This is a genomic window from Pantoea sp. Acro-807, from assembly GCF_011752675.1.
Classification (GTDB): domain Bacteria; phylum Pseudomonadota; class Gammaproteobacteria; order Enterobacterales; family Enterobacteriaceae; genus Pantoea; species Pantoea eucrina.
Map to the genome: position 1 here is coordinate 283,776 of NZ_VWXE01000001.1, position 457,798 is coordinate 741,573.

431 protein-coding genes, 8 tRNA genes, 1 riboswitch and 1 other annotated feature (2 of these 441 only partly in view) are annotated in these 457,798 nt (G+C 57.2%); of the genes, 271 read left to right on the forward strand and 168 right to left on the reverse strand.

Annotation, left to right across the window (positions count from 1 at the left end):
- The 9 genes from phrB to nei all read left to right on the forward strand — a co-directional run.
- Positions 1-592, forward strand: partial view of a deoxyribodipyrimidine photo-lyase gene (phrB, locus tag F3J39_RS01400; RefSeq protein WP_166713773.1) — the final stretch only. Its footprint begins 836 nt before the window's first position; only the last 592 of its 1,428 coding nucleotides appear in the window; its start codon lies beyond the left edge, outside the window; its stop codon occupies positions 590-592.
- A gap of 18 nt (positions 593-610) precedes the next feature.
- Positions 611-1,354 carry a type 2 GTP cyclohydrolase I gene (locus tag F3J39_RS01405; RefSeq protein WP_039383201.1) on the forward strand — a complete coding sequence of 248 codons (744 nt, stop codon included), beginning with the start codon at positions 611-613 and terminating at the stop codon, positions 1,352-1,354.
- Between the two features lie 154 nt (positions 1,355-1,508).
- Positions 1,509-2,168 carry a 5-oxoprolinase subunit PxpB gene (gene pxpB, locus F3J39_RS01410; protein ID WP_039383204.1) on the forward strand — a complete coding sequence of 220 codons (660 nt, stop codon included), beginning with the start codon at positions 1,509-1,511 and terminating at the stop codon, positions 2,166-2,168.
- Positions 2,162-3,094 (forward strand): 5-oxoprolinase subunit PxpC, encoded by a 933-nt coding sequence (gene pxpC / locus F3J39_RS01415; RefSeq protein WP_039383205.1) that lies wholly within the window; start codon positions 2,162-2,164, stop codon positions 3,092-3,094. The genes pxpB and pxpC overlap by 7 nt, the downstream gene beginning before the upstream one ends.
- Positions 3,084-3,821, forward strand: a complete 738-nt coding sequence (gene pxpA, locus F3J39_RS01420; RefSeq protein ID WP_039383208.1) for a 5-oxoprolinase subunit PxpA — start codon at positions 3,084-3,086, stop codon at positions 3,819-3,821. Before pxpC ends, pxpA begins: the two co-directional genes overlap by 11 nt.
- 59 nt (positions 3,822-3,880) lie before the next feature.
- Positions 3,881-4,609: a DUF969 domain-containing protein gene (locus F3J39_RS01425; protein ID WP_039383210.1), complete on the forward strand. Its 729-nt coding sequence runs from the start codon at positions 3,881-3,883 to the stop codon at positions 4,607-4,609.
- Complete coding sequence (locus F3J39_RS01430; RefSeq protein WP_039383212.1) at positions 4,609-5,625, forward strand: DUF979 domain-containing protein; 1,017 nt, start codon at positions 4,609-4,611, stop codon at positions 5,623-5,625. Before F3J39_RS01425 ends, F3J39_RS01430 begins: the two co-directional genes overlap by 1 nt.
- A gap of 7 nt (positions 5,626-5,632) precedes the next feature.
- Positions 5,633-6,280 carry a pyroglutamyl-peptidase I gene (pcp, locus tag F3J39_RS01435; protein WP_039383214.1) on the forward strand — a complete coding sequence of 216 codons (648 nt, stop codon included), beginning with the start codon at positions 5,633-5,635 and terminating at the stop codon, positions 6,278-6,280.
- Between the two features lie 12 nt (positions 6,281-6,292).
- The gene (gene nei / locus F3J39_RS01440; protein WP_094111658.1) at positions 6,293-7,081 is read left to right on the forward strand and encodes an endonuclease VIII; all 789 of its coding nucleotides are present in this window, start codon (positions 6,293-6,295) and stop codon (positions 7,079-7,081) included.
- A gap of 71 nt (positions 7,082-7,152) precedes the next feature.
- Here nei and F3J39_RS01445 read toward each other — a convergent pair whose 3' ends face one another.
- Positions 7,153-8,436, reverse strand: a complete 1,284-nt coding sequence (locus tag F3J39_RS01445; protein WP_039383219.1) for a citrate synthase — start codon at positions 8,434-8,436, stop codon at positions 7,153-7,155.
- A gap of 632 nt (positions 8,437-9,068) precedes the next feature.
- Here F3J39_RS01445 and sdhC point away from each other — a divergent pair.
- The 21 genes from sdhC (at position 9,069) to F3J39_RS01550 (ending at position 28,497) form a co-directional block, all read left to right on the forward strand.
- A complete protein-coding gene (gene sdhC, locus F3J39_RS01450) occupies positions 9,069-9,458 on the forward strand; it encodes a succinate dehydrogenase cytochrome b556 subunit (protein ID WP_039383221.1) in 390 nt (129 codons plus the stop codon).
- Entirely contained in the window at positions 9,452-9,799 is a 348-nt protein-coding gene (gene sdhD / locus F3J39_RS01455) for a succinate dehydrogenase membrane anchor subunit (protein WP_071668989.1), read from the forward strand. Before sdhC ends, sdhD begins: the two co-directional genes overlap by 7 nt.
- On the forward strand, positions 9,800-11,566 hold the full coding sequence (sdhA, locus tag F3J39_RS01460) for a succinate dehydrogenase flavoprotein subunit (RefSeq protein ID WP_145339202.1): 1,767 nt from the start codon (positions 9,800-9,802) through the stop codon (positions 11,564-11,566).
- A 14-nt stretch (positions 11,567-11,580) separates the two neighbouring features.
- Positions 11,581-12,297, forward strand: a complete 717-nt coding sequence (locus F3J39_RS01465; RefSeq protein ID WP_039383229.1) for a succinate dehydrogenase iron-sulfur subunit — start codon at positions 11,581-11,583, stop codon at positions 12,295-12,297.
- Between the two features lie 206 nt (positions 12,298-12,503).
- Complete coding sequence (gene sucA / locus F3J39_RS01470) at positions 12,504-15,311, forward strand: 2-oxoglutarate dehydrogenase E1 component (protein ID WP_166713774.1); 2,808 nt, start codon at positions 12,504-12,506, stop codon at positions 15,309-15,311.
- Positions 15,312-15,326: 15 nt separating this feature from the next.
- On the forward strand, positions 15,327-16,541 hold the full coding sequence (gene odhB / locus F3J39_RS01475; RefSeq protein WP_039383234.1) for a 2-oxoglutarate dehydrogenase complex dihydrolipoyllysine-residue succinyltransferase: 1,215 nt from the start codon (positions 15,327-15,329) through the stop codon (positions 16,539-16,541).
- 67 nt (positions 16,542-16,608) lie between these two features.
- Entirely contained in the window at positions 16,609-17,775 is a 1,167-nt protein-coding gene (sucC, locus tag F3J39_RS01480) for an ADP-forming succinate--CoA ligase subunit beta (protein WP_039383235.1), read from the forward strand.
- On the forward strand, positions 17,775-18,650 hold the full coding sequence (gene sucD, locus F3J39_RS01485) for a succinate--CoA ligase subunit alpha (RefSeq protein WP_039383236.1): 876 nt from the start codon (positions 17,775-17,777) through the stop codon (positions 18,648-18,650). Before sucC ends, sucD begins: the two co-directional genes overlap by 1 nt.
- Before the next feature lie 550 nt (positions 18,651-19,200).
- Complete coding sequence (gene cydA, locus F3J39_RS01490) at positions 19,201-20,772, forward strand: cytochrome ubiquinol oxidase subunit I (protein WP_094111659.1); 1,572 nt, start codon at positions 19,201-19,203, stop codon at positions 20,770-20,772.
- Positions 20,773-20,784: 12 nt separating this feature from the next.
- Positions 20,785-21,924, forward strand: a complete 1,140-nt coding sequence (cydB, locus tag F3J39_RS01495) for a cytochrome d ubiquinol oxidase subunit II (protein WP_039383238.1) — start codon at positions 20,785-20,787, stop codon at positions 21,922-21,924.
- Between the two features lie 15 nt (positions 21,925-21,939).
- Positions 21,940-22,053 (forward strand): cytochrome bd-I oxidase subunit CydX, encoded by a 114-nt coding sequence (gene cydX / locus F3J39_RS01500; protein WP_071668990.1) that lies wholly within the window; start codon positions 21,940-21,942, stop codon positions 22,051-22,053.
- Positions 22,054-22,304: 251 nt separating this feature from the next.
- The gene (ybgC, locus tag F3J39_RS01505; protein WP_039383240.1) at positions 22,305-22,709 is read left to right on the forward strand and encodes a tol-pal system-associated acyl-CoA thioesterase; all 405 of its coding nucleotides are present in this window, start codon (positions 22,305-22,307) and stop codon (positions 22,707-22,709) included.
- On the forward strand, positions 22,706-23,392 hold the full coding sequence (gene tolQ / locus F3J39_RS01510) for a Tol-Pal system protein TolQ (protein WP_039383242.1): 687 nt from the start codon (positions 22,706-22,708) through the stop codon (positions 23,390-23,392). The genes ybgC and tolQ overlap by 4 nt, the downstream gene beginning before the upstream one ends.
- 13 nt (positions 23,393-23,405) lie before the next feature.
- A complete protein-coding gene (gene tolR, locus F3J39_RS01515) occupies positions 23,406-23,834 on the forward strand; it encodes a colicin uptake protein TolR (RefSeq protein WP_039383244.1) in 429 nt (142 codons plus the stop codon).
- Positions 23,835-23,859: 25 nt separating this feature from the next.
- Positions 23,860-25,215, forward strand: coding sequence for a cell envelope integrity protein TolA (tolA, locus tag F3J39_RS01520; protein WP_039383246.1), 1,356 nt, complete (start codon positions 23,860-23,862; stop codon positions 25,213-25,215).
- A 117-nt stretch (positions 25,216-25,332) separates the two neighbouring features.
- Positions 25,333-26,628 carry a Tol-Pal system beta propeller repeat protein TolB gene (gene tolB, locus F3J39_RS01525; RefSeq protein ID WP_039383247.1) on the forward strand — a complete coding sequence of 432 codons (1,296 nt, stop codon included), beginning with the start codon at positions 25,333-25,335 and terminating at the stop codon, positions 26,626-26,628.
- 67 nt (positions 26,629-26,695) lie between these two features.
- Entirely contained in the window at positions 26,696-27,223 is a 528-nt protein-coding gene (gene pal, locus F3J39_RS01530) for a peptidoglycan-associated lipoprotein Pal (RefSeq protein ID WP_039383250.1), read from the forward strand.
- Positions 27,224-27,232: 9 nt separating this feature from the next.
- Complete coding sequence (gene cpoB / locus F3J39_RS01535) at positions 27,233-28,021, forward strand: cell division protein CpoB (protein ID WP_071668993.1); 789 nt, start codon at positions 27,233-27,235, stop codon at positions 28,019-28,021.
- 166 nt (positions 28,022-28,187) lie between these two features.
- A tRNA-Lys gene (locus F3J39_RS01540) sits at positions 28,188-28,263 on the forward strand.
- A 50-nt stretch (positions 28,264-28,313) separates the two neighbouring features.
- Positions 28,314-28,389 (forward strand) — tRNA-Lys (locus tag F3J39_RS01545).
- 32 nt (positions 28,390-28,421) lie between these two features.
- Positions 28,422-28,497 (forward strand) — tRNA-Lys (locus F3J39_RS01550).
- Positions 28,498-28,839: 342 nt separating this feature from the next.
- Here the strand turns inward: F3J39_RS01550 and F3J39_RS01555 are convergent.
- Positions 28,840-30,321, reverse strand: coding sequence for an AlkA N-terminal domain-containing protein (locus tag F3J39_RS01555; RefSeq protein ID WP_039383254.1), 1,482 nt, complete (start codon positions 30,319-30,321; stop codon positions 28,840-28,842).
- 159 nt (positions 30,322-30,480) lie between these two features.
- Here F3J39_RS01555 and F3J39_RS01560 point away from each other — a divergent pair, with 159 nt between their 5' ends.
- On the forward strand, positions 30,481-30,984 hold the full coding sequence (locus F3J39_RS01560) for a methylated-DNA--[protein]-cysteine S-methyltransferase (RefSeq protein ID WP_166713775.1): 504 nt from the start codon (positions 30,481-30,483) through the stop codon (positions 30,982-30,984).
- Between the two features lie 155 nt (positions 30,985-31,139).
- On the forward strand, positions 31,140-31,859 hold the full coding sequence (gene pnuC / locus F3J39_RS01565; protein ID WP_166713776.1) for a nicotinamide riboside transporter PnuC: 720 nt from the start codon (positions 31,140-31,142) through the stop codon (positions 31,857-31,859).
- Here pnuC and zitB read toward each other — a convergent pair.
- The 4 genes from zitB to F3J39_RS01585 all read right to left on the reverse strand — a co-directional run bounded on the left by zitB (position 31,856) and on the right by F3J39_RS01585 (position 36,889).
- Positions 31,856-32,815, reverse strand: a complete 960-nt coding sequence (gene zitB / locus F3J39_RS01570; protein WP_039383263.1) for a CDF family zinc transporter ZitB — start codon at positions 32,813-32,815, stop codon at positions 31,856-31,858. The genes pnuC and zitB overlap by 4 nt on opposite strands.
- On the reverse strand, positions 32,790-35,864 hold the full coding sequence (locus F3J39_RS01575; RefSeq protein WP_166713777.1) for an ATP-binding protein: 3,075 nt from the start codon (positions 35,862-35,864) through the stop codon (positions 32,790-32,792). Before F3J39_RS01575 ends, zitB begins: the two co-directional genes overlap by 26 nt.
- On the reverse strand, positions 35,846-36,430 hold the full coding sequence (locus F3J39_RS01580; RefSeq protein WP_039383269.1) for a response regulator transcription factor: 585 nt from the start codon (positions 36,428-36,430) through the stop codon (positions 35,846-35,848). The genes F3J39_RS01575 and F3J39_RS01580 overlap by 19 nt, the downstream gene beginning before the upstream one ends.
- 105 nt (positions 36,431-36,535) lie before the next feature.
- Positions 36,536-36,889 (reverse strand): YbgS-like family protein, encoded by a 354-nt coding sequence (locus F3J39_RS01585; protein WP_211049159.1) that lies wholly within the window; start codon positions 36,887-36,889, stop codon positions 36,536-36,538.
- Between the two features lie 296 nt (positions 36,890-37,185).
- On the opposite strand from F3J39_RS01585, the gene aroG reads away from it, so the two are divergent.
- Positions 37,186-38,238: a 3-deoxy-7-phosphoheptulonate synthase AroG gene (aroG, locus tag F3J39_RS01590; protein WP_039383273.1), complete on the forward strand. Its 1,053-nt coding sequence runs from the start codon at positions 37,186-37,188 to the stop codon at positions 38,236-38,238.
- Positions 38,239-38,303: 65 nt separating this feature from the next.
- Here the strand turns inward: aroG and gpmA are convergent, their stop codons facing one another.
- The 6 genes from gpmA to modE all read right to left on the reverse strand — a co-directional run bounded on the left by gpmA (position 38,304) and on the right by modE (position 45,027).
- Entirely contained in the window at positions 38,304-39,056 is a 753-nt protein-coding gene (gene gpmA, locus F3J39_RS01595) for a 2,3-diphosphoglycerate-dependent phosphoglycerate mutase (RefSeq protein WP_104084674.1), read from the reverse strand.
- A 150-nt stretch (positions 39,057-39,206) separates the two neighbouring features.
- Positions 39,207-40,241: a galactose-1-epimerase gene (galM, locus tag F3J39_RS01600; protein ID WP_104084675.1), complete on the reverse strand. Its 1,035-nt coding sequence runs from the start codon at positions 40,239-40,241 to the stop codon at positions 39,207-39,209.
- On the reverse strand, positions 40,235-41,383 hold the full coding sequence (gene galK / locus F3J39_RS01605; RefSeq protein ID WP_094112180.1) for a galactokinase: 1,149 nt from the start codon (positions 41,381-41,383) through the stop codon (positions 40,235-40,237). The genes galM and galK overlap by 7 nt, the downstream gene beginning before the upstream one ends.
- Complete coding sequence (gene galT, locus F3J39_RS01610) at positions 41,384-42,427, reverse strand: galactose-1-phosphate uridylyltransferase (protein ID WP_108569701.1); 1,044 nt, start codon at positions 42,425-42,427, stop codon at positions 41,384-41,386.
- A gap of 258 nt (positions 42,428-42,685) precedes the next feature.
- Positions 42,686-44,170: a molybdate ABC transporter ATP-binding protein ModF gene (gene modF / locus F3J39_RS01615; RefSeq protein ID WP_071668997.1), complete on the reverse strand. Its 1,485-nt coding sequence runs from the start codon at positions 44,168-44,170 to the stop codon at positions 42,686-42,688.
- A 74-nt stretch (positions 44,171-44,244) separates the two neighbouring features.
- Positions 44,245-45,027 (reverse strand): molybdenum-dependent transcriptional regulator, encoded by a 783-nt coding sequence (gene modE, locus F3J39_RS01620; RefSeq protein ID WP_071668998.1) that lies wholly within the window; start codon positions 45,025-45,027, stop codon positions 44,245-44,247.
- Positions 45,028-45,145: 118 nt separating this feature from the next.
- On the opposite strand from modE, the gene F3J39_RS01625 reads away from it, so the two are divergent.
- The 4 genes from F3J39_RS01625 to modC all read left to right on the forward strand — a co-directional run bounded on the left by F3J39_RS01625 (position 45,146) and on the right by modC (position 47,976).
- A complete protein-coding gene (locus F3J39_RS01625) occupies positions 45,146-45,304 on the forward strand; it encodes an AcrZ family multidrug efflux pump-associated protein (protein WP_039383289.1) in 159 nt (52 codons plus the stop codon).
- Between the two features lie 151 nt (positions 45,305-45,455).
- Complete coding sequence (gene modA, locus F3J39_RS01630) at positions 45,456-46,229, forward strand: molybdate ABC transporter substrate-binding protein (protein ID WP_166713779.1); 774 nt, start codon at positions 45,456-45,458, stop codon at positions 46,227-46,229.
- A complete protein-coding gene (modB, locus tag F3J39_RS01635; protein WP_039383292.1) occupies positions 46,226-46,918 on the forward strand; it encodes a molybdate ABC transporter permease subunit in 693 nt (230 codons plus the stop codon). The genes modA and modB overlap by 4 nt, the downstream gene beginning before the upstream one ends.
- Positions 46,918-47,976 (forward strand): molybdenum ABC transporter ATP-binding protein ModC, encoded by a 1,059-nt coding sequence (gene modC / locus F3J39_RS01640; RefSeq protein WP_039383294.1) that lies wholly within the window; start codon positions 46,918-46,920, stop codon positions 47,974-47,976. Before modB ends, modC begins: the two co-directional genes overlap by 1 nt.
- A gap of 15 nt (positions 47,977-47,991) precedes the next feature.
- Here modC and F3J39_RS01645 read toward each other — a convergent pair whose 3' ends face one another.
- Positions 47,992-48,810: a pyridoxal phosphatase gene (locus F3J39_RS01645; protein ID WP_039383296.1), complete on the reverse strand. Its 819-nt coding sequence runs from the start codon at positions 48,808-48,810 to the stop codon at positions 47,992-47,994.
- A gap of 148 nt (positions 48,811-48,958) precedes the next feature.
- On the opposite strand from F3J39_RS01645, the gene pgl reads away from it, so the two are divergent.
- Complete coding sequence (pgl, locus tag F3J39_RS01650; protein ID WP_039383299.1) at positions 48,959-49,945, forward strand: 6-phosphogluconolactonase; 987 nt, start codon at positions 48,959-48,961, stop codon at positions 49,943-49,945.
- Between the two features lie 69 nt (positions 49,946-50,014).
- Here the strand turns inward: pgl and F3J39_RS01655 are convergent, their stop codons facing one another.
- A complete protein-coding gene (locus F3J39_RS01655) occupies positions 50,015-50,491 on the reverse strand; it encodes a kinase inhibitor (RefSeq protein WP_065649814.1) in 477 nt (158 codons plus the stop codon).
- A 66-nt stretch (positions 50,492-50,557) separates the two neighbouring features.
- On the reverse strand, positions 50,558-51,850 hold the full coding sequence (bioA, locus tag F3J39_RS01660) for an adenosylmethionine--8-amino-7-oxononanoate transaminase (protein WP_166713780.1): 1,293 nt from the start codon (positions 51,848-51,850) through the stop codon (positions 50,558-50,560).
- An 85-nt stretch (positions 51,851-51,935) separates the two neighbouring features.
- Here bioA and bioB point away from each other — a divergent pair, with 85 nt between their 5' ends.
- Genes bioB through bioD form a run of 4 tightly spaced genes read left to right on the forward strand, consistent with a single transcriptional unit; the run spans position 51,936 to position 55,520 of the window.
- A complete protein-coding gene (gene bioB, locus F3J39_RS01665; RefSeq protein WP_071669001.1) occupies positions 51,936-52,967 on the forward strand; it encodes a biotin synthase BioB in 1,032 nt (343 codons plus the stop codon).
- Complete coding sequence (gene bioF, locus F3J39_RS01670) at positions 52,968-54,116, forward strand: 8-amino-7-oxononanoate synthase (RefSeq protein WP_104084678.1); 1,149 nt, start codon at positions 52,968-52,970, stop codon at positions 54,114-54,116.
- On the forward strand, positions 54,100-54,855 hold the full coding sequence (bioC, locus tag F3J39_RS01675; protein ID WP_108569707.1) for a malonyl-ACP O-methyltransferase BioC: 756 nt from the start codon (positions 54,100-54,102) through the stop codon (positions 54,853-54,855). Before bioF ends, bioC begins: the two co-directional genes overlap by 17 nt.
- Entirely contained in the window at positions 54,852-55,520 is a 669-nt protein-coding gene (gene bioD / locus F3J39_RS01680; protein WP_071669003.1) for a dethiobiotin synthase, read from the forward strand. Before bioC ends, bioD begins: the two co-directional genes overlap by 4 nt.
- 22 nt (positions 55,521-55,542) lie before the next feature.
- On the opposite strand, the gene F3J39_RS01685 is transcribed toward bioD, so the two are convergent.
- On the reverse strand, positions 55,543-56,259 hold the full coding sequence (locus F3J39_RS01685; RefSeq protein WP_094112315.1) for an ABC transporter ATP-binding protein: 717 nt from the start codon (positions 56,257-56,259) through the stop codon (positions 55,543-55,545).
- An 898-nt stretch (positions 56,260-57,157) separates the two neighbouring features.
- Here F3J39_RS01685 and uvrB point away from each other — a divergent pair.
- On the forward strand, positions 57,158-59,179 hold the full coding sequence (uvrB, locus tag F3J39_RS01690) for an excinuclease ABC subunit UvrB (RefSeq protein ID WP_039383316.1): 2,022 nt from the start codon (positions 57,158-57,160) through the stop codon (positions 59,177-59,179).
- Between the two features lie 251 nt (positions 59,180-59,430).
- Here uvrB and yvcK read toward each other — a convergent pair whose 3' ends face one another.
- Entirely contained in the window at positions 59,431-60,333 is a 903-nt protein-coding gene (gene yvcK / locus F3J39_RS01695; RefSeq protein WP_039383318.1) for a uridine diphosphate-N-acetylglucosamine-binding protein YvcK, read from the reverse strand.
- A 190-nt stretch (positions 60,334-60,523) separates the two neighbouring features.
- Positions 60,524-60,658: riboswitch (molybdenum cofactor riboswitch) on the forward strand.
- Here yvcK and moaA point away from each other — a divergent pair.
- The 7 genes from moaA (at position 60,648) to F3J39_RS01730 (ending at position 65,283) form a co-directional block, all read left to right on the forward strand.
- Positions 60,648-61,634 carry a GTP 3',8-cyclase MoaA gene (gene moaA, locus F3J39_RS01700; protein WP_039383320.1) on the forward strand — a complete coding sequence of 329 codons (987 nt, stop codon included), beginning with the start codon at positions 60,648-60,650 and terminating at the stop codon, positions 61,632-61,634. It overlaps the preceding riboswitch by 11 nt.
- A gap of 17 nt (positions 61,635-61,651) precedes the next feature.
- Positions 61,652-62,173 (forward strand): molybdenum cofactor biosynthesis protein B, encoded by a 522-nt coding sequence (gene moaB / locus F3J39_RS01705; RefSeq protein WP_039383322.1) that lies wholly within the window; start codon positions 61,652-61,654, stop codon positions 62,171-62,173.
- Entirely contained in the window at positions 62,170-62,655 is a 486-nt protein-coding gene (moaC, locus tag F3J39_RS01710; RefSeq protein WP_039383325.1) for a cyclic pyranopterin monophosphate synthase MoaC, read from the forward strand. Before moaB ends, moaC begins: the two co-directional genes overlap by 4 nt.
- On the forward strand, positions 62,648-62,893 hold the full coding sequence (gene moaD, locus F3J39_RS01715) for a molybdopterin synthase sulfur carrier subunit (protein ID WP_094112270.1): 246 nt from the start codon (positions 62,648-62,650) through the stop codon (positions 62,891-62,893). The genes moaC and moaD overlap by 8 nt, the downstream gene beginning before the upstream one ends.
- Before the next feature lie 2 nt (positions 62,894-62,895).
- Positions 62,896-63,348, forward strand: a complete 453-nt coding sequence (gene moaE / locus F3J39_RS01720) for a molybdopterin synthase catalytic subunit MoaE (protein ID WP_039383330.1) — start codon at positions 62,896-62,898, stop codon at positions 63,346-63,348.
- Positions 63,349-63,424: 76 nt separating this feature from the next.
- Positions 63,425-64,519: a DUF1615 domain-containing protein gene (locus F3J39_RS01725; RefSeq protein ID WP_104084680.1), complete on the forward strand. Its 1,095-nt coding sequence runs from the start codon at positions 63,425-63,427 to the stop codon at positions 64,517-64,519.
- A gap of 56 nt (positions 64,520-64,575) precedes the next feature.
- Entirely contained in the window at positions 64,576-65,283 is a 708-nt protein-coding gene (locus tag F3J39_RS01730) for a Bax inhibitor-1/YccA family protein (protein ID WP_039383334.1), read from the forward strand.
- Positions 65,284-65,349: 66 nt separating this feature from the next.
- Here F3J39_RS01730 and F3J39_RS01735 read toward each other — a convergent pair whose 3' ends face one another.
- From F3J39_RS01735 to F3J39_RS01745, 3 genes are read right to left on the reverse strand one after another with little or no spacing between them, the layout of a single operon-like run.
- On the reverse strand, positions 65,350-66,315 hold the full coding sequence (locus F3J39_RS01735) for a lysylphosphatidylglycerol synthase domain-containing protein (protein ID WP_104084681.1): 966 nt from the start codon (positions 66,313-66,315) through the stop codon (positions 65,350-65,352).
- The gene (gene clsB, locus F3J39_RS01740; protein WP_039383337.1) at positions 66,315-67,559 is read right to left on the reverse strand and encodes a cardiolipin synthase ClsB; all 1,245 of its coding nucleotides are present in this window, start codon (positions 67,557-67,559) and stop codon (positions 66,315-66,317) included. Before clsB ends, F3J39_RS01735 begins: the two co-directional genes overlap by 1 nt.
- Positions 67,556-68,317, reverse strand: a complete 762-nt coding sequence (locus F3J39_RS01745) for an endonuclease/exonuclease/phosphatase family protein (RefSeq protein WP_104084682.1) — start codon at positions 68,315-68,317, stop codon at positions 67,556-67,558. Before F3J39_RS01745 ends, clsB begins: the two co-directional genes overlap by 4 nt.
- Before the next feature lie 176 nt (positions 68,318-68,493).
- On the opposite strand from F3J39_RS01745, the gene F3J39_RS01750 reads away from it, so the two are divergent.
- The 3 genes from F3J39_RS01750 to dusC all read left to right on the forward strand — a co-directional run bounded on the left by F3J39_RS01750 (position 68,494) and on the right by dusC (position 71,475).
- Complete coding sequence (locus F3J39_RS01750; protein WP_039383339.1) at positions 68,494-68,886, forward strand: YbhQ family protein; 393 nt, start codon at positions 68,494-68,496, stop codon at positions 68,884-68,886.
- A gap of 254 nt (positions 68,887-69,140) precedes the next feature.
- Complete coding sequence (gene rhlE / locus F3J39_RS01755; protein WP_104084683.1) at positions 69,141-70,520, forward strand: ATP-dependent RNA helicase RhlE; 1,380 nt, start codon at positions 69,141-69,143, stop codon at positions 70,518-70,520.
- A 4-nt stretch (positions 70,521-70,524) separates the two neighbouring features.
- Positions 70,525-71,475, forward strand: coding sequence for a tRNA dihydrouridine(16) synthase DusC (gene dusC, locus F3J39_RS01760; RefSeq protein WP_104084684.1), 951 nt, complete (start codon positions 70,525-70,527; stop codon positions 71,473-71,475).
- A 65-nt stretch (positions 71,476-71,540) separates the two neighbouring features.
- On the opposite strand, the gene F3J39_RS01765 is transcribed toward dusC, so the two are convergent.
- The 4 genes from F3J39_RS01765 to F3J39_RS01780 all read right to left on the reverse strand — a co-directional run bounded on the left by F3J39_RS01765 (position 71,541) and on the right by F3J39_RS01780 (position 77,142).
- Positions 71,541-73,136, reverse strand: a complete 1,596-nt coding sequence (locus F3J39_RS01765; protein WP_104084685.1) for an inorganic phosphate transporter — start codon at positions 73,134-73,136, stop codon at positions 71,541-71,543.
- A gap of 137 nt (positions 73,137-73,273) precedes the next feature.
- Positions 73,274-74,389 carry a L,D-transpeptidase family protein gene (locus tag F3J39_RS01770; RefSeq protein ID WP_104084686.1) on the reverse strand — a complete coding sequence of 372 codons (1,116 nt, stop codon included), beginning with the start codon at positions 74,387-74,389 and terminating at the stop codon, positions 73,274-73,276.
- Positions 74,390-74,586: 197 nt separating this feature from the next.
- Positions 74,587-76,401: a glycoside hydrolase family 15 protein gene (locus F3J39_RS01775; RefSeq protein WP_104084687.1), complete on the reverse strand. Its 1,815-nt coding sequence runs from the start codon at positions 76,399-76,401 to the stop codon at positions 74,587-74,589.
- Between the two features lie 165 nt (positions 76,402-76,566).
- A complete protein-coding gene (locus F3J39_RS01780; RefSeq protein ID WP_039385764.1) occupies positions 76,567-77,142 on the reverse strand; it encodes a DedA family protein in 576 nt (191 codons plus the stop codon).
- Positions 77,143-77,310: 168 nt separating this feature from the next.
- Here F3J39_RS01780 and F3J39_RS01785 point away from each other — a divergent pair, with 168 nt between their 5' ends.
- The 3 genes from F3J39_RS01785 (at position 77,311) to F3J39_RS01795 (ending at position 81,639) form a co-directional block, all read left to right on the forward strand.
- Positions 77,311-77,898 carry a Yip1 family protein gene (locus F3J39_RS01785; protein WP_039383350.1) on the forward strand — a complete coding sequence of 196 codons (588 nt, stop codon included), beginning with the start codon at positions 77,311-77,313 and terminating at the stop codon, positions 77,896-77,898.
- Between the two features lie 186 nt (positions 77,899-78,084).
- Positions 78,085-79,023 carry a D-alanyl-D-alanine endopeptidase gene (pbpG, locus tag F3J39_RS01790; protein WP_094112243.1) on the forward strand — a complete coding sequence of 313 codons (939 nt, stop codon included), beginning with the start codon at positions 78,085-78,087 and terminating at the stop codon, positions 79,021-79,023.
- A gap of 162 nt (positions 79,024-79,185) precedes the next feature.
- Entirely contained in the window at positions 79,186-81,639 is a 2,454-nt protein-coding gene (locus tag F3J39_RS01795) for a DUF3772 domain-containing protein (protein ID WP_039383355.1), read from the forward strand.
- A 48-nt stretch (positions 81,640-81,687) separates the two neighbouring features.
- Here F3J39_RS01795 and dld read toward each other — a convergent pair whose 3' ends face one another.
- Entirely contained in the window at positions 81,688-83,397 is a 1,710-nt protein-coding gene (gene dld, locus F3J39_RS01800; protein ID WP_039383358.1) for a D-lactate dehydrogenase, read from the reverse strand.
- 155 nt (positions 83,398-83,552) lie between these two features.
- On the opposite strand from dld, the gene bglX reads away from it, so the two are divergent.
- The 9 genes from bglX to F3J39_RS01845 all read left to right on the forward strand — a co-directional run bounded on the left by bglX (position 83,553) and on the right by F3J39_RS01845 (position 94,779).
- Positions 83,553-85,850 carry a beta-glucosidase BglX gene (gene bglX, locus F3J39_RS01805; RefSeq protein WP_039383360.1) on the forward strand — a complete coding sequence of 766 codons (2,298 nt, stop codon included), beginning with the start codon at positions 83,553-83,555 and terminating at the stop codon, positions 85,848-85,850.
- Positions 85,851-85,924: 74 nt separating this feature from the next.
- Positions 85,925-86,803, forward strand: coding sequence for an oxygenase MpaB family protein (locus F3J39_RS01810; RefSeq protein ID WP_113654887.1), 879 nt, complete (start codon positions 85,925-85,927; stop codon positions 86,801-86,803).
- Positions 86,804-86,932: 129 nt separating this feature from the next.
- On the forward strand, positions 86,933-88,042 hold the full coding sequence (locus tag F3J39_RS01815) for a suppressor of fused domain protein (protein WP_166713781.1): 1,110 nt from the start codon (positions 86,933-86,935) through the stop codon (positions 88,040-88,042).
- A 207-nt stretch (positions 88,043-88,249) separates the two neighbouring features.
- Entirely contained in the window at positions 88,250-90,145 is a 1,896-nt protein-coding gene (locus F3J39_RS01820; protein WP_071669012.1) for a methyl-accepting chemotaxis protein, read from the forward strand.
- Between the two features lie 202 nt (positions 90,146-90,347).
- Positions 90,348-90,881 (forward strand): isopentenyl-diphosphate Delta-isomerase, encoded by a 534-nt coding sequence (idi, locus tag F3J39_RS01825; protein ID WP_039383369.1) that lies wholly within the window; start codon positions 90,348-90,350, stop codon positions 90,879-90,881.
- Positions 90,882-91,041: 160 nt separating this feature from the next.
- Positions 91,042-91,950: an ABC transporter substrate-binding protein gene (locus F3J39_RS01830; protein ID WP_071669013.1), complete on the forward strand. Its 909-nt coding sequence runs from the start codon at positions 91,042-91,044 to the stop codon at positions 91,948-91,950.
- A gap of 3 nt (positions 91,951-91,953) precedes the next feature.
- On the forward strand, positions 91,954-93,120 hold the full coding sequence (locus F3J39_RS01835; RefSeq protein ID WP_104084690.1) for an ABC transporter permease: 1,167 nt from the start codon (positions 91,954-91,956) through the stop codon (positions 93,118-93,120).
- Positions 93,113-94,048: an ABC transporter ATP-binding protein gene (locus tag F3J39_RS01840; RefSeq protein WP_104084691.1), complete on the forward strand. Its 936-nt coding sequence runs from the start codon at positions 93,113-93,115 to the stop codon at positions 94,046-94,048. The genes F3J39_RS01835 and F3J39_RS01840 overlap by 8 nt, the downstream gene beginning before the upstream one ends.
- Complete coding sequence (locus F3J39_RS01845; protein ID WP_104084692.1) at positions 94,045-94,779, forward strand: ABC transporter permease; 735 nt, start codon at positions 94,045-94,047, stop codon at positions 94,777-94,779. The genes F3J39_RS01840 and F3J39_RS01845 overlap by 4 nt, the downstream gene beginning before the upstream one ends.
- Before the next feature lie 169 nt (positions 94,780-94,948).
- Here the strand turns inward: F3J39_RS01845 and F3J39_RS01850 are convergent, their stop codons facing one another.
- Positions 94,949-95,683 carry a MerR family transcriptional regulator gene (locus F3J39_RS01850; RefSeq protein ID WP_039385767.1) on the reverse strand — a complete coding sequence of 245 codons (735 nt, stop codon included), beginning with the start codon at positions 95,681-95,683 and terminating at the stop codon, positions 94,949-94,951.
- A gap of 151 nt (positions 95,684-95,834) precedes the next feature.
- On the opposite strand from F3J39_RS01850, the gene F3J39_RS01855 reads away from it, so the two are divergent.
- The 4 genes from F3J39_RS01855 (at position 95,835) to ybiB (ending at position 100,178) form a co-directional block, all read left to right on the forward strand.
- Entirely contained in the window at positions 95,835-96,398 is a 564-nt protein-coding gene (locus F3J39_RS01855) for an XRE family transcriptional regulator (RefSeq protein ID WP_104084693.1), read from the forward strand.
- Positions 96,395-96,910: a GNAT family N-acetyltransferase gene (locus F3J39_RS01860; RefSeq protein ID WP_104084694.1), complete on the forward strand. Its 516-nt coding sequence runs from the start codon at positions 96,395-96,397 to the stop codon at positions 96,908-96,910. Before F3J39_RS01855 ends, F3J39_RS01860 begins: the two co-directional genes overlap by 4 nt.
- A 92-nt stretch (positions 96,911-97,002) precedes the next feature.
- Positions 97,003-99,138, forward strand: coding sequence for an ATP-dependent DNA helicase DinG (gene dinG, locus F3J39_RS01865; RefSeq protein WP_166713782.1), 2,136 nt, complete (start codon positions 97,003-97,005; stop codon positions 99,136-99,138).
- Between the two features lie 71 nt (positions 99,139-99,209).
- Entirely contained in the window at positions 99,210-100,178 is a 969-nt protein-coding gene (ybiB, locus tag F3J39_RS01870; RefSeq protein WP_166713783.1) for a DNA-binding protein YbiB, read from the forward strand.
- Between the two features lie 48 nt (positions 100,179-100,226).
- Here the strand turns inward: ybiB and F3J39_RS01875 are convergent, their stop codons facing one another.
- From F3J39_RS01875 to hutH, 3 genes are all read right to left on the reverse strand, one after another.
- Positions 100,227-101,384, reverse strand: a complete 1,158-nt coding sequence (locus F3J39_RS01875) for a M20 aminoacylase family protein (RefSeq protein ID WP_071669016.1) — start codon at positions 101,382-101,384, stop codon at positions 100,227-100,229.
- 170 nt (positions 101,385-101,554) lie between these two features.
- Positions 101,555-103,240, reverse strand: coding sequence for a urocanate hydratase (gene hutU, locus F3J39_RS01880; protein WP_166713784.1), 1,686 nt, complete (start codon positions 103,238-103,240; stop codon positions 101,555-101,557).
- A 10-nt stretch (positions 103,241-103,250) separates the two neighbouring features.
- Positions 103,251-104,804 (reverse strand): histidine ammonia-lyase, encoded by a 1,554-nt coding sequence (hutH, locus tag F3J39_RS01885; RefSeq protein ID WP_039383390.1) that lies wholly within the window; start codon positions 104,802-104,804, stop codon positions 103,251-103,253.
- Positions 104,805-105,122: 318 nt separating this feature from the next.
- Between hutH and hutC the strand changes: the two genes are divergently transcribed.
- Positions 105,123-105,878 carry a histidine utilization repressor gene (hutC, locus tag F3J39_RS01890; RefSeq protein WP_039383392.1) on the forward strand — a complete coding sequence of 252 codons (756 nt, stop codon included), beginning with the start codon at positions 105,123-105,125 and terminating at the stop codon, positions 105,876-105,878.
- Here hutC and F3J39_RS01895 read toward each other — a convergent pair.
- On the reverse strand, positions 105,862-106,404 hold the full coding sequence (locus F3J39_RS01895) for a HutD family protein (protein WP_039383394.1): 543 nt from the start codon (positions 106,402-106,404) through the stop codon (positions 105,862-105,864). The two genes, hutC and F3J39_RS01895, sit on opposite strands and share 17 nt — an antisense overlap.
- On the reverse strand, positions 106,401-107,756 hold the full coding sequence (locus F3J39_RS01900) for a formimidoylglutamate deiminase (RefSeq protein WP_104084696.1): 1,356 nt from the start codon (positions 107,754-107,756) through the stop codon (positions 106,401-106,403). The genes F3J39_RS01895 and F3J39_RS01900 overlap by 4 nt, the downstream gene beginning before the upstream one ends.
- Before the next feature lie 85 nt (positions 107,757-107,841).
- On the opposite strand from F3J39_RS01900, the gene hutI reads away from it, so the two are divergent.
- Together hutI and hutG are read left to right on the forward strand one after the other, a co-directional pair.
- On the forward strand, positions 107,842-109,059 hold the full coding sequence (hutI, locus tag F3J39_RS01905) for an imidazolonepropionase (RefSeq protein ID WP_039383397.1): 1,218 nt from the start codon (positions 107,842-107,844) through the stop codon (positions 109,057-109,059).
- Complete coding sequence (gene hutG, locus F3J39_RS01910; protein ID WP_094111979.1) at positions 109,056-109,841, forward strand: N-formylglutamate deformylase; 786 nt, start codon at positions 109,056-109,058, stop codon at positions 109,839-109,841. The genes hutI and hutG overlap by 4 nt, the downstream gene beginning before the upstream one ends.
- 4 nt (positions 109,842-109,845) lie before the next feature.
- Here the strand turns inward: hutG and F3J39_RS01915 are convergent, their stop codons facing one another.
- Positions 109,846-110,472: a flavin reductase family protein gene (locus F3J39_RS01915; protein ID WP_071669021.1), complete on the reverse strand. Its 627-nt coding sequence runs from the start codon at positions 110,470-110,472 to the stop codon at positions 109,846-109,848.
- A gap of 161 nt (positions 110,473-110,633) precedes the next feature.
- On the opposite strand from F3J39_RS01915, the gene rlmF reads away from it, so the two are divergent.
- Positions 110,634-111,557: a 23S rRNA (adenine(1618)-N(6))-methyltransferase RlmF gene (rlmF, locus tag F3J39_RS01920; protein ID WP_039383403.1), complete on the forward strand. Its 924-nt coding sequence runs from the start codon at positions 110,634-110,636 to the stop codon at positions 111,555-111,557.
- Positions 111,558-111,622: 65 nt separating this feature from the next.
- On the opposite strand, the gene glnQ is transcribed toward rlmF, so the two are convergent.
- The 5 genes from glnQ to rhtA form a co-directional block, all read right to left on the reverse strand.
- Positions 111,623-112,345, reverse strand: coding sequence for a glutamine ABC transporter ATP-binding protein GlnQ (gene glnQ / locus F3J39_RS01925; protein ID WP_039383405.1), 723 nt, complete (start codon positions 112,343-112,345; stop codon positions 111,623-111,625).
- Complete coding sequence (glnP, locus tag F3J39_RS01930; RefSeq protein ID WP_039383407.1) at positions 112,342-113,001, reverse strand: glutamine ABC transporter permease GlnP; 660 nt, start codon at positions 112,999-113,001, stop codon at positions 112,342-112,344. The genes glnQ and glnP overlap by 4 nt, the downstream gene beginning before the upstream one ends.
- 86 nt (positions 113,002-113,087) lie before the next feature.
- Positions 113,088-113,834: a glutamine ABC transporter substrate-binding protein GlnH gene (glnH, locus tag F3J39_RS01935; protein ID WP_039383409.1), complete on the reverse strand. Its 747-nt coding sequence runs from the start codon at positions 113,832-113,834 to the stop codon at positions 113,088-113,090.
- Between the two features lie 306 nt (positions 113,835-114,140).
- Entirely contained in the window at positions 114,141-114,644 is a 504-nt protein-coding gene (dps, locus tag F3J39_RS01940) for a DNA starvation/stationary phase protection protein Dps (protein WP_039383410.1), read from the reverse strand.
- Between the two features lie 305 nt (positions 114,645-114,949).
- Positions 114,950-115,840 carry a threonine/homoserine exporter RhtA gene (gene rhtA / locus F3J39_RS01945; RefSeq protein ID WP_039383412.1) on the reverse strand — a complete coding sequence of 297 codons (891 nt, stop codon included), beginning with the start codon at positions 115,838-115,840 and terminating at the stop codon, positions 114,950-114,952.
- A 369-nt stretch (positions 115,841-116,209) separates the two neighbouring features.
- Between rhtA and ompX the strand changes: the two genes are divergently transcribed.
- Positions 116,210-116,722 carry an outer membrane protein OmpX gene (gene ompX / locus F3J39_RS01950; RefSeq protein WP_094111982.1) on the forward strand — a complete coding sequence of 171 codons (513 nt, stop codon included), beginning with the start codon at positions 116,210-116,212 and terminating at the stop codon, positions 116,720-116,722.
- Between the two features lie 138 nt (positions 116,723-116,860).
- On the opposite strand, the gene F3J39_RS01955 is transcribed toward ompX, so the two are convergent.
- Positions 116,861-117,052: a hypothetical protein gene (locus F3J39_RS01955; RefSeq protein ID WP_071669023.1), complete on the reverse strand. Its 192-nt coding sequence runs from the start codon at positions 117,050-117,052 to the stop codon at positions 116,861-116,863.
- 224 nt (positions 117,053-117,276) lie between these two features.
- Between F3J39_RS01955 and mntR the strand changes: the two genes are divergently transcribed.
- From mntR to F3J39_RS01995, 8 genes are all read left to right on the forward strand, one after another.
- Positions 117,277-117,735: a manganese-binding transcriptional regulator MntR gene (gene mntR, locus F3J39_RS01960; protein ID WP_039383416.1), complete on the forward strand. Its 459-nt coding sequence runs from the start codon at positions 117,277-117,279 to the stop codon at positions 117,733-117,735.
- Between the two features lie 21 nt (positions 117,736-117,756).
- Positions 117,757-118,866, forward strand: a complete 1,110-nt coding sequence (locus F3J39_RS01965) for an SLC13 family permease (protein WP_166713785.1) — start codon at positions 117,757-117,759, stop codon at positions 118,864-118,866.
- A 161-nt stretch (positions 118,867-119,027) separates the two neighbouring features.
- Positions 119,028-120,179: an HlyD family secretion protein gene (locus F3J39_RS01970; RefSeq protein ID WP_071669024.1), complete on the forward strand. Its 1,152-nt coding sequence runs from the start codon at positions 119,028-119,030 to the stop codon at positions 120,177-120,179.
- Positions 120,176-121,744 (forward strand): DHA2 family efflux MFS transporter permease subunit, encoded by a 1,569-nt coding sequence (locus tag F3J39_RS01975; RefSeq protein ID WP_071669025.1) that lies wholly within the window; start codon positions 120,176-120,178, stop codon positions 121,742-121,744. Before F3J39_RS01970 ends, F3J39_RS01975 begins: the two co-directional genes overlap by 4 nt.
- 1 nt (position 121,745) lies before the next feature.
- Positions 121,746-123,260 (forward strand): efflux transporter outer membrane subunit, encoded by a 1,515-nt coding sequence (locus tag F3J39_RS01980; protein WP_071669026.1) that lies wholly within the window; start codon positions 121,746-121,748, stop codon positions 123,258-123,260.
- 242 nt (positions 123,261-123,502) lie between these two features.
- Positions 123,503-124,981: a sugar porter family MFS transporter gene (locus F3J39_RS01985; RefSeq protein WP_108569731.1), complete on the forward strand. Its 1,479-nt coding sequence runs from the start codon at positions 123,503-123,505 to the stop codon at positions 124,979-124,981.
- A 404-nt stretch (positions 124,982-125,385) separates the two neighbouring features.
- A complete protein-coding gene (locus F3J39_RS01990; RefSeq protein WP_039383432.1) occupies positions 125,386-125,787 on the forward strand; it encodes an H-NS family nucleoid-associated regulatory protein in 402 nt (133 codons plus the stop codon).
- Between the two features lie 284 nt (positions 125,788-126,071).
- Positions 126,072-127,664 carry an ABC-F family ATPase gene (locus tag F3J39_RS01995; protein WP_039383434.1) on the forward strand — a complete coding sequence of 531 codons (1,593 nt, stop codon included), beginning with the start codon at positions 126,072-126,074 and terminating at the stop codon, positions 127,662-127,664.
- 55 nt (positions 127,665-127,719) lie between these two features.
- Here F3J39_RS01995 and moeB read toward each other — a convergent pair whose 3' ends face one another.
- Both moeB and moeA read right to left on the reverse strand, forming a co-directional pair.
- Positions 127,720-128,475 (reverse strand): molybdopterin-synthase adenylyltransferase MoeB, encoded by a 756-nt coding sequence (gene moeB / locus F3J39_RS02000; protein WP_166713786.1) that lies wholly within the window; start codon positions 128,473-128,475, stop codon positions 127,720-127,722.
- On the reverse strand, positions 128,475-129,710 hold the full coding sequence (gene moeA, locus F3J39_RS02005) for a molybdopterin molybdotransferase MoeA (RefSeq protein WP_166713787.1): 1,236 nt from the start codon (positions 129,708-129,710) through the stop codon (positions 128,475-128,477). The genes moeB and moeA overlap by 1 nt, the downstream gene beginning before the upstream one ends.
- A 284-nt stretch (positions 129,711-129,994) precedes the next feature.
- Here moeA and F3J39_RS02010 point away from each other — a divergent pair, with 284 nt between their 5' ends.
- From F3J39_RS02010 to F3J39_RS02035, 6 genes are all read left to right on the forward strand, one after another.
- Positions 129,995-130,945, forward strand: coding sequence for an isoaspartyl peptidase/L-asparaginase (locus F3J39_RS02010; protein ID WP_166713788.1), 951 nt, complete (start codon positions 129,995-129,997; stop codon positions 130,943-130,945).
- Positions 130,946-130,957: 12 nt separating this feature from the next.
- Positions 130,958-132,793, forward strand: coding sequence for a glutathione ABC transporter ATP-binding protein GsiA (gene gsiA / locus F3J39_RS02015; RefSeq protein WP_145339179.1), 1,836 nt, complete (start codon positions 130,958-130,960; stop codon positions 132,791-132,793).
- 61 nt (positions 132,794-132,854) lie between these two features.
- Entirely contained in the window at positions 132,855-134,390 is a 1,536-nt protein-coding gene (gene gsiB, locus F3J39_RS02020; RefSeq protein ID WP_094111989.1) for a glutathione ABC transporter substrate-binding protein GsiB, read from the forward strand.
- A gap of 48 nt (positions 134,391-134,438) precedes the next feature.
- The gene (gsiC, locus tag F3J39_RS02025) at positions 134,439-135,359 is read left to right on the forward strand and encodes a glutathione ABC transporter permease GsiC (RefSeq protein WP_039383449.1); all 921 of its coding nucleotides are present in this window, start codon (positions 134,439-134,441) and stop codon (positions 135,357-135,359) included.
- Between the two features lie 10 nt (positions 135,360-135,369).
- Positions 135,370-136,275 (forward strand): glutathione ABC transporter permease GsiD, encoded by a 906-nt coding sequence (gene gsiD, locus F3J39_RS02030; protein WP_039383451.1) that lies wholly within the window; start codon positions 135,370-135,372, stop codon positions 136,273-136,275.
- 166 nt (positions 136,276-136,441) lie between these two features.
- Positions 136,442-136,891 (forward strand): DUF4385 domain-containing protein, encoded by a 450-nt coding sequence (locus F3J39_RS02035; protein ID WP_039383453.1) that lies wholly within the window; start codon positions 136,442-136,444, stop codon positions 136,889-136,891.
- On the opposite strand, the gene rimO is transcribed toward F3J39_RS02035, so the two are convergent.
- The gene (rimO, locus tag F3J39_RS02040; RefSeq protein ID WP_166713789.1) at positions 136,888-138,213 is read right to left on the reverse strand and encodes a 30S ribosomal protein S12 methylthiotransferase RimO; all 1,326 of its coding nucleotides are present in this window, start codon (positions 138,211-138,213) and stop codon (positions 136,888-136,890) included. The genes F3J39_RS02035 and rimO overlap by 4 nt on opposite strands.
- Positions 138,214-138,518: 305 nt before the next feature.
- Between rimO and F3J39_RS02045 the strand changes: the two genes are divergently transcribed.
- The gene (locus tag F3J39_RS02045) at positions 138,519-139,154 is read left to right on the forward strand and encodes a carbonic anhydrase (protein ID WP_039383457.1); all 636 of its coding nucleotides are present in this window, start codon (positions 138,519-138,521) and stop codon (positions 139,152-139,154) included.
- Positions 139,155-139,259: 105 nt separating this feature from the next.
- Positions 139,260-140,393 (forward strand): PQQ-dependent sugar dehydrogenase, encoded by a 1,134-nt coding sequence (locus F3J39_RS02050; protein WP_166713790.1) that lies wholly within the window; start codon positions 139,260-139,262, stop codon positions 140,391-140,393.
- On the opposite strand, the gene F3J39_RS02055 is transcribed toward F3J39_RS02050, so the two are convergent.
- A complete protein-coding gene (locus tag F3J39_RS02055) occupies positions 140,394-141,050 on the reverse strand; it encodes an HAD family hydrolase (protein ID WP_039383460.1) in 657 nt (218 codons plus the stop codon).
- A gap of 271 nt (positions 141,051-141,321) precedes the next feature.
- Here F3J39_RS02055 and F3J39_RS02060 point away from each other — a divergent pair, with 271 nt between their 5' ends.
- Entirely contained in the window at positions 141,322-142,524 is a 1,203-nt protein-coding gene (locus F3J39_RS02060; protein ID WP_071669030.1) for a serine hydrolase, read from the forward strand.
- 1,133 nt (positions 142,525-143,657) lie between these two features.
- On the opposite strand, the gene ybjG is transcribed toward F3J39_RS02060, so the two are convergent.
- From ybjG to F3J39_RS02075, 3 genes are all read right to left on the reverse strand, one after another.
- On the reverse strand, positions 143,658-144,263 hold the full coding sequence (gene ybjG / locus F3J39_RS02065) for an undecaprenyl-diphosphate phosphatase (protein ID WP_071668662.1): 606 nt from the start codon (positions 144,261-144,263) through the stop codon (positions 143,658-143,660).
- A complete protein-coding gene (locus F3J39_RS02070; protein ID WP_039383464.1) occupies positions 144,250-145,005 on the reverse strand; it encodes a phosphatase PAP2 family protein in 756 nt (251 codons plus the stop codon). The genes ybjG and F3J39_RS02070 overlap by 14 nt, the downstream gene beginning before the upstream one ends.
- Before the next feature lie 200 nt (positions 145,006-145,205).
- Positions 145,206-146,894, reverse strand: coding sequence for an aspartate:alanine antiporter (locus F3J39_RS02075; RefSeq protein ID WP_039383465.1), 1,689 nt, complete (start codon positions 146,892-146,894; stop codon positions 145,206-145,208).
- 251 nt (positions 146,895-147,145) lie between these two features.
- Between F3J39_RS02075 and ybjM the strand changes: the two genes are divergently transcribed.
- A complete protein-coding gene (ybjM, locus tag F3J39_RS02080; RefSeq protein ID WP_039383466.1) occupies positions 147,146-147,514 on the forward strand; it encodes an inner membrane protein YbjM in 369 nt (122 codons plus the stop codon).
- A 25-nt stretch (positions 147,515-147,539) separates the two neighbouring features.
- Here the strand turns inward: ybjM and F3J39_RS02085 are convergent, their stop codons facing one another.
- Positions 147,540-147,803 (reverse strand): GrxA family glutaredoxin, encoded by a 264-nt coding sequence (locus F3J39_RS02085; protein ID WP_039383469.1) that lies wholly within the window; start codon positions 147,801-147,803, stop codon positions 147,540-147,542.
- Between the two features lie 196 nt (positions 147,804-147,999).
- On the opposite strand from F3J39_RS02085, the gene F3J39_RS02090 reads away from it, so the two are divergent.
- The 10 genes from F3J39_RS02090 to rlmC all read left to right on the forward strand — a co-directional run bounded on the left by F3J39_RS02090 (position 148,000) and on the right by rlmC (position 156,819).
- Positions 148,000-148,251 carry a DUF1418 family protein gene (locus F3J39_RS02090; RefSeq protein WP_039383472.1) on the forward strand — a complete coding sequence of 84 codons (252 nt, stop codon included), beginning with the start codon at positions 148,000-148,002 and terminating at the stop codon, positions 148,249-148,251.
- 12 nt (positions 148,252-148,263) lie between these two features.
- Positions 148,264-148,986 carry an oxygen-insensitive NADPH nitroreductase gene (nfsA, locus tag F3J39_RS02095; RefSeq protein WP_039383474.1) on the forward strand — a complete coding sequence of 241 codons (723 nt, stop codon included), beginning with the start codon at positions 148,264-148,266 and terminating at the stop codon, positions 148,984-148,986.
- 17 nt (positions 148,987-149,003) lie between these two features.
- A complete protein-coding gene (gene rimK, locus F3J39_RS02100; RefSeq protein WP_071668663.1) occupies positions 149,004-149,906 on the forward strand; it encodes a 30S ribosomal protein S6--L-glutamate ligase in 903 nt (300 codons plus the stop codon).
- Positions 149,907-149,993: 87 nt separating this feature from the next.
- The gene (locus F3J39_RS02105; RefSeq protein WP_039383479.1) at positions 149,994-150,473 is read left to right on the forward strand and encodes a YbjN domain-containing protein; all 480 of its coding nucleotides are present in this window, start codon (positions 149,994-149,996) and stop codon (positions 150,471-150,473) included.
- Positions 150,474-150,933: 460 nt separating this feature from the next.
- Positions 150,934-152,043: a spermidine/putrescine ABC transporter substrate-binding protein PotF gene (potF, locus tag F3J39_RS02110; protein WP_071668664.1), complete on the forward strand. Its 1,110-nt coding sequence runs from the start codon at positions 150,934-150,936 to the stop codon at positions 152,041-152,043.
- 119 nt (positions 152,044-152,162) lie between these two features.
- Complete coding sequence (gene potG, locus F3J39_RS02115; protein ID WP_148310066.1) at positions 152,163-153,296, forward strand: putrescine ABC transporter ATP-binding subunit PotG; 1,134 nt, start codon at positions 152,163-152,165, stop codon at positions 153,294-153,296.
- 9 nt (positions 153,297-153,305) lie between these two features.
- Entirely contained in the window at positions 153,306-154,262 is a 957-nt protein-coding gene (potH, locus tag F3J39_RS02120) for a putrescine ABC transporter permease PotH (protein ID WP_071668665.1), read from the forward strand.
- Positions 154,259-155,104, forward strand: coding sequence for a putrescine ABC transporter permease PotI (gene potI, locus F3J39_RS02125; RefSeq protein WP_071668666.1), 846 nt, complete (start codon positions 154,259-154,261; stop codon positions 155,102-155,104). Before potH ends, potI begins: the two co-directional genes overlap by 4 nt.
- 66 nt (positions 155,105-155,170) lie before the next feature.
- Complete coding sequence (locus F3J39_RS02130; RefSeq protein ID WP_039383491.1) at positions 155,171-155,635, forward strand: YbjO family protein; 465 nt, start codon at positions 155,171-155,173, stop codon at positions 155,633-155,635.
- 41 nt (positions 155,636-155,676) lie between these two features.
- Positions 155,677-156,819, forward strand: coding sequence for a 23S rRNA (uracil(747)-C(5))-methyltransferase RlmC (gene rlmC / locus F3J39_RS02135; protein WP_104084712.1), 1,143 nt, complete (start codon positions 155,677-155,679; stop codon positions 156,817-156,819).
- Between the two features lie 24 nt (positions 156,820-156,843).
- Here the strand turns inward: rlmC and artJ (F3J39_RS02140) are convergent, their stop codons facing one another.
- The 6 genes from artJ (F3J39_RS02140) to F3J39_RS02165 all read right to left on the reverse strand — a co-directional run bounded on the left by artJ (F3J39_RS02140) (position 156,844) and on the right by F3J39_RS02165 (position 161,369).
- On the reverse strand, positions 156,844-157,575 hold the full coding sequence (gene artJ / locus F3J39_RS02140; protein WP_039383495.1) for an arginine ABC transporter substrate-binding protein: 732 nt from the start codon (positions 157,573-157,575) through the stop codon (positions 156,844-156,846).
- A gap of 150 nt (positions 157,576-157,725) precedes the next feature.
- Positions 157,726-158,394 (reverse strand): arginine ABC transporter permease ArtM, encoded by a 669-nt coding sequence (artM, locus tag F3J39_RS02145; RefSeq protein ID WP_094111973.1) that lies wholly within the window; start codon positions 158,392-158,394, stop codon positions 157,726-157,728.
- A gap of 3 nt (positions 158,395-158,397) precedes the next feature.
- Positions 158,398-159,111, reverse strand: coding sequence for an arginine ABC transporter permease ArtQ (artQ, locus tag F3J39_RS02150; protein ID WP_113655680.1), 714 nt, complete (start codon positions 159,109-159,111; stop codon positions 158,398-158,400).
- A gap of 6 nt (positions 159,112-159,117) precedes the next feature.
- The gene (gene artJ, locus F3J39_RS02155; RefSeq protein WP_071668670.1) at positions 159,118-159,849 is read right to left on the reverse strand and encodes an arginine ABC transporter substrate-binding protein; all 732 of its coding nucleotides are present in this window, start codon (positions 159,847-159,849) and stop codon (positions 159,118-159,120) included.
- 15 nt (positions 159,850-159,864) lie between these two features.
- Positions 159,865-160,593: an arginine ABC transporter ATP-binding protein ArtP gene (artP, locus tag F3J39_RS02160; protein WP_039383501.1), complete on the reverse strand. Its 729-nt coding sequence runs from the start codon at positions 160,591-160,593 to the stop codon at positions 159,865-159,867.
- Between the two features lie 236 nt (positions 160,594-160,829).
- A complete protein-coding gene (locus F3J39_RS02165; RefSeq protein ID WP_166713791.1) occupies positions 160,830-161,369 on the reverse strand; it encodes a lipoprotein in 540 nt (179 codons plus the stop codon).
- A gap of 109 nt (positions 161,370-161,478) precedes the next feature.
- Here F3J39_RS02165 and F3J39_RS02170 point away from each other — a divergent pair, with 109 nt between their 5' ends.
- Complete coding sequence (locus F3J39_RS02170) at positions 161,479-161,799, forward strand: heavy metal-binding domain-containing protein (RefSeq protein ID WP_039383506.1); 321 nt, start codon at positions 161,479-161,481, stop codon at positions 161,797-161,799.
- Positions 161,799-162,623: an N-acetylmuramoyl-L-alanine amidase gene (locus F3J39_RS02175; RefSeq protein ID WP_104084714.1), complete on the forward strand. Its 825-nt coding sequence runs from the start codon at positions 161,799-161,801 to the stop codon at positions 162,621-162,623. The genes F3J39_RS02170 and F3J39_RS02175 overlap by 1 nt, the downstream gene beginning before the upstream one ends.
- Positions 162,624-162,626: 3 nt before the next feature.
- On the opposite strand, the gene ltaE is transcribed toward F3J39_RS02175, so the two are convergent.
- The 3 genes from ltaE to F3J39_RS02190 form a co-directional block, all read right to left on the reverse strand.
- The gene (gene ltaE / locus F3J39_RS02180; RefSeq protein ID WP_104084715.1) at positions 162,627-163,634 is read right to left on the reverse strand and encodes a low-specificity L-threonine aldolase; all 1,008 of its coding nucleotides are present in this window, start codon (positions 163,632-163,634) and stop codon (positions 162,627-162,629) included.
- Between the two features lie 67 nt (positions 163,635-163,701).
- Positions 163,702-165,423 (reverse strand): ubiquinone-dependent pyruvate dehydrogenase, encoded by a 1,722-nt coding sequence (gene poxB / locus F3J39_RS02185; RefSeq protein WP_104084716.1) that lies wholly within the window; start codon positions 165,421-165,423, stop codon positions 163,702-163,704.
- A 113-nt stretch (positions 165,424-165,536) separates the two neighbouring features.
- Positions 165,537-166,433: a lysine exporter LysO family protein gene (locus tag F3J39_RS02190; RefSeq protein WP_071668675.1), complete on the reverse strand. Its 897-nt coding sequence runs from the start codon at positions 166,431-166,433 to the stop codon at positions 165,537-165,539.
- 141 nt (positions 166,434-166,574) lie between these two features.
- On the opposite strand from F3J39_RS02190, the gene F3J39_RS02195 reads away from it, so the two are divergent.
- The gene (locus F3J39_RS02195; RefSeq protein WP_104084717.1) at positions 166,575-168,203 is read left to right on the forward strand and encodes an ATP-dependent endonuclease; all 1,629 of its coding nucleotides are present in this window, start codon (positions 166,575-166,577) and stop codon (positions 168,201-168,203) included.
- 77 nt (positions 168,204-168,280) lie between these two features.
- On the opposite strand, the gene cspD is transcribed toward F3J39_RS02195, so the two are convergent.
- Positions 168,281-168,502: a cold shock-like protein CspD gene (gene cspD, locus F3J39_RS02200; protein WP_071668677.1), complete on the reverse strand. Its 222-nt coding sequence runs from the start codon at positions 168,500-168,502 to the stop codon at positions 168,281-168,283.
- Between the two features lie 323 nt (positions 168,503-168,825).
- Between cspD and clpS the strand changes: the two genes are divergently transcribed.
- Entirely contained in the window at positions 168,826-169,146 is a 321-nt protein-coding gene (gene clpS / locus F3J39_RS02205) for an ATP-dependent Clp protease adapter ClpS (RefSeq protein ID WP_039385772.1), read from the forward strand.
- A gap of 55 nt (positions 169,147-169,201) precedes the next feature.
- The gene (clpA, locus tag F3J39_RS02210) at positions 169,202-171,481 is read left to right on the forward strand and encodes an ATP-dependent Clp protease ATP-binding subunit ClpA (RefSeq protein WP_039383524.1); all 2,280 of its coding nucleotides are present in this window, start codon (positions 169,202-169,204) and stop codon (positions 171,479-171,481) included.
- Positions 171,482-171,570: 89 nt separating this feature from the next.
- Here clpA and infA read toward each other — a convergent pair whose 3' ends face one another.
- The 5 genes from infA to trxB all read right to left on the reverse strand — a co-directional run bounded on the left by infA (position 171,571) and on the right by trxB (position 177,454).
- Positions 171,571-171,789 carry a translation initiation factor IF-1 gene (gene infA / locus F3J39_RS02215; RefSeq protein ID WP_002211347.1) on the reverse strand — a complete coding sequence of 73 codons (219 nt, stop codon included), beginning with the start codon at positions 171,787-171,789 and terminating at the stop codon, positions 171,571-171,573.
- A gap of 346 nt (positions 171,790-172,135) precedes the next feature.
- Complete coding sequence (gene aat, locus F3J39_RS02220) at positions 172,136-172,828, reverse strand: leucyl/phenylalanyl-tRNA--protein transferase (protein ID WP_104084718.1); 693 nt, start codon at positions 172,826-172,828, stop codon at positions 172,136-172,138.
- A 32-nt stretch (positions 172,829-172,860) separates the two neighbouring features.
- The gene (gene cydC, locus F3J39_RS02225; RefSeq protein ID WP_104084719.1) at positions 172,861-174,576 is read right to left on the reverse strand and encodes a cysteine/glutathione ABC transporter ATP-binding protein/permease CydC; all 1,716 of its coding nucleotides are present in this window, start codon (positions 174,574-174,576) and stop codon (positions 172,861-172,863) included.
- Positions 174,564-176,345, reverse strand: a complete 1,782-nt coding sequence (gene cydD / locus F3J39_RS02230) for a cysteine/glutathione ABC transporter permease/ATP-binding protein CydD (RefSeq protein ID WP_166713792.1) — start codon at positions 176,343-176,345, stop codon at positions 174,564-174,566. Before cydD ends, cydC begins: the two co-directional genes overlap by 13 nt.
- A gap of 143 nt (positions 176,346-176,488) precedes the next feature.
- Positions 176,489-177,454: a thioredoxin-disulfide reductase gene (trxB, locus tag F3J39_RS02235; protein WP_071668681.1), complete on the reverse strand. Its 966-nt coding sequence runs from the start codon at positions 177,452-177,454 to the stop codon at positions 176,489-176,491.
- Between the two features lie 520 nt (positions 177,455-177,974).
- Between trxB and lrp the strand changes: the two genes are divergently transcribed.
- From lrp to serS, 5 genes are all read left to right on the forward strand, one after another.
- On the forward strand, positions 177,975-178,469 hold the full coding sequence (lrp, locus tag F3J39_RS02240) for a leucine-responsive transcriptional regulator Lrp (RefSeq protein ID WP_006118610.1): 495 nt from the start codon (positions 177,975-177,977) through the stop codon (positions 178,467-178,469).
- A 119-nt stretch (positions 178,470-178,588) separates the two neighbouring features.
- On the forward strand, positions 178,589-182,101 hold the full coding sequence (locus F3J39_RS02245) for a DNA translocase FtsK 4TM domain-containing protein (RefSeq protein ID WP_166713793.1): 3,513 nt from the start codon (positions 178,589-178,591) through the stop codon (positions 182,099-182,101).
- Between the two features lie 178 nt (positions 182,102-182,279).
- Entirely contained in the window at positions 182,280-182,891 is a 612-nt protein-coding gene (gene lolA, locus F3J39_RS02250) for an outer membrane lipoprotein chaperone LolA (protein ID WP_039383538.1), read from the forward strand.
- Positions 182,892-182,898: 7 nt separating this feature from the next.
- Positions 182,899-184,245: a replication-associated recombination protein A gene (locus F3J39_RS02255; RefSeq protein ID WP_166713794.1), complete on the forward strand. Its 1,347-nt coding sequence runs from the start codon at positions 182,899-182,901 to the stop codon at positions 184,243-184,245.
- A 96-nt stretch (positions 184,246-184,341) separates the two neighbouring features.
- Entirely contained in the window at positions 184,342-185,634 is a 1,293-nt protein-coding gene (serS, locus tag F3J39_RS02260) for a serine--tRNA ligase (protein ID WP_145339167.1), read from the forward strand.
- Between the two features lie 157 nt (positions 185,635-185,791).
- On the opposite strand, the gene F3J39_RS02265 is transcribed toward serS, so the two are convergent.
- Positions 185,792-185,938: a hypothetical protein gene (locus F3J39_RS02265; RefSeq protein ID WP_158530719.1), complete on the reverse strand. Its 147-nt coding sequence runs from the start codon at positions 185,936-185,938 to the stop codon at positions 185,792-185,794.
- 13 nt (positions 185,939-185,951) lie between these two features.
- Between F3J39_RS02265 and F3J39_RS02270 the strand changes: the two genes are divergently transcribed.
- Positions 185,952-187,103 carry an MFS transporter gene (locus F3J39_RS02270; protein ID WP_108569199.1) on the forward strand — a complete coding sequence of 384 codons (1,152 nt, stop codon included), beginning with the start codon at positions 185,952-185,954 and terminating at the stop codon, positions 187,101-187,103.
- Positions 187,104-187,142: 39 nt separating this feature from the next.
- Here F3J39_RS02270 and pflA read toward each other — a convergent pair whose 3' ends face one another.
- The 4 genes from pflA to ycaO form a co-directional block, all read right to left on the reverse strand.
- The gene (pflA, locus tag F3J39_RS02275; protein ID WP_166713795.1) at positions 187,143-187,883 is read right to left on the reverse strand and encodes a pyruvate formate lyase 1-activating protein; all 741 of its coding nucleotides are present in this window, start codon (positions 187,881-187,883) and stop codon (positions 187,143-187,145) included.
- Positions 187,884-188,030: 147 nt separating this feature from the next.
- Positions 188,031-190,313, reverse strand: coding sequence for a formate C-acetyltransferase (gene pflB / locus F3J39_RS02280; protein WP_104084726.1), 2,283 nt, complete (start codon positions 190,311-190,313; stop codon positions 188,031-188,033).
- Positions 190,314-190,374: 61 nt separating this feature from the next.
- Positions 190,375-191,235: a formate transporter FocA gene (focA, locus tag F3J39_RS02285; RefSeq protein WP_039383550.1), complete on the reverse strand. Its 861-nt coding sequence runs from the start codon at positions 191,233-191,235 to the stop codon at positions 190,375-190,377.
- A gap of 257 nt (positions 191,236-191,492) precedes the next feature.
- A complete protein-coding gene (ycaO, locus tag F3J39_RS02290) occupies positions 191,493-193,256 on the reverse strand; it encodes a 30S ribosomal protein S12 methylthiotransferase accessory factor YcaO (RefSeq protein WP_166713796.1) in 1,764 nt (587 codons plus the stop codon).
- Positions 193,257-193,568: 312 nt separating this feature from the next.
- Between ycaO and serC the strand changes: the two genes are divergently transcribed.
- The 10 genes from serC (at position 193,569) to kdsB (ending at position 205,282) form a co-directional block, all read left to right on the forward strand.
- Positions 193,569-194,654 (forward strand): 3-phosphoserine/phosphohydroxythreonine transaminase, encoded by a 1,086-nt coding sequence (gene serC / locus F3J39_RS02295; protein ID WP_039383552.1) that lies wholly within the window; start codon positions 193,569-193,571, stop codon positions 194,652-194,654.
- Positions 194,655-194,733: 79 nt separating this feature from the next.
- On the forward strand, positions 194,734-196,020 hold the full coding sequence (gene aroA, locus F3J39_RS02300; protein ID WP_094111481.1) for a 3-phosphoshikimate 1-carboxyvinyltransferase: 1,287 nt from the start codon (positions 194,734-194,736) through the stop codon (positions 196,018-196,020).
- Between the two features lie 198 nt (positions 196,021-196,218).
- Positions 196,219-196,899, forward strand: coding sequence for a (d)CMP kinase (cmk, locus tag F3J39_RS02305; RefSeq protein WP_071668700.1), 681 nt, complete (start codon positions 196,219-196,221; stop codon positions 196,897-196,899).
- A gap of 121 nt (positions 196,900-197,020) precedes the next feature.
- Positions 197,021-198,694 (forward strand): 30S ribosomal protein S1, encoded by a 1,674-nt coding sequence (gene rpsA / locus F3J39_RS02310; protein ID WP_052246478.1) that lies wholly within the window; start codon positions 197,021-197,023, stop codon positions 198,692-198,694.
- Positions 198,695-198,782: 88 nt separating this feature from the next.
- Positions 198,783-199,067 (forward strand): integration host factor subunit beta, encoded by a 285-nt coding sequence (gene ihfB / locus F3J39_RS02315; protein ID WP_010618275.1) that lies wholly within the window; start codon positions 198,783-198,785, stop codon positions 199,065-199,067.
- Positions 199,068-199,269: 202 nt separating this feature from the next.
- Positions 199,270-201,528: a DNA internalization-related competence protein ComEC/Rec2 gene (locus F3J39_RS02320; protein ID WP_166713797.1), complete on the forward strand. Its 2,259-nt coding sequence runs from the start codon at positions 199,270-199,272 to the stop codon at positions 201,526-201,528.
- Between the two features lie 34 nt (positions 201,529-201,562).
- Positions 201,563-203,311 (forward strand): lipid A ABC transporter ATP-binding protein/permease MsbA, encoded by a 1,749-nt coding sequence (gene msbA, locus F3J39_RS02325; RefSeq protein ID WP_104084728.1) that lies wholly within the window; start codon positions 201,563-201,565, stop codon positions 203,309-203,311.
- A complete protein-coding gene (lpxK, locus tag F3J39_RS02330; RefSeq protein WP_166713798.1) occupies positions 203,308-204,291 on the forward strand; it encodes a tetraacyldisaccharide 4'-kinase in 984 nt (327 codons plus the stop codon). The genes msbA and lpxK overlap by 4 nt, the downstream gene beginning before the upstream one ends.
- A 62-nt stretch (positions 204,292-204,353) precedes the next feature.
- Complete coding sequence (locus F3J39_RS02335) at positions 204,354-204,536, forward strand: Trm112 family protein (RefSeq protein ID WP_039383570.1); 183 nt, start codon at positions 204,354-204,356, stop codon at positions 204,534-204,536.
- Positions 204,533-205,282, forward strand: coding sequence for a 3-deoxy-manno-octulosonate cytidylyltransferase (gene kdsB / locus F3J39_RS02340; protein ID WP_104084729.1), 750 nt, complete (start codon positions 204,533-204,535; stop codon positions 205,280-205,282). Before F3J39_RS02335 ends, kdsB begins: the two co-directional genes overlap by 4 nt.
- Before the next feature lie 64 nt (positions 205,283-205,346).
- Here the strand turns inward: kdsB and elyC are convergent, their stop codons facing one another.
- Positions 205,347-206,132, reverse strand: a complete 786-nt coding sequence (elyC, locus tag F3J39_RS02345; RefSeq protein ID WP_071668702.1) for an envelope biogenesis factor ElyC — start codon at positions 206,130-206,132, stop codon at positions 205,347-205,349.
- Positions 206,133-206,256: 124 nt separating this feature from the next.
- On the opposite strand from elyC, the gene cmoM reads away from it, so the two are divergent.
- From cmoM to F3J39_RS02380, 7 genes are all read left to right on the forward strand, one after another.
- Entirely contained in the window at positions 206,257-207,027 is a 771-nt protein-coding gene (cmoM, locus tag F3J39_RS02350) for a tRNA uridine 5-oxyacetic acid(34) methyltransferase CmoM (protein ID WP_039383578.1), read from the forward strand.
- Positions 207,028-207,038: 11 nt separating this feature from the next.
- Positions 207,039-208,361, forward strand: a complete 1,323-nt coding sequence (mukF, locus tag F3J39_RS02355; RefSeq protein ID WP_039383581.1) for a chromosome partition protein MukF — start codon at positions 207,039-207,041, stop codon at positions 208,359-208,361.
- Positions 208,342-209,082 carry a chromosome partition protein MukE gene (mukE, locus tag F3J39_RS02360; RefSeq protein WP_039383583.1) on the forward strand — a complete coding sequence of 247 codons (741 nt, stop codon included), beginning with the start codon at positions 208,342-208,344 and terminating at the stop codon, positions 209,080-209,082. Before mukF ends, mukE begins: the two co-directional genes overlap by 20 nt.
- Entirely contained in the window at positions 209,079-213,545 is a 4,467-nt protein-coding gene (gene mukB, locus F3J39_RS02365; RefSeq protein ID WP_039383586.1) for a chromosome partition protein MukB, read from the forward strand. The genes mukE and mukB overlap by 4 nt, the downstream gene beginning before the upstream one ends.
- Before the next feature lie 154 nt (positions 213,546-213,699).
- Entirely contained in the window at positions 213,700-215,511 is a 1,812-nt protein-coding gene (gene ldtD / locus F3J39_RS02370; RefSeq protein ID WP_104084730.1) for a L,D-transpeptidase, read from the forward strand.
- A 187-nt stretch (positions 215,512-215,698) separates the two neighbouring features.
- Positions 215,699-216,250: a YcbK family protein gene (locus tag F3J39_RS02375; RefSeq protein WP_039383591.1), complete on the forward strand. Its 552-nt coding sequence runs from the start codon at positions 215,699-215,701 to the stop codon at positions 216,248-216,250.
- 36 nt (positions 216,251-216,286) lie between these two features.
- A complete protein-coding gene (locus F3J39_RS02380; protein ID WP_039383592.1) occupies positions 216,287-216,916 on the forward strand; it encodes an MBL fold metallo-hydrolase in 630 nt (209 codons plus the stop codon).
- A gap of 55 nt (positions 216,917-216,971) precedes the next feature.
- On the opposite strand, the gene F3J39_RS02385 is transcribed toward F3J39_RS02380, so the two are convergent.
- From F3J39_RS02385 to pncB, 4 genes are all read right to left on the reverse strand, one after another.
- Positions 216,972-218,162 (reverse strand): amino acid aminotransferase, encoded by a 1,191-nt coding sequence (locus F3J39_RS02385; RefSeq protein ID WP_094111475.1) that lies wholly within the window; start codon positions 218,160-218,162, stop codon positions 216,972-216,974.
- A gap of 200 nt (positions 218,163-218,362) precedes the next feature.
- Positions 218,363-219,472 (reverse strand): porin OmpC, encoded by a 1,110-nt coding sequence (ompC, locus tag F3J39_RS02390; protein WP_071668705.1) that lies wholly within the window; start codon positions 219,470-219,472, stop codon positions 218,363-218,365.
- Positions 219,473-219,772: 300 nt separating this feature from the next.
- Entirely contained in the window at positions 219,773-221,173 is a 1,401-nt protein-coding gene (gene asnS, locus F3J39_RS02395; RefSeq protein ID WP_104084732.1) for an asparagine--tRNA ligase, read from the reverse strand.
- Positions 221,174-221,385: 212 nt separating this feature from the next.
- A complete protein-coding gene (gene pncB / locus F3J39_RS02400) occupies positions 221,386-222,591 on the reverse strand; it encodes a nicotinate phosphoribosyltransferase (protein ID WP_039385774.1) in 1,206 nt (401 codons plus the stop codon).
- Positions 222,592-222,861: 270 nt separating this feature from the next.
- Here pncB and pepN point away from each other — a divergent pair, with 270 nt between their 5' ends.
- Both pepN and zinT read left to right on the forward strand, forming a co-directional pair.
- Positions 222,862-225,477 (forward strand): aminopeptidase N, encoded by a 2,616-nt coding sequence (gene pepN / locus F3J39_RS02405; RefSeq protein WP_039383602.1) that lies wholly within the window; start codon positions 222,862-222,864, stop codon positions 225,475-225,477.
- A 179-nt stretch (positions 225,478-225,656) separates the two neighbouring features.
- On the forward strand, positions 225,657-226,298 hold the full coding sequence (zinT, locus tag F3J39_RS02410) for a metal-binding protein ZinT (protein WP_166713799.1): 642 nt from the start codon (positions 225,657-225,659) through the stop codon (positions 226,296-226,298).
- A gap of 43 nt (positions 226,299-226,341) precedes the next feature.
- Here zinT and ssuB read toward each other — a convergent pair whose 3' ends face one another.
- The 5 genes from ssuB to ssuE are packed head-to-tail and all read right to left on the reverse strand — an operon-like array spanning position 226,342 to position 230,605.
- Positions 226,342-227,133, reverse strand: coding sequence for an aliphatic sulfonates ABC transporter ATP-binding protein (gene ssuB, locus F3J39_RS02415; RefSeq protein WP_039383607.1), 792 nt, complete (start codon positions 227,131-227,133; stop codon positions 226,342-226,344).
- Positions 227,130-227,921, reverse strand: coding sequence for an aliphatic sulfonate ABC transporter permease SsuC (gene ssuC, locus F3J39_RS02420; protein ID WP_094111471.1), 792 nt, complete (start codon positions 227,919-227,921; stop codon positions 227,130-227,132). The genes ssuB and ssuC overlap by 4 nt, the downstream gene beginning before the upstream one ends.
- Positions 227,922-227,930: 9 nt before the next feature.
- Positions 227,931-229,076 carry an FMNH2-dependent alkanesulfonate monooxygenase gene (gene ssuD, locus F3J39_RS02425; RefSeq protein WP_071668708.1) on the reverse strand — a complete coding sequence of 382 codons (1,146 nt, stop codon included), beginning with the start codon at positions 229,074-229,076 and terminating at the stop codon, positions 227,931-227,933.
- Between the two features lie 14 nt (positions 229,077-229,090).
- A complete protein-coding gene (locus tag F3J39_RS02430; protein ID WP_108569210.1) occupies positions 229,091-230,041 on the reverse strand; it encodes a sulfonate ABC transporter substrate-binding protein in 951 nt (316 codons plus the stop codon).
- Between the two features lie 12 nt (positions 230,042-230,053).
- Positions 230,054-230,605: an NADPH-dependent FMN reductase gene (gene ssuE, locus F3J39_RS02435; RefSeq protein WP_104084736.1), complete on the reverse strand. Its 552-nt coding sequence runs from the start codon at positions 230,603-230,605 to the stop codon at positions 230,054-230,056.
- A gap of 357 nt (positions 230,606-230,962) precedes the next feature.
- Here ssuE and F3J39_RS02440 point away from each other — a divergent pair, with 357 nt between their 5' ends.
- The 4 genes from F3J39_RS02440 to F3J39_RS02455 all read left to right on the forward strand — a co-directional run bounded on the left by F3J39_RS02440 (position 230,963) and on the right by F3J39_RS02455 (position 235,303).
- Positions 230,963-232,483 (forward strand): oligosaccharide flippase family protein, encoded by a 1,521-nt coding sequence (locus F3J39_RS02440; RefSeq protein WP_039383621.1) that lies wholly within the window; start codon positions 230,963-230,965, stop codon positions 232,481-232,483.
- A gap of 2 nt (positions 232,484-232,485) precedes the next feature.
- Positions 232,486-233,484, forward strand: coding sequence for a glycosyltransferase (locus F3J39_RS02445; RefSeq protein ID WP_039383623.1), 999 nt, complete (start codon positions 232,486-232,488; stop codon positions 233,482-233,484).
- Between the two features lie 120 nt (positions 233,485-233,604).
- Complete coding sequence (gene pyrD / locus F3J39_RS02450; RefSeq protein ID WP_104084739.1) at positions 233,605-234,615, forward strand: quinone-dependent dihydroorotate dehydrogenase; 1,011 nt, start codon at positions 233,605-233,607, stop codon at positions 234,613-234,615.
- A 151-nt stretch (positions 234,616-234,766) separates the two neighbouring features.
- Positions 234,767-235,303, forward strand: coding sequence for a cell division protein ZapC (locus F3J39_RS02455; RefSeq protein WP_039383627.1), 537 nt, complete (start codon positions 234,767-234,769; stop codon positions 235,301-235,303).
- 3 nt (positions 235,304-235,306) lie between these two features.
- Here F3J39_RS02455 and F3J39_RS02460 read toward each other — a convergent pair whose 3' ends face one another.
- Positions 235,307-236,416 (reverse strand): YcbX family protein, encoded by a 1,110-nt coding sequence (locus F3J39_RS02460; RefSeq protein ID WP_166713800.1) that lies wholly within the window; start codon positions 236,414-236,416, stop codon positions 235,307-235,309.
- 96 nt (positions 236,417-236,512) lie between these two features.
- Here F3J39_RS02460 and rlmKL point away from each other — a divergent pair, with 96 nt between their 5' ends.
- From rlmKL to rmf, 6 genes are all read left to right on the forward strand, one after another.
- Positions 236,513-238,630, forward strand: coding sequence for a bifunctional 23S rRNA (guanine(2069)-N(7))-methyltransferase RlmK/23S rRNA (guanine(2445)-N(2))-methyltransferase RlmL (rlmKL, locus tag F3J39_RS02465; protein WP_108569215.1), 2,118 nt, complete (start codon positions 236,513-236,515; stop codon positions 238,628-238,630).
- 5 nt (positions 238,631-238,635) lie between these two features.
- Positions 238,636-240,543 (forward strand): ABC transporter ATP-binding protein, encoded by a 1,908-nt coding sequence (locus F3J39_RS02470; RefSeq protein ID WP_039383636.1) that lies wholly within the window; start codon positions 238,636-238,638, stop codon positions 240,541-240,543.
- A 16-nt stretch (positions 240,544-240,559) separates the two neighbouring features.
- Positions 240,560-241,846 carry a membrane integrity-associated transporter subunit PqiA gene (gene pqiA, locus F3J39_RS02475; protein ID WP_166713801.1) on the forward strand — a complete coding sequence of 429 codons (1,287 nt, stop codon included), beginning with the start codon at positions 240,560-240,562 and terminating at the stop codon, positions 241,844-241,846.
- On the forward strand, positions 241,818-243,461 hold the full coding sequence (pqiB, locus tag F3J39_RS02480; protein ID WP_166713802.1) for an intermembrane transport protein PqiB: 1,644 nt from the start codon (positions 241,818-241,820) through the stop codon (positions 243,459-243,461). The genes pqiA and pqiB overlap by 29 nt, the downstream gene beginning before the upstream one ends.
- Positions 243,458-244,024 carry a membrane integrity-associated transporter subunit PqiC gene (gene pqiC, locus F3J39_RS02485; RefSeq protein WP_094111461.1) on the forward strand — a complete coding sequence of 189 codons (567 nt, stop codon included), beginning with the start codon at positions 243,458-243,460 and terminating at the stop codon, positions 244,022-244,024. Before pqiB ends, pqiC begins: the two co-directional genes overlap by 4 nt.
- 267 nt (positions 244,025-244,291) lie before the next feature.
- A complete protein-coding gene (rmf, locus tag F3J39_RS02490) occupies positions 244,292-244,459 on the forward strand; it encodes a ribosome modulation factor (protein WP_071668711.1) in 168 nt (55 codons plus the stop codon).
- A 60-nt stretch (positions 244,460-244,519) separates the two neighbouring features.
- Here rmf and fabA read toward each other — a convergent pair whose 3' ends face one another.
- Together fabA and F3J39_RS02500 are read right to left on the reverse strand one after the other, a co-directional pair.
- Positions 244,520-245,038, reverse strand: coding sequence for a bifunctional 3-hydroxydecanoyl-ACP dehydratase/trans-2-decenoyl-ACP isomerase (gene fabA / locus F3J39_RS02495; protein WP_039383641.1), 519 nt, complete (start codon positions 245,036-245,038; stop codon positions 244,520-244,522).
- Between the two features lie 67 nt (positions 245,039-245,105).
- On the reverse strand, positions 245,106-246,950 hold the full coding sequence (locus tag F3J39_RS02500; protein WP_166713803.1) for a Lon protease family protein: 1,845 nt from the start codon (positions 246,948-246,950) through the stop codon (positions 245,106-245,108).
- 70 nt (positions 246,951-247,020) lie between these two features.
- Here F3J39_RS02500 and matP point away from each other — a divergent pair, with 70 nt between their 5' ends.
- Positions 247,021-247,485: a macrodomain Ter protein MatP gene (gene matP / locus F3J39_RS02505; protein WP_139074201.1), complete on the forward strand. Its 465-nt coding sequence runs from the start codon at positions 247,021-247,023 to the stop codon at positions 247,483-247,485.
- 55 nt (positions 247,486-247,540) lie between these two features.
- On the opposite strand, the gene ompA is transcribed toward matP, so the two are convergent.
- Positions 247,541-248,614, reverse strand: coding sequence for a porin OmpA (gene ompA, locus F3J39_RS02510; RefSeq protein WP_039383647.1), 1,074 nt, complete (start codon positions 248,612-248,614; stop codon positions 247,541-247,543).
- Between the two features lie 349 nt (positions 248,615-248,963).
- A complete protein-coding gene (sulA, locus tag F3J39_RS02515) occupies positions 248,964-249,455 on the reverse strand; it encodes an SOS-induced cell division inhibitor SulA (protein WP_039383649.1) in 492 nt (163 codons plus the stop codon).
- Positions 249,456-249,676: 221 nt separating this feature from the next.
- Between sulA and F3J39_RS02520 the strand changes: the two genes are divergently transcribed.
- On the forward strand, positions 249,677-250,279 hold the full coding sequence (locus F3J39_RS02520) for a TfoX/Sxy family DNA transformation protein (protein WP_094111488.1): 603 nt from the start codon (positions 249,677-249,679) through the stop codon (positions 250,277-250,279).
- Between the two features lie 23 nt (positions 250,280-250,302).
- On the opposite strand, the gene yccS is transcribed toward F3J39_RS02520, so the two are convergent.
- Both yccS and F3J39_RS02530 read right to left on the reverse strand, forming a co-directional pair.
- Entirely contained in the window at positions 250,303-252,438 is a 2,136-nt protein-coding gene (gene yccS, locus F3J39_RS02525) for a YccS family putative transporter (protein ID WP_166713804.1), read from the reverse strand.
- 11 nt (positions 252,439-252,449) lie between these two features.
- Entirely contained in the window at positions 252,450-252,893 is a 444-nt protein-coding gene (locus F3J39_RS02530) for a YccF domain-containing protein (RefSeq protein ID WP_150017277.1), read from the reverse strand.
- A gap of 123 nt (positions 252,894-253,016) precedes the next feature.
- On the opposite strand from F3J39_RS02530, the gene helD reads away from it, so the two are divergent.
- Positions 253,017-255,071, forward strand: coding sequence for a DNA helicase IV (gene helD, locus F3J39_RS02535; RefSeq protein WP_166713805.1), 2,055 nt, complete (start codon positions 253,017-253,019; stop codon positions 255,069-255,071).
- A gap of 28 nt (positions 255,072-255,099) precedes the next feature.
- Here helD and F3J39_RS02540 read toward each other — a convergent pair whose 3' ends face one another.
- Positions 255,100-255,720, reverse strand: a complete 621-nt coding sequence (locus tag F3J39_RS02540) for a DUF2057 family protein (protein WP_039383659.1) — start codon at positions 255,718-255,720, stop codon at positions 255,100-255,102.
- A gap of 177 nt (positions 255,721-255,897) precedes the next feature.
- On the opposite strand from F3J39_RS02540, the gene F3J39_RS02545 reads away from it, so the two are divergent.
- Positions 255,898-256,314 (forward strand): CoA-binding protein, encoded by a 417-nt coding sequence (locus tag F3J39_RS02545; protein ID WP_039383662.1) that lies wholly within the window; start codon positions 255,898-255,900, stop codon positions 256,312-256,314.
- Positions 256,315-256,352: 38 nt separating this feature from the next.
- Here F3J39_RS02545 and hspQ read toward each other — a convergent pair whose 3' ends face one another.
- Positions 256,353-256,670: a heat shock protein HspQ gene (gene hspQ, locus F3J39_RS02550; RefSeq protein WP_039383664.1), complete on the reverse strand. Its 318-nt coding sequence runs from the start codon at positions 256,668-256,670 to the stop codon at positions 256,353-256,355.
- 59 nt (positions 256,671-256,729) lie between these two features.
- A complete protein-coding gene (gene rlmI / locus F3J39_RS02555; protein ID WP_039383665.1) occupies positions 256,730-257,920 on the reverse strand; it encodes a 23S rRNA (cytosine(1962)-C(5))-methyltransferase RlmI in 1,191 nt (396 codons plus the stop codon).
- 85 nt (positions 257,921-258,005) lie between these two features.
- Here rlmI and yccX point away from each other — a divergent pair, with 85 nt between their 5' ends.
- Positions 258,006-258,284 carry an acylphosphatase gene (gene yccX, locus F3J39_RS02560; RefSeq protein WP_166713806.1) on the forward strand — a complete coding sequence of 93 codons (279 nt, stop codon included), beginning with the start codon at positions 258,006-258,008 and terminating at the stop codon, positions 258,282-258,284.
- On the opposite strand, the gene F3J39_RS02565 is transcribed toward yccX, so the two are convergent.
- Positions 258,285-258,611, reverse strand: coding sequence for a TusE/DsrC/DsvC family sulfur relay protein (locus F3J39_RS02565; RefSeq protein WP_094111453.1), 327 nt, complete (start codon positions 258,609-258,611; stop codon positions 258,285-258,287).
- A 100-nt stretch (positions 258,612-258,711) separates the two neighbouring features.
- Positions 258,712-259,368: an FtsH protease modulator YccA gene (gene yccA, locus F3J39_RS02570; protein WP_039383670.1), complete on the reverse strand. Its 657-nt coding sequence runs from the start codon at positions 259,366-259,368 to the stop codon at positions 258,712-258,714.
- A gap of 223 nt (positions 259,369-259,591) precedes the next feature.
- On the opposite strand from yccA, the gene F3J39_RS02575 reads away from it, so the two are divergent.
- From F3J39_RS02575 to agp, 3 genes are all read left to right on the forward strand, one after another.
- Positions 259,592-259,679 (forward strand) — tRNA-Ser (locus F3J39_RS02575).
- Positions 259,680-259,713: 34 nt separating this feature from the next.
- Positions 259,714-259,801: transfer RNA gene (locus F3J39_RS02580), tRNA-Ser, on the forward strand.
- Positions 259,802-260,024: 223 nt separating this feature from the next.
- Positions 260,025-261,662 (forward strand): bifunctional glucose-1-phosphatase/inositol phosphatase, encoded by a 1,638-nt coding sequence (gene agp / locus F3J39_RS02585; RefSeq protein ID WP_211049164.1) that lies wholly within the window; start codon positions 260,025-260,027, stop codon positions 261,660-261,662.
- Positions 261,663-261,712: 50 nt separating this feature from the next.
- Here the strand turns inward: agp and F3J39_RS02590 are convergent, their stop codons facing one another.
- From F3J39_RS02590 to wrbA, 3 genes are read right to left on the reverse strand one after another with little or no spacing between them, the layout of a single operon-like run.
- Positions 261,713-263,086 (reverse strand): NAD-dependent succinate-semialdehyde dehydrogenase, encoded by a 1,374-nt coding sequence (locus F3J39_RS02590; protein WP_166713808.1) that lies wholly within the window; start codon positions 263,084-263,086, stop codon positions 261,713-261,715.
- A 53-nt stretch (positions 263,087-263,139) separates the two neighbouring features.
- The gene (locus tag F3J39_RS02595; RefSeq protein WP_039383674.1) at positions 263,140-263,370 is read right to left on the reverse strand and encodes a YccJ family protein; all 231 of its coding nucleotides are present in this window, start codon (positions 263,368-263,370) and stop codon (positions 263,140-263,142) included.
- An 18-nt stretch (positions 263,371-263,388) separates the two neighbouring features.
- Entirely contained in the window at positions 263,389-263,988 is a 600-nt protein-coding gene (wrbA, locus tag F3J39_RS02600) for an NAD(P)H:quinone oxidoreductase (RefSeq protein WP_065649652.1), read from the reverse strand.
- Between the two features lie 269 nt (positions 263,989-264,257).
- Between wrbA and F3J39_RS02605 the strand changes: the two genes are divergently transcribed.
- Positions 264,258-265,172 carry a DMT family transporter gene (locus F3J39_RS02605; protein WP_104084750.1) on the forward strand — a complete coding sequence of 305 codons (915 nt, stop codon included), beginning with the start codon at positions 264,258-264,260 and terminating at the stop codon, positions 265,170-265,172.
- Here F3J39_RS02605 and rutG read toward each other — a convergent pair.
- From rutG to rutA, 6 genes are read right to left on the reverse strand one after another with little or no spacing between them, the layout of a single operon-like run.
- Positions 265,169-266,494: a pyrimidine utilization transport protein G gene (gene rutG, locus F3J39_RS02610; RefSeq protein WP_104084751.1), complete on the reverse strand. Its 1,326-nt coding sequence runs from the start codon at positions 266,492-266,494 to the stop codon at positions 265,169-265,171. The two genes, F3J39_RS02605 and rutG, sit on opposite strands and share 4 nt — an antisense overlap.
- A 45-nt stretch (positions 266,495-266,539) precedes the next feature.
- Positions 266,540-267,061, reverse strand: a complete 522-nt coding sequence (rutF, locus tag F3J39_RS02615; protein ID WP_039383691.1) for an NADH-dependent FMN reductase RutF — start codon at positions 267,059-267,061, stop codon at positions 266,540-266,542.
- 16 nt (positions 267,062-267,077) lie between these two features.
- Complete coding sequence (gene rutD / locus F3J39_RS02620; RefSeq protein WP_039383693.1) at positions 267,078-267,881, reverse strand: pyrimidine utilization protein D; 804 nt, start codon at positions 267,879-267,881, stop codon at positions 267,078-267,080.
- A complete protein-coding gene (rutC, locus tag F3J39_RS02625) occupies positions 267,881-268,276 on the reverse strand; it encodes a pyrimidine utilization protein C (RefSeq protein WP_039383696.1) in 396 nt (131 codons plus the stop codon). Before rutC ends, rutD begins: the two co-directional genes overlap by 1 nt.
- Before the next feature lie 25 nt (positions 268,277-268,301).
- Positions 268,302-269,015, reverse strand: coding sequence for a pyrimidine utilization protein B (gene rutB / locus F3J39_RS02630; protein WP_166713809.1), 714 nt, complete (start codon positions 269,013-269,015; stop codon positions 268,302-268,304).
- Complete coding sequence (rutA, locus tag F3J39_RS02635; protein ID WP_094111354.1) at positions 269,015-270,106, reverse strand: pyrimidine utilization protein A; 1,092 nt, start codon at positions 270,104-270,106, stop codon at positions 269,015-269,017. The genes rutB and rutA overlap by 1 nt, the downstream gene beginning before the upstream one ends.
- Before the next feature lie 292 nt (positions 270,107-270,398).
- Between rutA and rutR the strand changes: the two genes are divergently transcribed.
- Together rutR and F3J39_RS02645 are read left to right on the forward strand one after the other, a co-directional pair.
- On the forward strand, positions 270,399-271,034 hold the full coding sequence (rutR, locus tag F3J39_RS02640) for an HTH-type transcriptional regulator RutR (protein WP_108569223.1): 636 nt from the start codon (positions 270,399-270,401) through the stop codon (positions 271,032-271,034).
- Positions 271,035-271,053: 19 nt separating this feature from the next.
- Positions 271,054-272,028, forward strand: coding sequence for a metal-dependent hydrolase (locus F3J39_RS02645; protein ID WP_166713810.1), 975 nt, complete (start codon positions 271,054-271,056; stop codon positions 272,026-272,028).
- Between the two features lie 41 nt (positions 272,029-272,069).
- Here F3J39_RS02645 and cycA read toward each other — a convergent pair whose 3' ends face one another.
- Positions 272,070-273,461, reverse strand: a complete 1,392-nt coding sequence (gene cycA / locus F3J39_RS02650) for a D-serine/D-alanine/glycine transporter (RefSeq protein WP_166713811.1) — start codon at positions 273,459-273,461, stop codon at positions 272,070-272,072.
- Positions 273,462-273,747: 286 nt separating this feature from the next.
- Here cycA and F3J39_RS02655 point away from each other — a divergent pair, with 286 nt between their 5' ends.
- From F3J39_RS02655 to F3J39_RS02665, 3 genes are all read left to right on the forward strand, one after another.
- On the forward strand, positions 273,748-274,446 hold the full coding sequence (locus F3J39_RS02655) for an extensin family protein (protein ID WP_039385784.1): 699 nt from the start codon (positions 273,748-273,750) through the stop codon (positions 274,444-274,446).
- An 826-nt stretch (positions 274,447-275,272) separates the two neighbouring features.
- A complete protein-coding gene (sdiA, locus tag F3J39_RS02660; RefSeq protein ID WP_104084758.1) occupies positions 275,273-275,995 on the forward strand; it encodes a transcriptional regulator SdiA in 723 nt (240 codons plus the stop codon).
- Between the two features lie 123 nt (positions 275,996-276,118).
- Positions 276,119-276,730 carry an acyl-homoserine-lactone synthase gene (locus tag F3J39_RS02665; protein ID WP_071668718.1) on the forward strand — a complete coding sequence of 204 codons (612 nt, stop codon included), beginning with the start codon at positions 276,119-276,121 and terminating at the stop codon, positions 276,728-276,730.
- A 29-nt stretch (positions 276,731-276,759) separates the two neighbouring features.
- Here F3J39_RS02665 and F3J39_RS02670 read toward each other — a convergent pair whose 3' ends face one another.
- Positions 276,760-276,987 (reverse strand): DUF2594 family protein, encoded by a 228-nt coding sequence (locus tag F3J39_RS02670; RefSeq protein ID WP_039383713.1) that lies wholly within the window; start codon positions 276,985-276,987, stop codon positions 276,760-276,762.
- A gap of 401 nt (positions 276,988-277,388) precedes the next feature.
- Here F3J39_RS02670 and uvrY point away from each other — a divergent pair, with 401 nt between their 5' ends.
- From uvrY to F3J39_RS02705, 7 genes are all read left to right on the forward strand, one after another.
- Complete coding sequence (gene uvrY, locus F3J39_RS02675; protein WP_039383715.1) at positions 277,389-278,048, forward strand: UvrY/SirA/GacA family response regulator transcription factor; 660 nt, start codon at positions 277,389-277,391, stop codon at positions 278,046-278,048.
- Complete coding sequence (gene uvrC, locus F3J39_RS02680; RefSeq protein ID WP_039383716.1) at positions 278,041-279,873, forward strand: excinuclease ABC subunit UvrC; 1,833 nt, start codon at positions 278,041-278,043, stop codon at positions 279,871-279,873. Before uvrY ends, uvrC begins: the two co-directional genes overlap by 8 nt.
- 68 nt (positions 279,874-279,941) lie before the next feature.
- The gene (gene pgsA, locus F3J39_RS02685; protein WP_039383718.1) at positions 279,942-280,490 is read left to right on the forward strand and encodes a CDP-diacylglycerol--glycerol-3-phosphate 3-phosphatidyltransferase; all 549 of its coding nucleotides are present in this window, start codon (positions 279,942-279,944) and stop codon (positions 280,488-280,490) included.
- 149 nt (positions 280,491-280,639) lie between these two features.
- Positions 280,640-280,715 (forward strand) — tRNA-Gly (locus F3J39_RS02690).
- Positions 280,716-280,757: 42 nt separating this feature from the next.
- A tRNA-Cys gene (locus F3J39_RS02695) sits at positions 280,758-280,831 on the forward strand.
- Positions 280,832-280,842: 11 nt separating this feature from the next.
- Positions 280,843-280,928 (forward strand) — tRNA-Leu (locus tag F3J39_RS02700).
- 461 nt (positions 280,929-281,389) lie between these two features.
- Positions 281,390-284,185, forward strand: coding sequence for a hypothetical protein (locus tag F3J39_RS02705; protein ID WP_166713812.1), 2,796 nt, complete (start codon positions 281,390-281,392; stop codon positions 284,183-284,185).
- Positions 284,186-284,287: 102 nt separating this feature from the next.
- Here the strand turns inward: F3J39_RS02705 and F3J39_RS02710 are convergent, their stop codons facing one another.
- Positions 284,288-284,458, reverse strand: coding sequence for a hypothetical protein (locus tag F3J39_RS02710; protein WP_039383726.1), 171 nt, complete (start codon positions 284,456-284,458; stop codon positions 284,288-284,290).
- Positions 284,459-284,634: 176 nt separating this feature from the next.
- A complete protein-coding gene (locus F3J39_RS02715) occupies positions 284,635-286,134 on the reverse strand; it encodes a SulP family inorganic anion transporter (RefSeq protein WP_039383728.1) in 1,500 nt (499 codons plus the stop codon).
- Positions 286,135-286,566: 432 nt separating this feature from the next.
- Between F3J39_RS02715 and F3J39_RS02720 the strand changes: the two genes are divergently transcribed.
- From F3J39_RS02720 to F3J39_RS02740, 5 genes are all read left to right on the forward strand, one after another.
- Entirely contained in the window at positions 286,567-286,998 is a 432-nt protein-coding gene (locus tag F3J39_RS02720) for a MarR family transcriptional regulator (RefSeq protein WP_039383731.1), read from the forward strand.
- Positions 286,999-287,000: 2 nt separating this feature from the next.
- Positions 287,001-288,671 carry an MFS transporter gene (locus F3J39_RS02725; RefSeq protein WP_166713813.1) on the forward strand — a complete coding sequence of 557 codons (1,671 nt, stop codon included), beginning with the start codon at positions 287,001-287,003 and terminating at the stop codon, positions 288,669-288,671.
- An 11-nt stretch (positions 288,672-288,682) separates the two neighbouring features.
- A complete protein-coding gene (locus tag F3J39_RS02730; RefSeq protein ID WP_039383736.1) occupies positions 288,683-289,774 on the forward strand; it encodes an HlyD family secretion protein in 1,092 nt (363 codons plus the stop codon).
- Positions 289,771-291,144 carry an efflux transporter outer membrane subunit gene (locus F3J39_RS02735; protein ID WP_104084762.1) on the forward strand — a complete coding sequence of 458 codons (1,374 nt, stop codon included), beginning with the start codon at positions 289,771-289,773 and terminating at the stop codon, positions 291,142-291,144. The genes F3J39_RS02730 and F3J39_RS02735 overlap by 4 nt, the downstream gene beginning before the upstream one ends.
- A gap of 326 nt (positions 291,145-291,470) precedes the next feature.
- Positions 291,471-291,644 carry a hypothetical protein gene (locus F3J39_RS02740; protein WP_158086437.1) on the forward strand — a complete coding sequence of 58 codons (174 nt, stop codon included), beginning with the start codon at positions 291,471-291,473 and terminating at the stop codon, positions 291,642-291,644.
- On the opposite strand, the gene F3J39_RS02745 is transcribed toward F3J39_RS02740, so the two are convergent.
- Entirely contained in the window at positions 291,632-292,774 is a 1,143-nt protein-coding gene (locus F3J39_RS02745) for a beta-glucosidase (RefSeq protein WP_166713814.1), read from the reverse strand. The genes F3J39_RS02740 and F3J39_RS02745 overlap by 13 nt on opposite strands.
- A 148-nt stretch (positions 292,775-292,922) precedes the next feature.
- Between F3J39_RS02745 and F3J39_RS02750 the strand changes: the two genes are divergently transcribed.
- Positions 292,923-294,383 (forward strand): phospholipase D family protein, encoded by a 1,461-nt coding sequence (locus tag F3J39_RS02750; RefSeq protein ID WP_039383744.1) that lies wholly within the window; start codon positions 292,923-292,925, stop codon positions 294,381-294,383.
- Positions 294,384-294,414: 31 nt separating this feature from the next.
- Here F3J39_RS02750 and mdoC read toward each other — a convergent pair whose 3' ends face one another.
- The gene (mdoC, locus tag F3J39_RS02755; protein WP_039385787.1) at positions 294,415-295,545 is read right to left on the reverse strand and encodes a glucans biosynthesis protein MdoC; all 1,131 of its coding nucleotides are present in this window, start codon (positions 295,543-295,545) and stop codon (positions 294,415-294,417) included.
- Between the two features lie 277 nt (positions 295,546-295,822).
- On the opposite strand from mdoC, the gene F3J39_RS02760 reads away from it, so the two are divergent.
- From F3J39_RS02760 to F3J39_RS02770, 3 genes are all read left to right on the forward strand, one after another.
- Positions 295,823-297,358 (forward strand): glucan biosynthesis protein G, encoded by a 1,536-nt coding sequence (locus F3J39_RS02760; protein WP_175540467.1) that lies wholly within the window; start codon positions 295,823-295,825, stop codon positions 297,356-297,358.
- Positions 297,351-299,903, forward strand: a complete 2,553-nt coding sequence (mdoH, locus tag F3J39_RS02765; RefSeq protein ID WP_039383749.1) for a glucans biosynthesis glucosyltransferase MdoH — start codon at positions 297,351-297,353, stop codon at positions 299,901-299,903. Before F3J39_RS02760 ends, mdoH begins: the two co-directional genes overlap by 8 nt.
- Before the next feature lie 106 nt (positions 299,904-300,009).
- Entirely contained in the window at positions 300,010-300,246 is a 237-nt protein-coding gene (locus tag F3J39_RS02770) for a YceK/YidQ family lipoprotein (RefSeq protein ID WP_039383751.1), read from the forward strand.
- Between the two features lie 2 nt (positions 300,247-300,248).
- On the opposite strand, the gene F3J39_RS02775 is transcribed toward F3J39_RS02770, so the two are convergent.
- From F3J39_RS02775 to F3J39_RS02785, 3 genes are all read right to left on the reverse strand, one after another.
- On the reverse strand, positions 300,249-300,647 hold the full coding sequence (locus tag F3J39_RS02775) for a MysB family protein (RefSeq protein ID WP_166713815.1): 399 nt from the start codon (positions 300,645-300,647) through the stop codon (positions 300,249-300,251).
- Positions 300,648-300,766: 119 nt separating this feature from the next.
- Positions 300,767-301,033, reverse strand: coding sequence for a hypothetical protein (locus tag F3J39_RS02780; RefSeq protein ID WP_065649626.1), 267 nt, complete (start codon positions 301,031-301,033; stop codon positions 300,767-300,769).
- A 500-nt stretch (positions 301,034-301,533) separates the two neighbouring features.
- Positions 301,534-302,457: a Kdo(2)-lipid IV(A) acyltransferase gene (locus tag F3J39_RS02785; RefSeq protein ID WP_145339145.1), complete on the reverse strand. Its 924-nt coding sequence runs from the start codon at positions 302,455-302,457 to the stop codon at positions 301,534-301,536.
- 260 nt (positions 302,458-302,717) lie between these two features.
- Here F3J39_RS02785 and F3J39_RS02790 point away from each other — a divergent pair, with 260 nt between their 5' ends.
- Positions 302,718-303,773, forward strand: coding sequence for a rhodanese-related sulfurtransferase (locus tag F3J39_RS02790; RefSeq protein ID WP_039383757.1), 1,056 nt, complete (start codon positions 302,718-302,720; stop codon positions 303,771-303,773).
- A gap of 43 nt (positions 303,774-303,816) precedes the next feature.
- Here F3J39_RS02790 and F3J39_RS02795 read toward each other — a convergent pair whose 3' ends face one another.
- From F3J39_RS02795 to grxB, 9 genes are all read right to left on the reverse strand, one after another.
- On the reverse strand, positions 303,817-304,392 hold the full coding sequence (locus F3J39_RS02795; RefSeq protein WP_039383760.1) for a YceI family protein: 576 nt from the start codon (positions 304,390-304,392) through the stop codon (positions 303,817-303,819).
- Complete coding sequence (locus F3J39_RS02800; RefSeq protein ID WP_071668724.1) at positions 304,389-304,964, reverse strand: cytochrome b; 576 nt, start codon at positions 304,962-304,964, stop codon at positions 304,389-304,391. The genes F3J39_RS02795 and F3J39_RS02800 overlap by 4 nt, the downstream gene beginning before the upstream one ends.
- 266 nt (positions 304,965-305,230) lie before the next feature.
- Positions 305,231-306,346, reverse strand: a complete 1,116-nt coding sequence (gene solA, locus F3J39_RS02805) for an N-methyl-L-tryptophan oxidase (RefSeq protein ID WP_145339144.1) — start codon at positions 306,344-306,346, stop codon at positions 305,231-305,233.
- A gap of 107 nt (positions 306,347-306,453) precedes the next feature.
- Complete coding sequence (bssS, locus tag F3J39_RS02810) at positions 306,454-306,708, reverse strand: biofilm formation regulator BssS (protein WP_039383762.1); 255 nt, start codon at positions 306,706-306,708, stop codon at positions 306,454-306,456.
- Between the two features lie 283 nt (positions 306,709-306,991).
- The gene (locus F3J39_RS02815; RefSeq protein WP_094111367.1) at positions 306,992-307,261 is read right to left on the reverse strand and encodes a hypothetical protein; all 270 of its coding nucleotides are present in this window, start codon (positions 307,259-307,261) and stop codon (positions 306,992-306,994) included.
- Positions 307,262-307,403: 142 nt separating this feature from the next.
- Positions 307,404-307,649, reverse strand: coding sequence for a DNA damage-inducible protein I (gene dinI / locus F3J39_RS02820; RefSeq protein WP_039383767.1), 246 nt, complete (start codon positions 307,647-307,649; stop codon positions 307,404-307,406).
- A gap of 68 nt (positions 307,650-307,717) precedes the next feature.
- Complete coding sequence (gene pyrC / locus F3J39_RS02825) at positions 307,718-308,764, reverse strand: dihydroorotase (RefSeq protein ID WP_039383769.1); 1,047 nt, start codon at positions 308,762-308,764, stop codon at positions 307,718-307,720.
- Between the two features lie 147 nt (positions 308,765-308,911).
- Positions 308,912-309,475, reverse strand: coding sequence for a lipoprotein (locus F3J39_RS02830; protein WP_039383772.1), 564 nt, complete (start codon positions 309,473-309,475; stop codon positions 308,912-308,914).
- A 108-nt stretch (positions 309,476-309,583) separates the two neighbouring features.
- The gene (gene grxB / locus F3J39_RS02835; protein WP_039383774.1) at positions 309,584-310,231 is read right to left on the reverse strand and encodes a glutaredoxin 2; all 648 of its coding nucleotides are present in this window, start codon (positions 310,229-310,231) and stop codon (positions 309,584-309,586) included.
- Positions 310,232-310,425: 194 nt separating this feature from the next.
- Here grxB and rimJ point away from each other — a divergent pair, with 194 nt between their 5' ends.
- The 4 genes from rimJ to murJ all read left to right on the forward strand — a co-directional run bounded on the left by rimJ (position 310,426) and on the right by murJ (position 314,252).
- Entirely contained in the window at positions 310,426-311,022 is a 597-nt protein-coding gene (gene rimJ, locus F3J39_RS02840) for a ribosomal protein S5-alanine N-acetyltransferase (RefSeq protein WP_039383776.1), read from the forward strand.
- A gap of 14 nt (positions 311,023-311,036) precedes the next feature.
- Positions 311,037-311,672 carry a DUF480 domain-containing protein gene (locus F3J39_RS02845; protein WP_094111368.1) on the forward strand — a complete coding sequence of 212 codons (636 nt, stop codon included), beginning with the start codon at positions 311,037-311,039 and terminating at the stop codon, positions 311,670-311,672.
- A 1-nt stretch (position 311,673) separates the two neighbouring features.
- Complete coding sequence (locus F3J39_RS02850; protein WP_094111369.1) at positions 311,674-312,594, forward strand: Gfo/Idh/MocA family oxidoreductase; 921 nt, start codon at positions 311,674-311,676, stop codon at positions 312,592-312,594.
- A 119-nt stretch (positions 312,595-312,713) separates the two neighbouring features.
- Entirely contained in the window at positions 312,714-314,252 is a 1,539-nt protein-coding gene (gene murJ / locus F3J39_RS02855; RefSeq protein ID WP_039385797.1) for a murein biosynthesis integral membrane protein MurJ, read from the forward strand.
- Positions 314,253-314,299: 47 nt separating this feature from the next.
- Here murJ and flgN read toward each other — a convergent pair whose 3' ends face one another.
- The 3 genes from flgN to flgA form a co-directional block, all read right to left on the reverse strand.
- Positions 314,300-314,731, reverse strand: a complete 432-nt coding sequence (gene flgN, locus F3J39_RS02860; protein WP_039383782.1) for a flagellar export chaperone FlgN — start codon at positions 314,729-314,731, stop codon at positions 314,300-314,302.
- Between the two features lie 5 nt (positions 314,732-314,736).
- A complete protein-coding gene (gene flgM / locus F3J39_RS02865; protein ID WP_039383785.1) occupies positions 314,737-315,042 on the reverse strand; it encodes a flagellar biosynthesis anti-sigma factor FlgM in 306 nt (101 codons plus the stop codon).
- A 103-nt stretch (positions 315,043-315,145) separates the two neighbouring features.
- Positions 315,146-315,805 carry a flagellar basal body P-ring formation chaperone FlgA gene (gene flgA / locus F3J39_RS02870; protein WP_039383788.1) on the reverse strand — a complete coding sequence of 220 codons (660 nt, stop codon included), beginning with the start codon at positions 315,803-315,805 and terminating at the stop codon, positions 315,146-315,148.
- A gap of 152 nt (positions 315,806-315,957) precedes the next feature.
- Between flgA and flgB the strand changes: the two genes are divergently transcribed.
- The 11 genes from flgB to flgL all read left to right on the forward strand — a co-directional run bounded on the left by flgB (position 315,958) and on the right by flgL (position 325,842).
- Positions 315,958-316,371 carry a flagellar basal body rod protein FlgB gene (gene flgB, locus F3J39_RS02875; protein WP_039383791.1) on the forward strand — a complete coding sequence of 138 codons (414 nt, stop codon included), beginning with the start codon at positions 315,958-315,960 and terminating at the stop codon, positions 316,369-316,371.
- Between the two features lie 2 nt (positions 316,372-316,373).
- Entirely contained in the window at positions 316,374-316,778 is a 405-nt protein-coding gene (flgC, locus tag F3J39_RS02880) for a flagellar basal body rod protein FlgC (protein WP_039383794.1), read from the forward strand.
- 12 nt (positions 316,779-316,790) lie between these two features.
- The gene (gene flgD, locus F3J39_RS02885; protein WP_071668728.1) at positions 316,791-317,462 is read left to right on the forward strand and encodes a flagellar hook assembly protein FlgD; all 672 of its coding nucleotides are present in this window, start codon (positions 316,791-316,793) and stop codon (positions 317,460-317,462) included.
- A 25-nt stretch (positions 317,463-317,487) separates the two neighbouring features.
- Positions 317,488-318,690 carry a flagellar hook protein FlgE gene (flgE, locus tag F3J39_RS02890; RefSeq protein WP_039383799.1) on the forward strand — a complete coding sequence of 401 codons (1,203 nt, stop codon included), beginning with the start codon at positions 317,488-317,490 and terminating at the stop codon, positions 318,688-318,690.
- A 20-nt stretch (positions 318,691-318,710) separates the two neighbouring features.
- On the forward strand, positions 318,711-319,469 hold the full coding sequence (locus F3J39_RS02895; protein ID WP_039383802.1) for a flagellar basal body rod protein FlgF: 759 nt from the start codon (positions 318,711-318,713) through the stop codon (positions 319,467-319,469).
- Positions 319,470-319,486: 17 nt separating this feature from the next.
- Positions 319,487-320,269: a flagellar basal-body rod protein FlgG gene (gene flgG, locus F3J39_RS02900; protein ID WP_039383803.1), complete on the forward strand. Its 783-nt coding sequence runs from the start codon at positions 319,487-319,489 to the stop codon at positions 320,267-320,269.
- 61 nt (positions 320,270-320,330) lie between these two features.
- Entirely contained in the window at positions 320,331-321,041 is a 711-nt protein-coding gene (locus F3J39_RS02905) for a flagellar basal body L-ring protein FlgH (protein ID WP_039383804.1), read from the forward strand.
- 69 nt (positions 321,042-321,110) lie between these two features.
- A complete protein-coding gene (locus F3J39_RS02910) occupies positions 321,111-322,160 on the forward strand; it encodes a flagellar basal body P-ring protein FlgI (RefSeq protein WP_233207422.1) in 1,050 nt (349 codons plus the stop codon).
- The gene (gene flgJ / locus F3J39_RS02915; RefSeq protein WP_166713816.1) at positions 322,160-323,107 is read left to right on the forward strand and encodes a flagellar assembly peptidoglycan hydrolase FlgJ; all 948 of its coding nucleotides are present in this window, start codon (positions 322,160-322,162) and stop codon (positions 323,105-323,107) included. Before F3J39_RS02910 ends, flgJ begins: the two co-directional genes overlap by 1 nt.
- Positions 323,108-323,227: 120 nt before the next feature.
- Positions 323,228-324,862 (forward strand): flagellar hook-associated protein FlgK, encoded by a 1,635-nt coding sequence (gene flgK / locus F3J39_RS02920; protein WP_104084767.1) that lies wholly within the window; start codon positions 323,228-323,230, stop codon positions 324,860-324,862.
- 17 nt (positions 324,863-324,879) lie between these two features.
- Entirely contained in the window at positions 324,880-325,842 is a 963-nt protein-coding gene (gene flgL, locus F3J39_RS02925) for a flagellar hook-associated protein FlgL (protein WP_039383815.1), read from the forward strand.
- A gap of 161 nt (positions 325,843-326,003) precedes the next feature.
- Here the strand turns inward: flgL and rne are convergent, their stop codons facing one another.
- Entirely contained in the window at positions 326,004-329,345 is a 3,342-nt protein-coding gene (gene rne / locus F3J39_RS02930; RefSeq protein ID WP_166713817.1) for a ribonuclease E, read from the reverse strand.
- Between the two features lie 64 nt (positions 329,346-329,409).
- Complete coding sequence (locus F3J39_RS02935; protein ID WP_139074200.1) at positions 329,410-329,619, reverse strand: hypothetical protein; 210 nt, start codon at positions 329,617-329,619, stop codon at positions 329,410-329,412.
- Positions 329,620-329,918: 299 nt separating this feature from the next.
- Between F3J39_RS02935 and rluC the strand changes: the two genes are divergently transcribed.
- Positions 329,919-330,875, forward strand: a complete 957-nt coding sequence (gene rluC, locus F3J39_RS02940; protein WP_104084769.1) for a 23S rRNA pseudouridine(955/2504/2580) synthase RluC — start codon at positions 329,919-329,921, stop codon at positions 330,873-330,875.
- Between the two features lie 11 nt (positions 330,876-330,886).
- Here rluC and F3J39_RS02945 read toward each other — a convergent pair whose 3' ends face one another.
- A complete protein-coding gene (locus F3J39_RS02945) occupies positions 330,887-331,471 on the reverse strand; it encodes a nucleoside triphosphate pyrophosphatase (protein ID WP_039383826.1) in 585 nt (194 codons plus the stop codon).
- Between the two features lie 140 nt (positions 331,472-331,611).
- On the opposite strand from F3J39_RS02945, the gene yceD reads away from it, so the two are divergent.
- The 21 genes from yceD (at position 331,612) to F3J39_RS03050 (ending at position 349,597) form a co-directional block, all read left to right on the forward strand.
- A complete protein-coding gene (gene yceD, locus F3J39_RS02950) occupies positions 331,612-332,133 on the forward strand; it encodes a 23S rRNA accumulation protein YceD (RefSeq protein WP_039383829.1) in 522 nt (173 codons plus the stop codon).
- A gap of 14 nt (positions 332,134-332,147) precedes the next feature.
- Entirely contained in the window at positions 332,148-332,318 is a 171-nt protein-coding gene (rpmF, locus tag F3J39_RS02955) for a 50S ribosomal protein L32 (RefSeq protein WP_007885783.1), read from the forward strand.
- A gap of 27 nt (positions 332,319-332,345) precedes the next feature.
- Entirely contained in the window at positions 332,346-333,392 is a 1,047-nt protein-coding gene (gene plsX / locus F3J39_RS02960) for a phosphate acyltransferase PlsX (protein WP_108569249.1), read from the forward strand.
- Complete coding sequence (locus F3J39_RS02965) at positions 333,393-334,346, forward strand: beta-ketoacyl-ACP synthase III (RefSeq protein WP_039383834.1); 954 nt, start codon at positions 333,393-333,395, stop codon at positions 334,344-334,346. It abuts the gene before it with no gap.
- A gap of 16 nt (positions 334,347-334,362) precedes the next feature.
- Positions 334,363-335,295 (forward strand): ACP S-malonyltransferase, encoded by a 933-nt coding sequence (gene fabD, locus F3J39_RS02970; RefSeq protein WP_071668737.1) that lies wholly within the window; start codon positions 334,363-334,365, stop codon positions 335,293-335,295.
- A gap of 10 nt (positions 335,296-335,305) precedes the next feature.
- A complete protein-coding gene (gene fabG / locus F3J39_RS02975; protein ID WP_039383840.1) occupies positions 335,306-336,040 on the forward strand; it encodes a 3-oxoacyl-ACP reductase FabG in 735 nt (244 codons plus the stop codon).
- Between the two features lie 153 nt (positions 336,041-336,193).
- Positions 336,194-336,430: an acyl carrier protein gene (acpP, locus tag F3J39_RS02980; RefSeq protein WP_039383843.1), complete on the forward strand. Its 237-nt coding sequence runs from the start codon at positions 336,194-336,196 to the stop codon at positions 336,428-336,430.
- An 84-nt stretch (positions 336,431-336,514) separates the two neighbouring features.
- Positions 336,515-337,756, forward strand: coding sequence for a beta-ketoacyl-ACP synthase II (gene fabF / locus F3J39_RS02985; RefSeq protein WP_039383844.1), 1,242 nt, complete (start codon positions 336,515-336,517; stop codon positions 337,754-337,756).
- Positions 337,757-337,871: 115 nt separating this feature from the next.
- Positions 337,872-338,684 (forward strand): aminodeoxychorismate lyase, encoded by an 813-nt coding sequence (pabC, locus tag F3J39_RS02990; protein ID WP_166713818.1) that lies wholly within the window; start codon positions 337,872-337,874, stop codon positions 338,682-338,684.
- On the forward strand, positions 338,681-339,700 hold the full coding sequence (mltG, locus tag F3J39_RS02995) for an endolytic transglycosylase MltG (protein WP_166713819.1): 1,020 nt from the start codon (positions 338,681-338,683) through the stop codon (positions 339,698-339,700). The genes pabC and mltG overlap by 4 nt, the downstream gene beginning before the upstream one ends.
- Positions 339,690-340,325 (forward strand): dTMP kinase, encoded by a 636-nt coding sequence (tmk, locus tag F3J39_RS03000; protein WP_039383850.1) that lies wholly within the window; start codon positions 339,690-339,692, stop codon positions 340,323-340,325. The genes mltG and tmk overlap by 11 nt, the downstream gene beginning before the upstream one ends.
- Positions 340,322-341,314: a DNA polymerase III subunit delta' gene (holB, locus tag F3J39_RS03005; RefSeq protein WP_166713820.1), complete on the forward strand. Its 993-nt coding sequence runs from the start codon at positions 340,322-340,324 to the stop codon at positions 341,312-341,314. Before tmk ends, holB begins: the two co-directional genes overlap by 4 nt.
- 15 nt (positions 341,315-341,329) lie before the next feature.
- Positions 341,330-342,121 carry a metal-dependent hydrolase gene (locus F3J39_RS03010; protein ID WP_104084775.1) on the forward strand — a complete coding sequence of 264 codons (792 nt, stop codon included), beginning with the start codon at positions 341,330-341,332 and terminating at the stop codon, positions 342,119-342,121.
- Positions 342,122-342,401: 280 nt separating this feature from the next.
- Positions 342,402-343,835 carry a PTS glucose transporter subunit IIBC gene (gene ptsG, locus F3J39_RS03015; protein ID WP_039383858.1) on the forward strand — a complete coding sequence of 478 codons (1,434 nt, stop codon included), beginning with the start codon at positions 342,402-342,404 and terminating at the stop codon, positions 343,833-343,835.
- 179 nt (positions 343,836-344,014) lie between these two features.
- Positions 344,015-344,365: a purine nucleoside phosphoramidase gene (hinT, locus tag F3J39_RS03020; RefSeq protein WP_039383861.1), complete on the forward strand. Its 351-nt coding sequence runs from the start codon at positions 344,015-344,017 to the stop codon at positions 344,363-344,365.
- A 17-nt stretch (positions 344,366-344,382) separates the two neighbouring features.
- Complete coding sequence (locus tag F3J39_RS03025) at positions 344,383-344,748, forward strand: YcfL family protein (protein WP_039383863.1); 366 nt, start codon at positions 344,383-344,385, stop codon at positions 344,746-344,748.
- Positions 344,749-344,759: 11 nt separating this feature from the next.
- A complete protein-coding gene (gene lpoB / locus F3J39_RS03030; RefSeq protein ID WP_071668740.1) occupies positions 344,760-345,359 on the forward strand; it encodes a penicillin-binding protein activator LpoB in 600 nt (199 codons plus the stop codon).
- Positions 345,340-346,161 (forward strand): thiamine kinase, encoded by an 822-nt coding sequence (gene thiK / locus F3J39_RS03035; protein ID WP_166713821.1) that lies wholly within the window; start codon positions 345,340-345,342, stop codon positions 346,159-346,161. The genes lpoB and thiK overlap by 20 nt, the downstream gene beginning before the upstream one ends.
- 15 nt (positions 346,162-346,176) lie before the next feature.
- On the forward strand, positions 346,177-347,217 hold the full coding sequence (gene nagZ, locus F3J39_RS03040; RefSeq protein WP_108569254.1) for a beta-N-acetylhexosaminidase: 1,041 nt from the start codon (positions 346,177-346,179) through the stop codon (positions 347,215-347,217).
- A gap of 243 nt (positions 347,218-347,460) precedes the next feature.
- Positions 347,461-348,765 (forward strand): NAD(P)/FAD-dependent oxidoreductase, encoded by a 1,305-nt coding sequence (locus F3J39_RS03045; RefSeq protein ID WP_071668742.1) that lies wholly within the window; start codon positions 347,461-347,463, stop codon positions 348,763-348,765.
- A 289-nt stretch (positions 348,766-349,054) separates the two neighbouring features.
- The gene (locus F3J39_RS03050; RefSeq protein ID WP_039383872.1) at positions 349,055-349,597 is read left to right on the forward strand and encodes a glycine zipper 2TM domain-containing protein; all 543 of its coding nucleotides are present in this window, start codon (positions 349,055-349,057) and stop codon (positions 349,595-349,597) included.
- Positions 349,598-349,662: 65 nt separating this feature from the next.
- On the opposite strand, the gene mfd is transcribed toward F3J39_RS03050, so the two are convergent.
- A complete protein-coding gene (gene mfd / locus F3J39_RS03055) occupies positions 349,663-353,115 on the reverse strand; it encodes a transcription-repair coupling factor (RefSeq protein WP_166713822.1) in 3,453 nt (1,150 codons plus the stop codon).
- 378 nt (positions 353,116-353,493) lie between these two features.
- Here mfd and lolC point away from each other — a divergent pair, with 378 nt between their 5' ends.
- From lolC to cobB, 4 genes are all read left to right on the forward strand, one after another.
- A complete protein-coding gene (lolC, locus tag F3J39_RS03060; protein ID WP_039383875.1) occupies positions 353,494-354,693 on the forward strand; it encodes a lipoprotein-releasing ABC transporter permease subunit LolC in 1,200 nt (399 codons plus the stop codon).
- Positions 354,686-355,390, forward strand: a complete 705-nt coding sequence (gene lolD / locus F3J39_RS03065; RefSeq protein ID WP_039383877.1) for a lipoprotein-releasing ABC transporter ATP-binding protein LolD — start codon at positions 354,686-354,688, stop codon at positions 355,388-355,390. The genes lolC and lolD overlap by 8 nt, the downstream gene beginning before the upstream one ends.
- Positions 355,387-356,631: a lipoprotein-releasing ABC transporter permease subunit LolE gene (gene lolE / locus F3J39_RS03070; protein ID WP_039383878.1), complete on the forward strand. Its 1,245-nt coding sequence runs from the start codon at positions 355,387-355,389 to the stop codon at positions 356,629-356,631. The genes lolD and lolE overlap by 4 nt, the downstream gene beginning before the upstream one ends.
- A 147-nt stretch (positions 356,632-356,778) precedes the next feature.
- Entirely contained in the window at positions 356,779-357,612 is an 834-nt protein-coding gene (cobB, locus tag F3J39_RS03075; protein ID WP_071668743.1) for a Sir2 family NAD+-dependent deacetylase, read from the forward strand.
- Positions 357,613-357,644: 32 nt separating this feature from the next.
- Here the strand turns inward: cobB and potD are convergent, their stop codons facing one another.
- From potD to potA, 4 genes are read right to left on the reverse strand one after another with little or no spacing between them, the layout of a single operon-like run.
- Positions 357,645-358,685 (reverse strand): spermidine/putrescine ABC transporter substrate-binding protein PotD, encoded by a 1,041-nt coding sequence (gene potD / locus F3J39_RS03080; protein WP_071668744.1) that lies wholly within the window; start codon positions 358,683-358,685, stop codon positions 357,645-357,647.
- Between the two features lie 10 nt (positions 358,686-358,695).
- A complete protein-coding gene (potC, locus tag F3J39_RS03085; protein ID WP_071668745.1) occupies positions 358,696-359,469 on the reverse strand; it encodes a spermidine/putrescine ABC transporter permease PotC in 774 nt (257 codons plus the stop codon).
- Positions 359,466-360,317, reverse strand: coding sequence for a spermidine/putrescine ABC transporter permease PotB (gene potB, locus F3J39_RS03090; protein WP_199181684.1), 852 nt, complete (start codon positions 360,315-360,317; stop codon positions 359,466-359,468). Before potB ends, potC begins: the two co-directional genes overlap by 4 nt.
- Entirely contained in the window at positions 360,310-361,425 is a 1,116-nt protein-coding gene (gene potA, locus F3J39_RS03095) for a spermidine/putrescine ABC transporter ATP-binding protein PotA (protein WP_166713823.1), read from the reverse strand. The genes potB and potA overlap by 8 nt, the downstream gene beginning before the upstream one ends.
- A 286-nt stretch (positions 361,426-361,711) precedes the next feature.
- On the opposite strand from potA, the gene pepT reads away from it, so the two are divergent.
- Positions 361,712-362,941, forward strand: coding sequence for a peptidase T (gene pepT / locus F3J39_RS03100; RefSeq protein ID WP_166713824.1), 1,230 nt, complete (start codon positions 361,712-361,714; stop codon positions 362,939-362,941).
- 43 nt (positions 362,942-362,984) lie between these two features.
- Here the strand turns inward: pepT and F3J39_RS03105 are convergent, their stop codons facing one another.
- From F3J39_RS03105 to rluE, 8 genes are all read right to left on the reverse strand, one after another.
- Positions 362,985-364,106, reverse strand: coding sequence for a cupin domain-containing protein (locus F3J39_RS03105; protein ID WP_094112135.1), 1,122 nt, complete (start codon positions 364,104-364,106; stop codon positions 362,985-362,987).
- A gap of 58 nt (positions 364,107-364,164) precedes the next feature.
- Positions 364,165-365,625, reverse strand: a complete 1,461-nt coding sequence (phoQ, locus tag F3J39_RS03110; RefSeq protein WP_071668747.1) for a two-component system sensor histidine kinase PhoQ — start codon at positions 365,623-365,625, stop codon at positions 364,165-364,167.
- Between the two features lie 4 nt (positions 365,626-365,629).
- Complete coding sequence (phoP, locus tag F3J39_RS03115; protein WP_039383893.1) at positions 365,630-366,298, reverse strand: two-component system response regulator PhoP; 669 nt, start codon at positions 366,296-366,298, stop codon at positions 365,630-365,632.
- Between the two features lie 108 nt (positions 366,299-366,406).
- On the reverse strand, positions 366,407-367,777 hold the full coding sequence (gene purB, locus F3J39_RS03120; protein ID WP_039383895.1) for an adenylosuccinate lyase: 1,371 nt from the start codon (positions 367,775-367,777) through the stop codon (positions 366,407-366,409).
- 44 nt (positions 367,778-367,821) lie between these two features.
- Positions 367,822-368,463: a high frequency lysogenization protein HflD gene (hflD, locus tag F3J39_RS03125; protein ID WP_039383897.1), complete on the reverse strand. Its 642-nt coding sequence runs from the start codon at positions 368,461-368,463 to the stop codon at positions 367,822-367,824.
- 34 nt (positions 368,464-368,497) lie between these two features.
- Positions 368,498-369,610: a tRNA 2-thiouridine(34) synthase MnmA gene (gene mnmA / locus F3J39_RS03130; protein ID WP_039385800.1), complete on the reverse strand. Its 1,113-nt coding sequence runs from the start codon at positions 369,608-369,610 to the stop codon at positions 368,498-368,500.
- A gap of 40 nt (positions 369,611-369,650) precedes the next feature.
- On the reverse strand, positions 369,651-370,124 hold the full coding sequence (locus F3J39_RS03135; protein ID WP_039383899.1) for an NUDIX hydrolase: 474 nt from the start codon (positions 370,122-370,124) through the stop codon (positions 369,651-369,653).
- A gap of 27 nt (positions 370,125-370,151) precedes the next feature.
- Positions 370,152-370,811 carry a 23S rRNA pseudouridine(2457) synthase RluE gene (rluE, locus tag F3J39_RS03140; protein WP_113655503.1) on the reverse strand — a complete coding sequence of 220 codons (660 nt, stop codon included), beginning with the start codon at positions 370,809-370,811 and terminating at the stop codon, positions 370,152-370,154.
- A gap of 110 nt (positions 370,812-370,921) precedes the next feature.
- Between rluE and icd the strand changes: the two genes are divergently transcribed.
- Positions 370,922-372,172, forward strand: coding sequence for an NADP-dependent isocitrate dehydrogenase (gene icd, locus F3J39_RS03145; RefSeq protein WP_039383903.1), 1,251 nt, complete (start codon positions 370,922-370,924; stop codon positions 372,170-372,172).
- Positions 372,173-372,218: 46 nt separating this feature from the next.
- Here icd and F3J39_RS03150 read toward each other — a convergent pair whose 3' ends face one another.
- Complete coding sequence (locus F3J39_RS03150; protein ID WP_039383905.1) at positions 372,219-373,475, reverse strand: mechanosensitive ion channel domain-containing protein; 1,257 nt, start codon at positions 373,473-373,475, stop codon at positions 372,219-372,221.
- A gap of 293 nt (positions 373,476-373,768) precedes the next feature.
- On the opposite strand from F3J39_RS03150, the gene F3J39_RS03155 reads away from it, so the two are divergent.
- Entirely contained in the window at positions 373,769-373,966 is a 198-nt protein-coding gene (locus F3J39_RS03155; protein ID WP_039383907.1) for a DUF6404 family protein, read from the forward strand.
- Positions 373,967-374,005: 39 nt separating this feature from the next.
- On the opposite strand, the gene F3J39_RS03160 is transcribed toward F3J39_RS03155, so the two are convergent.
- The 3 genes from F3J39_RS03160 to F3J39_RS03170 form a co-directional block, all read right to left on the reverse strand.
- Positions 374,006-374,254 carry a CsbD family protein gene (locus F3J39_RS03160; protein WP_065649559.1) on the reverse strand — a complete coding sequence of 83 codons (249 nt, stop codon included), beginning with the start codon at positions 374,252-374,254 and terminating at the stop codon, positions 374,006-374,008.
- Between the two features lie 122 nt (positions 374,255-374,376).
- Positions 374,377-374,928: a hypothetical protein gene (locus tag F3J39_RS03165; RefSeq protein ID WP_071668751.1), complete on the reverse strand. Its 552-nt coding sequence runs from the start codon at positions 374,926-374,928 to the stop codon at positions 374,377-374,379.
- 62 nt (positions 374,929-374,990) lie between these two features.
- Entirely contained in the window at positions 374,991-375,320 is a 330-nt protein-coding gene (locus F3J39_RS03170; protein ID WP_039383913.1) for a hypothetical protein, read from the reverse strand.
- A gap of 204 nt (positions 375,321-375,524) precedes the next feature.
- Between F3J39_RS03170 and F3J39_RS03175 the strand changes: the two genes are divergently transcribed.
- The 3 genes from F3J39_RS03175 (at position 375,525) to F3J39_RS03185 (ending at position 376,673) form a co-directional block, all read left to right on the forward strand.
- On the forward strand, positions 375,525-375,704 hold the full coding sequence (locus tag F3J39_RS03175; RefSeq protein ID WP_094111811.1) for a hypothetical protein: 180 nt from the start codon (positions 375,525-375,527) through the stop codon (positions 375,702-375,704).
- A 152-nt stretch (positions 375,705-375,856) separates the two neighbouring features.
- Positions 375,857-376,240, forward strand: a complete 384-nt coding sequence (locus F3J39_RS03180; protein ID WP_039383917.1) for a hypothetical protein — start codon at positions 375,857-375,859, stop codon at positions 376,238-376,240.
- A gap of 19 nt (positions 376,241-376,259) precedes the next feature.
- A complete protein-coding gene (locus F3J39_RS03185) occupies positions 376,260-376,673 on the forward strand; it encodes a GNAT family N-acetyltransferase (protein ID WP_039383918.1) in 414 nt (137 codons plus the stop codon).
- Here F3J39_RS03185 and F3J39_RS03190 read toward each other — a convergent pair whose 3' ends face one another.
- On the reverse strand, positions 376,674-377,336 hold the full coding sequence (locus F3J39_RS03190; RefSeq protein ID WP_094111809.1) for an MBL fold metallo-hydrolase: 663 nt from the start codon (positions 377,334-377,336) through the stop codon (positions 376,674-376,676).
- A 23-nt stretch (positions 377,337-377,359) separates the two neighbouring features.
- The gene (gene ldcA, locus F3J39_RS03195; protein WP_104084781.1) at positions 377,360-378,283 is read right to left on the reverse strand and encodes a muramoyltetrapeptide carboxypeptidase; all 924 of its coding nucleotides are present in this window, start codon (positions 378,281-378,283) and stop codon (positions 377,360-377,362) included.
- Between the two features lie 164 nt (positions 378,284-378,447).
- Here ldcA and emtA point away from each other — a divergent pair, with 164 nt between their 5' ends.
- Positions 378,448-379,077 (forward strand): membrane-bound lytic murein transglycosylase EmtA, encoded by a 630-nt coding sequence (gene emtA, locus F3J39_RS03200; RefSeq protein ID WP_082032656.1) that lies wholly within the window; start codon positions 378,448-378,450, stop codon positions 379,075-379,077.
- A 15-nt stretch (positions 379,078-379,092) separates the two neighbouring features.
- On the opposite strand, the gene F3J39_RS03205 is transcribed toward emtA, so the two are convergent.
- Positions 379,093-380,220 carry a mechanosensitive ion channel family protein gene (locus F3J39_RS03205; protein ID WP_039383923.1) on the reverse strand — a complete coding sequence of 376 codons (1,128 nt, stop codon included), beginning with the start codon at positions 380,218-380,220 and terminating at the stop codon, positions 379,093-379,095.
- A gap of 89 nt (positions 380,221-380,309) precedes the next feature.
- Positions 380,310-381,041: a flagellar brake protein gene (locus tag F3J39_RS03210; RefSeq protein ID WP_071668912.1), complete on the reverse strand. Its 732-nt coding sequence runs from the start codon at positions 381,039-381,041 to the stop codon at positions 380,310-380,312.
- 171 nt (positions 381,042-381,212) lie between these two features.
- On the opposite strand from F3J39_RS03210, the gene F3J39_RS03215 reads away from it, so the two are divergent.
- On the forward strand, positions 381,213-381,461 hold the full coding sequence (locus tag F3J39_RS03215) for a GlsB/YeaQ/YmgE family stress response membrane protein (protein WP_039383925.1): 249 nt from the start codon (positions 381,213-381,215) through the stop codon (positions 381,459-381,461).
- 68 nt (positions 381,462-381,529) lie between these two features.
- On the opposite strand, the gene treA is transcribed toward F3J39_RS03215, so the two are convergent.
- Positions 381,530-383,209 carry an alpha,alpha-trehalase TreA gene (treA, locus tag F3J39_RS03220; protein WP_166713825.1) on the reverse strand — a complete coding sequence of 560 codons (1,680 nt, stop codon included), beginning with the start codon at positions 383,207-383,209 and terminating at the stop codon, positions 381,530-381,532.
- Between the two features lie 204 nt (positions 383,210-383,413).
- Here treA and ghrA point away from each other — a divergent pair, with 204 nt between their 5' ends.
- The 3 genes from ghrA to F3J39_RS03235 are packed head-to-tail and all read left to right on the forward strand — an operon-like array spanning position 383,414 to position 385,696.
- Complete coding sequence (gene ghrA / locus F3J39_RS03225) at positions 383,414-384,352, forward strand: glyoxylate/hydroxypyruvate reductase GhrA (RefSeq protein ID WP_108569262.1); 939 nt, start codon at positions 383,414-383,416, stop codon at positions 384,350-384,352.
- Positions 384,353-384,373: 21 nt separating this feature from the next.
- Complete coding sequence (locus F3J39_RS03230) at positions 384,374-385,111, forward strand: phosphatase (RefSeq protein WP_094111804.1); 738 nt, start codon at positions 384,374-384,376, stop codon at positions 385,109-385,111.
- Positions 385,112-385,135: 24 nt separating this feature from the next.
- Positions 385,136-385,696: a molecular chaperone gene (locus F3J39_RS03235; RefSeq protein ID WP_166713826.1), complete on the forward strand. Its 561-nt coding sequence runs from the start codon at positions 385,136-385,138 to the stop codon at positions 385,694-385,696.
- A 112-nt stretch (positions 385,697-385,808) separates the two neighbouring features.
- On the opposite strand, the gene F3J39_RS03240 is transcribed toward F3J39_RS03235, so the two are convergent.
- Entirely contained in the window at positions 385,809-386,693 is an 885-nt protein-coding gene (locus F3J39_RS03240) for an EamA family transporter (protein WP_071668913.1), read from the reverse strand.
- 251 nt (positions 386,694-386,944) lie between these two features.
- On the opposite strand from F3J39_RS03240, the gene F3J39_RS03245 reads away from it, so the two are divergent.
- On the forward strand, positions 386,945-387,658 hold the full coding sequence (locus F3J39_RS03245; protein WP_039385809.1) for a glutamine amidotransferase: 714 nt from the start codon (positions 386,945-386,947) through the stop codon (positions 387,656-387,658).
- Here F3J39_RS03245 and F3J39_RS03250 read toward each other — a convergent pair.
- Positions 387,637-388,200 (reverse strand): methyltransferase domain-containing protein, encoded by a 564-nt coding sequence (locus F3J39_RS03250; protein ID WP_039383934.1) that lies wholly within the window; start codon positions 388,198-388,200, stop codon positions 387,637-387,639. The genes F3J39_RS03245 and F3J39_RS03250 overlap by 22 nt on opposite strands.
- Positions 388,201-388,448: 248 nt before the next feature.
- Between F3J39_RS03250 and F3J39_RS03255 the strand changes: the two genes are divergently transcribed.
- Together F3J39_RS03255 and F3J39_RS03260 are read left to right on the forward strand one after the other, a co-directional pair.
- The gene (locus tag F3J39_RS03255; RefSeq protein ID WP_039383936.1) at positions 388,449-389,969 is read left to right on the forward strand and encodes an aldehyde dehydrogenase family protein; all 1,521 of its coding nucleotides are present in this window, start codon (positions 388,449-388,451) and stop codon (positions 389,967-389,969) included.
- A gap of 97 nt (positions 389,970-390,066) precedes the next feature.
- Positions 390,067-390,228, forward strand: coding sequence for a hypothetical protein (locus F3J39_RS03260; protein ID WP_158086449.1), 162 nt, complete (start codon positions 390,067-390,069; stop codon positions 390,226-390,228).
- 74 nt (positions 390,229-390,302) lie between these two features.
- Here the strand turns inward: F3J39_RS03260 and fumA are convergent, their stop codons facing one another.
- Positions 390,303-391,946 carry a class I fumarate hydratase FumA gene (fumA, locus tag F3J39_RS03265; protein WP_071668755.1) on the reverse strand — a complete coding sequence of 548 codons (1,644 nt, stop codon included), beginning with the start codon at positions 391,944-391,946 and terminating at the stop codon, positions 390,303-390,305.
- 165 nt (positions 391,947-392,111) lie between these two features.
- Positions 392,112-393,623, reverse strand: coding sequence for an anion permease (locus F3J39_RS03270; protein ID WP_039383942.1), 1,512 nt, complete (start codon positions 393,621-393,623; stop codon positions 392,112-392,114).
- A 588-nt stretch (positions 393,624-394,211) separates the two neighbouring features.
- On the opposite strand from F3J39_RS03270, the gene F3J39_RS03275 reads away from it, so the two are divergent.
- Together F3J39_RS03275 and F3J39_RS03280 are read left to right on the forward strand one after the other, a co-directional pair.
- Complete coding sequence (locus F3J39_RS03275) at positions 394,212-396,992, forward strand: flavocytochrome c (protein WP_145339120.1); 2,781 nt, start codon at positions 394,212-394,214, stop codon at positions 396,990-396,992.
- Between the two features lie 48 nt (positions 396,993-397,040).
- On the forward strand, positions 397,041-398,006 hold the full coding sequence (locus F3J39_RS03280; protein ID WP_166713827.1) for an FAD:protein FMN transferase: 966 nt from the start codon (positions 397,041-397,043) through the stop codon (positions 398,004-398,006).
- Here F3J39_RS03280 and dcuR read toward each other — a convergent pair.
- The 4 genes from dcuR to F3J39_RS03300 all read right to left on the reverse strand — a co-directional run bounded on the left by dcuR (position 398,000) and on the right by F3J39_RS03300 (position 401,621).
- Positions 398,000-398,719, reverse strand: a complete 720-nt coding sequence (gene dcuR, locus F3J39_RS03285) for a two-component system response regulator DcuR (protein ID WP_039383949.1) — start codon at positions 398,717-398,719, stop codon at positions 398,000-398,002. The two genes, F3J39_RS03280 and dcuR, sit on opposite strands and share 7 nt — an antisense overlap.
- Positions 398,720-398,724: 5 nt before the next feature.
- Positions 398,725-400,308 (reverse strand): sensor histidine kinase, encoded by a 1,584-nt coding sequence (locus F3J39_RS03290; RefSeq protein ID WP_211049170.1) that lies wholly within the window; start codon positions 400,306-400,308, stop codon positions 398,725-398,727.
- Between the two features lie 158 nt (positions 400,309-400,466).
- On the reverse strand, positions 400,467-401,003 hold the full coding sequence (msrA, locus tag F3J39_RS03295; protein ID WP_039383953.1) for a peptide-methionine (S)-S-oxide reductase MsrA: 537 nt from the start codon (positions 401,001-401,003) through the stop codon (positions 400,467-400,469).
- A 102-nt stretch (positions 401,004-401,105) separates the two neighbouring features.
- Entirely contained in the window at positions 401,106-401,621 is a 516-nt protein-coding gene (locus tag F3J39_RS03300; protein ID WP_104084788.1) for a nicotinamide-nucleotide amidohydrolase family protein, read from the reverse strand.
- A gap of 389 nt (positions 401,622-402,010) precedes the next feature.
- Between F3J39_RS03300 and F3J39_RS03305 the strand changes: the two genes are divergently transcribed.
- The 4 genes from F3J39_RS03305 to F3J39_RS03320 all read left to right on the forward strand — a co-directional run bounded on the left by F3J39_RS03305 (position 402,011) and on the right by F3J39_RS03320 (position 403,524).
- Positions 402,011-402,286 carry a hypothetical protein gene (locus F3J39_RS03305; protein WP_104084789.1) on the forward strand — a complete coding sequence of 92 codons (276 nt, stop codon included), beginning with the start codon at positions 402,011-402,013 and terminating at the stop codon, positions 402,284-402,286.
- A 226-nt stretch (positions 402,287-402,512) separates the two neighbouring features.
- Positions 402,513-402,758, forward strand: coding sequence for a regulatory protein YcgZ (gene ycgZ / locus F3J39_RS03310; RefSeq protein WP_039383960.1), 246 nt, complete (start codon positions 402,513-402,515; stop codon positions 402,756-402,758).
- Between the two features lie 157 nt (positions 402,759-402,915).
- Positions 402,916-403,203 (forward strand): hypothetical protein, encoded by a 288-nt coding sequence (locus F3J39_RS03315; protein ID WP_039383963.1) that lies wholly within the window; start codon positions 402,916-402,918, stop codon positions 403,201-403,203.
- Between the two features lie 54 nt (positions 403,204-403,257).
- On the forward strand, positions 403,258-403,524 hold the full coding sequence (locus F3J39_RS03320; protein WP_039383965.1) for a biofilm development regulator YmgB/AriR family protein: 267 nt from the start codon (positions 403,258-403,260) through the stop codon (positions 403,522-403,524).
- A 191-nt stretch (positions 403,525-403,715) separates the two neighbouring features.
- Here F3J39_RS03320 and F3J39_RS03325 read toward each other — a convergent pair whose 3' ends face one another.
- The 4 genes from F3J39_RS03325 to F3J39_RS03340 all read right to left on the reverse strand — a co-directional run bounded on the left by F3J39_RS03325 (position 403,716) and on the right by F3J39_RS03340 (position 406,120).
- Positions 403,716-404,009 (reverse strand): hypothetical protein, encoded by a 294-nt coding sequence (locus tag F3J39_RS03325; RefSeq protein WP_052246483.1) that lies wholly within the window; start codon positions 404,007-404,009, stop codon positions 403,716-403,718.
- A gap of 377 nt (positions 404,010-404,386) precedes the next feature.
- The gene (locus F3J39_RS03330; protein ID WP_039383967.1) at positions 404,387-405,259 is read right to left on the reverse strand and encodes a manganese catalase family protein; all 873 of its coding nucleotides are present in this window, start codon (positions 405,257-405,259) and stop codon (positions 404,387-404,389) included.
- A 54-nt stretch (positions 405,260-405,313) separates the two neighbouring features.
- The gene (locus F3J39_RS03335) at positions 405,314-405,787 is read right to left on the reverse strand and encodes a ferritin-like domain-containing protein (RefSeq protein ID WP_039383968.1); all 474 of its coding nucleotides are present in this window, start codon (positions 405,785-405,787) and stop codon (positions 405,314-405,316) included.
- Between the two features lie 165 nt (positions 405,788-405,952).
- Positions 405,953-406,120, reverse strand: coding sequence for a general stress protein (locus F3J39_RS03340; RefSeq protein WP_094111797.1), 168 nt, complete (start codon positions 406,118-406,120; stop codon positions 405,953-405,955).
- Positions 406,121-406,449: 329 nt separating this feature from the next.
- Here F3J39_RS03340 and F3J39_RS03345 point away from each other — a divergent pair, with 329 nt between their 5' ends.
- Entirely contained in the window at positions 406,450-408,834 is a 2,385-nt protein-coding gene (locus tag F3J39_RS03345; protein ID WP_166713828.1) for a phosphoketolase family protein, read from the forward strand.
- Here F3J39_RS03345 and F3J39_RS03350 read toward each other — a convergent pair.
- From F3J39_RS03350 to F3J39_RS03370, 5 genes are all read right to left on the reverse strand, one after another.
- Positions 408,821-409,612, reverse strand: a complete 792-nt coding sequence (locus F3J39_RS03350; RefSeq protein ID WP_039383973.1) for a hypothetical protein — start codon at positions 409,610-409,612, stop codon at positions 408,821-408,823. The genes F3J39_RS03345 and F3J39_RS03350 overlap by 14 nt on opposite strands.
- On the reverse strand, positions 409,613-409,810 hold the full coding sequence (locus F3J39_RS03355) for a hypothetical protein (protein WP_094111795.1): 198 nt from the start codon (positions 409,808-409,810) through the stop codon (positions 409,613-409,615). It lies immediately after the preceding gene.
- A 178-nt stretch (positions 409,811-409,988) separates the two neighbouring features.
- Entirely contained in the window at positions 409,989-410,168 is a 180-nt protein-coding gene (locus tag F3J39_RS03360) for a KGG domain-containing protein (RefSeq protein ID WP_039383978.1), read from the reverse strand.
- A gap of 341 nt (positions 410,169-410,509) precedes the next feature.
- Entirely contained in the window at positions 410,510-411,022 is a 513-nt protein-coding gene (locus F3J39_RS03365) for a GNAT family N-acetyltransferase (protein WP_094111794.1), read from the reverse strand.
- A 333-nt stretch (positions 411,023-411,355) separates the two neighbouring features.
- Positions 411,356-411,646, reverse strand: a complete 291-nt coding sequence (locus F3J39_RS03370; protein WP_039383983.1) for a DUF2913 family protein — start codon at positions 411,644-411,646, stop codon at positions 411,356-411,358.
- A 530-nt stretch (positions 411,647-412,176) separates the two neighbouring features.
- Between F3J39_RS03370 and otsB the strand changes: the two genes are divergently transcribed.
- The 22 genes from otsB (at position 412,177) to spy (ending at position 438,384) form a co-directional block, all read left to right on the forward strand.
- Positions 412,177-412,965: a trehalose-phosphatase gene (otsB, locus tag F3J39_RS03375; protein ID WP_039383986.1), complete on the forward strand. Its 789-nt coding sequence runs from the start codon at positions 412,177-412,179 to the stop codon at positions 412,963-412,965.
- Positions 412,962-414,398 carry an alpha,alpha-trehalose-phosphate synthase gene (gene otsA / locus F3J39_RS03380; protein WP_039383988.1) on the forward strand — a complete coding sequence of 479 codons (1,437 nt, stop codon included), beginning with the start codon at positions 412,962-412,964 and terminating at the stop codon, positions 414,396-414,398. The genes otsB and otsA overlap by 4 nt, the downstream gene beginning before the upstream one ends.
- Before the next feature lie 1,081 nt (positions 414,399-415,479).
- A complete protein-coding gene (gene flhD, locus F3J39_RS03385; protein WP_065649518.1) occupies positions 415,480-415,830 on the forward strand; it encodes a flagellar transcriptional regulator FlhD in 351 nt (116 codons plus the stop codon).
- Positions 415,830-416,408, forward strand: a complete 579-nt coding sequence (flhC, locus tag F3J39_RS03390) for a flagellar transcriptional regulator FlhC (RefSeq protein ID WP_071668763.1) — start codon at positions 415,830-415,832, stop codon at positions 416,406-416,408. The genes flhD and flhC overlap by 1 nt, the downstream gene beginning before the upstream one ends.
- Positions 416,409-416,541: 133 nt before the next feature.
- The gene (gene motA / locus F3J39_RS03395) at positions 416,542-417,429 is read left to right on the forward strand and encodes a flagellar motor stator protein MotA (RefSeq protein ID WP_039383995.1); all 888 of its coding nucleotides are present in this window, start codon (positions 416,542-416,544) and stop codon (positions 417,427-417,429) included.
- Complete coding sequence (gene motB, locus F3J39_RS03400; RefSeq protein WP_039383998.1) at positions 417,426-418,442, forward strand: flagellar motor protein MotB; 1,017 nt, start codon at positions 417,426-417,428, stop codon at positions 418,440-418,442. Before motA ends, motB begins: the two co-directional genes overlap by 4 nt.
- Before the next feature lie 10 nt (positions 418,443-418,452).
- Positions 418,453-420,429 carry a chemotaxis protein CheA gene (gene cheA / locus F3J39_RS03405; RefSeq protein WP_211049342.1) on the forward strand — a complete coding sequence of 659 codons (1,977 nt, stop codon included), beginning with the start codon at positions 418,453-418,455 and terminating at the stop codon, positions 420,427-420,429.
- A 22-nt stretch (positions 420,430-420,451) separates the two neighbouring features.
- A complete protein-coding gene (gene cheW / locus F3J39_RS03410; RefSeq protein WP_039384003.1) occupies positions 420,452-420,949 on the forward strand; it encodes a chemotaxis protein CheW in 498 nt (165 codons plus the stop codon).
- Between the two features lie 69 nt (positions 420,950-421,018).
- Positions 421,019-422,695 (forward strand): methyl-accepting chemotaxis protein, encoded by a 1,677-nt coding sequence (locus tag F3J39_RS03415; protein WP_039384005.1) that lies wholly within the window; start codon positions 421,019-421,021, stop codon positions 422,693-422,695.
- A 165-nt stretch (positions 422,696-422,860) separates the two neighbouring features.
- Complete coding sequence (locus tag F3J39_RS03420; RefSeq protein WP_166713830.1) at positions 422,861-424,537, forward strand: methyl-accepting chemotaxis protein; 1,677 nt, start codon at positions 422,861-422,863, stop codon at positions 424,535-424,537.
- A gap of 242 nt (positions 424,538-424,779) precedes the next feature.
- On the forward strand, positions 424,780-426,459 hold the full coding sequence (locus tag F3J39_RS03425) for a methyl-accepting chemotaxis protein (protein WP_166713965.1): 1,680 nt from the start codon (positions 424,780-424,782) through the stop codon (positions 426,457-426,459).
- Between the two features lie 103 nt (positions 426,460-426,562).
- Positions 426,563-427,438, forward strand: coding sequence for a protein-glutamate O-methyltransferase CheR (cheR, locus tag F3J39_RS03430; RefSeq protein ID WP_039384010.1), 876 nt, complete (start codon positions 426,563-426,565; stop codon positions 427,436-427,438).
- Positions 427,435-428,484 carry a chemotaxis response regulator protein-glutamate methylesterase gene (locus F3J39_RS03435; RefSeq protein WP_039384011.1) on the forward strand — a complete coding sequence of 350 codons (1,050 nt, stop codon included), beginning with the start codon at positions 427,435-427,437 and terminating at the stop codon, positions 428,482-428,484. The genes cheR and F3J39_RS03435 overlap by 4 nt, the downstream gene beginning before the upstream one ends.
- A gap of 39 nt (positions 428,485-428,523) precedes the next feature.
- On the forward strand, positions 428,524-428,913 hold the full coding sequence (gene cheY, locus F3J39_RS03440; RefSeq protein ID WP_039384013.1) for a chemotaxis response regulator CheY: 390 nt from the start codon (positions 428,524-428,526) through the stop codon (positions 428,911-428,913).
- Positions 428,914-428,922: 9 nt separating this feature from the next.
- Positions 428,923-429,564 carry a protein phosphatase CheZ gene (gene cheZ, locus F3J39_RS03445; RefSeq protein WP_039384014.1) on the forward strand — a complete coding sequence of 214 codons (642 nt, stop codon included), beginning with the start codon at positions 428,923-428,925 and terminating at the stop codon, positions 429,562-429,564.
- 171 nt (positions 429,565-429,735) lie between these two features.
- Positions 429,736-431,157, forward strand: a complete 1,422-nt coding sequence (locus tag F3J39_RS03450; protein ID WP_166713831.1) for a YchO/YchP family invasin — start codon at positions 429,736-429,738, stop codon at positions 431,155-431,157.
- A 371-nt stretch (positions 431,158-431,528) separates the two neighbouring features.
- Positions 431,529-432,749, forward strand: a complete 1,221-nt coding sequence (locus F3J39_RS03455) for an aspartate aminotransferase family protein (RefSeq protein WP_166713832.1) — start codon at positions 431,529-431,531, stop codon at positions 432,747-432,749.
- Positions 432,746-433,777, forward strand: coding sequence for an arginine N-succinyltransferase (astA, locus tag F3J39_RS03460; protein WP_039384017.1), 1,032 nt, complete (start codon positions 432,746-432,748; stop codon positions 433,775-433,777). The genes F3J39_RS03455 and astA overlap by 4 nt, the downstream gene beginning before the upstream one ends.
- The gene (astD, locus tag F3J39_RS03465) at positions 433,774-435,252 is read left to right on the forward strand and encodes a succinylglutamate-semialdehyde dehydrogenase (RefSeq protein WP_108569272.1); all 1,479 of its coding nucleotides are present in this window, start codon (positions 433,774-433,776) and stop codon (positions 435,250-435,252) included. Before astA ends, astD begins: the two co-directional genes overlap by 4 nt.
- Positions 435,239-436,567 carry an N-succinylarginine dihydrolase gene (gene astB / locus F3J39_RS03470; protein ID WP_039384020.1) on the forward strand — a complete coding sequence of 443 codons (1,329 nt, stop codon included), beginning with the start codon at positions 435,239-435,241 and terminating at the stop codon, positions 436,565-436,567. The genes astD and astB overlap by 14 nt, the downstream gene beginning before the upstream one ends.
- A gap of 26 nt (positions 436,568-436,593) precedes the next feature.
- A complete protein-coding gene (gene astE, locus F3J39_RS03475) occupies positions 436,594-437,583 on the forward strand; it encodes a succinylglutamate desuccinylase (protein WP_039384022.1) in 990 nt (329 codons plus the stop codon).
- A gap of 309 nt (positions 437,584-437,892) precedes the next feature.
- The gene (gene spy, locus F3J39_RS03480) at positions 437,893-438,384 is read left to right on the forward strand and encodes an ATP-independent periplasmic protein-refolding chaperone Spy (RefSeq protein ID WP_039384024.1); all 492 of its coding nucleotides are present in this window, start codon (positions 437,893-437,895) and stop codon (positions 438,382-438,384) included.
- A gap of 81 nt (positions 438,385-438,465) precedes the next feature.
- On the opposite strand, the gene cho is transcribed toward spy, so the two are convergent.
- From cho to F3J39_RS03495, 3 genes are all read right to left on the reverse strand, one after another.
- Entirely contained in the window at positions 438,466-439,326 is an 861-nt protein-coding gene (gene cho, locus F3J39_RS03485) for an excinuclease Cho (RefSeq protein WP_039384025.1), read from the reverse strand.
- Positions 439,327-439,437: 111 nt separating this feature from the next.
- On the reverse strand, positions 439,438-440,265 hold the full coding sequence (gene nadE / locus F3J39_RS03490) for an ammonia-dependent NAD(+) synthetase (protein ID WP_039384028.1): 828 nt from the start codon (positions 440,263-440,265) through the stop codon (positions 439,438-439,440).
- Positions 440,266-440,382: 117 nt separating this feature from the next.
- Positions 440,383-441,573: a multidrug effflux MFS transporter gene (locus F3J39_RS03495; protein ID WP_039384031.1), complete on the reverse strand. Its 1,191-nt coding sequence runs from the start codon at positions 441,571-441,573 to the stop codon at positions 440,383-440,385.
- 181 nt (positions 441,574-441,754) lie between these two features.
- Here F3J39_RS03495 and osmE point away from each other — a divergent pair, with 181 nt between their 5' ends.
- Entirely contained in the window at positions 441,755-442,090 is a 336-nt protein-coding gene (gene osmE, locus F3J39_RS03500; protein WP_039384034.1) for an osmotically-inducible lipoprotein OsmE, read from the forward strand.
- A gap of 65 nt (positions 442,091-442,155) precedes the next feature.
- Here osmE and F3J39_RS03505 read toward each other — a convergent pair whose 3' ends face one another.
- The 3 genes from F3J39_RS03505 to hxpB form a co-directional block, all read right to left on the reverse strand.
- On the reverse strand, positions 442,156-443,547 hold the full coding sequence (locus F3J39_RS03505; RefSeq protein WP_071668767.1) for an L-cystine transporter: 1,392 nt from the start codon (positions 443,545-443,547) through the stop codon (positions 442,156-442,158).
- A 157-nt stretch (positions 443,548-443,704) separates the two neighbouring features.
- Entirely contained in the window at positions 443,705-444,292 is a 588-nt protein-coding gene (locus tag F3J39_RS03510) for a metal-dependent hydrolase (RefSeq protein WP_039384043.1), read from the reverse strand.
- A gap of 140 nt (positions 444,293-444,432) precedes the next feature.
- A complete protein-coding gene (gene hxpB, locus F3J39_RS03515; RefSeq protein WP_166713833.1) occupies positions 444,433-445,101 on the reverse strand; it encodes a hexitol phosphatase HxpB in 669 nt (222 codons plus the stop codon).
- A 145-nt stretch (positions 445,102-445,246) separates the two neighbouring features.
- Here hxpB and F3J39_RS03520 point away from each other — a divergent pair, with 145 nt between their 5' ends.
- Positions 445,247-445,783 carry a YniB family protein gene (locus tag F3J39_RS03520; RefSeq protein ID WP_039384049.1) on the forward strand — a complete coding sequence of 179 codons (537 nt, stop codon included), beginning with the start codon at positions 445,247-445,249 and terminating at the stop codon, positions 445,781-445,783.
- A gap of 4 nt (positions 445,784-445,787) precedes the next feature.
- Here F3J39_RS03520 and F3J39_RS03525 read toward each other — a convergent pair whose 3' ends face one another.
- Together F3J39_RS03525 and ghoS are read right to left on the reverse strand one after the other, a co-directional pair.
- Complete coding sequence (locus F3J39_RS03525) at positions 445,788-446,681, reverse strand: fructosamine kinase family protein (protein ID WP_166713834.1); 894 nt, start codon at positions 446,679-446,681, stop codon at positions 445,788-445,790.
- A 78-nt stretch (positions 446,682-446,759) separates the two neighbouring features.
- Positions 446,760-447,050: a type V toxin-antitoxin system endoribonuclease antitoxin GhoS gene (ghoS, locus tag F3J39_RS03530; RefSeq protein ID WP_039384054.1), complete on the reverse strand. Its 291-nt coding sequence runs from the start codon at positions 447,048-447,050 to the stop codon at positions 446,760-446,762.
- A gap of 316 nt (positions 447,051-447,366) precedes the next feature.
- On the opposite strand from ghoS, the gene F3J39_RS03535 reads away from it, so the two are divergent.
- From F3J39_RS03535 to btuD, 12 genes are all read left to right on the forward strand, one after another.
- A complete protein-coding gene (locus F3J39_RS03535) occupies positions 447,367-448,128 on the forward strand; it encodes a DUF481 domain-containing protein (RefSeq protein ID WP_039384056.1) in 762 nt (253 codons plus the stop codon).
- A gap of 241 nt (positions 448,129-448,369) precedes the next feature.
- Positions 448,370-450,298, forward strand: a complete 1,929-nt coding sequence (gene thrS / locus F3J39_RS03540) for a threonine--tRNA ligase (protein WP_039384058.1) — start codon at positions 448,370-448,372, stop codon at positions 450,296-450,298.
- Between the two features lie 4 nt (positions 450,299-450,302).
- Positions 450,303-450,854: a translation initiation factor IF-3 gene (gene infC / locus F3J39_RS03545; RefSeq protein WP_039384061.1), complete on the forward strand. Its 552-nt coding sequence runs from the start codon at positions 450,303-450,305 to the stop codon at positions 450,852-450,854.
- 97 nt (positions 450,855-450,951) lie between these two features.
- Positions 450,952-451,149, forward strand: coding sequence for a 50S ribosomal protein L35 (rpmI, locus tag F3J39_RS03550; protein WP_010275699.1), 198 nt, complete (start codon positions 450,952-450,954; stop codon positions 451,147-451,149).
- 85 nt (positions 451,150-451,234) lie between these two features.
- A complete protein-coding gene (gene rplT, locus F3J39_RS03555) occupies positions 451,235-451,591 on the forward strand; it encodes a 50S ribosomal protein L20 (RefSeq protein ID WP_039384062.1) in 357 nt (118 codons plus the stop codon).
- Between the two features lie 116 nt (positions 451,592-451,707).
- Positions 451,708-451,833, forward strand: a sequence feature (Phe leader region).
- Positions 451,713-451,757 (forward strand): pheST operon leader peptide PheM, encoded by a 45-nt coding sequence (gene pheM / locus F3J39_RS03560; RefSeq protein ID WP_139074214.1) that lies wholly within the window; start codon positions 451,713-451,715, stop codon positions 451,755-451,757. Its footprint overlaps the feature before it by 45 nt.
- Positions 451,834-451,903: 70 nt before the next feature.
- Positions 451,904-452,887, forward strand: a complete 984-nt coding sequence (gene pheS, locus F3J39_RS03565) for a phenylalanine--tRNA ligase subunit alpha (RefSeq protein WP_039384066.1) — start codon at positions 451,904-451,906, stop codon at positions 452,885-452,887.
- A 14-nt stretch (positions 452,888-452,901) separates the two neighbouring features.
- A complete protein-coding gene (pheT, locus tag F3J39_RS03570) occupies positions 452,902-455,289 on the forward strand; it encodes a phenylalanine--tRNA ligase subunit beta (RefSeq protein ID WP_039384067.1) in 2,388 nt (795 codons plus the stop codon).
- Between the two features lie 4 nt (positions 455,290-455,293).
- Positions 455,294-455,596: an integration host factor subunit alpha gene (gene ihfA, locus F3J39_RS03575; protein ID WP_021506246.1), complete on the forward strand. Its 303-nt coding sequence runs from the start codon at positions 455,294-455,296 to the stop codon at positions 455,594-455,596.
- 125 nt (positions 455,597-455,721) lie between these two features.
- On the forward strand, positions 455,722-456,705 hold the full coding sequence (gene btuC, locus F3J39_RS03580; RefSeq protein ID WP_039384070.1) for a vitamin B12 ABC transporter permease BtuC: 984 nt from the start codon (positions 455,722-455,724) through the stop codon (positions 456,703-456,705).
- Between the two features lie 38 nt (positions 456,706-456,743).
- Positions 456,744-457,289 (forward strand): glutathione peroxidase, encoded by a 546-nt coding sequence (locus F3J39_RS03585; protein ID WP_039384072.1) that lies wholly within the window; start codon positions 456,744-456,746, stop codon positions 457,287-457,289.
- Position 457,290: 1 nt separating this feature from the next.
- Positions 457,291-457,798: the 5' portion of a vitamin B12 ABC transporter ATP-binding protein BtuD gene (gene btuD, locus F3J39_RS03590; RefSeq protein ID WP_104084797.1), read on the forward strand. Its footprint extends 242 nt past the window's final position; the window shows 508 of its 750 coding nt (coding positions 1-508); the start codon lies at positions 457,291-457,293; its stop codon lies off the right edge, out of view.

The window sequence follows — 457,798 nt, forward strand, 5'->3', positions numbered from 1 at the left end:
GATCTGGCGGGAATTCTATCGCCATCTGATCGTGGCCTATCCGGCGCTCTGTAAACATCAGCCGTTTATCGACTGGACTCATCACGTCAGCTGGCAGAAAGAGAGCGCCCATTTTGACGCCTGGAAAGCGGGCAAAACCGGCTATCCCATCGTTGATGCAGGTATGCGCCAGATGAACAGCATTGGCTGGATGCACAACCGGCTGCGCATGATCACCGCCAGCTTTCTGGTAAAAGATCTGCTTATCGACTGGCGGCAGGGCGAGCGCTACTTTATGGAACAGCTGATTGACGGTGATTTCGCTGCTAACAACGGCGGCTGGCAGTGGGCAGCCTCTACCGGCACCGATCCCGTTCCCTATTTCCGTATCTTCAACCCGACAACCCAGGGTGAACGGTTCGATAAGCAGGGCGCATTTATCCGGCAGTGGCTGCCGGAGCTGAAAGATGTGCCCGACAGCGATATTCATCAGCCGCACGTCTGGGCGAAGAAAAATAACAAGAAACTCGATTATCCCCTGCCAATCGTGGAACATAAGGCGGCACGCAAAAAGACATTAGACGCCTTTGAACGCGCACGCGGCGCGGCCTGAGGCGATGACGGAGCCTTTATGAATAACATTGAGCTGGAAAAAATCGTTAACCAGCAGCTAAACAGCAGCGCGTTTAGCGACTATGCACCTAACGGACTGCAGGTTGAGGGACGCAGTGAAGTCAGAAGAGTGGTTACCGGCGTTACGGCCTGCCAGGCGCTGCTGGATGAAGCGGTAAAGCGGAATGCCGATGCCGTTCTGGTACACCACGGCTATTTCTGGAAAAACGAAGCCCCGGCAATAAAAGGCATGAAACGACAGCGTCTGCGCACGCTGCTGGCTAACGATATTAATCTCTATGGCTGGCATCTGCCGCTGGATGCGCATCCGCAGCTGGGGAATAACGCGCAGCTGGCGCGCCTGTTTGATATCGACGTCAGGGGTGAAATCGAGCCGCTGCTGCCCTGGGGTGAGCTGCGCACGCCGCTCAGCGGCAGCGACCTGGCAGAAAAAATCGCGCAGCGCCTGGGACGCACGCCGCTGCACTGCGGTGATAACGCACCCGCGCTGATCAAACGCGTGGCCTGGTGCAGCGGCGGTGGTCAGGGCTTTATCGACAACGCGGCCGCGGCCGGCGTTGACGCCTTTATTACGGGCGAAGTCTCTGAGCAGACCATTCACAGCGCGCGCGAACAGGGGCTGCACTTTTTCGCCGCGGGCCATCACGCGACCGAGCGCGACGGTATCAAAGCGCTGGGTGAGTGGCTGGCGCAGCATTACCACCTCGATGTTACCTTTATCGATATCGACAATCCTGCCTGATTTTTCTCTCTCTGCGTCCGCTCGCCGGGCGCAAACTGGTTGACACATCTCCGCCACTTTTGCATAACCTATTGAACCTGAGCAGCTATGTGAAAGGTTTATCGTGCCGCAGCACGTCTGCCGGCGCGCGTTATTCACGATCGGGAGGTGGGTTTTGCAACAGGCACGTTGTTATTTACTGGGAGAGCGGGCGGTTGTACTGGAACTGGCGCCGCCGGTTTCGCTCGCCAGTCAGCAGCGCATCTGGGGATTATGTGAACGACTGCAGCAGGATGAGCAGGTGCAGGAGGTGATCCCCGGTATGAACAACCTCACGCTGATACTGCGCGAGTCACAAATTGATGCGCAGGACGCCATTGAGCGTCTGCAGCGCTGGTGGGAAGAGGGTGAAGAGCAGCTGCAGAATAATCCCCGGCTGATTGAGATCCCGGTGGTGTATGGTGGCAGTGCCGGACCCGATCTGTCAGAAGTGGCAGATCGCGCCGGGCTGACGCCGCCGCAGGTGGTAGAGCTGCACAGCAGCGCAGACTACATTGTCTATTTTCTTGGCTTCCAGCCTGGTTTCCCCTATCTGGGCGGCCTGGATACGCGACTGCATACGCCGCGTCGCGCCGAGCCGCGCGTGGCCGTCCCGGCTGGTTCAGTGGGGATTGGCGGCAGTCAGACCGGTATCTATCCGCTGGCTGCCCCCGGCGGCTGGCAGCTGATTGGCCATACGCCACTCAGCCTGTTTGATCCGCTTAAGCAGCCGCCCACGCTGATGCGCCCCGGCGATCGCGTTCGGTTTGTGCCGCAGAAGGAGGGCATATGCTGAATATTTTACGCGCCGGGTTAATGACCTCGGTACAGGATCGCGGGCGGCACGGCTGGCGTCAGCTGGGCGTCAGCCTGAGCGGTGCGCTGGATGAGCCCTCCATGCGTACCGCAAATATGCTGGTGGGTAACAGCGAGAACAGCGCGGTACTGGAGATTGTGCTGGGTCAGTTCAGGGCGGAGTTTCAGCGCGACGGCTGGTTTGCGCTGACGGGAGCCGCCTGTAACGCTGAGCTGGATGGCAAGCCGGTCTGGACCGGATGGCGCCTGCCGGTGCGGCGTGGTCAGGTTCTTACGCTATCCATGCCAACCAGCGGCATGCGCAGTTATCTGGCGGTAAACGGCGGGTTTGCGGTAGCAGAAATGCTGGGCTCGCATAGCACCGATCTGAAAGCTGCGTTTGGCGGCTGGCAGGGCCGCAGGCTGCAGGATGGCGATCGTCTGCCGCTGGGCGAGCCAACCCGCCGCTTCAGCCAGCCGGCGGGCGTGCGCCAGCTGCTGTGGGGGAACCGCATTCGTGCGCTGCCGGGTCCGGAATATAGCGAATTTACCCAAGAGGCGCAGGAGGCATTCTGGCGTAACCCGTGGAAACTGAGCCCGCAGAGTAACCGTATGGGATATCGCCTGCAGGGCGACAGCCTGCAGCGGACCGCCACGCGCGATCTGCTCTCACATGGTCTGGTGCCTGGCGTGGTGCAGGTGCCGCCAAACGGTCAGCCTATTGTGCTGATGGCGGATGCACAGACCACCGGCGGCTATCCGCGGATCGCCTGCATTATCGAGGCGGATATTTATCAGCTGGCGCAAATCCGGCTCGGCGAACCGATTCACTTTATTCCGTGCACGCTGGAGGAGGCGCTGCTGGCGAAACAGCAGCAGCAGCGCGCGCTGGATCAGATAGCCTGGGGGCTTACGCATGAAAATTGATCTGAATGCCGATCTCGGCGAAGGCAGCAGCAGCGATCGGGAACTGCTGATGCTGGTAAGCTCTGCCAATATCGCCTGCGGTTTTCACGCCGGTGATGCGCAGACCATGCTGCAGTCGGTGCGCTGGGCCAATGCGTCAGGGGTGGCGATTGGCGCTCATCCGGGCTTTCCTGACCGCGAGAACTTCGGTCGCACGGCGATGCAGCTGCCGCCGGAGACAGTCTATGCCCAGATGATCTATCAGATTGGCGCGCTGAAAAGCATGACGGAAAGTGAAGGCGCGCGGCTGTTTCACGTTAAGCCGCACGGCATGCTTTATAACCAGGCCGCCGCCGATCCGCAGCTCGCTGACGCGATTGCCCGGGCAGTACGGGCGGTGGATGCTCAGCTTATTCTGGTTGGCCTGGCGGGCAGCGAGCTGATTGCGGCAGGTGCCCGGTATGGCCTGCGCACCCGCGAAGAGGTGTTTGCCGATCGCGGCTATCTGGCGAGCGGGGCGCTGGTGCCGCGCAGCCAGCCAGGCGCGCTGATTGAGGATGCCGGCCAGGCGCTGGCGCAGACGCTGGCTATGGTAAAGCAGCAGCAGGTGCAAAGCGTGAGCGGTGAGTGGGTCGCCGTCAACGCGGAGACGGTCTGCCTGCACGGTGATGGCGCACACGCGCTGCAGTTTGCCCGTACGCTGCGTGCCGCGTTTGCTGCTGAGCAGATTGCCGTCAGCAGCGCATAACGTCCCTTTTTCGCCCGGCCTGCTACGGCCGGGCTTTTTTGTTTTCAGTGAGGAAAATCATGGAAAACGTTGTCAACCTCTGGCCCCTGCTGGGGATCCTGGCCATCATTATTGGCTTTTTATTACGCTTCAATCCGGTGCTGGTGGTGATCGTCGCGGGCTTTGTCACTGGCCTCGCGGCGCAGATGCCGCTCGGCGACATTCTGGAAAAGCTCGGTTCCGGCTTTCTCAATACGCGCAATCTGCCGCTGATCCTGCTGCTGCCGCTGGCGGTTATCGGTCTGCTGGAACGCCACGGGCTGAAAGAGCGTGCGCAGAGCTGGATTGCGCAGATCAAAACCGCGACCGCCGGCCGTCTGCTCATCGTCTATCTGTTTGTGCGTGAAGCAACCGCCGCGCTGGGACTGACCAGTCTGGGTGGCCATCCGCAGATGGTACGCCCGCTGCTGGCACCGATGGCGGAGGGGGCGACGGAGAACCGCTATGGTGAGGTTTCGCCGGAGATACGTCACCGGCTGCGCGCCATGTCTGCCGCAACGGATAACGTCGGCCTTTTCTTTGGTGAGGATATCTTTGTCGCGTTCGGCGCGATTATCTTTATGCATAACTTTATGCAGGAATCAGCCGGCATTACCACCGAGCCGCTGCATATTGCGCTGTGGGGCATCCCGACCGCGCTGTGCGCCTTTCTTATCCACTCGGCCCGGCTGGTGCGGCTGGATCGCCAGCTGTCGCGTGAGCTGGGTGCGCTGAATCAGCAGGCGCTGCACGCCAGGGAGGAGAAGTAATGTTTCAGCAACAATATCTGATGTGGCTGGCAGGGGCGATTCTGCTGGTGGTGGCGCTGCTCTCCTGGGGAGACCGCGCCAATCCGCGCCGTCTGACCACCGGTCTCTTCTGGGCGCTCTATGGCCTGATTTTTCTGATTGGTGATGGCGCTTATCAGCTGGCAGGGCAGTGGGCCGGCGACGCTGAGCTGGGCCGCCGCTGGCTGCATATTGCCACCGGGGTGGTCGTGGTTGTGATGGCGCTGATCGCCGGCTGTGGTGGGGTACGCCTCGGGCGCTATCATCAGCGTACGGATGAGGAGAAACAGGCCAGCGCCAGACGGCTGGGCAATAAGCTGTTCTTACCCGCCCTGGCGATACCGCTGGTTACGGTGATTGGCGTACTGGCGTTTAATCATATTCCCGGACTGCAGGAGCAGGTGTTTGGCGCGGGCAACCACGCTACGCTGGTGACGCTATTTTCAATGATGGTGGGCTGTATTCTGGGCTGGCTGATTGCACTGGCGTTTACGCGGGAAAAGCCGCTGCAGTCGATGCAGGAGACACGGCGCCTGCTGGATGCGGTAGGCTGGGCGTTTATTCTGCCGCAGATCCTCGCCACGCTGGGGTTGCTGTTTACCAGCGCCGGCGTCGGCAGCGCGATTTCGCATCTCACTGAACACTATCTGGCGGTGGATAACCGGCTGATTGCGGTGGCGGTCTATGCCGGAGGAATGGCGCTGCTGACGATGGTAATGGGCAACGCCTTTGCCGCGTTCCCGATTGTGACGGCCGGCGTCGGCATCCCGATTCTGGTGCTGCAGCATGGCGGAAACCCGGCCGTCATGGCGGCGATCGGCATGTTTTCCGGCTACTGCGGGACGCTGATGACACCGATGGCAGCAAACTTCAACATCGTGCCCGCGCGCCTGCTGGAGCTGCCGGATCGGAATGCGGTGATCAAGGCTCAGGTTCCTACCGGTGTACTACTCTTGTTAGTGAATATTTTCCTGCTCTACTTCCTGATGTTTTTGTGAGGCAGTAATGAAAACGGTGTTGTTAACGGCTTTTGAGCCGTTTGGCGGTGAGCGTCTCAATCCTTCCTGGGAGGCGGTGCGCGACTTTGACGGTAAAATGCTGGCTGGCGTGCGGGTAGTGGTACGCCAGCTGCCGGTGGTGTTTGCAACCTGCGGTGCGGTGCTGACTGACGCGCTGACTACGCTGCAGCCCGATGGCATTCTCTGCGTGGGGCAGGCGGGCGGTCGCTGCGATATTACGCTGGAGCGGGTAGCGATCAATATTCACGATGCGCGTATCCCCGATAACCAGCAGCAGCAGCCGGTGGATGAGCCGGTCGTAGCGGGAGGCCCGGCGGCCTACTTTGCCACGCTGCCCATTAAAGCGATAGTCGCCTCGCTGCGGGAGGCAGGCATTCCCGCCTCGGTTTCGCAAACGGCCGGCACCTTTACCTGCAACAGCGTGATGTACTCTCTGCTGCACTGGCTGCACACCCACGGCAGTCCGGCACGCGGCGGATTTATGCACATTCCCTGGATGCCGCAGCAGGCGGTGAATCATCCTGGCGCGCCGAGCATGTCCGTTAGCAGCGTGACGCAGGCGCTGGAGATCGCCATTCAGGTCATGATGAACACCCATGACGACATCCGTGTTGCGGGTGGCGCAACACACTAATCAGGAGTCTGTATGCCAGAGGGACCGGAGATCCGCCGGGCGGCGGATCAGCTGGAAGCCGCTATCGTGGGCAAGCCCCTTACCGATGTGTGGTTTGCTTTTCCATCGCTGAAAACCTATGAGCCCGCCTTGCTGGGCGAAACGGTTAACGCTATTGAAACGCGCGGTAAAGCGCTGCTGACCCACTTCTCTAATGGCCTGACGCTTTACAGTCACAATCAGCTCTACGGCGTCTGGCGGGTCGTTGCCGCAGGCACGCAGCCCGCGACCACCCGGCAGCTGCGGGTGCGGCTGGAGAGCGCCGATAAAGCCATTCTGCTTTACAGCGCGTCTGATATTGAACTGCTGAATGCGGACACGCTCGGTGCACACCCGTTTCTGCAGCGCGTCGGGCCGGATGTGCTGGATGCCACGCTGACCGTCGCGGAGGTGCGCGAACGCCTGCTTTCGCCGCGGTTCCGGCGCCGGCAGTTCAGCGGCCTGCTGCTGGATCAGGCTTTTCTGGCCGGGCTGGGTAACTATCTGCGGGTGGAGATCCTGTGGCACGCCGGACTGCGCGCGCAGCACCGGGCGCAGGATCTGGATGACGCTCAGCTCGACAGGCTCAGTGACGCGCTGCTGGCGATCCCGCGTCTCTCTTACAAAATGCGTGGCAGCATGAAGAAGTATCATGAAGAGGCGGCGTTTCGCTTTGAAGTCTTTCACCGGCAGGGCAAAAAGTGCCGGCGCTGCGGTACGCTGATTGAGAAAGGCGTGCTCTCATCACGTCCTTTTTACTGGTGTCCGGGGTGCCAGCTGTAGCCAGACGTGGGCAGATTGCGGGCAAAAGAAAAGGGCAGAAGAATCTGCCCTTTTTTATGGCGTGACGGCGCTTATTTTTTCAGCGCTGACTCAAACGGACGCTCGGTATAACCGGTATAGAGCTGACGCGGACGGGCAATTTTCATGCCTTCATCGTGCATCTCTTTCCAGTGTGCAATCCAGCCAACGGTACGCGCCATCGCAAAGATTACGGTAAACATTGAAGAAGGGATGCCCATCGCTTTCAGAATGATGCCGGAGTAGAAATCGACGTTTGGATAGAGTTTACGCTCGATAAAGTAGGGGTCGTTCAGCGCAATGTGTTCCAGCTCCATCGCCACTTCCAGCAGGTCATCTTTCATACCCAGCTCATTGAGCACTTCATGGCAGGTCTCACGCATCACGGTGGCGCGCGGATCGTAGTTCTTGTAAACGCGGTGACCAAAGCCCATCAGGCGGAACGAGTCATTCTTATCTTTAGCACGGCGCACAAACTCCGGAATGTGCTCTACGGTGCTGATCTCTTCCAGCATACGCAGGGTAGCTTCGTTGGCGCCGCCATGTGCCGGCCCCCAGAGTGAAGCGATACCGGCCGCGATACAGGCAAACGGGTTAGCCCCGGATGACCCTGCGGTACGTACGGTAGAGGTGGAGGCGTTCTGTTCGTGATCGGCGTGCAGGATCAGAATACGATCCATCGCGCGCTCAAGCACCGGATTCACTTTGTACTCTTCACACGGTGTGGCAAACATCATATGCAGGAAGTTGCCGGCATAGGAGAGGTCGTTACGCGGATAAACAAAAGGCTGACCGATAGAATATTTGTAACACATGGCTGCCATGGTAGGCATTTTCGACAGCAGGCGGAACGCAGCGATTTCGCGATGGCGCTCAATGTTTACATCCAGCGAGTCGTGATAGAACGCGGCCAGCGCACCGGTTACGCCGCACATAACGGCCATCGGGTGTGAGTCACGACGGAAACCGTGGAACAGACGGGTGATCTGCTCGTGAATCATGGTGTGACGGGTAACGGTCGTGCAGAACTCTTTGAACTGCTCCTGAGTAGGCGCTTCGCCGTACAGCAGGATATAACAGACTTCCAGATAATTTGAGTGGGTCGCCAGCTGGTCAATCGGGAAACCGCGATGCAGCAGAATGCCTTCATCACCATCAATAAACGTTATTTTGGATTCACACGACGCGGTAGAGGTAAAGCCGGGGTCAAATGTAAACAGGCCTTGTGAGCCAAGGGCGCGGACGTCAACAACATCCTGTCCCAGCGTGCCTTGCATCACATCCAGTTCAAGCGTGTTGTTGTCTTGTAGGGTCAGCGTCACTTTTTTATCTGTCATTTTTCGTCTCCATAGCGCCTGGGTAAGTAAGGATCTTTAGACACCAGAATAGTTCGCATGTTGCGTAACACCACTCGCTTCAGATTATCACCTGGCAATAACCTGCACGTAATGAGGTTACGCAGTACTAAGGCATCCGGGGCAAGGATATTCGGACATGACATGGCGCTCATCGCAGATGTTAAAGATCCTGTCACGACATAACTTCTTGGTAACCAATAACCTGACGGTTTATGTTGCTCGTTAGGGCAATGTTACATAACTTGAGCTTAGGGGAAAGTGTATCCCCATAACTTTTGTGCATCATAGGGCTTTAGTGCGATTGTTTGTAACTGAAATGTTGATCTATTGTCAAATCAGATAATTAAAAATGTATATTTTGTGAAAATCGTGACCCTGATCACTGTTCAGCTTAAATGTGACCAAACAGATTGTAGGGGAATTGTAATCAGAATGTGATCGTCCTATACTGCCGCCAGGTCTCCGGAATACCCTGACACCAGGAGCCACCCAGCGTTTTACCCGCTTCATTTAACACTGGATGTTGCTATTTTGGTGGCGGTTGTTGTCTGAACACGCTCAGTGCTCTGCTGCAACTCAGGACCGGAGGAAGCAAAATAAAAAAGAGCTGTGTGGGCAAAACCGTGAAAAAACAAAGACCTGTTAACTTGGATCTCACGACGATCCGGTTTCCCGTTACTGCAATATCGTCCATTCTCCACCGCGTCTCCGGCGTGATTACGTTTGTCGCTCTCGGAATTCTGCTCTGGTTACTGGGTCTCTCTCTCTCCTCTCCCGAAGGTTTTCAGCAGGCGGCATCCATCATGGATAGCTTCTTTGCCAAATTCATTATGTGGGGCATTCTGACCGCGCTGGCCTATCATGCGGCAAGCGGTATCCGTCATATGCTGGCAGATTTTGGCTTTACCGCAGAGACCCTGCAGGTGGGAACCCGTACCGCGCAGGCGGTTTTTGTTATCACTGTCGTGCTCTCAATTCTGGCTGGGGTCCTCGTATGGTAAGCAATGCTTCTGCTTTAGGACGCAACGGTATCCACGACTGGCTTCTGGTCCGTGCTTCCGCAATCCTGATTACGCTCTACATCATCTATCTGCTCGGTTTCGTCGTCATGACCGATACGCTGACCTATGATGTCTGGCGCGGCTTTTTCGCCTCCTCCTTCACCAAAGTGTTTACGCTGCTGACCCTGTTCTCCATTCTGGTTCACGGCTGGATCGGTATGTGGCAGGTACTGACTGACTACGTGAAAGCGCTGGCGCCGCGTTTGTTGCTGCAGCTGGTTATTGTGGTCGCGCTGTTGTCGTATGCCGTTTATGGCACTGTTGTTGTGTGGGGTGTGTAAATGAATTTGCCAGTCAGAGAATTTGATGCCGTGGTGATCGGCGCAGGTGGCGCGGGTATGCGCGCGGCACTGCAAATCTCCCAGTCGGGCCAGAGCTGTGCCCTGTTATCGAAAGTTTTTCCAACCCGTTCCCATACCGTATCGGCGCAGGGCGGCATTACCGTTGCGCTGGGTAACACCCATGACGATAACTGGGAATGGCATATGTACGATACCGTAAAAGGTTCCGACTACATCGGGGACCAGGACGCGATCGAATATATGTGTAAAACCGGTCCGGAAGCGATTCTGGAGCTGGAGCATATGGGACTGCCGTTCTCCCGTTTAGACGATGGCCGCGTTTATCAGCGTCCATTTGGTGGCCAGTCCAAAAACTTTGGCGGCGAGCAGGCCGCACGTACCGCTGCGGCCGCTGACCGTACCGGTCACGCACTGCTGCATACGCTGTATCAGCAGAACCTGAAAAACAAAACCACCATCTTCTCCGAATGGTATGCGCTGGATCTGGTGAAAAACGCAGATGGTGCGATTGTGGGTTGTACCGCTATCTGCATTGAAACCGGTGAAACCGTCTACTTCAAAGCCAAAGCGACTATTCTGGCAACCGGCGGCGCGGGACGTATCTACCAGTCCACCACTAACGCACACATCAATACCGGCGACGGCGTTGGCATGGCAATCCGTGCCGGCGTACCGATGCAGGATATGGAGATGTGGCAGTTCCACCCGACCGGTATTGCGGGTGCGGGCGTGCTGGTCACCGAGGGCTGCCGTGGTGAAGGTGGCTATCTGCTGAACAAACATGGCGAACGCTTCATGGAGCGCTATGCGCCAAACGCCAAAGATCTGGCGGGCCGTGATGTTGTTGCGCGTTCAATGATGGTTGAGATCCGTGAAGGTCGCGGCTGCGATGGCCCGTGGGGTCCGCATATCAAACTGAAGCTCGATCATCTTGGGGCTGAGGTGCTTGAGTCGCGCCTGCCTGGCATTCTTGAGTTGTCGCGCACCTTTGCGCATGTCGATCCGGTTAAAGAGCCGATTCCGGTTATTCCAACCTGTCACTACATGATGGGCGGTATTCCGACCCGCGTCACCGGACAGGCGCTGCGCGTGAATGAACAGGGCGAAGATGAAGTGATCCCGGGCCTGTTTGCGGTTGGCGAGATCGCCTGCGTATCGGTGCACGGTGCTAACCGTCTGGGCGGTAACTCACTGCTGGATCTGGTGGTATTTGGTCGCGCGGCAGGGGTGCACCTGATGGAGTGTATCGCTGAGCAGGGCGAGCTGCGCGATGCTACCGCGGAAGAGATCGATGCGGCGATGGCGCGCTTCAATCGCTGGGAAAATAACACCACGGGTGAAGATCCGGTGGAAATCCGCAAAGCGCTGCAGCGCTGCATGCAGAACAACTTCTCGGTGTTCCGCGAAGGTGACGCCATGCGTGAAGGCCTGGCCGAGCTGAAAGCGATTCGCGAGCGTCTGAAGAGTGCGCGTCTGGATGACCGCTCACCCGATTTCAATACGCAGCGTATCGAATGTCTGGAGCTGGATAACCTGATGGAAACCGCTTATGCAACTGCGGTTGCCGCAAACTTCCGCACTGAAAGCCGTGGCGCACATAGCCGCTTCGACTATCCGGAGCGTGATGATGCAAACTGGCTGTGTCACAGTCTCTATGTTCCGCAAACGGAAAGCATGACGCGCCGTGAGGTGAACATGCAGCCGAAACTGCGCGCGGCCTTCCCGCCGAAAGCGCGTACCTATTAATTGCGGAGGTCATGATGAAACTCGAATTTTCAATCTACCGTTATAACCCGGACGTCGATGACAAGCCGCGCATGCAGGATTACACCCTGGAGTCGGAAGACGGGCGCGACATGATGCTGCTGGATGCGCTGATTCGGCTGAAAGAGCAGGATCCAACGCTGGCGTTTCGTCGCTCGTGCCGCGAGGGTGTCTGCGGCTCAGATGGTCTGAACATGAACGGCAAAAATGGTCTGGCCTGCATTACTCCGGTCTCAGCACTGGGTAACGGCAGTAAAAAGATCGTGATTCGCCCGCTGCCAGGTCTGCCGGTTGTGCGCGATCTGGTGGTCGACATGAGCCAGTTCTATACGCAGTATGAGAAAATCAAACCGTTCCTGCTGAACAACGGTGAGAATCCGCCGGCGCGTGAGCATCTGCAGAGCCCGTCGGAGCGTGAGCACCTTGATGGCCTGTATGAGTGTATTCTCTGCGCCTGCTGCTCAACCTCCTGCCCGTCGTTCTGGTGGAACCCGGATAAGTTTATCGGTCCGGCCGGTCTGCTGGCTGCCTATCGCTTCCTGATTGACAGCCGCGACACGGAAACGGATGCGCGTCTCGACAATCTGAGTGATGCTTTCAGCGTATTCCGCTGTCACAGCATCATGAACTGTGTGAGCGTATGTCCGAAAGGGCTGAACCCGACGCGCGCCATCGGCCATATCAAGTCGATGCTGCTGCAGCGCGGGGCGTAAAGCTAAGAAGTCCTGCCGGAAACTCAGGTTCCCGGCAGCGTATGGAAGCCTCTATAAGCGCGGTGCTGACCACGCTTATAAAGGTTCCCTTACGGGCCCGGCGCCGGTAGCGCACAGGTTCGTATCGCTGAACTCACTACGGCAAGCCGTGAAAGCGGCAACAAATGAAACCTCATAAAAAGCAGCTTAATGCTTAAGGGATCACAATGCAGAACAGCGCGATGAAACCCTGGCTGGACTCCTCCTGGCTGGCCGGCGCGAACCAGTCTTACATAGAGCAACTCTATGAGGATTTCCTGACCGATCCTGACTCTGTTGATGAAGTGTGGCGCGACCTGTTCCAGCAGTTGCCAGGTACCGGCGTAAAACCAGAGCAGTTTCACTCCACGACGCGTGACTATTTCCGCCGCCTGGCGAAGGATGCTACCCGCTACACCTCTACCGTTACCGATCCGGCTACTAACTCCAAACAGGTTAAAGTCCTGCAGCTGATTAACGCGTTCCGTTTCCGCGGCCATCAGCACGCTAATCTTGATCCGCTTGGCCTGTGGAAACAGGATATCGTGGCCGATCTCGACCCGGCCTTTCACGATCTGACCGACGCCGATTTTCAGGAAAGCTTCAACGTAGGCTCATTTGCGATTGGCAAAGAGACGATGAAGCTGGCCGATCTCTACGCCGCCCTGCAGCAGACCTACTGCGGGTCGATTGGCGCAGAGTATATGCACATCAACAACACTGAAGAGAAACGCTGGATCCAGCAGCGTCTTGAATCAGTGGCTGGACAGGCTTCATTCAGCGCGAAAGAGAAAAAAGGCTTCCTGAAAGAGCTGACCGCAGCCGAAGGTCTGGAAAAATATCTTGGGGCGAAATTCCCCGGCGCCAAACGCTTCTCACTGGAAGGTGGCGATGCGCTGGTGCCTATGCTGCGCGAAATGATTCGCCACGCAGGGAAAAGCGGCACGCGCGAAGTGGTGCTGGGTATGGCGCACCGCGGACGTCTGAACGTGCTGATCAACGTACTGGGCAAAAAGCCGCAGGATCTGTTTGATGAGTTCGCCGGCAAGCACAAAGAGCATCTGGGTACCGGTGATGTGAAATACCACATGGGCTTCTCTTCCGATGTTGAAACCGAAGGGGGCCTGGTGCATCTGGCACTGGCGTTTAACCCGTCGCATCTGGAGATTGTCAGCCCGGTTGTCATGGGCTCCGTACGCGCCCGCCTCGATCGTCTCTCTGAGCCGGGCAGTAACAAAGTTCTGCCTATCACCATTCACGGTGACGCAGCGGTAATTGGTCAGGGTGTGGTGCAGGAAACCCTGAACATGTCGCAGGCGCGTGGTTATGAAGTTGGCGGTACGGTGCGTATCGTGATCAATAACCAGGTTGGCTTTACCACGTCAAATCCAAGAGATGCGCGCTCCACGCCTTATTGTACTGATATCGGTAAGATGGTGCTGGCACCTATTTTCCACGTGAACGCGGACGATCCGGAAGCCGTTGCTTTTGTTACCCGTCTGGCGCTCGACTACCGCAACACCTTTAAGCGTGATGTCTTTATCGATCTGGTCTGCTATCGCCGTCATGGCCATAACGAAGCGGATGAGCCAAGTGCAACGCAGCCGCTGATGTATCAGAAGATTAAAAAGCATCCGACGCCGCGTAAACTTTACGCCGACCGCCTGCAGAGCCAGGGCGTAGCCTCGCAGGAAGATGCCACTGAACTGGTTAACCTCTATCGCGATGCGCTGGATGCCGGTGAGTGCGTGGTGCCGGAATGGCGCCCGATGAGCCTGCACTCGTTTACCTGGTCCCCTTATCTCAACCACGAGTGGGATGAGAGCTACCCGGAAACGGTTGAGCTGAAACGCCTGCAGGAGCTGGCGCGCCGTATCAGCACGGTTCCGGAAGCGGTTGAAGTGCAGTCGCGCGTGGCCAAAATTTACAACGACCGCAAAGAGATGGCGGAAGGCAACAAACCGTTTGACTGGGGCGGGGCAGAGAATCTGGCCTACGCCACGCTGGTGGATGAAGGCATTCCGGTGCGTCTCTCTGGCGAAGATTCCGGACGCGGCACCTTCTTCCACCGCCATGCGGTGATCCACAACCAGCTGAATGGCTCTACCTATACGCCGCTGCACCATATTCATAATGGTCAGGGAGAGTTCAAAGTCTGGGACTCCGTGCTGTCGGAAGAGGCGGTACTGGCGTTTGAATATGGCTACGCCACCGCAGAGCCGCGCGTGCTGACCATCTGGGAAGCGCAGTTTGGTGACTTTGCCAACGGCGCACAGGTGGTTATCGATCAGTTCATCAGCTCGGGCGAGCAGAAGTGGGGCCGCATGTGTGGCCTGGTGATGCTGCTGCCGCACGGCTATGAAGGTCAGGGTCCGGAGCACTCCTCAGCGCGCCTGGAGCGTTATCTGCAGCTCTGCGCTGAGCAGAATATGCAGGTTTGCGTGCCATCTACCCCGGCTCAGGTTTACCACATGCTGCGTCGTCAGGCGCTGCGCGGTATGCGCCGTCCGCTGATTGTGATGTCGCCGAAGTCGCTGCTGCGTCATCCGCTGGCGATCTCCAGCCTGGACGATCTGGCAAACGGCAGCTTCCAGCCGGCGATTGGCGAGATCGATGCGCTCGATCCGCAGCAGGTTAAACGCGTGGTGCTCTGTTCAGGTAAGGTCTACTACGATCTGCTGGAACAGCGTCGCAAAAACGAGCAGAGCGATGTTGCCATTGTGCGCATCGAGCAGCTCTATCCTTTCCCGCACAAAGCGGTACAGGAAGCGTTAAAAGATTACGCCCATGTCCAGGATTTCGTCTGGTGTCAGGAAGAGCCGCTCAATCAGGGCGCATGGTATTGCAGTCAGCATCATTTCCGCGAAGTGGTTCCCTTTGGTGCGTCGCTGCGTTACGCAGGCCGTCCGGCATCTGCTTCACCGGCCGTGGGCTATATGTCCGTACATCAACAACAGCAGCAAGACCTGGTCAACGACGCGCTGAACCTTGGTTAATAAAAAGGAAAGAAAATGAGTAGCGTAGAAATTCTCGTTCCCGATTTACCTGAATCCGTAGCGGACGCAACGGTTGCAACCTGGCACAAAAAACCTGGCGATGCAGTCAGCCGTGATGAAGTGCTGGTCGAAATTGAAACCGATAAAGTGGTGCTGGAAGTTCCTGCTGCTGCTGATGGTATTCTGGAAGCCGTGCTGGAAGAAGAGGGTGCTACCGTCACCTCGCGCCAGCTGCTTGGTCGCCTGAAAGAGGGCAACAGCGGCGGGAAAGAGACCTCAGCGAAAGTTGAGAGCAATGAATCTGCACCGGCACAGCGCCAGTCCGCGTCGCTGGAAGAAGAGAGCAGCGACGCGCTGAGCCCTGCTGTACGCCGTCTGATCGCGGAAAACAATCTCGACGCCAGCCAGATCAAAGGCACCGGCGTGGGTGGCCGACTGACGCGCGAAGATATTGAAAAGCACCTGGCGAAAAAGCCGGAAGCGAAAGCGGCTCCGGCTGCTGAAGCGGCGGCTCCGGCTCCGGTTGCTAACCGCAGCGAGAAGCGCGTGCCGATGACCCGCCTGCGCAAACGCGTGGCTGAGCGTCTGCTGGAAGCGAAAAACAGCACCGCCATGCTGACCACGTTCAACGAAATCAACATGAAGCCCATCATGGATCTGCGCAAGCAGTATGGTGAGGCGTTTGAAAAACGTCACGGTGTACGCCTGGGCTTTATGTCCTTCTACATCAAAGCGGTCGTTGAAGCCCTGAAGCGCTTCCCGGAAGTGAACGCCTCTATCGATGGCGAAGATGTGGTGTACCACAACTACTTCGATGTCAGCATCGCCGTTTCTACGCCGCGCGGTCTGGTGACGCCAGTGCTGAAAGATGTGGATGCGCTGAGCATGGCGGATATCGAGAAGAAAATTAAAGAGCTGGCGGTGAAAGGCCGTGATGGCAAGCTGACAGTTGAAGAGCTGACCGGCGGTAACTTCACCATCACCAACGGCGGCGTGTTTGGTTCGCTGATGTCAACGCCAATCATTAACCCGCCGCAGAGCGCCATTCTGGGCATGCACGCCATTAAAGATCGTCCAATGGCGGTCAATGGTCAGGTGGTGATCCTGCCGATGATGTATCTGGCGCTCTCTTACGATCACCGTCTGATCGATGGCCGTGAATCGGTAGGCTATCTGGTCGCAGTGAAAGAGATGCTGGAAGATCCGGCTCGTCTGCTGCTGGATGTCTGATTTTCGCCGGGCGCGCAGCGATGCGCGCCCACATTTAAATGTTTCAGATCTGAATGGATAGAACATCATGAACTTACACGAATACCAGGCGAAGCAGCTGTTTGCACGGTATGGTATGCCAGCACCGACTGGTTATGCCTGCACCACGCCACGTGAAGCCGAAGAAGCCGCCTCAAAAATTGGCGCAGGCCCGTGGGTAGTGAAATGTCAGGTTCATGCCGGTGGCCGTGGTAAAGCGGGCGGCGTGAAGGTAGTGAAAAGTAAAGAAGAGATCCGTGCATTTGCTGAGCACTGGCTGGGTAAACGTCTGGTGACCTATCAGACAGATGCGCTGGGCCAGCCGGTTAACCAGATTCTGGTTGAAGCGGCAACCGATATCGATCAGGAACTCTATCTGGGTGCGGTCGTCGATCGCGCTACGCGCCGCGTGATCTTCATGGCATCAACCGAAGGCGGTGTGGAAATTGAAAAGGTGGCGGAAGAGACTCCGCACCTGATCCACAAAATGGCGCTCGACCCGTTAGCGGGACCGCAGCCATACCAGGGCCGCGAACTGGCGTTCAAACTGGGTCTGACCGGTAAGCAGGTCAGCCAGTTCACCAAAATCTTTATGGGTCTGGCTACCATGTTCCTGGAGCGCGATCTGGCGATGGTTGAGATCAACCCGCTGGTGATCACCAAGCAGGGCGACCTGATCTGCCTGGATGGCAAGCTGGGTGCAGACGGCAACGCGCTGTTCCGCCAGCCTGAACTGCGCGAAATGCGCGATCCAAGCCAGGAAGATCCACGCGAAGCGCACGCAACGCAGTGGGAGCTGAACTATGTCGCGCTGGAAGGCAACATTGGCTGTATGGTCAACGGCGCGGGTCTGGCGATGGGCACAATGGATATCGTGAAGCATCACGGTGGCCAGCCTGCAAACTTCCTTGATGTCGGCGGCGGCGCAACCAAAGAGCGCGTAACCGAAGCCTTCAAAATCATCCTCTCTGACGATGCGGTAAAAGCGGTATTCGTTAACATCTTCGGCGGTATTGTCCGTTGCGATCTGATCGCTGATGGCATCATCGGCGCAGTGGCAGAAGTGGGTGTCAACGTGCCGGTAGTGGTACGTCTGGAAGGTAACAACGCTGAGCTGGGCGCTAAGAAACTGGCGGACAGCGGTCTGAACATCATTGCAGCAACCAGCCTGACAGACGCGGCACAGCGTGTTGTTGCTGCAGCGGAGGGTAAATAATGTCCATTCTGATCGACAAGAACACCAAAGTCATCTGCCAGGGTTTCACCGGTGGCCAGGGGACTTTTCACTCTGAGCAGGCGCTGGCCTATGGCACGCAGCTGGTTGGCGGCGTAACGCCAGGTAAAGGCGGCACTACCCATCTGGGCCTGCCGGTGTTCAATACCGTGCGTGAAGCGGTAGAAGCGACCGGCGCAACGGCCACGGTTATCTACGTTCCGGCTCCGTTCTGCAAAGACGGTATCCTGGAAGCGATCGACGCGGGCATCAAGCTGATCATCACCATCACTGAAGGTATCCCGACGCTGGATATGCTGACTGTGAAAATGAAGCTGGATGAAGCAGGCGTGCGCATGATTGGCCCTAACTGCCCTGGCGTGATCACCCCAGGCGAATGCAAAATCGGCATTATGCCAGGCCACATTCACCAGCCAGGCCGCGTGGGCATCGTGTCACGTTCCGGCACCCTGACCTATGAAGCGGTTAAGCAGACCACAGATATTGGCTATGGCCAGTCTACCTGTGTCGGTATCGGTGGCGACCCGATCCCGGGCTCTAACTTCATCGATATCTTGCAGATGTTCCAGGACGATCCGCAGACCGAAGCGATTGTGATGATCGGTGAAATCGGCGGCAGCGCGGAAGAAGAAGCGGCAGCCTTTATCAAAGAGCACGTCACCAAGCCGGTTGTCGGCTATATCGCAGGCGTAACGGCGCCGAAAGGCAAACGTATGGGCCATGCTGGCGCCATCATTGCCGGCGGTAAAGGCACGGCTGACGAGAAGTTTGCTGCGCTGGAAGCGGCAGGTGTGAAAACTGTCCGCAGCCTGGCCGATATCGGTGATGCGGTAAAAGCAGTTCTGCCTGCTAACTGATTGCGCTGACTGAATAAGCATAAGCCACCTGCGGGTGGCTTTTTTTATGCCTGCAGCGTAGCGGTTTTTATTTATTATCCTGCGCGGCGGATTTTAAAGTTAATAACTCACAGAAAAGGTAATCGTAATTTTAATTAAACGCGGCAGCTTTTGACATCGCTTTAACAACTCTTTCAGGCTACATATTCGTAAACTTTATATCTTAATCCAGATCAAATAATAGCGTGTTATAGCAAACTTTACTGCTGGCTAAAAACAACCCGGCCGGTATAAATTGCGCTGCATCAAATCACAGTTTTGCCACGGATAACAGCCGTCTGAGTCGTATGCCCCCGGATCAATATTGTGGCATCTGACGCTGACGCCTGCATGACAGAAATGTGAGGCGATATTTTCAGGGAATTATCACCACTATTACTCGCTCATTTCGGGCCGCAGATTGCGCTATCTGCGGGTAATAAAACCGGAATTAATAATCAGCCGTTCCTGCACGCTGTTGCGCCGTTTACCGTCCGGCAACACAGCGGCATGCGAAGAGCAAGGAGTTCTCATGTTAGATATTGTCGAGCTGTCGCGCTTACAGTTTGCCCTGACGGCGATGTACCACTTTCTGTTCGTACCATTAACGCTGGGTATGGCGTTTCTGCTGGCGATCATGGAAACCGTCTACGTGCTGTCGGGCAAACAGATTTATAAAGATATGACCAAATTCTGGGGCAAGTTGTTTGGCATCAACTTTGCGCTGGGCGTGGCCACCGGACTCACCATGGAGTTTCAGTTCGGCACTAACTGGTCCTATTACTCCCATTACGTCGGCGATATTTTCGGGGCACCGCTGGCCATTGAAGGATTAATGGCGTTCTTTCTTGAATCCACCTTTGTTGGCCTGTTTTTCTTTGGCTGGGATCGGCTGGGCAAAGTTCAGCATCTGGCGGTCACCTGGCTGGTGGCGCTGGGATCCAACCTCTCTGCGCTCTGGATCCTGGTGGCCAATGGCTGGATGCAAAATCCCATCGCCGCAGCATTCAACGCTGAAACCATGCGTATGGAAATGCTGAGCTTTTCAGAGCTGGTGCTTAACCCGGTCGCACAGGTGAAATTTGTGCATACTGTGGCGGCGGGCTATACCGCTGGCGCCATGTTTGTTCTGGGGATCAGCGGCTGGTATCTGCTTAAAGGGCGTGATGTGGCGTTTGCCCGCCGCTCCTTTGCCATTGCGGCCAGTTTTGGCATGGCGGCGGTGCTCTCGGTGATTGTACTCGGCGATGAGTCGGGCTACGAGATGGGGGATGTCCAGAAAACCAAACTGGCTGCAATCGAGGCGGAGTGGGAGACCCAGCCGGCACCCGCCGCCTTTACGCTATTTGGTATACCGAATCAGGAGACGCAGGAGAACAAATATGCGATTCAGATTCCGTATCTGCTTGGCCTTATCGCCACGCGCTCAGTGGATAAACCCGTTACCGGCCTGAAAGAACTGCAGGCGCAGCATGAGGTGCGGATCCGTAACGGCATCAAAGCGTATGGCCTGCTCAATGCGCTGCGCAGCGGCAATCAGGACCCGGAAGTCCGCCGCGCGTTTGAAGCCAGCAAGCAGGATCTTGGCTACGGCCTGCTGCTTAAGCGCTACACCCCGACGGTCACCGATGCCAGCGAAGCGCAGATACAACAGGCGGTGAAAGACGCCATTCCGCGCGTGGCGCCGCTCTATTTTGCCTTCCGTATCATGGTGCTGTGCGGCGCGCTGTTGCTGGCGATTATTGCCCTCTCATTCTGGAGCGTAGTCCGCGACCGGATCGGTCAGCAGCGCTGGCTGCTGAAAGCCGCACTGTATGGCATTCCGCTGCCGTGGATCGCTATCGAGGCGGGCTGGTTTGTTGCGGAGTACGGGCGTCAGCCGTGGGCAATCGGTGAAGTGTTACCCACCGCCGTAGCGAACTCTTCGCTGACCGTGGGAGACGTGCTGTTTTCGATGACGCTGATTTGCGGACTCTACACGCTGTTTCTGGTGGCAGAGATGTATCTGATGTTCCGGTTTGCCCGCCTGGGGCCGGGCAGCCTGAAAACCGGCCGCTATCACAATGAATCAGTGCAGATCGCTACGCAGCCAGAGCGCGGCTAAAGGAGAGCAACCATGTTTGACTACGAAGTGTTACGTTTTGTCTGGTGGCTGCTGATTGGCATACTGCTGATCGGCTTTGCCGTGGCGGACGGTTTTGATATGGGGGTCGGTATGCTGACGCCCGTGCTCGGACGCAGCGACACCGAGCGCCGTATTATGATCAACACGATTGCACCGCACTGGGACGGCAATCAGGTCTGGCTGATCACGGCTGGCGGTGCGCTGTTTGCCGCCTGGCCCATGGTCTATGCCGCCGCCTTCTCTGGTTTCTATGTCGCCATGATTCTGGTGCTCGCCTCGCTCTTTTTTCGCCCGGTGGGTTTTGATTATCGATCCAAAATTGAAGACAGGCGCTGGCGTGCCGTGTGGGACTGGGGCATCTTTGCCGGCAGTTTTGTTCCGCCGCTGGTGATAGGCGTTGCCTTTGGCAATCTGCTGCAGGGGGTGCCGTTTCATGCAGATAGCTATCTGCGTCTGTTCTATACCGGCAATTTCTTCCAGCTGCTCAATCCATTTGGCCTGCTGGCGGGAGTCATCAGCGTGGCGATGATCCTGACCCAGGGCGCCACCTATCTGCAGATGCGCACCTGCGGTGAGCTGCATTTACGTGCGCGCAGCGCGGCGCAGGCGGGGGCGCTGGTGATGCTCATCGCCTTTGTGCTGGCGGGCTTGTGGGTAAAATATGGCCTTGACGGCTATGTAGTGAAAAGCGTTATCGATCACCACGCAGCCTCTAATCCACTGGGCAAAGAGGTGGTGCGCGAGGCGGGTGCCTGGCTGCGTAATTTTGAGCAGATGCCGCTGCTGTGGGCGTTTCCGCTGCTGGGCGCTGTTCTGCCGCTGCTTACACTACTTTGTTCGCGCGGCGAGCGGGGCGCCTGGGCATTCATCTTCTCTTCCCTGACGCTGGCCTGCGTCATCATGACCGCCGGTATTGCGCTGTTCCCGTTTATCATGCCCTCCAGCACCGTGCCGGGTAGCAGCCTGACCCTCTGGGATGCCACCTCCAGCCTGCTGACGCTGAAGATTATGACCATCGCCGCACTCATCTTTGTGCCGATCATTCTGGCCTACACCAGCTGGTGCTACTACAAAATGTTCGGTCGCATTACCCAAGATGATATTGAACGCAACACGCACTCTCTCTACTGATTAAGGAGCTTTTGCATGTGGTATTTTGCCTGGATCCTCGGCACGCTGCTGGCCTGCGCATTAGGTGTGATCACCGCCCTGGCGCTGGAGCAGAGAGATGCAAACCGTGCACAGGATGACAACGCCTGATCGGTCAGCATGCTGGCCGGTAGCATGGGGTAATAAAGGGGTCCGGACGGGCCCTTTTTTTGTGCCTGTTAACGGCACACTCGCCTGACTGCAGACCAGGACTTTTGTCAGCATCAGGTCAGGAAATGTTGAGTAATTCCTTCTGGTTGTTACCGTCAGATAATTATTTTCTTCTGGCTCTGGCGGACCATTCCCAAGCGGATCGCTCTTGCGTATAGTAGCAACGTTTAAAAATGAGACCGGGATGTAGAGTGAGTACAACGCTGTTTCGCTGGCCGGTGCGGGTCTACTATGAAGATACCGATGCCGGAGGTGTGGTTTACCACGCCAGCTATCTTGCTTTTTATGAACGAGCACGTACCGAAATGCTGCGTCAGCGCCATTTCAATCAACACGTCCTGTTAGAAGAGCAGGTCGCATTTGTGGTACGGCGCATGACAGTGGAGTTCATTGCCGCGGCTCGCCTTGATGACCTTCTGGAGATACAGACCGAAGTGACCTCAATGACCCGCGCAACCATGACCTTCACCCAGCGTATCGTCAATGCTGAAGGCAGGGTGCTCAACGAGGCGGATGTCCTGATCGCCTGCATTAACCCACACCTGATGAAGCCGATTGCGCTTCCCAAGTCTATTGTCGCGGAGTTCAAGCAGTGACTGACATGAATGTTCTTGATTTGTTCCTGAAGGCGAGCCTTCTGGTCAAACTTATCATGTTGATTTTGATCGGCTTTTCTATTGCCTCCTGGGCAATCATCATCCAGCGTACGCGCATTCTGAATGCGGCAGGACGCGAAGCGGACGCGTTTGAAGATAAGTTCTGGTCCGGTATCGAACTCTCGCGTCTCTATCAGGAGAGCCAGGGGCGTCGTGATGAGCTGGGCGGTTCGGAACAAATTTTCTACGCCGGCTTTAAAGAGTTTGCCCGCCTGCATCGCGTAAACAGCCATGCGCCGGAAGCGGTGGTCGAGGGCGCCAGCCGCGCCATGCGTATCTCTATGAACCGCGAGCTGGAAGCGCTGGAAACCCACATTCCTTTCCTCGGTACCGTGGGTTCAATCAGTCCCTATATCGGTCTGTTTGGTACCGTATGGGGGATCATGCACGCTTTCATCGCGCTGGGCGCAGTCAAGCAGGCCACGCTGCAGATGGTGGCACCGGGTATCGCAGAAGCGCTGATCGCCACCGCGATCGGCCTGTTTGCCGCGATCCCGGCGGTCATGGCCTATAACCGTCTGAACCAGCGCGTCAACAAGCTGGAGCAGGGTTACGATAACTTTATGGAAGAGTTCACGGCTATCCTGCATCGTCAGGCTTTCTCTAGCGACAATACGAAGTAAGTCGAGGTTTACGATGGCCAGAACCCGTGGTCGCGGACGCCGCGATCTTAAGTCGGAAATCAACATTGTTCCGCTGCTCGATGTGCTGCTGGTGCTGCTGCTTATCTTTATGGCAACCGCGCCAATCATTACGCAGAGCGTGGAAGTTGATCTGCCGGACGCCACTGACTCCAAAACGGTTGCCAGCGATGATAATCCGCCGGTAATTGTTGAAGTGGCCGGTGTAGGACAATACAGCCTGGTGGTGGATCACGATCGTATGACCCAGCTGCCGCCTGAGCAGGTTGTGAGTGAAGCGCAGCGTCGTATTGAAGCCAATCCTAAAACCGTGTTTCTGATTGGCGGGGCCAAAGATGTGCCTTACGACGAAATCATTAAAGCGCTGAACCTGCTTCATCAGGCTGGCGTCAAATCAGTCGGTCTGATGACGCAGCCGATTTAACGCGACTTGTTTTTGGGAACCGAGAGTGTCGAAGGCAACCGAACAGAACCAGAAGTTGAAACGCGCAATTATCGTTTCGGTGGCGCTGCACATCGTGCTGATTGCGCTGCTGATCTGGAGCTCGTTCAACGAACATATTGAAGCGAGCGGCGGCGGCGGCGGTAGCGATATTGATGCCGTCATGGTCGATCCCGGGGCTGTGGTTGAACAATATAATCGTCAGCAAAATCAGCAGAGCGACAGCCAGCGTGCGGAACAGCAGCGGAAAAAGCAGGCGCAGCAGCAGGCGGAAGAGCTACAGCAGAAGCAGGCCGCCGAGCAGCAGCGTCTGAAAGCGCTGGAAAAAGAGCGGCTGCAGGCGCAGCAGGAAGCGAAAGAGCAGGCTAAACAGCAGGCTGAGCAGCAGAAAGCGGCCGAAACGGCTGCAAAGCAGGCTCAGGAGCAGCAAAAAGCGGCTGAAGCCGCTGCCGCACAGGCGAAAGCGGATGCGAAAGCAGAAGCAGACGCGCGCGCTAAAGCAGCAGCAGAAGCGAAAGCAACCGCAGCGGCTGAAGCGAAGCAGGCTGCTGCCGAGGCGAAGAAACAGGCAGAAGAGCAGGCGAAAGCAGCGGCAGCGGATGCTGCAAAAGAGAAAGCGGCAGAGCAGGCGAAAGCGGCAGCTGAGGCGAAAGCCAAAGCGCAGGCGGAAGCGAAAGCGCAGGCAGCGGCCGATGCCAAAGCTAAAGCAGCGGCAGAGGCGAAAGCCAAAGCTGCGCAGGAAGCCAAAGAGAAAGCAGCAGAGGCGGCGAAGGAGAAAGCTGCGGAAGCTGCTAAAGAGAAAGCAGCTGAAGCGGCTAAAGAGAAGGCGGCCGCTGAGGCAAAAGCGAAAGCAGACGCCGCTGCCAAAGCGAAAGCGGATGCAGCCGCTAAAGCAAAAGCAGATGCAGCGGCGAAAGCCAAAGCAGCCGCGGACGCGAAGAAAAAGGCTGCTGCTGAAGCCGCGCAGGGCGAAAGCGATGTTGACGATCTGCTGGGCGGCCTCTCCTCCGGTAAAAACGCGCCGAAGAGTGGCGCTGCAGCCGGCGGCGGTGGTGCAGCAGGGCAGGGCAATCAGAAGAAAGCGGGTGCATCGGGTGCTGAGGTCAACGCCTATCTGGGCCAGATCACCAGCGCCATCCAAAGCCGCTTCTATGATGCCGATCTCTATCGCGGTAAGAGCTGCGATTTACGTATTAAGCTGGCACCCGATGGGCTGCTGATTGATGTGAAATCGGAAGGGGGCGATCCGGCACTTTGCCAGGCTGCCATTGCCGCTGCGAAGCAGGCGCGTATTCCTAAGCCACCTTCGCAGGCGGTGTATGAAGTGTTTAAAAACGCACCAATGCGTTTCAGGCCGCAATAATGCAGTAACGTACGGCAGGTTGAACTAAGGTTAGCTTGCCGTATTCTATAAAATACTCGTGTTTTTTCAGGAACTGTGCGAATTATCGTGAACTCAGGTTCAGGTAAGGGAGATAAGATGAAGCAGGCACTTCGTGTAACCTTAGGTTTTTTTGTACTGCTGTGGGCCGCTGTGCTGCACGCAGAAGTACGCATTGAAATTACGCAGGGCGTTAACACTGCCCGTCCGATTGGTGTAGTACCGTTTAAATGGGCCGGACCTGGCGCGGCGCCAGAAGATGTCGGCGGTATTGTGGCAGCTGACGTGCGCAACAGTGGTAAATTTAATCCGCTGGATCGCTCACGTCTGCCGCAGCAGCCCGGCAGTGCGCAGGAAGTTCAGCCTGCCGCATGGAGCGCGCTGGGTATTGATGCCGTGGTGGTCGGTCAGGTCTCACCTAACGCCGATGGCAGCTATCAGGTCGCCTATCAGCTGGTCGACACCGGGGGTGCACCGGGCAGCGTACTGGCACAAAACTCCTTCAAAGTAACAAAACAGTGGCTGCGCTATGCGGCGCATACCGCCAGTGACGAAGTCTTTGAGAAGCTGACCGGCATTAAAGGCGCATTCCGCACCCGTATCGCTTATGTTGTGCAGACCAACGGCGGCCAGTTCCCGTATGAGCTGCGCGTGTCTGACTACGATGGTTACAACCAGTTTGTGGTACACCGTTCACCGCAGCCGCTGATGTCACCGGCCTGGTCACCTGACGGCAGCAAACTGGCCTACGTTACGTTTGAGAGTGGCAAATCAGCGCTGGTGATCCAGACGCTGGCAAATGGCGCTATTCGTCAGGTTGCCTCCTTCCCGCGTCACAACGGTGCACCATCGTTCTCACCGGATGGTTCTAAGCTGGCTTTCGCCCTCTCTAAAACGGGCAGCCTGAATCTCTATGTAATGGACCTGGGCTCAGGTCAGATCCGTCAGGTAACAGACGGCCGCTATAACAGCACTGAGCCAACCTGGTTCCCGGATAGCCAGACCCTGGCGTATACCTCGGATCAGGCGGGTGCACCGCAGATTTATAAAGTCGGTGTTAACGGCGGCGCGCCACAGCGTATTACCTGGGAAGGCAAACAGAACCAGGATGCGGATGTGTCGACCGACGGTAAAACCATGGTGATGATCAGCAGCGCCGGTGGCGCGCAGCACGTCGCCAAACAGGATCTGGAAACGGGAGCCGTTCAGACGTTAACGGACACGTTCCTGGATGAAACGCCAAGTCTGGCACCAAACGGCACCATGGTTATCTACAGCTCTACTCAGGGGATGGGATCCGTGCTGCAGCTGGTTTCAACTGACGGGCGTTTCAAAGCGCGTCTTCCGGCAACTGATGGACAGGTAAAATCACCTGCCTGGTCGCCGTATCTGTGATGCATCGCTCCCTTGCCTCGTCGGCGGGGGAGTCAATGTATGGCAAACAAAATAATAGGATAAAGAAATGCAACTGAACAAAATGCTGAAGGGTTTAATGCTGGCTCTGCCAGTGATTGCAGTCGCTGCTTGTAGCTCACACAAAAACAACAACAACGATCAGTCCGGTATGGGTGCTGATGGTGCGTACGGTGCGGGCTCTGGCGCTGGCATGAACGGCGGCAACATGTCTTCTGACGAGCAGGCGCGTCTGCAGATGCAGCAGCTGCAGCAGAACAACATCGTTTACTTCGGTCTGGACAAGTATGACGTGCAGTCTGACTATGCTCAGATGCTGGATCAGCACGCAGCTTTCCTGCGCGGCAACCCGTCTTACAAAGTGACTATTGAAGGTCATGCGGATGAGCGTGGCACGCCAGAGTACAACATCGCGCTGGGCGAGCGTCGTGCTAACGCAGTGAAAATGTATCTGCAGGGCAAAGGCGTCTCTGCCGATCAGATGTCTATCGTATCTTACGGTAAAGAGAAACCAGCCGTACTGGGCCATGACGAATCAGCGTATGCTAAAAACCGTCGTGCCGTACTGGTTTACTAAGAGAATCATATGATTAGTAACTTCAGACTATCCCTTGCGGGTCTGTCGTTACTGGTTGGCGTAGCGGCCCCCTGGGCCGCTAATGCCCAGGCGTCAATCAGTAGCGTTGGCTCAGGCTCGGTCGAAGACCGTGTCACCACTCTTGAACGTATCTCCAATGCTCAGGCGCAGCTGCTGCAGCAGTTACAGCAGCAGATGAGCGATAATCAGAGCGACATCGATTCCCTGCGCGGGCAGATCCAGCAGAACAGCTATCAGCTTAACCAGGCGGTTGAGCGTCAGAAGCAGCTTTACCAGCAGCTCGACACGTTAAGCAGCAGCCAGTCCGCTGCACAGAGCGGCGGTAACGCTGATGCTGCTGGTGCCGCAGCGGGAAACGCTGATGCGGGTAGCAGTAATACGGCTGCCGCACCTGCACAAACCGGCGATGCAAATACCGATTACAACGCTGCCGTCGCGCTGATTCTGGAGAAGAAGCAGTACGATCAGGCTATCTCTGCACTGCAGGCATGGGTGAAGAAGTATCCTGACTCTACCTATCAGCCAAATGCCAACTACTGGCTGGGGCAGCTGCATTACAACAAAGGCAAGAAGGACGATGCGGCTTACTATTTTGCCACGGTGGTGAAGAACTATCCCAAATCACCGAAAGCGGCGGAAGCGCTGTTTAAGGTTGGCGTGATCATGCAGGATAAAAAAGACACGGCAAAAGCCAAAGCGGTTTATCAGCAGGTGATCAAGCAGTTCCCGGATAGTGAGTCAGCAAAGCAGGCGCAAAAGCGGCTGGCCGGATTGTAATTTGTACGAAAAAGACCAGATTTCGCCTGATTTCTGGTCTTGCCGCCTGAAAGGTAAGCAGTTGAGCTATCTGCGGGAAAATAAGGGTTGCGCCCTCCCGCTAAATCAGTAATATATGCCGCCGTTGCCGGGACATATGTAAATGCGTATCGGCGACGCTGAAGATGGGTCGTTAGCTCAGTTGGTAGAGCAGTTGACTTTTAATCAATTGGTCGCAGGTTCGAATCCTGCACGACCCACCATCTCAACCACAGGTTCAGGCGGGTTCTTCAGTTAGCTTCACAACCTTGATGGGTCGTTAGCTCAGTTGGTAGAGCAGTTGACTTTTAATCAATTGGTCGCAGGTTCGAATCCTGCACGACCCACCATCAAGTTTAAAGTTGTAAGCCGCTTCCACAGCGGGTCGTTAGCTCAGTTGGTAGAGCAGTTGACTTTTAATCAATTGGTCGCAGGTTCGAATCCTGCACGACCCACCAGATTCAGAAAAAAGCGCCCAACGGGCGCTTTTTTCGTTTTCCGCAGTACGGTAATGCCCCCCCACAGACGCGCATTAATACACCAGGGTCGCATTAATGCGACCCCTACGGGTATGGGGAGCGGTAATGCATTGACGGAATATGCCCATCCATACGTAGGGGCGCCATTTATGGCGTCCTGGCCGCGTATAACCCCCGATGGTTAATGAACGCGTCAGGGTCGCATTAACACGCCAGGTCCGCATTAATGCGACCCCTACGGGTATGAGGAGCGGTAATGCGTTTGCGTTGACGGAATATGCCCATCTATCCGCAGGGGCGCCATTTATGGCGCCCTGGCCGCTACCGTGCCGGCTTTTTCCGGGAGGCTTTTTCGGGCATCAGGCTTTTCCAGATATGCTGCACGGCATAGCTGCGCCATGGCCGCCAGACCTGCGATAGCTGCTCTGCCTCTCTGGCCGTTACGCCACCGAGATTATTACGGATAGCGATATCCTCTTTCGGGAAAGCATCAGGCCAGCGTAGCGCCCGCATGGCGATATAGCTGGCGGTCCACGGGCCGACCCCCTTCAGCGCCAGCAGCTGCTGCTGTACGGTATCCGGCGGCAGAGATCCGTTAAAGCGCAGCGCGCCGCTGGCGCAGGCGTGGGCCAGTGCGATAATCGCATTTGAACGGGCGCTGACTATGCCGAGCACCGCAATATCATCGACCGTTGCTGCTGCCAGCGTGGCCGCGTCCGGAGAGAGGCGGGAGAGCGCTGGCCAGGGCGTCTCCAGCGGCTCGCCAAAGCGCTCCGTCAGACGGCTGCTGAGCGTTACAGCCGCTTTTACCGTAACCTGCTGGCCGAGAATCGCGCGCACGCTTAACTCAAACGCATCGAATGCGCCGGGCACGCGCAGGCCCGGGTGGCGCGCCAGGCTCTCTGCCAGCAGCGGATCGCGGCCCAGTAGCTCGCTCACCGCCTGCGGCTGAGCATCCAGATCGAACAGATCGCGCAGCCGGCGCAGCAGGGCAGGCAGCACCGGCGTCAGTGTGGTAGTGAACTCAACCTGCAGCGCATGCTTATCGGGCAGGGCGCTGACGCGCACCCAGCCGCGACAGCCGCCCAGCGCGACGGTGCGGTGATAAGCGCCATCGGCCACCCACTCAGCCTGCTTCATGACGTGCGCTTCAAGAAACTCCAGCATCGCCGCCCAGTCATAGGGTGGACGGTAGCTCAGCTGCAGGGTGGCGCTCTGCTGTGGCAGCGCAGCGCCTTCCGGCTGGCTCCGCTTACGCAGCGCGGAAGGCGTCATGTGATAGCGCGCCTGAAACACATCATTAAAGCGGCGCAGGCTGCGAAAGCCGCTGGCGTAAGCGATCTCCGTTACGGGCAGCGCGGTTTCGGTCAGCAGCTGTTTGGCCAGCAGCATACGCCGCGTCTGACGCAGCTCCAGCGGCGAAACGCCCAGCTCCTGCTGAATAACGCGCCGCAGCTGACGTTCACTCAGAAAGAACTCACCGGCAATATCTGCCAGCGAGGTCTGCTCCTCCAGCATGCCCTCTTCAACGCGACGGATCAGACGATCGGCAATGCGGTGATGGTTATCTACCGGCGCAAATCCCGGCGCCAGCTCCGGGCGGCAGCGCAGGCACGGGCGAAAGCGCGCCTTTTCCGCTGCTTCTGCGTTATGAAAAAAGCGGCAGTTTTTCAGCAGCGGTTTGCGCACCGGACAGACAGGACGACAGTAAATACCGGTTGAGGTTACGCCCACGTAGAGCAGCCCGTCAAAGCGACTGTCGCGCGACGTCAGCGCCTGGTAAGCAATTTCAGGATCAAGCATCGTCTTCTCCGGTAAATAAAGGGCATCATGGCGCAGTCCGGGTGCGGAAACACGCTGCTTTCGGACAGCTAATCAGTTTATGTGCCTGTCCGAAAACAGCCAGTTTGCGGCGCGATTAATGCAATAATAGTCGGGAGTCATCCACTGCGGAGATCTGTTATGTACCATACTAAAACCATCGTGACGCCGGTCGGCGAGCTGACGCTGATTGCCAGCGATAAAGGCCTGGCAGCCGTGCTGTGGGAAAATGAAGGATCGCAGCGCGTGCCGCTGACGCCGCTGTCACGTAACGAGTCGCACCCGGTGCTGTGCGAGGCGGAGCGTCAGCTGCAGGAGTATTTTGCCGGCACCCGGCAGCGTTTTACCCTGAGCTACGACCCGTACGGCACGCCGTTCCAGCAAAAGGTATGGGCCGCCCTGCTGACCATCCCATTTGGAGAGACGCGCAGCTACCGGCAGATAGCCGAGCAGATTGGGCATCCCAAAGCCGTACGCGCGGTGGGGGCTGCCAACGGCAAAAACCCGCTCTCTATTATGGCTCCATGCCACCGCGTCATTGGCAGCAACGGCAAACTGACCGGCTTTGCCGGTGGCCTGCCGGTTAAGGCGTTTTTGCTGGAGCTGGAGCGGGCAGGTAAAGAGCCGGGTGCGCCGGTTGTTTAGTATAAAAAACTAAATAGCGATTTATTATGCTTTGTAGTATTTTCGTGGCTTCTGTTGTTAATTACATAAAACACTGATGCGGTAGTGCGCCACCGGATCGGCGGCAGGCGAACCGCTCTTTTACGCACCCTGCATTTCAGGCACAGGAGCCAGTAATGGACATTTTCAGCACGCAAAATATCCTGGTACATATCCCTCTGGGCACCGGCGGATACGACCTCTCATGGATTGAAGCGTTCGGCACGCTGGCCGGGCTGCTCTGTATCTGGCTGGCAAGCCAGGAAAAAATCAGTAATTACCTGTTTGGTCTGATCAACGTCACGCTGTTTGCGGTGATTTTCTTTCAGATCCAGCTCTATGCCAGCCTGCTGCTGCAGCTTTTTTTCTTTGTCGCCAATCTCTATGGCTGGTACGCATGGAGCCGGCAAACCAGTGACCATGAGCGCGCGTTAAAAATTCGCTGGCTGTCGCTGCCGAAAGCGCTGGCATGGGGCGCCGCCTGCGTTATTGCGATTGCGCTGATGACGCGCTATATCGATGTGGTGTTTGGCTTCCTTACCCGCAGCGCAGTGCAGATCATGCAGGGAATCGGCCTGCAGGTCAGCATGCCGCAGCTGCAGCCTGACGCGTTTCCCTTCTGGGATTCCTGCATGATGGTGCTCTCTGTCGTGGCAATGATTCTGATGACGCGTAAATATGTCGAAAACTGGCTGCTGTGGGTGGTCATCAACGTCATTAGCGTGATGATTTTTGCCCGGCAGGGGGTATATGCGATGTCGCTGGAGTACGCCATTCTCACGCTGATTGCGCTGAACGGCTCGCGTCTGTGGATACAGAGCGCACGCGAGCAGGGCTCACGTGCGCTGGCGGGTTAGTGATGATGATGCGCGTGTCCGTCCAGCACCGCATGATGATCGTCATCAGCGGCGTGTTCTGAACCGAGCGCGCAGTCGGGCAGGCTGCACGCCTGATACTCCATCTGCACCGTGGCATGTTCAATCTGATAGTGCTGATGCAGATAGTGATGAATTTTTCGCAGCAGGCCGTCGTGATCGTACGGCGGCACCACCTGAACATGCAGCGTAAGCACTGGCTTCTCTCCCACCTGCCACAGGTGAATATGGTGAACGTTACGCACCTCATCGATGTTCAGCTTCAGCTCGCGCGCCAGCTTATCAATATTGATATTCACCGGTGCACCCTCCAGCAGCTCATGCAGGCTTTCACGCAGCAGCGCCCAGGCGCTGCGCACCACCAGCACGGAAACCAGCAGTGAAAGAATCGGATCGATGGGCGTCCAGCCGGTAAGCATAACGATAACCGCGGCGGCAATGGCGCCCACCGAACCAAGCAGATCGCCCATGACGTGCAGCGCGGCGGCGCGCACGTTGAGATTTTTCTCGCCGCTGCCGCGATGCAGCAGCCAGAATGAAAGCAGGTTAGCAAACAGCCCGGCGATAGCGATACCGAGCATCAGGCCGCCCTCAATCGGCTGCGGATGAGTAAAACGCCGGATCGCCTCCCAGACAATCAGCACGGTGATCACCAGCAGCGCAATCGCGTTTACAAACGCCGCCAGGGTGGTCAGACGCAGCAGGCCAAAGGTATGCCGCGCATTGGGTTTACGGCGCGCAAACTGCACCGCCAGCAGCGCCATCAGCAGGGCGGCGGCGTCGGTCAGCATATGTCCGGCGTCGGCCAGCAGCGCCAGTGAACCTGAAAGAAGGCCGCCGATCACTTCGGCCAGCATAAACAGTGCCGTGACGCTAAACGCCGCCGCCAGGCGGGTGCGATTAGCATTGTGGTCACCGTGAGAGTGAGAGTGTGCCATAGCGTTCCAGTTGGTTGAGTAGCCTGTTGGTTAATAATATCAGTAAATTGAGCGTGTCAGGATGGAGCTGCTGCTGTTTCGCGGCGTCAATCAGCTGCTGACACGCTCCGGCGGCATCTTCAATGCCCAGCATCAGCCAGCTGCCTTTCAGGCGGTGAGCCGCTTTTTCAATCGCCGCCCAGTCGCGCTGCCCGCTGGCCTGCAGCAGCGCATCGCGATCCTGCGTAACGGCGCGCTGCAGCGTTTCACAGATGCGCGGCAGCCAGCTGGCGTCGTGCTGAGCCAGCTGCTGCAGCGTTGCCGGCAGCTGCGCCAGCGGATCGGACTGCGCCTGCGCCAGCAGCGCGGCCAGCGCCTGCAGCGTAACGGGCTTCACCAGCTGCGCCTCATGCGCCTGCAGAGGCAGGCGCAAGCGCTGCACGTCGGCGGAACAGATCACGCGCAGGGCAGGGTGTGGTCGTTGCCGCTGGCGGCGGCGCAGAATGCGCAGCAGCGTCAGGCCATCGGGATGCGGCATCATCTGATCGATAAACAGCACATCAAACGGCTGCCTGGCATCGGCGAGCAGCAGGGCGCGTCCCGCATCAAAGGTCTCAGCCTGAATGCCAAAAGCAGCCAGCTGCTGCTGCAGCACCAGCAGATTAGCGGGATGATCGTCAACAATCGCCACCCGCAGCTGCGGATAGCGCGGCCAGACCGGATCGTCGCCGGCATCCGCAATGTCACAGGGCGTCAGCGGCAGCGTTACGCTGACGCGTGTGCCCTGGCCCGGCGCAGAGCTCAGCTGCAGCGTACCGCCCATTCGCTGTACGATTTCCCGGCAGATAAAGAGCCCCAGACCGCTGCCCTGTACCGCATGACGCCGGCCAGACGGCGCCTGATACCATGGCTCAAACAGGTGTGCCTGTTCGCTGAGCGGAATGCCGCTGCCGCTGTCCGTCACAACAAGCCTAATCTGCTCCTCTGCCGCCAGCGTAAGGCTTATTTCGCCTTCACGGGTGAACTTCAGTGCATTAGCCACCAGGTTATTAATGACCTGCTGCAGGCGATCGCTATCCAGCAGCACGCTGGCGGGCAGCGGCGTCAGGGCCGTTACGCGCAGCTGCGGACCGCCGGGGCGCATCAGCGGATGGTAAAGCTGCCGCTGCTGCTGCAGCCAGCGGGAGAGATTCAGCGGGTGCGGATTCAGGCGGAAACTCTGATTCTCAATCCGCGCATGATCCTGCAAATCGTTCAGCAGCGCCATTAGCGAGCGGGCGCTGCTGTGCATCAGCGCGACCCGTGAGGGCACATGCTGCTGCTGTTCCAGCTCCAGCAGGCCAAGAATCGCCTGCATCGGCGTGCGCAGTTCATGACTGACGGTCGCGAGAAACTGGCTTTTAGCCGCACTGGCGCGCTCCGCTTCTGCGCGCTGCCGCCGTTCACGCCGCTGCTGCAGCACGTGACGCAGCTGCAGCAGCAGCAGCCCTGCAATAATCAGCGCCGCTGCAAACAGCAGCAGTTTTGGTATGCTGCGCATCATCATCGTGCTGCCGGGCTGCGGCGGCTGCGCCCAGCTTGCCCGCATCTGGTTCAGCGTTTCTGGCGGTATCTGCTGCAGCGCGCGATCGAGCAGGGCGCGCAGCTGCGGCTGCTGCGGGGTTACCCGGGGCGCCATCGGCCAGGCGATATCGCTGGCGGCAAACGCCAGACGCAGCGCGCTGTCATCGCGGCTGGCCAGCCGCCAGCGTGCTGAGATCACATTATCCACCAGCGCATCAATCTGTCCGCTGCCGAGCGCCTGCCAGAGCCGGGTGCGGTCGTCAAACCACTGTGGCGTAATACCCGGCGGCAGCAGCTGACGGGCCAGATCGCCGCGCAGTACGCCAAGACGTTTGCCCTGCAGCGAGGACCAGTCGGCAGGCGCAAGCGGCATCCGGCTGTAAACGCCCCAGATAGCACGCCATACCGGAAGCGTAGTGGAGGCCGCATCGGGCGTATCCAGAGGCTCCAGCAGCGTAAGCATCACCGCCTGCTGTGCCAGCAGCGCCTGCGCCTGCTGCGGGTTAGCGACCCAGCGCGGCGTGAAACGGATGCCGGTGCTCTGGCCCAGCGCATTAAGCAGGTCAATACCAAAGCCGCGCGCGTTACCGCTGGCGTCCCGGTAGCTCCAGGGGGCATTATCTGGCGCGGCGGCGTAGGTGACAACGGGATGCGCCGCCAGCCACTGCTGCTCTGCCGGGCTGAGCATCAGCGTCTGCGTATCCTGATAGCGCGGCAGCGGCGGGCTCCAGCGCTGAGCAACCTGCCGGCTGAACTCCGCCGGCAGCAGGCGAAGCTGCGCATCGATCCATGTTGTCAGCGCCGGATCGCGGGCGATCGTGCGCAGCGTCAGTACCGCATCCGGATCGGCGGTGATCTGGTAGATCTCTCCCTGCTGCAGCTGGCTGAGCAGAAAGCCGGCGCTGGCTTCATCGGCGACCAGATAATCACTCTGCTGATTGAGCAGGGCGTAGAGCGCCTGTAAGTTGCCGGCCAGCGGATGCCAGCGATGGCGGGCTGCCAGCTCCGGCGGCAGCTGCGTCAGCGTGCTGCCGGCAATCGTCAGCTGAGCGTTATCGCTGTTAAACATTACCGCGCGCTGATTTGCGCGATTGCGGTAAATACGGAGCGGCGTGCTGAACCAGCTGGCGCTGAGCGAGGTGCCGGCAGGCAGCGGCGCGCTTTCGGTCGTCAGAACCAGATCCACCTCACCGCGCTTCAGCGCCTGCAGCTGCGCGCTCCGGTCAGGGTAGCCCTGCAGCTGAAACCGTACGCCGCTCTGCTGGCTGAGGGCGCTGAGATAGTCAGCATCAATGCCCCACAGGCGATCGCCGATACGCATCGACCAGGGCGCGCTGTTCTGCACCGGCACCGCCACGCGCAGCTGCGTGGCGGGCGGTGGCGCAGCGTGAGGCACCGGCATAACCGCAGGCAGCATGACGCTGCTGGCGGGCAGCAGCTCAGCGCGTGCGCTGGCCATCAGCAGCAAACAGAGCAGCCAGAGCCGCTTCACTGCTGCGCTTTCCACAGTTCAGCCAGCTCAACCACCGAGGTCACGCCGGTCTTGGCCATGATATTTTTTTTATGCGTGCTGACGGTTTTATTGCTGATATGCAGCTGCTCACCAATCTGCAGGTTAGAGAGGCCACGCACCAGCAGCGCCACAATCTGCTGCTCTTTCTCCGTCAGCGGCAGGTCCAGACGCTCCGGCAGCGGCGGAAAGGCCTGCTGTCCCCCCAGCACCGCAAGGATGGCGCTGAGCAGCTGAGCCATGCTCTGGCTTTTTACCACATAGCCTGCCGCCCCCAGCGAAGCGGCGCTCAGTAAGGTGTGGCGGCTCTGCTGCGCAGAGTAGATCAGCACCGGGCGCTGTGCATCGCGGGCGCGCAGGCGACGCAGCAGCTCTAAGCCATCACAATCCGGCAGGCCGATATCAAGAATAATGACGTCAATATTATGCTGCTGCAGGCAGGCGCGTGCCTGAGATTCATCAGCGGCGGCATAGAGCTGCAGAGGAATAGGGGCGTGCTGGCAGGCAGCCTGAAGTGCGACTTCAACCAGCGGGTGATCGTCAATAAGCAGTAGGGTAGCCATGTCACCGTTCCTGTGAATTTCATGGCGGTTAGCATAGCGGAAAAGCGGGGCCGGAAAAAATAAAGGGCGAGCCTGAGCTCGCCCTGATTACCGCAGAGACATCTCTTACTGAGTTGTGCCGTCGGTTTTGGTATTCACATTGTCGCTACCCGATTTGGTTTCGACTTTTTTGTTCATGTCCGGGCAGCGGCCATCTTTACACATGGTGTTTTTGTGCACCTCTTTGGCAGACATATCGCCTGACTCCGTGCCTGACATTGCTGCGCCGTTGGTATTGGTGTTGCCGGTGTTGATATCGCTATTATCAACATTGTGCGGAGGCAGATTCTGTTTTGCGCCGCCCGCTGCCGCACCCGCTTCAGCTGATGCGTTAGCCTGTCCATTGTTGCTTGCAGCCATCGCTGCACCGCTACCCAGAGTCATTGCTGCCGTCAGAAAAACAATTGCAAACTTATTCATCATTATGCTCCTGTAATAAATGGATAGTTGCCGTTTGACACCCACGGGTGCTGTGTGACGATAAAAGCGGGCCGTAACGAAATTAAATTTCGTCAGGAGTGTTCGGCGTAAAAATATATAGTGTAAGCGACTCGTTCCTCAGTGCTTACGTTTAAAAAGCTTAGTCTATGGCTCTATAAATGCAAATGAGACAAAAGCATTTTCATAACGCTCTTAATTTACTCATGCCGGCTGAAGGGATAGATTGAAGGGGTTACGTCCGGCGCACGCAGGGCGAAAATCTGAATGGAATAAGTATGGATTACCAGAACGACGATTTACGCATTAAAGAGATCAAAGAGTTACTTCCCCCGGTAGCGCTGCTGGAGAAATATCCGGCAACGGAGCGCGCGGCAGCGACCGTGTCGCAGGCGCGTCAGGCCATTCACCGGATTTTGCATGGCGAGGACGATCGCCTGCTGGTGGTGATCGGTCCCTGCTCAATTCACGACACGGCAGCGGCGAAAGAGTACGCTGCACGCCTGCTGACGCTGCGCGATGAGCTGAGCGGCGAGCTGGAAGTGGTCATGCGCGTCTATTTTGAAAAGCCGCGTACCACGGTGGGCTGGAAAGGGCTGATTAACGATCCCCATATGGATGGCAGCTTTCAGATTAATGAAGGACTGCGTCTGGCGCGTAAGCTGCTGGTGGATATCAACGACACCGGTCTGCCGGCTGCCGGCGAGTTTCTGGATATGATCACGCCGCAATATATGGCCGATCTGATGAGCTGGGGCGCCATCGGTGCACGCACCACCGAATCGCAGGTGCATCGCGAACTCTCTTCCGGTCTCTCCTGTCCGGTAGGGTTCAAAAATGGCACCGACGGCACGATCAAAGTCGCTATTGACGCCATTGGCGCGGCCAGCGCGCCGCACTGCTTCCTGTCAGTAACCAAATATGGGCACTCGGCTATCGTTGAGACGCGCGGCAATGAAGATTGCCACATCATCCTGCGCGGCGGCAGAGAGCCAAACTACAGCGCTGAGCACGTTGCGGCAGTGAAGAGCGGGCTGGAAAAAGCGGGCCTGCGTCCGCAGGTGATGATCGATTTCAGCCATGCCAACAGCAGCAAGCAGTTCCAGCGGCAGATGGTTGTGGCGGAAGATGTGGCACAGCAGATTGCCGGCGGCGAGCAGGCGATTACCGGCGTGATGATTGAGAGCCATCTGGTGGAAGGCAATCAGAGCCTGGAGAGCGGGAAGCCGCTGGTGTACGGCCAGAGCGTAACCGATGCCTGCATTGGCTGGGAAGATACGGAAACAGCGCTGCGTCAGCTGGCGCAGGCGATCCGTACCCGTCGCGGCTGAGCGGCTGAGCGTGACGCATAAAAAAGGCCAGACAAACGTCTGGCCTTCAGGTTTACTGCGGAGGTTTACTTCGCTTTACCCTGGTTTGCCACGGCCGCGGCTTTCGCTGCGATCTCATCGGCATCACCCAGATAGTAGTGTTTGATTGGCTTGAAGTTTTCATCGAACTCATACACCAGCGGCACGCCGGTCGGGATGTTCAGTTCGAGGATCTCATCTTCGCTCATGTTATCGAGATATTTTACCAGTGCGCGCAGCGAGTTACCGTGTGCGGCGATGATAACTTTCTCACCGCTTTTGATGCGCGGCAGAATGGTCTCGTTCCAGTAAGGGATGACGCGATCAATGGTCAGCGCCAGGCTTTCGGTCGTTGGCAGCTGTGCATCGGTCAGTGATTTATAACGTGCATCATGGCCGGGGAAACGCTCATCGCTGCGATCCAGTTCTGGCGGAGTAATGGCAAAACCACGACGCCACTGTTTAACCTGATCGTCGCCATATTTAGCCGCGGTTTCTGCTTTATCCAGCCCCTGCAGTGCGCCGTAGTGACGCTCATTCAGACGCCAGGTTTTCTCTACCGGCAGCCAGGCCTGATCCAGTTCATCCAGCACGTTCCACAGGGTGTGGATGGCACGTTTCAGCACGGAGGTATAGGCGAAATCGAACACGAAGCCCTCTTTCTTCAGCAGCTGACCCGCCGCTTTCGCTTCGGTACGACCTTTGTCAGAGAGATCCACATCATACCATCCGGTGAAGCGGTTTTCCTGATTCCACTGGCTTTCGCCGTGGCGGACCAGAACCAGCTTAGTTACGGCCATAGCTTTACTCCTTAATGCTTAAGTAGATTAGTAATGAACCCGGCTGCGGCCGCCTGAAGCGGCGGCACACTGATAGCGCCATACCATAACGGAAAACGGCGCACGGCGTAAGTCTGTCGCATACGCAGTGCGCGTTTTTCAGCCGTCGTCTCAGTGTGCCGTAAAGCGATACCGCGTCTCTGAGCGCCAGATGTCACCGGGTTGCAGCCAGCAATCGGGCTGCGGCCACTCGCTATGGTTAGGCGAATCGGGTAAAAATTCACTCTCCAGCGCAATGCCCTGGAAAGCAGTATAGCTCTCCTGCTCGCGGGCGCGCGTTCCCGCCAGGTAGTTGCCGGTATAGAACTGCAGCGCAGGTGCCGTGGTAAACACGCTGAGCTGCAGCGCGCCGTCAGCGGACCATAGCCCGGCGGCACACTGCGTAATGTCGCCTGCCGCGTTCAGTAAAAACGCGTGATCGTAGCCTTTGACCGCCTGCTGATCGGCATCAGCCAGAAACTCGTCCGCCACGCGCTTAGGCTGGCGGAAGTCGAAGCTGGTCGCCGCAACGGCTTTCAGCGGCGCAGCGGGGATGCCCGCGCTGTCTACCGGCAGGTAACGATCTGCCTGCAGTTGTAACCGATGCTGGCGGGCGTCGCCATGATGCGCATCAAGGTTAAAGTAGGCGTGATTTGTCAGGTTAACCGGGCAGGCGCGATCGGTCTCCGCCTGATAGCGGATCGCCAGCGTATTATCCTCCGTGAGTTCATAGGTCACGGAGGCGATAAGATTACCCGGATAGCCCTGATCGCCATCCGGCGAGTCGAGCCGGTAGTGCACGCTGCTGTCGCTCTGGCTGACAATCTGCCAGCGGCGTTTGTCAAACCCTTCCGGCCCGCCGTGCAGCTGATGCGGCCCCTGATTGGCAGCCAGCTTCAGATTAAGCGTCTTTAGCTCAGCCTGCGCGATGCGGTTGGCGTAGCGGCCAATCGTGGCGCCGAGATAGGCGTCCTGATGCAGATAATCTGACGGCGTGGCGCAGCCCAGCAGCGCTTCACGCACGCTGCCATCCTGCATCGGCACGCGCGCCGAAAGCCAGGTGGCACCCCAGTCCATAAAGGTGGCCACCATGCCGTGACGGTTGCGCAGCACCGTGATGCGCCACGGCTGTCCGTCTGGCGCATGGGAGTTGACGTCGCTTACCATTGACCCGCTCCCTCTGAGGCCTTGCAGACGTAGAAGGTCTCTTTGATACCGGTCTGCGCTTCATATTTTTCCGCCACGGCCGCTCTGACCTGATCTACCCGCTCTGCCGGCATCAGCGCCACGATGCAGCCGCCAAAGCCGCCGCCGGTCATGCGCACGCCGCCGTGCGGGCCCACTTCCTGTTTGACAATCGCCACCAGCTGATCGATTGCCGGCACGGTGATCTCAAAATCGTCGCGCATAGAGGCGTGTGAAGCCGCCATCAGCTCGCCCATGCGTTCAAGATCGCCCTGACTCAGCGCGTCGGCCGCTTCCAGCGTCCGGGCGTTTTCGGTAATAACATGACGCACGCGCTTCGCCACCAGCTTATCCAGCTCATGCTCGCGTGCTTCAAACTCCTCCAGCGTGACGTCGCGCAGCGCCGGTTTGTTAAAGAAGCGCGCGCCGGTCTCACACTGCTCGCGGCGGGTATTATATTCACTGCCTACCAGCGAGCGGCGGAAATTGCTGTTGATAATAACCACGGCGACGTTGTCCGGCATCGGCACCGCACGGGTCGCCAGGGTGCGGCAGTCGAGCAGCATGGCGTGATCCTGTTTGCCGAGTGCTGAAATCAGCTGATCCATAATGCCGCAGTTACAGCCAACAAACTGGTTCTCCGCCTCCTGGCCGTTGACCGCAATCGCCGCGCCATCGAGATCCAGCTGCCAGAGTTCACGGAATACCGTGCCGACGGCCACTTCCAGTGACGCAGAGGAGCTGAGGCCGGCGCCCTGCGGCACGTTGCCGCTGATCACCATATCCACGCCGCCGGTGCCGGCGTCACGCTGCTGCAGGTGTTTCACCACGCCGCGCACATAGTTGGCCCACATCGGCTCTTTTACCGGTTCGATCGGCGCATCCAGCGAGAAGCTATCCTGCTGGTTGTCATAATCCATGGCGATCACCCGGACCTGGCGATCGTCGCGGCGTGCGCAGGCGATTACCGTCTGATAATCGATAGCGCACGGCAGCACAAAGCCGTCGTTGTAATCGGTGTGTTCACCAATCAGATTGACGCGGCCCGGCGCCTGAATGGTATGGGTGGCAGCATAACCAAAGGTGTCAGCGAACAGCTGCCGGGTAGTCGATTTCAAAGACATTTATTGCGCCTCACGAAAATGGATATCGCTGACAGAGCGCAGACGTTCTGCTGCCTGCTCCGCCGTTAAATCACGTTGGGTTTCAGCCAGCATCTCATAGCCGACCATAAATTTACGCACCGTTGCCGAGCGCAGCAGCGGTGGATAGAAGTGCGCATGCAGCTGCCAGTGATCGCCGGCCTCTTCGGTAAACGGCGCGCCGTGCCAGCCCATCGAATAGGGGAATGAGCACTGGAACAGATTGTCATAGCGGCTGGTCAGCAGCTTAAGCGCGCGCGCCAGGTCGCTGCTCTGCTCTGCGCTGAGTTCGGTCAGGCGTCTTACGTGCGTTTTTGGCAGCAGCAGGGTTTCAAACGGCCAGGCGGCCCACCACGGTACTACGGCGATCCAGTGTGCCGTCTCCACGACGGTACGGCTGCCGTCCTGCTGCTCGCGTGCCGCGTAATCCAGCAGCAGCGGCGTGCCTTTTTCGGCATAGTAACGGCGCTGGTTATCATCCTCTTTCTGCGCTTCATTAGGCAGAAAGCTGTTAGCCCAGATCTGACCGTGCGGATGCGGATTGGAGCAGCCCATGGCCGCGCCTTTGTTCTCAAACACCTGCACCCACGGATAGTGCTGTCCCAGCTCAGCGCTCTGCTGCTGCCAGGTCGCAACAATGGCTTCAAGGTTGCTCAGCGACAGCTCCGGCAGCGTTTTGCTGTGATCGGGCGAAAAGCAGATCACCCGGCTGGTGCCGCGGGCGCTTTCACAGCGCATCAGCAGGTCGTCGCTCTGCGGTGCATCCGGGGTCTCCTCCATCAGCGCAGCAAAGTCGTTAGTGAAAACATAGGTGTTGGTATAATCAGGGTTTTTATCACCGGTGATACGGGTATTGCCCGCGCACAGGAAGCAGTCGGGATCGTGCGCCGGCAGCGTCTCACGCGCTGGCGTCTCCTGCGCGCCCTGCCACGGGCGTTTCGCCCGGTGCGGTGACACCAGGACCCACTGATCGGTTAACGGGTTATAGCGGCGATGCGGATGATCCACCGGATTAAATTTTTGCATAACTTGTCCTGGTAACGGCAAACAGTAAACGTTTTCTGCGCTCAAACTAGCATATGCCCGCAGGCAAAAGCGTGATCAAGTCTGGATAAATGGTATCGTTTACACAAGTCGCTTATTCTTAATTTTGCGGCCTGTGAAACAGATGGATTCAAATTTAGCACAGATTAGTGGTAGCGATTACATTGGCAGGTGAGGCACCGGTCGCCTGCCTGACGGAGCAGGCGATCGGCAGGGCAGAGTAAGCGGGGCAGAACGCGGTCAGGGCTGCGGCGTGCGCAACGCCTCCTGCTGATAACAGTAACCCTGTGGGGTTTTGACAAAGCTGAGGCGATGGGTAATACAGCGCGGCGCATCTTCAGCGTGGTGCGAGACGAACAGCAGCTGGGTGCGGCCTTCACCAATCAGCACATCCGTAAAGCGGCGTACCAGCTGACGGTTAATCGGGTCCAGCCCCTGCAGCGGCTCATCCAGAATCAGCAGGGCGGGATGTTTAACCAGCGCGCGCGCAATCAGCACCAGCCGCTGCTGACCCCAGGAGAGGCTGTGAAAAGGGGCATCTGCCAGCGCGTTATCCATGCCGAGCAGCGCCAGCCACTGACGCGCCAGCGCTTTCTGCCGCTCTGAAACGGCCTGGTAAAGGCCAATCGAGTCAAAAAAGCCGGAGAGCACCACGGTGCGCACGCTGCAGCTTACCCGGTAGTCAAGGTGCAGGCTGCTGCTGACGTAGCCGATATGCTGCTTAATATCCCAGATGGTTTCGCCGCTGCCGCGCCGGATGCCAAACAGCGTTAAGTCGTTGCTGTAGCCCTGCGGATGATCGCCGGTCACCAGGCTAAGCAGGGTGGATTTGCCGGCGCCGTTTGGCCCGGTAATCTGCCAGTGTTCGCCGGCGTTAACCTGCCAGCTGAGGTTATCGATGATAGGACAATCATCATAGGCGACCCTGCCATGACGCAGTATTACGCGTGGCGTGTCAACGGCCAGCGCCGGCAGCAGATCGGGGCGATCTGCCTCCGGCAGCGCCATGCCCTGCAATCGTTCGCTGTGCGCCAGCTGGGCCACCAGCGCTTCCGCCAGCAGCGTCCTGCGGTCACCGGCGTGGGTCAGGGTGCACTCTGCCAGCACGCCCGCCTGCTGAATGAAATCGGGGATATCTTCAAACCGGTTCAGCACCAGCACCAGCGTATAGCCCTGCGTATGCAGCTGCTGCAGCAGCGCGGTGAGGCTGGCGCGCGACGCGACGTCCAGCCCGTCAAACGGCTCATCAAGGATCAGCAGATCCGGCTCTGCCATCAGCGCCTGACAAAGCAGAGTTTTGCGGGTTTCACCGGTAGAAAGATATTTAAAGCGGCGATCCAGCAAATCCTGGATACCAAACTGCTGCGCCAGCGCGCGGCAGCGGGCTTCATCGCTGACGTCCGCCTGGACGATCTCTGCAGCGGTGCGGCCGGTATCCTCTTCCCCTTCGCTGAGCATATCGGTGTTATTGCGCTCCCACTCCTCACTCACCAGCTGCTGCAGCTGCTCAAATGAGAGGCGGATCGGCCGGCGAAAATCGCTGCTGAAGTGGCCTTTTCCCGCGTTAAGTTCACCTGCCAGCACCCGGGCCAGGGCAGATTTACCGCTGCCGTTAGCGCCAACAAAGGCCCAGCTCTCACCGCGCTGAACGGTCAGCGCGTTAATGCTGAGCGCGCGATGGTGACTAAGATGAAATGTGCCTTGCGAAATCTGCAATAAAGACATGATTTATTCCGGTTTGTGCATCGTTGTTACTGTTGTAACGGCCGCTGCTACGGAAGTCAATCAGGGCAGAGGCGTCAGATTAGCGTGGCAATAATCGCCTGTTCAGCGCTAAAGCAGGCGGTGACTGCGTCGCCTGGCCGCAGCGGCTGTTGCGCCAGCTGCGCTGCGCTCAGGGTAGCGCACAGCGTTTCACCACCGCTCAGCGTCAGCAGCACTTCGCTCATCTCTTCTCCCTCTTCAATGGCGCTGACCTGAGCAGAGAGGGCGTTATCGCCGGGTTCTCCTTCGTCACCGAGCCGGATCCACGGCGCTTTAATCAGCACCAGCACCTCTTTTCCGGGTACCAGCTGCAGCCGCTGCGCGCTGCGCGCGGTCAGCGCCACGTTAACCGGGGTCACGCCATCGGCCAGTACCACCTCAATATGCTGCTGCACCGGCCGGTTATCACGGCTGCGCACGGTGGCAAACAGCTGATTACGCGCGCTGGTCTGCAGCGAGAAGCGCGCAATCGCAGCCAGCAGGCTGTCGAGCGGCAGGTTATCCTGCTGCAGGGCATCAAACGCTTTCTGCTGGATCTGCGCCAGCAGATCGAACAGTTGGATCAGTCGTGTGCCATAGCGCGTCAGACGGGCGCCGCCGCCGCCTTTGCCGCCGGTAGCCCGCTCAACCAGCGTCTCATCCGCCAGCTGGTTCATCTCGTTGATGGCGTCCCAGGCGCTTTTATAACTGATGCCCGCCAGCCGGGCACCCTGACTGATTGACCCCGTCTCAGCAACCCGCCGCAGCAGTTCAATACGGCGCGGATCGGCAAACAGTTTCTGCTGAAGACGAATATGAAGTGAGAGATCGGCTTGCATGTCAGCTCCTTTAGTCGGAAGCGGGTAGTGTACGGCGTAAAGTAAAAGCACGAAAAGGGCAGTGCCTTTTTTTCCGCTGCCGCTACAATCACTTTTTTAAATTCTGCGTGAGGTTTCCATGCTGGAACTGATAAAAAGCCTGGCCGTCGCGGTCATCATGGTGCCGATTGTGATGGCGATTATGCTGGGTCTGATTTACGGCCTCGGAGAGGTGTTTAACATTATCTCCAAATTTGGCCGCCGCAATGACCGCCCGGCGAAAAGCTCACAGCACTGATTGACCCGCCCGCACGCTGCGGGCGTTTTTTTATCAATTTCCGCCCGCTCCTGCCGATACCCACTCTGATAATATTTATCCGCATGCTGCGCATAGCGGCATCTGCCCAGGCGTTGTATTATTCGGTATACAACGAAACAGGGAGTCTTACATGCTGAACAAATCTTCTTACTGGCTGGCTACGGCTACGCTGACCCTTTCGCTGGCGGGCCAGGCGGTGGCGGCTGATAAAATTACGGTGTTTGCTGCAGCATCACTGACCAATGCGCTGCAGAAGATCGCTACCCGCTATCAGCAGCAGAGTGGGACCGAAGTGGTCTCCTCGTTTGCCTCCTCCTCCACGCTGGCACGCCAGATTGAACAGGGCGCGCCAGCCGATCTCTTTATCTCTGCCGATCAGCAGTGGATGGATGATGCGGCGGCAAAGCAGAGCATTGAAGCGGAGACGCGCGTAACGCTATTGGGTAACGATCTGGTGCTGATCGCGCCTAAAGCTGTCGGCGCGGCACCCGTAACCATCTCTGCCGCCACCAACTGGAAAAATCTGCTGCAGGGGCAGCGTCTGGCGGTGGGCGATCCGGCACATGTGCCCGCCGGGATTTACGCCAAAGCAGCGCTGCAGAAGCTGGGCGCCTGGCAGCAGCTCGCGTCACAGCTTGCGCCAGCCAGCAACGTGCGCGCCGCGCTGGCGCTGGTTGAGCGTAACGAAACCCCCTATGGCATCGTGTATGGATCTGACGCCGTCGCGAGTAAAGAGGTTGTTGTAGCCGGGCGTTTTCCCGCCGATTCTCATCCGCCGGTGGAGTATCCGATGGCCATAGTCAAAGCGCATCAGAACGCGGCGGTCAGCGCCTTCTGGCACTATCTGCAGGGACCTGAGGCCGCAGCTATTTTTAAACAGTATGGATTTACGCCGAAAAAATGATACTGAGCGATCCCGAGTGGCAGGCTGTTGCGCTCAGCCTGAAAGTTTCCTGCGTGGCGGTGCTGTGCAGCCTGCCGTTTGGCATTCTCATGGCCTGGATTCTGGCACGCTGCCGTTTTCCGGGTAAAACGCTGCTCGATAGCCTGGTGCATCTGCCGCTGGTGCTGCCGCCGGTAGTGGTGGGCTATCTGCTGCTGCTGGCGCTGGGACGTCGCGGCGCGATCGGTGCCTGGCTCTGGGAGTGGTTTGGCTTTACCTTCGCCTTCAGCTGGCGCGGTGCGGCGCTGGCGGCGGCGGTGATGGCATTTCCGCTGATGGTGCGCGCCATCCGGCTGGCGCTGGAGGCGGTGGATACCCGGCTGGAGCAGGCCGCGCGAACGCTGGGAGCGGGGCGCTGGCGGGTCTTCTTTACTATTACGCTGCCGCTGACGCTGCCGGGCATTATTGCCGGTACCGTGCTGGCGTTTGCCCGTTCGCTGGGGGAGTTTGGCGCCACGATCACCTTTGTCTCCAATATCCCCGGAGAAACCCGTACCATTCCTTCCGCGATGTTTTCCCTGATTGAAACGCCGGGTGCAGAAAGCACCGCCGCGCGGCTCTGTGCGGTGGCTATCGCACTGGCGCTGCTGTCGCTGGTGGCGTCAGAATTACTGGCGCGCTGGGGCCGCAAACGCTGGGGGATCGCCTGATGCTGACGCTGCAGTTTTCCCAGCGGCTGGGTGATCATTTGCTGGAGCTGGATACGACGCTGCCGGCGCACGGTATTACCGCCGTGTTTGGCGTCTCGGGCGCGGGTAAAACGTCGCTGATCAACGCTATCAGCGGCCTGACCCAGCCGCAGCTGGGCCGCATACAGATCAATGAGCGGCTGCTGTTTGACAGCGCGCGCGGCATCAATCTGCCGCCGGAGCAGCGGCGTATCGGCTATGTGTTTCAGGACGCGCGACTCTTTCCGCACTATCGGGTGCGCGGCAATCTGCAGTACAGCATGGCCGCATCAATGAAGCCGCAGTTTGCGCAGCTGGTGACGCTGCTGGGACTGGATGCGCTGCTGGATCGCTTTCCGGCCACGCTTTCAGGCGGTGAAAAACAGCGCGTGGCGATTGGCCGGGCGCTGCTGAGTGCGCCCGATCTGCTGCTGATGGATGAACCCCTGGCGTCACTGGATCTGCCGCGCAAGCGTGAGCTGCTGCCGTGGCTGCAGCAGCTGACAAAGCAGATTGCCGTGCCGGTGCTCTACGTTTCGCACAGCCTGGATGAGATTGTGCAGCTCGCGGACAACGTGCTGGTGCTGGATAACGGCAGCGTTAAAGCGGCAGGCCCGCTGGAGAAAGTCTGGAGCAGCAGCGCAATGCGCCCCTGGCTGCCGGTCAGCGAACGCACCAGCGTGCTGCGCGTGCAGGTGCTGGAGCAGCATCCTTACTACCCCATGACCGCACTGCTGCTGGGCGATCAGCATATCTGGGTGAGTCGCGTTAACCTGCCAGCAAAAAGCACGCTGCGCATTCGCATCGCGTCAGCCGATGTCTCACTGGCGCTGCAGCCAGCCCAGCATACCTCCGTGCGTAACATTCTGCCTGCGCAGGTCATGGAGCTGCTGGATATTGACGATCAGGTCGAAGTCAGGGTCCGCATCGGCAGCAGCGAGCTCTGGGCACGCATCACGCCGTGGGCACGCGATGAGCTGGGCATTCGCGTCGATCAGTGGCTCTATGTCCAGCTCAAAAGCGTTTCAGTTATTGCCTGACGGAGGCGGCTGCCGTCACAGCACTTCCCGGCGAATAATCTCTGCAATGCCCGGCTCAAGGTTGGTGCCGGTCACCTCGGCCGCGCGCGCTTTGATGGCATCATCGGCGTTGCCCATTGCAACGCCCAGTCCCACCTGCTCCAGCATGCTAAGGTCGTTATAGTTATCGCCAAACGCCAGCACCTCCTGCATGCTGAAGCCCTGGCTCTCCACCCACTGCGCCAGGCGTTTGCCTTTGCTGTTACCCGCCTGGGCGATATCAACCTGATCGTGCCATGACCATTCACACGCCAGGCCCAGCTCCGCTTCGGTGCGTTCAGCAAACTGCTGTAATGCGCGGGTATCCGGATGTGACAGGGCAAACTTCCAGATCGCTTCAGCATCCTGCGCCGCCTGCGCCAGGCTGGGCACCTGCAGGAACAGCGGGCGCTGCGCTTCCGGCAGCGATTGCGCCCAGTTCAGCGTGCGGGTGACGTGACCGGTCGGCTCCTGGTAGAGCATGGCATCGTCGACGTACAGCAGACCGTGAATGTTCTCCTCATCAAGCATCTCTATTACCCTTGCAGCCTGACTTTTCGCCAGCGGATCGGCGGCCAGCACTTTTTTTGCCTGATAATCATACAAATAGGTACCGTTACAGCAGATTGCGGGTGTATCAAGCTGCAGCGCCTGATAAAAAGGGTGGATAGCGCAGTGATGGCGACCGGTAACGATCAGCACTTTAACGCCCGCCTGCTGCGCGCGGGCCAGCGCCTCCAGCGATTCAGGCAGAATAGTTTTATTGGGTGTCAGCAGGGTGCCATCCAGATCGAGGGCGATTACGCGATAGCTCATTACGGGTTCCGTCTTTGAATAACCAGGCATCAAGTCTACACCTGCCAGCCGCGCTGAGACAAAAAAGCGGGCAAAAATCCCGCCAGCGTAGCCGGCTGAAACAGGCTACAGTTATCCCTTTCATCAGGCAGCGAATAAGGAAAAACGCATGAAACAAGTCGTGTATACCGCCAGTCCCGAGAGCCAGCAGATCCACGCCTGGCAGCTTCAGGAAGATGGCGCGCTGACGCTACTGCAGGTTACCGATGTGGCCGGTCAGGTGCAGCCAATGGTGGTGAGCCCGAAAAAAGATTTTCTTTATGTGGGCGTACGTCCCGATTTTCGCGTGCTCGCCTACCGCATCGCCGCAGACGGAACGCTGACGCTGGCGGGTGAAGCGCCGCTGCCAGGCAGCCCGACGCATATCTCCACCGATCGCGAAGGCCGGTTTCTCTTTTGCGGCTCCTATAATGACGCCTGCGTCAGCATCAGTCCGCTGGATGAGAACGGCCTGCCGCAGGCCCCGTCGCAGGTGATCAACGGCCTTGAGGGATGCCACTCCGCCAACATCGACCTGGATAACGAGACGCTGCTGGTGCCGGCGCTGAAGCAGGATCGCATCTGCCGTTTTCAGCTGCATCAGGATGGCACGCTGACGCCGCACGCGCAGGCAGACGTCAATACTGCCGCAGGCGCAGGCCCGCGCCATATGGCGTTTCATCCCGGCGGCGCTTATGGCTATGTGGTCAATGAACTCAACAGCACGGTGGATGTCTGGTCACTGCAGGGCGAGATGAGGTGCGTACAAAGTCTGGATATGATGCCGGCTGATTTCAGCGGCACACGCTGGGCGGCAGATATTCATATCACACCGGATGGCCGGTCGCTCTACGCCTGCGATCGCACCAGCAGCACGATTACCGTGTTCAGCGTCAGTGAAGCGGGCGATGCGCTGACCATTGAGGGCCATCAGCCAACGGAAACGCAGCCGCGCGGTTTTAATATCGATAGCCGTGGCGCTTACCTGGTGGCTGCGGGACAGAAATCGCATCATATTGAAGTGTACCGGATTGCGGAGCGTGGCCTGCTGCAGCCGCTGGCGCGTTATGCGGTCGGGCAGGGGCCGATGTGGGTAGCGATCCTCGCGCTGGCGTGATGATGTCACGCAAGGTCGCCCTCAGAGGCGACCTTTATCAGGGTGCGCAGCGAAGCGCGCCCGGTGCGATCAGGCGTATTTTACCGTAACCGATGCGCTGGCAAGCGCATGGAAATGCACGTTAAAGCCGACCATTGCGCCGCTGGCGCCTTCATCCACATCCAGCGTCTCCACGTCCAGCGCGTGCACGCTGAAAATGTAGCGGTGTGATTCACCCTGCGGCGGCGCGGCGCCGCCGTAGCCGGTCTGGCCGAAGTCGGTACGGGTCTGGATGGCGCTTTCAGGCAGCTCTGCCACGCCGGAACCGGCGCCCTGCGGCAGCACGGTGACCTCAGCCGGAATATTGGCTACCACCCAGTGCCACCAGCCGGAACCGGTCGGCGCATCGGGATCGTAGCAGGTGACAACAAAGCTCTTAGTGCCTTCCGGCACCTCATCCCAGGCGAGATGGGGCGACAGGTTATCGCCCTGATAACCCATGCCGTTAAACACGTGGCGCTCTGGCATCTTATCGCCGTCGTTAAAATCCTGACTAAACAGGCGCATAACTCCTCCTTTTTGCTAATCGCGGAAGGCCATCATGGTGCAAAACCGCCGCAGATACCAGCGGCGTCAGGGCTGAAAATGGCCGGTGTGATCCAGCGCGTCCCGAATGGCGCGGGTGAGCTGGCTCAGCGCCTGCGCAGAAATCAGATAAGGTGGCATCAGATAGATGAGCCGGCCAAACGGGCGGATCCAGACGCCGCGCTCAACAAAGAACTGCTGCAGCGCGGCCATATTCACCGGCTGATGCGTTTCGATAACGCCAATGGCACCCAGCACGCGCGCCTGCGCCACGGCGGGATGCGCCTGCAGCGGCAGCAGCTCCCGCTGCAGCTGCTGCTCAATGGCCGCGACCTGCGTCTGCCACTCGCCTTCAGCCACCATGGCCAGACTTTCAGCCGCGACCGCGCAGGCAAGCGGGTTCCCCATAAAGGTCGGGCCATGCATAAAGCAGCCAGCGGCGCTGCGGCTGATGGTGTCAGCCACCTCGCGCGTGGTCAGCGTGGCGGCGAGCGTCATCATCCCGCCGGTCAGCGCTTTGCCGAGGCATAAAATATCGGGCGTCACGCCCGCGTGTTCGCAGGCAAACAGCTTGCCGCTGCGGCCGAAGCCGGTGGCGATCTCATCGGCGATCAGCAGCAGCCCGTAGCGATCGCACAGCGCCCGCACCTGCTGCAGATAGCGCGGATGGTAAAAGCGCATCCCGCCCGCACCCTGCACAATCGGTTCCAGGATCACCGCGGCAATGTCGCGATGGTGCTGCTCCGCCAGCCGGGCGAAGTCGCTGAAATCGGCATCATCCCATGTATCAGTGAAACCGCACTGCGGCGCAGCGGCAAACAGATGCTCCGGCAGATAGCCACGCCACAGGCTGTGCATTGAGTTTTCCGGATCGCATACCGCCATCGCCGCAAACGTATCGCCGTGATAGCCGCGCTTCAGCGTCAGGAATGTCTGGCGCCTCTCGCCGCGACCCAGCCAGTACTGTAGCGCCATTTTCATCGCGACTTCCACCGCAATGGATCCGGAGTCAGCCAGAAACACGCACTCCAGCGCTTCAGGCGTCATCGCCACCAGCTGACGGCTCAGCGCGACTGCTGCCGGATGGGTAATACCGCCGAACATCACGTGTGACATCTGCGCCATCTGCTGCTGCAGTGCCTGGTTGAGACGCGGATGATTGTAGCCGTGGATCGCCGCCCACCATGACGACATACCGTCAACCAGCTCGCGTCCATCTGCCAGCTGCAGCTGGCAACCCTGGGCGGCCACCACCGGATAACAGGGCAGCGGGTCGCGCATTGAGGTGTAGGGATGCCAGATATGCTGGCGGTCAAAATCGAGGTCGTCAGGCGTGAACATCTGTCTTGTAAACCATTTTGAAAAGATTTAGTTTACAAGTATAACCACGATCATTGTCGGGATGAACCCCTTTTTGGAGTATGTAATGGCTAACCGCTGGACACTGGCCCAGGCCCAGGCCCTGTTTGATAAACCTTTTCTGGAACTGATGTTTGAGGCGCAGCAGGTGCATCGCCAGCATTTTGACCCACGTCAGGTACAGGTCAGCACGCTGCTGTCGATTAAAACCGGCGCCTGCCCGGAAGATTGTAAATATTGCCCGCAGAGCGCGCGCTACAAAACCGGACTGGAGTCAGAACGGCTGATGGAGGTGGAGGCGGTGCTCGCCTCGGCGCGTAAAGCTAAAGCGGCCGGCTCCAGCCGTTTCTGCATGGGCGCCGCATGGAAAAACCCGCACGAGCGCGATATGCCTTATCTGGAGCAGATGGTGCAGGGCGTGAAAGCGCTCGGCATGGAAACCTGCATGACGCTGGGGACGCTGGAACAAAACCAGGCGCAGCGTCTGGCAGAGGCCGGACTCGATTTCTACAACCATAACCTGGATACCTCACCGGAATTTTACGGCAGCGTCATCACGACCCGTACCTACCAGGAGCGTCTCGATACGCTGGATAAAGTGCGTGGGGCCGGTATCAAGGTCTGCTCCGGCGGCATTGTCGGTCTGGGTGAAACGGTGACGGATCGCGCCGGACTGCTGGTACAGCTGGCAAACCTGCCGGTGCCGCCAGAGAGCGTGCCGATCAACATGCTGGTAAAAGTCAAAGGCACGCCGATGGCGGATAACGCTGACGTGGAGCCGTTTGATTTTATCCGCACTATCGCCGTAGCGCGCATCATGATGCCCTCTTCGCACGTGCGTCTCTCAGCGGGGCGTGAGCAGATGAGCGAGCAGACGCAGGCGATGTGTTTTATGGCGGGCGCTAACTCTATTTTCTATGGCTGCAAACTGCTGACCACGCCCAATCCGGAGGAGGATAAAGATCTGATCCTGTTCCGCAAGCTGGGGCTGAATCCGGAACATACCACAACCGCGAGCGGGGATAACGCACAGCAGCATCAGCTGCAGGCGCAGCTGGCTGAGGCCGACACGCCGCAGTTTTACAACGCGGCGGTGTAAATGTGGGCTGAACGTATTACCGGGGCGCTGCAGGCGCGCCGGGACGCGGATGGCTGGCGCTACCGGCGCTGTGTTGAGCAGAACAGCGTGCGGGAAATCACGCTGGACGGTCAGCGCTATCGCCACTTCTCCGGTAACGACTATCTCGGGCTGAGCCAGCATCCGGCGGTGATTGCGGCCTGGCAGCAGGGTGCGGCGCAGGCGGGAGCCGGGGCAGGGGCGTCCGCGTATGTGACCGGCTATAGCCGTTATCACGCAGAGCTGGAGCAGCAGCTGGCAGGCTGGCTCGGCTATTCACGTGCGCTGCTGTTTATCTCCGGCTTTGCCGCTAATCAGGCGATTGTGCATCTGCTGGCGCAGAAGCAGGACCGCATCGTGGCGGACAAACTGGCGCACGCGTCGCTGCTGGATGCTGCCAGTCACAGCCCGGCCACGCTGCGGCGTTTTGCGCATAATCAGCCGGCAAGTCTGCAAAAGCTGCTGGCGCAGCCGGGGGCGGGCGCCACGCTGGTGGTCACCGAAGGCGTTTTCAGTATGGATGGTGACAGCGCACCGCTGGCAGAGATTGCTGCGGCGACCCGGGCTGCGGACGGCTGGCTGCTGGTCGATGACGCGCACGGCATTGGCGTGAGCGGTGAACAGGGGCGCGGCAGCTGCTGGCAGCAGCAGGTGAAACCTGAGCTGCTGGTGGTGACGTTTGGCAAAGGCTTTGGCGTCAGCGGCGCAGCGCTGCTGTGCGATGATGCGACCGCCGATTACGTTGAACAGTTCTCGCGCCACCTTATTTACTCTACCGCCATGCCGCCGGCGCAGTGCTGCGCGCTGCTGGCGGCGCTGCAGCAGGTGCAGCAGGGCGATGCGCTGCGGGCACGACTGCGGGCCAATATCAGCCGCTTTCGCGCCGGCGCAGCGCAGCTGCCGTGGAGCCTTCCCGCCTCAGAGAGTGCCATTCAGCCGCTGATTGTGGGGGAGAACGCGGCCGCGCTGGCGCTCTCGCAGCGGCTGGCGCAGGCGGGATGCTGGGTCAGCGCCATCCGCCCGCCTACCGTGCCGCCCGGTACGGCCCGGCTGCGCATTACCCTTACGGCGGCGCATGAGCCGGAAGATATCGACGCGCTGCTGGAGGCGCTGTATGACGCTGCAGGTTAACAAGCAGGCGGTGGCGCAGGCGTTTGGACGCGCCGCGCCACACTATGAGCAGCACGCCGCGCTGCAGCGCCTGAGCGGCGATGCGCTGCTGGCCTGTGCGCCAGCCGGATTTGGTCCGCACCTGCTCGATGCCGGCTGCGGCACCGGCTGGTACAGCCGGTACTGGCGCGATCGCGACCGTCGGGTAACCGCGCTCGATCTCTCTTTGCCGATGCTGGACGCCGCGCGCGCCCAGCGATCGGCACACCATTATCTGCAGGGCGATATCGACCGGCTGCCGCTGGCTGACGGCAGCGTGGATGGCGTCTGGAGCAACCTGGCGGTGCAGTGGAGCAGCGATCTGAGCGTGGCTCTGCAGCAATTTTATCGCGTGCTGCGGCCCGGCGGCACCGCGCTTTTTTCCACGCTGCTGGCGGGATCGCTGCCGGAGGTGGATCGCGCATGGGCAGCGATAGATTCCCGTCGTCACGCCAACCGCTTTCTTCAGGCCGGTGAGGTTGCCGCTGCCGCGCGGGCCCAGCCGCTGCGCAGCACGCAGCAGATCGTTACGCTTCACTTTCCGGATGCGCTGAGTGCGATGCGCTCGCTGAAGGGAATTGGCGCGACCCACCTGCACGGCGGACGCAGCAACAGCGTACTGACGCGTCAGCAGCTGGCGCAGCTTGAGCGGCACTGGCCGCAGGATGAACAGGGCTATCGCCTCACTTATCACCTGATGTATGGAGTTTTGCAAAAATGAAACGCTGGTTTATCACCGGAACCGACACCGAAGTGGGAAAAACAGTTGCCAGCGGCGCGCTGCTGCAGGCGGCCAGCGCGGCCGGGCTGCGTACGGCAGGGTATAAACCGGTAGCGTCGGGCTGTGAGATGACGGCGGAGGGCGTGCGCAACAGCGATGCGTTGGCGCTGCAGCGCTACAGCAGCGTGCCGCTGCGCTATGAGCAGGTTAACCCGCTGGCATTTATGGAACCGACCTCACCGCATATCGTGAGCGCAGAAGAGGGCAGGCCGATCGACTTTGCACAGCTCTCGGCGGGTCTGCGCAGCGTGGAAGCGCAGGCTGAATGGCTGCTGGTTGAGGGGGCGGGCGGCTGGTTTACGCCGCTTTCTGAGACGCAGACCTATGCGGACTGGGTCATCGCAGAGCAGCTGCCGGTGATCCTGGTGGTGGGCGTAAAGCTGGGCTGTATTAATCACGCCATGCTGACCGCTGCGGCGATCAAGGCAGCCGGCTTACCACTGGCAGGCTGGATCGCAAACGATATTCAGCCGCCGGGCAAGCGGCATCGTGAATATATTGCGTCGCTGCGCCAGCGCATCGACGCGCCGTTTCTGGGCGAAATCCCCTGGCTGGCATCCGGGACGGAGCAGGCGACCTGCGGACGCTACCTGACGCTGCCCTGAGCGATAAGCATCCCTTAAGACATCAGGCCGGCGTCAGCCATTTGTTCACGGTAAGATCGTCCAGCTGCGCAACGCGCCCCTGCGCCACATTACGTCCGCGGTGCAGCAGCAGAAAGTAGTCGGCGACGCGGCGTATAAACGAGACGTGCTGCTCCAGCAGCAGGATGGTCAGGCCATACTCCCGGTTGAGCCGCCGGATCAGGTTGCCCGTCTCCTCCTCCAGCCACGGCGACATCGTACCGGAAGGCTCATCGAGGATCAGCAGGCGCGGTTTCAGTACCAGCGCGCGCGCCAGTGCCAGCTGCTGCTGCAGATTAACCGGCAGCTCACCGCTGCGCTGATGGCGCAGTGAATAGAGCGCGGGAAACAGCTCAAACACCATCTCCGGAATGGCGCGGTTGCGCTCATCTTCAGCCGCCAGCAGGGCGATCAGCAGATTGTCCTCAACGCTCATCTGCGTAAAGATATGGCGCTTTTGCGGCACATATCCGATGCCCATCCGCGCCCGCTGCACGGCGGGCTGCAGCAGCAGGTTCTCCGGCGGATAGCCCGCCTCCTGCCAGCAGATAGAGCCGCTGTTGACCGGCAGATGGCCCATAATGCAGTTTACCAGCGTGGTTTTCCCCATCCCCGGACTGCCCAGCACGCCGGTGCAGGATCCCGGAGGCAGATCAAGATCGACATCCCACAGAATCTGATTCTGGCCATAAAACTGATTCACCGAACGTAAACTCAGCATCTGATCTTCTCCTTACAGATAGTTAGCCTGAATGCACCCGCTCTGTGTCGTCTGGCATGCAGTGACAGATTAAGTAACGCGGTGGTATCAGACATCAGGGCATCCCTGTTAAACCTGAATGTTCTGCCGCTGCTAAAAAGATGCAAGCAACGGGCCAGAGTGACAATCCTGCACTTCTGGCGTTAATAAATGTCCATCATCGCGCCTTAAACATCAGGAAATCTTAACTGTGAAAAGGGGTGATTAAGCTGCTGCACTTTGACGGTGCTGATTACTAAGCTTTTCTGGTGCATCTGTTCATTAATAAGGCAGCGGGCCAGCGCAGGAAAACAGCGCAGCCCAGGCGTGGCGGCGCTGTGGAATCAAAAAAGAATAGTTAATTGCGCCAGCCCTGCTGGAAAAATAATCATAAAAAAAATTTTTTTGTTAGCGCAGAAGAGGGCGGGATTTTTTATACACAGCCTGCGGGCTCGGGGCTGGCTTCACTTATCCACTATTCCTGTGGATAACCTTGTGCATTAGCGACTGAAAACCGGGCGCAAGCGAGGAAATACGCGGCCTGGATACATTATGCTGCGAAACTGGGCTTTTGGTCTATTTTCATTAAATTCAGTATGTTATCTAAAAGCAAGCCTGTAAAACTCCGGCTGAAGTTTACCGCTGCATTTTAATGACGTTCTCTTGACAATTGTTAAAAGCCCGGCCCGCCTGGGGATAACCTGGCGCGACATATTTTAGCCAGCTGCCGCTTTAGTGCCTCTGAAGCGGCGCCACGGGCAGCAGGACCATCGTGACGTTTATCTGTAAATATATCCAGTGTTTTTTTCTGGCAAAATCGCCATAGCAGAGTAGAATTATCAGCCTGCCAGCCCTTTTCTTCAGCAGGAATTCTGAAATCATGAGCAAAGTCTTTAAACTCAACTCCGCCTTTAAGCCTTCAGGCGATCAGCCTGAAGCGATCCGCCGTCTGGAGGAGGGGCTGGAAGATGGCCTTGCGCATCAGACCCTGCTCGGCGTAACGGGATCGGGCAAAACCTTTACCGTTGCCAATGTGATTGCCGATCTCAACCGGCCGACGATGGTGCTGGCGCCTAACAAAACGCTGGCGGCGCAGCTCTATGGGGAGATGAAAGAGTTTTTCCCGGACAACGCGGTAGAATTTTTCGTCTCTTACTATGACTACTATCAGCCTGAAGCCTATGTGCCGAGTTCTGACACCTTTATCGAAAAAGATGCGGCGGTGAACGAGCACATTGAGCAGATGCGCCTCTCCGCCACCAAAGCGATGCTGGAACGACGCGATGTCATCGTGGTCGCGTCGGTCTCGGCAATTTATGGTCTGGGCGATCCCGATCTCTATCTGAAAATGATGCTGCATCTGACGCGCGGTATGATCATCGATCAGCGCAGTATCTTACGGCGTCTGGCTGAGCTGCAGTATGCGCGTAACGATCAGGCGTTTCAGCGCGGTACGTTCCGCGTGCGCGGGGAGGTGATCGATATCTTCCCGGCGGAGTCCGACGATATGGCTCTGCGGGTGGAGCTGTTTGATGAAGAGGTTGAGCGGCTCTCACTATTTGATCCGCTTACCGGACAAATTGAGTCAGTGATCCCGCGCTTTACCATCTATCCCAAAACGCACTACGTTACGCCGCGCGAGCGCATCCTGCAGGCGATGGAAGAGATCAAAGATGAGCTGGCCCTGCGCCGTAAGGTGCTGCTGGAAAATAACAAGCTGCTGGAAGAGCAGCGCATTACGCAGCGCACCCAGTTTGACCTGGAGATGATGAACGAGCTGGGTTACTGCTCGGGGATTGAGAACTACTCGCGCTATCTCTCGGGACGCGGACCGGGTGAAGCGCCGCCGACCCTGTTTGACTATCTGCCGGCCGATGGTCTGCTGGTGGTGGATGAGTCGCACGTTACTATTCCGCAGATTGGCGGCATGTATCGCGGCGACCGCGCGCGTAAAGAGACGCTGGTGGAGTACGGCTTCCGCCTGCCGTCCGCGCTGGACAACCGTCCGCTTCGGTTTGAAGAGTTTGAGGCGCTGGCCCCGCAGACCATTTATGTCTCCGCCACGCCGGGTAAATATGAGCTGGAAAAATCGGGCACGGAAGTGATCGATCAGGTAGTGCGTCCGACAGGTCTGCTCGATCCCATTCTTGAGGTGCGCCCGGTCGGCACACAGGTGGATGATCTGCTCTCTGAAATCCGCAAACGCGTGGAGATCAACGAACGCGTGCTGGTGACGACGCTGACCAAGCGTATGGCTGAAGACCTCACTGAATATCTTGAAGAGCATGGTGAGAAGGTGCGCTATCTGCACTCTGATATCGATACCGTTGAGCGCATGGAGATTATTCGCGACCTGCGCCTGGGCGAGTTTGACGTGCTGGTAGGGATTAACCTGCTGCGTGAGGGACTTGATATGCCGGAGGTCTCCCTGGTGGCGATTCTCGACGCCGACAAAGAGGGCTTCCTGCGTTCAGAACGCTCCCTGATCCAGACGATTGGTCGTGCAGCGCGTAACGTGAACGGCAAAGCGATTCTTTATGCTGATAAAATCACGCCCTCTATGGCACGCGCGATTGAAGAGACAGAGCGACGTCGCGAGAAGCAGGAGCGCTACAACACCGAGCACGGCATTGTGCCGCAGGGGCTGAATAAGAAGATCACGGATATTCTTGAGCTGGGCAAAAACGTGGTGAAAACGCGCGGCAAAGGCAAAACGGCCACGCGCACGGCAGCAGAGAATGATGCTGATTACCTGGCGCTTACGCCACAGGCGATGCAGAAGAAAATTCACGAACTGGAAGCGCAGATGCAGCAGCATGCGCAAAACCTGGAGTTTGAAGAAGCCGCCAGCCTGCGCGACCGGCTGCATGAGCTGCGCGAACTGTTTATTGCCGCCTCATAACCACCAACCCGTGCCGCATTCCGCAGGAGCCGCATTACACAGCGGCCGCATTCCGTAGAGGGCCGCATTCATGCGGCCCTGGCGTATTCATTCACCACCGGATTTGTACGCAACCAGGGCGCCATGAATGGCGCCCCTACGTTTATTCCGCGAATTCATACGCGACCAGGGCGCCATAAATGGCGCCCCTACACCAATATCTGTAGGGGCCGCATTTATGCGGCCCTGGCGTATTTATACGGCTGGCGGCTTTAAAGCGCCTGGATGGCGTGCTCCAGCGCCAGGCGCAGAAGCTGTCGATCGTGGCGATAACGGATATCTTCAGCTTCCAGCGGCTCCTGCACAATAATGCGCTGCGCCAGACCCTGCGTGTCGGCAGTCGGGCTGATCACTACGGCATCAATAACCCGTTTACCAATCGCCTGCTCCATAATGGCCAGCTTATCTGCCACGCTAAGACGGGCGGCTGCCGGGCTAAGCTCGCGGCCAAGATTGCCAATAAATACCATCGTAGCGGGCGTACGCCGCAGCGCGCGCGCCATCTCTTCCATCAGCAAAATCGGCATCAGGCTGGTATAGAAACTGCCCGGGCCAATCAGGATCAGATCGGCTTCAGCCACGGCGTCCAGCGCTTCGCGGGTGGGATTAACCGCCGGATGCAGCATCAGCGCCTGAGGCGCCTGACGCATCTCATCAATCGCGGTTTCGCCATACACCATGTTGCCTTCTGCATCCTGCGCGACCAGATCAACCGGCTGCTCTGACATCGGGATGAGAAACGCATCAACCTTGAGCAGATTGCGGATAATGTTAATCGCTTCCAGCGGACGCACGCTGAGATGATCCAGCGCTTTCAGGATCAGGTTGCCAAGATTGTGGCCCGCCAGTTCGCCGTTACCGGCAAAACGGTATTCAAACATCGCGGAAGCGACGCTGGGCTCGGTGATCAGCTGATTAAGACAGTTGCGCATGTCTCCCCAGGCGATCCCCCCCTCTGAACGGCGGATACGTCCGGTGGAGCCGCCATTGTCCGTGGTGGTCACTATACCGGTGAGTCGCGAGCCCAGCGGCGCCAGCGCTGACATGACGCGGCCCAGGCCGTGTCCGCCGCCCAGTGCCACCACGCGATCTAAATCTGCCAGCGTTCGATTCATGCTGCTCCTTATCGGTCCACTGCGCTGAAAGCCAATTCTTTGCTGCCGGGGGCAGCGTCATGTGGCGCAGTTTAGCCTATTCTGCTGCGATAATGCCGCGAAAAATCGTTATATATCATGTTATACAACGCACGCAGTGACTGGCTGACTGACGCAAAGCGCGCTACCATCCAGAGACCGCGTTGTCCTCAATGACAACAAACTCCCAAGCCTTGCGCGCCTAAGTCAAATGATAGGGCCGCCTGGCCGCAGCGTCATGCTGCCAGGGTGCAGAAAGAAATGCCTGCATCTCCCGACTTTGGAAAGGTGTTAAGGTGCCACAATTTACAGATGCCTGGGCGCGCAGCTTCTACTATTTGCGCCTGTCGATCACGGATGTATGTAATTTCCGTTGTACTTACTGTCTGCCGGACGGCTACAAGCCTGGCAGTACCCGCAACAAAAGCTTTCTCTCGCTGGATGAGATCCGCCGGGTGACCCGCGCCTTTACCGCCGCGGGAACGGAGAAGATCCGGCTTACCGGCGGTGAACCCTCGATGCGTCGCGATTTTACCGACATCATCGCTGCCGTGCGTGAAAACGCCGCGCTGCGACAGATTGCGGTGACCACCAACGGCTATCGCATGGCGCGTGACGTACAGTCATGGCGCGATGCAGGGCTGACGCACATTAACGTCAGCGTGGACAGCCTGGATGCGCGGCAGTTTCATGCCATCACCGGGCAGAACAAATTTGCTGAGGTTATGGCCGGTATCGACGCCGCGTTTGACGCCGGATTCGAAAAAGTCAAAGTTAACAGCGTGCTGATGCGTGATGTTAACAGCCAGAGTCTGGATACGTTTCTGGCCTGGATCCGCACGCGTCCGATTCAGCTGCGTTTTATTGAGCTGATGGAAACCGGTGAAGGGGGCGATCTGTTCCGGCGTCACCATATCTCCGGTGAGGTGATCCGCGACCGGCTGATCGTGCAGGGCTGGCAGCGGCAGCCGCGCGGCCGCAGCGACGGGCCGGCACAGGTATTTCGTCATCCCGACTATCAGGGTGAGGTCGGCCTGATTATGCCTTATGAAAAAGATTTCTGCGCCAGCTGCAACCGGCTGCGCGTCTCGGCCACCGGTAAACTGCACCTGTGCCTGTTTGGCGACGGTGGGGTAGAGCTGCGCGATCTGCTCGCCTCCGATGCACAGCAGGACGAGCTGCAGGCGCGTATCGCCCATAGTCTTGGCCAGAAAAAGCAGACCCACTTTCTGCATCAGGGCCAGACCGGTATTACGCAAAATCTCTCTTTCATTGGTGGCTAAACACAGGAGTTACAGCCATGGCTAAACCAACCGGCGAGTTTACCGCTCTGACTGCCGCGGTGCTGACCATATCCGACAGCCGCGATGCGGCGAGTGACACCTCAGGAGACTATCTGCGTGAGGCGCTGGCGGACGCGGGGCATCAGGTGGTGGATCACGCTATTCTGCCTGACAATCGCTACCGCATTCGCGCCACGGTATCGCGCTGGATCGCCAGCGACGATATCCAGGTGGTGATTGTGAACGGCGGCACCGGCTTTAACAGCAAAAACAGTACGCCGGAAGCGCTGCTGCCGCTGTTTGACCGCGAAATTGACGGCTTTGGCGAACTGTTCCGTATGTTCTCGTATGAAGATATCGGCAGCGCAACGCTGCAGTCGCGTGCCGTTGCCGGCCTCGCCAATCAGACCCTGATTTTTGCCCTGCCAGGCTCCACCAGCGCCTGCCGCTGCGGCTGGGAACGTATCATCGCCGATCAGCTGGATGCGCGCACCCGGCCCTGTAATTTTGTCTCTCATCTGAAGAAAGTCACTGTATGAATCAGTTAACGCATATTAACGCCGCTGGCGAAGCCCACATGGTTGATGTCTCCGGCAAAAATGAAACCGTGCGCGAAGCGCAGGCGGAGGCGCTGGTTTTGATGTCACCTGCCACGCTGCAGATGATCATGGAAGGCAGCCATCATAAAGGCGATGTCTTTGCCACGGCCCGTATCGCCGGCATTCAGGCGGCAAAGCGCACCTGGGAGCTGATACCGCTCTGTCATCCGCTGATGCTGAGTAAAGTGGAAGTGACGCTGGAAGCGGAACCGGCGCAGAGCCGGGTACGCGTCACCGCGCGCTGCCGCCTGACCGGTAAAACCGGAGTGGAGATGGAGGCGCTGACGGCCGCTTCCGTGGCGGCGCTGACCATCTACGACATGTGCAAAGCGGTGCAGAAAGATATCGTGATTGACCAGCTGCGCCTGCTGAGCAAAAGCGGCGGGAAGTCAGGTGACTTCAGGGCGGTCAGCCATGATTAAAGTCCTGTTTTTTGCCCAGGTGCGTGAGCTGACCGGCACCAGCGAGCTGACGCTGCCGGAAGCCTATCCTGACGTGGCGGCACTGCGTGCTGCACTGGCGCAGCGCAGCGACCGCTGGGCGCTGGCGCTGGAATCGGGCAGGCTGCTGGCCGCAGTCAATCAGACGCTGGTCCCCATGACGCATCCGCTGCAGGCGGGTGATGAAGTGGCGTTTTTCCCGCCGGTCACCGGAGGTTAACCATGACAACCCGTATTCGCGTTGGCCCCGAGCCGTTTGATACCGGTGCTGAATACCGGCTGCTGGCCGCAGACGATCGGGATGGCGCTATCGTTACCTTCACCGGTAAAGTGCGCAATCATAACCTCGGCGCCGACGTAGCGGCGCTGACGCTGGAGCACTATCCGGGTATGACGGAAAAAGCGCTGGCGGAAATCGCTGAGGCTGCCCGGCAGCGCTGGCCATTGCAGCAGATAACAGTGATCCATCGCGTGGGTGAACTCTTTCCCGGTGATGAGATAGTGCTGGTGGGCGTCAGCAGCGCACACCGCGGCAGCGCATTCGCAGCCGCAGAATTTATTATGGATTATCTTAAAACCCGTGCGCCGTTCTGGAAGCGCGAAGCCACCCCGGAGGGGGATCGCTGGGTGGATGCGCGTGACAGCGACCATCAGGCAGCGGCGCGCTGGGAGTAATAACGGACAGGGCGGGGGCCGGGAGCCTCGCGCCCGCAACGTGCCTGAAGCACGCATTTTTTTATCAGGGAGCAGGATGAAACCAACCTTCTTACGCCGCGGCGCGCTTCTGCTGACCGCGCTGATCGTGGCCGGCTGCAGCAGTAAAAAAGAGCCGCAGGCGCCGGCGCGCCAGCCCGCAGATGTTAAAGCGCAGATTGAGCAGCTGCTGCCCGGGTACGTGACGCAAAAATCAGCCTGGGCTGATGACATCTATACCGCTTTCCGTGTCCAGCAGCTCGATACGAGCGCCAGCAATCTGTGCGCGGTGATCGCCGTCGCCGGGCAGGAGTCAAATTTCAGCGCCGATGCTGCGGTGCCCGGGCTGCCAAAAATTGCCTGGGGGGAGATTGACCGGCGCGCGGCAAAGCTGCACATTCCGGCATTTCTGGTGCGGACTGCGCTGCTGATCAAATCCTCCAATGGTGAAAGCTACGCCGCGCGGCTGGACAAGGTGCGCAGTGAAAAGGAGCTGAGCGCCATTTTTGATGATTTTATCGATATGGTGCCGATGGGGCAGACGCTGTTTGGCAGGCTGAACCCGGTACACACCGGCGGGCCGATGCAGGTAAGCGTTGCCTTTGCCGAGGCGCATGCGCAGGGCTACCCGTATGCCATCGATGGTTCGATCCGGCGCGAGGTGTTCAGCCGGCGCGGAGGGATCTGGTTCGGCACGAAGCATCTGCTGGGCTATCCGGCAGACTATAGTCAGCCGCTCTATCGCTTTGCCGACTTTAACGCAGGCTGGTATGCCAGCCGCAACGCGGCGTTTCAGGCCGCGATTGCGCGCGCCAGTGGGATCCGCCTCGCGCTGGATGGCGACCTGATCAATTATGGCAGCGAGCAGGCGGGCTCGACTGAGCTGGCGGTGCGTACGCTGGGCAAACGCCTCGATATGAGCGACCGGGAAATTCGCCGCGATCTGGAAAAAGGGGATACGGCGGACTTCAGCAATACAACCTTGTGGAAACAGACCTTTATTCTGGCGGATAAAATGGCGGGCAAGCGGGTGCCGCGTGAGATGCTGCCGGGGATCAAACTGGAGAGCCCGAAAATTACCCGTAATCTCACCACCGCGTGGTTTGCCCAGCGGGTTAACAGCCGATATCAGCAGTGTATGACGCGCCGTTGAGGCGGCATGGTATACACTTCACTCTGACCCTGTAATTTCTATTTGAGAGGTGCATCATGGATCGATATCCACGTAATGATTCGTTTGTGCAGCCGGCGTCGGCCGGGCTGCAGGCCTATATGGCTCAGGTGTACGGCTGGATGACCTGCGGCCTGCTGCTCACCGCGTTTGTCTCCTGGTTTGCCGCGCGTACGCCTGCGGTCATGGAGTTGGTGTTCGCTAACCGCATTACCTTCTTTGGCCTGATCATCGCACAGCTGGCGCTGGTCTTTGTGCTGTCGGGTCTGGTCCAGCGTATGAGCGGGGCCGTGGCGACGGCGCTATTTATGCTCTATTCGGCGCTGACCGGCCTGACCATGGCGAGTATTTTTCTGGTTTACACCTACTCGTCTATCGCCAGCACCTTTTTTGTTACCGCCGGAATGTTTGGGGCGATGAGCTTTTACGGCTACACCACCAAACGCGATCTGAGCCGTATCGGCAGCCTGCTGTTTATGGCGCTGATTGGTATCGTGCTGGCGTCGCTGGTGAACTTCTGGCTGAAAAGCCCGGCGCTTATGTGGGCTATTACCTATATCGGCGTGGTGGTGTTTGTGGGGCTGACCGCCTATGACACGCAGAAACTGAAAGCGGTGGGTGAAAATATTGACGCCCGCGATAGCGAAAACCTGCGTCGCTACTCCATTATGGGGGCGCTGACGCTCTACCTCGACTTTATCAATCTGTTTTTGATGCTGCTGCGGATTTTCGGCAACCGCCGCTAAGACGCCGGCTTTATCTTTACCGGGGGCGCAGCGATGCGCCCCCGTTTTTTATCCTTCCAGCTGCGGTTACTGCTCTGCCATTTTCTGCTGATTTTTGTGTCGCAGATGCTTCGCCCGGCTCTCCAGCCAGAGATACAGCACCAGCGCCAGCAGCAGCGGCAGAATGAAGTAGAGAACACGGTAGGCAAGCAGCGCGGCGATAATTTCACCGTGTGAGGCGTGCTGTCCGCTCAGCAGCGCCAGAAACACCGCTTCCAGCACGCCGATACCCGCCGGAATATGAATAATGACGCCGGCAATACTGCTGATCAGCAGCACGCCCAGTACGATGGGATAGTCCACTTCACGCATCAGCAGCAGCCAGATAATGGTGCCCATCACCATCCAGTTTGCGCAGGAGACGGCAAACTGGAACAGCGCCATACGCAGTGAAGGCAGCTGCAGCCGCTGGCCCTTCACCGTCCACTGCCGCTTTTTCGCAAAGGCGCAGGCCCAGAGATAGACTGCCGTCAGCAGCAGCAGTGCACCACCGATGATACGCAGCGTGCCTTCACCAATAAACCAGCGCGGCGGAATCGGCACCATGCCGGAGACAAACACCACGCCGCCCAGCAAAATATAGCCAAGCCAGTTAGTGGCAATGCTCAGTGAAAAAATGCGGGTAATGGTGCTGCCTGAAAGGCCCAGGCGTGAATAGAGGCGGTAGCGCATGGCGACGCCGCCCACCCAGGTGCTGAGCGTCAGATTAAAGGCGTAGCAGATAAACGACACCAGCATCACCTGCCGCTTCGATAGCTTATGGCCGCAGTAGACCCGGCCAATCAGATCGTATAAGCCGTAGGTAATATAACTGACAATCACCAGCCCGGCGGCACCCAGCACCACATAGCGGTTGTAGCCGGTGATAACCTTGTAGACATCTTCCCAGTTGACTTTGCGCGCGTAGACCACCAGCAGAACAACGACGGCAATAAAAAAGAGCCACGTGAGAATTTTTTTCGCCAGCCGCCACTTCGGATTCTTTTTGCTCATCAGGATTTCGCTCCTTCATTATTGGCTTCCACCCGATCCTGCGTCTCCATCTCAGGCTGAACCGGAGGCGAGACCTGGGATAGCTGAGGCGTATGCGCAGGCAGCCAGCCAGCAATGGCCGGGAAGTGGCGCAGAAAGTGGAAGACAATGACGCCTTTGGTTAACTGCCACCAGTTACGCGGCGGCAGTTTGTCATCCTGGACGCGCACGCAGTCGTGCTGAATCAGGCCTTCCAGATTATCGCGCAGCGTCTGGTTGAATGCGCGGTCGTGAATGATCAGGTTAGCTTCAAGATTAAGCGACAGGCTCAGCGGATCGAGGTTACTGGAGCCGACGGTGGTCCAGTGCTGATCCTGTACCGCGACCTTGCCATGCAGTGGCCGGCGGCAATACTCATAGACCTCCACGCCGCCATCCACCAGATAGTTATAGAGCAGCTCGGCTCCTACTTTCACAATCGGCATATCGGGCTCACCCTGCACAATCAGCCGCACGCGCACGCCGCGCCGGGCAGCGTTGCGCATCTCGCGCAGCAGGCGATAGCCAGGGAAGAAGTAGGCATTAGCGATAATCACGTCGCGTTTCGCTTTGCGCAGCATATCCAGATAGTGCTGCTCAATGTCGTCGCGGTGTTCATTGTTGTCGCGATAAACAAACAGCACCTGAGCGCTGCCGGGCTGGGCATTAACGGCCACATGTCTTGACGGTTTTCCCCACCAGCGGCGGGTGATCTGATCGCTGCCCATCGCCATCTGGACAAAGCGGGCGATATCGATCACCACCGGCCCCTTTACCTCCACGGCATAATCCTGTTTCGCTTCCGGACCGTAATCGGTGTTGTGCTCAGCCGAGAAATTGATGCCGCCGACAAAGGCGATCTGCTCATCGATCACCACGATTTTACGGTGCAGACGGCGAAAAAGATTGGTACGCATCCCCATGACCAGCGGGCGCGGATCGTAGTAGATAAACCGAACGCCCGCCTCCGTAAGGGTATTAACAAACTCATCAGAGAGATCGGGAGAGCCATAGCCATCTACCATGACTTCGACCTTCACGCCGCGCTGTGCCGCCGCCAGCAGGTCACGGTGCAGCGCCTTACCTACGTTATCTTCAAAGAGAATAAAGGTTTCGAGCAGCAGCGTGCGCTCGGCGCGCTGGATGGCACCCGATACGCGCGGAAAAAACGCTTCGCCATTCTCCAGCAGGCGCAGCTGGTTGCCGTCACGCCAGTTGAAATTCATAGGAATATCTCCACCGCCAGCGGCGCATGATCGGACAGATGAGACCAGGGTTTGACCGGCAGCGCCCAGGGCTGGCTGACGGACGCATTACGAATATAGATACGATCGAGGCGTAAGAGCGGAAAGCGTGCCGGGAACGTGCGCGCCGGCCGGCCATTTTTCAGGCTGAACACCTCTTTCAAACCGGCACCGCGCTGCAGAAAACGGTTAGCGCGCACCTGCCAGTCGTTGAAATCCCCGGCCACGACCAGCGGTGCATCCGCTGGCAGCGCGTTGATCACATCGCACATCATCTTCATCTGCGTCAGCCGATGCTTCTCTTTCAGGCCAAGATGGACGCAAATGACATGCAGCGGCTGCGCCCGGTCGGGCAGCGTAATCTGGCAGTGCAGCATGCCGCGCTTTTCGCTGCCAGCAACAGAAATGTCGCGATTTTGATATTCAGCAATAGGAAAGCGTGACAGTATCGCGTTGCCGTGGTGGCCTTCGGGATAAACCGCGTTGCGGCCATAGGCGAAGTCGTGCCACATGGTGTCAGCCAGATACTCATAATGTGAGTTCTCAGGCCACGCTTCTATCTGTGCGGCATGAATAGCGTGGGTACCCATTACCTCCTGTAAAAAGACGATATCCGCTGATGTGGCGCGTACGGCGTCGCGTAATTCCGGCAGAATAAAACGACGATTAAACGTGGTGAAACCTTTATGGGTATTGATCGTCAGGACTTTAAATGAAAATCCTTGCGTGTTTTGTGGCATACTGCGACGCGCTCCTTTTCATCATGAATAGAACAAAGTGTAGTCTTTGTCACAAACGGGTGGTGCCAGGGCGAGAAAATTAAGGTCTTATCTGAAATTTGTTTTACATTGAGGAAATCCGTCTGGCTTCGGTCAGATACACTTGGGCGACCTGTTGGGTCTGCCAGGAGAAAAGTATGAAATGGTCTAATCGTGTTCAGATTGTTACCGGTCAAACCTGTCTGCACATCGCCACGCATCTGCTGGTGATTGCCGCACTGGTCTGGGGCTGGAAACATAAGGCACTGGTTGAAGTGAGCAGTACCCTGGTGGCAGCTTATGCAGTGGTGTTTATCTCCATGCTGGCCCTGCAGCGTAGTGCCCGTTTACGCCGTATGGGTGACACTCTGGAAGAGGTCACCACAACCTACTATTTTGGCGCAGCGATGCTGACGCTGTTCCTGATCTCACGCTTTTTCCATAACAACCTGCTGATTGGTTGCCTGGGCGTCGTGATGCTGGTGGGCCCGGCGCTGGTTTCTTTGCTGGCCAGAGAACCTGCCCCCCGCGTGGAGAAAAAGCGTAGCTGACCGCTGCGCATCCCGCCAGTCAGGGAGCCTTAAAGGCTCCCTTTTTATTGCCTGCTGCACCTCACGTCACGCAGCAGCAACCAGCGACGTGCCTGTTTTGCAGGTCGCAGTGCGCAGTGAAAGCTGGTACACTCGCCTCCTTACGCATGGTAGTTTGTGCCCTTTTCACACGCAGGCCCCCGGGGCTGCGTCATATCCCCCCTGAAAACTACATCGCGCAGCGCGATCAGGGCGGTTCGGAGTAATACACCTGCATGTCCTTTGACTCTCTCGGCTTGAATGCCGATATTTTGCGTGCGGTAGCAGAACAGGGCTATCGCGAACCGACGCCAATTCAGCGTCAGGCAATTCCCGTAGTGCTGGCTGGCCGTGACCTGCTGGCGAGCGCCCAGACCGGTACCGGTAAAACCGCCGGTTTTACGCTGCCTCTGCTGCAGCGTCTTTCTGAAAACCCTGCCGCTGCACGCGGCCGCCGCCCGGTGCGCGCGCTGATCCTGACGCCAACGCGTGAGCTGGCCGCACAGGTCGGTGAGAACGTGCGCGAATACAGCCAGTACCTGAACATGCGTTCTCTGGTGGTATTTGGTGGCGTCAGCATTAATCCGCAGATGATGAAACTGCGCGGCGGCGTTGACGTACTGGTGGCGACGCCAGGCCGCCTGCTGGATCTGGCGCATCAGAATGCGGTTGATCTCTCGCAGGTAGAAATTCTGGTGCTGGATGAAGCCGATCGCATGCTCGATATGGGCTTTATTCACGATATCCGTCGCGTCCTGGCGAAGCTGCCGGCGAAGCGTCAGAACCTGCTGTTCTCAGCAACCTTCTCCGACGAAATCAAAACGCTGGCAGAAAAACTGCTGACTAATCCGGAGCAGGTAGAAGTGGCCCGCCGCAACACCGCGTCAGAGCAGGTGTCGCAGCAGGTGCACTTTGTTGATAAAAAGCGCAAGCGGGAACTGCTGTCGCTGATGATTGGCCGTGACAACTGGCAGCAGGTACTGGTGTTTACCCGTACCAAGCATGGTGCCAACCATCTGGCTGAGCAGCTGAACAAAGATGGCATCACCGCGGCGGCTATCCACGGTAATAAGAGTCAGGGCGCCCGTACCCGCGCGCTGGCTGATTTCAAATCGGGCAGCATTCGCGTGCTGGTCGCTACCGATATCGCCGCACGCGGTCTTGATATCGAAGAGCTGCCGCACGTAGTGAACTATGAGCTGCCAAACGTAGCGGAAGATTACGTACACCGTATCGGCCGTACCGGACGCGCGGCGGCAACCGGCGCCGCGCTGTCGCTGGTCTGCGTTGATGAGCACAAGCTGCTGCGTGATATCGAACGCCTCCTGAAGCGTGAAATACCGCGCATCGCGCTGCCGGGGTTTGAGCCGGATCCGAGCATTAAAGCGGAGCCGATCCAGAATGGTCGCCAGCAGCAGCCGCGCGGTCGTGGTCAGGGGCAGGGCGGCAACGCCGGTCGCTCCGGCGGCGGTCAGCGTCAGGGCAACGGTGCGGCACGTCCGCAGAGTGAGTCGCGCGCGCCGCGTCGTCAGAGCGGTAACGGTCCGGCGACAGGTCACGCGGGCAAACCGGCACGTTCACGTCGTCCGGCTGCCAAAGGCAACGGGAACGCATAACGCGATGCGGGTGTTACTGGCTCCGATGGAGGGCGTACTGGATTCACTGGTGCGTGAACTGCTCTCCGGCGTCAATGATTACGATCTCTGCGTGACTGAGTTTCTGCGCGTGGTCGATCAGCTGCTGCCGGTAAAGTCGTTCTATCGCCTCTGTCCGGAGCTGCGCCACCAGAGCCGCACGCCATCCGGTACGCGGGTGCGGCTGCAGCTGCTGGGACAGCACCCCGCCTGGCTGGCAGAAAACGCCGCCCGCGCAGCTGAACTCGGCTCGTGGGGCGTCGATCTTAACTGCGGCTGTCCGTCAAAGCTGGTTAACGGCAGCGGCGGCGGCGCCACGCTGCTGAAAGATCCGGAGCTGATTTACCGCGCCGCGCAGGCGATGCGTGCCGCCGTGCCGGATCACCTGCCGGTCACGGTTAAAGTGCGGCTCGGCTGGGATGGCAGCGATCGCCGCTTTGAAATTGCCGATGCGGTACAGCAGGCGGGGGCCAGCGAGCTGGTGGTACACGGCCGCACCAAAGAGGATGGCTACCGGGCTGAATGCATTAACTGGCAGGCGATTGGCGAAATTCGTCAGCGGCTCTCGATCCCGGTTATCGCCAACGGTGAGATCTGGAGCTGGGAAGATGCGCAGGCCTGTATGCGTATCACCGGCTGCGATGCGGTGATGCTGGGCCGCGGTGCGCTGAATGTGCCTAACCTCGGGCGCGTGGTGAAGCATAACGAGGCGCCAATGGCCTGGCCTGACGTGGTGGCGCTGCTGCTGAAGTATACCCAGCTGGAGAAGCAGGGAGATACCGGCAACTACCACGTTGCGCGCATCAAACAGTGGCTGGGCTATCTGCGTAAAGCCTACGCCGAAGCGAACGATCTCTTCAGCGAAGTGCGGACGCTGCGGGTATCTGCCGATATCGCCGCAGCGATTGAGCGCTATGCGGCGCGCCTGGTGCGCTAGGCGTTATGCGCTTTCCACAGTAAAAGCCAGCCTCCGTGCTGGCTTTTTTTTTGCTTTACCGGCGCTCATATCCGGGCAAATAGCGCATAAAGCACGCCCGCCAGCAGCACGGAGACCGGCAGCGTCAGGATCCAGGCCATCGCCAGGTTGCGCAGCGTGGCAAGCTGCAGGCCGGAACGGTTTGCGGCCATGGTTCCCGCCACGCCCGATGAGAGCACGTGCGTGGTGGAGACCGGCAGGCCAAACGCATCAGCTGCGCCGATAGTCGCCATCGCAACCAGTTCGGCGCTGGCACCCTGGGCATAGCTGAGATGCGATTTGCCGATGCGCTCGCCTACCGTAATGACGATACGTCGCCAGCCCACCAGCGTGCCCAGACCCAGCGCCAGCGCCACCACCACTTTTACCCAGAGCGGAATAAAGCGCGTGGCGCTGTCCAGCTCGCGCTTCACGGCGCTGAGATTGCGGGCGGTCTCTTCGGGCAGCGTTACGCTGCTGCTCTGCAGATGCCGGATACTCTCCGAAGCCAGGTACATATCGTTACGGGTATTGGTCACCGCCTGTGCCGGAATATTATTCACCGAGCCGTAGCGCCGGATCTGATCGCTGATATCACCCAGCAGCAGGCCCAGCGCCGGCAGCACCTGAGGCCGGGGCTGACGGCTGCGGACAAACTCAGTCAGTACCGTACGCGGTGCCGGCATCGCCCCGGGTGCCGGCTGCAGCGTCAGCAGCTGCTGCTCCGTGACCTGCGCCAGCGCGGCGACGCGCGGGATCTGCTCCGGCGGCAGCGACCGGTTCAGCGCATAGGCAATGGGCATCGTGCCGACCAGAATCAGCATGATAAGCCCCATGCCTTTCTGACCATCATTAGAGCCGTGTGCAAAAGAGACGCCGGTGCAGGTCAGGATCAGCAGCCCGCGGATCCAGACCGGCGGCGGGCGGGCGCTGTCGGGCGCCTGATAGAGCTGACGATTACGCACCAGCGCTTTCAGCGCCAGCAGCAGCAGAGCCGCGCAGACAAATCCCACGATCGGCGAGAGCAACAGAGCGTAGCCCACTTTCAGCGCCTGATCCCAGTCAACGCCGCTGGTGCCGCTGCGGCCATGCAGCAGCGCATTCGCTACGCCGACGCCGATGATGGAGCCAATCAGCGTATGGGATGAGGAGCTCGGCAGACCAAAATACCAGGTTCCCAGATTCCAGATAATGGCAGAGAAGAGCAGCGCATAGACCATGGCAAAGCCGTGTCCGCTGCCCGCCTGCAGAATAAGCTCGACCGGCAGCAGCGAAATAATGCCAAACGCCACCACGCCGCTGGAGAGCAGCACGCCAAGAAAGTTGCAGATGCCGGACCAGACCACCGCCACGCCGGGCGTCAGAGAATGGGTGTAGATCACCGTGGCTACGGCATTGGCGGTGTCGTGAAAGCCATTCACAAATTCAAATCCCAGCGCAATCAGCAACGCCAGCGTCAGCAGCACAAAGGGCGTATAGGTGGTGACCACCGCGCCGGTTTCCGCCACATCGTTAAACAGGTTAACCCCGGTAAAAATCAGCCCTGCGGCCAGCAGCAGCAGAAACAATATGCGGGAGAGCGGACCGCTGCCGCGCTGCAGATCGGGACGTCCGCGCGCCGCCGGTAAACTGGTTTCAGCCATGACACACCCCATTGATGATCGGATGCACCCACGGCATCCGCTACTGGCAGTGTGATACGCCTGCAGTGTGACAGAATGATGATGGCAATAAAAAAGCCAGCCCGGAGGCTGGCTTTTCTGACGGCGTCAGAACGATATCAGAGGCTGCTGCTGGTCGCTGGCTGCGCCTGATCGACCGGTGCCGGCTGCTGTTCTGCCTGCGGTTGTGCAGCAGGCTGATCGGCTGGCGGTGCAACGGCCGTTGCGCCCTGCGGCGTCATCGGTTCCTCTTTTGGCATCGCATCAGCCGATTCCTGCACGGCAATTGCTGCCGGCTGCGCATCATCGGCCTGACCGTTGATTTTGGTCGGCATACCGCTGCGTGCCTGGATGGCGTTGTTGACCGCATCCTGACGGGTGCTGGCGTCAGCAACCACTTTTGTCACGGCTGACGTCAGATTGATCGGTACCAGCTCACGCGAGTTGAACTGCTCTTCCGTGGTGGAGAGCGGGTTGTGCACCTCAATCCAGCGTGAACCATCCGGCTCAACGGTCGCTTTAACCGGCTGGTCGATAAACTGCACGCGGGTGCCGACCGGCACGTTGTCAAACAGCCATTTGATATCGTCGGCACGCAGGCGGACGCAGCCGTGGCTGACGCGCAGGCCGATACCGAAGTTGGCGTTAGTCCCGTGAATCGCATACAGGCGGCCGATATAGAGCGCGTGCAGACCCATCGGGTTATCCGGGCCAGCCGGGAAGACCGCCGGGATGCTCTCGCCGCGTGCCGCATATTCAGCGTGCATCGCTTTGGTTGGCGTCCAGGTCGGGCCCGCTTTTTTACGCTCTACTTTGGTGGTCCAGTTAACCGGGGTATCTTTCCCCAGCTCACCGATACCGATAGGCAGCACGACCACGGTCTTAGTGCCTTTCGGGTAGTAGTAGAGACGCATCTCGGCGCTGTTGATCACGATGCCTTCACGCGGCGCGTCAGGCAGGATCAGCTGCTGTGGGATCACCATTTTGCTGCCCGCTTTAGGCAGGTAAACGTCAACGCCGGGGTTCGCTTCCAGCATATTGCTGAGGCCCATCTGATACTGAGCAGCAAAAGCTTCCAGCGGAAGTTTACTCTCTTCCGGCACGGTGATTTCAATGTTTTCGCCAATCAGGCGGCTATTCGCTGCAGGGAGCGGATAGACGACAGCAAAGGCTGACTGGCTGAAAGCGGCCAGGGCAAGAGCTAGTGAAGCGAACGCGCGAATGCTTTTTTTCATGTTTTTACAAGTCGTTATGGCCGTGTTTCAGGCTTGTCAGAGTATCGAATCCATCGTGGTCAGTGTGACCCGCTGCGCATTATATGTGCATTGCCGCGGCGATGGGAATGATGATTTTTACTGCCTGAAGATACTTTACGCAAAAAGTCCTTCTTCACAGATAAATCTGTTGGCGCAATGCCCCAAATTGTGAATAGTCAGGGCTGCCAGAGCGTGACTTCACCGCTGAGTTTACGGTTAAGAAAAAAGGCGGCACTGATCAGCGCCAGGTGGCTGAGCGCCTGCGGAACGTTACCCAGGGCATAGCCGCGTTCAGTAAACTCTTCGGCATACAGACCCAGCGGGTTGGCATAGCTCAGCAGCTTCTCAAACTCAAAGTGCGCCTCCTGCACCCGGCCGGCGCGCGCCAGGCACTCCACATACCAGAAAGAGCAGGCGACAAAAGCGCCTTCGCCGCCGGCCAGTCCGTCAGCCGGTGTTTCGCTGATATTATAGCGCCGTACCAGACCATCGCTGACCAGGTTAGCCTTGATGGCATCCAGCGTAGCCAGCCAGTCGGGGTCGGTGGAGCTGACAAAGCGCACCAGCGGCATCAGCAGCATTGAGGCATCCAGAGCGGTGCCGCCGCGCGTCGCAGTGAAATGCCCCAGGTCGGCGTTCCAGAAGTTCTGCCAGATATCGTCGCGGATCTCGCTGCGCACCCGGTCCCAGCGATCGTAAGGCATCGGCAGTGAACGCTTCATGCCCAGCCGCAGCGCGCGATCCAGCGCCACCCAGCACATCAGGCGCGAGTGGAGAAAATGCTCCGGCTCACCGCGCATCTCCCAGATGCCGGCGTCCGGCTGGTTCCAGTTGTCGCAGACGTAATCAATCATGCTGGAGACGTGCAGCCAGCCGCGGTGGGAGATGGCGTCGCCATATTTGTTGGCCAGATAGATGGCGTCCATCAGCTCGCCATAAATATCAAGCTGCGTCTGACGCCACGCGTCATTACCGATGCGAACCGGCCGTGAATCGGCGTAGCCAGAGAGGTTCAGCAGTTCGCTTTCATGCAGTTCAGTGCCGCTATCGAGACGATACATCACCTGCAGATGCGGCGTGTCATCATGGCTGTGTTCAACGCAGCGGCCGACCCAGCGGGTAAAATCGTGCGCCTCCTCTACATAGCCAAGGCGCATCAGCGCATACATGCTGAACGAGGCGTCGCGGATCCAGGAGGCGCGGTAGTCCCAGTTGCGCTCGCCGCCCAGCTCCTCCGGCAGGCCAAAGGTGGCGGCGGCGGCGATCGAACCATGTTCATGTGAGGTAAGCAGCTTCAGCGTCAGCGCTGAACGCGTCACCATTTCACGCCAGCGCCCCTGATAGGAGCTGTGATTGCTCCAGCGCAGCCAGTAATCGAGCGTATCCTGAAAGCAGCGCGCCGTTGAGATGGTTTCAACGTGCGGATCGTCATCGTTGCCAAAGACAAACTCCGCGTGTTCGCCACTCTGCAGCGTAAATTCCGCTACCGCCGCCTGATTTTCGCAGCGCAGCGGCAGCGTGGCGCTCAGGCGCAGCGCGGGCTGCCCCTCCGCCAGAAAGGCCACGCCGCTTTCGCGCACTTCAGCACGCGTCTCAGCCCGGGCGTAATCGTGACGCGGCGCGCAGACCAGCTGAAAAGTAGCGGTGCCGCGCACCATTTTTACCCGGCGTACCAGCCGCGGGACTTTGCTGCTCTCATCGCAGATCGGCATATAGTCGGTGATCTCCGCCACCCCCTCATCGGCCAGCCAGCGGGTCTGCAGAATATTGGTATCAGGCAGGTAGAGCTGCTGGCGACGCGCCTGCGGCCAGTCAGGCGCAAGGGTAAAACGGCCCGCCTCTTCGCTGTCGAGCAGCGCCGCAAAGACAGAAGGGCTGTCCAGCTCTGGCCAGCAGAGATAGTCGATAGTGCCGTCGTTTGCGATCAGGGCGCAGGTGCGCAAATCGCCGATTACGCCGTGGTCATCAATTCTGCGTTTAATTTTGCTCATCCCGCCTCCGGTACCTTATCTGACTGTTAACTATAGACGAAACGGCTGGCCGGGCAGCGCCGTGGCACGGATGGATAACTTCTGTACTGAAAAATCGTTAACAGCGAGGAGAGCGTGTGATGGCGGATTCACTCTGGCGAATCCGCAGTTCAAAGGCTACCACAGTTAACCGGCGCGGCGGTGGTTCCAGCGGCGGATCAGATAGCGTAAGACAATACCGGTGACGATAGCCGCCGCCAGCCAGACCAGATGTTTAAGATGCTGATCGAGCTTATGCAGCCAGGGCGCAATGATTTCGCCGGCAAAATAGCCCAGCGTGACAAAAATCAGCGCCCAGAGCGCAGCCCCGATAATATTAAGCACAAAAAAGCGCAGCGGCTTCAGACGGCTGGTGCCGATGATAATCGGCCCAATCAGGCGAAAACCGTACATAAAGCGCACGCCGATAACAAACAGGCTGGGACGCTTCTGGATCAGACGGTTAGCTTTGCCAATCGTCGCCTGATGTTTACTGAAGCGGCGCAAAATGCGCGTACCGTAGCGGCGGCCAAGCCAGAACAGCAGCTGGTCACCAATGATGCCGCCTGCCATCGCCGCCAGCACCACGCCGCCGTAGTGCAGCAGCCCCTCATGCGCCGCCACGCCGCCCAGCAAGGTAAAGGTTTCCCCTTCGGCAATACAGCCAATCATCAGGGCCAGATAGCCATACTGGGTGATTAATCCATTGATATCGAGATGCAATTTTTTCTCCCTGGACAGAACAGACACCTGAGCAGTGTAGCTGCAGGCGGCTTTTTTTGTGCAGCGGGCCGCAAAAACAGGCGCGCTGGTTATACTTGAAGAGACGCTGCCTGTCGGAGTCTGACTGAATGCTAAAGGGGCGGCCCACTGCATCAGAGGAGTGATTTTATGAATCATGTCTGGGGTCTTCTGGCGCATCCGAATCAGGAAATGCGCCATATCAAGCAGGAAAACGAAAGCGTTTCACATCATTACACGCATCACGTGCTGCTGATGGCAGCGATACCGGTTATCTGCGCCTTTATCGGCACGACACAATTTGGCTGGAATCTGGGCGACAATCGCTTTATTCAGCTCAATCTGCTCACTGGCCTCGGTCTGGGTATTCTCTTTTATCTGTTAATTCTGGGTGGCGTCGCGGTAATGGGGCGGGTCATTCACTGGATGGCGCGCGACTATCCGCAGCGTCCCGGTATTCAGCGCTGTACCGTGTTCGCCGGCTATGTCGCCACGCCGCTGTTTCTCAGCGGTCTGGTCGCACTTTATCCGCTGGTATGGCTCTGCGTACTGGCGGGTGCCGTGGCGCTGGTCTACACCGGCTACCTGCTCTATGTCGGCATCCCGGTGTTTTTGAATATCGACCGCGAAGAGAGCATGCGCTTCTCCGGTTCAACGCTGGCGATAGGGGTACTGGTATTTGAAGTGCTGCTGGCGCTGACGGTTGTGCTGTGGGGCTATGGACCAAGGCTGTTCTGATTTCCCTGCTTTTTTCTGAGGCCGCACATAACTGCGGCCTTTTTAACGCCCGGAAACAATCTCACTAAGAAATTTGCCGCATTTGCGCGTATTATGCCGCTGCCAGCCCGCACCCTGACAGGCCTGATGCGGGCGGCCTGTGGAGCTTTCACAGCGCAAAACTCCTGATCGGATCTCACTGACACGATGTCTGTTAAATTACCTGTTTCTCTGCTGTCGCTGGCGCTGTTTATGACGGCCCCGGCGGCGGTAACACCTGTACTGGCTGCACCGGCCGCGCTGTCGGGTCTGGCACCGCTGGCCCAGCCGCAAATCGCCTCCGGCAGCGCAATGATTGTTGATCTCGATACCGGCAAGGTGCTGTTCTCCAGCCATCCTGACCGCGTGCGGCCTATCGCCTCCATTACCAAAGTGATGACGGCGATGGTTGTGCTGGATGCAAAGCTGCCGATGGATGAGATGCTTTCGGTAGATATCAGCCAGACGCGCGAGATGCGCGGCGTGTTTTCGCGCGTCAAACTCAACAGCGAAATCAGCCGCCGCTCGATGCTGCTGCTGGCGCTGATGTCGTCTGAAAACCGCGCGGCGGCCAGTCTGGCGCACCACTATCCGGGCGGCTATAACGCCTTTATCCGCGCCATGAATGCCAAAGCGCGCGCGCTGGGTATGACGCATACGCGCTATGTGGAACCCACCGGTCTCTCCACGCAGAACGTCTCCAGCGCCAGCGATCTGGTTAAGTTGCTGAAAGCGACGCGTCAGTATCCGCTGCTGGGCCAGCTCAGTACCACAAAAGAGCAGACGGCGGTGTTTCAGCACCCGAACTACGCACTGCCGTTCCGCAACACCAATCACCTGGTTTACAAAGAGGGCTGGCGGATCCAGCTGACGAAAACAGGCTATACCGATGAGGCGGGCCACTGCCTGGTGATGCGTACCGTGATCAACAACCGCCCGGTGGCACTGGTGGTACTGGATGCGTTTGGTAAATATACCCACTTTGCCGATGCTAATCGCCTGCGCGACTGGCTGGAAACCGGTAAAGCGGCCCCGGTTCCGGCGGCAGCGCTGGCATATAAAAAACAGAAAGCGGGCCTCACCACCAGCAATACGGTAGTGGAGTAACGGCGAGGATGCGCCCGCCAGCAGGAGGGGCGCGCCACTTGCAAACTGGCGTATCATCAGTACCCTGATTTAGCCTTATCACACCTGTTTTCATCCCGGCGGCGACCTCCTGTACTGGCCGCCACACTCGTTTAACTGGCTTTTTCGCTGGAATGTCGTTCTATGATCAAGTTTCGTTTTTTCACTGTTCCGCTGTTACTGCTCATGCTGTGCGTGCCCGCGCTGAGCCAGGCGGATGACGCGCCCGATGTGACGCAACAGCAGCCGGCACAGGAAGAAGAAGCGCCGCCGCAGGCGAATCCGGCGGTTGAGCTGCCAAAAATGCAAAAAATTCTCGATAAGATCAAAGGACAGGTCTCGGGAGAAACCAGCGAAAACCAGCTCAACCAGCTTAATGAGATGGCGCTGGAGCTGTCGGGCAATGCAGAGACGCTGGGACAGGCGTTAGTTCCGCAGCGCCAGCAGCTTGATGCGCAGCTGGCGGTACTGGGTCCCGCGCCCAAAGCGGACAGCGGCGTTAAAGAGACGCCGGAGGTGACGCGCAAGCGCCGCTCGCTGGAAAACCAGAAAGGCAAGCTGGACGATCAGATCAAGCAGGCAGAAGGCATTAAAAACGGTGCGCTGGTGCTCTCTTCGCAGATTGTGAACCTGCGCCGCGATCAGCTGAAAAATCAGCTGGCGCTCAATTCCGGCAGTATTTTTGGCCCGCGCTTCTGGGCGCCGCTGGTGAGCCGTCAGGATCTCGACGGCGAAAAAATCAGTGACTTTATTACGGAGCTGAAGGCGTCGGCGGCACTGTCGTGGGAGCCGGACTGGCGCGTCGGTACCATCGGCTGGCTGGTGGCGGCGATGCTGGTGATGACGCTGGGACGGCGCTACAGCGAAGAGTTTCTCGCCTGGGTGAGTATTAACAAGCTGCCGGAAGGGCGGCTGCGGCGCAGCTTCCTCGCGGCTGCCATCGCGCTGACCACGCTGGCTGCAGTGGTGCTGACCTTTAACTTTAGCGCGCTGGCGTTTACCCGCCGGGATGAAGTCTCCGGCGACGTACAGGATTTTGTTACCCGCCTGGTGCAGCTGAGCGTCTACTGCGGGCTGATTGCCGGTCTGGGACGGGCGTTTCTCTCGACCCGTCGTCCCAGCTGGCGTCTGCCGGCCATCTCTAATGAGGTTGCGCTGGCGCTGAAGCCGTTCCCGCCGATTACCGCTGCGCTGGTGTTTATCTTTCAGACCGCAGAAGCGTTTAACTACACGGTAGGTACCAGTCTCAGCACGACGATTTTTGCTAATGGCCTGACCGCGCTGCTGATTGGCAGCACCGGGCTCGCTATCAGTATGCGTACCAACCGCGTGCGCCGCCGGATGGCCCGGCTCGGCAATCCGCCAGAGGCGCGTCCGACGGTGGTCGGGCTGGTTCAGCTGGCGCTCACGCTGACTGCCGTTGCGATTCTGATTTCACTGACAATCGGCTATGTGACGCTGGCGCGCTTTCTGGGCTACGAGGTGGTGTGGTGCGGGATCCTGTTTGGCTCCTTCTATTTTTTAAGCCACGTCATTACCGACGGCTGTGAAAGCCTGTTTTCCACCAGCAGCGCCGCCGGGCGCCGCCTGCAGAGTTCGCTCAATATCGATGAGCGCTATCTGCAGCAGGCCGCCACGCTGCTCAGCGCGCTGGGTAAAGCGCTGCTGATGGGGATTGTGGCGCTGGCGCTGATGACCGGCACGTTCGCCTCCTCCACGCCGGTAGAGCTTATTCAGAAAGTCATTGAGTTCTGGGGTGGCAAAGGGCTGGAGTCGCTGAATATCGTACCGGCGCATATGGTAAATGCTCTTATTTGCCTGGTAGCGGGCATCTGGATATTGCGCTCAGTGCGCCGCTGGCTGGATAACGATTTTCTGCCGAAAACCACTATGGATATCGGCATGCGCGTCTCGCTGGTGACGCTGTTCAGCAATATCGGCTACGTGCTGATTATCCTGCTGACGCTCTCCATCATGGGGCTGCAGTGGAACAAGCTGGCGTGGATTGTCAGCGCGCTATCGGTGGGTATCGGTTTTGGTCTGCAGGAGATCGTTAAAAACTTTATTTCCGGTCTGATCCTGCTCACCGAACGGCCGGTCAAGGTAGGCGACCTGGTCAGCATCAGCGGCATTGAGGGCGATATCCGGCGGATTAACGTTCGCGCCACGGAGATTCAGCTGGGCGACAAGTCAACGGTGATCGTGCCTAATTCGCAGCTGATTTCACAGAACGTACGTAATGCCACTATGGGCAATGCACAGGGGGTGGTGACCATTCAGCTGACGTTCCCGCTCGATATCGATCCGGTGCGGGTGCGCGAGCTGCTGCTGGAGGTCTATAACGAGAATGAGCGCATTCTGGAGACGCCTGAACCTTCGGTATCGTTTAAAGATCTTACCCCGTCGGGCATAGTGCTGAGCGTAACCGGCAACGTCGCCAGCCAGCGCCAGATTTCGGGTGCGAAAAGCGATCTGCTGTTCGATATTCTGACGCGGCTGCGTAAAGAGGGCATTGTGCTGTCGGCGCCGCAGACCATGATCATCGAGCGCCGCGCTCTGGCGGCGGCTACGCAGGAGCAGGATGCGCCGCAATCCTGAGTCAATGGCAGGGTGGTTATCGGACCACCCTGCACATGACGACCGGTCTCAGGCTTTGACTGCCCAGCCTTTCTGCTTGCTGGTTTTACCGATGCCGGGATTGAAGGTATTGGTCGGGTCCAGTTCACGATAAAACGCCTGCAGCTGCGGTTTCGCTTTGTAGAGATGGCCGACGTTATGTTCCGCCGGATACTCTGCCCCGCGCGCGCTGAGCAGCGCCAGCATCCTCTCTTTCAGCGCGTGCACATCCACGCCTTTTTTCACAATGTAATCCTGATGGAACACGTGGCAGAAGAAGTGGCCATAGTAGAGCCGGTGGATCAGATCGTTATCAAACTCCGGCGGCAGCTGTTCAAACCAGGCTTCATCGTTGCGGCGCAGGGCGATATCCAGCGCCAGAATATCCTCCACTTCATCCGCATGCACCGCGTGATAGCGCACGGCGGCACCGGCGGCGGCAAACCGATGCAAAAAGGCATGCGATCCCTCTTTGCTGTCGCAGGCGAAAAACTCGCCGCCACCCTCACGGAAATAGTCCTGCAGATACGCCTGCGCTTCGGCAACGCCTTCGCCGGACATCTTCAGCATCAGGTGGTGCTCATACTTATCGCGATAGTGCTTAAGACGTTTCGGCAGATGGGCCGGGAACAGGCGACTGATACGCTGCAGCAGACGGTCGGTGAAGTGCGGCTTCACAAAGCTGAGCTTGTTCAGCCAGGCATCAACCCGGCCCTTGAGGGTGAAAAAGAGCGGCATCTTATCGGTGCCGAGCTTGTCGATCATCACGAAAGTATCTTTGCCGTACACTTCGGCAATATCGAAGATATCGCGGTGCATATATTCACCCGCCACCGGCAGATGGGTGAACTCTGCCAGGATATGACGGCGGATGTCGCCCAGCACGGCGGGGTCGTTGGTGCCGATATAGAATACCTGCTGTTGTGGCTCGGTCGGAAAGGTATCCAGACGCACGGCAAACACCGCAAGCTTACCGGCGCAGCCGGAGGCTTCAAACAGCCGGCGGGCGTCAGCGTTAAAGCGCGCCGGCGTATCGGCGTGAATATCACGTACCCGCCCGGCGTATTCATGGTCCGAGGCGTGGCGCTCATCCCAGCGCACGTCGCTCTGCTGCCAGCGCTCATCATCCAGCCGCCCGAGGATCTCTTCCGGTGAGTGGCCCAGATCGATTCCCAGATGGTTAACCAGCTTGAGTTTACCGCTGGCGTCCACCTGCGCAAACAGCGCCATCTCACTGTAGGCCGGTCCGCGTTTGATCAGCGAGCCGCCGGAGTTGTTACAGATCCCGCCCAGCACCGACGCACCGATACAGGAGGAGCCAATGACCGAATGCGGCTCGCGCCCGAGCGGTTTGAGCGTTTTTTCCAGCTGATAAAGCGTGCTGCCGGGAAAAGCGAGGATCTGTTTGCCGCCATCAATCAGCTGCAGCCGGTCGAGACGCAGGGTGCTGACGATCACCACCGGACGATCGTAATCGTTGCCGCTGGGGGTGGAACCCTCCGTCAGGCCGGTATTTGCCGCCTGCATCAGGATAATGGCGTCCGCGCTGACCAGCGCCTGCAGGACCCGCCAGAGTTCAAGCAGCGACCCCGGAAAGACCACCGCCAGCGCATCGCCCGCGCCGGAGCGAAAGCCGGTCCGGTAGCGCGCGGTCTGCTCCGCGTCAGTCAGCAGATGAGAGGCACCAACCAGACGGCGCAGGTCGGCAACCAGTGCAGGGTGAGAAAGGTGAGAATTCATGAGCCTGTCCTTGTCGTTAACGTGGCGTTTCTACTGTAGCACGCGGCGCGGCTCTGGTCGCCGTGTGACAAAGGCGGCTACCTGCTATCCTCATCTTGTGGCACACTGCCCCGGTAATCTTTATTGTGCGCAGTTACTTAAGAGAACCCAACCTGATGAAATGGATTTACTCTGTTAGCCTCGCGGTCTCCCTGGCTCTGCAGCCGGCGTTTGCCGATACGCTGCGTGAAACACATCCCCTGACGGAGCAGGCGCGCGACGCGTATGTCAGCCAGCTGCTCAGCAAAATGACGCTGGATGAGAAAATCGGCCAGATGCGGCTGATCAGCGTCGGACCCGACACGCCGAAAGAGGCGATTCGCGACATGATCCAGCAGGGTCAGGTTGGGGCGATTTTTAATACCGTCACCCGCCAGGATATTCGCGCCATGCAGGATCAGGTGATGCAGCTCAGCCGCCTGAAAATCCCGCTCTTTTTTGCCTACGATGTGGTGCACGGGCAGCGCACTATTTTTCCGATTCCGCTGGGCCTCGCGGCCAGCTGGGATCGCGATGCGATTGGTGAAGTGGGACGTATTTCTGCTTATGAGGCCGCGGATGATGGTCTGAATATGACCTGGGCACCGATGGTGGATGTCAGCCGCGAACCGCGCTGGGGGCGTGGCTCAGAAGGCTTTGGCGAAGATACTTATCTTACGTCGCAGATGGGCAGCGCCATGGTCAGAGCGATGCAGGGCAAAAGCCCGGCCGATCGTTACGCCGTGATGACCAGCGTGAAACATTTTGCCGCCTACGGGGCGGTGGAAGGCGGGCGTGACTACAACACCGTGGATATGAGTCCGCAGCGGCTGGCACAGGACTACCTGCCGCCTTATAAAGCCTCGCTCGATGCCGGCAGCGGTGGCGTGATGGTGGCGCTGAATTCGCTGAACGGCACCCCGGCCACCGCCGATGGCTGGCTGCTGAAAGATCTGCTGCGTGACCAGTGGAAATTTAAAGGTATTACCATCAGCGATCACGGCGCGATTAAAGAGCTGATTAAACATGGTGTGGCGAGCGATCCGCAGGATGCGGTGCGCATTGCGCTGAAGTCAGGCATCGACATGAGCATGAGCGATGAGTACTACAGTAAATATTTGCCGGCGCTGGTGAAAAGCGGGGCGGTGAGTATGCGTGAAATTGATGATGCCGCCCGTCACGTGCTCAACGTGAAATATGACATGGGGCTGTTTAACGATCCGTACAGCCACCTCGGACCGCAGAGCAGCGATCCGCAGGATACCAACGCTGAGAGCCGTCTGCACCGTGCTGAAGCGCGCGACGTGGCGCGCAAGAGCATGGTGCTGCTCAAGAACTGGCACGAGACGCTGCCGCTGAAGCGTGACGCGACCGTTGCGCTGGTGGGACCGCTGGCGGACAGCCAGCGCGATATCATGGGCAGCTGGTCAGCCGCGGGCGTGGCAAAGCAGTCGGTGACGCTGCTGCAGGGGATGCGCAATGCCATGGCGGACAAAGGCACGCTGCTGTACGCCAAAGGGGCTAACGTTTCTGACAACAAAGGTATTCAGGGCTTCCTCAATCTTTACGAGCAGGCGGTGAGCGTCGATACACGCACCCCGCAGCAGATGATTGATGAGGCGGTAGCCCAGGCAGAGAAGGCGGATGTGGTCGTCGCTGCGGTGGGTGAAGCGCAGGGCATGGCGCATGAAGCGTCCAGCCGCAGCGAACTGGCGATCCCGGCCAGCCAGCAGAAACTACTGGCGGCCCTCAAAGCCACCGGCAAGCCGCTGGTGATTGTGCTGATGAATGGCCGGCCGCTGACGCTGGTGAATGAAGACCGCATGGCGGATGCGATGCTGGAAACCTGGTTCAGCGGCACCGAAGGCGGCAATGCTATCGCGGACGTGCTGTTTGGCGATTACAACCCTTCCGGCAAGCTGCCGGTCACGTTCCCGCGCTCAGTGGGGCAGATCCCGCTTTACTACAATCATCTGCCAACCGGGCGACCTTATAATCCGGAAAAGCCGAATAAATATACTTCTCACTACTACGACACCATCAACGGCCCGCTCTATCCGTTTGGTTACGGCCTGAGCTATACCCGCTTTACCGTTTCACCGGTGACGCTCTCCGCCCGCACGATGCCGCGCAGCGGCAGCATTGAAGCGAGCGTAACGGTGACCAACAGCGGTAAACGCGACGGGGCAACGGTGGTACAGATGTATCTCAACGATCCGGTGGCGAGTATCAGCCGTCCGGTTCAGGAGCTGCGCGACTTCCGGCGCATTATGCTGAAAGCCGGTGAGTCACAAACCGTGCGCTTTACGATTGATGCTGACGCGCTGAAATTCTGGAACCAGCAGATGCAGCACGTGGCGGAACCCGGCAAATTTAACGTTATGATTGGCCTGGATTCCGTACGCACTCAGGATGCGCAGTTCGACTATCTTTAACGGATAACCGCGTCTCCCGGTCGCCAGACCGGGAGCGCTATCGCTGACGCCTTTTTAGCCGACACCACGCCACCATGACGCTTCGCAATCGCATTGAACAGCAGATCTTTCGCCTTAATGGGCTGGCACTCAACGAGTTTGACCTCTCACAGCCCCCCGGCGATCCCGGCCTGTTCGGCCCCGACTCCACTATCTGGCGCATCCACGGTGATTTTCCGGCGATGCTCTGCGGCGGTATCAGCGCCCTGATGCTGCAGATGCTGCATCCGGCGGCGCTGGCCGGGGTCTGGGATCACTCCAGCTTCCGTCAGGATATGCTCGGCCGGCTGCGCCGCACCAGCCAGTTCATCGCCGTAACGACCTTTGGCAACAGTGCCGATGCCCGGACGCTGATTGAGCGGGTGAAGCGCATCCATCTGCAGGTCAGCGGCACGGACAGCAACGGTAATCCTTACGCGGCCAGCGATCCGCACCTGCTGACCTGGGTGCACGTGGCGGAAACCAGCCGTTTTCTGGCGGCCCATCTGCGCTATAAAAACCCGGCGCTCAGCCGGGCTGAGCAGGATCGCTACTATCAGGAGGCGGCGCAGGTGGCGATTGCGCTGGGCGCAGAGCAGGTGCCATGCAGCGTCACCGACGTTGAGCACTATCTGCAGGCGATACGCCCGGAACTCTGTTTTGATGCGCGCACGCAGGAGGTGATGGCGCTGCTGATGAATGCGCCGGCACCCGGCTGGCAGGCGCGACCGGCAATGCGCACCATGCTGCAGGCGGGGATCGGTCTGCTGCCGGCGTGGGCACAGCTGCAGCTGCAGCGCCCGGTCAGCCCGCTGACGCAGTGGCGCACCGACCGGCAGATGCTGCTGCTGGCGCGCCTGCTGCGCTGGTCGATACAGCGCGGCGCCTGGTCACGGGCGATGCAGCGTATGGGGCGTGACGCCCGCTACCGCTGAAGCAAAGCCAGACGCTCAGCGCGAGCGCAGCCGCACTTTGAGAGTTTTACCCTTGTCTCACATGGCGCGAGTGCCGATCCTGCTCTATTCTCGGGGAAAATGGATCCCTCCAGGCATTGTCGAGGCGTTATGACCAGTTACCCTCTGATTGCTGAGGTGCCGAATCAGCAACATACTTTAACCGCGATCGTCGAACAGGATGCGCGCACCGCCTATTTTTATATCTGGCCCAACGACCTGTTTCGCAGCCAGTACGCTGTTCGCGGCTGCTGGCTGCGCAACCTTCTGCCGGCACCGGCAGAGGAAGATCGCGAAGCGATGGAGCAGGGGATCGCGCCGCTGCTGAGCGCAGAGTATTGCCGCACGCTGGAGGCGGAGCCGATGCTCGATCCCGCAGGCCTGCAGGTATTGTGGGAGCCGGATGATACCGGTGCTGCCCTGTGGTACTACGGCCAGCTGCTGGCGGTGATCCCCGGCTGGAGTCTCTATCAGAGCAAACAGGTCAGCTTCTCAGCCGGCTGTATCAGGAAAAACCGCCTCACGGCGCCGCTGGGTTCCGCCTCCACCAATGAATACTATGCGCGTGCTGAGCAGCAACGTCACTTCTGGCGCGACTGGCACGACGACCAGCAGTGGGAAAAAATCCAGCATGAAATGCTGCAGGTCTACCAGGCGCGGTGGGGTGAGTCGGTCAAATATTACGCTATCGATCAGGGCAGCTGGCCGCCGATGGCGCTTTCTCAGCACTGGCATAACGGCGTCTGGTATTTTGTCACGCTGGGAATGAGCATTCGTCCGATGCCGCAGGTCGGTTATCTGTTTGAAGAGCTGGCCCCCCAGTACCGGCGGGTTGAGCTGGCGCTGGCGGTAGATGGCGAGGTGATGACCGAGGCCAACGCGGTGCAGATGGCGAGCGCGCTGGCTGAGTTTGCCCATCTGCCGTGGGCGCGGCTGACGTGGATTGGCGAAGGGCATACGCTGGCATCTGAAGTGGCGCCGGTCGGCTTTGAAAGCTTTCTGCTGGCTAACGCGCTGGCACCGGAGGCGGTGTCGCTGCGATTGCCGAAGCGCGACGGCGATCGGCCGGAACTGCTCTGGGCGACGCCGATCACCGAAGCGGAACGCCACTTTGCGCAGTCGGATGATCAGGGCGGACAGCAGCTGCTTCAGCGGCTGCTGGCGGAGGGCAACAGCCATATCTTCCGCCCGCGTCAGGAGGTGGTGGCGCCGCCTCAGTAAACGCCCGCCCTTCTTCTGTGAAGAGGGGCGCGCTGTCTCCAGGCAGTCAATTCTCCGCTCTGCTTATCGCCGGTTATTCCTACCCTGTAAAAATAGTCACCCGATTCAACTATTTGCTTTTTTTGTGATCCCGCGCCTCTCAAGTTCCCCATTAACACGCCGTTAACCTCGATCAGGCAACTCGCCAACCAGGGTAAGGGCATCCGAATGTTTAAAACGACACAATCCCGTTTCACCGCGACGCTGGTCGCATTTTTTGTTGTGCTGATGCTGGTCACTGTACTGGTGATCAATCAGTTTATCGCACCGCAGCTGAGTCAGAATGAGAGCCGCCTGGTGCGCTATGAAGTTGATGGTCTGGCCGGACGCATTGTTGAGCAGATGAACCGGGTTCAGGCGCAGCAGCGGGCGATAACGGAAGCAGCGGGCGTGATGGAGAGCGCAACGATAGAGACGCTGCTGCCGGCGCTGGTAAACCAGTACCAGGACAGCAACGTATTTGGCGGCGGGATCTGGCCGCTGCCGAACCGGCGCGATCCGGCAAAAGAGAAAGACAGCACCTTCTTTGCGCGCAACGCCAGCAATCAGCTGCAGGTCAATACTTACTGGAACTCCGATGCGGCCGATAAGTACTGGGAGCAGCCGTGGTACAAAGCGGGTATGGCGGCAGCAAAAGGGCAGTGCGCCTGGGCCAAAGCCTATCAGGATGCGGCCAGCCCGCAGCCGCGTACCAACTGTGCGATGGCTATCTATCGCGACGGCAGCGTCTGGGGCGTCGCCACAATCGATGTCACGCTGGGCTTTTTTAATCAGCTGGCGAAGCAGATGGGTGACGCCATTAAAGGCCGCGTGCTGATTGTTGAAGCGGATGGCAAAGTGGTCGGGAACGCGGCGCTGCTGGACGGTGCGCCAAAGCTGGAAAACCTGAGCGATACCCGGCTGCCGATGGCCACTGCGCTGAAGTCGCTGCTGACGCAGGCGGGGAGCGAGCCGGCGCAGACAACGTTTAGCGGTGAGGATGGTGAGCATACGCTGTTCCTGCAGGCGATCCCCGGCAGCCCGTGGTATCTCGCCAGCGACGTCCCCTCCAGCCTGCTGGATGCACAGACGCACAGTATGCTGACGCGGCTGGGCGTGGTACAGATCCCGCTGGCTATTATTCTGCTGCTGGTATCGCTGGGCTTTGTCCGCGCAATGATGAAGCGTCTGGGCGTGCTGCACAAAAATATTGAAGCACTCTCAACCGGCGGCGCCGACCTCACACAGCGCCTGCCTGCCAGCAATAGCCCGGAATTTAACGCCGTGGCTGAGAGCTTTAACCAGTTCATCAGCTACCTGCAGGGGCTGATGCGTCAGGTGGGCGACAGCGCGCTGGCGATCACGGCGGCCTCGCGCGAAATTGCCAGCGGCAACGCCGATCTCTCTGCGCGCACCGAATCGCAGGCCAGCTCCATTGTCGAGACGGCAGCCTCAATGGAGGAGCTGACCGGCACCGTGCGCCAAAACGCCGATAACGCCACCCACGCTAATCAGCTGGCTGACGGCGCAGCCACCGTGGCGGCGCGCGGCAGTGAAGTGGTGCGTCAGGTCGTGACCACTATGGGGGAGATCCACCACTCATCGCGTAAAGTCGTCGATATCATCAGCGTCATCGACAGCATCGCGTTTCAGACCAACATTCTGGCCCTGAACGCGGCGGTTGAAGCGGCGCGCGCCGGAGAGCAGGGGCGCGGTTTTGCGGTGGTGGCCTCAGAAGTACGCAACCTTGCGCAGCGCTCAGCTAACTCAGCGCGCGAGATTAAAAAGCTGATTGAAGAGTCAGTGGCAAATATTGATACCGGCAGCCAGCTGGTTGAGCAGGCGGGACAGACCATGGATGAGCTGATGCAGGGCGTCAGCAGCGTCACCACCCTGATGAGCGAAATTATGTCCGCCAGCCGTGAGCAGAGCATGGGTATCGATCAGGTTAACGTCGCGATCACGCAGCTGGATGGCAGCACGCAGCAGAACGCCGCGCTGGTAGAGCAGGTCTCTTCAGCCGCGCGTGCAATGGAGGAGCAGAGCGTGCAGCTGGAACAGGTGGTGCAGAGCTTCAGACTATAACCGCACTCATCACTATTGCGGCGGCTTACAGGCTGCCGCAATCTCATTGTGCTTTACCTCTGCATACCTTCTTCTTCGCCGATTCAGATTATGCCTGCTAAGCTTATTTTTTACCGCGCCAGCGCACGAAACGTGCGCCTTTTTCTCCGCTGCTGCCACGGCGATTGTGTACAATAGCAGGGATTTTTCTGAAGGAGCCCTCATGCCTGCCATAGAAGTTATTCTTGTTGACCACCTCGATCGTCCCACCGGCAAGATGGAAAAGCTGGAAGTGCATGAAAAAGGCTTACTGCATCGCGCAGTAACGGTTTACGTGTTTAATTCGCGTCATGAGCTGCTGCTGCAGCGGCGTGCCAGCAGCAAATACCACTGCGGCGGACTCTGGAGTAATACCTGCTGCAGTCATCCGTTTCCGCAGGAGCCGACGCTCGATGCCGCTGAGCGCCGTCTGCGTGAAGAGATGGGACTGAACCTGGCGCTGACGCCGGTATTTGAGCTGAGCTACAACCTGCCGCTCAGTAACGGCCTGATTGAACATGAGTATGGACACGTCTTCTTTGCCATCAGCGATGAAGAGCCGGTGCTGAACCCGGAAGAAGCGGACGCCTGGTGCTACCGTTCAGTCGGGCAGATCCAGCAGCAGATGGAGACCGAGCCGGAACAGTTTACGCCATGGTTTCTGCACACCTTCCCGCGTATTCCGCATACGCTGGGTGACTTTCGCCTCACCGCCTGACACGCCCCTCTCTCCGGACACACCTCGCGCCTTCTGTGCGGGGCAATTTTTGCCCGGCTTAACAAAACAGACGTAAAATCTGCGCTTTTTTCCCGTCGCCTGCTGCGCCAGGCTACGCTTGTTTATCACCGGGTGCTAAACAGGGCATAAGGAAAACATCATGATTAAACAGGGGTTACTGGGGCTGATTGCCCTGTCGCTGAGCATGGGCGCGGCGCACGCCGCCGATGCGGTCAAGGTCGGGTCGAAAATCGATACAGAAGGCTCGCTGCTGGGCAATATTATTCTGCAGGTGCTCAATAAGCACGGGGTCAAAACCGTCAACAAAATTCAGCTCGGCAATACGCAGGTTGTTCGCGGTGCCATCGTCGCGGGCGAGCTGGATATCTATCCGGAATATACCGGCAACGGCGCTTTCTTTTTTAACGATGAAAAAGCGAGCGCGTGGAAAAATGCGCAGCAGGGTTATGAGAAAGTCAGACAGCTCGATGCAGAGAAGAATCATCTTATCTGGCTGACGCCGGCACCCGCCAATAACACCTGGACCATCGCCGTGCGTGGCGACGTGGCGCAGCAGAATAAGCTGAACTCGCTTGACGATCTCAGCGCGTATCTGAAACAGGGCGGCACGTTCAAACTGGCTGCCTCTGCGGAATTTATTGAACGCGGTGATGCCCTGCCGGCGTTTGAAAAAGCGTATAACTTCAAACTCAATCAGTCGCAGCTGCTTTCGCTGGCAGGCGGCGATACGGCGGTCACCATTAAAGCCGCGGCGCAGAAAACCTCTGGCGTCAATGCGGCGATGGCGTACGGAACGGATGGCCCGGTCGCGGCGCTGGGTCTGCAGACGCTGAGCGATCCCAAAGGCGTACAGCCAATCTATGCGCCGGCGCCGGTCGTGCGTGAAGCGGTACTGAAGCAGTATCCGCAGATGGCAGAGTGGCTGCAGCCGGTGTTCAGCAAGCTGGATGAAAAAACGCTGCAGCAGCTTAATGCGCAGATTGCGGTAGAAGGGCAGGACGCCAGCCAGGTCGCAACCGCGTGGCTGCAGCAGAACAAGTTGCTGTAAAAGGTGCGACAGCTGCTGCTGCGCCCCGGCCGTCAGCCGGTCACGCTGCTGCTGACGGCGCTTATCACGCTGACGCTGCTGACGCTGCCATTTCTGCGCTTTGCGGCTAACCGGCTGGTATCGGGCGAGCCGCTGATGGTGTGGCAGGTTGCGCACGCCGGCTGGCTGGCGCTGCCGATCGCGCTGCTCTGGCTGAGCCTGTTCGGGCCGCCGGGCCGGCGTACGGCTCTGCTAACCCTGCTGGGCGCGCAGGGTCTGTTTGCACTGCTTATCGGCCTCGGCGGCAGCGGTGCCAGCGAGCTGGCGCGCAGCAGTTCGCCGCTGGCGCGCACGGCGTTTGGCAGCGGTTTATGGTGTGCGGCCGGATTATCGCTGCTGCTGGCAGCAGAAGCGATCAGAGCGATAAGCCGGCAGGTTGTCTGGCGCATTCTGCTGAATCTGCAGACCGGCGTGCTGCCGCTGCTGTTTTTACTGACCGGCTGGCTGGATCAGCTGTCGCTGCTGAAAGAGTATGCCAGCCGCAGCACCACGTTCCATGCGGCCTTTAGCCAGCATCTGCTGCTGGTCTGCGGTACGCTGATGCCGGTGCTGCTGGCGGGGGTGCCGCTGGGGCTGGCTATTGCGCGCCGTCCTGGCTGGCAGCGGCCGGTATTCAGCCTGCTGAATCTTATCCAGACCATTCCCTCTGTGGCGCTCTTCGGCCTGCTTATTGCGCCGCTGGCCGGGCTGGCTGCACATTTTCCCGTACTCGGCCGTTTTGGCATCAGCGGTATCGGTATGGCGCCGGCGCTGATTGCGCTGGTGCTCTATGCGCTGCTGCCGCTGGTACGCAGCGTGGTGGCCGGGCTGGAGCAGGTGCCGCCTGAAGTACGCGAAACCGCACGCGCCATGGGCATGAGTTCCGGACAGCAGTTCTGGCTGGCGGAGCTGCCGCTGGCGCTGCCGGTCTGGCTTGCCGGTTTGCGGGTGTTGGTGGTGCAAACCGTGGGTCTGGCAGTCGTGGCGGCGCTGATTGGTGCCGGCGGCTTCGGGGCTATCGTCTTTCAGGGATTGCTGAGCAGCGCGCTGGATCTGGTTCTGCTGGGGGTGATCCCGGTAGTGGCGCTGGCGGTACTCTGTGATGCGCTGCTGCGGCTGCTGTCCGCGCTGCTGGAGAGAAAAGATGATTGAATTTCATAACGTGAGCAAACAGTTTGCCGGTAAAACGGCGATTTCCGATCTCTCTTTGCAGATCGGCCAGGGGAGTTTTACGGTTCTGATCGGCACATCCGGCTCCGGTAAATCGACCCTGCTGAAGATGATCAACCGGCTGGTGGAGCATGACAGCGGCGAGATCCGCTTTGTGGGCGAGCCTATCGGCCAGATGAACGTCCGCGCACTGCGCCGGCGCATCGGCTACGCCATTCAGTCAATCGGCTTATTCCCGCACTGGAGCGTGGCGAAAAACATCGCCACCGTGCCATCGCTGCTGGGCTGGCCCGCGCAGAAAATTGCGGCACGGGTGGCAGAGCTGCTGGCACTGCTGAATCTCGATCCCCGGCTGGCGACCCGCTATCCGCATCAGCTCTCCGGCGGGCAGCAGCAGCGGGTAGGGGTAGCGCGCGCGCTGGCTGCCGATCCGGAACTGCTGCTGATGGATGAGCCTTTCGGGGCGCTCGATCCGGTAAACCGCCAGGCGCTGCAGCAGGAGATGCTGCGCATTCAGCGGCTTACCGGCCGCACCATCGTGCTGGTGACGCACGATATTGATGAGGCGCTGACGCTGGCTGACCAGCTGGTATTGATGGATAACGGTAAGATTGTGCAGCAGGGCGCACCGGTTACGCTGCTGACGCAGCCCGCCAGCGACTTTGTCCGCAACTTTTTTGGCCGCAGCGAGCTGGGCGTGCGGCTGCTGGCGCTGGGGCAGGCGGGCAGCATGGCGCGCCGCGGCGAATGGGTTGATGCCGAGCCGATTACCGCTGCGCTGTCGCTGCGTGAAGCGCTGTCGCAGTTTATCGCACGCGGGACCGATACCTTACCGGTGGTGGATCAGCAGCAGCAGCGGGTGGGCGTGTTGCATTTCAGCGATCTGCTGCGCCCGCGGGAGGCGCAATGAAGCGCCTGTTACGCGAGCCGCTTAGCTGGCTGATTGGGCTGTTTTTACTGCTGCTGTGGGGATTACCGCACAGTGAGGCGCTGTTTGCCTGGTGGTTTCCCCGGCTGGAGCGTCCGCTCTATCAGCAGGAGAGCTTCTGGCGTCTGACGCTGGCCCATCTCTGGCTGGTCGCCAGCGGCACTCTGCTGGCAACGATTGTGGGCGTGGGCGGGGCAATTTTTGCCACGCGCCGCGCTGGCGAGGCGTTCCGGCCAACGCTGGAGACGCTGGCTGCGGCAGGACAGACCATTCCGCCGGTTGCGGTGTTAGCGATTGCCGTACCGGTGATGGGATTTGGCGCAACGCCTGCAATTGTCGCGCTGTTTCTTTATGGCGTACTGCCGGTATTGCAGGGGACGCTGGCGGGTATTGAGAGCGTGCCGGCCAGTAACCGGGAGATCGCAACCGGGCTTGGCATGGGGCCGTGGCGGCGCCTCTGGCAGATTGAACTGGCGCTGGCTGCGCCGGTGATGATGGCGGGTATACGCACATCGGTGATGATCAATATCGGGACTGCGGCTATCGCGTCAACGGTAGGCGCGGCCAGTCTGGGTTCGCCCGTTATCATTGGTCTGAGCGGCTTTAACACCGCCTATGTCATTCAGGGAGCCATACTGGTTGCGCTGCTGGCGCTGATCTGCGACCGGCTGCTGGAGCGGGTGCAGCGCTGGTTTACCGGGTATGCAGAATAAGGCTGTAGCCTACCAGCATCATGCCACCCATACCGCCTATCGCCATGATGGCGAACAGCGTACCGATAAAAATTTTATTCCAGTTCATTGCAGTACCTGATTAATGCCGTGAGTCAGGCATGATAACGCGCGCCCGGCAGAGGAAAAAGGCCTGACGTGCGGTTTTACATTAAGCCGGTTCGTGCATCTGTATGGAAAACCCCTGCGCCTGCCAGTGTTCAAACTGCTCCTGCTGACGCCGCGTTGGCCGTTTCCCGGTCCAGATAAACAGATGCTGTCCCGGAAAGAGCTCAGGGCGCGGCATATCCAGCGGTTCAGCCAGCACATCCATGCGCCAGCCGTGCTGTGCCAGACGCCAGGCTTCCAGCCAGATTCGGGTGCGATCTTCCACGGCCCAGCCGATAATCAGCGCATCTTTACCTGGTTTTTTGCGGGCACCCGCCAGACAAAACGCGACGTAATCGATGATAGCGCCGTCCAGCAGGCTGCACATCGTGCGGGCAGTGTTTTGATCGAGACCCAGACGCTGGCGTACCGGCACAAAAACGTGATCGATCAGTGCATCAATCGGATGCTCACGACCGATGGTGGCAATCTTGGTGCGCAGCTTTGACGCGCGGACGTGGCGCAACACGCTCATCAGCTCTTCCTGCAGCGCAGTCCAGCCGTCGTGCACGTTGACCGTTTCACCCTCAAGCAGCGCTTTTACTTTACCGACGGGCACGCCGCTCTCTATCCAGCGTTTAATCTCTTCGATACGCTGAACATCTTCATCATCAAATTGTCGATGACCACCTTCGGTGCGCTGAGGCTTTAACAGACCGTAACGTCGCTGCCAGGCGCGAAGTGTTACCGGGTTTATTCCACAGCGCTCGGCAACATCGCCGATACTGTATAAGGCCATAATGTCCTCAAATATTGCGACCTGCATAAAAACACCTTAACCGTCGGGGCTGCCTTGTACAATCTTTATTTTATTGTACAACTTGAGTTTTTTCCCGATTTTCGGTTAATTCTCAAATAAGAGAGAAGTTTCTCATATCTGAGAGGGCACTATGTCAGTAACTGAAACGGATAACCGGCTGGCGCTGCGGCTCGCTGAGCTTCGCGAACAGCAGGGCTGGTCGCTGGATGAACTCGCTCAGGCGACAGGCATCAGCCGGGCCTCATTGTCGCGCATTGAACGCGCTGAGACCAGTCCTACCGCAGCATTGCTTAACCGGTTATGTCTTACTTATGGCGTGACAATGTCACGTCTGTTGCAGGAGGTCGAAGATGAGACGTTGCTGCTGATAAAAGCTGACCAGCAAACCTGCTGGCGCGATCCCGATAGCGGCTTTCAGCGTCGCACCCTTTCTCCTCCCGCAAGGCAGTTTAAAACAGAATTGATTGAAGGGGTACTCCCGCCAGGCGCACATATTTACTATGACACGCCTCCTCTTCAGGGGCTTGAGCAGCATATCTGGCTGCAGAGCGGCGGCTTAACGATCGTGATGGAGCAGCAGCGCTGGACGCTGGCTGCCGGCGATTGCCTGCGTTTTCACCTGACGGGACGCTCCGCCTTCAGCGCCGATGCGCAAGCGGGCGCCCGCTATATTCTGGCGGTATGCAAACCATGATCGCGTTTTCTCAGCTTACTGCTGCCAGCGCAGCACACGCTATCGCTCCGCTGAGCGATCTGCTGCAGGCCTGTGTCGCAGACGGTGCCAGCGTGGGCTTTACCGACGCCGGCGATCGGCAGGTTATAGAGCGCTTCTGGCAGGCGAGAGCCGCTGCGCTGGCAGATGAAAGCCATATTTTGCTGGTGGCCTGGCAGGATCAGATCCCGGTGGCGACCGTAACACTGAGCGGCAGCCCGATGCCTAACGGTTATCACCGCGCAGAAATCAGCAAGCTGCTGGTGCACCCGCAGCGTCGACGGCAGGGCATTGCGCGTCAGCTGATGCTGCAGGCGGAAGACCTGGCCCGGGCGCAGAAAAAAACGCTGCTGGTGCTGGATACCCGCAGCGGAGACGTGGCCAGCCAGCTCTATCTCTCTCTGGGCTGGCAGAGCGCCGGAGAGATACCGCACTATGCCTGCTCAACGGAAGGGGTTATGGAGGCGACCACCCTGATGTACAAACTGCTGTAACGGGCAGCGGGTGCGAAAAAAGATGCGCTGAGGCTGACGCTGCCAGATTACTGTGTAAAAATACAGGCCGGATTAACTCAACAGTAATAATTATGGCTCTGACAGCAGCGATTAAAAGCCAGATTGCGCAATGGTATAAGGCGCTGCAGCAGCAGGTTCCTGACTTTATCCCGCGCGCGCCGCAGCGCCAGATGATTGCCGAAGTGGCAAAAAGTCTGGCGGGCGATGAGGGGCGCCATCTGGCTATTGAAGCCCCTACCGGCGTGGGTAAAACGCTCTCTTATCTGATCCCCGGCATTGCGGTAAGCCGTGCCGATGAAAAACGGCTGGTGATCAGCACAGCTAACGTGGCGCTGCAGGATCAGATTTTCACCAAAGATCTCCCGCTGCTGAAAAAGATCATCCCCGATCTCACCTTTACGGCGGCCTTTGGCCGCGGACGCTATGTCTGCCCGCGTAATCTGGCCGCGCTGGCCGCCAGCGACGATCAGCAGGGCGACCTGCTGTTCTATCTGGATGAAGAGGCGGTGACCGGCTCAAAAGAGGAGCAGAAAATCTGTTCCGGGCTGGAGAAAGATCTCAGCCGCCATACATGGGATGGCCTGCGCGATCACGCGGAGAAGGCGATCGATGACAGCCTGTGGCGGCGCCTCTCGACCGATAAAGCCAACTGTCTGGCTCACCACTGCCGCTGGTATCGTGAATGTCCCTTTTTTGTCGCCCGGCGCGAGATTGAACAGGCTGACGTCGTCGTCGCAAACCATGCGCTGGTAATGGCAGCTATGGAAAATGAGTCGGTGCTGCCGCCGGCAAAGCATCTGATGCTGATACTGGATGAGGGCCACCATCTGCCGGAAGTGGCGCGTGACGCGCTGGAGATGAGCGCCGAGATCACGCCAGGCTGGAGCGGGCTGCAGCTCGATCTCTTCATACGGCTGGTGGAGACGATCATGGCGCAGTTCCGCCCCAAATCGCCCCCGCCGCTGACCAATCCTGAACGGCTCAAACAGCACTGCGAAGAGATGCGCGAGCTGCTGCAGGCGCTGAGTCAGGCGCTCAATCCGCTGCTGCCGCCCGATAATCAGCCGGGTGAGTTTCGTTTTGTGCTGGGGGAGCTGCCGGAAGCGCTGCTCACGCTCTGTGCGCGACTGTTTAAGCTTAGCGACGCGCTGCGCGGTCTGAGTGAGGGGCTGCTGAATGAGCTGGGCGAGCAGACCGGTAAGGCGGATATTATGCGCCTGCATAAAGCGATTCTGCAGCTCAACCGGCACTTTGGCTGGTTTGAAGCCATCAGTAAACTCTGGCGGCTGGCGGCGATGGAAAAAGCCTCAAACGCGCCGGTCTCTAAATGGGTGACGCGTGAACTGCGCGAGGGGCAGGCGCACCTGCTGTTTCACTGCGCCGGCATCCGCGTCAGCGACCAGCTGGAGAAGCTGCTGTGGCGTAAAATTCCGCATGTGGTCGTGACATCAGCCACGCTGCGTTCGCTCAGCAGCTTCAGCCGCCTGCAGGAGATGTCGGGACTGAGTGAGAAAGCGGGCGATCGTTTCGTGGCGCTAGATTCTCCGTTCAATCATGTCGACCAGGGCAAGCTGGTGATCCCGCAGATGCGCTATGAGCCGCTGCTGGCAAACGAAGCTGAGCATATCGCCGAAATGGCGCGCTTTTTCCGCCAGCAGATGGCGGAAGGGGAACATAAAGGCGTGCTGGTGCTGTTTGCCAGCGGACGGGCGATGCAGCAGTTTGTTGCGCAGCTGCCGGAGCTGCGTCTCACGATGCTGGTGCAGGGCGATCAGCCGCGCTCCCGGCTGGTGACGCTGCATCGCGAACGGGTGGCCGCAGGAAACAGCAGCATTCTGGTAGGCCTGCAGTCGTTTGCCGAAGGGCTCGATCTTAAAGGCGATCTGCTGTCGCAGGTGCATATTCATAAAATCGCTTTCCCGCCGGTAGACAGTCCGGTAATTTTGACCGAAGGCGAGTGGCTGAAAAGCCTGCGCCGCTATCCGTTTGAAGTCCAGAGCCTGCCCAGCGCCTCGTTTACGCTGATACAGCAGGTCGGGCGCCTGATCCGCAGTCATCACTGTTTTGGTGAGATTGTGATCTACGATCGCCGTCTGCTCAGCAAAAGCTACGGCAGCCGGCTGCTGGCGGCGCTGCCGGTGTTTCCGATCGAGCAGCCTGCGGTGCCGGAAGAGAAAAAAAGCGCCAGGCGCAAACGAAAAGCCTGAGTAGCCGCGCTGAGCGGCTACTCGTTCCGGCCGCCGCACTGCGGCGCGCCCAGAAAGCAGGAAGCGTAACTATGGAACTGAATAAAATTATTAAAGAGATCGGGCGCGGTAAAAACCATGCGCGCGATATCGATTTCGACACTGCGGTGGCGCTCTACAGCGCCATGCTGGCAGAGGAGGTGCCGGAGCTGGAGCTGGGCGCGATCCTGATTGCGCTGCGGATTAAAGGCGAAGGCGAAGCGGAGATGCGCGGTTTCTATCACGCCATGCAACAGCGTATGCTGCGGCTGCAGGCGCCGGCCGGCCGGCCGATGCCGATTGTGATCCCCAGCTATAACGGCGCGCGCCGTCAGGGCAATCTGACGCCGCTGCTGGCGCGGCTGCTGGTAAAGCTGGGCTTTCCGGTGCTGCTGCACGGTGTCAGCGAAGACGCCACGCGCGTAACCAGTGAAGCGGTGCTTGCCGCATCAGGCATCGCGGCGGTAACGACCGCCGCGCAGGCGCAGGCGGCGCTGGATAACGGCGAGCTGGCGTTTATCACCATCGATAACCTCTGTCCGCCTGTGGCCAGACAGCTGGCGCTGCGCTGGCGGATGGGCGTGCGCAACAGCGCGCATACGCTGGCAAAGCTGGCCACGCCGTTTGCCGAACGCGCCGCGCTGCGTCTTGCCAGCGTGTCGCATCCTGAATATGTGCCGCGCGTCGGCGCATTTTTCCAGGCGATAGACGCGCCCGCTATTCTGCTCAACGGCACGGAAGGCGAGGTGTATGCCAGTCCGCTGCGCTGTCCGGCGATCAACTATATTGCCGGCGCGGCGGGTGAGGCGCAGATCTGGGTTGAGCGGCAGCCGGAGCGTGTGGAAGCGCTGCCGGAGAACAAACAGGCTGAAACCACCGCGCGCTGGAGTGATGAGGTGCTGAACGGCACGCGTGCCGTGCCGCAGTCGCTGCGGCTGCAGCTCGCCTGCTGCCTGGTGGCAACGGGTGAAGCGGCAAACTTATCTGCTGCTGAGATCAGGCTGCAGCAGGCGGGCATGTAAGCGCAGTGCAGGGCGTGCTGCGCACCCGGTTTAGCAGACGGTAGCGGCTCAGCGTTTCGCCAGTACGCTCTCCACCAGTTTCTGCCAGAAAGTAATCCCCACCGGCAGCAGCGCATCATTAAAATCGTAGCTGGCGTTGTGCAGCGGCGCAGAAGGCACCTCGCCGTCGGCGCCCAGCCAGAAGTAGGCGCCCGGACAGGCTTCCAGCATACAGGCGAAATCTTCTGACGCCATCGACGGGCTGCACGCCCATTTTACCTGCGCGTCCCCCAGCATCTGCTCCGCCACCTCGCGCACCTGCTGTGCCGGGGCAGGGTGATTTGCGGTCACCGGATAGCCGGGATACCAGTGAATGTCACCGCTGACGCCAAACGGTCGCGGCAGCGCGGTCACAAACTCTTCAATCAGGCCGCGCACCCGCTCGCGCACCTCCGGCTGCAGACAGCGTACCGTGCCGCGCAGCGTGATCTGCTCCGGGATGACGTTAATCGCCTCGCCGCCGTGGATCTGCGTCACGCTCACCACGGCGGACGCCAGCGGCGAAAGGCGGCGTGAAGGGATGGTCTGCAGCGCCAGCACCAGCTCAGCCGCCACGACCATCGGATCGGCGCCGCTTTCCGGCATGGCCGCATGGCAGCTGCGGCCGGAAAGGGTGATCTCAAAGGAGTCGAGCGACGCCATCATCGCCCCCGGATTCACCGCCAGCGTGCCGAGCGGCAGTCCGGGCCAGTTGTGCATTGCATAGACGGCATCCATAGGGAAGCGCGAGAAAAGACCTTCTTCTACCATGCGGCGTGCGCCGCCGAGGTTCTCTTCGGCGGGCTGAAACAGAAAGTGGATGGTGCCGCTGAAATCGCGCGTGGCGGCGAGCTGGCAGGCGGCGGCCAGCAGAATAGCGGTATGGCCGTCGTGACCGCAGGCGTGCATCACGCCGGGCCGGGTCGATTTCCACGCCGCGCTGCCTTTTTCTGTGATCGGCAGCGCATCCATATCAGCGCGCAGCCCAATCACCGGCCCCGGACCGTTCTCCAGCGTACCAATGACGCCGGTGCCCGCTATGCCGCGGAATACCTGAAGCCCGGCCTGCTCCAGTACGCGGGCGACCAGCTCGCTGGTCTGCTGTTCCTGATAGCCCAGCTCAGGCAGTTGATGTAACTGATGACGCCAGTTAAGGGCATTTTCCAGCAGGAGAGCAGGCAGACTCATAACAGAGGGCTCCGTTTGCAACGCGCGCCAGCGCAGGGGATAAGTCATCACTGTAGTGATATGTCGCCGGAGCGTCTATCGCTAAAAGGAATAATTTGGCTATAGATTATATCCTTGTGGAATATACAACCCTCCCTGATAGCGGCTACGCTTCCCTGCGTAAACGGCTGTTACGTTAGCATCGGCAGGTTCAGCCCGTGCCGCACGGCGCACGCCTGCGCCTGCTCGTAGCCGGCATCGGCATGGCGCATTACCCCGGTGGCCGGGTCATTCCACAAAACGCGCGCCAGCCGTGCATCCGCCTCCGGCGTACCGTCACAGACAATTACGACGCCGGCGTGCTGGGAAAAACCCATGCCGACGCCGCCGCCATGATGCAGGCTGACCCAGGTGGCGCCACCGGCCGTATTCAGCAGCGCGTTAAGCAGCGGCCAGTCAGAGACCGCGTCCGAGCCGTCGCGCATCGCTTCCGTTTCGCGGTTAGGCGATGCCACCGAACCGCAGTCGAGATGATCGCGGCCAATCACCACCGGCGCTTTCAGCTCGCCTCTGCGTACCATCTCGTTGAACGCCAGCGCGGCCAGATGGCGTTCGCCCAGTCCGAGCCAGCAGATACGGGCGGGCAGGCCCTGAAAAGCGATACGCGCCTGCGCCATGTCGAGCCAGCGATGCAGATTGAGGTTATCCGGAAACAGCGACTTTAATTTTGCGTCCGTTTTATAAATGTCTTCCGGATCGCCCGAGAGCGCCACCCAGCGAAACGGGCCTTTGCCCTCGCAGAACAGCGGGCGGATATAGGCGGGAACAAAACCAGGGAAGTCAAAAGCGTTGCTGACCCCCTCGTCCAGCGCCACCTGCCGGATATTATTGCCGTAGTCCACGGTCGGCACGCCCATATGGTGAAAATCGAGCATGGCCCGGACGTGCACTGCCATGGAGGCGCGCGCCGCCTGTTCAACGCCTTTCGGATTGCGCTGGCGCTCCGCCTGCCAGCGTGCCACCTCCCAGCCCTGCGGCAGATAGCCGTTGACCGGATCGTGCGCAGAAGTCTGATCGGTCACGATATCGGGGCGTATGCCGCCAGCGCGGGCGCGGTTTACCAGCTCCGGCAGGATCTCCGCCGCATTGCCCAGCAGGCCGACAGAGATCGCCTCTTTTGCCGCCGTGGCCTGTTCAATCAGCGCCAGCGCCTCATCCAGCGTGCGCGCTTTGTGATCGAGATAGCGGGTGCGCAGGCGAAAATCGATGCGCGACTCCTGGCACTCAATCGCTAATACGCAGGCACCCGCCAGCACGCCGGCCAGCGGCTGTGCGCCGCCCATGCCGCCGAGGCCCGCGGTGAGGATCCAGCGGCCGGCAAGATCGCCGTTATAGTGCTGGCGGCCCGCTTCGGCGAAGGTCTCAAACGTTCCCTGCACAATGCCCTGGGCGCCAATGTAGATCCACGAGCCGGCGGTCATCTGGCCATACATCATCAGGCCGGCGCGATCCAGCTCATGAAAATGATCCCAGTTCGCCCAGTGCGGCACCAGGTTGGAGTTAGCCAGCAGCACGCGCGGTGCGTCGGCATGGGTGCGGAATACGCCCACCGGTTTACCGGACTGGATCAGCAGCGTCTCATCCGGCTGCAGCAGGCGCAGCGAGCGCAGGATCTGCTCAAAACAGGGCCAGTTACGTGCGGCTTTGCCGATGCCGCCGTAGACCACCAGATCGTCCGGACGCTCGGCGACATCGGGGTCGAGGTTATTCTGGATCATGCGCCAGGCCGCTTCGATAAGCCAGTTAGCGCAGTGCAGTTCACTGCCATGCGGGGCACGGATTTCGCGGGCCACGGCCTGCGTCAGGGTTTCGCTCATGATTCACTCCTCAGTGCTGGTTCTGGCGCTGGCTCGGCAGCAAGGTTATTAGCGCGTCGGGCCACTGCGTGCCCGCAGCCCACAGACGCATCGCTTCGATATCGGGTGCCAGCAGGCGGTCGCTGGCAAGAAACGCCACCCTGCTGCGGATGCGCTGCATCTCCTGTTCAAGGATGGCCGAACTCTGCAGCGGCCGGTGAAACTCAATGCCCTGGGCTGCGGCCATCGCTTCAATGCCGACCACCGCAGCGGTGTTAAAACACATCTCTCCGAGGCGGCGTGCTGCATAGGTGGCCATAGAGACGTGATCTTCCTGATTCGCTGACGTAGGCAGGCTGTCTACGCTGCCAGGGTGCGCCAGCGATTTGTTTTCTGATGCCAGCGCGGCAGCGGTCACCTGGGCAATCATAAAGCCGGAGTTGACGCCGCCATCCTGCACCAGGAAAGGCGGCAGGCCGGAGAGAGTGCTGTCGAGCAGCAGCGCCAGACGGCGCTCGGAGATAGCACCTATTTCGGCCACGGCGAGCGCAATAATGTCAGCCGCAAACGCCACCGGCTCGGCGTGGAAGTTGCCCCCGGAGATCACTTCACCGCTGTCGCTGAAAACCAGCGGGTTATCGGAGGCGGCATTGGCCTCAATCTGCAGGACGCGCGCGGCGTGGCTGAGATTATCAAGGCAGGCCCCCATCACCTGCGGCACGCAGCGGACAGAGTAGGGATCCTGAACGCGTCCGCAGTGGGTGTGCGACTGCAGGATCCCGCTGCCGCTGAGCAGCGAGCTGACGGCGGCGGCGACAGCGATCTGGCCAGGCTGGCCGCGCGCCTGATGAATGCGCGCATCATAGGGTTTAACCGAGCCTTTAATCGCCTCCAGCGAGAGCGCGCCCGCCATCAGTGCAGCAGCAAAGAGATTTTCCGCTTCAAACAGGCCGCGCAGCGCCAGGGCCGCTGAGACCTGGGTTCCGTTCAGCAGCGCCAGTCCCTCTTTTGGCCCGAGGACAATCGGCGTCAGTCCGGCGCGCGCCAGACCTTCCGTTGCCGGCCGCCGTTCACCGGCAATGCGCACCTCGCCTTCACCCAGCAGCATCAGCGACAGGTGTGCCAGCGGAGCCAGATCGCCAGACGCGCCTACTGAGCCCTTAGCCGGAATAGAGGGCATCACGCCGGCGTTAAACAGCGCCAGCAGGGCATCCACCAGCTCAATACGGACGCCGGAATGACCGCGCGCCAGACTGATAATCTTGCTGGCAACCACCAGACGCGTGACGTTATCCGGCAGCAGATCGCCGAGGCCAACGCTGTGCGACAGCACCAGGTTACGCTGCAGCTCAGCCAGGCGGGCAGCGGGAATTTGCGTCTGTGCCAGCTTGCCAAAGCCGGTATTAATGCCATACACCACGCTGCCGGACGCGACGATATCGTCGACGGTCGCATGGGCGCGGTGAATAGCACTGCGCGCCGCTGGCGTCAGGTGTAACGTCACCGGCTGCTGATAGATAGTGCGCAGGGTCGCGAGATCCACCTTACCGGGTTCCAGGCAGATTTCCTGCAGTGCATGCGACATGATCTACTCCTGTATATACAAGTAAGTGGCGGGAAAAGTCACGCTTCTTAACGCCATGCGTCAGGTTACTTCACCCGCGGTAAACCGAGTGAAGCACAGGTTTGTTATTCCTGTCTATACAAGTAGCAAGCGCTATGCCAGTTTCACTGCAATTTGTGAAATGTGCCGCACTGCGGGCAGGCAGGCTAATCAGCCAATTTGATGCACGCTAAAGCAGCAGCCTCTGCACCCGCAGCCGCTGCGCTGCACTACTGCATGTCTATACATCTGCCTGGCGGAACAGTAAACTTTCCTTCTCAGAGCAGAAAGGAACAGCAGATGACCGAGCAAACGGCACTGGCGCAGTTAGCCGCCGCAATGGGCGATGAACCGGCACCGATTTACCAGCGCGTTAAACAGGCGATTATCAGCCAGATCCGCGCGGGAGAGTGGAAAGCCAGGCAGCGTGTGCCCTCCGAGAGCGAGCTGGTCAGCGAGCTGGGCGTGAGCCGGATGACCATCAACCGCGCGCTGCGTGAACTCACCGCCGAGGGCTACCTGCTGCGTATGCAGGGGGTGGGCACCTTTGTCGCGGAGATGAAAGGCTACACGGCGATGCTGGAGGTGCACAATATTGCGGATGAGATTGCGCAGCGCGGTCATCAGCACCGCTGCCAGATCCTGACCCTGACGCAGGGGCGGGCGGATCCGGAGCAGGCGGCGCTGCTGGGGATGCGCACCGGCCAGCCGCTGTTTCATTCGCTGATGGTGCATTACGAAAACGATCTGCCGGTACAGCTGGAAGATCGCCTGGTGAACCCGCAGATGGCGCCGGACTACCTGAAGCAGGATTATCACAGCGTTACCCCTTATACCTATCTGATGCGGGTCGCGCCGCTGACCGCCGGCGAGCATATTGTTGAGGCGGTACTGCCCGATTTGCGCCAGCGCAGGCATCTCGCGCTGGAGGAGCACGAACCCTGCTTATTGATTCGGCGGCAGACGTGGAGCGACAGTAAGATTGTGACCTATGCGCGGCTGCTCTATCCCGGCTCGCGCTATAAGCTGCTGGGACGTTTTAAAGGACACGGCTGAGCCGGCACCAGAGCAGCAGGGCATCGCAGCTCTGCGGCGTCAGCGTCAGTGGCTCATCCAGCCACCAGATCCCCTGCGTCTGGTGCAGGACCTCGCCGGAGGCGTACTGCCACGCACCGGCTAACACATACGCCACCCCGTGCCGGCCCGGCTGCGGTGCCTGCTGCAGGATACTGACCTCCGCCCGCCAGCTGTCGCGGCGGGTCATGATATTGAAATCGCTGCAGCGGCCGTGCACTGTCGCCTGCACCGGGGCTTCTCCGGCGAAGCGCCACGGCTGACAGGGCTGCAGCCGGTGCGTCAGCCCGCCGCTCTGCAGCAGCGGGCTGTCGCCCTGCAGCAGGGTAATCACCCGATCCACGCCAGGAAACAGCGAAAAAGGGCCGCTGGCGTCAAGCGTGGCGATGCTGGCCCGCCAGGCGAAATCCGCCGCGCCGGGGGGAAAGCTGACGATTTCGCGCGTCTCGCCGCCGCCGTTGCGCCAGCGGCTGACCGGCAGCGCGTCGTGGCAAAAGCGGCGGATCACTGCAGCGCCCGCAGCGCGTCGGCAACGCGGATGGCCGCCTGCGCCTCTTCTGCATGCTGGCCGTCAGCGATCACCTGCCGGCCGGCGACAAACGTATCGCGGATCCCGCTGCGCGCGCCGGCAAACAGCCAGCGATTGAGCAGCGCATCGGAAGGGGTTGCGCTGAGCAGCGGGTCGTCGCGCAGTACCAGCCAGTCGGCGCGCAGGCCGGGTGCCAGCACGCCGCTGCGGATGCCGCACGCCTGAGCGCCCCCGGCCGCAGCCTGCTGCCACAGCAGATCGCCCACCGACGGCTGCTGCGGCAGCGCCAGACGGTTGCGCCGCCTGTCGCGCAGCCGCTGCCCGTACTCCAGCCAGCGCAGCTCCTCACGGGCGCTGACCGAGACGTGGCTGTCAGAGCCGATCCCCCAGCGTCCGCCCCGGGCAATATAGGTACTCGCCGGAAAAATACCGTCGCCGAGGTTGGCTTCAGTCGTCGGGCATAATCCCGCAACGGCACCGCTGGCGGCGAGCTGCTGCAGCTCGCTCTCATCCGGATGGGTGGCGTGGATCAGGCACCAGCGTGCATCAACGTTAAAGCGGCGCATCAGCCAGGCGATGGGACGCTCACCGCTCCACGCCAGGCTGTCGCTGACCTCTTTTTCCTGCTCGGCAATGTGGATATGGACCGGCAGATCGCCCGGCGCTGCGGCCAGCACGTCGTGCATCTGCGCTTCGCTGACCGCGCGCAGCGAATGAAAACAGACGCCGTAGTTCAGCAGCGGTTTATCTGCGCAGACCGCGGCCACGCGCTGCAGCTGCTGCAGATAAGCGCCGGTCTGCTGGATAAAACGGCGCTGTCCGGCGCTGGCGGGCTGTGCGCCAAAACTGCTGTAGCTGTAAAGCACCGGCAGCAGCGTCTGGCCGATGCCGGTGCGCTCAGCGGCCAGCATCAGCTGCTGCAGCATGGCATCATCCGGATAGGGCTGGCCCTGCGGATCGTGATGCAGATAGTGAAACTCAGCAACCTGACTGTAGCCCCCTTTCAGCAGCTCAATATAGAGCCAGGTCGCAATGTCGCCCACCTGCTGCGGCGTCAGCCGCGCTACCATGCGATACATCAGCTCGCGCCAGGTCCAGAAGCTGTCCTGCGGATCGCCCGCCACCTCAGCCAGTCCCGCCATCGCGCGCTGAAAAGCGTGCGAGTGCAGGTTGGTCATGGCGGGAATGACGGCCCCCGCCAGCGGTATAGCAGCGCCCGGCGCGCTATCTGGCGTAACGCGGGTGATAAAACCGGCGTCGCTGACCTCCAGCGTCACGTGGCTGTGCCAGCCATCTGCCAGCTGAGCGCGCGGGGCAAAATAGGTGGTCATGGTTGATCCTTCAGGCTGGAAAGTTGTATATACATATACATACTTTAACCGGGTGTGTAAATCGCCCGTACGCAGGGAACAGGGCATGAGAGACGCGAAGCAGATCGACAGCCTGTGGCTGGGCGCAGATATCGTTACGCTGCGCGACGGGCGCTACAACATCATCACCGATGGCGCGCTGGCCGTGGATAACGGCGTACTGATATGGGTCGGGGCGCGCAGTGAACTGCCGGCATTTGCGCCGCGTCAGCGGCATACGTTTAGCGGCGGCATCATCACGCCGGGGCTGGTGGATTGCCATACGCATCTGTTGTTCGCCGGCGATCGCAGCGCGGAATTTGAGCAGCGTCTCAACGGTGCCAGCTATGCAGAAATTGCTGCGCAGGGCGGCGGTATTCTCGCCACGGTACGCGCCACGCGGTCCGCCTCACAGGAGGCGCTGGTGGCGTCAGCGCGCGGGCGGCTGGCGCATCTGCTGGCGGAGGGCGTCACCACGGTAGAAATCAAATCGGGTTACGGGCTTGATGAAGAGAGCGAACTGAAAATGCTGCGGGCCATACGCCAGCTGGCAGCCGGCGTGCCGGCTGATGTCATCGCAACCTGCCTGGCCGCACATGCGATCCCGCCGGCGTTTCACGCCAATCCGCAGGGCTGGATCGATATTATCTGCCAGCGGCTGCTGCCACGGGTAAAAGAGGAGGGGCTGGCGGATGCGGTGGATGCGTTCTGTGAACATCTGGCGCTGTCGCCTGCGCAGGTCAGCGCGGTGTTTGATGCGGCGCGCGCGCTGGATCTGCCGGTCAAACTGCACGCTGAGCAGCTCTCGGCGCAGGGCGGGGCGGCGCTGGCCGCACGCTATGGCGCGCTCTCCGCTGACCATCTGGAGTACGCCAGCGAGGAGGATGTCCGCGCGATGGCAGAGCATGGCACCGTTGCTGTGCTGCTGCCGGGAGCGTTCTACTTGCTGCGCGAAACGCAGCGGCCACCGGTCGCGCTGTTCCGCCGCTACGGCGTCCCGATGGCGCTCGCCAGCGATGCTAATCCAGGGACATCACCCGCGCTTTCACTGCGGCTGATGATGAATATGGGCTGTACGCTGTTTGGCATGACGCCGGAGGAGGCGCTGGCGGGGGTGACGCTGTGGGGCGCGAAAGCGCTGGGTCTGCAGCAGACGCACGGCTCACTGGAGGCGGGCAAAGTCGCCAGCTTTGTTCACTGGCCGCTGACGCGTCCGGGCGAGCTGGCTTACTGGCTGGGCGGCGAATTGCCGTGCCGGGTTATCTATCGTGGAGAAGCACAATGAGCTTTGATTTTATACCGGGCAGGCTGCCGCTGCTGATCTCAATACCGCATGCCGGTACGCAGCTTACGCCGGAGGTTGAGGCGGGGCTGAGCGACGCGGCACGCCCGCTGCCGGACACCGACTGGCATCTGCCGCAGCTGTACGATTTTGCGCAGGATATCGGCGCCAGCGTGCTGACCGGACGCTATTCCCGTTTCGTTATCGATCTCAACCGGCCGCCTGACGACCGGCCGCTCTATACCACCGCCACTACCGGACTCTGGCCAGAGACGCTGTTTGACGGCACGCCGGTGTTCAGACCGGGCATGACGCCGGATCGGGCGACGCGTCAGCGCTATCTGCAGACCCTCTGGCAGCCCTATCATCAGCAGCTGCAGCAGGAGCTGGCGCGCCTGAAAGCGCAATATGGCTATGCGCTGCTGTTTGATGCGCACTCTATCGCTTCACGGGTGCCCCGGCTGTTCAGCGGCGTGTTGCCCGATCTGAACCTGGGAACCAGTGATGGCGCCAGCTGCTCAGCGGCGGTGAGCGACGCGCTGGGGCAGGTGTGTAAGGCTCAGCAGCGCTATAGCTGGGTGCTGAATGGCCGTTTTAAAGGCGGTTATATTACGCGCGCCTATGGTCAGCCGGCGCAGGGCGTCGAGGCGGTACAGCTGGAGCTGGCGCAGCACAACTATATGGATGAGTCGCTGACTTTTGCCTGGCAGCCAGCGCGCGCCTCACAGCTGCAGCCGGTGCTGCAGCAGCTGATCGGCGCGCTGCTGGCGGCAGGAAAGCGTTAAACGCTTACCGCTTACGCGCGTCCGGGCGGACCAGATCAAAACGCTGCGCCTCACTGATGCCGTAATAGGCAGAAGGCCCCCCGGCGCGCAGAATCGGCTGCGCTCTGGCGGTCTGGTAAATGCCATCCTCCAGCAGGGCTTCATCAATATGAATGGCGACCGCTTCACCCAGCACCAGCCAGCTCTCCAGCTCCCCGCCCTGCGCATCCTGCAGCCGGATCAGCTGCGTCAGGCGACACTCAAAGTTAACCGGGCTCTCTGCCACCATGCTGCAGTCGATATGGGAAGCGGCAACCGGCGTCAGGCCCGCGAGCGCGAACTCATCGCTGCTGACCGAGGCGGAGCTTTCGTTCATCGCTTCCGCCAGCGGACGCGTGGCCAGATTCCAGACAAACACCTTGCTTTCGCTGATGTTCTGCACGCTGTCTTTCCAGCCGCTGCTGGCAAAGCCGATGATCGGAGGCTGGTAATTAAAACAGTTAAAAAAGCTGTACGGCGCAAGATTATCCTGGCCGCTGCCGCTCCGGGAGCTGATCCAGCCAATCGGACGCGGACCGATAATGGCGTTCAGCGGATCGTGGGGCAGGCCGTGTCCGGTCCGGGGCTGGTAGCTGTAGCGATGGCGCGTCATAAAAACTCCTGAGTCAGGGTGAAGGCACGTCGCGGCAGGCGGCGTGCATTGCAGTAAAAGGGTTCGCAGAGAGTCTGGTGTAAACGTAAAATTGCGGTAAGCGGATTGTGCGCTGGCGGCAGCCGGAGTATCTTACGCCCGCCTTACTTTCCGGAGAGACTATGAATAAGCCAGCCGCCAGTGCGCCCTTTCATCCGCGTAATCGCCATCAGGGGCGTTACGATTTTCCTGCGCTGATTGCCGCGCATCCGCCGCTTGCGCCGAAGGTTCGTCCTAACGGTCACGGCGAGCAGTCGATCGATTTCGCCGATCCGCAGGCGGTAATGCTGCTTAATCAGGCGCTGCTGAAGCTCTTTTATAACCTTAACTGGCAGCTGCCGGAAGGGTATCTGACGCCGCCGGTACCGGGGCGTGCTGATTACGTTCACGCGCTGGCCGATCTGCTGGCGGGTGATAACGGCGGGGCGATCCCGCGCGATCTGGACGTCATGGATATTGGCTGCGGCGCCAACTGCATTTATCCCCTGATTGGCCACGCCGAGTATGGCTGGCGTTTTACCGGTACGGATACCAGCGCTGAGGCGATTACCGCCGCCAGCCAGATTGTGGCGGGTAATCCCGGCCTGCAGCGTGCGGTACGTCTGCGTCGCCAGAAACAGCCGCAGGCGATTTTCAGCGGCGTGATCCATAAAAATGAGCGCTACCATGCCGTGATGTGCAATCCGCCGTTTCACGCATCGGCAGCTGATGCTGCAGCGGGCAGCCAGCGCAAAGTACGCAATCTGGGACTGAAGCAGAACGCGCCGCTCAATTTTGGCGGTCAGCAGACTGAGTTATGGTGTGAAGGGGGCGAGCTGGCGTTTATCGGCAGGATGATCGATGAGAGCGTCGCGCAGGGCAGCAGCATTGTCTGGTTTACATCGCTGGTTTCGCGAAAAGAGAACTTACCGGCGCTGCGCGATCGGCTTGCGGCGGAGGCCTGTGAGGTGCGCATCGTCAATATGGCGCAGGGTCAGAAACAGAGCCGCTTCCTCGCCTGGAGCTTTATGACGCCCGCCACCCGCGCGCAGCGGATGAAGCGCTAAGCGTATCACCCGATAAAAAGGCCGCCCGGTTACCCGGTGCGGCCTTATTCAGCGCGCGCAGCGCGTCAGGAAACGTGCTGCAGGAACTCGCGCAGACGTTCGCTTGGCGGCGCGGTAATCAGGGTATCCGGATCGCCATCTTCCGCAATCGTACCTTTATCAATGAAGATCAGGCGCGACGCGACTTTCTGTGCAAACCCCACTTCATGCGTGACGATCACCATCGTCATGCCTTCCTCGGCCAGATCCTGCATCACTTTCAGAACTTCATGACGCAGCTCCGGATCGAGCGCGGACGTCGGCTCATCAAACAGCATCATTTTTGGCTTCACGGCCAGCGCCCGCGCAATGGCCACGCGCTGCTGCTGACCGCCGGAGAGTTCAGCCGGAAAATGATGCGCCCGTTCCGCCAGGCCCACTTTGCCCAGCAGCTCGCGCGCCAGCCTGTGGGCCTCCTCTTTTTTCGCGCCGCGGACGCGAATCGGACCAAAGGCGACGTTATCCAGCGCGCTCATCTGTGGAAACAGATGAAACTGCTGAAACACCATACCCGCTTCCTGACGGATCAGCCGCTCATCAACTTTCGGATCGTTGACTTTCATGCCGTCCACAATCAGTTCGCCGCTGGTGATCTCTTCCAGTTTGTTGATACAGCGCAGCAGCGTGGATTTACCGGAACCGGAAGGACCGATAATCACCACCACTTCGCCCTGATTAATTTTCAGATTGATGTCGTGCAGAACCTGCGTCTGACCGAAATTTTTAGAGACGTTTTTAAATTCAATCACAGGATTTTCACCCTTTTCTCAATACGGCGCAGCACAAAGCTCAACACCAGCGTAATAATCAGATAGATAATGGCAACCGCGCTCCAGATCTCCAGCGCACGGAAGTTACCGGCAATAATCTCCTGGCCCTGTCGCGTCAGTTCCGCCACGCCGATAACAATAAACAGCGAGGTATCTTTAATACTGACAATCCACTGGTTGCCCAGCGGCGGGAGCATACGGCGCAGGGCCAGCGGCATAATCACATAGCGCAGGGTCTCGCGGCGTGACAGGCCCAGCGCCAGTCCCGCTTCGCGAAAGCCTTTGTTGATAGAGAGCACGGCGCCGCGCGTAATCTCAGCAATATAGGCGCCTGAGTTGATCATGATGGTCACGACTGCCGCCGTGAAAGGATCGATGCGCAGATCGGGAAAAGCCATTGGCAGCGCAAAGTAAATAAACATGACCTGCACGACAATGGGCGTGCCGCGGATCAGCTCAATAAATACCAGCGCGACGTTATTGGTGATCCAGCCACCGTAGGCGCGGGCAAAGCCAGCCACCAGGCCGATAATCAGGCCGCCTATCAGGCCAAGAACGGAAATCAGCAGGGTCATTTTGGCGCCTTCGATCAGAATCGGCAGGGCTGGCCAGATGACGCTCCAGTCAAACTCCATGGTGTTACTCCGGAATATGTTGCAATGGAAAAGGTAAAAGCAGGGCGCAAAGGGCGCCCTGCTGCATAAGCCCGCTTATGCAGGCATTATTTTGGCTCAGTACCGAACCATTTTTTATAGATTGTGTTGTACGTACCGTTGTCGCGCAGCGTTTTCAGCGCGCCGTTGATTTTGTCACGCAGTTCATCACTGCCTTTTGGCAGCGCCACACCATACTGCTGAGCTTCAATAGACTCACCAACCGCTTTGAAACGACCTTTGCCGGCGGTGTTGATAAAGTAGAGAATATTCGGCGTATCATGCAGCACGGCGTCGGCGCGATTGGTTCCCAGCTCCATATAGGCGTTATCGATATTCGGGAACTGACGCAAATCTTTGGTCTTGATATGCGCTTTGGCGTAGTCCACCGAACCGGTTCCGCTTTTTACCGCAACGGTTTTGCCATTGAGATCGTCAATGCCTTTGATCTCGTTTTCGTTATTGCGCACCATCACCAGCAGACCGCTTTTATAGTAGCCATCAGAGAAGTCGATAGCTTTTTTGCGTTCGTCAGTAATGGTAATACCGGCCAGCGCCAGATCGACATTTTTGGTTTGCAGAGCCGGAATAATACCGCTGAAATCCATAGGTTTCAGGGTGTAATCGAGCTTCAGCTCTTTTGCCACCGCATCCCACAGGTCGATATCAAAACCCACATATTTGTCGCCCTGCTTAAACTCGAAAGGAACAAATGCGGTGTCGGTTGCGACAATCAGTTTTTTATCTGCGGCAGTAGAAGAAAGAGAAAAGGCCAGCGCCAGCGCGGCCACAGAGACATTAAACAGAGACTTCATCATTTTATCCTTTATTGCTCTGCAGACCTGATGGTCTGCACTACGACTGTCATATGAAAAAATTATGCCAACTTTAATAACAGCCCGAAATTACCGGCGGCAGGGCTGTCAGCTGACACGATTTTGCAGAAAAATGATCGTTTGCACCATTTGTGGGCACTATTATGGTGCATGAAACATTTTTGGTGCAGCCACAGTGTGCATCAGGATAATGACAAGGAAAGGGTGGGATGAAAGAAGTGTTAACAGGGTCAAAAAAGCGGATCTGAAGCAATAAAAAAAGGCGGGTTAACCCGCCTCTGATGATTATTCGATATTGGCTTCGATAAACCACAGGAACTTGTCGAGGTCACGGGACGCTGCGGTAAAGATATCGGCAGTATCTTCATCTTTGACTTCGGTGATCGCTTTGCGGGTATCGTTAGCCACAATGGCGTAGCGATCGGCCAGCGCTTTCAGGTGATCCTGAACGCTGTGAATGTTCAGCGGATAGCTCTGCAGCGGCGTTTTATCATTCACGACCTGCGTGGTACCCAGCGCTACGCCACCCAGCTGGATCACGCGCTCAGCGATGGTGTCCTGATGTTCGGTGATAGCAGCACGGAAACCATCCAGCATCTCATGCACGCCAATAAAGTTTGCGCCACGCATGTTCCAGTGCGCCTGTTTGGTGATCAGGGACAGGTCAATGAATTCCACAACCAGACGGTTGAGCACCTCAATGGTGGCTTTCTTTTCGCTGTCAGCCACATCATTGCGGGTGTAAATCAGATCGGAAGCGTTGTTTTTAACCAGTTTTGCGGTACTCATCATTTATGTCCTCTAATTGATGTTGTCCTAATCAAGCACGGAAATAAGTATAGCAGCTGTTATAAAATATGCTGAAGCGATCTGGCCGATAGCAGAGATAGATAAAGACGTCATGCAGCGTTGCGGATGCAATCATGAATTAAGTAAACATAATCAATGGCTTATTATATAGGTCTTAAAGATGTTATCTGTGTGACAAAATAATAACGGCCCGGCGATGCAATAACGGAATGATAATGATTCCGGATGCCGGCGCAGCCTGCTGAAATAACAGGCTGCGATAGACAGCGTTAATTAAGCGTAACTCAGGCGACTTCTTTCAGACGGGCTTTCTGGCGCATGGTCAGCGTGGTGCCTGCCGACGCGGCGATAATCGCCAGCAGTCCTGACCACTGCGGCAGGGTAAGCTGTTCACCCAGAAACAGCATGCCGGAAAGGGCCGCGACAGCCGGTTCGAGGCTCATCAGGGTGCCAAAAATCCGCGCCGGCAGGCGGGTCATGGCAATCATCTCCAGTGAATAGGGAATTGCGCTGGAGAGCAGGGCGATCAGCAGCGCCAGCGGCAGGATCTCCCAGTGCCAGATGCCGGGGGAGGCAAACAGCAGTCCCAGCGGCACGAAGATAACAGAAGCGATAAGCGAGCCCATTGCCACCGTTGCCGGGCCGTGCTCCGCGCCGGCACGCTGTCCAGAGAGGATATAGATTGCCCAGCAGACGCCGGCACCTACTGCCAGCAGTGCGCCGAGCGGATCAATATGGCTGATGCCGTCACCGATTGGCAGCAGAAACCAGAGCCCGGCGACTGCCAGCGCTATCCAGAGAAAATCAAGCAGGCGGCGCGCGCCTGCCAGCGCCAGCGCCAGCGGACCGAGAAACTCCAGCGCCACGCCCACACCCAGCGGGATTGTCCGCAGGGCGAGGTAAAACAGAAAGTTCATACAGCCGAGCGCCAGGCCGTAAATCAGCAGGGGTTTACGCTGCGCCGGAGTAAAGCGCAAACGCCAGGGTTTGAAAAAGAGACAAAGCAGCAGCGTACCGAGTCCGAGACGCAGCGCAGTGATGCCGGGCGCGCCCGCGACGTCAAACAGTGATTTTGCCAGCGAGGCGCCACCCTGCAGCGACATCATAGCGAAGAGCAAAATCACAATGGGCAGCCATACGGGAAAGCTATTTTTACGAGAAAGAGGCGCAGACATCCTGTTGTCGATTCCGGAAATGAGGGGTGAGCGAAGGAGAGTAGCTTAAAGCAATTGCAGGCTGACGGGAAAAAATAAGGCCAGTTTCGCTTCAGAAAATGGCTAAAAAAGAGCCGTTTACAGGGCCAATTTTGTAAAGAATTGTCAGATTACTTTAGGAATTTACTTAAAGGCATTTTTTGTTCGCAGAATTATTGAACTAAACAGGGAGGCATTTTATAAGTAAAATGAATGACATAGGAAACTTCATTAACTTTCTGTTACACCAAACAATCTCTTGGACAACAAAATCCGGGCAGAGTTTCTCCCTAACTTTTGTTATATTTTTAGCGTTGTCAGGAGAGAAGTATTTTCACATTTGAGGTGGTTATGAAAAAAATTGCATGTCTTTCAGCACTGGCTTGTGTACTGGCAGTTTCTGCTGGCTCAGCCATGGCACAGAGCACCGTTTCTGGCGGTTACGCACAGAGCGATTATCAGGGCGTTGCTAACAAAGCTAACGGCTTCAACCTGAAATACCGCTACGAAGACGGTTCAAACCCACTGGGCTGGATCGGTTCTTTCACCTACACCGAAAAAGATCGTACTGAAGATGGCGTTTATAACAAAGGCCAGTACTACGGCTTCACCGGCGGCCCGGCTTACCGTCTGAACGACTGGGCGAGCATCTACGGCGTTGTAGGTATCGGCTACGGTAAATTCCAGCAGAACGAATCTGCCGGTCAGTCTAAATCTGACAGCAGCGACGTAGGCATCGCTTACGGCGCAGGTATGCAGTTCAACCCAATTGAAAACGTTGCACTGGACGTAGGCTACGAGCAGAGCCGCATCCGCAACGTTGACGTAGGCACCTGGATCGCTGGCGTCGGCTACAGCTTCTAAGTTTAGCTTAGACCAGAGTTGCACATGAAACGGTCCCGCAGGGGGCCGTTTTTTTTTGCCTGAAGAGGGTGCCGGTGCAGCAGAGCAGAAAAACAAAAACCCGCCATCGGGCGGGTTAAGCAGTAGCCTTGCGGGCTTTCAGCCGCGCCAGATAATCTGGTTGCACGGGCGTTCGCACTTTTTGCCTGCGAGCTTTTCCAGCAGCATCAGGCGGAGCGCAAAGGGCGAGCGGCTGAACAGGCAGAGCAGCGATTTGATATCAAAAGCGGGCTTGCGCTGAGCGGCTTGCGGGCATTTGCCGCAATCAAGGCAGTTTTTCAGGGTGCTCATCTTCACCTCCCCATGAATAACAGATGATGCGTAAGCGTTGGTGCGTACCGGACATTGCTGCCTTTTCACGCTTTTCGCTTACATCATGTACAAAGATAGCATTGGCTATACTCTTTAGCCAACACTATTCATGAAAAATTTGTGCTTATTTGCGCCTGGTTTACAATGAGCGCAGCCAGTCCGCACGGCAGGTAAGGTGCGGCAGATAATAAAGAGGAAGCTTAATGAGTCGTCGTGCGAAAAATGCCATCAATACCCCTCAGGGGCCGCTTAAGGATATTGAGGAGCATGTTGAAGGCTTTCGTCAGGTGCGCGAAGCTCATCGTCGTGAATTGATTGATGATTACGTCGAGCTGATCTCCGATCTCATTCGTGAATTTGGTGAGGCGCGTCAGGTGGATATGGCGGCGCGCCTTGGCGTATCGCAGCCTACCGTGGCAAAAATGCTGAAGCGCCTGAGCACCACCGGCCTGGTAGAGCAGGTGCCCTATCGTGGCGTCTTCCTGACGCCGGAAGGTGAAAAACTCGCCGAGGCGAGCCGCGTTCGCCACCATATCGTTGAAACGTTTTTGCTGGCATTAGGCGTCAGCCCGGAGACCGCACGCCGCGACTCTGAAGGGCTGGAACATCACGTCAGCGACGAAACCCTGGCCGTCTTTCAGAAATTTTATGAGAATCGCTAACTTATAAGGCCTGCCGCTATCATGCCCATCGTGCTTCGATCCTTAATGCGTGACCGTATTTTGCATTTGTTGTTACTGCTGGGTGTGATACTGCTGCCGCTGGCAGAGTATCGCTGGTCGCAGCTGCCGGCTTCCGTCGACTGGCAGACCATCATGACGCTGACCGGCCTGCTGATGCTGACGAAAGGGCTGGAGAACAGCGGTTATTTTGACGTACTGGGCGCTCGCCTGATTCAGCGCTTTCAGCATGAACGTGCGCTGGCGCTGTTTATGGTCTGCGCCGCCGCGCTGCTTTCAACCTTTCTGACCAACGATGTCGCGCTATTTATTCTGGTGCCGCTGACGCTGACGCTGCGCAAATTTTCCCATCTGCCGGTCTCGCGGCTCATTATCTTTGAAGCACTGGCGGTTAACGCCGGATCGCTGCTGACCCCGGTCGGCAATCCGCAAAATATCCTGCTGTGGAGTCACGGCTCGCTGAGCGTGGGCGGATTCATCCTGCAGATGCTGCCGCTGGCAGCCGTGCTGATGATAACGCTGGTCGCGCTGACCTGGTGGAGCTTTCCGGCGCAGCACATAGATAAACACAGTGACGCCGGGTCGCAGCAGTGGAGCCGGCGCCTGTTCAGCGTCAGCCTGCTGCTCTATATCGTATTTATCGTGGCGCTGGAGCTGAAGATAACGGGCTGGGCGCTGCTGCTGGTCGCCGCCTGCTTTTTGATCATGGCGCGAGGGGTGCTGGCCGCCATTGACTGGAGCCTGCTACTGGTTTTTGTCGCAATGTTTATCGACGTCTTTTTGCTCATGCATCTGCCTGCGCTGCAGCCGTGGTTTGCCCGTATCGGACAGCTGGGGGAGGGCGGTATCTATTTACTGGCTATCGGCCTGTCGCAGTTTATCAGTAATGTCCCGGCCACTATCCTGCTGCTGCAAAAAACCGATCCCTCTGTGGTGCTCGCCTGGGCGGTGAATATTGGCGGCTTTGGCCTGCTGCCAGGCTCGCTGGCCAACCTGATTGCGCTGCGCATGGCGCAGGACAAAGCAGTCTGGTGGCGTTTTCATCTCTACTCACTGCCGATGCTGGCGTGGTCAATGCTGTGCGGCTGGCTGCTGCTGCAGTGGCTTCACTGAGTGCGGGCGCTGGCTTTTCAGCGCCTTAGCCACCGCTGTGGCATAACGTGCCGCCCGTCTCTGCTTATGTAAAGTTACACTGGAATTTGTCAATTTATTATCTAATGTTAAGTTGACCGTTTATGCCCGGGGATCGGGCTTTCAGCCAGTGATGACAAATTATGAGCGAAAATCAGCAGCAGGACCCGCAGAAGCCGTCAGATAACGACAACGATCCGCAGCAGGACAACAGCCAGCAGCAGCAGGACAAAAACAGGGATGACGATCAGCCGCGTAAGCGACCGGGTAAAAAGCCGCTGATTATTCTCGCGATTGTTGTGGTGATTATGCTGATAGTGGGGTTCTGGTTCTGGTTTACCACCCGCAATATTGAAACCACCGATGACGCCTTTACGGAAGGTAACGCCGTTACCGTGGCACCTAAAGCCTCAGGCTACGTGGTGCAGCTGCTGGTAAAAGATAACCAGCGGGTAAAAAAAGGCGATCTGCTGGTGGTGATCGATCCGCGCGACAGTGCTGCACAGCGCGATCAGGCAAAAGCACAGCTGGGGCTGGCTCAGGCTCAGCTGCATCAGGCGCAGGCGCAGCTGGCGCTGTCGCGCGTGCAGTATCCGGCGCAGCGCGATCAGGCGCTGGCGCAGCAGGCGAGCGCGCAGGCGAACTTACTTAATGCGCAGGCGGATTACCGCCGGCAGCGCGGCGTGGATCCCCGCGCCACGTCTCAGCGTAATATCGATACCGCCGCGGCGCAGCTGCGCTCAGCGGAAGCGCAGCTGCAGAGTGCTAAAGCGCAGGTTGAGGTCGCCTCACAGGTCAAACTGCAGATTCGGCAACAGGAAACAAATGTGGAAGCGCGCCAGCAGCAGGTGGAACAGGCGCAGGCGCAGCTTAATACCGCAGAGCTGAATCTCTCTTACACTGAAGTACGTGCCCCTTACGACGGTTTTGTCACCAAACGCAACGTGCAGCTCGGTACGCTGGTGCAGGCGGGGTCAGCCCTTTTTTCGCTGGTGTCACCCGACATCTGGATCACCGCTAATTTTAAAGAGTCACAGCTGGCGCGCATGAATCCGGGTGACAAAGTCGAGATCAGCGTGGACGCATGGCCTGATATGAAACTGCACGGCCACGTCGACAGCATCCAGATGGGGTCAGGCTCACGTTTCTCCGCCTTCCCGTCGGAAAACGCTACCGGTAACTATGTGAAAATTGTGCAGCGCGTCCCGGTTAAAATCGTTATCGATAGCGGACTGGATCCTGCTCATCCACTGCCGCTTGGACTCTCGGTAGAGCCTGAGGTGACAGTAGAATGAGTGCAGGCGAGAGCTGGCGCCCGGCCAGCAACCCCTGGCTGGTCGCCATCACGGTTACGCTGGCGGTGTTCATGGAGATCCTGGACACCACCATCGTAAACGTTGCGCTGCCGCATATTGCGGGTTCGCTCTCCTCCAGCTATGACGAATCCACCTGGGTACTCACCTCCTACCTGGTTGCGAATGGCATTGTGCTGCCGATCTCCGCCTTCTTCAGCCGTCTGTTTGGTCGCAAGCAGTTCTTTTTGATCTGTATTGTGATGTTCACTATCTGCTCGTTTCTCTGCGGCATTGCCACCGAGCTGTGGCAAATCATTCTGTTTCGTGTGCTGCAGGGCTTTTTTGGCGGTGGCCTGCAGCCGGTTCAGCAATCGGTACTGCTCGACTACTTCAAGCCTGCCGATCGCGGCAAAGCTTTTGGCCTCTCTTCGATTGCGATTATCGTAGCACCGGTGATTGGCCCGACGCTGGGCGGCTGGATCACCGACAATTACAGCTGGCGCTGGGTCTTCTTTATTAATATTCCGGTAGGGATTTTAACCGTGCTGGCGATTTACCAGCTGCTTGAAGATCCGCCGTGGGAGCGCAAGTGGGATAAAGGCCGGCTGAAAATTGACTATATCGGCATCAGCCTGATCACGCTTGGCCTTGGCTGTCTGCAGGTGTTTCTCGATCGCGGTGAAGATGAAGACTGGTTCGCTTCGCACTTTATTCGTCTGTTCGCCATGCTGGCCGCGGTGGGGCTGGTGGGCGCGGTCTACTGGCTGCTTTATGCGCGTAAGCCGGTCGTGGATATCCGCGTGATGAAAGATCGCAACTTCTGGGTCGCCGGTCTGCTGATGGCCGGTATGGCTATGATCCTCTACGGCAGCTCAGTGGTGCTGCCGCAGCTGGCGCAGCAGGATCTGGGGTATACCGCCACCTGGTCAGGACTGGTGCTGTCGCCCGGAGCCGTATTGATCGTGCTGACCATTCCGCTGGTACTGAAGCTGATGCCAGTTGTGCAGACTCGCTATATTATCGCCTTCGGCTTCAGCTGCCTGGCGCTGGCCTTTTTTTACTCCAGTACGCTGACGCCGGACGTGGATTTTAAAACCCTGGTGATGATGCGCAGCGCGCAATCTATCGGGCTGGGCTTTCTGTTTGTTCCGCTTACCACCATTGCGTTTGTCACCATCCCGCAGAAGCTTAACGCCGATGCGTCCGCGCTGTTTACCATGTTTCGTAACGTGGCCGGCTCTATCGGTATCTCACTGGCAACCGCCGGGATCACCGAGCGTGAACAGGTGCGTTCCGCGCACATGGTGCATAACATGTCGCCGCTGAATGAGCAGTTCAACCTGACACTGCAGCAGTGGGCTCAGGCGATCCGCGATTTTACGCAGGTAGCTGGCGATCCGCTGCAGCTTGCCGCAGGTCAGCTCTATCAGGAGATGATCGCTCAGGCGCGCATTTTGGCCTATATCGACGTGTTCACGGGACTGAGCATCGTCGCCATGATACTGATCCCTCTATGTTGGTTACTTTCGCCGATTAAGAGCGAAGGCAGTGCAGGAGCACACTAAAATGAGAACCTTTTCGCGCGTTGCGCTGCCGCTGACGCTGCTGCTGGCGGGCTGTGCCGTCGGCCCCGACTATCAGCCCCCGCGCCCGCAGACGCCCGGCAGCTTTCGCGCACTGTCGTCACAGGAAACCTCTAAGCCACTGGCCGCCGCACCCAACCCGCTCTGGTGGCGCAGCTTTAACGATCCGCAGCTCAATAGCCTGATCGATCGCGCCATCAGCGGTAACCTCTCGCTGCAGCAGGCGGTGTTACGCATCGCCGGTGCGCGGCAGCAGCTGGCGCAGGCGCGCGGGGGGCTGTTTCCCGCGCTGAATGGCTCAGCTAAAGTCACGCGCCAGCAGCTGGGCCTGAAAGGTCTGCTGAAATCCAACGGCGTATACGATCGGGTGGATGATGATATCGCCGGACAGCTGGATGGACTGAACCACTCCGTAACGCTCTATCAGGGCAGCTTTGATGCCAGCTGGGAGCTGGATATCTGGGGCAAGGTACGCCGGCAGATGGAGGCCGCCGATGCGCAGCAGCAGGCGGCTGTCGCACAGCGTGACGACGTGCTGATTTCAGTGGAAGCTGAAGTGGCGCGCGCCTATCTGCAGCTGCGCGGGGCGCAGGCGGTGCTGGCTACGCTGCAGACGCAGATAAAGGTGGCGCAGGAGACCTGGGAGCTGACGCAAAGCCAGCAGCAAAACGGGCTGGCACCGGCGACAAATGTGGAAAATGCCCGGGCGCAGCTCGCCTCGCTTAATGCGCAGCTGCCGCAGTATGAGGCGCAGGCGCGGCAGGCGATGAACGGTCTGGCGGTCCTGCTCGGTAAAACGCCCGGTGCGCTGGATAGTGAGCTGATGACGGCGAAAGCGCTGCCGGCTTTGCCTGGACTGGTACCGGTGGGGATCCCGGCGACGCTGGCGCGCCGGCGGCCCGATATTCGTCAGGCTGAGGCCACGCTTCACGCGCAGACCGCCAATATTGGCGTCTCGGTTGCCAGCCTCTTCCCGGATCTCTCCCTGACGGGGCAGCTCGGGGTCAGGAACACCGACGCCAGCTACCTTGATGACTGGAGCAGCCACTTTTTTAGCATCGGTCCGTCACTCTCTATTCCGATTTTCCAGGGCGGACGGCTGGTTTCCAGCGTGAAGCTGGCGCGGGCACAGCAGGCCAGCGCCGCGCTGGATTACCGGCAGACAGTGCTGACGGCGCTGCAGGATGTGGAGAATGCGCTGGTCAGCTACCGGGCGGATCAGCAGCAGGTTACCGCGCTGGATGAAACTACCGGCGCACTGCAGCGGACATTCGACCTGGCCAGCGACAGCTATCGACAGGGCCTGACGACCTTTCTTGACGTGCTGGATGCGCAGCGGCAGCTGGCGCAGGCAAAAGCACAGTCGGTTCAGGCGCGTACGCAAAGCGCGCTCGATCTGGTCGCGCTCTATAAAGCGCTGGGCGGCGGCTGGGAAAATTATCAGCAGGTGACTCTGCCGGATTACGCAGTATTTGGTCCGGCCACGCAGGTCAACTGACCCCCGGGTCGTCCCGCCACCGGGACGACCTGATAATTGAAATAAATGTTCCTTTTTATGTAAGGATTAAATTTTGAGCGTATTGTCGCTGACATAAAAAGATATTCACGCTGAGTTTATGTGATCGGCATCTGATTTCCTGGCATCAGTTATGATGAACATGGCAAAACTAAAATTTCATATTTAATTTTTATGGCAAAAATACTCTATTTTTGATGCATCTTTCAGAAATGGAGTTAGTTATGCCTCGTGAAACCTGGCTTACCCTCAATAAAGCCTCAGGGCCGAACAGTAATACGCGTACTGAACCCTTTGTTAAAGTTATTGCGGCCGTTGCCACCCTCGGCGGACTGCTGTTCGGCTATGACACCGGCGTTATCTCCGGCGCACTGCTATTCATGGGGGATGATATACATCTGACGCCATTAACCACCGGCCTTGTCACCAGCAGCCTGCTGTTTGGTGCGGCATTTGGTGCGCTGATATCGGGGCATTTTGCCGCAGCGGTCGGGCGGAGAAAAATCATTCTGGTACTGGCAACCATTTTTGCGGCCGGCGCGCTGGGCACGGCGCTGGCGCCGGATGCTGAATGGATGATTTTCTTCCGCCTGATCCTCGGGGTCGCCGTCGGCGGCGCGTCTGCCACCGTTCCGGTTTACATTGCGGAGATGGCACCTGCCAATAAACGCGGTCAGCTGGTCACAATGCAGGAGCTGATGATCGTCTCCGGCCAGATGCTGGCTTATATCTCCAATGCCGGGTTTCATGCCGCCTGGGGCGGTGAGAGTACCTGGCGCTGGATGCTGGCGGTGGCGACGCTGCCCGCAGTGCTGCTCTGGTTTGGCATGATGTTTATGCCGGATACGCCGCGCTGGTATGCCATGAAGGGGCGTCTGGCTGAAGCCCGCAGAGTCCTGGAGCGGACCCGCGCACGTGAGGACGTGGAGTGGGAGATGACCGAAATCACTGAGACGCTGGAAGAGGAGCAGCAGCAGCGTCCGCGTCTGCGGGAGTTACGCCAGCCCTGGCTGCTGAAGCTCTTTTTCATCGGCACAGGCATAGCCGCTATTCAGCAGCTCACCGGCGTCAACACCATCATGTACTATGCGCCGGTAATGCTGAAAGCAGTCGGTATGGATGATAATGCGGCATTGGTTGCTACTATCGCCAATGGCGTTATCTCAGTGCTGATGACCTTTGCGGGGATCTGGCTGCTTGGGCGTATCGGACGCCGCCCCCTCGCGCTTATCGGACAGATAGGATGTACCGCCTGCCTGGTTCTGATCGGGGCCGTCAGCTACTTCATGCCGGAAACGGTAAACGGTCAGCCTGATATGCTGCGCAGCTATATGGTCCTGCTGGGCATGCTGCTGTTTTTAAGTTTTCAGCAGGGAGCGTTATCACCGGTTACCTGGCTGCTCTTATCCGAAATTTTTCCGACGCGGCTGCGCGGTATATTTATGGGCGGGGCGGTATTTGCCATGTGGCTGACTAATTTTACTATCTCGTTACTGTTTCCGCTGCTGCTTGCATGGGTGGGGCTGTCAGGTGCCTTTTTTATTTTTGCCGCAGCCGGCTTGTTCGGAACGCTGTTTGTTTTCTGCTGCGTACCGGAAACCCGTAATCGTTCACTGGAGCAGATTGAACATTATCTGCGCGACTGGCTGACGGAAACATCGCCGCGTCAGGTAATGAGGCCATCGGCCCAAAAGGGTAGTTAAAAATAGATTTCCCTGATAAAACCGGCGCAGGCCGGTTTTTCTTTTTAGTCTGTCAGTCAGGCTGAGAGCCACATCATTAAAACGCGCATTAAAAGTGAATAAGGGATACATGATTAATTATTTTTACGCTTCGCCTGCAGAATGTCACAAACTAAAATTTTGCTAACTACTTGTTTCGCTCGCGGGATTAGCAAATGAAATCGATATCAATGCAACAGCTGCCGGGAAACCTTATCAGTTTATTAACGCTTAATGTTAACCGGTGAGGGTTATCCTTACTGAACAATAACAATAAGCGAACCTGTTAAGAATAATCCGGTCTGCAAAATTAATTTATTTTTTTATTTGAATTGGGTAATCTTGCCGCTACAGTTTATTTATACCCCTTAAACAAGGACATTGTGATGAGTGACGCATTTAAAGTACTGAACAACATTCGCACATTACGTGCGCAGGCGCGTGAACTGCCACTGAGCGATCTGGAAGAGATTCTGGAAAAATTAACTGTCGTTGTGACTGAGCGTCGTGAAGAAGTTGAAGCCGAAGAAGCGCAAAACCGCGAAAAAGAAGAGAAGCTGTCTAAATATCGCGAAATGCTGCTGGCTGATGGCATCGATCCTAACGAATTACTGGGCGCACTTGAAACCGGTAAAAAACGCGCCAAGCGCGCACCGCGTCCGGCTAAATATACTTATACCGACGAAAACGGTGATGAAAAATCCTGGACCGGTCAGGGCCGCACGCCAGCAGCGATTAAAAAAGCGCTGGATGCCGGCAAGAGCCTGGACAGTTTCCTGATTAAATAAGCGACGCAATCCTTGTATATGGGAGCCGGGGGCATATTGCCCCCGGCTTTTTTTATTGGCTGACGTTTTAATTTGTGTAACAAACTGCGCTAACTGATAACGATGACGTAACGTCGGCAGGCGAGAAGCGTCTGCTGCCGGATGCCGGCAACACTATTTTGCGTCTGCTAACAATCCCTTTGCGTAAAAGCTGCGCCAACGCCAGGCGCAGACTGGCTCATATAGCCCATCTCTGGCATAATGCCCGCTGTTTTTTCATCCACCGTGTAACAAAGGTCAATGCCGTGTTAGTTTCCAGCAATATCACTATGCAGTTCGGCAGCAAGCCGCTGTTTGAAAATATCTCCGTTAAGTTTGGCGGGGGTAACCGTTACGGTTTAATCGGTGCAAACGGCAGCGGTAAATCGACCTTTATGAAAATACTGGGCGGCGATCTGGTGCCTACCAACGGCAATGTCTCACTCGATCCCAACGAGCGTATTGGTAAGCTTCGTCAGGATCAGTTTGCCTTTGAACAATATAGTGTGCTGGATACGGTCATAATGGGGCATCAGGAACTCTGGGCCGTAAAAGAAGAGCGCGATCGTATTTACGCCCTGCCAGAAATGAGTGAAGCAGAAGGCTACAAAGTTGCCGATCTCGAAGTCGCCTACGGTGAAATGGATGGATATAGCGCGGAATCCAGGGCCGGTGAGTTATTGCTGGGCGTCGGTATTCCGGTGGAGCAGCATTACGGGCCGATGAGCGAAATCGCACCGGGCTGGAAACTGCGTGTGCTGCTGGCGCAGGCGCTGTTCTCTAATCCCGATATTCTGCTGCTTGATGAGCCGACGAACAACCTGGATATTGATACTATCCGCTGGCTTGAGCAGGTGCTGAACGATCGTAACAGTACCATGATCATCATTTCGCATGACCGTCACTTTTTAAATATGGTCTGCACCCATATGGCGGATCTTGATTATGGTGAGCTGCGCGTTTATCCCGGTAATTATGATGAATATATGACCGCGGCGACGCAGGCGCGCGAACGTCTGCTGGCCGATAACGCGAAAAAGAAAGCGCAGATTGCTGACCTGCAATCTTTTGTCAGCCGCTTCAGTGCTAACGCCTCTAAATCCCGTCAGGCAACATCGCGCGCAAAACAGATTGATAAAATCAAACTGGATGAAGTCAAAGCCTCCAGTCGTCAGAACCCTTATATTCGCTTTGAGCAGGATAAGAAATTATTCCGTAATGCGCTGGAAGTTGAAGCGCTGACGAAAGGATTTGATAACGGCCCGCTCTTTAATAAGCTGAATCTGATGCTGGAAGTGGGCGAGAAGCTGGCAATTCTGGGTGCCAACGGTATCGGTAAATCCACGCTGCTGAAAACGCTGGTGGGCGAATTAACGCCGGACAGCGGCAGCGTTAAATGGTCTGAAAATGCGCGCATCGGCTATTACGCACAGGATCATGCCGAAGATTTTGCCGAAGACCTTAGCGTGTTCGACTGGATGAGCCAGTGGAAGCAGGATGGCGATGATGAACAGGCCGTGCGCAGCGTACTGGGCCGCTTACTGTTCAGCCATGATGACATCAAAAAACCGGCCAAAGTGCTGTCGGGCGGTGAGAAAGGCCGGATGCTGTTTGGCAAGCTGATGATGCAGAAGCCTAACATTCTGATTATGGATGAGCCGACCAACCACCTGGATATGGAATCGATCGAATCACTGAACATGGCGCTGGAGATGTATGAAGGCACGCTGATCTTTGTTTCACATGACCGTGAATTTGTCAGCTCGCTGGCGACGCGCGTGATGGAGATGAAAGGTGAGCGCATCGTTGACTTCACCGGCAACTATGAAGATTACCTGCGCAGTCAGGGCATTTCATAATCCTGCTCATTCTGTCTGCTTAACAGGCCGCCCCACCGGGCGGCCTGTTTGCATTTCAGGGGGAGCCACACACGTCACAGTATGCGTCCTGCATCACTTTCATGCTGCGAAATTCAGCGCGCATTGCGTCATACATCAGCAGGCGAGAGCGGGCGGGTTCACCAAACGCGGTAAGCAGTTTCAGCGTCTCCATCGCCTGCATCGCGCCGATTACGCCCACCAGCGGGGCCATGACGCCAGCTTCCACGCAGCTCAGCGTCTGTTCGCCAAACAGGCGGCTGATACAGCGGTAACAGGGCTCGCCAGGCTGCCAGGTAAAAACGCTTAGCTGACCTTCCATGCGGATCGCCGCACCGGAAATCAGCGGGACTTTTTGCCGGAAACAGAGGCGGTTCAGCTGCTCACGCGTGGCCACATTATCTGTGCAGTCCAGCACCGCGTCATGCCGCGCAATCAGTGCGCTCAGCGTCGCATCGTCGGCCTGCACGTCACAGGTTTCAATAATGCAGTGCGGATTGATTGCCGCCAGCTGCGCGCGCGCTGATTCTACTTTGGGCTGGCCAATCGTCTCATCACGATGCAGGATCTGCCGCTGCAGATTGCTCAGGCTGACGGTATCAAAATCGAGCAGCGTCAGATACCCCACGCCGGCGGAGGCGAGCCAGGGGGCAGCCGCGCATCCCAGCCCCCCCAGGCCGACGATCAGCACGCGTGACTCAGCGAGCTGCTCCTGTGCGGTAAAGTCGAAGCCGCGCAGGACAATCTGCCGGTTATAGCGCAGCATCTCTTCATGCGTCAGTTCGCGTGACATTACCCCTCCAGCAGGCTGTTAAAGGGCTCAACCTCAACCCATTCACCCGCTTCTGCCGTACCGCGTTCGCGCTCCAGCACAATAAAGCAGTCGGCCAGCGCAAACGAACTGAAAACATGTGAACCCTGCGCTCCGGTGGAGCGCACCTCCAGCACACCTTCGCTGCTGCGGCTGAGCACGCCACGCTGAAAATCGAGGCGCCCCGGCGATTTTTTCAGGCGATCCAGCGTTCGCGCACGCTGGCGCAGCGGCATTGCCGGCGTTGTCTGGCCGCTCAGCCTGACCAGCAGCGGCTGCACCAGCTGATAAAAGGTCACGGCGGCGGAGACCGGATTGCCCGGCAGCCCGCAGAACAGGCTATTCGCCAGCTGGCCGAAAGCGAACGGTTTACCTGGCTTGATCGCCAGCTTCCAGAAGCTGACAGATCCGAGTTCGTTGAGGATCTCCCGGGTAAAATCAGCTTCGCCCACGGAGACACCGCCGGTGCTGATGACCACATCAGCCTGGCTGTCTGCTGTGGTAAAGGCGTGACGCAGCGCGGCCGGGTCGTCCGCGATAACGCCGAGGTCGATGACGTCGCAGCCCAGCTTGCTGAGCATCAGAGAGACGGTAAGGCGATTGGTGTCATAAATCTGGCCCTCTGCCAGCGGTTCACCCACCGCCTGCAGCTCATCCCCGGTGGAGAATATCGCCACGCGCAGCCTGCGCCGTACCGTTACCCTGGCAATACCCAGCGAGGCGAGCAGCGGCAGCTCAGCGGCACCCAGTCGCACCCCCGCTGCCAGAACCTGATGTCCGGCGCGAATATCTTCACCGATACGGCGGATATTCTGGCCTGCGCTTACCGGCGCCGTCATCACAATACCATCCGCGTGCTGCTCCGTTTGCTCCTGCATGACTACCGCGTCGCAGCCTGCCGGTATCGGAGCGCCGGTCATAATACGGATCGCGCTGCCTGCCGGCCATTCACCGTGCCAGGGAGCACCGGCAAAGGCTTTGCCCGCCACGGTAAGCGGCGCGCCAGCGCCGAGATCGCTCAGCCGTACCGCGTAGCCATCCATTGCGGAGTTATCAAATGAGGGGACATCCAGCGGTGAAACCACCGCCTCTGCGGTAATGCGCCCGGCAGCATTAGCCAGGCTAACCTGTTCAGTCCCGCTGACCGGTTGCAGCGGTTGCAGCATCATGTGCTGCGCCTCTTCCAGTGAAATTAAGCCTGCGGTGTTGGGTTCCATATCGCTCCCTGGGGGATAAATGTCAGATGTCACCTATTATGGGTTAAGGCGCTGGCGTAAGGCCAGACCCGTTTGGCGCGGCCGCACAGATCGCGCGGTGAGCCGCCAATGGGGTCTGCCGGCAAAGGAAAAAGATATAAAGCCTGAGAAAAGGTTATGAGGGCTGATGCACTTTCTGCTTTACAAGCTGCCGGGTGCTTCCTATAGTCGAAAATTGTCTGAAAATGATGAAAACCATTCTAAATCAGTGTTTTTTCTGCTGATAATCCTGACAGGTGCAGCTAATGACCAGGGCAGTAATCGCTATCCACGGCGGCGCGGGCGCGCTTTCCCGCAGTACCATGAGCGCGGCGCGCGAGCAGCAATACCGGCAGCAGCTGCACGACATTGTCGCAGCGGGGCAGCAGATTCTGGCCGCGGGCGGCAGCGCGCTGGATGCGGTGACAGATGCAGTGCGGCGGCTGGAGGCGTGCCCGCTGTTTAATGCCGGACGGGGCGCGGTGTTCACTCATCAGGGCACACACGAGCTGGACGCCAGCATCATGGATGGCCGCACGCTGCAGGCGGGCGCAGTAGCGGGCGTCAGCCATATTGAACATCCGATCCTCGCCGCGCGTAAAGTGCTGGAGGCGAGTCCCCACGTGCTACTGATCGGCGCCGGCGCAGAAGCCTTTGCCGTGGCGCAGGGGCTGGAACCCGTTGCCGCTGACTTTTTCTCAACGCCAGAACGCCTGGCGCAGCTGCTGCGCGTGCGCGACAGCAACACCACGCAGCTCGATCACGACGCGGCTGCTACGCCGCTGGATGAGGATCGCAAACTCGGCACCGTGGGTGCGGTGGCGCTGGATCTGCACGGCAATCTTGCCGCGGCGACTTCAACCGGTGGCATGACCAACAAGCAGGCTGGCCGCGTGGGCGACTCGCCGCTGATTGGCGCCGGCTGCTATGCCAGCAACGACAGCGTGGCTGTCTCCTGCACCGGTACCGGCGAAGTCTTTATGCGAACGCTGGCCGCTTATGATGTTGCGGCACAGATGAAATATGCAGGACGCTCGCTGCAGCAGGCGACCGCCAGCGTCATCCACGACACCATTACGGAGCTGGAAGGCAGCGGCGGGCTGATTGCGGTTGATGCACAGGGTAACCTTGCACTGCCGTTTAACAGCGAAGGCATGTACCGGGGTTTTGCTTACGTTGAGGGTGCCGTTGAGGTGGCCATTTACCGCGACAGCTAAGGAGCAGGCAGAATGGAACAGCAACAGGTGCTGGCGGTACGCGATCTGTGCGTCACTTTTCAGCATGAAGAGAGTAAAACTGAAGCGGTGCGTCATCTTTCGCTCGATCTGCTGCGGGGAGAAACCCTGGCGCTGGTCGGGGAGTCTGGCTCAGGGAAATCAGTGACGTCACTGGCGCTGATGCGCCTGATTCAGCAGGCGGGCAGCGAGATCAGCGGTGAGATAAAGCTGCGTCGCCGAAACGGGGAGATCCTGGACGTCATGCGCGCGTCGTCCGGTCAGATGCGGCAGGTGCGCGGCGCTGACATGGCGATGATCTTTCAGGAGCCGATGACCTCGCTGAATCCGGTATTTACCGTGGGCGAACAGATTGCTGAGTCAGTACGACTACACCAGAAGATGAGCCATCAGCAGGCGCTCGCTGAAGCACGGCGCATGCTGGATCTGGTACGCATTCCGGATGCGCACGCTATCCTGTCGCGTTATCCACATCAGCTCTCTGGCGGGATGCGCCAGCGCGTCATGATTGCGATGGCGCTCTCCTGCCGGCCCGCACTGCTGATTGCCGATGAGCCGACGACGGCGCTGGATGTCACTATTCAGGCGCAGATCCTGCAGCTTATCCGCGTGCTGCAAAAAGAGATGCAGATGGGCGTGATTTTTATCACGCACGATATGGGCGTCGTCGCTGAAATGGCCGATCGCGTGCAGGTCATGTATCGCGGCGATGTTATCGAACAGGCGCCGGTGCAGCAGCTGTTTAACGCGCCGGCTCAGCCTTATACCCGCGCGCTGCTGGCGGCCGTGCCCCGGCTGGGCGCGATGAGCGGGCAGCCACTGCCGGCAAAATTTCCTCTGCTGAGCACCACCGGGCAGGAGGCGCCGGCTCTGCCGCAGGATACCGTGCGTCGCGATCGCCCGCCGGTGCTGCAGGTGCGCGATCTGACAACCCGCTTCGACCTGCGTAGCGGTCTCTTTAACCGGGTTACGCGCCGGGTGCACGCGGTAGAGAAGGTGAGCTTTGATCTCTATGCCGGAGAGACGCTGGCGCTGGTTGGCGAGTCGGGATGCGGTAAATCGACCACCGGTCGTTCACTGCTGCGGCTGGTCGCCAGTCAGGGCGGCAGCATCACCTTTAACGGTCAGCGTATCGACGCGCTGCAGGGGAGCGCGCTGGCGGCGCTGCGGCGCGATATTCAGTTTATTTTTCAGGATCCCTACGCCTCGCTCGATCCGCGCCTCACGGTAGGCTTTTCTGTGATGGAGCCGCTGCTGGTCCATCGCGTGATGAGCCGCGCGCAGGCGGAGAAGCGCGTTGCCTGGCTGCTGGAGCGGGTAGGGCTGCAGCCGGAGCATGCGCAGCGCTACCCGCATGAGTTCTCAGGCGGCCAGCGGCAGCGCATCTGTATTGCGCGAGCGCTGGCGCTGAATCCCAAAGTGGTCATTGCGGATGAGTCCGTGTCAGCGCTGGATGTCTCGGTCCAGGCGCAGATTATCAATCTGATGCTGGATCTGCAGCGGGAAACCGGCATCGCTTTTCTGTTCATTTCGCATGATATGGCGGTGGTGGAGCGTATCAGCCACCGTGTAGCGGTGATGTATCTGGGGCAGATCGTTGAGACAGGACCGCGCCAGGCGGTGTTTGAGCAGCCGCGTCATCCTTATACCCGCAAACTGATGGCGGCCGTACCGGTGGCGGACCCGGCACACCGGCATCGCGAACGGGCGTTAATGGTTGATGAGATCCCCAGCGCCGTACGTCCGCTGGGGGATGAGCCGGACGTCGCGCCGCTGCTGGAGGTGGCGCCAGGACACTTTGTGGCACGCCATGCGATCGGTGGCGCCTGACGAATAACATAGCGTCCTGAACCCAGGACGCAGCACAAGGGACTACAGGAGAAGCACCATCATGCACCAGATTATGCGTAACGGGATTATCACCGCTGGCGTGCTGAGCGCTGCGCTGACGCTGCCCGCCTGGGCGGCAAAAGATGCGGTCATTGCCGTGAGCTCAACCTTTACCACGCTGGATCCTTACGACGCCAACGACACCTTGTCGCAGGCGGTTGCCAAATCTTTCTATCAGGGGCTGTTCAGCTTTGATAAAGAGATGAAGCTGGTAAACGTGCTGGCCGAAAGCTCTCAGGCCAGTGATGACGGGCTCACTTACACCATCAAACTGCGTTCCGGCATTAAATTTCAGGATGGTACCGATTTCAACGCTGAGGCGGTTAAGGTGAACCTCGATCGCGCCAGTAATCCTGATAACCATCTCAAACGCTATAACCTGTTCAAATATATTGCGACCACGGAAGTGGTCGATCCGCTCACGGTAAAAATCACGCTGAAGCAGCCTTTTTCAGCGTTTATCAACAACCTGGCGCATCCGGCGGCGGCGATGATTTCGCCCACTGCGCTGAAAAAGTATGGCAAAGAGATTGGCTTCCATCCGGTCGGCACCGGCCCTTATGTGTTTGAAACCTGGAATCAGACCGATTTTGTCAAAGTGAAAAAGTGGGCGGGATACTGGAAGCCGGGCTATCCGAAACTCGATACCATTACCTGGCGTCCCATCGTGGATAACAACACCCGCGCGGCCATGCTGCAGACCGGCGAGGCGACGTTTGCTTTTCCGGTGCCTTTTGAGCAGGCCAAACGCCTTGAAAGTAACGCTAAGCTGAACGTCATTACCACGCCTTCGATCATGCAGCGTTATATCAGCCTGAACGTCACGCAAAAGCCGTTTGATAACCCGAAAGTGCGTGAGGCGCTGGAATATGCCATTAACCGCGAGGCGCTGGCAAAAGTGGCGTTTGCCGGGTATGCCACGCCCGCTACCGGTATCGTGCCGCCCTCTATCGATTTCGCTCAGCGTTACCCGGCTATCAAATACGATCCGGCTAAAGCGCGGGCGCTGCTGAAAGAAGCGGGCTACGGCAACGGCTTTGAGACCACGCTCTGGTCCTCGCATAACCACAGCACGGCGCAGAAAGTGCTGCAGTTTACCCAGCAGCAGCTGGCGCAGGTGGGCGTGAAAGTGAAAGTCACCGCTATGGATGCCGGACAGCGCGCTGCGGAAGTGGAAAGCAAAGGGCAAAAAGAGAGTGGCGTACGCATGTTTTATACCGGCTGGTCCGCCTCGACCGGTGAGGCCGACTGGGCGCTGACGCCGCTGTTCGCCACGACCTCCTGGCCGCCAGCGATCTTCAATACCGCGTTTTACAGTAATCCGCAGGTGGATAAAGATCTGGCTGATGCATTAAAGACTACCGATCGTGAACGCAAAGCGCAGCTCTATAAAGATGCGCAGGATCGCATCTGGAATGACCATCCGTGGATCCCGCTGGTTGTCGAGCAGCTGCTCTCGGCCAGCAACAAAAACCTGACCGGGTTCTACGTCATGCCGGATACCTCGTTTAATTTCGACGAAGCGGATCTGAAGTAACCAGACTGGCCAGCCGCTCCGGCTGGCCGCTGCTGCGCAGGATGTTGCATGCTCAACTACTTTTTAAAACGCTTGCTGGGACTGATTCCCACGCTGCTGATTGTTGCCGTACTGGTGTTTCTGTTTGTACATCTGCTGCCCGGCGATCCGGCCCGTCTGATTGCCGGCCCCGAAGCGGATGCCTCCGTTGTTGCGCTGGTACGCAGCGAACTCGGGCTGGATCAGCCGCTGATCCAGCAGTTCTGGCATTTTATTTTCAATGCGCTGCAGGGAGAGTTTGGCCAGTCGCTGGTCTCAAAACGCCCGGTGGCGGACGAAATTGCGCAGCGCTTCTACCCGACGCTGTGGCTGACGCTGACCAGTATGGCGTGGTCAGTGCTGCTGGGTATGGCGCTGGGTATTGTCTCTGCCGTGTGGCGCAACCGCTGGCCCGATCGCATCGGCATGACGCTGGCGGTTTCCGGCATCTCGTTCCCGGCCTTTGCGCTGGGTATGCTGCTGATGCAGATCTTTTCGGTGGAGCTGGGCTGGCTGCCCACCGTGGGCGCAGATAGCTGGCAGCACTATATTCTGCCTTCTCTCACGCTGGGCGCTGCCGTTGCCGCGATTATGGCGCGCTTTACCCGCGCCTCATTTATTGAGGTTTTGCAGGAAGATTACATGCGCACCGCCCGGGCTAAAGGCGTGCGCGAATCGCTGGTGGTGGTGAAACATGGGCTGCGCAACGCCCTGATCCCGGTGGTCACGATGATGGGCCTGCAGTTTGGTTTTCTGCTGGGAGGATCGATCGTGGTGGAGGTGGTGTTTAACTGGCCTGGCCTCGGTCGCCTGCTGGTGGACTCCGTGGAGATGCGGGATTACCCGGTGATTCAGGCGGAAGTTCTGCTGTTTTCACTGGAATTTATCCTGATCAATCTGATTGTCGATATGCTTTACGCGGCAATCAATCCGGCTATTCGCTACAAATAAGGAGTCGCGATTGAAAAACTGGCGACGCGATGCGGTGGTGAAACAGCTGCCGCACCTGACGGAAAACCGGGTGCGTACCCCGTGGCGTGAGTTCTGGCGCCGTTTTCGCCAGCAGCATGTGGCGCTGCTGGCGGGCAGCTTTGTCCTGCTGCTGATTGTACTGGCCTTTATTGCGCCGTGGATCGCGCCTTTCGATGCGGAAAACTATTTTGACTACGATCGTCTGAATGAAGGGCCGTCGTGGCTGCACCTGTTTGGCGTGGACTCGCTGGGGCGGGACATTTTCAGCCGGGTGCTGGCAGGCACCCGTATTTCACTGATGGCGGGATTCTTCTCTGTCATTATCGGCGCGTTGATCGGTACGCTGCTGGGTCTGCTGGCGGGGTACTATGAGGGCTGGTGGGATCGGCTGATTATGCGCATCTGCGACGTGCTGTTTGCCTTTCCCGGTATTCTGCTGGCGATAGCGGTCGTCGCCATTATGGGCAGCGGGATGAGCAACGTTATTGTGGCGGTGGCGATTTTCAGCATACCTGCGTTCGCCCGGCTGGTGCGCGGTAACACGCTGGTGCTCAAGCAGCAGACCTATATCGAGTCGGCGCGCAGCATTGGCGCGTCAGATCGCACGATTATTTTCCGGCATATTTTGCCCGGCACGATTTCCTCCATCATGGTCTATTTCACCATGCGTATTGGTACCTCAATTATCACCGCCGCCAGCCTCTCTTTTCTGGGGCTCGGCGCACAGCCGCCTACGCCGGAGTGGGGAGCAATGCTGAATGAAGCGCGAGCGGATATGGTGATGGCGCCTCACGTCGCTATTTTCCCCAGCCTGGCGATTTTCCTGACCGTTCTGGCGTTTAACCTGCTGGGTGACGGCCTGCGCGATGCGCTGGATCCAAAACTGAAAAGCTGAGCAGCGAACCGGCCCGGGCTACTAAAAGTGTCTAATATTAAAGGAGCAGCGATAACGCTTTCACAGATTTTCCCCGGGCCGTTGCGCAGGACGTTGCTCCGCCGGTAAGGATGCTGCCAGCGCAAAGCCGTCCCGGTGGCAGCTCAGGGCGCAAAGGAGAAGAGAGATGGAACCGTTTGATTATCAGCAGGATTATAAAAATCTTGATTTGCGACAGCACCCTGAGCTTTATCGCGTGGGGCGGGGCGAGCAGGGCGTACTGATGGTGGAACCTTACAAAAGCGAAATTTTGCCCTGGTGGCGTTTTCGTACCGTAGAGGTAGCGAAAGAGTCCTCGGAAAAAATTATGCAGCTGTTTGAAGCGTATCGCGAGAAAGATGATTTTGTCGGTATGGATATGGCGCGTAAATTTATTCAGATGGGGTATACGCGCGCCCGGCGCTACAGCAATCATCAGGGGGGACGTAAATATGATGCGGATGGCAAAGAGCTGCCGCGCACGGTAGAAAAAGAGAAGGCCGCAGCGGCGGCCATCTTTAAAGTATGCTGGGATAAATTACGCGCCGACGAAGATTATCTGAAGCGTAAAAAAGCGCACCAGCAGAAATATGGTTAGATGCGGCTGCCCCACAGATCGTATTCGTCGGCGTGTTCCACTTTCACCCGCACCACATCACCTGCTTTTACCTGCCGGTCGCCGTTGAGATAGACGGCACCGTCGATTTCCGGTGCGTCTGCCATGCTGCGTCCGACGGCACCTTCTTCATCCACTTCGTCAATGATGACCAGTATTTCGCGGCCCACTTTCTCCTGCAGGCGTTCGCTGGAGATCTGCTGCTGCAGCTGCATAAAGCGGTCAAAGCGCGCCTGTTTTACCTCTTCCGGAACCGGATCCGGCAGCTGATTGGCGGTGGCGCCTTCTACCGGGCTGTACTGGAAGCAGCCTACGCGATCGAGGCGCGCCTCTTTCAGAAAATCGAGCAGCATCTGGAAATCTTCTTCGGTTTCACCCGGGAAGCCCACGATAAACGTAGAGCGCAGCGTCAGCTCCGGACAGATCTCACGCCAGCGCTTGATGCGCTCCAGCGTACGCTCCACGGCGCCCGGACGCTTCATCAGCTTCAGGATGCGCGGGCTGGCGTGCTGCAGCGGAATGTCGAGGTAGGGCAAAATTTTGCCTTCTGCCATCAGCGGGATGACATCATCCACGTGCGGATAGGGATAAACATAGTGCAGACGCACCCAGACGCCGAGTTTTGCCAGCTGTTCACACAGGCTCACCATGCTGGTTTTTACCGGCGCACCGTTCCAGAAACCGGTACGATGTTTCACATCCACGCCGTAAGCAGACGTATCCTGCGAGATCACCAGCAGCTCTTTCACGCCTGACTCAGCCAGACGCTTCGCTTCATCCAGCACGCTGCCAATCGGACGACTGTCGAGATCGCCGCGCATGGACGGAATAATACAGAACGTACAGCGGTGGTTGCAGCCTTCCGAGATTTTCAGATAGGCGTAGTGGCGCGGCGTCAGTTTCACGCCCTGCTCAGGCACCAGGCTCAGAAACGGGTTATGAACAGGTTTAGGTACATAGGTATGCACGTGCTCAAGCACCTGCTCATAGCTGTGCGGACCGGTGATCTCCAGCACTTTCGGATGCACTTCGCGGATCTGATCCACTTTGGCACCCAGACAGCCGGTGACGATCACTTTGCCGTTTTCATTCAGCGCTTCACCAATCGCTTCCAGAGATTCCTGAACCGCGCTGTCAATAAATCCGCAGGTATTAACGATAACGATCTCCGCGTCATCGTAGCGTGGTACCACGACATAGCCTTCAGTACGCAGTTCCGTCAGGATACGTTCTGAGTCAACGAGGTTTTTAGGACAACCGAGTGAGACGAAGCCCACGCGTGGCGGATTAGTGACATGGCTCATAAGGATAAAAATTCATCATAATTAGTATGGACAGGAGCGCGATTGTACAGAGGTTGCAGCGGAAAATGTATAGCTGAAGCAACAATCTGCCTGCCTGCAGAATGTGAATGCAGCGCTATGCTTAGAGTGCACGGCGCAGCCTGACGCCGGGTATTTCAGCCCGCAGCGGGTTGTGCGGTTGCTGCGATTTTGCTTAAATGACGGGTTGTTGAAGGTAACTTATTCTCAACGCTGAAGAATTTAAACGCGTGCGCTGGCAGGCTATGCGATGACAGCGCAGCAGTGCATAGAGTGAGAGCAGACAAATGCAAGAGATCGTCAAAGGTTTTCTGAATTTTCAACAGAACGTATTCCCTGAAAGGAAGGATCTTTTCAAGAGTCTGGCTTCCAACCAGAATCCTAAAGCGCTGTTTATCTCCTGTTCAGACAGCCGTCTGGTGCCGGAGCTGGTCACGCAGCAGGAGCCGGGACAGCTGTTTGTGATCCGCAACGCCGGCAACATTGTGCCACCGTTTGGCCCGGAGCCAGGCGGCGTCTCTGCCACCATCGAGTATGCGGTACTGGCGCTGGGCGTAACGGAAATCATTATTTGCGGTCACTCCAACTGTGGCGCAATGAACGCGATCGCCTCCAACGCCGATCTGGAAAACATGCCGGCGGTCGATCACTGGCTGCACTACGCTAACGCCGCAAAAGCCGTGGTTGACGAGCGCAACTACGATTCTGTTGAGGTGCGCCTTAATGAGATGGTGAAAGAGAACGTTATAGCGCAGCTGAACAATATCAAAACGCATCCTTCCGTCTCGGTTGCTTTGCGTAAAGGCAAGCTGCGTCTGCACGGCTGGGTTTACGATATCGAAACGGGGAAAATCAACGCCCTGACCAAAGGCGGCGCAGAGTTTATCTGCCTGTCTGACAACCCTGAAACCTGCTTCGAGTAATCTCCTCCAGCCCGGCCTGCGCCGGGCTTAATGTTTTGTAAATTTCCCCCGCTGCTGCGTGCGCGCTGTCTACCCTTAACGGCAGAGCGAATACAGGAGCAACCTATGCATATCTGGCGGGCAGCGCTGATTTCCGGCGCACTAAGCTGTTCTTCTCTGGCGCTGGCTGCGGATGTGGCGGTAGAGGTGCTGCAGGACAACCTCTCTCATCCCTGGTCGGTGGCTTTTTTGCCGGATAACCGCACGCTGCTTATCACCGAGCGCACCGGTCAGCTGCGCAGCTGGCAGCCTGAGGGCGGCCTGTCGAAGCCGATTCAGGGCGTGCCGCAGGTCTGGGCTGAGCGGCAGGGCGGGTTACTGGATGTGGTTCCGGCACCTGATTTCGCGCAAAGCCGCCGCGTATGGCTGAGTTACACCACGGCCGATAGCCGCGGGCGTGCCGGTGGCGTCGTGGGTTACGGTCAGCTGAGCGAGGATATGCAGAAGCTTAACGGGTTTCGCGTGGTGCTGGAGCAGACGCCTAAACTCTCCGGTGGTGCCAATATCGGTACCCGGCTCGCCTTTGACCGGCAGGGCTTTCTCTATGTGGCTTTCGGCGACAATTTTGTCAGCAGCAGCGCCCAGCAGCTGGATAAGCTGTCAGGAAAAATTGTTCGCCTGACGCAGGAGGGCGGCGTACCGCAGGATAATCCGTTTGTTCACACCCAGGGCGCCCGTCCGGAGATCTGGAGCTATGGCGTGCGTAATCCTCAGGGGCTGGCGCTGAATCCCTGGACGGGAGAGATGTGGGAGAGTGAGCACGGGCCGCGCGGCGGCGATGAGGTAAACCGGCTGGAGAAAGGCCACAACTATGGCTGGCCGCTTGCCACGTACGGCATCGATTACAGCGGGCAGCCGGTGCCGGAAGCGAAGGGTACGCAGGTCGCAGGAACCGACCAGCCGCTGTTCTGGTGGAAAGTGTCACCGGCTCTCAGCGGCATGGCGTTCTACACCAGTACGCGCTTTCCGCAGTGGAAAAACGCGCTGTTTATCGGTGCACTGAAAGATAAAAGCCTGATCCGGCTGCGCGTTGAGGGCGATCGGGTCACGGAGGAGGAGCGGCTGCTGAGCGATCGTAATGAACGTATCCGCGATGTGCGTCAGGGGCCGGATGGCTGGCTTTACGTACTGACCGATGAAGCCAGCGGTAAATTGCTCCGGGTAGGCGTGCAGCCGGAGCAGGCTGAAACAGGTAACTAATCAGCGCGCCCAGCGGCAAATCTGCCAGCCGCGCTGCTCCGCCTCATGCTGCAGGCGCGCATCCGGATTGACTGCCCAGGCGTGGTCAGCCCAGGCCAGCAGCGGCAGGTCATTAAACGAGTCGCTGTAGGCCCAGGTGCGTGTGAAACTGAGCGCCTGCTGACGGGCCTGCCAGTCGCGCAGGCGAACCACTTTACCTTCGCGATAGGTTGCGGTGCCAAGCATAGAGCCGCTGTAGCGGGCATCAACAACTTCAGCATGAATGGCCAGCGCACCGTCCACGCCCAGACGTTCAGCGATAGGAATGGCAAGGTGATCGCCACTGGCGGTCACGATCAGCACCTTATCACCACGCTGCTGATGCCACTGAATGCGCTCCCGTGCGGCAGGAAACACACGCGGCAGGATGTCACGGTGGATAAAGCGTCTTATCCAGCCAGCCACGGTCGGCGTGGCCATGCCAGCCAGCGGTGCCAGCGTGGTGTGCATATACTCTTCAATGGGCAGCTCGCCGGCGTAATAACGCTGCATCAGCCTGCGATCCTCATCAATCACTGTTTCAGGCGCAAACCCCTGTGACACCAGCCAGCGCAACCAGAGGCTGGTGCTGTCATCACATATCAGGGTTTCATCAAGATCGAACACGGCAAGATCCATAACGCTCTCCTCAGGCTGACTGATCCCAGCGTAGCGGAATTTTGTGACAGGCTTAGCTTTTCCGGACAAATTCAGAATTGTGCGCAGTTTTTTACCACCGCTGACGGCTTACACTGGACCGGACAGGATGTTGACCTGGATTAATATAAGAAAACTTAATTAACTTTACGATTCAACGGTTTTTTTCGCCAGCGTGAACCGTTAGCGTTTTACACGAGATCTTCCCCGCCCGCGAAAGCCCCGATTTTACAAGGACAATCTGGTTACGCCCATGAAACTACACCTTTGCGCATCGTTATTACGGCCCCTGGCTGCCTCCTCGCTGTTGTTTATTTTCCCGGCTGTTTCTCAGGCCGTTGACGCTCCGGCTGCCCCGCAAATCGAGGCCAAAGCCTGGGTTCTGATGGACTATAACAGCGGCAAAGTTCTGGCTGAATCGAATGCCGATCAGCGGCTCGATCCTGCCAGTCTGACCAAGATGATGACCAGCTATGTGGTAGGGCAGGCGCTGAAATCAGGAAAGATCCACAACGGTGATATGGTGACGATTGGCCAGGATGCCTGGGCGACCGGTAATCCAAAGCTGCGCGGCTCATCGCTGATGTTCCTCAAGCCCGGCGACCGTATTCCGGTATCAGAATTAAATAAAGGCATTGTTATTCAGTCCGGCAACGATGCCTGTATTGCGCTGGCAGATTATGTTGCCGGCAGCCAGGATGCCTTTATCGGGCTGATGAATAACTACGTTAAAGCCTTCGGTCTGCAAAATACGCATTTTATGACGGTGCACGGTCTGGACGCGGAAGGGCAGTACAGCACCGCCCGCGATATGGCGATTATCGGCCAGCGGCTGATAAGCGATGTGCCGGACGAGTATGCGCTGAACAGCGAGAAAGAGTTCACGTTTAACAATATTAAGCAGCGCAACCGCAACCGGCTGCTCTGGAGCTCCAACCTGAAAGTGGACGGCATTAAAACCGGACATACCTCAGGCGCAGGCAACAATCTGGTGGCGTCTGCCGTTGATGGCGATATGCGTCTGATCTCGGTCGTGCTGGGCGCACAAACCGACGCCATTCGTTTTCGCGAAAGTGAAAAGCTGCTGACCTGGGGATTCCGTTTTTATGAAACGGTAACGCCTATCAAAGCAGATAAGCCGTTTGCCCGCCAGCGCGTCTGGTTTGGTGATAAGGGAGAAGTGGATCTCGGCGTGGCGAAAGATGCGGCGATTACCGTACCTAAAGGTCAGATGAAAAATCTGAAAGCGAGCTTTACCCTGAATACGCCGCAGCTGGAAGCCCCCATCGCTAAAAATCAGGTTGTCGGCACTATCGATTTCCAGCTGGATGGAAAAACCATCGAGCAGCGCCCGCTGGTGGCGATGGAAGCCATACCGGAAGGCGGCTTTGTCGGGCGGATCTGGGATTTTATTATGATGAAATTCCACGGCTGGTTCGGGAAGTGGTTTAGTTAGGACGCGGGGGCTGGTTACGAGCCGGTTCCGTTCGCCCCACAGGGGCTGGTTCCGTTCGCCGTCAGCTGCGGGGGCGCAGATTAAGCGCCGGTTCCGTTCGCCGTCAGTTGCGGCGGCGGCCTGTGCTCCGGCACGGCGCTGCTGCCCCGGGGCCGGTTCCGTTTGCTCCGGGGCCGGTTCCGTTCGCCGTCAGCGGCAGCAGCAGCCTGTGCCCCGGCACGGCGACCGGGCAGAGGGCGCCAGGCCGCGCCCTCTGCACTCCCCGGCCCTGCGCCAGCCCCGCCCGCCGCTGCGCGGTTCCCTCGCTCACGCCCGCTTCCCCGGGACCGGCCGCCATTCGCTCCTGCTCACCGCGCCCTTTCGCCGACGTCCTGTCGGCTCATCCCGGAACCGTGCCCTCCCTCGGCGGACCCGGATGGCGCTTCCCGCCGCTGCTGGTTTTTTCTCTTTTTCTTACGTTTTTTATGGCTGAAGGTTTCGTGAAGAAGCTTCAGACCACACCGCAACACTTTTAAAAAAACAAAATGAAAAATTTATAGGCGGGGAGGAGGGGCGCTATCCGCAGCGCCGGGCGCAGAGTGACGGCCAGGGCGAGCTGGCAGGACGCCGGCGAGAGCGCGGGTTGAGCAGGAGCGAATCCGCGCGGTCCGTTAAGGCCGGAGGGATAAGTCCGGGAATTCGCGAGGACGGCGCGGGGCGCGGATTGCTAAGGGGCGCGCCCACCCGCCCCTTAGCCCGTCCGCGTGCGCAAGCACCGCTGAAACTGCCAGAAGCCTGGCGGGCGGAACCCCTCCGGTGCCAGTGGACCCGGATGGCGCCATCCGCAGCGCCGGGCGCAGAGTGACGGCCAGGGCGAGCCGGCAGGACGCCGGCGAGAGCGCGGGTTGAGCAGGAGCGAATCCGCGCGGTCCGTAAAGGCCGGAGGGATAAGCCCGGGAATTCGCGAGGACGGCGCGGGGCGCGGATTGCTAAGGGGCGCGCCCACCCGCCCCTTAGCCCGTCCGCGTGCGGTAATGCCGCTGAAACTGCCAGAAGCCTGGCGGGCGGAACCCCTCTGTTGCCGCGCGCTGCTCAGCGCTAATCTCTAAGTGCCCCGCGCTGCTCAGCGCCCAGCCCCGCGCTGCTCAGTGCTCCTAATCCCTGATCCAGCCCTTACGAATCGGCATTGCAAACAGCACGCGATAAACCTGATGCGTCAGTGCCAGCAGGCGATCGCCATAGAGCTGCCATGCCATCTGCGAGGCCAGGCAGCCCAGCATACCGACCAGGAACCCGCCGATCATATCCAGCGGCCAGTGAACGCCCAGATAGACGCGCGACCAGGCGATAGCGCTGCCGATAGCCAGCAGCAGGATGCCGGACCAGAGCCGGTGCCAGAAAATAAAGGCGAGGGCAAAGGTAAAAATAGTTGTGCCGTGATCGCTCGGGTAGGAGTCATCTGCGGCGTGCATCAGAAACTGGTGTCCAAAGCCGATAGCAAAGGGGCGCGGATGGGGCAGCAGCTGGCCGGTACACCAGGAGATCAGCAGCGCATAGATAAGCGCTATACCGGTTTTCAGTACCAGCGCGCGCTGAGACTGCACCTGCTCACGCGGTCCCCACAGCCAGAGAGCCACAATCAGCAGCGGCACAATCGCAATCAGATCTTTGGCGACAAACGTTGCCAGATTCAGCAGCCAGGCCGGTGACGCTGGCGTGGCATTGATCCATAAAAAAAGGGTGTGGTTAATTGCTTCCATCCCGTTTAGCTATCCTCGTTTTGTTAACCCAAAAAGATATACCGGCCACTGTCAGCAGCTGTGCCAGCCAGACCCACCAGCCGGCCCATAAATTGTGCGAAAAAAAGTGCGCACCGCGCATTACCTGACCAAAACCCATCAGTAAACCCAGGGCGACACCTGCCAGCAGCGCCAGCAGGGCGCGGCGTGGATGCTCCGGCCACCAGAGAAAAAACAGCGCCATCACCGCAAAGCCACTCGATGCATGTCCGCCCGGAAAGCAGCCGCCGGGTCCGCTGCCGGCAGGTACGCTGCCCAGCAACGGAAAAGAGAGCGCCTTACCGCCAAACATCGCCAGATCCCAGGGGCAGGAGTGCGCGCTGTGTGCTTTGATGATCCCCACCACCAGCGGGCCAAGACCAAACAGCAGCGCAACCAGCATCTGCCGCGCATTGCGGGTGCGTATACCCTGAAACAGCAGCAGCACGGCCCCGGCAATAATCACATCCTTAGCGATGCGATGATTAATGAGATCCAGCCAGCGGTTGTGCTGCCAGGGAAAGCGCTGCGTAAGCGGATCAAACCAGTACTGGCTGATAGCGATGTCAGGCTGCTCATTACGTGATAAGTAAATAAACAGGGCTGCCAGAATTGCCAGTAAAATGAAGTTGATAGCGTAAAAGCGGAGTGATAAAGAATAAATAGTCCCGCTCCGATTCCGGTAGCAGGTTGTGGAAGTGTTTAACTTTGATGACAGTTGCATGAAGAGTGATCGTTAAAAAAGTCAGGATCACAGCATGGCGCGATTCGCTTAGCGCAACCTTAAGGCACCCGCGTCAGATATAAAAAAACCCGTCAGTCAAAAAGACTGGCGGGCTCCTCAATCCGGGGATTTCAAAGAAAAGCAGTGGCACTTATTCAGACGCTGGCGGCCGGTAAAGGTTCCCGACAGACAAAAATAATTTATCCCGCCAGCACTGGCCAGATAATCACAATCAGCGTGCCGGCCAGCGTCAGTAGCACATTGGCAATCGCATAGGTGCCGGCATAGCCCAGCGCCGGAATATTACTGCGTGCGGTATCGCTGATAATCTCCATGGCTGGCGCACAGGTGCGTGCGCCCATGATGGCACCAAACAGCAGCGCGCGGTTCATGCGCAGCACGTAAGCGCCAAACAGATAGCAGATAACCACCGGCACCAGGCTGACCAGCAGCCCGCTCAGCAGCATCAGGGCACCGGCGCTGCCGAGCCCGTGCTGCAGTCCACTGCCGGCGCTGAGCCCGACGCCTGCCATAAAGACCATCAGTCCGAACTCTTTCAGCATGGTCAGGGCACCCTGCGGAATATAGCCAAAGGTAGGGTGGTTGGCGCGCAGGAAGCCCAGCATGATGCCGGCAAACAGCAGGCCGGCAGCGTTACCAATACCAAAGCTGAAATTGCTGAACTGAAACGTGATCATCCCTATCATCAGGCCGATGATAAAAAAGGCGCAGAAAGCGAGCAGGTCAGTCATCTGACTGTGAATGGCAATAAAGCCGATGCGATCGGCCAGGCTTTTAACACGGCGCGCTTCACCGCTGACCTGCAGCACATCGCCTTTATTGAGCATGATGCTGTCATCGATCGGCATCTCAATCTGGCTGCGGATCACCCGATTCAGAAAGCAGCCATGATCGGTGAGTTTAAGATGGCTGAGCCGCTTATTTACCGCATTGTGGTTCTTGACCACAATCTCCTCGGTGACGATGCGCATATCGAGCAGATCGCGGTCGAACACCTCTTTACCATTGCGGAAGCTGGCATCGAGCCGGGCGTGGGCGTCAGGATAACCTACCAGTGAGATCTCATCGCCCAGCTGCAGCATGGCATCTCCGTCCGGGCTGGCGAGAATGCCGTTACGCCGCAGACGTTCTATATAGCAGCCGGTCTGACGATGGATACCCAGCTCGCGCAGGTTTTTGCCGCCGCTCCAGGCTACCAGCTCCGGTCCGACGCGATAGGCGCGGATCACCGGTAAAAAAACCTTACGCTGGCTGTCAGCATCCAGACCGCGTTCGCGGGCAATTTGCTGGGCGCAGGTGGGCAGATCCTGATGCTGCAACCGGGGCAGATAGCGGGCGCCGAAAATCAGGCTGACCAGCCCCACCAGATAGGTCAGGGCGTAGCCGAGGCTCAGATTATCCTGCATCATACTTAACTGACGCGGATCGCTGATGCTCTGCCGCAGCGTATCGCCGGCACCGACCAGCACCGGCGTTGAGGTCATTGACCCTGCCAGCATGCCCGCCGTAAGGCCGATATCCCAGCCAAACAGATTGCCAAGAATAAGCGCGACCAGCAGCGCGCTGACCACCATCACAATGGCTAAGAAAAAATAGTTTTTACCGTCGCGGAAAAAGATAGAAAAGAAGTTGGGTCCCGCCTCCACGCCGACACAAAAAATAAACAGCATAAAACCCAGGCTCAGAGCGTCGGTATTAATCGCAAAATGCTGCTGGCCTAAAATCAGAGAGACAACCAGTACGCCAATTGAATTACCCAGCTGGACGGAACCAAGACGCAGTTTTCCCAGACAGAGGCCGAGCGCTAATACGACAAATAATAACAGAACGTCATTTTTGCTTAACAATTCTGCGACGTTAATGTTCACAGTTTTAACTTCTTATTCACGTGTAACAGGTTGATAGGAGGAGGATTTTTAGCTATCTTAATCAGAGCGGTAAACGCCGGGGCTGGCCTTCCTGTCCCGCCCGATTCTGAAGCGACATTATTCTAAACATTATTATTTGCTTCAGCTATCCGCATTGCTCACTCTTTCTGTTTGTAGCTGTTTCTATTTATTTCCACGCATGTGCGCCAGGCATTAAAAGTTCTGTTTTAACGTTAACGTTGAGGATTGTTATGTTGCAGCGCAGCCATCGCTGGTCCGCATTCGCGTCAGGCGCGACGCTTTATACGCTGGTGTTTATTTTTGCCCACCACTTCTGGAGCGTGCCGCTCCATATGCGGCATGGTCAGCCAGAACTCCTGCTGTTTCTGTTGCCTGGGGTAGCGATTGCGCTGCTGCAGCCCGCCAGCCCGATGGTGTCAACGCTGTGGTCAGCGATAGCGGGAACGCTGCTGGGGATGAGCTGGGTCATGCTGACAGAGCAGGTCAGTCATACGCCGCTGATGGGGCTGGCCTGGAGTCTGAGTGCGTTATTCTGGGCAGGGTGTGGTGCGCTACTGGTTCGTCTGCTGCGCATTATGCTGGCTATGCGCATCGATTAAAAAACGGGCCTTATGGCCCGTTTTTTTATGCCTCTATGCCAAGATTCTCTTTGGTCCAGGCAGCAAATTCGGTGTAACCACCGATGTGTCGATCGTCGATAAAAATCTGCGGCACCGTGGTCACTGGTTTACCGGCGCGCGCTTCCAGATCGGCTTTAGTGATGCCGGTTGCCTGAATATCAACATACTGGTAGTTGAAGCTATCCTGGTCGCTGGTCAGCTTAGCGGCTAACTCTTTAGCGCGTACGCAATAAGGGCATCCTGAACGGCCAAAAATCACTGCAATCATTGCTTCTCTCCTTCCGCTGCTGTTTTGTGAGCAAAGTCACAGCACAGCGTGAATAATGGTTCACATCATGCCCGCTCATGCTGCTTAAGAGAAGCAGAAAATACCTGTTACTCTGATGGATGTACGCTATCCCTGACGGGCTATGCTGGCAGCAGCGATACGCCGAACCAGACCCGCAAACAGCAGAGGTATCACGATGCGTAACTTTGCAAGATTGCCAAAACCCGTGTTGCTGCTTGAGGCGCTGGGCGCCTGCGCAGTAGCCGGCGCGCTTTTGCTGATGAATAACTGGCTGCCAGCGCCTGCCGCGATTGGGCAAAAGCCGCTGGCTACGCTACTTTTTTTGCTGGGCATTGCGCTGATGCTGCCTGCGGCATGGCTGATTATGTGGCGTACCGCCAAAGTCATGGCCCCGCACCTTTTTGATCATACTCACACCAGGAAATAACCGGAGAACATAATGACGCCGACAATCGATCTGCTATGCAGCCACCGTTCCATTCGTGCTTTTACTGAGCAGGGTATTGATGACGCTCAGCGCCGCGCGATTATTGCTGCAGCGCAGGCGGCTTCTACCTCCAGTTTTCTGCAGTGCTCATCCATCGTACGCATCACCGATCGCGAAAAGCGCCGCGCGCTGGCGGAGCTGGCGGGCGGCCAGTCATGGGTAACGGATGCACCGGAGTTTTGGGTCTTCTGCGCCGATTTTAACCGCCATCTGCAAATCTGCCCGGATGCTCAGCTGGGTCGTGCTGAACAGCTGCTGCTGGGCTGTGTGGATACCGCGCTAATGGCGCAAAATGCGATGGTGGCCGCCGAGTCGCTTGGGCTGGGTGGCGTTTTTATCGGCGGGATCCGCAATAACATTGCGGACGTGACCGCGCTGCTGGAGCTGCCAAAATTTGTGCTGCCGCTGTTTGGCTTCTGTATCGGCTATCCGTCAGCCTCTCCGGATGTGAAACCCCGTATGCCGCAGGCGATGCTGGTCCATGAAAACAGCTATCATCAGGTAGATAAAACAGTGCTGGCAGAGTATGACCAGCAAATCACGGAGTACTATCAGCAGCGCGACAGCAACCAGCGTTCCGAAACCTGGAGCGATCTCATCCAGCGCCTGATCGTTAAAGAGACGCGTCCGTTTATGCTCGACTATCTGCACAGTCAGGGCTGGGCGACGCGTTAAGTCAGGAGGACTGCCGCATGAAAATGGCGCTTCTTACCCGCGACAGCACGCTTTATTCCAGTCAGCGGCTGCGCGCAGCCGCTGAGGCACGCGGGCATCAGATTGCGATGATCGATCCGCTCTCCTGCTATATGAATATCAACGCAGCGCTGCCGGCCGTGCATTATCAGGGTGAGATACTCGGTCATTTTGATGCGGTGATCCCGCGAATCGGCACGGCCACAACTTTTTATGGCACCGCGGTGCTGCGCCAGTTTGAGCTGCTTGGCAGCTACCCGCTCAATGAATCGGTGGCGATCACCCGCGCCCGCGACAAGCTGCGCTCGCTGCAGCTGCTGGCGCGCGAGGGCATTGATATGCCGGTGACCGGTATCGCTTCCTCGCCGGATGATACCGGCGATCTGATCCGCATGGTGGGCGGGGCGCCGCTGGTGGTTAAGCTGGTGGAAGGCACCCAGGGGATTGGCGTCGTGCTGGCAGAGACGCGTCAGGCCGCCGAAAGCGTGATTGATGCGTTTCGCGGTCTCAATGCGCATATTCTGGTGCAGGAGTTTATTAAAGAAGCGCGGGGCCGCGATATTCGCTGTCTGGTTATTGGCGATCGCGTGGTGGCTGCCATCGGGCGTGAGGCAAAAGAGGGGGAATTCCGCTCAAATCTGCATCGTGGCGGCACCGCGCACCCTGTTACTATCAGCGACCGGGAGCGTGACATCGCCATTAAAGCCGCGGCAACGCTGGGGCTGGCCGTGGCGGGCGTCGATATTCTGCGTGCCAGCCGCGGTCCGCTGGTCATGGAGGTCAACGCCTCACCCGGTCTGGAAGGTATTGAGGGCTGCACGGGCCTGGATATTGCCACTATGATGATCGACTGGATTGAGCAGCACGCCTGCCCCGGCTATCGTCCTAAAACCGGTGGCTAGATAGCGTTTTCCGGTGGTTTTCGTGGCATCTGACCCCATTTTTCCGTAAGCTAAGGCGCTTATTTATTCACCCCACAGGAAATAGCGATGGATTCACTGGTCGTTCCTGACATCGACATGCTGCGTCGCTGGCTGGATCAACAAAATATCACCTGGTTCGAATGTGATGCCTGTCAGGCATTACATCTGCCGCACATGCAGAATTTTGACGGGGTGTTTGACGCAAAAATTGACCTGGTGGATAACGTTATTCTGTTTTCTGCGCTGGCTGAAGTTAAACCCACAGCGCTTATTCCGCTGGTCGGCGATCTGTCGCAAATTAATGCCAGCTCGCTGACCATCAAAGCTTTTATCGATATTCAGGATGATAATCTGCCCAAGCTGATTGTCTGTCAGTCCCTGAGTGTTACCGCCGGCATCACCTTCAGTCAGTTCACGCACTTTATGAAGCAGAGTGAAGAGGGGGTTTCTATGGTGATTATGGAAGCCTTTGCGAATCACCTGCTGATGATGGGTGAGGAGGAGGAGCGTCCTTCCGGGGTCAGCAGTTCAGGGGTTTTACACTAATTCCGCTTTATATTCACTGCCGCAGACTGCGGCAGTTTTCTTTCTGATTTTCTCCTGCCATTTTTTATTCTGTTATTTGCCCGCTCCCGCCAGATTTTAGTCATGCTTTATGCCGTAACTGCCAGACCACATAGCACAAAAGTGCATAAAATATCGTAAAAAGGCGTTTTTTACGCTGGGGTCTGGTGCGCAGAGATCAGGGGGGCTATTCTTGCGAAGCTGTGCCGGACAGGCTACCGCTCAGCAGCGCTATACTGATTTCAGGGAAGGCCCGCCGTTACGCATCTGCATAGCTACCCATTTGCAGGTTGCTGGCTCACTCTCCCGAGACTGGCTATAGGTATTTACTATTTAACGTCCGCTGAAGAGTGATTCATTGTATGTCTGGCTATTTTCAGACAGGAAATCATCGGATCGGCTGTATGCAGCGTTTATTGACCCGTTCAGGAGAAAATAACAGATGAACAACCAGACAAAAAAATGGTTGCCAGCCGCAGTGGCTGGTGTGGTAATGGCATCAGCTGTTGCTGCTCAGGCAGAAGATAAAACGCTGCACGTCTATAACTGGTCCGATTATATTGCGGCCGATACGGTGCCCAACTTTGAAAAGCAGACCGGCATCAAAGTTGTGTATGACGTCTTTGACTCCAATGAAGTGCTGGAAGGCAAACTGATGGCGGGCAGCACCGGCTATGATGTTGTGGTGCCCTCATCCAGTTTTCTGGCGCGCCAGCTGCAGTCGGGCGTGTTTCAGGAACTCGACAAAAGTAAACTGCCGAACTACAAAAACCTCGATCCGGACCTGATGGCCAAAGTGGCACAGCACGATCCTGGCAATAAATACGCGATTCCTTATCTGTGGGGCACCACCGGCATCGGTTATAACGTTGAGAAAGTCAAAGCCGCGCTCGGTGCGGACGCGCCGGTTAACAGCTGGGATCTGGTGCTGAAACCGGAAAACCTCGAAAAACTGAAAAGCTGCGGTGTCTCTTTCCTGGACGCGCCGGAAGAGATCTTCGCCACGGTGCTGAACTATCTTGGCAAAGATCCCAACAGCGCTGACGCCAAAGATTACACCGGAGCGGCGACCGATCTGCTGATGAAACTGCGGCCAAATATTCGCTATTTCCACTCGTCGCAATATATCAACGACCTGGCGAATGGTAACACCTGCGTGGCGATAGGCTGGTCTGGCGATATTCTGCAGGCGAAAGATCGCGCTGAAAAAGCAAATAACGGCGTTCACCTGGGCTATAGCGTGCCGAAAGAGGGCGCCCTGGCGTTCTTTGACATGATGGCGATCCCGAAAGATGCGAAAAATATGGATGCTGCCTATCAGTGGCTGAACTACATCATGGAGCCGAAAGTGATCGCTGAGGTATCCAACAAAATCAATTATGCCAACGGCAATAAAGCGTCGCTGCCGCTGATTAACGCCGACGTCCGCAACAATCCGGGCATCTTCCCGACGCCGGACGCGATGGCGAAGCTGTTTGTGCTCAAGGTCCAGGATCCGAAACTGGATCGCGCACGCACCCGCGCATGGACTAAAGTAAAAAGTGGTAAGTGATTCGTTCTGAACGATATCCCTGACCGGTAACCACAGCAGAGGCGCAGTACGGGCCTCTGCTGTGCCATTCCAGCGGCTGGCTGTGCCGCGCTACCCCGCTTAGCGCCGGAGAAATGTTAGTGAACGACGCGATTTCCCGTCCCCAGAGTAAATCAGCAAAGGCATTAACGCCGCTGCTGGAGATCCGTAACCTGACCAAATCGTTTGAGGGTCAGCACGCCGTAGATGATGTCAGCCTGACTATCTACAAAGGTGAAATCTTTGCCCTGCTGGGTGCATCTGGCTGCGGCAAATCGACGCTGCTGCGCATGCTGGCAGGATTTGAGATCCCCAGCAGCGGCCAGATTGTGCTGGATGGTCAGGATCTCTCTCACGTGCCGCCCTATCAGCGCCCTATCAATATGATGTTTCAGTCCTACGCGCTGTTTCCGCATATGACAGTGGAGCAAAACATCGCCTTTGGCCTGAAGCAGGATAAATTATCCAAAGCAGAAATCGCCAGCCGCGTGGCGGAGATGCTGGCGCTGGTGCATATGCAGGAGTACGCCAGCCGCAAACCGCATCAGCTCTCAGGCGGGCAGCGTCAGCGCGTGGCGCTGGCCCGCAGCCTGGCAAAACGGCCTAAACTGCTGCTGCTGGATGAGCCGATGGGTGCACTGGATAAAAAACTGCGCGATCGCATGCAGCATGAGGTGGTGGATATTCTGGAGCGCGTGGGTGCTACCTGCGTCATGGTCACGCACGATCAGGAAGAGGCGATGACTATGGCCGGACGTATTGCCATCATGAATCGCGGTAAGTTTGTGCAGATTGGTGAGCCGGAAGAGATTTATGAGCATCCTACCAGCCGCTATAGCGCAGAGTTTATCGGCTCGGTTAACGTGTTTGAGGGGCTGCTGCGCGAGCGGCGTGACGAGGGCGTGGTGATTGATAGCCCCGGCCTGATGCATCCGCTGAAGGTCCAGACGGATGTCTCCATTGTCGACAATGTCCCGGTCCACATTGCGCTGCGCCCGGAAAAGGTGATGCTGTGCGATACGGTACCGGCTGACGGCTGCAACTTTGCCGTGGGCGAGGTGGCGCATATCGCCTATCTGGGCGATCTGTCGATTTACCACGTGCGCCTGCACAGTGGACAGATGATCAGCGCGCAGCTGCAGAACGCGCATCGTTTTCGCAAAGGTGCGCCCGTCTGGGGAGATGAAGTGCGTCTCTGCTGGGATGCGGACAGCTGTGTGGTTCTGACGGTCTAGGGGGCGGTTATGAGTCAGATTTCTCCACGGCCTCAGCCGGTACTGGCGGGCACGCCACTGCAGCGCTGGGCGACCCGCATGAAGATGCAGCACGGACGCAAACTGGTGATTGCGCTGCCTTACCTGTGGCTGATTTTGCTGTTCCTGCTGCCGTTTCTGATTGTGCTTAAAATCAGCTTTGCCGATATCGCCCGCGCCATCCCGCCTTACACTGACCTGGTGACCTGGGCGGATGACCAGTTGAATGTCGTGCTGAACCTCGGCAACTATTTTACGCTGACGGACGATCCGCTTTACGCTGAAGCCTACCTGACCTCGCTTAAAGTGGCGGCGATCTCCACGGTAATTTGCCTGCTTATCGCCTATCCGCTCGCCTGGGCGGTTGCGCACAGCAAGCCGTCGATGCGCACCATACTGCTGCTGCTGGTGATCCTGCCCTCCTGGACATCATTCCTGGTGCGCGTTTACGCCTGGATGGGGTTACTGAACAATAACGGCATTCTGAATCGCTTTTTGCTGTGGCTTGGCGTTATCGATCATCCGCTGGTGATCCTCTACACCAATACGGCGGTCTATATCGGTATTGTTTACTGTTATCTGCCCTTTATGGTGCTGCCGATCTATACCGCGCTGACGCGTATCGACTATTCGCTGGTGGAAGCGTCGCTGGACTTAGGCGCGCGTCCGCTGAAAACCTTTTTCAGCGTGATTGTGCCGCTGACCAAAGGCGGCATTATCGCCGGGTCGATGCTGGTGTTCATACCGGCGGTAGGGGAGTATGTGATCCCGGAACTGCTGGGCGGCCCGGACAGTATTATGATTGGCCGCATTCTCTGGCAGGAGTTTTTTAATAACCGCGACTGGCCGGTGGCCTCCGCGCTGGCGGTAACCATTCTGCTGATCCTGATCCTGCCGATTATCTGGTTCCACAAGCATCAAAATCGCGCTGCGGGAGAGAAAGCATGAATCAGCTACCGGTTATTCGCTCGCCGTGGCGTACCGCTATTCTGGTGCTCTGCTTTCTGTTTCTCTATGCGCCCATGCTGCTGCTGGTGGTCTACTCCTTTAACAGCTCGCAGCTGGTCACGGTGTGGGAGAGCTTCTCTTTTCACTGGTATCGCGTCCTGTTTCAGGATGAGGCGATGCTCGATGCCGTCGGGCTGAGCCTGACCATTGCCGGGCTTTCAGCCACCATGGCCGTGATACTGGGTACCCTGGCGGCGGTGATCATTGTGCGCTTTGGCCGCTTTCGCGGTCACAGCGGTTTCGCCTTTATGCTGACCGCACCGCTGGTTATGCCTGACGTGATTACCGGTCTGTCGCTGCTGCTGCTGTTTGTGGCGATGGCGAACACGCTGGGCTGGCCGGGCGACCGCGGCATGCTGACTATCTGGCTGGCGCACGTCACATTCTGTACCGCTTATGTTGCGGTAGTGATCAACGCCCGCCTGCGCGAACTGGATCGCTCTATTGAAGAGGCCGCGATGGATCTGGGCGCCACGCCGCTGAAGGTGTTCTTTGTGATCACCGTGCCGATGATTGCGCCCGCCATTGTAACCGGCTGGCTGCTGGCCTTTACGCTGTCGCTTGATGACCTCGTGATCGCCAGTTTTGTTACCGGTCCGGGAGCGACCACGCTGCCGATGGCGATCTTCGCCACGGTACGACGCGGGGTGAATCCGGAGATCAACGCGCTGGCGTCGATTATTCTGTTTGTGGTCGGGCTGGTCGGTTTCATCGCCTGGCGCTTTATGGCGCATGAAGAAAAACAGCGTTTGCGTGATATTCAGAAAGCAAAACGTGGCTGAAATCCCGTGAGTTTGCCACTATAAGCAAGGCTGGCGTTGCCAGCCTTTTCTTATGGAGCCTGGGTGATGTCGGAAACGCTGAAAAACGCTGTGTTGAGCTCAACGCCGGTGCCGGTAACGATTGCCGGTATTGCGATTATTATTACCCGCTGCCTCAGCGTGATGATGATGGCTGGCGAGCTGGGCTATGAGGAGATGGCTAACTTTGTGCACCGCAGCGCACAGGCCTGGGACTCCACCCTGATATTTATCGCCAGCCAGCTGATTTTTCTGTTTGAACTGCGCTGTGCTTTTACCCTGATGCGCGGCAGCAATCGCGGCCGCTGGGGCTATACGCTCAGCCAGGTTGTGGTGCTGTTCTATATGCTGATGGCGTCGGTGGGCTGGATCTATCCGGAGATATTCAGTATTTCGGGTGAAAACAATCTGCAGATTATTCACCACACGCTGCAGCAGAAATTGCCGGACGTGCTGATTGTGCTGCTGCTGTTTGTGCCGGCCAGCAGTCGCGCATTTTTCCGCATCCGGTGATACAATCGCCCCCCATTTTTTCTCCGAGTACAGGTTGTTCCATGCATTGCGCGCTTTATGACGCTGGCCGCTGCCGTTCATGTCAGTGGCTGGAGAAACCCTATCCGCAGCAGGTCAGCGATAAGCAGGCGCGGCTTGCTCAGCTGCTTGCAGCGATGCCGGTCAGCGACTGGCGGCGTCCGGTGACGTCGGCGGAGCAGGGGTTTCGCAATAAGGCCAAAATGGTCGTCAGCGGCAGCGTGGAGCGCCCTGTTTTTGGTCTGGTGGCACCTGACGGCGAGCCGGTCGATCTCTGCGCCTGTCCGCTCTATCCCGCCAGCTTTGCGCCGGTGTTTGCGCTGCTCAAACCCTTTATCGCCCGTGCCGGCCTTACGCCTTACAGCGTGACGCGCAGGCGCGGCGAACTGAAGTTTCTGCTGCTGACAGAAAGCAGCGAGGGCGGCATGATGCTGCGTTTTGTGCTGCGTTCAGCCAGTAAGGTGCCGCAGCTGCAGGCGGCACTGCCGTGGCTGCAGCAGCAGCTGCCGCAGCTGAAGGTGATCTCTGCCAATATTCAGCCGGTACATATGGCGATTCTGGAGGGGGAGGAAGAGATTGCGCTCACCGCGCAGCAGGCGCTGCCGGAACGCTTTAACCAGGTACCGCTTTATATCCGTCCGCAAAGCTTTTTCCAGACCAACCCGCAGGTGGCGGCCGCGCTTTACGCCACCGCGCGCGACTGGGTAGCGGAGCTGGACGTGACCAGTATGTGGGATCTTTTTTGCGGCGTGGGTGGATTTGGCCTGCACTGCGCCACCCCGGAGATGACGCTGACGGGCATTGAAATCAGCTCTGAAGCGATAGCCTGTGCGCAGCAATCGGCGCAGCAGCTGGGGCTGGAGAAGGTGCACTTTGCCGCTCTGGATTCCACCCGTTTCGCTACCTCACGGGAAGATGTCCCGCAGCTGGTGCTGGTTAATCCGCCGCGCCGCGGCATTGGCAGCGAGCTGTGCGACTATTTAAGCAACATGGCTCCGGCTTTTATTCTTTACTCCAGCTGCAATCCTGCCACCCTGGCGCAGGATATTGCCCGGCTTAGTGATTACAACATACAAAAAGTGCAGCTGTTTGATATGTTCCCGCACACTGCTCATTTTGAAGTGTTATGTCTGCTGACGCGTAACGATCGGGCGCGTGCTGCATAACGCAGCACGCGCTGAGAAGAGAAATTACTCCGGGAACCACTTCTGGTTGATCTGCTGCCAGCTGCCGTCAGCTTTCAGAGCCGCCAGCGCGGTATTGAACTCATTCAGCAGGTCACTGTTACCCTTACGCACGGCAATACCCAGCCCGTTGCCAAAGTATCCGGCATCGGTCACGTGCTCGCCCACGGTAGTGAGATCCTCATTGGCTTTAAGCCACTGACTGACCACGGCGCTGTCGCCAAATACGCCATTGAGGCGGCCGTTTTTCAGGTCGAGAATCGCATTCTGATAGCTGTCATACGCGACCGCTACTACGTCCGGATGCTTTTCAGTCAGATATTTCTGGTGAGTGGTGCCGTTCTCTACGCCGATACGTTTGCCTTTCAGCTGGCTGAAATCGCTGAACTCTCCTTTACGGGCAATGACGATAGCGGAGTTGGCATAGTAAGGCTGGCTGAAATCGACCTGCTTACTGCGCTCGGCGGTAATATCCATACCGGAAATCACCGCATCATAACGGCGGAACTTCAGTGACGGGATCAGGCTGTCAAACGCATTATTTGTGAACGTGCACTCCGCTTTGATTTTCGCACAGAGCGCTTTCGCCAGATCGATATCAAAGCCCACAATCTGATTGTCGTGATCCAGTGATTCAAACGGCGGATAGGTAGCGGAAACAGCAAAACGTATTTTTTCAGCTGCATAAGCATTCACAGTAACCGCAGCGAGCGCTGCGGCGATAATCCATTTTTTCATCATGTCATTCTCATAAGCAAGCCAGAAGCGGAATGCGTGACACAATGCCATTGAATGAATTTTTATGCAATTATTTTGGATAAGTAAGGCTTTGTAATGGGCGGCTGCTCTGACGCCGGCATGGCGCACAAGCAACCGCTCCGGTGGCGATTAGCTGCGCTGCTCAAATACCAGTGCGCGTTTCTCTATCAGCCGCATCAGCAGCGTCAGCGCGCCGTTAACCACCAGATAGATCAGACCCGCCGCCGCATACACCGTAACGTCATAGGTGCGTCCGTAGAGCATCTGACCGTGGCCCATCACTTCCATCAGCGTAATGGTGTAGGCCAGCGAGGTGCTTTTAAACACCAGCACCACCTCGTTGGAATAGGAGGAGAGGGCGCGCTTAAACGCATAGGGCAGCAAAATACGCAGCGTATCTTTGCGGTTCATGCCGAGCGCGGCGCATGACTGCCACTGACCCGCCGGAATAGCGCGTACCGCACCATAAAATAGCTGGGTGGTGTAGGCGGCGCTGTTGAGCGAAAGCGCCAGCATCGCGCACAGCCAGGGCTGCGACAGCAGATGCCAGAGCCAGGGTACGCTCTGAATAGCGGGAAACTGGCCCGGCCCGTAGTAGATCAGGAAAATCTGCACCAGCAGGGGAGTACCGGTAAACAGCGTGATATAGCCTCTTACCAGCAGGCTGGCGACCGGGACTTTCAGCGCCAGCACGACAGTACAGAGCAGCGACAGCAGCAGCGCGGCCGCCAGTGAGGCCAGCGTCAGCGTTAAGCTGGTATGCAGACCTTTTAACAGTTCGGGTAAATAGTCGAGCATATGTCAGGCTCCCCGCTCAAAACGCGTGGTGCGTAATTCAATGCGGCGTAAAATCGCCTGACTGAACAGCGTAATCACCAGATAGATAGCGGCCGCCACCAGATACCAGGTAAACGGCTCCTGCGTACGCGTAGCGATACTTTTCGTCTGCAGCATCAGGTCGTTAACGCTAATCAGCGACACCAGCGCCGTATCTTTCAGCAGCACCAGCCACTGGTTGCCGAGGCCCGGCAGCGCATGTCGCCACATTTGCGGCATAATCAGCCGGAAAAAGATGGCAGACTTTTTCATCCCCAGCGCCTGACCAGATTCCCACTGGCCTGCCGGTACTGCTTTCAGCGCACCGCGCAGCGTCTGTGATGCATAGGCGGAATAGAGCATAGCCAGCGCAATCACCCCGCAGAGAAACGGGCTGACATCAAAGTTCTCAATCTGCAGCTGCACCGGAATAGTCACCAGGCCCAGATTAAGACTGAAACCGTCAGAGAGCGTCAGCAGCAGCTGTGAGGCACCAAAATAGATAAAAAGGACGACCAGGATTTCCGGCAGACCGCGGATCAGCGTGACCAGCACGGTGCCGACCCACGCCAGCGGTTTTATGCGCAGCGACTCCCAGCCAGCAAACAGCATTGCCAGCACAAGGCCGGCGATCAGCGCACAAACAGCAAGGCCGACGGTTATCCCGGCGGCACTTGCAAGTGAGATCATTTCATTCATCAGAGATTACTGCTGGAACCATTTGCTGTAGATAGTCTTGTAGGTGCCGTCAGCTTTGATCTTATCCAGTGCCGCGTTGAACTTACCCTGCAGTTCAGCGTTGCCCTGACGCACGGCGATGCCCAGGCCGGTGCCAAAGTAATCTTTATCCGTGACCTTTTCACCCAGCGGTGCCAGCGTTGCGTTCTGCTTCAGCCATTCATTGACCACGGCGGTATCACCAAAGACGGCATCGATGCGGCCATTTTTCAGATCCAGTACGGCGTTCTGATAACTGTCGTAAGGCACGATAGTAATATCGCTATGCTTGTCAGTCAGGAACTTCTGGTGGGTGGTACCGTTCTGTACGCCGACGCGCTTGCCTTTAAGGGCAGCAACATCAGCCAGCTTGCCTTTCTGCGCAATAAAGGTGGCAGAGTTATCGTAGTAAGGCTTGCTGAACAGCACCTGCTTTTCACGTTCCGGCGTGATGTCCATACCGGCCATTACCGCGTCAAAACGGCGGAATTTCAGGCTGGGGATCAGGCTGTCGAACGCCTGATTAGTAAAGGTGCAGGTCGCATCCATCTCTTTGCAAAGGGCGTTAGCGAGATCGACATCGAATCCCTGAATTTTGTTCTCAGCGTCAACGAATTCAAACGGCGGATAAGAGGCTTCGGTAGCGAAACGCAGCGTCTGTGCAGCGGAAGCGCTCAGGCTCAGCGTGGTGAGCAGGGCAGCAAGTACAACTTTTTTCATTATTAGCATCCTGACTTAGTGCGAAAGATAGTGTGCAAACGCATCGGTTTGCGGCTGTGTAAAGCGGCTGGCATCACCCTGTTCAATGATGTGACCATTCTCCATATAGACCACGCGGCTGGCGGTTTTGCGCGCCACTTCTACCTCGTGGGTCACAATAACCTGCGTGATCTGCGTCTGTGCCAGTTCACGAATAATCGTCACGATCTGCGCGGTAATTTCCGGATCGAGCGCGGCGGTGGGCTCATCGAACAGCAGCACCTGCGGCTCCATCATCAGCGCGCGGGCAATCGCCACGCGCTGCTGCTGACCACCGGAGAGGTGCAGCGGAAAACGATCGGCATAAGGCGTCAGGCGCAGGCGCTCCAGCAGCTTATCGGCACGCGCGCGCGCCGCCTCTTTTGTCAGGCCCAGCACCCGGCAGGGAGCCTCAGTGAGGTTTTGCATAACCGTCAGGTGGGGCCAGAGGTTATATTGCTGGAATACCATGCCGACGTTCTGGCGCAGCTCGCGAATCGCGCTGTCAGCAGGCGTTTTGGTAAAGTCAAACTGGTTGCCGGCAATCTGCAGCGTACCAGAACGCGGCAGCTCCAGCAGATTGAGTACGCGCAGGAGTGAGCTCTTCCCGGCACCGCTGGGACCGAGCAGCACCAGCGTCTCTCCCTGCGGACACTCCAGGTTGATGTCAGACAGCGCCTGATGGGCACCGTAAAAGCAGTTAATAGCGTTTAATTGAATACTCATGCGCGGAAAAATAGAGAGCAAATAGTGCCGCAAATCTTAACGTTCCCGGCATAGTTATGCAAATCGGGTGACTTAAAATTTATTAAACAGCGCATTACCCGCTCCGGTGCAGCAGAAAATTGTGCGGCCTGCATCAGGCGTGGTTTGCGCGACTTTCACGCCTGACGTTAACACCGGTCAGGGGCTCTCTACCGATGTGGCACCCTAATGTGTGAGCAGGATAACAAAAAAATGCGCTATTTTTTCTGCTCCAGCAGCTGGCTGAGTGAGCCGCCACCGGCATGCGGCCACGCTGCCATATAGCGCACATCCTGCACCACCCAGCACTCGCCTTCGCGGATCATCAGCACCTCATCGCGCCACTGTTTATCACCGCGTGTCAGCGTAACGCGTAGCGGGATATTTCGCGCATCGCGATTGGGGATCGAAGAGGCGTTGTCAACCTCAGCAGCATCCGGCCCCTGCGCCAGGCTGGAAAAGAGATCGCCCTGACGCCACTCTGCCGGCTGATTGCGTTTTTCCCGCGCCTGCAGCAGCGTCTGATAAAGATGATCGCTCAGATAAGGGCGATATCTGGCCAGCAGCGCAGGGTCAGGCAGGCCTGCTGAGGGTGCCTTCACGCGTAAATCATAAAACTGTTGCGCCACGCTATCCGGCCCGCCATCGATACAGGACGCACTGCGCGGGCCATTATCCCTGATAACCGGCTCTACGGTGGTACAGGCGCTCAGCAGCGTTGCTGCTGATGCCAGCAGTGCAAGGGCTTTGATTCTCATCTCCGGTTCCTTATTGTTCTGTGGCAAAGCATGGGTTTTAGCATAGAGTATAGTCGTGCTTTTTCAGCACCATGCGTGCGGGTTCCATCGACATCTTCAGGAGATAACCATGAAATTTTCGACGACACCAACTCTGGAAGGCCACAGCATTACTGAATACTGCGGCGTTGTGACCGGCGAGGCGATTTTGGGCGCCAATATTTTTCGCGATTTCTTCGCCGGTATCCGCGATATCGTAGGGGGCCGCTCAGGTGCCTATGAAAAAGAGCTGCGCAAGGCGCGGGAGATTGCGTTTAAGGAGCTGGGCGATCAGGCGAAAGCGCTGGGCGCTAACGCGGTAGTCGGTATCGATATCGATTACGAAACCGTGGGTAAAGACAGCAGTATGCTGATGGTCAGCGTCTCCGGCACCGCCGTTATCGTGCGCTAATGCGTTTACTGCTGGTTACAGCGATGGCGCTGCTGCTCAGCGCCTGTCACTCCTCAATGGAAGCGCGTCAGGGTTACTGGGCCGATACCACTCATCCGGCGCAGGGCGCGCGACCGCGCATTAAAGTTGTAGTGATCCACTACACCGCGGACGATTTCTCCTCTTCGCTGGCAACCCTGACCGATCGGCAGGTCAGCGCACACTATCTGATCCCGCGCCAGCCGCCGCAGAGATCGGGAAGGGGAGTGGTCTGGCAGCTGGTGCCGGAGCAGCAGCTTGCCTGGCATGCCGGGCCCAGTTTCTGGCGCGGTGCAACCCGGATTAATGACACGTCTGTAGGGATTGAGATAGTCAATGCAGGCTATCAGCGTACGCTAACCGGGCTAAGGTGGCAGCCTTATACAGCCGATCAAATCACCGTACTGGCGGCGCTGCTGCGCGATCTGCAGCAGCGTTACGCTATTGCGCCCGAAAATATCGTGGGCCACAGCGATATTGCGCCGCAGCGCAAGCAGGACCCGGGTCCGCTCTTTCCCTGGCAGCAGCTGGCCGCGCAGGGAAGCGGCGCCTGGCCCGATCCGGCGATTACTGCCCGTTATCTGGCGGGGCAGTCTGCCAGCAGCGTTGTAGATCCGCAGCCGCTGCTGACAGCGCTGCAGCAGTATGGCTATGACGTGGCGGGCGCGACAACGCCTGAGATGCAGCGCCGGCTGATTGCGGCCTTTCAGATGCACTTCCGCCCGCGCGACTACCGGGGCGTTGCTGACGCAGAGACGCTGGCGATAGCCCGGGCGCTGCTGGCACAGTATGGCGCAGCGCGCTAGCGGTCAGCCCGCTGACTGCAGAAACGCCTGCCAGCGTGCGACGACCTGCTGCAGATCGGCGCGGGACACATCGAGATGGGTCACCATGCGCGTCCGGGCGCCCACGCTGATAAGAATATCGGCGGCGTGCATCCAGCGCTGCAGCGCATCTGTCTGCTCTGGCGGAACCTGCACAAACAGCATGTTTGTCTGCTGGCTTATCACCTCCACACCCAGCGCGCGCAGCTGCTCTGCCAGCCACGCGGCGTTGTCATGATCCTCCTGCAGCCGGGTCACGTTGTGCTGCAGCGCATAGCGTCCGGCCGCCGCCAGAATGCCCGCCTGGCGCATACCGCCACCGGTCATTTTACGCCAGCGCCGCGCCTGCTCTATATAAGCGCTGTCGCCGCACAGCAGCGAGCCTACCGGCGTGCCCAGTCCCTTTGAGAGGCAGATAGTCAGCGTATCGCAGTAGCGTGCAATTTCTGCCAGCGTCACCTGCTGTGCCACCACGGCATTAAAGATACGTGCGCCATCAATATGCAGCGCCAGCCCGCGTTCGCGGGTAAAGTGCCACGCCTGCTCCAGATAGCTGAGCGGCAGTACTCTGCCGTGATGAGTATTTTCCAGACTCAGCAGGCGGGTGCGGGCAAAATGAATATCGTCCGGCTTAATCGCAGCGGCCACGTCCGCCAGCGGCAGGGTACCATCCTCCGCGGCAAGGATTGGCTGAGGCTGAATACTGCCCAGCACCGCCGCGCCCCCCGCTTCATATTTGTAGTTGTGCGCCTGCTGGCCAACGATATATTCATCGCCGCGCTGGCAGTGGCACAGCAGCGCCACCAGATTAGCCTGGGTGCCGGTAGGAAAGAACAGCGCGGCCGCTTTGCCGCTTGTCGCTGCCGCTTCGGCTTCCAGTGCATTGACCGTGGGATCGTCACGATAGACGTCATCTCCGGTGGCGGCGTTCATCATGGCGTCCAGCATCGCCGCACTCGGGCGGGTTACGGTATCACTGCGCAAATCGATCACGTGGCTCTCCTGAAAGAAAAAGCGGGCTGTTCGCCCGCATTATTGCCTGTCCGGCAGGAGCTTTGTTTTACCGCAGCCAGTTGGTTTTCGCCAGCTCGGTGATCTCATTGCCGCGTCCGTTGAGGATGGCGCGCAGCATATAGAGACTAAAGCCTTTTGCCTGCTCCGCTTTGATTTGCGGCGGCATCGACAGCTCCTCTTTAGCCGTATGCACATCCACCAGGACCGGGCCATCATGCGCAAAAGCCTGCTCCAGCGCCGCATTGAGATCTGACGCTTTTTCAACCCGGATACCTTTGATGCCGCAGGCGGCGGCAATCGCAGCAAAATCAGGATTTTCCAGGTCGGTGCCGTCGGTAAGATAACCGCCCGCTTTCATCTCCATTGCCACAAAGCCCAGCACGCTGTTGTTAAAAATCACCAGCTTAACCGGCAGTTTCAGCTGCGCTACCGAGATAAAGTCTCCCATCAGCATACTGAAGCCACCGTCGCCGCACAGCGCCACCACCTGACGCTCTCTGTTGATAGCCTGCGCACCCAGCGCCTGCGGCATCGCATTCGCCATAGAGCCGTGATTAAACGAGCCTAGCAGGCGCCGTTTGCCGTTCATCTGCAGATAGCGCGCCGCCCAGACGGTGGGCGTGCCGACATCGCAGGTAAAGATGGCGTCGTCAGCGGCGTAGCGGCTGATCTGCTGTGCCAGATACTGGGGATGGATCGCCTGGTTGTCGTTTGCGGTTGCCAGATCGTCCAGGCTCTTGCGGGCGTCAGCGTAGTGCTCCAGCGCACGATCGAGATGATGGCGATCGTCATGCACCTCAAGCTGCGGCAGCAGCGCCTGGATCGTGGCTTTAACGTCACCCACCAGCGGCATATCGACATGGCTGTGCGCCCCCAGGCTGCCGGGGTTGATATCGATCTGAATGATACGCGCGCTGGCGGGGTAGAAGGCACGGTAGGGGAATTTCGTGCCGAGCAGGATCAGGGTGTCGGCATTCATCATGGCGTGATAGCCGGAAGAGAAACCAATCAGCCCGGTCATACCAACATCATACGGGTTGTCATATTCGATGTGTTCTTTGCCGCGCAGTGCGTGCACTACCGGCGCCTTAAGCCGTTCTGCCAGGGCGACAACTTCAGCATGGGCACCGGCGCAGCCGCTGCCGCACATCAGCGTAATATTGCCCGCGCCGTTAAGCGTTTCCGCCAGGGTAGCGAGCTCCGCTGCGGCCGGCACGACCTGTGGCAGCTGCGGCGGATACCATTCGCTGCGCGCACTTTTCGGGGCGGGCTGCAGCGCCACGTCACCCGGCAGGACAATCACAGAGACCCCGCGGTTGAGGATCGCTTTACGCATGGCGATGCCCAGAACCTGCGGCAGCTGCTCCGGATTAGAGACCAGCTCACAGTAGTGGCTGCATTCGCGAAACAGCTCCTGCGGATGCGTCTCCTGAAAATAGCCGCTGCCAATTTCGCTGGAAGGAATATGCGCGGCAATCGCCAGCACCGGCACATTGTTACGATGGCAGTCAAACAGCCCGTTAATCAGGTGCAGGTTACCGGGACCGCAGGAGCCGGCGCAGACCGCCAGCTCGCCGCTGATTTGCGCTTCTGCACCGGCGGCAAACGCGGCCACCTCTTCATGTCGCGTTGGCATCCATTCAATCGTACCCATGCGATTCAGGCTGTCACTCAGGCCGTTAAGCGAATCACCGGTTACGCCCCAGATACGTTTTACGCCTGCGCTCTCCAGCGTTTGTGCCAGCAGGGCGGCCACAGTTTGTTTCATCATTTGCTCCTTTCTGATGGGGGGCCATCTATGCTGATGGCAAAAATCTGTCAGTCAGAAAGCGTAGACGAAGCCGCTGCGCGCCAGCCGTGAAAAAGTGCGCTGCAGACCCGTCAGGCGGAAAAAAAGGCGATCAGCACCGGGGCCAGCAGGCTCATAATAAAGCCGTGCACGATGGCTGCAGGGACGATCTCCATGCCGCCGGCACGCTGCAGAATTGGCAGGGTGAAATCCATGGAGGTGGCACCGCTCAGGCCCAGCGTCATACTGCGGTGCCGGGTAATAAGCAGCGGGATCAGCATAATTGTGATCAGCTCACGCAGCAGATCGTTAAAGAACGCTGCGCTGCCGATAACGGGACCAAACGCGTCCGTCATCAGAATGCCGGAAAGCGAATACCAGCCAAAGCCGCTGGCCAGCGCGAGGCCGGTTTTGAGCGGCAGTCCAAGGCAGACAGCGGCGAGTGCGCCTCCGGCCAGTGCGCCAGCCAGCGACACGGCCGCCACCAGCGCACCCCGCCGGTTAAGCGTAATCTGCCGCAGCGTCATGCCGCTGCTGCGCAGCTGAACGCCCACCAGAAACAGCATCAGGATCAGGGCATATTCGCTGACGGTGGCCGCATGGCGCAGCGGAGCCCACTGCGTCAGGCCGAGCAGAAATCCGCCCAGCACCGAGCCGCACAGCTTGAGTGAGTCCAGCGCCATCGCGAGACGCGACGGCAGCGCCTGCGCTTTATGCTGATGCCGCCACGGCAGACGCTGCTCAAGCAGCCAGAACGCCAGCAGCGAACAGGCGAGAATCAAGAGACCAGAGATAAAAGCGGTATAAAAAATGGTGAGCAAATTCGTGCTGAGATTATCAAGAAATGCCAGGCTCACGCCCATAAAAAACAGAATGATATAGACCAGCGCACTGAGCAGCCGCGCCACCGCGCGTAGCAGTACCGGCTGCTGCAGATGCAGCAGATAACCAGCAATCAGCGGCAGCAGAATAATCATCAGACCATACATAGCGAACATCCGTCCGTGGGAAAAGGACGCCACGCTAATCAAAAAAGCGCACGCTGTAAATCACCGTCTGCGGATAATTTGCGCCTTGACCCATACGCCACCGTACACCATGCTCAGGCAACCTCTGTACAGGATAACCCTATGATTCTGGATCATATTGATATCAGCGGCTTTCGCGGCATTAATCAGCTCTCGCTGCCGCTTACGATGACGAATCTTCTGATAGGTGAAAACGCCTGGGGCAAATCAAGCCTGCTGGACGCGTTCTCACTCATGCTGGATCCGGCCAGCGCGCACGCCACCCTCAGCGAAGAGGATTTCCATTTCCCCGCCGCGGCCCCCGCGGCACGCTGGCGCACACTACAGATAGTGGTGCGCTTTCGCGCCTGTGAAGCAGAGCGGGAAAATACCCTGCTGCAGCCTTTCTGGCAGCATGATGAGCAGGGGAGTTATCTGCGCTTCAGTCTGCGGGCTACCTGCAAAGCAAACGGTGTGAAAAGCAGCTGGCGTTTCATTGACGCGCGTAATCAGCTGCTGGCAGCGGAGCCGACGGTGGCGGCGATAAGCTGGCTGCGGCAGCACCATCCGGTGCTGCGTTTACGCGATGCGCGGTTCGGACAGCGCCATCGGACGCATGAACCAGGCGGTGAGGGTCGGGATCCGGGTCTGCAGGCGCTGCAGAGCGTGTTACAGCAGCTCAATCGCGCGGCGGGCGGCCGGGCGGTGAGCGATGAGGTGCTGCTGCAGGGCGTACAGACAATGCAGCAGCTGATGGCGCACTATTTTCTCGTTCAGCAACCCGGCGTCAGTCACCCGCGAATGGCACCGGAACTGCGCGACGGCAGCGCAGGCTGGCAGGCGCTGGATGCGCTTAACCGGCTGCTGGCGGGGGCTAGTGCAGAGCATCGTCGCGAGGTGCAGCTGCGGCTGCTGGCACTGCTGCCCGGCAGCAATGCGCTGCCAGACGGCGCCCAGCCTGTTCTGCTGGTCGAGGATCCTGAAACCCGGCTGCACCCGATAATGCTTTCGGTTACCTGGAATTTACTGACGCTGCTGCCGCTGCAGCGGCTGGTCACCACCAATTCAGGTGAACTGGTTTCCCAGACGCCGCTGGAAAACCTCTGCCGTCTGGTGCGTGAAGCGAGCCGCGTAGCGGCGTGGCGTATCGGCGAAGCGGGGCTGAGCGCCGAGGATCATCGCCGCATCGCGTTTCATATTCGCGTTAATCGACCCGCCGCGCTGTTTGCCCGCTGCTGGCTGCTGGTAGAGGGCGAGACGGAGGTGTGGATCGTTAACGAGCTGGCGCGACAGCAGGGCGATCATTTTGCCGCAGAAGGGATCCGGGTGATCGAGTTTGCCCAGGCAGGCCTGAAGCCGCTGCTGAAATTTGCCCGGCGTATGGGAATTGCCTGGCACGTATTGACCGATGGCGATGAGGCAGGAAAGAAATATGCGGCGACCACCCGCAGCCAGCTGCTGACCCACGAAAAGGAAGAGGTGCACCTGACGCAGTTTCCGGCAGCTGACATTGAACACTTTCTCTATCAGCACGGATTCCGCGCGGTCTATCATCAGATGGCGCACCTGCCGTTAAACATTGCGATGACGCCACGGCGTATTATTACGCAGGCGATCCATCACAGCTCTAAGCCTGAGCTGGCCATTGCCGTGGCGCTGGCAGCCGGGGAGCGCGGCCCGCAGGCGATTCCGCCGCTGTTCAGAGCGCTTTTTAATCAGGTAAAAATGCTGGCACAGCGGCGTGCAGGATAGGATGAAAAGTAAAATGCCAGCGTTACCGGCTGGCATTTCAGGGGCGGAGTGGTCAGAATAACCGCGCGCTGCGCCGGTCAGGAATGCAGCGACGCCTCACAGGGGACAATCAGACTGGCATGGTTGCCTTTTGGCCCTTCGTGAACATCAAACTGAACGTGCTGACCCGCTTTAAGCGTTCTGTAACCCTCCATCTGAATGGTGGAGTAGTGCGCAAAGATGTCATCGCCACCGCCAACCGGACAAATAAAGCCGAAGCCCTTGGCGTTGTTGAACCATTTAACAGTACCCGTCTCCATGCTTTTACTTCCCTCGCAAGACATTCTGATAAGTAGGTGAGGTCATCGCAGCTGTGAGTCGCGGTTGTTTAAAACTCAATCAGCTTGTGCATGTAGAATGTAGAGAAACGGACCTTATCGTCAAGCAATCGACCCGGATGCATGGGCAGAAAATCACCAAAATTTGAGGCAGTTAACGCTATTGAGAATTTTGTGATACAGGTCGCGCATCTGCTTTTCGTACCGATAGCAGCGATAGCAAACCCGGCTTGACAGACGTGTTAAACTTCAGGTTAGTGCAGGCTAAAATGCATGACCGCAACGCAGAATTCCAATGGACGATTATGGCAAACACAAACGACTGGCTTAATTTTGAACACCTGGCCGAAGACAAAGTACGTGAAGGGTTAAAGCCGCCTTCAATGTATAAAGTCATCCTGAATAATGACGATTATACACCTATGGAATTTGTTATTGACGTTCTGCAAAAGTTCTTTTCTTATGATATTGAACGCGCCACGCAACTGATGCTGAAAGTTCACTATCATGGAAAGGCAGTCTGCGGTGTTTTCACCGCTGAAGTAGCAGAGACAAAAGCTGCGCAGGTGAACAACTATGCCAGAGAGAATCAACATCCTTTGCTGTGTACGCTGGAAAAAGCCTGAACCTGTCTCCATATAGGAAACAGGCAGTCAGAGCGATAATTGGGGGAGGTGCCAAATGCTCAATCAAGAACTGGAACTCAGTTTAAACATGGCTTTCGCCAGAGCGCGCGAGCACCGTCACGAGTTTATGACCGTCGAACATCTGTTACTGGCACTGCTCAGTAACCCGTCGGCCAGAGAGGCACTGGAAGCCTGTACGGTGGATATTGTGGCTCTGCGTCAGGAACTCGAAGCCTTCATCGAACAAACCACGCCGGTGCTGCCGGTCGGCGAAGCTGAGCGCGATACGCAACCTACGCTCAGCTTCCAGCGCGTGCTGCAGCGGGCGGTATTCCACGTTCAATCTTCCGGTCGCAGTGAAGTTGCAGGCGCCAATGTCCTGGTTGCCATTTTCAGCGAGCAGGAGTCGCAGGCGGCTTATCTGCTGCGCAAACATGAAATCAGCCGTCTCGATGTGGTGAATTTCATCTCTCACGGCACACGTAAAGATGAGCCCGGCCAGTCGCAGAATAACGCGGACAATCCGGTCAATGAAGAGCAGGCAGGCGGGGAGGAGCGTATGGAGAACTTCACCACCAATCTTAACCAGCTTGCTCGCGTTGGCGGTATCGACCCGCTTATCGGGCGTGAAAAAGAGCTGGAGCGCGCCGTGCAGGTGCTGTGCCGCCGGCGTAAAAACAATCCGCTGCTGGTGGGTGAATCGGGCGTAGGTAAAACCGCGATTGCTGAAGGGCTCGCCTGGCGTATTGTGCAGGGTGATGTACCTGAGGTGATGAAAGAGTGCACTATCTATTCACTGGATATCGGCTCTCTGCTGGCGGGCACCAAATATCGCGGCGATTTTGAAAAGCGCTTTAAAGCGCTGCTCAAACAGCTGGAGCAGGATAACAACAGCATCCTGTTTATTGATGAGATCCACACCATCATCGGTGCCGGTGCAGCATCGGGCGGGCAGGTGGATGCCGCTAACCTGATTAAGCCACTGCTCTCCAGCGGTAAAATCCGCGTGATGGGTTCCACAACCTATCAGGAGTTCAGCAATATTTTCGAGAAAGATCGCGCACTGGCGCGCCGCTTCCAGAAAATTGATATTACTGAGCCTTCGGTTGAAGAGACCGTGCAGATCCTCAACGGACTGAAGCCGAAATATGAAGCGCATCATGACGTGCGTTATACCGCGAAGGCGGTGCGTGCCGCGGTAGAGCTGGCGGTCAAATATATCAACGATCGTCATCTGCCGGATAAAGCCATTGACGTCATCGATGAAGCGGGCGCGCGGGCGCGTCTCGTGCCGGTGAGCAAGCGTAAGAAAACCGTTAACGTATCCGATATTGAATCGGTTGTGGCACGGATTGCACGTATACCGGAACAGAGCGTATCGGCCACCGATCGCGATACGCTGAAAAACCTGGGCGACCGCCTGAAAATGCTGGTATTTGGCCAGGATAATGCGATTGAGGCACTGACCGAAGCGATTAAAATGAGTCGCGCTGGTCTGGGTCAGGATCGCAAGCCGGTCGGCTCCTTCCTGTTCGCCGGTCCGACCGGGGTAGGTAAAACAGAAGTCACCGTGCAGCTGGCGAAAGCGCTGGGCATTGAGCTGCTGCGTTTTGATATGTCGGAATATATGGAGCGCCATACGGTCAGCCGTCTGATTGGCGCACCTCCTGGCTATGTGGGCTTTGACCAGGGCGGTCTGTTAACGGATGCGGTGATCAAGCATCCGCACGCTGTGGTGCTGCTGGATGAAATTGAGAAAGCGCACCCGGATGTCTTTAACCTGCTGCTGCAGGTTATGGATAACGGTATGCTGACCGACAACAACGGGCGCAAAGCGGACTTCCGTAACGTGGTGCTGGTCATGACCACTAACGCCGGCGTACGCGAAACTGAACGTAAGTCAATCGGTCTGATTCAGCAGGATAACAGTACGGATGCGATGGAGGAGATCAAAAAGATCTTTACGCCAGAGTTCCGCAACCGTCTCGACAACATTATCTGGTTCCGTCACCTCTCTGCTGAGGTGATCCATCAGGTCGTCGATAAGTTTATTGTTGAACTGCAGGCGCAGCTGGATGCGAAGGGCGTCTCACTGGAAGTGAGCGACGACGCGCGCGACTGGCTGGCAGAAAAAGGCTACGATAAGGCGATGGGCGCGCGTCCGATGGCGCGTACGGTTCAGGAAAGCCTGAAAAAACCGCTGGCCAATGAACTGCTGTTTGGTTCGCTGGTGGATGGTGGCTCTGTGTCAGTGGCGCTGGATAAAGAAAAAAACCAGCTTACTTATCACTTCCTGAGCGCAGAGAAGCGCAAAACGGAAGGCACTGTGCACTAACGCCAGGGCAATAAAACAAAAGGCCGGATAATTATCCGGCCTTTTTTTTGCGGCTGGAAACTTAACCAGCCCGCGACGTGTGCAGCAGCTTAGCGACTGCGGAAGACAATGCGGCCTTTGCTCAGGTCGTACGGGGTCAACTCTACAGTGACTTTGTCACCCGTCAGGATGCGGATATAGTTTTTGCGCATTTTACCGGAGATATGAGCGGTAACCACGTGCCCGTTTTCAAGCTCTACGCGGAACATGGTGTTAGGTAACGTATCCAGTACGGTACCCTGCATTTCAATATTGTCTTCTTTGGCCATCGAATCCTCTGGGTGAACTACCAAACTGTTGAACCGGCAAGATAATGCCGAATTCCATGATTTATGTAAAGAAACGTTGGCTGTTTTTGCCAACGCTTCGCCGTGCGTCGCGCTGTCGCGCGTGCAGTACGGATAAATTCGGGTGTTGTTGACGTCTGCGGGGGATTAGCGGGCTAAGAATCTGCAGCAACCGGCCCGGCTGGGGTGGATGAAACAGTTTCAGGAAACAGGTGAGATTCCCAGCCTGGCAATTCCGGCTCGCCACAGCGAAGCGCGGACGACATACCAAACTCGCTTATTGTATCACTTTTATGTGGATTTGTGTGCAAAACATCTGCGGAGAGGGCTAAAAAAGGGTCTGCGTCTGCCAGCATCCTTCAGCAACCGGCTGCCACGCCAGCTTTTTTAGCTCCTGCAGATAGTCAGCGCGCGGAATTTCCGTTGCGCCGAGCGATGCCGTATGGGGATTAAGCACCTGACAATCGATAAGCCTGCCCTGATGAGCCCGGAAGTGCTGCGAAAATACCCACAGCGCGGTTTTTGAAGCGTTTTCCTGCCGGCTGAACATCGATTCTCCGCAGAACATCTGGCCGAGCGCCAGACCGTACATACCCCCGACCAGGCTATTTTCATGCCACACTTCAACAGAGTGCGCATGCCCCAGTTCATACAGGCGCAGCCAGGCGCGTTTGACCTCAAAAGTGATCCAGGTTCCCTCCTGACGTCCGGTCGCGCAGCCTTCAAGTACCTGTGCAAAGGCGTGGTTCATGGTCACGCGATAGGGAGAGCGACGGTGAAAACGCGCCATGCTCCGGCTGAGATGAAAGGCGTCTGGCATCAGCACGGCCCGCGGATCGGGCGACCACCAGAGAATCGGATCGCCGGGCGAAAACCAGGGAAAAATACCGTGCTGGTAGGCGTTAATCAGACGTGCAGGCGAGAGATCGCCGCCCATCGCCAGCAAACCGTTTGGTTCGCGCAGCGCCATTTCCGGCGGCGGGAAGTGCAGTGAATCACGTGAAAGTTGTACCAGTCTCATGGCATCAGCTACTCAGAAGCGTCATCTCCAGACTATAACGCAAAGCGCTGACGGAAACGCCAGTAGCGACCCGCTTTTGAGATTAATACGTCATGAGAACCTGATTCCACAATGGCGCCCTGATCCATGACGCAGATGCGATCCATCTTCTCCAGACCCTGCAGGCGATGTGTCACCATAATCAGCGTCTTACCCTTGCTGACCCGCAGCAGTAATTGCAGAATGTGCTGCTCGGTCGTGGCGTCCAGCCCTTCAGTGGGTTCATCCAGCAGCCAGAGATCGCCGTTGTGCAGCAGGGCGCGGGCGATGGCCAGCCGCCGCAGTTCGCCGCCGGAAAGGGGTCTGCCGCCTTCACCCATCCAGCTATCCAGTCCGTCAGGCTGTTCAGCCAGAAAGCCGAGCCCGGCCTGTGTCAGAGCGGCTGTCAGCTCACTGTCGCTGGCCGTGGGGCGCGCCAGTAAGAGGTTGTCCCGCAGCGTCTGGCTGAAAAGATGCACGCGCTGCGTCACCACGCTGATACGCTGCCGCAGGCTGGTCTCATCCCACTGTGAGAGCGGAGTATCATTAAGCTGAATACTTCCCGCGGTGGCTTCCCGGCTACGGGTGATAAGCGCCAGCAGGCTCGATTTACCGCAGCCGGTCGGGCCGAGCAGAGCGATACGTTCGCCTTGTCGCAGCTGCAGTGAAAAATGCGCTAATACCGGCTCCGGGCGCTGCGGATAGCTAAATGAAACGTTATCCAGCGTGAGGCTGATACCCGGCGCCGTATTCGGCATGGCTGGCGGAAAATAGATGGCAGGCGGCTGGTCGATAATCTCCTGCACGCGCCGTGCGGCGCTGCTGACCTGCGCCAGCGGCAGAAAAGCGCCGGCAACCGGTGCCAGCGCTTCAAACGCCGCGAGGCCACAGAACAGAAACAGCGCAATCGCTGCGCCCCCGACAGAAGCAGCTGACACCCACAGCAACAGCGTTACGGTCAGACCGGCTATCAGCAGCAGCAGGCTCTGCGCAAACGCCTGCAGGTGATGCTGCTGTTGCTGCGCGCGCTGCCACTGCTGCTCTGTGCTGTCCAGCCGCTGACGCCAGGCCGTCGCTGCACCATAGATTTTTAGCTCAGCCTGAGCCATGAGCCAGCCAGCAAGCTGCAGCCGCCAGCTCGCCTGAGAGCGGGCGATACGCGCGCCGGAAGCCTGACCAAAATAACAGAAGAGGGCGGGCAGCAGTAGCAGGGTCAGCAGCATGCTGCCGCCTAAGAGCAGCGCCAGAGGCAGGCTGAGCAGAGAGAGACTGCAGGTTACGACGATAATGACCACTGCCGCACCGGCCAGGGGCGAAATAATACGCAGGTAGAGATGATCGAGCGTATCGACATCGCTGACAAAACGATTCAGCAGCTCGCCATGACGAAAGCGCGATAGCTGCTCAGGTGCCAGCGCCATCAGGCGGCTGAAGGTGTAGACACGCAGATGCTGCAGCACCCGGAAAGTGGCGTCATGACTGACAAGACGCTCAAAATAACGCGCGGCGGTGCGTATAATCGCGGCACCGCGCACGCCTGCCGCCGGCAGCATATAGTTGAAGGCGTAGAGCCCGGCCAGCCCTGCCAGCGAGGAGGCAGCCAGAAACCAGCCCGAGAGCGTAAGCAGGCTCACACTGGCAAGCAGGGTGAGGATAGCCAGCGCGATCCCCAATCCCAGGCGCCAGGGGTGCTGCCGGAACAGACGCAGAAAAGGCATTATTGAGCGCACAGTGAAACCTCCTGCTGACGTTGCCGTATCATCTCCTGCAGCAGCCCGGGCTCCCTGCTGAGCTGCTGCCAGCTTCCCTGCTGTACCAGCGCACCCTGCTGCATGACCCACACTTCATCCCACTGCGCCAGATCGTGCAGCTGGTGCGTAATCATTAACGTTGTCTGCTGCCGTGCCGCCTGGTTAAGCGCCTGCATGACGTGATATTCGCTGGTGCTGTCCAGACCTGAACCCGGTTCATCCAGCAGCAGCAGTTTTGCCGGCTTCAGCAGCGCACGGGCAACCGCAATCCGCTGAGCCTGACCAACAGAAAGCCCGACACCATCCTCGCCAGTCGGCGTATCCAGCCCCAGCGGCAGGCTTGTCAGAAATGCGCTTACGCCAGCCTGGGCTAATACAGCCTGCAGTCTGCTCTCCTCAACGGGTCGATCCGGCATCAGGTTATCGCGCAGCGTTTGTGCAGGCAGCTGCGGATTCTGTCCCACCCAGGCAAGCTGCCGCTGCCACTCTGCACGATCGATATGGCGCAGATCCACGCCATTGGCCCGCAGCACGCCCTGCCAGGGCAGGAAACCGAGCAGCGCGTTCATCAGCACGGTTTTGCCTGCGCCGCTTTCACCGACCAGCGCGACCCGGCAGCCTGCGCGCAGGGTAAAGTTAAGCGGCTGCGTCAGCGCGTGGCCGCCAGGACTCATTACCACCAGATCCTCTGCGGTCAGCGTCAGAGGAGCCTCGTCACACCACGGGCGAACTGGCCCCTGTAGCCGGGCATCCGGTGTCGCCTGCAGAAACGTTTCCAGCGCATCTGCTGCGCCTGCCGCCTGCGCTTTGGCGTGATAAAAGGTACCCAGATCGCGCAGCGGCTGGAAAAACTCCGGCGCAAGGATTAGCGCAAGAAAGCCGGCAAACAGCGTTACGCCAGTACCATAATGACCAAAATTAAATTCGCCAAGGTAAGAAAAACCAAAATAGACGGCGACAACGGCAATCGCCAGCGAGGCGAAAAATTCCAGCACCGCCGAGGAGAGAAAAGCGAGGCGCAGCACGTCCATTGTCCGCTGCCGAAAGCTATCGGTGCTGGCGGCAATAGCCTGCTTCTCAGCCGCTGCACGGTGAAACAGCCGCAGCGTGTCGCGTCCGCGCAGACGATCGTAAAAATCGCCGCTCAGGCGTGATAGCGCGAGAAAGTTACGCCGGCTGGCGTCCGCTGCGCCCATGCCCACCAGCGCCATAAATAGCGGGATCAGCGGAGCGGTGACCAGCAGGATCAGCCCTGCAGCCCAGTTAACGGGAAACACAGCTAGCAAAATTGCGCAGGGAATAGCAACCGCCAGCGTCATCTGTGGCAGATAACGCGCATAATATTCCTGCAGCTGTTCAATCTGCTCAAGCAGCAGCGTTGACCAGCTGCCGGCAGGTCTGCCCTGTATCCAGGCCGGTCCGAGCGCATCGATGCGATCAAGCAGCTGGCGCCGCAGCGCCCGCCGGATGGCGAGACCGGCGCGGAAGCCTGCCATCTCCCGGCCATAGTTAAAGCCGGCACGCAACAGAAAACAGAACAGCAACAGCACAAACTGAGTGACCAGCGACGAGCGGGGCCGATCGGAGACAACCAGCTGCTGCAGTAGCGTAGCCATCAGCCACGCCTGGGCGATAAGAACGAGTGCGGAGGCAAAGCCGCATAGCGCAGCCAGCCGCAGGGCGGTAGCGCCGGAGGCCCGCTGCTGCCGTAACCAGCCCAGCAGGCGCTTTTGCCGTGATTTATTCATACTGTCGTCTGCTCTTCTGAAACAGGGCGAAAACCCGATAAAGTATCCGGTTATTGCGGTCGGCAGCACTTTAGCACGCGGTACATAAAAAAGGCGACCTGAACAGGTCGCCTCACTTTGATTATGATCAGGTTATTAACACGTTACCGATCGGTTTTAACCAGCCCATCCAGATAGCGCTCTGCATCCAGCGCTGCCATACAGCCGGTACCGGCAGAGGTAATCGCCTGACGATAAGTGTGATCCATCACATCGCCTGCGGCAAAGACGCCCGGAATACTGGTCTGCGTGGCGTTACCGTGCAGGCCGGACTGCACCTTAATGTAGCCATTTTCCAGCGCCAGCTGGCCCTCAAAAATGGCGGTGTTTGGACTGTGGCCGATGGCGACAAACAGGCCTGCGACCTCAAGCGATTCTGCAGGCTCACCGTTAGTTGCCAGCAGCTTCACGCCGGTCACACCCATCTGGTCACCGGTCACTTCTTCCAGCGTGCGGTGCGTATGCAGCACAATGTTGCCGCTGCGCACTTTTTCCATCAGCCGGTCGATCAGAATTTTCTCTGCGCGGAAGGTGTCGCGGCGGTGAATCAGGTGCACCTCAGACGCGATGTTGGCAAGGTACAGCGCCTCTTCAACAGCAGTATTGCCTCCGCCGATCACCGCAACTTTCTGGTTGCGATAGAAAAAACCGTCGCAGGTCGCACAGGCAGAGACGCCACGGCCCTTAAATGCCTCTTCAGAAGGCAGACCCAGATAGCGTGCAGATGCACCCGTCGCAATAATCAGGGCGTCCGCCGTATATTCGCCGCTGTCGCCGGTCAGGCGGAAAGGGCGCTGCTGCAGGTCAACGGTATGAATATGATCGAACAGGATTTCAGTGTTGAATTTTTCGGCATGCGCATGCATACGCTCCATCAGCGACGGCCCGGTCAGGTCATGCGGGTCGCCTGGCCAGTTTTCAACTTCGGTGGTCGTCGTAAGCTGGCCGCCCTTTTCCAGACCGGTAATCAGAACCGGATTCAGGTTAGCGCGTGCCGCATAAACTGCAGCGGTATAACCGGCTGGGCCTGAGCCCAGGATAAGCAGTTTGCTGTGTTTGGCCGTACTCATGCATTCCTCAGTGTGTTTCTGACAACAGTGATTTTGATTGTAGGGAAATTAGGACAGCAAAAAAAGCTTTGCACCATTTTGTTAGCAATTGCTGCAAGCGGCGTAGACGATGAAACGCATCTTTGCTGCAGCGTTGCGCTAAAAGAGTGCATTCTGAGTAAATAAAAGGCATCACCGCCCTGAAAATATCATTTAAAAACAGGGCTCCAGCACGGTATCTGGCATCTTGTACTGAATTTAGATGTTTTACTTTGACAATCGCCTGCGCATTTGCGAAAACATTGGAAGAAGCAGAGAGTCTCTGGCGGTTCAGAACGGTAATTGATTGCTGTTTTGCGCGGTGGCGTCAGAAAATCTCAGCCTGACATTGGTAATGACGCATGATGTGGACAGACAGCATGCGTCATACGGATGGTGCGCGACTGCACAGGCTTATGGTCTTCAATTCAGTAAGGCTCTGGAATACGCATTTTTCAGGGTTGTGGCAGGCATAGGGAAGGAATTAAGAGAGACAATAATAATGGTAGACAATAAAAAGCGCCCCGGAAAAGATCTGGATCGTATCGACAGAAATATCCTGAATGAACTGCAAAAAGATGGCCGTATCTCCAATGTTGAGCTTTCCAAGCGCGTAGGCCTTTCGCCAACGCCATGCCTTGAGCGTGTTCGCCGCCTGGAGCGACAGGGCTTTATCCTCGGCTACACCGCTCAGCTTAACCCGCACTACCTTGATGCATCCCTGCTGGTATTTGTTGAGATTACTCTGAATCGCGGTGCCCCTGACGTGTTTGAGCAATTTAACGCCGCAGTGCAAAAACTTGAGGAAACTCAAGAGTGTCACCTCGTTTCCGGTGACTTTGACTATCTGCTGAAAACCCGCGTGCCTGATATGTCTGCCTATCGTAAACTGCTGGGAGAAACCTTGCTGCGCCTGCCAGGCGTAAACGACACCCGCACCTATGTCGTGATGGAAGAGGTGAAACAGAGTAACCGGCTGGTCATTAAAACCCGCTAACGCAGGGAAGGTGCAAAGCGTGCAGGATTTAGGTACACTCCTGTGAATTCATACAGGACCAGCGTCGGGCTCTTCCGGCGCTGTTGCCTTCTTATTTTACAGGCACCTGGAGAGTTCTCTTGAGCCAGGAATACACAGAAGATAAAGATGTTTCGTTACAACCGCTGAGCAGTGGACGTCGTCTGCTCGAGGCGTTGCTCATCCTTGTAGCCTTGTTCGCCATCTATCTGATGGTGTCACTGGTCAGTTTTAACCCTTCCGATCCCAGCTGGTCCCAGACCGCATGGCATGAACCTATCCACAATATCGGGGGTAGTCCAGGTGCCTGGCTGGCAGATACTTTGCTGTTTATCTTTGGCGTGATGGCCTATGCCATTCCACCCGTTATCCTGGGGCTGTGCTGGATCACTTTCCGTCAGCGCGATCGGCAGGATTATATCGACTATTTTGCCGTTGGATTGCGCCTGATAGGCGTGCTGGCACTGGTGGTGACCACCTGCGGACTGGCTGCGCTGAACGTGGATGATATCTGGTACTTTGCCTCAGGCGGGGTGATTGGCAGTCTGGTCAGCAATGCCATGGCGCCGTGGCTGCATGGTGCAACCGGCACGCTGACGCTGCTCTGTATCTGGGCCGCAGGCATCACGCTCTATACCGGCTGGTCATGGCTCGCTATCGCTGAAAAAATCGGGAGCGTAGTGATGGGCGTGCTGACTTTTGCCAGCAACCGCTCTCGTCATGACGATCGCTGGGAAGAGGATGAGTATGAAGAGGAAGCGGATATCCCATTGCGCCCGGTTGTGGCGTCTCAGGCTGCTGACGAAGAGGATGTTTTGCTGGCTGCGCCGCGAGCGCCTGCACTCTCTGCTGAGCTGGCCAGCGAACCGCTGCTGGCTAAAGCGTCCAGCGCAACCGCTGCGGCGCTTTCTGCGGTCAGTGAAGCTGCCCGTCAGGCACCGCCCGCTTCGGCTGCCGTAGCAGAACCTGCACCGACGGCGGAGCCAGCAGTTACGCAGGCTGCCGTGCCGCAACCGGTCACATCTCAACCGGTTGTGACCGCCACGCCAGCACCGCAGACGCCACCGCTTTATCATTTTGAACTGCCGGCAGAGCCTGTCGCGTCGCCTGCTGCACCGGATGAAGATGGCCCGCGCATGGGCGACTGGCAAAGTGCCGATCGCTTCTCTGCTGCCGCCCCTGCATTCACGGCCGCCGCGGCCACAGGTGCTGCCACCGCGGCCGTACAGCGTGCGGAAGAGTCGCTGTCGCCTGTTTTTGACATTGTGCCTGAGCGCGATCGTAACCCGCAGGTAAAACAGGGGATTGGTCCGGAGCTGCCGCGACCTAACAAAGTTAAACTGCCGACCCGACGTGAACTCGCCTCTTATGGCATCAAACTGCCTTCACAGCGTATGGCAGAGGAGAAAGCGCGCGAAGAAGCAGAGCAGCAACAGCCCGACGTGAGCGCCACGCTGCATCAGCCACAGTATGAGGAAGAGGCTACGCTTCAGGAAGCGCAGCTGCGTGATGCATTTCAGTCACAGCAGCAGCAGCGCTATGGTGAAAGCTGGGAGTCGCATACTGAAGAGGACGATCAGGAGGCGCAGCATCAGGCGCAGCTGGCGAGCCAGTTTGCGGCGCAGCAGCAGCAGCGTTACAGCGCACCGCAGGAAGAAAAAGCGCCGGTGTTTAATCTGGATACCTCGGCTGCTTTTGACTTCTCGCCGATGAAAGATCTGGTTGATGATACGCCGAGTGAACCGCTGTTTACTATTGCGGCAACGCCGGAGCCTGAAGCGCAGTGGCAGCAGTCAGCTTCACCGGCAGCCGAACCAGCCGCGCAGTGGCAGCAGCCAGCCGCACCGGCAACCGAACCAGCCGCGCAGTGGCAGCAGCCAGCCGCACCGGCAACCGAACCAGCCGCGCAGTGGCAGCAGCCAGCCGCACCGGCAGCCGAACCAGCCGCACCGGCAGCAGCACCAGCCGCGCAGTGGCAGCAGCCAGCCGCACCGGCAGCCGAACCAGCCGTAGAGTGGCAGCAGCAAGCCGCACCGGCAGCAGAGCCTGCCGCAGCACCGGCCGTACCGGCGCAGGATAGTCTGTTTCACCCTTTCCTGGTGCGTCATGAACGACCGCTGGAAAAACCTTCCACGCCGCTTCCGGTACTTGAGCTGCTGACGGCTCCTCCGGAAGAAGAAGAGCCGGTGGATATGTTTGCTCTGGAACAGACGGCGCGCCTGGTTGAAGCGCGTCTGGCTGACTACCGGGTAAAAGCGGAAGTGGTAGGGATCTCTCCGGGTCCGGTGATCACCCGCTTTGAGCTCGATCTGGCGCCGGGCGTTAAAGCGGCGAGGATCTCAAACCTTTCCCGCGATCTGGCGCGTTCACTGTCAGCCGTGGCAGTGCGTGTGGTAGAGGTGATCCCCGGTAAACCTTACGTTGGACTTGAGCTGCCGAACAAACATCGTCAGACGGTCTATCTGCGTGAAGTGCTGGATTGCGATAAGTTCCGCGATAATCCTTCTCCTTTGTCAGTGGTGCTGGGTAAAGATATCTCCGGACAGCCTGTTGTCGCCGATCTGGCAAAAATGCCACACCTGCTGGTTGCCGGTACCACCGGTTCCGGTAAGTCGGTTGGCGTTAATACCATGATCATCAGTATGCTCTATAAAGCGACCCCGGAAGAGGTGCGCTTTATCATGATCGACCCGAAAATGCTTGAGCTGTCAGTTTATGAAGGGATCCCGCACCTGCTTACCGAGGTGGTCACCGACATGAAAGACGCTGCTAACGCGCTGCGCTGGAGCGTGGTGGAGATGGAGCGTCGCTACAAACTGATGTCTGCGCTGGGCGTACGTAACCTCGCCGGTTATAACGAAAAAATTGAGCAGGCTGCGGCGATGGGCCGTCCGATTCCCGATCCGTTCTGGAAGCCGGGTGACAGCATGGACATGACGCCGCCCGTACTGGAGAAGCTGCCCTATATCGTTGTGCTGGTGGATGAGTTTGCCGACCTGATGATGGCGGTGGGTAAAAAGGTAGAAGAGCTGATAGCGCGTCTGGCGCAGAAAGCGCGTGCTGCCGGTATTCACCTGGTGCTGGCAACCCAGCGTCCGTCGGTTGACGTGATTACCGGTCTGATTAAAGCCAACATTCCTACGCGTATCGCTTTTACGGTATCAAGTAAGATTGACTCGCGTACCATCCTCGATCAGGGCGGCGCAGAATCGCTGCTGGGAATGGGTGATATGCTCTATATGCCACCTAACTCCTCAATGCCGGTACGCGTGCACGGCGCATTCGTGCGCGATCAGGAAGTTCATGCTGTCGTGCAGGACTGGAAAGCGCGCGGACGCCCGCAGTATATCGACAGCATCACCGCGGGCGAGGAGAGCGAAGGCGGCGCAGGCGGGATGGATGGTGATGAAGAGCTCGATCCGCTATTCGATCAGGCCGTCTCCTTTGTGGTTGAGAAACGTCGCGCCTCTATCTCTGGTGTACAGCGTCAGTTCCGTATCGGCTATAACCGTGCGGCACGTATCATTGAGCAGATGGAAGCGCAGGGGATTGTTTCTGAGCCGGGCCATAACGGTAACCGCGAGGTGCTTTCGCCGCCGCCACATGAAATGTAACGCCGGCTGACAGCACAACTTTCCTGATGGGCCAGTTAACAACTGGCCCATTGTTTATCTGTTGCGCAATCCCCATATCTTTGGGACCTTTCGGCTTTTTCTTCTGTCGAAGAGACAATACGGCAACTACGTTTAATAGCAGTGAGTATCAGGAACAGTGAATAAGGAATCGAATCAGATGAAATTACGCGTTATTGCCTGTGGCCTGCTGGCCGGTTTTGTTTCAGCATCAGCGCTGGCGGATGCCTCCGGCGACCTGCAGCAGCGCCTGAACAAAGTAAACAGTTTCCATGCCAGCTTTAGCCAGAAAGTCACCGACGGCAGCGGTGCCAATGTGCAGGATGGTGAAGGCGAGCTGTGGGTTAAGCGTCCCAGCCTGTTTAACTGGCACATGACGGCGCCGGATGAGAGCGTTATTGTCTCCGACGGTAAAAACCTGTGGTTCTACAATCCGTTTGTTGAACAGGCCAGCGTGAGCCTGCTGCAGAATGCCACCAGCAATACGCCATTTATGCTTATTGCCCGCAATCAGCCCAGCGACTGGAAGCAGTACAACATCAAACAGCAGGGTGACAGCTTTGAGCTGACGCCAAAAAACAGCGACGGCAACCTGAAACAGTTCACCATCAACGTATCGTCATCGGGCACTATCAATCAGTTCAGCGCGGTTGAGCAGGATGGCCAGCGCAGCAGCTACCAGCTGAAGAGCCAGAAAAATGGTGCTATCAGTCCCGATAAATTTACCTTTACGCCACCAAAAGGGGTAACGGTAGACGACCAGCGTCAGTGAGGTTGAGTTGAGTAATCTCTCTCTGGATTTTGCCCCTTCAAATGCGTTTAAACCGCTGGCCGCCAGAATGCGGCCTACGACGCTTCAGGAGTATATCGGCCAGCAGCATCTGCTGGCCCCTGGCAAACCGCTGCCGCGGGCGATTGAAGCCGGGCAGCTGCACTCGATGATTCTGTGGGGACCGCCGGGCACCGGCAAGACCACGCTGGCAGAGATCATCGCGCACTACGGTAATGCTGATGTGGAACGCATCTCAGCGGTCACGTCAGGCGTAAAAGATATTCGTGAGGCAATTGAGCGCGCCCGGCAAAACCGCCACGCCGGCCGCCGCACTATCCTGTTTGTGGATGAGGTCCATCGCTTCAATAAAAGCCAGCAGGATGCCTTTCTGCCACATATCGAAGATGGCACCATCACATTTATCGGTGCTACCACGGAAAACCCTTCGTTTGAACTCAACTCTGCGCTGCTGTCGCGTGCGCGCGTCTATCTGCTCAAATCACTGACGACAGAGGAGATTGAGCAGGTGCTGACGCAGGCGATGGAAGACAGCACTCGCGGCTATGGTGACAGTGATATCATGCTGCCTGACGCCACGCGCCGGATGATTGCCGAACTGGTAAGCGGTGACGCGCGCCGTGCGCTGAATATGCTGGAAATGATGGCGGATATGGCAGATGTCAGCGCGCAGGGCAAGCGGGAGCTGACGCCGCAGCTGCTGACCGAAGTGGCTGGCGAGCGTGCGGCGCGCTTTGATAACCAGGGCGATCGCTTTTACGATCTCATCTCGGCGCTGCACAAATCGGTGCGCGGCTCTGCGCCCGACGCGGCGCTCTACTGGTACGCCCGGATTATTACCGCCGGCGGGGATCCGCTCTATGTCGCACGGCGTCTGCTGGCTATCGCCTCGGAAGATGTCGGAAATGCCGATCCGCGCGCCATGCAGGTAGCCATTTCAGCCTGGGACTGCTTTACGCGCGTCGGGCCGGCAGAAGGCGAGCGTGCGATTGCGCAGGCGATTGTCTATCTGGCATGTGCGCCGAAAAGCAACGCAGTGTACACGGCTTTCAAAGCGGCGCTGCGCGATGCGCGCGAGCATCCTGATTACGATGTGCCGGATCATCTGCGTAATGCGCCGACAAAGCTGATGAAAGAGATGGGGCTGGGTAAAAGCTATCGCTATGCGCATGATGAACCCAACGCCTATGCGGCTGGCGAAGTCTTTTTCCCGCCGGAAATGCGCGATGTCCGCTATTACCATCCTGTGCCGCGCGGACTGGAAGGAAAGATCGGTGAAAAACTCGCCTGGCTGGCTGAGCAGGATGAAAATAGCCCGATAAAACGCTACCGCTGATAAACGCGTTACGGTAAGGTGAGTAAGGAATTCATTGCATTCCAGTGGGATGCAACCCCTCATTTTTCAATCAACCTTTTATTACACAGGATAAGCATGCTCGATCCCAATCTGCTGCGTAACGAGCCAGACGCAGTCGCAGAAAAACTGGCACGCCGGGGATTTAAACTGGATGTGGATACGCTGCGCTCCTTAGAAGAGCGCCGCAAAGTACTGCAGGTCGAAACCGAAAATCTGCAGGCTGAGCGTAATGCCCGATCCAAATCCATCGGCCAGGCAAAAGCCCGTGGGGAAGATATCGAGCCGCTGCGTCAGGAAGTGAATACGCTGGGTGAACGTCTGGATGCGGCAAAAGCGGAACTGGATGTGCTGCAAAATGAGATCCGCGATTTTGCGCTGGCGCTGCCCAATCTGCCAGCTGATGACGTTCCTCTGGGTAAAGATGACAGTGAGAATCTGGAAATCAGCCGCTGGGGCGAGCCGCGCCAGTTTGATTTCCCGGTAAAAGATCACGTAGAGCTGGGTGAATCTGTCAGGGGGCTCGATTTTGCCGCCGCTGTTAAACTGACCGGCTCTCGCTTTATCGTCATGCAGGGCCAGATTGCGCGTCTGCATCGCGCTCTGAGCCAGTTTATGATCGATCTTCACACGCAGGAACATGGCTACCTGGAAACCTATGTGCCGTATCTGGTTAACCACGATACGCTGTATGGCACCGGGCAGCTGCCAAAATTTGGCGAAGATCTGTTTCACACCAAACCGCTGGGTGAAGAAGCGGGTAGCAGCAACTATGCGCTGATCCCTACCGCGGAAGTGCCGCTGACCAACCTGGTGCGTGATGAAATCGTTGAAGAAGAGAGTTTGCCGATCAGGCTGACCGCACACACGCCCTGTTTCCGCTCTGAAGCGGGTTCATACGGTCGCGACACGCGCGGGCTGATCCGTATGCACCAGTTTGATAAAGTGGAAATGGTGCAGATTGTGGCGCCGGAAACCTCTATGGATGCGCTGGAAGCGCTGACCGGTCATGCGGAGAAAGTGCTGCAGCTGCTTAATCTGCCATACCGTAAAGTGCTGCTCTGCACCGGCGATATGGGCTTTGGCGCGGTTAAAACCTACGATCTCGAAGTCTGGCTGCCGGCGCAGGATACCTATCGTGAAATCTCTTCCTGCTCCAACATGTGGGATTTCCAGGCGCGTCGTATGCAGGCACGCTGCCGCAGCAAGAGCGATAAAAAGCCGCGTCTGCTGCACACGCTGAACGGATCGGGTCTGGCGGTGGGGCGTACGCTGGTTGCGGTTCTGGAAAACTATCAGCAGGCTGACGGCCGCATTGCCGTACCGGACGTACTGCGTCCTTATATGGGCGGTCTGGAGTATATCGGCTGATTGCCCGCTGATAAAAAGAACCCGGCACTGGCCGGGTTTTTTATGGGCGATGCCGTTCACAGCAATCCGATTTTGCTGCAAAGCTATCACAAATAAACGTTATCGAAGAGGAATAGCAGTTAAGCGCTAAAAATCTGTAAATTCATAGCGATAGATTTTAATTCCGCTCTGGCGATGATGCTTCTAACCTCCTGAAGATAAAAAAAATAAATTGTTCAGCAGCAAATTGTGCGGTGCTGTTTTTCTGTTCGTTGACTTTCCATTTTCCAGTGGCAAACTGCGCGCAATTCTCGCTTCTTTCCATTGGTTTTATCCTTATGCTTACCTGGTCGCGCCCCGTCCTGCTGCTGCTCTGCGGCTTAATGCTGATGACGGTTTCTATCGCTGTGCTTAATACGCTGGTGCCGCTCTGGCTTGCCCATGAGCAGCTGCCTACCTGGCAGGTAGGGATGGCGAGTTCCGCCTATTACACCGGGAATCTGGCGGGTACGCTGCTGGCTGGCTGGCTGATTGCGCGCTACGGCTTTAATCGCTGCTTCTATTTCGCCAGCGTGCTGTTTGCCCTGTCGACGATGGGAATGGTGCTGCTGGAAGGCTTCTCCAGCTGGACGCTGCTGCGCTTCAGCGCCGGCGTGGGCTGCGCGCTGATCTGGGTAGTGGTTGAAAGCGCTCTGCTCTGCAGCGGTACGGTGCGTAACCGCGGTCAGCTGCTGGCTGCCTATATGATTGTCTATTATCTCGGTACGGTAGCCGGGCAGCTGCTGGTCAGCAGCGTGTCCACTGAACTGCTGCACGTGATCCCCTGGGTCACGGCACTGATTGTCTGCGCTATGCTGCCACTGCTTTTTGTGCAGGTGAGCACGGCCGGAGAGAGCGAAGAGGCGTCCACTACGCGTATCTGGAGCATGCTGCGCCGCCGCAGTTCACGTCTGGGCATCAATGGCTGCATCATCTCCGGCATTGTGCTGGGCTCGCTCTATGGACTGATGCCGCTCTATCTGTCGCATCGCGGTATGAGTGACGCCTCAGTAGGCTACTGGATGGCGCTGCTTGTGAGCTCCGGTATTATCGGACAGTGGCCCGTCGGGCGTCTGGCCGATCGCTTTGGACGCCTGATGGTCCTGCGCGTGCAGGTGTTTGTCGTGATCCTCGGCGCCGTGGCGATGCTGGGCGATACGGCGATGGCGCCGGCGCTGTTTGTGCTGGGGCTGGCAGGCTTTACGCTCTATCCGGTTGCCATGTCATGGGCCTGTGAAACCGTTGCGCACCATGAGCTGGTGGCGATGAATCAGGCGCTGCTGTTCAGCTATACCGTGGGCAGCCTGGTGGGGCCGGCAATGACTTCAATGCTAATGCAGCGTTACTCTGACCAGCTGCTGTTTGTGATGATCGCTGCGGTGGCACTGGTCTATCTGGTCATGCTGCTGCGCAAAGCCGATCATCATGCGACGCCGGTGGCGCACGCCTGACAGGTGTAAATATCAGAGAGCAGGTCGCGCGCGCGGGTCTTAGTACATCACGCTGTGCCCGTAGCCTGCCAGAATCGCTTTAATCCGCTCCATCGTCTCTCTGGCTGGTGGCCTGACGCCAGCCAGCTGGTACGTTTCCCCCATAGCCTCCCATTTATGCTTGCCCAGCTCGTGATAGGGAAGCAGCTCTATTTTTTCCACATTCTGCATGTCAGCGGTAAACCTGCCGAGGCGGTGTGCAGAGTCGTCATCATCTGAATAGCCCGGCACAACCACGTAGCGGATCCAGGTGCGTTTGTTTTTCTTCTGCAGGTAGCGGGCAAAATCGAGCGTGCGGTGATTGGAAACGCCGACCAGAATTTCATGGATCTCATCGTTAATCTGTTTCAGATCGAGCATCACTAAGTCGGTGACCTCCAGCAGCTCATCGATTACCGGATCGTAGCGCCGCACAAAGCCGTTGGTATCAAGGCAGGTGTGAATGCCCGCCTGCTTACAGGCGCGGAACCAGTCGCGCACAAATTCAGCCTGCAGGATCGCTTCTCCGCCGGAGGCGGTCACACCACCGCCTGACGCGTTCATATAATAGCGACAGGCGATCACATCCCGCATCAGCTCTTCAACCGTCGCTGTTTTACCCGCGTGAGTATCCCAGGTATCGCGATTATGGCAGTAGAGGCAGCGCATCAGGCAGCCCTGAAAAAAGGTGATAAAACGGATGCCAGGACCGTCAACGGTCCCGCAGGATTCAATAGAGTGAATGCGACCGACAGCAGACATAGCGATGGTTCTCCGGTTTGGCCTGTTTCAGGCAGCACAATCTCTGTTGTGCTCAGCAGGGAAGTCCGTTTTGCCAGCGTTCCCGCGTCAGCACGCTGGCAAAACGGACTCTGAAGCAGGGCTCCTGTCAGGGAGCCCTGTTTATCATCAGAGTGAGGCAGTGAAGGTCCGGGTAATCACATCCTGCTGCTGCTCCCGGGTCAGCGAGTTAAACCGTACCGCATAACCTGAAACGCGTATGGTGAGCTGCGGATAATTTTCCGGATGCGCCATTGCGTCCAGCAGCATATCGCGATTCATGACGTTAACATTCAGATGCTGACCGCCTTCCAGCGCCGCTTCATGATGGAAATAGCCATCCATCAGGCCCGCCAGGTTTGATTTTCGTACCTCATCATTTTTGCCGAGCGCGTTGGGCACGATAGAGAAGGTGTAGGAGATACCATCTTTTGCATAGGCAAACGGCAGTTTAGCCACCGAAGTCAGCGAGGCCACGGCACCTTTTTGATCGCGTCCGTGCATCGGGTTAGCCCCCGGACCAAACGGCGCACCGGCGCGGCGGCCATCCGGGGTATTACCGGTTTTTTTACCGTATACCACATTTGAGGTAATGGTCAGCACGGACTGGGTTGGCACGGCATTGCGATAGGTCTGCAGCCGCTGAATTTTCTTCATAAACCGCTCTACCAGGTCGCAGGCCAGATCGTCTACGCGCGGGTCGTTATTGCCAAATTGCGGATAGTCGCCCTCAATCTCAAAGTCGGTGGCCAGCCCATCCGCATCACGCACCGGTTTTACCCGTGCATATTTGATGGCGGAGAGGGAGTCCGCTGCCACTGATAGCCCGGCAATACCACACGCCATGGTGCGATAAACGTCGCGATCGTGCAGCGCCATCAGCGCAGCTTCATAGCTGTATTTATCATGCATGAAGTGGATAATGTTCAGCGCGGTGACATACTGCTTCGCCAGCCAGTCCATAAAGTGATCCATACGCGCCATGACCGTGTCAAAGTCGAGTACTTCATCAGTAATCGGCGCTTCTTTCGGTCCGACCTGCATTTTGAGTTTTTCATCAACCCCGCCATTGATAGCGTACAGCAGCGTTTTAGCCAGGTTGGCGCGTGCGCCAAAGAACTGCATCTGCTTGCCGACAATCATCGGGCTGACGCAGCAGGCGATAGCGTAGTCGTCATTATCAAAGTCAGGACGCATCAGATCGTCATTTTCATACTGCAGCGACGAGGTATCGATGGAGACTTTAGCCGCATATTTCTTAAAGTTGAGCGGCAGCTTCTCGGACCAGAGAATGGTCATGTTGGGTTCAGGGGAGGGACCCATGGTGTACAGCGTATTCAGGAAGCGGAACGTATTTTTGGTCACCAGGGTGCGCCCGTCAACGCCCATACCGGCGAGTGATTCGGTCGCCCAGATAGGGTCGCCTGAGAAGAGCTCATCATATTCCGGCGTGCGCAGGAAACGCACCATGCGCAGCTTCATGACCAGATGGTCAATCAGCTCCTGCGCCTGCTCTTCGGTGAGCCTGCCAGCCTGCATATCACGTTCAATATAGATATCGAGGAAAGTAGACACGCGGCCAAACGACATGGCGGCACCGTTTTGCGATTTTACTGCCGCCAGATAACCAAAGTAGGTCCACTGTACCGCTTCCTGTGCGGTGGTAGCCGGCAGCGAGATATCACAACCATATTTTGCCGCCATCGCTTTGATCTGGCCCAGCGCGCGATGCTGTTCAGCGATCTCCTCGCGCAGGCGAATAGTGGCTTCCAGATCCACGCCGTTTTCCATATCGTGCTGCAGCGATGTGAACTGCGCCACTTTGTCCTGCATCAGATAGTCAATGCCGTAGAGCGCAACGCGACGGTAATCGCCGATGATACGACCACGGCCGTAGGCGTCAGGCAGGCCGGTCAGGACGCCTGATTTACGGCAGCGCAGAATATCGGGCGTATAGACATCAAATACCCCCTGGTTATGGGTTTTACGGTAATCCGTAAAGATTTTTTTCAGCGCCGGATCGAGTTCGCGACCGTAGACCTTACAAGAGCCTTCCACCATTTTGATGCCGCCAAAGGGAATAATGGCGCGTTTCAGCGGTGCTTCAGTCTGCAGCCCAACGATGGTTTCCAGAGATTTATCGATATAACCTGCGTCGTGCGAGGTAATGGTTGAAGCCAGATCGGTATCAAAGTCCACCGGTGCATGCGTGCGGTTTTCAATTTTGATCCCTTCCAGCACGCGGTTCCACAGTGCCGTTGTGGCGGGGGTGGCACCCGCGAGAAATGCTTCATCGCCTTCATACGGCGTATAGTTCAGCTGGATAAAGTCGCGTACGTTGACGCGGGTTTTCCACTCGCCGGCCTTAAATCCTTTCCAGGCTGCTGCCATTTTTTCATTCAGTTCGGACATGATATACCTGCCTTATGTAAGGAGACTTTCTTGCCAGACGCATCGCTGCCCCCGGCCGCAATCACGCTGCCGGCGCGGAGCCGCGCAGATAAATAACCCAGTAAGTCAATCCAACCAGCACACCACCGCCAATAATATTGCCGAGCGTAACCGGGATCAGATTGTTGAAAACGAAGTCGCTGAGATTGAGTGCCGGAAACTGAGCGGCAGTGGCGCCGGTGAGCTGCCAGAATTCCGGTGCGGCAAAATCGCGGATCAGGATGGCCATCGGGATCAGAAACATGTTGGCGATGCTGTGCTCGAAGCCGCTGCCAACAAACATCGCCACCGGCAGAATCATGGCAATCATCTTGTCAGTCAGGCTGCGGCCGGAATAGCTCATCCAGACGGCCAGGCAGACCAGCAGATTGGCCAGCGTACCCAGCGCAACGGCCTGTATAAAACTGTGATGCATCTTGTGATCGGCGGTTTGCAGCAGATTAAGACCCCAGGCACCCCCGGCAACCATATGCTCACCCGCCAGCCAGATCAGCATGACGAAAAAGAGCGCGCCGCACAGATTACCGATGTAGACATTGAGCCAGTGACGGGCCAGCTGCAGCCAGCTGATACGCCCGCTGGCTTTAGCCACGACGATGAGCACCGTTGAGGTAAAAAGATCGGCCCCGCATACCACTACCAGCATCAGACCCAGTGAAAAGCAGATGCCCCCGATCAGCCTGGCTATGCCCCAGGGCAGCGGCGCGCTGCCGGTGGTTGCAGTGATATAGAACACAAATGCGATTGAGATAAAGACGCCGGCGGTAATGGCAAGGAAAAAGGTTGTCAGGGGATGTTTAGTCGCTTTATAGACACCCGCTTCTTCAGCAACTTTAGCCATTGCCGCAGGCAGTAAAGCATTAAAGGGGTTGTCAGCTTTCACGCTTACGCTCTCCGTAACAGGTCTGAGGAGATGCTAACAAAGCGGGTGAGCAGCGGAATTGATATGGATCATCTTTGAGCGGAAGAGGAGAAGGAATGCAGCGTTAAAATCATTTAAACTAATGAATATATTATAAAAAAATAATTTTAAACTTTACATTATTATTTTAATCAGCATTTCATACGGTTAAAAAAACCGGTATGACCGCCTGGCCATACCGGTTTCAGATGAGTCAGCAAATCACGCTGGCGCAGCGGTTATGCAGCGGACCAGTAGCGACGTTTTGCCGCCTGCAGTTTTTCATAGGCTGCCAGCAGCGCCTGATGGGCAGGCAGCGCATGGAGATCTTCATCAATGGCCTGCAGACCATAAAAAGGCGCTTCACCGCTCAGCGCAGCGGATGCGGCATCAACTGCCGCCTGGCCATACATGCGGACAAACGCACGATGATACTGCACCGGTTCACGCTCGTCTTCCATGGCCAGCAGCAGCAGCGTCTGCAGGCAGCGGTAGTAATTAGCACGCTCCGCGCTGAAAATAGACTGGTTGAACTCCATGGTCCACTCCGTCCAGATCAGCGCCTGATCGAGATCGCCTCCCGCCAGCGCCAGCATCGCTTTTAGCTCGCCAATACGCAGCGTGTACCAGCCATTATCTTTACCGGTGGCAAGGCCCAGCAGCTCACGCACGCGGGTAAAGTCGTCATGACCCTCTTCATCCAGCTGTTCAATGAGTGCCAGATACTCCTCAGGCTGCCACTCACCGGCCGGCAGCGCCAGCAGGGTTTCGCGCAGTGAAGCACCCATGTTGTTATTCGCCAGCAGCAGATCTTCAGCCGGATAGATATCAGACATGCCCGGTACGATAATGCGGCAGGCATACACGTCCAGATGTTCGTAATCTGCGATATAGACTTCTTTATCTTCCGCAGCGAAGATCGCCATCAGCGTAGCGAACTCCTCCTGAGTGGTACCGGCAAAGCTCCAGTCCACAAACGGATAGTCTGCCTCATCTTTAAACATATCCCAGGAGATCAGGCCGCTGGAATCGATAAAGTGCGTCTCCAGGTTGGCATGTTCAGCCACTTCTTCATCGTCAAAAGTCGGTGGCGTGAAGACATCGAGATCCTTGAGACCCCGACCCTGCAGAAGTTCGGTAACGGTACGCTCCAGCGCCACGCCAAAGTCAGGATGGGCACCAAATGAGGCGAAGCAGGTGCCATTGGCCGGATTGAACAGCACCACGCAGATAACCGGATAGTTGCCACCCAGAGAGGCGTCATAAGCGAAGATAGGAAAGCCTTCCGCTTCCAGGCGTCCGATAGCTTCAATGACATCAGGATAACGCTGCATCACCTCAGCCGGAATTTCCGGCAGGCTGATAGATTCAGCGATAATACGGTTTTTAATATGACGCTCAAAAACCTCAGACAGCCCCTGTACGCGCGCTTCATTAGCGGTATTGCCTGCGGACATGCCGTTGGAGACATAGAGGTTGCCGATAATGTTCATCGGGATATAAACAGTCTGCTGATCGGACTGGCGCGTAAACGGCAGGCCGCAAATGCCGCGCTCTGTATTACCGGACTGCAGATCGATTAAATCAGCGGCGCTCAGGCTGTCGTCCGGATCGTAGAACTTACGCAGGCGCGCATCAAGAATGCCTTCAGGCAGGCTTTCATCAGCCGGCAGAGGAAACCACTTCTCATTGGGATAGTGAACAAAATCGCCATTCGCGATGGATTTGCCCAGCCAGAAGTCTGCGAAAAAGTAGTTGGTTGAGAGACGCTCAAAATATTCACCCAGCGCGGAAGCCAGCGCCGCTTTTTTACTCGCGCCCTTGCCATTGGTAAAGCAGAGCGGGCAATCGCGATCGCGAATATGTACGGACCAGACGTGCGGAACCGGATTCAGCCATGAAGCCTCTTCAATATTAAAACCCAGATCCTGCAGCTTCTGCTGGAAACGGGCGATGGAGTCTTCCAGCGCAGCATCTTTTCCTGGAATAAACGTTTGCGTCATAGTGGCGCTCTCTCAAGTCGATAAGGTGGGCGTAAAGCGCGCAATAATACGGGTTTTACCGCAGTGGCGCTATCATCGCCGGCATTTTCTCTCTGCATGACGCCGGTACGGACAGCAGCGGGCCGCTGCCGCGCAGGCCTGGTGCAGCCCGCCTCACAATATCCCGCAGTGCGTTACATTTGTAATATAAGCTGCGGCGGAGCGGGCGCCAGAAATGTGATCGCGGCCGGATAAATGATTGCAGCCGCCCGGAGGCAATGATAAAACCGGGGGGAGATTCATAACCGTTCAAGCTGAGAGTGGTGAGGGGACATGACGCAGGTTTACAATTTTAGCTCCGGCCCGGCAATGCTGCCGGTGGAAGTACTTCGTCGCGCAGAGCAGGAGCTGACCAACTGGCATGGTTTAGGCACGTCAGTGATGGAGATTAGCCACCGCAGTAAAGAGTTTATGGCCGTGGCGGAAGCAGCGGAACAGGATTTTCGCGATCTGCTTAAAATCCCGGCCAACTACAAAGTTTTATTCTGTCACGGTGGCGCCCGCGCGCAGTTTGCGGCTGTCCCGGGTAACCTGCTGGGTGAAGCGACCACTGCTGATTATATCGATGGCGGCTACTGGGCACACAGTGCAATTAAAGAAGCAGAAAAATATTGCACGCCAAACGCGATCGACATCAAAACCACGCTGGACGGCAAGCGCGCGCTGCTGCCGATGCGCGACTGGCAGCTGAGCGACAGTGCTGCTTACGTGCATTTCTGCCCTAACGAAACCATTGATGGTCTGGCGATTGATGAAGAGCCCGATTTTGGCGACAAAATTGTGGTTGCCGATCTCTCTTCTACCATTCTTTCCCGGCCGATCGACGTCAGCCGCTATGGCGTAATTTATGCCGGTGCGCAGAAAAATATTGGTCCGGCAGGACTGACTCTGGTGGTGGTACGTGAGGATCTACTGGGCAAAGCACAGCGCCATGTTCCTTCCATTCTTGACTACAGCGTGCTGGCAGAAAACGACTCAATGTTTAACACGCCGCCCACCTTCGCCTGGTATCTTTCTGGTCTGGTCTTTAAATGGCTGAAGGAGCAGGGCGGTATTGGTGAGATGGATAAGCTGAATCAGGCAAAGGCTGAACTGCTCTATGGCACCATTGATAACAGCAGTTTTTATCGTAATGAGGTTGCCAGCGCAAACCGCTCGCGTATGAATGTGCCGTTCCAGCTGGCGGATGCCTCACTTGATGCACTGTTCCTGGAAGAGTCGCTGAAAGCAGGCCTGCATGCGCTGAAGGGCCATCGTGTCGTAGGCGGTATGCGCGCGTCTATCTACAATGCCATGCCGCTGGAAGGCGTTAAGGCGCTGACTGAATTTATGACAGAGTTCGAGCGTCGCCACGGCTAATCTGTGTTTCACGCCAGCTTGTCTGGTATCAGGCCCCGTCACCAGACGGGGTTTCGTATTTTTGGAGATTTCGTTTCACATGCAGGACTCCCTCACTCTTCAACCGATTGCCCGCATCGACGGCACGGTCAACCTGCCGGGTTCAAAAAGCGTTTCAAACCGTGCACTGCTGCTGGCCGCGCTGGCTAACGGCACAACGCGTCTGACTAACCTGCTGGATAGCGATGATGTAAAGCACATGCTTACTGCGCTGCAGGCGCTGGGCGTCAGCTACACGCTTTCTCCTGACCGCACCGTATGCGAAGTCACAGGCAACGGTGGCGCCCTTCATGCGCAACAGCCGCTGGAGCTGTTTCTCGGCAACGCGGGTACCGCTATGCGTCCACTGGCTGCTGCACTCTGCCTGGGCGATCACGACGTGGTATTAACCGGTGAGCCGCGCATGAAAGAGCGTCCTATCGGTCACCTGGTCGATGCGCTACGTCAGGGCGGTGCCAGAATTGATTATCTGGAACAGAGTGATTACCCACCGCTGCGCCTGAACGGTGGATTCAGTGGCGGCGACGTCAGCGTAGACGGCAGCGTCTCCAGCCAGTTCCTGACTGCGCTGCTGATGACGGCACCGCTGGCGCAGCAGGATACCTGTATCACGATCAAAGGCGAGCTGGTCTCTAAACCGTATATTGATATCACGCTGCATCTGATGCGCTGCTTTGGCGTAGAGGTTGAAAACCAGAATTATCAGCGCTTTATTGTGAAAGGCCAGCAGCAGTACCAGTCACCGGGCGATTATCTGGTGGAAGGTGACGCCTCTTCAGCCTCCTATTTTCTCGCCGCAGCAGCCATTCGTGGCGGCACCGTTCGGGTTACCGGCATTGGCCGCAACAGCGTACAGGGCGATATTCGCTTTGCTGACGTGCTGGAAAGCATGGGTGCGGTTATCGAGTGGGGGGATGACTATATCGCCTGTACGCGTGGCGAACTGAACGCCATCGACATGGATATGAACCACATTCCGGATGCTGCGATGACTATCGCGACGACGGCGCTGTTTGCGCAGGGCACAACGCTGATGCGTAATATTTACAACTGGCGCGTGAAAGAAACCGATCGGCTGGCGGCGATGGCAACTGAGCTGCGTAAAGTGGGTGCAGAAGTCGAAGAGGGCCACGATTTTATCCGGATTACACCACCTGCGCAGCTCCGGCATGCGGATATCGGCACCTATAACGATCACCGTATGGCGATGTGCTTTTCGCTGGTCGCGCTGTCCGATACGCCGGTAACAATTCTCGATCCCGGCTGCACGGCCAAAACGTTTCCGGACTATTTCCAGCAGCTGGCAAAAGTCAGCCACGCCTCCTGATAGCCCGATCCGGCGCGCTGGCGCCGGATCGCTTTGTACTCCGCTGGTCTTTCTGCACAGAAATTCATCTGAAAAAGCGCAAACTGTCACCGCTGTCGGTGTGCGGGGGTAACTAACCGGCCGCAGGCAGCGTATACTACTGCGCAATTCAGATAGTCTAAGAGACTGTTAATAAGCAGGCTGTAACAGGAGAGAACAATGACGGTAATCGCCCCGGTAATTACTATCGATGGCCCAAGCGGCGCAGGCAAAGGGACATTATGCAAAGCGATGGCGGAGTCATTGCAGTGGCACCTGCTCGATTCTGGCGCGATCTACCGCGTGCTGGCGCTCGCCGCGCTGCATCACCAGGTAGATATTGAATCTGAAGAGGCGCTGGTACCTATTGCCGCTCATCTTGACGTGCGTTTTCTTTCGGCTGACGGCGAGATGCAGGTGGTGCTGGAAGGTGAGGATGTGACCAGCGCGATCCGCACGCAGGAGGTAAGCAACACCGCCTCACGCGTTGCAGCCTTTCCGCGCGTGCGCGAAGCGCTGCTGCGTCGCCAGCGCGCTTTCCGTGAAGAACCTGGCCTGATTGCCGACGGGCGTGATATGGGCACGGTGGTTTTCCCCGATGCGCCAGTGAAGATTTTCCTTGATGCCAGCCCGGAAGAACGTGCTCAGCGACGTATGCTGCAGTTGCAGAAAAGCGGCATTGATGTTAACTTTGAGCGCCTTTTATCCGAGATAAAGGAACGCGACGACCGCGATCGTAATCGCGCTATCGCCCCTTTAGTGCCTGCCGCTGATGCTCTGGTGCTGGATTCAACCAGCATGTCAATTGAGCAGGTGATTGAGCAGGCGCTTGATTACGCCCGGCAGAAACTGGGTGTATAATCTTTCGGTGACAGAATTGCTGTAACCCTGTACCACGGAACCGGTGCAGGGCATGTGAAACAACCCCATCCGACAGTGACGTCAGGTGGACGTTAAATTGAAGAATCCTAAGATTATCAATATGACTGAATCTTTTGCTCAACTCTTTGAAGAGTCCCTGAAAGAAATCGAAACCCGTCCGGGTTCCATTGTTCGTGGCGTTGTTGTCTCTATCGACAAAGACGTCGTGCTGGTTGATGCGGGTCTGAAATCTGAATCTGCAATTCCTGCAGAGCAGTTCAAGAACGCAGCTGGCGAACTGGAAATCCAGGTGGGCGACGAAGTTGACGTTGCTCTGGACGCAGTAGAAGACGGCTTCGGTGAAACCCTGCTGTCCCGTGAGAAAGCTAAACGTCATGAAGCTTGGATCACGCTGGAAAAAGCTTACGAAGACGCTGAAACTGTTACCGGTGTTATCAACGGCAAAGTTAAAGGTGGCTTCACAGTTGAGCTGAACGGTATTCGTGCGTTCCTGCCAGGTTCACTGGTTGACGTGCGTCCGGTTCGCGATACTCTGCATCTGGAAGGCAAAGAGCTTGAATTCAAAGTAATCAAGCTTGATCAGAAACGTAACAACGTCGTGGTTTCACGTCGTGCCGTTATCGAATCTGAAAACAGCGCTGAGCGCGATCAGCTGCTGGAAAACCTGCAGGAAGGCATGGAAGTCAAAGGTATCGTTAAGAACCTCACTGACTACGGCGCATTCGTTGACCTGGGCGGCGTTGACGGCCTGCTGCACATCACCGACATGGCATGGAAACGCGTTAAGCATCCAAGCGAAATTGTCAACGTGGGCGACGAAATCACTGTTAAAGTGCTGAAGTTCGACCGCGAGCGTACCCGCGTATCTCTGGGCCTGAAACAGCTGGGCGAAGATCCATGGGTTGCTATCGCTAAGCGCTATCCGGAAGGCACCCGCCTGACCGGTCGTGTAACCAACCTGACTGATTACGGCTGCTTCGTAGAAATCGAAGAGGGCGTTGAAGGTCTGGTACACGTTTCTGAAATGGACTGGACCAACAAGAACATTCACCCATCTAAAGTTGTTAACGTGGGCGATGTTGTTGAAGTTATGGTTCTGGACATCGACGAAGAGCGTCGTCGTATCTCCCTGGGTCTGAAGCAGTGTAAATCTAACCCATGGCAGCAGTTCGCAGAGACCCACAACAAAGGCGATCGCGTTGAAGGTAAAATCAAGTCAATCACTGACTTCGGTATCTTCATCGGCCTGGACGGTGGCATCGACGGTCTGGTTCACCTGTCTGACATCTCCTGGAACGCAACCGGCGAAGAAGCCGTACGCGAGTACAAGAAAGGCGACGAAATCGCTGCCGTTGTACTGCAGGTTGATGCAGAGCGCGAGCGCATCTCTCTGGGCGTGAAGCAGTTGGCTGAAGATCCATTCAACAACTACATCACCCTGAACAAGAAAGGCGCTATCGTGACGGGTAAAGTCACTGCAGTTGACGCGAAAGGTGCTACAGTAGAATTAGCTGATGGCGTAGAGGGTTACCTGCGCGCTTCTGAAGCTTCACTGGATCGCATTGAAGACGCGACTCAGGTTCTGAGCGTAGGCGACGACGTTGAAGCTAAATTCACCGGCGTTGACCGTAAGAACCGCGTTGTGAGCCTGTCTGTACGTGCAAAAGACCAGGCTGATGAGAAAGAAGCTATCAACACTGTTAACACTAAACAGGATGAGAGCAACTTCTCTAACGCAATGGCTGAAGCGTTCAAAGCGGCTAAAGGCGAGTAATCGACCCGAAGCACCGGACGATAGTCATATCGTCCGGTTTCGGTAAAAGCTGTCATACCTTTCCAAACAGGGATTAACCGGAGGATTCATGACCAAGTCAGAACTGATTGAAAGACTTGCTGGCCAGCATACTCATATTCCGGCGAAAGTCGTTGAGGATGCGGTCAAAGAGATGCTCGAGCACATGGCCACTACGCTGGCACAGGGTGAGCGCATCGAAATCCGGGGATTCGGCAGCTTTTCTTTGCACTACCGCGCACCGCGCACTGGTCGTAACCCGAAAACGGGTGACAAAGTGGAACTGGAAGGTAAATACGTTCCCCACTTTAAACCAGGCAAAGAACTGCGTGACCGTGCAAATATCTACGGCTAAGCCGTTACCGAACCATAAAGCGACACCTCCGGGTGTCGTTTTTTTTTGCTGCCACTCTGTGATTTGCGAGCGCGATCCCGCCGCGCTGTAATGCCTATCACTGCACCTGAAAAAGTACCGGCGCGCTGACGCAAATCTATCTGACGTAAGCTTTTTTCTCTCACTGGCTGCCGCACAATGGCGCTGTCTGACGGAGAGAAATATGCACATTACATGGACCACTGGCGCAGGTATCGCCATTCTTGCCACCCTGCCTCTGCTGCTGCTGCCGCAGATCCCATCCGGCATCACGCTGGCCGTACTGACTCTCATCGCTATTTTTTTACTGCATTGGTCGCATAAAGCTGCCGTGCTGGCAGGGATAGCGCTGCTGGTGGCGTGCTGGGCACAGGGTGAAGCGCGCAACCTGCTGAATGCGATGGAGCTGCTCACCCGACGGCCGGTCGACGCCATGGTCAGCGTCAGCGCGGTCGACACCCGGCAAAACCTGCTGCTGGTCAGGCTTATCCGCGTTGACGGGCGGCTGCAGTTTCCGCCGCTGTTTGTACAAATCAGTAATGTGAATAACACAGAAAACTGGTGCGCAGGGCAGCGCTGGCACATGCGGCTGCGGCTGCGGGCAGTACATGGTCGCCTGAATGAAGGCGGATACGATCTGCAGCGCGTGCGGGTTGCAAATCATATGCCGCTGCAGGGGCGTATCGTGCATCAGCAGCAGATGTCAGAACGCTGCAGCCTGCGGGCAACCCTGGTGGCTCGCTATCAGGCCGCGCTCGCGAAGCTTAAGCAGCCGGCAATTCTGCAGGCGCTGGCTTTTGGCGATCGATCGCAGATGCTGGCGTCGCTGCGACAGCTTCTGCGCGATACCGGCACCGCGCACCTGATGGCCATTTCCGGAATGCATATTGCGCTGGCGGCCACTGGTGGCTGGCTGCTGGCGCGTGCGATACAGTTTGCGTTACCTGCCCGCTATATCAGCTGGCGGTTTCCGCTGATCGTCAGCTGGCTGACCGCTGCTCTCTACTGCTGGATCGCCGGCAGCCATGCGCCCGCGCAGCGGGCCATGCTCGCGCTGACGCTCTGGAGCGCTATACGCGCAGCGGGCTGGCAGCTCAGCGCCTGGCAAATCTGGCTGCTGTGCGTGGGCACACTGCTTCTGTTTGATCCGCTGGCGGTCCTGTCGGAGAGCTTCTGGCTCTCGGCCCTGGCGGTAGCGATGCTGATTATCTGGTTCAGCTGGTTTGCTCTGCCATATCCTTATCGTACGCAACGTCGCTGGCTGCCGCTGCAGCTACTGCACCTGCAGCTCGGCATGATGATTCTGATGGCGCCGCTGCAGATCTTTCTGTTTCAGGGCATCAGCCTGACTGCGCTGCTGGCCAACCTGCTGGCCGTGCCGGTTATCTCATTTATTACGGTGCCGCTGCTGCTGCTGGCGCTGCTGGTGCCACTGCAACAGGCGGCACAGCCGCTGTGGTGGTTAGCCGATCGTTCAGTGGACTATCTGGTGCAGGCGCTCCAGTGGCTGCCCGCCGGCTGGCTGAGCCTGCATCAGACGCTGCCCGCTGTCATAGTGGTCTGGGGCGGATTGCTGTTGTGGCGCAGCGGGCTGATTGCCCGTACGTCGGTCCGTTTCGCCAGCCTGCTGCTGGCACTGCTGCTGGGACGCACTGACGCGCAGCAGAGCGACTGGCAAATCGATTTTCTCGATATTGGTCATGGTCTGGCGGTTGCGATCACGCAGGGAAGGGAGGTGGTACTGTATGACACCGGGCCGGCGTGGCAGCAGGGCGATGCCGGCGAGCGCACGATTTTGCCCTGGCTGAACTACACCGGACGCACGCTGCAGGGCGTCATACTGAGTCACCGGCATCTCGATCACCGTGGCGGGCTGAACGCGCTGCTACGTGCCCGCCCGGCGCTGGCGATCCGCAGCGCGCTGGGAGAACCCGGCCATCTGCCTTGTGTGCGTGGCCAGCAGTGGCAGTGGGGGCGGCTGCGTTTTACCGCCCTGTGGCCGCCAGCACTGCCGGTAGCGGGGCACAATAATGATTCGTGCGTGGTGCGGGTGGATGATGGCCAGGTCAGTTTGCTGCTGACTGGCGATCTGGAGCAGGCGGGGGAACGCAAACTGGCAGCGCTGGAAAAGGGTCAGTTGCAGGCTACACTGCTTCAGGTGCCGCACCACGGCAGCCGGACCTCCTCTACGCCCCTGTTTCTCCGGCATATAGCGGGCGAAGCGGCGGTGGCTTCTGTGGCGCGCTATAACGCCTGGCGTATGCCCGCCCGCTCAGTAGTAAAGCGTTACCAGGAGCAGGGCTATCACTGGGCAGATACCGCACGCTCGGGGCAGGTTCGCATTCGTGTCAGCCAGGGCCGCTGGCAGATGCAGGGGCTGCGCGAGCAAATAAAGCCGCGCTGGTATCATCAGTGGTTTGGCGTAAAAGATGATTCCAGGTAGAATGAGCGGCTATTTCAAACAGCGTGAATAAATAATGCATCAAGACAAAGATCTCTCAACCTGGCAGACATTCCGCCGGCTCTGGCCAATGATTGCGCCGCACAAGGCTGGCCTTATCGTCTCCGCCGTGGCACTGGTGCTGAATGCGGCAGGCGACACCCTAATGCTCTCCCTGTTGAAACCTTTACTGGATGATGGTTTCGGTAAAGCGGACAAATCTGTTCTGCTGTGGATGCCGCTGGCTGTCATGGGCCTGATGCTGATACGTGGCGTCACCAGCTATATCTCCAGCTACTGCATCTCCTGGGTGTCAGGTAATGTGGTGATGAACATGCGTCGTCGTCTGTTCGGACACATGATGGGAATGCCGGTGGCGTTCTTTGATCAGCAGTCTACCGGCACGCTACTGTCGCGTATTACCTATGACTCAGAACAGGTGGCCTCCTCCTCATCCAGTGCTCTGGTAACCGTGGTGCGCGAGGGCGCCTCGATCATCGGCCTGTTTATCATGATGTTCTACTACAGCTGGCAGCTCTCACTGATTTTGATCCTGCTGGCACCGCTGGTCTCGTTCGCTATCCGCACCGTTTCAAAGCGCTTCCGCAACATCAGCCGAAACATGCAGAACACCATGGGACAGGTCACCACCAGCGCAGAACAGATGCTGAAAGGGCACAAAGAAGTGCTGATTTTTGGCGGTCAGGAAGTGGAAGCGGAACGTTTCTCTCAGGTCAGCAATAAAATGCGTCAGCAGGGGATGAAACTGGTTTCTGCCTCTTCCATCTCCGATCCGGTGATCCAGCTTATCGCTTCACTGGCGCTGGCGTTTGTACTCTATGCCGCCAGCTTCCCCAGCGTGATGGAAACGCTGACCGCCGGTACCATTACCGTGGTCTTCTCTTCCATGATTGCCCTGATGCGTCCGCTGAAATCGCTGACTAACGTTAACGCCCAGTTTCAGCGCGGTATGGCAGCCTGCCAGACGCTGTTCTCCATCCTCGACAGTGAGCAGGAAGTGGATAACGGCACGCGCACGGTTGAACGGGCTAAAGGCGACGTTGAGTTTCGCAACGTGACCTTTACCTATCCGGGGCGTGAGATCCCGGCGCTGCGCGATATTAACCTGACGCTGCCGGCGGGTAAAACGGTTGCACTGGTCGGCCGCTCCGGCTCGGGCAAATCGACCATGGCCAGCCTGCTGACGCGCTTTTATGATATCGATTCCGGCGAAATTCTGCTGGATGGGCACGATCTGCGTGAATATACCCTGCGCTCATTGCGTAATCAGGTAGCGCTGGTATCGCAGAATGTGCATCTGTTTAATGACACCATCGCCAATAACATCGCTTATGCGCGTAACGGTGACTATAGCCGGGCACAGATTGAACAGGCCGCCACCATGGCGCACGCTATGGATTTCATTAACAAAATGGATAAAGGCCTGGATACGGTTATCGGTGAAAACGGCGTACTGCTCTCCGGTGGTCAGCGCCAGCGTATTGCGATTGCGCGCGCGCTGCTGCGCGACTGCCCGATTCTGATTCTGGATGAGGCGACATCTGCGCTGGATACGGAGTCAGAACGCGCCATTCAGTCGGCGCTGGATGAGCTGCAGAAAAACCGGACCTCGCTGGTGATCGCACACCGTCTCTCTACCATTGAAAAAGCAGATGAGATTGTTGTGGTCGAGGATGGCCATATTGTTGAACGCGGTACGCATGAACTGCTGCTGGCGGAGAAAGGGGCTTATGCACAGCTGCATAAGTTACAGTTCGGTCAATGATTGAACGCATCTGGAGCGGGCGCTCGCCGCTGTGGCTGCTGCTGTGGCCGCTTAGCCTGCTGTATGGTGCTATCACCTGGCTGATTCGCCTGAGCTATCAGCGTGGCTGGCAGCAGAGCTGGCGGGCACCGTGTCCGGTGGTGGTGGTCGGTAACCTGACGGCAGGCGGTAACGGTAAGACGCCGGTAGTAATCTGGCTGACAGAAGCGCTGCAGGCGCGCGGGCTGCGTCCGGGCGTGGTGTCACGCGGCTACGGGGGGAAAGCGGCACACTATCCGCTGCTGGTGACCGGGGAAACCTCAACGGCCGAGGCCGGGGATGAACCCGTGCTGATTGCACAACGCACCGGCGTACCGGTTGCCGTGGCGCCCCGGCGCCGTCAGGCTATCGAAGCGCTGCTGGCGGCGCATTCGCTGGACATCATCATCACGGATGATGGCCTGCAGCATTATGCGCTGCTGCGCGATCGCGAAATTGTGGTGGTGGATGGCGTGCGCCGCTTTGGCAACGGCTGGTGGTTACCCGCCGGGCCTATGCGGGAGCGTGCGCACCGGCTGCAGCAGGTGGATGCGGTAATCGTTAATGGTGGCAATGCCACCAGTCCGGAAATTGCCATGACGCTGCAGCCGGGTCGGGCGGTTAACCTGCTATCGGGCGAAACCGCTGCGCTCAGTGCGCTGCCAGATATTGTGGCGATGGCCGGTATTGGCCATCCGCCGCGCTTTTTCACCACGCTGCAGCAGCAGGGCATTAAAACGGTAGCGGAAATCGCGTTTGCCGATCATCACGCTTACAGCGAGCCGGAGCTTGCCGGCCTGACGCTGAGCGGACAATGTCTGCTGATGACGGAGAAAGATGCGGTGAAGTGCCGTAAGTTTGCGCGCGACAACTGGTGGTATCTGCCGGTAGAGGCGCAGCTTTCCGGTGCGGCAGTGGCACCGCTGCTCGACGATATCACCCGGCTGGCCCGCGGCGCGTAATAGAGTCTGGCAACCGCTATGGTATGCTGACTAACTGACCCCGATCCTGAAAGGAGAAAAGTATGGATCACCGTTTACTTGAGATTGTGGCCTGTCCGGTTTGTAACGGAAAACTCTACTTCAACAAGGCGCAGCAGGAGCTTATCTGCAAGCCTGACGGACTGGCATTCCCGGTGCGGGATGGCATTCCGGTGCTGCTGGAAACCGAGGCGCGAACGCTGACGGCTGAAGAGATCCATCCATGAGTTTTGTTGCTATCATTCCGGCGCGCTACGCTTCGACGCGTCTGCCGGGTAAACCGCTGGTCGATATCCACGGTAAGCCCATGGTCGTGCACGTCATGGAGCGTGCGCGGGAGTCGGGAGCCGATCGCGTAATCGTCGCAACCGATCACCCCGAAGTCGCTGCAGCAGTAACTGCGGCCGGCGGTGAAGTCTGTATGACGCGGGCCGATCATCAGTCCGGCACCGAGCGGCTGGCTGAAGTCATTGAAGCCTGCAACTTTGACGATGACACTATCATTGTCAACGTGCAGGGCGATGAGCCGATGATCCCGGCCGGTATCGTGCGTCAGGTGGCGGACAATCTCGCCGCGGCAGAGGCTGGCATGGCCACGCTGGCGGTGCCGATCGCTGATGCCGATGAGGCGTTTAATCCGAACGCGGTTAAAGTGGTAACCGACCGGCAGGGCTACGCGCTCTATTTCTCGCGGGCCACCATTCCCTGGGATCGCGAGCGCTATGCGCAGTCGCGCGAGCAGGCGGGAGATACGCTGCTGAGGCATATCGGTATTTATGCCTACCGCGCCGGCTTTATTCGCCGCTATGTCGCCTGGCAACCCTGCGCGCTGGAGCAGATTGAGCTACTGGAGCAGCTGCGCGTGCTCTGGTATGGCGAAAAAATTCATGTGGCGGTTGCCACAACTATCCCGAGCGTGGGCGTGGATACACCAGAAGATCTGGCGCGCGTACGCGCGGCGATGCAGCGTTAACTCTCTTTGTCAGGCCAGCAGGCGCAACGCCGCTGGCTCTGTCTGACACTTTCTCTTTCTGACATCAGGGCGCAGCGTCGTCACGGCTGCCCGACTGACCGCGCAGGTGCTGCCAGATCTGTCCCAGCGTCTCATAGATAGCCCGTTCACTGTGGCTCAGCCAGAGTGGCGAGGGCAGCGCACGCTCCCAGCCGTTAAGCGGCGAGACGATCGCCATCTGATTTGCCGGCGCGGGGATCGGTGCCAGCCCGGCGTGGTGAAAAAAAGCCATCGCACGCGGCAGATGATTGGCGGAGGTGACCAGCAGAAATGCGCTATTGCCCGTCATCTGTTTTACCGCCTGCGCCTCTTCAGCGGTATCTTTCGGCGAATCAAGCGTAATGATGGCGCTATGCGGTACGCCAAGGCTCATCGCGACGTCGGCGGCAACCGCGGCGTTGCTGCGCGGATTCTGGCCTGCCGCCGCACCGGTAAAAATCATTTTGGCCTGCGGGTTGCGTCGCCACTGCCTTACGCCCTCCGTCACGCGCGGCAGGCTGTTACCAATCAGGTTAGAGCCGGGCGCCCAGTCCGGGTTCCAGGTATAACCGCCGCCCAGCACCACAATCCAGGCCACCGGCGTTGTACCGTTCCACGTCGGGTAGCGGTTTTCCAGCGGCAGCAGCAGGCGGTCGGCCACCGGCTGCAGGCTCAGCAGCAGCAGCAGCAGCCAGCTGACGGAGAGTAAAACTTTGGCGCTTTTTTGCCAGCGCGTCAGCCAGAGCAGCAAAAGTCCGGCTGCCATCAGCAGTAACAGCAGCGGCAAAGGCAGAAGCAAGCCGCCAATGACTTTTTTTAAGGCAAATAACATCCTTTTTTACTCCTTTTGTCTGAAAAAACAGCAGCCAGACAGTTACTGCAGCGTGAAAGGTTCATTCCTGGTGAGCCTGTGACAAAATAGCACAAGTTAACTGCCGCAAACCGGAGCGCACACCATGCAGGATCGTAATTTCGACGATCTGGCGGATAAATTCTCGCAAAACATTTACGGCACCCGCAAAGGGCTGGTGCGTCAGGCCATTCTGTGGGATGAGCTGGAGGCGCTGCTGCCGTCACTGCCTGCCGGACCGCTCTCTGTGCTGGATGCTGGCGGCGGCGTGGGGCAAATCTCCAGCGGACTCGCTGCCCGCGGGCATCAGGTCACGCTCTGCGATCTCTCCGGTGAAATGCTGAAACTGGCGGCGGACCACGCACGGGAAACCGGCGTCAGCCACAATATGCAGTTCCGGCAAGTCAGCGCTCAGCAGGTAGGCGAGCATTTGGATACGCCAGTCGATCTGGTATTGTTTCACGCGGTACTGGAGTGGGTGGCCGATCCGCTGGCCGTGCTGCAGGCGCTGTGGCAGACGCTGAAACCAGGCGGTGTGCTGTCGCTGATGTTTTACAACGCGCACGGGCTGACGTTTCGCACGCTTACGCTGGGTAATTTCGGCTACCTGCGCGCCAATATGACCAAACGCAAAAAGCGTACCCTGTCGCCCGATTTTCCGCGCGAACCGCAGGACGTCTATCAGTGGCTGACGCAGTGCGGTTTTGTGATTGAGCAGCGCACCGGTGTTCGCGTGTTCAGTGATTACATGAAACCGCAGCCCGGTGCAGGTAAGAGCGTGGAAGAGATTATTGAAATGGAGCGGCGCTACTGTCGTCAGGAGCCCTTTTTAAGCTTAGGGCGTTATATCCATGTGACGGCGCGCAAACCCAGGTAAAAGGATCAACTATGAGCGATTTTTCCCAGACGGTGCCAGAACTGGTGGCCTGGGCACGCAAAAACGATTTCTCGCTTGCGCTGCCGGTAGAACGTCTGGCCTTTTTGCTGGCCATCGCTACCCTTAACGGTGAGCGCATGGACGGTGAAATGAGTGAAGGTGAGCTGACCGACGCCTTTCGTCACGTCAGCAAAGCGTTTGAACAGACGCATGAAACCGTACAGGTGCGTGCGAACAATGCGATTAACGACCTGGTACGGCAGCGACTGCTTAACCGGTTTACCAGCGAGGTGTCTGAAGGGCACGCTATCTACCGCCTGACGCCGCTGGGAATTGGCATCACCGACTACTATATCCGCCAGCGCGAATTCTCCACGCTGCGCCTCTCAATGCAGCTCTCAATTGTAGGTCAGGAGCTGAAGCGCGCTGCTGACGCCGCTGAAGAAGATGGCGATGAGTTTCACTGGCACCGCAACGTATTTGCTCCGCTGAAATATTCGGTTGCTGAGATTTTTGACAGCATCGATATGACGCAGCGCCTGATGGATGAGCAGCAGCAGACGGTAAAAAATGATATCGCCGCGCTGCTCAACAAAGACTGGCGCGCCGCGATCTCCAGCTGTGAACTGCTGCTCTCTGAGACCTCCGGCACGCTGCGTGAACTGCAGGATACGCTGGAAGCGGCGGGGGATAAGCTGCAGGCTAACCTGCTGCGCATTCAGGATGCCACGCTGAGCAGTCCCGATCTCGGTTTCGTCGACAAACTGGTTTATGACCTGCAGAACAAACTCGATCGCATTATCAGCTGGGGCCAGCAGGCGATTGATCTGTGGATCGGCTATGACCGTCATGTACACAAGTTTATCCGTACCGCGATTGATATGGATAAGAACCGGGTCTTTGCACAGCGGCTGCGTCAGTCGGTACAGAACTATTTTGATCAGCCGTGGATGCTGACTTACGCCAGCGCTGACCGCCTGCTCGATATGCGCGATGAAGAGATGACGCTGCGTAACGATGAGGTCATGGGCGAGCTTCCGCCGGAAATGGAGTATGAAGAGTTTAACGAGATCCGCGAGCAGCTGGCCGCCATGATTGAAGAGGCGCTGGCTGTGTATCGTCGCGAGCAAAAACCGCTGCACCTTGCCACCGTCATGCGCGAATACCTGGCGCAATATCCGCGCGCGCGCCATTTCGATCTGGCGCGTATCGTGATCGATCAGGCGGTGCGGCTGGGCGTTGCTGAAGCAGATTTAGCCGGTTTGCCAGCAGAATGGCAGACCATTAATGATTACGGAGCCAAGGTGCAGGCGCATGTCATCGACAAATATTGAACAAGTGATGCCGGTTAAACTGGCACTGGCGCTGGCCAATCCCCTTTTTCCGGCGCTCGACAGTCAGCTGCGCGCGGGCCGGCATATCGGTATCGAAGAGCTGGATAATCACGCTTTTCTGATGGACTACCAAACCTATCTTGAAGAGTTTTATGCCCGCTATAACGTGGAGCTGATCCGCGCGCCAGAAGGCTTTTTCTACCTGCGGCCGCGCTCAACCACGCTGATCCCACGCTCGGTGCTCTCTGAGCTGGATATGATGGTAGGCAAAATTCTCTGCTACCTCTATCTGAGCCCGGAGCGTCTGGCAAACGAGGGTATTTTTACCCAGCAGGAGCTCTATGATGAGCTGCTGTCGCTGGCGGATGAACACAAGCTGCTTAAGCTGGTCAATCAGCGCTCAACCGGTTCCGATCTCGATCGCACCCGCCTGCAGGAGAAGATGCGCGCCTCACTGAGCCGTCTGCGCCGCCTGGGAATGGTGTGGTTTATGGGTAATGACAGCAGCAAATTTCGCATTATGGAATCAGTCTTTCGCTTTGGTGCTGACGTGCGCAGCGGCGACGATCCGCGTGAGGCGCAGCTGCGTCTGATCCGCGTGGGTGAAGCGATGACACCCGAAGAGGCTGCCGTTTCTGCAACAGCCGATGAGGCGGAGCAGGAGAGTGAACATGCGGAGAGCAGTGATGCGACTGATAACGCGGAGGAGAAGCAGGTATGATTGAACGCGGTAAGTTTCGTTCGCTGACACTGATCAACTGGAATGGCTTTTTTGCCCGCACCTTTGATCTCGATGAACTGGTTACCACGCTTTCAGGCGGTAACGGTGCCGGTAAATCCACCACCATGGCCGCGTTTGTTACGGCGATGATCCCCGATTTAACCCTGCTGCACTTCCGTAATACCACGGAAGCAGGCGCCACGTCAGGCTCCCGCGATAAGGGTCTGCACGGTAAACTGCGCGCTGGCGTCTGCTATTCAGTGCTGGATGTCGTCAACTCACGCCATCAGCGCGTTGTGGTCGGGGTGCGTCTGCAGCAGGTGGCCGGGCGCGATAAGAAAGTGGATATTAAACCGTTCAGTATTCATGGCCTGCCCGCGGATGCGCTGCCCACTGACATGCTGACCGAGATCCTTAACAGCCGTCAGGCGCGTGTACTGCCGCTGACAGAGGTTAAAGATCGCGTTGAAGCACAGGAAGGCGTGCAGTTCCGCCAGTACAGCTCCATTACTGACTATCACGCCATGCTGTTTGAACTCGGCGTGGTGCCGCGTCGCCTGCGTTCAGCCAGCGATCGCAGTAAATTCTACCGGCTGATTGAGGCGTCGCTCTACGGCGGTATCTCCAGCGCCATCACCCGTTCGCTGCGCGACTATCTGCTGCCGGAAAACGGCGGCGTGCGTAAAGCGTTTCAGGATATGGAAGCGGCACTGCGTGAGAACCGCATGACGCTGGAAGCGATTCGCGTGACGCAGTCCGATCGCGATCTGTTCAAGCATCTGATCTCTGAGGCGACCAGCTACGTCTCAGCTGACTATATGCGTCATGCGAACGAACGGCGGGTACATCTGGACGGGGCGCTTCAGCTGCGCAATGAGCTGTTCAGCAGCCGCAACCAGCTGGTGTCGGAGCAGTATCGTCACGTGGAAATGGCGCGTGAGCTGGCTGAGCATAGCGCCGCTGAAAGCGATCTGGAGATCGATTATCAGGCGGCCAGCGATCATCTTAATCTGGTGCAGACCGCAATGCGCCAGCAGGAGAAAATCGCGCGTTATGATGCCGATCTTGAAGAGCTGAGCTACCGGCTGGAAGAGCAGAATGAGGTTGTAGCTGAAGCGCGTGAGATCCAGGAAGAGAATGAGGCGCGCGCCGAAGCCGCTGAAATTGAAGTGGATGAGCTGAAAAGTCAGCTGGCTGATTTCCAGCAGGCGCTGGATGTTCAGCAGACGCGCTCTATTCAGTATCAGCAGGCGCTGCAGGCACTGGAGAAAGCCCGTACGCGCTGCCAGCTGCCGGACCTGACGATTGATAACGCCGCTGACTGGCTGGAGACGTTCCAGGCACGCGACGAAGAGGCGACCAGCCAGCTGCTGCGGCTGGAGCAGAAACTGAGTATGGCGGAAGCCGCACACAGCCAGTTTGAGCAGGCGCTGGCGCTGGTAACCAGCATTGCCGGTGAGGTCAGCCGTCAGGACGCCTGGCAGGTGGGTCGCCAGCTGCTGCGCGACGCCGCGAATCAGCGTCATTATGCCGATCAGCTGGCGTCACTGCGGCTGCGTCTTAACGAATCAGAAGGTCGCCTGCGCGAGCAGCATGAGGCTGAACGCCTGCTGGCAGAGTTCTGCAAACGTCAGGGCCAGCACTATGAAGCAGACGCGCTGGAAGGGCTGCAGCGCGAGCTGGAAGCGCAGATTGAGCAGCTCAGCGCCAGCGTTGCCGATGCCGGTGAACAGCGCATGCAGATGCGTCAGGAGCTGGAACAGCTGCGCGAACGTATCGCAACGCTGACGGCACGCGCCCCGCACTGGCTGGCCGCTCAGGAGATCCTGACGCAGCTTAGCGAACAGACAGGTGAGCAGCTGAGCAGCAGTCAGCAGGTGACCGCCTTTATGCAGCAGCTGCTGGAGCGCGAGCGTGAAACCACCGTAGAGCGAGATGAAATTGCGGCGCGTAAACGCGACGTTGAGCAGCAGATTGAACGCCTCAGCCAGCCAGGCGGCGCAGAAGATGCGCGCCTCACGCAGCTGGCAGAGCGCTTTGGCGGCGTGCTGCTCTCCGAAATTTATGATGATGTCACGCTGGACGATGCCCCCTATTTTTCTGCGCTCTATGGACCTTCGCGCCACGCCATCGTGGTGCCGGATCTGGCGCTGATACGCGAACAGCTCGAAGGGCTGGAAGAGTGCCCGGAAGATCTCTATCTGATTGAGGGCGATCCGCAATCCTTTGATGACAGCGTCTTCAGCGTAGATGAGCTGGATAAAGCTGTCGTGGTCAAAGTCGCAGAGCGTCAGTGGCGCTATTCGCGTTTTCCTAAGGTGCCGCTGTTTGGCCGCGCCGCACGTGAAAATCAGCTTGAATTGCTGGGTATTGAACGTGACAGGCTGGCAGAACGTTATGCGACGCTCTCTTTTGACGTACAGAAAACGCAGCGTCTGCACCAGTCTTTCAGCCGCTTTATCGGCAGTCATCTGGCGGTAGCGTTTGATGAGGATCCGGAAGCGCAAATCCGCCAGCTTAACGGCCGGCGCAGTGAGCTGGAGCGCGGTCTGGCGCAGCATGAGAGTAATAATCAGCAGCAGCGTGCACAGTTTGAACAGGCGCGCGACGGCGTCGCCCAGCTTAACCGCCTGCTGCCTCGCGTTAACCTGCTGCTGGATGACACCCTGCCGGATCGCTGCGAAGAGATCCGTGAGCGGGTGGAAGAGGCGCAGGAGGCGGCGCGCTTCCTGCACCAGCACGGCAGCAAACTCAGCAAGCTGGAGTCGCTGGTGGCGGTGCTGCAGAACGATCCGCAGCAGCACGATCAGCTGCAGCGCGACTACCAGCAGGCGCAGGCGCAGCAGCTCAGCGCGCGCCAGCAGGCATTTGCGCTGACGGAGGTGGTACAGCGCCGCGCCCACTTCAGCTATGGCGATTCAGCCGGGATGCTGACCGGTAACAGCGATCTCTCTGATAAGCTGCGGCAGCGCCTGGAGCAGGCTGAAGGCGAGCGCAGCCGCGCCCGTGAACGCCTGCGTGAACATCAGGCGCAGCTGACGCAGTACTCGCAGGTGCTGGCCTCGCTGCGCAGTTCGCACGATGCGAAACGCGACATGCTGAAAGAGCTGCAGCAGGAGATGCAGGATATCGGCGTTCACGCCGATGCCAGCGCGGAAGAGCGGGCGCGTATCCGGCGCGATGAACTCTATACCGCGCTCAGCCATAACCGGGCGCGGCGTAACCAGCTGGAGAAACAGCTGACGTTCTGCGAAGCAGAAATGGACAGCCTGCAGAAAAAGCTGCGTAAGCTGGAGCGCGATTATCGCATCCTGCGTGAGCAGGTGGTCAGTGCCAAGGCGGGCTGGTGCTCCGTACTGCGTCTGGTGAAAGACAACGGCGTGGAACGACGGCTGCACCGGCGCGAGCTGGCCTATATGAGCGGTGACGAGCTGCGCTCAATGTCCGATAAAGCCCTGGGCGCGCTGCGCCTTGCGGTGGCGGATAATGAGCATCTGCGTGATGTTCTGCGCATGTCGGAAGATCCCAAGCGCCCGGAGCGTAAAATTCAGTTCTTTATCGCCGTTTATCAGCATCTGCGCGAGCGTATCCGTCAGGATATTATCCGCACTGACGATCCGGTCGAGGCGATTGAGCAGATGGAGATTGAGCTGAACCGTCTGACCGAAGAGCTGACGGCGCGCGAGCAGACGCTGGCGATCAGCTCACGCAGTGCGGCCAATATTATTCGCAAGACTATTCAGCGCGAACAGAACCGCATCCGGCAGCTGAACCAGGGGCTGCAGACGGTGAGTTTTGGTCAGGTGAAGAGCGTACGGCTTAACGTCAACGTGCGTGAGACACACGCCACGCTGCTGGATACGCTCTCCGAAGAGCACGAACAGCATCAGGATCTCTTTACCAGTAACCGGCTGACATTCTCGGAAGCGCTGGCCAAACTTTATCAGCGTCTTAACCCGCAGATTGATATGGGCCAGCGTACGCCGCAGACCATCGGTGAGGAGCTGCTGGATTATCGCAACTATCTGGAAATGGAAGTTGAAGTAAATCGCGGCTCCGACGGCTGGCTGCGCGCGGAAAGCGGGGCGCTCTCAACCGGCGAGGCGATTGGTACCGGGATGTCAATTCTGGTGATGGTGGTGCAGAGCTGGGAAGAGGAGTCGCGTCGTCTGCGCGGCAAAGATATCTCACCGTGCCGTCTGCTGTTCCTTGATGAAGCGGCGCGTCTGGATGCCCGTTCAATCGCGACGCTGTTTGAACTCTGCGAGCGTCTGGAGATGCAGCTGGTGATCGCCGCGCCGGAAAATATCAGTCCGGAAAAAGGCACCACTTATAAACTGGTTCGTAAAGTATTTAACAATACGGAGCATGTGCACGTAGTGGGCCTGCGTGGTTTTTCCGCCGATCCGGCACCGGTAAAAACGGCGCAAAGCGAGCAGGGGCTGGAAACGCAAAATAGCTAAGCGCCTGACTGGTTAAACCGCGCAACCAGCGTTAATCTGTAAACGGCATTGGCCCTGAGAGGCGAATGCCGTTTTTTCTTTATATACTCATCATGAAAGTCAGGTTGTACGCAGCGCACAGGGCAGGCTGCGTCTCAGGTAACAGGGGGCAGGGATGTTGCTGAGTAAAACGTTCAGATTTAATCGCATGGCGCTGGTGTTTAGTGCCGTGCTGGCAGGCTTGCCACTGGCCGCGGGGCAGGCTGCACAAACCGCCAGCATGACAGCCGGCGGGCACGGCACCACGTCAGTGGCGGCCAGCCAGCAGCAGATCCTGCAGGCATTCAGCGCCAGCGATCGCCCTTTTTACCTGCCGGGTCTGGCGGGTCTTTATGCCGCGCGCGGAATGGCGCCGCTCTGGCAGGACCGCGATACGGTGCAGGCGTTTCAGCAGCAGCTGGCTGAGGTCGCGCTTTCAGGCGTGCAGCCACAGTTCAGCCGCTGGGTTGAGCGGCTGACCGATCCGGACATTAAAGGCTTTGCGCGCGACGTGGTGCTGAGCGATGCCATGCTGGGTTACCTGCAGTTTGTGGCGGGCGTACCGGCGCAGGGTGAAACCTGGCTTTACAGCAATGTGCCTTACAGGCTTACCATGCCGTCGCTGTCAGCAATCAATCAGTGGCAGAACGCGGTTAACGCTGGCGGCAGCCGCGCGTTTGTGGCCTCACTGCAGCCGCAGCATCCGCAGTATCAGCCGATGCATGCGGCGCTGAAGACGCTGCTGACGGATAATCGTCCCTGGCCGCAGCTGCGTGACAAAGCAACGCTGCGTCCGGGGCAGGTCAGCGATGATGTGCCGGCGCTGCGGGAAATTCTTCAGCGCACCGGTATGCTGACCGCATCTGACCACGCCACTACGCCTGCACCGGATGAAGATGCAGTGCCGGCGGGCGCCGTGCCGGTTGCTGAAAGCCAGCCGGTGGCAGTAAGTCCTTCCGCCACCAGCGTCACCGATCTTCCGGCCCCGACGCCGCAGCCGGCAGGAAATATACTGGCCGGATCGCCTTCTGCAGCCGGCAATATCTATGACACTGCGCTGGTTGAGGGCGTGAAGCGCTTTCAGCACTGGCAGGGGCTGGCGGATGACGGCGCAATTGGCCCGCGCACCCGCGAGTGGCTGAATGTCTCACCGCAGATGCGCGCCTCACTGCTGGCGCTGAACATTCAGCGTCTGCGGCTGCTGCCGGATGATATGCATAACGGGATAATGGTGAATATTCCCAACTATTCGCTGACCTACTATAACAACGGCAGCACAGTGCTCTCATCGCGGGTTATTGTCGGACGGCCCGATCGCAAAACGCCGCTTATGCGCAGTGCGCTGAACAACGTGGTGCTCAATCCGCCGTGGAACGTGCCAACCACGCTGGTGCGTCAGGATATTGTGCCGAAGGTGAAACAGGATCCTGGTTATCTCTACCGGCACGGCTATACGCTGCTGTCAGGCTGGAGCGCTGACGCTGAAGTGATCGACCCGACGATGATCAACTGGCAGATGGTTTCTGCTGCCAGCTTCCCGTATCGCATCCGTCAGGCACCGGGCGCCACCAATTCACTGGGACGTTATAAGTTTAATATGCCCAGTTCAGACGCCATCTATCTGCACGATACGCCAAACCACGGCCTGTTTCAGCGCGATATTCGCGCACTCAGCTCCGGCTGCGTACGCGTAAATAAAGCCTCCGATCTGGCTAACCTGCTGCTGCAGGATGCTGGCTGGAACGACAGCCGTATTTCCAGCACGCTGAAGCAGGGTGACACGCGCTATGTGCCGATTCGGCATCGTATCCCGGTCAATCTGTACTATCTGACCGCCTGGGTCAGCGATGACGGGCAGGCGCAATATCGTACAGATATTTACAATTATGATAATACGGCGCGCTCCGGCAGCCAGGTGCTGGCCCGGGCAGGACAGCTCCTGCTGTAGCGTGCTGATTTTCGCCAGATTGTTGATAAGCGAAACGCCCCTGAAACCCGGCCAGAAATTTGCTTCTGGTCGGGTTTTGCACATTCTGAGACAGATTCCGGGTTGACTGATATCTATGCTGCCGTTACTGTGCGGCCTTGTGTACTTTTTACACATTCAATGTGTTTTATTCAGGTAACCTCGTTTCATGGCTAATATCGATTCTCAGCGCCGCCGCTTACTGCTGCTTGGCGGCGCAGCAGCAGGCCTCTCCCTGCTCCCCGGCTCAGCGCTGGCCTCTGTGTCGACCTCACGTCCGCGTATTCTGACGCTCAGCAACATGCATACCGGTGAAACCCTCAAAACCGAGTTTTTCAACGGTAAAAGCTACGATCGCGACGAACTGGCGCGTCTTAATCACTTTTTCCGCGACTACCGCGCAAATAAAGTGAAAAGCATCGATCCCCATCTGTTTGATCAGCTCTACCGCCTGCAGGCGCTGCTGGATACCCGTAAACCGGTACAGCTCATCTCAGGCTATCGTACGCTGTCGACCAACAACATGCTGCGCGAATCGGGCCCTGGCGTGGCGAAGCATAGCTATCACACCAAAGGCCAGGCGATGGATTTCCATATTGAGGGCATTGCCCTGAGTAACGTGCGTAAAGCGGCGTTATCTATGCGCGCGGGTGGTGTAGGATATTATCCACGCAGCAACTTCGTACACATAGATACCGGGCCTGCAAGGCACTGGTCCTGACGCCGGCAGCGCTGCGTGTGCCGGTCATGGAGCGTTATGAATTATCACATTATTCCGGTTACCGCCTTTTCGCAAAACTGTTCAGCTATCTGGGATGAAGAGACGGGCATTGCAGCCCTGGTCGATCCTGGCGGCGATGCGGAAACCATCAAAGCGGCGCTGGCGGAGCGCGGCCTGAAGCCGTCGCAGATTTTGCTGACGCACGGCCACCTCGACCATGCCGGCGCGGCGGCTGAGCTGGCGGCCCATTTCCAGATACCGGTGACCGGCCCGCATCAGCTGGACAAAGTCTGGCTCGATAATCTGCCCACGCAGAGCCGGATGTTTGGGCTGCCGGAGTGTGCACCGCTGACGCCGGATCGCTGGCTGGAAGAGGGTGATGTGGTAGAGCTGGGCAACGTGGCGCTGGAGGTGCTGCACTGTCCGGGTCATACCCCGGGGCACATTGTCTTTTTCGATCGCGCCGGAAAGCTGCTTATCTCAGGAGACGTGATCTTTAGCGGCGGCGTCGGGCGCACCGACTTCCCGCAGGGCAGCCACAGCGATCTGATCAACGCCATCAAAACCAAACTGCTGCCGCTGGGCGACGACATTGCGTTTGTACCCGGGCACGGGCCGGTATCCACGCTGGGACGTGAGCGTCTGACTAATCCTTTCCTGCAGTAGCCATAAAAAAAGCGGCGGGTGATAGCCTCACCCGCCGCCTGTTCACGCATTTCGCTTAGAGTACTGCGACTATCGCTTCACACAGCGCCGACATATTATCCGGCGTCATGCCTGCCACGTTAACGCGACCTGAGTTTACCGCGTACACGCCGAATTCATCACGCAGACGCACGACCTGATCTTTGGTCAGGCCGCTGAATGAGAACATGCCGTTCTGTTTGATGATGAAGCTGAAATCCTGGCGCGCGCCTTTTTCTGCCAGCGTGTTCACAAACAGCTGACGCATACGCTGAATACGCTGACGCATATCGGTCAGCTCCTGTACCCAGATAGTCCGCAGCGCCTCATTGCTGAGGATAGTGGCGACAACGGCAGCGCCGTGCGACGGCGGATTGGAGTAGTTGGCACGGATGCTGTATTTCACCTGGCTGAACGCGGTTTTAGCCGCGTCGCTGCTGGCCGCTACCAGCGTCAGGGCGCCGACGCGCTCGTTATAGAGACCAAAGTTCTTAGAGTAGGAGCTGGCAACCAGCAGCTCCTGGTGGGCTGCGGCAAAAATGCGCAGGCCTTCAGCATCTTCGTCCAGACCGCGTGCAAAACCCTGATAGGCGAAGTCAAACAGCGGCAGCCAGCCCTTTTCCTGTGACAGCGTTGCGAGCTGTTGCCACTGCTCGCGCGTCGGGTCGATGCCGGTCGGGTTATGGCAGCAGCCGTGGAACAGCACCACGTCGCCCGCCTGCGCCTGCTGCAGCGCTGCCAGCATGCCGTCGAAATCAAGCGTGTGGTTTGCGGCGTCGTAGTACTGATATTCACACACCTCGAGGCCGGCAGCGTTAAACACGTTTTTATGGTTTGGCCAGCTTGGATTGCTTACCCAGACGCGTTTAACGCTGGTCTGCGTGGCGAGAAAATCCGCCGCCACGCGCAGGGCACCGGTGCCGCCTGGCGTCTGCGCCGTGCAGGCGCGGCCTGCGGCGATAAGCGGGCTGTCGTTGCCAAACAGCAGCGCCTGAGTGCAGCGGGCAAAATCGGGCAGGCCGTCAATGCTCAGATAGTTTTTGGTCGTCTCATTTTCCAGCAGATACTGCTCAGCTTTTTTCACGCTGGTCAGCACCGGCGTTTTTCCGGTTTCATCTTTGTATACGCCAATGCCCAGATTAATTTTATGCGGACGGTCATCAGCGCGAAACAGATCGGCCAGCCCCAGAATAGGGTCGGCAGGTGCGGCAGAGATAGATTCAAACATGAGTCAGTTCCGTTTGGGTGAACTTTAGCGAAATGAGCTATCAGGTTAACGTCAGACGCGAGGCTTGCCAACCGGCCATCTCAAAAAGAATTGTGCCGGTGGCGGATATAAGCACTGCTAATTGCGAGGTAGATCACTGAAAAGAAAAACGGAGCCATCAGGCTCCGTTTTACGTGGTTAAACCGTGCTGATTCGCAGAATCAGAACTGGTAAACCAGGCCTACGCCAACGGTGTCATCAGTAGTGATGCCAGCTGCGCGGGTAAAGTCGTTGTCATCCATCAGGTTGATCTGGTAGTCAACATAGGTAGACATGTTTTTGTTGAAGTAGTAATAAGTACCCACTGAAACGTACTTATACAGGTCCTGATCGCCCCAGGTCTCGATATCCTTGCCTTTAGACTGGACGTAAGCCAGGGATGGACGCAGACCGAAGTCGAACTGGTACTGAGCAACGGCTTCAAACTTCTGCTCTTTGTTTACTGCACCAGCAAGGGCCGGGGTCGCGCCGTTAGCAGCAGTGCTGATCCAGGTTGAGTTACGGCTCTCACCGTACATCGCAGCCAGGTACACGTTGTTCGCGTCATATTTCAGCGCGGTTGACCAGGCGTCAGCTTTCTCGCTGCCGTTACCGTAGAAGTTAGCCTGCTGGCCGTTGGTACGGTCAGAAGAGGTGTACGCAGCAGAGATGCCTACGCCGATCTCAGAGGTATAGGTTAAAGAAGTACCCCAGCCGTCGCCGTTTGCGCGATCTGCGCTACGGCCATTGGCGGACTCTTCGTTTTTGCCCTGATACTGAGCAGCGAACGCCAGGCCATCAACCAGACCAAAGAAGTTGCTGTTGCGGTAGGTCGCCAGACCGTTAGAACGACCCAGCATAAAGTTGTCAGAACGGCCAGAGTCGCCGCCGAATACTGGCAGAACGTCGGTCCACGCCAGTGGATCGTAGCCTACGCCGTAGTTACGACCGTAGTCGAATGAGCCGTAGTCGCCAAATTTCAGACCGGCAAAGCCCAGACGGGTTTTGGAACCTTCAGTACCCTGAGATTCAGCAACGTTTGCCTGGATGTTGTATTCCCACTGGCCGTAGCCGGTCAGCTGGTCGGTAATCTGCGTTTCACCCTTGAAACCAAAGCGCACATAAGAGGCGTCGCCATCGTTGCCAGCGTCGTCAGAGAATGTGTGGCGTGCGTCAACTTTTCCGTAGAGGTCCAGTTTGTTGCCATCTTTGTTATAGATTTCTGCTGCATTTGCTGCACCGGCAGCTAACAGAGCAGGGATAACCACTGCAAGAATGTTGCGCTTCATCATTATTTATTACCCTCATTGGAGTTATCTGGACACCTGCCACTGCCGTCAGGAAAACTTTACAGGAACCCTGAAAGAAGTTTGGTGTCTCATATGTCTGCACGCATCTTTTCACTCCGCAGTTGCTATTTCTAGCCCGAAAATGATTCAAATCTCCTAATTGAGTATCAAAAAGAAAAATTGTGTGACAATTTGTAATAATTACGGAACTTTGTGAGATATCTCAAGATTTACAAAAATAAAAAAAGGCCGGCAGTGCCGACCTCGGTATATATATGAATTTCTTATATTTAATTGCAGAAATCAGAAATTCGCGTTGCGCGGAGTACGCGGGAAGGGGATAACGTCCCTTACATTTTGTACGCCGGTGACATAGGCGATCAAACGTTCAAACCCTAAACCAAAGCCGGCGTGCGGTACGGTGCCGTAACGACGCAGGTCGCGATACCACCAGTAATCCTCTTTATTCAGCCCCATCTCTGCCAGACGGGCATCCAGCACATCCAGCCGCTCTTCACGCTGCGATCCACCAATGATTTCACCAATGCCCGGTGCCAGCACGTCCATTGCAGCTACGGTTTTACCGTCATCATTCATACGCATGTAGAACGCTTTAATATCTTTCGGGTAGTTCTTCACCACCACCGGCGCCTTGAAGTGTTTTTCGGCCAGATAGCGCTCATGTTCAGAAGAGAGATCCACACCCCATGCAACCGGGTTTTCAAAGCTCTGGCCGCTTTTCAGCAATATGTCAACTGCGTCGGTATAGTCTACCTGTGCAAAATCGGTGGTAACAAAACGCTCAAGGCGCGCAACGGCATCTTTATCCACGCGCTCGGCGAAGAACGCCATGTCATCGGCACGTTCATTCAGTACAGCTTTGAAGACATATTTCAGCATCGCTTCAGCCAGCGCTGCGGCGTCATCCAGCGTGGCAAACGCCACTTCCGGCTCCAGCATCCAGAATTCCGCCAGGTGACGGCTGGTGTTGGAGTTTTCCGCACGGAACGTCGGGCCAAAGGTGTAGACTTTTGACAACGCACAGGCATACGTTTCAGCATTCAGCTGGCCTGATACGGTCAGGAACGCCTCTTTACCGAAGAAATCTTTGTCATAATCCACTTTACCCTGCGGATCGCGCGGCAGGTTTTCCATATCCAGCGTCGATACGCGGAACATTTCGCCTGCGCCTTCCGTATCTGATGCGGTGATCAGCGGCGTGGAAACCCAGAAATAGCCGTTCTCATGGAAAAAGCGATGCAGCGCCTGCGCCAGGGTATGACGCACGCGCGCGACGGCGCCAACCAGGTTAGTACGCGGGCGCAGGTGAGCCACTTCGCGCAGATACTCGATGCTGTGACGTTTGGCAGCCATCGGGTAAGTGTCAGGATCGTCAACCCAGCCGGTCACTTCAACACGGGTGGCCTGCAGCTCAAATGCCTGGCCCTGGCCCGGTGATTCCACCACGGTGCCGGTGACAATGACCGAGCAGCCGGTGGTCAGACGCAGCACTTCATCCTGATAATTATTCAGAGAATTATTGACGACAGCCTGAACGGGATTAAAGCAGGAGCCGTCATAAACGGCGATAAAGGAAAGACCGGCTTTGGAATCTCTTCGGGTACGCACCCAGCCGCGTACGGTGACTTCACTGTCAACCGCGACCCGGCCGTGCAGTACATCCGCTACAGGCACTACGCTCATAAAAATCTCTCTATATATAGATGAAATAACGGGTGTCCCGTCGCATCTCGCTATCGTCACAGGTGACGTACGGTGCTGACAGAAACAGCCAATTCTCCCACGTTCAGGGGTGTTGCTATGTTACTTGCGAGCCATCAGGAAACAAGCAAAATTGCGGGAAGTGAGTGATTTTAATGGCGGCGGGCAGGGGAGTGAACCCTGCCCGGGGCAGGTCAGCTGGCGCGTTTAACCAGCGGCAGGTCAAATGCTTTGCGCAGCGCACGCACAAAGGCTTTATCCTGACAAATCGTTTTACCCGGACTGTCAGAGAGTTTAGCGACCGGTTTGCCATTGCAGCTGACCAGTTTAATCACGATGTTAAGCGGCGTTACGCCCGGAATGTCGCAGGTCAGGCGCGTGCCAATACCAAACACCACGTTGGCACGCTGACCAAAGTGACGATAGAGCGCCAGCGCTTTATCCAGGTTGAGATTGTCAGAGAACACCAGCGTTTTGCTGCGCGGATCGATACCGAGCCGCTCATAGTGCGCAACGGCTTTCTCGCCCCACTCAACCGGATCGCCGGAGTCGTGGCGCAGTCCCTGATAGCGATGGGCAAAGCCGGGACCAAAATCGCGCAAAAAGGCGTCCATGGTGATGCAGTCCGTGAGCGCAATGCCCAGCTGGTTATCATACTCATCCAGCCACGACTGCAGCGCCGCGCGCTGGCTGTTGGCCAGCACCGGGCTGATCTGCTGATGCGCCTGAAACCACTCATGGGCCTGGGTGCCAACCGGCGTCAGCTGCAGACGACGCGCCAGATCGTAATTACTGGTGCCCACCAGCCATGGAAACTCCGCTTTCAGCGTACTGACAATCGCTTCCTGCACCTCCTGTGAATAGCGGCGGCGCGTGCCGAAATCCATCAGCTGAAAGCGCGACATATCGAGATCGGCAACCTGCGTCTGAAAGGCTGAAAGTTTTTGCTGCAGATGCGCGACCGCCTGCTCTGCGGCGATCTGCGGCGTGCGGTGGCGATGTACCACTTCACTGATCAGCGCCAGCAGCGGCACTTCCCACAGAATGACCTCACGCCACGGGCCGCGGATCTGGATGCGCAGCTGGCCCCGCTCGTCCCGTACCTCAACCTGCGCCGGATTGAAGCGAAAGGCGCGTAGCCAGGTCAGATAGTCGTGCTGGAAAAAAGGCAGGTTACTGAGCCAGGCAAACTCATCGTCGCTCAGGGTCAGATCTTGCAGAGTATCAATTTGCGCGCGAATCTCGCTGGCATACCGGCCAAGCTGTTCATCGCTGCGACAGCGAAATTCTGCGGTAACCGGGACATCGTAGTAACGATGATATACGGCCTGCTGCATATGAAGCTTGTACGCATCGGTATCAAGCAGCGTGGTCAAAATCGGGGAAGCGTGTCCAGTCATGGTGCGTTTCAGCATCCTCTTCCGCGGAGCAGAGCCCGGTGTTTAACAAAATCCTAAAGACGCAGGAGTATAAAACAGTAATCTCTGCGATCACACCACATTTGCAGGTGGCGGGTCGAGGGGCAATTGTGCCATTGTTACTGAATTGTAGCCTTTTCTGCGCCAGCGCGCATTGCGCATGGCAACTCGCCGTCAGGCCGCTTAGACTTTGAGATATTTGCGCCACCGCAACAGGATGGCCTCAACATAACAACGATGCGAGAAGGATATATGACGCAACAGCCGCACATTAAATATCGCCACGACTATCGGGCGCCTGATTACACCATTACGGATATCGACCTGACGTTTGATCTGGATGCAACAGAAACACGCGTAACGGCCATCAGCCAGGTCAAACGTCTCGGCGCAGCAGACGCCGATCTGCATCTTGATGGTGAAGCGTTAACGCTGGTTGAGCTGACGGTAGATGGCGCCCCCTGGCCGCACTATCGCGAAGAGGCGGGGGCGCTGATCCTCAGTCAGCTGCCTGACAACTTCACGCTGCGCATTGTAAACCTGATCCATCCGGCTAAAAACAGCGCGCTGGAAGGGCTGTATCAGTCGGGCGAGGCGCTCTGCACCCAGTGTGAGGCGGAGGGTTTCCGGCACATCACCTGGTACCTGGATCGTCCTGACGTTCTGGCGCGCTTTACCACCACGCTCCGGGCCGACCCGGTGCGCTACCCGTATCTGCTCTCCAACGGTAACAAGCTAAAGAGCGGCGAGCTGGACGACGGGCGTCACTGGGTGACGTGGCAGGATCCGTTCCCGAAACCCTGCTATCTGTTTGCGCTGGTGGCAGGTGATTTTGATGTGCTGCGCGACAGTTTTACCACCCGTTCAGGGCGCGACGTCGCGCTGGAGATCTTTGTTGACCGCGGTAATCTCGATCGTGCCGACTGGGCAATGACCTCGCTGAAAGCCAGCATGAAGTGGGATGAAGAGCGTTTTGGTCTCGAATATGACCTCGATATCTTTATGATTGTCGCCGTGGATTTCTTCAATATGGGCGCGATGGAGAACAAAGGCCTCAACGTCTTTAACTCCAAATATGTGCTGGCAAAAGCGGAAACCGCGACGGATAAAGATTATCTCGGCATCGAGGCGGTGATCGGCCATGAATATTTCCATAACTGGACCGGTAACCGCGTCACCTGTCGCGACTGGTTCCAGCTCAGCCTGAAAGAGGGTCTGACGGTATTCCGCGATCAGGAGTTCAGCTCCGATCTCGGCTCCCGCGCGGTGAATCGTATTGATAACGTGCGGGTGATGCGCGGTGCGCAGTTTGCCGAAGATGCCAGCCCGATGGCGCACCCGATCCGGCCGGATCAGGTTATAGAGATGAATAACTTCTATACCCTGACGGTGTACGAGAAGGGATCGGAAGTGATCCGCATGATGCACACGCTGCTGGGTGAAGAGAAGTTTCAGCAGGGCATGCAGTGCTACTTTGAACGTCACGACGGCAGTGCGGCAACCTGCGACGATTTTGTCCAGGCGATGGAAGATGCCTCTGGCGTCGATTTAACCCAGTTCCGTCGCTGGTACAGCCAGTCAGGCACGCCGGTCGTGAGCGTGCGCGATGACTATAATCCGGAGCTGGAGCAGTATACCCTGCACGTGACCCAGCATACGCCGCCAACCGCAGATGGTCAGGAGAAGCTGCCGCTGCACATTCCGCTGGATATCGAACTCTACGATAACGAAGGCAAAGTGATCCCGCTGCAGCATAACGGCCAGCCGGTACATCACGTGCTGAACGTGACGCAGGCGTTCCAGACGTTTGTCTTTGATAACGTCTATTTTCAGCCGGTGCCGTCACTGCTGCGTGAATTCTCTGCACCGGTAAAACTCGATTATAAGTGGAGCGACGCACAGCTCACCTTCCTGATGCGTCACGCGAGCAATGAGTTTTCCCGCTGGGATGCGGCGCAGAGTCTGCTCGCAACCTATATTCGTCTCAACGTCGCGCGCTACCAGCAGGGCCAGCCGCTGTCGCTGCCTCTGCACGTTGCTGACGCTTTCCGGGCGGTGCTGCTGGATGAGCAGGGCGATCCGGCGCTGATGGCGCTGATCCTGACCCTGCCATCAGAAAATGAGATAGCAGAGCTGTTCGACATCATCGATCCACAGGCGATTGCCGCCGTACGCCATGCGCTGATGCGCACGCTGGCAAACGAGCTGAACGACGAGTGCTATGCGCTCTATCTGGCCAGCCAGAGCAGCGAATATCGCGTTGATCATGCGGAAATTGGCCGGCGCGCGCTGAAGAATGTCTGCCTGAGCTATCTGGCTCTGGGGGATACGACGCAGGCCGATCGTCTGGTTCAGGCGCAGTATGCGCACGCCACGAATATGACTGATGCGCTGGCGGCGCTCTCGGCAGCGGTGATGGCACAGCTGCCGTGCCGCGACGCGCTGCTGGCCGCCTGGGATGAGCGCTGGCATCAGGACGGTCTGGTCATGGATAAATGGTTTATGCTGCAGGCGACCAGCCCGGCGCCAGAAGTGTTACGCAACGTGCGTGCGCTGCTGAACCATCGCTCCTTCACCATGGGTAACCCTAACCGCATCCGGGCGCTGATTGGCGCATTCGCGGCGGGTAACCCGGCGGCGTTTCACGCGCAGGATGGCAGCGGTTATCAGTTCCTGGTTGAGATGCTGACCGATCTCAATACGCGTAACCCGCAGGTGGCCGCGCGCATGATTGAACCCCTGATCCGCCTGAAGCGCTATGATGCAGGACGTCAGGCGTTAATGCGTCAGGCACTGCAGCAGCTAAAGGGGCTGGATAATCTTTCCGGCGATCTCTATGAGAAAATCACCAAAGCGCTGAACGCGTAATCCTCCGCAGCCGCAGCCGCAACCGTCACCGGTTGCGGCTGCCCTTTTGCGGCCACTACAGTATGGCGTGCCAAACCTTCTCATAAATCACCACTTTGGCCGCTAATCCGGCAGGGTGCGTTACGCTAATTTATATGTTATGTTATAACATCAACAAAACAAGGCGTGAGTATATCAAGATGAAAGTAGCGTACTGGACACTATTTCTGGGGCTGGCCTGCAGTTCAACGGTATTTGCACACGGCGGTCATTCGCACGGTGCTCCACTGAGTGAAAAAGAGGTGCGCGCGGCCAGCGGCATCTTTGCCGATGGCGATGTGAAAGATCGGCCGCTTTCCGACTGGGAAGGGGTATGGCAGTCCGTTTATCCCTATGCCAGAGATGGCTCACTGGATCCGGTATTTCAAAAAAAAGCGGCAGCCGATAAAACGCGCTCGTTCAGCGACATTAAACAGTACTATCTCACCGGCTATGCCAGCGATATTACTGACATCGGCATTGAAAACGACGTGATGGAATTTACCGAAAAAGGCGCGGTCAGCAGCTGTAAATATGCCTATAAAGGTTACAAGGTGCTCAACTACGTTTCCGGTAAAAGAGGGGTGCGTTATCTGTTTGAATGCACTGATAAAGCCAGTAAAGCGCCGCACTTTGTACAGTTCAGCGATCACATTATCAGCCCGCGTAAGTCATCCCACTTCCACATTTTTACGGGTAATGTCTCGCAGGCTGCGCTGTTTGATGAACTGGAAAACTGGCCCACGTTCTTCCCTTACCAGCTGAGTAAAGCGCAGGTGGTGGATGACCTGCTGCATCACTGATGCACAGCCCGCTGGCGGACAGACCCGCCAGCGGGCAGGGCAGTTAACGCTGCCGGGCAAAGCGCAGCGGCTGCTCAGCGGCGCTGCGCGTCATCACCCGATCCAGTACGCTCGCCTCCAGCTCCGCCAGCCGCGCCGAGCCTTTGCGGCGCGGACGCGGTAAATCGACCGACAGGTCGAGCCCGATTTTACCCTCTTCAATCAGTAACACCCGATCGGCCAGCGCCACCGCCTCGCTGACATCATGCGTCACCAGCAGTACCGTAAAATTGTGCTGCTGCCAGAGTGATTCGATCAGCCCCTGCATCTCAATGCGGGTTAAGGCATCCAGCGCGCCCAGCGGTTCATCGAGCAGCAGTAAGCCAGGACGGTGGATCAGCGCCCGCGCCAGCGCCACGCGCTGCTTCTGTCCACCTGAGAGGGCAGCAGGCCACTCATTTGCGCGATCGGCAAGCCCTACGGCCTCCAGTGCCTCCAGCGCGGCGCTGCGCCATTCGCGGCCGCGTAAGCCGAGTCCGACGTTATCAATCACTTTTTTCCACGGCAGCAGACGCGCATCCTGGAACATCAGTCGCGTATCGTCGCGCGCCGCGGCCAGCGGCGCGTTACCTGCCAGCAGCTCACCCTGACTGGCGACTTCCAGTCCGGCCAGCAGCCGCAGCAGGGTGCTTTTACCGCAGCCGCTGCGCCCGACCACGGCAACAAACTGCCCGGCCGGAATATGCAGGCTGACCTGGTCAAGAATAGTACGATTGCCATAGTGCTTAGAGAGGTTACTGATGGCGACCGGCGTGCCGCTGATCAGGCGCGCCGGGTTCTGTACGGCATTGCTCATGCGTTGCTCTCCTTCAGTTGCCAGGCCGGGTGCCAGCGCAGCCAGATACGCTCCAGCAGCTGCGCCGCCACGTCTGCCAGTTTGCCCAGCAGGGCATAAAGAATAATGGCCACCACGACCACGTCAGTTTGCAAAAATTCGCGCGCGTTCATCGCCAGATAGCCGATACCGGAGTTGGCCGAGATGGTTTCAGCCACAATCAGCGTCAGCCACATCAGACCCAGCGCAAAGCGCACCCCGACCATGATGCCGGGCAGGGCGCCAGGCAGGATAACCTGCGCAAACAGCGACCAGCCGGAGAGGCCATAGCTGCGCGCCATCTCTATCAGCCCGCGATCGATATTGCGGATCCCGTGATAGGTATTGAGGTAGATCGGAAACAGCGTACCGAGTGCGACCAGGAAAATTTTGGCCGATTCATCAATGCCAAACCAGAGGATCACCAGCGGGATCAGCGCCAGATGCGGCACGTTGCGCAGCATCTGTAGCGAGGTATCCAGCAGACGCTCACCGGTGCGCGATGTACCGGTGATGAGTCCGAGCGCCAGCCCGATCGTGCCGCCGATAGCAAAACCGATTAGTGCGCGCCAGCTGCTGATGGCCAGGTGCTGCCACAGTTCACCGCTGGCGGTCAGCTGCCAGAAGGCGGTCACAATTTTCTCCGGCGCCGGTAAAATACGCGTGGAGAGCCAGCCCTGCGACGAAGCGAGCTGCCATATCGCCACTATTCCCACCGGCAGCAGCCAGGGCAGCAGCGCATTGCGCAGCGTTTTTATCTGCTCAGACATGGTGACTCCTTAGCTTTGCGCAACTTTCTGTGGCGTAAAATCATTGGCCACAGCTTCGCCATGCGCCTGCACGACGCGCGGTTTTGGCACTTCCGGCACGGCCAGGTCAAGATGGGGAAACAGCAGCTCGCCGACGCGGTACGCTTCTTCCAGATGCGGATAGCCAGAAAGGATAAAGGTCTCAATGCCCAGCGCCTGATATTCGCGCATGCGTTCTGCGACAGTTGGCCCGTCGCCGACCAGCGCAGTACCGGCTCCGCCGCGTACCAGGCCAACCCCAGCCCAGAGGTTCGGACTGATCTCCAGCTTATCGCGCTGGCCGCCGTGCAGGGCAGCCATCCGCTGCTGTCCGACCGAATCCGTGCGCGCAAACGCCGCCTGTGCTTTGGCAATTGTGGCATCATCCAGATGTGAAATAAGCCGATCCGCGGCCTGCCACGCCTCCTCATTCGTTTCGCGCACAATCACGTGCAGACGAATACCGAAGCGCACCGTGCGCCCCTGCGCTGCGGCCTTGGCGCGCACCTGCTCAATCTTCTCTTTAACCAGCGCGGGCGGCTCTCCCCAGGTGAGATAGACGTCAACCTGTTCAGCAGCCAGATCCTGCGCGGCATCAGAAGAGCCGCCGAACCAGAGTGGCGGACGCGGCTGCTGTACCGAACGGAACATCAGGCGCGCACCGCGCACTTTGACGTGTTTGCCCTCATAGTCCACCGTTTCGCCTTCAGAAACACGTCGCCAGATGCGGGTAAATTCCGCCGATTCTGCATAGCGCTCGCGATGGTCGAGAAAGACGCCATCGCCCGCCAGCTCTTCCGGATCGCCACCGGTCACCAGGTTAAACAGCGCACGACCGTTAGAGAGGCGATCCAGCGTTGCCGCCTGACGCGCTGCCTGGGTCGGCGAGATCACGCCGGGACGCAGTGCCACCAGAAAGCGCAGGCGCTGCGTTACCGGGATCAGCGAGGCAGCGACCAGCCAGGCATCTTCGCAGGAGCGGCCGGTCGGGATCAGCACGCCGCCAAAACCCAGCCGGTCAGCGGCCTGTGCTATCTGCTGCAGATAACCGTGATCCACCGGACGGGCGCCTTCGGCGGTTCCCAGATAGTGACCATCGCCGTGCGTGGGAAGAAACCAGAAAACAGATATGCTCATTGTATTGTTCCTTATTAATGGGCCGTCCGGGGTTGCCAGATGCGGTCAGCGATGGTGAGTTTTACCGGCAACAGATGGCTGGCGTAAAACAGATCGGCAGTGTGCTGCTGCGCGGCGGCGGTGCGTGCACTGACGGGGGTAATCGTGGTAGGCGGACGATGATCGAGATAGCTCGCCAGGACCGGTTTTGGCAGGCCCATCGCCTGCGCCAGCAGGTCAATACTCTGCGTCCGCTGGCTCTGCGTCAGCGCATCCGCCTCGCTGAAGGTGGCCAGCACCTGGCTGAGGGTGTCGGGACTGGCTTCAGCAAACTGTCGGGTCGCCAGATAGAAAGAGCCGGTCAGGTTCAGCGTGCTGCCGTCAGTGAGGACGCGCACATTGCCCTGCTGCAGAGCGGCTGAGTAATAAGGATCCCAGATCGCCCAGGCGTCAACGTTACCCTGCTGAAACGCCGCGCGGGCATCGGCTGGCGTCAGATAGACCGGCTGAATATCAGCGAAACTCAGGCCCGCCTGCTGCAGCGCGCGCAGCAGCAGATTGTGCGAGCTGGAGCCTTTCTGAAAGGCAACTTTGCGGCCTTTCAGATCGGCCACGCTGCGGATGGGGCTGTTCTGCGGTACCAGGATCACTTCTGCTTTAGGTTTCGCGGGTTCCGATCCGACATAAAGCAGATCGGCCCCGGCGGCCTGCGCAAAGAGCGGAGGAATATCCCCGGTGCTGCCTAAATCGATACTGCCGATGTTAAGCGCTTCCAGCATTTGCGGGCCGGCAGGAAACTCAATCCACTTAATTGCCATCGCCGGAAAACGCTGCTCCAGCAGCCGGTGCGATTTTGCCAGCACCATGCTGACCGAGCCTTTCTGGTAGCCGATACGGATCTGAGAAGGCGCGTCCGCTGCGCTGGCCGTCAGGGTAAACAGGGCAGCCAGCGCCGGGAGCAGCAGAGCCGTTATAAGTCGTTTCACGATAGTCTCTCCTCAGACAGCCCGGGCAAAAGGCAGATGACGGCGCTGCAGCGCAAGCCAGAAGTTCTCCAGCGCATCATCAATACGGGAAGTGAGATCGCTGGCAAATTCCGGCTGGCGGTCGTAATGCGTAATCTGCAGATCCTGCGCAAACACTCCCTGTAACACCTCCTGCGCTTTCAGCGCGCTCAGTACCGGTTTAAGCCCGTAATCGAGCGCCAGCATATGTGCCACGCTGCCGCCACTTGCCAGCGGCAGTACGACTTTTTCTTCCAGCGCCCGCTCCGGCAGCAGATCCAGGACAGTTTTTAGCGCACCTGCAAATGACGCTTTATAGACAGGAGTAGAAATAATGACGCCGGTCGCGCTGGCGATGTCAGCTTTAAACGCATTCAGGGCAGGGGAGTCGAAACGGGCATGGATCAAATCTTCCGGCGGAAAATTGTGAATATTCCACGCAATAACTTCGGCGCCCCGGGCTTCCAGCTGGCGCTGGCAAAGCGTCAGCAGCGCCGTCGAACGTGAAGGGAAACGGGGGCTGCCCGCCAGCGTTAGGATCCGCATACCTGCTCCTTATAACAAAAAGTTATCGATAATGTTTAATTGAGAACTGATTGTCTTAATCCTGCCAGAGCGCCGGAAAAGGGGTAAATGATTTATCCGGCAATCAAAAGCTTTAAAACGGCAAACGGATCCTGCTGCCGATCTGCTGCCTGCGAAACGCTACTGCCTGCGCTGCCAGTCGGGCTCACAGAGCAGCGGCGGATAAAATGGCCCGATCTCTGTTTTTTATTGATGAATTTAAGAAAAAGCTGCGGCGTGAATGCCAGGTGGTTTTTAAGAATTACTCCTGTGGGCGCTGTCACATTTTTGTGTCACGCTTGAAGACATTGAGAAAAATACCCAGACCCCCATACTTTTATGTCTATCAAACGTAATGCGATTGCCAACTATGTCGGGCAGATCTACCTGACGCTGTCAGGTATTTTAGTGGTGCCGCTCTATATTCAGAATCTGGGGATGGAAGCGTATGGCCTGGTTGGCTTCTTTTCTATATTACTGACCTGGCTGCAGCTGCTGGATGCGGGCGTCTCCACCACGCTGATGCGTGAAGCGGCGCGCTACCGCGCTAATCAGGAAGAATTTGTCTGGTTTCCGGCGCTGTTTACCACCCTGACGCGCTTTTTCCTTTTTTCCACGCTGGTGCTGGTGGTGCTGGGCTGGCTGGCAACGCCCTGGATAGCGACACACTGGCTGGATGCGCGTCATTTGCCGGCCGGCGATGTGGTTATCGCCGTGGCAATTATGGTGATCACCGCGGCCATTCGCTGGCGCACCAGTCCCTATCGCAGCGTGATCATCGGCTTTGAACATCAGGTCTGGCTGAATGGCGTTAACCTGACTATTACCACGCTGCGCACCTTTGGTGCGGTGCTGGTGATCCAGCTCTTCGCCAACGCCGTGCTGACATTCTTTATCTGGCAGCTGCTGGTCTCCATCGCCGAGGCGGGCTGCTGCATCTGGAAGGCGTATCAGCTTATCCCGCGCGCCGCGCGCAAAGAGAAGCGCAGCGACCTGAAAGAGGTGCTGAGGCCTTTTATTCGCTTTGCGCTGAGCGCCGCGTTCTCCAGCGCAATCTGGACGTTTATCTCGCAGATTGACCGTCTGGTGCTGTCTAAAACCCTGCCGCTGAGCGAGTACGGATCCTTTACCGTCGTGGCAACGGCGGCGACCGGTATCCTGCTGCTCAGCAGCCCGATTATGCAGGCGATTGTGCCGCGCATGACCGGCATGAAAACCCGGCAGCAGGGCGATGCGGAATCTCTGCGTCTCTACCGTTACACCACGCAGGCAGTCGCCATTTTTATGGCCCCGCTCAGTATCACTATCGCCTGCTATTCTGGTCCGCTGCTCTGGGCGTGGACGCAAAAAACGCAGATTGTCGATGAGATGGCTTTTGTCCTGACGCTTTACGCCTTAGGCAGCGGAATTCAGGCGATCTGTGGCTTGCTCTATCACCTGCAGTACGTGAATGGCAACCTAAAACTCCATATGCAGGGCTTTACCCTGTTTGCCATTCTGCTGGTGCCGCTTAACATCTGGTGTGCGATTCACTACGGCGCGCTGGGAACCGGCTGGCTGTGGCTGGCGCAGAACATTTTCTACCTGGTTGGCTGGGCATGGCTGGTACACCGTCGTTTTGCGCCGGGTATCCACTTCAGCTGGCTGACGCGCGACGTGGCGCTGATCTGGGCGGTATCGGGCCTGATTGCCGGCCTGAGCACGCTGCTGCCTATTGAGTGGAATCAGAATCGCTGGATTAATCTGCTCTGGCTGGCATTGATTGGTGCCGTGAATCTCGGCGTCTGCTGTCTGCTGCATAGCCTGGTGCTGAAGCGCCTGCGCCGTACACCCGTTGTTAATGCTGAAGAAAGAGGATAAGTATGACGTCGCGCTCCGTCCCGACTATATCGGTCATTATTCCGAACTGGAACTGCGCCCCGTGGCTGCCGGAGACGATGCAGTCGCTGCTGCAGCAGACGTCGCCGGCAGATGAGATTATTATCATTGACGACGGCTCAACGGATGAGAGCGTGAGCTGGCTTACGGCGTTCGCTGAGGCGCATCCGCAGGTCACTTTGCTGAGCGGCAACCGCGGCGGCGTCAGCGCAGCGCGGATGAAAGGGCTGGCGGTCGCCACCGGCGATTTCCTCTATTTTATGGATGCCGATGACTTTATCTCCGCCACTCTGTTTGCCGATTTCCGGCGCGCGCAGGCGCAGCATACCGGACTTGAGCTGTTCTGCTTCGGCGCAAAAATGTTTTTCGACGTCCCGGAACCGCAGCGCCACTATCAGACGATTCATCAGCGTCACGTCAGCGGCCTTTTCTCCGGCGGCAGCGAAAGTCTGCGCACGCTGATCCAGCATCAGTCGGCGCACCGGGTGATCTGGAGCAGCATCATTTCCCGGCAGCTGATTGAGCGGCTGGGGCTGAGTTTCCTGCCGATTCAGAATCATGAAGATGCGCCTTTTATGTTCGCGCTCTATATGCAGGCGCACAGTTTCTACTGCACCGGCGAGAGCTACTACTACAAGCGCTTTATGCAGAGTTCGCTGTCGCAAAGCACCCGCGACTTCTCCTGGATAAAAAATTACTTTATCGCCCGCGACAGCAGCGAAGCGTTTTTGCGAGAGCATCAGCTGCCGCAGGATGAGGCATTACTGGATGACTACTATCAGACCATTATGCATGGCTGCCTGGCACAGATCCGTAAACACCGCATTAAAGTACCTGCCGAGTGGCAGCCGCGGGTAAACAGTCTGGTGCGGCGCGTATTACGGCATAATACCCGGCTGAAACTGCTCTGGTATTGTCCGCCGCTCTATCACGGTCTGCAGGCGTGCCGTAATCGCCTGAGTCGTTATTCATCCCGCCGTTGATCGCGATCCTGTTCTGAGGTTCGTCACTAATTTACTTTTGCGCCAGAGCACCTTACCATTCTGGCGCACGTATTCCCGTGCACCCGCTGTTTCTTCCTTTACTGCCATTCAGGAGAGTGCATGTTATATCCCATCGTCCGGCCCGCCCTGTTTAAACTCGATCCCGAGCGCGCGCATGAACTCACTTTCCAGCAGCTGCGTTTTATCAGCGGTACGCCGCTGGAGGGGCTGATTCGGCAGTCGCTGCCGGCGCGTCCGGTAAGCTGTATGGGCCTGACGTTTCCCAACCCGCTGGGTCTGGCGGCCGGGCTGGATAAAAACGCGGAGTGCATTGATGCGTTTGGCGCAATGGGGTTTGGTTTTATTGAAGTCGGTACGGTAACGCCGCGTGCGCAGCCCGGAAATGATAAACCGCGTATGTTCCGTCTGGTTGAGGCGGGCGGCATCATTAACCGCATGGGATTTAATAACCACGGGGTTGATCATCTGGTAGAGAACGTCAAAAAAGCGCGATTTAAAGGCGTACTGGGGATCAATATTGGCAAGAATAAAGATACCCCGGTTGAGCAGGGGAAAGAGGATTACCTGATCTGCATGGAGAAGGTCTACGCCCATGCGGGTTATATTGCGATAAATATCTCTTCACCTAACACGCCTGGCCTGCGTACGCTGCAATATGGCGATGCGCTGGACGATTTGCTGGCGGCGATTAAATTAAAACAGCAGGAACTACAGCAGCGACACCTTAAATATGTTCCGGTGGCCGTAAAGATTGCGCCGGATCTGTCTGAGGAGGAATTAATCCAGGTTGCTGACAGCCTGATGCGTCACCAGATTGATGGTGTGATTGCAACCAATACCACGCTGGACCGTACGCTGGTCAGCGGACTTAAACATGCAGATGAAGCGGGCGGCCTGAGCGGACGCCCGGTTCAGGCGCGCAGCACAGAGGTAATCCGCCGGCTGGCGCAGGAGCTGCAGGGGCGCTTACCTGTTATTGGTGCCGGTGGAATAGATTCACTCATCGCCGCACGGGAAAAAATTGCCGCGGGCGCCACCCTGGTGCAGATATACTCCGGATTTATTTATCAGGGACCGGCTTTAATTAAAGATATCGTGACCCACCTCTAAGACATATCTCACTTTCCCCGGCCAGGGGGTTTATTTCTCCCTCTGGCTCGTTTATATTTTCCCCTGTTGTTCTATTTTTCAGCTTTTTGCTTAAAGCGATATTTTATTTTTTAGGCGCCATTTAGCGCAGCAGAATCCCACAAGGCACATCATGAAAATCAAACCCGATGACAACTGGCGCTGGTATTATGACGCCGAGCATGACCGTATGATGCTTGATTTGGCTGATGGCACACTCTTCCGCTCCCGCTTCTCCCGCAAAATGCTGACGCCCGACGCTTTTAACAGCAGCGGATTTTGCGTCGATGATGCCGCACTCTATTTTAGTTTCGACGACCGCTGTCGTGAGAGTGAATTATCTGCTCATCAGCGTGCCGAGCTGATCCTGAATGCGCTGGTGGCAAGCCGCTTCCTCAAGCCGCTGATGCCAAAAAGCTGGCACTTCATCAGCCACAAACATAGCTGGCAGCCGGTCGCGGGCGATATGGTCACGGCTACGCTGGCTGAGAGCGGTGAGCAGGCACAGCTGCTGGTAGTAGAAAGCAGTGAAAACGCGGCGCTCTGTCTGGTGGCGCAGCCGGCACTGAGCATGGCGGGAAAAAGCATGCAGCTTGGCGATGCGATCAAAATCATGAACGATCGCCTGCAGCCGCTGCAGCTGGCGACATGGTACGCGCGCGCGGTTTAGATTTTATCCCAGCTCAATATCACTGTCCGGAATACAGCTGCAGCTCAGAATAGTGCCGTCAGCACGTACGGCGCTCTGCTTTAACGGCCTGACGGTGCCGGCGACCAGCGTGACTTTACAGCTGCCGCACAGCCCGGCCCGGCAGGAGTAGGGAATACGAAACCCGGCCATCTCCAGCTGCTCCAGTAATACCTGCTGATTATCTCCCTCAAAACGCCGGCCCTGACAGGTAATGGTGACGCTGGCAGGCGCACCTGGCTCTGCTGTCAGCGAAGCTTCTGTTTTGCCGGCACCATAGACGCGCGGGGTATGGCGTTCCAGAATCGTTACGCTGTCCCCGCTGCGGATCAGCCCGCTGTTCAGGGCTATCATATTGAGGCCAAAATCGATATCACCGCTGCTATCCTGCGCGCTGCGAAAGCCCTGCAGCGTGGTCAGCGGCTCACCCGCCGGATGTTTCTCTCCGTTCTCCGTCCCGATAGTGGTAAATACGCAGCGGCTGCACGGTTTCGGCACGACAAACTCAACGTCACCGATTTGCAGCCGCTTCCAGCTATCTTCATCCCAGGCGGGGGCACCGCTGACCACCAGGTTAGGGCGAAACTGCTCTACGCGTACGCCAGCCGGGCAGCGCTGCTGCAGATCCTGCATCGACGCCATATTAACCAGCAGAAACGGATAGCCGTCGGCAAAGCCGAGCGGCACGGCGTCAAAGCGCTTTACGCGCCGCGTCGGCGTCTCACCTGTCCAGCGCAGCTGTACCGGGCGTGGAAAATAGTCGCTCAGCCAGCGGTTAATCGCTTCCGGCGCGATGCGGGCAGTAAAGGTGTTGCCCCAGACAACGGTTTCGCTCTCTTCTGCCGCAAAGTCGGCGTAGCGGATCAGCGCCTGCTGACCGTCCGGCGCGTTAATCAGCAGGCCATCCGGCAGCACAACCGGCGTAAAACGCACCAGCTGCGGAAACTGCCGGGCGGTGATGAACGTCCCGTCAGGCTCGGTGATCATAAAGATGCGATCAAACGCCAGACCGCTCTGCAGCACCTGTGCATGCGACTGCTGCAGGCCGCGCATCGATTTGACCGGGTGAATATAAAGACGGGATAAGGTAATCATCATCGCTCCTTGCAGACAAAAAGAAGCTAACTTTATGACATAGGACGCTGATTCGCTATAATGCGCAGCAATTTTAGCAAGAGTATAAGTGACGATATGAATTCTCTGTTTGCCAGTACGGCGCGTGGGCTCGAAGAGCTGTTGAAAACTGAGCTGGACGCGCTGGGCGCGCAGGATTTGCAGGTGGTGCAGGGCGGCGTCCACTTCCGTGCCGACGATCGCGTAATGTATCAAAGCCTGCTGTGGAGCCGTCTGGCTTCACGTATTTTGCTGCCGCTGGGAGAATTCGGTGTCTGGAGTGACCTCGATCTCTATGTCGGCGCGCAGAGTATCCCCTGGGCTGAGCTGTTTGACAGCGAAACCACCTTTGCCATCCATTTCAGCGGCACCAACGACGTCATCCGCAACAGCCAGTTTGGTGCGCTGCGAATTAAAGATGCGATCGTTGACTGCTTTACCCGTCAGGATCTGCCGCGCCCCAGCGTGGATCGCGAGCAGCCCGGTATTCGCATTAACGCCTGGCTGAATAAAGATCGCGTCAGCATCGCACTGGATCTCAGCGGCACCGCGCTGCATCAGCGCGGCTATCGTCAGCAGACCGGTCAGGCGCCGCTGAAAGAGAATCTGGCGGCTGCCATTGTTATGCGTTCCGGCTGGCAGCCGGAAACGCCGCTGCTGGATCCCATGTGCGGTTCCGGCACGCTGCTGATTGAGGCGGCCTTAATTGCCTGCGATCGCGCGCCGGGTCTGCTGCGCAGCCACTGGGGCTTTAGCCGCTGGAAGCAGCATAACGCAGCGCTGTGGCAGGAGCTGCGCAGCGAAGCGCTGCAGCGCGCGCGGGCTGGCACCGCAGCCGCCCAGGCACGCTTCTTTGGTTATGATAACGATGGCCGCGTGCTGGAGTGGGCGCGCGCTAACGCGCGTCGTGCCGGCGTCTTTGAGCTTTTTACCTTTGCGCAGCAGGATGTGCTGAAGCTGAGTAATCCGCTTGACGATAAAAGCGTGACCGGAACGGTGCTGAGTAACCCGCCTTATGGTGAGCGTCTGGAGAGCGAGCCGGCGCTGATTGCGCTGCACAGCCAGCTGGGCCGCATTATGAAGCAGCAGTTTGGCGGCTGGAATCTGTCGCTGTTCAGCGCCTCACCCGATCTGCTGAGCTGCCTGCAGCTGCGCGCGGAGCGCCAGTTTAAAGCGAAAAATGGCCCGCTGGAGTGCGTGCAGAAAAATTATCAGCTGGCGGCGTCCGGTGCGGCTGGCAGCGCGCAGATTGCGGAAGATTTCGCAAACCGCCTGCGCAAAAACCTGAAGAAGCTGGAGAAATGGGCGCGTCAGTCGGGCATTGAGTGCTATCGCCTCTATGATGCCGATCTGCCGGAATACAATGTCGCAGTGGATCGCTACGCCGACTGGGTGGTGGTGCAGGAATACGCGCCACCAAAAACCATCGACGCGACCAAAGCGCGCCAGCGGCTGTTTGATGTTATCAGCGCCACGCTCAGCGTGCTGGAGATCCCGGCTAACAGGCTGGTGCTGAAAACCCGCGAGCGGCAAAAGGGCAAAAATCAGTATCAGAAGCTGGGAGAAAAGGGCGAATTCTTTGAAGTGCAGGAGTTCAATGCCCGGCTGCTGGTTAATCTTACTGACTACCTTGATACCGGCCTGTTCCTCGATCACCGTATCGCGCGGCAGATGCTCGGCCAGATGAGTAAAGGTAAAGACTTCCTGAACCTGTTCTCTTACACCGGCAGCGCCAGCGTACACGCCGGGCTGGGCGGGGCAAAATCCACCACTACGGTTGATATGTCGCGCACCTACCTTGAGTGGGCGGAGCGCAACCTGCGTATTAATGGTCTGACCGGCCGTCAGCATCGCCTGCTGCACGCCGACTGCCTGAGCTGGCTGCGTGAAAGCGACGAGCAGTTTGACCTGATTTTTATCGATCCGCCGACCTTCTCCAACTCCAAGCGTATGGAGGCGGATTTTGATGTGCAGCGCGATCATCTGATGCTGCTGCAAAACCTGAAGCGCATGCTGCGTCGCGGCGGCACCATTATGTTCTCCAACAACAAGCGCGGCTTCAAAATGGATCTGGAGGGCCTGCAACGGCTCGGTCTGCAGGCGCAGGAGATCACGCAAAAAACCCTGTCACAGGACTTTGCCCGTAATCGTCAAATTCACAACTGCTGGCTGGTCAGCCACGCCGGTAAGGAATAATTTATATGTCGTTGATCAGTATCCATGGTGCTTACCTCTCATTCAGTGATGCACCGCTGCTGGATAATACCGAACTGCACATCGAAGAGGGCGAACGCGTCTGTCTGGTGGGCCGTAACGGTGCCGGTAAATCCACATTAATGAAAATCATCAACGGCGAACAGCCGCTGGATGATGGGCGTATCATCTATGAGCAGGACCTGATCGTTTCGCGCCTGCAGCAGGATCCGCCGCGTAACATTACCGGTTCGGTGTATGACTTTGTCGCTGAGGGCGTGGCCGAGCAGGCGGAGCATCTCAAAGCCTATCACGCCATTTCGCACAAAGTGATGGAGGATCCGAGCGAGAAAAACCTCAATGAAATGGGCCGGCTGCAGACGATTCTCGATCACCAGAATCTCTGGCAGCTCGACAGCCGTATCAACGATGTTCTGCAGCAGATTGGCCTGCAGGCTGATACAGAACTCTCTTCGCTCTCCGGCGGCTGGCTGCGTAAAGCGGCCCTGGGCCGGGCGCTGGTCAGTAATCCACGCGTGCTGATGCTGGATGAGCCTACTAACCACCTCGATATTGAAACCATCGACTGGCTGGAAACGTTTCTGAAAACCTTTACCGGCAGCATCGTGTTTATTTCGCATGACCGCTCGTTTATCCGCAATATGGCGACGCGCATTGTCGATCTCGATCGCGGCAAGCTGGTCTCCTGGCCGGGAGATTACGATCAGTTCCTGGTGGGTAAAGAGGAGGCGCTGCGGGTTGAGGAGATGCAGAATGCTGAATTTGACCGCAAGCTGGCGCAGGAAGAGGTGTGGATCCGTCAGGGGATCAAGGCGCGTCGTACCCGCAATGAAGGCCGCGTGCGGGCACTGAAAGCGCTGCGTCGTGAACGTTCCGAGCGTCGTGACGTGATGGGCAAAGCCAATATGCAGGTCGGTGAAGCGGCCCGCTCCGGTAAAATTGTCTTTGAGCTGGAGAACGTAAACTACGGCGTGGAAGGCAAAACGCTGGTTAAAGACTTTTCAGCCCAGGTCCAGCGCGGCGATAAGATTGCGCTGATTGGGCCTAACGGCTGCGGAAAAACCACGCTGCTGCGCCTGATGCTGGGGCAGCTAAAAGCGGACAGTGGACGGGTGCACTGCGGCACCAAGCTTGAAATTGCCTATTTCGATCAGCATCGCGCTGAACTCGATCCGGACCGGACCGTGATGGATAACCTCGCGGAAGGCAAACAGGAAGTGATGGTCAACGGCAAACCCCGTCACGTACTGGGTTACCTGCAGGACTTTCTGTTCCATCCGAAACGCGCCATGACGCCGGTACGCGCGCTGTCGGGCGGAGAGCGCAATCGCCTGCTGCTGGCGCGGCTGTTCCTGAAGCCCAGCAACCTGCTGATCCTCGATGAACCGACCAACGATCTGGACGTTGAAACGCTGGAGCTGCTGGAAGAGCTGGTCGACGGATATCAGGGCACCGTACTGCTGGTCAGCCACGATCGTCAGTTTGTGGATAACACCGTTACCGAATGCTGGATATTTGAAGGCAACGGCGAAGTGGGCGCGTTTGTGGGCGGCTATCATGATGCGCAGCAGCAGCGCGCGGCGTACAAACAGACGCGTGTTGCCCCGACGGTTTCCGCACCGGTGAAAACAGCTGAAAAAAATGAAACCGCCAAACGCAGCGCAGGCAAGCTAAGCTATAACCTGACGCGTGAACTGGAACAGCTGCCGCAAAAGCTGGAGCAGCTGGAAGCGCGGATTGGTGAGCTGCAGGCGCAGATGAGCCATCCCGATTTCTTCAGTCAGCCGCATGAAAAAACGCAGCCGGTGCTGGATACGCTGGCGCAGACGGAGCAGGAGCTGGAAACCGCCTTTGCCCGCTGGGAAGAGCTGGAAGCGCTGAAAAACGGCGCATAACACAGAGGAAAAGGGCATGTGCGCAACGTCGCCGCAGGCGCAGCAGTGGATGCTCTGTCCACAGTGTGATTTAACCGTCAGGCTGCCCGCTGTGCCGGCGGGCAGCCGTGCCCGCTGCCCGCGCTGCCATACGCAGCTGCTGGCTAACTGGCATGAACCGCGCAAGCGTCCAACCGGTTATGCGCTGGCGGCGCTGTTTATGCTGTTGCTGGCCAATCTGTTTCCGTTTATCGATATGCACGTCGCCGGTCTCTCCAGCCGCATTACGCTGCCGGAGATCCCGCGCGTCATGGTGCGGGAGGATTACCGCAGCCTGGCTTCCCTGTTTCTGCTGTTTGTGCAGGGTATTCCGGCTTTCTGCATGGTGACAATTTTGCTGCTGGTCAACCGGATTGCTCTGCCGCACCCGCTGCGGCGGGGACTGGCGCGTATTCTTTTTCAGCTGCGCAGCTGGGGCATGGCAGAGATCTTTATGGCCGGCGTGCTGGTGAGTTTCGTCAAGCTGATGGCGTATGGCGAGATCGGCTTAGGCAGCAGCTTCTGGCCCTGGTGCCTGTTCTGCCTGCTGCAGCTGCGCGCGTTTCAGTGTGTGGATCGGCGCTGGGTCTGGCAACAAATCGACGCGCTGCCCGCGCTGCCGTTTACGCCGCAGGCGGGAAAAAGTGGTCTGCAGCAGGGGCTGCGCAGCTGCCCCTGCTGTACGGCTATTCTGCCGGCGACGCAGCCGCGCTGCGATCGCTGCGGGGTAGCCGCGGCACCGCGCCGCAGGCATAGCCTGCAGTGGACGCTGGCGCTGCTGCTGACCTCCGTTATGCTTTATATCCCGTCTAATATTATGCCGATCATGGTGACTGAGACGCTGGGTTCCCAGTATCCCTCAACGATCATGGGCGGCGTTATCCTGCTGATGAGCGATGGTTCCTGGCCCGTTGCACTGGTGATTTTTATCGCCAGTATTATGGTGCCCTCGCTGAAAATGGTCGCTATTGGCTGGCTCTGCTGGCACGCCAGCGGGCGCGGCCAGCGGGATGGCGAAAAAATGCATCTGATCTACGAAGTGGTGGAGTTTGTTGGTCGCTGGTCGATGATCGATGTGTTTGTTATCGCCGTGCTCTCTGCGCTGGTGCGCATGGGACAGCTGATGAACGTCTATCCCGCACCGGGCGCGCTGCTGTTTGCCCTGGTGGTGATATTGACCATGTTTGCCGCTATTACATTCGATCCGCGTCTGATTTGGGATCGCCAACAGGAAACTGAACGTAAGGAGTCGCGTCTTGACGGACAACAATCACGGGACTGCTAAGGTCGATCAGATCAAACGCTGGTCGCCAGTCTGGATCGTACCCATCGTTACGCTGTTGATCGGCGGGTGGATCCTTTTTTATCACTTCAGCCATCAGGGGCCGCTGGTGACGCTGATCACCGAAAACGCCGAAGGCATCGTGGCGGGTAAAACCACTATCAAAAGCCGCAGTGTGGATGTGGGCACCGTAGAGAGTGCGGTGCTGACCGACGATTTGCATCACGTCGAGATCACAGCCCGTCTGAACGCCGGCATGGAGAAGCTGCTTTATAAAGACAGCGTGTTCTGGGTGGTCAAACCGCAGATTGGACGCGAAGGGATCACCGGTCTTGGCACACTGCTTTCAGGCGCCTATATCGAGCTGCAGCCCGGTGCAAAAGGCGAACAGCCGGAGCAGTATCAGCTGCTTGATTCACCGCCGCTGGCGCCGCCGGATGCGAAAGGGGTCCGCATTGTGCTCGACAGTAACAAAGCGGGTCAGCTCAATCCGGGCGATCCGGTGCTGTTCCGCGGTTATCGCGTCGGCACGGTGGAAACCAGCACCTTCGATACTGACAAACGTATGATGACCTATCAGCTGTTTGTCACTGCGCCTTATGACCGGCTGGTGACCACGAATGTGCGTTTCTGGAAAGACAGCGGCATTGCCGTTGATATGTCTGCTTCGGGGATGCGCGTGGAGATGGGTTCACTGACCACGCTGTTTAGCGGCGGCGTCAGCTTTGACGTACCGGATGGCTGGGATCTGGGTGAGGTCGCACAGAACAAAGCGGATTATCATCTGTATGACGATCAGCGCAGCATTCAGGATTCACTCTATACCCGACACACTGATTTCCTGATGTTCTTCAGTGATTCGATTCGCGGCCTGCAGGTGGGTGCACCGGTTGAGTTCCGCGGTATTCGTCTGGGAACCGTCGCGCAGGTGCCTTATATGATCCCGGGTATGGACCAGGCGCTGAACACAGATTATCGCGTGCCGGTGCTGATTCGCATCGAACCCGATCGCTTTACCGCACGACTGGGCAGTGATTTTAATCTGGAGCAGCATCTGCAGGATGGGAAGAAACGTGGCCTGCGCGGCACGCTGAAAACCGGCAACCTGCTCTCCGGCGCGCTGTTTGTCGATCTCGATTTCTACGATAAAGCGCCAGCCTATAAAGGACCGAACAGCGTAGCAGGTCTTGAGGTGATCCCTACCGTCAGCGGTGGTCTCAGCCAGATCCAGCAGAAGCTGATGGCGGCGCTTGATAAGATCAACGCGCTGCCGCTTAATCCGATGATTAATGAGGCGACCGGCACACTGAAAGAGAGTCAGCGCACGCTGCGTCAGCTGCAGAATACGCTGAATAATCTGAACCAGCTTACCGGCAGTCCGGCAATGAAAACATTGCCTGCTGATATGCAGCAGACGCTGCGTGAACTCAACCGCAGCATGAAAGGGCTGCAGCCGGGATCGCCAGCGTACAATAAACTGGTGGGAGATATGCAGCGGCTTGATCAGGTGCTGCGTGAGCTGCAGCCAGTGCTGAAAACGCTGAATGCGAAAAGCAATGCCCTGGTATTTGAAGCGAAGCCAGGCCAGGATCCGCAGCCAAAGAGGGCGAAACAGTGAAAAAAGCCATCATCGCAGGAGCTATGTTGCTGCTGGCAGGGTGCAGCACAACCATCGACACCACCTACTATCAGCTGCCGGCAGGCAGCAGTACGGTACGCGTCGCCAGCAGCGCGGGCAGCAGCCAGCCGATGCTCTGGGTGGAACATGTGAACGTGCCTGATTATCTGGCAGGCAACGGACTGGTTTATCAGACCAGCGATGTTAAATATGTCATTGCCACCAACAATCTCTGGGCCAGCCCGCTCGATCAGCAGCTGCAGCAGACGCTGATTACTAATCTGAGCCAGGCGCTGCCGGGCCGCGTGGTCGCCGCGTCACCGCATGGAGAGGGCTACGATACGCTTAACGTCAGCGTAAGTGGGTTTCAGGGACGTTACGACGGGCGGGTCGTGGTCAGCGGTGAATGGCTGCTGCAGCATCAGGATCAGCTTATCAAGCGCAGCTTTAGTGTGACGTTGCCGCAAAATGAGGATGGTTATGATGCGCTGGTCCGCACGCTGGCTGCAGGCTGGCAGCAGACCGCACAGCAGATCGCAGACAGTGTGGCTTCGCTAAATTAGGAATTGGTTTAGATAACTGCTAAGTCCCTGATTCTTCGTAGCAACGTTGCACCGGAGATCGGGGGCTTTTTTTTGCCTAATCAAAAACATAGACACTGCTTTGACATTTCTTTATGTCGTTTTAACGGCAAAACCGTGACGCTGGCGTGAATTTTGCGCATTGCTTTTTCTGCGCATTGGGGTTAGAACTTTACTGTGGCTGAACATTAATTCGCCACTCTTTCTTTCCACCAGATTCCACCAGACCTGAAATGAGGGAAACGCGGTATGAAGAGACAGAAGAGAGACCGTTTAGAACGTGCACATTCACGCGGTTATCAGGCCGGCATTACTGGCCGCTCTAAGGAGCTGTGCCCCTATCAACTGATCGATGCGCGGTCTCACTGGCTGGGAGGCTGGCGTCAGGCCATGGAGGACAGGTCGGCGGTGGCGTAGCCCTGCCGGATGTCAGCAAAGGGAAAACCTCCGCCGCGGCGGAGGTTTTGTTAAGCAGGATCAGAACGCAGAGGTATCTTTAAACAGACCGACTTTCAGATCGGTAGCGGTGTAGATCAGATTACCGTCAACAAAGACTTCACCATCTGCAACACCCATCACCAGCTTGCGGTTGATTACGCGCTTGAAGTGAATTTTATAGGTCACTTTTTTCGCTGTTGGCAGCACCTGACCGGTAAACTTCACTTCGCCCACGCCCAGCGCACGGCCTTTGCCTTCCGCGCCTAACCAGCCGAGATAGAAACCAACCAGCTGCCACATGGCATCCAGGCCCAGACAGCCAGGCATAACCGGATCGCCTTTGAAATGGCAATCGAAGAACCAGAGGTCGGGGCGGATATCCAGTTCAGCTTCAACAAAACCTTTGTCGAAGTTACCGCCATCTTCGGTCATTTTGACCACACGGTCCATCATCAACATGTTGTCAGAGGGCAGCGGTGGCCCATTTTCGCCGAACAGTTCGCCGCGACCTGAGGCAACCAGGTCTTCTTTGCTATAGGATTCGCGTTTATCTACCATGTTCTCAATATGCCTTCTTTTAGTGAAGCCCGAATATTAGCGAACAGTTGTACGCCGGGCAATGCCCCTATTTGTGGTTAAACCAGTTAAGCCAGCGTAACGGCCACGGGCGGGGTGCAGATTCCTGCTGGTTAAACTGTGTAATACGGGTCTGAATCATAGTCAGCAGCGATTCACCGCTCTCGCTCTGCCACGCCACGCCGGTCAGCAGCGGCAGGGCTTCATCGATACGGTCAATTGCCCACAGATGAAACTCTCCTGCTTTCACCGCGTCAACGAGCTCCTGACTAAGACTGAGATGACGCACGTTAGAGGCAGGCAGAATGACACCCTGCTTACCGGTCAGCTCACGCGCCTGACAGACATGAAAGAATCCTTCGATTTTTTCATTGAGGCCACCGACCGGCTGCACATTGCCAAACTGATCAACAGAGCCGGTCACCGCAATCTGCTGGCTCAGCGGCTGATTAGCCAGCGCGCTGATTAATGCGCACAGCTCTGCCAGCGAGGCGCTGTCACCATCCACTTCAGAGTAAGATTGCTCAAACACCATCGAAGCGGAGAAGGGCAGCGGCTGATCGAGTTCCAGCTCAGCAATCAGATAGGCCTGCATAATCATCATGCCTTTGGCATGAATATTACCGCCCAGCTCAGCTTTACGCTCCACGTCATTGAGTTCACCATCGCCTGGGTGCACCACACAGGTAATACGTGACGGCTCACCCCAGGCACGCGGGTGCCCCGGAAACTCAATAACCGACAGGCCATTGATCTGTCCGATAACCTCGCCATCTGTTTCAATCATGATCTGATTTAGCAGGATCTCATCGCGCATGCGTTCAGTAAGGTAGTTTTCCCGCCACTGGCGTGCTTCAAGCGCCTCCGTCAGCGCTTCACCATTAATGATGTCGCCGTGCAGGGCGGCCTCATGCAGCTGTCGCCTCAGCCAGCGCGGACAGAGCGGCAGCGTATCCTGATCGCCGGTAAAACGTACCGCTTCCGTCAGCAGCGGTGGCCAGAAATCAGCCTCCGGTGCATTAAGGTCTGCCCGTGCTGCCTGCGTCAGAACCCACTGACACCAGTTGAGCATATCGCTCTCATCGGCAATCTGCAGGTTCTCTTCAAACTCACTGTAGAGCGCCATTTCGTGCACTTCGGCATCCAGCTCCTGAAAGCTGGCCAGTGCATCGCGATCGCCGCACAGAACCAGGCGGACGCTAAGCGGCAGAGCTGGAATTGTCACCGGCAGGGGCTGTCGCTCATCCTGCGAATACCACTCAAACCGCTGCAGTTCGATACACCGGCGCAGGCGCAGCCAGAGCAGGGGCTGTGCCAGCAGCGTATTGATAGACAGGATCAGCGTGCCGCCGTTGGCGCGATGCAGCAGCCCGGGCTCAGGCATCACGCGATCCTTATACTGACGCACGCAGCCAAACAGCTGCTCTGCTTCGATCCAGTCAGCATAAAACACGCCGCCGCTACTGGTAAAAGGACGGTTGATGTCTGAAGGCGGCAGCAGCGTAACGGTGTCGCCCATCACATGATAGTCACCGCCATAGAGCTGCCCGGCATCAGGCTGAAAACGCCGCGTGGCCCCGGCAATCCAGGCGAGATAGTCGCTATTTTCCTGGCTGCGTAACAGTAGCAGCGGAAAACCCGCAGACTGATGGTGTAAATGCGCCAGCGCATTCAGCAAACGCGGCTGAACCGCGGCAAGGCTATCGCTATCTTTCAGTGAAACCGTTGAAAAGAGGGTCTGCCAGGGGGTGCTATCTGGCTGCAGGGCTTGCCACGTAAGTTGGTTGCTGGTCAAAATATTCGCATTAGTCTGATTTAGGAAAAGCGTGATTATACAGGATACAACCGGGTTTATCACGGCGAGTTCCGGTAGTGAATGTGACAGGAGCAACATGTTTTTCGTTGCTGCATCGCGCAAAAAAGCTGTTATTCTTAAGTTGTTACGTGGTCACGGTGGGATTCCGATGAAATACCAGCAGCTTGAAAATCTGGAAAGTGGATGGAAATGGAAATACCTGGTGAAAAAACATCGGGAGGGGGAGCTAATCACCCGCTATCTGGAGCTCAGCGCGGCACAGGCTGCGGTTGACGCGCTGCTTGCGCTGGAAAATACGCCGGTTGAGGTGAACCAGTGGATTGCGCAGCATATTCATCCGGGTCTGGAAAATCGCCTGAAGCAAACCATACGTGCCCGCCGCAAGCGTCACTTCAATGCTGAACACCAGCATACGCGTAAAAAATCTATCGATTTAGAATATCTGGTGTGGCAACGGCTGGCGGGCCTGGCGCAGCGTCGCCACTGCACGCTCTCTGAGACAATTGTACAGCTGATTGAAGATGCCGAACGGAAAGAGAAATATGCCAGTCAGATGTCTACGTTAAAGCAGGATCTGCAGGCCATCTTAGGCAGCGAAGAGAACAAAAAGTAAGCAGATAGCAGAAACAAAAAACCCCGCCGGAGCGGGGTTTTTTTTACGCGATAACTTAAGCCTGTGGCTGAGTTACAACGTCTTTGATGCCTTTCACGTCGATCTCAACGCGACGGTCTGGACCCAGGCAGTCGATCAGGGCATTACGGCCTTTCACGCTGTCACAGGTGTTGCCAGTAACCGGGTTGGATTCGCCCATGCCACGTGCAGAGATTTTGTTAGCCGGGATACCTTTAGATACCAGGTAGTCGACAACAGACTGAGCACGTTTCTCAGACAGTTTCTGGTTGTACTGGTCTGAACCGATGCGATCGGTAAAGCCCAGAACTACAACGGAACCATCTTTAGGATCCATTGAGCTCAGCTGGCTGTACAGCTGATCCAGAGCCTGCTGACCTTCTGGCTTCAGGGTAGATTTGTTGAAGGTGAACAGCACGTCAGATTTCAGAGTGAAACGCTTGGTTTCAACAACCGGAGCTGGTGCCGGAGCTGGTGCAGCGATTGGTGCAGCAGCTTCATCCTGACCGAAGCGGTATGCAACGCCTACGCTCAGCATGCCGTTGTCTGGACGCGCGCCAACGGTACCTGCATCACCAATGTTGTTAACCCACTGGTAATCCAGACGGGTTGCCCAGTTCTTGGTCACTGCGTATTCAACACCCACTGCAGCCAGCGGAGAAACGCCGGTGTCGTGGTCGCTGCGGCGTTCGCCGGTCAGAGTGTTGTTCTGGGTAGAATCTGCACGCCATACCATGCCACCCAGACGGGTGTACACGTCAAGGTCATCAGCAATCGGGTAGCTCAGTTTAGCTGCCAGCTGAACGCCCTGCGCTTTGAATGCGCCGTTGATGTTGTCGCCTTTGTTAGGCATACGGCCCAGCCAGTCATAGCCCAGCTCGAAGCCCAGGTATGGGTTCGCCTGATAGCCCAGGAAAGCACCTGCGCCCAGCTGAGATTCGTGAGTTGGACCGTCGTTGTTCGCGTAACCGTTACCGTAGTAACCAGTATCGTGATACTGAGACCAGCCCAGTTTAGCACCGGTGTACCAGGTGTCATCTTTAGGAGCGGCCTGCGCTACGGTAGCGAAGCCAGCCAGTGCCACTGCAATTGCGATAGCTGTCTTTTTCATTTTGCGCCTCGTTATCATCCAAATAGGCAATGAGCAAAAAGGTTGCTCTTGGTTGTAATCCTTCGCCGGGTCTGAACGCTCGCTTATGACTCTACCGAAAAAACGGAGGTTATTGAGCACCCTGGCGAGCTAAAGTCTACAACGAGATTGAAAACTTACAAGTATGATGTGAGGTGAGCAGGTAAAAAAACAGGTGTAAATACACACATTTTAACAATTGACGGGGCAAAATTTTCGGTCTGTAAATAGAGAATTGCAGCTAAGCCCTTGTCCTGACTGGCAGGAACATTATCAGTAGCTTAGCGGCAACAGGCCGGAAAAAAAAGCTGAGATAAATCTCACTTTTTACTTAATGAAACAAATCCGAGGGAATTTTTGTGCTTCCGGGTTGTCTGGCAGAAATGATATCAGCTTCTTCCGGGCGCATAATCAGACCCAAAGCTTCGCCTTCTTCTGCTGCCTGCTGCAGCATCTGACGCTCATTCTCTTGCAGTTCACAGGGTATCCAGGCCAGCACTACGCTGTAATTTCCGGTACGCAGCGCTTTCACCATATTCTCAACCGTACTGAGCCGATCTGATTCAGTAATATGCATACTCTTCTCAAGCGGCAGACCAGACTGCTGGATCCAGCGGCGGCTGACTTTATGCGCTGGCGTCAGCCAGAGCTGCCAGCGTGACTGTTCGCTCAGCTGTTTGAGCACCGGAAGCAGAAGCAATTGCATCATGCCAGGATGCTCACTGTAGCGTAATTCCGTTATACCGCCCATTGACGGCTGAACTGCAGTGGAAGGCGCTAACCAGGAGGAACGATCAACAGGGCCAGAGAAATGCGTGCGCATAATATACTCGCTCAGTAGTGAACTGGATGAATGTACAGTACTGTTTAAATTAACAGAGATCAACTTCATTTTCTGAAAATGTCTCTCAAAACTGGCAGAAGATGGCACCAAAAGCGTTTTATTCGTTGAATCAGTAAATCGTTTTTTTTATCTTCTAACTAAATGAATAGTCACTGTTTTATAGGAAATACCCTGCACAAGGAATGAGGAAAAGGGACATGATGAAGCGAAAAAATGAGGTAGTGGAACAATCGATCGACGCCCTGTCGGTTCTGGGAGATATAGAGTCGCGTACGCAGTTTGGCGGCTATGCGCTGGCTATTGAGCGCGTGGTGTTCGCCTATATTGATAATGACACGCTCTACCTGCGCGCCAGTGAGGCGCTGCGGCTTTATGCCGTTCAGCGGCCGCTGGAGCCGCTGGTTTACCGTAAGCGCGGCATCCCTGTCACCCTGAGCTACTTCAAAGTGGATCAGCAGCTATGGCAGGACAGGAGACAGCTGATCAGTTTGTCAGCCAGCTCCCTGCAGGCGGCACAGGCTGATGCTGCAGTAAAACATATTTCGCTGCGGCTCAAGGATCTTCCTAATCTCAGTTTGCGTATGGAGCTGATGCTGCATAAAGCGGGGATCAGCTCGGTGGAATCACTGCAGGAGATGGGGTCACGACAGAGCTGGCTTAAGCTGCGCAGCGTCAACAAGCATGTCGGGTTGAAAACGCTGCTGGCACTGGAAGGAGCGATCTCTGGCCATCATCAGGCGGCGCTTCCGGCAGACGTAAAAGAGGCGCTGAGCAGCTGGTACCAGGAGCGGCTACGCCGGTAAACCCGGGAGCCGCTGTTACTGTTTCAGGCCTGCGCCAGGGCGCGGCGCAGGCGGGCGATCTCAGGCAGCAGCGTGATCAGTAAATCGAGCTGCTGCAAAATCAGAGGTGCCTGGGCTTCAGAGCTGGTTTTCAGTTCGCCGATGCGTTGCTGGAGCGTATGTTGCATCGCGGCTACCCGATCGTTTGTCACGCACTCAATCTGTAAAACATCCTCAACAAAACAGACGGCGTCATCAAGCAGCGTGAGCAGTTTCCCCGGTGATAAGCGGGTGCGATGTGCACCCAGCGCTGAGATATAGCTCAGAAACGAGTGATTAAGACAGAGCAGTCTGAAGGCGTGCTCCCGCAGCGTCTGATCTGCCCGGCGTTCACTATTTATATTCGATACCACAGAGGCGAGTTCAGCGTCAGCGTTGTGCGCATCCCGGCGTACGACCCGGTAAGCCAGCCGGTTATCTTTGCCCTGATGATACTGTTCCATGATGGCATCCAGATAGCGGCAGTTAGCATTCAGCGCGCGATCGGCTATTGTGGTGAGCTTGCGAAAACGCCAGTCAGGCCAGACAAACGCCACCGCCAGCCAGGCAAGTCCGCATCCCAGAAGCGTATCAACAATACGCGGCAGGGCCACGTCAAAGCCTTCACCCAGTAAATTGAAGCAGAGCAGTACCAGCAGGGTAATAAACAGCGTGGCCTGCGCATACTGAATCTGACGGAAAGCAAAAAACAGCACGCCGCTGAGGACGATCAGCAGCAGCTGCCCCTCCACCGAGGGCACCAGCCACAGCACCGGCAGCCCGATTGCCACACCTGCCAGCGTCCCTCCGATACGCAGCGCCAGCCGGCGACGCGTGGCGTTATAGTTGGGCTGACAGACAAACAGGCTGGTAAGCAGTATCCAGTAACCGCGCTGCAGCCCGGTAATCTGAATAAAGGCATAACCTATACAGAGCACCAGCGACATTCGGATGGCGTGGCGAAACAGCGGAGAGGCGGGCGTAAGGTGACGGCTCAGACGCAGACGTATATCGGACCAGCCACGCAGCGTGTCACGCGAAAGATGGTGCTCACTCTGCAGCGGCGTCTCAAACAGCTGCTGTTCTGAAGCAAGCGAAGCAAGTTGTGCATCAATGGCGCGCAGATTACGCAGTAACCAGGAGAGCGGGGCGGTATGTCCGGCATCCGGGTCGCTTTGCTGCAGTCGCTCAAGGGCCGTCTCAAGGCGCGCAAAAGCACGCTCGAAATGGCTGCTGTGATGCCAGCGCTGGCGCAATACGATCGTTTCAGCCAGCTGGCGACACGCCTGCGCCTGCATATTCAGCAGACGCTGAAAACGGAACAGGATTTCGTTGTAACGCCAGTTATTTCGCAGCTGGTGATACTGTATGTGCGAAGAGCTGGCGCGCTCATGAATATCCTGCGCCACAAAATAGTAATGCAGACTGCGGCGGGTACTGCGTGAACCCCGATCGCCGCGCAGCCGGCTCTGAATGGTATTTTTAGTCTGATTCAGCTGCGCGACTAACTGGCTGTTAGCCATTGCGGTGGCAATCAGAGCGGCATCATCCTGCTCACCGCCGTCCGGATCAAACAGGTTTGCTTTCGCCTCAAGATAACGCGCCAGCTGGGAAAAGCTGGCCGCCAGCTGCTCCTGAACGGGTCGCACCGGAAACATCAGGTGGCCAATAAAGGTCAGCAGGTTGTACCAGAGTGCTCCCGTCAGCAGCAGCGCGGGCTGCATCCACCACTGTGGAAAGAGCCCGATACCCAGCATGGTATATACCGCAATCAGCAGGGCACCAAACGCGATGGTCGCGTAACGCTGGCCAAGCGCGCCCAGCAGGATAAATCCCCAGCTTGAGAGCGCCAGGCCGGCAGTGAACGCCCAGGGTCTGGGGAAAAGCAGCTCAACGGAGACCGACGCGATACAGAAGCAGCACAGGGTGATGATCAGATTGCGCAGACGGCCTGTCCAGCGGTCGTCAAGATCGGCCAGCGCGGCAGCGACCACCCCCAGCGTAAGCGGAATGGTCCACTCTACCTGCTGCAGCCACCAGGGAAACGCAGCGCAGCCCGACAGCGCCAGAAAAATACGCAGCAGATAGCGCAGGCTGCTGTTAAACAGATAGCGGCGCCAGGCGGGCATAGCGTCGGACATAAACCGGATCCTCAGTAGCGGCGGCGCGCGTTAGCTTCACGCGCTGCCTGTGCCTCTTCCACGCTGACCACCCGACGGCCAACCGGCCAGAGTGAAATCGCAGCCAGCTTAAAGTGCGCCAGCCCGGTGGGAATACCGATAATGCTCAGACATTGCATGATTCCGGTTGAAATATGCATTACGCAAAGCCACCAGCCAAAGAAAATAAGCCAGAAGATGTTCAGAAATGTACCGCCAGCGTTGAGAAACGCACTTTTGCTGTCAGGACGCAGTACATCAACGTGAACCGCTTCATTGCCGAACGGAACCAGCGAAAGTTTTGTGATTTCCCAGCAGGAGCGCGTCAGCGGTAGCGTAAAAATCAGCACAATGCTGACCAGCGTGGCAAAGAGCCAGCCAAGCGTAGTGAGAAAGCCGCCAAGGATAAAATTCAGAATATTAAGAACGGTGCGCATAACGCGTTTTTCCTTTTGCAATCCGCAATATGTGCCGCCAAGTTTAGCCTGTTTTAAGGCTGGAGCGCCAAGTGTCTGACAGGTAAACTGCGCAATAACTGAATTTCACCTGATGATGCGGACATGGAACTGAAAGCAACAGCAATGGGTAAACGTCTGGCGCAGCATCCTTATAACCGGGTGCGTTTGCTGACTGCCGGTGTTGAAGTCAGCGGCGATCGTCATGAATACCTTATTCCGTTTAATCAGCTGCTGGATATCAGCTGCAAACGCGGTCTGGTATGGGGCGAGCTGGAGTTTTTGCTGGCGGAGAATCAGGTGGTGCGGCTGCATGGTACCGAGTGGCAGGAGACGCAGCGTTTTTATCACTATCTGCAGCACGCCTGGCAGCAGTGGAGCGCTGAAATGAGCCATATCAGTACGGGCGTGCTGGATGAGCTGCTGCAGCATATTTCGCAGCTGACCGCAGAGGATCGCTGGCTAAAGCGAAGTGAGCTGGCTGCTATCCTGGCCCGGGTTAACGAGACGATTGCGGCACTGCCGCTGCCGCTGGCGCGCCTGGAGGCGCTGGATAACTGTCGTGAACGCTGGCATCGCTGCCGGCAGTGGCTGGAGCAGGGCGAAGCCACAATTCGCCAGCGTAACCGTCGCTGGAGCGAGCAGGTGATTCAGGCAAATCCGGATTTTTTCGCCACGGTTGAGCGCTCACCGCTTAATCGTGCGCAGGCAGAAGCGGTGGTTAATGGTGAAGAGACGTTGCTGGTCCTGGCGGGTGCAGGCAGCGGTAAAACCGCCGTGCTGGTGGCACGTGCTGGCTGGCTGCTGCAGCGGCGACTGGCTCATCCTGACCAGATACTGCTGCTGGCATTTGGCCGGGAGGCTGCAGAAGAGATAAATCAACGCCTGGACACGCAACTTAACGTAAAGGCGTTGCAGGCGCGTACCTTTCATGCGCTGGCGCTGCATATTATTCGCGAGAGTGGCCGCAAGCCGCCGGTTATCAGCCAGCTGGAGAGTGACAGCGCTGCCCGTCGCCAGCTGCTGCTGGAGAGCTGGCGCGAGCAGTGCGCGGCTAAAAAGGCGCAGGCCAGCGGCTGGCGTCAGTGGCTGGAGGAGGATCTGGCGTGGACGTTGCCGGACGGCGCATTCTGGCAGGATAGCGCTATCGCGCAGCGGCTGGCGCCGCGTCTTGAGCAGTGGCTGGGCCTGCTGCGGATGCAGAGCGGTAATCAGGCGGAAACAATCGCGGCCGTTCCGGAAGCGTGGCGCGATAGCTTCAGTAAGCGGATAAAACTGATGGCTCCGCTGCTGAAAGCCTGGAAAAGTGCGCTTAAAGCGGAGGGCGCCGTTGATTTTGCCGGCCTGATCCAGCAGGCGACAGAGGTGCTGGAAAAAAGACGTTTTATCAGCCCCTGGAAGCATATTCTGGTCGATGAGTTTCAGGATATCTCGCCGCAGCGTGCCGCACTTTTAAAGGCGTTGCGCGCGCAGAATGCTCATACCAGCCTGTTTGCTGCAGGCGATGACTGGCAGGCAATCTACCGTTTTAGCGGCGCTAAGCTCAATCTGACCACCGCTTTTCACCACTATTTTGGCGACGGCGACAGCTGCGTGCTGGATACCACCTATCGCTTCAATAGCCGTATTGCTGACATTGCCAATGGTTTTATCCAGCAAAATCCGCACCAGCTGAAAAAAACGCTCACCAGTCTGAGCAAAGGAAGTAAAAAGGCGGTAACGCTGCTGCCGGACGATCAGCTGGAGGGGCTGCTGGACAAACTCAGCGGATTTGCGAAACCGGAAGAGAGGATTTTGCTGCTGGCGCGCTACCATCATCTGCGTCCGGCGCTGCTGGACCGGGCAAAAACGCGCTGGCCCGGATTACAGCTGGAGTTTATGACAATCCATGCCAGTAAAGGTCAGCAGGCGGAGTACGTCATCCTGACCGGCCTCCATCAGGGAGCCGATGGCTTTCCGGCTCCGGCGCGTGAGTCGGTGCTGGAGGAGGGGCTGCTGCCACCCGTGGAAGATTTTCCCGATGCGGAAGAGCGGCGCCTCGCTTATGTGGCTATGACGCGGGCACGTGAACAGGTGTGGCTGCTGTTTAATAAAGCCTGTCCGTCGCGCTTTGTTGAACAGCTGCGTGAGCTGGGTGTACCGGTAGCGCGTAAATCCTGAGCCAGGCAGCGCCAGGAAAAGTGAGGCGCTAGCTGGTGCGTAACGTTTTCATCCAGCTCAGTAACTTTTGCCGGGTTGCTGCATCAAAGCGTTTAAACCAGCGCTGTATTGAGGGCAAATCGCTGGCATCCTGCCAGGCAAAATCGGGGTTTTCGCTTACTGCTGTCGCCGAAGGAGCAGCAAAGCGCAGTACGGATGCCGTCTGTGCTGCGCGGTTATAAGCCATCATCGCCTGCATCATGTCACCGCTGCTGCTCTGCGGCAGACGATCGCGCAGGCTGGCAATTTCTGTGCCCCGCTCATCAATCAGCCTGAAGTTCAGGAGCTTATTAAACGTGCTGCGTTCACGCCGGCTGTTCAGCGAGGGCAGGTGGATCGCCACAGAGTGTGCTTCCGCGGTAAATGTGACAATCATCGGCACTGACTGGAAATGGGTTGCGTCAGGACAGGGTTTCTCAACGCGAAACAGAAACTGATGCTGCCCCTGTTCCAGTTCAAGGCTGTCTGCGCCTTTTAATAGTGAGCCGGCAATTTTCCGCCCGTCCAGCACCAGCAAATCAATCTGCGGATCGAGTTTAAGCGTAATGGCGGGGCAGGATGCTGTGACAAGCAGCGCAATAATGCCTGTGACAGCCGGTGACAGCTTCATTTCTACTCCCGAAATATGGCGGGTAATCAGTGATGTGTAGCAAAGTATTTCATTATGGCACTAAATTTACATTTAAACATATTTATTCGTGCCCTGGCGCAAACATTTCATCTTTGCGGCTTGCGCCGCGAGCGGAAAGGGCAGCTACACTCTGGCAATAAAGAGAAGGGGAAATGAATGAACGATCAAACAATTCGTGATGTGCTTATGAATACCCGTCGTATCGCACTGGTGGGGGCCAGCGACAAACCGGCTCGTCCCAGCTATGGCGTGATGCGTTACTTACTGGATCAGGGATATGAGGTGATTCCGGTGAGCCCTAAACTGGCCGGGCAGCAGCTGATGGGGCAGACCGCCTACGCTTCACTGGCAGAAATCCCCGGTAAAGTCGATATGGTAGATGTATTCCGTAATGCTGAGGCGGCATGGGAGGTGGCACAGGACGCTATAGCGATTGGCGCGAAAACGCTGTGGCTGCAGCTCGGCGTTATCAATGAGCAGGCGGCAGTGCTGGCAAGTGATGCTGGCCTGACGGTGATAATGGATCGCTGTCCGAAGATTGAGATCCCGCGTCTGAATATTACGCCAGCCTGAATCAGACAATAAAACGGCGACCTGCGTCGCCGATATAATTAATGTCGCAGGCTGGGTGCCTGCAGCTGCTGCCGGATAGAAGCGGCCAGCTCATCCATAGAGGGCTGCTCTGGATGCTCGAACAGCGTTTCACCTGCCAGCTGCACTTCTGCAACGTAGGTGTGCACCTGTTCGCCCTCTTCATCTTCCATCACCACATGATACCAGGGGGCGGCACGCAGCGTTTCCGTTGCACCAACTTCATCCAGTTCCGGCTCATCCAGCGAATACTCAGGGTCAACATCGACGATGACACCCAGCACGCCAGAAAGACGATGCCGGACCTGCTGTCCAATTCCAAATTTACTGGCAATCATTGCGACCTCCCAAAACTTTACCTGCCACTAAATATGGGGGCAGGGATCAGGTTTTCAAGTCACAGTACGCGGCAGGCAAAACCTTTCAGATAGAGACCTTCCGGATAGCTGGCTATTACCGGGTGATCGGCCGCCTGACGGAACTGCTCTATAAATTGTACATCACGTCCGGCATCCAGCGCCGCATCGGCCACAATCTTCTGAAATAAATCCGTAGCCATCAGGCCGGAGCAGGAGAACGTCAGCAGAATACCGCCTGGGTTAAGCAGCTGCATCGCCAGCATATTGATATCTTTATAGCCACGGCAGGCGCCCATCAGCTGGTTTTTGTTCTCAACGAATTTAGGCGGATCCATAATAATCAGATCAAACTTTTCGCCTGCATCACGATAGCGGCGCAGCAGTTTAAAAACGTCATCCCGCAGGAACTGTGCCCGCGACACGTCGAGCCCGTTCAGCTCAACGTTCTGTTTTGCTACGTCCAGCGCATCCTGTGAGGTATCCACGCTCAGCACTTCGCGACAGCCACCGAGCAGCGCCGAAATGGCAAATCCGCCGGTATAAGAGAAGCAGTTAAGCACGCGCGCGTCCTGCGCATAGCGACGGGTGGCATAACGGCTGTCGCGCTGATCAAGATAGTAGCCGGTCTTATGGCCGCCCTGAATATCTACCAGCAGTTTCATACCGTGCTCGGTAATAGGCAGCAGGGCAGGCGGCAGTTCGCCGCTCACCGGGCCCTGTGCCAGCGGCAGCCCCTCTTTCTTACGCACGGCGACGTCGGAACGATCGTAGATAGCGCACTCCGGATAGCACTGCTGCAGCGCAGAGACAATGGCAGGCCGCTGATACTCTGCCCCTGCGGACAGAAGCTGCAGTACCAGAAAATGACCAAAGCGATCGATGGTTACGCCGGGCATACCATCTGATTCGCCAGCGATCAGGCGATAGCTATCGAGTCCGTCGCGGGTCGCCAGCCAGTCACGCCACTGTTGCGCCTGCTCTAAACGGCGAACAAAGAAGGCGATATCAATTGATTCATCCTGTTGCCAGCTCCAGACGCGTGCGCGAATTTGCGACTCCGGTGAATAAGCGGCACGTGCCAGCCATTTGCCAGAGCTGTCGCAGATATCAATAGTTTCGCCAGACTGCGCTTTTCCTTCCATGCGCGCAACGGCGCCGGAAAAGACCCAGGGATGACGGCGGAGCAGGGATTTTTCACGTCCCTTGGTGAGAATCAATCGAACGGTCATAGTTTGCTATGCTTACCTGAAAAAATGAGGCGCTATTTTCCGGTGGATGGCGCCAAATTGCAACGCGGAATAGGGGAAAGGCACTATGGCTGAACGCAGCTGCACAATCCGGGTATATGGCATGGTACAGGGCGTGGGCTTTCGTTATCACACCCAGCAGCAGGCGAAAGCGCTGGGCCTGACCGGTTACGCCCGTAATCAGTCCGATGGCAGCGTCGAAGTGCTGGCCTGCGGTCCGGAACAGCAGGTCGAAACGCTAATCAGCTGGCTTCAGGCAGGAGGGCCGCGCAGTGCGCGGGTGGACAACGTCGTGACCGGGCCCTGTGATCCGGCCGAACGACCGGCCAGCTTTACCACTGGCTGATCAGAGACACTTTGCAGGTTTAGGCAGGCCGGCAATTTTTGTCGCCTGCTTTGCCGGGCCGTCCGGAAAGAGGCGGAACAGATAGCGGCTGTTGCCTTTTTCCTCGCCATACTTTTTCGCCATCGCCTTTACCAGCATGCGCACTGCAGGCGAGGTATTAAATTCCTGGTAGAAGTCGCGTACAAAGTGGACGACCTCCCAGTGAGCCTCGCTCATCTCAATGTTTTCCTGCCGGGCGATCGCCAGCGCTACCTCTTCACACCAGTCTGCGTGGTTAGTCAGATAGCCTTCTGCATCCGTTACAATCTCACTGCCGTTAACAATCACACGTTTTCCTCATCTGTTATCTGCGCTTATTGTAAATTCCCGCCGCCTGGAAAAGCAAAAACCCCGCCAGAGCAGGGTTTGCTTTTTGTGCGCTGCAGCGTTAGTCGCGGTTAGCGAAACCCAGCAGGCTCAGCAGGCTGACAAAGATGTTATAGAGAGAGACGTAGAGTCCAACGGTCGCGCGGATGTAGTTGGTCTCGCCACCATGAATAATATTACTGGTCTCCCACAGAATGGCCCCTGCAGAGAAGAGGATGAAAAGCGCGCTGATAGCCAGATGCAGGGCCGGCAGCTGCAGGAACAGGTTTGCTACGACCGCAACCAGCAGAACGACAAAGCCTGCCATCATCATACCGCCAAGGAATGACATGTCGCGCCGGGTAGTCAGTACATAGGCTGAACAGCAGAAGAAGACCAGCGCCGTGCCGCCCAGCGCCATGGCGATAACATCGCCCATGCCCGCGCTCAGAAACGAACTGAGGATAGGCCCCAGGCAGTAGCCGAGGAAGCCGGTGAAGGCGAACGCTGCTGCTATTCCGGCCGGACTATTTGCCAGACGGTAAGTCAGAAACATCAAACCATAAAAACCTACCAGCATCAGGATCAGGCCGGGTGAGGGGAGTGCATAGACCGTGCTCAGCGTGGCGGTCACTGCAGAAAACGCCAGTGTCAGGCCGAGCAGAAAATAGGTATTACGCAGGACTTTATGAGTGCCGATCAGAGATTGTTGCTGTGATGAGCTGATAATTTTGTCCATCATTTACTCCTTAAAGAGAGAGGACACCTTACATGCGCTGAGAATACGCAGCGGGGTCAGAACAGCAAAGGCGTTTTACCCATCTTTACGCGATAAATTGCTGTTTCAGTAAGCAGAATGCTGTTTTTGACGGCGAAAAAAACAAATTTGGCTGTTTTTCAGGCGAACGATTCATTCATCGCTTTACATCATCCTGGGGGATGTTTATAGTGCGCCTCATTGCGGAGGGGTGGCCGAGTGGCTTAAGGCAGCGGTCTTGAAAACCGCCGATGGGAAACCATCCGAGAGTTCGAATCTCTCCTCCTCCGCCACTTTATCTCTGCAGATAAAGTACAATCTGTATCCGGAGGGATGGCCGAGTGGCTTAAGGCAGCGGTCTTGAAAACCGCCGATGGGAAACCATCCGAGAGTTCGAATCTCTCTTCCTCCGCCAAATTTAAAGAAGCCCGCAGCGATGCGGGCTTTTTGCTTTTCCCGCCCCGACCCTTCCTGCTGCTCTAACCCTGACGTTTGCTGCTATAGTCCATTCACAGTTTTTATAAACAGCGGGCGATTTTCGTCAGCAAGCTGAGTTACACTGTGCGGTAATTCGCTCTTTGGCGGGCTAATCGTTTGAATGCCAGAGTGTTTCACTGATGAATTATGGAATGGGCACAATGATCAAAAAACTGAGTCTTTGCGCGTTGTCAGTTGTTGCGGCGCTTCCGGTAAGCCTGTCAGCGACCGCAGCAGAAGGGGATATGCAGCTGCAGCAGGTGCTGATGCTGAGCCGTCACAATCTGCGTGCGCCGCTGGCGACAAACGGCAGCGCACTGGAGCAATCCACTAAAAAGAGCTGGCCGCAATGGGATGTGCCGGGCGGTGAACTCACCACCAAAGGCGGCGTGCTGGAAGTCTATATGGGTAAATATACCCGTCAGTGGCTGACGCAGCAGGGGCTGCTGGCTGGCGGCAATTGCCCGGATACCAGCGATGTTTTCATTTATGCAAATAGCCTTCAGCGCACCGTTGCGACCGCACAGTTTTTTGCTGCGGGTGCCTTTCCTGGCTGTGACGTTGCGGTAACGCATCAGGATGCCATGGGAACGATGGATCCCATCTTTAATCCGGTGATTACCGATGACAGCGAAGCGTTTAACAAAAAAGCGCTGGCGGCGATGACGGCAGAGAATGAGAAGCTGGCACTGAAGCCTGCGCTGCAGCGTCTGGAAAAGATTGTTGATTATAAATCGTCGCCTGCCTGCAATGGTAAAAAGCAGTGCACGCTGGACAGCGGTGATAACACTTTCAGCGCAGATAATGGCAAAGAGCCAGGCGTCAGCGGTCCGCTGAAAATCGGTAATTCCCTTGTTGATGCGTTCACGCTGCAATATTACGAAGGTTTCCCGGCAGAGCAGGTTGCCTGGGGGCAGATTAAAACGCCTGAGCAGTGGAAAGAGCTGGCGTCAGTCAAAAACGGTTATCAGGATGCGCTCTTCAGCTCGCCAGAGGTTGCGCGTGAAGTTGCTGCACCGCTGGTGGATTACATCCGCAGCCAGCTGGTTGATGAAGATAAGGCCAGCGCACCTAAAGTAACGCTGATGGTAGGGCATGATTCAAATATCGCCTCGCTGCTCAGCGCGCTGCAGGTGAAGCCTTACACTCTGCCGGGCAACGATGAGAAAACCCCTATCGGCGGACAGGTTGTATTTGAACGCTGGCACGATGGCAAAAATAACAAAGATCTGCTGAAAATAGAGTATGTCTATCAGACCGCCGATCAGCTGCGTAACGCAGATGTGCTGAGCCTCAAAAACCCGCCAAAACGTGTCACGCTGCAGCTTGCCGGCTGTGATACTGATGCCAATGGCTATTGCAGCTGGGAGCAATTCTCTGCGGCACTGAACAGCGCACTGCAGGGGACGCCTATGCAGCCTGCGGCCGTGCAGGAAGCGAAGCCGCAGCAGGCTGCAGACAGTGCGCCGGACGCGAAAGCTGCCGCAGAGAAACCGGCTGACGATAACGCTAAAGCTAAAGATAAAGCTGAACAGGCGGCTGCTGATAAAGCGAAAGCAGACGCCGCCGCAGATAAGGCGAAAGCAGACGCTGCCGCAGAGAAAACCGCTGCTGATAAGGCGAAAGCGGACAAAACAGCCGCTGATAAAGCGGCGGCTGATAAAGCGAAAGCGGACAAAGCAGCAGAAGATAAAGCGAAAGCTGATGCTGCTGCAGCGCAAAACGCGCAGCCGGAGGCGGCATCCGGTAAACCCGCCGCTGAGGCAAAGCCAGCTCAGCAACCTGCTACCGCAGGTTAACCGGCAGCAGGCTATAAAAAACCCCGCTCTGGCGGGGTTTTTTTTGGTCGTCAGCCGGCAATAACCACCAGCTTCTGATTGGCAAACTCTTTCAGACCGAGATCGGAAAGTTCACGCCCGTAACCGGAGCGTTTTATCCCGCCAAAGGGGAGCTCAGCTGCGGTGTCACTCTGTGAATTGATAAACACCATGCCGGTCTCAATCTGTGACGCCAGCCGGCGCGCGCGCGCAATATCCCGCGTCCAGATAGATCCGCCAAGGCCATAGTGCGAATCGTTCGCCAGCGCCACGGCAGCCTCATCACTCTCTGCAATATAGAGCTGCGCAACCGGGCCAAAAAACTCCTGATAATAAGCGGGATTATCGGGCGTCAGCCCGGTCAGCAGAGTGGGCTGATAATAGCATCCGACGCCTTCAATAATGCGCCCGCCAAAGCGCAGCTCTGCGCCATGCTCTACCGCCTCTTCAACCTGTCGCGCCAGCCGGTCACGCGCATCAAGGGAAGAGAGCGGTCCGAGCGTGGTTTTTTCATCCAGCGGATCGCCCGGCACAGCGGACTGCAGCACGGCGCTGAATTTGCTCATGAACGCCTCGGCGATCTGCGCATGCACAATAAACCGTTTAGCAGCGGTGCAGACCTGTCCGCAGTTGCTCAGACGTGCCTGCACGCCCTGGCGTACCGCTTCATCCAGGTCAGCATCGTCCAGAACAATAAAGACGTCATTGCCACCCAGTTCAAGGGTGGATTTTTTCAGGTGTTTGCCCGCCTGCTGTGCAACCGCACTGCCGGCGCGTTCGGAGCCGGTCAGCGCCACGCCCTGAACGCGATCGTCAGCGATAAGATCCGCCACCTGCTCATTGGAGATAAACAAATTACTCCAGGCACCTTCTGGTGCACCCGCTTCACGTACCAGTTGCTCAAAGATATCCGCGCAGTGCGGCACAATATTGGCATGTTTTGCCAGCACCGGATTACCCAGCGCCAGATTAGGTGCCAGAACACGCATCAGCTGATAATAAGGGAAGTTCCATGGTTCAACCGCAACGATAACGCCAATCGGATGATATTCCACCCAGGCTTCCCCGATTTCGCTGGCGTAGGGCTGAGGCTGCAGAAAAGCAGCGGCATGCTCAGCGTAATATCGCGCAATGCTGATGCAGATGCTGACTTCACCACGGCTCTGACCAATCAGCTTGCCCATTTCGCGACTCGCTATGGTGGCCAGCTCCTCTTTGCGCTGATCCATGAGATCGGCCAGGCGGCTCAGCACCTGGAGGCGTGGCTGGATATCACCTTTGCTCCAGGCTGAGTGGTAGAGCGCATCTGCGGTTTCGAGCGCCTGGTACACGCGGGCGTCATCATGTGTCTCCCAGTTTTTCAGCAGCTGATTATTTGCCGGATTGATGCTCTGGTAAGCCGTCATCGCGTCCCCTTGTTGGTGTTGCCATAAAAAAGGCGGGCCATGCCCGCCGGTTCTCACACGTTTTTGCGCTCGACAGGGACGTTGTCCCATGTCAGAACATCCTGATCGGTTTTATCAAACGCGCGCATCAGCACATCATCATTGCCCTGCTGCTCCCAGATCTGCTCTGCCAGTTTTTCATCGTAATTGGCAACTTCAAAGATCGCTTCTGCAATTTCCGGGGACGTCTGACGAATTTTCGCCCATTCGCCGACGCGATGTGCTCTGGACTGGTCTGTAGACATAATGATCTCCTGTTGAGTTTATCCTTTGAGTTTTACCGCCAGAGTGGCGACATGTTCACCCTGATAGCGGGCAATTTGCAGCTCTTCAGGCGTGGGCTGGCGTGAACCATCGCCGCCTGCCAGCGTCGACGCACCATAAGGCGTTCCGCCGCGCACCTGTGAGATATCAAACATCTCTTTAGTGCCGTAGCCGATTGGAATAATGACCATGCCGTGATGGGCAAGCGTAGTCCATACTGACGTTATCGTCAGTTCCTGGCCCCCGCCGGTACCGGTAGAAGTAAACACGCTGGCCAGTTTTCCGTGCAGTGCGCCCGAGGCCCACAGCCCGCCGGTACGGTCCCAGAAGTTGCGCATCTGGCCTGACATGTTGCCAAAGCGGGTCGGCGTGCCGACGATAATGGCATCATACTGCGTCAGATCGTCCGGCGTTGCCTCAGCTGCCTGCTGATCGACCTTGCCACCAACCTCAGCAAAACGCGCCGCATCCATACTCTCCGGCACGCGCAAAATAGTCACTTCGGCTCCGCTGACGCGCTGCACGCCTTCTGCAACCGCCTGCGCCATGGTTTCCACATGTCCATACATTGAGTAATAGAGCACCAGAACTTTTGCCATTGTGGTTCTAACCTCCCGGTAAGATAAGTAAAAAGAGTATAGAAGAGCATGCGCGGGCTGCCGGGAAATGGCGCTGCTGCCCGCTGAGATTTAGCACGCTTAAAAAGTTAACGTTATGATTTTTAGTATTAAAATGGCATTTTTTCAGATGAGTCGTAATTCTGAACGCGAATCACATTGCTGCACGCTGAGCAGATAACCCCGGCCGGCTGTTGCGCCTGCGGGCCGGGTTACGCCAGAATGACGCCTGGCTACTTATCAGGTGTTCTATGTCTGCGTTACCTGCACGTCCTTATCTGCGCATTACCCGTCAGGAACTGGTGCTGATTTTCATCACCATGGTCTGGGGCGGCACGTTTCTGGTGGTGCACCGCGCCATGGCATACTCCGGTCCGTTTTTTTTTGTCGGACTGCGATTTGCCACGGCGTCACTGCTGCTGGCCTGTTTTTTCTGGCGCTATCTGCGCGCGCTGACCTGGCTTGAAATCAGAGCGGGCACAATGATTGGCCTGGCTATTGCGGGCGGTTATGGCCTGCAAACCTGGGGGATGCAGACTATCTCCAGCAGCCAGTCTGCCTTTCTGACGGCGCTCTATGTTCCGGTGGTGCCGCTGCTGCAGTGGCTGGTGCTGCGCCGGCCGCCGGGCATTATGGCATGGCTGGGCATTGCGCTGGCGTTCAGCGGCCTGGTGCTGGTGGCGGGGCCGCAGCAGAGCGGCATCGCCCTCAGCGCCGGGGAGAGCGCGACCCTGCTGAGCACGCTGGCGATTGCTGCCGAGATCATTCTGATTAGCCGCTATGCCGGACAGGTGGATGTGCGGCGGGTAACGCTGGTGCAGCTGCTGGTCGCCTCCGCTTGCGCCTTTCTGTTTATGATCCCGAACGGTGAAGCGCTGCCGTCGTTTTCTCTGCCGCTGGTGCTGAGCGCTGCAGGCCTGGGCGCCGCCAGCGCCCTGATTCAGGTGACGATGAACTGGGCCCAGCGCAGTGTGTCACCGGTACGCGCTACGGTAATTTATGCCGGAGAGCCGGTCTGGGCGGGAATTGTCGGGCGTCTCGCGGGGGAGCGACTGCCTGCGGCCGCGCTGCTGGGCGGTGCGCTGATTGTCTGTGGCGTGATTGTCAGTGAGCTGCGGCTGCGGCGTAAGAAAGCGGTGCCCGATGAGGCACCGCAGAAGCCTTAACCGTGTGGCTGTGCAGCTGAACCGGCCGGCGCGCGGCTACGGTGCTGCAGAATTGCGTTCAGGATAATGGCGCCAAAGGTCGCGGTGCCGATACCGCCGAGCGTGAAGCTGCCGATCTTAAGCGCAAAATCGCCGGCGCCCAGAACCAGCGTGGTAGCGACCATGATCAGATTACCGTTCTGCCCGAGATCGACCTGATTCTGCAGCCAGATACGGGCACCGGCCACCGCAATCAGGCCAAATACCACGATAGACGCGCCGCCTATGACCGGTGCTGGCACGGTATGGATGAGTGCGCCAAATTTCGGTGAAAAACCCAGCAGTATTGCGATCAGGGCCGCGGCGACGAACGCCAGCGTAGAGTAGACGCGCGTAACCGCCATGACGCCTATGTTTTCGGCATAGGTTGTCACGCCGCTGCCGCCGGCAGAGCCAGAGAGCATAGTGGCCAGACCGTCGCCAACAAACGCCCGGCCCATCCACGGATCGAGATTGCGTCCGGTCATAGCTGCTACCGCTTTAATATGCCCCAGATTTTCAGCGACCAGAATAATGGCGACCGGCGCAATCATCACTATCGCCTGCAGGTCGAACACAGGGGCAGTCGTATGCGGCACGCCAAACCAGGCGGCGTGCGCCACGCCGCTGAAATCCACCGGTTTACCGAGGCCGAAGCCATTGGTCAGCAGCGCATAGAACGCCCAGGCCACGATCAGCCCTACCAGGATCAACAGGCGCTGTACCAGCCCGCGCGTCATGACCGCCACCAGTCCGATACAGAGCACCGTCAGCACCGCCATCCAGCTGTCGAACAGGGTGGCAGAAACACTGTGCACCGCAATCGGCGCCAGGTTCAGGCCAATCGCCATAACGACGGCGCCGGTGACGACCGGCGGCATCAGGCGCTCAATCCAGCCGGTACCCACTTTCATCACAATCAGACCAATCAGGGTATAGAGCGCGCCGCAGGCGATAATGCCGCCCAGCGCCACGGAGAGGTGAGTGTTAAGGCCCTGGCCGGTGAAACCGGTGACCGCAATCACTACGCCCACAAAAGCGGCGCTGGAACCGAGATAGCTCGGTACGCGCCCGCCGGTAATAAAAAAGAACAGCAGCGTACCGATCCCGGAGAGTAACACAGCGAGATTGGCATCCAGCCCCATCAGCAGCGGCATCAGTACCGTTGCGCCAAACATTGCGACCGCATGCTGCAGCCCAAGCACCAGCGTCTGCCCGAGCGGCAGCGTCTCGTCCGGGGCAATCAAGCCGTCGTCGGTCATTGCTGACTTAACGCGCCAGCGTGGAAACCAGGTACTCGCCATAGATCATCTCCTGAGAGTGAGTAGAACAGGCCGCGTTATGCGGTATCAGCGGGCATCCTGCCGGGAGAAGGTGTGATAACCGCGATCGAACCAGGCGAGCCCCTGGCGCGCCTCGCCCTGGGCCACGGCCAGCACCGTACAGAACAGAATATCGTGTGTGCCAACGCTGACCCGCTGTGTTATCTCGCAGTCAAAGGAGATCAGCGCGGCCTCCAGCAGCGGAGCACCGCTGGCAAGCGTCTGCCACTGCGCGGCGGCAAAGCGATCCGCCATCGCGGTTTTGCCCCCGAACAGCGTGGAAAGGGCGTGCTGGTCTGCCGAGAGGGTATTGACGCAGAGTGCACGGTTATCGCGAAACGCCGGCCAGGCTGAGGCGGAGCGGTTCAGGCAGACCAGCAGCGTCGGCGGGGAGTCGGTCACGCTGCAGACGGCGGAGGCGGTAAAGCCAGCCACGCCTGCCGGGCCATCGGTGGTGATAACATTAACGGCTGCACCCAGCTGCGCCATAGCGTTGCGAAAGGTGTCGCGATCGACTGCGGGTAAATCCGGAAGGGCATGTAGGCTCATGTTCAGACTCCTGATCTCAGCCCGCTGCCAGACAGGCGGGCTGAGCGGTCTCAGCCAGCCAGCGCAGCAGCAGCGTGTTAAAATTATCGCTATCGGTCACGCTCATGGCGTGGCCGCCCCACGGCATGGTCAGCAGCTGGCCCTGCGGCAGCGCTGCCGCCAGCTGTGCTGAACAGCTCCACGGCACCAGCAGATCGTCCTGGCTGCAGATCGCCAGCACCGGCTGGGTGATGCGCGCGGCGCAGGCACGAAAATCTGCCGTTTTCAGCGCGTGCAGACGACGCAACAGATTCTCTGCGCCCTGAAAGTGCTGCTGGTGATGCCTCTCTTCTGCCTCAGCGCGCGCCTGATGCTGCGCCAGCCATTCGGCAGGATAGAGAAACAGCGGCTGAGCGCGTACAAAGGCTTCGGTACCCGCCTGCAGCAGCAGATCCTCTCTGACCTTAAAACAGCGCGCGGTATGGGGGCTGAGCGTCAGCCAGCCGTTAATGACCGCCACGCGCTCAACCCGATCGGGGTGATCCAGCGCCATTTGCAAACCAATCAGCCCCCCAAGCGCATGGCCAGCCACGCTGTAGCGCGCGATCTGATGCTGTTCCAGCGCCTCCGCCAGCTCGGCTGCCATCATTGCCAGGCTGTAACCCTCAGGCAGCGGCGCTGCACTGCGCCCGGTGCCGCGCTGATCGTATGTGACAACGCGGTAGCGGGTGCTGAGCGCCGCCAGCTGTGGCTGCCAGAATCCGGCAACGCCACCAAGGCCTGATGCGAGGACCAGCGTGGGCGCATCGGCAGTGGTCAACCCGTGGATATCCAGCTTCATTACGCCTCCGCCTGTCCGATGTGCGCCACAGACGCAATCTCAACCAGCGCGTCAGGTTTTACCAGACCGCACTGAATACAGAAGCGCGCGGGCTTATCGCCGGGAAAATAGTCGGCATAGACCTGATTCACGGCGGCGTAGTGCTGCCAGTCGGTAATGAAAATAGAGTTGAACGTGACATCAGCCATGCAGCCGCCGGCGGTTTCAATGACGTTTTTGATGGTCTCCAGCACGTGGCGGGTTTGCGCGGCCGCATCGCCGACGTGAACCACGTTATTGTCCGCATCGAACGGCAGGGTGCCGGAAACGTACACCACGCCGTCAGCCAGCGTTCCGGGTACGAACGGGGCGATCGGCGTACTGCTGCCAGCCGGGATAATGACGCGTTTGGGCATAGTCTGATCTCCTGATAGCGAAAAGTTACTGACCCTGCAGGGCTTCGCAGAACGTTTGTGTATCGCTGACCCAGCCGAAAAACGTTTCGATATTGAACAGCGCGGCCTGCTGCGCAAAATCAGGTCCGGCCTGATACGTGGCGTCAGCCAGTACCACGCCGAAATATTCCAGAAAGAAGCCGTCACGCAGCGTGGACTCGACGCAGACGTTGGTGGCGATGCCGGTAAAAATCAGATGACGGATCCCGCGGCTGCGCAGCATGCTGTCGAGCGGCGTATTGAAAAAGCCGCTGTAGCGCGGTTTTGGCAGCACGATATCGCCCGGTTCGGGCGTCAGCGCATCCACCAGCGCATAATCCCAGGTGCCTTTCGCCAGCAGGGTGCCCTGCAGCTCAGGCTGGCGGCGCATGGTTTTCAGCGCATTAGATTTGTGAAAATTGGGGGAGCCCGCATCGCCCGCCTCGGTGTAATCGCTGTCCCAGCCGTTCTGGAACCAGATAATCTGTACGCCGACAGCGCGTGCCGCGGTGACCGCCTGATGAATTCTGGCGATAACCGGCTCGGTGGCAGAGACATCAAATCCCGCCAGGTCGAGATAGCCGCCTTTAGTGGCGTAGGCATTCTGCATGTCGACGACAATCAGCGCGCTCTGAGCCGGAGGCAGGGCGATCGCCTCCGGACGGGCGGGCAGAGTGATATGCGGTGTGGTGCCGGTGTGTGCGCAGGTGACGGTTTTCATTATGCTACCTCCTGCGCCGCAGCGATCACGTTGCGACGGCACTGCATCAGCGGCTGTATGCGCTGGCCGAACGCTTCAATACCCTCCAGGAAATCATCAAAGGTCAGCAGCACGCCGTGCGTACCATCAACCTGAGCCACTTCATCCAGCATGCGTGCCACGCTGGCAAAGGAGCCAACTAACGTGCCCATATTGATGTTAACGGCGGAGGTCGGGTCAGCCATCTGACGCACGTTAGTATCGCTGCCTGAACGGGTATCCTGCTGGCTCTGAGTCGTGAGCCACGCGAGTGCCTCTTCGTCGGCGCCAGCTTTGTAGTGCTCCCATTTTGCGCGGGCCGCTTCGTCGCTCTCGGCGGCGATGATCATAAACAGAACGTAGGAGCCGACGTCGCGGCCCGCCTGCTCAGCAGCAAGCTTCATGCGGGCTGCGGTCGGTGCAAAGGCGGCTGGCGTATTAACGCCCTTACCAAAGCAAAAGTTATAGTCGGCATGCTGAGCTGAAAATGCCATGCCCGCATCACTCTGTCCGGCGCATATCACCTTCATCGGCTTCTGCGGCCGTGGACTGACGCGACAGTCGTTCATCGTGAAAAAATCACCTTTGAAGTCGCTCTGGCCGGTTCCCCATAAATCGCGCAGCACCGTGACATACTCAGTCAGGTATTGATAACGGCTGGCAAAATAGTCATCGCCCGGCCAGATCCCCATCTGCTCATACTCTGGTTTCTGCCAGCCGGTGACGAGGTTTACGCCAAAGCGTCCGCCAGAAATTGAGTCGATGGTCGCAGCCATACGCGCCACGATGGCGGGTGGCAGCGTCAGCGTGGCAGCCGTGGCGTAGATCTCAATCCGCGAGGTGACCGCCGCCAGGCCGGCCATCAGCGTAAAGGACTCCATATTGTGATCCCAGAACTCCGTTTTGCCGCCGAAGCCGCGCAGCTTGATCATTGAAAGTGCAAAATCGAAGTGATAGTGCTCAGCGCGCTGCACAATCGCTTTATTGAGTTCAAAAGTAGGCATGTACTGCGGCGCATGCGTAGAGATCAGCCAGCCGTTATTGCCAATCGGAACAAAGACACCAATTTTCATATGTCACCTCTTTGCATTGATAGGACGGTTTCACGCGCTGCGCTGCTTCCTGCACGCATCCTGCGGGCGGCGCTCTCTCTTGATTGCAAGTCGCGTGCCACATAAATAATTTTTATATTTATCATCAGGATATGAACCGCCGATCGGCCAGCCGGGACGGCACCGCGATTTTCAGACCATTTGGTCAAAACAAATGCACAGCAATCAGGCAGCCGTCGGGCAAAAAAGGTGCAGCCCGCCATATCTGCCAGCTGTGTTATGATGTGAATTCACGACAGGGAGAGGTAACAGCATGAAAAATGATGAGAAAAAACCGCGCCGTCGTTCGCAGGCGGCGACCGCAAAACGCGCCGCTATCCTGCAGGCGGCGCTGGCGCTGTTTTCCCAGTTCGGTATTCATGGCACCAGCCTTGACCGGGTGGCTGAGGGAGCAGAGGTGTCAAAAACGAATCTGCTCTACTATTACCCTTCAAAGGAAGTGTTGTATGTCGCCGTGCTGAAAGAGATTCTGGATGTCTGGCTGGCACCGCTGCGCGCGCTGCGCGCCGACCAGGATCCCCTGACGGCCATTCGCCACTATATTCGCCTGAAGCTTGAGGTCTCCCGCGATCATCCTCAGGCATCGCGGCTGTTCTGTCTGGAGATGCTGCAGGGCGCACCACTGCTGCGTGGTGAACTGGCGGGCGACCTGAAAGCGCTGGTAGAGAGTAAGGCGGCAATAGTCGAGCAGTGGATCAGCGCCGGACAGCTGGCTGCCATTCAGCCGCAGCATCTCTTTTTTATGCTCTGGGCCACCACGCAGCACTATGCTGACTTTGCCTCGCAGGTTGAGGCGGTCACCGGGCAGACGCTGCAGGATCCCGACTTTTTTGCACAGACGTTGCAGAACGTAGAGCGGATGATTATCGAAGGCATTCGCGTGCGCTAACGATTGAGGGAGGAGAAGCATGGATTCGCTGTCGCAACTGGCGCTGGGCGCTGCAGTTACCGTTGCCGTCATGAACCGCCGGGTACCGGTATGGCAGGCGGCCCTGGCGGGGGCAGTCGCCGGCACGCTGCCGGATCTGGATGTGTTCGTCGATCACGGCGACGCAATACGCAATATGACGCTGCATCGCACCGAGAGCCATGCGCTGCTGATCCTGACGCTGCTGGCACCGCTGGCCGGCTGGCTGGCCGCCGGGATCACCCGCAGCAAAGCGCACTGGCGCAGCTGGTGCCTGGCCCTCTGGCTGGCGCTGATCACCCATCCGCTGCTCGATCTCACTACCGTGTATGGTACGCAGCTTGGGCTGCCGCTCACTGACTATCCGTTTGCCATCGGCAGTATGTTTATTGTCGATCCGCTCTATACGCTGCCGCTGCTTATCGCACTGGGCGTAGCGCTATGGCGGCGTGATGCCACCGGCGTGCGCTGGACCCGCCTGGGCCTGTTAATCAGCACGCTTTATCTGGGCTGGAGCATGGTGATACAGGGCGTCGCCACGCGGCAGATTGAACAGCAGCTGGCGCAGCAACACGTTGTATCACAGCGGCTGCTGGTCACGCCGACGGCGTTCAACACGCTGGTCTGGCGCACGGTCATTATTACGCCCGATCGCTATGGCGAAGCGTACTGGTCGCTGTTTTCACCCCGGCGGCCGTTACAGATTGCGTGGCACGATCGTCAGATGGCGCTGCTGACCCCTTTTAAAGGGCAGTGGCATGCGGAGCGCGTTGTCTGGTTCAGTCACGGTTTTTACGCGCTGCGTCAGCAGGCGGGCAATACGCTGATTAGCGATTTGCGTATGGGTGAGGCGCCCGATTACACCTTTACTTTTAATCTTGGCAGGCCGGAAGCGCCAGCAGCGGCGCCGCAGCGTGAGGCGGCCGCACGCCCGTCACTCCAGCGTGCCTGGCATCAGTTCCGGCAGCGGTTATAAATGAAAAAGGCCCGCTGATGCGGGCCTTAAAAAGAACGGGATCAGGCTTTACGGCGTCGCAGCAGCCAGCCCATGGTGAGCAGCATAAACCACAGCGGCGTAACCATCAGCGCCTGACGGGTATCCTCCTGCAGCGTCAGCAGCCCCAGCACGAAAGCAAAAAATGCCATGCAGACCCAGCACATAATTTTGCCCAGCGGCATCTTAAACGTTGACGACGCGTGACGCTGCGGATGCTGTTTACGGTAGGCCAGGTAGCTGCAGAGAATGATGGTCCAGACAAACATAAACAGAATGGCGGATACCGTGGTCACCATGGTAAACACCGTCATCACGTCCGGGATCAGGTAGATCAGCGCGACGCCGCCCAGCAGACAGAGACAGGAGAAGAACAGGCCGGTGGTGGGCACGGCGCGCGCGGAGAGACGACCAAACGCCTTATGCGCTACCCCCTGTTCTGCCAGGCCATACAGCATGCGGCTGGTAGAGAAGATGCCGCTGTTGGCTGACGAGGCCGCTGAGGTCAGTACCACAAAGTTAACGATGCTCGCAGCAGCGGGCAGGCCAATCAGCACAAACATCTCTACAAACGGGCTGCGATCCGGCATCACCTGATTCCATGGCGTAACGGCCATAATCACCAGCAGCGCCAGAACGTAAAACATAATAATGCGCAGCGGTATGGCATTGATGGCGCGGGGCAGGACCTTGTGCGGATCTTTGGTCTCTGCCGCGGCGGTGCCTACCAGCTCAATACCGACAAAAGCGAACACGGCAATCTGGAAGCCGGCGAAAAAGCCGCTCAGCCCTTTCGGGAACATCCCGCCATGCTGCCAGATATTACTGAGCGATGCCGTGCTGCCGCCGGGTGAAGGGTAGTGCGTACTGACCAGCACAATACCGGTAATAATCAGGGCAACAATGGCGACAATTTTGATAATTGCGAACCAGAACTCCATTTCCCCGAAGAGTTTGACCGTGGCAATATTCAGCGCCAGAAAGACAAAGACGCACAGCAGCGCGCTCATCCAGATAGAGAATCCGGGGAACCAGAGCTGAAAATAGGCGCTGATGGCGACCACGTCAGCGATGCCGGTAACGACCCAGCAGAACCAGTAGGTCCAGCCGGTAAAATAGCCCGCCCACGGGCCGAGCAGATCGGCCGCGAAATCGCTGAACGATTTATATTCCAGATTAGAGAGCAGCAGCTCTCCCATTGCGCGCATAACAAAAAACAGCATGAAGCCGATGATCATATAAACAAAAACGATCGACGGCCCCGCCAGGCTGATGGTTTTGCCTGACCCCATAAAGAGCCCGGTTCCGATAGCGCCGCCAATCGCAATAAGCTGAATATGACGGTTATGCAGGTTGCGCCGGAGTTTTTCCGGCTGTTCAGCCTCACTGAGGGCTGCTTTGGATTGATCAACCATAAAGATAGCTTTCCTGTCTTGATGTTGTGTCAGCTCTGATGGCTGTTGAAATACGTGCCTTTGCACAGGGCAAGAGCGCATAAGATAGAGGAAAGGCCACCGGGTCTGGTAATTGTTTTTTAACCTTTGTGACCTTTTGCGTTTTTTGCTCTGTCAGCAAATATTTACATGGTTGCTCTTTTAGTCACTTTGCGTAAATAAGCAGCACTTTTTCCCGGAAGAACAGGCAGATGAGGCAAGCCAGCTACACTTAGTCACAGGTTTACAAAGTGATAAGGCAGAGATGGTGCGCGCACTCATTGCGACAGGAATAATTGCTCTGGTGGGGTGGTGGAGCTTGCCCTGGCTGAAATCGCAGCTTCCGGCGCAGTGGAATCCGTTTATTCCGCTTAACGTCACGGATGCGCCAGGCTGGATAACACGTTACAAGCTGGAGAAACTGCGTCACGATCCAGCCGCCTGTCTGGCGGTGCTGGAGCGCGCCAGTGCGCAGGGACGGGTAAGTTTTCGCACGACGCCTCCGGTGCGGGGTAACTGCACAATTGAACAGCCGGTTCGTATCAGCCAGTTTGGGCCGGTTACGCTCAGCAGCAGTTTTCTTGCCAGCTGTCCGATGGCCGTGGCAAGTACGATGTATGTCACGCGCAGTAATGCTGCATTACAGCAGGCGGGTATCACCAGTCCGCTGCGGCGTATTGAGCATGTTGGCAGCTACGCCTGCCGCAACGTCTATCATCGCCAGGAGGGACGCCGCAGCGAACACGCTACGGCAGAGGCGTGGGATGTCACCGCTTTTCAGCTGGCCGATGGCCGCTGGTTACGGGTCGCCAGAAACTGGCAGCAGCCTGCCAGCAGCGCGGCGGGTTTGCATGCACTCTGGCGCAACGGCTGTGCCAGCTTTGGAAACGCACTGGGACCAGACTACAACGCAGCTCATACCACACACTTTCATCTGGGCATGCGCGGCGGTGGATTCTGCCGCTGATGCGGCAGGCTGTTAATTTTAAAAGCCGGGCAGGCTTAATAGTTAATTTGCGCCAACGCTATTTTAGATCCAGTCCCTCAAAGACGCAGAAGGCGTGATTACAAATGAGAACCATTACCCGACTAATTTTTATGTTTGAAATAAGTCTGCCTTAAATAACACTCATCTGTTTTAATAATGAGATATCTCCGGTGAATTTATTTACTCTCCAAAAGAAAAATCGGGTGCCAGCGTCAGATTGTTCAGGCTATCTGCAGCGGACATCATCGCGTTAAACCAGAATTATATTGGTTATCCGCCTCACTCTGTTTTCATTCCAGCGGCTGATGACAGCGTATGCAACTGCGGCAGGCAGTTTATGCCGATAAAATGCGTAGTCGCGCATGGCGCAGGCATCAGCGTGGTGCAGATACAGATAGCTCAGGGTTGCCGATTGCCGGAGGTAACTTTATTTATCAGTGGAATTAAAAACCGTCCATGACTAAATCATTTAGCGCTTTTAACTGAAGGTAAATGTCTCTGCTAATCATCATTTTACTTAAAATCGATGCTAAAATTTTATCCATCTAATAATTAATTTTAATGGGTGGAAGATTGAAACTTTATCAGAAAAATCCTATGCTGGTTTCACGTATCTTTATGCGCCTGAGGCCTGGCAGTCAGGTCACTGCGGCGCTCGCTTTATGGCAACAATTCGATAACTTTCCGGCTGTATAACGCAATCTACAGCAGGAGCCTTTTTATTCATTCTGTTCAGATTACGTCTCACCGATATAATCGGACAAGCATCAGGTTAATAAAAGACGTTAAATACGTCAGGATAATAATGACTACCGATAATTATTTTGTCTGGCGAGCCGAAACAGCAAAAGCGTTTCAGGGGTTGACGGAGGTGGTGCAATTAAAAGCACTGTTGCAAAAGCAAATCGTCGCTCTGGGATTCGACTTCTTTGCCTTTTTTGTGCAGCAGCCGGTTCCCTTCACCCGACCGCGTTTTTTCCTGTTCAGCACCTACCCTGAATCCTGGATCCTGCATTATGAGCGGCATAACTACTATGCCGTCGATCCTGTACTGCGGCTTTGTCAGCAGCCCGGAAAAGGGATTGAGTGGTGTGCTGAGATTTTCACCGGGGCGGCTAATCTTTGGCCAGATGCGCAGGCAGCGGGACTCCTGAGCGGCTTTTCTTGCTCAGCGATGGCATCAAATCGTGCCATTGGTATATTATCAATAGCATCACGTCAGCCCGGACGCTCCAGGCACCGCACCGTTGAGCTTGAGGTACAGATAAACTTTCTGGCGGATCTGAGCTTACGGGTTCTTGAGCGCTTAAAAGATAGCTCAATGGTGGTGCTGGCTAAGGGATTTAGCGAGCGGGAGCTGGAAATTTTGAAATGGACAGCTGAAGGAAAAACCTCGGCAGAGATTTCGCTTATTTTGGCAATATCAGAACATACGGTGAATTTTCACCAAAAAAACATGCAAAAACGTTTTAACGTTTCAAATAAAACGCAGATAGCGTGTTATGCCGCAGCGACAGGTCTGATATAGCAAAAGGCAACTACTAATACTGGTAGTTCCCTATCCGTATTGAGTTGTCTACCCTGCGCCGGAAACTTAGCCAGGCTGGCACGATAAAAATCATTGCACACATGGGGATGTCAGAGGCGCATGATGAAAATAATTCAAACACAGCTAAAGGATATGCCTTCCTCACTGCTAGCCGAACTGGGTACCTATCGTTATAGCGTGTTTGCGCGTGGCGAAGGCTGGTCAATTCCTCCGCGGCTGAGCACACCGGGGCAGGAGTACGATCGCTACGACCGTTCAGACGTGACCTGGCTTATCGCCTGGAATGCACGTAAAGGCATTTGTGGCTGCGCGCGATTACTGCCGTGGCATGAACCGGAAGTGGCTGAAGGTATTATTCTGCCGTTTGCGCAGGATAAGGTTTGGGAGATGTCACGCTACTCAGCACGGCTGGAGGTGGATGCGGAATTACCGCTGAATATCCTGTGGCACTCGGTGCAGCTGGCAGAGCTGAGCGGCATGGAGTATCTGATTAGCTCGGCCACGCCGATGCTGGAGAAGATGTTTGCACAGCATAATGTGGTTTATGAACCGCTGACGCCAGGGTTGATCCAGTCGGAAGATAATCTGTTCGCTATCCGTATCCCGGTTGAACAGCCGGCACTGGCGGAAAAATATCGCGGCACGCGGCGCTTTAGTCCGGAAGAGGTGCTGCCTTCGCTCGGCGTCTCCGTTAACTGGCAGGCGCACAATTAATACCCCGTGCAGCGCACGGGGCTGGCCGCTTACTGACGGTAAGCGGTTTTGATCTGACGGATCGTGTTGCTGAATACTTCAGCCTGGGGCTTATCAGCCAGCGCATTTTGCACATAGCGTTCCATATTGATAATTACTTTACCGGCGTCTGCCTGTCCCATGCCTTTGAGAATCAGAGTAATCATCATTTTGAGGCAGGCAACTTCATCAGCCAGTGCCTGAGTGTCACGCGACGTTACGAAATCTTCATCACTCATCTTCAACTCCCTGGTGGTATCGATTTACACAGATTCTGTCTTTCCGTGCATAAAACAGAGAGTATATCATAGGTTTGCTTTCTCATTCAGAGGCCAGAAAAATCATTATTCGATCCAGTTAAAGGCAGGGCAGTGCAGACCGTTTTGGCTCGCCTGATACTTTTTCGGCTTAAAAAAAGAAAACAGGCAAATTTATTACAACATGCTGTTATTCAATGAAATGTTAAATAAAAAAGCTGTTTAGTTTGCAGAAAATGGATTTTTTTCTGAAAAGATTTAATTATTTGATTTAGATCATTGCGTCGCAGGTTGTTCTGGTATGTCTGATGTTCAATGCGCATAAAAAACGCTAAGATTACGCTCTTTTTTAATTACCTTTCTAACCTGCGGAGTATGTCCCGTTGATCAGCCTGCTGCTTGTTGATGACCATGAACTGGTACGTGCCGGTATTCGTCGCATTCTGGAAGATATCAAAGGACTGGTCATTGCCGGCGAAGCGGCGTGCGGAGAGGATGCAGTAAAATGGTGCCGTCAGCACACGGTGAATGTCGTTCTGATGGACATGAATATGCCGGGTATCGGCGGACTGGAAGCGACGCGCAAAATTGTCCGCTACAACCCCGATATTCGCATCATTATGCTGACTATTCACACCGAAAACCCGCTGCCGGCCCGGGTAATGCAGGCGGGCGCCTCAGGCTATCTGAGCAAAGGCGCTGCGCCTCAGGAGGTGGTCAGCGCCATTCGCGCCGTCCACGCTGGACAGCGCTATATCGCCTCAGATATCGCTCAGCAAATGGCGCTGAGCCAAATCGAGCCGCAGAAAGCGGAATCGCCCTTCAGTTGTTTGTCGGAACGGGAATTGCAGATTATGCTGATGATTACCCGGGGACAAAAAGTTACGGAGATATCCGAACAGTTGAACCTGAGCCCGAAAACCGTTAACAGCTACCGCTATCGTATGTTCAGTAAGCTAAACATCAGCGGTGATGTAGAGTTAACGCATCTGGCCATTCGTCATGGTCTGTTCAACGCGGAGCCATTAATAAGTAGTGAGTGAACTCTTTAATCCCAAAGCCTTTCTCAGCACCGTAACCAGCCAGCCTGGCGTCTACCGAATGTATGACGCGGCCGGTACGGTGATCTATGTCGGTAAAGCCAAAGACCTTAAAAAACGCCTCAGCAGCTACTTTCGTGCGCAGACTGGCAGTCGTAAAACGGATGTGCTGGTCAGTAATATTTGCAATATCGACGTTACGGTCACGCATACTGAGACAGAAGCGCTGCTGCTGGAGCATAACTACATCAAGCTTTACCAGCCACGCTATAACGTGCTGCTGCGCGATGATAAATCGTATCCATATATTTTTCTTAGCGGCGATACGCACCCCCGGCTGGCGATGCATCGCGGTGCCAAACACGCCAAAGGGGAATATTTCGGTCCGTTTCCAAATGGCTATGCGGTACGCGAGACGCTGGGCCTGCTGCAGAAAGTCTTTCCTATTCGCCAGTGTGAGAACAGCGTCTATCGCAATCGCTCGCGTCCCTGTTTGCAGTATCAGATTGGACGCTGCCTCGGTCCGTGCGTAGCCGGTCTGGTCAGCGAAGAGGAGTATGCCCGGCAGACAGACTATGTGCGGCTGTTTCTGGCCGGTAAAGATGATCAGGTCATCAACCAGCTGGTAGCGCATATGGAGGCGGCAAGTCAGGGATTGCGTTTTGAAGAGGCGGGGCGGCTGCGCGATCAGATTCAGGCCGTACGCCGCATTACTGAAAAACAGTTTGTCTCAAATCAGGGTGACGATCTTGATGTCATGGGCGTGGCCTATGATGCGGGCATGGCCTGTCTGCACGTGCTGTTTATCCGCCAGGGGAAAGTACTGGGAAGCCGCAGCTATTTCCCCAAAGTCCCGCCTGACACTGAGCTGACGGAAGTGGTGCAGACCTTTGTCGGGCAGTTTTATCTGCAGGGAAGCGAGGCGCGCACCCTGCCCGGAGAGATCCTGCTGGATTTTAACCTGGCAGAACGCAACCTGCTGGCTGAATCACTCAGTACGCTGGCTGGTCGCAAAGTCAATATACAGACCAAGCCGCGCGGCGATCGGGCACGCTATCTCAAGCTGGCGCGCACCAACGCGGCAACGGCGCTGACCACTAAGCTGTCGCAGCACTCCACTATTCAGCAGCGGCTTGCCGCGCTGGCTTCCTGGCTGAAGCTGGAGAGCATTCAGCGCATGGAGTGTTTTGATATCAGCCATACCATGGGTGAGCAGACTATCGCCTCCTGCGTGGTGTTTAATCAGGATGGCCCGCTGCGTTCTGATTACCGGCGTTACAATATTGAAGGGATCACGCCGGGCGACGATTACGCGGCGATGAATCAGGTGCTGCGCCGCCGTTATGGCAAAGCGCTGGAGCAGGATAAAATTCCGGATGTCATTTTGATTGATGGCGGTAAGGGTCAGCTGGCGCAGGCGAAAGAGGTATTTGCGGAACTGGATGTCAGCTGGGATAAACAGCACCCGATTCTGCTTGGTGTCGCTAAAGGCAGCGATCGCAAGGCGGGACTGGAAACGCTGTTTTTTGAAGCGGAAGGTGAGGGCGTTTCTCTGCCGCCGGATTCGCCAGCCCTGCATGTCATTCAGCATATTCGTGATGATGCTCACAATCATGCAATTTCAGGCCACCGTAAAAAACGCGCCAAAGTGAAGAACACCAGCGCGCTGGAAAGTATTGAAGGCATCGGACCTAAACGGCGTCAGCAGCTGCTGAAGTATATGGGAGGCCTGCAGCCGCTGATGAACGCCAGCGTGGATGAAATCGCCCGCGTGCCCGGTATCTCCTTTGCCCTGGCTGAAAAAATATACCACTCGCTGAAACACTAACATTGAAACAGGGGGGGCAATGTAGGAACATACGTTAAACCCTACACACACCAGACAGTTACTGGCATATGCAATATAACATCCCAACGTGTCTTACCCTGTTTCGCGTTTTTTTGATTCCTTTTTTTGTACTGGCGTTCTACCTGCCGTTTTACTGGGCGCCTTTTGCGACAGCGCTGATTTTTGTTATTGCCGCCATAACGGACTGGTTTGACGGCTTTCTGGCGCGTCGCTGGAAACAAACCACGCGCTTTGGTGCATTTCTCGATCCGGTGGCTGATAAGGTCATGGTCGCTATGGCGCTGGTGCTGGTTGCGGAATATTTCCACGCGTGGTGGATAACCCTGCCTGCTGCCACCATGATCGCCCGCGAGATTATTATCTCTGCGCTGCGTGAATGGATGGCGGAAATTGGCAAGCGCAGCAGCGTTGCCGTCTCATGGATTGGTAAAGTCAAAACCACGGCGCAGATGCTCTCACTGGTTGCGCTGCTGTGGCGTCCTGATGCTACGGTAGTAGGCGTTGGCGTGGTCGCACTCTATATCGCGGCAGTGCTGACATTCTGGTCGATGTTTCAGTATCTGAGCGCAGCACGCGGCGATCTGCTCGATAGCTGATCGATACGATTCAAAAAGCAGCAAACAGACGCAGTGGGTGATAATTTTATTGACTCACTGCGTGAGATAAGTAGAATGCATCGCATCGAACGGCAGCACAGCTGCAAGAAGCTGAATAAAAACAGCAAGTTCGGTAAAGCAGCAGTTATGCGGGAATAGCTCAGTTGGTAGAGCACGACCTTGCCAAGGTCGGGGTCGCGAGTTCGAGTCTCGTTTCCCGCTCCAGTTTCAGCAATGGGTCACTGACCGGTTGCACATCAGAATAAAGGCGCGTTGGCAGAGTGGCCATGCAACGGATTGCAAATCCGTCTACCTCGGTTCGACTCCGGGACGCGCCTCCAGTTTACACCCTGCCCGGGTGGTGAAATCGGTAGACACAAGGGATTTAAAATCCCTCGGCTTATGGTCGTGCGGGTTCAAGTCCCGCCCCGGGCACCATACAAAACACCGAATTAAAAAAGCACTATAAGTAATGTCGTAACCGCCTTCAGGCGGTTTTTTTGTGTCTGCTGTTTTTCATTCCTGACGCCTCACCGTGCGTGCCTGTATAACCAATCCCAAATCATAATACCTGGATAACAGCCGTTTTGATCTTTCACTGCAAAACAGAACCTGCGCAGGTGACATGATTCATGTTTTTCCTGCGATTAATTGATAAAGCACCGGGCAGGTGCTGGCAACGCTGCATAGCGTAGTTAATGGTCGATTTATGAAAGTTGTTCTTCAAAAGCCGCATCTATACTTTTTGCCGCATCGCGGATTTCGGGCAAACCAGTCATCCACCTTATCGATAAACCCAATTTTTCCGGGTTTTCACGTCAGAAGTCTGCGCTTTAAAATGTGATTGCTGCTGCCGGAAGGGATCCCGGCGCGAAGCCAGTAAAGATATGGAGATTACTATGTTTACTATTAACAAAGCATCGGCGCAGTCTGTTCCTGTTGCTCTGCCTCCGGCTGATGCCACGTCACCAGAGGGCTGTGTATCTCTGGACTCATTCTTTAGCGATCCCTATGTCATAGAGCACCTGGCGCTGGCGGCAACGCTGAAAAAAAACCAGTCGGGAACGCTGTTAAGCAATATTTTTAATAAGCGGGATGTCTGTTTTGATTCTGAACAGAAAATAAGAGACGCCGATTACGCTATAAAAGATGGGTTTCTGTATCGTGCCCACTATGCGGATCCGCATACTGTGACGAGCGCGGGGGTAACCCGCAATACGCAGGAAAACGAGGAGGAATGTTTTGATGATTATCTGGCAAAGTTGTTTGAGCATACTGCCGGGCACAGCAGCCAGGGAGCCATATTATCTTTCAGTAGCCATGAGAAAACAGCTAAAAAATTTATGGCAGAAGGGAAACTCCTCCTCAAAATAGATGCTGATAGTGAGGCGGATAAAAACGAGTTTATTTCCGTACCACAACTGATTCTGCAGCATGGCGGGCGATTGCTCAAAGCAGGAAAGATAGACAAGCTAACGCTGCTTTCTGCTCTCGATCAGCTCAACAACAGAGAGCGTGAATTTTTTTATATTGGTAAACCTCATGGCTATCGATATGGCGAATTACCCCCGTATAAACTGGCTTTTGGTGAAGCGGCGCAGCCGGTTACTACGCATGTTGCGGCCCGTGACCAGGAGCCTGTTGCGGCAGCCGTGGTGCTCAGAGAAGATAAAACCGGCGTAGCCCGCGATCGTATCTGCTATCCGGGAGTCAGCAGCTGCCTTACGATTACTTTCAGACATGAAAATTTTTTAGCAGGAGCGCACTTAACAATAGCCACAGATAAGAACGCCCTTAAAGATGTACTGAAAGAAATAAAAGCGCTTAACCCGAATAAACCCATTGAGATTATTGTCGCTTCTCCATTTTCTGTTTATAAAATCGGCGTGTCTGATAAAGAGTTAAATACCCGCTCAAAGTTAAAAAAAATCATAGGCAGGATTTTTCCGGATACGTCAATCCGGTTGGTTGACACCTCCGATATACGGTTGTCCCATATTCTGGTCAGTAAAAATAGCCTTGAGTACGTAAACGAAAGCAACTTCAGAGTTATCGGCAACCATTGTCCCGATGCGCCAGCCTTCGCAAAATCTGCTGAAACCGTCTTGCCGGACAGGCCGACGCCCTTAGCCTCACTGGCGAGCAGCAGCAGTGGTGCGGTAACGCGCTCAGCACTGAGCGCCTGGCTAAAGGAAACTGATTTACCCTCCCGCCGCAGTGAAGAACAGGTATTAAAGGATTTAAAAGAGGCTGGCTTTGCGGTCACCGCTTCTCAGCTGAAAAAAGCCTGGTCCGATGCACTGCCGGCCGGCGATGCTGTTCTCGCTTCAGCGCCGGATAACCCCTCTTCTGAGATCGCCTCACCTGAAATAAAGAAATTACGCTCAATCAGAACCCTGACAACGCTGAAACATCAGCACGGAATGCCGAACCAGGATCGGCAGCGCGAACTCAATGCCCTGCTTAAATTGGGTCCGCAGCTGGCTGATGTGGCGCGCCATCCGGGTAAAGAGATGCTTGAGACTATTTTAGATAAAGATATTTCCCCTGCCGGCTATTCACAAATGAGCAGTGAGTTCAGCCAGGCTCTGGCGACGGATTACTTTGAGACACTAGACGATACCCTTAAAAGTGAAGAAAACCCGACAGGCGACCCCCCCCTGGCCTCAATGCTCAACCCGCTAAAGGATCATCTGCTGGAAAACCGTGGTCAGCAAAATATGCACCCCTGGAATGATGGGTTGATCCGCACTTTGAGTACGGCAGGAAAGGGTGCGCAGGCTCAGCGAGCTGCGCGCGCATTATCTGCGGAGCTGGAGCGGGATCCTGACATCGGCACGGCATGGAAGCCCGGATCGTCTGCAGCGCCATCGCCTGAAGCTGAGCGCATCAGAGAAAAGTTGACCCAGCTGAGCACTCGTGAAGGTTTTATACAGAAAGAGCAGAGGCTGACCGGGCTTCTTTCGCGACGAGACAGGAATATTCAGCAGGACAGAGAAAGGCTGGCACTTAAGGCAGCAGCAGATCGGGCAAAACGCAGGGAAGCGGACCGCCAGGCGTGGAACGCCTTCAATCGCCACGTTGATAATATGGTTGCCGGGGGGCAGGATCTCAGGGCCAGACATGCCCGTGAGAGAAGCGAAATCGATGCCCGTGTCAGCCGGGATTATCATGCCCGCATGGATGCCTGGCAGAGTACAAGAGAAGAGATGGGGAAGAAAATGCAGGCCATACTGCAAGCGCTGGCAGCCAAATCCGGAACGGCTGCAGCGCGTAAGATGAGTGTGCCGGCTAATCTGGGGCCGATTATCAGTACGGCAGACCGGTTAAGAAATGAAGCTGACGCTGCTATTACGGCTTTCACCTGGGCTCTGCAGAAAAATCTCACTGAGGGAGAGCTAAAGCAACGTCTGACTGACATGGAGAGGGTTACTGAAAAGCTGGTTGCTGAAGAGCAGCACCTGTTCAATCAGGTAGCAGGCCTGATAGAAAAAAAGGTATCCGTAGCGCGACCGGATGAGAGAGAAGTAGATACGTTGTTAGGCCAATTAGCTCAGGAAGTCATGACAGAGCGTCTCCCTGATATTAACCGGACTCACGGGCTTCAGGACCTGTCATCGGAGAGAAGAGCTGAGAGAGAGCCGCAAAAAATAGCCCTGGCGCGGTCTGCTTATGACAAAGTCGGCAAAGAGTAAAGCTAACAGCTAACCCCGATTTCATACCCGGGATGTCAGCAAAGAGAGCCTGTCAATACCCCGAACGGGCAATAACTACCCGGCGCAGCCGGGTAGCGAAAATTAACCCTGCGGCTGGCCGACCGGGCCTTCGCCTTCGCTGGCGCCTGGCACCGGCTGGTTACTTGGTGCGTGCGGACGACCGTCGGCACCCACGGCATCACTATGCTGCATGCAGCCTGCCAGTGAAAAAAGCGTAACCGCTACCAGACCTGCTTTCATAATCCACGACATACAATCCCCTTAATAAACTGCTTTTATACGCCTGCCAATCAGCGCGTTGCGCCGTTAAGCAAAGCCGCTGAAGGGCTAACTTGCAAGCGAAACGGGAGATTTAAGACATAAGGACGGGCAGAAACAGCGCGGAGCGCGCGGGCAGGGCGCTCAGAGGCGCCCTGCTGACAGGCGGATTAACCGAGGTTGCCGCTCAGGCGATCGCGAAAATCGCTGCTGCGGTTATCCAGACCGGTAAAGGTAACTGTGGCACCGTGACGCTGATAACGGTATTCGATAGCGTCCAGCGCGGCGACGCTGGAGGCGTCCCAGATCTGAGCGTGCGTCAGATCGATAGTGACCTGGCTCGGATCGTGGCCATAATCAAAGTGCTCGAACAGGTCATTACTGCTGGCGAAAAATAGCGGACCGCGTACGGTGTAGTGAACCCGATCCCCTTCCGGGCTGAGCGTGCGCTCGGCATGAATAACATGGGCGATACGCCGGGCAAACAGCATCATGGCCAGAATCACGCCGAGCAGCACGCCAATCGCCAGGTTGCTGGTCCAGACGGTGATCGCGACAGTCACCACCATCACCAGCGTCTCTGACCACGGCATCCGTTTCAGCGTTGCGGGTTGCAGGCTGTGCCAGTTAACGGTCTTCACCGCCACCACCATCATAATGCCCGCCAGAACCACCATCGGGATCTGCGCCATGATATGGCTCAGGCCAGTAACCAGCAGCAGCAGTACCAGTGCCGCCGCTATGGTTGAAATCCGGGTACGCGCGCGGCCCAGCTCGACGTTGACAATTGTCTGCCCAATCATGGCGCAGCCGGCGATGCCGCCGTAGAAACCGGCGAGAATATTGCCAATGCCCAGCGCCCAGGATTCGCGCCGTTTTCCTGATGGCGTGTCGGTAAGATCGTCCACCAGCTTTGCCGTCAGCAGCGACTCCATCAGGCCAACAAACGCAACGGAGAGCGCGGCGGGCCAGACGATCTGCAGCGTCTGCAGGTTCAGCGGCACCAGCAGTTCGGTAAACCCGGGCAGCCCGGCGCTCATCGGACCTTCATCGCCCACGCTGGGTACGCGATAACCGAGCAGCAGAGCGACGGCGGTAACCACGACAATGGCAACCAGCGGTGAGGGAACACTTTTCAGTACGCGCGGCAGCAGCAGCACAATGGCCAGCGTGGCGGCAAACAGGCCCCAGACCAGCGCAGAGTGGCCCCAGACGTGCGGCACCTGCGCAAAGAAAATCAGTACGCCCAGCGCGTTGACAAAGCCCAGCATCACCGAACGCGGGATATAACGCATCATGCGCGAAAGGCCGGTGACGCCAAACACAATCTGAATAATGCCCGCCAGAATCACGGCAGGCAGAATATAGGCCACGCCGTGCGCATGAACCATCGGGCCAATAACCAGCGCCACTGAACCGGCCGCCGCGGTCACCATCGCCGGACGCCCGCCCAGCAGTGAGAGCGTCAGACAGAGCACGACCGAAGCGATCAGGCTGACTTTAGGATCAACGCCCGCAATAACAGAGAAAGAGATAACTTCAGGAATGAGTGCCAGCGCGGTGATCACCCCGGCCAGGCATTCGCGGGTAAGCAGGGCGGGTGAACGCAGAACGCGGGCGACCGTTAAATCGCCCGCGTCAGCACTATTGCGATCGGTTTGTGAATTCATAACGTGTGCGGACTCTTAAGTTATAAAGCGTATGCGGCAGCGAGGCAGCAGAAAAACAGGATGTTTAGCGTGCGAATGTTACCGGTCATTGGTGGCCCAGACCAGCGAAAGAGAGAGAGAGCAGCAGGGTAAAAAAATAACCTCTGCAGGTGGAAATCCAAAAACACCTGCAGAGGCGACGCAAAAGCATCATTCGTTACTGAATCGTCAGCCGATTCATGGCGCTAAAGTTATACAAAAAAAGGGTTTGTGTACAACTAATTTCTTAAGCATTTTGTGCGATATTAGCCGGTTAGCGGGGGTTACGGCAGGCTGTGGTCTGACATGTACAGGTTTTTATCTCAAATCGATACAACCTTTTCCCTTTTATAGCGGCGTGAATTATAATTACGCCTTCTTTTAGTTAGGTATCTAACCATTAGGTGGCTAATCTTGACCGACTACCCGCAGCCCTTTTCCCGGCTTTTACATCAGACGGCTCACGCATGGCGGCTGGCGGTCGATCGCCGGCTGAAAGAGAGCGATTTAAGTATGAGCAGCTGGATGGCGATTGCCAGCGTCGCCACCGCCAGTCAGCCGCTGACGCAGAAAGCGCTGGCGCAGCAGCTGGGTCTGGAGGACGCGAGCGTGGTGCCACTGGTGGATCGGCTTGTGAAGCAGCAGCTGCTGGCTCGTCTGCAAACGCCCGAAGATCGGCGTAAGCGTCTGCTGGTGCTGACGACGCAGGGAGAGCAGGCGTTTACTCAGGTCAAAGCGCAGGCAGACGATCTGCGCAGTCAGCTGCTGGCTGATATCGATCCCGCTGCGCTGGCTGTCACGGAGACGGTGCTGCAGCAGCTGCTCGATCGTCTGGGTAGCGCCTGAGCATGGCCAGACGTAATCCCTACGCGCAGCGGGAATGGCTGCCGCATGAAAAGCCGATGCTGCCAGGCTCCCCCTCCACGCCGCTGCATTCGCCAGGCAAGCGCGTCGCGTTTGGCCTGATTGGCTTGCTGATCACGCTGACCGGCGCGCTCAGCAACGCGCTGGTCACGGCAAACCTGACCAATCTGCAGGGGACGTTTGCCGCTTACAGCAATGAGATCGCCTGGCTGCCGGCGGTTTATGTGATGGGAAACATTTCAATTAACCTGCTGCTGGTAAAATTTCGCCAGCAGTTTGGCCTGCGGCTGTTTACCGAAGCGTTTCTGGTGCTGTATGTCATCGTGGCGTTTTTTCATCTGTTCGCCAACGATCTCAGTTCCGCCATCATTGTGCGCACCGCACACGGAATGGTGGCTGCCGCGCTCAGTTCGCTGGGGATCTACTATCAGGTACAGGCGTGGCCGGCAAAACACCGGCTGAAAGCGCTGGTGATCGGTATCACGGCTTCCCAGCTGGCGATCCCGCTGGCGCGACTCTTTTCTACCGAGCTGCTGCAGCTGGAGGAGTGGCGTGGTCTCTATCTGTTTGAGCTTGGGCTGGCGCTGATTGCGCTCGGCTGCGTGCTGGTGGTCAGGCTGCCCCCGGGAGACCGCATTAAAGCGTTTGAAAAACTCGATTTTGTCACGTTTCTGCTGCTGGCACCGGGTATGGCGCTGCTGTGCGGTGTGCTGTCACTGGGACGCATCGAATGGTGGTTTACCACGCCGTGGCTGGGCGTCTGTCTGGTGCTGGCGCTGGTGCTGATTGTTTCAGCCGTTGTGGTGGAGCATAACCGGACCAATCCACTGATCAACACCCGCTGGCTGAGTAGCGGCATGATTGTCCGGCTGGGTATCGCCATGATCATGATCCGTATTGTGCTGGCTGAGCAGAACACCGGGGCGATCGGCTTTTTACAGCAGCTGGGGCTGCTTAACGATCAGCTGCATGGCCTGGCGCTGGCCATTATTGCCGGCGTCATCTGCGGCATCATCGCCAGTGCGCTGACCATCAAGCCTGGCCAGCTTAACTGGCCAATTGTGACCTCGCTGGCGATCATGATTGTGGCTTCGCTGATGGACGCGCAGTCAAATCCGCTGACGCGCGCGCACAACCTCTATTTTAGCCAGTTCCTGCTGGGCTTCAGCAGCGCCTTTTTCCTGGCGCCAGCGATGCTGCTGGGGATCGGCAGCGTGGTGACGCAGCCGAAAAACCTGGTCAGCTTTGTGGTGCTGTTTGGTATGAGCCAGAATCTGGGCGGGCTGATTGGTTCAGCCATTCTCGGAACGTTTCAGACCTGGCGGGAGAAGTATCACTCCAGCCTGCTGGCCGACAAACTCTCGCAGTTCGATCCTAACGTGACGGAACGGTTGGATCAGTACAGCGCGCTGTTTCGCAGTCAGCTGACCGATAGCGTGCTGCTGGGCGCCCAGAGCAGCAGCCAGCTGCAGACCGTCGCCACGCTGCAGGCGAACGTCCTTGCGTATAATGACACTTATCTGCTCACGGCAGCCCTGGCGATGTGCACGCTGCTGTGGGTATTATGGCGGCTGTCGCGTCAGCGTTATCTTGCGTGGCGGCAGGCGAAAAATCATCAGGATGAGCCGCGTCAGACAGCGCCCTCAGCGAACTAAACGGAGAAGAGATGAGTCAACAGGATGATCTGCAGGTGGCTGAGCGCGAACGTGCGCATCGCCGCCGCACGCTTTCTATCGCCGCTGGCGCGGGAATTGTGATTGTGGGTGTGCTGGTAATTCTTTATGCCTGGCAGCTCTGGCCGTTTACCAGCAGCGTACAGACCACGGAAAACGCCTATGTGCGCGGTCAGATCACCTTTATCAGTCCGCAGGTCAGCGGCTATCTGACCGGCGTTGAAGTTGTGGATCTGCAGCCGGTGAAGCAGGGCGAGCTGCTGATGACCATTGACGATCGTATCTATCGTCAGCGCGTGCATCAGGCTCAGGCGCAGCTGGAGATGAAAGTGGCGGCACTGAAAAATAATCAGCAGCAGCGAAAAAGCGCTGAAGCGACCATTCTCAGCAATAAAGCCGCGCTGGAGAATGCCCGGGCACAGAGGCAGAAAAGCGGGCTCGACCTGAAACGGGTGGAAAATCTGGCGTCGGATGGGTCGCTTTCGGTGCGCGAGCGTGATGCGTCGCGTGCCGCGGATGCGCAGGCGCAGGCGCAGATGCGGCAGGCCGAAGCGCAGGTTGCCGTAGCGCAACAGAATCTGCAAACGGTGGTAGTAAACCGCGCTTCGCTGGAAGCTGACGTGGCTAACGCCCGTGCGGCGCTGGAGCTGGCGAATATCGACCTTGCTAACACCCGGATTGTGGCGCCTGATAGTGGTCAGCTGGGACAGCTCTCCGTGCGTAAAGGAACCTATGTTACCGCCGGTACGCGTCTCACTTCGGTGGTGCCGGATAAAAAGTGGGTGATTGCCAATTTTAAAGAGACGCAGCTGGCACATATTCGCCCGGGCTTACCGGTAACGTTTAGCGTTGATGCGCTTAACGGCCGGCGCTTCAGCGGCAGAGTAGAGTTTATCTCTCCTGCGGCTGGCTCAGAGTTCAGCGCCATCTCCCCCGACAATGCCACCGGAAACTTTGTGAAGATTGCGCAGCGCATTCCGGTACGGATCGGCCTTGATCCCGATGCGCAGCAGCTGCTGCGTCCGGGCATGTCAGTGGAGGTCAGCATCGATACTGCCGCAGAGCCGGCGAAGGAGACGCCGTGAAGCTGCTGCTACCTTTATCACTTGCGCTGCTACTGCTCAGCGGCTGTGCGACCCAGGTTGAAAAAGCGCCCGCTTCGCTGCCCATCCCGGAGCAGTGGCGCGATCGGACCGGACCGCAGGCGCCGCCGGAAGCCGCATGGTGGCGCACCTTTGGCGACAGCGATCTGAATCGTCTGGTCAGTCAGGCACTGAAATATAATAGCGATATTCTTCTTGCCCGGGCGCGGGTCGATCAGTACCGGGCGCAGGTGCGCGCAGCGCAGGGCGATAACTTTCCGGCGCTCTCTGCCGGTGTGGCTGCCAGCCGTCAGCGTTCGCTCTCGGCGGCAACCGGCCAGCCTTATGAAAGCGCGGTGTTTCAGGGTTTACTGCAGGCTAATTATGAGGTCGATCTCTGGGGCAGCCGCAGTAACAGCATACGCGCGGCGGAGGCGACGCTGGAGGCGCAGCGTGCTGCTGCGGCGGCGGCTGAGCTTACCGTTGCCAGCTCAGTGGCATCGGGCTACGTTACGCTTGCCTCGCTGGATGAACAGCTGCGCGTGACGCAGGCGACGCTGGCAACGCGCGAAAACTCCCGCCAGCTTGCCCGGCGCCAGTTTGAAACCGGCTATACGTCGCGACTGGAGTGGATGCAGGCGGAGTCAGAGTACCAGACGGCCAGCGCGCAAATTCCGCAGCTGCAGCATCAGATCGCGCAGCAGGAGAACGCATTAAGCGTCCTGGCGGGCATGAACCCGCGTGAAATCGCACGCAGCCATCACTTTGACAACATCCGGCCGCACGCTCTGCCTGCGCTGCTGCCGTCGCAGCTGCTGAACCGGCGTCCCGACATTGTTCAGGCGCAGCGTGAGCTGCTGGCAGCAGATGCCTCTCTGGCGTCCGCACGCGCCAGACTGCTGCCTTCACTCAACCTCACCGCCAGCGGCACGCTGCAAAGCAGCGAGCTGCACACGCTACTGGATAATCCGTTTCGTCTCTGGAGCCTGGGGGGCAGTATCCTGGCACCGCTGCTTAATCGCGAAGCGCTGACGGCACAGGTTGACGTGCAGATGGCTACGCGCAATCAGGCGCTCTATAGCTATGAAAAAACGGTGCGTAACGCTTTCTCAGAAACAGAGGATGCGCTGGATGCGATCCGCCGTAATCAGGAGCAGCTGGCGGAACTGCAAAAGCAGGAGCAGTTTGTAGCGGAAGCGTACCGGATTGCCCGCAATCGCTATCAGAATGGTTATGCTTCGTATCTTGATGAGCTTGATGCACAGCGTACGCTGTTCAGCACGCAGCTTAATATTGTCTCGGTAAAAAATAATCTGCTGCAGGCGCAAATCGATCTCTATCGGGCGCTGGGTGGCGGCTGGCACGCCGCCTGAAGCGGGATCCTGGCGGTAGCAGGAAAGTAATAAAGTCACGTGCGGTATCTGTTTCGCACAGAAATAGTCGTGAAATATTTATCACTTTCCATTACACTCAGCGCGCAATTTTGCCCTGATTCTGCTTACGCTATTGAGTTTTCATGAGTTTGCCGGCCCCACCTGACGATAACGACGAGTCTCACCGTCAACCGCTTGATGATGCGCACTTCGCTATCGTGGTTCTTGCGGTCACTTCGGTAACGCTTATAATCTTTGTCCTGATGCTCACTCTGTGGATGAGCTAACGCCTGCAACGCAGTATCAACGCCTGCAAGGAGAGCTAAATGGACGCTCGCGACGATAAACTGATCGCTATCATCGCCTTACTCTGTGCCTGTCTGATTGGCGTGATTTTTCTTGTTACCATGACCTGGCTTACCGATGTGCGCCGTCCTGCCGATACGCTGCAGGACGCCAGAAGCTGTGCGCCCGCTTCCCGTCACGCTCAGCGCTCCTGACGCTGCCATTTGATCTGCTGACCGCGCAGCTCCAGGGCCAGTCCCTCATGCAGAGTACGATTACCGTTAGGATCGCCCAGCCCGAACAGGGCGCCGGGAGAGCGGCGATCGTCCGCCCAGGCGGGATACTCCACCACCGGATAGAGTGAAATTCCCTCCAGCGCAACGCCCTGAGCCAGCGCCAGCCGCGCTTCCGCACTGACGTGCCGCAGCCATGGCGCGCGCGCATCGCCTTCAGCCCCCGTTTCCGCCAGCAGCAGCGGACGCTGATAGCGCTGCCAGCACGCCAGCAGCAGCTGGTGCAGGGGCTGACGCTGCGGATGATCGGGTGGCAGGGTATCGCCTGACCAGAACCAGTGGTTGTCGGGATAGTAGTTCAGGCCCAGAATATCGAGAAAGTCCGCCTGTCCGCCGAGTCCCGGTTCAGCGCGCCCGGCCAGCCAGTCCCATGCTTCAAACTGCATCTCATGCTGCCGGGCAGCATGCCCGGCACTCTCTGGCTTATCCGGATCGGCAGCGATCTGCACCAGCGGATCGGTCAGCACAAAGCGTGCTTCAGGATAGACATCGCGGATCGCATGTATCGCGGCCAGCGAGGCGCGCACCAGCTGGCGCTTCAGATCGCGTCCGCGTTCGCTGGCGTAAGGATCGAGCCATGAAACATCAGCCCCGGCCCAGGCCCAGAATGAGATTTGATTAATCGGGGTAAAAAACGGCTGCTCCACGCCCTCATCGCGCATCAGCTGTGCCATAGCGCGTGCATAGCGGGCAAAGTGCTCAACGAACGCCGGTTTCCAGATATCGAGGTGCGCCGGATAACCAAAATGCGCCAGCTCCCAGATAATCTGCATATTGTGGCGTGCGGCCGCATGGATCATTGGCAGAAAGGAGCGCCAGTCGTAGTGGTCAGGCGTCGCTTCAATCAGATGCCAGCGCGCACCGTCGCGCGCCGTGAGCAAACCTTCCCGCACCAGCGCGGCGTAATCTTTGTCCAGCAGCATATCGTGTCCGCTACTGACAACCATATCCAGACGGCGGCCGCCGCTGCGACAGGCGGTAGAGCAGGGAAAGCTGCCCTGAAAAAAACTGCGAAAAAGCCGGGGTTGATAATGAGGCAGTAACGCGGTCATATTTCACTCCTCAGGGTAATCGCCCGATGCAGAACCACGGGCTAAGTCTAGACTAAATTAGCAGCCGGCTCTGCCGGTCAGGCATGCAGGTTGCCTGCCACAGCGACAATGCCAATAATAAGCGTGATTACGTATTCAGGGATCCAGTATGAGCGAAGCAGCAGCGCTGCCCGGCCAGTTAGCCGCGGGCGATGAATTACGGCAAAGCGTGGCGCAGCAGTGCGCGCAGCATCCCGGCCTGAGCGGCATCCATCCGCTTAACGACGGGCTTGACGCGTTTGCTGCGCGTTACCTGCTGATGAGCATGGCGCGGCACACTATCGATGTGCAGTACTATATCTGGCATAACGACATGTCCGGACGCCTGCTATTCAGCGCGCTGCTGGACGCTGCCGGCCGCGGTATCAGGGTGCGCTTACTGCTGGATGATAACAATACGCCGGGGCTGGATAACACGCTGGCGGAGCTGGAACGTCATCCGAACATTTCGGTCAGGCTGTTTAACCCGTTTTCATTCCGCACGCTGCGCGCGCTGGGCTACCTGACTGACTTCGCGCGCCTCAATCGCCGGATGCATAATAAAAGTCTGACGGTAGATGGCGCCGCAACGCTGGTGGGGGGGCGCAACGTCGGGGATGAATATTTTGGTACCGGCAATGAGCCCCTGTTTACCGATCTCGACGTGCTGGCCATCGGGCCGGTCGTCGATGAGGTTACCGCAGATTTCGAGCGCTACTGGCATAGCCAGGCGGTATCGCCGCTGCGCAGCGTAGTGGACGTGCGCAGCGATGAGGGCGAAGCGGTGCGCCTGCCGCCGGAGTGGCAGCAGAGCGAGGCGGTGCAGCGTTATCTGGCGCGTCTTAACCACTCCGATTTTGTCAGCCAGCTGGAGCAGGGCGCGCTGGCGATGACCTGGGCTGAGGCGCGCCTGCTGAGCGACGATCCGCGCAAAGGGCTGGGCAAAGCCAGACGCAGCAGCCTGCTGCCGCAGCGGATGCTGGAGGTCATCGGCACGCCACAGCAGCAGTTCGATATTATCTCAGCCTATTTTGTCCCGACCCGCGCCGGGGTGGCGCAGCTATTGTCACTGCGCCGGCGCGGCGTGCGTATCGCCGTACTGACCAACTCACTGGCGGCCAATGATGTCACCGTGGTGCATGCCGGGTATGCGCGCTGGCGAAAAAAGTTGCTGCGTCACGGTATTGCGCTATATGAGCTGAAACCTCAGGCACACGCCGGCGAACCACCGCACGATCGCGGGTTAACGGGTAACTCCGGCTCCAGCCTGCATGCAAAAACGTTTACCGTTGATAATCGCAAAGTCTTTGTGGGTTCATTTAATTTTGACCCCCGCTCTGCGGTGCTGAACACCGAAATGGGACTGGTCATTGAGAGTGAAGCCCTGGCGCGCCAGACGCATGATCGCTTCAGTCGCGGTATGCAACATCGGGCCTGGACGCTGCGGCTGGACAAGTGGGGCCGGGTGAACTGGATAGAACAGGATGAGCAGGGCGCAGAAGTGGTACATAAACATGAACCGCAGTCAACGCTGCTGCAGCGCCTGCTGGTGCGGCTGGTATGGCGGCTGCCGGTAGAGTGGCTGCTGTAGCGGCGCGCTGAAACGCGCCGCCGGTGCAGCCTCACCCTTTCTGCGCCGCCTTTTTGCCGGAAAACAGAAAGCGCAGCAGCGGGATACGCAGGTGGATCTCATAAAGCGCAAACGCTGCGGCAAATACCGTTATCAGCCCAACAAAGAAACCCAGCGTGTTATTGCTGATGTGCGGCGTCACATATATCCCATACAGGATAGTGAGCGGATGATGGACGAGATAGATAAACAGCGAGGCGTTAACCAGATAAACGATACGCGGAGAGTGGCTGTTCAGCAGGCGGTGCCCGACGCTATAGCAGACGTTCAGCATGCACACGCCCATCAGCGTTGAAAGCAGCATATCGGTCTCATAGAGCCAGCCGTCGCCGTTGCCATAGCGCTGATTCAGGTAGTAGGCGATAAAGACCGGCACGGTGCCAAAGCAGATCAGCGGGTTGAACCGCACAAACAGCGCTTTCAGCGGCGGATGTTTCCAGCTCAGCGCGCCCAGCATAAAGAACGGCAGATACGTCAGCGTTTGCATGACCGCAATGGTAAAGAGTCCATCCATCATGATGCCCGGCGTCAGCAGCAGCAGCGTGCGACGCAGCAGGCACCACAGTAGCGCGTAGCCCAGCAGTGCCAGCGTTACGCTACCCCAGCCTGTCTGCTGATAGTTACGCGTGCTTTGCTGGTTGCGCAGCCAGCGAAATGTCAGCATACCCAGCGCCGTCAGGATCACCAGGACCAGCAGAAACCAGAGGTGCGAGATCAGATCCCACGCCAGAGCATTGTATTTGTCATACGCTGAAAAGCGATCCCAGCCATCAAGCTTATGAGTGAGATATTTCAGCAGAAAGAACTGCGGCAGCGTAATCAGCGGGATAGCGGCGAGCAGCGGAATGCCCACGCGCTCCAGCCTGACTTTCAGCCAGCGTGCCGGCTGGTAGCGCAGATAAAGCATGTAGGAAAAATAGCCGGAGATAACAAAAAACACCTGCATGCGAAATGCATGGATGAAATCGTTAAAAATGGTCAGCCACAGCGTGGCATCCTGGCTGTTTACGGACCAGCGCTGTGTCGAGTAGATCAGCGAGACGTGAAACGGTACCCCCAGCAGCATCAGGTAAGCTCGAATCGAGTCGAGAAAATATTCGCGTTCAGGTTTTACAGCGCTCATAAGCTTCCGGTTCATCCTATACAGGCTGGTTTCACCCTGAAACCAGATCGTGCAGCAGAACATTCTGTTGCCGGTTAACAGCCTATACTATCAGTTGATTCTGTTTCTTAAACTGCCGGGTTTAATATTCCGAAAAGTGCTCTGGAGGCTTGGCGCTGCGCGGAACAATGTTTTACATAAGCTGTCGGAAAACCGAATAATCCATTAAGATGAGTGGGTTTGATCTGAGCACACGAAAGGGGGGGATGTGCTAAATAAAGTGAAAAATAATAGCGGGCTGGTGAAGATGCGCTGGACCAGCGCAGCAGTACTGCTGGCGCTGTACGCAAATAATAGCTGGGCGTTTAACATTGATGATGTGGCAAAACAGGCTAAGGCCCTGGCAGGTAAAGGTTTTGAAGCGCCAAAAAGTAATTTACCCTCTCAATTTCGTGAAATGAAATTTGCGGATTATCAGCAGATCCAGTTTAACCACGACAAGGCATACTGGGGCAAGCTGCGCACGCCGTTTAAGCTCGAGTTTTACCATCAGGGGATGTACTTCGACACGCCGGTGAAGATTAACGAAGTCACCGCCTCATCGGTGCGTGAAATTAAATACGATCCGGCTTATTTCAATTTCGGCAACGTCAAACATGACGCTGATGCGGTAAAAAATCTCGGCTTTGCCGGATTCAAAGTACTCTATCCGCTGAATAACAAAGGAAAGCAGGATGAGATCAGCAGCTTCCTTGGTGCCAGCTACTTCCGCGTAATCGGGGAAGACCAGGTCTATGGTCTTTCCGCACGAGGTCTGGCAATTGACACCGCGCTGCCCTCTGGTGAAGAGTTCCCGCGCTTTAAAGAGTTCTGGATCGAGCGCCCGAAACCTCAGGCGAAGCAGCTGGTTATTTACGCGCTGCTTGATTCACCTCGCGCTGCGGGAGCCTACCGCTTTGTGCTGAAGCCAGGCAAAGCCTCGGTGGTGGATGTGCAGTCTAAAGTTTATCTGCGTGATAACGTGGGTAAACTGGGCGTGGCACCGCTGACCAGTATGTTCCTGTTTGGTGCTAATCAGCCTTCGCCGGTCAGCAACTTCCGTCAGGAGCTGCACGACTCCAACGGCCTCTCGATCCACGCCGGTAACGGTGAATGGATCTGGCGCCCGCTGAACAATCCACGCCATCTGGCGGTCAGCACTTTTACGATTGAAAACCCGAAAGGTTTTGGTCTGCTGCAGCGCGGACGCGACTTCAGCCACTATCAGGATCTTGACGATCGCTATGATATGCGTCCAAGCGCCTGGGTTGAGCCGCAGGGTGACTGGGGTAAAGGGCGCGTTGAGCTGGTTGAGATCCCGACTGCGGATGAGACCAATGACAACATCGTCGCCTTCTGGACGCCGGAAAAACTGCCTGACGCGGGCAAAGAGATGAATTTCAACTATCGTCTGCACTTCACCCGCGATGAGAATCAGCTGCATCAGGATGATGTTGCCTGGGTCAAAGATACCCTGCGTTCTGCGGGTGATGTGAAACAGTCTAATCTGGTCCGCCAGCCTGATGGTTCTGTCGCCTTTACCCTCGACTTCACCGGTAAAGCGATGAGCATGCTGCCGGAGGATACGCAGGTAGCACCGCAGGTTAGCGTTGGCGATAACGCCGAAGTGGTTGAGCAGAGCGTACGCTACAATCCGGTGACCAAAGGCTGGCGTCTGGTGCTGCGTCTGCGCGTGAAAGACAGCAAGCAATCAACCGAAATGCGCGCCGCGCTGGTAAGCGGTGACAAGACATTGACGGAAACCTGGAGCTATCAGTTACCTGCCAATGAATAAATCGACTTTTTTACCTCAATCTTATGTGGAGGCGCTGCCGCTTGATGCGGCAGGTCGCGCGCGGCTCAGCACATCGCTGCAAAATGCGCCCGCCTTCCACGCCATTCATACGGTGCTGGGGCAGGATAACGCAGCCAGCGATCGGCCTGACGATGCGCCGCTGAAATCTGTCTCATCACGCATAGCGATGACATGGCCGGATGCGGTAGCGGATGGCCAGCAGTTCAGTAAAGATTATCTCGATCGCACGACGTTAAAAGCGATGCCGCCGGTTAAACGCTCGCTGATGTTCCCGGAAGCCTGGCGTACCAATCCGCTGGCGCGCGCCTGGAACTCGCTGCGCGGGCAAAAAGTGCAACCGCGTTATGCAACGGCAGAGGAGCAGCGCGCGGAGGATAAGTGGCGTCATGTCGGTTCAATGCGCCGCTATACGCTGCTGATTCTGACCATCGCGCAGACCGTGGTCGCGACCTGGTATATGAAAACCATTCTGCCTTATCAGGGCTGGACGCTGCTCGATCCTGTCGGGCTGTTTCAGCAGAACTGGATCGAGTCGGTGAAGCTGATCCTGCCTTATATTCTGCAGACCGGCATTCTGTTCCTGTTCGCTATTCTGTTCTGCTGGGTATCGGCGGGCTTCTGGACGGCGCTGATGGGGTTCCTGCAGCTGCTGATTGGACGCGATAAATACAGTATCTCTTACTCAACCACGGGTGATGAGCCGCTGAACCCGGAGCACCGCACCGCGCTGATCATGCCCATCTGTAACGAAGATGTGGAGCGTGTTTTTGCCGGACTGCGCGCTACCTGGGAGTCGGTAAAGCGCACCGGGAATGCTGAGCATTTTGATGTCTACATTCTCAGCGACAGCTACGATGCAGATATCGCGATTGCCGAGCAAAAAGCGTGGATGGAGCTGGTACGCGACGTGGGCGGAGCGGGCAAGATTTTTTACCGTCGCCGCCGTCGCCGCGTGAAGCGCAAAAGCGGTAACATCGATGACTTCTGTCGCCGCTGGGGCAGCAACTACAGCTACATGGTGGTGCTGGACGCTGACAGCGTGATGAGCGGTGAGTGCCTGACCGGTCTGGTACGTATGATGGAAGCGAACCCGAATGCCGGGATTATCCAGTCTTCGCCAAAAGCCTCCGGTATGGATACGCTCTATGCGCGCTGCCAGCAGTTTGCCACCCGCGTTTACGGGCCGCTGTTTACCGCAGGGCTGCACTTCTGGCAGCTGGGCGAGTCGCACTACTGGGGACATAACGCCATTATTCGCGTACAGCCCTTTATTGAGCACTGTGCGCTGGCGCCGCTGCCGGGTGAAGGCTCATTTGCCGGTTCAATTCTTTCGCACGACTTTGTTGAAGCTGCGCTGATGCGCCGCGCCGGCTGGGGCGTCTGGATCGCGTACGATTTGCCGGGTTCTTATGAGGAGCTGCCGCCTAACCTGCTGGATGAGCTAAAGCGCGACCGTCGCTGGTGTCACGGTAACCTGATGAACTTCCGCCTGTTCCTGGTAAAAGGGATGCATCCGGTGCACCGTGCCGTCTTCCTGACCGGCGTTATGTCCTATCTCTCGGCGCCGCTCTGGTTTATGTTCCTTGCGCTTTCTACGGCGTTGCAGGTGGTCCATACCCTGATGGAGCCGACCTACTTCCTGCAGCCGCGTCAGCTCTTCCCGGTCTGGCCGCAATGGCGTCCCGATCTGGCTATTGCGCTCTTTTCCACCACGCTGGTGCTGCTGTTCCTGCCGAAGCTGCTGAGCGTGGTGCTGATTTGGTGCAAAGGGGCTAAGGCTTATGGCGGCGCGCTGCGTCTGTTCATCTCGCTGATGCTGGAGATGCTGTTCTCGGTGCTGCTGGCGCCGGTGCGCATGCTGTTCCACACCGTGTTTGTGGTCAGCGCCTTCCTCGGCTGGGAGGTGGTCTGGAATTCACCGCAGCGTGATGATGATGCCACTCCGTGGAGCGAAGCGTTCCGCCGTCACGGTTCGCAGATGCTACTTGGTATCGTCTGGGCCGTGGGCATGGGCGTGCTGGACCTCAACTTCCTGTGGTGGCTGGCACCTATTGTCTTCTCGCTGATCCTGTCGCCGTTTGTATCGGTGATGTCGAGCCGCGCGACCGTGGGTCTGAAAAGCCGGCGGGCGAAACTGTTCCTGATCCCGGAAGAGTATGAGCCGCCAAAAGAGCTGGTTGATACAGATCACTATCTGCAGATCAACCGCGAGCGGGCGCTGAAGCATGGCTTTATGCATGCGCTGTTTAACCCGGCGTTCAATGCGCTGGCAACCGCACTGGCTACGTCGCGTCATAAACAGAGCACGCTGCTGGATCACGCCCGTGACCGGCATGTCGATCAGGCGCTGAGCGATGCACCGGAAAAACTGAATCGCGAACAGCGTCTGCAGCTAATCAGCGATCCTGTGGTTCTGGCGCGCGTGCATACCCGGCTGTGGGAAAACGCGGATAAGTATCATCAGTGGCTGGAGAGCTATCAGAAGCTGACGTTGAATCCGCAGGCACTGCCACCGCGTGCCTGAGCAGCAGTAAAACAGTAAAAGCGGCAGCGATGCCGCTTTTTTATTGCCGCTGCTAAAGCCGGGCAGGGCAGGTATAGTAGCAGGTCAATCAGTGAGGATAAGCGATGTGAAAAGCGTTCTGGCGGTCATACTGGCAGGCAGTGTGCTGATGCTGAGCGGGTGCGGCAGCATTATCAGCCGTACCGTGCCCGGACAGGGGCACGGTAACCACTATTATCCCGGCGTGCAGTGGGATGTGCGCGACGGCCCGTGGCGCATCGTCACTATCCTCGATCTGCCGCTGTCGCTGATAGTGGACACGCTGCTGCTGCCGGTTGACGCGCAGCATGGGCCTTATGAGTGAGATTACGCCAGATTATCTGAATCCGTGTTGTCATCTTCCCACTCTTCAGCAGCCACTTCACCCTCTTCAAGATCGCGCTGTGGCGCCAGCTGAAATTCGCCATCATCCCATTCGTGCAGGGTATTTTCAGACTGCCACTCCTGACGCATCTCAATTTCGTCGAAATCGCCGTCAAATACCGCCTGCGCCGCCTCACCGCTAAGCAGCGGCAGGCAATCACCCTGTTCATCTTCACTGGCAAAGAACTCCGCCTGCCACATGATGTCGCCATCCTGCATGACATATTTTTGCAGGCCAAACTGGCTGACGTTGACATCCTCTTCGGATACGCCCTGCTGGCTGGTCATAAAATCTTCACGTGCGGCTTCAATTGCTTCTTCTAAGGTGCTGAACAGATCCATTGATGACTCCTTGACTGTAAAAAGGGGATTTTACAGAAGGATAGACGAAAATTTGCAGAACGCAGGCGGGCAGGCGAGCAGTACGGGCGGGTGAGGAAAAAATCACCCGCCCATACGCATCAGAGCATTTTTTGCGGAAAGTGCAGAACCGGACGGACAGTTTCGCGCATTACCGGTGCAGAGTAGCGAATACAGCATTTGATACACGGCTTTACTTTTTTGAAGTTAATACGCGCGGTGGCCAGCGCCTGATTCAGGTTATAGAGGGTGCCAATAAACACCATATCTTCTTTAAGCGGCATCCGTTTGCACTCTTTACGATGCAGCAGGTGATAGCCTTCCTGATCGGTACCGATCGTAACGTAATAATAATGACCTTTGTTCATATTATTTTGTCCTGCATGAGATTTGCTGTGTGTAATCTTTTTTATTTTTTCTGAGAACAGTTAATTGGTTAACTGTTGCAACTGAAATTAACCGGAATCAGCAGAGTGAACCAGTGTAATAAAGTAATTAAAAAAATTTTTAAAATGACAATATGGAATAAGCAGCCTTTTTTATCGACAACGCATTGTAAAATAAGTCAATTTTTCTGCATTGATAAGTAAGTCAAACGATTTTGAAAAAAATAAATAGGATTAGGCCTGGAATTATAGATGATCAGGACCAGATTGCACTCTTTTAATTGATAAGTGTGGCCCAGAAAGCCGGTGTCAGACGGCTGATTGCCTGCTGCAGAGCGCCTGTGCAGGCAAATCCGGTAACATAACCTGTTACCGGAGCTAATGATTTTCAGACGAAACCAGAAATAATGCTGGATCTGATGGACATATCAGGTGCGGTTCAGGCTATCAGATATCGCTGATAGCCTGAACGCTGTGCTGCATCAGTAGCGCGACGGCTGGCCTTCCGGACGGGTTTTAAAGCGGCGGTGCAGCCACATATATTGCTCAGGCGCGAGTAACACCGTCTCTTCAACAACGCGGTTCATCACCGTTGCCGTATCAAGCTCACTCTCCAGTGAGAACTGATGGCGAATATCCGGCATCAGTTTCAGCTCGTAGCCGCGTCCGTCCGGCAGACGACGTGCCAGGAAAGGCACCACGCTGGGATTAGCCAGCCGAATCAGCATATGGGTTCCGGTTGTGGTGGCTGCTTCCTTAACGGCAAAGAAAGGGGCAAACACGCTGCTGCGCGGGCCGTAGTCGTGATCCGGCGCGTACCAGATGATGTCATTACTCTTCAGTGCCCGGATCATGCCTTTGAGATCTTTGCGATCCAGCATACTTTTATTTGAGCGCATCCGGCCCCAGGTCTGCAGCCAGTCGAGCAGTCTGTTATCGTTCGGGCGATACACACCAATACCCGGGTTGTACATGCCGAAAACGCGAGCGCCCAGCTCAAGCGTCAGAAAATGCATACCGATCAGCAGAATTCCGCGCTTTTCTGCCAGCGCCTGACTCACATTCTCCAGTCCTTCCGGCTTAACCCATTTACGGATACGCCAGTCGGGCCAGAACCAGGCCATGCCGGTTTCAATCAGTCCCATTCCGACTGATTCAAAGTTGTGTTTAACCATCGCCTCGCGGTCGCTGACGGGCATATCAGGAAAGCAGAGCTCCAGATTGCGTCGCGCAACCTCTGTGCGGCGCTTCATAAAACGCATGGCAATACGCCCCAGGCCGCAACCAAATGCATACAGAAGCGGGTAGGGAAGTAAAACCAGCACGTATAAAAATCCAATGCCCAGCCAGGTGAGCCAGTAGCGCGGATGAAGCAGTTCACGGGTAAATTGCGGAAGTTGGGTCATGGAAGAATCAGTATCCTGCGTTCTGTACCAGAGAGTCCGGTTTCTGTTATTTAACGCAATTATGCCATTTTTTGTCGTTAACTGTAATCACACCGCGTTCACAACACCCGTCAGGCTGGTGTTTGCCGCATTAACAGACGAACAGCGCAGAAAATCGGCACGCGTATATCACCACCAATTCGGTTCGGGGGCTAGGCACAGCTGTGAATTCAGGTATCATGTGCGCCCTGAAATTCTCTCATTGCTAACAGGTGTTCACCATGCCAGTGTTACATAACCTCGTTTCCAATAAAGAGCTGAAAGATCGCATGCTGGCGGAAACAGAGCCGCGTACGACAGTCTCTTTTTATAAATATTTCCAGATTGCCGATCCCAAAGCGTTCCGCGATCGCCTCTATATTGCGCTGACGCAGCTTAGCGTATTTGGTCGTGTCTATGTGGCCCGGGAAGGGATTAACGCGCAGATCAGCGTGCCGGCCGGGAAATATGAAGCGATGAAAGCGATGTTGTACGCTTTTGATCCGGCGCTGAATAATCTGCGCATGAATATTGCGCTGGACGATGACGGTAAATCATTCTGGGTGCTGCGCCTGAAAGTGCGCGACCGTATTGTTGCCGATGGCATCGACGATGGCAGTTTTGACGCCAGCGATGTGGGCAGCTACCTGAAGGCAGCAGACGTTAATGCGATGCTGGACGATCCTGATGCCGTATTTGTCGACATGCGTAACCACTATGAGTTTGAAGTGGGCCATTTTGATAATGCGCTGGAAGTGCCTGCGGATACCTTCCGCGATCAGCTGCCCATGGCAGTCGATATGCTGCAGGATAAGAAAGATAAAAAAATTGTGATGTACTGCACCGGCGGTATTCGCTGCGAAAAAGCGAGCGCCTGGATGAAGCATAACGGCTTTGATGATGTTTATCACATTGAAGGCGGCATTATTGAATATACGCGCCGCGCGCGCGAGCAGGGATTACCGGTGCGTTTCAAAGGCAAAAATTTTGTCTTTGATGAGCGTATGGGCGAGCGTATTTCTGATGATATTCTCTCCAGCTGCCATCAGTGCGGTACGCCATGCGACAGCCATACTAACTGTGTTAATGACGGTTGCCATCTGCTGTTTATTCAGTGTCCCGCCTGCGCTGAAAAATATCAGAACTGCTGCAGCCCAATCTGCATGGAAGAGGCAAAACTGTCGCCTGAAGAGCAGCGCGCACGTCGTGCCGGACGCGAAAACGGCAATAAGGTGTTTAACAAATCGCGTGGTCTGCTGAATATGACGATGACCATTCCCGCGCCCGATAAGTCATAATGACGGGTGCCGCCTGAGGAAGTGATCTCAGGCGGCTTGCCGCTTACTGACGTACTCCCTCTACAGAGATAATCAGCTCAGCCTTTTGAGAGGCAGGGCCCAGATCCTTGCTGATATTAAACTCTTTCAGAACGACCTCGCCGCTGGCTTCAAAACCTGCCCGGTAACCGCCCCACGGATCTTTACCTTCACCCATCAGGCGCGCATCCAGCGTAATGGGTTTTGTTACGCCGTTCAGCGTCAGATTGCCGGTGACTTTATAACGCTCTCCCTCTTTTTTAACCTCTGTTGAGGTAAACGTTGCCTGAGGATATTTGCTGGTATTAAGGAAATCTGCGCTGCGCAGGTGTTTGTCGCGCTCAGCATGATTAGTATCCAGACTTCCGGTATTAATGGTGACATTCACTTTATCGGCTGCCGGATTAGCATCGTCAAAGGTGAATCCGCCGTCAAAATCTTTGAATGTGCCATATAACCAGCTATAGCCGAGGTGCTGAATACGAAACTGTACAAATGCGTGCTGCCCCTCTTTATCAATTTTATACTCTGCGGCGCTGGCATTAAGGCTGGTGGCAAACAGCGCGGCGGCACTGACGGCCAGAAGCGTTTTTCTGATCATGATACATCCTTTTGAGAGAGTGAACGTGAGCGTAAACCGAGCATGCGCCTGAGCGTCGCGTCCCGATCGATAATATGATGTTTAACCGCCCCCAGCGCATGCAGCGCTGAAAGCAGAACCAGGCTCCAGGCCAGCCACAAATGCAGCGTGCCTGCCAGGTCCGCCTGCTGTGGTCCGCCAGCAACGACTACCGGCAGGTTAAACCAGCCAAATACAGAGACCGGTTTACCGTCAGCAGTAGAAATCAGATAGCCGCTAACGAGCAGCAGGAGGAAAAGCAGATAAAGCAGGGCATGCACACCCCGGGCGGTACGGCGCACCGTGGCAGAATAGCTGGCGAGCGGGGCGGGTACAGGGGAGTGCCAGCGCCAGAGCAGGCGCAGCAACAGCAGAATAAACAGTATTGTCCCGACGCTTTTATGAATGTCCGGTGCAGTATGATACCAGCTGTCATAATAGCCCAGGCCTGTCATCCATAATCCCAGGGCAAACATCGCATAGAGGGCAACCGCCATGCTCCAGTGGATAATAATTGAGAGCAGGCCGAATCGATCTGCAGTGTTGCGCCACATAGCCTTTATTCCTGTCCATGAAATAAGTGCTGCAAGCATCCTTAATTCATTAACTAAAAGCAATGAGCCTTACTTTTCTATAAAAAAGCGGATCGTTGTCAAAATTTTAAAATAGCGGCGCGCTACTGCTTCAGTAATATTGACTGAAAGCAGGGCATTTTAAGGTAATAAATATAATTACTACACAGGATGAGGCATTATTGAGTGTCGGGCGTAAACAAATGTAAATGGGAGGGCTGGCAGCTGCGGTGCTGCCAGCCTGAGTATCAGGAAAAGCGCCGTAAAGAAAAGGGCGTAAGATCGAAACTGAAAGGTTTATCCTGAGCAAATTCGCTGGCAAGCTCGCCCAGAACGCTGGCAAATTTAAAACCGTGACCGCTAAGGCCGGTAATGATTAAGCGGTTGGCTTCATCCGGCAGGGTATCGATAATAAAATCTTCATCAGGGGTATTGTCATAGCTGCACGCCTCGCCGTGTAAACAGACGCCGACGCCGGGCAGGAATTGCCGCAAAAAGCGAAAAGCTTCGCTGCCATCTGAGGCCACAGCACCAAAAGGTTTGCGATCCTGCGGGGTCTGCATGACCTGACCACCATCGTGCCGGCCCACTTTAAGGGCGTTATTATCTGCCGGAAACCCGTAAAAGTGACTGCCGTCTGGCGTCTCTACGGTAAAACCGGGAAAGTGATTGTTTTCACTGTAGCGGCCGTCAGCCTGATACCAGGCAAACACTTTACGCACTGGCGTAACCGGCAGATCGGCTATTAGCTCGCTGACCCAGGTACCGGCGCTGACCAGCAGCTTGCGCGCACGATAGATCCCATCCAGCGTGGTGACCTGCTGCAGCTCGCCGTCGCGACCGATATCGCTGACCGGGCAATTAAACAGCTGTGCACAGCCAGCCTGTTCAGCCAGTTTTATCCAGCTGCGCACCGCCTCTTCACATTTCAGATAGCCCGACTTCGGCTCAAAGACGCCGATGTAGCCATCCGGCACGGTAAACTGCGGCCAGCGCTGTCGCACCTCATCCGCCTGCAGTAGCTGGACATCCAGCTGCCAGGTTTTCGCACTGTGAATAACGTTCTCAATGAATGGCGAATGAGCGGGTGCCAGGTTGAGAATGCCGCTGCGATGCATGATACGCTCGCCGCTCTGCTGCTCCAGCGCATCCCACAGTGACTGGGCGCGCAGTACCAGCGGCACATAACGCTCTCCTTCACCATAGGCGTGGCGAATCAGGCGGGTCTCGCCGTGATGTGTTCCCTGCTGATGCGGGGGATGCGCGCTGTCGATCATTAGCACCGATAAGCCAGCCTGCGTAGCGTAGAAACCCGCAGCGGCCCCGACTGACCCACTGCCCACGATAATCAGATCGTAAACCATGACACGAACACTCCTGCAAAACGGCGAAATTTTTCAACAGCATACCAAAAGCGGGAGCGATATGAAAAAGGCACCCGATGGGTGCCTTTTTCGCGCAACAGGAACGATCAGTGCTTGCGACTATCGCGCAGGTTTTGCTCAGTAGATTCTATTTTAGCAATGCCAGCTTCCAGTATGGAGATAAACTGTCTGGCAACGTCAGTGGTTAACCAGTAGGTCAAACCGACGTCAGCTTCTTCTTCTTTTTGATCCTGCGAGGAGAGCGAGTGCAGGCGTATCATCATGGCGTCATAGCTGTCAACGGTGCTGATGTCCCATCCAATCAGGGGATGAGTCTGGATGACGTCTTTATTACTGTCCATTATAACCTCCTTATTACTCGTTAAACGAAGTGCTTCTTGAGGTTCAATGCGGCTGCTACATGCACTAGCGAGCTAATTATAACATGAAATAGCGGTCAGACAGGTCAATAGTAATGAAATGCGGCTATATGACTGCGAAATGCACCAGAAAATGCTGTAAAAGCGCCGGAAGATGACGGGCTGGTTTCCTGCTACAGACGTAACCAGCCCGGCAACATTACCTGTTTTATCGGCGAAAGCGACAGAAACTTCAGCGGAACATGCCGGACTCAGTCGCGGAATATCAGGGCTGCGCTTCAGCAGAGAGCGGATCTGTGCGCTGCCGGAGCGTCTTCGCCAGGCGGAAAAATTGCTGCTGCAGCGAGGCATCGTGCTGCTGGTTCTGCGCTTCCTGCGTCAGGTTATGGGCAAGCAGCTGGACTGCGGGCGCATCGAGCGAAAGCGTCAGACTGGTAAAGGCAGTTTCAAGGACGGTTAAACGGCGCTGCTGCTCGGCAATGAGCGCCAGCAGTTCACCAAAGGTCATCGCCTCTTCGGGTTTATCTGTGATCATCTGTCAAACACCTCCTGTAAGCATGGCGAGGCAAGAATAGGGGATCGATAAACCTGAGTCTAGATGGCGGCTGTTTTTCTGGCGAGGGGAAATGAAACAAAAAAAGCCGGGGCGAAACCCGGCAAAAACGGCACATTGGCGGTTAATCGTGAGTAAACCAGTCGTCGGCGCTTTCCCAGGTTTCCTGCAGGAGATCGGTAATGCGGTCGCGTGAAGTTTTACAGCCGCCGGTCACGCTCAGCTGATTCCCGGTGGCATAGCGCACATTAACGTGGTGCTCGCCTTCAGGAAAATCGTGTGCAATACGACGGGAAAGCTCCGCGCTAAGCGCATCGAGTGCACCTGCGGGCAGCGGGCGGTTTTTCGCTACGGTAATATCAATACGCATAGACGCCTCCGGTTTAATATACTGGTTATTTGTACAGTATATCAATGCCGAAGGCAAGCAGTTATCGCTTATTCTTTAATGCGCCAGTTCAGCGTTTCGCCGGCAAGAAATGGCACCAGCGTATCGTCGCCTGCGGTGACGCTTTCAGCCACCTGCCAGGGTTCGCGGACCAGCGTCAGCGTTCCCTCGTTAAGCGGCAGGCCGTAAAAATTCGGACCGTTTTCTGAGCAGAACGCTTCAAAGTGCTGCAGGGCGTTAAGCTCTTCAAACACGGTAAGGTAGGCAGGCAGAGAGGTCGGCGCGTTGAAGACGCCCGCACAGCCGCAGCTTGCTTCTTTGGCATGCCGCAGGTGGGGCGCAGTATCGGTGCCAAGGAAAACGCGCGGATGGCCGCTGGCTACCAGCTGACGCAGCGCCTGCTGATGTGTGTTGCGCTTCAGAACAGGCAGGCAATAAAGATGAGGACGGATCCCGCCCACCAGCATATGGTTACGGTTAAACATCAGATGCTGCGGCGTAATGGTTGCGCCCAGCAGCGCGTTGCCCTCAGCCACATAGTCAGCGGCCTCTTTTGTGGTGATGTGCTCCATGACTACTTTCAGGCCGGGAAACTGCTGGCGCAGCGGATGCAGTACGGTCTCAATAAAGCGCGCTTCGCGATCAAAAATATCAATGTGGGAATCAGTGACTTCACCATGCACCAGCATCGGCATACCAATCTGCTGCATGCGATCCAGCACCGCAGCAATCGCCGAGGTGTTTGTTACGCCGTGGCTTGAGTTAGTGGTAGCGTGTGCCGGATAGAGCTTGGCAGCGGTGAATACGCCCGCGCGAAACCCCGCTTCAATCTCATCGGGTTCGAGTGAATCGGTCAGATAGCAGGTCATCAGCGGCGTAAAATTGTGCGCAGCGGGCAGGGCGGCAAGAATGCGCGCGCGATACTCACGGGCCGCCGCCACGCTGGTGACCGGCGGCACCAGATTTGGCATGACAATCGCCCGGCCATTCACGGCGCTGGTATAGGGCAGTACGCTTTCAAGCATCACGCCGTCGCGCAGGTGGATATGCCAGTCATCAGGGCGGCGAATGGTGATGTGCTGAGGTTGAGAGGTCATGGTCAGGCTCCGGCTTAAGTGAAAACAGAATGGCGCATTCAGGCCGGGGCGATATCTTAAGCGGGCAGGCAACCGTTTGCACGGCTTTTTATCGCCGGAAAGCAATGACCCGTGCGGCCAGATAAACGCTGGCCGCACGGGACGGTATCAGTCGGTGAAAGGGATCACCAGCTGACCCGGTTTGACTTCCAGTCCTTTCGCCAGCTTTTTCGCCAGCGCTTCGCCTTTACTGCGGTCAGCGCTCAGCAGGTAGGCGGGCCGTTCATTGAAATAGTGCTGCAGGGACTGATTGAGATAGGGGGTCAGCGTTTTCACAATCGACGCCATTTTTTCCGGTACGACCTGCGCATCAACAATCGACAGGTTGTGCAGATAGATAGCGCCTTCCTGCGCGTTATAAACCGGCTGTGCCTTCATTTTCAGCAGCATCTCAGCCTGCTGCGGACCAAACAGTGAGGTGACATCAATTTTCGCTTTACCGGAGAGGGTGACGCGGTCAGGTTCTTCACGTCCGATTTCACTGCTGAGATCGCTGAGTACGATATGCGCATTGATAAGGCCGGATACGCCGATCTCTTTTTCAAAATTGTTGCGCTTTTGCAGCGCCTGGTTCACTTCCTGTTCCGTGATGGTGTATTGCGTCAACTGATTACAGCCGCTGAGCAGCAGCATGCCGAACAGCGCCGCGATCCCATAAAATTTCTTTTTCATTGCATCCTCGTTCCGGTGTGGCAAACAGCGCTAAGCCTGCCTGAATCGGCGCAAGGTGTCATCAGATAAGATGAGAAACCCGCGAACGGGTTCCTCCCGGTTTAACATTCAGGCGGCGATAGAAGAGAGCAGATTAACCTGCGTCTGTTTCGCCATGTTATCGCGGTAATCGGTGACGCGGCTTGGCCAGTCGATGCCGGACACCAGCGTCAGTGAGCGCAGCAGCGGGAAGAGGTTGATATCATCCTCGGACAGCTCGCCGTTAACGGCGTTAGGCTTCACAATCAGCCGATCCAGCTGGCGCAGATCGTCACTGATCTTCTTGATCAGGCCAGGCGCATGTTTACGCAGCTCGGTGAAATCACCGAGGCTCGCCTCTTTTTTATCGTGAAAATAGCGTCGCGCTTCCGGGGTGGCAAATTCGGCAAAAGCAGCATCGGCGATACGCGGGATTAAAAGCTTATTGATATAGCCGTTGACGTGGCGCAGCCAGTCGGCGATAGCGGGATTGGTTCTGCCGGTCAGCAGCGGTTCGCCATCCTGTTTGTCTACCCAATGCACAATATCCATGCTCTCCGGCATGGCGCTGCCGTCCGCTTTTTGCAATACCGGCGCCATTTTCTGGCCGATTAATTTTACCGGCGTCGCCTCGTCATCATTGAGCATAACCACCAGTTCTACTGGCAGATTCTTTAAGCCAAAAATCATGCGCGCTTTGACGCAGAAGGGGCAGTGATCGTAGATGTAAAGTTTCATCCCGTTTCTCCTGTGGTTTTCCGGGTGAGGGATTCACCCTTTTTCCGATCCTGCCGGAAGTATGGAAGAGAACCGTGGAAGGGGCAAACCCTGCCCCTGTTCAGCAACGTTGTGTCGCAGCCTGTGGGGCGGTTATAGTGAAGAAAACGCCAGCGGCGTTCCGCTCTCTTTCGCTAAGGATTTCAGGAGATTCGATGTTTGGCTATCGCTCTGCAGGCCCGCGCGTGCGGCTTACGACCGATCGTCTGGTGGTGCGTCTGGTGCATGAACGCGACGCCTGGCGGCTGGCAGACTATTACGCAGAAAACCGCGCGTTCCTCAAACCGTGGGAGCCGGTGCGCGATGACAGCCACTGCTATCCCTCCGGCTGGCAGGCGCGGCTCGGCCTGATTGGCGATCTGCATAAGCAGGGCTCAGCTTTCTATTTTGTGCTGATGGACCCCGATGAACATGAGATCCGCGGCGTGGCAAATTTCAGCAACGTGCTGCGTGGCTCCTTTCACGCCTGCTATCTCGGCTATTCGCTGGGCGAAAAGTGGCAGGGGCAGGGCATGATGTTTGAAGCGCTGCAGTCGGCTATTCGCTATATGCAGCGACAGCAGCGCATGCACCGTATTATGGCTAACTATATGCCGCACAATCAGCGCAGCGGCGATCTGCTGGCACGGCTCGGCTTCGAGCAGGAAGGCTATGCAAAAAACTATCTGCTTATTGATGGCTGCTGGCAGGATCACGTACTGACGGCGCTGACCTGGCACGCGTGGACGCCGGATAAGCGCACTCAATTTTAAAAGGAAACGGATCCATGAAAATCGCGCTCTCTTCCCAGGCGCTACGCGTGCTGGGTGCGCTGCTGGAAAAGCAGATCGCTACGCCTGAATATTACCCTCTGTCGCTGAACGGTGTGGTAGCCGCCTGTAATCAGAAATCGAACCGCGAGCCGGTTATGACGCTCAGCGAAGAGGAGGTGCAGGCGCAGCTGGATGAGCTGGTTAAAAAGCACCTGGTCACCGCCAGCAGCGGCGCCAGCCAGCGAGTCAGCAAATATGCGCAGCGCTTCTGTAACTCTGCGTTTGGTCAGCTGCAGCTCAGCGCCGCCGAAGTCGCGGTGATGACCCTGCTGCTGCTGCGCGGGGCGCAAACGCCAGGCGAGCTGCGTACCCGCAGCGGCAGGCTGTATGAGTTCAGCGATGTCAGTGAGACCGAACAGACGCTGGAGGGGCTGATGAGCCGGCAGGAGGGACCGCTGGTGGCAAAAATGGCGCGTGAGCCGGGCCGCCGCGAAAGCCGCTACCGGCACCTGCTGGCCGCAGAGGAGACGACCTGCTCGCCGTCTCCCGCCGCCGGTGAAGCGGAGCTTAGCGATCGGGTTGCCGCGCTGGAGCAGCAGGTGGCTGAACTGCAGATGCAGCTGACTCAGCTGCTGGCACAGGAGCATTAAGATGACGCTGCGAATTGGTATTGCCGGTTTAGGCGGGATTGCGCAGAAAGCCTGGCTGCCGGTGCTCTCGCAGGCAGAAAGCTGGCAGCTGGTGGGGGCGTTTTCACCCAATCAGGTTAAGGCGGAGGCGGTATGCGCCCGCTATCGTATTCCCTGTTTTGACCGGCTTGACGCCCTGGCCGCCGCCTGCGACGCCGTGTTCGTGCACAGCAGCACCGCCTCACATTTTGAAGTGGTTCAGGCCCTGTTGCTGGCGGGCAAAGATGTCTGCGTGGATAAGCCGTTGGCAGAGACGCTGCAGCAGGCTGAAGCGCTGGTCGCGCTGGCGGAAAAACGGCAGCGCAAACTCATGGTGGCGTTTAACCGGCGCTTTGCCCCGCGCTATCAGCAGCTGAAGCAGGAAATGCCGCGCGCCGCCTCGCTGCGGATTGAAAAGCATCGCATGGACAGCGTGGGTCCGCAGGGGCTGCGCTTTACGCTGCTGGATGATTATCTGCACGTGGTGGATACCGCCCTGTGGCTGGCGGGGGGCAAACTGCAGCCGGGTGATGGCCATATCCGGACCACAGATGAAGGCGCACTGCTCTACGCAGAGCACCATTTCAGCGCCGGCGGGCTGCAGGTCTCGACCAGCATGCACCGGCGCGCCGGCACGCAGCGGGAGGTGGTCACCGCGGTCTGCGACGGAGACTACTACCAGATTGAGGAGATGCGCGACTGGCAGCAGGAGAACAGCCGCGGGCTGCTGCGTGAGGTGCCGCCTGCGTGGCAAAGCCATCTGACGCAGCGCGGTTTTACCGGCGCGGCGCATCACTTTATCCGCTGCGTGGAAAATCAGACTATGCCTGAAACCAGCGGCGAGCAGGCGCTGGTGGCGCAGCGTCTGACAGAAAAACTGATCCGCGAGGTGGAGCGGGAATAACGCCTTGTAACACTCGGTACTGGTCATTTGCCGCGACCTCAGTAGACTAACGCCGGGCATCGCGGATGCCCGTGCTGCATGGCGCTTTTTCCCGACTTTTTCAGGACGCACCCTTCATTATGAATTTGCTAAAATCGCTGGCTGCGGTCAGTTCGATGACCCTGTTTTCCCGCGTGCTGGGCTTTGCCCGCGATGCCATTGTGGCGCGCGTATTTGGCGCCGGGATGGCGACGGATGCGTTTTTTGTAGCGTTTAAGCTGCCCAACCTGCTGCGCCGGATTTTTGCCGAGGGCGCGTTCTCGCAGGCGTTTGTCCCGATTCTGGCGGAGTACAAAGCGAAGCAGGGTGAAGAGGCGACGCAGGTCTTTGTGGCGTATGTGTCAGGCCTGCTGACGCTGGCGCTGGCTGTGGTGACGGTACTGGGCATGCTCGCCGCGCCCTGGGTGATTATGATCACGGCCCCTGGCTTTGCGGATACCGCCGATAAATTTGCTCTCACCAGCGCGCTGCTGCGGGTGACGTTCCCCTATATTATGCTGATCTCGCTGGCGTCGCTGGCGGGGGCGATCCTCAATACCTGGAATCGCTTTTCGGTTCCGGCGTTTGCGCCCACGCTGCTGAATATCAGCATGCTCGGCTTTGCGCTATTTGCCGCACCGCACTTTAATCCGCCAATTATGGCGCTGGCGTGGGCGGTGGTGGTAGGCGGCGTGCTGCAGCTTGGCTACCAGCTGCCGCACCTGAAGAAGATTGGTATGCTGGTGCTGCCGCGCATTAATCTGCGCGATGCCGGCGTCTGGCGCGTGATGCGCCAGATGGGACCGGCGATCCTCGGCGTATCGGTCAGCCAGATTTCCCTTATCATCAATACCATTTTCGCCTCCTTTCTGGTGTCAGGTTCCGTCTCCTGGATGTACTACGCTGACCGCCTGATGGAGTTTCCCTCTGGCGTGCTGGGCGTGGCGCTGGGGACCATTCTGCTGCCGTCGCTGGCGAAGAGCTTCTCCAGCGGCAACCAGGCTGAGTATTCGCGGCTGATGGACTGGGGATTGCGCCTCTGTTTTCTGCTGGCTCTGCCCTGCGCGGTGGCGCTGGGCATTCTGGCCGGACCGCTGACGGTGGCGCTGTTTCAGTACGGGAAATTTACCGCGTTTGATGCGGCAATGACGCAGCGCGCGCTGATCGCCTATTCCGTCGGCCTGATGGGGCTGATTGTGGTCAAGGTGCTGGCGCCAGGATTCTACTCGCGGCAGGATATTAAAACGCCGGTGAAGATAGCGATAGTGACGCTGATTATGACGCAGCTGATGAATCTGGCGTTTATCGGTCCGCTGAAACATGCGGGGCTGTCGCTGTCGATTGGGCTGGCGGCCTGCCTCAACGCCGCGCTGCTCTACTGGCAGCTGCGCAAACAGGATATTTTTCAGCCACAGCCAGGCTGGATGGGTTTCTTATTACGCCTGTTTATCGCGGTTGCGGTCATGGCCGCCGCGCTGCTGGGGATGCTGCAGGTGATGCCTGCCTGGGAAGAGGGCGAGATGGCCTGGCGGCTGGTGCGCCTGGCGGCGGTCTGTGCCGTCGGCGGGGGAGCCTATTTTGTGGTGCTTGGCGCGCTCGGGTTCCGGCCGCGCGATTTTGCCCGCCGCACCGTTGCCTGAGTGTGCATTGCCAGGGCAGCCCGGCTGCCCTGGTCGCGGCTAAGGCGTCAGCCTTTGCTGCGCAGCGTGGCCTGGCCCAGTCCGCGTCCGTCCGGGCCATAAAATGCCTGGGTCTGATGCGGCTTCAGCACCTGCAGCGCATCGCGGGTAAACGCGACCTGATGCTGCAGTAGCAGTCCGTTATGCTGATTGGCGTCGCGCAGCTGCTGCGTGACGCGCGCGATAGTGGCCCAGCGCCGGGCGATATCCTGCTGACCGCGATAGGGCGCCTCTATACCGAGCGTTTTCTCCGTATTATGGCGCATCTCATCCAGATAATTTAAGGTTGTCAGCAGCGCGGCTTTATCTTCAGTAATGCGCTGCAGCAGGTTGCCGTTAACCTGACCGGCTGCGAGCTGCTGCTGCTCTTCCTCAATGATCTGAGTCAGTGAAGCCAGTACATCCTGCATTTTATCCAGGGTGGTCAGCAGATTATCCATCGGGATCAGTAGCCTTCTAAATATTTCCGGGTATCGGCAATTAATGCATCCGCAATTTTGCCGGTATCCATTTTCAGATCGCCATTGCGGATGGCGGTTTTTAACTGCTCAACGCGAGCGGTATTAATATCGCGACTGCTGGGCTCCAGCAGCTGTGCCTGACTTGAGCTCAGACTGACTTCGGCACTCTTTTCGCTGGCGGCAGGGGCGGCCGGCGCGGAGTTCTGACGGATTCTGCCTGCGTTGTCGCTGGCGTCACGGGGTTGTACCGTGCTGACCGGTTTTGACGGTTCGGTTTTGTCGACGTTCATGGCTTGGCTCCTGTAAGTACAGTGGAATGCGCCCACTGAATCGGCATAGGGTTATATTTTAGCTGTTATCTCTATCGGCTGAACACCTCTGTTCTTTAGCGCTTTAGAGTGATATCAGAATATTCCCATCCTCGCCGACGCGACCGCTTACCACCTGACCATTTCCCATACGTACCCGCACCGTCTGCGCGACGCCGGCATTGCTCAGCGCGCGGCCTTCGCTGCTGGCATTAAAGCCGTCGCCGCTCGCCGTGACCATCACCGACTGACCGGTTTTAACCCGCCACGGCTGGCGCAGCATTGAGGCGGTAACCGGCTGCCCGGGCGGTATATCCCGCAGGGCAATCGCCTCTGCGAGATGCGTGCCGTCAACCAGCGCGCGAGCCGGCAGCGTATCGAGCCGGCCCGTTTCCGTTCTGAAATCAGCCGCGCTGACGGCAGTGCCGCGCGTGAGCTGGTGATTCGCGACCAGATAGTCACCGGTCACCTGCACCTGCACCTGCAGATAGCGGCGATTTTGTCCGCAGCTGGCGGCAATGCTCAGATTACCCCACTGACGGCTGTTACCGGGCAGCTGCAGCTGCGGAGTCTCACAGGCGGGCCACTGTGCGGATGGGGTACGAACAATAACCACCATGCCAGCGGCGTGCTGCGGATCGCGCGCTTTAAAATAGGATGTCAGCTGCGCGTTCAGATCGGCCGCATAGCCTGGCAGCGCCAGCAGCAGTACCGCCAGAAACAGCCCTTGTGATGCTCTGCGCATAACGCCTCCCACTGAAAGTTGCTGATGAGTCTACCCGCTGCAAAAAAAAATCAAGGGTAAAAATAACCGTAGTTTTTGCTGTTATTCAGACGATCGCCCTTGCAATCCCCCGATTAAGCTGTCAGCTCAAAATTTTCATTCGCGGAGGAAGCATGCTCGACAAACTCGATGCCGCACTGCGATTCGGTACCGAAGCGTTAAACCTGCGTGCACAGCGTCAGGAGATTCTGGCGTCAAATATCGCTAATGCGGATACCCCCGGGTATCAGGCGCGCGATATCGACTTTGCCAGCCAGCTGAACAAAGTGATGCAGAACGGCCGCGCGCAGGGCAGCGGTCTGGCGCTGAATGTGACCTCATCGCGCCATATTGAAGCACAAACGCAGGCGCAGCCCGCGATGGATCTGCTGTATCGCATTCCCGACCAGCCCGCTGCAGATGGCAACACGGTCGATATGGATCGCGAGCGTACGCAGTTCGCCGATAACAGCCTGAAGTATCAAACCGATCTCACCCTCATCAGCAGCCAGATTAAAGGCATGATGAGCGTACTGCAGGGGCAATAAGCATGGCATTGCTGAATATATTTGATATCGCCGGCTCGGCGATGACCGCGCAGTCGCAGCGGCTTAACGTCAGCGCCAGTAACCTGGCCAACGCCGACAGCGTAACCGGACCGGATGGACAGCCTTACGTGGCGAAGCAGGTTATTTTCCAGACCAATGCCGCCCAGGGCGCGGCCACCGGCGGCGTTAAAGTGGCGGGCGTGGTCAACGATCCCACGCCCGCAAAACTGGTCTATGACCCGGGCAATCCGATGGCCGATCAGAAAGGCTACGTCAAAATGCCCAATGTGGATGTGGTCGCTGAAACGGTCAACACCATGTCTGCGTCGCGCAGCTATCAGGCCAACGTCGAAGTCCTGAACACAGTGAAGTCGATGATGATGAAAACGCTCACCATCGGGCAGTAACGGAGAGATACGATGAGCTTAACCGTAGGCATTAAAGACAATCTCGACCCGACGATCCTGAGTTCCGGCTCGGCCGGCACCGGTAACAGCGCACAGGAGCTGCAGAACCAGTTTCTGAACATGCTGGTGACGCAGATGCAGAACCAGGATCCGACCAATCCGATGGATAACAGCCAGCTCACCACGCAGCTGGCGCAGATCAACACCCTGAGCGGGATTGAGAAGCTGAACACCACGCTGGGATCGATTTCCGGCCAGATCAGCACCAGCCAGTCACTGCAGAGCTCAACGCTGATTGGGCATGGCGTGATGGTCAAAGGCGATCAGGTGCTGGTCGGTAAAGGCACCACGACGCCGTTTGGTGTGGAGCTGGGCACGGCGTCAACCGGCACCGGCGTGACCATCAAAGATGCCAACGGCAACGTGGTGCGTAACATCGATCTGGGCGGCCTGACCGCAGGGGTACACACCTTCTCCTGGGATGGCAAGCTCGATGACGGCAGCGTCGCGCCGGATGGCAAATATTCTGTAGCACTCGCCGCCAGCAATGGCAGCACACAGCTGGTGGCACAGCCGCTGAACTACGCCTATGTCAATGGCGTCAGCACCGTGAACAACACCGCGAAACTGGATCTCGGCACCATGGGCTCCGCGACCCTCGATGAAATTCGTCAGATTCTCTGACTAACCCCTTAGCAGGAGAGATTACATGTCTTTTTCACAAGCGGTGAGCGGCCTGGGTGCTGCTTCCAGCAACCTTGATGTCATTGGTAACAACATCGCCAACTCCGCCACGGCGGGCTTTAAGTCGAGCACCATCGCCTTTGCCGATATGTTCGCAGGCTCTAACGTCGGTATGGGAACCAAAGTGGCGGCGGTGATCCAGAACTTCAATGACGGCACCACCACCTCAACCAGCCGCGGGCTGGATGTGGCGCTGAGCGGTAACGGCTTCTTCCGTATGACCGACGCCAGCGGCGGCGTGTTCTATTCACGCAACGGTCAGTTTACGCTGGATGAGAACCGTAACCTGGTGAACACCCAGGGGATGAAAGTGACTGGCTATCCGGCAAACGGCACCCCGCCAACCATCCAGAACGGTGCGAACCCGATTGCGCTGAGCATTCCCACCACGCAGATGTCAGCGCGCGCCACCAGCAGCGCGACGCTGGTGTCTAACCTGAACTCAACCGATGCGATCCCGACCGTCACGCCGTTTGATACCAGCAAAGTGGACAGCTATAACGCGAAAAGCACCGTGACCGTGTATGACTCGCAGGGTAACGATCACGCGCTGGATCTCTACTACGCCAAGAGCGCGGATAATACCTGGGCGGTGCACGCGATCGACTCTACCACCGGTAAAACCGCCGGTAACTTTACGATGACCTTTGACACCAGCGGCAAGCTGACCTCCGCTAACACCATCGGCCTGACCATTGACGGCTCTAACGGCGCCGCAGCGGGCCAGCCGATTGCACTGAGCGTGCTGGGCAGCCTGCAGCAGAACACCGGCGCGACTAACTTTGGTAACCCGACGCAGGATGGCTATGCGCCTGGCGACCTCACCGGCTACACCATTAACGATGACGGCACCATCAGCGGGACTTACTCCAACCGTAAAACCCAGCTGCTGGGTCAGATCGTGCTGGCGAGCTTCTCTAACCCGGAAGGGCTGAAGTCAGAAGGGGATAACGTCTGGTCCGCCTCCAGCTCATCCGGGCAGGCGGCTATCGGTCTGGCCGGTACCGGCACCTACGGCAGCCTGACCTCTGGTGCGCTGGAAGCCTCCAACGTCGATCTGAGTAAAGAGCTGGTGAATATGATCGTGGCACAGCGTAACTACCAGGCGAATAGCCAGACCATTAAAACCCAGGATCAGATCCTTAACACCCTGGTTAACCTTCGTTAATACGCTAACGGGATTGCTTTATGGATCACGCAATATATACCGCGATGGGCGCGGCCAGTCAGACGATGGAGCAGCAGTCTGTTACCGCCAGCAACCTCGCCAATGCTTCGACACCGGGCTTCCGGGCGCAGCTGAATGCGCTGCGCGCGGTGCCGGTCAGCGGCTGGTCTCTGCCAACGCGCACGCTGGTAGCCGCCTCAACGCCGGGTGCCGATATGACGCAGGGTTCGCTCGACTACACCGAGCGTCCGCTGGATGTAGCGGTACAGCAGGATGGCTGGCTGGCCGTACGCACCGCGGATGGCAGTGAAGCCTATACCCGTAACGGGAATATGCAGATCAGTCCCACCGGTCAGCTGACCATTCAGGGCAATCCCGTCATGGGTGACGGCGGACCGATTGCGGTGCCGCAGGGTGCCCAGCTCACCATCGCGGCAGATGGCTCGATCACCGCACTCAATGCGGGCGATGCGCCTAACGCCACGGTTCAGCTCGGCCGGCTCAAGCTGGTGCGCGCCACCGGGCAGGAGCTGACGCGCGGTGACGACGGCATGTTTCGCCCCAGCGCGGCGACCCAGGCGCAGCGCGGTGCTGCGCTGGCTAACGACGCGACGGTGCAGGTGATGCCGGGCGTGCTGGAAGGCAGCAACGTCAAGCCGGTTGAAACCATGGTCGATATGATCGCCAACGCCCGACGGTTTGAGATGCAGATGAAAGTGATCTCAAACGTTGATGAAAACGAACAGCGCGCTAATCAGCTGCTCAATATGAGCAGCTAAGGCGTAAGGAAAACAGAATGATTCGTTCTTTATGGATCGCGAAAACCGGTCTTGACGCACAGCAAACCAATATGGACGTCATTGCCAACAACCTGGCAAACGTCAGCACCAACGGCTTTAAGCGTTCGCGCGCGGTCTTCGAAGATCTGATGTATCAGACGCTGCGTCAGCCTGGTGCGCAATCCTCTGAGCAGACTACGCTGCCGTCTGGTCTGCAGATCGGTACCGGTGTACGCCCGGTTACCACTGAGCGTCTGCATAACCAGGGCAACCTGTCGCAGACCAGCAACTCAAAAGATGTGGCGGTAAACGGACAGGGTTATTTTCAGGTGCAGATGCCGGATGGCACCTCTGCCTATACGCGTGATGGCTCTTTCCAGGTGGATCAGAATGGTCAGCTGGTGACCAACGCCGGGTTCCCGGTACAGCCGGGTATCACGATCCCGGCAAACGCCACCAGCATCACGATTGCCCGCGACGGTGTGGTTACGGTGACGCAGCAGGGGCAGGCGCAGCCCGCACAGGTGGGCCAGCTCACGCTGAGCACCTTTATGAACGATGCCGGTCTCGACAGCGTCGGCGAGAACCTCTATCAGGAAACGCAGGCGTCCGGCGCGCCTACTGAGAGCACGCCTGGTCAGAACGGCGCAGGCCTGCTCTATCAGGGATATGTGGAAACCTCAAACGTCAACGTGGCGGAAGAGCTGGTGACCATGATCCAGACGCAGCGCGCGTATGAAATTAACAGCAAGGCGATCAGTACCTCCGATCAGATGCTGCAGAAACTCACCCAGCTTTAACGCCGGGATCGTTGGGCCACTCCGCTGGCCCGATTAAGAACATACAGAAGGTCAGAACTCCGTGGCGAAGCAAGCGATTCTCAAGCCTGGTCATTGGTTAGTAGCGACGCTGCTACTGACGCTCAACGGTTGTGCGCTGGTGCCGCGCACGCCACTGGTACAAGGGGTAACCACGGCAGAACCTACGCCGTCTGCGCCACCGGTGGTGAACGGCTCTATTTTTCAGGGCGTTGCGCCGCTGAACTACGGCTACCAGCCGCTGTTTGAGGATCGTCGTCCACGCAATATTGGTGACACGCTGACCATCACGCTGCAGGAGAACGTCAGCGCGAGCAAAAGCTCCTCCGCCAGCGCTAACCGCAATGGCAGCAACAGCTTTGGCGTAACCGGCGTGCCGACCGGGCTGGAAGGCCTGCTGGGCGCAGGCGGTGAGAAAGCCGCACTGAGCGCCGGCGGCAAAAATGATTTTGCAGGTAAAGGGGGCGCCACCGCCAACAACACCTTTACCGGTACCATCACCGTGACCGTGAATCAGGTGCTCTCTAACGGCAACCTGCGCGTCGTGGGTGAGAAACAGATTGAGATTAATCAGGGCACCGAGTTTATTCGTTTCTCTGGCGTGGTCAATCCGCGCACCATCAGTGCCAGCAACGCCGTGCTCTCTACTCAGGTGGCCGATGCGCGCATTGAGTACGTAGGTAACGGTTATATCAATGAGGCGCAGACTATGGGCTGGTTCCAGCGCTTCTTCCTGAACATCTCGCCGATGTAAGAGGTCATGATGAAAAAAAGTATTTTGCTGCGCGCGGGTCTCGGTTTACTGCTCGCTGTCAGCAGTCTGATGGCGCAGGCAGATCGCATTCGCGATTTGACCAGCATCCAGGGCGTGCGCGAAAACCAGCTGATTGGCTATGGGCTGGTGGTGGGACTGGACGGTACCGGAGATCAGACCACCCAGACACCGTTCACCACCCAGACGGTCAGCAACATGCTCTCCCAGCTGGGGATCACCGTGCCGGCTGGCACCAATATGCAGCTGAAAAACGTGGCGGCAGTAATGGTGACAGCGAAGCTGCCTTCGTTTGCCCGTCAGGGACAGACGCTGGACGTCGTGGTCTCTTCGCTGGGTAACGCCAAAAGCCTGCGCGGCGGTACGCTGCTGATGACGCCGATGAAAGGGGTGGATAATCAGGTGTATGCGCTGGCGCAGGGAAATATTCTGGTTGGCGGCGCGGGCGCGTCGGCCGGCGGCAGCAGCGTACAGGTTAACCAGCTTAACGGAGGCCGTATTACCGGCGGGGCCACCGTTGAACGCGAGCTGCAGAGCAACTTTGGCAGCCAGAACACCATTAACCTGCAGCTGAATAATGAAGATTTTACCATGGCGCAGCGCATTGCGGATGCCATCAACAGCCGCGGCGTCGGGTCGGCACTGCCGCTGGATGCGCGCACCGTACAGATCCGCGTCTCACCCAACAACAGCTCTCAGGTGCGGGCGCTGGCGGAGATCCAGAACATTGATGTCTCTGTGCCGCTGGAAGATGCCAAAGTGATTGTCAACTCACGCACCGGCACGGTGGTGATGAACCGCGAGGTTACGCTGAACACCTGTGCAGTGGCGCAGGGGAATCTGTCGGTCACTGTGAATCAGCAGCAGAACGTCAGTCAGCCTGATACGCCGCTGGCCGGCGGGCAGACGGTGGCGACAACGCAGACGCAGATCGATCTGCGGCAGAGCGGTGGCGCACTGCAGCGCGTCAACGCCAGCGCAAATCTGAACAATGTGGTGCGTGCCCTGAATGCGCTGGGTGCAACGCCGATAGAGCTGATGTCGATTCTGCAATCGATGGAGAGCGCAGGCTGTCTGCGCGCGAAGCTGGAAATCATCTGATGACCGATATGCTATCGCTGAACAATGCGGCGTATGACAGCCGCTCGCTGAACGAGCTGAAACGCCAGGCCGCTGCCGATCCCAAAGGAAAAGCGCTGCAGGTGGCGAAACAGGTAGAGGGCATGTTTGTGCAGATGATGCTGAAAAGCATGCGCGACGCGCTGCCGCAGGATGGCGCGCTGAGCAACGACCAGACGCGACTCTACACCTCGCTCTACGATCAGCAGATTGCGCAGGATATAGGCAAACGCGGACTGGGTCTGGCTGACACGATTGTCAAACAGATGCAGCCCGCGCAGGCACCGGATGAGCGGGCCGGCACGCTGCCGATGAAGCTGGATAACAGCTTTATCTACAGCAGCAGCAACAGCGTGCCAATGCAGCTGGAACAGATTGTGCGCAAAGCGGTACCGCGTCTGCCGGTAACGCCTGCGAACCTGCCTTCTGACAGCAGTGAGTTTATCGCCCAGCTGGCGCAGCCGGCGAAACTCGCCAGCCAGCAGAGCGGTATACCGCACCACCTGATTCTGGCGCAGGCGGCGCTGGAGTCGGGCTGGGGTCAACGTCAGATCCTGACCCGCGACGGCAAGCCGAGCTATAACGTGTTTGGTATCAAGGCGAGCGGCGATTGGAAAGGCGAAACCACGGATATCATGACCACCGAGTATGAGGCGGGTGAGGCGAAGAAAGTGCGCGCCAGCTTCCGCGTCTATGGCTCCTACCTGGAGGCGCTGACCGACTATGTGCGCCTGCTGTCGAAAAATCCGCGCTATGCGGCGGTCACCAGCGCGCCGAGTGCTGAACAGGGCGCGCGCGCGCTGCAGGCGGCGGGTTACGCTACCGATCCGAAATATGCGCAAAAACTGGTGGGAATGATTCAGCAATTCAAAAACATGGGCGAAAAAGTCGTAAAAGCTTACGGCCAGGATATCACCGATCTGTTCTGACGTCTTAGCCTCAAGTTTCCCTTAAGCACGCCGATAACCTTCATATGTTGCGGGCGCCTGCCGTCCGCACAACTGCACTGATGACTGCCAGCCCGGTTAACGGGAAAGAAAGGAACCGAGATGTCCAGTATAATTAACTCCGCAATGAGCGGGCTGAGCGCCGCACAGGCCGCATTAAGCACCACCAGTAACAACATCAGTAACTATACCGTGGCGGGCTACTCGCGGCAGACTATTCTGCTGTCGCAGGCTAACAGCACGCTGCAGGGCAACAGCTATTATGGCAACGGCGTGAATGTCAGCGGCGTACAGCGTGAGTATGATGAGTTCATCACGACGCAGCTGCGTGGCTCCAGCGCCAGCTACAGCGCGGTCAATACCCAGCATAATCAGATCTCCAATATCGACGATCTGCTCTCTACGTCTACCACCAGCCTCTCAACATCGATTCAGAGCTTTTTTACCAACGTACAGAACGTGGTCAGTAACGCCAACGATCCGTCAGCGCGTCAGTCGATGCTGAGTTATGCCCAGGGGCTGGTTAATCAGTTCCAGACCACGGCGCAATACCTTAATAACATGCAGACCAGCGTGAATACCGATATCGCTGCCAGCGTCGATCAGGTCAATACCTTTACACGCCAGATTGCCGACCTCAATACGCAGATTGCAAAGCTCACCACCGGCGGTGGCGCTGCGCCTAACGATCTGCTGGATCAGCGCGATCAGCTGGTCAATAGTCTGAACAACGTGGTGGGCGTGAAAGTTGCGCAGCAGGATGGCAGCTATATCGTCTCAGCAGGCAATATCACCCTGGTTAACGGTCGTAATGCGACCAGCCTGGTGGCGATGCCTTCGGGCGCCGACTCTACGCGCCTTACCGTTGGCTACAGCGACAAACAGGCCGGTAACGTAGCGATCCCGGAAAAAACGCTGACCACCGGCTCGCTGGGTGGATTGCTGGCGTTTCGTACGCAGGATCTGGACGGCGCCCAGAACCAGCTGGGCCAGCTGGCCGCAGCGTTTACCACCGCATTTAACGACGTGCATCAGGGCGGTTTTGACAGCGAAGGCAACGCAGGAAAAGCGTTCTTTACTATCGGCAGTCCGGATGTGGTCAGCAACCTGAAAAACACCTCAACGGCATCGGTCAGCGCCAGCTGGAGTGACGCCAGCGCCCTGAAAGCGTCCAACTATACCGTTAGCTATGAGAGCGGCACCTGGTCCGTTACCCGTGCTGCCGATAACGTGCGTTTTGACGTAGCGCCGGCGGCCGACGGCACGCTGAATTTTGATGGGCTGCAGCTGACGGTCAGCGGCAGCGCGAAGAGCGGTGACAGTTTTCTGGTTAAGCCGGTACAGAACGTGATTGGCGGCATGTCGGTTGCCATCACCAGCGAGTCAGAGATCGCAGCAGCAGCAGCGAAAGGCAGCGGCGAAAGCGACAACCGCAACGCACAGAAGCTGCTCGATCTGCAGGACAGCAAGCTGGTTAACGGAAATGCAACGATTGCGCAGGCTTATGCCAGCCTTGTCAGCAGCGTAGGTAATAAAACCAACTCGCTGGAAACCGCCAGCACCACGCAGAAAAACGTGGTCACGCAGCTGAACAACCGGCAGCAGTCCGTCTCCGGCGTTAACCTTGATGAAGAGTACGCCAACCTGACGAAGTATCAGCAGTTTTATATGGCGAATGCGCAGGTATTGCAGACCGCCAGCGCGGTGTTTAATGCGCTGATGGGCATTCGCAGCTAAGCAGAGGAGAGAAGAAAGTGCGTCTTAGCTCAAGTATGATTTTTGACCAGCAGGTGCGCGGGATCACCGACTCGCAATCATCCTGGCTGAAGGTAGGCCAGCAGCTGGCAACCGGGCTGCGGGTCAGTAATCCCTCTGACGATCCTATCGCAGCCTCACGCGCGGTGGTGCTGTCACAGTCGCAGGTAAAAAGCAGCCAGTATGCCACGGCACGCAGTTTTGCTAATCAGAGCCTCTCGATGGAAGAGAATGCGCTCTCCAGCGTGGTCAGTACCATACAGGATGCGCAGACCACCATCGTAAATGCCTCCACCGGCACCCTGAGTGATGAAGATCGTGGCTCCCTGGCTACGCAGCTGGAAGGGCTGCGCGCGCAGTTGCTGAACCAGGCAAACAGTCAGGATGGTAACGGGCGCTATATTTTTGCCGGCTATAAGACCGATGCGCCGCCGTTTAGCGATAGCAGCACCGGCGTGGCCTATGTGGGCGGGGATGAGCCGATTACGCAGAAAGTCGATGAAAGCCGCACCATGCAGGTGGGCAGCACCGGTAAGTCCGTGTTTATGGCGATCACCAGCAATGCAAAGCCAGAGCCCGATAACGGCACCAGCGAGACCAGCCTGTTCAGCATGCTCGACAGCGCAATTGCCGCGCTGAAAACGCCGCAGGATAACGCGGACGACGCCACAAAGCAGGCGTTTCAGGCCGCAATGGATAAAACCAACCGCGGGCTGAGCAACTCACTGAATAACGTGCTGACGGTACGTTCTGCTGTGGGGATCCAGATGGCTGAGGTGAGTGCGCTCAATCAGCAGGGTGACGATCGCAATACCATCATGACCACGCAGATGAGCGATCTGGTACAGGTTGACTACACCCAGGCGATCTCCAGCTACACCATGCAGCAGACAGCCCTGCAGGCGTCGTATAAAACCTTTAGCGATATGTCAAAGATGTCGCTGTTCCAGCTTAATTCGTAACTGACCTGACATTCAGCGTACTTAACCGGGTGCGCTTGTTTTTCCCATCGCCTTCGCGGGCGGTGGGTTTTTTTTGGCTGCGGTTCAGGCCGCTCCCGGTAAACAGCAGGCAATAAAAAACCCCGGACCAGCCGGGGTTTTGTTTTTTTATCCGCGCAGAGTTACACGCTGTCCGGACGGGTTGCCGGTGCGGTAGCCTGATGCGTCGCGCTGTGACCACCGGCAGAGCCGCGGCCTTCAAAGCTGAACGGCGGACGTACCCAGTCGCTGTGACGTGCCGGCTCTGGTTCCCAGGCCGGTGCTGGCGCGCGGGTCATTGGTGCCGTGGCGTGCAGCTTAAAGCGTGGCTCTGACTGCTCAACTGACACATCGCGTGCCGGAACCGGCGCATGAGGTTCAGCCACTGGCGCAGCAGGGGCTTCCGCCGCGACTGGCGCTGACAGCACCTTTTCAACCTGCGTTTCAACAGCAGGAGTCACATCCGCCGGTGCCTGTTCTGCTGCGGCAGCGGCTTCGGTCACAGTTGGCTGTACCGCATCCTGCACAGCAGGCTGTGGCGCTTCTTCTGACACGTTCTCAGTTACGATCGCAGGCTCGGCTTCCGCAGCCGTCTCCTGCGCCACCGCTTCATCGGCGGCAGAGATAACGGCAGGCTCATGATCAACCGGCGCGGCAACAGGGGTCAGGTCATCGGTGTTTACCACTGGCACTTCGGTGTGCGCCTGCGGTTCAGCCTGATGTACAACCTCTGACGTTTCAGGCTGCGGCACGCCCGCTGAGGCGGCTTCGGCAGCCACCGGCAGCGCGTCTGCTGCATCCTGATAACCATATTCGGTCATTTCGTTCAGCGGCGCCTGAGAGGTGAACTGCTCGTGCGTCTGCGTAACCGGATAGGAAACCCAGACTTTACCTGATGCCATCTCTGGCGAGGCGGCTGCAGCTTCAAGCGGCATCGGCGACTGCAGCGGATAGCGCTCATCGCGATAGCGACGGCGGCGCTGACCACTGACGCGCAGATGACGCGGAGAACGACGTGAACGGCGTGGCATGTTCGCGCCTTCACGGTTCTCGTTATCATCCTGCTCATCACTCATTTCCGGCTGCTCAGCGGTGTTAACCGGCGGTGCAATCTCCGCTGCTGCCTCTGGCTGCGCTGCGGCTGGTGATGCTTCCATAACCTCGCCACTGCGGATACGCTGAGTCAGCAGACGCGGCTTGCGACGTGGCATGACCTGAACGCGCTCTTCTTCCTGTACCGCTGCGTCAACTGCAGGGATCTCTTCGGTTGTAACGGACTCAACGGCTTTCTCTTCCTGCTGCTGAGCACGCTTCTCTTCCTGACGACGACGCTGACGCTCGGCACGCTGTTCGCGACGTTGCTGCTGCTGTTCATCGCGCTGCTGCTGCTGCTCTTCAGTCAGGACCGGGCGCTCGGCACGCGGCTCGTTCGGACGCTTGTTGCGACGATTCTCCTGATTGTCACGCGGTTCACGATTTTCACGTGGCTCACGGGCTTCACGCGGCTCGCGCGCTTCACGGGGCTCACGGGCTTCCCGTGGCTCGCGCGCTTCACGCGGCTCACGGTTCTGAGCCTGCTCGCCATTACGCGGCGTGCGATCGCGACGATTATTGTTGCGACGGTTACGGCGTTCACCACGCTGCTGCGTGCTGCTCTCTTCTTCTGCCGGCTTACTCGCCTGCTGAGGCTGTGCTTCCGCCGGGGCTGCTGCCGGAGTATCACCTGCAAACAGCTTTTTCAGACCGTTAAGCAGACGACCCACAAGACCCGTACTGACGGTGGCAGCCGCAGCCGCAGGACGCGCTGTAGCCTGTGCGGTTGGCTCGCTTTTCGCTGCAGGTTTTTCGGCAGTGACTTCAACCGGTGCAGGCGGGGCATCTGGCATCACAAAGGCGGCCAGTGCAGGCTGTTCCGGACGACGGCGCTCGGCGTGATCCTCTTCTGATGGCAGCGCCATTTCAGCTTCGTGCAGCTTCGGCAGATGATAAGAGAGCGTTTGTGTCTCTTCACCTTTGCGCACGCGCAGCACGGAGTAGTGCGGCGTTTCCATTTGATCGTTAGGCACGATAATGGCGCGTACGCCACCCTGACGCTTCTCGATCGCACTCACCGCTTCACGTTTTTCGTTCAGCAGGTAGGAGGCAACCGGCACCGGCACAATGGCGTGTACTTCTTTGGTGTTATCTTTCAGCGCTTCTTCTTCAATCAGACGCAGAATAGAGAGTGACAGTGATTCGTTATCGCGGATGGTACCCGTACCGCTACAGCGCGGGCAGACGTGATGGCTCGACTCACCCAGTGACGGGCTGAGACGCTGACGCGACATCTCCAGCAGACCAAAACGGGAGATATGGCTAATCTGAATGCGTGCACGATCCTGACGTACCGCTTCGCGCAGCCGGTTCTCTACGGCGCGCTGATGACGGACCGGCGTCATATCGATAAAGTCGATAACGATCAGGCCACCGAGGTCGCGCAGGCGCAGCTGGCGGGCAATCTCATCGGCTGCTTCAAGGTTAGTATTGAAGGCCGTTTCTTCGATGTCGCCGCCGCGGGTTGCACGAGCGGAGTTGATATCGATCGCGGTTAACGCTTCGGTGCTGTCGATAACAATTGAGCCGCCAGAAGGCAGACGGACTTCACGCTGGAAGGCGGACTCGATCTGCGACTCAATCTGGTAGTGGCTGAACAGCGGAATTTCACCGGTGTAGAGTTTGATCTTGCTGCTAAAGTCAGGGCGGCCCAGCGCAGCGATATGCTGACGCGCCAGCTCCAGCACTTTAGGATTATCGATAAGAATTTCACCAATGTCCTGACGCAGGTAGTCGCGGAAAGCGCGCACAATGACGTTGCTTTCCTGATGGATCAGGAAGGGTGCAGGACGGCTCTCTGCCGCTTTTTTGATCGCTTCCCAGTGCTTGAGACGGAAGCTCAGATCCCACTGCAGCGACTCAGCTGATTTTCCCACGCCTGCGGTGCGTACAATCAGGCCCATGCCTTCCGGCAATTCCAGCGCGGAAAGTGCCTCTTTCAGTTCAGTGCGGTCATCGCCTTCAATCCGGCGGGAGATGCCTCCGGCGCGCGGGTTGTTAGGCATCAGAACCAGGTAGCTGCCTGCGAGAGAGATAAAGGTAGTAAGTGCAGCGCCTTTATTACCGCGCTCTTCTTTATCAATCTGAACGATCACTTCCTGGCCTTCACGCAGCACATCTTTGATGTTAGGACGGCCGTGCGCGTTGTAGTTAGCTGGGAAGTATTCGCGGGAAATTTCTTTCAGAGGGAGGAAACCGTGACGCTCAGCGCCATAATCGACAAATGCCGCTTCAAGGCTGGGTTCAACGCGGGTGATTTTACCTTTGTAGATATTGGCTTTTTTCTGCTCGTGTCCGGGGCTTTCGATATCCAGATCGTACAGACGCTGACCGTCAACAAGGGCAACGCGCAACTCCTCCTGCTGAGTTGCGTTAATTAACATTCTTTTCATCGTGACTTACTCGTTATTCTCACATGAGTGATAAAGCTGCGGGCATCGTTACCCTGGACGAGAATCAACCGATGGCCCCGTGTCTGCATGCACTGACGTCAACCTCACGGTTGTCGGCGGCTAAAGGGGCGCAAATCTTGTCGGTGGCCTGCTTTTCATAAGGAAAACCAGCGCCTGAAGGTGGAAATAATACAAAATTTTTGAAAATCCACACATCCCAGTCTGTTGTCCAGGCCGCAACCCGCAGCCCGCTAAGTGCCTGATAAAGCATCACGTCTTACGCCATTGCAGCGTGCTCGTTTTATCCGGCAAATTACCTTAATTTCGCTCTTTTTCTGCCCGAATCTTTCTGGTGCAGAAACAGCAGCATTATTCCACTGCTCACCCGCATATAGCAAGGCGACTTTTGTCGAGCTGTGAAGTTTGTAGGCTCTTAACCTGTTCATTTGCGGGGCTAATCGGCAGTTTGCCGAAAAAGCCACCGTTTTGAGCGGTCAGAAGCCTGAAACCAGAGAGAGTTAAGCACAGAAAAAGGGGTGGCGCTATCAGGGGACACTATTTAGAATCGCCGGCATGAAAACAGAGAATCCCGGCGTACATTTTGTCGCCATCACGGCTGAAAATGCCGGACAACGTATAGACAACTTTTTGCGCACCCAGCTCAAAGGGGTGCCAAAGAGCATGATTTATCGCATTCTGCGGAAAGGCGAAGTGCGGGTAAATAAAAAACGCGTGAAGCCTGAATATAAGCTTGAGGATGGCGATGAAGTCCGCGTACCACCGGTGCGGGTCGCAGAGCGGGAAGAGCAGGCCGTGTCGCCAAAGCTTGATAAAGTCGCGGCGTTAGCGGATGCCATTCTGTATGAGGACGATCATCTGCTGGTGCTGAATAAGCCGTCCGGTACGGCAGTACACGGCGGCAGCGGCCTGAGCTTTGGGGTTATTGAAGGGCTGCGGGCACTGCGTCCGGAGGCGCGTTTTCTGGAGCTGGTACACCGGCTGGATCGCGACACCTCAGGCGTATTGCTGGTGGCTAAGAAGCGTTCGGCGCTGCGCTCACTGCATGAGCAGCTGCGTGAAAAGGGGATGCAGAAAGATTATCTGGCGCTGGTACGCGGCGACTGGCCTTCTCATCTGAAAGTGGTGCAGGCTCCGCTGCTGAAAAACATTCTGCAGAGCGGAGAGCGGGTAGTGCGCGTCAGCGCAGAAGGCAAGCCTTCAGAAACCCGGTTCAAAGTAGAAGAGCGTTTTGGGCTGGCGACGCTGGTTAAAGCCAGCCCGGTGACCGGCCGCACGCATCAGATCCGCGTGCATACCCTGCATGGTGGCCATCCGATCGCCTTTGACGATCGCTATGGCGATCGCGAATTTGATCGTCAGCTGGCTGGCACGGGGTTATCGCGCCTGTTTCTGCACGCGGCAGCGCTGACGTTTACGCATCCTGCCACCGGCGAAACATTACGCATGGAGGCGCCGCTGGATGCGGCACTCAGACACTGCCTGACCAGACTGCGGCAGAAAAAAAGCTGACGATACCGGCATCAGCCCAGCGGGTTGATGCCGGCCTTAATCAGCAGCTGATTAAGTGCAATCAGCGGCAGCCCGACCAGCGTATTCGGGTCGCGCCCCTCCAGCCTGTCGAACAGACAAATGCCAAGTCCTTCGCTTTTAAAGCTGCCGGCGCACGCCAGCGGCTGCTCCAGCTCAACGTAGCGCGCTATCTCCTGACTGCTCAGCGTGCGGAAGTGCACTGTAAAGGGCTCATACAGCACAAACTGCTGCCGGCTGGCGGGCTGCAGCAGCGCCAGCCCGGTATAAAACACAATCGCTTTTCCGCTCGCCTGAGCCAGCTGGCGGCAGGCGTTTTCGCGGGTGTGCGGCTTGCCGGCGATAGCGCCCTCCAGTACGCACACCTGGTCGGAGCCGATAATCCAGCGATCCGGAAACTGCGCAGCCAGCGCCTGCGCTTTGGCCAGCGCCAGGCGCTGCACCAGTTCAGGCGCACTCTCTTCGGGCTGCGGAGTCTCATCGCAGTCAGGCGCAGCAGTCACAAACGGTACGCCAAGCTTGCTGAGCAGCGCCTGACGAAACGGGGAGGTTGAGGCTAAAACCAGTGGCATCATCATTTTTTTACAGAATAGATAGCGTAAACATGACGGGCATTTTAAACTATGCGCCGCACTGGATGCGAATAGCAGGTGAAAGATGCCGTAAAACGGCCTTTTTCTTTGACTCTAAGACGTTACAAAGTTAATATGCGCGCCCTATGCAAAAGGTAAAATTACCCCTGACGCTCGATCCGGTCCGCGCCGCGCAAAAACGCCTGGATTATCATGGTGTTTATGCACCTGAATTGGTGGCGCGTCTGGCCGAAACGGTCGTGAGTGTGGACAGTGATGTGGAATGTACCATGTCGTTTGCGGTTGACAACCAGCGCCTCGCGGTTCTGCAAGGAACGGCGGATGTGCAGGTGACGTTAATGTGTCAACGCTGCAACCAGCCATTTCCGCAAGCTGTACACGTAAGCTATTGCTTTAGTCCGGTCTCTTCTGACGACCAGGCTGAGGCACTACCGGAAGCCTACGAGCCGGTTGATGTCAACGATTTTGGTGAGATCGACCTGCTGGCAGTGATAGAAGATGAGCTCATCCTCGCACTGCCGGTGGTTCCGGTGCATGATTCTGAACACTGTGAAGTGTCCGACGCGGACATGGTCTTTGGTAAGCTGCCTGAAGAGGCAGAAAAACCAAATCCATTTGCCGTATTAGCCAGTTTAAAGCGTAAGTAATAGGAGTAAGGTCCATGGCCGTACAACAGAATAAACCAACCCGTTCCAAGCGTGGCATGCGTCGTTCGCACGATGCCCTGACCACTGCCGCTCTGTCAGTAGATAAAGTTTCTGGCGAAACTCATCTGCGTCACCATATCACTGCGGATGGTTACTACCGCGGTCGCAAGGTTATCACCAAGTAATTCTTTGCGGTTACGCAAGGCGATACCTTGACACGTTTGACCCTGGCAGTTGATGCCATGGGCGGGGACTTCGGTCCCTGCGTGACAGTGCCTGCAGCCTTGCAGGCACTGGCCTCTCATTCGCAGCTGGTTCTTCTTCTGGTCGGCGATCCCGACACAATCTCGTCATTTCTTGCCAAAGCGGATTCCTCACTTTTGAGGCGTGTGCAGGTTATCCCTGCCGAATCGGTTATTGCAAGTGATGCGAAGCCTTCGCAGGCCATCCGTCAGAGCCGTGGCAGTTCTATGCGCGTGGCGCTGGATCTGGTTGTGGCCGGTAAGGCGCAGGCCTGTATCAGTGCCGGTAATACCGGTGCGCTGATGGGGCTGGCTAAACTCCTGTTAAAACCGCTGGACGGCATTGCACGTCCGGCACTGATGACCGTTCTGCCCCATCAGCAGCAGGGCAAAACGGTCATTCTTGATCTGGGGGCTAACGTCGACTCTGACAGCGATATGCTGGTGCAGTTTGCCATCATGGGAGCTGTCATGGCGGAAGAGGTGCTGGAGATCCGGCAACCGCGCGTTGCGCTGCTCAATATTGGTCAGGAAGAGACCAAAGGGCTTGAGTCGATTCGCGCCGCATCTGCGGTTCTGCGGGCAAGCCCTCAGATCAACTATATTGGTTATCTTGAAGGTAACGACCTGCTGACCGGCAAAACAGATGTGCTGGTGTGCGATGGCTTTGCCGGTAATGTAACGCTGAAAACGATGGAAGGTGTGGTGCGGCTGTTTCTGTCGCTGCTGAAATCGTCAGGCGAAGGTAATAAAGGTAAAGGGACCTGGTGGCTGAAACTGCTGGGACGCTGGCTGAAAAAGCGTATGATCAGGCGTTTCGGTCATCTAAACCCCGACCAGTATAACGGCGCTTGTCTGTTAGGATTGCGCGGAACAGTGATCAAAAGCCACGGCGCGGCCAATATTCAGGCATTCGCTGTGGCGATAGAACAGGCAGAGCAGGCGGTGCGTAAGCAAGTTCCCGAAAGAATTGCCGCGCGCCTTGACGCTGTATTAGCCAGGAGTGACAAAGCGTAGATGTATACCAAAATTATCGGAACAGGCAGCTATCTGCCTGAACAGATCCGCACCAATGCCGATCTGGAAAAAATGGTGGAAACCTCAGACGAGTGGATTGTCACCCGTACCGGTATTCGCGAGCGCCGTATTGCTGCACCGGATGAAACGGTTGCCAGCATGGGCTTTAACGCCGCACAGCGCGCGCTGGAAATGGCCGGCGTTGCCGCCAGCGACATTGGTCTGATTATCGTCGCCACAACTTCATCCAGCCACGCGTTCCCCAGCTCCGCATGCATGATTCAGCAGATGCTGGAGATAAACGACTGCGCAGCCTTCGATCTTGGCGCCGCCTGTGCCGGCTTTACCTATGCGCTGAGCGTTGCCGATCAATATATTAAAAACGGGGCGGTTAAACACGCGCTGGTGATTGGTGCTGATGTCCTGGCGCGTACGCTTGATCCCAGCGATCGCGGGACAATTATTCTGTTTGGCGACGGCGCGGGCGCCGTGGTACTGGGCCAGAGCAGCGAGCCGGGTATCCTCTCGACCCATCTGCATGCCGATGGCCGCTATGGCCAGCTGCTGACCCTGCCTTATCAGGATCGCGCGCGTCAGGATGAACCTGCCTACCTGACCATGGCGGGTAATGAAGTCTTTAAAGTTGCGGTAACCGAGCTGGCGCATATCGTTGATGAGACGCTGCAGGCGAATAATCTCGATCGCAGCGCGCTCGACTGGCTGGTGCCGCATCAGGCAAATCTGCGCATTATCAGCGCAACTGCCCGTAAACTCGGCATGGGCCTGGACAAAGTTGTGGTCACGCTCGATCGTCACGGAAACACCTCTGCGGCTTCGGTGCCGAGCGCGCTGGATGAAGCAGTGCGTGATGGCCGCATCAAGCCGGGACAACTGATTTTGCTGGAAGCCTTTGGTGGTGGTTTTACCTGGGGTTCTGCGCTGGTACGCTTTTGATTGACAGGAAGGACAGATGACGCAATTAGCTTTTGTTTTCCCGGGACAGGGATCTCAGACCGTTGGCATGCTGGCTGAACTCGCTGCTGACAACCCTCAGGTTGAAGCGACGTTTCGCGAAGCATCTGATGCGCTGGGCTACGATCTGTGGCAGCTGGTTCAGCAGGGGCCGGCTGAAGAGCTGAACAAAACCTGGCAGACGCAGCCCGCTTTGCTGGCAGCTTCAGTCGCTATCTATCGCGTCTGGCAGCAGAAACAGGGCGCTCAGCCGGTGCTGCTGGCAGGCCACAGCCTGGGTGAGTACTCGGCGCTGGTTTGCGCAGGCGTGCTGGCGTTTGCAGATGCCATTAAGCTGGTAGAACTGCGCGGCAAGCTGATGCAGGAGGCGGTTCCGGAAGGGACGGGAGCTATGCAGGCAATTATCGGTCTCGATGATGAGGCGATTCGTAAAGCCTGTGAAGAGAGTGCGCAGGGTGAAGTGGTCTCGCCGGTGAATTTCAACTCGCCAGGCCAGGTGGTGATTGCCGGTAACAAAGACGCCGTTGAGCGTGCTGGCGCTGCCTGTAAAGCGGCCGGCGCGAAACGTGCGCTGCCACTGCCGGTCAGCGTGCCATCGCACTGTGCGCTGATGAAGCCTGCTGCAGTTAAGCTTGCTGTTGCGCTTGAAGAGATCGCCTTTAATGCGCCAGATGTGCCGGTAGTGAATAATGTTGATGTCAAATGCGAAAACGATGCTGCGGCTATCCGCAACGCGCTGGTACGTCAGCTTTATAGCCCGGTACGCTGGACCGAATCAGTACAATTTATTGCAGAACAGGGTGTGACTCAGCTGCTGGAGATGGGTCCGGGCAAAGTCCTGACCGGTCTGACCAAACGGATTGCTGATAACCTGACGGCTACTGCCGTGAACGATCCTGCGTCGCTTTCTGCGGCTCTCTCTCAGGAATAAGAGGAAAATCATGAATTTTGAAGGTAAAGTTGCGCTGGTAACGGGCGCAAGCCGCGGTATTGGCCGGGCCATTGCAGAGACACTGGCGGCGCGCGGCGCAAAAGTTATCGGCACAGCAACCAGCGAAAGCGGAGCTGAAGCCATCAGCGCCTATCTTGGCGACAACGGCAAAGGCCTGGCGCTGAATGTGACGGATGCAGCCTCTATCGACGACGTGCTGGCAAAAGTGCGCGCTGAATTTGGCGAAGTGGATATTTTAGTCAATAATGCAGGCATCACGCGTGACAATCTGCTGATGCGCATGAAAGATGATGAGTGGGATGATATTCTTAATACCAACCTGACATCAGTTTTCCGCCTCTCCAAGGCGGTCATGCGTGCCATGATGAAAAAACGTGTGGGCCGTATCATTACCATCGGTTCTGTAGTTGGGACCATGGGTAACGCGGGCCAGGCTAACTACGCTGCAGCAAAGGCGGGTTTAATTGGCTTTAGCAAATCACTGGCGCGTGAAGTCGCGTCACGTGGCATTACCGTAAACGTCGTGGCTCCGGGCTTTATTGAGACGGACATGACGCGTGCACTGAATGAAGATCAGCGCTCGGGCATTCTGGCAGAAGTGCCTGCAGGCCGTTTAGGCGACCCGCAGGAAATTGCCAATGCTGTTGCATTCTTAGCCTCTGACGAAGCAGCCTACATCACAGGTGAAACGCTGCACGTCAATGGCGGCATGTACATGGTCTGATAATCACGAAATCATTTGCATTATTTGCGGTAAACACCGCAGAATAGCGCAAAATCGTGGTTCGACCAGCCGGGATTTTGTTGCATCTTTTTCACCATTTTATACACTACGAAAACCATCGCGAAAGCGAGTTTTGATAGGAAATTAAATAGTATGAGCGATATCGAACAACGCGTTAAGAAAATCGTAGCTGAGCAGCTGGGCGTTAAAGAAGACGAAGTGGTTAACACTGCTTCTTTCGTTGAAGACCTGGGTGCAGATTCTCTTGACACCGTTGAGCTGGTAATGGCTCTGGAAGAAGAGTTTGATACTGAAATTCCAGACGAAGAAGCTGAGAAAATCACTACCGTTCAGGCAGCGATCGATTACGTCACTAGCCATCAAGGCTAATGAATATCTTCAGGCGGTCATATGACCGCCTGAGTTTTATGTTTGCCCCACATAGCGTTATTTTTCCCTCCCTGGAGGACGAACGTGTCTAAGCGTCGTGTAGTTGTGACCGGTCTTGGCATGTTGTCTCCTGTCGGCAATACCGTAGAGTCTACCTGGAGTGCTCTCCTTGCCGGTCAGAGCGGCATTACCCTGATCGACCATTTTGATGCCAGTGCTTATGCAACGCGTTTTGCGGGCCTGGTGAAAGATTTTAATTGTGATGAGTACATCTCGCGGAAAGATCAGCGCAAGATGGACGATTTCATCCAGTATGGTATCGCGGCTGGCATTCAGGCTATGGCGGACTCCGGTCTGGTCGTAACTGATGAGAATGCCGGACGTATCGGCGCGGCTATTGGTTCAGGTATTGGCGGACTGGGTCTGATCGAAGAGAACCACAGCTCGCTGGTTAAAGGCGGCCCGCGCAAAATCAGCCCGTTCTTCGTACCTTCTACCATTGTTAATATGGTCGCCGGTCATCTCACTATTATGTATGGCCTGAAAGGCCCGAGTATTTCGATTGCAACGGCCTGCACCTCAGGCGTACATAACATCGGCCACGCTGCACGTATCATTGCTTACGATGATGCTGATGTGATGCTGGCGGGTGGCGCAGAGAAAGCCAGTACGCCTCTGGGCGTTGGCGGCTTTGGCGCGGCGCGTGCGCTCTCAACACGAAACGACAATCCGCAGGCGGCCAGCCGTCCGTGGGATAAAGATCGTGACGGGTTTGTACTGGGTGACGGCGCCGGTATTGTGGTTCTGGAAGAGTATGAGCACGCCAAAAAGCGCGGTGCGAAAATCTATGCTGAAATCGTTGGTTTTGGCATGAGCAGCGATGCTTACCACATGACGTCACCGCCGGAAGATGGCTCAGGCGCCGCTGCAGCGATGGTCAACGCGCTGCGTGATGCCCGACTCGACCCGGCTCAGATCGGCTATGTTAACGCGCACGGCACCTCTACGCCAGCCGGTGATAAAGCTGAAGCGCAGGCGGTGAAATCCGTATTTGGCGCGTCAGCGCACAGCGTTATGGTCAGCTCGACCAAATCGATGACGGGTCACCTGCTGGGTGCTGCCGGTGCCGTAGAAGCGATCTATTCGGTTCTGGCTCTGCGCGACCAGGTTGTACCGCCAACCATCAATCTGGATAATCCGGATGAGGGTTGCGATCTGGACTTTGTGCCGCATACGGCGCGTCAGGTTAGCGGTCTGGAGTATACACTATGTAACTCCTTTGGATTTGGCGGCACCAACGGCTCGCTGATCTTCCGCAAGGTATAATCGCTATTCTGCCGAACAGAGGCCCGCAATGCGGGCCTTTTTTCTGATCTGCTCTTCAGCACAACTGTCCGGGCAGGTGAGATCATTTCAGGGCTGACTGCCTGAGGAGCGCGCGGTGTGGATTAACGGTATCCCACAAACAATGCTGCCGGCCAGCGATCGAGCTGTCCAGTTTGGCGACGGCTGTTTCACCACGGCCGCCGTGCGTAACGGCAGCGTCGTGATGGCTGAGGCGCATCTGCAGCGCCTGGAGCAGGGGTGCAGGCAGCTTCTGCTGCCGCTGCCCGACCTGACGCTGCTGGCAGATGAAATGCGTTGCATTGCGCAGGGTCACGACCGGGCAGTGATGAAGATCATCCTGACGCCGGGAGCTGGCGGACGCGGCTACAGCCGGCGCGGCTGTCAGGACCCGGTGCGCATCCTCTCGCTCTCCCCCTGGCCGCACCATTACGCTGCGCTGCAGCAGCAGGGGGTGAGGCTGATTACCAGCCCGGTGCCGCTGGCGCGCAATCCGCTGCTGGCGGGCATCAAACATCTCAACCGGCTGGAGCAGGTGATGATTCGCCACCACCTTGATGAGACGGATGCTGATGAGGCGCTGGTACTGGACACCGCGGGATGCGTGGTAGAATGCTGCGCTGCCAATCTCTTCTGGCGCCGCGGCAACCAGATTTTTACGCCTCACCTTGGCCAGGCGGGCGTAAACGGCATTATGCGACGTTTTCTGATGGCGCAGCTGGCGGCCAGCGGCCAGGCTTGTCAGGAAATCAGCGCGCCGCGCGAAAGCGTACTTGGCGCTGATGAAGTCGTGATCTGTAATGCACTGATGCCGGTGCTGCCGGTGCTGCAAATCGATAACATTATTTTCAGTGAACGCACGCTGTACCAGCAACTTTTTACCTGTTGCCAGAAAATGGACGTAACATGAGTCGAATCAAAAAAATTATTGCGGGCGCGGCAGTTATCGCTGCCGCCGCTGCCGCGTTTAGCTACTGGCAGACAGAGCGCCTGGCAGATACGCCGCTGACCATTCACCAGGAAACGCTCTATACGCTGCCGGCGGGTAGCGGACGCGTTGTGCTGGAAGCGCAGCTGGAGAGCCAGCATATTATTCCGCACACTATCTGGTTTGGGCCGTTGCTCAGGCTGCAGCCGGAGCTGGCGGAGTTTAAAGCGGGTACCTACCGGCTGGAACAGGGCATGACCGTACGTCAGCTGCTGCAGCTGCTGGCCAGCGGTAAAGAGGCGCAGTTTCCGCTTCGTTTTATCGAGGGCTCACGCCTCAGCGAGTGGCTGAGCGAGCTGCGCAAAGCGCCTTATCTGAAGCATACGCTGCCGGACGACAGCTTTACCAGCGTAGCGGCGGCGCTGAAGCTGGACGCGGCACAGCTTGAAGGCAGCTTCTATCCCGACACCTATCTCTATACTGCCAATACTACGGACGTGGCGGTGCTGACGCGGGCGCATCTCCGCATGAACAAGCTGGTCGATGAGGTCTGGCAGACGCGCATGGCGAATCTGCCCTACAAAGCGCCGCGGGATCTGGTGACGATGGCGTCAATCATCGAGAAAGAGACCGGCGTAAGCGAGGAGCGCGCGCGGGTAGCGTCAGTATTTATTAATCGTCTGCGGACCGGAATGAAGCTCCAGACCGATCCCACCGTTATCTACGGGATGGGTAAGCGCTATAACGGCACGCTGACGCGCAGCGATCTCGACACGCCGACCGCCTATAATACCTACAGCATCAGCGGCCTGCCGCCGGGACCGATTGCGATGCCCGGACGCGCCTCGCTGGAAGCCGCTGCGCATCCGGAAAAGAGCAGCTATCTCTATTTTGTTGCGGATGGCAAAGGCGGGCATACCTTTACCACCAACCTTGCCAGCCATAACCGGGCGGTACAGGCTTATCGTCAGGCGCTGAAGGAAAAAAATGAAGAGTAAGTTTATTGTCATTGAGGGGCTGGAAGGCGCCGGCAAAACCACCGCGCGCGAGGCGGTGGTGGAAGTTTTGCAGCAGCACGGTATCCACGACATCGTCTTTACCCGTGAGCCGGGCGGCACACCGCTGGCGGAACAGCTGCGGGTGCTGGTAAAGCAGGGTATTGAAGGTGAACAGGTTACCGACAAAGCGGAGCTGCTGATGCTCTACGCCGCCCGGGTGCAGCTGGTAGAAAACGTGATCAAGCCGGCGCTGGCGCGCGGCGCGTGGGTAGTGGGCGATCGTCACGATCTCTCCTCGCAGGCTTATCAGGGCGGTGGCCGTGAAATGGATGCCGCGCTGATGACCACGCTGCGCGATGCGGTGCTGGGCGATTTTCGCCCCGACCTCACGCTTTATCTCGATGTGACGCCGGAAATCGGCTTGCAGCGCGCCCGTGCGCGCGGCGCGCTGGACCGCATTGAGCAGGAGTCGCTGCGCTTTTTCGAGCGGACCCGCGCGCGCTACCTTGCGCTGGCGCAGGCGGACGCCAGCATCGTCACTGTTGATGCAACGCAGGCTATCGATGAGGTGACAACGTCACTTAAAGCGGCCCTGCATCGCTGGCTGGCCGGGCAGCGCCCATGAACTGGTATCCGTGGCTGAACCAGCCCTACCGGCAAATTATTGCCCGTCACCAGGAGGGCGCAGCGCATCATGCGCTGCTGCTGCAGGCAGCTGAAGGTATGGGGGATGACGCGCTGGTGTGGGGCGTTAGCCGCTGGCTGATGTGTCAGCGGCGGGAAGGCGCTAAAAGCTGCGGCACGTGCCACGGCTGTGAACTGATGCAGGCGCATACGCATCCGGACTGGTATCGGCTGGAAGCAGAAAAAGGAAAGGCGTCACTGGGCGTGGATGCTGTGCGCGACGTCACGGAAAAGCTCTATCATTTTGCGCAGCAGGGCGGTGCGAAAGTGGTCTGGCTGCCGGACGCCGCGCAGCTGACGGAAGCGGCTGCCAATGCGCTGCTGAAAACGCTGGAGGAGCCACCCGCAAACTGCTGGTTCTTTCTCAGCGTGCGTGAGTCCTCCCGGTTGCTGGCTACGCTGCGCAGCCGCTGTCTCAGCTGGCCGCTAATTCCGCCGGAGGAGTCGCAGAGCCTCGCCTGGCTGGGCCGTGAAGTAACACAGCCAGAAGCGGCGCTGCGCGCTGCGCTGCGTCTGAACAGCGGTGCGCCCGCAGCAGCGCTGGCGCTGCTGCAGCCCGCGCGCTGGCAGACGCGTCAGGCACTGTGCGATACGCTGATCGCGGTGCTGAATGATGACATTCTGCAGCTGCTGCCTGCGCTGAACAGTGATGACGTGGCCGAGCGCCTCAGCTGGCTTATCTCGCTGCTGGTGGACGCCATGAAAATGCAGCAGGGTGCTGCGGCGTGGCTGAGTAATGGCGATCGGCCTGATGTTGTGACCGCGCTGGCCCGGCAGCTGAACAGCAACGCCCTGAACAGCAGTGTGCAGCAGTGGATAGCCTGTCGCGAACAGCTGCTGCACGTTGCATCGCTTAACCGCGAACTTATTCTGACCGACCGGCTGCTGGCGTGGAGCCGTTTACTGGCACCGCCTGTCATCAGCCCGTAAATATCCGAGAAAATTATGTTTATTGTTGATTCCCATTGCCACCTCGATGGCCTTGACTATGAAAACCAGCACCGCGACCTGGATGACGTTATCGCCAAAGCCGCCGCGCGCGACGTAAAATTTATGCTGGCAATTGCCACCACGCTGCCAGACTACTATCGCATCAAAGCGCTGGTCGGCGAGCGACAGAATATTGCGCTGGCCTGCGGCGTTCACCCGCTGAACCAGGATGAACCCTGGGATGTGGCGGAGTTTCGTCGCCTGGCAGCGGAAGAGCAGGTGGTAGCGCTGGGTGAAACCGGCCTCGACTACTTCTATCAGCAGGAGACCAAAGCGCAGCAGCAGGCCGCTTTCCGCGAACATATTCGCACCGGTATTGCGCTGAATAAGCCGATCATCGTGCATACCCGGGACGCCCGTGACGATACGCTGGCGATCCTGCGTGAAGAGCAGGTCGAAAAGTGCGGCGGCGTGCTGCACTGTTTTACCGAAGATCGCGCAACCGCAGCTAAGCTTCTGGATCTCGGCTTTTATATCTCCTTTTCCGGTATTCTGACGTTCCGTAATGCGGAGCAGATCCGCGATGCCGCGCGCTTTGTGCCACTGGATCGGATGCTGGTAGAGACAGATTCTCCCTATCTCGCGCCGGTGCCGCATCGCGGTAAAGAGAACCAGCCTGCATTTACCCGCGACGTGGCCGATTATATGGCGGTGCTGAAAGGGGTGAATATCGAGACCCTGGCCGCGACGACTACGGAGAATTTCTCACGCCTGTTTCACATTCCTATGACGCGTCTGGGCGCCTGAGCTTTATTTCAAACGCTGTAATTAATCCGTAATGAACTGCCTGCGTCAGGTTATTCCCGACGCAGGCAGTGTTTTATTGCGCTATTATCCGGCAGGTCAGTCAGAAAGTGCTGAAAGCTGCCGGCTCTCATTGAGGAAACGTGATAGCCGTCAAAGTAACGCGCCCCCATTTATTTTACTCTTCGTAATAAATCAAAAGACGCTCAGCGTCACCCGGCTGCGGAACCTCCCCCGCTGCCACGCGCATCGCGCAACTATGCACTCATACTCAGGAGCTTCTATGTTCAAGAACGCATTTGCGAACCTGCAGAAAGTAGGTAAATCGCTAATGTTGCCGGTATCGGTTCTGCCGATTGCCGGTATTTTGTTAGGTGTTGGTTCTGCAAACTTCAGCTGGCTGCCGGCCGTGGTCTCCCACGTCATGGCCGAGGCGGGCGGATCGGTGTTCGCCAATATGCCGCTGATTTTTGCGATCGGTGTGGCGCTGGGCTTTACCAATAACGACGGCGTGTCAGCACTGGCGGCGGTTGTCGCTTACGGCATTATGGTTAAAACGCTGGCGGTCGTGGCGCCGCTGGTACTGCATCTGCCAGCCGCAGAGATTGAAGCGAAACATCTGGCGGACACCGGCGTACTGGGCGGGATCATTGCCGGTGCGATTGCTGCCTATATGTTTAACCGCTTTTACCGTATCAAGCTGCCGGAGTACCTCGGCTTCTTTGCCGGTAAACGCTTTGTTCCGATTATTTCCGGTCTGACCGCTATCTTTACCGGTATTGTGCTGTCGTTTATCTGGCCACCGGTGGGTACGGCAATTCAGGATTTCTCCCAGTGGGCTGCGTATCAGAACCCGGTTGTCGCTTTTGGCATCTACGGCGTGATTGAGCGTGCGCTGGTGCCTTTCGGCCTGCATCATATCTGGAACGTTCCTTTCCAGATGCAGATTGGTGAGTTCACCAATGCGGCCGGCCAGGTATTCCACGGCGATATCCCGCGTTACATGGCGGGAGACCCGACTGCCGGTAAACTCTCAGGCGGCTTCCTGTTTAAAATGTATGGTCTGCCGGCTGCTGCTATTGCTATCTGGCATTCGGCGAAGCCTGAGAACCGTGCCAAAGTTGGCGGTATCATGATCTCTGCCGCGCTGACCTCGTTCCTGACCGGTATTACCGAACCGATTGAGTTCTCTTTCATGTTCGTGGCACCGATCCTCTACGTGATCCACGCGATTCTGGCAGGTCTGGCGTTCCCTATCTGTATCCTGCTGGGTATGCGTGACGGTACCAGCTTCTCGCACGGCCTGATCGATTTTATCGTCCTGAGCGGTAACAGCAGCAAAATCTGGCTGTTCCCGATTGTTGGCATCATCTACGGCCTGGTTTACTACACCGTTTTCCGCGTGCTGATTGTAAAACTGAATCTGAAAACGCCAGGTCGTGAAGATACCGCGATTGAGCAGAGCAGCGTCACCGGCAGTGAAATGGCGGGCAAGCTGGTCAGCGCCTTTGGCGGCAAAGAGAACATCACCAATCTGGATGCCTGTATTACCCGTCTGCGCGTCAGCGTGGCCGATGTGGCAAAGGTTGATCAGGCTGAGCTGAAAAACCTGGGCGCCCGCGGCGTTGTGGTTGCCGGTTCCGGTGTACAGGCTATCTTTGGCACTAAATCAGATAATCTGAAAACGGAAATGGATGATTACATCCGCAGCATGTAACGCCTTTGCAGTAAGATTGTGCACCGTTACTGAAAACCCCCTCCCGTGAGGGGGTTTTTGTTTGTCTGCGCGACGCTGTAAAAGCAGCCAGTCAGTGAAGAAAAGCCGGGAGAAGGTTGAAAGAAGCGGATTTTCTCGCGCATACTGCCAGACTGACTCAGGTAAAAAGGAACCGCACCATGGCTGAAGAGACTATTTTCAGTAAAATCATTCGCCGTGAAATTCCGGCCGATATTATCTACCAGGATGAACTGGTCACCGCCTTTCGTGATATTGCACCCAAAGCGCCCACTCACGTGCTGATTATCCCTAATGTCCTGATCCCCACGACGAACGACGTTAAGCCTGCGCATGAACATGCGCTCGGGCGGATGATCACCGTGGCGGCGAAAATTGCCCGCGATGAAGGCATTGCTGAAGATGGCTATCGCCTGATCATGAACTGCAATCGCCACGGCGGTCAGGAGGTCTATCATATACACATGCACCTGGTGGGTGGTGAACCCCTGGGCCCGATGCTTGCTTATTAACCTCAGGCGGACCTGATATGCGTCGATGGCTGAGCGGCCTGCTATTATTGACTCTGGCAGGCTGCAGTAGTGATAAACCGATGATTAATACCTCGCAATCGCTGGTGATGGAGTCATCCGTGCTGTCAGCGGGGATTATTACTGACGAGCCACAGCTTACCAGCCGCGACGGTCAGCTGCAGGCGGCCAGCACGCTGCAGAATCTGCGTGAAGCGCCTGTTACGGTTCATTATCGTTTCTACTGGTATGACGATAAGGGACTGGAAATTGAGCCGCAGGAGCCGGCACAGACGCAAACTGTTCCCGCACACGGCAGCGTGATGGTGGCTTCGCAAATGGGCAATCTTACCGCCAGCAAAGTGCGGCTTTATCTTTATCTCTAAGGAGTAACCCCGTGATCCGCAGTGTTCAACGTTCTGGCGCGCTACTGTTTGCGCTGATGCTTACCGGCTGTGTGGTAAAACAGCAGACGCCGGCGCCGGTCGAACCGACGCAGCCGACGACCCCGGTTCAGCCGGAACCGCAGCCGGAGCCGCAACCCGTGCCGCCGCCACAAAATGTGCCGCAGCCGCCTAAGCTAAAGACCATTAACTGGAGCGCCAGCGTCTCACCGCTGGTGGCCAATATGGTGCAGTCTGCCGGGGTGAATCCGGGCAGCGTGCTGCTGGTCGATCGCCTTAAAAACAGTACCAACGGCGCGCTGCAGACCGAAAAAGCCACCAGTGCCATTCAGAGCGCGCTGGCGAACAACGGCAAGTTTACCCTGGTATCTGATGATCAGCTGAATCAGGCTCGCCAGACGCTGGGCCTCTCACCGGAAGATAGTCTGAACTCGCGCAGCAAAGCGATTGGACTGGCGCGCATCGTAAACGCGCAGTATGTGCTTTACAGCAATGCGAAAGGCGAGGTGAAGTCACCCACGCTGCAGATGCAGCTGATGCTGGTGCAGACCGGCGAAATCATCTGGTCAGGTAATGGTGCAACACAACCCTGATCCCGCACTGGTTGACCTGGTGCAGCAACAGTGGCCGACGGCACCCGCCGCCGGCTATTTTTTCGCGCTGCCGGGTCTGAGCGGCAACAGTTTTCAGATTGCGGGCAGGCAGGAGACGCTGCTGGCCCGGCGCACGCCTCTGCAGCCGATTCCTTTTGTTAACCGGCAGCGCGAATACCGTATTTTACGCCAGCTGCGTAACGCCGGCCTGGGGCCGGAGCCGCTCAGCTGGCGCTCCCCGTGGCTGCTGCAGCGCTGGCTGCCGGGTGAGGCGCTGACGCCTGCCGCCTTTGACGCACAGCGCAGCGCAATAGTGGCGCTGGTAAGCACGCTGCACCGGCAGCCGCTGACCGGCTATCCCCTGCGGCTGCTGCCGCTGTTGCAGCTCTACTGGCAGCGCTGCCGCCAGCGGCACTGGCGCTGGCTGGCGCGCCTGCAGCGGCTGCAGCGACAGGGGGAACCGCGCCCGCTGCGCCTTGCGCCGCTGCATATGGATGTCCATCCGGGCAATGTGATCGCGACGCCAGCCGGGCTGAGGCTGATTGACTGGGAGTATGCAGCCGATGGCGACGTGGCGCTGGAGCTGGCTGCCATCTGTGCATGGGCGCCGGCGCAGGCAGCGGCGTGGACAGAAGAGTATGCCGCACGGACGCACATGGATGCGGCCGTGCTGGCGCGTCAGATCGCGCGCTGGCAGCCGTGGCTGCAGCTGCTGATGGCGAGCTGGTATCAGCTGCGCGCCGAGCAGAGCGGCGAGGCAACTTTACAGCAGCTGGCGCAGACCAGCTGGCAGGATATTTAATTCAGGAACTGAGCTATGACAATCAATGCACCCGGCCCGCTGATGCTGGACGTGGCGGGCTATACGCTGGACGCAGAAGAGCGCGAGATATTGCAGCACCCGCTGGTGGGCGGACTTATTCTGTTTACGCGCAACTTTCATGACGTTGCTCAGCTCCGCGAGCTGGTGCGTCAGATCCGCGCCGCTTCCCGTAACCGGCTGGTGGTGGCGGTGGATCAGGAAGGCGGGCGCGTGCAGCGTTTCCGCGAAGGCTTCACGCAGTTGCCGGCAATGCAGTCCTTTGCTGCCCTGCACGATTTGACTGCGGCAGGCGAGCTGGCGCAGCAGGCGGGCTGGCAGATGGCGGCGGAGATCACCGGGCTCGATATCGATATCAGCTTTGCACCGGTGCTCGATATCGGCCACATCAGCGCCGCAATCGGCGATCGGGCGTTTCATGCCGATCCGGCCATTGCGCTGCAGATCGCGCGGCGCTTTATTAACGGCATGCGCGAAGCCGGTATGAAAACCACCGGTAAACATTTTCCCGGCCACGGCGCGGTCAGCGCGGATTCGCATAAAGAGACACCGCGTGATACGCGCGACGCCGCCACGCTGCGCCAGCACGATATGGCTATTTTTCAGCAGCTCATCAGTGAACAGCTGCTGGATGCGGTGATGCCGGCCCACGTTATCTACACCCAGGTCGATCCGCTGCCCGCCAGCGGCTCGCCTTACTGGCTGCAGCAAGTGCTGCGTCAGGAGCTCGCCTTTGACGGCGTGATCTTCTCCGACGATCTCTCAATGGAGGGCGCCGCCGTGATGGGCAGCTACGCCGAACGGGCGCAGCAGTCGCTGGATGCCGGTTGCGATATGATTCTGGTCTGCAACCAGCGGGCGGGCGCCATTAGCGTGCTGGATAATCTGCAGGCGGGTCCGGCAGAACGTATTGCACGGCTCTGGCATCGCGGGCAGCATACGCTGGATGAGCTGCAGAGCAGCGCGCGCTGGCGGCAGAATCAGCGTCAGCTCAGCGATCTGCAGGCGCGCTGGCTGGCGCATAACGCACAGCAGTAAGCGTTGCGAAGCGCCGCGTTCCCTGGGGGAATGCGGCGTTTGTCGTGTGATGCTATTCACAAAACGTGTAACATTCTGATAATCCCCGCGAAAGATTGATCTGCATCAATTTCCTTATGATCTGGTTAGACCGGCGTGATATTCTGCCCTCAGCGCGCGATTAAAAATCGCCAACCCTATGTTTATTAAGGTTTTATTTAACCATTAATTAACTTTTGGTTTACAACTTTGAGGGGGTCTGCATTGACTACAACCATGGAAAAGATCGTCATTATTGGCGGAGGCGCCGGTGGCCTGGAGCTGGCAACGCAGCTGGGGCATAAGCTGGGGCGCAGCAAAAAAGCGGAGATTATTCTGGTTGACCGCAACCACAGTCATCTCTGGAAACCGCTGCTGCATGAGGTGGCGACCGGCTCTATGGATGAGGGCATTGACGCGCTGAGCTATCTGGCTCACGCCCGCAACCACGGCTTTCAGTTTCAGCTGGGCTCGCTGACGCAGATCCATCGCGATCGCAAAACCATTGAGCTGGCGGAAATCCGCGACGCTCAGGGTGAGATTCTGGTGCCGCAGCGTGAGCTGGCGTGGGATCGTCTGGTGGTGGCGCTGGGCAGTACGTCCAACGATTTTGGTACGCCGGGCGTGAAAGATCACTGCATCTTCCTCGACAATCCGCATCAGGCGCGTCGCTTCCATAATGAGATGCTGAATCAGTTCCTGCGTTTTTCCGCCAGCGAAGGCGAATTGCAGAAAGTGAATATCGCCATTGTTGGCGGCGGCGCCACCGGCGTGGAGCTCTCCGCTGAACTCTACAATGCGGTGAAGCAGCTGCACAGCTACGGCTACAAAGGTCTCGACAGCAGCGCGCTCAACGTCACGCTGGTGGAAGCGGGTGAGCGCATTCTGCCTGCGCTGCCACCGCGCATCTCTGCGGCGGCCCATCAGGAGCTGACCAAACTGGGCGTACGCGTTCTGACGCAGACCATGGTGACCAGCGCCGATGCGAAAGGGCTTAACACCAAAGAGGGTGAGTATATTGCTGCCGATCTGATGGTGTGGGCAGCAGGCATCAAAGCGCCTGACTTTATGAAAGAGATCGGCGGCCTGGAGACCAACCGCATTAACCAGCTGGTGGTTAAAGAGACGCTGCAGACCACGCGCGATGAAAATATCTACGCGCTCGGCGACTGCGCCTCCTGTGCGCTGCCAGGTGGCGGCTTCGTGCCGCCGCGCGCGCAGTCGGCGCATCAGATGGCGTCACGGGTGCTGGATAACATCCTCGCACAGCGTAAAGGCAAGCCGCTGAAAGCGTACGTTTATAAAGATCACGGCTCGCTGGTTTCGCTGTCGCGCTTTACCACCGTGGGCAGTCTGATGGGTAACCTGATGCGCGGCTCAATGATGGTGGAAGGGCGCATTGCGCGCTTTGTCTACATCTCTCTGTATCGTATGCACCAGATTGCGCTCCATGGATATTTCAAGACCGGCCTGATGATGCTGGTTGGCAGTCTGAACCGCGTACTTCGTCCGCGACTTAAACTGCACTAATCAATAGCGGGCGACACAGTGTCGCCCGCTCCCGTTTTGCCCGCAATAAGCTGCTGATAATCATCAGTTCACCGCAACATTACCCGCCCCGAATCCGCGGCTCGGAACTCTCCTAAAAGCTGGCCCTGCTGCGCTTACGCTGCGTTTCCTCCATTAATCTGATGTTGCAATTCCGGACCATCTGCAAAACTTATCTTCAGGAACACGGCGCGGCGCGCACGCCGGTTATGCCTCCGCTACAGCCTGTAGCGACGGGAATGCGCGGTAACACTGTCAGGAGGATATTCCTGTGAATAAATCAATGCTTGCGGGTATCGGAATCGGCGTAGCAGCAGCGCTGGGCGTGGCGGCGGTCGCCAGCATGAACGTGTTTGATCGCGGTCCGCAATTTGCTCAGGTGCTGTCAGCCACCCCGATTAAAGAGAGTATCAAACAGCCGCGTCAGGAGTGCCGTAACGTTACGCTGACGCACCGTCGTCCGGTACAGGATGAGAACCGCATTGCCGGTTCGGTGCTGGGTGCCGTCGCGGGCGGCGTGCTGGGTCATCAGTTCGGCGGCGGTCGCGGTCGCGATGTGGCTACCGTAGCGGGTGCGCTGGCCGGCGGCTACGGCGGTAATCAGGTGCAGGGCGCTCTGCAGGAGCGGGACACCTACACCACCAGCGAACAGCGCTGCAGAACGGTATACAGTAAACAGGAAAAGATGCTGGGTTATGATGTGACCTATAAAATAGGCGACCAGCAGGGCAAAATCCGTATGGAGAATGACCCTGGCACCCGCATCCCGCTTGATCGCAACGGTCAGCTCATCCTGAATTCGAATCAGGCCTGATTGGGCAAAGCTATTTCACAGCAAACCAGATAAAAAAGCGCCGTAAGGCGCTTTTTTCTTTTGCATCAGCCCGCCGGCAGCCGGTGCTTTGCCAGTTCGGTGATAAACTCCTGAACCCACTCCATGCGCAGCTTGCGTTCAGCCAGATCGCGCGTGAAGCGCAGCCGCGTCGGGCCATCCAGCTTCCACTGTGCCGGATCTTTCTGCAGCAGGCTAATCAGCCAGCCGGGATCGATCTGGTTCTGCGGGGCAAACTCAAAGAAGCCGCCTTTGTCACTGGCTTCAATTTTGCGCACGCCCAGCTCGCGCGCGGCCAGGCGCAGCGCGGCGATATCCAGCAGATTGCGCGCGGCGTCAGGCAGTTTGCCAAAGCGGTCAATCATCTCTACCCGCAGTTCAGCCAGATCCTGCTCGTCGGCGGCGCTGGCAACCCGCTTATAGAGTGAAAGACGGGTGCTGACATCGGGAATGAAATCGTCGGGCAGCAGCGCCGGCATCCGCAGTTCAATCTCGGTCTGATTGCTGGTGAGATCTTCCAGCGACGGCTCGCGTCCCGCTTTCAGAGCATCCACCGCATTTTCCAGCAGCTCCATATAGAGCGTAAAGCCGATGCTCTCCATCTGACCGCTCTGATCCTCGCCCAGCAGCTCACCGGCGCCGCGGATTTCAAGATCGTGCGTCGCCAGCGCAAAGCCGGCGCCTAAATCTTCCAGCGAGGCGATCGCCTCCAGCCGCTTCTGGGCATCGGTGGTCATCGCTTTCGGGTGCGGTGTCAGCAGCCAGGCGTAGGCCTGATGGTGCGAGCGGCCAACGCGCCCGCGCAGCTGGTGCAGCTGCGCCAGACCAAAGTGATCGGCACGTTCAATGATGATGGTGTTGGCGCTGGGTACATCGATACCGGTTTCAATGATGGTGGTACAGACCAGTACATTAAAACGCTGATGATGGAAATCGTTCATTACCCGCTCCAGATCGCGCTCGCGCATCTGGCCGTGACCAATCGCGATACGCGCTTCCGGCACCAGATCCGCCAGCCGCTGCGCCGCTTTCTCAATGTTTTCCACGTCGTTATAGAGGTAGTAAACCTGACCACCGCGCAGCACCTCGCGCAGAATCGCTTCGCGCACCACCAGGCTGTCATATTCGCGCACAAAGGTTTTCACCGCCAGGCGACGGGCAGGCGGCGTGGCGATAATCGACAGATCGCGCATGCCGCTCATCGCCATATTCAGCGTACGCGGAATAGGCGTAGCGGTCAGCGTCAGGATATCGACGTCGGCGCGCATCGCCTTGATGCGCTCTTTGTGCCGCACGCCAAAGCGGTGCTCTTCATCCACAATCAGCAGCCCGAGGTCGCGCCATTTGAGATCGCTCATCAGCAGTTTGTGCGTGCCGATCAGAATATCGATTTTGCCTTCGCTCGCCTGCTCCAGCACCTGTGCCTGCTCTTTCGCGCTGCGGAAGCGTGACAGCATCTCGATACGCACCGGCCAGTTGGCAAAGCGATCGCGGAAGTTGTCATAGTGCTGCTGCGCCAGCAGGGTGGTGGGAACGAGTACCGCCACCTGCTTGGTGTTCTCCACGGCCAGAAACGCCGCGCGCATTGCCACTTCCGTTTTACCAAAGCCCACGTCGCCACACACCAGGCGATCCATGGCCAGCGGCTGGCACATATCACTCAGGACGGCGTTAATCGCCTGCGCCTGATCCGGGGTGGTTTCAAACGGGAAGCCCTCGCAGAACAGCCGGTACTGTTCGCGATCGTGCTTAAAGGCGTAGCCGCTCTTCGCAGCACGCTGGGCGTAGATATCCAGCAGTTCCGCCGCCACGTCACGTACCTTTTCCGCCGCTTTCTGCCGCGCGCGTGACCAGGCGTCGCTGCCCAGCTTGTGCAGCGGCGCATTTTCATCGGCGCCACCGGCGTAGCGGCTGATCAGATGCAGTGAGGAGACCGGTACATAAAGCTTGGCGTCGCCGGCGTAGGAGAGCATCAGGTACTCCGCCACAATCCCGCCAGCCTCCAGTGTGGTGAGTCCGATATAACGTCCGACGCCGTGCTCCAGATGCACCACCGGCTGCCCCGGATGCAGCTCCGCCAGGTTGCGGATCAGCACGTCCGGATTGATGGTGCGGCGATTATCCTGCCGGCGACGGCTGACGCGCTCGCCCAGCAAATCGCTTTCACAGATCAGCGCGCGATTGCGCAGCGTATCGATAAAGCCACGCTCGCTGGCGCCAATCATCAGGCTGTAAGGCTGAGCCGCCGCTTCGCTGAAGTGTTCAACCGGCTGAGGGCGTAGCTTAATGCGCGCCAGCAGCTCCTGCAGACTTTCCCGGCGGCCTTCGCTCTCTACCGAGAAAATCACCTGGCCGCTGAACTGCTCCAGAAACTGGCGCAGCAGGTCGAGTGGGGCTTTCGCCTGGGCCTGCACGGTAAGCTCCGGCAGCGGTTCATAGGCCAGGTTGGTATTGGCGGCTTTTTCCGGCAGCGTTTCTGCCGTGAGCTGCATGCGCGGCCAGGCTTTCAGTTCGCTGAGCAGCGCATCGGGCCGCAGCCAGAGCGTGGCCGGCTCCAGCAGCGGGCGCATCGGGTCGATGCGCCGGTTTTCAAAGCGGGCGTGCGCATCCTGCCAGAAGCGCTCCGCGCTGCCAGCCAGATCGCCGCAGTTCAGCACCAGCGTGCTGGCGGGCAGGTAGCTGAACAGCGTGGGCAGCGGCTGCTCAAAAAACAGCGGCTGCCAGTATTCGATGCCGGAGGGCAGCGTGCCTTTACTGACCTGCTGATAGATATGCTCCGGCTCGCGGCGCACGTCGAAAATCTCGCGCCAGCGGGTGCGAAACAGCTCAATCGCCGCTTTGTCAGTGGGAAATTCGTGCGCCGGCAGGAGATTAATCGCATCCACTGACTCCAGCGTGCGCTGGCTGTCGACGTCGAACAGGCGCAGGCTGTCAATTTCATCATCAAAAAAGTCGATGCGATAGGGCTGGTCGCTGCCCATCGGGAAGAGATCGAGCAGGGCACCGCGCGTGGCATATTCGCCATGCTCCATCACCTGATCGACGTGGCGGTAACCCGCCTGTTCCAGCTGATCGCGCAGCGCGTCGCGGGACAGTTTTTGTCCCTGCTGCATCACCAGCGCGTGCCCGTGCAGGAAGCTGTGCGGGCAGACGCGCTGCATCAGCGTATTGACCGGCAGAATCAGCATGCCGCGAGCCAGCATCGGCAGCTGGTAAAGCGTAGAGAGGCGCGCTGAAATAATATCCTGATGGGGCGAAAAGCTGTCGTAGGGCAGCGTTTCCCAGTCCGGCAGATTAATCACCGGCAGGTCGGTAAACTGACGGATCTCCTCCTGCAGCCGCAGCGCGGACTGCATATCCGGGGTGATCATCAACACCGGACCCTGATGGCGTTCGGTGATACTGGCGCACTCAACCGCCTGCGCGGCGCCGACCAGCTGGCCGAGCTGACGATGGTCTCCTGCTTTGGCAGGCAGGGTATAACGATGCTGTTCCGACATAGGGTCTCGACGTGCTCTCCTTGTATTTCAGGGCGTCATCATTCCATAAACCGCTCTGATGATCATCTCTCCATTGTGCCCGCAGGCAGGCCGGAAGGGAGCGACAGCGACTCCGCGCTATCAGCCTGACAGATATAATAGTCCCGATATGCCAGTGATGGTATGCGCGCGCCGCCAGCGGCAACCGTTCGTACAGCTTTTATCCGGCCGCACGGCGGGGCAGAACCGTTGCGGCGAAAGAAATCTCTCCTGTGGCGCGGCAGGGACGCATTTTGATGCAACTTCGCTCATCACTCAGTGGGTTAGAGGTTTCATAAAGCAGGCGGCTCCATTATCATCCCTCTACCTTATTATCAGGCAATGGCCAGAACGGAACTCATGTATCAACCAGTTGCGCTATTTATCGGTTTACGCTACATGCGTGGACGGGCTTCAGACCGCTTCGGTCGCTTCGTCTCCTGGCTCTCAACTATCGGTATTACCCTGGGCGTAATGGCGCTGGTGACCGTGCTGTCGGTGATGAACGGCTTTGAGCGTGAGCTGGAGGGGAATATCCTGGGGCTGATGCCGCAGGCGCTCATTACCAGTGACAAAGGCAGTATCGATCCGCAGCAGCTGCCGGCTGACAGCCTGAAGCTGCAGGGCGTCACGCGCGTTGCTCCCCTGACCACGGCCGATGTGGTGCTGCAGAGTGCGCACAACGTCTCGGTCGGCGTGATGCTGGGGGTTAATCCGGACGAACCCGATCCGCTCACGCCTTACCTGGTTAACACGCAGCAGCAGGTGCTGCAGGCGGGCAAATATAATGTGATCCTCGGTGAGCAGCTCGCCGCACAGCTCGGCGTGAAGCGGGGCGACGCGCTGCGTCTGATGGTGCCTTCGGTCAGCCAGTTTACGCCGGTCGGGCGCCTGCCCAGCCAGCGCATCTTTACCGTTGCCGGGACTTACGCGGCAAATAGTGAGGTAGATGGTTACCAGATCCTCGTTAATCAGCAGGATGCATCGCGCGTTATGCGCTATCCGGCAGGCAGCATCACCGGCTGGCGGCTCTGGCTGGAAAAGCCGCTGAGCGTGGATACGCTGAGTACCCAGCCGCTGCCGCAGGGCACGGTGTGGAAAGACTGGCGCGAGCGCAAAGGCGATCTTTTCCAGGCCGTACGCATGGAAAAAAATATGATGGGGCTGCTGCTGAGTCTGATTATCGCCGTAGCGGCGTTCAATATCATCACCTCGCTGGGTCTGCTGATTATGGAGAAGCAGGGCGAAGTGGCGATTCTGCAGACGCAGGGCTTAACCCGGCGGCAGATTGTCGCGGTCTTTATGGTGCAGGGCGCGAGTGCCGGTATTATTGGCGCGCTGCTGGGGGCGCTGCTTGGCGTGCTGCTTGCCAGCCAGCTGAACACGCTGATGCCGGTCATTGGCCTGTTTCTCGATGGCGCGGCGCTGCCGGTGGACATCAATCCCTGGCAGGTAGTGATGATCGCCCTGATTTCAATGACGGTTGCGCTGCTCTCAACCCTTTACCCCTCCTGGCGCGCTGCCGCCGTTCAACCCGCTGAGGCTTTACGTTATGAGTAATACCCCTTTGTTGCAGTGTCGCGACCTGTGCAAACGCTATCAGGAAGGCAGCGTGCAGACCGACGTGCTGCGCAACGTGGCTTTCAGCCTGCAGCCCGGCGAGCTGGCGGCGATTGTCGGCAGCTCCGGCTCTGGTAAAAGTACGCTCCTGCATCTGCTGGGCGGGCTGGATGCGCCGACCTCGGGCGACGTGGTGTTTGATGGCCGCTCGCTTAATGGCATGAGCGCCGCCGCAAAAGCGGAGCTGCGCAACCGCGAACTGGGCTTTATCTATCAGTTCCATCACCTGCTGCCTGACTTCAGCGCGCTGGAGAACGTGGCGATGCCGCTGCTGATTGGCAAAACCGCCAAAGCGGAAGCTGAGAGTCGCGCCCGCGAAATGCTGGCGGCGGTCGGGCTGGAGAAGCGCGCCGCGCATCGTCCTTCTGAGCTCTCAGGCGGCGAGCGTCAGCGCGTGGCGATTGCCCGGGCGCTGGTTAACCGTCCACGTCTGGTGATGGCGGATGAGCCCACCGGCAATCTCGATGCGCGCAACGCCGACGCGATATTTGAACTGCTGGGCGAGCTTAACGTGCGTCAGGGCACGGCGTTTCTGGTGGTGACTCACGATCTGCAGCTGGCAAAACGGCTGACGCGGCAGATGGAGATGCGTGACGGACAGCTGAGCGATCGCCTGACGCTGGGAGCAGAGGCATGACCTCTTCACTCTCGCTGTTGCTGGGGCTGCGTTTCAGCCGGGGCCGGCGGCGCGGCGGCATGGTATCGCTGATTTCAGTGATCTCCACCGTGGGAATTGCGCTGGGCGTGGCGGTACTGATCATCGGCCTCAGCGCCATGAACGGTTTTGAGCGTGAGCTGAATAACCGCATTCTGGCTGTCGTTCCGCATGGTGAAATTGAGCCGGTCGAAGGGCCGCTGCGCGACTGGCAATCTCTGATCGCCCCGATGGAGCAGGTGCCCGGCATCGCGGCGGCGGCCCCCTACGTTAATTTTACCGGATTGATTGAGAGCGGCGCCAGGCTACAGGCGCTGCAGGTCAAAGGGGTTGATCCGCAGCAGGAGTCGCGTCTCAGCGCACTGCCGCAGTTTGTCGCCGGCGACGCCTGGGCACAGTTTGCCGCCGGCAGGCAGCAGATTATTTTGGGCGGCGGTATCGCCAAATCACTGAACGTGAAGCAGGGCAGCTGGATCACCATCATGATCCCTAACAGCAGCGCGGATAATAAGCTGCAGCAGCCAAAGCGCATCCGGCTGCAGGTCAGCGGTATTCTTCAGCTGAGCGGCATGCTCGATCACAGCCTGGCGCTGGTTCCGCTGGCGGATGCGCAGCGCTATCTGGGCCTGGGCGACAGCGTCAGCGGTATCGCACTGAAGATGAGCGATCCGTTTCAGGCGCAAAAGCTGGTGCGCACGGCCGGTGAGGTAGCCCACGCCTATGTTTATATCAAAAGCTGGATTGGCACCTACGGCTATATGTATCGCGATATCCAGATGATCCGCGCCATTATGTATCTGGCGATGGTGCTGGTGATTGGCGTCGCCTGTTTCAATATCGTTTCCACGCTGGTGATGGCAGTTAAAGATAAGAGCGCAGACATTGCCGTACTGCGTACCCTGGGGGCGAAAGATGGGCTTATCCGCGCTATCTTTATCTGGTACGGGCTGCTGGCGGGCCTGCTGGGCAGCGTCAGCGGCGTTGTCACCGGTGTGCTGGTGGCGCTGAACCTGACGCCGGTGATGCGCGGCATCGAACATCTGACCGGGCATACGCTGCTGGCAGGCGATATCTATTTTATCGACTTTCTGCCGTCGGAACTGCACTGGCTGGATGTTGTCATTGTACTGGTAACCGCTATCGTGCTGAGCCTGATCGCCAGCTGGTACCCGGCGCGACGCGCCAGCCGCCTCGATCCGGCCCGCGTGCTGAGCGGTCAGTAACCGCCCTGACGCAGCCGCTCCGGCGGCTGCGTCCGGTTTCAGCGCCTGCGTACGGCGGTGTCGCCACGCAGTCGCTATTACCGGGACAGCATTGCCCACTACAACACCCGAAACACGGCGTACTGCGCCGCAGATCAAGGAGTTTTTATGCGCATACAGCGCCGCCGCCTGAGGCTCGCCCGCGACCGGAAAAACCGCCGTAAAGTGCATCAGCGCTTTCGCCAGCGCATCTTTGAGCGCGATCGCAGCGCTGAACTCGCCGCGCATCCGCTGCCGCGCGTGGTGGTACTGACCGGTGCCGGCATCTCTGCTGAATCGGGCATTCGTACTTTTCGCGCCTCCGACGGCCTGTGGGAAGAACATCGTATTGAAGATGTTGCTACGCCGGAGGGCTTTCGCCGCGATCCGGCGCTGGTGCAGCGCTTTTATAATATCCGCCGCCAGCAGCTGCAGCAGCCGGAGATCCAGCCTAACGCCGCACATCTGGCGCTGGCAGAGCTGGAACAGGCGCTGGGCGATAACTTTCTGCTGGTCACACAGAACATCGATAATCTGCACGAGCGTGCCGGCAGCCAGCGCGTGCTGCATATGCATGGCGAACTGCTGAAAGTGCGCTGTGAGGAGAGTGGCCAGGTGGTGGCGTGGCATCGCGACGTGACCGCCGACGATCGCTGCACCTGCTGCCAGTTTCCGGCGCGGCTGCGGCCGCACGTGGTGTGGTTCGGCGAAATGCCGCTCGGCATGGAAGAGATCTATGAGGCGATGCAGCAGGTGGATCTGTTTATCGCCATCGGCACCTCAGGCCATGTCTATCCTGCCGCCGGATTTGTACATGAAGCCACGCTGCAGGGCGCGCATACGGTTGAGCTGAACCTGGAACCAAGTCAGGTGGGCAATGAGTTTGCCGAAGGAAAATATGGCCTGGCGAGCGAAGAGGTACCGGCGTTTGTGCAGCGCCTGCTGCAGAGCCTGGAGCACTAAACCGGGCGCCTGTGCGGCGCCCGTTACGCCTTTCAGCGGCCCGCTTTCAGCTGCTGAAACAGCGTTTCATACTGTATGCTGGCGGCTCCGACATCATTCTGCCACTCGCCTTTTCTGATGACGTCAGCAGGCGGATAGAGTGACGGATCCTGCGCAACGGCCGCAGGCAGCAGCTTTTTTGCCGCCAGATTTGGCGTCGGGTAACCGATGGTTTCCGCCACCTGAGCTGCCACATCGGGACGCAGCAGGAAGTTAATCAGCTTCAGCGCCCCCTCCCGGTTTTTCGCATTGGCCGGGATCGCCAGGTTATCCATCCAGAAAATGCCGCCTTCTTCCGGCCAGACAATGCTCAGCGGCGTGCCCGCCTGACGCGCCACGTAAGCGGAGCCGTTCCAGATCATACCGACGTTGACTTCGCCCTCCATAAACGGGTTGCCCGGATTATCGGAGTTAAACGCCAGCACGTTCGGCATCAGCTTTTTCAGCTCTTCTGACGCGGCAGCGATCTGCGCCGGGTCCTGCGTGTTGCCGGAATAACCGAGCTTGCGCAGCGCCACCTGGAACACTTCGCGCGCATCGTCCGTCAGCAGCAGACTCTGCTTATATTCCGGCTTCCAGAGGTCGGCCCAGCGGGTGATCGTTTTAGGATCGATCTCATCGCTGTTGACACCGATAGCGGTCGCGCCCCAGATATAGGGAATGGAGTAGTCGTTATCGGGATCGAACGGCTTGTTGAGCAGGTCGGGATCGAGATTCTTAAAGTTGCTCAGCTGCGATTTATCGATCTTCTGCAGCATCCCCTCATTGCGCATTTTGGCGACAAAATAGGTCGAAGGCACCACCAGATCGTAAGCGCCATCTTTCCAGGTCTTCAGCTTGGCGTACATGCTCTCATTGGATTCATAGGTGGAGTAGATCACTTTGATCCCGGTCTCTTTGGTAAACTGCTCCAGCAGACCCGGCGGCACATACTCTGTCCAGTTATAGAAGTAGAGCGTTTTATTGTCAGCCTGCGCGCTCTGCATACACAGCGCCATCGCTCCCGCTATCAGCCAGCAAGCGTGTTTTTTCATGGGGTATCCTCTATTGGGTTTTATCACGGAGCAGTAGCTGACTGATCGCCACCAGCAGCAGCGACAGCAGCAGCAGGATCGTCGCCAGCGCGTTCACCTCGGGTGAAACACCAACTTTCACCATGGAGTAGATCTTCAGCGGCAGGATTTCGAAACCCGGCCCGGTAACGAATGATGAGACCACCACATCATCCATAGAGAGGGTAAAACTCAGCAGCCAGCCCGCTGCCACGGCCGGCATCGCCAGCGGCAGCAGAATTTTACGCAGAATCGTCACTTCACTGGCACCGAGATCTTTTGCCGCCTCCAGCATGCGCACATCAAATCCTTTCAGCCGCGAGTAAACGGTGATCACCACAAAAGGCAGGCAGAAGGTGATATGCGAAAACAGCAGCGACCAGAAGCCGAGCGAGATCCCCAGCAGCATAAACAGCACCAGCAGGGAGATCGCCATAACAATATCCGGCGACATCATCACCACAAACAGCATCCCGCTGACAAAGGGCTTACCGCGAAAACGGTAACGGTAGAGCGCAACAGCCGTAAGCGCGCCAATCAGCGTGGCGCAGGTTGCGGAGATCACACCCATGATAAGTGAGTGCTGCGCTGCCTGAATCAGACTGTTGTTGTTCAGCAGCAGCTGATACCAGCGCGTGCTGAATCCCTGCCAGTTAATGCCAAAGCGCGAGGCGTTGAAGGAGTTCACGATCAGGATAATCATCGGAATATAGAACCAGGCATAGATTGCGGCCATAAAGCCGCCGCGTAGCAGACGCGCCATCATGAGAGATCCATACGGTTATTCAGCAGCCGCGCCGCCCGCCAGTAAAACAGCAGCATAATGCCCATCAGCAGCGTCATCACCACGCTGGTGGCTGCGCCAGAGGGCCAGTCGCGAATGTTCAGGAACTGGCTTTTGATAATATTTCCGATCAGCAGATTTCTGGCGCCGCCCATAAGGTCGGCAACGTAAAACATGCCCATCGCCGGGATAAATACCAGCAGGGAGCCCGCGACAATGCCGGGCAGAGTCAGCGGCAGAATAATGCGTACAAACGTCTGCAGCTTACTGGCACCGAGATCGCGCGCCGCTTCAAGATACGATCGGTCAAGCTTCTCCAGGCTGGAGTAAAGCGGCAGTACCATAAACGGCAGCAGGATATAGATTAACCCCAGAATCACCGCTTCAGAGGTGAACATGATGCGAAAGGGCTTATCTGTTACGCCGAGCCAGAGCAGAAAGTCGTTCAGCCAGCCGCGGGTGCTGAGAAAGATCTTCAGCCCATAGATGCGGATCAGCGAGTTGGTCCAGAAGGGGACAATCAGCAAAAACAGCATCAGCGGACGCAGCCGCGGCGAGAGGCGGGTCAGGCACCAGGCAAACGGATAGCCCAGCAGCAGACAGCACAGGGTGGCGATAAACGCCATATTCAGTGAATGCAGCAGCACGCTGGCATAGAGCGGGTCGAGCAGGCGGCGGTAGTTATCAAAGGTCAGTACCATGCTGACAAAGTGCGCATCATCGCGCGTCAGAAAGCTGGTGACGATAATCATCAGATTGGGCAGCAGCACAAACAGCGTCAGCCAGCTGACAATCAGGGCAACAATCGCTTTCTGCAGACGATTACGCATCAGTTTCATAGGGCAGTACCACCTCCCAGTCCGGCACCCAGCGGATGGCCATTTTTTGATTCAGCGAGTGGTCAAAATCGGGGTCATCTTCGTTGAAGAATTCACTGACCGTCAGCAGCTTGCCGTTCTCCAGCTCCACCGAGGACTCCAGGGTCATGCCTTTATAGCTGCGGTCGCGAACAAAACCGGTCAGATACTCGCTGCAGCTGTCATGAGCAATCTCTTCAACGCGCAGATCTTCCGGGCGCAGCAGCATGTGCAGTTTATCACCGGGCGCTACCGGAAACGGGCAGTGCAGATCGCAGGCGATGCCTTCAACGCGCGCGCGGATGGTGGGCGCGCGGTCGCACGCGATCACCTCGGCGTCAAAGACGTTGATTTCACCGATAAAACGCGCCACAAACAGGTTGCCCGGCTCTTCATAAATTTCACGCGGCGTGCCATCCTGCTCAATGCGACCGTCGCGCATCACCACGATACGATCTGACATAGAGAGCGCCTCTTCCTGATCGTGGGTGACAAAAACAAAGGTGATGCCCAGTTTGCGCTGCAGCGCTTTCAGCTCGTTCTGCATCTGACGACGCAGCTTATAATCCAGCGCCGAGAGAGACTCATCCAGCAGCAGGACTTTTGGCTGGTTAACCACGGCGCGGGCGATAGCGACCCGCTGCTGCTGTCCCCCTGAAAGCTGATGCGGGCGCCGGTCGGCGAAACTCTCCAGCTGCACCATGGCCAGCGCTTCATTAACGCGCTGAACGATCTCACCGGCGGGGCGCTTCTGCATGCGCAGACCGAATGCGACGTTCTCAAACACGGACATATGCGGAAACAGCGCGTAGCTCTGAAACACAGTATTGATATGACGCTGCTCGGCGGGCGTATCGGTAATATCGCTGCCATCCAGCGTGATGCGGCCGCTGTCGGTGGTTTCCAGTCCGGCAAGCAGGCGCAGAATGGTGGTTTTCCCGCAGCCTGACGGGCCCAGCAGAGTAATAAACTCTCCGTGTCCGATATGCAGGTTGAAATCAGAGATGATGGTTTTCCCATCGAAAGCTTTACTGATGCCAGAAAGCGTAACCAGCGCCTGTTGTGCGCATGTTTGCGTCATTTTAGTCACTCAGTCTGAAGGGATCAGGATAGCGGCTCGCTGCCGGCGACAGCGAGCCGTAGTGAAGGCGGGATAATACCTGAAAATTTATCTAATGCCATAATTTACCGCTGAATTACCTGGAAAAGAGGGCAAACTACTGAACTGTGCGTGACAGGCCAGCCGGCAATAATTTACCTGGTACACGCTATGGCAGGCAGGCTAACCTAAAGAAGAGTGATATCGCGCAACACGGCGGGCAGCTGCCGCCGCAATAATAACACCGGCTTAAACAGGGGGACAACGGATGGAACAGTTACTGGAACGCTTTCTGCGCTACGTAGCGATAGAGACGCAGGCTAAACCGCAGGCGCGGCAGGTGCCGAGCAGTGAGGGGCAGTGGATCCTGGCGCGTCAGCTGCAGGAAGAGCTGATTGCACTGGGCTTTGTCGATGTATCGCTGAGCGACCACTGCTGCGTAATGGGTACGCTGCCGGCCAACGTCGACTGGCCAGTGCCGGTTATCGGCTTTATTTCTCATATGGATACCTCGCCCGACTACACGGCGAAAAACGTCAATCCGCAGATCGTGGAGAACTATCGCGGCGGCGACATTGCGCTGGGTAACGGGGATGAAGTGCTGTCGCCGGTGATGTTCCCGGTGCTGCATAAGCTGACCGGACATACGTTGATCACGACCGACGGCAAAACGCTGCTGGGTGCGGATGATAAAGCGGGCATTGCGGAGATTATGACGGCGATGGCGGAGCTGGCAAAGGGTGACGTGCCGCACGGCGCTATCCGGGTTGCCTTTACGCCGGATGAGGAGATCGGCCGCGGCACGTCGCACTTCGACGTGGAAGGGTTTGCGGCTGACTGGGCTTACACCATGGATGGCAGCGGTCTCGGCGAGTTTGAGTTTGAGAACTTCAACGCCGCAACTGCGATGGTCTATATCACCGGGAATAACGTTCATCCCGGCAGCGCAAAGAATGTCATGGTGAATGCGCTGGATCTGGCGATGCGCTTCCACGCCGAGCTGCCTGCTCAGGAGAAGCCGCAGTTTACCGACGGCTACGAAGGCTTTTTCCATCTGCACTCTATCAAAGGCACGGTGGAGCACGCTGAGCTGATGTATCTGATCCGCGATTTTGATGCAGACAGCTATGAACAGCGCAAACAGCTGCTGGAGAACATCGGACAGCGGGTGGGCAAAGGGCTGCAGAGCGAATGTTCGGTTAAAGTCGAGATCAGCGACAGCTATCGCAATATGCGCGAAAAAGTGGAGCCGCATCCGCATATTATTGAGCTGGCGCTGCAGGCGATGCGCGACTGCGGCATTGAGCCTGACGTGAAGCCGATCCGTGGCGGCACTGACGGTTCCGCGCTGTCGTGGAAAGGGCTGCCCTGTCCGAATATCTTTACCGGTGGCTATAACTACCACGGCAAACATGAGTTTGCCTCACTGAATGTGATGCAAAAAGCGACAGAAGTGATTGTGCGGCTCTCTGCGCTGACGGCAGAGAAGCGGACATAACGCAGAAGAGCGCCTCTCCCGGAAGCGGGAGAGGCGCATGGTTTTAATCAGCAAAGAACCAGTAGCCGCTGTTTACCAGACCGGCCAGCTGCGCCAGCAGTGACGGGTCATCCAGCGCGTCACCAAAATCTGCCAGAGCAAGTTCATGCTGGTGCGCCAGCGCGGCCAGTACCTGCGGATGCTGGCTGGTGATCTGCTCGCCATTAACATAGACGGCATCACCCAGCGTCAGTACACGCAGGCCGCCAAGCCGCGTCAGCGTGTCACCCTGCTGCAGCGCATCGTAAATCTCATCCGGCTGATACGGCGGCTCCGGTGGCGCCACGTCCAGCTCATGGCGCGACTGCGAAATAAATTCGCCAAACCACTGGCTGAACTGCTCCGGCTGGTTGATCACATCCAGCATAACCTGACGAATGCCTTCAACTTCAGAAGGCAGGATCTGCGACGGGCAGCTGCGTGAAGGTACTTCCGGATCGCTGTAGCGATAGCTGCCCAGCTCATGAGCCAGCATATAATCAGCAAAGCCGCTGATCAGCTCGCGGCCATTTGGCGCCCGGAACCCGACTGAATAGTTGAGCGCATTTTCCAGCGAGTAGCCCTCGTGCGGGAAGCCCGGCGGAATGTAGAGAATATCGCCCGGCTCCAGCTCTTCATCGATAATGGCGTCAAACGGCGCAACCTGCAGCAAATCGGGATGCGGGCAGTGCTGTTTCATCGGGACCTTTTCACCCACGCGCCAGCGCCGGCGGCCGGTACCCTGAATGATAAAGACATCATACTGGTCGAAATGCGGACCCACGCCGCCGCCCGGGACTGAAAACGAGATCATCAGATCGTCGATGCGCCAGTCGGGCAGAAAGCGGAACGGGCGCATCAGGGCAGCAGAGCCCTCATGCCAGTGGTTAACCGCCTGAACCAGCAGCGACCAGTTGCTTTCACCCAGATGGTCATAGCTCTCAAACGGGCCGTGGCTGACCTGCCATTTGTCGTTATGGTGGCTGACGAGGCGGCTGTCCACCTCATTTTCCATCGCCAGTCCCGCCAGCTCATCCGGCGAGAGGGGATCCACGAAATTTTTGAAGCCGCGCTTAAGCACGACCGGGCGTTTCTGCCAGTAGCGCTGAATAAAGTCGGTCTGGTTGATATCGAGCTGATAATCCATACGAAGCGTTCCGGTTGGAGCAATAATTGCTGGCAAGTATAACAGTCCGCAGCCGGTTCTACTCGCGGTGATGTGTAACTTCCTGCCGCCTGAACACCACTTCCATGCGCGTGCCGCCCAGCGGGCTGGCAGAGGCGCTGACGGTTCCGGCATACTGTTCAAGAATATCCCGCACCACCGCCAGCCCCAGCCCCTGTCCCGGCCGCAGCGTATCGGCCCGCTGGCCGCGGACAAAAATCAGATCGCGCTTGCTTTCAGGAATACCCGGCCCGTCATCGTCGATAAACAGATGCAGCGCCTGGTCAGTCTGGCGCGTGCTGACTTCAATAAACTCCAGGCAATATTTACAGGCGTTATCGAGTACGTTGCCGAGCACTTCCATAAAATCGTTCTGATCGCCGACAAACACCAGCTCGGGGGGAATGTCGAGCGTGATCTCCACGCCTTTGCGCTGGTAAACCTTGTTGAGCGCAGAGCAGAGGCTGTCGAGCAGGGCGGAAACCGAGTGAAAATCACGCTGCAGCGGATTGTGGTCGGCCTGCATGCTGGCGCGATGCAGATAGTAACCCGTCTGCTGTGAAATACGGCTGATCTGCTCCAGCATCACCGGCTCCGCCTGTTCGATGGTGAGTGATTTGCCGTTGCGCAGCGATCGCAGCGTACTCTGCAGCACTGCCAGCGGTGTTTTCAGGCTGTGGGTTAAATCTGAGAGCGTAGTGCGGTAGCGGGTATAGCGCTGACGCTCGTTGGTCAGCAGCAGGTTAAGGTTGCGCACCAGGCTTTTCAGCTCCTGCGGCGGGTTGTCGCCCAGGTTTTCCCGCTGACCGGTCTCCAGCTCGCGCACCTGCGCGGTGAGATCGCCAATCGGGCGCAGGCTCCAGTGAGCGGCCAGCCAGAGCAGCGGGATCACCAGCAGCAGGTTAGCCGCCAGCACATAGCTGAACCATGACCAGACTACGTCTGAGTGCTGCAGCTCTTGCGGGATGGAATCCACCACCACAATGGTCATCGCCGGCAGGTTGACTGTCGCATCGTAGCGATTCACCGCAACCGAATGGGTAAAGGTGTCGTTACTGTTGCTGTCCAGCGCGTGCAGCTGCTGCTGCGCCTGAATGTTATCGCCTAATGCCGTCAGGCTGGTGCGGTTGCTGGTGTCAATTTCATAAAAGTCAGGCTTCAGCAGCCACTCGGGCTGAATTTTTTCCCGGATCTCCGGCACGTCGCGCTGCTGCCACAGCAGCTTGCCGCGCTCATCGTAGATAAAGACCAGCGTCGGGAAATTCAGCGTCATGCGCTCCGGCTGCGCGATGGTGAGTTTGTTATCCTGCCACTGCGCCAGAGTGAAAAAGAGGTTACTTTCACCGCGCAGCACGCGGTAGGTATTTTTATCGAAACTCACGACATAGCCGATAACCGCGACCATACCATAGGAGAGAGAGATAAACAGGACCACGGCGGCGGTCGCCAGCAGAAAGCGGGTACGGAGCGAGAGCGGGCGCAGCTGGCGAAACCAGTTCATGGCGTCAGAGATCGAAACGGTAGCCCTGACCGCGTACCGTGTTGATCACTTCGGTCGGATGCAGTGCAAGGATTTTCTTGCGCAGGCGGCCCATCAGCACATCGATGGTATGGCTTTCGCGCAGTTCAGCGTCAGGATAGAGCTGCAGCATCAGCGAATCTTTGCTGACCACTTTACCCGCGTTGCGGATCAGCGTTTCCGCAATCGTATATTCAAATGCTGTCAGCTTCACCGGCACGTCGTTCACCGCCAGCTCGCGACGTGACAGGTCGACCTGAAACGGCGGCAGGGAGATGATCTGCGATGCGTGGCCGCTATTGCGGCGCATCAGCGCCTGCAGGCGGGCAGCAACCTCCTCAATATGAAAAGGCTTGGTAACGTAGTCGTCCGCGCCAGCTTCCAGGGCTTCAACTTTTGCCTGCCAGCCTTCGCGTGCGGTCAGTACCAGGATCGGCTGGCGCACCGCGTCGCTGCGCCAGCGGCGAATCAGCGACATGCCATCTTCGTCGGGCAGGCCAAGATCAACCAGCGCAATGTCAGGCAGATGTTCCTGAAGAAAGTAGTCAGCTTCTTTCGCATCTTCAGCGGCATCAACCTGATGCCCCATATCACGCAGCTGAACGGCGAGATGGTGGCGCAGCAGAGCATTATCTTCCACAACCAGAACACGCATACTTTTTCCTTACCTGCAAACTCAGTGATAATAAAGTGAGTATACGTGAAGGGAGCTAAACCAGAGAACAACGCAACAGGCGCGCGGTGCGCGCCTGTGCAGGCGGAATTACTTCAGGTCATCGACCATTTGCACCGCGCGGCCCAGATAGTTAGCCGGGGTCATCTGCTTCAGGCGCACTTTCTCCTCTTCCGGCAGCGCCAGGCTGTCGATAAAGGCCTGCATGCCCGCCGCATCCACGCGCTTGCCGCGCGTCAGCTCTTTAAGCTTTTCGTAGGGTTTTTCAATCCCGTAACGGCGCATCACGGTCTGAATCGGCTCGGCAAGCACTTCCCAGTTGTGATCCAGCTCATCCAGCAGGCGATCGCGATTCACCTCCAGTTTTGAGATGCCCTTCAGCGTGGACTGATAGGCAATCAGGGCATAGCCGACGCCGACGCCGAGGTTGCGCAGAACGGTTGAGTCGGTGAGATCGCGCTGCCAGCGTGACACCGGGAGCTTGCTGGCGAGATGCTGCAGTACCGCGTTTGCCAGACCTAAATTACCCTCAGAGTTTTCAAAGTCGATAGGGTTGACCTTGTGCGGCATCGTTGAGGAGCCAATTTCGCCCGCGATGGTTTTCTGTTTGAAGTGGTTCAGTGCAACGTAGCCCCAGATATCGCGATCAAAATCGATCAGGATAGTGTTGAAACGCGCGATACAGTCAAACAGCTCTGCAATGTAGTCGTGCGGCTCAATCTGCGTGGTGTAGGGGTTCCAGGTAATGCCAAGCGAGGTGACAAACTCTTCGCTGATCTGATGCCAGTCCGCTTCCGGATAAGCAGCGATGTGCGCGTTGTAGTTGCCGACGGCGCCGTTGATTTTGCCCAGCACCTCAATGTTGCCCAGCTGACGCAGCTGCCGCTCCATGCGGTAGGCGACGTTGGCCATCTCTTTACCCATGGTTGAAGGGGTAGCGGGCTGGCCGTGCGTACGGGAGAGCAGCGGAATATCGCGATACTCCTGCGCCAGTCCCTTCACCGCAGCGATGATTTTCTGCCAGTAGGGCGTGATAACGTCGCGGCGTGCGGTTTCCAGCATCAGCGCATGGGAGAGGTTATTGATATCTTCAGAGGTGCAGGCGAAGTGGATAAACTCAGAGACCGCCTGCAGCGCAGGCACATCAGCCACTTTCTCTTTCAGAAAGTATTCAACCGCTTTGACATCGTGATTCGTAGTGCGCTCTATGGTTTTGATGCGTGCAGCGTCAGTTTCATCAAAATTGCTGACAATCGCGTCAAGGAAAGCGTTTGCGTCAGCATCAAATGCAGGAACTTCCCTGATCTCTGCGGTCGCAGCCAGTTTCTGTAACCAGCGAACTTCCACTTCCACGCGGAATTTCAGTAAACCAAACTCACTGAAAATGGCGCGCAGCGGGCTGACTTTATCGCCGTAACGGCCATCAACGGGTGAGACGGCGGTCAGAGAGGATAATTCCATCAGTGCAACTCCTGAAACGTTAACAGATGAGGGCAGGGCAGCGTTTAATACGCCGGACCCAGCCGGGATAAAATAGCTTTGGCTTCATTCAGCAGGCGCTGACGCGAAAACATCAGCTGCAGGCGGCCACCGCCACACTGCTGCCAGAGCACCGCTGAACGGATCCCCGCCAGCAGCGCCGCGCGTACTTTGTTCTGTACCTGAGTATTTTGCAGCACCTGCGGTGAGCCGGTAACCTGAATGCGCGGGCCCAGCGGGCTGATGATATCGACATAGATGCCCGCCATGGCGCTGGTAATGGTGTCAGATTCGGGACCGTAGTGCGCCAGCTGACGATCGAGCTGGCCGATACGCTGTGCCAGCGCCGCCAGCGCGGTTTTGTTGCCGCTGAGCTTGCGCTCCAGCACCATCAGACCCAGCGTGTAGCGCGTCACTTCCGCACTGGCACCCTGACGGCTGCCGCTGTTCAGCACTGCCATCAAGGTCTCCAGACCGGTGCGCAGATTGGCTTCGTCATTACCATATACCGCCAGCGTGGAGGCGGGATTGAGATCAAGCAGGCTGCGTATGGATACCTGCAGCGCCGCGCTGTCGCACTGGCCCTGATGCGCCAGCTGCTGCGTCAGCTGTGTGGCCTGGCAAATGCCCGCCAGCGCCAGCGTAATATCATAAAAATTTTTAGCCACGCTCTACTCCTGCAGAAAAATCAGCGGCGCCGTTTTACGCCTCAGGCAGCGGCAGACGCTGCTCAATAATACCGCCACCGAGACAGACGTCATCCAGATAGAACACCGCAGACTGGCCCGGCGTCACCGCTGCAACCGCTTCATCGAAACGCACCTCGATGCGATCGTCGCCAAGCGGCAGGATTTCACACGGGATGTCACTCTGGCGGTAGCGGGTTTTAACCGTGCAGCGCAGCGGGGAGGTCACCGGCTGACGATCGACCCAGTGCAGTTGCTGGGCAATCAGGCCCACAGACATCAGGCGCGGATGGTCGCCGCCCTGGGCGACAATCAGCCGGTTACGTGCGACATCTTTGTCCACCACGTACCAGGGATCGTCATTGCTCTCTTTGCGGCCGCCAATGCCCAGACCTTTGCGCTGACCGAGCGTATGGTACATCAGCCCCTGATGCTCACCGACAATTTCACCCTCGACCGTCTCAATTTCGCCCGGTTGCGCAGGCAGGTAACGGCCGAGGAAATCGCGAAACTTGCGCTCGCCGATAAAGCAGATGCCGGTAGAATCTTTTTTCTTTGCGGTAATCAGATCCAGCTCTTCGGCAATGCGGCGCACTTCCGGCTTCTCCAGTTCACCGACCGGAAACAGGCTCTGGGCGATCTGCTGGTGGCTCAGGGTGTAGAGGAAATAGCTCTGATCTTTATTGCCATCGAGTCCGCGCAGCAGCTGGCTTTTGCCCGCCACGTCGGCCCGACGCACATAGTGGCCGGTCGCGATATAATCTGCGCCGAGGTCTTCAGCAGCGAACTCAAGAAAGGCTTTAAATTTGATCTCTTTATTGCAGAGAATATCGGGATTAGGCGTGCGCCCCGCCTTATATTCGTCGAGAAAATGCTCGAACACATTGTCCCAGTACTCAGCGGCAAAATTAATTTTGTGCAGTTTTATGCCGAGCTTGTCACACACGGCTTGTGCATCAGCCAGATCGTCTGCGGCGGTGCAATACTCCTCGCCGTCATCCTCCTCCCAGTTCTTCATGAACAGGCCTTCAACCTGGTAGCCCTGCTGCTGCAGTAGCCACGCGGAAACGGAAGAATCGACGCCGCCGGACATTCCGACGATTACTTTTTTCTGGCTGTTGTCAGACATGACGCACTCTTGATTACAGTAAAACAGGCGGCGCATTCTATCATGGAGTCACGGTATGCGCACCCTTGTGAAACGGCCAGTTAAACGGCGCCACCAGCTGTAGCGGGTAGCGCACGCCCTGTTGCCACAGCCGCACGCTCTCCGCGACCAGCGGCGAACGTAGCTGATCGGACGTAAGAATTTGCTCGGGTGTTAGCCACCAGCAGCAATCGATATCGCTGTCGAGCGGCGTGGTCACGCACGGCGCTGGCAGATCAACACCAAAGAGAAACCGCACAAAAGGTGTATTATCCGGCGCAATCCACTGCTGCACGCCAAGAAAATAGTGCAGCTCTGCGTGGATGCCGGTCTCTTCATACAGCTCGCGCAGCGCCGCTTCCTGCAGCGTCTCATCCGCTTCGAGATGGCCCGCTGGCTGATTCCAGGTCACGCGTCCGGCGACACGCTCCTCAACCACCAGCAGTTTACCCTGCGCCTGTACCAGACAGGCGACGGTTACATGAGGTTTAAACATCGTTCGCTCGCTCTGATTAACCTGCGGTTATTGAAACTCAGCGCTGATATCGCGCCACTCGCCGGGAGCAAGCCCATTAAGCTGATGCTCTCCCAGCGCAAAGCGAATCAGGCGCAGGGTCGGGAAACCGATATGCGCCGTCATGCGTCGTACCTGCCGGTTGCGCCCTTCATACAGGGTGATTTTCAGCCAGCTGGTGGGGATGGTTTTGCGTTCGCGCACTGGTGGCGTGCGCGGCCATAGCCACTCCGGCTCACTGACCGCTTCGATACCTGCCGGCAGCGTTATGCCGTCGTTAAGCTCAACGCCGCTGCGCAGCCGGGATAAATCTGATTCCTGCGGCACGCCCTCGACCTGAACAAAGTAAATTTTCCCCGTGCGCCTGCCGGGCTGAGTAAGCTGCGCCTGCAGCGCGCCATCGTTGGTCAGCAGCATCAGCCCCTCACTGTCGCGATCCAGACGGCCTGCCGCGTAGACGTCGCTGACCGGAATAAAATCTTTCAGCGTGCGGCGCCCGGCGTCGTCGCTGAATTGCGGCAGCACATCAAAGGGTTTGTTAAATAAAATCACGCGGCGCGGGCCGACGGGACGTGCCGGGCGGCGCGCAGCGTGGCGTGACGCCGCGGTGCGTTTAGGTGGGTGAATTTTCTGAGATGTTTTTCGCATGAGCTTTGCAGTAAGTAACAATCGGCGCATTATAACGCGAAATTACGGTGATTGGCGTAGGGGAAATATTCAAGTAGTATTGACCCGCATCTTACAAATCATTAACAAAAAATCGCTCGAAGGAGAGGTTAATGGAAAGCAAAGTAGTTGTTCCGGCAGAAGGTCAGAAAATCACCCTTGATCAGGGCAAACTGAATGTCCCGCATAACCCAATCATTCCTTACATTGAGGGTGATGGTATCGGCGTTGACGTTTCCCCGGTCATGCTGAAAGTGGTTGATGCTGCCGTGAAGAAAGCCTACAACGGCGAGCGTAAAATTTCCTGGATGGAAATCTTTACTGGTGAGAAATCAACAGAACTTTACGGCCAGGATGTCTGGCTGCCGCAGGAAACCCTGGATTTAATCAAAGAGTACCGCGTTGCCATCAAAGGCCCACTGACCACCCCGGTTGGCGGCGGTATTCGCTCGCTGAACGTGGCACTGCGTCAGGAGCTGGACCTTTACGTCTGCCTGCGTCCGGTACGCTACTACAAAGGCACGCCAAGCCCGGTCAAACGTCCGGAAGAGACCGATATGGTGATCTTCCGTGAGAACTCCGAAGATATCTATGCCGGTATCGAATGGAAAGCGGGTACGCCGGAAGCGGATAAAGTGATCAAATTCCTGCGTGAAGAGATGGGCGTGAAGAAAATTCGCTTCCCGCAGCAGTGCGGTATCGGCGTGAAGCCGTGCTCGGAAGAGGGTACCAAACGCCTGGTCCGTGCGGCGCTAGAATACACCATCACTAACGATCGTGATTCGCTGACGCTGGTTCATAAAGGCAACATCATGAAGTTCACCGAAGGTTCTTTCAAGGACTGGGGCTACCAGCTGGTGAAAGAGGAGTTTGGTGGTGAGCTGATTGACGGTGGCCCGTGGATGAAATTCAACAATCCAAATACCGGCAAAGAGATCATCGTCAAGGATGTGATTGCAGATGCTTTCCTGCAGCAGATCCTGCTGCGTCCGGCAGAGTATGACGTTATTGCCTGTATGAACCTGAACGGCGACTACATCTCTGACGCCCTGGCGGCACAGGTTGGTGGTATCGGTATCGCACCTGGCGCAAACATCGGTGACGAGTGCGCGCTGTTTGAAGCCACGCACGGGACTGCACCAAAATATGCGGGTCAGGATAAAGTGAACCCGGGTTCAGTGATCCTGTCTGCTGAGATGATGCTGCGTCACATGGAGTGGTTTGAAGCGGCTGATCTGATTGTCAAAGGTATGGAAGGCGCAATTGCGGCTAAAACCGTGACCTATGACTTCGAACGTCTGATGGATGGCGCTAAATTGCTGAAATGTTCAGAGTTTGGCGACGCGATCATCAGCAACATGTAATCTGCTTCAGGCAGAGTGCAAAACGGGAGCCACTGGCTCCCGTTTTTTATTCGCCTGCTGTATCGCTCTGACGCAGCGTCTCATCGCGCGCCTGCGACAGGCGCCAGAAATCGTGGCCGCCCGGATGCTGATAAATCCGCAGGGCGAACTGTCCGACGATGGCATAGATATACTCAAATATCGCTGACTGTGAATCTTCGTAATCAGCCCACATGACGGAAGAGGTAAAGCAGTAGACCTCAACCGGTAGCCCTTCGGGTGAGGGTTTGAGTGCCCGTACCACGATATACATATCTTTCTTAATATCATCGCGCTGCGTCAGCCAGGCGGTCAGATATTTACGAAATATGGTCAGATTAGTCAGGCCATTTTCGGCAAACCAGCGGTCGCCTGGCGCGCTGGGTTCACGTCCATCCATCAGCACGGAAAGCTGCTCACTGACCCCGCGTATCTGCATCATCTGCTGCACCAGCTCATAGTCCAGAAAGCGAATTGAGGTCTGGTCAAGATAGAAGCTGCGCATGATACGCCGCGCACCGGAGGAGAACATTGCCTGCCAGTTGGTATAGGTTTCGGTCAGAAAATTCTTCGTGGGAATGCGCGACAGCGTGTTGTCCCAGTTGCGAATAGTAATGGTGTGCAGCGCAATATCGATGACCTCACCACTGATGCCGTTATCCGGCATCTCAATCCAGTCACCGAGCTGCAGCACATCATTGGATGAAACCTGAATGTTGGCCACCAGCGACAGAAGCGTGTGCTGAAATACCAGCATGAGAACGGCCGCCACCGCACCCAGACTGGAAATAATAATCACCGGCGATTTATTCGACATAATTGCCAGGATCATGATCGCAGAGAGGATGTGCACCAGAATCTTACCGATCTGGATATAGCCTTTAATCGAGTGATTTTTACGCCGCGACTTTTTGGTATAGGAGATGTTGATGATCTCCAGCACTTCCGTAAAGAACAGCGAAAGATAGATAAAAAACAGAATGCCGCAGATGGTCTTGACCGCAATCTGCAGATGCTGCGGCAGACCCGGCATAAACTGCAGCAGATAGTAGACGATAATGACCGGAATAAAATTAGAGAGTTTTTCCGACAGGCGGACATCTTTATCCAGCGGTACCTGATTTTTATGCGCGCTGAAAAAGACTTTACGCACCACCTTTACCACAAAAAATTTACAGATAAAGTGCGCAATCATCGCCGCCGCGACCAGCAGCAGCAGGCTGACCGTTGCCGCAAGCGCCGTGTCACCGGCAAGAAAATTCTGGAATGTATAGAAGTAGCTCATGTTAATCAGTAGCCGGTCCGGGGTGGCGGGAATTCAAGCATAAAGCCGTACGGGGCGATAAGCGACGCGTGCGCAATTGCGGTGTCAGTCAGAAAATAGTTCAGCACCGCTGACTGCCGGCTGCAGTTATACCACTAAGCCCGCCTGACTGACGAGCGGCATCAGATAATTACCCGTGCCATCTGCGCGCTGGCTAGTCTCATAGTTTGAAGCAGTTAACATCCTGAACCGGATAGCCGTGCCTTTTGCAGCAGAAGCCGCTATCGTCAGCGCTCAGTATCGGGGGAGAGACTATGCAGGGTATCGTGAAGTTTGTGAAAGGCTGGCTACTTTTTTCACTGCTGTGGGGCGTGTTTATGTGGTTTGTCTCCTGGCAGGCGCAGGGAAAAGAGCCGGGCATGGCAGTGGTAATGAGTCTGTATGCGGGATTAATCTATCAGGCGCTGCGTACCATGGTAGCGCGCTATAAAGCACGACGCGCGGCGGCGTAAGCGCAGGAACAGCGGGGCCGGCTGGCCCCGCTGACCAGATTATTTGCGGCCCAGCAGGAAACCGACGATCACGCCGATGCTGGCAGCCACGGCCAGACCCGTAGTCGGGTTGTCACGGACCGACCTCACCACGCAATCAGCTGCATCCTGTACGGCATAGCTCGCCTGCGCCGGATAGCGCCGTGCTGCACCTTTTGCCTGATGACGGGAAGAACCCGTCAGTTCGCCAAATTTCTCCTGAACTGCACCTGCTGCTTCATTCAATTTTGCTTCCGCTTTGTCAGTCATGTTGACTCCCTGATAGTGGTGAATGTCACTTTCAGCGTAGTCAGAGAATGGCGGACCGGCAACCCGACAGCGGTAAAGGTTATGTAACAATCTCTGTTTAACGACGCTTGTTCAGGAACGGTTTACCCCTGACGGCAGCGCCAGGAGGGGTACCAGCTCACCAGGAAGTGGCGTAAATGATCAAAACACCACTCAGCATCCTCGGGCTGCTGGCAGTAAAACCGGACGGTCACTTTTTCATAGCGCTGCTGACGCAGGTGCAGCGGCGACCAGCCCCAGTCCAGCACGGCGCGCGCATAGTTGACCAGCGAGCCGGCAGGCATCTCATGCTGACTCTCCTGACAGCCGAGGTAGTGCTCAAAGCGTGCTTCCAGCTGTTCAGCTTCATCATGCGTATGCAGTACATCCGGACGAAAAGCGATGTCGATAAATCCGCAGACGCTGTCTTCACGCTGCTGACGATCGCAGGCGAGCGTCATAAAGAGTCCCTCCTGCAGATTCACCTCTTCCAGCAGTCGGCGCATATTTTCAGAATCATTACCCGCTTTAATTTCGTCGATCCGCTCGGGCTGCTGCGTCAGATCAAACCCGCAGGGATTCACTGAGCCATCTTCATTGGTGGTGGCCGGGAAGGGGAAATCGATGTAGCCGTTATTATCGAGACTCTTTTCCATTATCGGTATCTGCCGCAAGCGTAAACCCTGACAATAAACTATCCCGCGGCGGGGTGCACGGGCTATGGACACTGCCAGGTGATCATGGTGTTTTCGTAAGGATTGATAAGCCGGAACTGTTTATCGCTCAGGCGCTGGGCATAAAAACCTTCGGTCGTAATGGCAGAGGGGATATAGCGGAAGCGATCGGTCGAGTGGAGCGGGCCACTGCTTACCGTGACGTTGTCACGTCTGACGGAAAAAGCGGTCGCCAAATCAAAAATCCAGGCGTGAGTGTTTCCCAGCGACTGACCATAAATCGTGGTCACCTCACCGGGACAATCCACCCCTTTTGGCGTCGAGCTGCAGCCTGTCAGCGCAATAATAATGATGAAATAAGTCAGTCTTAACATGGTCCTGTTCCTGGTTCTTTCCCTGTCTGACAGTGGCACGATAACGCGTATCGCTTATATGAGCATAGCAGGTCTGGCTGCACTTCCCATTTGCATTTTGTTTAACTGTTAAGCGGTAAGCAGGTAAGGGGGTGACTTTGGTAGCAGATAAACGGTATTCTTGCCAGCGCAGTGCACCAGACAGGAAAAAGACAGGGTAATTGAATGAGAGAAGAAGAAGCCAGCTTAATGATTCTTCAGCAGGCGATAGATCAGCTGGACGCCGATAAGAAAAAACAGGTCATAAACTGTGTTACGGCGATCCACGATGTGATGCATAAATTCGATCCAGAAGATGCCGGACTGGCATTGATGCTGGTGGCCGCTCAGGTGGCCGCAGAGTAAGCTTCAGGCCGATGCAATATCGGCTTTGTTTCTGCTTTATTACTATGTAGATGTTCGGCGCGCCCGCTCTGATGCACGGCACGCCATGCATTAATCTGCTTCCCGCTATGTTACCCTGCGAACCTTTACATCACACTCAGGCGAAAAACAGCATGAAAATTCTGGTTATAGCCGCGGGCCTGCTGGCCTGTCAGATTGCGCCGGCATGGAGCGAAAGTGAATTTCAGATCACCTGTCCGGGGCGGGCCACGATGACGGTATCCCGCGCCAGTTACGGGCTCAGCACGCTGATGTGGCCGAAGCGGCATTTTCAGGTGGCCGCCGGACAACAGCGTTTCCACCTTGAAGGGGGCGACAGCGTGGCCATCACGCGGTTCCGCAACGGCGACCGGCTGGTCATCAATAAAGAGAGCGGTGAAACCTTTTTTGTTTATGCGCAGAGCGACAAACTGGTTCCCTGTCAGCGTTCAGTGAAGCGCGATGCCGCCATCGTCTCTCTCGATCGTTATGACGATCGTCAGCACGCCTCTTCTTAACACCGACAGGAACAACACCATGTCACTCAGCGTTACCGACAGCGTTACTGCGCAGGATCTCGACGATATCAGACAGGGTCTTAACGCGTTCAACAGCCGCTTTATTGACGTCAGCGAGATCAAAGTGCTGGGCGTGTTTATTCATGATGCAGATGGCGGAAAAATAGCAGGCCTGACAGGATCAACCTGCGGTAACTGGCTGCGTATCGACATGCTGTGGGTCAGTGACGCGCTGCGCGGGCAGGGGGCCGGCACCCGGCTGATAACGGCAGCAGAGAACGAAGCGCGGGCGCGGGGTTGCGTCTATGCGCAGGTGGATACGGCAAGCTTTCAGGCGCGTCCGTTCTATGAAAAACAGGGTTATCAGCTCCGGTTCAGCCTGAATAACTATCCGCGCCATCATCAGCGCCACTATCTCACCAAAGCTCTCTGACTACAGCAGCGGCTGCTGTCGCAGATCCAGTGGCGACTGCTCCGCTTCGTCAATCGCTGCCAGCCAGCCGGACAGATCAGTCTTTACCCATGAAAGGTGACCCCGCGTGGTGCTCATCAGCACCACATCGGGTCGCAGCGTGCGGTAGAGTTCCAGCGACTGCTGCAGCTCGGCAGGATTACTGTCAGGCTTGAGCACGCTGATCCAGCGGTTGTAGTCGCAGGTGAGGGTGTCGCCGACAAACAGATAGGTCTGCCCGAGCGGAGAGTGGTAAAGATAGCTGCTGCTGCCCGGCGTATGGCCGGGCGTTGGCAGCAGATGGAAGTCGCCAAAATGCACCTCCCTGCGGGTAAAGGTTTCATCCGGCTCAACCACCAGGCTAACCGGCCCCAGCGAGCGGCTGTGGCAGTAAAGCGCACTGCTGAAGCGCTGCTGAATAAGCCGTGCTCCCGGCGCCGCCTCATGCCAGTGCGTAAGATAGTGACGAATAACGCCACCCGCCTCTGCCAGAAACTCATGATCAAGCGGATTCTCAACCCGGCCAATCAGCAGGTTGCCGCGCGGATGCCGCAGCATAAAGCCATGCATCATCAGGTCATTAGCGGTCTCTTCAGCGGGAAATTCCGGTGTGGAGATCCATAAGTCTTCATAAAGCGGCTTCAGAGGGCGATCTCCTGCATGTCATATTATCGCAGCACCGGATGTCCGGTGATGCTGAGCCGCGCGTTGCCGGCACTCATATCAAGCGTAGCATGCGCACCCAGCGGCAGCGTGACGGTATCAGGCGCATGTCCAAACGCCAGATCGCTTATCACCGGCAGCTGATACTCATCGCGCAGGCGCTGCCAGACAGTGTCGAAACCGAAGCCGTTATCATAGGCGCTGAGGGAGGTACTGGTAAAACTACCGGTAATAATCGCCTGCTGACGCGCCAGAATGCCGCACTGCTGCAGCTGCAGCAGCATGCGCTCGATGCGAAACGGATGTTCATTGACATCTTCAATCACCAGAATGCCGCCTTCAATCTGCGGCAGCCACGGCGTACCAACCAGCGCGCAGATCATCGCCAGGTTACCGCCCCACAGGCGGCCCTGCCAGCTGCCGCAGTCCGGGCTTTCACTCTGCCAGTTTACTCTCAGTTCCGGAGAGGAAATGGCCTGCCAGAAATGGTGTTCGGTAAACGCTGAAACGGGATCCGCGCCGAAATTACCGGCCAGCATCGGGCCGCTGAAGCTTATCAGGCCGGTCTGCGCCAGCAGCGCCAGCTGAATAGCGGTAAAGTCACTGTGGCCGCACAGCGCGACTGGCTCACTGCTGAGACGCTGCGCGATACCGCGGTAATCCAGCTTGTCCAGCAGGCGGGTCGCACCGTAGCCACCGCGCACTGCCAGAATAATGTCCGGCAGCGGGTCTGATGCAGCCAGCGCATTGATATCCGCCAGACGTTCTGCGTCCGTACCGGCAAAGCGCTGAAAGCGGCGGGCAACCACTGCGCCATTCTCCACCCGGTGGCCTGCATGCTGAAGCCGCTCAATGCCGCGCCGGGCAGCATCCTGGTTGTGGCAATAGCCAGAAGGGGCGATTAAACGAAAGGAACGGGCTGGGTGCATTGCGCTTTTCCTGCTCTCTGCTTAAGTGTGCATAGTGACAAACTGCGTGAACGGCGTCACGACAGCAAAATGAATTTTGTCATTTTCAGAATAACGGTAATTTTACTGCCGGCCGTCATGGCTATGATAGCCTGCGCCTCTCTTATAGCGGAACCTGAAAAACAGTGAAATTTCGACTACTTATGCTCTCTGCTTTACTGCTGGCAGGCTGTGCCAGTGAACCGGAAAAACCCAGAGTGCCTGAGCGCAATACGCCTCTCACTCAGGCTCCGCCCTCAAAAATTAATGATGCCTGGGCGCTGTTTACAGAAGATGCTGCCACTCATTATGGCGTTGATGAGAAGTTAATCAGCGCCATTATCAGTGTCGAATCGGGCGGTAATCCTGCTGCAGTAAGCCGCTCTAACGCGGTGGGTCTGATGCAGATCAAAGCCTCGACGGCGGGGCGCGAAGTCTATCGCGTGCAGGGCCGTCACGGGCAGCCCTCAACGGCCGAGCTGCGCGATCCGGCTAAAAACATCGATATCGGGGTCGCCTATCTGCGTATTCTGCAGGAGTCGGCGCTGGCCGGTATCCGCGATCCGCTGACGCTGCGCTACGCCACCATTGTCTCCTATGCCAATGGAGCCGGTGCGCTACTGCGCACCTTCTCACGCGACCGCGACCGCGCCATTGCGATGATTAACGCGATGTCGCCGGATGAGTTTTACCAGCACGTGCAAAACAAACATCCGGCCGCGCAGGCACCGCGCTATCTGTGGAAAGTGACCACCGCCTACCGCACAATTGGCTAGCGCGCGGTGCGCAGCTTAGCGCTGCGCACTCTGTGCCGGTGCTTCGTTGGACGCATCGCTGAGATTGATACGCGGCAGTACCCCACCGGTAAACTCGACGCGGCGCATCGGGAAGGCGAAGCGGATCTGCTTCTGCTCCAGCTGCGCCATCAGCTGCAGGTTAATCTCCTGCTGAATATCCATATAAACATTGTAATCCGCGCTCAGCACGAAATAGACCACTTCGAACGTCAGCTGCGACTCATCAAACGAGAGAAAGTGCGCCCGGTCAAAACGGGTGTCGGGCACGCCTTCGATAATCGTTTTCACCATGCCGCCAATCTGCCGCACTTTCTCCGCCGGCGTACCGTAGTTAATGCCGAACTTAAACACGATGCGCCGCTGCTGCATCCGTTTGTAGTTGTGGATCGTCTGCTGTAACAGAATGGTGTTTGAGCAGACAATCTGTTCGCCGCCGAGGCTGCGCAGACGCGTGGTTTTCAGGCCGATGTGCTCAATGGAACCCGCGATATCGCCGAAAACTATAAAATCACCGTGCTCAAACGGTTTATCAAAGCCGATCGCCAGCGACGCAAACACATCGCTCAGCACGGTCTGAATCGCCAGCGCAATGGCGATACCGCCGACGCCTAAACTGGCCACCAGTGCGGTAATGTCGATCCCCATGTTGGAGAGGATCGCCAGCAGCATCATTACCCATACCACTACCCGCAGCAGAATGCCGAGGATCACGGTGGTGACCGGATTACGTACGTGCAGCGGATCGCGCAGCATGCTTTTCAGCCATAAACGGATGCCGCAGTCGATCCACAGCGTGAACTGCAAAATCAGCGCGAGGAACCAGCTGTGGGCAATCGCCACGCTCCAGTTGGCCGGCAGGTCCGCAAACTTCAGCGAAATCAGCAGTGAGAAGATCAGCAGCAGCGACTGGCTGGTGCTGCGCAGGATCTCAACAAGAATGGCGGTGAAGCGCACATGGCGCTGTTCGCTGTAGCGGGCGATACGATTCGAAACAAAGCGGATAGCGGTGCGCAACAGCCACCAGACAATAAGGGTGCCAAAGAGGATGATGGCGCTGTTGATCCAGACGGTTTGATTAAGAAAAATGCGTTGCCAGCCAGAGGCTGAAAGCCAGTTTTCCATGGGGGAGTTTCTCCTTGCCGGGCGCTGGTTAAAATAAAGGGCAAGGAGAAGCATAGCCTGTCTGAGATATCCTGCAGGCGTAACGGCAGTTACTGAAAGCGGCTCGCCTTATCGCGTGCCAGCCGTTCAAGCGCGAAGATCACCTGCTGCAGCTGGCGCTCCTGCACGGGTTCAATGGCAGTGAAACGAAAGCTCAGCCGCGGTATTACGCAGGCTTCGCCTTTACGGACTACGCTGCGCTCGCCAATATGCAGCAGCTCTGCGGTGACCTCAAACTGACCAAATTCGCCCAGCTCAACCCGCAGCTGGCTGAACTTATCCCCCCGGGTAAGGCCCTCCGGCAGCGGCCCTTCCGGCAATACCCCGACCCCGCCCAGCGAAAGATCCTGCAGGCGAAAGCGCGCCGGGCTGCCGTCCGGCCACCGGGTGTAACACCAGAAAACCGGCTCCAGCGGGGCGTTGATGCGGAAAAATTCGCGGCGCTGGATTTGCCAGGCGCACGCCGGCAGCGGTGCGCTGAATGCGGGTAAGCCTTCATATTCAACCAGCGTCAGGGCAGCGAGGGTGAACTCAATTTTGGCGCCGTAGGTTTCGGCGCAGACGCTGAAGTCGGGACTCTCCAACACCCACTCATTGCTCAGCGCATTGCTGCCCAGATCGAAAATGATGCACTCCTCATCGGCAACCAGCAGGCGGCTGATAAACTGCCCGCGATTAAAGGTCACCATTAGCGGAGTTTGGTAGCGCGACAGATCCCTCATCACATTCAAGACCGCTAACGTACCCCGCTTGAGATACTGTTCGTTATCGGCATCTTTCACATCCTGCTCCCCGCTGCTGCGCATATCATCGTTATGCGACGATTATCGGCGTAACGCTCTGAAGCTTTAGCGGCTGGCTGATGATTAAAGCGGCAGTCGCGCTGCAGGGAAAAAAATCCCGTCTATACTTATCGCAGTGAACACCTTGATTCATAACGTAAGGAGCAACAAATGGGTATTCTTTCATGGATTATTTTTGGTCTGATCGCCGGTATTCTCGCTAAGTGGATTATGCCAGGTAAAGATGGCGGCGGCTTTATCCTGACCGTGGTACTGGGTATTATCGGTGCGGTTGTCGGCGGCTGGATCAGTACCCTGTTTGGTTTTGGCAGAGTTGACGGGTTCAACTTCGGCAGCTTTGTTGTCGCGGTGATCGGCGCCATTGTTGTGCTGTTTATCTACCGTAAAGTGCGCAGTTAATTCTGCCCGCATAAAAAAAACCGCGGCCCCGGGGCTGCGGTTTTTTTTCGGCTGTAGCCGGTGCGAAATTAATTCGCGCGCTGCAGCGCCGGCATATCAGGGATATCACTGGCGCTGTTACAGGTTTTTTCTTTCGGGCAATATTTATCCAGCAGCATCAGCGTCACGCCGTTGGTCCAGCCAAAGCCATCCTGCAGCGGATATTCGCCGCCACCGCCACCGCCCAGCTGCGCGCCCTCAACCACATATTTTTCTACCAGCTTATGCTCTTTGTCATAGGTCTGCTGGACGTTTTGCAGAAAGCGCTGGCCAATCTGTCGTGCCAGCTGCGGCTGGTTATAATGCTCCAGCCCCTCTACCGCTACCCACTGCAGCGGAGCCCAGCCATTAGGTGCATCCCACTGCTGGCCATTATTGACCGTGGTTGTCACCAGACCACCAGGTTTAAGCAGCTGTTTTTCAACTGCAGAGGCGGTACGTTCAGCCTGTTTATCTCCGGCCAGCTGCATATAGAGCGGGAAAAGAGCGGCCGCCGTTAGCTGGTTGTGAACCTGTTTTTTACTGAAATCGTAATCAGCATACCAGCCCTGTTTCTCATCCCACAGATAACGATTGATTGCGGCCTGGCGTTTTTCTGCCGCCGCGGCAAAGGCTTTTGCCTGGTCATCCTGTTTTGCCAGCCTGGCTGATTTTGACAGCGTCTGCTCCAGATGAAACAGCAGGCTGTTGAGATCGACCGGCACCAGCGCTGTGGTGCGGATCGAAGCGAGACTATGCGCATCGGTAAACCAGCGCGAGCTGAAATCCCAGCCCGACGCCGCGCCGGCGCGCAGATCGCGCCAGAGCTGCGGTTTGTCACGTTCCGGGGTTTTTTCTGCCGTCTTCGCATCGTCCAGCCAGGATTCTGTACGCGGCACGTCGCGTGCGTCCCAGTAGCGATTAAGCAGGGTGCCATCGGAGAGCTTTACCACCCGCTTGCTGGCGTGACCGGCCGCCACGCTGTCGCTGTCAGCCATCCAGTAGTCATACTCTTTCTGCAGCTGCGGCTGATAGTGCCGGTAAACCTCATCGCCTTTATGCGTGGCCAGCAGGTCCACCATCAGGCTAAAGAACGGGGGCTGTGACCGGCTGAGATAATAGCTGCGGTTGCCGTTAGGGATATGCCCGTAGCGATCGAGTTCGGTGGCAAAGTTATCGACCATATCCTGCACGCGGTCCCAGTTACCGCTTTCCGCCAGGCCCAGCATGGTGAAATAGCTGTCCCAGTAATAGACCTCGCGGAAACGTCCGCCCGGCACAACGTAAGGTTTCGGCAGCGGCAGCAGTGAATCATACTGGCTGGCATCAGGCGTGCTGCGCGTCAGCACCGGCCACAGACCGTTGATATGTTCACGCAGGCTCTGCCCGGCGGGCGGTACATATTTATCCTGCTCTTTGGGCAGGGTAAAGTTCATGTCAACGAAGCGTTTGAGATCGAAATTGCGCTGCTTCTTTTGCATCTGCCAGTCAGCGAGAATCGAGGCGGGATCGTATTTCGGGATCGCGTCAGCAAAGGTTTTCTGATCGGGATAGAACTGCGCTTTCTGCACGGCGCTGAAGAGCGGCCCCAGGCGTACATCGGGCGGCTGCGGCTGCTGGCTCAGCATCCGGCTTCCGGTTTCGGCATGGGCCAGCGTGCTGGTTGCCAGCAGGGCAGTGGTAAGCAGCAGAGAGAGGCGCGCGGGCATCAATATGACATTTTTTCTCATCGGTTTTTCTCCTTGTCCGAAAACGTGGTGCGCTAACGTATTGACCACTCAACCAACTTTAGTCGCTATCGTGCTGGCTGGCGCTGCAGGGCGATGGAAATGTGAAGCGCTGCCGGGTAATTACGTGGGAAATTGTTGCCGCTGACGGTTTTTACTTGCTCCGCCGCGCGGTTTACCGGAGGCTGAAAGAAAATAAGGAGGCGTATGAAGATTATCTGGTATCACCCGTCAATGGACGCGCAGCGCTGGCTCACGGGCCTCGGCCGGCGGCTGCCGGACGCGGAAATCCGGCTGTGGCAGCCAGGCGATAATGGCCGTGCAGATTATGCCGTTGTACGTTCGCCGCCGGTGGAGATGCTGGCGCAGCGAAGCCTGAAGGGAGTGTTCGCGATGGGTGCGGGCGTCGATGAACTTCTGCAGCAGCAGCGTCAGCACCCTGACAGGCTCAGCGCCCAGGTGCCGCTGTATCGCCTCGAGGATACCGGCATGGCACAGCAGATGCAGGAGTACGCGAACTGGTGCGTGCTGGGCTGGTATCGCCGCTTTGCTGACTATCAGCGCCAGCAGCAGGCGCACTGCTGGCAGCCGCTGCCGCTGCCGGCGCGCGACGCCTTCACCATTGGCGTGCTTGGCGCGGGCGTACTGGGCCGCAGCGTGCTGGAGAGCCTGCAGCAGTGGGGATTCCCGCTGCGCTGCTGGAGTCGCACGCCGAAGAGCCTGCCTGGCGTGCACGCCTTCCACGGTGCCGCCGCGCTGCACGACTTCCTTGCCGGCTGCCAGGTCGTGATTGATCTGCTGCCCGCCACGCCGGAAACCACCGATCTTATCAACGCTGATTTCCTGCGCGCGCTGCCGCACGGCGCATACTTTCTTAACCTGGCGCGCGGCGCGCACGTGGTTGAAGCGGACCTGCTGGCAGCGCTCAACAGCGGGCAACTTGCCGCCGCCGCGCTGGATGTCTTTCAGCAGGAGCCGCTGCCGGCGGAAAATGCGCTCTGGCAGCATCCGCACGTTACCCTCACGCCACACAGTGCCGCCATTACGCTGCCGGAGCAGGCGATGGACGCCATCGCCAGCGCCATTCAGCAGCTGGAAAAAGGGCAGCAGCCCCCGGGGCGCGTGGATCGCCAGCGCGGCTATTAATTTATCTCAGAGGAGCAAAATATGTATCCCGTTGATCTGCATATGCACACCGTTGCCAGCACGCACGCCTACAGCACGCTGCATGACTATGTCGCCCAGGCGAAACAGAACGGCCTGAAGCTATTTGCCATTACCGACCACGGCCCCGATATGGCGGATGCGCCGCATCACTGGCATTTCATTAATATGCGTATCTGGCCGCGGGTTATTGACGGCGTGGGGATCCTGCGCGGAATTGAAGCGAACATTAAAAATCAGCAGGGCGAGATCGACTGCAGCGGGCCGATGCTGGATGCCCTGGATCTGATCGTGGCGGGCTTTCACGAGCCGGTCTACACGCCGCGCGATAAAGCACACCATACCGAGGCGATGATCGCCGCGATGGCAGGCGGGCTGGTGCATATCATCAGCCATCCGGGCAACCCCAAATTCCCGGTGGATATTCGCGCCATTGCCGAAGCCGCAGCCCACTACAACGTGGCGCTGGAGATCAATAACTCCTCGTTTACCCATTCGCGTCCGGGCAGTGAACCTAACTGCCGCGCGATTGCGGAGGCGGTGCGTGACGCGGGCGGACAGCTGGCATTTGGCTCCGATTCCCATACCGCCTTTACGCTGGGGCATTTTGAGCACTGCCTGCGCATTACGCGCGAGGTGGATTTCCCTGAAGATCGGGTGTTAAATGTCACGCCGCGCCGCCTGCTCGACTTTCTGGAGCAGCGCAGCGGTAAACGGATCGCGGAATTACTGGATTTTTAATGTTGTAGTGAGGAATGCTGCCAGATGAATGAATTTTCTATGCTTTGCCGGGTGATCGGCTCCCTGTTTAACCGTCAGCCCCAGGATCCGCTGCTGATGCCGCTGTTTACGCTGCTGCGCGAAGGCAAAATGCAGGCACAGTGGCCGCTGGAGCAGGATGCGCTGCTGACGCGTCTGCAGCAGAGCAGCGATCCGCAGGCGCTGGCAGCGGATTACAACGCGCTGTTTGTCGGTCAGGAGTGCAGCGTGCCGCCTTACGCGTCACAGTGGCCGGAAGGCGCGCCGGAAGCGGAGATCCGGGCGTTTCTCAGCGCGCGCGGCATGCCGCTCAGTGACGCGCCTGCCGATCACTTTGGCGTACTGCTGCTGGCGGCGTCGTGGCTGGAAGATCAGTCTGCAGAAGATGAATCAGACGCGCAGCGTGCGCTGTTTGAATCTTATCTGCTGCCGTGGTGCGGTGCGTTCCTCGGCAGAGTTGAAGCGCACGCCACCACGGCGTTTTATCGCACGCTGGCTGAGCTGAGCCGCGAGGCGATCCAGACGATGTATGATGAGCTGAGCGAAGACGATACGCCGCAGGCGTAATCGCTCCCCGCAGGGGGCGGCTGCCGGAAGCGTTCGCTGCAGCTGCACAACAAGCAGTGACGTGCGGCTGAAGCCTGCAGACTCCGGCGGATGCAGGTTAAGCCAAGAGAGACTAACGCCGGCGCAGACGCGGAAAACGTGCGTGCATGCGCAGATTGCGCAGGTTAAGCACGGCAATGGCGGTGCCCAGCACCACCAGCGATGCGCCAAATACTTTGAAACTGTTCATGCTGTCGCCCAGCACCGTCACGCCCATGATGACAGCCAGCACCGGCGTCAGCAGCGAATAGGGCATGATCAGATTAACATTATATTTTTTCAGCAGGGCGTACCACAGCGTATAGGCAACAATCGAAGAGGCGATAGCGCTGTAAAGAATGCCGAACCAGCCGTGCCAGCCCGCTGCTTTAAGGGCGCTGAACTGATTCGACTCCGTCAGCCATGAGGCAGCGCCAACCAGCGGCACGGCGAGGAATGAGATCCAGCCGGTCAGCGTCAGCGGACTGATAGGCGGCGACTTTTTGACAATCATGTTGCTGACCGCCCAGCCAAACGCGCTGCACAGCAGGATACAGAGTACCCACCAGGCGGGGATAGTCGGGCTGCCGGAGAGCACGGCCACGCCGCTCAGAGAGATAGCGATGCCGCACAGCTGCACCAGCCGCAGCTTCTCTTTCAGGATCGCCATCGCCAGCAGCATCGCAATGGGTGTGCCCAGCTGTACAACGATAGCCGCCGTACCGGCATCGGTATAGCGCATGCCGACAAACAGCAGCGAGAAATGCATAAAGCCAAAGGTAAACGCGAGGGTGATGAGCCACGGCAGCTGCGCGCGCGTGACACGGCAAAAGGGCACCAGGATCAGAGCGACCACGACAAAGCGCATCCACGTCAGAAACAGCGGCGGCAGCTCCAGAAGGCCCCATTTAACCGCCACGTTGTTAAACGCCCAGATTGAAACCACAAACAGAATCAGAAAAAAATGCCGTACGGCCACGCTGTTATCCTTCGCAGAAAAATGAACTTACGCTTAATAATGGCATGAAGCCTGCCGCACAGGACACATCAACCTGGCGGTTTAGCACTCAACAGCAAAATCGCCACCTTATAATTACAACATACTATTATCTGAGCGCTATCCTGACATCCGCTTCTGCATAAGCATGTTGCGGAATAACATAAGACACGGCTGGCAATTGCTGTCACAGTAGAGCTTAACAGCGGACGCAGCAGAGGAGCATGCCGGCAATGACGGAGCGTTATACTTTACCCCTGGCATTAATACAGCTTGAAGTTCCGCCCCCGCAGGTGGTGGCGAAAATTGGCGAACAGCCTGCGTGGTTTATTGACGCGCTGCAGCTGCAGGCGGATGACTATATTATCGTGCGTCCGCACCGGGGTGACGCACTTCCCGGCTGGCAGGAGATTAGCGGGGCGATCCTCAGCGGCTCCTGGGCGATGGTAACCGACCACGCAGGATGGAGTGAGCGCACTGCGGCCTGGATACGCGGCGCAATAGAGGCGCAGCTGCCGCTGCTTGGCGTCTGCTACGGCCATCAGCTGATGGCGTATGCGCTGGGGGGTGAGGTGGGCGATAATCCCCGCGGCTGGGAGCGCGGGCTGCAGACCGTGACGCGGACCGCTTCGGATGCCTGGCTGAACGGACTGCCGGCGCACTTTTCCGCCTGGCTGTCGCACCGGCAGTCGGTACTGGCCCCGCCGCCGCAGGCCACGGTTCTGGCGCGCTCAGCGCTGGATGCGTGTCAGGTGTTACGTTACTCGCCGCAGGCATTTTCCGTTCAGTTTCATCCGGAGTTCAGTCGCGAGATCATGACGGCCTGTACACCGGCTGACGTACAGCCGGATAGCGCGGTAATGGGGGATACTGACTGGGCGCGTACGCTGCTGCAGCGCTTCTGGCAGCAGGTACGGCCCCGGGATCAGGAAGCGTCGCAGCGCTGACAGCGATAGACCCAGGCGGGCGGCATGTTTTTCAGCACCCGCTGCCGCTGCCAGACAAAATAGCGCGACAGATCGTGCCGGGTGAGCGAGGTGTACTGAAACTGGACAAATACGCCCTGAGGCGCCAGCGCATTATGCACCGCGCTCAGAATGGTGTGACGCGTGGCCGCAGGCAGCGACAGCAGCGGCAGGCCGGAAAAAATAGCGTCATATTCACCCTGCAGCAGCTCCGCTGAGTGTGCCTGGACCTGCATGCGCGGATCGTGCCACTGACGCAGTTCTGCTGCCAGCTGCGGATTAATTTCAAACACGTCAAGCTGCGCGGCCGGTACCATACGCGACAGCAGCTGGCGGGTCAGCACGCCATCGCCGGCGCCCAGTTCAGCCACCCGCAGGCTGCTATCCCACTCTACCGCATTGCACATACAGCGGCATAACGCCGCTGATGAAGGGGTGACGCTGCCGATTGTGCGCGGATCGCGAATAAACTGCTGTACAAAGTTCGCTTTGGCCCGCATTAGCATCATGGCTGAAGCCAGCATCTTTCTCTCCTGAATCTGTGGTCTGCAGGGTATTGACCACAGATAACGCTCAGGTTTCGCTTTAGCGCGGCAAAAAAGCCAAACTCAGAACATTCCGGCACAAATGATTCTGTCCCGCTTTAACACCGATTTCCCGCGTCGGCTCACAGTTTCCCGCCTGCAGACCTGACAGGCTAAAAACGATCGCGCAATGTTAATCAACAGTTTAAAAGTTGTTAACTTCCATTCGCTCTGTAAGGGGAAATACCATGCGTTACGCTGCTCCGGGAGAACAGGGTTCTCTGATCACTCTGCAATCGCAGTATGGCAACTTTATCAACGGCGAGTTTACTGCGCCGGTTAACGGTCACTATTTTACCAACACCTCACCGGTTAATGGCAGCGCAATCGGCGAATTCCCGCGTTCCGATCGGGCAGATGTTGATAATGCGGTCGCGGCGGCCCAGGCGGCGGCAGAGCAGTGGGGCAAGACCTCACCGCAGGCGCGCTCGCTGGTGTTACTGAAGATTGCTGACCGCCTGGAGCAGAATCTGGAATATATCGCCGTTAATGAAACCTGGGATAACGGCAAGCCGGTACGCGAAACGCTGGCCGCTGACCTGCCGCTGGCGGTGGACCATTTCCGCTATTTTGCCGGCTGTGTCCGGGCGCAGGAAGGCAGCGCCGCCGAAATCGATGAGTTCACGGCCGCCTATCACTTCCATGAACCGCTGGGCGTGGTGGGGCAGATCATTCCGTGGAACTTCCCGCTGCTAATGGCCGCCTGGAAGCTGGCACCGGCGCTGGGCGCAGGTAACTGCGTGGTGCTGAAACCAGCCGAGCAGACGCCGCTTTCCATCACGCTGTTTGTTGAGTTGATCAAAGATCTGGTCCCGCCCGGCGTCATTAACGTGGTGCACGGCTACGGCAAAGAGGCGGGCGAAGCGCTGGCATCGCATCCGGGCATTGCCAAGATCGCATTTACCGGCTCAACAGCGACCGGCGGCCATATTCTGGAGCTGGCGGCAAAAAGCCTGATCCCGTCCACGGTGGAGCTGGGCGGAAAATCACCAAATATCTTTTTCGAAGATATCATGCAGGCGGAGGAGAGCTTTATTGAGAAAGCGGCCGAGGGGGTTGTGCTCGGCTTCCTGAACCAGGGTGAGGTCTGTACCTGTCCGTCGCGCGCGCTGGTGCAGGAATCGATTTTTGAGCCCTTTATGGCGGCCGTGATGAAGCGCATCAAAACCATTAAACGTGGCGATCCGCTGGATACGGAAACCATGATTGGCGCTCAGGCGTCGCAGCAGCAGTTTGATAAGATCCTCTCTTATCTTGAGATTGCGCAGCAGGAAGGGGCGGAAGTGCTGCACGGTGGTAACGTTGAGCAGATTGGCGAAGCCTTCAGCGGCGGCTACTATATTCAGCCCACGCTGCTGAAAGGCAACAACAGCATGCGCGTATTTCAGGAAGAGATTTTCGGACCGGTGGTCGGCGTACTGACGTTTAAAGATGAAGCGGAGGCGCTGGCCATTGCTAATGATTCGATTTACGGGCTTGGCGCTGGCGTCTGGACGCGGGATATCAACCGCGCATACCGTATGGGGAGAGCAATCAAAGCCGGACGCGTCTGGACTAACTGCTACCATCTCTATCCGGCTCACGCTGCGTTTGGCGGCTATAAGAAATCGGGCATCGGGCGGGAGACGCATAAAATGATGCTGGATCACTATCAGCAAACTAAAAATCTGCTGGTGAGCTACAGCACACAGCCGCTCGGGTTCTTCTGATTTTCGTACCGGCGGTCGCTGCAGAGGCTATATTTTCATAAACCTGTCATCTTTGCAGGACAGGATATGAGAAACGCCTCTGCGCAAAGGAGAGATCATGAACGCAGGATATGATTATATGGAGCAGCACGATGAGGTGCTGGATGCGGTCGAACAGGACATTATCAGCGTCAATCTGCCCACTTATGATGCGTTGCAGCATGCGCGCCAGCAGAGTGCCGAGCGCGACGCCGCGCGGGAAATGTCGCTGCGCGCATAAGAAAGCGCTCTCAGATTAATAAAAAAATCCGCAGCCTGGTGCCGCGGATTTTTTACAGGGTCTGCTTCAGCGCTTTACTTTACGCAGGCAGAGCACTGATTGTGGATCTGCTGGAAGAAATCGTTACCTTTGTCATCGACCAGAATAAACGCCGGGAAATTTTCCACTTCAATTTTCCAGATCGCCTCCATACCCAGTTCGGCATACTCAACGCACTCAAGGCTTTTAATACTCTGCTGCGCCAGTACCGCTGCCGGGCCGCCAATACTGCCCAGGTAGAATCCGCCATGCTTATGGCAGGCGTCAGTCACCTGTTTGCTGCGGTTACCTTTGGCCAGCATTACCATGCTGCCGCCGTGCGACTGCAGCAGATCGACATAAGAGTCCATCCGGCCTGCGGTGGTAGGGCCGAGGGAACCGGACGCGTGTCCTTCCGGCGTTTTGGCCGGACCGGCATAGTAGACCGGATGATCTTTAATGTACTGCGGCAGCCCTTCGCCATTATCGATACGCTCTTTGAGTTTGGCGTGAGCGATGTCGCGCGCCACAATAATGGTGCCGTTCAGCGACAGGCGGGTAGCCACCGGATAAGCGGAGAGCTGGGCCAGAATATCCTGCATCGGGCGATTAAGATCTACCTGCACCACTTCGCCTTCGCCCTGCTGGCGCAGCGCTTCCGGAATATAGCGTCCCGGATTATCTTCCAGCTTCTCAATCCAGATGCCATCGCGGTTGATTTTAGCTTTGATGTTACGGTCAGCAGAACAGGAGACGCCCATGCCTACCGGGCAGGAGGCACCGTGACGCGGCAGTCTGACCACGCGAATGTCGTGAGCGAAATATTTACCGCCAAACTGCGCGCCCAGTCCGAGCTGCTGCGACGCTTCCAGCAGTTCCTGCTCCAGCACGATATCGCGAAACGCCTGACCGTGCTCGTTGCCTTCCGTTGGCAGCGAGTCATAGTAATGCGTTGAGGCGAGCTTAACCGTTTTTAGCGTGCTCTCCGCAGAGGTGCCACCGATCACAAATGCAATATGGTAGGGCGGACAGGCAGCGGTGCCGAGCGACATCATTTTATCAATCAGGTAGTTTTTTAATTTTGCTGGCGTGATTAACGCTTTGGTTTCCTGATAGAGGTAGGTCTTGTTCGCTGAACCACCGCCTTTAGCGATGCAGAGGAACTTATACTCATCGCCATCCACGCTGTAGAGATCGATCTGGGCCGGCAGGTTGGTGCCGGTATTGACCTCTTTGTACATATCCAGCGGGGCGTTCTGCGAGTAGCGCAGATTATCTTCGATATAGGTGTTATAGACGCCCTGCGACAGCGCCGCTTCATCGCCGCCGCCGGTCCAGACGCGCTGGCCTTTTTTACCCATGATAATCGCGGTGCCGGTATCCTGGCAGGTTGGCAGTACGCCTTTAGCAGCGATTTCTGAGTTACGCAGAAACTGCAGCGCGACATACTTGTCATTCTGACTCGCTTCATCATCCGCCAGAATAGCGGCAACCTGCTGCTGGTGTGAGGCGCGCAGCATAAAAGAGGCGTCATGAAACGCCTGCTGCGCCAGCAGCGTCAGCGCTTCTGGTGCGACTTTCAGCACCTCCTCGCCCTCAAAGCTGGCGACCGAAACGTGCTCGCGGCTCAGCAGGTAATATTCAGTATCATCTTTGGCGAGAGGAAAGGGGTTCTGGTAATAGAAGGGTTTGTTCGACATGTTGGCTCACTTAGCTTCGTGTTGCCCGCCTGCGCGGCGGGCGGCAAATTAGGCGATCTGTGGTGCTATTTTCTCTCGCCAGCCCGTATCAGGAGCTGACTGGCGAGCATAGTAACACTGAAACAGGCTGACGCGGCTGCGTTTTTTAACATCAAAGCAACATCATCAGAACATCATGACCATCCAGGGATAAGCGATAACCATCAGCGCCACCAGGAAGAGGGCGCCAAAGATGGTGCCAAGCCGCCAGTAATCTTTGGTCGGCAGATAGCCGCTGCCGTAATAGATAGGGCTTGGGCCGGTACCGTAAGGGGTGATAATGCCCATCACACCCAGCGAGGTACACATCATCAGGCAGAACACCGGCATATTAATGCCTGGAATTGAGGCGGCGATAGTCAGCATGGCGGGCAGCAGGGCAGTGGTATGCGCCGTGGTGCTGGCAAACAGATAGTGCAGCAGATAAAAGGCAATCAGCAGCACCACTGCGGAGACCTGAGGATCGTAACCCTGTAGCAGCACCGCCCCCTCTTTGCCCAGCCAGGCAATAAAACCGACGCGTGCCAGACCATCGGCCAGCGCAACCAGCGTGGCAAACCAGGCAAAGGTATTCCAGGCGGCTTTATTGCTGGTGATATCACTCCAGTTAAGTACGCCTGTCCAGAGCATCAGCACAATCACCAGCAGCGCGGCCATAGCGGGCTCTATCCATGCCGTTGCGAAAATCCACATCATCAGCGCCGCGACGACAAACAGCAGCAGCAGGATCTCATTGCGCGACAGGCGGCCCAGCTTTTCCAGCTCGGCGGTCGCCCAGCGCGGTACCTCATCATTGACTTTGACTTCCGGCGGATAGAGCCAGTAAGCCAGCAGCGGCATGGTGAGAATCAGCAGGATCCCCAGCGGCAGGAAAGCGAGGAACCACATCCCCCAGCTGATATCGAAACCAATAACGCTCTTAACCAGGGCCAGTGCGAGCAGGTTAGGGGCCAGCGCAGAGAGAAACATCGAGCTGGTGATACAGGCTGCGGTAATCGCCACCCACATCAGATAAGAGCCGATTTTGCGGGCGCTGGGGTCATTAGGCTTAGAGCCATAGAGCGGCGGCAGGTTGGCAATAATCGGATAGATAGTCCCGCCGCTGCGGGCGGTGTTAGACGGCGTAAACGGCGCCAGCAGCAGGTCAGCGAAAGTAATCGCGTAGCCCAGCGTCAGACTGCGGCGACCGAGATATTTTACCAGAATCAGTGCCAGCCGGCGGCCAAACTGCGTTTTATCGTAGCCGGCTGCAAACATAAAGGCGCCAAAAATCAGCCAGACCGTAGAGTTGCCGAAGCCGCTGACTGCCCATTTGAACGACTGCGCTGCCGTTTTAAATGCCGGGTCGGCCAGCTCTGCCGGGCTAAACAGCACCCACTGGCTAAACAGCGCGATGACTACCACGCCGGTAAGCCCAATCACGGCGCCCGGCAGCGGCTCAAAAATCAGGCCGACAATAACACCGACAAAAATGGCGAAGAAGTGCCAGGCGTAGGGCTCCAGTCCGGCAGGCGTCGGCACCAGCAGCAACAGGAGTGCAACCAGTACCGGCAGGCAGAGCATCAGCAGGCGATTTTTTTTACCCGGCGCCGCAGGCGGCGCTTTGGTGGGTTCATGCGATTGCGTTGATAGGTTCATAGTTTTTGTCTGCACGTTGAGAAGAATGCGATATCAGTACCAGTGCCTTTATACCTGGATGATCCATTTTGCGGCATCAGTACAGGAAGTTCATGACGCTTGTGTTAAAGCAGAAAGCAATTTTGTTTCGCGAATTATCTAATTTATGCCGTTATGATGCGATTAATTAAAATACCTATTTTGATCCAGATCAATAAAATGGAGCGCTTATTTTTATCTGCGTTATTTTCAGTGTGTTATGACGCTTATTCAGGGCGTGCCTCACGATATAATGCAGGATGTGAAGCGCTTTCTTTCCAATATCTGGCAGGCGTGTGATTTTTAAATCAATGAAATATATAGTTTATTTTTGTGAGTTGAATTAACTTTGATTTTAATCAAGTTTTGAACGAAACTTAGCGGAACGCGTTACGCTCCTTCCCTGCTGAAAATAGGCTTTCCTTATCGGTAGTTTATATAACTAATGATATAAGTTATGTAACTAAATTAAATGTTATATTTACAGCATGAAGTCGGACCACTTTAATTATTTAACTGGTCACACTGCCAGGAATTGAATTTCATTTTTGATTTTCGGAGTCGCTTATCATGAACACGCTTACCCCGCTCTTAAAACCCCTTACCTTGCCTAAAGGTGCCGTGCTGAAAAATCGTCTGGTGATGGCACCCATGACAACCTGTACCGGCTATTACGACGGTGGCGTCACCAGCGATCTGGTTGACTACTATCGGGTGCGTGCCGGCACAATCGGCACCGTCATCGTAGAGTGTGCGTTTATCGATAATCGTGGTCCGGCATTTCCTGGCGCCATCGCCATCGACAGCGACAACAAGATCCCGGGACTGGCCAGAATAGCCCACGCGATCAAATCTCAGGGTTCTAAAGCTATCCTGCAGATTTACCACGGTGGCCGCATGGTTGAGCCGGCGCTGATTGGCGGGAAAACGCCTGTCGCGCCCAGCGCCATCGCGGCGCCGCGCGAAGGGGCCACCACACCGCAGGCGCTGACCGCAGATGAAGTCGATGTCATGATCAAAAAGTTTGGTGATGCGGTGAACCGTGCCATCAAAGCGGGTTTTGATGGCGTGGAAATTCACGGTGCCAATACCTATCTGATCCAGCAGTTCTATTCGCCTAACTCCAACCAGCGCAGCGACAAATGGGGCGGCAGTCGCGATAACCGGGCGCGCTTTCCGCTGGAGGTCCTGGAAATCACGCATCAGATGGCCGATCGCTTTGCTGCCGCAGACTTTATTATCGGCTATCGCTTTTCACCGGAAGAGATTGAAGTGCCCGGTATCCGCTGGGATGACACCCTCTATCTGCTGGAGAAGCTCGCCGCGCGCGGCCTTGATTACGTGCACTTCTCCGTCGGTCAGCTGCTGCGTCCTTCCATTGTTGACACCAGCGACCCCACGCCTCTGATTACCAAATACATTGCGCAGCGTTCAGCACAGCTGGCCCGCATTCCGGTTATTGGCGTCGGCGGCGTGGTGAATAAAGAGGATGCCGAACTGGCGCTGGAATCGGGCTTCGATCTGGTTGCCGTCGGGAAAGCCTGTATCGCCTGGCCCAACTGGGCGGATCGCATTATTAACAATGAGCACCTTGAACTCTACATCGACAGTACCAAACGCGAGGAGCTGACAATTCCGGAGCCGCTCTGGCGCTTCTCGCTGGTGGACGCCATGATCCGCGACGTCAGCGACGGCCATCGCAAATATAAAGCCGGTGTGTATCAGGCGAAGGTAGAGGCGGAAGCGCTGAAGCTGAAAATCAACGTCACGCTGGATACCGATCGTATTACCGACATCGAACTGGTGCCGGATCCGGCGCTGGATGTTGACTTCACCAGTACGTTTGAAAGCCTGCGCGAGCGCATTCTGGTTGCAAACAGTCCGCACGTCGATGCGGTTACCGGGGCCACTACGCAAAGCGAGGCGCTGAAAAAAGCGGTATCGCGTGCGCTGGCAACCTCCAGCAAAGAGTATGTGATTGAGGAAGGGGGCAACCCGAACGCGCCGGTCAATTACGATGTTGTGGTCATCGGCACCGGCGGCGCAGGTCTCGCGGCGGCTATTCAGGCACATGACGACGGCGCCCGCGTGGTACTGATTGAAAAAATGCCCACCATTGGCGGAAATACCATTAAGGCGTCAGTGGGGATGAACGCCGCCGAGACGCGCTATCAGAGGCTGAAAGGCATTGAAGACAGCAAAGCGCTGTTTTATGAAGAGACGCTGAAAGGCGGTAAAGGTAAAAATAATCCGCAACTGCTGCATGAGTTTGTCGAACGCGCGCCGGAAGCCATTGAGTGGCTGGCAGCGAAGCAGATTGAGCTCAGCGATATCACTATCACGGGCGGAATGAGCATTGACCGTACGCACCGGCCTGAAGATCGCTCAGCGGTAGGGGGCTTCCTGATCAGCGGGCTGGTGAAAAATGTTAACCAGCGCAACATTGAGGTGCTACTTGAGACCTCAGTCGCTGAAATTCTGTGTGAAAACGGCGTGGTAACCGGGGTTAAGGTGGTGGATGAGTATAACGACAGCCGCATTCTCAACGCAAAAAGTGTGATTGTTGCCACCGGCGGCTTCAGCGCCAACCGGGAGATGGTAGTGAAATATCGCCCGGAACTGGATGGCTTTGTCACGACTAACCACGCCGGCGCCACCGGCAGCGGCATCGCGATGCTGCAGCATATTGGCGCCGGTACGGTTGATATGGGCGAGATTCAGATCCATCCCACGGTTGAACAGACCACCTCCTATCTGATTTCAGAAGCGATGCGCGGCGGCGGGGCAATTCTGGTAAGCCAGGCGGGCAAGCGTTTCTATAACGAAATGGAGACGCGCGATAAAGTCTCTGCGGAGATTATTGCGCTGCCGGAGAAAAGTGCCTGGATCATCTTCGATGAGCAGGTGCGCCGTAATAACAAAGCCGCTGATGAATATATCGCCAAAGGTTTTGTCATCAGCGCACCCACGCCGCACGAGCTGGCGGTTAAGCTCAATATGGACCAGGAATCACTGCAGAGTACGCTGGGTCGCTACAATGAGTGTGTGATTAACCAGCATGACGAAGATTTTGGCCGCAAAACGGCGCTGCGCCATCCGCTGAATCAGGGGCCTTACTACGCTATTCGCGTGGCGCCTGGCGTTCATCACACCATGGGTGGCGTCACCATCAACACGGAAACCGCAGTGCTGAATGCGCAGAACCAGGCGATCACCGGCGCCTGGGCTGCCGGGGAAGTGGTCGGCGGTATTCACGGCGCCAACCGCATCGGCGGGAATGCCGTAGCGGATATCATCATCTTTGGTATCAAAGCGGGGCATAACGCCGCTAAACTCGCCTTAGGTAATTAACCTGCACCGGTGCCCGTCTGCGCGGGCACCGGTAGTAATGAGGCAACTATGGCTAACGAGGCAGGTGTCTACAGCTATTCAGCCGTTCAAATGGGATCGCCTGTGCTGCTGAAACTCTTTGAAAATAACGCCGCGCTGGCACAGCAGGTGTTTCGCCTGATTGCACAGCAGGAGAATCTGTTTACCGTCAACCGGGTGCAGTCAGAGGTCATGGCAATTAACCAAGCCGCTGGCGAGCGACCGGTGGCGGTCAGTCCCGCAGTGTTTAATCTGATTCAGGTGGCCCATACGGTCAGCACGCTGCCGGACAGCGCGTTCAACTTCGCCATTGGTCCGATAGTTAAGCGCTGGAAAATTGGTTTTCAGGGCAACAGCGTGCCCGCTGCCGCTGACATCACCGCGCTGTTGCCCCTTACCAACCCGCATCAGGTCGTGCTGGACGCTGCGGCGCAGTCGGTTTATCTGCCGCAGCGCGGTATGGAGATCGATCTCGGTGCCATAGCCAAAGGCTATATTGCCGATCGGGTGCAGCAGTGGCTGCGTCAGCAGGGAGTGACGCAGGCGCTGATCAATCTTGGCGGCAATGTGCAGACGCTGGGTGCGCCCCTGCATGAACCGCAGGGGTGGCAAATTGGGCTGAAAAAGCCCTTTGCTGACGATAACGCGTTACTCGGCGTAATCGAGGTGCGGGAGAAATCAGTCGTCACGTCCGGGATCTATGAGCGTTACTTTGAACAGCAGGGGCGCTGCTGGCACCATATTTTTGACCCGCGTACCGGCTATCCGCTGGATAATGAACTGTTAAGCGTGACGGTGATAAGTGACCGCTCGCTGGATGGCGACATCTATACCACGCTACTGTATGGCATGGGCACAGAACAGGGACTGAACTGGCTCGCCAGCCAGTCCGACATCGATGCCATTTTTGTCACCCGCGATCGGCAGATCGTCTGCTCTTCACCGCGTCACTACCGATTCCGGCCAGCTGATACCACGTGGAAACTGCACTACTGACAATATTGCTGCAGCAGCGAGCGATATTCCGGCTGCAGACGATAGCGATAGACCGGACGTCCGGTGGCGCCATAGTGAATGCTGGTAAACAGAATATTGATCTGCGCCAGCCAGATGAGATATTTGCGGCAGGAGACGCGTGAAATATTCACCTCTGCAGCCAGCTCATCGGTCGAGAATTCCTGTGCGGGGTGCGCATCTATCCACTGACAGAGCGTGCGCAGCGTTTGTGGCGTCAGGCCTTTGGGCAGACGCTTATTGTCGTGATGCGTTGCCGGATTGCCGTGGATCAGCAGATCGACGTCAGATTGCTGATAGTGCTGGTGGTTATCCATCAGCGATTTTTTCTGCTGCCAGCTGGTCAGCGCCTCTTCAAAACGCGGAAACTGAAACGGCTTAATAAGATAATCCACCACCCCGTAGTGCAGCGATGTTTTGATATTTTCTGCATCAGCCGCAGAGGAGATAATAATCACTTCTGTCGGGCTTTGCGCTTTTCGCAGCTCAGGCAGCAGATCCAGGCCATTCTCCTGCTGCATATAGATATCCAGCAGCAGCAGATCGATCGGCGTGTCGCTATTGAATAAAAAATCGCGCGCCTGCTGCAGCGTTGCCGCCGTACCACAGCAGTTAAAACCGGGTACCTGACCGATAAAACTGCGGTTGAGTTCGGCAACCATGGCATCATCGTCAACCACTAAAACATTAATCATGCGGTTTAATTTCCTTTATCCCAGGGTAGCTGGACTAAAAATTGCGTGAATACGCCGGGCTCAGACTCTGCGCTGACGCTGCCGCCAAGGCTTTCCACCTGCTGCTTAAGCAGAAACAGTCCGACTCCGCGGTTTTCGCCTTTGGTGGAGAAACCTTTATCAAAAATGGTCGCCAGATGCGCAGCATCAATGCCCGGTCCGTCGTCGCTCACTTCGCAGGTCAGCCAGCCGTTTTGATAATGGAGCATCAGGTGGATCTCTCCTTCGGTCTGCTCGCGCAGCGCATCAAGCGCGTTCTCGACCAGATTGCCGGTTACGGTAATCAGCGCCGCCATCTGCGCTTCGCTGCCGCTGTCTGGCAGGTAGCTGGCGTCGCTGATAGTGAGCCGGTGCCCGCAGTCTGAGGCGCGATTGATTTTACTTAACAGGATCCCCGCAATCACCGGGGATTTGATCTTATCCAGCAAAAAGCCGATCTCTGTCTGATAGTTATTGGCGGTTTTCAGGATATACGCTTCAACCTGCGCATAGTTTTTCATATGCAGCAGGCCGAGGATCACATGCAGCTTGTTCATAAACTCGTGCGAGCGTTCACGCAGGGCGTCGACATAGTTTACCATGCCACTTAAGCGCTGCATCAGCTGGCTGATCTCGGTTTTATCCCTGAACGTACAGACCGCGCCAATAATCCGCTCCGCCGTGCGTACCGGAACGGTATTGGTCAGCAGCAGTCGGCCATTCACGTTAATCTCCTCATCGCGCCGCGCCCGTCCGCTCTGCAGCACGCTGCGCAGCTGCGGTTCGACGGCGGTGGTGTCAGCGCGCCAGCTTTCATCAGGCGCGCGCTGCGTCTGTGCTGCGTCGCTCAGCAGATGGCAGGCAGCCTGATTGATCAGCGTCACTTCATGCCGATCGTCCATCGCCACCACGCCCTCTTTGACGGAATTGAGAATGGCCTGACGCTGCTCAAACAGGGTAGAAATCTCATAAGGTTCCAGCCCGAACAGAATACGTTTCAGCACGCGCACCAGGATCAGCGTACCCAGCGCGCCCGCCAGCGCGCCGATAAGAATAGTCCAGAGGATGATCCAGCGGCTCTGGTTAATCTGATCGGTGACGGCATCCAGTGAGATACCGATAGCCACCACCCCAATCTGCTGATGCTGGGCATTGAACACCGGGGTAAAAACACGCAGTGCCCGAACCAGGGAGCCCTGATTAACAGAGACATTTTCCTGACCGCGCAGCGCAGGCTGAATATCGTTGCCGATGAAATGCTGACCAACCAGTTCCGGATTACGATGGGAGTAGCGTATGCCCGCCATATTAGTGATCGTGATAAACAGCAGATTATTGCTGGTCTCAACCGCTTTTGCGACCGGCTGCAGATGAGCTTCAGCGGGGGAGAGCAGCAGCGCTCGCTGAACATCTGGCGATGTGGCCAGCGTACGCGCGACGGCCATCGCTTTATCTTCCAGCTGTGACCGGGTAGAGGCACCAATCTGAAAGAAATAGAACATATGCACGGTACACAGCACCAGGACAATCACGGCGCTCAGCATCAGCGTGACCAGCGTATTAAGTTTCATTGTCCGCCGGCGCATCGGCGTAGCAGGGACTGAAGGCGTCATGGTGGCGTTCACTTAGCGGAAAAGGGGCCTATTATGACGGATAATGGCGGCGCGGTTGCGGAAAATATAACAGGCCACTCTGAATAATGGCCTGCAGATAAAACGGTATGCAGAACTTAAGCGGTTTTCACACGACTGGCGAAGCTTTTACGCAGCTTCTGCAGTTTAGGCGGGATGACTGCCATGCAGTAGCCGTTGCGCTGACCCGCACCTTCCCAGTAGTCCTGATGGTAGGCTTCCGCCGGATACCAGGTTTTGAGCGGTTCTACGGTTGTCACCACCGGCACATCATGATCTTCCTGCGCGCGCGCAATGGCTGCAATCGCTTCTGCTTCCTGTTCAGCATTAGCAGGGAAAATCGCTGAGCGGTACTGCGTTCCGATATCATTTCCCTGACGATTAAGCTGGGTAGGATCGTGCGTGGCAAAACTGATATCCAGCAGATCGCCGTAGCTTATCTGCGCCGGATCAAACCCGATACGGATAGCTTCAGCATGACCGGTTGCCCCGCTGCATACCTGCTCATAAGTCGGATCAGGGCGCTCCCCGCCGGTATAGCCGCTTTCAACCGATTCAACACCAATTACATCTTTAAAAACGGCTTCGGTACACCAGAAACAGCCGCCCGCAACGATCGCATATTCGGTTGCCATTACATTTACTCCTGTCAGGTCGAAAGCTTAAGAGTGCGGGTGAACGGAGCGGAATTCAACCCGATAATCGCAGACCGCACAGGCTGTTCAGGTAAAACGTACTCAGCTGTCCGGGGCGGACTGGCTGAGCAGAGCCTGGAGTCGTGCCGTCAGCTGCTCAAGACTATATTTTGTTGCCTGCCGGACGACCTCTTCGCTTTCGCCGGAAAAACGCTGACAACAGGTCTGAATAGTGCCATCAGGCAGGCCCCAGGCAAACCAGACGGTGCCGGCTGGTGTACCATCCTCACCGCCATCTGGTCCGGCATAACCGCTCACTGCAATGCTGCTATCGTCGCCGGAAAGCGCTTTTGCGCCTGCAGCCATTTCACGCACGGCGGCTTCGCTGACGGCGCTGTCACGTGCCAGCGTCTCTTCACTGACGTTCAGCACCCGATGTTTCGCCTGATCGGTATAAGTAATAAAGCCGCTGCTGTAAAACTGGCTGCTCTGGCCGACGGCCGCGAGGGTAGAGCCGACCCAGCCTGAAGTACAGGATTCTGCGGTGGTGACAGTCAGTTTTCTTTCAAGCAGAAGATCGCCCAGAATAGTTGCCGTTTCGATTAATTTCCGATCCATATATGCATCCCGATTTATTATTAAAATGTCAGTCAGCCACGCTTCGATTAAATAAACGTTGCCGGATGATAATTATTATAGATGGTGAGTCCGTTTTATCTGGTTAATATGAACTCAGCAGAAGAATATATTAAGCGGGGCGGGTCAATCCGAAGGGGTTGATTATTAATCAGGCAGGGGTTCTGTCGTATGGTAATTACAGATTCTGCATGGAAATATAAGCGTAGCGGGGCAAGGGCAGGGCGATAAATAACAGATCTGGCAAAGGGATAAATATCGTATGGCGCAATGCCGCCGGGCGTGTAGCTATAACGGACGACATTTGCCAGTAGTGGTCTATACTGAAATTTGAGAACCTGGCGCAAGCTCACATTCTCAGGAGGTAAAGTATGAAAAATGAGTATCCGGTTATTGGGGAAGCCGCCTGGGCGTTAATGATGCGCCGTGCAGATGTGACTCTGGCATCCCTCACGGCTGAACTGCATCAGATGGCTTGCCGCGAAACAGATGCGGTGCGCGACAGCCAGATCCATGAGGCGCAGCAGTGGCTGCTGGACTATCGCTCTACAGAGCAGGCCGACCGTCGTTCTGATTCGCCGTTAAAAGCGCTGTCAGAGCGATCGGATAGCGTTACCGTTGCCGGCACCGGTGCACGCCGCCATTAAGCTCCCTGCTCATCGTCAGCCTGTGGCGGCGATGAGCGCACTTCCCGCTGATCTCCCGTCTGAAAATGTGCGTAAATTTGTCTCAATCCTCATCTGATAGCACTTTTTGCAAAAAAAACTTACCTCACCATTCATTATTCTCTGTACAAGTTTTTTGGGAATCCTGTACAACAGGTTAGATTTCCACTTTTTTATTGTTAATTTTAACATTTTACGGGAGTCACTTATGCGCCAGAACGGATATGCTCCGAACTCAGTTGAGGCGATTGCCAACTACTTTAGCAAAGCATCGCTGCCGTCTCAGCAGGAGACGCTGGGACAGATTGTCGTGGAGATTCTGCGTGAAGGCCGCAACCTGAATCGCAAATCCATTTGCACTAAGCTGTTACGTCGCCTTGAACTGGCAACAGAAGCAGAAGAAGAGCAGCATTATCATCAGCTTATCGGCTTGCTGTTTGAGCGGGAAAGCTAATACCAGATTTACGACCGGGTTATATTCAGACTAAGTAAACAGGGAAGAGTGCACAACCTCATGTATAACCTGTGACCAGCTGTATCGCGCCACGCACTGCGTGGCGCTGTTTTACTGTCGTACTTCATCTTGAAGTGGCGGCAAACAGAGATTCACTATGAAGATGAGCAAACACCAGAAGAGTATAGACGAAATCATCGGTGAAGCTGCCCTGACGCTGCTTCAGCGCTCCGGGCCTGTTAATACCCACGCGCTGATGGCAGAGCTGCAGAATATGCAGATGCAGGCCACCGATGAAGAGTATCGCACCGCAATCAGCATGGCCCTGAAAGAGGTCCGGACCAGCATTTCTCTTGGTCAGCAACAACGAAACGAACCGGAAAAAGATAACGTTCATCCCCTGTTTGGCAATGACCAGTCATCCGGCAATAGCCGTAAACATTAATCCAGCCCGATAAGGTATACTGCGGCCTTATCTTTAACAGTTTGAGACGGAAAAATGGCAGATTTTCAAAACTTATACAATGTGCTGCCTGATAATGAGCTGGCTGCGCATTTTCGCGATGCCGGCCATGCGTTAAGCGATGAGTCACAGGTGCTGGATGGGGTAATACGCAGCATCCTTGCTACTGAGGGACGAGTGACTAATAAGTCGATTATTCTTTACCTGATTATGGCGCTGGAATCGGCCAGTGGCAGCGCTGAAGCTGACGTTCTGCGTCGCACACTGGAAATTGTTGTTGGCTATACGCCAGATGATGCCTGACCACGCTTTCTGCTCTTCCATCCGTGAAGAGCTTCTCCCATTTTCCTTTCAATCCTGCTCAGGCGTTTCTTTCTTTTCTGTACACTTTTAGCTGATTTGTACAGTTAATTAAAGGCAGCGCACTTAATTAACGTCATTCAGTTTAAAGTTGTACATCTGCCTGATTAACGCTGAAATAGCTATTCGGTTGCTTAACGGCTCAGGCTCACTCCAGGGACATTTACCGTGACCTGACGAACCGGGCGCGCATTCAGACGCTTACTTCTGCCGGACTTAATTTTTTGCAGCCAGCTTTGCAGCTGTTTTATCTCTTCCTGCGCGGCAGATTCATTGCTGACATTGCAGATAAAGAGCTGGCTGAGCGTCTGATGCTCTGCTGCAGTAGCGTAGATTTCAAAGCGGCCATCGCGCTGCTGTAATTCTACGCTGGTAAAGTGCAAATGCTCCCATTGCTGTAACCGTGTTTTAAATCGAGCGAAATCCATAAAAGTTCCTTAACTTCTTATAGTGATTATTGGTACTAACGTGACTAAAGGAACATAGACCAGAATCAGAAAAACGCCAGAATAAAAAAATAAAAATTTTAACGTGCTGAGTTTGCTGCGTTAATTAACGTACTTTTACCGTCTCGCTTATTTTTTCTGCGCCTCAGGCTGGCTTACGCCAATAAAAAAATTACTTTTATGATGAAAAAACCGCCCGAAGGCGGTCAGAAGGAGGGGCGTCTATTCAGGCTGCTTATCACCCGATTCTGGCGCACTGCCCGCATCATCATCAGGCAGTTCAGGCTCATCTTTATCAGGCTGATAACCTGCGTGAGCACGCTGTACAGGTTTATGATGCATTGATCTCTCCTTACGGGTTACGTCTGTGGCTTTTCACTGCCCAGTTCAGCACCGGTTTCCGGATTAACATCAGGATTCGAGGCGGTTCTGGTGGCCATAGCCTTCAGCGCTGCCGCTTCATCCGCAGAGAGCACCACTGAGGCGTGACCATCGCCGCCATCTACGGCAGGCTGAGGATCGGCGACATAGTTGAAGTTCTCATCTGAATTCCAGCTGCCGCGTACATCATCCCCGTCAGACATACTGAAATAAGTATGCGCATACTCTTCGATTGGCGGCAGTTTACCCGGCGGAAAGTTATTGCGGATAGAGTAGAGCGCCTTTTCAAAAGAGAGCTGGTGGGCGGCTTCACGCGTCATCAGAAAGCCCAGCGCATCTTTTACGCCGACGTCATCAGTCACATTAATCAGGCGTTCATAAATAATCTTAGCGCGTGACTCCGCGGCGATATTGGAGCGCAAATCCGCCGTCACTTCGCCAATAGTATCGATATACGCTGCGGTCCATGGCACGCCACCTGAGTTTGTCAGCGGCGGGCCGCCACCATAGAGAATAGAGGTAAGATGACTGTCATTACCCGCACCGGTAATAGAGCGATAAAGTTCGCCCTCCGCTTCCGTGCCTTCAGCCAGCTTGCCTTTGGCCCCTTTATTAAGCATACCTACCAGCGAACCGATAATTTCAAGATGGCTCAGCTCTTCGGTCGCAATGTCCATCAGCATGTCACGGCGTCCGAGATCGTCATCTCCCAGACCCTGAGTAAAATAGCGCATGGCAGCTGCCAGTTCGCCCTGCGGGCCGCCAAACTGCTCCAGAAGCAGATTGGCCAGTCCGGGATTCGGTTCACTTACCCTGACGGTGTACTGCAATTTTTTAACGTGTCGAAACATGGCTCACCTCAGTGTTAACAGTCAGGCCGATAGGCTGGCCTTTGTAATAATGCGTTACTGCTGTTCCGCAATGGTTGTGAGTTTTTCATCGGTAGATTTTTCTTCAGCCAGCGTTTCTGCCAGCAGACTGGCGGCCTGATCGAGGCCCAGCTTTTTGGCCATGGCCACCAGCGTGCCGTAGGTGGCAATTTCGTAGTGTTCAACTTTCTGCGCCGCGCCTATCAGGCCAGCATCACGCACCGGGCCCGCTTCGGTCGCGTCAATCAGCTCCTGCGCTTCCTCTACCAGACCTTCCAGCGCATGGCACTTCATGCGTTTAATGCGTAATTCTTCGTGCGCTTCCACTGCCTGATCAAGACGATCAATTTGTCCCTGGGTCTCTTCCAGATGTTGTTTAAAAGCTGCTTTAAGCGTTTCATCAGAAGCTGCACGCGCCATTTTGGGCAGCGCGCGGGTAATCTGTTTTTCTGCACTATAAACATCTGAAAGATCGTGAATAAAAAGGTCGAGCAAAGATTCAACTTTCATAAGCGTTCTCCATGCAGTAATAAACAGCAAAGCAGACGTCAAATGACGTATGCAGTTTATTCATTAATATGAGATTTCAGACAGCAGAGGTTAGCGTTCTCTGATGCGGAATAGTCATTAAACGCGCAATCACTGCGCCGCAGAGTTTATCCCTGAAATAAGCTGTCAGGCGCCGCGATTGCCGCTTTGACTCCCTTTCTTGCCAGCGTCAGACGCCTTTTCACGGTCGTTGCCGAAACTTCCGCCGCTATGCTGTCCGCCTTTTTTACCCGCTTCAGATGCCCGCTGTTTGTCGTCTGCGAAATTACCTGAACCGCCTCGATGTTGAGTCATAATATATTTCCTCTTCATGAGTTGATAATGACATGATCTGAATGACCAATCATGTGCGAGCTGCGTATTTAATAGTAATCGCGTTTCTTTAATCTGCAAGCGGGACGGTTTGATTATGTGCTTATAAGAATTATCTGCAGAGTCTGATTTTGTAGTCTTTATTATATTTAAGCGCAGCGACAATTACCGCATCGTTTAAATATAATTATGCGCTTCGGTTAACAATTAATTTATTGAAGCATCAGATGAATATTGTCGGCGGGCTGATTCGCAGCATGTTGTTTTCTCGATTAAGGTTAGTTATTACCCTGTAACGAGGAGAAGAGGTGATGACCGACTCTGTGACTACGGCTGAACTGGAACTGCTTGATCGCTACTGGCGAGCAGCGAACTATCTGTCTGTGGGCCAAATCTACCTGATGGCGAATCCGCTGCTGCGTGAAACGTTGCTGCCTGAGCACATTAAACCAAGATTGCTGGGACACTGGGGGACCACGCCCGGACTCAATTTTATCTATGCCCACCTCAACCGCGTTATTCGCCAGCGCAACGCTGACCTGCTTTACGTCTGCGGCCCCGGGCATGGCGGCCCCGGTATGGTGGCCAATAGCTGGCTGGAGGGAACCTACAGTGAAATCTACCCGCAGGTTAGTGAAGATGAGCAGGGTATGCAGCGTCTGTTCAAACAGTTCTCTTTCCCCGGCGGCATTCCGAGCCATGCGGCGCCTGAAACGCCAGGCTCAATCAATGAAGGGGGAGAGCTGGGCTATTCGCTCTCGCACGCTTTTGGCGCCGCATTCGATCATCCGGATTTAATTGTGCCCTGCGTTATTGGTGACGGTGAAGCAGAGACCGGTCCGCTGGCCGCCAGCTGGCACGGGATCCATTTTCTTAATCCGCAGCGTGACGGGGCCGTATTGCCTGTTCTTCACCTCAATGGCTACAAGATCGCTAATCCGACGCTGCTGGGGCGCACCAGCGACGAAGATTTGCAGCAGCTCTTCAGCGGGTATGGCTATGAGCCGCTCTTTGTCTGTGGCGATGATCCACAGCGCATGCATCAGGAGATGGCCACTACGCTGGATCGCGCTTTTGATACTATCGCATCCATCCAGCAGCGGGCGCGCAGTGGCACCCATAGTGAAGAGATACCGCGCTGGCCGATGATCGTGCTGCGCACGCCAAAAGGCTGGACAGGACCCAAAGAGGTTGATGGCAAAAGGGTCGAAGGATTCTGGCGCGCGCATCAGGTGCCGGTCGCCGGATGCCGCGAGGATGAGGCGCACAGGCAGATCCTCGAAGCGTGGCTGCGCAGTTATCAGCCTGAAACGCTGTTTGACGCCAGTGGACGTTTAAACGCTGAACTACGGGCGCTGGCTCCGGCGGGTGATAAACGGATGAGTGCGACCCCTTACGCCAACGGCGGGCGGCTGCGGCGGCCGCTTGCCACGCCTGATATCCGGCAGTTTGCGCTCGGGCTCAGCGCACCGGGCGCAGAGCAGGGCGAAGCGACGCATCAGTTTGGCCTCTATCTGCGCGAAATTTTTCGCCTCAATAGCGATAATTTCCGTCTTTTTGGTCCGGATGAGACCGCTTCAAACCGGTTGTCGCCGGTATTTGACGCCACCAGCCGCAGCTGGATGGCGCCGCTGGAGCCGTGGGATGAACAGCTGGGACGCGACGGACGCGTGATGGAGATTCTGAGCGAGCATCAATGTCAGGGCTGGCTGGAGGGCTATCTGCTTACCGGGCGTCACGGCCTGTTCAACTGCTATGAAGCGTTTATTCATATTGTCGACTCCATGTTTAACCAGCACGCTAAATGGCTGAAAGTGTCGCGCAAACTGCCGTGGCGGCAGCCAGTCTCTTCCCTGAATTATCTGCTTTCGTCTCACGTCTGGCGTCAGGATCATAACGGCTACAGCCATCAGGACCCTGGTTTTCTCGATCACGTTGTGAACAAAAAGGCAGACATAGTGCGCGTCTGGCTGCCGCCTGATGCCAACTGCCTGCTCTGGACGGGCGATCACTGTCTGCGTACCTGGGATCGCATCAATGTCATCGTGGCGGGTAAGCAGCCCTCACCACAGTGGCTCGATATCGATAGCGCGATTGCGCACTGTGAAGCGGGCATGGGCATCTGGCAGTGGGCCAGCTGCACAGATGAACCTGACGTGGTGATGGCGTGTGCAGGCGATGTACCGACTATGGAAACGCTGGCGGCGATCGATCTGCTGCGGGAGTTAGTGCCGTCGCTGCGCGTGCGCGTAGTAAACGTTGTTGATCTGATGGCGCTGCAGAGTGATGAGCAGCATCCGCATGGCAAAAGCGAGGCGGAGTTTGAGCACCTGTTTACCGCTGACAAGCCGGTAATCTTTGCCTTCCACGGCTATCCGGGGCTGATCCATCGTCTGACTTATCAGCGTAATAATCATTGTAATTTTCACGTGCATGGATTTAACGAAGAGGGCACTACCACCACGCCTTTTGATATGACCGTGCTGAACCGGCTCGATCGCTATCATCTGGCGCAGGCTGCGCTGCTGCATGTGCCCGGCGTGGCTGAAGATCATCCGGATCTGCTGGACGATCTGCAGGCGCGTCTTGCGGCGCATCACGCCTGGGTGCGGGAGTATGGTGAAGATGTGCCTGAGGTACGCAACTGGCGCTGGCGAGCCGCTGCGTCCTCAGCGTCATCTCTCAGGGGTGTTTAGGCGGCATACGGCGGCGCTGATAGCGTTTTTTCCCCAGAGCCAGCGCGGAGGCGCTGGCCGGGTCGAACAGGGAGAGGCTCTCAATCTGATCAACCATCAGCACCTTACGAAAATCGAGGGCGCTTTTCGGTGAGGAGAGGAAACTGATCTCATGCTCGTGATACCAGCGGCTATAGTTGTGCTCAATCGCAAGATTCAGCGTGCGCGCATCGCGATAGCCGCTCAGCATCGGGATCATCACGATATTTGCCGTGCCGGGAAATTCAAACGTGGCGGCGTGGATCATGCCAATGTAAATCCGGCGGGACTTCAGCGTAACCCATGCCAGTTCACCCTCTTCCATGCAGTGCAGCAGCAGCTGTTCAATACCGTTAGAACGCGAGAGGCGCTGATATAACTCTTTACGGCTGCCGGGTGTCAGGCGGGCGCTGCCGGCCCAGTTGGAGCGGTAAACACAAAATATCACCGCAAAGGTCAGCATAATGACCACCGGTGCCTGGATGCCCAGAAAGCTCCAGGTCATAAAATCGACGTGCCAGTTAGCATGATGTTCAGCACTCAGGCCGAACGTGTTATTCGCAAACGAGGCGCCCAGCAGCAGGAGCCAGACAATAGCCGTTGCCAGCACCCCTTGTACAACAAAAATGCAGCCGTAAAGGGCAATCAGAAAATAGACGTCCCAGCCGAATGAGCGCTTTATTTTTAGCCGGCTGGACATATCGCGGCTGGTATACCAGTAACCGCATACCATCAGAACCATGAAAATCGCCGTGCCCATTTAAATTTCCTTCAGAGTTGAAACGTGTTCAGCAAAATCTTTATGGACTTCAGGACTGAGCGGGTTGACCGAGGCGTTGCCATCTTCATCGATTATAATTCTGTCACCATCCTCCATCGACTCAGTGATATCCTGTTGTGTCATGACCTGCAGTAAGGATTCAGGACTGCTGAACAGCGAGCATAAAAAACGTTTCATGACGGGCGTAAATCCTTTCAGTATTAAAAGTTAAGTCTGGAGCAAAACCGGGAAAGTAAAACGACTTTAAGAGTTGTCTGCAGCAGGAGAAACAGCAAGCGTAACGGCAGATTAAAGCGAGGAGAGTGAGAAGAGAGCGAAGAGGTGAACTGCAGCACATCCCTGTGCTGCTGGCTAATCAGGAACCTTTACGGCTGCTCTGGCCACCTTTTTTGCCTGCTTCAGATGCTTTTTTAGGGTCATCTTTAAAGCTGCCGCCGCTTCCGCTGCCGCTTTTCTGTCCACCTTTTTTGCCCGCGTCAGATGCTTTCTGCTTATCGTCTGCGAAGTTACCTGAACCGCCTCTGTGCTGAGTCATGATATAGCCTCTTGAAGAGTGTTTAATAACATGATGAATCATTGCAGTTATGTGCGTGGTACGTTTTAAAGAATAATGGTGAATGCAGTCTCTGCAAGCGAAGCGGCAAATATAATTAAGTAATTGTTTTAAAGCACTTTTAAAGATTTTTTTATGGCGCACAAAATATAAAAGCCGCAGCCAGAATTAAAAAGCGTCATTAAATTAGCAGCATAGCGAATTAAACAGGCCAGTGATGTCGGAGCGGTTTAAGGCGGTTATCCGGAATAATTGGCTAAATTAATCAGATATGTGAGCCAGAGAGGCTTTTCGCCCTGAGTCAGATACGCAGGGCAGGCGGATCAAATCAGCATCCCCAGAATCTGCAGCACGCTCTGCTGTGAGGCGGTGACAAAAGGAATATCTTTAATATGCTGCATGCCAAACGCCTCATAGAATTTTCTGGCTCTGACATTAGCGTCCATCACTTCCAGCCACAGGTAGCCTTCCTGCCGGCTGCGCGCGCTGGCAATGATGCTCTCAAACATCCGTCTTCCGACGTTTTTGCCTGTTTCCTGCGGATCGAGATAGAGCTTGCAAAGCTGAGCACCCCGCATCCCGGAATCGGGCACCGGCACACTCCACTTTACTTTGGCAAAACCGATAGGCTGCGCTGACTCAGCAATCAGCCAGCTTTCACTGGCATCGGTCAGGCTGCTGGCAAGCGCATCCATGCCGTACTCTTTGCTGATAAACGCATCCATTTCATCTGCAGAGACCCACAGGTGTTTAAAGTGCGCGCTGTAGGTCATACGCCCCAGCTGCTGCAGTAAGCCGGCGTCTTCCGGCCGGGCGTGGCGAATAGTCAATGCCATTATGCGGATTCTCCATGAAGTCTGCGCCACGTGCGACGCAGAGTGGTACACACTCCTGACGGGCGATAATACGCGAATGGCGTGCGGGATGTGATAGCGATCTGCTGAAATCGCGCAATAAGGGTTTAAGCGGTATCACTTTTTGCACGACGGCAGGCTGAAAATAATGACTGGCAGGAGTAGCTGGTCAGCGCTGCGGTAGCGCAAAACAGGGAGTGACGTAAATATTGAAACCGCTTTTATTCGCCTGCGTTTTTATCGCGGGTGAATAAGCTTCTGCAGGCAAATAAACTCATTAAATTGCGTCTCTCTTAACGCAGGCCGGAGGCGGCCTCAAAGGCCGTAACGTAAACTTTCCGCGCGTTTCGCCGTTTCATATACGTATTGCAGCATCGGCTCCAGATCGGCATCGGGTCCGGCGCTGATGATCTTGCTACGCAGCCACTCAATTTCGCTGGTAATATCCGGATGGAAAATCGTATTGTTCTGCGCATTACGCAGCCACTTCAGCAGGAAATTATTTTTCCCCCGCAGATGAGCGCTTTTTTTGGATTGAGCATGGATTTTAAGCGCAACCAGAATGCAGTAGTAAAAATGGACGCGCTGACTGTAATTTTGCACCATTATATCGCTCTTTATCATCGATATCGTTGACCCGCGTCAGTGTGCATAAATGCATCATTCAGGTCAATTCCGCTGCAACTGAAGCGGTAAAAAAACGGGATGCACAGCTCTTTTTAAGAATTTCTTTATGCGGGATGAAGCGGTTCTCATTCCGGGATTCATTCTTGTGTTAATTTTTACAGGACGCCGCTGCTGGCTACAGGAATAATCTGAATTAGTGCAGAGGAAAAAGTCATACATATTTACCGCTGCTGTACACATTTATTATTTTTTTATTATCGTTTCTTTGATTATTAAAATGCAGGGCAGAGCGGTAAACCGGATGCTATTTTCTCCGGCCAGCAACTTTTATGGCAAAAAGCGTAATAAGGTCTACACTTATTGCTGCCGATGTTCATTGTGCGTCAGGTTATGCAGTTATACATGGCGTTAACCCGGAAAGGTTGCGCATTTATTAGTGGTTTACCCTAAGCGTTTTATCTGCAGCACGCCTCTGAACATCCTGATTTTTACCCTTAAAAGGAGGAGACGTGACATCTGTGGTAAGCGAGATCAATACCCTGCCGTCGTTAAGCGGCGGCCTTTACGCCTTCTTTTTTGACGTTGACGGCACGCTGGCAGCCATTGAAGCACAGCCCGATCAGGTCACCATTCCCGCCCGCGTTCGTCAGCATCTGCAGCAGATCTCTAATCTCAGCCACGGTGCGCTGGCGCTGGTCTCCGGACGGCCAATATCCCAGCTGGATAAGCTGGCAGCGCCGCTTGAAGCGCCGGCGGCGGGCGTGCACGGCGCAGAGCGCCGCGATGCAACCGGTCAGATTCATCGTCATGCACTGCCGGATACGGTTGCCTCAGCGCTGCATGATGAGCTGGAACAGGCATTCAGCCAGTGGCCAGGGGCAGTGCTGGAGGCTAAAGGCATGGCGTTTGCGCTGCATTTCCGCAACGCCCCTGAGCATGAGCAGGCAATTATGCAGCTGGCGGAACAGATTGTTAGCCGCTTCTCTGAGCTCACGCTGCAGCCGGGCAAATGCGTGGTCGAAATCAAACCTCAGGGAATCGATAAAGGTGCGGCCATTAACACTTTTATGCAGGAAGCGCCTTTTGCAGGACGTATTCCGGTGTTTGTGGGTGACGATCTCACCGATGAAAAAGGCTTTCTTGCGGTCAATGCGCTACAGGGCATCTCTGTCAAAGTTGGCGAAGGCCCCAGTGAAGCGCGCTACCGGCTGCCGGACACCAACGCTGTCTGGCAGTGGCTGGAGCAACTATTATTACAATTAGAGCATGACAATATTGGTAAGGAGTTCAGGTTATGAGTCGTTTAGTCGTGGTATCTAACCGTATTGCTATCCCCGACGGAAGCAAAAGCAGCGCAGGCGGCCTGGCCGTAGGTATTCTTGATGCGCTTAAAAATACCGGTGGTTTGTGGTTTGGCTGGAACGGAGAGATCAGCGAATATTCGGGTGAAGAGGAAGAGCCGCTGGCAAAACTGGAGCACGATGGGATCACCTATGCTTCTTTCCCGCTCAACCAGAACGATTATGATCAATACTACTGCCAGTTCTCTAACACAGTGATCTGGCCCGCTTTCCACTACCGGCTCGATCTGGTGCAATATCAGCGTGAAGCCTGGGAAGGGTACTGCCGGGTCAATACGGCGCTGGCTCATCGTCTCAAACCGCTGATTCAGTCTGATGATGTGCTGTGGATCCATGATTATCATCTGCTGCCGTTTGCAGCCGAGCTGCGTAAGCTGGGCGTGACGAACAGGATCGGTTTCTTTTTACATATTCCTTTCCCGACGCCGGAAATCTTCAATGCGCTGCCGCCGCATCAGGAACTGCTGGAGATGCTGAGCGATTATGATCTGCTGGGCTTCCAGACCGAATCTGACCGGGTTGCGTTTCTTGACAGCCTGAGCCAGCAGACGCAGCTGCAAAACAAAGGCGAGAAAAAGCATCGGGCTTACGGCAATACGTTTATGACCGAAGTCTATCCAATTGGTATTGAACCTGACGCGATCAAAGAGATGGCGGAAGGGCCGCTGCCACCTAAGATGGCTGCAATGAAGCGTGAACTGGGCGATGCCAAAAACATCATCGCCTGTGAGCGCCTCGATTATTCCAAAGGTCTGCCTGAGCGTTTTCTGGCTTATGAAGCGCTGCTGGAAAACTTCCCGCAGCATCGCGGGAAAATACGTTACTCGCAGATTGCGCCGACCTCGCGGGGCGATGTGCAGGCCTATCAGGACATCCGCCACCAGCTGGAGACCGAAGCGGGCCGCATCAACGGTAAATATGGCACGCTGGGGTGGACGCCTCTTTACTATCTCAACCAGCATTTTGATCGCCGTCTGCTGATGAAAATTTTCCGTCTCACCGATGTTGGCCTGGTGACACCTCTGCGTGACGGGATGAACCTGGTTGCGAAAGAGTATGTGGCGGCACAGGATCCGGATGACCCGGGCGTGCTGGTTCTGTCACGCTTTGCCGGTGCAGCGAACGAGCTGACCTCGGCGCTTATTGTGAATCCTTACGATCGTGACGAAGTGGCTGCGGCGCTGGATAAGGCGCTCACCATGTCACGTACGGAACGCATTACCCGCTATAACGATATGATGGCGGTGCTGCGTAAACAGGATATTTCACACTGGCGCGAAACGTTCCTGCACGATCTCAATGCGCTGCCCGCGCGCGGCGACGATCACGGGACGGCAAATAAAGTTGCCACGTTTCAGAAGCTGGCATAACCGGTAGCTGAAAGCGATTATGGGGGAGTGCATTAATGCACTCCCTTTTTTATTGCCGTGCGCCCGCCAAAAAGCGTTATTAAAAAGAGAAACCCGGCTAAGCATATTTGTCATCCCGTTCACTGTTACCGATCGGCTTATCCGCATGCGCTCCGGTAAAAAGCGATGAAACCGAAGCGGCAATACAGAAGAAATCGATTTCATATGTCGTGCCGCTAACCGGTTGATGAGCGAGCAATATGCGGGATCTGGCGCAAAAACAGCCGTGATTTTGTAAGTTTTGTTATCAGAGCTAAAGTTTTCTCTGGTCATGCCGATGATAGTTATACATCAGTGCGTTTTCTGTACCACCCATTCATTTTGCTAATGTAACAGCCAGTTACATCCATACCCGTTTTCTCACCTTTGCTGACGTTGTCTTGACACTTCATTTGTCAGGCGCCATCACGTTTTACATGCTGTTTACGATGCGGGAGTGATGCCACCTGGCAATATTCCCTGTAAGTGATTAATTTAAAACTTATAAAATAAGGGTGTTTCTGGTGTTTTGTGCTGCAACAGAGGTCCGTGGTAGTGGGTTGTGATGAGATAACCGCAACATGGCAACAAAAGGATCGGCATAACGTGACCTGTGTCGACTAAACGGAAATATGAGAAATTCCTTAGGAAATATTAGCGGAAAATTTGAAAATTGAGCAAAAAACAGACAAAACGCAAGCATCCCTGAAGCTTCGGTTAAAAAATTTGCCTTAAAAGTGTGACGCAGATCACACTTTATCTAAAATTCCGGTCCGGTCACGTTGTATGTCGGATGGAGACCATATAGATTTGCGTTGTTTTCAGATTAGTCTTAAAAAACGATAAAAAGACATCAGGGAAGAAGGTTAAGACTCAGGAAAAAATGGCCTGGAATTTTGACTGCTACTACTGAATGTCCCGGTAGGAAATGAAACAATTAAATATATGTTGGCTTATGCCTGATTTTATTTTTTGCCATCTTTAGATTTACCAACCAGCAACCCGAACCATAGAGATTAAATTCTGTGGCCGTATATATGCCGCGTCTATCAGGATGGAAAAAATGGGAACATCAGAATTACTAAAACATATATATGACATCAATCTGTCATATTTACTGCTCGCGCAGCGCTTAATTAACCAGGAAAAACCTTCAGCTATGTTTCGTCTGGGTATTGATGAAGCAATGGCAGATGCACTCGCTCAGTTAACCTTACCTGAAATGGTAAAGCTGGCTGAAACGAATCAGCTGGTATGTCAGTTCCGCTTTACCGATCACAATTTAATTAATCGTCTCACGCAGGAATCACGTGTCGACGATCTGCAGCAAATTCACACCGGGATCCTGTTATCCAGCCGTCTGCTGCGCAGCGTTTCAAAAACTGAAACCAGCACCAAAAAGAGGGCAGTATAATGAGCGATAAAAGTATCGTTCAGGAAGCGCGTGATATTCAGCTGGCTATGGAGCTGATCACGCTGGGTGCCCGTCTGCAGATGCTGGAGAGTGAAACGCAATTAAGTCGTGGTCGCTTAATTAAATTATATAAAGAGCTGCGCGGTGCGCCGCCGCCAAAAGGTATGCTGCCATTCTCTACCGACTGGTTCATGACGTGGGAACAGAATATTCACGCCTCGATGTTCTGTAACGCCTGGCAGTTTTTACTCAAAACCGGCTTAAGCAGCGGCGTGGAGGCTGTTATCCAGGCCTACCGTCTCTACCTTGAGCAGTGTCCGCAATCGGACGAGGGCCCGCTGTTGGCGCTGACGCGCGCCTGGACCCTGGTGCGATTCGTTGAAAGTGGGATGCTGGAACTCTCTGACTGCAAAAGCTGTCACGGCAGCTTTATTAATCATGCACATCAGCCCGCGGGCAGCTTTGTCTGCAGCCTGTGCCAGCCGCCTTCACGTGCCGTAAAAAGACGTAAACTTTCTGCAGATACTGCCGATACCTTTCCACAACTGCTGGATGAACAGGTTAAACGCGCCGTTTAAGTATGTTCGCATTGTGGAAGCCATCCAGCAGCGGGTTACCCCCGCTGCTTTTTTTTGCCTCCGATTTGTGAATATCGCCTGCGGCCCTCTGGCTTAACTTCCACCAACACGTTACGGACGTAAGGATGTTTTTGTGCTGATTATTCTGGGTTATATCGTGGTCCTTGGTTCCGTGCTGGGCGGTTATCTGATGGTCGGCGGCCATTTAGGGGCGCTTTATCAGCCATCTGAACTGCTGATCATTGGCGGGGCAGGTATCGGCGCATTTCTGGTCGGTAATAACGGTAAGTCTATTAAGAAGACGCTTAAGGCGCTGCCGCTGCTGATGCGCGGCTCTAAATATAATAAAGCGGTCTATATGGATTTGATGGCGCTGCTTTATCGGCTGATGGCGAAATCCCGTCAGCAGGGCATGCTGTCGCTGGAACGCGATATTGAAGATCCCTCGCAGAGCGAAATTTTTGCTAATTATCCGCGTATTTTAACCGATAAACAGTTAGTGGATTTTATTACCGACTATTTGCGTCTGATGGTCAGCGGAAACATGAATGCCTTTGAAATTGAAGCGCTGATGGATGAAGAGATCGAGACCTATGAGCATGAGTGCGAAGTACCAGCGCAAAGTTTATCTGCCATCGGCGATGGCTTGCCGGCATTCGGCATTGTTGCAGCGGTAATGGGGGTCGTGCATGCGCTGGCGTCAGCCGATCGTCCGGCGGCAGAGCTGGGCGCGCTAATTGCGCACGCCATGGTGGGCACCTTCCTCGGCATCCTGCTGGCCTACGGCTTTATTTCACCGCTCGCGTCGGTATTGCGTCAGAAGTGCGCCGAGACCACCAAGATGATGCAGTGCGTGAAGGTTACGCTGCTTTCCAGCCTGAACGGGTATGCCCCGCAGATCGCCGTCGAGTTTGGACGTAAAACGCTTTATTCCACAGAGCGTCCTTCGTTTACTGAACTGGAAGAGCACGTGCGCAACGCTAAAAACCCGGCTAAACAGACTTCGGACCAGAGTTCATGAAGCACGACAATCGCCCGATTGTGCTGGTTAAACGGCGCAAACATAAAAAGCATGAAGGCAGCCACGGCTCATGGAAAATTGCCTATGCCGACTTTATGACGGCGATGATGGCGTTCTTTATGGTGATGTGGCTGATCTCAATTGCCAATCCGCAGGAGCTGGTTCAGATCGCCGAGTATTTCAAAACCCCGCTTAAAGTTGCGGTTACGGGCGGACCACGCAGCAGCGACAGCGAGAGCCCGATCCCGGGGGGCGGAGACGATCCGACCCAGCAGAAAGGCGAAGTCAGAAAGCAGGTGGATATGGATGCACAAAAGCGCCAGCTGGATGAGATCCGTCTTAACCGGCTGCGCGAAAAGCTCGATCAGTTGATTGAAGCCGATCCTCGCCTGAAAGCGCTGCGGCCGCATCTGATTATTAACATGGTGGAGGAGGGGCTGCGTATTCAGATTATCGACAGCCAGAACCGCCCGATGTTTAAAACCGGCAGCGCCGAGGTTGAACCCTATATGCGCGATATTCTGCGCGCGGTTGCGCCGCTGCTGAACGATATTCCGAACAAAATCAGCCTCTCTGGTCACACCGATGACTTTCAGTATGCCAGCGGTGAACGCGGCTACAGTAACTGGGAACTCTCCGCCGATCGGGCAAATGCGTCCCGCCGGGAGCTGGTTATCGGGGGGCTGGACAGCAACAAAATGCTGCGCGTCGTGGGGATGGCCGCCACGATGAAGCTTAAAAACCGTGGCGCTGATGATGCGGTCAACCGCCGTATCAGCCTGCTGGTATTAAATCATGATACTGAAGCCGCCATAGAAAAAGAGAATGCCGAAAGCGATGCCGTTCAGGTCAGCGATCCGGCACATATGATTCCCACTATCACTGCACCAGCCGGACCGGCTGCGTCGGCAGCGACCGCACCGACCGCTTCGGCGGCTCCGGCAGCGCCCGCCGTCACCGCAGCGCCCGCTGCGGGTGCGGTAACACCAGACCAACCCTCACAGCCGAGGTGATCCCGTGAGCATGGACATCAGCGATTTTTACCAGACGTTTTTTGACGAGGCCGATGAGCTGTTAGCGGACATGGAGCAACACCTGTTGGGACTGGATCCCCAGGAGCCCGATGCCGAGCAGTTAAATGCCATTTTTCGTGCCGCTCACTCTATCAAGGGCGGGGCGGGCACGTTTGGCTTTACGGTTTTACAGGAGACAACCCATATCCTGGAGAACATTCTGGATGGTGCGCGCCGCGGCGAAATGCAGCTCAGCACCGACATCATCAACCTGTTTTTGGAAACCAAAGATATTATGCAGGAACAGCTCGATGCGTATAAAACTGCGCAGGAGCCTAATGCGGAGAGCTTTAACTACATCTGCGAGGCGCTGCGTCAACTGGCACTGGAAGCGAAAGGTATTCTGCCTGAAGCGCCTGCTGCTGCGGTAGTCGATATCCCTGCAGCGGCGAAGGCTGCCAGCCGCGGCCTGCGCCTGCAGCTGGTCGATCTTAAAGAGAAAGAGCCAGAGCTGATGCTGGAGGAGCTGAGCAACCTCGGCAGCGTCACCGACGTCGTTAAAGGCACGCATTCGCTGGAAGCCACGATTGAAGGTGTGGATAAAGATGACATCGTTGCGGTGCTCTGCTTTGTCATCGATGAAGCGCAGATCCGCTTCCCGCAGGCAGATGCCGCCGCCCCGCTTGCAGAAGCAGCAGCTGAAACGGTAACCGCGCCGCCGCAGAGCGCGACGGTAACGGATATCACACCGGCAGTAAAACGCGAAAGCAAGCGCGCCGCGGCGCCGGCCAAAGCGAGCGAATCCAGCAGTATTCGCGTGGCGGTGGAGAAAGTGGATCAGCTGATTAACCTGGTCGGCGAGCTGGTCATTACCCAGTCGATGCTGGCGCAGCGTTCCGGTGCGCTGGATCCGGTCGCCCATGGCGATCTTCTCAACAGCATGGGCCAGCTGGAGCGCAACGCGCGCGACCTGCAGGAGTCGGTGATGTCGATTCGTATGATGCCGATGGAGTATGTGTTCAGCCGCTTCCCGCGTCTGGTACGCGACCTCGCGAGCAAGCTCGGTAAAGAAGTTGAGCTGACGCTGCTGGGCAGCTCAACCGAGCTGGATAAGAGCCTGATTGAGCGCATTATCGATCCGTTAACTCACCTGGTGCGCAACAGTCTGGATCACGGTATCGAAACACCGGAAAAACGCCTGGCAACCAATAAAACCGCCACGGGTAATCTGACGCTCTCTGCTGAGCACCAGGGCGGCAATATCTGTATTGAGGTGATCGACGACGGAGCTGGCCTGAATCGCGAGCGCATTCTGGCTAAAGCGCTCTCTTCAGGGCTGCCGGTCAGCGACAGCATGAGTGTTGAAGAGGTCGGCATGCTGATCTTCGCTCCCGGCTTCTCTACCGCTGAGCAGGTCACCGATGTCTCCGGACGCGGCGTGGGTATGGACGTGGTGAAACGTAATATCCAGGAGATGGGTGGCCATGTCGAGATTGCGTCAAAACAGGGCAAAGGCACAACCATTCGTATTCTGCTGCCGCTGACGCTGGCAATCCTGGATGGCATGTCGGTACGCGTAGCGGATGAAGTCTTTATCCTGCCGCTGAACGCCGTCATGGAGTCGCTGCAGCCAACGGCAGAAGAGCTGAAGCCGCTGGCTGGCGGAGAGCGCGTGCTGGAAGTGCGCGGCGAATATCTGCCGCTGGTTGAGCTGTGGAACGTCTTTGATGTGCAGAATGCCAAAACCGATGCGACGCAGGGGATCGTGGTTATTCTGCAGAGTGCGGGCCGCCGCTATGCGCTGCTGGTCGATCAGTTAATCGGTCAGCATCAGGTGGTGGTGAAAAACCTGGAGAGTAACTACCGCAAAGTGCCGGGTATCTCTGCTGCCACCATTCTGGGGGATGGCAGCGTAGCGCTGATTGTGGACGTCTCCGCACTGCAGTCGCTGAACCGTGAAAAGCGTGTGGCCGGTGCCGCAGCATAACTGATAAATAAAGGGCAAAAAAATGACTGACATGGCAACCGTGACCAAAATCGCTGGCGAAACCGTCGGCCAGGAGTTTCTGGTATTCACCCTGGGTGATGAAGAGTACGGCATCGATATTCTTAAAGTACAGGAGATCCGCGGCTACGATCAGGTCACGCGCATCGCCAATACGCCGGAATTTATCAAAGGGGTGACCAACCTGCGCGGCGTCATCGTGCCAATTATCGACCTGCGCGTGAAGTTTTCGCAGCCGGACGTCGAGTACAACGATAACACCGTGGTGATTGTGCTCAATCTGGAGCATCGCGTGGTCGGCATTGTGGTGGATGGCGTTTCCGATGTGCTGTCGCTGACGCATGAGCAGATCCGGCCGGCACCGGAGTTCGCCGTGACGATGTCTACCGAGTATCTGACCGGACTCGGCGCGCTGGGCGAGCGCATGCTGATTCTGGTCGACATTGAAAAGCTGCTCAGCAGCGAAGAGATGGCGCTGATGGATACGCTGCGCAGCGTATAAACCTTACCGCCGGGCCGCCTCAGAGCGGCCCGTTTTCTTTACCACTATCCTGTTTCGATGGACCCCATTATGTTTACCCGAATTCGTGTTGTCACCAGCCTGCTGGTGGTACTGGTACTTTTTGCTGCCCTGCAGCTGACGTCCGGATCGCTGTTTATCCGCGCACTGCATCATGACAAAACCAGTTTTTCTGCCTCACAGCTCTCTGCGCAGAATCTTGCGGCGATCACCGATGCTTATATGAGCCTTAACCAGAGCCGGGTGGTGTTGACGCGTATGCTGCTGCGCATCACTACCGGTAAACTGGAGGGGAAAGAGGCTGATGTCAGCGAACTTTACTTACAGAGTCGGGATTTCCAGCAGCGAGCCGCGGACAACTTTACTCTGTTCCGTAATCTGCCTGATACGCCGGGGCTGGATAAACAGCTTAATCAGCAGCTGGAGCAGAGCTACAGCGCTTACAGTCAGGCGCTGGCTGCAATGCAGGCCGCGCTGCAAAATAAAGATATGGTACAGGCCTATAAAGCGCCGGTAGCGCCCAGCCAGAGCGCCTTTTACGCTGATTACACGCGCTGGCGGGCCGACCAGAACCGTCTTACGCAGGCTGGCGCAGAAGAAAACAGCGCGGCTTATGCCCGTATGCTCTGGCTGATTGGTGCCGTTATGACCGTCGTGATTGCCGTTGGTGTTCTGTGCTGGTTCGGGCTGCGCCGGATACTCATCCAGCCGCTTAATCAGAGCATCCAGCATATCCGGCATATTGCGCAGGGCGATCTTACCCAGCCGATTACCATCACCGGGCGCAATGAGATGAGTCAGCTGGCCACCAGCCTGCATGAGATGCAGCAGGCGCTGACGCGCACGGTCAGCGACGTGCGCGACGGCGCGGATGCGATCTTTACCGGGGCGAGTGAGATCTCCGCCGGTAATAACGATCTTTCGGCGCGCACCGAGCAGCAGGCTGCATCACTGGAGCAGACGGCGGCCAGCATGGAGCAGCTGACGGCAACGGTGAAGCAGAATGCTGAAAATGCCCGTCAGGCGTCGCAGCTGGCGCTGACCGCTTCAGGCACGGCGCAGAAAGGCGGCACGGTTGTCGAGGGCGTAGTCTCGACAATGAAAGATATTGCCGGCAGTTCAAAGAAAATCGCTGACATTATCAGCGTCATTGACGGCATTGCATTTCAGACCAATATTCTGGCGCTTAACGCTGCGGTGGAAGCCGCCCGCGCTGGCGAGCAGGGCCGCGGCTTTGCCGTTGTGGCCGGTGAGGTACGCAGTCTGGCGCAGCGCAGCGCTCAGGCGGCCAAAGAGATCAAAGGGCTGATTGAAGACTCAGTCCGGCGCGTTAACAGTGGTTCCGTGCTGGTAGAGAGCGCCGGTGAGACCATGGGTGAGATAGTCAGTGCGGTGACGCGCGTCACCGATATCATGGGCGAAATTGCTTCAGCGTCTGACGAGCAGAGCCGGGGTATCGATCAGGTGGGTCACGCGGTCACTGAAATGGATCGGGTCACCCAGCAAAACGCGGCGCTGGTTGAAGAGTCGGCCTCAGCTGCTGCTTCACTGGAGGCGCAGGCCAGCCGCCTCAGCCAGTCGGTGGCGCTGTTCCGCATTACGCGAGGCGCTGCGCAGGTGACTGGCGTGCGTCATCCGCAGATTGCCCCGCCTGCAGTTGCAGTTGCTGCCGCACCGCGTCGTGCGGCCACGACCACAGGCGCAGAGAGCCACTGGGAAACCTTCTGAGTGTCGTTATGCCCTCTGTCATGCGTGACGGAGGGCAGTTTTTTTAGTTATTAATCAGGCTCAAAAGCTTCAATAGGACCGGACTGGCGCAAAGAAGCGTAAACCGCCTCAATTAATTGCGGCTGGCGTCGATAACAGGGTGTCAAAATTCTTCCTGGAGACACCATGTTAAAACGTATCAACGTCGTTACCAGTCTGATCGCCGTGCTGCTGATTTTTGGCGCGCTGCAGCTGCTCTCGGGCGGCCTGTTCTGGTCAGCGCTGAACAAAGATAAAGAGGCGTTTGCCGTCGCACAGACCTCTACCAATAATGTTGCCGCTATGTCGGATGCGTGGATTGAGCTTAATCAGACCCGCACCGTGCTCAACCGCGCCATGCTGCGTATGCAGGGCAGTATGGCAGCGCAAACCAACGGCGGACAGCTCAATGCGCTGATTGCCCAGACGGAAAAGCAGCTGAGCGTGGCCGCAGAGCACTACCAGCGTTACTACAACCTTCCTTCCACACCGGGCCTGCCGGAAGCCTTAACCGAACGGCTGGAGTCTGACTACAACGCGTTTAACGACGGCCTGAAAGCGATGCTCGAACGCCTGAAAGCCAACGATCTGCAGGGTATGTTTGCGCAGAATATTGAGGCGCGCCAGGTCAAAATGAAAGCGACCTATGAAGAGTGGCGTACTGCCCAGGCGGAACTCGCGGCGAAAGGCGTCGTCCAGAACCAGCGCGCCTTTACCACTATGATGTGGCTGCTGGCCGCGGTGATGGTCGTGGTGATCGCGGTGATTGCAGGTTGCTGGTTTGGCCTGCGGGTGGTGCTGATCCGTCCGCTGCACGCGCTGCTGGGGCATATCCGACATATCGCATCCGGCGACCTGACCCAGCCGATTCAGGTGGAAGGACGCAATGAGATGAGCCAGCTGGCGGCCAGCCTGCATGAGATGCAGCAGTCGCTGGTGCGTACCGTCAGCGATGTGCGCGACGGCTCCGATGCGATTTTCACCGGTGCCAGCGAAATCTCTGCCGGCAACAATGACCTTTCCGCCCGCACCGAAGAGCAGGCGGCCTCGCTGGAACAGACGGCTGCCAGCATGGAACAGCTGACCGCTACGGTAAAACAGAACGCTGAAAATGCCCGTCAGGCGTCGCAGCTGGCGCTGAGCGCTTCTGATACTGCCCGTAAAGGCGGTGACGTGGTGGAAGGTGTTGTGCGCACCATGAGTGATATTGCCGGTAGTTCAAAGAAGATTGCCGATATTATCAGCGTTATCGACGGCATTGCGTTCCAGACGAATATTCTGGCGCTCAACGCTGCCGTTGAAGCGGCACGCGCCGGTGAGCAGGGCCGCGGCTTTGCTGTTGTGGCGGGTGAGGTGCGCAGTCTGGCACAGCGCAGCGCTCAGGCGGCGAAAGAGATCAAAGGGCTGATCGAAGAGTCGGTCACGCGGGTTAACGCCGGTTCGCAGCTGGTCGGTACCGCCGGTGACACCATGAGCGATATTGTCGGTGCCGTCACGCGCGTCACCGATATCATGGGCGAGATCGCCTCGGCGTCAGATGAACAGAGTCGCGGTATTGATCAGGTGGGTCACGCGGTCACTGAGATGGATCGCGTGACGCAGCAGAACGCCGCTCTGGTCGAGGAGTCCGCCGCCGCCGCCGCATCACTGGAAGCGCAGGCGAGCAGGCTGAGTCAGTCGGTTGCCGTGTTTCATATTCCGCGTACTGCAGCGCCGGCCGCTCAGCGTCTGACAGAGAGCAGAAAACCGCAGCCGCTGCGCAGTCCGGCGCGCAAAGCCGCTACCGCCGCCCCGGCCAGCGATACGAACTGGGAAACGTTTTAAGGGATTTTACCAGGTCGGCATAAATGCCGACCCTGCATGCTTATACACTGCGCATTCACGGCTAATCAGACACCGGCATGAATGCCAGCCCGTTAATCCCGCAGGGAGCGCATTAATGCGCTCCTGGCCCGGTCTGCCTTACTGCCACCTCTGCACCCAACGCATAAACTGCGCGCCGCGTGCATAAAGATCCCCTCATCCACGCCGATAACTACAGCGATCCGCCAACCAATGAGGTGTTTATGTTTAGTCGTATTCGTGTTGTTTCCGGCCTGCTCTGCGTGCTGGCGCTGTTTGCGCTGCTGCAGCTCTTTTCCGGTGGGATGTTCTTCTCAACGGTAAAAGCTGATAAAGATAATTTTGCCTATAACCAGCGCCTCAGTACCCTGCAGCGCGCCATGGGCACCTCCTGGGTATCGCTGGTGCAGGCGCGTAATACGCTAAACCGCGCCGGTATTCGCTATTTACAGGATAGCCAGATGGCAGGATCGGGGGCCACGGTGAAAGAGCTGGTTGCGCTCGCCAATGAGGAGCTGCAAACCGCCGATGCGGGCTTTGCCGATTTTAATGCCAGCCTTTCGGTGCAGGGCAAAAGCGCTGCGAACGTGCTGGCGCTGCAGGCCAACTATAAAGCCTACCGCGATGCGCTGGCTGAGCTGGTGGTTTTCCTCGGCTCAGGCAACTTCAAAGGGTTTGTCGATCAGCCTACGCAGAGTCTGCAGGACAAATTTGAAAAGGATTACAACGCCTGGCTCACTACTAATCTGGGCCTGGCGCAGCAGGGCGTTGACGCCAATGAGAGCGCATATCGTCACGCCATTATGCTGGTGCTGGGCACCCTGCTGGTGACGCTGCTGGTGATTATGCTGGTCTGGAGCGGAATGCGCTCAGCGCTGATCCGGCCGCTGAAGCAGAGCATTGAACATATCCGCCACATTGCGCGGGGCGATCTGACCCAGAGTATTGACGTCAGCGTACGTAACGAAGTGGGCGATCTGCTCAGTTCGCTGGCAGAGATGCAGCAGGAGCTGGCGCGCACGGTGCGTACCGTACGCGATGGATCTGACGCTATCTATACCGGCGCGAGTGAAATCGCGATGGGCAATAACGACCTCTCTTCCCGTACCGAACAGCAGGCAGCTTCGCTGGAGCAGACGGCTGCCAGCATGGAGCAGCTTACCGCCACGGTGAAACTGAATGCAGAAAATGCACGTCAGGCCTCGCAGCTGGCGCTTAACGCCTCAGAGACCGCGCAGCAGGGCGGCAAAGTGGTCGATGGCGTGGTGAGCACCATGAAAGATATCGCCGGCAGCTCGAAGAAAATTGCGGACATCACCAGCGTTATTGACGGTATCGCATTCCAGACCAATATCCTGGCGCTGAACGCTGCCGTAGAAGCGGCACGCGCCGGTGAACAGGGACGCGGGTTTGCGGTGGTTGCAGGTGAAGTGCGCAGTCTGGCACAACGCAGCGCTCAGGCGGCGAAAGAGATCAAAGCGCTGATTGAAGACTCTGTCAGCCGCGTTAACACCGGCTCGGTGCTGGTCGAAAGCGCAGGTGAAACCATGAGTGAGATCGTCAGCGCCGTAACGCGAGTGACCGATATCATGGGTGAAATCGCCTCCGCCTCCGATGAGCAGAGCAAAGGTATCGACCAGGTGGGCGTGGCCGTGACGGAAATGGACCGGGTAACACAGCAAAACGCCGCGCTGGTTGAAGAGTCTGCGACGGCCGCTGCCGCTCTGGAAGAGCAGGCCAGCCGCCTGAAACAATCCGTTGCCGTGTTCAATATTGGTAAAGAATTTGTCGCGCAGGCCGTTAACGTATCTACAGCGTTAAAAAAGGTATCGCCGGTTGCGCAAAAAGCGCTGGCACCCGCTACTGGCGCACGCGGCGCTGATGATAACTGGGAAACCTTTTAATGCAGCCGGGCCGCTTTGGGCGGCCCGCTTACCCGGTAAGTACCGGCAGCAGCGTAGCAATCAGAGAACTATCACTTAACAGTTTGTTGCCGGATGGCCCGAGATGAAGAAATCGACGTTCCTCGATCAAAATGAGCCGACCACGCTGCTTGCGCAGATGGTACAGCGTCTGCCGCTTTCCGATACGCACTTTCGTCGTATCAGCCAGCTGATCTATCAGCGCGCGGGTATTGTCCTGGCCGATCATAAGCGTGAGATGGTCTACAACCGCCTGGTTCGCCGGCTGCGGACGCTGAATATCGACGATTTCGGCCGCTATCTGGCGCTGCTTGAACAGGATCCAAACAGCGCAGAGTGGCAGGCGTTTATCAATGCGCTGACCACTAACCTGACCTCGTTTTTTCGCGAAGCGCATCATTTCCCGATCCTGGCAGAACACGCCCGGAAACGCAGCGGCAGCTACAGCGTCTGGAGTACGGCCGCGTCAACCGGCGAAGAGCCCTATTCCATTGCGATGACGCTGGCTGAAACGCTGGGCACCGGACCTGGCAAATTTCAGGTTCACGCCAGCGACATCGACACGCAGGTGCTGGAGAAAGCGGTAGCGGGCGTCTATCGCCAGGAGGAGCTGCGCACGCTGTCGCAATCGCAGCTGCAGCGTTTCTTTCTGCGCGGCACCGGCCCGCATGAAGGCATGGTGCGCGTCCGCCCTGAGCTGGCAGGTATGGTGCACTACTCGCAGCTTAATCTGCTGGCTAATGAGTGGGCGCTGCCTGGCCCGTTTGACGCTATTTTTTGCCGCAACGTAATGATCTACTTCGATAAAGAGACTCAGGAAAAAATCCTGCGCCGTTTTGTTCCGCTGCTGAAGCCGGGCGGAGTGCTGTTTGCCGGGCATTCAGAAAACTTCAGCCAGATCAGCAAAGAGTTCTGGCTGCGCGGGCAGACCGTGTATGGGCTGACTAAGGAAAGACGATGAGCAAAATCACCGTGATGTGCGTGGATGACTCGGCGCTGATGCGCCAGCTGATGACGGAGATCATCAACAGCCATCCCGATATGGAGATGGTTGCGACGGCACCGGACCCGCTGGTAGCGCGGGATTTAATCAAACAGTACAACCCGCAGGTGCTGACGCTGGATGTTGAGATGCCGCGTATGGATGGCCTCGACTTTCTGGAAAAACTGATGCGTCTGCGGCCGATGCCGGTGGTGATGGTCTCCTCTCTCACCGGTAAGGGTTCGGAAGTCACGCTGCGCGCGCTGGAGCTGGGCGCGGTGGATTTTGTCACGAAACCGCAGCTGGGGATCCGCGAGGGCATGCTGGCTTACAGCCAGATGATCGCCGACAAAATTCGCGGCGCGGCGCGGGCGAAGCTGCATACACGCACCGTGTCGCCGGCGCCGGTCACGCTGAAAGCGGGTCCGCTGCTCAGCAGTGAAAAGCTGATTGCGATCGGCTCGTCCACCGGCGGTACGGAAGCGATCCGCCATGTACTGCAGCCGCTGCCGGCGACCAGTCCGGCGCTGCTTATCACGCAGCATATGCCGCCGGGATTTACCCGCTCGTTTGCCGAGCGGCTGAACAAGCTCTGCCAGATCACCGTGAAAGAGGCGGAGGATGGCGAACGTATTCTGCCGGGTCACGCCTATATCGCGCCAGGCGCAATGCATATGGAGTTGGGGCGTAGCGGAGCGAACTACGTTGTAAAACTTAATGATGGCCCGCCGGTTAACCGGCACAAACCCTCTGTGGATGTGCTGTTTCGCTCGGTGGCCGTCAATGCAGGACGAAATGCAGTGGGCGTCATTCTGACCGGGATGGGAAATGACGGCGCGGCCGGGATGCTGGAAATGCATCGCGCAGGCGCCTGGACCATCGCGCAGGATGAAGCCAGCTGTGTGGTATTTGGCATGCCGCGCGAAGCAATAGCGATGGGCGGCACCAGTGAAGTGGTCGATCTGGGCCACATCAGCCAGCATATGCTGGCAAAAATTAGCGCCGGACAGGCATTGCGAATTTAACGAGCCCGTCCTGCCGGACGAGACAACACAGGAGTAGATATGGCTGATAAAAATATGCGCTTTTTGGTAGTGGACGACTTTAACACCATGCGTCGCATCGTCCGCAACCTGCTGAAAGAGCTGGGTTTCAATAACGTTGAAGAAGCCGAGGATGGCGTTGATGCGCTGAATAAACTGCGCGCAGGCGGCTTCGACTTCGTGGTCTCTGACTGGAACATGCCAAACATGGATGGCCTGCAGCTGCTGCAGACCATTCGCGCCGACGCCACGCTGAGCAAGCTGCCGGTGCTGATGGTGACGGCAGAAGCGAAGAAAGAGAACATTATTGCTGCCGCTCAGGCTGGCGCCAGCGGCTACGTAGTGAAACCTTTCACCGCCGCCACGCTGGAAGAGAAGCTGGGTAAAATATTCGAAAAACTGGGCATGTAAGGAGATGTGATGAGCGACCTTCCGAAATCAACTGAAGAAGCCTCGGCACACGACATTATTGTCCGAATTGGCTCGCTGACGCGTATGCTGCGCGACAGCCTGCGTGAACTCGGGCTGGATCAGGCGATTGCCGAAGCCGCAGAAGCGATCCCGGATGCCCGCGATCGTCTGGATTATGTAGTACAGATGACGGCGCAGGCAGCAGAACGCGCGCTGAACAGCGTGGAAGCGTCACAGCCGCATCAGGATAAGATGGAAGCGGGCGCCACGCAGTTAAAAGGGCGCTGGGATGCGTGGTTTGAAAACCCGATTGAGCTTGCTGATGCGCGCGAGTTGGTTTCGGATACGCGTGAGTTTCTCGCTGAGGTGCCGCAGCACACGTCATTCACCAACAAGCAGCTGCTGGATATTATGATGGCGCAGGATTTTCAGGACCTCACGGGTCAGGTGATCAAGCGCATGATGGATGTCATCCAGGAAATTGAACGGCAGCTGCTGATGGTGCTGCTGGAGAACATGCCAGAGGCAAACGCGGCGGCGCGCAAAGAGGCCACCAGCCTGCTGAACGGCCCGCAGATCCACGCTAATGCCCCTGGCGTGGTCTCCAGTCAGGATCAGGTTGATGATCTGCTGGACAGCTTAGGTTTTTAACCGCAGCGCAGAGACAGGCACCCGGTCTGTCTCTGCACTGCTCTGCCATACGCCCGCACCGCTTTCCGTAAATCCTCCTAAATTGCCTGCAGAATCAGCAGAGTGTGATAAGGTTAGATCTGCCGTTTTGTGATCGACGTCTACTTTATTACCGAAACGATAGCTGATTTTATGTTGCCACTGCTTATCCGCACACTTCTGCCATTCTGCCTGACTGGCGTAGCGCTGCCTGCGCTGGCGCTGACGACCGCTACCCGCGTGGCTGACGCGCCCTTTACCGATCCCGCTCACTTCCGGCAAATGGCCGATGACCTGCCGGCGCTGGGCTATAACGCTGATAGCGACGCCTTAAGTAAAAAACTGGCGACCATCGCAAAGAGCATCGGCGAAGCGAGCCAGAACGGTGACAGTGAGACGTCGCTCGGGCAGCAGGCGGGGATCTGGGCGTTTAATCACTTTCGCGATGAGGTGGCCACCCGGGTGGCGGATGAAGGGCAGCTGCTGCTGTCGCCCTACGGGCAGGCGCAGATTGATCTTAATGTCGACATGGAAGGTAACTTCAGCGGCAGCGGGGCGTCGCTGCTGACGCCGTGGGCCGATCGCTATAACTATCTGACCTTCAGCGAGCTGGGCGTGCATCAGACGGATGACGGGCTGATTGGTAATGCTGGCCTGGGTCAGCGCTGGGTGGCGGGCAACTGGCTGCTTGGTTATAACGGATTTGTCGATCGTATGTTCGACAGCGGGCTGCAGCGGGCATCAGTGGGTACGGAGGCCTGGTCTGACTTTTTGCGCTTTTCAGCCAACTACTACACGCCGCTCTCAGGCTGGCGCAACCGCAATCCGTTTCAGCAGCAGCGGCTGGCGCGCGGTTATGACGTTACCACGCGCGGCTATCTGCCGTTTTATCGTCAGCTGGGCGTCTCCGTTAGCTGGCAGCAGTATCTGGGCAACAATGTCGATCTGTTCAACTCCGGCAACACGTATCACAACCCCTCTGCGCTGACGCTGGGCCTCTCCTATACGCCAGTGCCGCTGGTCACCGTTTCCGCCAGCCACAAAACCAGCAGCGAAGGGGAGAGTCAGGATCAGCTCGGGCTGCACCTTAACTACCGGTTCGGCGTGGCTCTCAGCCAGCAGCTCAGCCCGGATAACGTTGCAGCCACCCGTTCGCTGCGCGGCAGCCGCTACGATACGGTGACGCGCAGCTCGACGCCGGTTCTGGCTTTTCGCCAGCGAAAAACCTTCTCTGTTTTTCTCGCTACGCCGCCGTGGCAGTTGAATCCTGGTGAGAGTCTGTCGCTGAAAGTGCAGATCCGCAGCGCGAATCCGGTACGTAAAGTAAGCTGGCAGGGCGACACGCAGGCGCTGAGCCTGACGCCGGGGACCCGGCCTGGCGATCCGCAGGGCTGGAGTATTATTATGCCCGCCTGGGACACGTCGCCAGGCGCAACGAATCACTATCGTCTGTCGGTAACGGTTGAAGACAGCAAACAGCAGCGGGTGACGTCAAACTGGATCGATCTTCAGCTGCAGCCGCCGGTGGCACTGGCGCCACAAAACCAGGACAGCTTCGATATCATGGCGCCCTGATCGCCCCCGTGCGCGAAGGCGCTTTTTCGCACCACGATGGCGCGTGCTGCGCTGCCAGCGCGCGCCATCTGCCCTGTTATGGCGAAATATTTGCTGTGCGATCACAAAAGCAACATTTCCTTCCATAAATGCATAAATCCGCTAAATAATTTGCTGCCTTAGCGGCGGCGCAACCGTAATATTCACTTTTTATGCAAAATAAGTGAATAGCGGCCTGCCGTAACCCATTGAAATTTCGTCGCTGACTCCCTTTTATGCATTATTCCCTCTGGCTGGCACGCTTGCTGCACCTTATAGTCGGGCTGCTGATTACGCACTCTTAACAATTTTAAAACAATAGCTTCACCCGGGGTGAGGCAGGAGATCCGGCTATGTCACTGCAGGTTACACGTCACGATTTTGATCAATGGATGATGCCGGTCTATGCACCCGCAACCTTTATACCGGTACGGGCTGAAGGATCGCGGTTGTGGGATCAACAGGGCAAAGAGTATATCGATTTTGCTGGCGGGATCGCAGTGAATGCGCTGGGTCATGCACACCCGGCGCTGCAGCAGGCGCTGACAGAGCAGGCGGCAAAGCTGTGGCATACCGGCAATGGCTATACCAACGAGCCGGTATTGCGGCTGGCAAAACAGCTGATTGATGCCACCTTTGCCGACCGCGTTTTCTTCTGCAACTCCGGCGCTGAGGCGAACGAAGCTGCGCTTAAGCTGGCGCGCAAAGTGGCACACGACCGTTTCGGCGATCAAAAAAGCGGCATTGTGGCGTTCACTAACGCTTTTCATGGCCGCACCCTGTTTACGGTGTCGGCTGGCGGCCAGCCCGCCTATTCGCGCGACTTTGCGCCGCTGCCGCCGGCCATTCAGCATGCGCAGTTTAATCACCTGGAATCGGCCGCCGCGCTGATTAACGACAACACCTGCGCCGTGATTGTTGAACCGATTCAGGGCGAGGGCGGCGTCTTACCTGCCGATGCAGCCTTCCTGCGCGGCCTGCGGGAGCTGTGCGACCGCCATCAGGCGCTGCTGATTTTTGATGAAGTGCAGAGCGGTGTGGGACGCACCGGATCGCTTTACGCCTATATGCACTACGGCGTTACACCGGACGTGCTCACTACCGCAAAAGCGCTGGGCGGCGGCTTCCCGATTGGTGCCATGCTGACGCGTGAGGATCTGGCGCGGGTGATGGGAGTGGGCACACACGGTACCACTTATGGCGGTAACCCGCTGGCGGGTGCGGTGGCGGGTAAAGTGCTGGAGCTGGTCAACCAGCCCGCTTTTCTCGCTGGCGTGACCGAGCGGCATCAGTGGTTTGTTGATCGGCTCCAGGCGATTAACCAGCGGCTGCCGGTGTTTAAAACCATCCGCGGCCTCGGGCTGCTGATTGGCGCCGTACTCAACGACGATTTCGCCGGAAAAGCCAAACAGTTTAACCTGACGGCCGCCGAAGAGGGCGTCATGGTCCTGATTGCCGGTGCCAGCGTCGTGCGCTTTGCGCCCGCGCTAAACATCAGCCAGGAGGAGGTGCAGCAGGGGCTGGCGCGTTTTGAGCGCGCCTGTGAACGTATTCTCAGAGGAGCCACATCATGATGGTGATCCGCCCGGTTGAACATGATGACCTGGCGCAGCTGCTTCTGCTGGCGGGTAAAACCGGCGGCGGCCTTACCTCGCTGCCGGAAGACAGCGCCACGCTGCAGGCGCGTATTGAGCGTTCACTGCTGACCTGGCAGGGGGCGCTGCCGCGCGCTGAACAGGGTTACGTCTTTGTGCTGGCCGACAGTGACGATAACCGGGCCGTGGGGATCTGCGCGATTGAAGTGGCGGTCGGGTTGCAGGAGCCGTGGTACAACTTCCGGGTTGGCACGCAGGTACACGCCTCCAGAGAGCTGAACGTGTATGCCAGCCTGCCAGTGCTGTCGCTCAGCAACGATCACACCGGCAGCAGCGAACTCTGTACGCTATTTCTCGATCCCGACTACCGCGACGGCAGAAACGGCTATTTACTCTCTAAATCACGCTTTCTTTTTATGGCGAACTTCCGCGATCGCTTTATGCGCAACGTGGTGGCAGAGATGCGCGGCGTCAGCGATGACAGCGGTCATTCCCCTTTCTGGGAAAGCGTGGGCAGCCATTTCTTCTCTATGCCGTTTCGCCAGGCTGATTTTCTCAGCGGTACCGGTCAGAAAGCGTTTATCGCAGAGCTGATGCCGAAACATCCGCTCTATATTCACTATCTCAGCGAGGCAGCGCAGCGCGTCATTGGTGAAGTACACCCGAAAACGGCGCCGGCGCGCGCGGTGCTGGAAGCGGAAGGTTTTCGCTATCAGAACTATGTCGACATCTTTGATGGCGGACCGACGCTGGAGTGTGAAATTGATCGTATCCGGGCCATTCGCAAAAGTACGCTGCTGCCGGCAGGCGCCGGTGACGCGCAGGCGCACTGGCCGCTCTGCCTGGTCGCTAACAGCAACTATCAGCAGTTTCGCGCCACGCTACTGCCGGTGGATATCGCCGCCGGTCACGTCTGCCTCAGTGAGAGCCAGCGTCAGGCGCTGCGCTGTGAATATGGTGATGCGCTACGGGTTGTAACACTCTGCCGTGAGGAGAAACAGGCATGACGCACTTTATTAATAATCAGTGGCTGCGCGGCGACGGTGACCTCTTCACAAAAGCCGATCCGGTCTCAGGCGAACAGCTGTGGCAGGGCAACGCCGCCTCTGCGGCTCAGGTCAGCGCCGCCTGTGCGGCAGCCCGCGCAGCGTTCCCGCACTGGGCGCGCCTGCCGTTCACGGCACGTCAGGCAGGGATTGAAACCTTTGCCGCGCTGCTGGAGCAGCATAAGGTGGAGCTGGCGGAGATCATCTCACAGGAAACCGGCAAGCCGCGCTGGGAGACGCTGACGGAAGTGCAGGCGATGATCAATAAAATTGCCATTTCAGTGAAAGCGTATCACGCCCGTACCGGCGAACAGCAGTCGGGTGAAAGCGCACTGCGCCATCGTCCGCACGGTGTACTGGCGGTATTCGGGCCCTATAATTTTCCGGGGCATCTGCCAAATGGCCACATTGTGCCCGCGCTACTGGCAGGAAACTGCGTGGTGTTTAAGCCGAGCGAGCTGACGCCGCTGACCGCGGAACGCACCGTGCAGCTCTGGCAGCAGGCAGCGCTCCCGGCGGGGGTCATCAATATGGTGCAGGGCGGACGGGAAAGCGGCCAGGCGCTGGCACAGGCAGAGCAGATTGATGGCGTCCTGTTTACCGGCAGCGCGGCTACCGGGTATCACCTGCACCGGCAGTTTGCCGGCCAGCCGGAGAAGATGCTCGCGCTGGAGATGGGTGGCAATAATGCGCTGATTGTGGAAGATCCGGCCGATATTGATGGCGCCGTACATATCGTCATCCAGTCAGCTTTTATTTCTGCCGGGCAGCGCTGCACCTGCGCACGTCGCCTGCTGGTAAAACGTGGCGCGGCGGGCGACGCGTTTCTGCAGCGGCTGGTGGCCGTCAGCGCCCGGCTGCAGCCCGCAGCGTGGAATGCTGAGCCACAGCCATTTATGGGCAGCGTCATTTCGCCTGCGGCGGCCGGACAGATCTATCAGGCGTGGCAGCAGCGCGTGGCGCTGGGCGGTGAAGTGCTGCTGAATATGCAGTGGCCGGATCGCCAGCGCGCACTTATTACGCCAGGCATTATCGATATGACCCATGTAAGTGCGCTGCCGGATGAGGAGGTGTTCGGACCGCTGCTGCAAATCATCCGTTATGACGACTACAGCGAGGCGATTACGCTGGCTAACGCCACGCGCTATGGCCTCTCATGCGGTCTGATCTCACCGCAGCGGGCGCAGTTTGATCAGCTGCTGCTGGAGGCGCGCGCCGGTATCGTCAACTGGAACAAGCCGCTTACCGGTGCGGCCAGCACCGCGCCGTTTGGCGGCATTGGCGCCTCCGGCAACCACCGCGCCAGCGCCTGGTACGCTGCGGATTACTGCGCCTGGCCGATGGCAACCCTGGAGAGCAGCAGTCTGGCCCTGCCCGATACGCTCTCGCCGGGTCTCGATTTCTCTGCTCAGGGAGCGCGCCATGAACGCAGCTGAAGTCAATTTTGATGGACTGGTTGGCCTGACGCACCACTACGCGGGCCTCTCATTTGGTAATGAGGCGTCAACCCGCAATCAGCTGCAGCCCTCTAATCCCAGACTGGCGGTGCTGCAGGGACTGCGCAAAATGAAAGCGCTGGCCGATCTCGGCTATCTGCAGGGCGTGATCCCGCCGCACGAGCGACCTAATTTGCCGCTGCTGCGCCAGCTCGGTTTTTACGGCAGTGACGCGCAGGTGCTGGCGCGCGCTGCGCAGCAGGCGCCGCAGCTGCTCTCAGCCGCCAGTTCAGCCTCGGCGATGTGGGTTGCCAACGCGGCCACCGTATCGCCCTCGGCAGACAGCGGTGACGGACGCGTTCATTTTACCGTTGCCAATCTGAATAATAAGTTTCACCGGTCCATTGAAGCACCGGAAACGGCTGATCTGCTGCGGGCGATCTTCCGCGACCCGCAGCGTTTCTGCGTGCATGACGCGCTGCCTCAGGTGGCGCTGTTTGGTGACGAAGGGGCCGCGAATCATAATCGCTTCGGAGCGCGCTACGGCGACGCCGGCCTGCAGCTGTTCGTCTATGGGCGCGAAGGGCAGCACGCCGGCATCACGCCGGAACGCTATCCGGCGCGCCAGACGCTGGAAGCGAGCAGAGCGGTCGCGCGTCTGCATCAGCTTGACGAGGCGCGCACGCTCTTCGTGCAGCAGAACCCGGCGGTGATCGATCAGGGCGTTTTCCATAACGACGTGATTGCCGTCAGTAATCAGCAGGTGCTGTTCTGTCACGAAGAGGCTTTCGTCAATCAGCCTGCATTGCTGGAGCAGCTGGCAGAGCGGGTGCCGGGGTTTACCGCCATCGTGGTGCCGCGCGCGCGCGTATCCGTCAGCGACGCGGTGGCGACCTATCTCTTCAACAGTCAGCTGCTGCAGCACCCCGATGGCGGTATGCGGCTGATACTGCCCGAAGAGGCACGGCAGCATCCGGGCGTCTGGGCTTATCTGACGGAGCTGGCAGAGAGCGGCGGACCGATTCGGGAGCTCACGGTATTCGATCTGCGTGAAAGCATGTGCAACGGCGGCGGGCCAGCCTGCCTGCGCCTGCGGGTCGTGTTGACGGCAGAAGAGCAGCGGGCGGTCAACCCGGCGGTAATGATGAACGAGCAGCTGTTTACGCAGCTCAGCCAGTGGGCAGAACGCCACTATCGCGACTATCTCACGCAGGCGGATTTAGCCGATCCGGCGCTGCTGCAGGAGGGGCGTGACGCTCTGGATGCGCTGACGCAGCTGCTGAAGCTGGGCAGCGTCTACGCCTTTCAGCGCTGAGGCTGAGGCAGGATTAAGGAGAAAATATGCGCAGTTTTTTACAGCAGACGCTGGCGGGCACGCCGCCTGCCGTCACGCAGGGCGAGACAGCTTATCTGCGCTGGCAGTGGCAGGCGGAAGGGATCCTCTCGCTGACGCCGCTGACGCACTGCGACCGGGCGCTGGTGCTGTCAGCCGGGATCCACGGCAATGAAACCGCGCCGGTGGAGATAGTGGAGCAGCTGCTGGCGCCGCTGCTTAGCGGAGAAAAACCGCTGGCGGTGCGGCTGCTGGTGATACTGGGTAATCCGGCGGCGCTGCGCAGCGGCCGTCGCTATCAGCAGTACGATCTCAACCGGCTGTTTGGTGGCCGCTGGCAGCGGGTCAGTGAAACCAGTGAGGCACAGCGCGCCCTGCAGCTGGAACAGGTGATGGAGCGATTCTGGCGCAGCTGCCACAGGCAGACGTCGCGCTGGCATCTTGATCTGCATACCGCTATTCGTGGCTCTTATTATCCACGCTTTGCCGTTATGCCCGCGAACGCGCGACCGTGGCCGGATACGTTTATGCAGTGGCTGGCCGCAGCTGAGCTGGAGGCGCTGGTTTTTCATCGTGCGCCGGGCGGCACCTTCACCCACTATAGTTGTGAGCATCATCATGCGGCGAGTTCGACGCTGGAACTGGGTAAGGCGCTGCCGTTTGGTGAAAATGATCTCACGCAGTTCAGGGCAGTGCAGCGGGCACTCGCTGCGCTGCTGGAGGGCGAAACATGGCCGCAGCCGCATACGCAGCCGCGGCGCTATCACGTTTCACAACAAATCACCCGTCAGGGAGAGGGATTTACGCTGCATATGAGCGCGGACACGCTGAATTTCACCGCGTTTCCCCAGGGCACGCTGCTGGCAGAAGAGGGCGACACGCGCTATTACGTACAGCAGGCGCGGGAATATGTACTGTTTCCCAATCCGCAGGTGGCGCCGGGATTACGCGCCGGGCTGATGCTGACGGAAGAGAACGCACAGATGCCGGCGCAATAAACGGCCGCAGCATGGCTGACGCCTGATGGCGTCAGCCATGCTGATAGCGATCGCTTAACATTTTGCTTTCCCGGCGCGGGCAAACTCATTACACTCCTCCTTAATTCCTGCCATTTTCCCGCTATTGTCATACTTTTTTGCATTTTCTCACGTAATTCTTCGCAATCTCTCCACGATCGCACGATATCTATCTTCTATGCTTTCAGGGCTTTACTCAGGTTCTGAGTAGTTGACGTTCAGCGTCGTATGCTTGTTTCCGAAGACGCGACACAGGCTGTCGTCATATAACTGACAAGAAAGGACAATATTATGCGTAAACTGACTTCTGTTTTTCTGGCTACCGCAATGGCACTGGGTGCCGCCAATATCGTCCACGCTGCGGCCGATAACCTGACGCCACCGCCGGCCGGCACTGAAAAGCCGATGCATAAGCCGATGCGTCATCACGGTATGGAGATGTTTAAAGGCATTACTCTGACCGATGCGCAGAAAACACAGATCCGCACCATCATGCAGGATGGTCATAAAGAGATGCAGCGCCCGTCGCCGGAGGCGCGCCGCGCGAACCATGCCATTATTGCCGCCGACAGCTTCGATCGCAGCAAAGCGGAAGCACAGGCTGAGAAGATGACCGCAAACGCCAAAGAGAATGCGGTACGCATGATGGAAACCCAGAACAAAATCTATAACGTACTGACGCCGGAACAGAAAAAGCAGTACAACGCCAATTTCGAAACGCGCCTGACGGAAAAAGCGCCACACGATGGTAAAATGCCACCACCGCCTGCTGACGGTGAGTAAACACACCGTGATCGATCCGGATTAAGACCGCCGGCGCTGTTCAGGGCAGAGTACCGCCCTGAACAGCGTCGGCGGTTTTTTTTATAGCTCTATCAGCGGGAACTCGCCGGAAAGCAGCGGACGGCAGAGAATTTTATAGCCGTCGTGATCAAACCCCTGGCGCGCGCGCTGCAGCTGGCGCGCTTCCGCTTCAGTGGCAACAGAACCCAGCCAGAACCAGTGATCGATCACATGGATTTGTGTCATCTCAGCGCCGCGCTCCACCATGCCAACCGGGCCTTCCCACGGCCAGCACACCACGCGAAAGCGTTCCAGCCCCTCGCGGAGCCGCTGCTGGTGCGCTTCAACACTCTCTTTTCCGCAGCAGGCGCCGGCACAGCGCTTCAGTGCTGCGCGAAAGCAGCCGCGCCCTGGCCGCAGGCTCTCCAGCCCAAGCAGGCCGTGACAGAGCTGCAGCTCATCGGCCATGCTTTTAAGCTTCTCCAGCGCGGCAAAACGGCTGCGAAACAGCCCGTAGAGATCGGGTGAACGAGAGAAATCGACATCTTTTGCATAGACCACTTCCGGCGCGCCTTCTCCCAGCTGAAGTGAGCAGAGCTGACGATTTTTGCGCAGGCGCTTATTAAATAACGGCTGCTGCGTTTTAATCATCTGCGCTTCCAGCAGCTGCGCGCCAATATCGCCGGCGGTGGGGATCCAGCTTACGCGCCGCGCCTGACGCAGCATGCTCGCTTCATCCGTGGTGCGAAAATGCGCCATCACCCGGCTGCGCAAATTAATGCTTTTGCCGATATAAAGAGGCAGATTTTCACTCTCGCCGTGAAAGGTATAGACGCCGGGCACTTTAGGCAGCCCTTCAAGCCACTGGCGCAGGTGTTCGGGATATTGATAGATTGCCGCCGCGTCAAAGTCGAGGCGATGGCTGGTTGCTCGTCTGACCAAAGAATGCTCCGCTTACTGGTTTTGTATACAGTGTATCAGCGTGCTGCTTTTATCGCCAGTGGCAAGCGAGGCGCGACTCTCTCTCCGCAGAGGGAGAGTCGCAGGGAGGGGCTACTTTTTCCAGTAGTCGTCAAACACAGTCACCGGCATACGGCGCTTATGTTCGGTTTTGGTGTACCAGCCCTCGATAATTTTCGCCGATTCGGCATTGATGGTTTTGCCTTCCAGATAATCATCGATCTGCTGATAGGTTACGCCAAGCGCCACCTCATCCTGCAGGCCGGGACGATCGTCTTCAAGATCGGCCGTGGGATGTTTCATCCAGAGGTGCTCCGGACAGCCCAGCGCCTTCAGCAGCTGTTTACCCTGGCCTTTGTTAAGGCGAAAGATCGGGTTCACGTCGCTGCCGCCATCGCCATATTTGGTATAAAAACCGGTCACCGCTTCCGCCGCGTGATCGGTGCCCAGCACGATACCTTTGGTCATGCCGGCGATGCTGTACTGCGCCTTCATGCGTTCACGCGCCTTTTCGTTACCGCGGACAAAATCTGACAGCGCGATACCCGCTTCCTGCAGTGCGCGCTCGCTCGCCAGCACCGCCTCTTTGATATTGACCACCAGGGTACGATCGGGCTGAATAAACGCCAGCGCATCCTGACAATCCTGCTCGTCGGCCTGTTTACCATACGGCAGGCGCACGGCAATAAAGGTGTACTCTTTATCGCCGGTCTCATGACGCAGTTCGCTGACCGCCATCTGCGCCAGCTTACCGGTCAGCGTTGAGTCCTGCCCGCCGCTGATGCCCAGCACCAGCGTTTTCAGAAAAGGATGCGCTTTCAGGTACGCTTTCAGGAAATCGACGCTGACGCGGATCTCCTGCTGCGGATCGATAGCGGGTTTAACACCAAGGGCCTGAATAATTTCCTGCTGCAGTGACATGAACCTCTCCTCAAGTCAGAAGCCTGACGGCATGATGCGTAACATCAGCTAAAGCTAACGCCTTGGCCGCAAAACAACAAGCCAAACGGCGACTGGCGCAGACGGTTTGCTGCTGAATCAGGCGCTTTCAGGCCGCTGCGCCAGCAGGGTAAACATCAGGATTGCCAGCATAAAGCAGCCGAAAATGGTGGCGCTCATGCTGATAACCGAGGTCCCGCCCACGCCGCTAACCGGCACGCTGATGGCGCCCAGCGTAAACATGGTGACGCCGATAACCGCAGAAGCACTGCCGGCGCGGTGCCCCTGACTCTGCATCGCCAGCGATGCGGCGGTGGTTGCGATTACACCGTTACTGGCAATAGAGAAAAATAGCGCCACCAGAATAACCGGCAGGGCGGCGTCGCTCAGCGCGGCGGTCAGCAGGGTGGCGGAGGCGACAAATGCCAGCGTCAGCCCGCCCTTAAGCACCCGGTATTCGCCCCAGAGCGGACAGAGCCGTGCGCTGGTTTGTGAGGCGATAATCAGGCCGCACCCGTTGGCAGCAAAGCAGAGGCTGAACGCCTGAGGCGAGAGGCCGTAGATCTGCTGCAGCACAAACGGCGAGGCGCCGATATAGGCAAACATGCCTGACATCATAAAGCCCTGCGTCAGGCAAAAACCCATAAAGGGCCGATGCGTAACGACCTGGCCCAGCGCCGCCCAGGCGGAAAACAGAGAGCCCTGGCTACGGCGTGCAGGCGGCAGCGTCTCATGCAGCTGCCAGCGCGCCAGCAGAATCAGCAGAATGGCGATCGCCGCCAGTACGAGAAAAATGCCGCGCCAGCTCATGATTGTCATCAGCGCGCCGCCCAGTACCGGCGCTCCCACCGGTGCAAGGCCGTTGACCAGCATCAGCAGCGCAAAAAAGCGCGTCAGCTCGTGTCCGCTATACATATCCCGGGCGATAGCGCGCGACAGCACGGCACCGCCAGCGCCAGCCAGCCCCTCAAACAGGCGGGCAATCAGTAGCGAATGGATATCTTTTGCCAGCGCGCAGCCGACAGAGGCAATAAACAGCAGCAGCAGCGACAGCAGCAGGGGCCGGATGCGGCCAAATTTATCGCTCATGGGACCAAATAGCAGCTGTCCCGCCCCGAGGCCCAGCAGGCCGGCAGTCAGACTGAGCTGAGCGGTGGAGGTCTGCGTGTGCAGATCGCGCGCCAGTTCAGGCAGCGCGGGGAGATAGAGGTCGATACAGAGCGGTCCGAGCGCCGCCAGAAGTCCGAGCGTGATGGCGTAAACCAGCCGGTTAGGGTGTGCAGATGTCATGGGGCCTCTGAGCCGGGTAAAAAGTTAACCGCGCGATTATACGGAGCAGGGCGCAGCAGCACAGCTTCTTTACTCCGGATATATTGCGATGAACGCATCTAAAAGCGTCGCCACCAGGTTGATAAATCTGAATTTGTGTTCCAGGCTTATTCCGACATGGACAAAGTATGAGGAACAAAAAATGAATAAAGTGCTGGGATGTATCGCTGCCGCTATGACGCTGGCTGCTCTGTCTGGTTGTACCACTTACGATCGCGCGGAAAGTTATGTCACCAAACCGGTGGTAAAAGATGTTAAAAAAGGCATGACGCGTGAACAGGTGCGTCAGATTGCGGGTCCGGCTTCGACCGAAGTGACCATGGCGCACGCGCGTGGCACCTGCCAGACTTACGTTATCGGCGAGCGCGATGGCAAAATGCAGACCTATTTTGTCAGCTACAACGATACCGGTCGCGTGATGAACTACGGCTTCCAGAGCTGCAAAGAGTACGACACCGATCCGCAGGTTGCGCAGTAACTCTTTTTTGCTGAATAAAAAAGGGCCCGTCTGAGACGGGCCCTTTTTCATGCTGAAGTCAGCGCTTAGCGATGCGCCAGTTCGGCGTGCTCATCGCTCTCCAGAATTTTTTTGTCGGTCTGACCCAGCCAGCGGCTGGTCAGCGAACCGGCCGTCATTGAACCGTTCACGTTGAGCGCGGTACGGCCCATATCAATCAGCGGCTCAATGGAAATCAGCAGCGCGACCAGAGTCACCGGCAGCCCCATTGCCGGCAGCACAATCAGCGCAGCAAAGGTAGCACCGCCGCCCACACCGGCTACGCCAGCGGAACTCAGGGTGACGATCCCGACCAGCGTGGCGATCCAGACCGGATCAAACGGGTTAATACCGACAGTAGGAGCAACCATCACGGCCAGCATTGTCGGATAGAGTCCGGCACAGCCGTTCTGACCAATTGTGGCACCGAAGGAGGCGGAAAAGCTGGCAATCGCTTCCGGCACGCCGAGACGGCGCGTCTGCGTTTCCACATTCAGCGGAATGCTGGCCGCGCTGGAGCGGCTGGTGAAAGCGAAAGTGATCACCGGCCATACTTTGCGGAAGAAGCGCAGCGGATTGATGCCGTTGATCGACAGCAGCAGCGCATGCACGCCAAACATAATCGCAAGGCCAAGATAGGAGGCGAGAACAAAGCTGCCCAGCTTAACGATATCGTGCAGGTTAGAGCCGGCGACCACTTTAGTCATCAGAGCCAGTACGCCATATGGCGTCAGCTTCATGATCAGGCGCACCAGTTTCATCACCCAGGACTGCAGCGTATCAATCGCGGCCAGTACGCGTTCACCTTTCACTTTATCATCGCGCAGCAGATGCAGTGCAGCGACGCCGAGGAAAGCAGCAAAGATAACGACACTGATAATGGAGGTCGGGTTCGCGCCTGCCAGATCGGCAAACGGGTTTTTAGGGATGAAAGAGAGCAGCAGCTGCGGCGTGCTGAGATCGGCGACTTTACCCGCATAGTTGCTCTGAATAGCATTCAGACGCGCGGTCTCCTGCGCACCCTGCACCAGCCCTTCAGCGCTGAGGTGGAAGAGGCCGGTCACCATCACGCCGACCAGCGCGGAGATAGCCGTGGTAAACAGCAGTACACCGATGGTCAGCACGCTGATTTTGCCCAGCGAGGAGGCGTTATGCAGACGCGCCACCGCGCTCAGTATTGAGGCGAATACCAGCGGCATAACAATCATCTGCAGCAGCTGTACATAGCCATTACCGACCAGATTAAACCAGCCGATCGAATCCTTAACCACTGCGCTGTTTTCGCCATAAACCGCCTGAAGCGCCAGGCCAAATAGCACGCCCAGCACCAGGCCGGTCAGTACGCGCTTTGACAGGCTCCAGCTCTGGTTGCCAATGCGGTTAAGCAGCACCAGCAGAGCGGCAAAGACCACTATGTTGATAATAAGAGGGAAATCCATACTTAACTCCAGAAAGATGCCGTCCTGCAAAGTGCAGGCGGCATAGCGTAACGTAAATTTCTATCAGAGAATGTCAGGGATGTTAGCAGCACAATTAAGTGCAGGCTTATACCCAAAAAGCATGGGTTATAACTTTTTGTTTAATATGGCGTAATTATTAGCCGTTTAGCGGATTAATTAACCGGTTCACGCTGGATTGCAGTGTATCAAACAGCTGCTGCGGCCAGCCGTTTGCACCAAAAGCAGGCATGCCAGCCGGAAACCAGAGCGCCGCAACCACCAGTCCCAGACAAAGTATCCGCTCCAGCTGATTACCGCTCTGGCTTCTGAGAATAGGCAGACGAAAGCGCCAGCGGCAGGGCCACAGCAGCGGAACGCCAGCTGGCGTCAGCATGTCAGCCACGATATGGCTCAGGTAGCCCAGCGTCAGTCCCTGCAGCACATCCGCCGGCAGAAACCAGTCTGCCGGCACGTTCACTTTAAACAGCCACAGGCTGATAGCCACTGCCAGCAAACTGTGGGTAAAACCGCGATGTCCAAACGCCCGCGCGATGGGCTGAGAGAGCCAGCGAAAACGCTGGCCCAGCGTGGATCGGGGGTGGTCGATATCCGGCAGCAGGCAGGTCAGCAGCGTAGCGGGAACCAGATGCCACCAGTCCGCCGCAGCCAGAACCGGTGTCAGCTCAGCACGCTTGGCAAAAATAGCGCTGGCGATAGCAAAAATTATATGGCCTTCGGCCGTCATGATTAAATCCGGATACAAAACTGTCAATGCATCCAGTATAGGGATTTATCCAGTAAATGAGAACGGTGACGCTGTAACGAAGAGTGAATTATTTTCGCGCTGGCTGACCGCTGTATCAGACTGCGCCATACACTCTGCGGTCAGTTAAACAGATGCTCTGCGCGCAGTTCCGTCAGGCTCGGCAGCCGCACATCTGCCAGCGCCCAGCGGGCATCCGCGTAGTGTGCAGCCGCAGGCACCACAATAGAACGCATGCGCGCCGCTTTACAGGCGATCATGCCGTTGAAGGAGTCTTCCAGCGCCACACAGTTAAGCGGATCGATATCAAGCGCCGCTGCCGCATTCAGATAGACCTGCGGATGAGGTTTGCTCAGCGGCAGCGCTTCAGCGGAGGCGAGGGCGGAAAAGCAGGGCCGCAGCCGGAACATCTCCAGCACCCGCTCCAGCATGGCCAGCGGCGAAGCGGAAGCGAGCGCAATCCGCAGCCCCTGCTGCTGACAGAGCCGCAGCACCTGATCGACACCGGGCAGCAGCGGCTGCTGCGCTTCGATCAGCGATAGCGTACGATCGATAATACGCGCCGTGACGTCGGCCTGAGTCGCACCCTGCCACGGCTGTGCCTCATACCACATGCGTACGGTCTGATCGATGCGCAGGCCAAGCGTGTCAGGCAGCTCCGCGCGACGACTGACGTCAACGCCAAGGCTTGCCAGTACCTCCATCTCAGCCTGATCCCACAGCGGTTCAGAATCAATCAGTAAACCATCCATATCAAAAATAGCGGCGTACACCGGACGACGATAGCGCATGACAATATCCTTCTTAGCGGTTTGCGCCACCTTATCACGCCAGAGTGCGAAAACAAGGACGCGACAGGTAACGCATTTTTCAGGAAAAAATCGCCGACTGCAGGTAGACTTAGGGCAAAATAATTATCTGTATAGGAAAGTCTGCATGACATACCAACAGGCTGGCCAGGTCGCCATCCTTAAGCGCGTGGCTGGCTGGATCATTTTCATTCCGGCACTGCTGTCGACAATTGTTTCCATGCTCGGTTATTTATATCAGCACAGCGTAAAGCAGCCCGGACTGGATGCCGTATTGCTGGATTTTATCCATGTCATGGTGGACATGCTTAAATTCAATACGTCGTTTCTCAATCCGTTCTGGCACAACTCGCCGGTGCCCGATTTTCACGGCGGGGCAAATATCGGTTTCTGGATCGTTTATGCGCTGATTTTCATCGGCATGGCTTTACAGGCATCGGGTGCGCGCATGTGGCGCCAGTCGCGGCATGTTAAAGAGGGCATTGAAGATCAGCTGATTCTGGAGCAGGCAAAGGGTAGCGAAGGCCGCACGCGCGCGCAGCTTGAGGAAAAAATCCGCGTCCCGCACCACACTATTCTGCTGCAGATTTTTCCGCTCTATATCCTGCCAGTAATTATTGCTGTTGCCGGCTACTTTTTACTGACGCTGCTGGGCATGCTTTAAATCATCAGGCCGGTCTGGCCCGATCCTGCGCCAGTTTGTCGTCGCTAAGCAGCTGACTGACGGCAAACTGCGCCTCCTCCTGCCACTGGCCGGAAAAAACGTTCGCGCGGTTCAGCAGGTAATAGAGCTGATATACAGGCTGGCGTTGCGAAAATCCCTCTGCCAGCGGCCACTCTGCGTGATAGCCCTGCATGATCTCACGCGGCAGTTCATGGTAATAACTCAGCATCGCCAGGTCGCATTCGCGGTCACCCCAGTAGCAGGCAGGATCGAAAATCCATGGCCCGCTGCTGCTATCTGCACAGTTGGCAGGCCAGAGATCGCCATGCAGTAGCGAAGGCTGCGGATGATGATGAGCCAGCGCCTGCTGAACGCTGTCAATAATCTGATTCATTTCACCATAGGTCACACCGCGTTCCGCTGCCAGCTGCAGCTGCCAGCCGATACGCTGCTCCGCAAAAAACAGCGACCAGCGCCGCAGCCAGCTATTGGGCTGCAGGGTAGTGGTAATATTATTATCGAAATCGAGTCCGAACTGGCGCTGCTCACTCCATTGATGCAGGCGCGCCAGCTGCTGCCCGAGCTGATAACCCGCTTCCGCGCTGAGCGGCTGCGGCGGAATATACTCCAGCAGAAGAAAACTGGCGTCGCGCGTGCTGCCGACGCCGTAGACGGTCGGCACCCGGACTGTCTGCGTGCGCGCCAGCAGACTGAGCTGATCGGCCTCCCAGCGGAACAGGTCCAGCCGGTCATGGGTGTTGCACTTGACGAAGACATCCAGATCGCCGTAGCGGATACGCCAGGCGGGATGGATATCCCCGCCGGGCAGGGGCTCGCGCTGCGTAATCTCTGCTGGCTGAGTCTGTTCGCTTAACAGGCGGCTGATGGCTGACCACATGGCGGGCTCCTCGTTAATCGCGATATCGCTGCAATTGTAGCGCGCAAAAAATAGGCAAGGCCAGTTTTACCGGCGGCCTCAGACAGGGTTCTGCAAAAATTGCTGCAGCGTTGTAACCTTTGTCTGCGGAGACTGATGCAATGCCACCTCTGCAATACGCGCAGCCTGCTCCGAAACCGCTTCAGGCGTCAGCGTGCTGACAATGCCGAAGCTGTTGGTTCCCAGTTCATGCGGATGTCCTTCAGCATCGTGCAGGGTGGTGCTATATCCGCTATTGACCATAGCGCTGGTCAGCGATTGAAGATCGCTTAGCCCCGACTCCTGATAGTGGAAAGTGACAACGTAACTCATAACGTCCAGCGTGCTCATTTTCTCACCTCACTGTAACCAAACAGATTTCAGCGTAGTCCACCCCACAGCTGAGAGCGAATTTTGTTCAGTTGCAGCGTAAGGCTGTGTCAGCAGCGGCAAAATTCCTGATAATTGCGGGCTGTTATTTCTCTGAACGGCACCTATAATGCGCGCCGTTAGTGAACGCGTCTGCAACGTATCATGCTGGTTGATGCAGGGAACGGCCTGATGCCGCCTCATAATTTTTTACAAAACTTACAGTAAATTGCATTGATTGCCGGTAAAAACGCTGCAGACTCACCTGTTTTTAAATTGCCGCACGGATCACCCTTTAATGAAAGTTCTTAATAAGCTGTCCGCTATTTTTCTGCTCTCTGCCGGAGCATTTTGTCACCAGGCTTTTGCTGATAACGCTGTCTTCACCTCAATGGATGATCCTTCAACGGCCAAACAGCCGTTTGAAGGCAGCGCATCAGCCGGTTACCTGGCGCAAACCGGTAACACCACCAGCTCTTCGCTGACGGCTTCAACCAGCATGACCTGGTATCAGACCTCAACGGCTTACAGCCTGTGGGGCAACGCGGCGAACACCTCATCCAACGATGAGCGTTCATCTGAAACCTACAATATCGGTGGCCGCAGCCGCTACAACATGAACAGCGCTGATTATCTGTTTGGTCAGGCCAGCTGGCTGAGCGATCGTCTGAATGGTTACGATTCCCGCGACGTCCTGACGGCCGGTTATGGTCGCCAGATCCTCAACGGTCCGGTGCACTCTCTGCGCGCGGAATTTGGTCCGGGCGTACGTTACGACGACTTTCACGACGGCGGGCATGAGACCAAAGCGCTGGGCTATGGCGCAGTTAGCTATCAGTGGCAGCTGACGGATACCACGAAATTCATTCAGGGTGTATCCGTGCTGAGCAGCTTCGGCGAAGATACTACGGTGAACTCAGAAACGGCCCTGCAGGTCGCCATCAATGAGCACTTTGCGCTGAAGATGGGCTACAACGTGACCTGGAACAACAATCCGCCAGAGTCCGCGCCCGATCGTACCGATACCAAAACCACGATTCAGCTCTCCTACGCAATGTAACTGCCATACCAGAAAACCGCCGTCCGGCTCAGGCTGCACGGCGGTTTTTTTTCGTGTTTGCTTAGACTTAGCCCGCAAGGCGGGTTTTGCTGCAGGGTGAAAGCTGTTATCATATTTGCCGCTTTATGCGCCTGGCGTCATTCCGACAATGTGGGTCTGACATCACGCCGGGTACACACACCAAACACAGTGTTGCATGTAGGCTTTCGTGTGGCTTACCACTGCAATTTAAGGATATAAAATGCCAGTAATTACTCTTCCTGACGGCAGCCAGCGCGTTTTTGACCACCCGGTCAGCGTAATGGATATTGCGCTGGATATTGGTCCCGGCCTGGCGAAAGCCTGTATCGCCGGTCGCGTAAACGGTGAGCTGGTAGATGCGGTTGATCCCATCACCGACGATGCTCAGGTAGCAATCATCACCGCAAAAGATGAAGCGGGTCTGGAGATTATCCGGCACTCCTGCGCGCACCTGCTGGGCCATGCTATTAAACAGCTGTGGCCTGATACCAAAATGGCTATTGGCCCGGTCATCGATAACGGCTTCTATTATGACGTCGATCTCGACCACACGCTGACGCAGGAAGATCTGGAACAGCTGGAAAAGCGTATGCACCAGCTGGCTGAAACCAATTACAACGTGGTAAAGAAAAAAGTCAGCTGGCAGGAAGCGCGCGACGTCTTTGCTGCGCGTGGCGAAAGCTATAAAACCACAATCCTTGATGAGAATATCAGTCACGACGATCGTCCTGGCCTCTATCATCATGAAGAGTATGTGGATATGTGCCGCGGTCCGCACGTGCCGAACATGCGCTTCTGCCACCATTTTAAGCTGCAGAAAATTGCGGGCGCTTACTGGCGCGGCAACAGCGATAACAAAATGCTGCAGCGTATTTACGGCACGGCCTGGGCAGATAAGAAGCAGCTGTCAGCCTATCTGCAGCGCCTGGAAGAAGCAGCAAAACGCGATCATCGCAAAATTGGTAAACAGCTCGATCTCTACCATATGCAGGAAGAGGCGCCGGGCATGGTGTTCTGGCACAATGACGGCTGGACGATTTTCCGCGAGCTGGAAGTTTTTGTCCGTACCAAACTGAAAGAGTATGATTACCAGGAAGTAAAAGGTCCGTTTATGATGGACCGCGTGCTGTGGGAAAAAACCGGCCACTGGGAAAACTACAAAGAGGCGATGTTTACCACCTCTTCAGAAAACCGCGAATATTGCATTAAACCGATGAACTGCCCGGGTCACGTGCAGATCTTCAATCAGGGTCTGAAGTCCTATCGCGATCTGCCGCTGCGTATGGCAGAGTTCGGTAGCTGCCACCGTAACGAGCCATCGGGTGCGCTCCATGGTCTGATGCGCGTACGCGGCTTTACGCAGGATGATGCTCACGTATTCTGTACTGAAGATCAGGTGCGCGACGAAGTAAACAGCTGTATTCGTATGGTGTACGACATGTACAGCACGTTCGGTTTTGAAAAAATCGTCGTGAAGTTGTCTACCCGTCCGGAAAAACGCATCGGTACCGATGAGATGTGGGATCGCGCAGAGGTTGACCTGGCCGAAGCATTGAAAGAGAATGATATCCCCTTTGAGTATCAGCCGGGTGAAGGGGCATTCTACGGCCCGAAAATCGAGTTCACCCTGTATGATTGTCTCGATCGTGCCTGGCAGTGTGGCACGGTTCAGCTAGACTTTTCTCTGCCAAAACGTCTTGATGCCACCTATGTGGGTGAAAACAACGACCGTCAGACACCGGTGATGATTCACCGTGCGATTCTGGGCTCTATGGAGCGCTTTATCGGTATTCTGACTGAAGAGTTCGCTGGTTTCTTCCCGAGCTGGCTGGCACCGGTACAGGCTGTAGTGATGAATATCACTGACAGTCAGGCAGAATATGTCAGTGAACTGACAAAGAAACTGCAAAATGCTGGCATTCGTGTCAAAGCAGACTTGAGAAACGAGAAGATAGGCTTTAAAATCCGCGAGCACACATTGCGTCGCGTCCCTTATATGCTGGTTTGCGGTGAGAAAGAGGTGGAAGCAGGCAAAGTTGCCGTGCGCACCCGCCGTGGTAAAGACCTCGGGAGCATGGACGTAGATGTGTTTGTTGAGAAGCTGCAACAAGAGATTCGCAGCCGACATCTTCACCAATTAGAGGAATAAGGTTATTAAAGGCGGAAAACGAGTACAACCGACGCGTCCAAACCGTATTAACGGCGAAATCCGAGCCACCGAAGTGCGCCTCACTGGCGTTGACGGCGAGCAACTTGGCATTGTCTCTCTACGCGAAGCGATTGAGAAAGCTGAAGAAGCTGGCGTAGATTTAGTTGAAATCAGCCCGAACGCCGAACCGCCGGTATGCCGTATTATGGATTACGGCAAGTTCCTTTATGAAAAGAGTAAGTCTTCTAAGGAACAGAAGAAGAAGCAGAAAGTTATCCAGGTTAAGGAAATTAAATTCCGTCCTGGTACCGATGATGGCGACTATCAGGTAAAACTCCGCAGCCTGATGCGCTTTCTGGAAGAGGGCGATAAAGCCAAAATCACGCTGCGTTTCCGTGGTCGTGAGATGGCGCACCAGCAGATCGGTATGGAAGTGCTTAACCGCGTCCGTAAAGATCTGTGTGAAGATATCGATCTGGCAGTGGTCGAGTCCTTCCCTTCGAAGATCGAAGGCCGCCAGATGATTATGGTGCTCGCACCTAAGAAGAAACAGTAGGCTTTCAAGTAATGATGCCGCGCAGCGTTCGCGCTGTGCGGGATCATTCGCCTGTCTGGTTCATTTTTTTAACAATGCGAAGTGGATATTTGTAAAAATGCCAAAGATTAAAACTGTACGTGGCGCGGCTAAGCGCTTCAAGAAGACCGCCTCTGGCGGCTTCAAGCGTAAGCACGCAAACCTGCGTCATATTCTGACCAAAAAGTCTACCAAGCGTAAACGTCACCTGCGTCCAAAAGGCCTGGTGTCTAAAGGCGATCTGGGTCTGGTTATTGCCTGCCTGCCGTACGCATAAGTAAATTTTTTTAATTCGCCCGTCGCGCTGTAAGGCTTATCGCCAGCAGAGCACCGGCAAAACAGAATATGATTAAGGAGAGCTCATGGCTCGCGTAAAACGTGGTGTAATTGCTCGCGCACGTCACAAAAAAATCTTAAAACAAGCTAAAGGCTACTACGGTGCACGTTCACGTGTTTACCGCGTTGCTTTCCAGGCTGTTATCAAAGCTGGTCAGTATGCTTACCGCGACCGTCGTCAGCGTAAGCGTCAGTTCCGTCAGCTGTGGATCGCGCGTATCAACGCAGCGGCGCGTCAGAACGGTATGTCTTACAGCCGTTTCATCAATGGCCTGAAAAAAGCGTCCATTGAGATTGACCGTAAAATCCTGGCTGACATCGCTGTATTCGACAAAGCAGCCTTCGCTGCTCTGGTAGAAAAAGCGAAATCAGCTCTGGCGTAAGTCAGGTAAAAAAGGGAGCTTGCTCCCTTTTTTATTACCTGCAACTCACGCAAAAGATTGACATTTTCGCCGCCGGGCATTTCAATAGGGCGGTTTTTAATTTTCTCAAGGTAATGCAAGCATGCACGCTGCTCTTTTCCGTTTCTTTTTTTACTTTAGCGCCTGAACATCAGGGGCTTGTGCGCATAAGAAAAGAAACGAAAAATCGCGCTGAAAGCCTCCCTCGTGGAGGCTTTTTTGTTTCTGGCGAGACTTAATCGGATCCCGGATCCCAACAAGAACTGACCAGCCCGGCTGGAAGAAGAGGAAATCATGTCCCAACTCGCAGACCTGGTGGCCCGTGCCACGGCCGCCATCGACGAGGCGTCGGATATCGCCGCTCTGGACGCTGTACGCGTCGAATTTCTGGGTAAAAAAGGGCACCTTACCCTGCAGATGACCACCCTGCGTGAACTGCCGGCTGAAGAGCGCCCGGCGGCAGGTGCGGTGATTAACGAAGCAAAACAGCAGGTACAGGATCATCTTAACGCCCGTAAAAATACGCTGGAGAGTGCGGCGCTGAATGCGCGCCTGGCGGCAGAAACGATTGATGTCTCACTGCCCGGACGCCGCAGCGAAAACGGCGGTCTGCATCCGGTAACGCGCACCATTGACCGCATCGAAAACTTTTTCGGCGAGCTGGGTTTTGCCGTGGTGACCGGACCGGAAATTGAAGATGACTATCATAACTTCGACGCGCTGAATATTCCGGGTCACCATCCGGCCCGCGCCGATCATGACACCTTCTGGTTTGATGCCACGCGCCTGCTGCGTACGCAGACCTCAGGCGTGCAGATCCGCACCATGAAAAATCAGCAGCCGCCGATCCGCATTATCGCGCCGGGCCGCGTTTACCGTAATGATTACGATCAGACCCACACGCCGATGTTCCACCAGATGGAAGGCCTGATTGTCGATAAAGACATCAGCTTTACCAACCTGAAAGGAACGCTGCACGATTTCCTGAATAACTTCTTTGAAGAGAATCTGCAGATCCGCTTCCGCCCGAGCTACTTCCCCTTTACTGAACCTTCAGCGGAAGTGGATGTAATGGGCAAAAATGGCAAATGGCTGGAAGTACTGGGCTGCGGCATGGTGCATCCGAATGTACTGCGTAACGTCGGCATCGATCCGGAAATTTACTCCGGCTTCGCCTTTGGTATGGGAATGGAACGTCTGACCATGCTGCGCTATGGCGTCACCGATCTGCGTGCTTTCTTCGAAAATGATTTACGTTTCCTCAAACAATTTAAATAAGGGCAGGTTATCCAATGAAATTCAGTGAACTCTGGTTACGCGAATGGGTAAATCCAGCCCTGGACAGCGCTGCGCTGTCTGAACAGATCACCATGGCAGGCCTTGAGGTTGATGGTGTTGATCCCGTTGCCGGCGCGTTTCATGGCGTAGTCGTGGGTGAAGTGGTGGAGTGCGGCCAGCACCCGAACGCGGATAAACTGCGCGTAACCAAAATCAATGTCGGCGGCGATCGTCTGCTGGATATCGTCTGCGGCGCGCCTAACTGCCGCCAGGGACTGAAAGTGGCAGTGGCTACCGTGGGTGCCGTACTGCCAGGTGATTTCAAAATCAAAGCGGCCAAACTGCGCGGCGAGCCTTCTGAAGGCATGCTCTGCTCCTTCTCAGAGCTGGGTATTTCCGACGATCACAACGGTATTATCGAACTGCCAGCCGATGCGCCAGTAGGATGCGACATTCGCGACTACCTGAAGCTGGATGACAATACTATCGAGATCAGCGTGACGCCAAACCGTGCGGACTGTCTGAGCATCGCCGGCGTGGCGCGTGATGTGGCCGTGGTTAACGGACTGCCGCTGACGGCGCCTGCAGCAGAACCGGTTGCGGCGACCATTACCGATACATTCCCAATCCGCATCGACGCTACCGACGCCTGTCCGCGCTACCTGGGACGCGTAATTAAAGGTATCAATGTCAAAGCTGAAACGCCGCTCTGGATGCGTGAGAAACTGCGCCGCTGCGGCATTCGCTCAATTGACCCGGTGGTCGATGTCACTAACTATGTGCTGCTTGAGCTGGGTCAGCCGATGCACGCCTTCGATCTCGACCGCATCAGCGGCGGCATTGTGGTGCGTATGGCGCAGGAGAATGAGACGCTGACCCTGCTGGATGGCACCGAAGCAAAATTGCAGAATGACACGCTGGTTATTGCCGATCACCAGCAGGCGCTGGCGATGGGCGGTATTTTTGGCGGTGAGCACTCAGGCGTAAATGAAGCGACACGTAACGTGCTGTTTGAGTGCGCCTACTTTGATCCGCTGGCCATTACCGGCCGCGCACGCCGCCACGGACTGCATACTGATGCGTCACATCGCTATGAGCGTGGTGTCGATCCGGCGCTGCAGCATACAGCGATTGAACGTGCGACCCGCCTGCTGCTGGATATCTGCGGTGGTGAAGCCGGTCCGGTTATCGATCAGACTGATGCCTGTAAACTGCCGCCGCGCGCCACGATTACGCTGCGCCGTACAAAACTCGATCGCCTGATTGGCCACGTTATCGCCGACGAACAGGTGACAGATATCCTGACCCGTCTCGGCTGCGAGGTCACGCAGGGCGAAGGCGAGTGGAAAGCGGTGGCACCGAGCTGGCGTTTTGATATGGCGATTGAGGAAGATCTGGTTGAAGAGGTTGCCCGCGTTTACGGCTACAACAACATCCCTGATGTGCCGGTAAAAGCCAGCCTGATTATGACGCAGCATCGTGAAGCCAGCCTGTCGCTGAAGCGGGCGAAAACGCTGCTGACAGACAAAGGCTATCAGGAAGCGATCACCTACAGCTTTGTCGATCCTAAAGTGCAGCAGCTGCTGCATCCGGGGGAAGAGGCGCTTATCCTGCCAAGCCCTATCTCCAGCGATATGTCAGCAATGCGCCTGTCACTCTGGACCGGTCTGCTCAGCTCAGTGGTTTACAACCAGAATCGCCAGCAGGGGCGTGTGCGCCTGTTCGAGAGCGGTCTGCGCTTTGTGCCTGATACGCAGGCCGATCTCGGCATTCGCCAGGATCTTATGCTGGCGGGCGTAATCAGCGGTCATCGTGACGAAGAGCACTGGGATCTGGCGCGTCAGCCGGTTGACTTCTATGATTTGAAAGGCGATTTAGAGTCGCTGCTGGAATTAACCGGCAAATCTGAAGCGATTTCATTCCGCGCGGCTGCCAATCCGGCGCTGCATCCCGGACAAACAGCGGCTATCTGGCTGGACAATGAACAAATCGGATTTATCGGGGTGGTTCACCCGGAGCTGGAACGCAAGCTGGATCTCAACGGTCGTACCTTAGTGTTTGAACTGCTTTGGAATAAGGTTGCAGACCGCGTCCTGCCTGACGCGCGTGAGATTTCACGCTTCCCGGCTAACCGCCGTGATATCGCTGTTGTGGTGGCAGAAAGCGTCCCTGCAGCAGATATCATCGCAGAGTGTAAGAAAGTTGGCGTAAATCAGGTAGTTGGCGTAAACTTGTTTGACGTGTACCGTGGTAAAGGCGTGAACGAAGGCGAAAAGAGCCTTGCGATTAGCCTGATTTTGCAGGATACCAGCCGGACACTCGAAGAAGAGGAGATTGCTGCGACCGTTGCCAGATGTGTAGCAGCATTAAAAGAGCGATTCCAGGCAACCTTGAGGGATTGAACCTATGGCGCTTACAAAAGCTGAAATGTCAGAATATCTGTTTGAAAAACTCGGGTTGAGCAAACGCGACGCCAAAGAGTTGGTCGAGCTTTTTTTCGAAGAAGTTCGCCGCGCGCTGGAAAATGGAGAACAGGTTAAGCTGTCCGGATTTGGTAACTTTGATCTGCGCGACAAAAACCAGCGTCCGGGCCGTAACCCGAAAACGGGAGAGGATATTCCTATCACCGCGCGCCGTGTGGTGACCTTCCGTCCGGGGCAAAAGCTGAAAAGCCGCGTTGAAAACGCGTCACCGAAGGATGCTGACTGATTTCAGTATGATAAAAAGGCCGCTCAGCGGCCTTTTTTATTACTGTGCCAGCCTGCAGGGGATGGCTTTCTTTTTGCCATAATCCCTCTACAATCGTGACATTCTCCTGCTTAACTGCCTCGCTTATGACTCTGCTCGATCAGCTTGCCCGTCAGACCGGTCGCCGTAGCCGGCGTACACTGCTGCTGCTCGCCGCGCTGCTGTTGCTGCTCAGCCTGCTCAGCCTGTGTGCCGGCGAGCGCTGGCTGCTGCCTGCCGAATGGTTTACCCCGCAGGGCGAGCTGTTTGTCTGGCAGATCCGTCTGCCGCGTACGCTGGCCGTTATTGCGACAGGCGCCGCGCTGGCGCTCTGCGGTACCGTTATGCAGGCGCTGTTTACAAATCCGCTGGCTGAGCCGGGACTGCTCGGCGTCTCTAACGGTGCCGGCGTGGGAGTAGTACTGGGCGTGCTGCTCGGCAGCGGCTCCCTGTGGAGCCTGGCGCTGGCGGCGATGGCTGGCGCCCTGGCAATTACGCTGATCCTGCTGCATTTTGCCCATCGTCAGCTCGCCAGCAGTCGCTTACTGCTTACCGGTGTGGCGCTGGGTATTATCTGCAGCGCTGTGATGACGTGGGCAGTCTACTTCAGTACCACGCTCGACCTGCGTCAGCTGATGTACTGGATGATGGGAGGCTTTGGCGGCGTTGACTGGCGCTATGGCTGGCTGATACTCAGCCTGATGCCGGTAATCGCCGCGCTGCTGTGCAGTGCGCGCACGCTGAATCTGCTGGCGCTGGGCGAGACGTCTGCGCGGCAGCTCGGCTTACCGCTGCAGCTGTGGCGTAACCTGCTGGTGCTGGCCATGGGCTGGCTGACAGGCGTCAGCGTGGCGCTGGCGGGGGCGATCGGCTTTGTCGGGCTGGTTGTCCCGCATCTTCTGCGGCTGAGCGGCATCAGCGATCATCGCTATCTGCTGCCTGCAGCAGCACTGGCGGGTGCGGCAGTGCTGCTGGCGGCGGATATTCTTGCGCGGCTGCTGCTGACCTCTGCTGAGCTGCCGATAGGCGTGGTGACCGCGACGCTGGGCGCACCGCTGTTTATTCTGCTTTTAGTAAAATCTTCACGCTAGCTGCGGCTGGCGTTATCTGACGGACACAGGAGAACACCATGACGTTGTATCAGATCCCGCTGAAAACCCTTGATGGTACCGCCACTACGCTGGAGGCCTGGCGTGACCGCGTACTGCTGGTAGTGAACGTCGCCTCCCGCTGCGGACTGACGCCGCAGTATGAGCAGCTTGAGTCACTCCATAAAGCGTTTCAGGCGCGAGGCTTTAGCGTGCTGGGCTTTCCCTGCAACCAGTTCCTGGAGCAGGAGCCGGGCACTAACGAAGAGATCCGGACGTTTTGCAGCACCACGTATGGCGTGACGTTTCCTCTGTTTGATAAGACGGACGTTAACGGCGCGCAGCGCCATCCGCTCTATCGCACGCTGGTCAGCGCCCAGCCGGAAGCTGAACGTCCGGAGGAGAGCGGTTTTCTTGAGCGTATGATAGCGAAAGGCCGGGCGCCGGCAGAACCCGGCGATATCCTGTGGAACTTCGAGAAGTTCCTGGTCGATAAACAGGGTAACATTATCGCCCGTTTTTCACCCGATATGGCTCCGGATGCGCCGCAGGTGCTTAAGCGTATTGAGCAGGCGCTGACCGCCTGACATGCTGCTGGCGTGTCACGGTCTGAGCTGCCCCGGCCGGCTGGCGCCGCTGGATCTCGCTCTCGCGCGCGGGGAGTGGGTACATCTGGTGGGCGCTAACGGCGCCGGAAAGAGCACCCTGCTGGAGGCGCTCAGCGGTCTTGCGACTCCGCGCGGAGAGCTGCTGCTTAACGGCACCGCTGTTGCTGCGCTGTCAGGAGAGGCGCTGGCTCAGCAGCGTGGCTGGCTGCCTCAGCAGCAGCCTGCGCCCGGCGCGATGCCGGTCTGGCACTACCTGCAGATGCATCTGCCGCGTGGTGCTGGCACAGAGCTGAATAACGTGCTGGCGCGTTTGCTGTCGCAGCTGAGTCTGCATCATAAGCTGGAGAGCGCTCTGACGCAGCTCTCCGGAGGGGAGTGGCAGCGGGTGCGCCTGCTGGCGGTGATACTGCAAATCCATCCTGACATCAATCCGCAGGGCAGCCTGCTGCTGCTCGATGAGCCGATGAGCGCGCTGGATGTGGCGCAGC

What these genes read in the sequence shown, in the direction of transcription:
- F3J39_RS03230 (WP_094111804.1), top strand. Translation starts at nt 384,374, where the DNA reads ATGTATCCCGTTGATCTGCATATGCACACCGTTGCCAGCACGCACGCC.
- F3J39_RS02105 (WP_039383479.1), top strand. Translation starts at nt 149,994, where the DNA reads ATGGATTCACTGGTCGTTCCTGACATCGACATGCTGCGTCGCTGGCTG.
- pyrC (WP_039383769.1), bottom strand. Translation starts at nt 308,764, where the DNA reads ATGACCTCTCAACCTCAGCACATCACCATTCGCCGCCCTGATGACTGG.
- F3J39_RS03180 (WP_039383917.1), top strand. Translation starts at nt 375,857, where the DNA reads ATGAAAATTCTGGTTATAGCCGCGGGCCTGCTGGCCTGTCAGATTGCG.
- tolB (WP_039383247.1), top strand. Translation starts at nt 25,333, where the DNA reads ATGAAGCAGGCACTTCGTGTAACCTTAGGTTTTTTTGTACTGCTGTGG.
- flgD (WP_071668728.1), top strand. Translation starts at nt 316,791, where the DNA reads ATGAGCTTAACCGTAGGCATTAAAGACAATCTCGACCCGACGATCCTG.
- F3J39_RS02850 (WP_094111369.1), top strand. Translation starts at nt 311,674, where the DNA reads ATGACGCTGCGAATTGGTATTGCCGGTTTAGGCGGGATTGCGCAGAAA.
- pheT (WP_039384067.1), top strand. Translation starts at nt 452,902, where the DNA reads ATGAAATTCAGTGAACTCTGGTTACGCGAATGGGTAAATCCAGCCCTG.
- hutH (WP_039383390.1), bottom strand. Translation starts at nt 104,804, where the DNA reads ATGTCGCATGCACTGCAGGAAATCTGCCTGGAACCCGGTAAGGTGGAT.
- F3J39_RS01975 (WP_071669025.1), top strand. Translation starts at nt 120,176, where the DNA reads ATGAGTGCAGGCGAGAGCTGGCGCCCGGCCAGCAACCCCTGGCTGGTC.
- ycgZ (WP_039383960.1), top strand. Translation starts at nt 402,513, where the DNA reads ATGCGCCAGAACGGATATGCTCCGAACTCAGTTGAGGCGATTGCCAAC.
- spy (WP_039384024.1), top strand. Translation starts at nt 437,893, where the DNA reads ATGCGTAAACTGACTTCTGTTTTTCTGGCTACCGCAATGGCACTGGGT.
- F3J39_RS03325 (WP_052246483.1), bottom strand. Translation starts at nt 404,009, where the DNA reads ATGGATTTCGCTCGATTTAAAACACGGTTACAGCAATGGGAGCATTTG.
- pal (WP_039383250.1), top strand. Translation starts at nt 26,696, where the DNA reads ATGCAACTGAACAAAATGCTGAAGGGTTTAATGCTGGCTCTGCCAGTG.
- F3J39_RS01845 (WP_104084692.1), top strand. Translation starts at nt 94,045, where the DNA reads ATGAAGCGCCTGTTACGCGAGCCGCTTAGCTGGCTGATTGGGCTGTTT.
- solA (WP_145339144.1), bottom strand. Translation starts at nt 306,346, where the DNA reads ATGGTTTACGATCTGATTATCGTGGGCAGTGGGTCAGTCGGGGCCGCT.
- fabG (WP_039383840.1), top strand. Translation starts at nt 335,306, where the DNA reads ATGAATTTTGAAGGTAAAGTTGCGCTGGTAACGGGCGCAAGCCGCGGT.
- F3J39_RS01625 (WP_039383289.1), top strand. Translation starts at nt 45,146, where the DNA reads ATGCTGGAACTGATAAAAAGCCTGGCCGTCGCGGTCATCATGGTGCCG.
- ompC (WP_071668705.1), bottom strand. Translation starts at nt 219,472, where the DNA reads ATGATGAAGCGCAACATTCTTGCAGTGGTTATCCCTGCTCTGTTAGCT.
- F3J39_RS02945 (WP_039383826.1), bottom strand. Translation starts at nt 331,471, where the DNA reads ATGATGATGCCACTGGTTTTAGCCTCAACCTCCCCGTTTCGTCAGGCG.
- F3J39_RS02195 (WP_104084717.1), top strand. Translation starts at nt 166,575, where the DNA reads ATGATTCTGGATCATATTGATATCAGCGGCTTTCGCGGCATTAATCAG.
- F3J39_RS03135 (WP_039383899.1), bottom strand. Translation starts at nt 370,124, where the DNA reads ATGTTTAAACCTCATGTAACCGTCGCCTGTCTGGTACAGGCGCAGGGT.
- F3J39_RS03455 (WP_166713832.1), top strand. Translation starts at nt 431,529, where the DNA reads ATGTCACTGCAGGTTACACGTCACGATTTTGATCAATGGATGATGCCG.
- flgJ (WP_166713816.1), top strand. Translation starts at nt 322,160, where the DNA reads ATGACCGATATGCTATCGCTGAACAATGCGGCGTATGACAGCCGCTCG.
- F3J39_RS01900 (WP_104084696.1), bottom strand. Translation starts at nt 107,756, where the DNA reads ATGACCACCTATTTTGCCCCGCGCGCTCAGCTGGCAGATGGCTGGCAC.
- ldcA (WP_104084781.1), bottom strand. Translation starts at nt 378,283, where the DNA reads ATGCACCCAGCCCGTTCCTTTCGTTTAATCGCCCCTTCTGGCTATTGC.
- modF (WP_071668997.1), bottom strand. Translation starts at nt 44,170, where the DNA reads ATGTCTTTATTGCAGATTTCGCAAGGCACATTTCATCTTAGTCACCAT.
- cmk (WP_071668700.1), top strand. Translation starts at nt 196,219, where the DNA reads ATGACGGTAATCGCCCCGGTAATTACTATCGATGGCCCAAGCGGCGCA.
- F3J39_RS01985 (WP_108569731.1), top strand. Translation starts at nt 123,503, where the DNA reads ATGCCTCGTGAAACCTGGCTTACCCTCAATAAAGCCTCAGGGCCGAAC.
- modE (WP_071668998.1), bottom strand. Translation starts at nt 45,027, where the DNA reads ATGCAAGCCGATCTCTCACTTCATATTCGTCTTCAGCAGAAACTGTTT.
- F3J39_RS01955 (WP_071669023.1), bottom strand. Translation starts at nt 117,052, where the DNA reads ATGAGCACCCTGAAAAACTGCCTTGATTGCGGCAAATGCCCGCAAGCC.
- icd (WP_039383903.1), top strand. Translation starts at nt 370,922, where the DNA reads ATGGAAAGCAAAGTAGTTGTTCCGGCAGAAGGTCAGAAAATCACCCTT.
- ycaO (WP_166713796.1), bottom strand. Translation starts at nt 193,256, where the DNA reads ATGACGCAAACGTTTATTCCAGGAAAAGATGCTGCGCTGGAAGACTCC.
- grxB (WP_039383774.1), bottom strand. Translation starts at nt 310,231, where the DNA reads ATGAAACTTTACATCTACGATCACTGCCCCTTCTGCGTCAAAGCGCGC.
- yccA (WP_039383670.1), bottom strand. Translation starts at nt 259,368, where the DNA reads ATGGACAAAATTATCAGCTCATCACAGCAACAATCTCTGATCGGCACT.
- dps (WP_039383410.1), bottom strand. Translation starts at nt 114,644, where the DNA reads ATGAGTACCGCAAAACTGGTTAAAAACAACGCTTCCGATCTGATTTAC.
- cydX (WP_071668990.1), top strand. Translation starts at nt 21,940, where the DNA reads ATGTGGTATTTTGCCTGGATCCTCGGCACGCTGCTGGCCTGCGCATTA.
- F3J39_RS01850 (WP_039385767.1), bottom strand. Translation starts at nt 95,683, where the DNA reads ATGGCCTTATACAGTATCGGCGATGTTGCCGAGCGCTGTGGAATAAAC.
- F3J39_RS02910 (WP_233207422.1), top strand. Translation starts at nt 321,111, where the DNA reads ATGGCGCAGGCAGATCGCATTCGCGATTTGACCAGCATCCAGGGCGTG.
- rimJ (WP_039383776.1), top strand. Translation starts at nt 310,426, where the DNA reads ATGTTTGGCTATCGCTCTGCAGGCCCGCGCGTGCGGCTTACGACCGAT.
- F3J39_RS01855 (WP_104084693.1), top strand. Translation starts at nt 95,835, where the DNA reads ATGTCAGTAACTGAAACGGATAACCGGCTGGCGCTGCGGCTCGCTGAG.
- F3J39_RS03185 (WP_039383918.1), top strand. Translation starts at nt 376,260, where the DNA reads ATGTCACTCAGCGTTACCGACAGCGTTACTGCGCAGGATCTCGACGAT.
- pgl (WP_039383299.1), top strand. Translation starts at nt 48,959, where the DNA reads ATGAAACAAGTCGTGTATACCGCCAGTCCCGAGAGCCAGCAGATCCAC.
- potD (WP_071668744.1), bottom strand. Translation starts at nt 358,685, where the DNA reads ATGAAAAAACACGCTTGCTGGCTGATAGCGGGAGCGATGGCGCTGTGT.
- rlmC (WP_104084712.1), top strand. Translation starts at nt 155,677, where the DNA reads ATGCATTGCGCGCTTTATGACGCTGGCCGCTGCCGTTCATGTCAGTGG.
- gsiA (WP_145339179.1), top strand. Translation starts at nt 130,958, where the DNA reads ATGGAACAGCAACAGGTGCTGGCGGTACGCGATCTGTGCGTCACTTTT.
- ihfA (WP_021506246.1), top strand. Translation starts at nt 455,294, where the DNA reads ATGGCGCTTACAAAAGCTGAAATGTCAGAATATCTGTTTGAAAAACTC.
- F3J39_RS03215 (WP_039383925.1), top strand. Translation starts at nt 381,213, where the DNA reads ATGGGTATTCTTTCATGGATTATTTTTGGTCTGATCGCCGGTATTCTC.
- F3J39_RS03505 (WP_071668767.1), bottom strand. Translation starts at nt 443,547, where the DNA reads ATGGATTTCCCTCTTATTATCAACATAGTGGTCTTTGCCGCTCTGCTG.
- pncB (WP_039385774.1), bottom strand. Translation starts at nt 222,591, where the DNA reads ATGACTGGACACGCTTCCCCGATTTTGACCACGCTGCTTGATACCGAT.
- F3J39_RS02035 (WP_039383453.1), top strand. Translation starts at nt 136,442, where the DNA reads ATGGAACCGTTTGATTATCAGCAGGATTATAAAAATCTTGATTTGCGA.
- flgB (WP_039383791.1), top strand. Translation starts at nt 315,958, where the DNA reads ATGCTCGACAAACTCGATGCCGCACTGCGATTCGGTACCGAAGCGTTA.
- tolR (WP_039383244.1), top strand. Translation starts at nt 23,406, where the DNA reads ATGGCCAGAACCCGTGGTCGCGGACGCCGCGATCTTAAGTCGGAAATC.
- F3J39_RS02740 (WP_158086437.1), top strand. Translation starts at nt 291,471, where the DNA reads ATGGACGCTCGCGACGATAAACTGATCGCTATCATCGCCTTACTCTGT.
- F3J39_RS03340 (WP_094111797.1), bottom strand. Translation starts at nt 406,120, where the DNA reads ATGACTCAACATCGAGGCGGTTCAGGTAATTTCGCAGACGACAAACAG.
- nadE (WP_039384028.1), bottom strand. Translation starts at nt 440,265, where the DNA reads ATGTCACTGCAGCAGGAAATTATTCAGGCCCTTGGTGTTAAACCCGCT.
- hspQ (WP_039383664.1), bottom strand. Translation starts at nt 256,670, where the DNA reads ATGATTGCCAGTAAATTTGGAATTGGACAGCAGGTCCGGCATCGTCTT.
- lolA (WP_039383538.1), top strand. Translation starts at nt 182,280, where the DNA reads ATGAAATTACGCGTTATTGCCTGTGGCCTGCTGGCCGGTTTTGTTTCA.
- rplT (WP_039384062.1), top strand. Translation starts at nt 451,235, where the DNA reads ATGGCTCGCGTAAAACGTGGTGTAATTGCTCGCGCACGTCACAAAAAA.
- pxpC (WP_039383205.1), top strand. Translation starts at nt 2,162, where the DNA reads ATGCTGAATATTTTACGCGCCGGGTTAATGACCTCGGTACAGGATCGC.
- F3J39_RS01990 (WP_039383432.1), top strand. Translation starts at nt 125,386, where the DNA reads ATGAGTGACGCATTTAAAGTACTGAACAACATTCGCACATTACGTGCG.
- mnmA (WP_039385800.1), bottom strand. Translation starts at nt 369,610, where the DNA reads ATGTCTGACAACAGCCAGAAAAAAGTAATCGTCGGAATGTCCGGCGGC.
- F3J39_RS03495 (WP_039384031.1), bottom strand. Translation starts at nt 441,573, where the DNA reads ATGACATCTGCACACCCTAACCGGCTGGTTTACGCCATCACGCTCGGA.
- F3J39_RS02795 (WP_039383760.1), bottom strand. Translation starts at nt 304,392, where the DNA reads ATGATCAGAAAAACGCTTCTGGCCGTCAGTGCCGCCGCGCTGTTTGCC.
- murJ (WP_039385797.1), top strand. Translation starts at nt 312,714, where the DNA reads ATGAATTTGCTAAAATCGCTGGCTGCGGTCAGTTCGATGACCCTGTTT.
- astA (WP_039384017.1), top strand. Translation starts at nt 432,746, where the DNA reads ATGATGGTGATCCGCCCGGTTGAACATGATGACCTGGCGCAGCTGCTT.
- F3J39_RS03235 (WP_166713826.1), top strand. Translation starts at nt 385,136, where the DNA reads ATGAATGAATTTTCTATGCTTTGCCGGGTGATCGGCTCCCTGTTTAAC.
- F3J39_RS03535 (WP_039384056.1), top strand. Translation starts at nt 447,367, where the DNA reads ATGAAAGTTCTTAATAAGCTGTCCGCTATTTTTCTGCTCTCTGCCGGA.
- pbpG (WP_094112243.1), top strand. Translation starts at nt 78,085, where the DNA reads ATGTCTGTTAAATTACCTGTTTCTCTGCTGTCGCTGGCGCTGTTTATG.
- phoP (WP_039383893.1), bottom strand. Translation starts at nt 366,298, where the DNA reads ATGCGTGTTCTGGTTGTGGAAGATAATGCTCTGCTGCGCCACCATCTC.
- ldtD (WP_104084730.1), top strand. Translation starts at nt 213,700, where the DNA reads ATGTTGCTGAGTAAAACGTTCAGATTTAATCGCATGGCGCTGGTGTTT.
- flgA (WP_039383788.1), bottom strand. Translation starts at nt 315,805, where the DNA reads ATGCGCAGAGCATCACAAGGGCTGTTTCTGGCGGTACTGCTGCTGGCG.
- F3J39_RS02050 (WP_166713790.1), top strand. Translation starts at nt 139,260, where the DNA reads ATGCATATCTGGCGGGCAGCGCTGATTTCCGGCGCACTAAGCTGTTCT.
- cydD (WP_166713792.1), bottom strand. Translation starts at nt 176,345, where the DNA reads ATGAATAAATCACGGCAAAAGCGCCTGCTGGGCTGGTTACGGCAGCAG.
- moeA (WP_166713787.1), bottom strand. Translation starts at nt 129,710, where the DNA reads ATGGAACCCAACACCGCAGGCTTAATTTCACTGGAAGAGGCGCAGCAC.
- F3J39_RS02745 (WP_166713814.1), bottom strand. Translation starts at nt 292,774, where the DNA reads ATGACCGCGTTACTGCCTCATTATCAACCCCGGCTTTTTCGCAGTTTT.
- F3J39_RS03025 (WP_039383863.1), top strand. Translation starts at nt 344,383, where the DNA reads ATGCGTCGATGGCTGAGCGGCCTGCTATTATTGACTCTGGCAGGCTGC.
- purB (WP_039383895.1), bottom strand. Translation starts at nt 367,777, where the DNA reads ATGGAATTATCCTCTCTGACCGCCGTCTCACCCGTTGATGGCCGTTAC.
- F3J39_RS02605 (WP_104084750.1), top strand. Translation starts at nt 264,258, where the DNA reads ATGTCTGCGTTACCTGCACGTCCTTATCTGCGCATTACCCGTCAGGAA.
- F3J39_RS03245 (WP_039385809.1), top strand. Translation starts at nt 386,945, where the DNA reads ATGACGGAGCGTTATACTTTACCCCTGGCATTAATACAGCTTGAAGTT.
- glnH (WP_039383409.1), bottom strand. Translation starts at nt 113,834, where the DNA reads ATGAAGTCTCTGTTTAATGTCTCTGTGGCCGCGCTGGCGCTGGCCTTT.
- nfsA (WP_039383474.1), top strand. Translation starts at nt 148,264, where the DNA reads ATGACGCCGACAATCGATCTGCTATGCAGCCACCGTTCCATTCGTGCT.
- clpA (WP_039383524.1), top strand. Translation starts at nt 169,202, where the DNA reads ATGCTCAATCAAGAACTGGAACTCAGTTTAAACATGGCTTTCGCCAGA.
- F3J39_RS02670 (WP_039383713.1), bottom strand. Translation starts at nt 276,987, where the DNA reads ATGAGTGATGAAGATTTCGTAACGTCGCGTGACACTCAGGCACTGGCT.
- F3J39_RS03250 (WP_039383934.1), bottom strand. Translation starts at nt 388,200, where the DNA reads ATGCTGGCTTCAGCCATGATGCTAATGCGGGCCAAAGCGAACTTTGTA.
- pgsA (WP_039383718.1), top strand. Translation starts at nt 279,942, where the DNA reads ATGCAATATAACATCCCAACGTGTCTTACCCTGTTTCGCGTTTTTTTG.
- F3J39_RS02645 (WP_166713810.1), top strand. Translation starts at nt 271,054, where the DNA reads ATGGATTCGCTGTCGCAACTGGCGCTGGGCGCTGCAGTTACCGTTGCC.
- modC (WP_039383294.1), top strand. Translation starts at nt 46,918, where the DNA reads ATGCTGACGCTGCAGTTTTCCCAGCGGCTGGGTGATCATTTGCTGGAG.
- F3J39_RS03290 (WP_211049170.1), bottom strand. Translation starts at nt 400,308, where the DNA reads ATGAAACTTAATACGCTGGTCACGCTGATGCTGAGCGCCGTGATTGTC.
- lolD (WP_039383877.1), top strand. Translation starts at nt 354,686, where the DNA reads ATGAGTAATACCCCTTTGTTGCAGTGTCGCGACCTGTGCAAACGCTAT.
- dinG (WP_166713782.1), top strand. Translation starts at nt 97,003, where the DNA reads ATGGCTCTGACAGCAGCGATTAAAAGCCAGATTGCGCAATGGTATAAG.
- acpP (WP_039383843.1), top strand. Translation starts at nt 336,194, where the DNA reads ATGAGCGATATCGAACAACGCGTTAAGAAAATCGTAGCTGAGCAGCTG.
- F3J39_RS03525 (WP_166713834.1), bottom strand. Translation starts at nt 446,681, where the DNA reads ATGTGGTCAGCCATCAGCCGCCTGTTAAGCGAACAGACTCAGCCAGCA.
- bioD (WP_071669003.1), top strand. Translation starts at nt 54,852, where the DNA reads ATGAAACGCTGGTTTATCACCGGAACCGACACCGAAGTGGGAAAAACA.
- rpmF (WP_007885783.1), top strand. Translation starts at nt 332,148, where the DNA reads ATGGCCGTACAACAGAATAAACCAACCCGTTCCAAGCGTGGCATGCGT.
- artP (WP_039383501.1), bottom strand. Translation starts at nt 160,593, where the DNA reads ATGAGTATTCAATTAAACGCTATTAACTGCTTTTACGGTGCCCATCAG.
- F3J39_RS02265 (WP_158530719.1), bottom strand. Translation starts at nt 185,938, where the DNA reads ATGGAAAGAAGCGAGAATTGCGCGCAGTTTGCCACTGGAAAATGGAAA.
- aat (WP_104084718.1), bottom strand. Translation starts at nt 172,828, where the DNA reads ATGAGACTGGTACAACTTTCACGTGATTCACTGCACTTCCCGCCGCCG.
- F3J39_RS02380 (WP_039383592.1), top strand. Translation starts at nt 216,287, where the DNA reads ATGAATTATCACATTATTCCGGTTACCGCCTTTTCGCAAAACTGTTCA.
- cheY (WP_039384013.1), top strand. Translation starts at nt 428,524, where the DNA reads ATGGCTGATAAAAATATGCGCTTTTTGGTAGTGGACGACTTTAACACC.
- cspD (WP_071668677.1), bottom strand. Translation starts at nt 168,502, where the DNA reads ATGGAGACGGGTACTGTTAAATGGTTCAACAACGCCAAGGGCTTCGGC.
- F3J39_RS02060 (WP_071669030.1), top strand. Translation starts at nt 141,322, where the DNA reads ATGAAACTACACCTTTGCGCATCGTTATTACGGCCCCTGGCTGCCTCC.
- btuC (WP_039384070.1), top strand. Translation starts at nt 455,722, where the DNA reads ATGACTCTGCTCGATCAGCTTGCCCGTCAGACCGGTCGCCGTAGCCGG.
- F3J39_RS03415 (WP_039384005.1), top strand. Translation starts at nt 421,019, where the DNA reads ATGTTTACCCGAATTCGTGTTGTCACCAGCCTGCTGGTGGTACTGGTA.
- F3J39_RS02780 (WP_065649626.1), bottom strand. Translation starts at nt 301,033, where the DNA reads ATGAACAAAGGTCATTATTATTACGTTACGATCGGTACCGATCAGGAA.
- flhC (WP_071668763.1), top strand. Translation starts at nt 415,830, where the DNA reads ATGAGCGATAAAAGTATCGTTCAGGAAGCGCGTGATATTCAGCTGGCT.
- F3J39_RS03280 (WP_166713827.1), top strand. Translation starts at nt 397,041, where the DNA reads ATGGCTAACGAGGCAGGTGTCTACAGCTATTCAGCCGTTCAAATGGGA.
- gsiB (WP_094111989.1), top strand. Translation starts at nt 132,855, where the DNA reads ATGCACCAGATTATGCGTAACGGGATTATCACCGCTGGCGTGCTGAGC.
- F3J39_RS01915 (WP_071669021.1), bottom strand. Translation starts at nt 110,472, where the DNA reads ATGACGCGCCATCGCTACAGCTACCAGCCCCGGACCGGACACGGCCTG.
- fabA (WP_039383641.1), bottom strand. Translation starts at nt 245,038, where the DNA reads ATGGTAGATAAACGCGAATCCTATAGCAAAGAAGACCTGGTTGCCTCA.
- potI (WP_071668666.1), top strand. Translation starts at nt 154,259, where the DNA reads ATGAATCAGCTACCGGTTATTCGCTCGCCGTGGCGTACCGCTATTCTG.
- fumA (WP_071668755.1), bottom strand. Translation starts at nt 391,946, where the DNA reads ATGTCGAACAAACCCTTCTATTACCAGAACCCCTTTCCTCTCGCCAAA.
- F3J39_RS01645 (WP_039383296.1), bottom strand. Translation starts at nt 48,810, where the DNA reads ATGAGCTATCGCGTAATCGCCCTCGATCTGGATGGCACCCTGCTGACA.
- F3J39_RS03425 (WP_166713965.1), top strand. Translation starts at nt 424,780, where the DNA reads ATGTTTAGTCGTATTCGTGTTGTTTCCGGCCTGCTCTGCGTGCTGGCG.
- F3J39_RS02715 (WP_039383728.1), bottom strand. Translation starts at nt 286,134, where the DNA reads ATGAATTCACAAACCGATCGCAATAGTGCTGACGCGGGCGATTTAACG.
- F3J39_RS02595 (WP_039383674.1), bottom strand. Translation starts at nt 263,370, where the DNA reads ATGTCTACAGACCAGTCCAGAGCACATCGCGTCGGCGAATGGGCGAAA.
- F3J39_RS03420 (WP_166713830.1), top strand. Translation starts at nt 422,861, where the DNA reads ATGTTAAAACGTATCAACGTCGTTACCAGTCTGATCGCCGTGCTGCTG.
- F3J39_RS02320 (WP_166713797.1), top strand. Translation starts at nt 199,270, where the DNA reads ATGCACATTACATGGACCACTGGCGCAGGTATCGCCATTCTTGCCACC.
- aroG (WP_039383273.1), top strand. Translation starts at nt 37,186, where the DNA reads ATGGATTACCAGAACGACGATTTACGCATTAAAGAGATCAAAGAGTTA.
- F3J39_RS03305 (WP_104084789.1), top strand. Translation starts at nt 402,011, where the DNA reads ATGAAAAATGAGTATCCGGTTATTGGGGAAGCCGCCTGGGCGTTAATG.
- cheW (WP_039384003.1), top strand. Translation starts at nt 420,452, where the DNA reads ATGACTGACATGGCAACCGTGACCAAAATCGCTGGCGAAACCGTCGGC.
- F3J39_RS01860 (WP_104084694.1), top strand. Translation starts at nt 96,395, where the DNA reads ATGATCGCGTTTTCTCAGCTTACTGCTGCCAGCGCAGCACACGCTATC.
- modB (WP_039383292.1), top strand. Translation starts at nt 46,226, where the DNA reads ATGATACTGAGCGATCCCGAGTGGCAGGCTGTTGCGCTCAGCCTGAAA.
- F3J39_RS03350 (WP_039383973.1), bottom strand. Translation starts at nt 409,612, where the DNA reads ATGGGCACGGCGATTTTCATGGTTCTGATGGTATGCGGTTACTGGTAT.
- cheR (WP_039384010.1), top strand. Translation starts at nt 426,563, where the DNA reads ATGAAGAAATCGACGTTCCTCGATCAAAATGAGCCGACCACGCTGCTT.
- rutF (WP_039383691.1), bottom strand. Translation starts at nt 267,061, where the DNA reads ATGAGCCTACATGCCCTTCCGGATTTACCCGCAGTCGATCGCGACACC.
- F3J39_RS02815 (WP_094111367.1), bottom strand. Translation starts at nt 307,261, where the DNA reads ATGATCACAGATAAACCCGAAGAGGCGATGACCTTTGGTGAACTGCTG.
- F3J39_RS03435 (WP_039384011.1), top strand. Translation starts at nt 427,435, where the DNA reads ATGAGCAAAATCACCGTGATGTGCGTGGATGACTCGGCGCTGATGCGC.
- cmoM (WP_039383578.1), top strand. Translation starts at nt 206,257, where the DNA reads ATGCAGGATCGTAATTTCGACGATCTGGCGGATAAATTCTCGCAAAAC.
- bioA (WP_166713780.1), bottom strand. Translation starts at nt 51,850, where the DNA reads ATGTTCACGCCTGACGACCTCGATTTTGACCGCCAGCATATCTGGCAT.
- cydA (WP_094111659.1), top strand. Translation starts at nt 19,201, where the DNA reads ATGTTAGATATTGTCGAGCTGTCGCGCTTACAGTTTGCCCTGACGGCG.
- cydB (WP_039383238.1), top strand. Translation starts at nt 20,785, where the DNA reads ATGTTTGACTACGAAGTGTTACGTTTTGTCTGGTGGCTGCTGATTGGC.
- flgN (WP_039383782.1), bottom strand. Translation starts at nt 314,731, where the DNA reads ATGGATAATCTGCTGACCACCCTGGATAAAATGCAGGATGTACTGGCT.
- F3J39_RS01555 (WP_039383254.1), bottom strand. Translation starts at nt 30,321, where the DNA reads ATGCTTGATCCTGAAATTGCTTACCAGGCGCTGACGTCGCGCGACAGT.
- F3J39_RS02335 (WP_039383570.1), top strand. Translation starts at nt 204,354, where the DNA reads ATGGATCACCGTTTACTTGAGATTGTGGCCTGTCCGGTTTGTAACGGA.
- ghrA (WP_108569262.1), top strand. Translation starts at nt 383,414, where the DNA reads ATGAAGATTATCTGGTATCACCCGTCAATGGACGCGCAGCGCTGGCTC.
- ssuC (WP_094111471.1), bottom strand. Translation starts at nt 227,921, where the DNA reads ATGTCTGAGCAGATAAAAACGCTGCGCAATGCGCTGCTGCCCTGGCTG.
- F3J39_RS02965 (WP_039383834.1), top strand. Translation starts at nt 333,393, where the DNA reads ATGTATACCAAAATTATCGGAACAGGCAGCTATCTGCCTGAACAGATC.
- cycA (WP_166713811.1), bottom strand. Translation starts at nt 273,461, where the DNA reads ATGGTTGATCAATCCAAAGCAGCCCTCAGTGAGGCTGAACAGCCGGAA.
- dinI (WP_039383767.1), bottom strand. Translation starts at nt 307,649, where the DNA reads ATGCGTATTGATATTACCGTAGCGAAAAACCGCCCGCTGCCCGCAGGT.
- poxB (WP_104084716.1), bottom strand. Translation starts at nt 165,423, where the DNA reads ATGAAACAAACTGTGGCCGCCCTGCTGGCACAAACGCTGGAGAGCGCA.
- yccX (WP_166713806.1), top strand. Translation starts at nt 258,006, where the DNA reads ATGGCTGAACGCAGCTGCACAATCCGGGTATATGGCATGGTACAGGGC.
- F3J39_RS03160 (WP_065649559.1), bottom strand. Translation starts at nt 374,254, where the DNA reads ATGACTGACAAAGCGGAAGCAAAATTGAATGAAGCAGCAGGTGCAGTT.
- F3J39_RS02730 (WP_039383736.1), top strand. Translation starts at nt 288,683, where the DNA reads ATGAGTCAACAGGATGATCTGCAGGTGGCTGAGCGCGAACGTGCGCAT.
- F3J39_RS03270 (WP_039383942.1), bottom strand. Translation starts at nt 393,623, where the DNA reads ATGAACCTATCAACGCAATCGCATGAACCCACCAAAGCGCCGCCTGCG.
- F3J39_RS03585 (WP_039384072.1), top strand. Translation starts at nt 456,744, where the DNA reads ATGACGTTGTATCAGATCCCGCTGAAAACCCTTGATGGTACCGCCACT.
- F3J39_RS03175 (WP_094111811.1), top strand. Translation starts at nt 375,525, where the DNA reads ATGAGAGAAGAAGAAGCCAGCTTAATGATTCTTCAGCAGGCGATAGAT.
- F3J39_RS02470 (WP_039383636.1), top strand. Translation starts at nt 238,636, where the DNA reads ATGTCGTTGATCAGTATCCATGGTGCTTACCTCTCATTCAGTGATGCA.
- F3J39_RS01795 (WP_039383355.1), top strand. Translation starts at nt 79,186, where the DNA reads ATGATCAAGTTTCGTTTTTTCACTGTTCCGCTGTTACTGCTCATGCTG.
- F3J39_RS03355 (WP_094111795.1), bottom strand. Translation starts at nt 409,810, where the DNA reads ATGAAACGTTTTTTATGCTCGCTGTTCAGCAGTCCTGAATCCTTACTG.
- thiK (WP_166713821.1), top strand. Translation starts at nt 345,340, where the DNA reads ATGGTGCAACACAACCCTGATCCCGCACTGGTTGACCTGGTGCAGCAA.
- F3J39_RS02665 (WP_071668718.1), top strand. Translation starts at nt 276,119, where the DNA reads ATGAAAATAATTCAAACACAGCTAAAGGATATGCCTTCCTCACTGCTA.
- F3J39_RS02785 (WP_145339145.1), bottom strand. Translation starts at nt 302,457, where the DNA reads ATGACCCAACTTCCGCAATTTACCCGTGAACTGCTTCATCCGCGCTAC.
- cheZ (WP_039384014.1), top strand. Translation starts at nt 428,923, where the DNA reads ATGAGCGACCTTCCGAAATCAACTGAAGAAGCCTCGGCACACGACATT.
- bglX (WP_039383360.1), top strand. Translation starts at nt 83,553, where the DNA reads ATGAAATGGATTTACTCTGTTAGCCTCGCGGTCTCCCTGGCTCTGCAG.
- F3J39_RS01730 (WP_039383334.1), top strand. Translation starts at nt 64,576, where the DNA reads ATGGATCGATATCCACGTAATGATTCGTTTGTGCAGCCGGCGTCGGCC.
- F3J39_RS03205 (WP_039383923.1), bottom strand. Translation starts at nt 380,220, where the DNA reads ATGGAAAACTGGCTTTCAGCCTCTGGCTGGCAACGCATTTTTCTTAAT.
- moaD (WP_094112270.1), top strand. Translation starts at nt 62,648, where the DNA reads ATGATTAAAGTCCTGTTTTTTGCCCAGGTGCGTGAGCTGACCGGCACC.
- F3J39_RS02130 (WP_039383491.1), top strand. Translation starts at nt 155,171, where the DNA reads ATGTCGGAAACGCTGAAAAACGCTGTGTTGAGCTCAACGCCGGTGCCG.
- F3J39_RS03510 (WP_039384043.1), bottom strand. Translation starts at nt 444,292, where the DNA reads ATGACGGCCGAAGGCCATATAATTTTTGCTATCGCCAGCGCTATTTTT.
- potB (WP_199181684.1), bottom strand. Translation starts at nt 360,317, where the DNA reads ATGCGTAATCGTCTGCAGAAAGCGATTGTTGCCCTGATTGTCAGCTGG.
- hutC (WP_039383392.1), top strand. Translation starts at nt 105,123, where the DNA reads ATGACCGAGCAAACGGCACTGGCGCAGTTAGCCGCCGCAATGGGCGAT.
- F3J39_RS02455 (WP_039383627.1), top strand. Translation starts at nt 234,767, where the DNA reads ATGAAAATCAAACCCGATGACAACTGGCGCTGGTATTATGACGCCGAG.
- F3J39_RS02165 (WP_166713791.1), bottom strand. Translation starts at nt 161,369, where the DNA reads ATGAGAATCAAAGCCCTTGCACTGCTGGCATCAGCAGCAACGCTGCTG.
- F3J39_RS03520 (WP_039384049.1), top strand. Translation starts at nt 445,247, where the DNA reads ATGACATACCAACAGGCTGGCCAGGTCGCCATCCTTAAGCGCGTGGCT.
- serC (WP_039383552.1), top strand. Translation starts at nt 193,569, where the DNA reads ATGACGCAGGTTTACAATTTTAGCTCCGGCCCGGCAATGCTGCCGGTG.
- F3J39_RS02800 (WP_071668724.1), bottom strand. Translation starts at nt 304,964, where the DNA reads ATGTGGCGCAACACTGCAGATCGATTCGGCCTGCTCTCAATTATTATC.
- lolC (WP_039383875.1), top strand. Translation starts at nt 353,494, where the DNA reads ATGTATCAACCAGTTGCGCTATTTATCGGTTTACGCTACATGCGTGGA.
- rlmKL (WP_108569215.1), top strand. Translation starts at nt 236,513, where the DNA reads ATGAATTCTCTGTTTGCCAGTACGGCGCGTGGGCTCGAAGAGCTGTTG.
- dcuR (WP_039383949.1), bottom strand. Translation starts at nt 398,719, where the DNA reads ATGATTAATGTTTTAGTGGTTGACGATGATGCCATGGTTGCCGAACTC.
- F3J39_RS02070 (WP_039383464.1), bottom strand. Translation starts at nt 145,005, where the DNA reads ATGCAACTGTCATCAAAGTTAAACACTTCCACAACCTGCTACCGGAAT.
- rutD (WP_039383693.1), bottom strand. Translation starts at nt 267,881, where the DNA reads ATGAAGCTGGATATCCACGGGTTGACCACTGCCGATGCGCCCACGCTG.
- agp (WP_211049164.1), top strand. Translation starts at nt 260,025, where the DNA reads ATGATCAAAAAACTGAGTCTTTGCGCGTTGTCAGTTGTTGCGGCGCTT.
- F3J39_RS01750 (WP_039383339.1), top strand. Translation starts at nt 68,494, where the DNA reads ATGAAATGGTCTAATCGTGTTCAGATTGTTACCGGTCAAACCTGTCTG.
- rpmI (WP_010275699.1), top strand. Translation starts at nt 450,952, where the DNA reads ATGCCAAAGATTAAAACTGTACGTGGCGCGGCTAAGCGCTTCAAGAAG.
- ompA (WP_039383647.1), bottom strand. Translation starts at nt 248,614, where the DNA reads ATGAAAAAGACAGCTATCGCAATTGCAGTGGCACTGGCTGGCTTCGCT.
- F3J39_RS02010 (WP_166713788.1), top strand. Translation starts at nt 129,995, where the DNA reads ATGACCAGGGCAGTAATCGCTATCCACGGCGGCGCGGGCGCGCTTTCC.
- glnP (WP_039383407.1), bottom strand. Translation starts at nt 113,001, where the DNA reads ATGGAGTTTGACTGGAGCGTCATCTGGCCAGCCCTGCCGATTCTGATC.
- sucD (WP_039383236.1), top strand. Translation starts at nt 17,775, where the DNA reads ATGTCCATTCTGATCGACAAGAACACCAAAGTCATCTGCCAGGGTTTC.
- F3J39_RS01655 (WP_065649814.1), bottom strand. Translation starts at nt 50,491, where the DNA reads ATGCGCCTGTTTAGTCAGGATTTTAACGACGGCGATAAGATGCCAGAG.
- rlmI (WP_039383665.1), bottom strand. Translation starts at nt 257,920, where the DNA reads ATGACCGTTCGATTGATTCTCACCAAGGGACGTGAAAAATCCCTGCTC.
- F3J39_RS03275 (WP_145339120.1), top strand. Translation starts at nt 394,212, where the DNA reads ATGAACACGCTTACCCCGCTCTTAAAACCCCTTACCTTGCCTAAAGGT.
- ssuB (WP_039383607.1), bottom strand. Translation starts at nt 227,133, where the DNA reads ATGAGCAATGCCGTACAGAACCCGGCGCGCCTGATCAGCGGCACGCCG.
- artM (WP_094111973.1), bottom strand. Translation starts at nt 158,394, where the DNA reads ATGCTCGACTATTTACCCGAACTGTTAAAAGGTCTGCATACCAGCTTA.
- flgK (WP_104084767.1), top strand. Translation starts at nt 323,228, where the DNA reads ATGTCCAGTATAATTAACTCCGCAATGAGCGGGCTGAGCGCCGCACAG.
- osmE (WP_039384034.1), top strand. Translation starts at nt 441,755, where the DNA reads ATGAATAAAGTGCTGGGATGTATCGCTGCCGCTATGACGCTGGCTGCT.
- nei (WP_094111658.1), top strand. Translation starts at nt 6,293, where the DNA reads ATGCCAGAGGGACCGGAGATCCGCCGGGCGGCGGATCAGCTGGAAGCC.
- idi (WP_039383369.1), top strand. Translation starts at nt 90,348, where the DNA reads ATGCCTGCCATAGAAGTTATTCTTGTTGACCACCTCGATCGTCCCACC.
- F3J39_RS03010 (WP_104084775.1), top strand. Translation starts at nt 341,330, where the DNA reads ATGTTTATTGTTGATTCCCATTGCCACCTCGATGGCCTTGACTATGAA.
- ghoS (WP_039384054.1), bottom strand. Translation starts at nt 447,050, where the DNA reads ATGAGCACGCTGGACGTTATGAGTTACGTTGTCACTTTCCACTATCAG.
- lolE (WP_039383878.1), top strand. Translation starts at nt 355,387, where the DNA reads ATGACCTCTTCACTCTCGCTGTTGCTGGGGCTGCGTTTCAGCCGGGGC.
- F3J39_RS02895 (WP_039383802.1), top strand. Translation starts at nt 318,711, where the DNA reads ATGGATCACGCAATATATACCGCGATGGGCGCGGCCAGTCAGACGATG.
- rutC (WP_039383696.1), bottom strand. Translation starts at nt 268,276, where the DNA reads ATGCCCAAACGCGTCATTATCCCGGCTGGCAGCAGTACGCCGATCGCC.
- F3J39_RS01830 (WP_071669013.1), top strand. Translation starts at nt 91,042, where the DNA reads ATGATTAAACAGGGGTTACTGGGGCTGATTGCCCTGTCGCTGAGCATG.
- F3J39_RS03315 (WP_039383963.1), top strand. Translation starts at nt 402,916, where the DNA reads ATGAAGATGAGCAAACACCAGAAGAGTATAGACGAAATCATCGGTGAA.
- F3J39_RS01580 (WP_039383269.1), bottom strand. Translation starts at nt 36,430, where the DNA reads ATGGCTACCCTACTGCTTATTGACGATCACCCGCTGGTTGAAGTCGCA.
- ompX (WP_094111982.1), top strand. Translation starts at nt 116,210, where the DNA reads ATGAAAAAAATTGCATGTCTTTCAGCACTGGCTTGTGTACTGGCAGTT.
- cheA (WP_211049342.1), top strand. Translation starts at nt 418,453, where the DNA reads ATGGACATCAGCGATTTTTACCAGACGTTTTTTGACGAGGCCGATGAG.
- flgC (WP_039383794.1), top strand. Translation starts at nt 316,374, where the DNA reads ATGGCATTGCTGAATATATTTGATATCGCCGGCTCGGCGATGACCGCG.
- astE (WP_039384022.1), top strand. Translation starts at nt 436,594, where the DNA reads ATGCGCAGTTTTTTACAGCAGACGCTGGCGGGCACGCCGCCTGCCGTC.
- F3J39_RS01560 (WP_166713775.1), top strand. Translation starts at nt 30,481, where the DNA reads ATGTACCATACTAAAACCATCGTGACGCCGGTCGGCGAGCTGACGCTG.
- clsB (WP_039383337.1), bottom strand. Translation starts at nt 67,559, where the DNA reads ATGAATTTCAACTGGCGTGACGGCAACCAGCTGCGCCTGCTGGAGAAT.
- F3J39_RS02090 (WP_039383472.1), top strand. Translation starts at nt 148,000, where the DNA reads ATGCGTAACTTTGCAAGATTGCCAAAACCCGTGTTGCTGCTTGAGGCG.
- bioC (WP_108569707.1), top strand. Translation starts at nt 54,100, where the DNA reads ATGACGCTGCAGGTTAACAAGCAGGCGGTGGCGCAGGCGTTTGGACGC.
- pyrD (WP_104084739.1), top strand. Translation starts at nt 233,605, where the DNA reads ATGTTATATCCCATCGTCCGGCCCGCCCTGTTTAAACTCGATCCCGAG.
- F3J39_RS01775 (WP_104084687.1), bottom strand. Translation starts at nt 76,401, where the DNA reads ATGAGCAAAATTAAACGCAGAATTGATGACCACGGCGTAATCGGCGAT.
- F3J39_RS01875 (WP_071669016.1), bottom strand. Translation starts at nt 101,384, where the DNA reads ATGAGTCTGCCTGCTCTCCTGCTGGAAAATGCCCTTAACTGGCGTCAT.
- otsA (WP_039383988.1), top strand. Translation starts at nt 412,962, where the DNA reads ATGAGTCGTTTAGTCGTGGTATCTAACCGTATTGCTATCCCCGACGGA.
- thrS (WP_039384058.1), top strand. Translation starts at nt 448,370, where the DNA reads ATGCCAGTAATTACTCTTCCTGACGGCAGCCAGCGCGTTTTTGACCAC.
- dusC (WP_104084684.1), top strand. Translation starts at nt 70,525, where the DNA reads ATGCGGGTGTTACTGGCTCCGATGGAGGGCGTACTGGATTCACTGGTG.
- moaC (WP_039383325.1), top strand. Translation starts at nt 62,170, where the DNA reads ATGAATCAGTTAACGCATATTAACGCCGCTGGCGAAGCCCACATGGTT.
- hutI (WP_039383397.1), top strand. Translation starts at nt 107,842, where the DNA reads ATGAGAGACGCGAAGCAGATCGACAGCCTGTGGCTGGGCGCAGATATC.
- ssuE (WP_104084736.1), bottom strand. Translation starts at nt 230,605, where the DNA reads ATGCGGATCCTAACGCTGGCGGGCAGCCCCCGTTTCCCTTCACGTTCG.
- F3J39_RS01725 (WP_104084680.1), top strand. Translation starts at nt 63,425, where the DNA reads ATGAAACCAACCTTCTTACGCCGCGGCGCGCTTCTGCTGACCGCGCTG.
- aroA (WP_094111481.1), top strand. Translation starts at nt 194,734, where the DNA reads ATGCAGGACTCCCTCACTCTTCAACCGATTGCCCGCATCGACGGCACG.
- artJ (WP_071668670.1), bottom strand. Translation starts at nt 159,849, where the DNA reads ATGAAAAAAGTTGTACTTGCTGCCCTGCTCACCACGCTGAGCCTGAGC.
- F3J39_RS03335 (WP_039383968.1), bottom strand. Translation starts at nt 405,787, where the DNA reads ATGAAAGTTGAATCTTTGCTCGACCTTTTTATTCACGATCTTTCAGAT.
- F3J39_RS01965 (WP_166713785.1), top strand. Translation starts at nt 117,757, where the DNA reads ATGCCCATCGTGCTTCGATCCTTAATGCGTGACCGTATTTTGCATTTG.
- rpsA (WP_052246478.1), top strand. Translation starts at nt 197,021, where the DNA reads ATGACTGAATCTTTTGCTCAACTCTTTGAAGAGTCCCTGAAAGAAATC.
- yceD (WP_039383829.1), top strand. Translation starts at nt 331,612, where the DNA reads ATGCAAAAGGTAAAATTACCCCTGACGCTCGATCCGGTCCGCGCCGCG.
- F3J39_RS02440 (WP_039383621.1), top strand. Translation starts at nt 230,963, where the DNA reads ATGTCTATCAAACGTAATGCGATTGCCAACTATGTCGGGCAGATCTAC.
- zitB (WP_039383263.1), bottom strand. Translation starts at nt 32,815, where the DNA reads ATGGCACACTCTCACTCTCACGGTGACCACAATGCTAATCGCACCCGC.
- astD (WP_108569272.1), top strand. Translation starts at nt 433,774, where the DNA reads ATGACGCACTTTATTAATAATCAGTGGCTGCGCGGCGACGGTGACCTC.
- F3J39_RS02775 (WP_166713815.1), bottom strand. Translation starts at nt 300,647, where the DNA reads ATGGATCTGTTCAGCACCTTAGAAGAAGCAATTGAAGCCGCACGTGAA.
- yvcK (WP_039383318.1), bottom strand. Translation starts at nt 60,333, where the DNA reads ATGAATCGAACGCTGGCAGATTTAGATCGCGTGGTGGCACTGGGCGGC.
- F3J39_RS01980 (WP_071669026.1), top strand. Translation starts at nt 121,746, where the DNA reads ATGAGAACCTTTTCGCGCGTTGCGCTGCCGCTGACGCTGCTGCTGGCG.
- ihfB (WP_010618275.1), top strand. Translation starts at nt 198,783, where the DNA reads ATGACCAAGTCAGAACTGATTGAAAGACTTGCTGGCCAGCATACTCAT.
- F3J39_RS03345 (WP_166713828.1), top strand. Translation starts at nt 406,450, where the DNA reads ATGACCGACTCTGTGACTACGGCTGAACTGGAACTGCTTGATCGCTAC.
- F3J39_RS01970 (WP_071669024.1), top strand. Translation starts at nt 119,028, where the DNA reads ATGAGCGAAAATCAGCAGCAGGACCCGCAGAAGCCGTCAGATAACGAC.
- astB (WP_039384020.1), top strand. Translation starts at nt 435,239, where the DNA reads ATGAACGCAGCTGAAGTCAATTTTGATGGACTGGTTGGCCTGACGCAC.
- F3J39_RS03365 (WP_094111794.1), bottom strand. Translation starts at nt 411,022, where the DNA reads ATGGCATTGACTATTCGCCACGCCCGGCCGGAAGACGCCGGCTTACTG.
- F3J39_RS02045 (WP_039383457.1), top strand. Translation starts at nt 138,519, where the DNA reads ATGCAAGAGATCGTCAAAGGTTTTCTGAATTTTCAACAGAACGTATTC.
- dld (WP_039383358.1), bottom strand. Translation starts at nt 83,397, where the DNA reads ATGAATTCTCACCTTTCTCACCCTGCACTGGTTGCCGACCTGCGCCGT.
- flgM (WP_039383785.1), bottom strand. Translation starts at nt 315,042, where the DNA reads ATGAACGTCGACAAAACCGAACCGTCAAAACCGGTCAGCACGGTACAA.
- infA (WP_002211347.1), bottom strand. Translation starts at nt 171,789, where the DNA reads ATGGCCAAAGAAGACAATATTGAAATGCAGGGTACCGTACTGGATACG.
- moeB (WP_166713786.1), bottom strand. Translation starts at nt 128,475, where the DNA reads ATGTCACGCGAACTGACGCATGAAGAGATGCTGCGCTATAACCGGCAG.
- F3J39_RS02845 (WP_094111368.1), top strand. Translation starts at nt 311,037, where the DNA reads ATGAAAATCGCGCTCTCTTCCCAGGCGCTACGCGTGCTGGGTGCGCTG.
- F3J39_RS03370 (WP_039383983.1), bottom strand. Translation starts at nt 411,646, where the DNA reads ATGGTGCAAAATTACAGTCAGCGCGTCCATTTTTACTACTGCATTCTG.
- F3J39_RS03155 (WP_039383907.1), top strand. Translation starts at nt 373,769, where the DNA reads ATGCAGGGTATCGTGAAGTTTGTGAAAGGCTGGCTACTTTTTTCACTG.
- motB (WP_039383998.1), top strand. Translation starts at nt 417,426, where the DNA reads ATGAAGCACGACAATCGCCCGATTGTGCTGGTTAAACGGCGCAAACAT.
- rutA (WP_094111354.1), bottom strand. Translation starts at nt 270,106, where the DNA reads ATGAAAATTGGTGTCTTTGTTCCGATTGGCAATAACGGCTGGCTGATC.
- pcp (WP_039383214.1), top strand. Translation starts at nt 5,633, where the DNA reads ATGAAAACGGTGTTGTTAACGGCTTTTGAGCCGTTTGGCGGTGAGCGT.
- F3J39_RS02500 (WP_166713803.1), bottom strand. Translation starts at nt 246,950, where the DNA reads ATGTTGCTCCTGTCACATTCACTACCGGAACTCGCCGTGATAAACCCG.
- moaE (WP_039383330.1), top strand. Translation starts at nt 62,896, where the DNA reads ATGACAACCCGTATTCGCGTTGGCCCCGAGCCGTTTGATACCGGTGCT.
- rlmF (WP_039383403.1), top strand. Translation starts at nt 110,634, where the DNA reads ATGAATAAGCCAGCCGCCAGTGCGCCCTTTCATCCGCGTAATCGCCAT.
- F3J39_RS01840 (WP_104084691.1), top strand. Translation starts at nt 93,113, where the DNA reads ATGATTGAATTTCATAACGTGAGCAAACAGTTTGCCGGTAAAACGGCG.
- flgE (WP_039383799.1), top strand. Translation starts at nt 317,488, where the DNA reads ATGTCTTTTTCACAAGCGGTGAGCGGCCTGGGTGCTGCTTCCAGCAAC.
- mdoC (WP_039385787.1), bottom strand. Translation starts at nt 295,545, where the DNA reads ATGAGCGCTGTAAAACCTGAACGCGAATATTTTCTCGACTCGATTCGA.
- clpS (WP_039385772.1), top strand. Translation starts at nt 168,826, where the DNA reads ATGGCAAACACAAACGACTGGCTTAATTTTGAACACCTGGCCGAAGAC.
- ybjM (WP_039383466.1), top strand. Translation starts at nt 147,146, where the DNA reads ATGTTGCAGCGCAGCCATCGCTGGTCCGCATTCGCGTCAGGCGCGACG.
- F3J39_RS01735 (WP_104084681.1), bottom strand. Translation starts at nt 66,315, where the DNA reads ATGAGCAAAAAGAATCCGAAGTGGCGGCTGGCGAAAAAAATTCTCACG.
- mukE (WP_039383583.1), top strand. Translation starts at nt 208,342, where the DNA reads ATGTCATCGACAAATATTGAACAAGTGATGCCGGTTAAACTGGCACTG.
- F3J39_RS02460 (WP_166713800.1), bottom strand. Translation starts at nt 236,416, where the DNA reads ATGATTACCTTATCCCGTCTTTATATTCACCCGGTCAAATCGATGCGC.
- F3J39_RS02170 (WP_039383506.1), top strand. Translation starts at nt 161,479, where the DNA reads ATGAAATTTTCGACGACACCAACTCTGGAAGGCCACAGCATTACTGAA.
- hxpB (WP_166713833.1), bottom strand. Translation starts at nt 445,101, where the DNA reads ATGCGCTATCGTCGTCCGGTGTACGCCGCTATTTTTGATATGGATGGT.
- pflB (WP_104084726.1), bottom strand. Translation starts at nt 190,313, where the DNA reads ATGTCCGAACTGAATGAAAAAATGGCAGCAGCCTGGAAAGGATTTAAG.
- F3J39_RS02590 (WP_166713808.1), bottom strand. Translation starts at nt 263,086, where the DNA reads ATGACGGCTTACCAGAGCATCAATCCGGCAAATAATCAGCTGCTGAAA.
- rimK (WP_071668663.1), top strand. Translation starts at nt 149,004, where the DNA reads ATGAAAATGGCGCTTCTTACCCGCGACAGCACGCTTTATTCCAGTCAG.
- F3J39_RS03255 (WP_039383936.1), top strand. Translation starts at nt 388,449, where the DNA reads ATGCGTTACGCTGCTCCGGGAGAACAGGGTTCTCTGATCACTCTGCAA.
- sdhA (WP_145339202.1), top strand. Translation starts at nt 9,800, where the DNA reads ATGAATTTGCCAGTCAGAGAATTTGATGCCGTGGTGATCGGCGCAGGT.
- F3J39_RS02055 (WP_039383460.1), bottom strand. Translation starts at nt 141,050, where the DNA reads ATGGATCTTGCCGTGTTCGATCTTGATGAAACCCTGATATGTGATGAC.
- hutG (WP_094111979.1), top strand. Translation starts at nt 109,056, where the DNA reads ATGAGCTTTGATTTTATACCGGGCAGGCTGCCGCTGCTGATCTCAATA.
- gpmA (WP_104084674.1), bottom strand. Translation starts at nt 39,056, where the DNA reads ATGGCCGTAACTAAGCTGGTTCTGGTCCGCCACGGCGAAAGCCAGTGG.
- F3J39_RS03330 (WP_039383967.1), bottom strand. Translation starts at nt 405,259, where the DNA reads ATGTTTCGACACGTTAAAAAATTGCAGTACACCGTCAGGGTAAGTGAA.
- sdhD (WP_071668989.1), top strand. Translation starts at nt 9,452, where the DNA reads ATGGTAAGCAATGCTTCTGCTTTAGGACGCAACGGTATCCACGACTGG.
- F3J39_RS02375 (WP_039383591.1), top strand. Translation starts at nt 215,699, where the DNA reads ATGGCTAATATCGATTCTCAGCGCCGCCGCTTACTGCTGCTTGGCGGC.
- ybiB (WP_166713783.1), top strand. Translation starts at nt 99,210, where the DNA reads ATGGAACTGAATAAAATTATTAAAGAGATCGGGCGCGGTAAAAACCAT.
- rne (WP_166713817.1), bottom strand. Translation starts at nt 329,345, where the DNA reads ATGAAAAGAATGTTAATTAACGCAACTCAGCAGGAGGAGTTGCGCGTT.
- F3J39_RS03105 (WP_094112135.1), bottom strand. Translation starts at nt 364,106, where the DNA reads ATGGATTATCAGCTCGATATCAACCAGACCGACTTTATTCAGCGCTAC.
- uvrB (WP_039383316.1), top strand. Translation starts at nt 57,158, where the DNA reads ATGAGCAAAGTCTTTAAACTCAACTCCGCCTTTAAGCCTTCAGGCGAT.
- bioF (WP_104084678.1), top strand. Translation starts at nt 52,968, where the DNA reads ATGTGGGCTGAACGTATTACCGGGGCGCTGCAGGCGCGCCGGGACGCG.
- F3J39_RS02545 (WP_039383662.1), top strand. Translation starts at nt 255,898, where the DNA reads ATGAACGATCAAACAATTCGTGATGTGCTTATGAATACCCGTCGTATC.
- modA (WP_166713779.1), top strand. Translation starts at nt 45,456, where the DNA reads ATGCTGAACAAATCTTCTTACTGGCTGGCTACGGCTACGCTGACCCTT.
- sulA (WP_039383649.1), bottom strand. Translation starts at nt 249,455, where the DNA reads ATGCGCACGCATTTCTCTGGCCCTGTTGATCGTTCCTCCTGGTTAGCG.
- F3J39_RS03360 (WP_039383978.1), bottom strand. Translation starts at nt 410,168, where the DNA reads ATGACTCAGCACAGAGGCGGTTCAGGTAACTTCGCAGACGATAAGCAG.
- mltG (WP_166713819.1), top strand. Translation starts at nt 338,681, where the DNA reads ATGAGTCGAATCAAAAAAATTATTGCGGGCGCGGCAGTTATCGCTGCC.
- rluC (WP_104084769.1), top strand. Translation starts at nt 329,919, where the DNA reads ATGAAAACAGAGAATCCCGGCGTACATTTTGTCGCCATCACGGCTGAA.
- F3J39_RS01425 (WP_039383210.1), top strand. Translation starts at nt 3,881, where the DNA reads ATGGAAAACGTTGTCAACCTCTGGCCCCTGCTGGGGATCCTGGCCATC.
- F3J39_RS01685 (WP_094112315.1), bottom strand. Translation starts at nt 56,259, where the DNA reads ATGCTGAGTTTACGTTCGGTGAATCAGTTTTATGGCCAGAATCAGATT.
- galK (WP_094112180.1), bottom strand. Translation starts at nt 41,383, where the DNA reads ATGTCTTTGAAATCGACTACCCGGCAGCTGTTCGCTGACACCTTTGGT.
- matP (WP_139074201.1), top strand. Translation starts at nt 247,021, where the DNA reads ATGAAATACCAGCAGCTTGAAAATCTGGAAAGTGGATGGAAATGGAAA.
- bssS (WP_039383762.1), bottom strand. Translation starts at nt 306,708, where the DNA reads ATGGACAGTAATAAAGACGTCATCCAGACTCATCCCCTGATTGGATGG.
- moaB (WP_039383322.1), top strand. Translation starts at nt 61,652, where the DNA reads ATGGCTAAACCAACCGGCGAGTTTACCGCTCTGACTGCCGCGGTGCTG.
- hutU (WP_166713784.1), bottom strand. Translation starts at nt 103,240, where the DNA reads ATGAGCGAAACCCTGACGCAGGCCGTGGCCCGCGAAATCCGTGCCCCG.
- trxB (WP_071668681.1), bottom strand. Translation starts at nt 177,454, where the DNA reads ATGAGTACGGCCAAACACAGCAAACTGCTTATCCTGGGCTCAGGCCCA.
- F3J39_RS02520 (WP_094111488.1), top strand. Translation starts at nt 249,677, where the DNA reads ATGAAGCGAAAAAATGAGGTAGTGGAACAATCGATCGACGCCCTGTCG.
- F3J39_RS01445 (WP_039383219.1), bottom strand. Translation starts at nt 8,436, where the DNA reads ATGACAGATAAAAAAGTGACGCTGACCCTACAAGACAACAACACGCTT.
- F3J39_RS01785 (WP_039383350.1), top strand. Translation starts at nt 77,311, where the DNA reads ATGAATCATGTCTGGGGTCTTCTGGCGCATCCGAATCAGGAAATGCGC.
- ybjG (WP_071668662.1), bottom strand. Translation starts at nt 144,263, where the DNA reads ATGGAAGCAATTAACCACACCCTTTTTTTATGGATCAATGCCACGCCA.
- lrp (WP_006118610.1), top strand. Translation starts at nt 177,975, where the DNA reads ATGGTAGACAATAAAAAGCGCCCCGGAAAAGATCTGGATCGTATCGAC.
- F3J39_RS02710 (WP_039383726.1), bottom strand. Translation starts at nt 284,458, where the DNA reads ATGTCGTGGATTATGAAAGCAGGTCTGGTAGCGGTTACGCTTTTTTCA.
- F3J39_RS02725 (WP_166713813.1), top strand. Translation starts at nt 287,001, where the DNA reads ATGGCCAGACGTAATCCCTACGCGCAGCGGGAATGGCTGCCGCATGAA.
- bioB (WP_071669001.1), top strand. Translation starts at nt 51,936, where the DNA reads ATGGCTAACCGCTGGACACTGGCCCAGGCCCAGGCCCTGTTTGATAAA.
- F3J39_RS01770 (WP_104084686.1), bottom strand. Translation starts at nt 74,389, where the DNA reads ATGAAAAAAAGCATTCGCGCGTTCGCTTCACTAGCTCTTGCCCTGGCC.
- rutB (WP_166713809.1), bottom strand. Translation starts at nt 269,015, where the DNA reads ATGAAAACCGTCACCTGCGCACACACCGGCACCACACCGCATATCACT.
- sdiA (WP_104084758.1), top strand. Translation starts at nt 275,273, where the DNA reads ATGACTACCGATAATTATTTTGTCTGGCGAGCCGAAACAGCAAAAGCG.
- F3J39_RS02790 (WP_039383757.1), top strand. Translation starts at nt 302,718, where the DNA reads ATGCCAGTGTTACATAACCTCGTTTCCAATAAAGAGCTGAAAGATCGC.
- zinT (WP_166713799.1), top strand. Translation starts at nt 225,657, where the DNA reads ATGAAAGTAGCGTACTGGACACTATTTCTGGGGCTGGCCTGCAGTTCA.
- rmf (WP_071668711.1), top strand. Translation starts at nt 244,292, where the DNA reads ATGAAGAGACAGAAGAGAGACCGTTTAGAACGTGCACATTCACGCGGT.
- yccS (WP_166713804.1), bottom strand. Translation starts at nt 252,438, where the DNA reads ATGTCCGACGCTATGCCCGCCTGGCGCCGCTATCTGTTTAACAGCAGC.
- asnS (WP_104084732.1), bottom strand. Translation starts at nt 221,173, where the DNA reads ATGAGCGTAGTGCCTGTAGCGGATGTACTGCACGGCCGGGTCGCGGTT.
- serS (WP_145339167.1), top strand. Translation starts at nt 184,342, where the DNA reads ATGCTCGATCCCAATCTGCTGCGTAACGAGCCAGACGCAGTCGCAGAA.
- rutR (WP_108569223.1), top strand. Translation starts at nt 270,399, where the DNA reads ATGAAAAATGATGAGAAAAAACCGCGCCGTCGTTCGCAGGCGGCGACC.
- F3J39_RS01405 (WP_039383201.1), top strand. Translation starts at nt 611, where the DNA reads ATGAATAACATTGAGCTGGAAAAAATCGTTAACCAGCAGCTAAACAGC.
- mukB (WP_039383586.1), top strand. Translation starts at nt 209,079, where the DNA reads ATGATTGAACGCGGTAAGTTTCGTTCGCTGACACTGATCAACTGGAAT.
- rimO (WP_166713789.1), bottom strand. Translation starts at nt 138,213, where the DNA reads ATGAGCCATGTCACTAATCCGCCACGCGTGGGCTTCGTCTCACTCGGT.
- nagZ (WP_108569254.1), top strand. Translation starts at nt 346,177, where the DNA reads ATGACAATCAATGCACCCGGCCCGCTGATGCTGGACGTGGCGGGCTAT.
- gsiC (WP_039383449.1), top strand. Translation starts at nt 134,439, where the DNA reads ATGCTCAACTACTTTTTAAAACGCTTGCTGGGACTGATTCCCACGCTG.
- artQ (WP_113655680.1), bottom strand. Translation starts at nt 159,111, where the DNA reads ATGAATGAAATGATCTCACTTGCAAGTGCCGCCGGGATAACCGTCGGC.
- F3J39_RS03165 (WP_071668751.1), bottom strand. Translation starts at nt 374,928, where the DNA reads ATGGAAAAGAGTCTCGATAATAACGGCTACATCGATTTCCCCTTCCCG.
- F3J39_RS02830 (WP_039383772.1), bottom strand. Translation starts at nt 309,475, where the DNA reads ATGAAAAAGAAATTTTATGGGATCGCGGCGCTGTTCGGCATGCTGCTG.
- pepN (WP_039383602.1), top strand. Translation starts at nt 222,862, where the DNA reads ATGACGCAACAGCCGCACATTAAATATCGCCACGACTATCGGGCGCCT.
- F3J39_RS02175 (WP_104084714.1), top strand. Translation starts at nt 161,799, where the DNA reads ATGCGTTTACTGCTGGTTACAGCGATGGCGCTGCTGCTCAGCGCCTGT.
- F3J39_RS02385 (WP_094111475.1), bottom strand. Translation starts at nt 218,162, where the DNA reads ATGTTTGAATCTATCTCTGCCGCACCTGCCGACCCTATTCTGGGGCTG.
- F3J39_RS02530 (WP_150017277.1), bottom strand. Translation starts at nt 252,893, where the DNA reads ATGCGCACCGTTCTTAATATTCTGAATTTTATCCTTGGCGGCTTTCTC.
- F3J39_RS03150 (WP_039383905.1), bottom strand. Translation starts at nt 373,475, where the DNA reads ATGAGCTACTTCTATACATTCCAGAATTTTCTTGCCGGTGACACGGCG.
- flhD (WP_065649518.1), top strand. Translation starts at nt 415,480, where the DNA reads ATGGGAACATCAGAATTACTAAAACATATATATGACATCAATCTGTCA.
- odhB (WP_039383234.1), top strand. Translation starts at nt 15,327, where the DNA reads ATGAGTAGCGTAGAAATTCTCGTTCCCGATTTACCTGAATCCGTAGCG.
- mntR (WP_039383416.1), top strand. Translation starts at nt 117,277, where the DNA reads ATGAGTCGTCGTGCGAAAAATGCCATCAATACCCCTCAGGGGCCGCTT.
- F3J39_RS02270 (WP_108569199.1), top strand. Translation starts at nt 185,952, where the DNA reads ATGCTTACCTGGTCGCGCCCCGTCCTGCTGCTGCTCTGCGGCTTAATG.
- sucA (WP_166713774.1), top strand. Translation starts at nt 12,504, where the DNA reads ATGCAGAACAGCGCGATGAAACCCTGGCTGGACTCCTCCTGGCTGGCC.
- F3J39_RS02540 (WP_039383659.1), bottom strand. Translation starts at nt 255,720, where the DNA reads ATGAAGCTGTCACCGGCTGTCACAGGCATTATTGCGCTGCTTGTCACA.
- F3J39_RS01745 (WP_104084682.1), bottom strand. Translation starts at nt 68,317, where the DNA reads ATGCCACAAAACACGCAAGGATTTTCATTTAAAGTCCTGACGATCAAT.
- F3J39_RS02085 (WP_039383469.1), bottom strand. Translation starts at nt 147,803, where the DNA reads ATGATTGCAGTGATTTTTGGCCGTTCAGGATGCCCTTATTGCGTACGC.
- F3J39_RS01815 (WP_166713781.1), top strand. Translation starts at nt 86,933, where the DNA reads ATGACCAGTTACCCTCTGATTGCTGAGGTGCCGAATCAGCAACATACT.
- flgG (WP_039383803.1), top strand. Translation starts at nt 319,487, where the DNA reads ATGATTCGTTCTTTATGGATCGCGAAAACCGGTCTTGACGCACAGCAA.
- F3J39_RS02190 (WP_071668675.1), bottom strand. Translation starts at nt 166,433, where the DNA reads ATGTATGGTCTGATGATTATTCTGCTGCCGCTGATTGCTGGTTATCTG.
- F3J39_RS02705 (WP_166713812.1), top strand. Translation starts at nt 281,390, where the DNA reads ATGTTTACTATTAACAAAGCATCGGCGCAGTCTGTTCCTGTTGCTCTG.
- phoQ (WP_071668747.1), bottom strand. Translation starts at nt 365,625, where the DNA reads ATGAACTGGTTTCGCCAGCTGCGCCCGCTCTCGCTCCGTACCCGCTTT.
- F3J39_RS03260 (WP_158086449.1), top strand. Translation starts at nt 390,067, where the DNA reads ATGAACGCAGGATATGATTATATGGAGCAGCACGATGAGGTGCTGGAT.
- rhlE (WP_104084683.1), top strand. Translation starts at nt 69,141, where the DNA reads ATGTCCTTTGACTCTCTCGGCTTGAATGCCGATATTTTGCGTGCGGTA.
- F3J39_RS03320 (WP_039383965.1), top strand. Translation starts at nt 403,258, where the DNA reads ATGGCAGATTTTCAAAACTTATACAATGTGCTGCCTGATAATGAGCTG.
- lpxK (WP_166713798.1), top strand. Translation starts at nt 203,308, where the DNA reads ATGATTGAACGCATCTGGAGCGGGCGCTCGCCGCTGTGGCTGCTGCTG.
- F3J39_RS03170 (WP_039383913.1), bottom strand. Translation starts at nt 375,320, where the DNA reads ATGTTAAGACTGACTTATTTCATCATTATTATTGCGCTGACAGGCTGC.
- rhtA (WP_039383412.1), bottom strand. Translation starts at nt 115,840, where the DNA reads ATGTCTGCGCCTCTTTCTCGTAAAAATAGCTTTCCCGTATGGCTGCCC.
- F3J39_RS01430 (WP_039383212.1), top strand. Translation starts at nt 4,609, where the DNA reads ATGTTTCAGCAACAATATCTGATGTGGCTGGCAGGGGCGATTCTGCTG.
- potH (WP_071668665.1), top strand. Translation starts at nt 153,306, where the DNA reads ATGAGTCAGATTTCTCCACGGCCTCAGCCGGTACTGGCGGGCACGCCA.
- helD (WP_166713805.1), top strand. Translation starts at nt 253,017, where the DNA reads ATGGAACTGAAAGCAACAGCAATGGGTAAACGTCTGGCGCAGCATCCT.
- tmk (WP_039383850.1), top strand. Translation starts at nt 339,690, where the DNA reads ATGAAGAGTAAGTTTATTGTCATTGAGGGGCTGGAAGGCGCCGGCAAA.
- F3J39_RS03300 (WP_104084788.1), bottom strand. Translation starts at nt 401,621, where the DNA reads ATGGATCGGAAATTAATCGAAACGGCAACTATTCTGGGCGATCTTCTG.
- pxpA (WP_039383208.1), top strand. Translation starts at nt 3,084, where the DNA reads ATGAAAATTGATCTGAATGCCGATCTCGGCGAAGGCAGCAGCAGCGAT.
- galT (WP_108569701.1), bottom strand. Translation starts at nt 42,427, where the DNA reads ATGCAAAAATTTAATCCGGTGGATCATCCGCATCGCCGCTATAACCCG.
- kdsB (WP_104084729.1), top strand. Translation starts at nt 204,533, where the DNA reads ATGAGTTTTGTTGCTATCATTCCGGCGCGCTACGCTTCGACGCGTCTG.
- galM (WP_104084675.1), bottom strand. Translation starts at nt 40,241, where the DNA reads ATGGTAAGCGACGTCAACTCCCATGCGCCAGACGGACAGCCGTGGCGC.
- wrbA (WP_065649652.1), bottom strand. Translation starts at nt 263,988, where the DNA reads ATGGCAAAAGTTCTGGTGCTCTATTACTCAATGTATGGACATGTGGAA.
- sucC (WP_039383235.1), top strand. Translation starts at nt 16,609, where the DNA reads ATGAACTTACACGAATACCAGGCGAAGCAGCTGTTTGCACGGTATGGT.
- F3J39_RS01465 (WP_039383229.1), top strand. Translation starts at nt 11,581, where the DNA reads ATGAAACTCGAATTTTCAATCTACCGTTATAACCCGGACGTCGATGAC.
- F3J39_RS03450 (WP_166713831.1), top strand. Translation starts at nt 429,736, where the DNA reads ATGTTGCCACTGCTTATCCGCACACTTCTGCCATTCTGCCTGACTGGC.
- potA (WP_166713823.1), bottom strand. Translation starts at nt 361,425, where the DNA reads ATGACGCAAACATGCGCACAACAGGCGCTGGTTACGCTTTCTGGCATC.
- pheS (WP_039384066.1), top strand. Translation starts at nt 451,904, where the DNA reads ATGTCCCAACTCGCAGACCTGGTGGCCCGTGCCACGGCCGCCATCGAC.
- F3J39_RS02750 (WP_039383744.1), top strand. Translation starts at nt 292,923, where the DNA reads ATGAGCGAAGCAGCAGCGCTGCCCGGCCAGTTAGCCGCGGGCGATGAA.
- treA (WP_166713825.1), bottom strand. Translation starts at nt 383,209, where the DNA reads ATGAGAAAAAATGTCATATTGATGCCCGCGCGCCTCTCTCTGCTGCTT.
- potC (WP_071668745.1), bottom strand. Translation starts at nt 359,469, where the DNA reads ATGATGGCGCGTCTGCTACGCGGCGGCTTTATGGCCGCAATCTATGCC.
- mfd (WP_166713822.1), bottom strand. Translation starts at nt 353,115, where the DNA reads ATGTCGGAACAGCATCGTTATACCCTGCCTGCCAAAGCAGGAGACCAT.
- F3J39_RS01765 (WP_104084685.1), bottom strand. Translation starts at nt 73,136, where the DNA reads ATGGCTGAAACCAGTTTACCGGCGGCGCGCGGACGTCCCGATCTGCAG.
- elyC (WP_071668702.1), bottom strand. Translation starts at nt 206,132, where the DNA reads ATGTTATTTGCCTTAAAAAAAGTCATTGGCGGCTTGCTTCTGCCTTTG.
- pqiA (WP_166713801.1), top strand. Translation starts at nt 240,560, where the DNA reads ATGTGCGCAACGTCGCCGCAGGCGCAGCAGTGGATGCTCTGTCCACAG.
- artJ (WP_039383495.1), bottom strand. Translation starts at nt 157,575, where the DNA reads ATGAAAAAATGGATTATCGCCGCAGCGCTCGCTGCGGTTACTGTGAAT.
- msrA (WP_039383953.1), bottom strand. Translation starts at nt 401,003, where the DNA reads ATGGCAACCGAATATGCGATCGTTGCGGGCGGCTGTTTCTGGTGTACC.
- F3J39_RS01810 (WP_113654887.1), top strand. Translation starts at nt 85,925, where the DNA reads ATGACGCTTCGCAATCGCATTGAACAGCAGATCTTTCGCCTTAATGGG.
- cobB (WP_071668743.1), top strand. Translation starts at nt 356,779, where the DNA reads ATGCGCATACAGCGCCGCCGCCTGAGGCTCGCCCGCGACCGGAAAAAC.
- ssuD (WP_071668708.1), bottom strand. Translation starts at nt 229,076, where the DNA reads ATGAGCATATCTGTTTTCTGGTTTCTTCCCACGCACGGCGATGGTCAC.
- fabD (WP_071668737.1), top strand. Translation starts at nt 334,363, where the DNA reads ATGACGCAATTAGCTTTTGTTTTCCCGGGACAGGGATCTCAGACCGTT.
- mdoH (WP_039383749.1), top strand. Translation starts at nt 297,351, where the DNA reads ATGAATAAATCGACTTTTTTACCTCAATCTTATGTGGAGGCGCTGCCG.
- pflA (WP_166713795.1), bottom strand. Translation starts at nt 187,883, where the DNA reads ATGTCTGCTGTCGGTCGCATTCACTCTATTGAATCCTGCGGGACCGTT.
- cpoB (WP_071668993.1), top strand. Translation starts at nt 27,233, where the DNA reads ATGATTAGTAACTTCAGACTATCCCTTGCGGGTCTGTCGTTACTGGTT.
- F3J39_RS01820 (WP_071669012.1), top strand. Translation starts at nt 88,250, where the DNA reads ATGTTTAAAACGACACAATCCCGTTTCACCGCGACGCTGGTCGCATTT.
- mukF (WP_039383581.1), top strand. Translation starts at nt 207,039, where the DNA reads ATGAGCGATTTTTCCCAGACGGTGCCAGAACTGGTGGCCTGGGCACGC.
- F3J39_RS02445 (WP_039383623.1), top strand. Translation starts at nt 232,486, where the DNA reads ATGACGTCGCGCTCCGTCCCGACTATATCGGTCATTATTCCGAACTGG.
- pepT (WP_166713824.1), top strand. Translation starts at nt 361,712, where the DNA reads ATGGAACAGTTACTGGAACGCTTTCTGCGCTACGTAGCGATAGAGACG.
- msbA (WP_104084728.1), top strand. Translation starts at nt 201,563, where the DNA reads ATGCATCAAGACAAAGATCTCTCAACCTGGCAGACATTCCGCCGGCTC.
- holB (WP_166713820.1), top strand. Translation starts at nt 340,322, where the DNA reads ATGAACTGGTATCCGTGGCTGAACCAGCCCTACCGGCAAATTATTGCC.
- potF (WP_071668664.1), top strand. Translation starts at nt 150,934, where the DNA reads ATGAACAACCAGACAAAAAAATGGTTGCCAGCCGCAGTGGCTGGTGTG.
- hinT (WP_039383861.1), top strand. Translation starts at nt 344,015, where the DNA reads ATGGCTGAAGAGACTATTTTCAGTAAAATCATTCGCCGTGAAATTCCG.
- rutG (WP_104084751.1), bottom strand. Translation starts at nt 266,494, where the DNA reads ATGGCGAGTACCTGGTTTCCACGCTGGCGCGTTAAGTCAGCAATGACC.
- pnuC (WP_166713776.1), top strand. Translation starts at nt 31,140, where the DNA reads ATGGACATTTTCAGCACGCAAAATATCCTGGTACATATCCCTCTGGGC.
- ptsG (WP_039383858.1), top strand. Translation starts at nt 342,402, where the DNA reads ATGTTCAAGAACGCATTTGCGAACCTGCAGAAAGTAGGTAAATCGCTA.
- F3J39_RS01585 (WP_211049159.1), bottom strand. Translation starts at nt 36,889, where the DNA reads ATGAATAAGTTTGCAATTGTTTTTCTGACGGCAGCAATGACTCTGGGT.